General features: G+C 46.6%; 377 protein-coding genes and 2 tRNA genes (2 of these 379 cut by a window edge). 205 read left to right on the forward strand and 174 right to left on the reverse strand.

The annotated features are described in order from the left end of the window. The 20 genes from ACYVD4_RS01185 to ACYVD4_RS01280 form a co-directional block, all read right to left on the reverse strand. Positions 1–225, reverse strand: the beginning of a protein-coding gene (locus ACYVD4_RS01185; protein ID WP_460941782.1) for a TonB-dependent receptor. Its footprint begins 3,261 nt before the window's first position; 225 of the gene's 3,486 nt are visible here — the first part of the coding sequence; the start codon lies at positions 223–225; its stop codon lies off the left edge, out of view. A gap of 216 nt (positions 226–441) precedes the next feature. Then, on the reverse strand, positions 442–1,524 hold the full coding sequence (locus ACYVD4_RS01190; RefSeq protein ID WP_460941783.1) for a FecR family protein: 1,083 nt from the start codon (positions 1,522–1,524) through the stop codon (positions 442–444). A 69-nt stretch (positions 1,525–1,593) separates the two neighbouring features. Further along, complete coding sequence (locus ACYVD4_RS01195; protein ID WP_460941784.1) at positions 1,594–2,190, reverse strand: RNA polymerase sigma factor; 597 nt, start codon at positions 2,188–2,190, stop codon at positions 1,594–1,596. Positions 2,191–2,559: 369 nt separating this feature from the next. Continuing rightward, positions 2,560–5,235 carry a PQQ-dependent sugar dehydrogenase gene (locus ACYVD4_RS01200; protein WP_460941785.1) on the reverse strand — a complete coding sequence of 892 codons (2,676 nt, stop codon included), beginning with the start codon at positions 5,233–5,235 and terminating at the stop codon, positions 2,560–2,562. A 43-nt stretch (positions 5,236–5,278) separates the two neighbouring features. Next, on the reverse strand, positions 5,279–7,096 hold the full coding sequence (locus tag ACYVD4_RS01205) for a beta-N-acetylhexosaminidase (RefSeq protein WP_460941786.1): 1,818 nt from the start codon (positions 7,094–7,096) through the stop codon (positions 5,279–5,281). 115 nt (positions 7,097–7,211) lie between these two features. Continuing rightward, positions 7,212–8,933: an FAD-dependent oxidoreductase gene (locus tag ACYVD4_RS01210; protein ID WP_460941787.1), complete on the reverse strand. Its 1,722-nt coding sequence runs from the start codon at positions 8,931–8,933 to the stop codon at positions 7,212–7,214. 105 nt (positions 8,934–9,038) lie between these two features. Further along, a complete protein-coding gene (locus ACYVD4_RS01215) occupies positions 9,039–10,733 on the reverse strand; it encodes a RagB/SusD family nutrient uptake outer membrane protein (RefSeq protein WP_460941788.1) in 1,695 nt (564 codons plus the stop codon). Positions 10,734–10,737: 4 nt separating this feature from the next. Further along, positions 10,738–13,818, reverse strand: coding sequence for a SusC/RagA family TonB-linked outer membrane protein (locus ACYVD4_RS01220; protein WP_460941789.1), 3,081 nt, complete (start codon positions 13,816–13,818; stop codon positions 10,738–10,740). A 47-nt stretch (positions 13,819–13,865) separates the two neighbouring features. Continuing rightward, positions 13,866–15,515: a DUF4127 family protein gene (locus ACYVD4_RS01225; RefSeq protein ID WP_460941790.1), complete on the reverse strand. Its 1,650-nt coding sequence runs from the start codon at positions 15,513–15,515 to the stop codon at positions 13,866–13,868. 18 nt (positions 15,516–15,533) lie between these two features. Next, on the reverse strand, positions 15,534–16,781 hold the full coding sequence (locus ACYVD4_RS01230; protein ID WP_460941791.1) for a sugar MFS transporter: 1,248 nt from the start codon (positions 16,779–16,781) through the stop codon (positions 15,534–15,536). 4 nt (positions 16,782–16,785) lie between these two features. Further along, positions 16,786–17,979, reverse strand: coding sequence for a n-acyl-d-glucosamine 2-epimerase (locus ACYVD4_RS01235; protein ID WP_460941792.1), 1,194 nt, complete (start codon positions 17,977–17,979; stop codon positions 16,786–16,788). 343 nt (positions 17,980–18,322) lie between these two features. Then, complete coding sequence (locus tag ACYVD4_RS01240; RefSeq protein WP_460941793.1) at positions 18,323–19,528, reverse strand: ROK family protein; 1,206 nt, start codon at positions 19,526–19,528, stop codon at positions 18,323–18,325. A 348-nt stretch (positions 19,529–19,876) separates the two neighbouring features. Continuing rightward, positions 19,877–20,986 carry a serine hydrolase domain-containing protein gene (locus tag ACYVD4_RS01245; RefSeq protein ID WP_460941794.1) on the reverse strand — a complete coding sequence of 370 codons (1,110 nt, stop codon included), beginning with the start codon at positions 20,984–20,986 and terminating at the stop codon, positions 19,877–19,879. A gap of 126 nt (positions 20,987–21,112) precedes the next feature. Beyond that, positions 21,113–21,691 carry an LOG family protein gene (locus ACYVD4_RS01250; RefSeq protein WP_460941795.1) on the reverse strand — a complete coding sequence of 193 codons (579 nt, stop codon included), beginning with the start codon at positions 21,689–21,691 and terminating at the stop codon, positions 21,113–21,115. 153 nt (positions 21,692–21,844) lie between these two features. After that, on the reverse strand, positions 21,845–23,149 hold the full coding sequence (locus tag ACYVD4_RS01255) for a RagB/SusD family nutrient uptake outer membrane protein (RefSeq protein ID WP_460941796.1): 1,305 nt from the start codon (positions 23,147–23,149) through the stop codon (positions 21,845–21,847). Positions 23,150–23,236: 87 nt separating this feature from the next. Further along, positions 23,237–26,437 carry a SusC/RagA family TonB-linked outer membrane protein gene (locus ACYVD4_RS01260; protein WP_460941797.1) on the reverse strand — a complete coding sequence of 1,067 codons (3,201 nt, stop codon included), beginning with the start codon at positions 26,435–26,437 and terminating at the stop codon, positions 23,237–23,239. Between the two features lie 225 nt (positions 26,438–26,662). Next, complete coding sequence (locus ACYVD4_RS01265) at positions 26,663–28,597, reverse strand: histidinol-phosphatase (RefSeq protein ID WP_460941798.1); 1,935 nt, start codon at positions 28,595–28,597, stop codon at positions 26,663–26,665. A gap of 328 nt (positions 28,598–28,925) precedes the next feature. Next, on the reverse strand, positions 28,926–30,605 hold the full coding sequence (locus ACYVD4_RS01270) for a RagB/SusD family nutrient uptake outer membrane protein (RefSeq protein WP_460941799.1): 1,680 nt from the start codon (positions 30,603–30,605) through the stop codon (positions 28,926–28,928). Positions 30,606–30,654: 49 nt separating this feature from the next. Beyond that, the gene (locus ACYVD4_RS01275) at positions 30,655–33,978 is read right to left on the reverse strand and encodes a TonB-dependent receptor (protein WP_460941800.1); all 3,324 of its coding nucleotides are present in this window, start codon (positions 33,976–33,978) and stop codon (positions 30,655–30,657) included. A 267-nt stretch (positions 33,979–34,245) separates the two neighbouring features. Next, positions 34,246–35,286 carry a FecR family protein gene (locus ACYVD4_RS01280; RefSeq protein WP_460941801.1) on the reverse strand — a complete coding sequence of 347 codons (1,041 nt, stop codon included), beginning with the start codon at positions 35,284–35,286 and terminating at the stop codon, positions 34,246–34,248. Positions 35,287–35,613: 327 nt separating this feature from the next. On the opposite strand from ACYVD4_RS01280, the gene ACYVD4_RS01285 reads away from it, so the two are divergent. Further along, positions 35,614–36,903 carry a nucleoside hydrolase-like domain-containing protein gene (locus tag ACYVD4_RS01285; protein WP_460941802.1) on the forward strand — a complete coding sequence of 430 codons (1,290 nt, stop codon included), beginning with the start codon at positions 35,614–35,616 and terminating at the stop codon, positions 36,901–36,903. Between the two features lie 69 nt (positions 36,904–36,972). On the opposite strand, the gene ACYVD4_RS01290 is transcribed toward ACYVD4_RS01285, so the two are convergent. After that, positions 36,973–37,596, reverse strand: coding sequence for a class I SAM-dependent methyltransferase (locus tag ACYVD4_RS01290; RefSeq protein ID WP_460941803.1), 624 nt, complete (start codon positions 37,594–37,596; stop codon positions 36,973–36,975). A 183-nt stretch (positions 37,597–37,779) separates the two neighbouring features. On the opposite strand from ACYVD4_RS01290, the gene ACYVD4_RS01295 reads away from it, so the two are divergent. Continuing rightward, a complete protein-coding gene (locus ACYVD4_RS01295; protein WP_460941804.1) occupies positions 37,780–39,750 on the forward strand; it encodes a TonB-dependent receptor plug domain-containing protein in 1,971 nt (656 codons plus the stop codon). A 147-nt stretch (positions 39,751–39,897) separates the two neighbouring features. Here the strand turns inward: ACYVD4_RS01295 and ACYVD4_RS01300 are convergent, their stop codons facing one another. The 9 genes from ACYVD4_RS01300 to ACYVD4_RS01340 form a co-directional block, all read right to left on the reverse strand. Continuing rightward, entirely contained in the window at positions 39,898–40,818 is a 921-nt protein-coding gene (locus tag ACYVD4_RS01300; RefSeq protein WP_460941805.1) for a DUF808 domain-containing protein, read from the reverse strand. Between the two features lie 210 nt (positions 40,819–41,028). Further along, positions 41,029–41,628 (reverse strand): 4'-phosphopantetheinyl transferase family protein, encoded by a 600-nt coding sequence (locus ACYVD4_RS01305; RefSeq protein WP_460941806.1) that lies wholly within the window; start codon positions 41,626–41,628, stop codon positions 41,029–41,031. After that, complete coding sequence (locus ACYVD4_RS01310) at positions 41,625–41,882, reverse strand: acyl carrier protein (RefSeq protein WP_460941807.1); 258 nt, start codon at positions 41,880–41,882, stop codon at positions 41,625–41,627. Before ACYVD4_RS01310 ends, ACYVD4_RS01305 begins: the two co-directional genes overlap by 4 nt. A 7-nt stretch (positions 41,883–41,889) precedes the next feature. Continuing rightward, positions 41,890–43,161: a beta-ketoacyl-[acyl-carrier-protein] synthase family protein gene (locus ACYVD4_RS01315; protein WP_460941808.1), complete on the reverse strand. Its 1,272-nt coding sequence runs from the start codon at positions 43,159–43,161 to the stop codon at positions 41,890–41,892. After that, on the reverse strand, positions 43,154–43,600 hold the full coding sequence (locus ACYVD4_RS01320) for a 3-hydroxyacyl-ACP dehydratase FabZ family protein (protein ID WP_460941809.1): 447 nt from the start codon (positions 43,598–43,600) through the stop codon (positions 43,154–43,156). The genes ACYVD4_RS01315 and ACYVD4_RS01320 overlap by 8 nt, the downstream gene beginning before the upstream one ends. Before the next feature lie 16 nt (positions 43,601–43,616). Further along, positions 43,617–44,414, reverse strand: a complete 798-nt coding sequence (locus tag ACYVD4_RS01325) for an SDR family oxidoreductase (protein ID WP_460941810.1) — start codon at positions 44,412–44,414, stop codon at positions 43,617–43,619. Continuing rightward, positions 44,408–45,460, reverse strand: a complete 1,053-nt coding sequence (locus ACYVD4_RS01330; protein WP_460941811.1) for a type III polyketide synthase — start codon at positions 45,458–45,460, stop codon at positions 44,408–44,410. The genes ACYVD4_RS01325 and ACYVD4_RS01330 overlap by 7 nt, the downstream gene beginning before the upstream one ends. After that, positions 45,451–46,167, reverse strand: a complete 717-nt coding sequence (locus ACYVD4_RS01335; RefSeq protein WP_460941812.1) for a methyltransferase domain-containing protein — start codon at positions 46,165–46,167, stop codon at positions 45,451–45,453. The genes ACYVD4_RS01330 and ACYVD4_RS01335 overlap by 10 nt, the downstream gene beginning before the upstream one ends. 43 nt (positions 46,168–46,210) lie before the next feature. Continuing rightward, on the reverse strand, positions 46,211–47,341 hold the full coding sequence (locus ACYVD4_RS01340; protein ID WP_460941813.1) for an NAD(P)/FAD-dependent oxidoreductase: 1,131 nt from the start codon (positions 47,339–47,341) through the stop codon (positions 46,211–46,213). A 212-nt stretch (positions 47,342–47,553) separates the two neighbouring features. On the opposite strand from ACYVD4_RS01340, the gene ACYVD4_RS01345 reads away from it, so the two are divergent. From ACYVD4_RS01345 to ACYVD4_RS01370, 6 genes are all read left to right on the forward strand, one after another. Then, positions 47,554–47,811, forward strand: coding sequence for a BPTI/Kunitz domain-containing protein (locus tag ACYVD4_RS01345; RefSeq protein WP_460941814.1), 258 nt, complete (start codon positions 47,554–47,556; stop codon positions 47,809–47,811). A gap of 392 nt (positions 47,812–48,203) precedes the next feature. Beyond that, positions 48,204–48,656 (forward strand): putative quinol monooxygenase, encoded by a 453-nt coding sequence (locus tag ACYVD4_RS01350; protein WP_460941815.1) that lies wholly within the window; start codon positions 48,204–48,206, stop codon positions 48,654–48,656. 234 nt (positions 48,657–48,890) lie between these two features. Then, positions 48,891–49,808, forward strand: coding sequence for a hypothetical protein (locus tag ACYVD4_RS01355; protein WP_460941816.1), 918 nt, complete (start codon positions 48,891–48,893; stop codon positions 49,806–49,808). Positions 49,809–49,853: 45 nt separating this feature from the next. After that, the gene (locus tag ACYVD4_RS01360) at positions 49,854–51,362 is read left to right on the forward strand and encodes a PA-phosphatase (RefSeq protein WP_460941817.1); all 1,509 of its coding nucleotides are present in this window, start codon (positions 49,854–49,856) and stop codon (positions 51,360–51,362) included. A 166-nt stretch (positions 51,363–51,528) separates the two neighbouring features. Beyond that, the gene (locus ACYVD4_RS01365; protein ID WP_460941818.1) at positions 51,529–53,571 is read left to right on the forward strand and encodes an alpha-1,4-glucan--maltose-1-phosphate maltosyltransferase; all 2,043 of its coding nucleotides are present in this window, start codon (positions 51,529–51,531) and stop codon (positions 53,569–53,571) included. Positions 53,572–53,589: 18 nt separating this feature from the next. After that, positions 53,590–54,567 (forward strand): Gfo/Idh/MocA family protein, encoded by a 978-nt coding sequence (locus ACYVD4_RS01370; protein ID WP_460941819.1) that lies wholly within the window; start codon positions 53,590–53,592, stop codon positions 54,565–54,567. Positions 54,568–54,609: 42 nt separating this feature from the next. Here the strand turns inward: ACYVD4_RS01370 and ACYVD4_RS01375 are convergent, their stop codons facing one another. Together ACYVD4_RS01375 and ACYVD4_RS01380 are read right to left on the reverse strand one after the other, a co-directional pair. Then, positions 54,610–55,008 carry a cytidine deaminase gene (locus ACYVD4_RS01375; RefSeq protein WP_460941820.1) on the reverse strand — a complete coding sequence of 133 codons (399 nt, stop codon included), beginning with the start codon at positions 55,006–55,008 and terminating at the stop codon, positions 54,610–54,612. 150 nt (positions 55,009–55,158) lie between these two features. Then, positions 55,159–56,814, reverse strand: coding sequence for an FAD-binding dehydrogenase (locus ACYVD4_RS01380; protein WP_460941821.1), 1,656 nt, complete (start codon positions 56,812–56,814; stop codon positions 55,159–55,161). A 150-nt stretch (positions 56,815–56,964) separates the two neighbouring features. Here ACYVD4_RS01380 and ACYVD4_RS01385 point away from each other — a divergent pair, with 150 nt between their 5' ends. From ACYVD4_RS01385 to ACYVD4_RS01420, 8 genes are all read left to right on the forward strand, one after another. Next, positions 56,965–59,085, forward strand: coding sequence for an outer membrane protein assembly factor BamB family protein (locus ACYVD4_RS01385; protein WP_460941822.1), 2,121 nt, complete (start codon positions 56,965–56,967; stop codon positions 59,083–59,085). 133 nt (positions 59,086–59,218) lie between these two features. Next, on the forward strand, positions 59,219–60,256 hold the full coding sequence (locus tag ACYVD4_RS01390; protein WP_460941823.1) for a Gfo/Idh/MocA family oxidoreductase: 1,038 nt from the start codon (positions 59,219–59,221) through the stop codon (positions 60,254–60,256). 261 nt (positions 60,257–60,517) lie between these two features. Continuing rightward, on the forward strand, positions 60,518–60,712 hold the full coding sequence (locus tag ACYVD4_RS01395) for a hypothetical protein (RefSeq protein WP_460941824.1): 195 nt from the start codon (positions 60,518–60,520) through the stop codon (positions 60,710–60,712). A gap of 274 nt (positions 60,713–60,986) precedes the next feature. Next, on the forward strand, positions 60,987–61,199 hold the full coding sequence (locus ACYVD4_RS01400) for a hypothetical protein (protein WP_460941825.1): 213 nt from the start codon (positions 60,987–60,989) through the stop codon (positions 61,197–61,199). A 413-nt stretch (positions 61,200–61,612) separates the two neighbouring features. Next, on the forward strand, positions 61,613–62,026 hold the full coding sequence (locus ACYVD4_RS01405) for a hypothetical protein (RefSeq protein ID WP_460941826.1): 414 nt from the start codon (positions 61,613–61,615) through the stop codon (positions 62,024–62,026). 12 nt (positions 62,027–62,038) lie between these two features. Continuing rightward, on the forward strand, positions 62,039–62,227 hold the full coding sequence (locus tag ACYVD4_RS01410) for a hypothetical protein (protein ID WP_460941827.1): 189 nt from the start codon (positions 62,039–62,041) through the stop codon (positions 62,225–62,227). Next, positions 62,224–62,469: a peptidase associated/transthyretin-like domain-containing protein gene (locus tag ACYVD4_RS01415; protein WP_460941828.1), complete on the forward strand. Its 246-nt coding sequence runs from the start codon at positions 62,224–62,226 to the stop codon at positions 62,467–62,469. The genes ACYVD4_RS01410 and ACYVD4_RS01415 overlap by 4 nt, the downstream gene beginning before the upstream one ends. Positions 62,470–62,599: 130 nt before the next feature. Then, positions 62,600–63,364 carry an MBL fold metallo-hydrolase gene (locus ACYVD4_RS01420; RefSeq protein WP_460941829.1) on the forward strand — a complete coding sequence of 255 codons (765 nt, stop codon included), beginning with the start codon at positions 62,600–62,602 and terminating at the stop codon, positions 63,362–63,364. Between the two features lie 5 nt (positions 63,365–63,369). Here ACYVD4_RS01420 and ACYVD4_RS01425 read toward each other — a convergent pair whose 3' ends face one another. From ACYVD4_RS01425 to ACYVD4_RS01445, 5 genes are all read right to left on the reverse strand, one after another. Next, positions 63,370–65,205 (reverse strand): alkaline phosphatase, encoded by a 1,836-nt coding sequence (locus ACYVD4_RS01425; RefSeq protein WP_460941830.1) that lies wholly within the window; start codon positions 65,203–65,205, stop codon positions 63,370–63,372. 68 nt (positions 65,206–65,273) lie between these two features. After that, a complete protein-coding gene (locus ACYVD4_RS01430) occupies positions 65,274–66,791 on the reverse strand; it encodes a RagB/SusD family nutrient uptake outer membrane protein (protein WP_460941831.1) in 1,518 nt (505 codons plus the stop codon). Between the two features lie 11 nt (positions 66,792–66,802). After that, entirely contained in the window at positions 66,803–70,171 is a 3,369-nt protein-coding gene (locus tag ACYVD4_RS01435; protein WP_460941832.1) for a TonB-dependent receptor, read from the reverse strand. 31 nt (positions 70,172–70,202) lie between these two features. After that, a complete protein-coding gene (locus ACYVD4_RS01440) occupies positions 70,203–71,216 on the reverse strand; it encodes a FecR family protein (RefSeq protein ID WP_460941833.1) in 1,014 nt (337 codons plus the stop codon). A 39-nt stretch (positions 71,217–71,255) separates the two neighbouring features. Beyond that, entirely contained in the window at positions 71,256–71,882 is a 627-nt protein-coding gene (locus tag ACYVD4_RS01445) for an RNA polymerase sigma factor (RefSeq protein WP_460941834.1), read from the reverse strand. Positions 71,883–72,134: 252 nt separating this feature from the next. On the opposite strand from ACYVD4_RS01445, the gene ACYVD4_RS01450 reads away from it, so the two are divergent. Beyond that, positions 72,135–72,725: an SHOCT domain-containing protein gene (locus tag ACYVD4_RS01450; RefSeq protein ID WP_460941835.1), complete on the forward strand. Its 591-nt coding sequence runs from the start codon at positions 72,135–72,137 to the stop codon at positions 72,723–72,725. Positions 72,726–72,794: 69 nt separating this feature from the next. Beyond that, a complete protein-coding gene (locus ACYVD4_RS01455) occupies positions 72,795–74,018 on the forward strand; it encodes a DUF6786 family protein (RefSeq protein WP_460941836.1) in 1,224 nt (407 codons plus the stop codon). Between the two features lie 151 nt (positions 74,019–74,169). On the opposite strand, the gene ACYVD4_RS01460 is transcribed toward ACYVD4_RS01455, so the two are convergent. The 3 genes from ACYVD4_RS01460 to ACYVD4_RS01470 all read right to left on the reverse strand — a co-directional run bounded on the left by ACYVD4_RS01460 (position 74,170) and on the right by ACYVD4_RS01470 (position 76,699). Next, positions 74,170–75,465 carry a serine hydrolase gene (locus ACYVD4_RS01460; protein WP_460941837.1) on the reverse strand — a complete coding sequence of 432 codons (1,296 nt, stop codon included), beginning with the start codon at positions 75,463–75,465 and terminating at the stop codon, positions 74,170–74,172. Positions 75,466–75,540: 75 nt separating this feature from the next. Then, positions 75,541–75,924, reverse strand: a complete 384-nt coding sequence (locus tag ACYVD4_RS01465; RefSeq protein ID WP_460941838.1) for a DUF3037 domain-containing protein — start codon at positions 75,922–75,924, stop codon at positions 75,541–75,543. Further along, entirely contained in the window at positions 75,902–76,699 is a 798-nt protein-coding gene (locus ACYVD4_RS01470; RefSeq protein WP_460941839.1) for a HipA family kinase, read from the reverse strand. Before ACYVD4_RS01470 ends, ACYVD4_RS01465 begins: the two co-directional genes overlap by 23 nt. Before the next feature lie 421 nt (positions 76,700–77,120). Here ACYVD4_RS01470 and ACYVD4_RS01475 point away from each other — a divergent pair, with 421 nt between their 5' ends. The 10 genes from ACYVD4_RS01475 (at position 77,121) to ACYVD4_RS01520 (ending at position 91,842) form a co-directional block, all read left to right on the forward strand. Then, complete coding sequence (locus tag ACYVD4_RS01475; protein ID WP_460941840.1) at positions 77,121–77,699, forward strand: RNA polymerase sigma-70 factor; 579 nt, start codon at positions 77,121–77,123, stop codon at positions 77,697–77,699. 143 nt (positions 77,700–77,842) lie between these two features. Next, positions 77,843–78,886, forward strand: a complete 1,044-nt coding sequence (locus ACYVD4_RS01480; RefSeq protein ID WP_460941841.1) for a FecR family protein — start codon at positions 77,843–77,845, stop codon at positions 78,884–78,886. Between the two features lie 269 nt (positions 78,887–79,155). Next, a complete protein-coding gene (locus ACYVD4_RS01485) occupies positions 79,156–82,410 on the forward strand; it encodes a TonB-dependent receptor (RefSeq protein ID WP_460941842.1) in 3,255 nt (1,084 codons plus the stop codon). Between the two features lie 21 nt (positions 82,411–82,431). Then, positions 82,432–84,078 carry a RagB/SusD family nutrient uptake outer membrane protein gene (locus tag ACYVD4_RS01490; protein WP_460941843.1) on the forward strand — a complete coding sequence of 549 codons (1,647 nt, stop codon included), beginning with the start codon at positions 82,432–82,434 and terminating at the stop codon, positions 84,076–84,078. A 135-nt stretch (positions 84,079–84,213) separates the two neighbouring features. Further along, a complete protein-coding gene (locus ACYVD4_RS01495; protein WP_460941844.1) occupies positions 84,214–85,857 on the forward strand; it encodes a glycoside hydrolase family 28 protein in 1,644 nt (547 codons plus the stop codon). A 110-nt stretch (positions 85,858–85,967) separates the two neighbouring features. Continuing rightward, positions 85,968–86,726, forward strand: a complete 759-nt coding sequence (locus ACYVD4_RS01500) for a rhamnogalacturonan acetylesterase (protein WP_460941845.1) — start codon at positions 85,968–85,970, stop codon at positions 86,724–86,726. A 155-nt stretch (positions 86,727–86,881) separates the two neighbouring features. Continuing rightward, a complete protein-coding gene (locus ACYVD4_RS01505) occupies positions 86,882–87,880 on the forward strand; it encodes a pectinesterase family protein (RefSeq protein WP_460941846.1) in 999 nt (332 codons plus the stop codon). A gap of 10 nt (positions 87,881–87,890) precedes the next feature. Then, positions 87,891–89,579 carry a glycoside hydrolase family 43 protein gene (locus tag ACYVD4_RS01510; RefSeq protein ID WP_460941847.1) on the forward strand — a complete coding sequence of 563 codons (1,689 nt, stop codon included), beginning with the start codon at positions 87,891–87,893 and terminating at the stop codon, positions 89,577–89,579. A 45-nt stretch (positions 89,580–89,624) separates the two neighbouring features. Next, positions 89,625–90,839: a glycoside hydrolase family 88/105 protein gene (locus ACYVD4_RS01515; protein ID WP_460941848.1), complete on the forward strand. Its 1,215-nt coding sequence runs from the start codon at positions 89,625–89,627 to the stop codon at positions 90,837–90,839. Between the two features lie 49 nt (positions 90,840–90,888). Further along, complete coding sequence (locus ACYVD4_RS01520) at positions 90,889–91,842, forward strand: hypothetical protein (RefSeq protein WP_460941849.1); 954 nt, start codon at positions 90,889–90,891, stop codon at positions 91,840–91,842. A 123-nt stretch (positions 91,843–91,965) separates the two neighbouring features. On the opposite strand, the gene ACYVD4_RS01525 is transcribed toward ACYVD4_RS01520, so the two are convergent. Beyond that, the gene (locus ACYVD4_RS01525) at positions 91,966–92,301 is read right to left on the reverse strand and encodes a YnfA family protein (RefSeq protein WP_460941850.1); all 336 of its coding nucleotides are present in this window, start codon (positions 92,299–92,301) and stop codon (positions 91,966–91,968) included. Positions 92,302–92,585: 284 nt separating this feature from the next. On the opposite strand from ACYVD4_RS01525, the gene ACYVD4_RS01530 reads away from it, so the two are divergent. The 4 genes from ACYVD4_RS01530 (at position 92,586) to ACYVD4_RS01545 (ending at position 94,627) form a co-directional block, all read left to right on the forward strand. Next, complete coding sequence (locus ACYVD4_RS01530; RefSeq protein WP_460941851.1) at positions 92,586–92,846, forward strand: DUF2024 family protein; 261 nt, start codon at positions 92,586–92,588, stop codon at positions 92,844–92,846. Between the two features lie 45 nt (positions 92,847–92,891). Continuing rightward, complete coding sequence (locus ACYVD4_RS01535; protein WP_460941852.1) at positions 92,892–93,656, forward strand: hypothetical protein; 765 nt, start codon at positions 92,892–92,894, stop codon at positions 93,654–93,656. Positions 93,657–93,760: 104 nt separating this feature from the next. After that, positions 93,761–94,024 (forward strand): hypothetical protein, encoded by a 264-nt coding sequence (locus ACYVD4_RS01540; RefSeq protein WP_460941853.1) that lies wholly within the window; start codon positions 93,761–93,763, stop codon positions 94,022–94,024. Then, the gene (locus ACYVD4_RS01545) at positions 94,025–94,627 is read left to right on the forward strand and encodes a MarR family winged helix-turn-helix transcriptional regulator (protein ID WP_460941854.1); all 603 of its coding nucleotides are present in this window, start codon (positions 94,025–94,027) and stop codon (positions 94,625–94,627) included. A gap of 354 nt (positions 94,628–94,981) precedes the next feature. On the opposite strand, the gene ACYVD4_RS01550 is transcribed toward ACYVD4_RS01545, so the two are convergent. The 3 genes from ACYVD4_RS01550 to ACYVD4_RS01560 form a co-directional block, all read right to left on the reverse strand. Then, positions 94,982–95,638 carry an NADPH-dependent F420 reductase gene (locus ACYVD4_RS01550; protein WP_460941855.1) on the reverse strand — a complete coding sequence of 219 codons (657 nt, stop codon included), beginning with the start codon at positions 95,636–95,638 and terminating at the stop codon, positions 94,982–94,984. A 90-nt stretch (positions 95,639–95,728) separates the two neighbouring features. Continuing rightward, positions 95,729–96,325, reverse strand: coding sequence for a Crp/Fnr family transcriptional regulator (locus ACYVD4_RS01555; RefSeq protein WP_460941856.1), 597 nt, complete (start codon positions 96,323–96,325; stop codon positions 95,729–95,731). Positions 96,326–96,474: 149 nt separating this feature from the next. Then, positions 96,475–98,976 carry a glycoside hydrolase family 95 protein gene (locus ACYVD4_RS01560; RefSeq protein ID WP_460941857.1) on the reverse strand — a complete coding sequence of 834 codons (2,502 nt, stop codon included), beginning with the start codon at positions 98,974–98,976 and terminating at the stop codon, positions 96,475–96,477. Positions 98,977–99,303: 327 nt separating this feature from the next. Here ACYVD4_RS01560 and ACYVD4_RS01565 point away from each other — a divergent pair, with 327 nt between their 5' ends. Next, positions 99,304–100,416, forward strand: a complete 1,113-nt coding sequence (locus ACYVD4_RS01565; protein WP_460941858.1) for an acyltransferase family protein — start codon at positions 99,304–99,306, stop codon at positions 100,414–100,416. Between the two features lie 27 nt (positions 100,417–100,443). Here the strand turns inward: ACYVD4_RS01565 and ACYVD4_RS01570 are convergent, their stop codons facing one another. After that, positions 100,444–101,022: a sigma-70 family RNA polymerase sigma factor gene (locus tag ACYVD4_RS01570; RefSeq protein ID WP_460941859.1), complete on the reverse strand. Its 579-nt coding sequence runs from the start codon at positions 101,020–101,022 to the stop codon at positions 100,444–100,446. A 276-nt stretch (positions 101,023–101,298) separates the two neighbouring features. Here ACYVD4_RS01570 and ACYVD4_RS01575 point away from each other — a divergent pair, with 276 nt between their 5' ends. Together ACYVD4_RS01575 and ACYVD4_RS01580 are read left to right on the forward strand one after the other, a co-directional pair. After that, a complete protein-coding gene (locus tag ACYVD4_RS01575; RefSeq protein ID WP_460941860.1) occupies positions 101,299–102,219 on the forward strand; it encodes an alpha/beta hydrolase in 921 nt (306 codons plus the stop codon). A 116-nt stretch (positions 102,220–102,335) separates the two neighbouring features. Beyond that, a complete protein-coding gene (locus ACYVD4_RS01580; protein WP_460941861.1) occupies positions 102,336–103,343 on the forward strand; it encodes an alpha/beta hydrolase fold domain-containing protein in 1,008 nt (335 codons plus the stop codon). A gap of 504 nt (positions 103,344–103,847) precedes the next feature. Here ACYVD4_RS01580 and ACYVD4_RS01585 read toward each other — a convergent pair. After that, positions 103,848–104,741, reverse strand: coding sequence for an AraC family transcriptional regulator (locus ACYVD4_RS01585; protein WP_460941862.1), 894 nt, complete (start codon positions 104,739–104,741; stop codon positions 103,848–103,850). 294 nt (positions 104,742–105,035) lie between these two features. Here ACYVD4_RS01585 and ACYVD4_RS01590 point away from each other — a divergent pair, with 294 nt between their 5' ends. From ACYVD4_RS01590 to ACYVD4_RS01615, 6 genes are all read left to right on the forward strand, one after another. Then, positions 105,036–108,041: a SusC/RagA family TonB-linked outer membrane protein gene (locus tag ACYVD4_RS01590; protein WP_460941863.1), complete on the forward strand. Its 3,006-nt coding sequence runs from the start codon at positions 105,036–105,038 to the stop codon at positions 108,039–108,041. Between the two features lie 14 nt (positions 108,042–108,055). Continuing rightward, positions 108,056–109,735 carry a RagB/SusD family nutrient uptake outer membrane protein gene (locus ACYVD4_RS01595; RefSeq protein WP_460941864.1) on the forward strand — a complete coding sequence of 560 codons (1,680 nt, stop codon included), beginning with the start codon at positions 108,056–108,058 and terminating at the stop codon, positions 109,733–109,735. A 31-nt stretch (positions 109,736–109,766) separates the two neighbouring features. Beyond that, positions 109,767–111,290, forward strand: a complete 1,524-nt coding sequence (locus tag ACYVD4_RS01600; protein WP_460941865.1) for a sialidase family protein — start codon at positions 109,767–109,769, stop codon at positions 111,288–111,290. A 93-nt stretch (positions 111,291–111,383) separates the two neighbouring features. Continuing rightward, positions 111,384–112,397, forward strand: a complete 1,014-nt coding sequence (locus tag ACYVD4_RS01605) for a bile acid:sodium symporter family protein (RefSeq protein ID WP_460942970.1) — start codon at positions 111,384–111,386, stop codon at positions 112,395–112,397. Beyond that, positions 112,394–113,488: a phosphotransferase family protein gene (locus ACYVD4_RS01610; protein ID WP_460941866.1), complete on the forward strand. Its 1,095-nt coding sequence runs from the start codon at positions 112,394–112,396 to the stop codon at positions 113,486–113,488. The genes ACYVD4_RS01605 and ACYVD4_RS01610 overlap by 4 nt, the downstream gene beginning before the upstream one ends. Beyond that, the gene (locus ACYVD4_RS01615) at positions 113,485–114,213 is read left to right on the forward strand and encodes an HpcH/HpaI aldolase family protein (protein WP_460941867.1); all 729 of its coding nucleotides are present in this window, start codon (positions 113,485–113,487) and stop codon (positions 114,211–114,213) included. Before ACYVD4_RS01610 ends, ACYVD4_RS01615 begins: the two co-directional genes overlap by 4 nt. Positions 114,214–114,487: 274 nt before the next feature. Here the strand turns inward: ACYVD4_RS01615 and ACYVD4_RS01620 are convergent, their stop codons facing one another. The 5 genes from ACYVD4_RS01620 to ACYVD4_RS01640 all read right to left on the reverse strand — a co-directional run bounded on the left by ACYVD4_RS01620 (position 114,488) and on the right by ACYVD4_RS01640 (position 121,626). Beyond that, positions 114,488–116,695, reverse strand: coding sequence for a TonB-dependent receptor family protein (locus ACYVD4_RS01620; RefSeq protein WP_460941868.1), 2,208 nt, complete (start codon positions 116,693–116,695; stop codon positions 114,488–114,490). Positions 116,696–116,970: 275 nt separating this feature from the next. Further along, a complete protein-coding gene (locus tag ACYVD4_RS01625; RefSeq protein WP_460941869.1) occupies positions 116,971–118,518 on the reverse strand; it encodes a vanadium-dependent haloperoxidase in 1,548 nt (515 codons plus the stop codon). An 18-nt stretch (positions 118,519–118,536) separates the two neighbouring features. Continuing rightward, positions 118,537–119,433 carry a hypothetical protein gene (locus ACYVD4_RS01630; RefSeq protein WP_460941870.1) on the reverse strand — a complete coding sequence of 299 codons (897 nt, stop codon included), beginning with the start codon at positions 119,431–119,433 and terminating at the stop codon, positions 118,537–118,539. Between the two features lie 98 nt (positions 119,434–119,531). Continuing rightward, the gene (locus ACYVD4_RS01635; RefSeq protein WP_460941871.1) at positions 119,532–120,650 is read right to left on the reverse strand and encodes a hypothetical protein; all 1,119 of its coding nucleotides are present in this window, start codon (positions 120,648–120,650) and stop codon (positions 119,532–119,534) included. Between the two features lie 436 nt (positions 120,651–121,086). Further along, complete coding sequence (locus tag ACYVD4_RS01640; RefSeq protein ID WP_460941872.1) at positions 121,087–121,626, reverse strand: hypothetical protein; 540 nt, start codon at positions 121,624–121,626, stop codon at positions 121,087–121,089. Between the two features lie 427 nt (positions 121,627–122,053). Between ACYVD4_RS01640 and ACYVD4_RS01645 the strand changes: the two genes are divergently transcribed. After that, positions 122,054–126,136, forward strand: a complete 4,083-nt coding sequence (locus ACYVD4_RS01645) for a hybrid sensor histidine kinase/response regulator transcription factor (protein ID WP_460941873.1) — start codon at positions 122,054–122,056, stop codon at positions 126,134–126,136. Positions 126,137–126,332: 196 nt separating this feature from the next. Here ACYVD4_RS01645 and ACYVD4_RS01650 read toward each other — a convergent pair whose 3' ends face one another. The 4 genes from ACYVD4_RS01650 to ACYVD4_RS01665 form a co-directional block, all read right to left on the reverse strand. Next, complete coding sequence (locus ACYVD4_RS01650) at positions 126,333–129,740, reverse strand: CRTAC1 family protein (RefSeq protein WP_460941874.1); 3,408 nt, start codon at positions 129,738–129,740, stop codon at positions 126,333–126,335. A 9-nt stretch (positions 129,741–129,749) separates the two neighbouring features. Then, a complete protein-coding gene (locus ACYVD4_RS01655) occupies positions 129,750–130,775 on the reverse strand; it encodes a GntR family transcriptional regulator (protein WP_460941875.1) in 1,026 nt (341 codons plus the stop codon). Positions 130,776–131,218: 443 nt separating this feature from the next. Beyond that, a complete protein-coding gene (locus ACYVD4_RS01660; protein WP_460941876.1) occupies positions 131,219–132,811 on the reverse strand; it encodes a RagB/SusD family nutrient uptake outer membrane protein in 1,593 nt (530 codons plus the stop codon). Between the two features lie 13 nt (positions 132,812–132,824). After that, positions 132,825–136,019: a SusC/RagA family TonB-linked outer membrane protein gene (locus ACYVD4_RS01665; RefSeq protein WP_460941877.1), complete on the reverse strand. Its 3,195-nt coding sequence runs from the start codon at positions 136,017–136,019 to the stop codon at positions 132,825–132,827. A 294-nt stretch (positions 136,020–136,313) separates the two neighbouring features. Between ACYVD4_RS01665 and moaA the strand changes: the two genes are divergently transcribed. Both moaA and ACYVD4_RS01675 read left to right on the forward strand, forming a co-directional pair. After that, a complete protein-coding gene (gene moaA, locus ACYVD4_RS01670) occupies positions 136,314–137,303 on the forward strand; it encodes a GTP 3',8-cyclase MoaA (RefSeq protein WP_460941878.1) in 990 nt (329 codons plus the stop codon). 82 nt (positions 137,304–137,385) lie between these two features. Beyond that, a complete protein-coding gene (locus ACYVD4_RS01675; RefSeq protein ID WP_460941879.1) occupies positions 137,386–138,342 on the forward strand; it encodes a nitrilase family protein in 957 nt (318 codons plus the stop codon). A 15-nt stretch (positions 138,343–138,357) separates the two neighbouring features. On the opposite strand, the gene ACYVD4_RS01680 is transcribed toward ACYVD4_RS01675, so the two are convergent. Then, positions 138,358–139,317 (reverse strand): ABC transporter substrate-binding protein, encoded by a 960-nt coding sequence (locus ACYVD4_RS01680; protein WP_460941880.1) that lies wholly within the window; start codon positions 139,315–139,317, stop codon positions 138,358–138,360. A 283-nt stretch (positions 139,318–139,600) separates the two neighbouring features. After that, positions 139,601–140,605, reverse strand: coding sequence for a helix-turn-helix transcriptional regulator (locus ACYVD4_RS01685; protein ID WP_460941881.1), 1,005 nt, complete (start codon positions 140,603–140,605; stop codon positions 139,601–139,603). A 213-nt stretch (positions 140,606–140,818) separates the two neighbouring features. Here ACYVD4_RS01685 and ACYVD4_RS01690 point away from each other — a divergent pair, with 213 nt between their 5' ends. From ACYVD4_RS01690 to ACYVD4_RS01725, 8 genes are all read left to right on the forward strand, one after another. Beyond that, positions 140,819–141,283, forward strand: a complete 465-nt coding sequence (locus ACYVD4_RS01690; protein ID WP_460941882.1) for a pPIWI_RE_Z domain-containing protein — start codon at positions 140,819–140,821, stop codon at positions 141,281–141,283. Between the two features lie 101 nt (positions 141,284–141,384). Continuing rightward, entirely contained in the window at positions 141,385–142,722 is a 1,338-nt protein-coding gene (locus tag ACYVD4_RS01695) for a WGR domain-containing protein (RefSeq protein WP_460941883.1), read from the forward strand. 1 nt (position 142,723) lies between these two features. Beyond that, positions 142,724–142,972 (forward strand): hypothetical protein, encoded by a 249-nt coding sequence (locus ACYVD4_RS01700; protein WP_460941884.1) that lies wholly within the window; start codon positions 142,724–142,726, stop codon positions 142,970–142,972. Between the two features lie 341 nt (positions 142,973–143,313). Then, positions 143,314–143,775 (forward strand): pPIWI_RE_Z domain-containing protein, encoded by a 462-nt coding sequence (locus ACYVD4_RS01705; RefSeq protein WP_460941885.1) that lies wholly within the window; start codon positions 143,314–143,316, stop codon positions 143,773–143,775. Positions 143,776–143,860: 85 nt separating this feature from the next. After that, on the forward strand, positions 143,861–144,319 hold the full coding sequence (locus ACYVD4_RS01710; protein WP_460941886.1) for a DUF1569 domain-containing protein: 459 nt from the start codon (positions 143,861–143,863) through the stop codon (positions 144,317–144,319). Positions 144,320–144,414: 95 nt separating this feature from the next. Then, on the forward strand, positions 144,415–146,028 hold the full coding sequence (locus ACYVD4_RS01715) for an amidase (protein WP_460941887.1): 1,614 nt from the start codon (positions 144,415–144,417) through the stop codon (positions 146,026–146,028). 18 nt (positions 146,029–146,046) lie between these two features. Continuing rightward, positions 146,047–146,496 (forward strand): hypothetical protein, encoded by a 450-nt coding sequence (locus ACYVD4_RS01720; RefSeq protein WP_460941888.1) that lies wholly within the window; start codon positions 146,047–146,049, stop codon positions 146,494–146,496. 2 nt (positions 146,497–146,498) lie between these two features. Next, a complete protein-coding gene (locus ACYVD4_RS01725; RefSeq protein ID WP_460941889.1) occupies positions 146,499–146,636 on the forward strand; it encodes a hypothetical protein in 138 nt (45 codons plus the stop codon). A 261-nt stretch (positions 146,637–146,897) separates the two neighbouring features. Here ACYVD4_RS01725 and ACYVD4_RS01730 read toward each other — a convergent pair whose 3' ends face one another. From ACYVD4_RS01730 to ACYVD4_RS01740, 3 genes are all read right to left on the reverse strand, one after another. Beyond that, a complete protein-coding gene (locus ACYVD4_RS01730; protein ID WP_460941890.1) occupies positions 146,898–147,341 on the reverse strand; it encodes an IS1096 element passenger TnpR family protein in 444 nt (147 codons plus the stop codon). A 102-nt stretch (positions 147,342–147,443) separates the two neighbouring features. Then, positions 147,444–147,842, reverse strand: coding sequence for a hypothetical protein (locus ACYVD4_RS01735; protein ID WP_460941891.1), 399 nt, complete (start codon positions 147,840–147,842; stop codon positions 147,444–147,446). After that, complete coding sequence (locus ACYVD4_RS01740; RefSeq protein ID WP_460941892.1) at positions 147,775–148,179, reverse strand: hypothetical protein; 405 nt, start codon at positions 148,177–148,179, stop codon at positions 147,775–147,777. Before ACYVD4_RS01740 ends, ACYVD4_RS01735 begins: the two co-directional genes overlap by 68 nt. Before the next feature lie 280 nt (positions 148,180–148,459). On the opposite strand from ACYVD4_RS01740, the gene ACYVD4_RS01745 reads away from it, so the two are divergent. From ACYVD4_RS01745 to ACYVD4_RS01765, 5 genes are read left to right on the forward strand one after another with little or no spacing between them, the layout of a single operon-like run. After that, positions 148,460–149,599 carry a hypothetical protein gene (locus tag ACYVD4_RS01745; protein ID WP_460941893.1) on the forward strand — a complete coding sequence of 380 codons (1,140 nt, stop codon included), beginning with the start codon at positions 148,460–148,462 and terminating at the stop codon, positions 149,597–149,599. Positions 149,600–149,620: 21 nt separating this feature from the next. Next, complete coding sequence (locus tag ACYVD4_RS01750) at positions 149,621–151,684, forward strand: ATP-binding protein (RefSeq protein ID WP_460941894.1); 2,064 nt, start codon at positions 149,621–149,623, stop codon at positions 151,682–151,684. Continuing rightward, positions 151,685–152,800 carry a DNA methyltransferase gene (locus tag ACYVD4_RS01755; protein WP_460941895.1) on the forward strand — a complete coding sequence of 372 codons (1,116 nt, stop codon included), beginning with the start codon at positions 151,685–151,687 and terminating at the stop codon, positions 152,798–152,800. 50 nt (positions 152,801–152,850) lie between these two features. Beyond that, complete coding sequence (locus tag ACYVD4_RS01760) at positions 152,851–153,666, forward strand: HipA family kinase (RefSeq protein ID WP_460941896.1); 816 nt, start codon at positions 152,851–152,853, stop codon at positions 153,664–153,666. Beyond that, positions 153,663–154,517: a DUF3037 domain-containing protein gene (locus ACYVD4_RS01765; protein WP_460941897.1), complete on the forward strand. Its 855-nt coding sequence runs from the start codon at positions 153,663–153,665 to the stop codon at positions 154,515–154,517. The genes ACYVD4_RS01760 and ACYVD4_RS01765 overlap by 4 nt, the downstream gene beginning before the upstream one ends. Here ACYVD4_RS01765 and ACYVD4_RS01770 read toward each other — a convergent pair. The 5 genes from ACYVD4_RS01770 to ACYVD4_RS01790 all read right to left on the reverse strand — a co-directional run bounded on the left by ACYVD4_RS01770 (position 154,509) and on the right by ACYVD4_RS01790 (position 162,939). Then, positions 154,509–155,669, reverse strand: coding sequence for a Wadjet anti-phage system protein JetD domain-containing protein (locus ACYVD4_RS01770; protein ID WP_460941898.1), 1,161 nt, complete (start codon positions 155,667–155,669; stop codon positions 154,509–154,511). The genes ACYVD4_RS01765 and ACYVD4_RS01770 overlap by 9 nt on opposite strands. After that, positions 155,662–159,156, reverse strand: a complete 3,495-nt coding sequence (locus ACYVD4_RS01775; RefSeq protein WP_460941899.1) for an ATP-binding protein — start codon at positions 159,154–159,156, stop codon at positions 155,662–155,664. The genes ACYVD4_RS01770 and ACYVD4_RS01775 overlap by 8 nt, the downstream gene beginning before the upstream one ends. Beyond that, positions 159,110–159,727 carry a DUF4194 domain-containing protein gene (locus ACYVD4_RS01780; RefSeq protein WP_460941900.1) on the reverse strand — a complete coding sequence of 206 codons (618 nt, stop codon included), beginning with the start codon at positions 159,725–159,727 and terminating at the stop codon, positions 159,110–159,112. Before ACYVD4_RS01780 ends, ACYVD4_RS01775 begins: the two co-directional genes overlap by 47 nt. 24 nt (positions 159,728–159,751) lie before the next feature. Further along, a complete protein-coding gene (locus ACYVD4_RS01785) occupies positions 159,752–161,215 on the reverse strand; it encodes a DUF3375 domain-containing protein (protein ID WP_460941901.1) in 1,464 nt (487 codons plus the stop codon). Between the two features lie 131 nt (positions 161,216–161,346). Further along, positions 161,347–162,939, reverse strand: coding sequence for a hypothetical protein (locus ACYVD4_RS01790; RefSeq protein WP_460941902.1), 1,593 nt, complete (start codon positions 162,937–162,939; stop codon positions 161,347–161,349). A 10-nt stretch (positions 162,940–162,949) separates the two neighbouring features. Between ACYVD4_RS01790 and ACYVD4_RS01795 the strand changes: the two genes are divergently transcribed. Next, on the forward strand, positions 162,950–163,117 hold the full coding sequence (locus tag ACYVD4_RS01795; protein WP_460941903.1) for a hypothetical protein: 168 nt from the start codon (positions 162,950–162,952) through the stop codon (positions 163,115–163,117). A gap of 37 nt (positions 163,118–163,154) precedes the next feature. After that, a complete protein-coding gene (locus tag ACYVD4_RS01800; RefSeq protein ID WP_460941904.1) occupies positions 163,155–164,225 on the forward strand; it encodes a glycosyltransferase family 4 protein in 1,071 nt (356 codons plus the stop codon). Between the two features lie 97 nt (positions 164,226–164,322). On the opposite strand, the gene ACYVD4_RS01805 is transcribed toward ACYVD4_RS01800, so the two are convergent. The 3 genes from ACYVD4_RS01805 to atpA all read right to left on the reverse strand — a co-directional run bounded on the left by ACYVD4_RS01805 (position 164,323) and on the right by atpA (position 168,510). Continuing rightward, complete coding sequence (locus tag ACYVD4_RS01805; protein ID WP_460941905.1) at positions 164,323–165,801, reverse strand: BNR-4 repeat-containing protein; 1,479 nt, start codon at positions 165,799–165,801, stop codon at positions 164,323–164,325. 161 nt (positions 165,802–165,962) lie between these two features. Continuing rightward, the gene (atpG, locus tag ACYVD4_RS01810) at positions 165,963–166,844 is read right to left on the reverse strand and encodes an ATP synthase F1 subunit gamma (RefSeq protein WP_460941906.1); all 882 of its coding nucleotides are present in this window, start codon (positions 166,842–166,844) and stop codon (positions 165,963–165,965) included. Positions 166,845–166,935: 91 nt separating this feature from the next. Continuing rightward, entirely contained in the window at positions 166,936–168,510 is a 1,575-nt protein-coding gene (atpA, locus tag ACYVD4_RS01815; RefSeq protein WP_460941907.1) for a F0F1 ATP synthase subunit alpha, read from the reverse strand. 363 nt (positions 168,511–168,873) lie between these two features. Between atpA and ACYVD4_RS01820 the strand changes: the two genes are divergently transcribed. From ACYVD4_RS01820 to ACYVD4_RS01830, 3 genes are all read left to right on the forward strand, one after another. Next, positions 168,874–169,659 carry an FKBP-type peptidyl-prolyl cis-trans isomerase gene (locus ACYVD4_RS01820; RefSeq protein ID WP_460941908.1) on the forward strand — a complete coding sequence of 262 codons (786 nt, stop codon included), beginning with the start codon at positions 168,874–168,876 and terminating at the stop codon, positions 169,657–169,659. Positions 169,660–169,773: 114 nt separating this feature from the next. Further along, entirely contained in the window at positions 169,774–171,861 is a 2,088-nt protein-coding gene (locus ACYVD4_RS01825) for a carboxy terminal-processing peptidase (protein ID WP_460941909.1), read from the forward strand. 206 nt (positions 171,862–172,067) lie between these two features. Beyond that, entirely contained in the window at positions 172,068–172,244 is a 177-nt protein-coding gene (locus ACYVD4_RS01830) for a hypothetical protein (RefSeq protein ID WP_460941910.1), read from the forward strand. A 38-nt stretch (positions 172,245–172,282) separates the two neighbouring features. Here the strand turns inward: ACYVD4_RS01830 and ACYVD4_RS01835 are convergent, their stop codons facing one another. Beyond that, complete coding sequence (locus ACYVD4_RS01835) at positions 172,283–173,659, reverse strand: MATE family efflux transporter (protein ID WP_460941911.1); 1,377 nt, start codon at positions 173,657–173,659, stop codon at positions 172,283–172,285. A gap of 129 nt (positions 173,660–173,788) precedes the next feature. On the opposite strand from ACYVD4_RS01835, the gene ACYVD4_RS01840 reads away from it, so the two are divergent. The 4 genes from ACYVD4_RS01840 (at position 173,789) to ACYVD4_RS01855 (ending at position 177,719) form a co-directional block, all read left to right on the forward strand. Then, positions 173,789–174,583, forward strand: a complete 795-nt coding sequence (locus ACYVD4_RS01840; RefSeq protein ID WP_460941912.1) for a DUF4290 domain-containing protein — start codon at positions 173,789–173,791, stop codon at positions 174,581–174,583. 113 nt (positions 174,584–174,696) lie between these two features. Continuing rightward, complete coding sequence (murA, locus tag ACYVD4_RS01845) at positions 174,697–176,004, forward strand: UDP-N-acetylglucosamine 1-carboxyvinyltransferase (RefSeq protein ID WP_460941913.1); 1,308 nt, start codon at positions 174,697–174,699, stop codon at positions 176,002–176,004. Between the two features lie 186 nt (positions 176,005–176,190). Continuing rightward, positions 176,191–176,838: a DUF305 domain-containing protein gene (locus ACYVD4_RS01850; RefSeq protein WP_460941914.1), complete on the forward strand. Its 648-nt coding sequence runs from the start codon at positions 176,191–176,193 to the stop codon at positions 176,836–176,838. A gap of 68 nt (positions 176,839–176,906) precedes the next feature. Then, positions 176,907–177,719, forward strand: a complete 813-nt coding sequence (locus ACYVD4_RS01855) for a bacteriorhodopsin (protein WP_460941915.1) — start codon at positions 176,907–176,909, stop codon at positions 177,717–177,719. Between the two features lie 25 nt (positions 177,720–177,744). Here ACYVD4_RS01855 and ACYVD4_RS01860 read toward each other — a convergent pair whose 3' ends face one another. Further along, entirely contained in the window at positions 177,745–178,314 is a 570-nt protein-coding gene (locus ACYVD4_RS01860; protein ID WP_460941916.1) for a hypothetical protein, read from the reverse strand. Positions 178,315–178,526: 212 nt separating this feature from the next. Between ACYVD4_RS01860 and lpdA the strand changes: the two genes are divergently transcribed. Further along, the gene (lpdA, locus tag ACYVD4_RS01865) at positions 178,527–179,927 is read left to right on the forward strand and encodes a dihydrolipoyl dehydrogenase (protein WP_460941917.1); all 1,401 of its coding nucleotides are present in this window, start codon (positions 178,527–178,529) and stop codon (positions 179,925–179,927) included. A gap of 68 nt (positions 179,928–179,995) precedes the next feature. On the opposite strand, the gene ACYVD4_RS01870 is transcribed toward lpdA, so the two are convergent. Next, positions 179,996–183,310 (reverse strand): tetratricopeptide repeat protein, encoded by a 3,315-nt coding sequence (locus tag ACYVD4_RS01870; protein WP_460941918.1) that lies wholly within the window; start codon positions 183,308–183,310, stop codon positions 179,996–179,998. Positions 183,311–183,448: 138 nt separating this feature from the next. Between ACYVD4_RS01870 and ACYVD4_RS01875 the strand changes: the two genes are divergently transcribed. Continuing rightward, a complete protein-coding gene (locus ACYVD4_RS01875) occupies positions 183,449–184,813 on the forward strand; it encodes a M28 family peptidase (RefSeq protein WP_460941919.1) in 1,365 nt (454 codons plus the stop codon). A 57-nt stretch (positions 184,814–184,870) separates the two neighbouring features. Here ACYVD4_RS01875 and ACYVD4_RS01880 read toward each other — a convergent pair whose 3' ends face one another. The 4 genes from ACYVD4_RS01880 to ACYVD4_RS01895 form a co-directional block, all read right to left on the reverse strand. After that, positions 184,871–186,022 carry a BamA/TamA family outer membrane protein gene (locus tag ACYVD4_RS01880; protein ID WP_460941920.1) on the reverse strand — a complete coding sequence of 384 codons (1,152 nt, stop codon included), beginning with the start codon at positions 186,020–186,022 and terminating at the stop codon, positions 184,871–184,873. Between the two features lie 92 nt (positions 186,023–186,114). Next, complete coding sequence (locus ACYVD4_RS01885) at positions 186,115–187,785, reverse strand: hypothetical protein (RefSeq protein ID WP_460941921.1); 1,671 nt, start codon at positions 187,783–187,785, stop codon at positions 186,115–186,117. Positions 187,786–187,862: 77 nt separating this feature from the next. Continuing rightward, positions 187,863–188,354 carry an NADH-quinone oxidoreductase subunit C gene (locus ACYVD4_RS01890; RefSeq protein WP_460941922.1) on the reverse strand — a complete coding sequence of 164 codons (492 nt, stop codon included), beginning with the start codon at positions 188,352–188,354 and terminating at the stop codon, positions 187,863–187,865. 11 nt (positions 188,355–188,365) lie between these two features. After that, on the reverse strand, positions 188,366–190,330 hold the full coding sequence (locus ACYVD4_RS01895; RefSeq protein ID WP_460941923.1) for a M1 family metallopeptidase: 1,965 nt from the start codon (positions 190,328–190,330) through the stop codon (positions 188,366–188,368). A gap of 141 nt (positions 190,331–190,471) precedes the next feature. On the opposite strand from ACYVD4_RS01895, the gene ACYVD4_RS01900 reads away from it, so the two are divergent. The 4 genes from ACYVD4_RS01900 (at position 190,472) to ACYVD4_RS01915 (ending at position 195,946) form a co-directional block, all read left to right on the forward strand. After that, complete coding sequence (locus ACYVD4_RS01900; RefSeq protein ID WP_460941924.1) at positions 190,472–190,963, forward strand: DinB family protein; 492 nt, start codon at positions 190,472–190,474, stop codon at positions 190,961–190,963. Between the two features lie 159 nt (positions 190,964–191,122). Beyond that, the gene (locus ACYVD4_RS01905; protein WP_460941925.1) at positions 191,123–192,715 is read left to right on the forward strand and encodes an N-acyl-D-amino-acid deacylase family protein; all 1,593 of its coding nucleotides are present in this window, start codon (positions 191,123–191,125) and stop codon (positions 192,713–192,715) included. Positions 192,716–192,767: 52 nt separating this feature from the next. Further along, complete coding sequence (locus ACYVD4_RS01910; protein WP_460941926.1) at positions 192,768–193,538, forward strand: LuxR C-terminal-related transcriptional regulator; 771 nt, start codon at positions 192,768–192,770, stop codon at positions 193,536–193,538. A gap of 71 nt (positions 193,539–193,609) precedes the next feature. Beyond that, positions 193,610–195,946, forward strand: coding sequence for a TonB-dependent receptor (locus ACYVD4_RS01915; RefSeq protein ID WP_460941927.1), 2,337 nt, complete (start codon positions 193,610–193,612; stop codon positions 195,944–195,946). Between the two features lie 34 nt (positions 195,947–195,980). On the opposite strand, the gene ACYVD4_RS01920 is transcribed toward ACYVD4_RS01915, so the two are convergent. Continuing rightward, positions 195,981–197,246, reverse strand: a complete 1,266-nt coding sequence (locus ACYVD4_RS01920; RefSeq protein WP_460941928.1) for an MFS transporter — start codon at positions 197,244–197,246, stop codon at positions 195,981–195,983. 165 nt (positions 197,247–197,411) lie between these two features. Between ACYVD4_RS01920 and treF the strand changes: the two genes are divergently transcribed. Next, positions 197,412–198,938, forward strand: coding sequence for an alpha,alpha-trehalase TreF (treF, locus tag ACYVD4_RS01925; protein WP_460941929.1), 1,527 nt, complete (start codon positions 197,412–197,414; stop codon positions 198,936–198,938). 12 nt (positions 198,939–198,950) lie between these two features. Next, on the forward strand, positions 198,951–199,619 hold the full coding sequence (locus ACYVD4_RS01930) for a DUF1345 domain-containing protein (RefSeq protein WP_460941930.1): 669 nt from the start codon (positions 198,951–198,953) through the stop codon (positions 199,617–199,619). Between the two features lie 5 nt (positions 199,620–199,624). Here the strand turns inward: ACYVD4_RS01930 and ACYVD4_RS01935 are convergent, their stop codons facing one another. Further along, complete coding sequence (locus tag ACYVD4_RS01935) at positions 199,625–199,792, reverse strand: hypothetical protein (RefSeq protein ID WP_460941931.1); 168 nt, start codon at positions 199,790–199,792, stop codon at positions 199,625–199,627. Positions 199,793–199,850: 58 nt separating this feature from the next. Next, positions 199,851–201,086: a nucleoside recognition domain-containing protein gene (locus tag ACYVD4_RS01940; RefSeq protein ID WP_460941932.1), complete on the reverse strand. Its 1,236-nt coding sequence runs from the start codon at positions 201,084–201,086 to the stop codon at positions 199,851–199,853. A 230-nt stretch (positions 201,087–201,316) separates the two neighbouring features. Here ACYVD4_RS01940 and ACYVD4_RS01945 point away from each other — a divergent pair, with 230 nt between their 5' ends. Together ACYVD4_RS01945 and ACYVD4_RS01950 are read left to right on the forward strand one after the other, a co-directional pair. Beyond that, positions 201,317–201,910, forward strand: a complete 594-nt coding sequence (locus tag ACYVD4_RS01945) for a M15 family metallopeptidase (protein ID WP_460941933.1) — start codon at positions 201,317–201,319, stop codon at positions 201,908–201,910. Positions 201,911–202,070: 160 nt separating this feature from the next. Beyond that, the gene (locus tag ACYVD4_RS01950) at positions 202,071–202,394 is read left to right on the forward strand and encodes a winged helix-turn-helix transcriptional regulator (RefSeq protein WP_460941934.1); all 324 of its coding nucleotides are present in this window, start codon (positions 202,071–202,073) and stop codon (positions 202,392–202,394) included. Here ACYVD4_RS01950 and ACYVD4_RS01955 read toward each other — a convergent pair. Together ACYVD4_RS01955 and ACYVD4_RS01960 are read right to left on the reverse strand one after the other, a co-directional pair. Beyond that, a complete protein-coding gene (locus ACYVD4_RS01955) occupies positions 202,389–202,856 on the reverse strand; it encodes an SDR family NAD(P)-dependent oxidoreductase (RefSeq protein WP_460941935.1) in 468 nt (155 codons plus the stop codon). The genes ACYVD4_RS01950 and ACYVD4_RS01955 overlap by 6 nt on opposite strands. Beyond that, positions 202,853–203,221 (reverse strand): SDR family NAD(P)-dependent oxidoreductase, encoded by a 369-nt coding sequence (locus ACYVD4_RS01960; RefSeq protein WP_460941936.1) that lies wholly within the window; start codon positions 203,219–203,221, stop codon positions 202,853–202,855. The genes ACYVD4_RS01955 and ACYVD4_RS01960 overlap by 4 nt, the downstream gene beginning before the upstream one ends. A 457-nt stretch (positions 203,222–203,678) precedes the next feature. Between ACYVD4_RS01960 and ACYVD4_RS01965 the strand changes: the two genes are divergently transcribed. Further along, positions 203,679–204,758, forward strand: a complete 1,080-nt coding sequence (locus ACYVD4_RS01965) for a M28 family peptidase (RefSeq protein WP_460941937.1) — start codon at positions 203,679–203,681, stop codon at positions 204,756–204,758. 30 nt (positions 204,759–204,788) lie between these two features. On the opposite strand, the gene ACYVD4_RS01970 is transcribed toward ACYVD4_RS01965, so the two are convergent. Both ACYVD4_RS01970 and panC read right to left on the reverse strand, forming a co-directional pair. Next, the gene (locus ACYVD4_RS01970; RefSeq protein ID WP_460941938.1) at positions 204,789–206,351 is read right to left on the reverse strand and encodes a fibronectin type III domain-containing protein; all 1,563 of its coding nucleotides are present in this window, start codon (positions 206,349–206,351) and stop codon (positions 204,789–204,791) included. 40 nt (positions 206,352–206,391) lie between these two features. After that, positions 206,392–207,231: a pantoate--beta-alanine ligase gene (panC, locus tag ACYVD4_RS01975; protein WP_460941939.1), complete on the reverse strand. Its 840-nt coding sequence runs from the start codon at positions 207,229–207,231 to the stop codon at positions 206,392–206,394. Between the two features lie 137 nt (positions 207,232–207,368). Here panC and ACYVD4_RS01980 point away from each other — a divergent pair, with 137 nt between their 5' ends. From ACYVD4_RS01980 to ACYVD4_RS01990, 3 genes are all read left to right on the forward strand, one after another. Beyond that, positions 207,369–208,181 carry a glycogen/starch synthase gene (locus ACYVD4_RS01980; protein WP_460941940.1) on the forward strand — a complete coding sequence of 271 codons (813 nt, stop codon included), beginning with the start codon at positions 207,369–207,371 and terminating at the stop codon, positions 208,179–208,181. A 137-nt stretch (positions 208,182–208,318) separates the two neighbouring features. Then, positions 208,319–210,157, forward strand: a complete 1,839-nt coding sequence (glmS, locus tag ACYVD4_RS01985) for a glutamine--fructose-6-phosphate transaminase (isomerizing) (protein WP_460941941.1) — start codon at positions 208,319–208,321, stop codon at positions 210,155–210,157. A gap of 25 nt (positions 210,158–210,182) precedes the next feature. Beyond that, on the forward strand, positions 210,183–211,370 hold the full coding sequence (locus ACYVD4_RS01990; protein WP_460941942.1) for a DmpA family aminopeptidase: 1,188 nt from the start codon (positions 210,183–210,185) through the stop codon (positions 211,368–211,370). Between the two features lie 79 nt (positions 211,371–211,449). Here ACYVD4_RS01990 and ACYVD4_RS01995 read toward each other — a convergent pair whose 3' ends face one another. The 4 genes from ACYVD4_RS01995 to ACYVD4_RS02010 form a co-directional block, all read right to left on the reverse strand. Continuing rightward, the gene (locus tag ACYVD4_RS01995; RefSeq protein WP_460941943.1) at positions 211,450–212,556 is read right to left on the reverse strand and encodes an ABC transporter ATP-binding protein; all 1,107 of its coding nucleotides are present in this window, start codon (positions 212,554–212,556) and stop codon (positions 211,450–211,452) included. Between the two features lie 75 nt (positions 212,557–212,631). Continuing rightward, the gene (locus ACYVD4_RS02000) at positions 212,632–213,048 is read right to left on the reverse strand and encodes a hypothetical protein (RefSeq protein WP_460941944.1); all 417 of its coding nucleotides are present in this window, start codon (positions 213,046–213,048) and stop codon (positions 212,632–212,634) included. Positions 213,049–213,111: 63 nt separating this feature from the next. Beyond that, complete coding sequence (locus tag ACYVD4_RS02005) at positions 213,112–215,322, reverse strand: penicillin acylase family protein (RefSeq protein WP_460941945.1); 2,211 nt, start codon at positions 215,320–215,322, stop codon at positions 213,112–213,114. A gap of 259 nt (positions 215,323–215,581) precedes the next feature. Next, entirely contained in the window at positions 215,582–216,439 is an 858-nt protein-coding gene (locus ACYVD4_RS02010; protein ID WP_460941946.1) for an SDR family oxidoreductase, read from the reverse strand. Positions 216,440–216,541: 102 nt separating this feature from the next. Here ACYVD4_RS02010 and ACYVD4_RS02015 point away from each other — a divergent pair, with 102 nt between their 5' ends. The 5 genes from ACYVD4_RS02015 (at position 216,542) to ACYVD4_RS02035 (ending at position 220,673) form a co-directional block, all read left to right on the forward strand. After that, positions 216,542–216,994, forward strand: coding sequence for a winged helix-turn-helix transcriptional regulator (locus ACYVD4_RS02015; protein WP_460941947.1), 453 nt, complete (start codon positions 216,542–216,544; stop codon positions 216,992–216,994). A gap of 133 nt (positions 216,995–217,127) precedes the next feature. After that, entirely contained in the window at positions 217,128–218,198 is a 1,071-nt protein-coding gene (locus ACYVD4_RS02020; protein WP_460941948.1) for a dienelactone hydrolase family protein, read from the forward strand. 71 nt (positions 218,199–218,269) lie between these two features. Further along, on the forward strand, positions 218,270–218,827 hold the full coding sequence (locus tag ACYVD4_RS02025; RefSeq protein WP_460941949.1) for an RNA polymerase sigma factor: 558 nt from the start codon (positions 218,270–218,272) through the stop codon (positions 218,825–218,827). Continuing rightward, positions 218,799–219,578, forward strand: a complete 780-nt coding sequence (locus ACYVD4_RS02030; RefSeq protein ID WP_460941950.1) for a hypothetical protein — start codon at positions 218,799–218,801, stop codon at positions 219,576–219,578. Before ACYVD4_RS02025 ends, ACYVD4_RS02030 begins: the two co-directional genes overlap by 29 nt. Positions 219,579–219,581: 3 nt before the next feature. Beyond that, positions 219,582–220,673: a hypothetical protein gene (locus ACYVD4_RS02035; RefSeq protein WP_460941951.1), complete on the forward strand. Its 1,092-nt coding sequence runs from the start codon at positions 219,582–219,584 to the stop codon at positions 220,671–220,673. Positions 220,674–220,680: 7 nt separating this feature from the next. Here the strand turns inward: ACYVD4_RS02035 and ACYVD4_RS02040 are convergent, their stop codons facing one another. Then, the gene (locus tag ACYVD4_RS02040; RefSeq protein ID WP_460941952.1) at positions 220,681–222,663 is read right to left on the reverse strand and encodes a sensor histidine kinase; all 1,983 of its coding nucleotides are present in this window, start codon (positions 222,661–222,663) and stop codon (positions 220,681–220,683) included. A 250-nt stretch (positions 222,664–222,913) separates the two neighbouring features. Between ACYVD4_RS02040 and ACYVD4_RS02045 the strand changes: the two genes are divergently transcribed. After that, complete coding sequence (locus tag ACYVD4_RS02045) at positions 222,914–223,594, forward strand: hypothetical protein (protein WP_460941953.1); 681 nt, start codon at positions 222,914–222,916, stop codon at positions 223,592–223,594. Between the two features lie 64 nt (positions 223,595–223,658). Here ACYVD4_RS02045 and ACYVD4_RS02050 read toward each other — a convergent pair whose 3' ends face one another. Further along, positions 223,659–224,714, reverse strand: coding sequence for an alginate O-acetyltransferase AlgX-related protein (locus ACYVD4_RS02050; protein ID WP_460941954.1), 1,056 nt, complete (start codon positions 224,712–224,714; stop codon positions 223,659–223,661). Positions 224,715–225,193: 479 nt separating this feature from the next. On the opposite strand from ACYVD4_RS02050, the gene ACYVD4_RS02055 reads away from it, so the two are divergent. The 4 genes from ACYVD4_RS02055 (at position 225,194) to hemE (ending at position 232,509) form a co-directional block, all read left to right on the forward strand. Beyond that, a complete protein-coding gene (locus tag ACYVD4_RS02055; RefSeq protein WP_460941955.1) occupies positions 225,194–227,761 on the forward strand; it encodes a TonB-dependent receptor in 2,568 nt (855 codons plus the stop codon). A gap of 269 nt (positions 227,762–228,030) precedes the next feature. Next, on the forward strand, positions 228,031–230,889 hold the full coding sequence (locus ACYVD4_RS02060; RefSeq protein WP_460941956.1) for a carboxypeptidase-like regulatory domain-containing protein: 2,859 nt from the start codon (positions 228,031–228,033) through the stop codon (positions 230,887–230,889). An 11-nt stretch (positions 230,890–230,900) separates the two neighbouring features. Then, positions 230,901–231,401 (forward strand): DUF2628 domain-containing protein, encoded by a 501-nt coding sequence (locus tag ACYVD4_RS02065; RefSeq protein ID WP_460941957.1) that lies wholly within the window; start codon positions 230,901–230,903, stop codon positions 231,399–231,401. A 76-nt stretch (positions 231,402–231,477) separates the two neighbouring features. Continuing rightward, entirely contained in the window at positions 231,478–232,509 is a 1,032-nt protein-coding gene (hemE, locus tag ACYVD4_RS02070) for a uroporphyrinogen decarboxylase (protein ID WP_460942972.1), read from the forward strand. Positions 232,510–232,560: 51 nt separating this feature from the next. Here the strand turns inward: hemE and ACYVD4_RS02075 are convergent, their stop codons facing one another. From ACYVD4_RS02075 to ACYVD4_RS02100, 6 genes are all read right to left on the reverse strand, one after another. Further along, on the reverse strand, positions 232,561–235,590 hold the full coding sequence (locus ACYVD4_RS02075) for a two-component regulator propeller domain-containing protein (protein WP_460941958.1): 3,030 nt from the start codon (positions 235,588–235,590) through the stop codon (positions 232,561–232,563). 304 nt (positions 235,591–235,894) lie between these two features. Beyond that, positions 235,895–236,485 (reverse strand): hypothetical protein, encoded by a 591-nt coding sequence (locus tag ACYVD4_RS02080; RefSeq protein WP_460941959.1) that lies wholly within the window; start codon positions 236,483–236,485, stop codon positions 235,895–235,897. Between the two features lie 144 nt (positions 236,486–236,629). Continuing rightward, positions 236,630–236,962 (reverse strand): energy transducer TonB, encoded by a 333-nt coding sequence (locus ACYVD4_RS02085; RefSeq protein WP_460941960.1) that lies wholly within the window; start codon positions 236,960–236,962, stop codon positions 236,630–236,632. Between the two features lie 72 nt (positions 236,963–237,034). Beyond that, positions 237,035–238,030: a bifunctional heptose 7-phosphate kinase/heptose 1-phosphate adenyltransferase gene (locus ACYVD4_RS02090; protein ID WP_460941961.1), complete on the reverse strand. Its 996-nt coding sequence runs from the start codon at positions 238,028–238,030 to the stop codon at positions 237,035–237,037. Between the two features lie 65 nt (positions 238,031–238,095). Continuing rightward, complete coding sequence (locus ACYVD4_RS02095; protein WP_460941962.1) at positions 238,096–239,610, reverse strand: NADH-quinone oxidoreductase subunit N; 1,515 nt, start codon at positions 239,608–239,610, stop codon at positions 238,096–238,098. A 92-nt stretch (positions 239,611–239,702) separates the two neighbouring features. Next, positions 239,703–240,512 (reverse strand): TerC family protein, encoded by an 810-nt coding sequence (locus ACYVD4_RS02100; protein WP_460941963.1) that lies wholly within the window; start codon positions 240,510–240,512, stop codon positions 239,703–239,705. A 476-nt stretch (positions 240,513–240,988) separates the two neighbouring features. Between ACYVD4_RS02100 and ACYVD4_RS02105 the strand changes: the two genes are divergently transcribed. Further along, complete coding sequence (locus tag ACYVD4_RS02105) at positions 240,989–246,049, forward strand: translocation/assembly module TamB domain-containing protein (protein ID WP_460941964.1); 5,061 nt, start codon at positions 240,989–240,991, stop codon at positions 246,047–246,049. 6 nt (positions 246,050–246,055) lie between these two features. Continuing rightward, a complete protein-coding gene (gene tamL, locus ACYVD4_RS02110) occupies positions 246,056–248,401 on the forward strand; it encodes a translocation and assembly module lipoprotein TamL (RefSeq protein ID WP_460941965.1) in 2,346 nt (781 codons plus the stop codon). Between the two features lies 1 nt (position 248,402). On the opposite strand, the gene ACYVD4_RS02115 is transcribed toward tamL, so the two are convergent. Further along, the gene (locus ACYVD4_RS02115) at positions 248,403–249,764 is read right to left on the reverse strand and encodes an alpha/beta hydrolase family protein (protein WP_460941966.1); all 1,362 of its coding nucleotides are present in this window, start codon (positions 249,762–249,764) and stop codon (positions 248,403–248,405) included. A 170-nt stretch (positions 249,765–249,934) separates the two neighbouring features. Here ACYVD4_RS02115 and ACYVD4_RS02120 point away from each other — a divergent pair, with 170 nt between their 5' ends. Next, positions 249,935–251,014, forward strand: coding sequence for an endo-1,4-beta-xylanase (locus tag ACYVD4_RS02120; RefSeq protein ID WP_460941967.1), 1,080 nt, complete (start codon positions 249,935–249,937; stop codon positions 251,012–251,014). A 77-nt stretch (positions 251,015–251,091) separates the two neighbouring features. On the opposite strand, the gene ACYVD4_RS02125 is transcribed toward ACYVD4_RS02120, so the two are convergent. Both ACYVD4_RS02125 and ACYVD4_RS02130 read right to left on the reverse strand, forming a co-directional pair. After that, positions 251,092–251,952 carry a 3-keto-disaccharide hydrolase gene (locus tag ACYVD4_RS02125; RefSeq protein ID WP_460941968.1) on the reverse strand — a complete coding sequence of 287 codons (861 nt, stop codon included), beginning with the start codon at positions 251,950–251,952 and terminating at the stop codon, positions 251,092–251,094. 33 nt (positions 251,953–251,985) lie between these two features. Then, a complete protein-coding gene (locus ACYVD4_RS02130; protein WP_460941969.1) occupies positions 251,986–254,634 on the reverse strand; it encodes a DUF7133 domain-containing protein in 2,649 nt (882 codons plus the stop codon). Positions 254,635–255,109: 475 nt separating this feature from the next. Here ACYVD4_RS02130 and ccoS point away from each other — a divergent pair, with 475 nt between their 5' ends. From ccoS to ACYVD4_RS02165, 7 genes are all read left to right on the forward strand, one after another. After that, a complete protein-coding gene (ccoS, locus tag ACYVD4_RS02135; RefSeq protein ID WP_460941970.1) occupies positions 255,110–255,286 on the forward strand; it encodes a cbb3-type cytochrome oxidase assembly protein CcoS in 177 nt (58 codons plus the stop codon). 18 nt (positions 255,287–255,304) lie between these two features. Further along, positions 255,305–257,521 (forward strand): cytochrome-c oxidase, cbb3-type subunit I, encoded by a 2,217-nt coding sequence (gene ccoN, locus ACYVD4_RS02140; protein ID WP_460941971.1) that lies wholly within the window; start codon positions 255,305–255,307, stop codon positions 257,519–257,521. 104 nt (positions 257,522–257,625) lie between these two features. Further along, complete coding sequence (locus ACYVD4_RS02145; RefSeq protein ID WP_460941972.1) at positions 257,626–257,796, forward strand: hypothetical protein; 171 nt, start codon at positions 257,626–257,628, stop codon at positions 257,794–257,796. Positions 257,797–257,808: 12 nt separating this feature from the next. Beyond that, a complete protein-coding gene (locus tag ACYVD4_RS02150) occupies positions 257,809–258,630 on the forward strand; it encodes a cbb3-type cytochrome c oxidase N-terminal domain-containing protein (protein ID WP_460941973.1) in 822 nt (273 codons plus the stop codon). Between the two features lie 15 nt (positions 258,631–258,645). After that, positions 258,646–260,133, forward strand: a complete 1,488-nt coding sequence (gene ccoG / locus ACYVD4_RS02155; protein WP_460941974.1) for a cytochrome c oxidase accessory protein CcoG — start codon at positions 258,646–258,648, stop codon at positions 260,131–260,133. Between the two features lie 96 nt (positions 260,134–260,229). Continuing rightward, a complete protein-coding gene (locus ACYVD4_RS02160) occupies positions 260,230–260,655 on the forward strand; it encodes a FixH family protein (protein WP_460941975.1) in 426 nt (141 codons plus the stop codon). Positions 260,656–260,658: 3 nt separating this feature from the next. Further along, positions 260,659–261,354 carry a sulfite exporter TauE/SafE family protein gene (locus ACYVD4_RS02165; protein WP_460941976.1) on the forward strand — a complete coding sequence of 232 codons (696 nt, stop codon included), beginning with the start codon at positions 260,659–260,661 and terminating at the stop codon, positions 261,352–261,354. On the opposite strand, the gene ACYVD4_RS02170 is transcribed toward ACYVD4_RS02165, so the two are convergent. Then, positions 261,355–261,771 carry a hypothetical protein gene (locus ACYVD4_RS02170; protein WP_460941977.1) on the reverse strand — a complete coding sequence of 139 codons (417 nt, stop codon included), beginning with the start codon at positions 261,769–261,771 and terminating at the stop codon, positions 261,355–261,357. 13 nt (positions 261,772–261,784) lie between these two features. After that, the gene (locus tag ACYVD4_RS02175; RefSeq protein WP_460941978.1) at positions 261,785–262,108 is read right to left on the reverse strand and encodes a YbbN family protein; all 324 of its coding nucleotides are present in this window, start codon (positions 262,106–262,108) and stop codon (positions 261,785–261,787) included. Between the two features lie 168 nt (positions 262,109–262,276). Between ACYVD4_RS02175 and ACYVD4_RS02180 the strand changes: the two genes are divergently transcribed. Together ACYVD4_RS02180 and ACYVD4_RS02185 are read left to right on the forward strand one after the other, a co-directional pair. Next, complete coding sequence (locus ACYVD4_RS02180; RefSeq protein WP_460941979.1) at positions 262,277–263,494, forward strand: PAS domain-containing sensor histidine kinase; 1,218 nt, start codon at positions 262,277–262,279, stop codon at positions 263,492–263,494. Then, positions 263,472–264,530: a response regulator gene (locus tag ACYVD4_RS02185; protein ID WP_460941980.1), complete on the forward strand. Its 1,059-nt coding sequence runs from the start codon at positions 263,472–263,474 to the stop codon at positions 264,528–264,530. Before ACYVD4_RS02180 ends, ACYVD4_RS02185 begins: the two co-directional genes overlap by 23 nt. Positions 264,531–264,732: 202 nt before the next feature. On the opposite strand, the gene ACYVD4_RS02190 is transcribed toward ACYVD4_RS02185, so the two are convergent. Next, complete coding sequence (locus ACYVD4_RS02190; protein ID WP_460941981.1) at positions 264,733–267,192, reverse strand: heavy metal translocating P-type ATPase; 2,460 nt, start codon at positions 267,190–267,192, stop codon at positions 264,733–264,735. A 292-nt stretch (positions 267,193–267,484) separates the two neighbouring features. On the opposite strand from ACYVD4_RS02190, the gene ACYVD4_RS02195 reads away from it, so the two are divergent. Further along, the gene (locus tag ACYVD4_RS02195) at positions 267,485–267,955 is read left to right on the forward strand and encodes a VOC family protein (protein ID WP_460941982.1); all 471 of its coding nucleotides are present in this window, start codon (positions 267,485–267,487) and stop codon (positions 267,953–267,955) included. A 56-nt stretch (positions 267,956–268,011) separates the two neighbouring features. On the opposite strand, the gene ACYVD4_RS02200 is transcribed toward ACYVD4_RS02195, so the two are convergent. From ACYVD4_RS02200 to ACYVD4_RS02210, 3 genes are all read right to left on the reverse strand, one after another. Continuing rightward, complete coding sequence (locus tag ACYVD4_RS02200; RefSeq protein WP_460941983.1) at positions 268,012–268,776, reverse strand: SDR family NAD(P)-dependent oxidoreductase; 765 nt, start codon at positions 268,774–268,776, stop codon at positions 268,012–268,014. A 72-nt stretch (positions 268,777–268,848) separates the two neighbouring features. Beyond that, the gene (locus ACYVD4_RS02205; RefSeq protein WP_460941984.1) at positions 268,849–269,766 is read right to left on the reverse strand and encodes a ChaN family lipoprotein; all 918 of its coding nucleotides are present in this window, start codon (positions 269,764–269,766) and stop codon (positions 268,849–268,851) included. Positions 269,767–269,790: 24 nt separating this feature from the next. Next, positions 269,791–270,510, reverse strand: a complete 720-nt coding sequence (locus ACYVD4_RS02210; RefSeq protein ID WP_460941985.1) for an arylesterase — start codon at positions 270,508–270,510, stop codon at positions 269,791–269,793. A gap of 142 nt (positions 270,511–270,652) precedes the next feature. On the opposite strand from ACYVD4_RS02210, the gene ACYVD4_RS02215 reads away from it, so the two are divergent. The 3 genes from ACYVD4_RS02215 to ACYVD4_RS02225 all read left to right on the forward strand — a co-directional run bounded on the left by ACYVD4_RS02215 (position 270,653) and on the right by ACYVD4_RS02225 (position 275,744). Next, a complete protein-coding gene (locus ACYVD4_RS02215; RefSeq protein ID WP_460941986.1) occupies positions 270,653–271,333 on the forward strand; it encodes an ABC transporter ATP-binding protein in 681 nt (226 codons plus the stop codon). Positions 271,334–271,408: 75 nt separating this feature from the next. Then, a complete protein-coding gene (locus ACYVD4_RS02220) occupies positions 271,409–273,193 on the forward strand; it encodes a purple acid phosphatase family protein (protein WP_460941987.1) in 1,785 nt (594 codons plus the stop codon). A gap of 25 nt (positions 273,194–273,218) precedes the next feature. Beyond that, a complete protein-coding gene (locus tag ACYVD4_RS02225) occupies positions 273,219–275,744 on the forward strand; it encodes an ABC transporter permease (protein ID WP_460941988.1) in 2,526 nt (841 codons plus the stop codon). A 7-nt stretch (positions 275,745–275,751) separates the two neighbouring features. Here the strand turns inward: ACYVD4_RS02225 and ACYVD4_RS02230 are convergent, their stop codons facing one another. The 5 genes from ACYVD4_RS02230 to ACYVD4_RS02250 all read right to left on the reverse strand — a co-directional run bounded on the left by ACYVD4_RS02230 (position 275,752) and on the right by ACYVD4_RS02250 (position 281,193). Then, on the reverse strand, positions 275,752–276,369 hold the full coding sequence (locus ACYVD4_RS02230) for an ABC transporter ATP-binding protein (RefSeq protein ID WP_460941989.1): 618 nt from the start codon (positions 276,367–276,369) through the stop codon (positions 275,752–275,754). An 82-nt stretch (positions 276,370–276,451) separates the two neighbouring features. After that, on the reverse strand, positions 276,452–277,246 hold the full coding sequence (lpxA, locus tag ACYVD4_RS02235; RefSeq protein ID WP_460941990.1) for an acyl-ACP--UDP-N-acetylglucosamine O-acyltransferase: 795 nt from the start codon (positions 277,244–277,246) through the stop codon (positions 276,452–276,454). Between the two features lie 112 nt (positions 277,247–277,358). Then, positions 277,359–278,753 carry a bifunctional UDP-3-O-[3-hydroxymyristoyl] N-acetylglucosamine deacetylase/3-hydroxyacyl-ACP dehydratase gene (locus tag ACYVD4_RS02240; RefSeq protein ID WP_460941991.1) on the reverse strand — a complete coding sequence of 465 codons (1,395 nt, stop codon included), beginning with the start codon at positions 278,751–278,753 and terminating at the stop codon, positions 277,359–277,361. A gap of 43 nt (positions 278,754–278,796) precedes the next feature. Beyond that, a complete protein-coding gene (gene lpxD, locus ACYVD4_RS02245) occupies positions 278,797–279,822 on the reverse strand; it encodes a UDP-3-O-(3-hydroxymyristoyl)glucosamine N-acyltransferase (protein ID WP_460941992.1) in 1,026 nt (341 codons plus the stop codon). Positions 279,823–279,948: 126 nt separating this feature from the next. Further along, entirely contained in the window at positions 279,949–281,193 is a 1,245-nt protein-coding gene (locus ACYVD4_RS02250; RefSeq protein WP_460941993.1) for an HD domain-containing protein, read from the reverse strand. Positions 281,194–281,324: 131 nt separating this feature from the next. Between ACYVD4_RS02250 and ACYVD4_RS02255 the strand changes: the two genes are divergently transcribed. Beyond that, positions 281,325–281,398 (forward strand) — tRNA-Ile (locus tag ACYVD4_RS02255). A 114-nt stretch (positions 281,399–281,512) separates the two neighbouring features. Here ACYVD4_RS02255 and murQ read toward each other — a convergent pair. Then, positions 281,513–282,316 carry an N-acetylmuramic acid 6-phosphate etherase gene (gene murQ / locus ACYVD4_RS02260; protein WP_460941994.1) on the reverse strand — a complete coding sequence of 268 codons (804 nt, stop codon included), beginning with the start codon at positions 282,314–282,316 and terminating at the stop codon, positions 281,513–281,515. 127 nt (positions 282,317–282,443) lie between these two features. Between murQ and ilvD the strand changes: the two genes are divergently transcribed. From ilvD to ACYVD4_RS02305, 9 genes are all read left to right on the forward strand, one after another. After that, a complete protein-coding gene (ilvD, locus tag ACYVD4_RS02265; RefSeq protein WP_460941995.1) occupies positions 282,444–284,144 on the forward strand; it encodes a dihydroxy-acid dehydratase in 1,701 nt (566 codons plus the stop codon). Between the two features lie 51 nt (positions 284,145–284,195). Then, the gene (gene ilvB / locus ACYVD4_RS02270; RefSeq protein ID WP_460941996.1) at positions 284,196–285,941 is read left to right on the forward strand and encodes a biosynthetic-type acetolactate synthase large subunit; all 1,746 of its coding nucleotides are present in this window, start codon (positions 284,196–284,198) and stop codon (positions 285,939–285,941) included. 70 nt (positions 285,942–286,011) lie between these two features. Further along, positions 286,012–286,545, forward strand: coding sequence for an acetolactate synthase small subunit (ilvN, locus tag ACYVD4_RS02275; protein ID WP_460941997.1), 534 nt, complete (start codon positions 286,012–286,014; stop codon positions 286,543–286,545). A 77-nt stretch (positions 286,546–286,622) separates the two neighbouring features. After that, positions 286,623–287,666, forward strand: coding sequence for a ketol-acid reductoisomerase (gene ilvC / locus ACYVD4_RS02280; protein ID WP_460941998.1), 1,044 nt, complete (start codon positions 286,623–286,625; stop codon positions 287,664–287,666). Between the two features lie 101 nt (positions 287,667–287,767). Continuing rightward, positions 287,768–288,184: a DoxX family protein gene (locus ACYVD4_RS02285; RefSeq protein WP_460941999.1), complete on the forward strand. Its 417-nt coding sequence runs from the start codon at positions 287,768–287,770 to the stop codon at positions 288,182–288,184. Positions 288,185–288,300: 116 nt separating this feature from the next. Beyond that, on the forward strand, positions 288,301–289,566 hold the full coding sequence (gene ilvA / locus ACYVD4_RS02290) for a threonine ammonia-lyase (protein WP_460942000.1): 1,266 nt from the start codon (positions 288,301–288,303) through the stop codon (positions 289,564–289,566). A 3-nt stretch (positions 289,567–289,569) separates the two neighbouring features. After that, positions 289,570–290,430: a helix-turn-helix transcriptional regulator gene (locus tag ACYVD4_RS02295; protein ID WP_460942001.1), complete on the forward strand. Its 861-nt coding sequence runs from the start codon at positions 289,570–289,572 to the stop codon at positions 290,428–290,430. Between the two features lie 39 nt (positions 290,431–290,469). After that, positions 290,470–290,928: a hypothetical protein gene (locus ACYVD4_RS02300; protein ID WP_460942002.1), complete on the forward strand. Its 459-nt coding sequence runs from the start codon at positions 290,470–290,472 to the stop codon at positions 290,926–290,928. 126 nt (positions 290,929–291,054) lie between these two features. After that, positions 291,055–291,648 (forward strand): Crp/Fnr family transcriptional regulator, encoded by a 594-nt coding sequence (locus tag ACYVD4_RS02305; RefSeq protein ID WP_460942003.1) that lies wholly within the window; start codon positions 291,055–291,057, stop codon positions 291,646–291,648. Here ACYVD4_RS02305 and ACYVD4_RS02310 read toward each other — a convergent pair. After that, complete coding sequence (locus ACYVD4_RS02310; protein WP_460942004.1) at positions 291,635–292,285, reverse strand: DUF4386 domain-containing protein; 651 nt, start codon at positions 292,283–292,285, stop codon at positions 291,635–291,637. The two genes, ACYVD4_RS02305 and ACYVD4_RS02310, sit on opposite strands and share 14 nt — an antisense overlap. A gap of 302 nt (positions 292,286–292,587) precedes the next feature. Here ACYVD4_RS02310 and leuC point away from each other — a divergent pair, with 302 nt between their 5' ends. The 8 genes from leuC to ACYVD4_RS02350 all read left to right on the forward strand — a co-directional run bounded on the left by leuC (position 292,588) and on the right by ACYVD4_RS02350 (position 302,570). Beyond that, complete coding sequence (gene leuC, locus ACYVD4_RS02315) at positions 292,588–293,988, forward strand: 3-isopropylmalate dehydratase large subunit (RefSeq protein ID WP_460942005.1); 1,401 nt, start codon at positions 292,588–292,590, stop codon at positions 293,986–293,988. 107 nt (positions 293,989–294,095) lie between these two features. After that, the gene (gene leuD, locus ACYVD4_RS02320; protein WP_460942006.1) at positions 294,096–294,707 is read left to right on the forward strand and encodes a 3-isopropylmalate dehydratase small subunit; all 612 of its coding nucleotides are present in this window, start codon (positions 294,096–294,098) and stop codon (positions 294,705–294,707) included. An 88-nt stretch (positions 294,708–294,795) separates the two neighbouring features. Continuing rightward, positions 294,796–296,316: an alpha-isopropylmalate synthase regulatory domain-containing protein gene (locus tag ACYVD4_RS02325; protein ID WP_460942007.1), complete on the forward strand. Its 1,521-nt coding sequence runs from the start codon at positions 294,796–294,798 to the stop codon at positions 296,314–296,316. A 109-nt stretch (positions 296,317–296,425) separates the two neighbouring features. Continuing rightward, complete coding sequence (gene leuB / locus ACYVD4_RS02330; RefSeq protein ID WP_460942008.1) at positions 296,426–297,502, forward strand: 3-isopropylmalate dehydrogenase; 1,077 nt, start codon at positions 296,426–296,428, stop codon at positions 297,500–297,502. 260 nt (positions 297,503–297,762) lie between these two features. After that, positions 297,763–298,902: a 2-isopropylmalate synthase gene (locus tag ACYVD4_RS02335; RefSeq protein WP_460942009.1), complete on the forward strand. Its 1,140-nt coding sequence runs from the start codon at positions 297,763–297,765 to the stop codon at positions 298,900–298,902. Positions 298,903–298,989: 87 nt separating this feature from the next. Beyond that, positions 298,990–299,478, forward strand: coding sequence for a hypothetical protein (locus ACYVD4_RS02340; RefSeq protein ID WP_460942010.1), 489 nt, complete (start codon positions 298,990–298,992; stop codon positions 299,476–299,478). 712 nt (positions 299,479–300,190) lie between these two features. Then, positions 300,191–302,020 (forward strand): TMF family protein, encoded by a 1,830-nt coding sequence (locus ACYVD4_RS02345; RefSeq protein WP_460942011.1) that lies wholly within the window; start codon positions 300,191–300,193, stop codon positions 302,018–302,020. 16 nt (positions 302,021–302,036) lie between these two features. Continuing rightward, positions 302,037–302,570, forward strand: a complete 534-nt coding sequence (locus tag ACYVD4_RS02350; protein WP_460942012.1) for a T9SS type A sorting domain-containing protein — start codon at positions 302,037–302,039, stop codon at positions 302,568–302,570. A gap of 78 nt (positions 302,571–302,648) precedes the next feature. Here the strand turns inward: ACYVD4_RS02350 and fusA are convergent, their stop codons facing one another. Beyond that, complete coding sequence (fusA, locus tag ACYVD4_RS02355; RefSeq protein WP_460942013.1) at positions 302,649–304,766, reverse strand: elongation factor G; 2,118 nt, start codon at positions 304,764–304,766, stop codon at positions 302,649–302,651. A 214-nt stretch (positions 304,767–304,980) separates the two neighbouring features. Between fusA and ACYVD4_RS02360 the strand changes: the two genes are divergently transcribed. Continuing rightward, a complete protein-coding gene (locus tag ACYVD4_RS02360) occupies positions 304,981–306,762 on the forward strand; it encodes an ABC transporter ATP-binding protein (RefSeq protein ID WP_460942014.1) in 1,782 nt (593 codons plus the stop codon). A 58-nt stretch (positions 306,763–306,820) separates the two neighbouring features. Here the strand turns inward: ACYVD4_RS02360 and ACYVD4_RS02365 are convergent, their stop codons facing one another. Then, a complete protein-coding gene (locus ACYVD4_RS02365) occupies positions 306,821–307,534 on the reverse strand; it encodes a LexA family transcriptional regulator (protein WP_460942015.1) in 714 nt (237 codons plus the stop codon). A gap of 122 nt (positions 307,535–307,656) precedes the next feature. On the opposite strand from ACYVD4_RS02365, the gene ACYVD4_RS02370 reads away from it, so the two are divergent. Continuing rightward, entirely contained in the window at positions 307,657–308,922 is a 1,266-nt protein-coding gene (locus ACYVD4_RS02370; protein ID WP_460942016.1) for a DNA polymerase Y family protein, read from the forward strand. Positions 308,923–308,970: 48 nt separating this feature from the next. Here the strand turns inward: ACYVD4_RS02370 and ACYVD4_RS02375 are convergent, their stop codons facing one another. Further along, positions 308,971–310,122 carry an AI-2E family transporter gene (locus ACYVD4_RS02375; RefSeq protein ID WP_460942017.1) on the reverse strand — a complete coding sequence of 384 codons (1,152 nt, stop codon included), beginning with the start codon at positions 310,120–310,122 and terminating at the stop codon, positions 308,971–308,973. Positions 310,123–310,409: 287 nt separating this feature from the next. Between ACYVD4_RS02375 and ACYVD4_RS02380 the strand changes: the two genes are divergently transcribed. Both ACYVD4_RS02380 and ACYVD4_RS02385 read left to right on the forward strand, forming a co-directional pair. Further along, positions 310,410–311,117: a response regulator transcription factor gene (locus ACYVD4_RS02380; RefSeq protein ID WP_460942018.1), complete on the forward strand. Its 708-nt coding sequence runs from the start codon at positions 310,410–310,412 to the stop codon at positions 311,115–311,117. 100 nt (positions 311,118–311,217) lie between these two features. After that, on the forward strand, positions 311,218–312,252 hold the full coding sequence (locus ACYVD4_RS02385) for a sensor histidine kinase (RefSeq protein ID WP_460942019.1): 1,035 nt from the start codon (positions 311,218–311,220) through the stop codon (positions 312,250–312,252). A gap of 72 nt (positions 312,253–312,324) precedes the next feature. Here ACYVD4_RS02385 and ACYVD4_RS02390 read toward each other — a convergent pair whose 3' ends face one another. After that, entirely contained in the window at positions 312,325–313,587 is a 1,263-nt protein-coding gene (locus ACYVD4_RS02390; RefSeq protein WP_460942020.1) for a pepsin/retropepsin-like aspartic protease family protein, read from the reverse strand. Positions 313,588–313,903: 316 nt separating this feature from the next. Here ACYVD4_RS02390 and tpiA point away from each other — a divergent pair, with 316 nt between their 5' ends. Next, a complete protein-coding gene (gene tpiA, locus ACYVD4_RS02395) occupies positions 313,904–314,668 on the forward strand; it encodes a triose-phosphate isomerase (protein WP_460942021.1) in 765 nt (254 codons plus the stop codon). Positions 314,669–314,776: 108 nt separating this feature from the next. Further along, entirely contained in the window at positions 314,777–315,286 is a 510-nt protein-coding gene (locus ACYVD4_RS02400; RefSeq protein WP_460942023.1) for a cupin domain-containing protein, read from the forward strand. Between the two features lie 25 nt (positions 315,287–315,311). Here the strand turns inward: ACYVD4_RS02400 and ACYVD4_RS02405 are convergent, their stop codons facing one another. From ACYVD4_RS02405 to ACYVD4_RS02415, 3 genes are all read right to left on the reverse strand, one after another. After that, the gene (locus ACYVD4_RS02405; protein WP_460942025.1) at positions 315,312–316,370 is read right to left on the reverse strand and encodes a hypothetical protein; all 1,059 of its coding nucleotides are present in this window, start codon (positions 316,368–316,370) and stop codon (positions 315,312–315,314) included. After that, positions 316,351–317,016 carry a hypothetical protein gene (locus ACYVD4_RS02410; RefSeq protein ID WP_460942027.1) on the reverse strand — a complete coding sequence of 222 codons (666 nt, stop codon included), beginning with the start codon at positions 317,014–317,016 and terminating at the stop codon, positions 316,351–316,353. The genes ACYVD4_RS02405 and ACYVD4_RS02410 overlap by 20 nt, the downstream gene beginning before the upstream one ends. A 96-nt stretch (positions 317,017–317,112) precedes the next feature. Continuing rightward, entirely contained in the window at positions 317,113–317,688 is a 576-nt protein-coding gene (locus ACYVD4_RS02415) for an RNA polymerase sigma factor (protein WP_460942974.1), read from the reverse strand. Positions 317,689–317,922: 234 nt separating this feature from the next. Here ACYVD4_RS02415 and ACYVD4_RS02420 point away from each other — a divergent pair, with 234 nt between their 5' ends. The 4 genes from ACYVD4_RS02420 (at position 317,923) to ACYVD4_RS02435 (ending at position 323,487) form a co-directional block, all read left to right on the forward strand. Beyond that, the gene (locus ACYVD4_RS02420) at positions 317,923–320,217 is read left to right on the forward strand and encodes an ATP-dependent helicase (protein WP_460942029.1); all 2,295 of its coding nucleotides are present in this window, start codon (positions 317,923–317,925) and stop codon (positions 320,215–320,217) included. Between the two features lie 130 nt (positions 320,218–320,347). Continuing rightward, positions 320,348–322,075 (forward strand): OmpA family protein, encoded by a 1,728-nt coding sequence (locus tag ACYVD4_RS02425; protein ID WP_460942031.1) that lies wholly within the window; start codon positions 320,348–320,350, stop codon positions 322,073–322,075. 111 nt (positions 322,076–322,186) lie between these two features. Next, entirely contained in the window at positions 322,187–323,053 is an 867-nt protein-coding gene (locus tag ACYVD4_RS02430; RefSeq protein ID WP_460942033.1) for a transglutaminase domain-containing protein, read from the forward strand. A 2-nt stretch (positions 323,054–323,055) separates the two neighbouring features. Next, positions 323,056–323,487 (forward strand): hypothetical protein, encoded by a 432-nt coding sequence (locus tag ACYVD4_RS02435; protein ID WP_460942035.1) that lies wholly within the window; start codon positions 323,056–323,058, stop codon positions 323,485–323,487. Positions 323,488–323,549: 62 nt separating this feature from the next. Here ACYVD4_RS02435 and ACYVD4_RS02440 read toward each other — a convergent pair whose 3' ends face one another. Then, a complete protein-coding gene (locus ACYVD4_RS02440; protein WP_460942037.1) occupies positions 323,550–324,485 on the reverse strand; it encodes a hypothetical protein in 936 nt (311 codons plus the stop codon). Between the two features lie 379 nt (positions 324,486–324,864). On the opposite strand from ACYVD4_RS02440, the gene ACYVD4_RS02445 reads away from it, so the two are divergent. From ACYVD4_RS02445 to ACYVD4_RS02460, 4 genes are all read left to right on the forward strand, one after another. Further along, on the forward strand, positions 324,865–325,698 hold the full coding sequence (locus ACYVD4_RS02445) for an Fpg/Nei family DNA glycosylase (RefSeq protein WP_460942039.1): 834 nt from the start codon (positions 324,865–324,867) through the stop codon (positions 325,696–325,698). 92 nt (positions 325,699–325,790) lie between these two features. Next, entirely contained in the window at positions 325,791–326,651 is an 861-nt protein-coding gene (locus ACYVD4_RS02450) for a pirin family protein (RefSeq protein WP_460942041.1), read from the forward strand. A gap of 150 nt (positions 326,652–326,801) precedes the next feature. After that, positions 326,802–328,010, forward strand: a complete 1,209-nt coding sequence (locus tag ACYVD4_RS02455; protein ID WP_460942976.1) for an acetyl-CoA C-acetyltransferase — start codon at positions 326,802–326,804, stop codon at positions 328,008–328,010. A gap of 96 nt (positions 328,011–328,106) precedes the next feature. After that, positions 328,107–330,263 (forward strand): 3-hydroxyacyl-CoA dehydrogenase NAD-binding domain-containing protein, encoded by a 2,157-nt coding sequence (locus ACYVD4_RS02460; protein WP_460942043.1) that lies wholly within the window; start codon positions 328,107–328,109, stop codon positions 330,261–330,263. A gap of 92 nt (positions 330,264–330,355) precedes the next feature. Here the strand turns inward: ACYVD4_RS02460 and ACYVD4_RS02465 are convergent, their stop codons facing one another. From ACYVD4_RS02465 to ACYVD4_RS02480, 4 genes are read right to left on the reverse strand one after another with little or no spacing between them, the layout of a single operon-like run. Continuing rightward, positions 330,356–330,931, reverse strand: coding sequence for a ribonuclease HII (locus ACYVD4_RS02465; protein WP_460942045.1), 576 nt, complete (start codon positions 330,929–330,931; stop codon positions 330,356–330,358). Positions 330,932–330,948: 17 nt separating this feature from the next. Continuing rightward, entirely contained in the window at positions 330,949–332,019 is a 1,071-nt protein-coding gene (locus ACYVD4_RS02470) for a VWA domain-containing protein (RefSeq protein WP_460942047.1), read from the reverse strand. 3 nt (positions 332,020–332,022) lie between these two features. Beyond that, positions 332,023–333,057: a hypothetical protein gene (locus ACYVD4_RS02475; RefSeq protein WP_460942049.1), complete on the reverse strand. Its 1,035-nt coding sequence runs from the start codon at positions 333,055–333,057 to the stop codon at positions 332,023–332,025. After that, the gene (locus ACYVD4_RS02480; protein ID WP_460942051.1) at positions 333,054–333,920 is read right to left on the reverse strand and encodes a DUF58 domain-containing protein; all 867 of its coding nucleotides are present in this window, start codon (positions 333,918–333,920) and stop codon (positions 333,054–333,056) included. The genes ACYVD4_RS02475 and ACYVD4_RS02480 overlap by 4 nt, the downstream gene beginning before the upstream one ends. Before the next feature lie 83 nt (positions 333,921–334,003). Between ACYVD4_RS02480 and ACYVD4_RS02485 the strand changes: the two genes are divergently transcribed. The 4 genes from ACYVD4_RS02485 (at position 334,004) to trxA (ending at position 337,400) form a co-directional block, all read left to right on the forward strand. Next, positions 334,004–334,390 carry a DUF4296 domain-containing protein gene (locus tag ACYVD4_RS02485; protein ID WP_460942053.1) on the forward strand — a complete coding sequence of 129 codons (387 nt, stop codon included), beginning with the start codon at positions 334,004–334,006 and terminating at the stop codon, positions 334,388–334,390. After that, a complete protein-coding gene (gene hemG / locus ACYVD4_RS02490; protein ID WP_460942055.1) occupies positions 334,387–335,712 on the forward strand; it encodes a protoporphyrinogen oxidase in 1,326 nt (441 codons plus the stop codon). Before ACYVD4_RS02485 ends, hemG begins: the two co-directional genes overlap by 4 nt. Before the next feature lie 93 nt (positions 335,713–335,805). Then, the gene (locus ACYVD4_RS02495) at positions 335,806–336,606 is read left to right on the forward strand and encodes a polyprenol monophosphomannose synthase (protein ID WP_460942057.1); all 801 of its coding nucleotides are present in this window, start codon (positions 335,806–335,808) and stop codon (positions 336,604–336,606) included. A gap of 113 nt (positions 336,607–336,719) precedes the next feature. Next, entirely contained in the window at positions 336,720–337,400 is a 681-nt protein-coding gene (gene trxA / locus ACYVD4_RS02500) for a thioredoxin (protein ID WP_460942059.1), read from the forward strand. 20 nt (positions 337,401–337,420) lie between these two features. Here trxA and ACYVD4_RS02505 read toward each other — a convergent pair whose 3' ends face one another. The 5 genes from ACYVD4_RS02505 to ACYVD4_RS02525 form a co-directional block, all read right to left on the reverse strand. After that, entirely contained in the window at positions 337,421–337,693 is a 273-nt protein-coding gene (locus ACYVD4_RS02505) for a DUF167 domain-containing protein (protein WP_460942061.1), read from the reverse strand. A gap of 5 nt (positions 337,694–337,698) precedes the next feature. Then, positions 337,699–338,088, reverse strand: coding sequence for a tautomerase family protein (locus ACYVD4_RS02510; protein ID WP_460942063.1), 390 nt, complete (start codon positions 338,086–338,088; stop codon positions 337,699–337,701). Then, positions 338,085–338,999 (reverse strand): SDR family oxidoreductase, encoded by a 915-nt coding sequence (locus ACYVD4_RS02515; RefSeq protein ID WP_460942065.1) that lies wholly within the window; start codon positions 338,997–338,999, stop codon positions 338,085–338,087. The genes ACYVD4_RS02510 and ACYVD4_RS02515 overlap by 4 nt, the downstream gene beginning before the upstream one ends. Positions 339,000–339,092: 93 nt before the next feature. Beyond that, on the reverse strand, positions 339,093–339,806 hold the full coding sequence (locus tag ACYVD4_RS02520) for a peptidylprolyl isomerase (RefSeq protein ID WP_460942067.1): 714 nt from the start codon (positions 339,804–339,806) through the stop codon (positions 339,093–339,095). Positions 339,807–339,827: 21 nt separating this feature from the next. Next, positions 339,828–340,454, reverse strand: a complete 627-nt coding sequence (locus tag ACYVD4_RS02525; RefSeq protein ID WP_460942978.1) for an ABC transporter ATP-binding protein — start codon at positions 340,452–340,454, stop codon at positions 339,828–339,830. Positions 340,455–340,596: 142 nt separating this feature from the next. Between ACYVD4_RS02525 and purN the strand changes: the two genes are divergently transcribed. Further along, positions 340,597–341,175 carry a phosphoribosylglycinamide formyltransferase gene (purN, locus tag ACYVD4_RS02530; protein WP_460942980.1) on the forward strand — a complete coding sequence of 193 codons (579 nt, stop codon included), beginning with the start codon at positions 340,597–340,599 and terminating at the stop codon, positions 341,173–341,175. Continuing rightward, a complete protein-coding gene (locus ACYVD4_RS02535; RefSeq protein WP_460942069.1) occupies positions 341,172–341,585 on the forward strand; it encodes a hypothetical protein in 414 nt (137 codons plus the stop codon). The genes purN and ACYVD4_RS02535 overlap by 4 nt, the downstream gene beginning before the upstream one ends. 49 nt (positions 341,586–341,634) lie before the next feature. Here ACYVD4_RS02535 and ACYVD4_RS02540 read toward each other — a convergent pair whose 3' ends face one another. The 8 genes from ACYVD4_RS02540 to ACYVD4_RS02575 form a co-directional block, all read right to left on the reverse strand. Continuing rightward, positions 341,635–341,868 (reverse strand): DUF4834 domain-containing protein, encoded by a 234-nt coding sequence (locus ACYVD4_RS02540; RefSeq protein ID WP_460942071.1) that lies wholly within the window; start codon positions 341,866–341,868, stop codon positions 341,635–341,637. A 123-nt stretch (positions 341,869–341,991) separates the two neighbouring features. Then, positions 341,992–343,530 carry a M28 family peptidase gene (locus ACYVD4_RS02545; RefSeq protein WP_460942073.1) on the reverse strand — a complete coding sequence of 513 codons (1,539 nt, stop codon included), beginning with the start codon at positions 343,528–343,530 and terminating at the stop codon, positions 341,992–341,994. Positions 343,531–343,632: 102 nt separating this feature from the next. Then, a complete protein-coding gene (locus ACYVD4_RS02550; RefSeq protein WP_460942075.1) occupies positions 343,633–344,535 on the reverse strand; it encodes a LysR family transcriptional regulator in 903 nt (300 codons plus the stop codon). Positions 344,536–344,537: 2 nt separating this feature from the next. Then, positions 344,538–345,179: a DUF3226 domain-containing protein gene (locus tag ACYVD4_RS02555; protein ID WP_460942077.1), complete on the reverse strand. Its 642-nt coding sequence runs from the start codon at positions 345,177–345,179 to the stop codon at positions 344,538–344,540. Positions 345,180–345,182: 3 nt separating this feature from the next. Continuing rightward, a complete protein-coding gene (locus ACYVD4_RS02560) occupies positions 345,183–346,310 on the reverse strand; it encodes an AAA family ATPase (RefSeq protein WP_460942079.1) in 1,128 nt (375 codons plus the stop codon). A gap of 114 nt (positions 346,311–346,424) precedes the next feature. After that, positions 346,425–350,084, reverse strand: a complete 3,660-nt coding sequence (locus ACYVD4_RS02565) for an ABC transporter permease/M1 family aminopeptidase (RefSeq protein ID WP_460942081.1) — start codon at positions 350,082–350,084, stop codon at positions 346,425–346,427. 12 nt (positions 350,085–350,096) lie between these two features. Beyond that, complete coding sequence (locus tag ACYVD4_RS02570) at positions 350,097–350,996, reverse strand: ABC transporter ATP-binding protein (RefSeq protein ID WP_460942083.1); 900 nt, start codon at positions 350,994–350,996, stop codon at positions 350,097–350,099. 180 nt (positions 350,997–351,176) lie between these two features. After that, positions 351,177–351,689 carry a DUF2480 family protein gene (locus ACYVD4_RS02575; protein ID WP_460942085.1) on the reverse strand — a complete coding sequence of 171 codons (513 nt, stop codon included), beginning with the start codon at positions 351,687–351,689 and terminating at the stop codon, positions 351,177–351,179. 201 nt (positions 351,690–351,890) lie between these two features. On the opposite strand from ACYVD4_RS02575, the gene dnaN reads away from it, so the two are divergent. Beyond that, positions 351,891–353,012: a DNA polymerase III subunit beta gene (gene dnaN, locus ACYVD4_RS02580; protein WP_460942087.1), complete on the forward strand. Its 1,122-nt coding sequence runs from the start codon at positions 351,891–351,893 to the stop codon at positions 353,010–353,012. A 97-nt stretch (positions 353,013–353,109) separates the two neighbouring features. After that, on the forward strand, positions 353,110–354,393 hold the full coding sequence (locus ACYVD4_RS02585; RefSeq protein WP_460942089.1) for a TCR/Tet family MFS transporter: 1,284 nt from the start codon (positions 353,110–353,112) through the stop codon (positions 354,391–354,393). On the opposite strand, the gene ACYVD4_RS02590 is transcribed toward ACYVD4_RS02585, so the two are convergent. The 12 genes from ACYVD4_RS02590 to ACYVD4_RS02645 form a co-directional block, all read right to left on the reverse strand. Continuing rightward, on the reverse strand, positions 354,331–354,636 hold the full coding sequence (locus ACYVD4_RS02590; protein WP_460942091.1) for a hypothetical protein: 306 nt from the start codon (positions 354,634–354,636) through the stop codon (positions 354,331–354,333). The two genes, ACYVD4_RS02585 and ACYVD4_RS02590, sit on opposite strands and share 63 nt — an antisense overlap. Beyond that, on the reverse strand, positions 354,636–355,307 hold the full coding sequence (locus ACYVD4_RS02595) for a hypothetical protein (RefSeq protein ID WP_460942093.1): 672 nt from the start codon (positions 355,305–355,307) through the stop codon (positions 354,636–354,638). Before ACYVD4_RS02595 ends, ACYVD4_RS02590 begins: the two co-directional genes overlap by 1 nt. 35 nt (positions 355,308–355,342) lie before the next feature. Continuing rightward, the gene (locus ACYVD4_RS02600; RefSeq protein WP_460942095.1) at positions 355,343–355,519 is read right to left on the reverse strand and encodes a hypothetical protein; all 177 of its coding nucleotides are present in this window, start codon (positions 355,517–355,519) and stop codon (positions 355,343–355,345) included. A 40-nt stretch (positions 355,520–355,559) separates the two neighbouring features. Next, positions 355,560–356,642: an MFS transporter gene (locus tag ACYVD4_RS02605; protein ID WP_460942097.1), complete on the reverse strand. Its 1,083-nt coding sequence runs from the start codon at positions 356,640–356,642 to the stop codon at positions 355,560–355,562. 187 nt (positions 356,643–356,829) lie between these two features. After that, complete coding sequence (locus ACYVD4_RS02610; RefSeq protein ID WP_460942099.1) at positions 356,830–357,387, reverse strand: YceI family protein; 558 nt, start codon at positions 357,385–357,387, stop codon at positions 356,830–356,832. Positions 357,388–357,390: 3 nt separating this feature from the next. After that, entirely contained in the window at positions 357,391–358,077 is a 687-nt protein-coding gene (locus ACYVD4_RS02615; protein WP_460942101.1) for a hypothetical protein, read from the reverse strand. Positions 358,078–358,100: 23 nt separating this feature from the next. Then, the gene (locus ACYVD4_RS02620) at positions 358,101–358,631 is read right to left on the reverse strand and encodes a QcrA and Rieske domain-containing protein (RefSeq protein WP_460942103.1); all 531 of its coding nucleotides are present in this window, start codon (positions 358,629–358,631) and stop codon (positions 358,101–358,103) included. Between the two features lie 69 nt (positions 358,632–358,700). Continuing rightward, positions 358,701–360,281: a porin family protein gene (locus tag ACYVD4_RS02625; RefSeq protein WP_460942105.1), complete on the reverse strand. Its 1,581-nt coding sequence runs from the start codon at positions 360,279–360,281 to the stop codon at positions 358,701–358,703. Continuing rightward, positions 360,262–360,840 carry an RNA polymerase sigma factor gene (locus ACYVD4_RS02630; protein ID WP_460942107.1) on the reverse strand — a complete coding sequence of 193 codons (579 nt, stop codon included), beginning with the start codon at positions 360,838–360,840 and terminating at the stop codon, positions 360,262–360,264. The genes ACYVD4_RS02625 and ACYVD4_RS02630 overlap by 20 nt, the downstream gene beginning before the upstream one ends. A 101-nt stretch (positions 360,841–360,941) precedes the next feature. Continuing rightward, positions 360,942–361,790: a hypothetical protein gene (locus ACYVD4_RS02635; protein WP_460942109.1), complete on the reverse strand. Its 849-nt coding sequence runs from the start codon at positions 361,788–361,790 to the stop codon at positions 360,942–360,944. 99 nt (positions 361,791–361,889) lie between these two features. After that, entirely contained in the window at positions 361,890–363,041 is a 1,152-nt protein-coding gene (locus tag ACYVD4_RS02640; RefSeq protein ID WP_460942111.1) for an App1 family protein, read from the reverse strand. 21 nt (positions 363,042–363,062) lie between these two features. After that, positions 363,063–364,877, reverse strand: coding sequence for a glycoside hydrolase family 71/99 protein (locus tag ACYVD4_RS02645; RefSeq protein ID WP_460942113.1), 1,815 nt, complete (start codon positions 364,875–364,877; stop codon positions 363,063–363,065). A gap of 190 nt (positions 364,878–365,067) precedes the next feature. Between ACYVD4_RS02645 and ACYVD4_RS02650 the strand changes: the two genes are divergently transcribed. The 8 genes from ACYVD4_RS02650 (at position 365,068) to ACYVD4_RS02685 (ending at position 370,085) form a co-directional block, all read left to right on the forward strand. Continuing rightward, the gene (locus ACYVD4_RS02650; protein ID WP_460942115.1) at positions 365,068–365,451 is read left to right on the forward strand and encodes a Rid family detoxifying hydrolase; all 384 of its coding nucleotides are present in this window, start codon (positions 365,068–365,070) and stop codon (positions 365,449–365,451) included. Positions 365,452–365,544: 93 nt separating this feature from the next. Beyond that, on the forward strand, positions 365,545–367,071 hold the full coding sequence (gltX, locus tag ACYVD4_RS02655; protein ID WP_460942117.1) for a glutamate--tRNA ligase: 1,527 nt from the start codon (positions 365,545–365,547) through the stop codon (positions 367,069–367,071). An 87-nt stretch (positions 367,072–367,158) separates the two neighbouring features. After that, entirely contained in the window at positions 367,159–367,524 is a 366-nt protein-coding gene (locus tag ACYVD4_RS02660) for a four helix bundle protein (RefSeq protein WP_460942119.1), read from the forward strand. Positions 367,525–367,563: 39 nt separating this feature from the next. Then, complete coding sequence (locus ACYVD4_RS02665; RefSeq protein WP_460942121.1) at positions 367,564–367,854, forward strand: hypothetical protein; 291 nt, start codon at positions 367,564–367,566, stop codon at positions 367,852–367,854. A 137-nt stretch (positions 367,855–367,991) separates the two neighbouring features. Continuing rightward, on the forward strand, positions 367,992–368,771 hold the full coding sequence (locus tag ACYVD4_RS02670; RefSeq protein ID WP_460942123.1) for a TIGR00266 family protein: 780 nt from the start codon (positions 367,992–367,994) through the stop codon (positions 368,769–368,771). Positions 368,772–368,835: 64 nt separating this feature from the next. Next, positions 368,836–369,126 carry a hypothetical protein gene (locus tag ACYVD4_RS02675; protein ID WP_460942125.1) on the forward strand — a complete coding sequence of 97 codons (291 nt, stop codon included), beginning with the start codon at positions 368,836–368,838 and terminating at the stop codon, positions 369,124–369,126. 107 nt (positions 369,127–369,233) lie between these two features. Continuing rightward, on the forward strand, positions 369,234–369,821 hold the full coding sequence (gene gldD / locus ACYVD4_RS02680) for a gliding motility lipoprotein GldD (protein ID WP_460942127.1): 588 nt from the start codon (positions 369,234–369,236) through the stop codon (positions 369,819–369,821). A 54-nt stretch (positions 369,822–369,875) separates the two neighbouring features. Continuing rightward, positions 369,876–370,085, forward strand: a complete 210-nt coding sequence (locus tag ACYVD4_RS02685) for a Kazal-type serine protease inhibitor family protein (protein ID WP_460942129.1) — start codon at positions 369,876–369,878, stop codon at positions 370,083–370,085. A gap of 3 nt (positions 370,086–370,088) precedes the next feature. On the opposite strand, the gene ACYVD4_RS02690 is transcribed toward ACYVD4_RS02685, so the two are convergent. The 3 genes from ACYVD4_RS02690 to ACYVD4_RS02700 form a co-directional block, all read right to left on the reverse strand. Further along, positions 370,089–371,699 (reverse strand): acyl-CoA carboxylase subunit beta, encoded by a 1,611-nt coding sequence (locus ACYVD4_RS02690; protein ID WP_460942131.1) that lies wholly within the window; start codon positions 371,697–371,699, stop codon positions 370,089–370,091. A 196-nt stretch (positions 371,700–371,895) separates the two neighbouring features. Continuing rightward, complete coding sequence (locus ACYVD4_RS02695) at positions 371,896–372,894, reverse strand: MlaD family protein (RefSeq protein ID WP_460942133.1); 999 nt, start codon at positions 372,892–372,894, stop codon at positions 371,896–371,898. 153 nt (positions 372,895–373,047) lie between these two features. Then, entirely contained in the window at positions 373,048–373,896 is an 849-nt protein-coding gene (locus ACYVD4_RS02700; protein WP_460942135.1) for an N-acetylmuramoyl-L-alanine amidase family protein, read from the reverse strand. A 166-nt stretch (positions 373,897–374,062) separates the two neighbouring features. On the opposite strand from ACYVD4_RS02700, the gene ACYVD4_RS02705 reads away from it, so the two are divergent. The 7 genes from ACYVD4_RS02705 (at position 374,063) to ACYVD4_RS02735 (ending at position 384,515) form a co-directional block, all read left to right on the forward strand. Further along, positions 374,063–377,056, forward strand: coding sequence for a putative LPS assembly protein LptD (locus ACYVD4_RS02705; RefSeq protein WP_460942137.1), 2,994 nt, complete (start codon positions 374,063–374,065; stop codon positions 377,054–377,056). A gap of 56 nt (positions 377,057–377,112) precedes the next feature. Further along, entirely contained in the window at positions 377,113–377,361 is a 249-nt protein-coding gene (locus ACYVD4_RS02710; RefSeq protein ID WP_460942139.1) for a hypothetical protein, read from the forward strand. A 145-nt stretch (positions 377,362–377,506) separates the two neighbouring features. Then, positions 377,507–379,045 carry a capsule assembly Wzi family protein gene (locus ACYVD4_RS02715; protein ID WP_460942141.1) on the forward strand — a complete coding sequence of 513 codons (1,539 nt, stop codon included), beginning with the start codon at positions 377,507–377,509 and terminating at the stop codon, positions 379,043–379,045. A 181-nt stretch (positions 379,046–379,226) separates the two neighbouring features. After that, positions 379,227–380,606, forward strand: a complete 1,380-nt coding sequence (locus ACYVD4_RS02720) for a sugar transferase (protein ID WP_460942143.1) — start codon at positions 379,227–379,229, stop codon at positions 380,604–380,606. Between the two features lie 41 nt (positions 380,607–380,647). Next, complete coding sequence (locus tag ACYVD4_RS02725) at positions 380,648–382,171, forward strand: capsule assembly Wzi family protein (RefSeq protein WP_460942145.1); 1,524 nt, start codon at positions 380,648–380,650, stop codon at positions 382,169–382,171. A 134-nt stretch (positions 382,172–382,305) separates the two neighbouring features. Then, positions 382,306–383,532 (forward strand): serine hydrolase domain-containing protein, encoded by a 1,227-nt coding sequence (locus tag ACYVD4_RS02730; RefSeq protein WP_460942147.1) that lies wholly within the window; start codon positions 382,306–382,308, stop codon positions 383,530–383,532. A gap of 62 nt (positions 383,533–383,594) precedes the next feature. Next, positions 383,595–384,515 (forward strand): alpha/beta hydrolase, encoded by a 921-nt coding sequence (locus ACYVD4_RS02735; RefSeq protein ID WP_460942149.1) that lies wholly within the window; start codon positions 383,595–383,597, stop codon positions 384,513–384,515. A gap of 240 nt (positions 384,516–384,755) precedes the next feature. Here ACYVD4_RS02735 and ACYVD4_RS02740 read toward each other — a convergent pair whose 3' ends face one another. Next, a complete protein-coding gene (locus ACYVD4_RS02740) occupies positions 384,756–385,208 on the reverse strand; it encodes a DUF1573 domain-containing protein (protein ID WP_460942151.1) in 453 nt (150 codons plus the stop codon). 241 nt (positions 385,209–385,449) lie between these two features. Here ACYVD4_RS02740 and ACYVD4_RS02745 point away from each other — a divergent pair, with 241 nt between their 5' ends. The 4 genes from ACYVD4_RS02745 to nuoK are packed head-to-tail and all read left to right on the forward strand — an operon-like array spanning position 385,450 to position 390,586. After that, complete coding sequence (locus tag ACYVD4_RS02745) at positions 385,450–387,855, forward strand: alpha-ketoacid dehydrogenase subunit alpha/beta (protein ID WP_460942153.1); 2,406 nt, start codon at positions 385,450–385,452, stop codon at positions 387,853–387,855. A gap of 58 nt (positions 387,856–387,913) precedes the next feature. Beyond that, a complete protein-coding gene (locus ACYVD4_RS02750) occupies positions 387,914–389,710 on the forward strand; it encodes a 4Fe-4S dicluster domain-containing protein (RefSeq protein WP_460942155.1) in 1,797 nt (598 codons plus the stop codon). Between the two features lie 23 nt (positions 389,711–389,733). Beyond that, positions 389,734–390,288, forward strand: a complete 555-nt coding sequence (locus tag ACYVD4_RS02755; protein ID WP_460942157.1) for an NADH-quinone oxidoreductase subunit J family protein — start codon at positions 389,734–389,736, stop codon at positions 390,286–390,288. Continuing rightward, positions 390,275–390,586 carry an NADH-quinone oxidoreductase subunit NuoK gene (gene nuoK / locus ACYVD4_RS02760; RefSeq protein WP_460942159.1) on the forward strand — a complete coding sequence of 104 codons (312 nt, stop codon included), beginning with the start codon at positions 390,275–390,277 and terminating at the stop codon, positions 390,584–390,586. The genes ACYVD4_RS02755 and nuoK overlap by 14 nt, the downstream gene beginning before the upstream one ends. A gap of 35 nt (positions 390,587–390,621) precedes the next feature. On the opposite strand, the gene ACYVD4_RS02765 is transcribed toward nuoK, so the two are convergent. Continuing rightward, positions 390,622–391,527: a glycosyltransferase family 2 protein gene (locus tag ACYVD4_RS02765; RefSeq protein ID WP_460942161.1), complete on the reverse strand. Its 906-nt coding sequence runs from the start codon at positions 391,525–391,527 to the stop codon at positions 390,622–390,624. A 213-nt stretch (positions 391,528–391,740) separates the two neighbouring features. Between ACYVD4_RS02765 and ACYVD4_RS02770 the strand changes: the two genes are divergently transcribed. From ACYVD4_RS02770 to nagB, 5 genes are all read left to right on the forward strand, one after another. Next, positions 391,741–392,376 carry a 2OG-Fe(II) oxygenase gene (locus ACYVD4_RS02770; protein ID WP_460942162.1) on the forward strand — a complete coding sequence of 212 codons (636 nt, stop codon included), beginning with the start codon at positions 391,741–391,743 and terminating at the stop codon, positions 392,374–392,376. Between the two features lie 72 nt (positions 392,377–392,448). Next, positions 392,449–394,344 carry an NADH-quinone oxidoreductase subunit 5 family protein gene (locus tag ACYVD4_RS02775; RefSeq protein WP_460942164.1) on the forward strand — a complete coding sequence of 632 codons (1,896 nt, stop codon included), beginning with the start codon at positions 392,449–392,451 and terminating at the stop codon, positions 394,342–394,344. A 54-nt stretch (positions 394,345–394,398) separates the two neighbouring features. Then, positions 394,399–396,063, forward strand: coding sequence for a complex I subunit 4 family protein (locus ACYVD4_RS02780; RefSeq protein WP_460942166.1), 1,665 nt, complete (start codon positions 394,399–394,401; stop codon positions 396,061–396,063). Between the two features lie 149 nt (positions 396,064–396,212). Then, positions 396,213–397,391 (forward strand): Gfo/Idh/MocA family protein, encoded by a 1,179-nt coding sequence (locus tag ACYVD4_RS02785; RefSeq protein ID WP_460942168.1) that lies wholly within the window; start codon positions 396,213–396,215, stop codon positions 397,389–397,391. Between the two features lie 86 nt (positions 397,392–397,477). Then, entirely contained in the window at positions 397,478–399,451 is a 1,974-nt protein-coding gene (nagB, locus tag ACYVD4_RS02790) for a glucosamine-6-phosphate deaminase (protein ID WP_460942170.1), read from the forward strand. 108 nt (positions 399,452–399,559) lie between these two features. Here nagB and ACYVD4_RS02795 read toward each other — a convergent pair whose 3' ends face one another. Then, on the reverse strand, positions 399,560–401,185 hold the full coding sequence (locus tag ACYVD4_RS02795) for a glycosyl hydrolase family 28-related protein (protein WP_460942172.1): 1,626 nt from the start codon (positions 401,183–401,185) through the stop codon (positions 399,560–399,562). Positions 401,186–401,609: 424 nt separating this feature from the next. On the opposite strand from ACYVD4_RS02795, the gene ACYVD4_RS02800 reads away from it, so the two are divergent. After that, the gene (locus ACYVD4_RS02800) at positions 401,610–402,443 is read left to right on the forward strand and encodes a DUF2279 domain-containing protein (RefSeq protein WP_460942174.1); all 834 of its coding nucleotides are present in this window, start codon (positions 401,610–401,612) and stop codon (positions 402,441–402,443) included. Here ACYVD4_RS02800 and ACYVD4_RS02805 read toward each other — a convergent pair. The 4 genes from ACYVD4_RS02805 to ACYVD4_RS02820 all read right to left on the reverse strand — a co-directional run bounded on the left by ACYVD4_RS02805 (position 402,434) and on the right by ACYVD4_RS02820 (position 407,738). Beyond that, positions 402,434–404,263 carry a MutS-related protein gene (locus tag ACYVD4_RS02805; RefSeq protein ID WP_460942176.1) on the reverse strand — a complete coding sequence of 610 codons (1,830 nt, stop codon included), beginning with the start codon at positions 404,261–404,263 and terminating at the stop codon, positions 402,434–402,436. The genes ACYVD4_RS02800 and ACYVD4_RS02805 overlap by 10 nt on opposite strands. A gap of 108 nt (positions 404,264–404,371) precedes the next feature. After that, complete coding sequence (locus tag ACYVD4_RS02810; RefSeq protein WP_460942178.1) at positions 404,372–404,788, reverse strand: Fur family transcriptional regulator; 417 nt, start codon at positions 404,786–404,788, stop codon at positions 404,372–404,374. An 87-nt stretch (positions 404,789–404,875) separates the two neighbouring features. Further along, positions 404,876–406,681 carry an ABC transporter ATP-binding protein gene (locus tag ACYVD4_RS02815; protein WP_460942180.1) on the reverse strand — a complete coding sequence of 602 codons (1,806 nt, stop codon included), beginning with the start codon at positions 406,679–406,681 and terminating at the stop codon, positions 404,876–404,878. A gap of 82 nt (positions 406,682–406,763) precedes the next feature. Continuing rightward, positions 406,764–407,738, reverse strand: a complete 975-nt coding sequence (locus ACYVD4_RS02820; RefSeq protein ID WP_460942182.1) for a gliding motility protein GldB-related protein — start codon at positions 407,736–407,738, stop codon at positions 406,764–406,766. Between the two features lie 39 nt (positions 407,739–407,777). Here ACYVD4_RS02820 and ACYVD4_RS02825 point away from each other — a divergent pair, with 39 nt between their 5' ends. Further along, the gene (locus tag ACYVD4_RS02825) at positions 407,778–408,680 is read left to right on the forward strand and encodes a porin family protein (protein WP_460942184.1); all 903 of its coding nucleotides are present in this window, start codon (positions 407,778–407,780) and stop codon (positions 408,678–408,680) included. Positions 408,681–408,715: 35 nt separating this feature from the next. Here ACYVD4_RS02825 and hisF read toward each other — a convergent pair whose 3' ends face one another. The 7 genes from hisF to ACYVD4_RS02860 form a co-directional block, all read right to left on the reverse strand. Continuing rightward, positions 408,716–409,471 (reverse strand): imidazole glycerol phosphate synthase subunit HisF, encoded by a 756-nt coding sequence (gene hisF, locus ACYVD4_RS02830; RefSeq protein WP_460942186.1) that lies wholly within the window; start codon positions 409,469–409,471, stop codon positions 408,716–408,718. Further along, positions 409,472–409,894, reverse strand: coding sequence for a GNAT family N-acetyltransferase (locus ACYVD4_RS02835; protein WP_460942188.1), 423 nt, complete (start codon positions 409,892–409,894; stop codon positions 409,472–409,474). It abuts the gene before it with no gap. Further along, positions 409,872–410,561 (reverse strand): hypothetical protein, encoded by a 690-nt coding sequence (locus ACYVD4_RS02840; protein ID WP_460942190.1) that lies wholly within the window; start codon positions 410,559–410,561, stop codon positions 409,872–409,874. The genes ACYVD4_RS02835 and ACYVD4_RS02840 overlap by 23 nt, the downstream gene beginning before the upstream one ends. Positions 410,562–410,576: 15 nt before the next feature. Continuing rightward, positions 410,577–411,299, reverse strand: coding sequence for a 1-(5-phosphoribosyl)-5-[(5-phosphoribosylamino)methylideneamino]imidazole-4-carboxamide isomerase (gene hisA / locus ACYVD4_RS02845; protein ID WP_460942192.1), 723 nt, complete (start codon positions 411,297–411,299; stop codon positions 410,577–410,579). Positions 411,300–411,375: 76 nt separating this feature from the next. Further along, positions 411,376–411,963, reverse strand: a complete 588-nt coding sequence (gene hisH, locus ACYVD4_RS02850; RefSeq protein WP_460942194.1) for an imidazole glycerol phosphate synthase subunit HisH — start codon at positions 411,961–411,963, stop codon at positions 411,376–411,378. A 129-nt stretch (positions 411,964–412,092) separates the two neighbouring features. Then, positions 412,093–412,701, reverse strand: a complete 609-nt coding sequence (locus tag ACYVD4_RS02855) for a transposase (protein WP_460942196.1) — start codon at positions 412,699–412,701, stop codon at positions 412,093–412,095. Positions 412,702–412,917: 216 nt separating this feature from the next. After that, positions 412,918–413,859, reverse strand: a complete 942-nt coding sequence (locus ACYVD4_RS02860; protein WP_460942198.1) for a DUF72 domain-containing protein — start codon at positions 413,857–413,859, stop codon at positions 412,918–412,920. Between the two features lie 160 nt (positions 413,860–414,019). Between ACYVD4_RS02860 and ACYVD4_RS02865 the strand changes: the two genes are divergently transcribed. Further along, on the forward strand, positions 414,020–416,680 hold the full coding sequence (locus ACYVD4_RS02865; RefSeq protein WP_460942200.1) for a valine--tRNA ligase: 2,661 nt from the start codon (positions 414,020–414,022) through the stop codon (positions 416,678–416,680). A 146-nt stretch (positions 416,681–416,826) separates the two neighbouring features. Beyond that, positions 416,827–417,348, forward strand: coding sequence for a D-glycero-alpha-D-manno-heptose-1,7-bisphosphate 7-phosphatase (locus ACYVD4_RS02870; protein WP_460942202.1), 522 nt, complete (start codon positions 416,827–416,829; stop codon positions 417,346–417,348). 94 nt (positions 417,349–417,442) lie between these two features. On the opposite strand, the gene ACYVD4_RS02875 is transcribed toward ACYVD4_RS02870, so the two are convergent. Together ACYVD4_RS02875 and ACYVD4_RS02880 are read right to left on the reverse strand one after the other, a co-directional pair. Continuing rightward, a complete protein-coding gene (locus ACYVD4_RS02875) occupies positions 417,443–417,568 on the reverse strand; it encodes a hypothetical protein (protein WP_262893406.1) in 126 nt (41 codons plus the stop codon). Between the two features lie 114 nt (positions 417,569–417,682). Next, positions 417,683–419,161: a type III PLP-dependent enzyme domain-containing protein gene (locus ACYVD4_RS02880; protein WP_460942204.1), complete on the reverse strand. Its 1,479-nt coding sequence runs from the start codon at positions 419,159–419,161 to the stop codon at positions 417,683–417,685. 373 nt (positions 419,162–419,534) lie between these two features. On the opposite strand from ACYVD4_RS02880, the gene ACYVD4_RS02885 reads away from it, so the two are divergent. The 5 genes from ACYVD4_RS02885 (at position 419,535) to ACYVD4_RS02905 (ending at position 425,600) form a co-directional block, all read left to right on the forward strand. Continuing rightward, positions 419,535–420,551, forward strand: a complete 1,017-nt coding sequence (locus ACYVD4_RS02885; protein ID WP_460942206.1) for a hypothetical protein — start codon at positions 419,535–419,537, stop codon at positions 420,549–420,551. 11 nt (positions 420,552–420,562) lie between these two features. Then, positions 420,563–421,804 carry a hypothetical protein gene (locus ACYVD4_RS02890; RefSeq protein WP_460942208.1) on the forward strand — a complete coding sequence of 414 codons (1,242 nt, stop codon included), beginning with the start codon at positions 420,563–420,565 and terminating at the stop codon, positions 421,802–421,804. A gap of 156 nt (positions 421,805–421,960) precedes the next feature. Then, complete coding sequence (locus ACYVD4_RS02895) at positions 421,961–422,941, forward strand: pyruvate dehydrogenase complex E1 component subunit beta (protein WP_460942210.1); 981 nt, start codon at positions 421,961–421,963, stop codon at positions 422,939–422,941. A gap of 188 nt (positions 422,942–423,129) precedes the next feature. Further along, positions 423,130–423,489 carry a hypothetical protein gene (locus ACYVD4_RS02900; protein WP_460942212.1) on the forward strand — a complete coding sequence of 120 codons (360 nt, stop codon included), beginning with the start codon at positions 423,130–423,132 and terminating at the stop codon, positions 423,487–423,489. A 404-nt stretch (positions 423,490–423,893) separates the two neighbouring features. Further along, positions 423,894–425,600 (forward strand): TMF family protein, encoded by a 1,707-nt coding sequence (locus ACYVD4_RS02905; RefSeq protein ID WP_460942214.1) that lies wholly within the window; start codon positions 423,894–423,896, stop codon positions 425,598–425,600. 88 nt (positions 425,601–425,688) lie between these two features. Here the strand turns inward: ACYVD4_RS02905 and ACYVD4_RS02910 are convergent, their stop codons facing one another. From ACYVD4_RS02910 to rpmG, 4 genes are all read right to left on the reverse strand, one after another. Next, a complete protein-coding gene (locus ACYVD4_RS02910; protein ID WP_460942216.1) occupies positions 425,689–426,147 on the reverse strand; it encodes a hypothetical protein in 459 nt (152 codons plus the stop codon). A 19-nt stretch (positions 426,148–426,166) separates the two neighbouring features. Next, positions 426,167–427,132: a signal recognition particle-docking protein FtsY gene (gene ftsY, locus ACYVD4_RS02915; RefSeq protein WP_460942218.1), complete on the reverse strand. Its 966-nt coding sequence runs from the start codon at positions 427,130–427,132 to the stop codon at positions 426,167–426,169. 158 nt (positions 427,133–427,290) lie between these two features. After that, positions 427,291–427,446, reverse strand: a complete 156-nt coding sequence (locus tag ACYVD4_RS02920) for a DUF4295 domain-containing protein (protein WP_020598529.1) — start codon at positions 427,444–427,446, stop codon at positions 427,291–427,293. 95 nt (positions 427,447–427,541) lie between these two features. Next, entirely contained in the window at positions 427,542–427,727 is a 186-nt protein-coding gene (gene rpmG, locus ACYVD4_RS02925; RefSeq protein WP_012929817.1) for a 50S ribosomal protein L33, read from the reverse strand. Positions 427,728–427,886: 159 nt separating this feature from the next. On the opposite strand from rpmG, the gene ACYVD4_RS02930 reads away from it, so the two are divergent. Further along, on the forward strand, positions 427,887–429,107 hold the full coding sequence (locus ACYVD4_RS02930) for an NADH-quinone oxidoreductase subunit D (protein ID WP_460942220.1): 1,221 nt from the start codon (positions 427,887–427,889) through the stop codon (positions 429,105–429,107). Between the two features lie 73 nt (positions 429,108–429,180). On the opposite strand, the gene hpt is transcribed toward ACYVD4_RS02930, so the two are convergent. Continuing rightward, positions 429,181–429,708, reverse strand: a complete 528-nt coding sequence (gene hpt, locus ACYVD4_RS02935; protein WP_460942222.1) for a hypoxanthine phosphoribosyltransferase — start codon at positions 429,706–429,708, stop codon at positions 429,181–429,183. Positions 429,709–429,837: 129 nt separating this feature from the next. On the opposite strand from hpt, the gene ACYVD4_RS02940 reads away from it, so the two are divergent. After that, positions 429,838–431,052 carry a tetratricopeptide repeat protein gene (locus ACYVD4_RS02940; RefSeq protein WP_460942224.1) on the forward strand — a complete coding sequence of 405 codons (1,215 nt, stop codon included), beginning with the start codon at positions 429,838–429,840 and terminating at the stop codon, positions 431,050–431,052. 76 nt (positions 431,053–431,128) lie between these two features. On the opposite strand, the gene ACYVD4_RS02945 is transcribed toward ACYVD4_RS02940, so the two are convergent. Then, positions 431,129–431,599: an Lrp/AsnC family transcriptional regulator gene (locus tag ACYVD4_RS02945; RefSeq protein WP_460942226.1), complete on the reverse strand. Its 471-nt coding sequence runs from the start codon at positions 431,597–431,599 to the stop codon at positions 431,129–431,131. A gap of 350 nt (positions 431,600–431,949) precedes the next feature. On the opposite strand from ACYVD4_RS02945, the gene ACYVD4_RS02950 reads away from it, so the two are divergent. Then, positions 431,950–433,647: a glycoside hydrolase family 10 protein gene (locus ACYVD4_RS02950; protein ID WP_460942228.1), complete on the forward strand. Its 1,698-nt coding sequence runs from the start codon at positions 431,950–431,952 to the stop codon at positions 433,645–433,647. Between the two features lie 23 nt (positions 433,648–433,670). Here the strand turns inward: ACYVD4_RS02950 and ACYVD4_RS02955 are convergent, their stop codons facing one another. Both ACYVD4_RS02955 and ACYVD4_RS02960 read right to left on the reverse strand, forming a co-directional pair. Next, positions 433,671–434,900 carry a 4-hydroxy-3-methylbut-2-enyl diphosphate reductase gene (locus ACYVD4_RS02955; RefSeq protein WP_460942230.1) on the reverse strand — a complete coding sequence of 410 codons (1,230 nt, stop codon included), beginning with the start codon at positions 434,898–434,900 and terminating at the stop codon, positions 433,671–433,673. 103 nt (positions 434,901–435,003) lie between these two features. After that, positions 435,004–436,530 (reverse strand): GH3 auxin-responsive promoter family protein, encoded by a 1,527-nt coding sequence (locus tag ACYVD4_RS02960; protein WP_460942232.1) that lies wholly within the window; start codon positions 436,528–436,530, stop codon positions 435,004–435,006. Between the two features lie 533 nt (positions 436,531–437,063). On the opposite strand from ACYVD4_RS02960, the gene ACYVD4_RS02965 reads away from it, so the two are divergent. The 23 genes from ACYVD4_RS02965 to ACYVD4_RS03075 all read left to right on the forward strand — a co-directional run. Continuing rightward, entirely contained in the window at positions 437,064–439,511 is a 2,448-nt protein-coding gene (locus ACYVD4_RS02965; protein WP_460942234.1) for a penicillin acylase family protein, read from the forward strand. 57 nt (positions 439,512–439,568) lie between these two features. Then, complete coding sequence (locus ACYVD4_RS02970; RefSeq protein ID WP_460942236.1) at positions 439,569–439,931, forward strand: hypothetical protein; 363 nt, start codon at positions 439,569–439,571, stop codon at positions 439,929–439,931. A 56-nt stretch (positions 439,932–439,987) separates the two neighbouring features. Further along, on the forward strand, positions 439,988–440,578 hold the full coding sequence (locus tag ACYVD4_RS02975) for an OmpH/Skp family outer membrane protein (protein WP_460942238.1): 591 nt from the start codon (positions 439,988–439,990) through the stop codon (positions 440,576–440,578). A gap of 456 nt (positions 440,579–441,034) precedes the next feature. Beyond that, on the forward strand, positions 441,035–441,496 hold the full coding sequence (gene smpB / locus ACYVD4_RS02980) for an SsrA-binding protein SmpB (RefSeq protein WP_460942240.1): 462 nt from the start codon (positions 441,035–441,037) through the stop codon (positions 441,494–441,496). A gap of 95 nt (positions 441,497–441,591) precedes the next feature. Beyond that, entirely contained in the window at positions 441,592–442,107 is a 516-nt protein-coding gene (locus tag ACYVD4_RS02985) for an HNH endonuclease (RefSeq protein WP_460942242.1), read from the forward strand. A gap of 244 nt (positions 442,108–442,351) precedes the next feature. Next, complete coding sequence (rpsA, locus tag ACYVD4_RS02990; RefSeq protein WP_460942244.1) at positions 442,352–444,133, forward strand: 30S ribosomal protein S1; 1,782 nt, start codon at positions 442,352–442,354, stop codon at positions 444,131–444,133. Positions 444,134–444,271: 138 nt separating this feature from the next. Beyond that, positions 444,272–444,342, forward strand: a tRNA-Cys gene (locus tag ACYVD4_RS02995). Positions 444,343–444,615: 273 nt separating this feature from the next. Further along, complete coding sequence (locus tag ACYVD4_RS03000) at positions 444,616–445,863, forward strand: c-type cytochrome (protein ID WP_460942246.1); 1,248 nt, start codon at positions 444,616–444,618, stop codon at positions 445,861–445,863. A 56-nt stretch (positions 445,864–445,919) separates the two neighbouring features. Further along, positions 445,920–449,033, forward strand: coding sequence for a TAT-variant-translocated molybdopterin oxidoreductase (locus ACYVD4_RS03005; RefSeq protein WP_460942248.1), 3,114 nt, complete (start codon positions 445,920–445,922; stop codon positions 449,031–449,033). A gap of 98 nt (positions 449,034–449,131) precedes the next feature. Continuing rightward, on the forward strand, positions 449,132–450,562 hold the full coding sequence (gene nrfD / locus ACYVD4_RS03010) for an NrfD/PsrC family molybdoenzyme membrane anchor subunit (RefSeq protein WP_460942250.1): 1,431 nt from the start codon (positions 449,132–449,134) through the stop codon (positions 450,560–450,562). 70 nt (positions 450,563–450,632) lie between these two features. Beyond that, positions 450,633–451,166, forward strand: coding sequence for a DUF3341 domain-containing protein (locus tag ACYVD4_RS03015; RefSeq protein WP_460942982.1), 534 nt, complete (start codon positions 450,633–450,635; stop codon positions 451,164–451,166). A gap of 14 nt (positions 451,167–451,180) precedes the next feature. Then, positions 451,181–451,786: a c-type cytochrome gene (locus tag ACYVD4_RS03020; RefSeq protein ID WP_460942252.1), complete on the forward strand. Its 606-nt coding sequence runs from the start codon at positions 451,181–451,183 to the stop codon at positions 451,784–451,786. 86 nt (positions 451,787–451,872) lie between these two features. Then, the gene (locus ACYVD4_RS03025; RefSeq protein ID WP_460942254.1) at positions 451,873–453,189 is read left to right on the forward strand and encodes a quinol:cytochrome C oxidoreductase; all 1,317 of its coding nucleotides are present in this window, start codon (positions 451,873–451,875) and stop codon (positions 453,187–453,189) included. Between the two features lie 20 nt (positions 453,190–453,209). Further along, complete coding sequence (locus ACYVD4_RS03030) at positions 453,210–454,328, forward strand: cytochrome c oxidase subunit II (RefSeq protein ID WP_460942256.1); 1,119 nt, start codon at positions 453,210–453,212, stop codon at positions 454,326–454,328. Positions 454,329–454,349: 21 nt separating this feature from the next. Continuing rightward, the gene (locus ACYVD4_RS03035) at positions 454,350–456,233 is read left to right on the forward strand and encodes a cytochrome c oxidase subunit I (RefSeq protein ID WP_460942258.1); all 1,884 of its coding nucleotides are present in this window, start codon (positions 454,350–454,352) and stop codon (positions 456,231–456,233) included. Beyond that, the gene (locus ACYVD4_RS03040) at positions 456,208–457,218 is read left to right on the forward strand and encodes a COX15/CtaA family protein (protein WP_460942260.1); all 1,011 of its coding nucleotides are present in this window, start codon (positions 456,208–456,210) and stop codon (positions 457,216–457,218) included. Before ACYVD4_RS03035 ends, ACYVD4_RS03040 begins: the two co-directional genes overlap by 26 nt. Position 457,219: 1 nt before the next feature. Next, a complete protein-coding gene (cyoE, locus tag ACYVD4_RS03045; RefSeq protein ID WP_460942262.1) occupies positions 457,220–458,098 on the forward strand; it encodes a heme o synthase in 879 nt (292 codons plus the stop codon). 9 nt (positions 458,099–458,107) lie between these two features. After that, positions 458,108–458,698 carry a cytochrome c oxidase subunit 3 gene (locus tag ACYVD4_RS03050; protein ID WP_460942264.1) on the forward strand — a complete coding sequence of 197 codons (591 nt, stop codon included), beginning with the start codon at positions 458,108–458,110 and terminating at the stop codon, positions 458,696–458,698. 15 nt (positions 458,699–458,713) lie between these two features. After that, positions 458,714–459,511, forward strand: coding sequence for a cytochrome c oxidase subunit 3 (locus tag ACYVD4_RS03055; protein ID WP_460942266.1), 798 nt, complete (start codon positions 458,714–458,716; stop codon positions 459,509–459,511). Between the two features lie 16 nt (positions 459,512–459,527). After that, entirely contained in the window at positions 459,528–459,857 is a 330-nt protein-coding gene (locus tag ACYVD4_RS03060) for a cytochrome C oxidase subunit IV family protein (RefSeq protein WP_460942268.1), read from the forward strand. Between the two features lie 3 nt (positions 459,858–459,860). Next, positions 459,861–460,571: an SCO family protein gene (locus ACYVD4_RS03065; protein WP_460942270.1), complete on the forward strand. Its 711-nt coding sequence runs from the start codon at positions 459,861–459,863 to the stop codon at positions 460,569–460,571. Between the two features lie 3 nt (positions 460,572–460,574). Next, on the forward strand, positions 460,575–461,117 hold the full coding sequence (locus tag ACYVD4_RS03070) for a DUF420 domain-containing protein (RefSeq protein ID WP_460942272.1): 543 nt from the start codon (positions 460,575–460,577) through the stop codon (positions 461,115–461,117). A gap of 11 nt (positions 461,118–461,128) precedes the next feature. Continuing rightward, positions 461,129–461,373 carry the 5' portion of a hypothetical protein gene (locus tag ACYVD4_RS03075; protein WP_460942274.1) on the forward strand. Its footprint extends 37 nt past the window's final position, so only the first 245 of its 282 coding nucleotides appear in the window; it begins with the start codon at positions 461,129–461,131; its stop codon lies off the right edge, out of view.

The following is a 461,373-nucleotide window of genomic DNA, read 5'->3' on the forward strand; positions in this document are numbered from 1 at the left end:
TCGATAATTTACCGAAACAACTGGTTGTTCGGGCAATAATTTGGTACGATACGTGAATGTAATATCCACTTTCTTCCCAATCAGTGAAAGAACTTCGGACAGGCTCCGATTTTCTGTTTTAAGGGTAATCTTCCTGTTCAGCAACTCCTGTACGGCTGGGTCGCGAGCCTGCGTAAACGTTGTGAAAACGACTACTGTCACGAATGATAGCAGTAGCACTCTCATCAGGATTCGGAAGTTTAGAGAACTGTAAACGTTTCCCATTGATTTGATCATTCTTAATTTTTGGGCAATAGCAACCCTGTATCCAACTAACGGATATGAGTATACGTCATTAAATTGAGAGGAAATGAGCCTTACATTGGGTACTAGTCGGGCTCAGTATTTAGCGGAATAGTTTATAGCATAAGCGCTCGCAGTTTGTTAGGTTATACCTGTGGTTTACATGCATCGTCGGGCATCGATTATGATACGTGTGTCTTCAATTTTATACGTAGCGTCGATCGCTTCGCAGAGCACCTCCAGCCGTTGAAACAACGATTCATCCTTAAACGACGTAGTTAGTCGGCAGTTTGTCAATACGTTCCTATCAAACTGAATGTCTACGCCATACGACTTTTCGAGATTATCGAGTAATTCAGCAACCGGAACATTATCGAACGTAGCACTTTGACGTTGGCTTTCTGGCAAAATAAGTAAGGGTTCTTCAACGAGTGTACGACTCAGTTTGTCTGAATCAGGTTTATAGTCGGCCTGCTGATTAGGTAACAAAACCACTCCCGGCGGCTGATCGGCTAAACCACCCTTTGTTTTTTTATAGACAAACACTTTTCCGGTCTTTACCGCCACAGTCATGTGCTTATCTGCTACGTTGGTTCTTATCCAGAAACTCGTACCTAACACCTTGGTTATTAACTCATTCGTATAAACAATGAACGGCTTTTTAGGATTACGGGCAACATCAAAAAAGGCTTCACCAGTTAAATAAACCTCACGAACAGAATCGGTGAAATGGGTTTTGTACCGAAGCTTAGCCCCTCGCGACAGCGTTATACGACTATTATCCGGAAGTTTTATGATCATGGAATCGGTCGTATTATTCGAAACCTGAGTTAAATCACCCGATAGTACACCATAGGCATCACGGCTAATTGATACCAGATTTGTTTCCTCATGCTGTATCTGCCAAAGAGTCAATCCCCCAATTAGTAAAACTACGGCTGCTGCCATCCTGACCCATGCCCGCTGCCAAAGTGGAATAACGGTAACCGGCGGGTTAATGGACAACTGGAGTTTTTGCCAGATGTCTTTCGCATCCTGTTCGTTAACATCAGGACACGTAGCTGCACCTAGTTTCAGTACGATTTGTCTAGCCTGACGGATCGTGTCCTGCTGAAACGGATATGTTTCCAGGAGTGAAGACCAGAAGAGATCATTCTCAGGGTCAGGATATTTAACCCACCGAATAAACTCTCCGTCCTGAACGAAGTCGTCGAGATCGTATGTCGCGTATTTCTCAAGCATATAGCATGGCAACCAAACGTATAAATGGAGCATTTATACGTTTGTACTCAAAAGGGCCTAAAAATATTTTTAAATTTTATTGATATGGTTAAATATAAGCAGCAGAAGCCAGCCAGCGAATTCAACGAATTCTTTTAACTGGGAAATAGATCGGTGAATAAGATTACGTACCGACTGGTTATTTATCTGCATAACCGAGGCTATTTCTTCAAGGGAGAAATCGTGGAAATAACGCAGTTGAATTACTTCCTGCTGGCGTTTAGAAAGCCGGTCGATGGCTTTTCGAAGTGCTTTGATCTGCCCTTCAGAACCTTCCTGCTCAATAATGGTGTGCTCTAATGGTAAATCGCTAAAAACCTTGTCCAGTATTTGTTCAACATCCGGCCAGGCAATTGGTGAGGCTCCCTTGCTGTTGTGAACAATCCGGTTACGTAGCGATCGGAACAGGTAGAAACGAATGTTATCCGTGTCGGAAAGGGTTTCGCGATGGAGCCATAGATGCAGAAACAGATCGTGAATACTGTCTTTAATGAGTTGCTGATTACCGGAAACCCGGTGCCCATATCGTAGCAGATCTTTTATAAATCGGTTATAGATCCAGGTAAAAGCCATCCTGTCTCCTTTCCGAAAAGATGTCCATAGTTCGTTATCAGATAATGATTGCACAGGACGTTTTTTTTAGAGCAAGCCAATAGGGGTTTCTAAAGGCAACTGAAAATTTTCTACCAATTTCTCTACAAAAGAGATAGGCTCATCAATCTTACTTATTCCAGCGGCCCCGCTAAGTGCCAATTTTTACACATTTTGCAGATTAGATTATCCTTTTCTCACATGATGAGTTGGCAAAAAATCACCTTTTAGCCGGAGCTATTTCCTCAGAATTTTAATGGATAAACAAAGGAAAGATAATATTTTGACGCCGTTTAGTTGTTTACAGTGAAACGTAGCGGGTAGAAGTTCGCGAGAAACGACGCGATAATTTGGCATGGAGACTAGCTCCAAAGCCTATTATAAGGAGTACAAATAGACTGTTAATTATTTTGAGCTGGTCTGTTCGAAATACATCCAGTCGATGTGGAATAGCTCTTTCCGATTGGCGGTTGGATTCGTAAATACGAAGTATAAATTGTGTAAACCCTGCGTAGGTTTGATGGGAGCCAATACGTCTGTCCAGCCCGTTTTCAAATCCTGAATCGTTCCCGACGGAACGTCTACCGAACCGACAACTGCCCCCTGCAAACTATCCAACCGAACCTCAATCTGGCCGCCCGCTCCCTGCGATTGAACCCGGAATTTAATCTGGCTCACCTGGGCCAGATCAAGCTTGTCGAATACGACAAAACTGTTATTTAAAATTTTTCGGATATAGGAAATAAAACCCGTATTCGCCGTGGCAATCACCACACCCACATTTCCACGGTCGTTATCTTCCATCTGAATAAGTGGATTACGTAGTGCTACGTATTCGCGGGAGGTCAGCGGCTCAATGCCATTTGCACCTTTGTCGGTATAACTCGCCAGCAACACGTAAGCTCCTTCCGCTCCTTTGCCGACGTGCTCACGTAACGGCAATATTCCCTGCATGGCCAGTTTTGGTTTCTGCTGATTGAGTGACAGAATATAACCGACCATTTCTTTGGCATCCTTCACCGACAAATCAGGGTGCGCCGACATGGCATACTTTCCCCAGACGCCACTCCCTCCTTTTATGACCTTCTGAGCAAGCGACTCAATGGCTTCCGATTTTCCGTTGTATCGGTCTGCAATGGCTTTCAAGCTTGGTCCGATAGAGGCTTTATCTATGGCGTGGCATGATTTACAGTCAGAAGCGGCTATGAGTTTCTCACCCTGAATATGGGCCGTTACGGTGTGGCCGCCCGATAAAACGCTGGCAATGTCTTTGCCATACGGCAGGTACGTAAACGAGGTTGTTACGTTGGCCGGAGCAATCGTTTTATCCTCTGGGTCTTTGATGCTGATTCGATAATCGAGCTTCGTATTATCCCAATAAAAACTTCGGTTTGCGCTGGTGTTGATACGTAGCACTGGCGGTGTGTTACCGACGTAGAGCTTGGTTGTCGATACGCCCTGCCCACCGTGCTGATCCGACACGATTAACGTAACGGGGTAAATTCCGGGTTTGCTCAACGTAGTTGCTACGTCGCTACCCGCTAATTTCTTCGTCCCAATCTGCCACGAATACGTTAGCTGATCACCTGTATCATAATCTCTCGAACCTGCCGCCGACAACTTCACCGCCATAGGCGCGGCACCGTATCGTTTATCAATCTGAATGTCAGCAATGGGTTTCCGATTCCCTTCCGAATACTCCACCCGAATCAATCCAGCATCGGTATTATTGGCAAACCAGTTGGTTCCATACGCCAGAATATACAGCGAACCATCGCGATTGAACTGCATATCCATCGGCGCAACGAGTTTTAAATGACTTAGAAATGGTTCCATACTAACGTAGTGGCCATCCTTGTCGAACGTAACGGCCATCATCCAGCGACGTATCCAGTCGTAAATCAGCAGTTTACCATCGTAATAAGCGGGTAATCGATACGTAGCGTCAGGAAACTGATCGCGGTAATAAACGGGCCCGGCCATGGCACTAGCACCACCTTTACCCACCAACGGAAATCGTTTCGATGCCTGTTTACCGTACCAGATCATAGCGGGCTGCGCCGGTGGCAACTCCCGGATTCCGGTATTATGCGGAGAGTTGTTGACCGGACGTAGCGGGTCCTGCTTTGGGCCTTCCTGCTTTGTGGCGAAATCGTATTTCGGGAACGCTTCGTTGTTACCCAAAAAATACGGATACCCGAAAAATCCCGGTTTGCGAGCCTGATTGATTTCGTCATAACTAAGCGTACCTTCCTCAGCCGGTACGTTTGTATCTGGCCCGACATCGCCCCAATAGACATAGCCATTTTTCGGATCGACCGATACACGGAACGGATTTCGGCAACCCATTACATAAATCTCCGGGCGACCTTTTGAACCATCTTTTGGAAAGAGATTTCCGTCAGGAATTGAATAGGAGCCATCGGGTTCGGGTTTGATCCGAAGAATTTTGCCGCGCAAATCGTTGCTGTTTGCGGTCGAAGCCTGATCGTCGGAGAGTTCCCGACCAGGGCGCTCGTCGGTTGGGTTATGGCCTTCAATTTCTTCGGCGTTTGTATTGTCGCCAGTTGACAGGTAAAGCAAACCATTTGAAAATGTCAGATAACCCGCCGAGTGGCAGCAATATTTACGCTGCGTCGAAATTTCGAGCAATACCTTTTTCGACGCCAAATTCAATTGATCGCCTTTCAATTCATACCGCGCCAGATGGCTTACCCATTTCTCGCCACCAACGCCGTAATACAGATAAATCCAATTGTTTTTCGCATAATCAGGATCAACAGCTACCCCTAACAAGCCATCTTCAATACCGCTGAATACATTGAGGTGAGCAATCGTTTTGAGTTGCTTTAGTTCGGCATCATATAACCGAATACCCCCTTTCCGCTCAACGATCAATACGTTATCGTTCGGAAGAATACCCATTTCCATTGGCTCATCTAACCCCTGAACCAACGCCATCGCCGTAAACCGACTGCTATCGGGCGATACTGCTACGCTATGGTTCCACAACGTTGATCGCTGGGAATTAAACGAAAACATCGCGGTCGACAGGATTAATAAAATATTGATCAGCTTCATGATTAAGGGTATTCTGAACGTTCACATCCGGACGATGCTATAATCACTGAACTCGTTTTTCCATTTCGGACACCGTAACGTCAATCATTCGCCCAACTGGTTTTCCATTTCGGTATGCGACAACCTTTACGCGATCAGCCCCCTTGGGCATCATAAACGGTTGAGTATAGAGCGGAAAATGATCATCGGGAATGGTGTTATCCGTCGAATAATACAGATACGTATCGGGTAACTCATGATTCAGCATTACTTCGATCATGCCCATCGGATGCTTTTTGAACGTAGCGTAGGGGTTGTAAACTGAACGGGAGTAATTCACGTCCTGCGCATCGAATCGCTTAAAATGAACTTCCATTCGATCTACAAAATTGGTCCAGTTTCGCCCACTTTTCGGCGACCATAACACCTCCGACAGCGCAAATGCCCGTGGCCAAACCATGTATTCGGCGTGTCGCGTATTTGGTACGTTCTCCGCCCACAAATTGCCCTGCCCACCCAGAATCAGCTTCGCATCGACACTATCCGGAACCGGTTCGAACGAATACGACGTACTGAGTCGGCAAATACCGTACGAAGCAGGTTCTGCCGATGATTCACCCTGATACAAATCCAGATAGCAGAACTGGAAGGGCGTCATAATAACCGGATGGTTTTGCTTAGCCGCCTGAATACCACCTTTCATGCCCCGCCAGCTCATGACAGTCGCATCGGGAGCTAGTCCGCCTTCCAGAATTTCGTCCCAGCCGATCAGCTTTTTACCTTTCGATTGCACGATTTTCTCAACCCGCTTGATGAAATAACTTTGCAGTTCCTCCACATTTTTCAGGTTGTTGGCAGCCATTGTGGCTTTACATTCTTCGCATTTATCCCAGAACCCTTTGTAGGCTTCATCTCCACCGACATGAATATATTGACCCGGAAAAAGCTGCGCAATTTCGGTAAACACCTTATCGATAAACAGATACGTACTGTCGTTGCAAGGATTTAATGTATTATCTTCCAGCTTATAAAACTTACCGTTGGGCGGCACCACCACCTGTTTCTTACCACAGGTCAGATTCGGATAAGCGGCAATGGCCGACATAATATGCCCCGGCATATCAATTTCCGGCACAATGGTAATCTGACGTTCCTGCGCATAGCGAACCACTTCCCGAATATCGTCCTGCGTGTAAAAGCCACCATAAGAAGGAACCTCACCCGGCTGCGGATTTTCGATATCCCACCAACGTCCGGTACGGGGCACGCGCCACGCACCTACTTCGGTCAGTTTCGGTAGGCTGTTGATCTGCACGCGCCACCCCTGATCGTCGGTAAGGTGCCAGTGGAATACGTTAAATTTGTATTGCGCCATCTGGTCGATGAAGCGTTTCACAAATGCTTTGTCGAAGAAATGACGGCTCACATCCAGCATCAGACCACGCCAGCCAAAGCGGGGCTGATCACGGATATGCAAAGCCGGAATCGACTGATCGCGAAATGATTTCGTGACGGGCAACAGTTGCCGCATCGTTTGTAGCCCGTAGAAAACGCCAGCAGGTTGTGGAGCCGTCAACGTAACACCCGTCGACGTAACGAGCAAGTCATATCCTTCGGGGCCAACACCATCAACATCCGCCACCCGAACCGTAATGGCTTTGGCTACTTTGGGCGCGTCGGAGACTTGAATGCCGGGCAAATTATCAATTACCATCTTCCGAACATCGGGCGAAGGCGTCAGAATAGACAATCGTGTTTGCGGGGTAATAACGAACGATCCAGAACCGGGTTCCAGCGTTTGCGGAGCGGGAATAAGCGCTGGTATTGTCGACTGTGCAGCCGCCGTGAACGCTAACAAAAACAAGGCAAGTAGTCTATACATATTCAGTTACGTTTTTTCGACAGGATTGACAGGATGAATAGCGTCTGTAATTGATTGATAAAAGAAATCCTGTTCATCCTGTCAATCCTGTCGAAAATTAGACAACGAATCAAGCTTACGGTTTAGGCCAACTTGTCTCGATTCCCTGCGAACGAATCATCGTCTGGAAGGCGTTGAGCAGTTGTTCTTTCTCCCGAACGACACGGGGAATTACCTTTTTATCAAGCGAATACGCGACCAGCATACCCACAGCTTCGCCAATGCTCCACTCCACCGGGTGAAGCCGATAACAACCGTTCGTGATGTGCGTAGTACCGATATTTTTGTTGGCAGGAAGCAGATTATCAACCCGTTTTGGCAGCAGAGCACCTAGTGGAATCTGAAACGGCAGCGAGCCAAAATCAATGTAGTTGTTACCACCGGTGCTGGGATGTAAATCGATATGGTAGTACCCTACACCAACACTGTCATGAAAATCCGCAGCGATATTATCTTTCTTGCCCGTAATCAACGCTCGATTGGCAGCACCAACGTGTTCTTCGAGAACGGTAAAAACGGCTTTGATCCGACGAGACTCCCGAATGTAAGGATACTTGGCCAGACCATCTTCTGTCCCCATTATATCGTTACGTAGCCGCAAACCCGACCACCCCTGTCCGCCATCGGGTCGCGGAGCTTCGGTTTGCAACCAATATAAAAGCGACAGGCTCAGTTGTTTAGCCCGATCTACATGCTTCTTAAAATCCTTCTCGCTGGCTCCGATCAGATTGCCCAGCGTGTAATCGTTTTGCGGCCAGTTTACGTTTGAAATATCGCCCAGATACGTACCCAGCTTAAAATTGGCTTTGCTGATAATTCGGCGATAATTCCACAGATTCAGGCTATCGCCCGTTTTCACACCTTCGGGATGAAAACCCAGTTTCTTGGGTTCGAGCGTTTTAGGGTTCGAATACGCCAGATCAAGCAACTTCCCCGACCAGGCTGGCGTTACGTTGGGCGTATAATTTCGCCAGAACTCGTATTCTTTTGGCTTGTCGATCACGTGATTGGCTCCAGCTACGTAGTCCATCGCAAAGCACATCGTAAACGCCTGACAATTGTTCGGATCGGCTTTTTCAGGCGCGTGTAACTCACGAGTTTCCTTCTTCGATTCCGCTCCCGTTACGTATTCGGTGTTGGTTAGCGGTAACAGATCGCCAAGCTCGGTAGCATCCACAAAATAAGGAGCCGAAAGAATTGTTTCGATTCCGCTACGTTGACTAACGGCTTTCAGTGCCCGAACTTTATCGCCCGTGACATCAGCAGCCGCTATTTTATGCTCAATTAATAACGTTAGCTGCCCCGTACTCAGATACGGTGCCAACATCTGTTGCAAAACGGCCAGCGCAACTCTTGGTTCATGGCATAATTTGGAAACAACCCCATCGCCCGGATTCAGAAACTGCCGTGATTTAGCCGAATCGGTTAGCGGATAATTCTGGATGTAATAGGCACGAACCGCTTTACGAAAATCGCGATAGAGTTTGGTAGCGCCGTGGGTTTCGATCCAGTCATGTTCGTCGGGCGGAACGCCCTGTTGGGTTAACTGACCACCAATCCAATCGGTTTCTTCCGTTAAAATGACAGTCAATTTATTCCGAAGAGCCGCCAAAGCAGCCGCACAGCCACCCAGTCCACCACCCGCAATAACCAGATCGGCTTTACGTTCAGCTTGCCCGTTACGTAAAAACGACCGCTCTTGACTGACTTGAGCAGACGTAGCAAATGGCAGAAATGGAGCCGCTAACGCAGCCCCACTCCCAACCGAAAATTGTTCAATAAAACTCCGTCGATTCATTCGTACTGAATTTGGTTTACTGGTTTATCTGGCGCAAACAGGCTCCGGCTGTTTGATACATCACAGCCTTTAATTCAAACAGCCGGAGCCTGTTTGCGCCATAACTTACCAACCCGGATTTTGGGTCAATAATGGGTTAATGTCCCGCTCTACCTGCGGTACGGGCATCAACGCAAGCTTTGGATACCAGAACCTATTTTCACGTACCATCCGTAAACTTTCGCTACCCGTATACACCGGAATGCTGTTCAGATCATACGTAGCGTTGGTCTTGAAATTAGGCACAGGTGGCGCTTTAGCCGGATCTTTTGCAATGCCCATTACCATCTGAGGCATCACAATATCGGCAATTTCCCAACGGCGAATATCGAACCAGCGAAAACCTTCCATAGCCAGCTCAGCCACTCGCTCCCGACGTACCAACTGCCGTAATTTAGCCTGATCGTTCTGAATAGCCGTTTCCACAACCGGTTGTCCAGCCCGGCTACGTACCAGATTCAGTGCGTTGATGACAGAAGCATCGATCTGATTCTGCTCAATTTTTGACTCTGCATACATCAGCAGAATTTCAGCGTAGCGCATCATAATAAAGCCAACACGTGCCGTAAACGCATCTTCGGCCGTAAAGGTATATTTCGCATGTAGCAAACCAACGCCACTTTTAGCGGGGCCAAACGCATTATCAAAATCAGCATTGGTAGCGTTCGCCCAAACACCATTCGCGTTTCGGAACGACGTAGTGTTTTTGTAAATGTCGTACACCAATGTTCGGAGATTCATGGAAATCGTATCGCCCGGAATAGCCACCGTATATTTCAGTCGCATATCGCGGTTCTTAGCTGGCGTGGCCGGATTGTACACCGTCGATTCATCAATACGTTTCCCGTCCTTCGCTTCGAACATATCGACCAGCCGTTGTTGCGGGAAACGTCCTGACTGACCACCAGCGGCCCGCGAAATACTCCCTAACGGCAAGTACGTAATGGAATTGGCATCTGCCTCGGAGTGCAAAATCAGATACATGATTTCTTTGTCTGCATTGGCTGTCTGCCCAGTTCGGGTAAAGAGGTTTGCAAAGCTAGGATTTAGTCCCAAACCGGCTCCATCAATGATCTGCTTGGTTGTCTCGGCAGCCAACTGATACTCTTTGTTAAAGAGGGCCGTACGCGCTTTAAATCCCAACGCAACGGCTTTGTTCATCCGGCCAAAATCGGTCGGAGTCCAGGCCAGAACAGCAGCCGCAGCATCAAGCTCACTGTAGATAAACTTGATAATATCGGCCTTGGGAGCACGTGTCTGCGAATAAAATTCGGTTGGTAATAACGGTTTCGTGATCAGTGGTGCATCGCCAAACATAAATGCCAGATAGAAATACGCGTAGGCACGTAGCACACGCGCTTCGGCCTGAAGCCGGTTATACGTAGCAGCCGGTACGTTATTCTTCCCAACTTCCATGCCCTGCAACATGGTGTTAGCCTGCTGAATCGTTGTATAGGCAAACGTCCAGATGTTTTTAGGGTGCGCGTTGAATACGTCGAAGTTGCCCTCGCCCAGATCGACAGCACGTAGCAACGCAATATCAGTCCAACCGTCCATCATCGACTGATACGGTGTGTTACCCGTATTCCAATAGGCCGATTTGTAGATCGACGTCAAAGCCGCGTTCATTTCGGTCTGATTATTAAAGAATTGGCCGGTTGCCGGGGCATCGAGCGGAGCCTGTTCCAGATATTCCTTACAGCCTGAAAACAATGTCATCGACAGGCATAAGCTCGCTATATAGAGAAATCTTTTTTTCATGTCTTTAGAAATTGATGTTCAGACCAACGGTATAGGTTTTCATGATTGGGTAGAACTCGCCACCCGTATCGCGTTGCTCCGGATCGAAGCCGGGGAAGAAGCTCGTCCAGGTAAGCAGATTCTGACCGCTCACATACACGCGAGCCGATTTAATTTTTGCTTTTGTGGTCAAGGCGGTTGGCAACGTATAACCTAACACTACGTTCTTCAGGCGCAGGTAAGCCGCTGAACGAACCCAGAACGACGATGATACGTAGTTGTTCGGAATACTGTTGACTGTCAGACGCGGATAAGCAGCACCGGTATTTTCAGGCGACCAGTAGTCTTTCTGGTACTCGAACATAGTTCCTTGAAAGTTCGCCGAATAGAAAGGTTGAGCCGCCGTTCCCGACAGGTAGTTGTCTTTTTTGCCAACACCCTGAAAGAAAGCCGTTACGTCAAACCCTTTGTATTGGGCCGACAGATTCAGACTGTACTCGTAACGAGGAAAATAATTACCCAGAATAGTCCGGTCGTAGCTGTCGATTTTGTTATCGGGAACGCCGTTTGGGCCGCTGATATCGCGGTACCGGATATCGCCCGCAGCCGTATTTCCGTAATGAAATGGCGCGTTTTTCACCTCTTCGGCGCTCTGGAACAAGCCATCGGCAATGTAACCGTAGTACGAGTCCAGCGCATAGCCTTCCTGCTGAATCGTAGCGCCATTGATGATCTGTTTACCACCGTTGTTCAGCAACTTATTTTTCACATCCGACGCGTTCAACTGCACCTGATAGCTGAAATCACGGATTTTGTCGCGCCAGCCGATGCCCAGTTCCCAACCCGTATTCCGCATCGAGCCAGAGTTAACAAACGGAGCCGTTAAGCCTACGTACGACGGAACCGGCACGAGTTGCAGCATATCGACAATATCACGCTGGAAGAAATCAGCCGTTACGTTCAGGCGGTTGCGCAGGAAACTAAAATCGCCACCAATGTCCAGAATTTTCGAGGTTTCCCAACGGATGTTCGGGTTTGCCGCCGTGGTCAGCGCATAACCCGGATTCACTACGTTATTGAAGTAATAATTGTACGTAGCGCCGGAGTTAAACAGTGAATACGTTGGGTAATAATCGGCCACGCCGTTCCGAATCAGGTTCTGGTTGCCCAACGATCCATACGACGCCCGGATTTTTGCTTCATTTACGACTTTGTTCAGACCCGACCAGAAGCCTTCCTGCGAAATCCGCCAACCGGCTGATACCGACGGGAATAACTGCCACCAGTTGTTTTCTCTAAACCGCGACGATGCATCCCAGCGACCGTTCACTTCCAGCAGGTATTTTTCGTCGTAATTGTAATTCAACCGACCGTATACCGATACCATCGAAAACCGACTTTCGCCACCACTCATGCTTTGCCCGAGCTGGTCACCACTGTTCAGATAAGGACGGTCGGGCGAGAGCAGATTCTGCCGGAACGTATTAACATAACTCGTTTTAAAATCTTCCGTACTGAAACCGCCCAGAACCGTAAAACCGTGTTTACCAACTGATTTGTTATACGTAGCCTGCGTTCTGAACAGGTTCTGCGTATTCTGCGAGTAATTGTCACTTAAGGAGTTCAACGCTGGCCACGGCCGCGCAAATACCATCGTATTGTTGGCAATATCGGCATTGTAAATGTCGTACTGATCCATGAACTGGCGGTTTCGGCTCGTATAATAGTTGGAACTATACGTAGCCAGCAGTTCAAGGCCCGGAATTGGCGTGTAGGTTAGCGTACCTTTAATGATCTGTGAATCGGTCAGGTTGCGGTTAAAGCCACCGTCTTCGGCCTGAGCCGCCGGGTTCGCATTCGACCAGCCTTCGCCCCATTGCCCTGTGTTGTACTTCCCGGGCGTAATGGCTGGAAAGCCTAACATTTCGCGAATAATGTATTGGGGCGTGTTTTGGCCGGGCCACAACCGGTTCGATTTGTTCAACACCAAATCCATCGAAGCCGATAATTTATCAGTAATTGCTACGTCGGAATTGAACCGCAAATCCATCCGTTTGTAGTTGGTGTTGGCCGTCAGCCCATTCTGATCCAGAAAACTTCCCGAAGCAAACAGTTTCACCCGCTCCCCGCCTACCGATACGTTCAGGTTGTGGTTTTGCATCATGCCGTTGTTGGTCAGCACCAGCTTTTTCCAATCGGTATTAAAAATCGACAGGTTATCGGGGCCGGTTCGTTCGTAGGCAGCAATCTGTTGCGTAAAGGCAGCAGGCAGACCACTATTGGCCTGTGCTACGTCCCAAAACTTCATGTGCTCCAGACCGTTCACTTTTTGGGGTAGATCGGTTGGCTCCTGTTTCAGGGCGTAGGCATTATAACTCACATTCACGCCTTTAGAACCCCGCTTGGTTGTTACGAGCACGACACCATTGGCCGCCCGCGAACCGTATACGGCAGCCGCAGCCGCATCTTTAAGAATCGAAATACTGGCAATATTATTGGGGTCAATCGCATCCAGACTCATTTCGACGTTATCGACCAGAACCAGTGGATTCTGCCCCGCGTTGATCGATCCAACCCCCCGAATCCGAATCGTTCCGGCATCACCACCCGGTACGCCCGATTGCTGCGTAATCGTTACGCCCGGCGCGGCACCCTGTAACGCCAGCGACGTAGAACCAACCTGCCGATTGGTGAGTGATTTGCTCTCAATCACAGCTACAGAACCGGTCAGGTTTACTTTCTTCTGCGTACCATACCCAATTACAACCACTTCGTTCAGCGTTTTGGTGTCTTCCGCCAGTGCTACGTTGTATTCACCAGCTCCATTATACGGCACCTCTTTGCTAACGGTACCCATAAACGAGAACACCAACGTACCGCTTTGTTCGTTAACGCGGATGGTATAAAGCCCATCAGCATCGGTGGTTGTGCCAATCGCCGTATTTTTCACAACGACGGTCACTCCCGGCAAAACGGCTCCATTTGCATCCGTAACCTTCCCACGTAGCGCCTGACTCTGGGCCGACACGTATTGATGATGGCACATTGTGATCAGGAAAGCCAATAGCCAGCCTATGCGCCATCTCGGCGTAAATAAGTGTTGCATACTGTAATCAATTAGGAGTTTGAGAAGAGAAAAAAGTGGGTAATTTTCTATCTCCCTTCGCTCGTTTTGCGCGAGGAATTGGGAGCCATAGCGGGCGAACATCGAACATCGAAATCAATCATGGCCTCGAAGGTTCGGTTCCAGGGCAGTTTGAAGCGAAGCCCCGACGGTTTATCGCAGTGAACGGTTTGTTGCAGGCTGTTGGAACGTTTTTGGGCATAATTAGCCGTTAGTTCATCAAACGATTGCTGCAACAATTTCAGGCAGTAGTCCTCCACCTGCTTCGTCATTTCATCGCTCATCAGCGTCGAACTTCGCCCAACCTGTTTGGCAAATTGGTTGGCTTTGGCCCGGATCAGATTGTGGAAATAGTAATCGTCCAACACCCGGTGCAGCAGGAACCAGTTTTGCGCCGTCCGGATACGGCTGGCCCGGTCAGATTGTTTCAGCAATTTTGCTTCGGCCAGCGTAAATACGACACCTTGCGGCAACGCCGTTCCGATGGTATTTCCGGCGGTATTCCATGACGCGTAGCCACTTAGCTCAGGCAGTACATGCCGTTTTTCCAGTGCCATTGTGAATGGCGTATCGCCCCCCTGAACGTCGCCTTTCGGATCGACATCAGCTACGATGACGCGCTTTTTCTGGCTGATTTTCTGCTCAATCTCGTCCGCAAAACTATCGGCCCGTCCAGCTTCGAAACGAGATGCGTATACGTAGTACAATACGTCGGCATCACGTTCGTCGGTCACCTCCTGCGAGCCAGTCGCTTTGATGTGAAAACTCACCGTCTGACGTAGTGGCCGATCTTCGAACGGCATAATCGTATTCGCCTGTTTTTCCGACGAATAAACGGCCTTAATTTTTGGTGAGAAGTTAGCGTGTTTATTCAGTGCACGAGCCAGCAACAGCATCGACACTTCATCGGCACCCGGCTGCACGGCGATTTTCTCCGTTAAGTTCAGCCGTTTGGTTTCGGCGATGAGTTTTTCACGGTCGGCAATGTGTACGCCTTTCGGTTTGGCGTCGTCCTGTGTCAATAAGAGGTAATCAATAATGCCACGCCGAACCAGATCGATGGCTAGTTGATTGATCCGTAGATTCCGGGAACGAGCCATTTTGTAATCAGCTAATCCTTCAGAAGGAATTTGCTGTTCGAGTTTCGCGGTTTTCGCTTTCGACTCCGCATCGGTTCCTACCGAAATTTCAGCCCATTCGGCTAGTTGTTCGCGATACGCTGCATTTTTAGGTTCGGCAGAAGGGGCAAGCCGCATCACAACACTTTGGGCATATAGTTTTAAGCCCGGTGCTTTCTTGCGTATCGCTTCCACTACCGCCAGTCGCTTTAGTGCTACGTCATACGCTACGTTGTGAACCCGCGATCCCACCAATCCGCCATAAGCGAACATATCGAGCGAGAGAATTGCGGCATCGAATGATTTCAGGTCTTGCTGCAACACCCACTCAATGATTTTATCCGACTGACCAGCGTCCGTAAATCGACCAAGTAACGCAAACGGCGGTGAAATAACCTGTGCATCACCAATCAGGCCCATGCGTTCCGTAAACTGCAAACAAGGTGGCCGATCGTCGAGCGGGATCAGCAGAATTTTCGCATTGTAGGCTGGTTCTTCACCGGCAAAAGTCGATAGACTAAAGCCAGCAAAGAGCACAATAAGGGTTAGGAATCGAGACATAGTCATCAGAAAATGAAGTTAATTGCTAACCGTCGATCGGTAGCCGTTGAGACCGTAGAATAGTATATAACCGTAGCAGACAACGGGAAGCAGAAACGCGATTGACCAGGTATAATGATCGATCAGCAACCCCTGACAAAACGAAACAACCGCTCCGCCCGCAATAGCCGTCGATAGCAAGCCGGAAGCCTTGGTCGTGAACGTACCGAGCCCCTCCACTGACAGCGAGAAGATGATGGCAAACATGATCGAATTACACAGCCCGACAGCAATCATGGTCCATACAGCTACGTATCCCGATACGTTGATCGAAACAAGTACTAAGGCAATGGCCAACATAGCACACACCGCCAGAATTGACGATGCTTTGATTGATTTCAATAGAAAAGCGCCGATAAAACGCCCTATCAGCATACTTCCCCAATAAAACGCTACGTAGCTATTGGCCTCGTTTTCAGAGATGTGCAACGTATCGGCAATGTAATTCGTCAGAAACGTTCCGATAGAGACCTCCGCGCCAACGTAGCAGAATAGCCCCCAGATGCCAAACCGTAGGTTACGAAAGCTGAATATGCTTTTTCCACTTGCGGTTTCCGCAGACGTATTGTTATTACTGGCCTTGATAATGGGCAGTTTCAATTGCCAGACAACCAGCGCAATAAAAGCCAGCAGAGCGGCTATACCCAGATACGGATAACGAACGGCATCGCTCGATTCACCAGCTTTTTCTAAAGGAGCCAGAATAAAATAGGCCCCAAACAACGGTGCAACGGTCGTTCCCATCGAGCCAACTCCCTGAATGAGCGTTAGGCGCGACGAAGCCGTTTTGGCCGGCCCTAAAACGGTGATATATGGATTGGCGGCAACTTGTAACAACACAATACCAATCGCAATAATGAACAGCGCGGCCAGAAACAACGAATACAGATGCATACCCGAAGCCGGAAAGAACAGAACCGCCCCGACTGCCGCAATAGCGAATCCCATCACCATTCCATTCTTATACCCAACACGTTCCACGATACGTCCGGCCGGAATCGACATGACTCCATAAGTCAGAAAAAAGTAGAACTGAACCAGCGACGACTGCGAATACGTGAGGTTGAAGCCCTTTTTAAAAAACGGCACCAACGTATCGTTCAGGCACGTAATGAAGCCCATCATAAAATACAGCACCGCCAGCGACAACAAGGCAGGTGTATAGTTCTGTTGAGCTTGCCCCGGCAGTTCTTCGACCGTTACGGTTTGGGTAGGGAGATTCGCCATACAATTAGTCCTGTAAAAGAGTAGTTGCCTTTTTCTCCGCAATCGCTTCCAGCGTTTTCCAGCATTGGTATAATCCCCTCGGAAGGTGAAAACAGCCTTTCCATTTACCACCTTTTAGGGGCAGTAATACGTCACCCTGACGATTCAGATAACCAAACCATTCGCCGTATTCACTATCTGCAAAATGTTCCCACGTATAGGCATGAACCTTTTCGAACCATTCCCAGCAACGTTCGTCGCCCGTATGCAGGTAGCCTTTCAGGAGACTAATAATGGTTTCGATATGCACCCACCAGAGTTTCTGATCCCATTCCAACTGCTGCGGAGGAGTGCCTTTTACATCCAGAAAATAGAAGATACCGCCGTATTGTTTGTCCCAGCCATATTCCAGAATCGACAACGTAACGTCAACCGCCTTTCGAATCAGTTCCTGATTGCCCGACCGCTCGCCCAAATCCATGATAAACCACATCGATTCAAGTCCGTGGCCCGGATTAATTAACCTCCCTTCAAACGAATCGGAGAACGAACCATCCGGCGCAATATTCTCCAGAATCAGCCCAAGGTCAGGTCGGTAAAACTCTTCCATGACCGCATGAATGCCTTCTGCGATTGTTTTCTCCACCAAATCTGATTGCAGAAGAGGTTCAATCTCCAGCACCAGATTGCAGAGGATCATCGGCAGTGCGAAGTTCTTCAGCGGACGCGTACCCGGAAATGCTTTGTTGTAGTCGCCTTTGGGATTGTCTTTGCGCTTTAATATGTTCAGGAACGTATCAACCGCAATGGTACCATATTCCTTTACGCCCGTTGCCTGATACAACTGCCCGAACGCCATCGTAGCAAAGCAATCCGAAAAAATGTTATACGGCTGAACTAACGGCTGCCCTTCGCGGGTAAGCGAAAAATACCAGTTCCCGCTCGCATCACGCCCGTATTTCTTCAGGAATTCAGCGCCCTGAATAGCAAAATCGAGCCATTCCTGCTTTTTCTCTACGCGGTTATAAAGCATGGAGAAACACCATACCTGACGCGCCTGTAGCCAGACAAACTTATCGGTATCATAAACGTCGCCTTGCCGGTCAAGACATGTGAGATAACCGCCAAATTCCGGGTCGCCCGAGTTTTTCAACCAGAACGGGATAACGTCTTCTAGCAGATTAGTCTGGTATAGTTGCTGGTAGTCGCTGAGTTGCATGAACTTGATTGTAAAAATGTCTTTTAGGAGGAAGCCTTTCGTTCGTGAGGGCTACTTACTCATTGTATTCTGTTTTCTTTAGTAGCACTTACTTAATAAATCAATTTATTAACTTAAGCGTAAAGTAAAGTATTACAAATTAAGATGGCAAAAGAAAGTTAAAATATATTTTATAGAAGCTGGGCTCGGCTGGGCGTTAAGAGACTTTGGTAATGCACATTAGCACACCTATTTCATTCGGAAGCATCTACAATTCACCAAATATTATAGCGCAGGAGAGATTCGACTTTAAGAAGAAAACGGCCAGAACGTAGCGAAAGCCGGGATACTAAAATTTCGTCGTTTACGCCAACGACAAAGAACGGTCGCGGACAAGAAGACAGGCCCCAACAATACCGGCATGTTCGCCCAGTTTTGAGAGTTTCAACTGCGTGTCATTATTGACCAGACTCAGCGAATATTTATTAAGAGATGTTTTAATGGGCAGTTGTATATATTCCTGTGTGGTTGCCAGACTACCGCCCAGAATTACCAGTTCAGGATTTAATACGTTGATTAAGAAGGCAATACCGCGACCAAGATTTTCGCCAAGTTTGGCAATTAGCTCAATCGCCAGTACGTCGTCATTTTTGGCGGCCTGAATAATATCCTCCATCGTGATAACATTCGGGTCATGCCCGTTACGTGTCAGCACCGACGTAGAACCTTCCTGTAGTTTCTCACGAAACATCCGAACCAACGCCCAGCCTGATCCTTCCGTTTCGAGACACCCTTTTTTACCACAGTGACAGATCAATTCATTGTCGAAAATGGGAACGTGCCCTAACTCACCCGCGTAGCCTGATTTACCATAATACAACTGACCGTCAATCATAATCCCGACGCCAATGCCGTAATCTAGGTTCAGGAACATGACATTTTTTTCTTTCTCAACAACGCCCGCGCAAAACTCACCATAGGCCATGGCCCGCGAATCGTTTTCCAGAAAAACACGTATACCAATCTCCTGCTCAATGATTTCGCTCAATGGGCGCTCTTCAAAAAAGAAGAAGCTGTAGCTATAACCCGTAGCATAGTTAATACGTCCCGACAGATTGATACCTATACCGCGAATTTTCTCCTTCGGCACCGACAGTCCGGCTATAAATGATTTGATATGCTGGCAAAGCGTATCGAGCGATTCGCGGGTGTTATTGAGCGTATACGGCAGGTTTTCGGTTACGTTAATGAGGTTTTTCTGAAGATCGAGCAAGCCAATATTCACATGGCTTTGCTTTACGTCGACCCCGATAAAAAAGGCGGAATCGGGCACAACTCCGTACAAATTAGGTTTTCGCCCTCCGCTCGATTCGATTTTTCCGTAATCTTGAATTAGCCCCTCTTTAATCAGTTCGCCAACCACAGATGTAACTTTAGGAACACTGATTGTCAGCTCCTTACTTAGCTCCGGAATAATCGCGTTTCCTTCGTTGGCGAAATAGCTTAGGATACTTTTTTTAGGATCAACAACTCGATTCGTCGCTCTACTGCCAATTACTGCCTTAGTCATTTTTAGGTCAATACGTTACCCCAAACTTACTAATTTGAATTAATAACTTAGCACAACCCTTTCGATTGAGTTACAAAGAAGTCGAAATTACATACCTTACTTCTCAGGAATGATAAAACCCAGTGCTACGTCGGCAAATAAGTTTGTCCCAGACAGCATTTTTTTCTGGATGAATCGGGAGCGAATACATACGTATCACCGGTTGCGATCACCTCTAATAGTCCAGATGTAATCATTATCGGCATCTGTAGCTTTTCGAATATCAATCATTCTTGTTAAATGACATGCGCCTGCTACGTAGCAAAACTACTATTCACTACGTATTGAGGGCTGTAAAGTGGCATTTCTCTATTTTTCCAGCATCTTCTGAATCGTTTTCAGCAGCTCGGCTTTCTTTTCGTGGGCGTTATTACAGAGTAGAATAATTGTTTTATCGGCGTCGATGAACCGCATAATCTGGGTCTTATAGCCCGGATTATCGCCATCGTGCCAGACAACTTTGCCAAGTTTCGGGCTTTGCTCAACCTGCCAGCCAAATCCGTATTGTGTTGCAGTTCCGTCGTTTAACTTCGCTACCGTAAATGCGTCTCTTAAAGTTTGCTGATCTACTAGCTGACTTGAATACAACGCCCGATCCCATTTCAGTAAATCATCGGCGGTTGAGCTGATACGTCCCGGACCTTTGCGGTTTCCGAGCCAGATGCCGTAGTTAAACTGCGGAAACGAATCAGCCCGAACGTAACGTTTTTTCTCTGGTACATACGTATATCCCCAGGCCATTTCGGGCAGTTTTATTTTGTCGTTACGAGTTCGAATATCCGTTTTTGTCATCCCAACCGGATTAAAAATACGGTTCCGGCAAAATTGGATAAAATCCTGCCCCGACGCTTTTTCGGCAATACTCGCCAGCAACATATATCCCGTGTTACTGTACGTGTATTTTGCGCCCGGCTCGAACAATTTTGTTGGTTGATATTTAATAAGATACGCAATGTTATCAGCATTGTTCGCCACTTTACTTTTATCCCAATGCTTGTCCATTACGTCCTGATAATCGGGCAGACCAGACGTATGATTCAGCAGATGCCGAATGGTAATTCCCGGATACGGCAAACCCGAAATGTATTTGTCTATTCGGTCGTCGTAGTTCAGCTTACCTTCCTGTTTCAGCATGAGGATAGTCATGGCCGTAAACTGCTTCGACACCGACGCCAACTCGAAAATTGACGACGTAGTGTTTGGCGTTTTCGTCTCAAAATTCTGGTAGCCAAACGCTTTCTTGTAGACTGGTTTTCCTTTTTCGGCAATGAGCACAACGCCACTAAAGTCGGGCACCGTAGCAAAAAGCGAATCCAGTTCAGTGGTCAGCGGAGCACTAGGTTCCGGTTTATGAGCAGCCAGAAACAAACTACCAATTAGCAGTGCACCAGCACAGAAACGATACAAAGAAGTGGTCATCAGGTTGTTAATAACTTGCGTGAATCTATCAAAATTAGCAGAATCCGATTATCGATTTCTCATTTTCAACGTATTACGAATCTATTGGGTCTGTTTTTCAGATAACCCGCACCTAATTAGTAAAGGTTACCTGTTTGTCGCAAAATGAATAGCACGTTCATCCCATGTTTCGGCGTTGGTAATGTGTTCAATAACCTGTTCCGGCCGGTCAACAAACGACCACATTTTCAGGTGATTTTGATGCATAAAATTTTCGTCTACGCACTTTTCCAGCATCTCCCGAAGCGGATTATAAAATCCGTTCGTGTTTAAAATAACAATTGGTTTCGTGAATTGCCCCAGCCGTTTGAGGGTTATCGCTTCCATCAATTCTTCCAGCGTACCACTTCCACCCGGTAAGGTCACCAATCCATCAATACCTTCTAAAAATTTGGCTTTTCGTTCATGCATTGTGTTGGTAAACTCAAAGTCTGTTACTTTTTTATGGGCCCACTCCACTTCATTCATGAATTTGGGCATAATCCCTTTTATTTTACCGCCGTGTTCAAGAATCGTGTCTGCGAGTTTCCCCATGAGGCCAATGCCACCTCCACCATAGACAACGCTGATGCCCGCCTTTACAAATTCAATTCCTAATTTTTCGGTGTCGTCAAAATAGGCTTTATCCACTTTTGCGCTCGATGCGCAATAAACACAAATCTTCATTGTCGATTCAGTCTCACCAAATAGCGAGTTATCTTATTGATTATAAATTAGTTAAAAAAAATAGCCAATTTCTAACTACACGGAGTAACGTACTAAACTCTGATACTCCCTATAATCAGAAATTGGCTATTTTTTATTCGAACTCTCGGTCAATTAGGTCGGATCGGTAGCGGGCGTGCTGGTGTTGTTCTCACGCTCTACACGCGGATATGGATAAAAGTTGCGCGTCCGTTCTGAACCGGCTGCACCCGGCCCCGGACGGCCAAACCGACGGCTGTCTTCAAGACGGAAACCTGTATAAGCCAGTTCAATATTCCGGTTACGTAGTATTTCTACCAGTACATCGGCGGCTGTTTGCGCACCGCTGTAAGCTGGCAAGCCCGCACCCAAACCGAAAATATCGGTAGCGGCTGTTTTAGTCCGCACTTTATTCAAAGCCGTAATGGCTCCTGCTACGTCGCCTTTACGTGCCGACGCTTCGGCCTGAATCAGCAGCATTTCGCCGGGCAGATATACCGGAATTGGCGCACTGTTCGATGTGTAAAAGCCTGTTCCAAGGTTCGCTCTTGGATTAGCTGTTTGTGTATAAAAAGCGATACGTTTGTCATCAGCCGATGGGGCCAGCGCACCTGTCAAACCCAGAGCGGTATTGGTTGGTGCATAGACGTTTACGTTACTAAACGCCGTGAAGAAAATCGGATTCCGCGACGTATCATCGAAGTTAAACACCGACTTTTTGGTCAGATCAACTTTAGCAGCCGCAGCCAGCGCCTTATCGTTATCGCCAGCCATCAGCGCATACCGGGCAATCAGCGCCTGCAACGTATTCGGAATATCAACACCCGTTACGATTTTACCCGTAAAGTTGGCCGAAACAGGATTGGCAGCAACCGCCGTAGCCGCCGACTCCAGCGACGTAATGGCTGCTTTCAGTAATTCAAGGCGATCCACAAACGGCGAATTATCGCCCGTTACGATGGGTGCCGACTGAAAGAACTGAGCCAGCGTACCGAGTGCGAGTGCCCGAAAAATAGAGCCATACGCCACAATACCGCTTTTCGTACCGGCATCGGCCGTTACGCCGTTTACATTGGCCAGCACCAGATCGGCATTCGAACGTAGCAGTTGCGCTTGCGTCCAGATGGTACGTACCACGCCATTTGTGTTCGTTACGTTAGCTTGACCTTGTTGCAAGGCAAACTCTTCGCCGTTGCCCTGATTCAGTACAATTAACTCGTTGGTAGTAAGGCCACTTGCCGACACAGCAGCGCCGAACAGCGAACCACCACCACCTACCGAGTAGCGATATTGAAGACTGTTGCAAACCGTAATGAGCCCATCGGCAGAACTGACAACCTGCGGCTGGCTGGCTGTGCCGGGGTTCAGGTATTCCTGTGTACAGGCATTTTGCATCACCAGCAAACCTGCCAAAACAGAAGTTATGATTAATTTTTTCATAGATATATCTGTCTGAAAGTCGTTAGTCAGTAGTCACAAAGCGATACGTTATGATATTGCTCAGCGGCTACTTGCTATCGACTGTTTTTAGAATGATGCCGATAGTTTTACCTGATACGTGCGTGGAATAGGCACGTTACCGAAATCGAGTCCACGTAGTAAATCGTTGGTGCCACCCGCGTTGGTTTCAGGATCGAAGCCGGTGTATTTATCCCACGAATACAGGTTCCGACCAACGAGCGATACGTTGATGGCGCTCACGTTTTTGATCAGTTTAGGCAACGTATAGCTCAGCGATACTTCCCGCAGTTTGGTGAAGGAACCACTTTCAACCCGCCATTCTTCGGTGTTGTAGATCGCGAAAATATAACCGCGTTGCAGTTCACCTCTCAGTTCTTTTTCTACAAAATCGCCCATGCCTACGCCCTGCCGTGTCCGCCGGTCGGCGTTGAATACGTCAACGCCCTGTACCATATCGAGCAATACGTGCAGTGAGAACGCTTTGTAATTCAGATTTGTCGTAAACGAACCGGTCCATTTTGGATTTGGGTTAGCAATCACGATGTTCGCTGTCGGAGAGCGTGTATCAGGCTGACCAGCATTTGTCTGTCCTTCCGGCACACGCGCTGGCGTAAAGTCGATCGAACCTGTAGCCTGCGATGATGCCCGCTCTGATTGTGGGAATCCTGCTGACGTATACAATAATGAGCCATCCGGATTGCGGGCATAACCTGTGCCATAGTAAACGCTGGCAGGCTGGCCCTGAAGCAGATACGGCGCACCAGCAGGCGACGAAATGGCAATGGCCGGGCTACCTAACGACAATACTTTGTTGCGGTTGCTGTTGAAAATCGCTGTTACGTCCCACGAGAAATCTTTGGTTTTCACCGGAACCAGATCAAGCACAACCTCAACACCTTTGTTCTCCATTGTGCCCACGTTGTTCACAATGCTCGTACCGCCCGACGATGGTGCCAGTGCCCGGTTCACAACCAGATCGCTGATCTGCTGATTATACACCGTTACGCCCAGACCAATCCGGTTATTCACAAACGACAGATCGACACCGCCTTCGATTTCAGCCATACGCTCCGGACGAACCAGCGGGTTTGCCAACTGTGCTCCCGGCAGCAACGTATTTTTACCCAGATAAGCCACTGGCGTAAATTGATAGAAACGGCTGTACGAACCCACACCCGACAGGTTACCCGCTTCGCCATAGCTCAACCGAAGTTTCAAACTGTTGAACGCCTTGCTGAACGACGCATCTTTCCAGAAGCTGAGATCCGACACAACGAACGAACCACTAAGTTTTGGGTAAAACTGGTTGGTTACTGATGGCGAGAATTTTGACGACTGATCACGACGAACGGCTGCGGTCAAGAACGCCAGATTGTTATAGCCAATGGTAGCCTGCGCAAAATAACCGCTCAGGTTAAACCGGTCGAGGCTGTAGTTGGCCTGAACCGTTGTACTAGCTGCTCCACCCACTGTTTCAATAAACGGCGACAGGTTTTGCCCTTGTGCAATGGAGTAATCGGACCGGAAAAACTGATAGCTATAACCAGCTAAAGCATTCAGTTTAAACCGCTCAGATAGTTGACGTTCGTAGCTGACATTCAGATCGGTATTGATCTGAAATACGGTATTGTTACCCGTTGCGGCATAGCCTTGTGGGTACAGGTTGGCACCGAGCGATGCCTGTCCTGCATAAGGATACGGGCGGATATAATTTTGACCAACCTGTCCATACGTATCAACACCCAGAATATAATCGACACTAAGGCCCTTCAGTGGCGTCAGGTTCAACTGAACATCGCTCACGGTACGGTTTACCGACTGCGTAAAGCGCATATCTTCAATCGTCGAAAGCGGGTTCACACGTGGGCCTTCTACCGCCTGTAAGTTACCCGACGCATCGCGCTTGGTGATGTCGTAAATGTTATTCAGGATGGTAACCGAGTTCATCGGGCTATAGAATACGTTACCATTGGCTTTCTCGTTGGCAAAGCTGTTGGCGTAGGTCAAACCAGCCGATAGTTTAGCCCAGTTGGTTAGCCGCTGGTCGAGACGAGCGCGGAAGTTATACCGGGTAAAATCGGTGCCTTTGATGATCCCTTCGTTTTTCAGATACCCAAACGATACGTAGTACTGCGTGTTATCGCGGCCACCCGACACCGAAATCGAATTATCGGTACCATAGCCCGTCCGGAAAATCTGATCGAAATAGTTATACCGTTGCACGTTATCCACTACGTTCGACAGCAGCGGGTTATCCGTTCCATCGCGACGGATCGTTACGAACGTAGTAGCTGGGTTTAATGCCAACGCAGCGGTTTGTGCCGATCCCGGTGCAAATACCTGAATCGGGAACAGGCGTTGCTGTGCGTTACCGAAGGTTTTGTTATACATGTTCACTGGCACACTTTTCCGAAGCTCGTTGACGTTGAACGACGTCGAGAACGAAATCTTCGGTGCGCCACTTGAACCGCGCTTGGTTGTGATAATTACAACGCCGTTGGCCGCCCGCGAACCGTATTGCGCAGCCGCAGCCGCACCATTCAATACGCTTAGCGTAGCAATATCGTTGGGGCTGATGTCGGCCAGTCGGTTGGTACCGGGTTGTGCCGCACCAATCTGATCGGCCAGAGCCAGTTGTGATACGTTAGCACTCTGGTTACTGACAATAACACCATCGATAACGTAGAGCGGATCTGACGAACCCGACAGTGATTTGATACCCCGTAACCGAATCGACATTGACCCCGATGGATCACCCGAGTTTTGAACGATCTGTGCGCCCGGCACTTTGCCCTGCAACGAGTTGAGCAATCCTGCCGAACCCGACTGCTGTATATCCGAAGCTTTGATTGTACTAATCGCGTTACCTAACGAACGACGAGATGCCTGCTGGCCTGGACTTGTTACGACCACTTCATCAAGATTAGCGATGTCTTCTTTGAGCGTTACGTTGACGGTCGATTGCGAACCAGCATTTACCGTCTGCGTTGCTGCCTGATAACCAACAGCGGTGATACGTAGTGTTACCTGACCATCGGCGGTTGGCGTGAATTGGTAGTTACCATCCACATCGGTAACGGTACCGACATTGGTTCCCGGAACCTGAATCGTAACGCCCGGAATACCATTTCCGTTGGCATCCGTAATCCGTCCGCGAACGGGCGGACGCGTACCCTGCGCGAAGCTGGATACGTAAACTAAAAGCAGTACCCAAAGCAATCCAACCTGACGAGCACGTTGGGCTGTGAGCATGTAAACATAGGTCATAGTACCTGAAGTTTGGTGAGTGTTAACTAAAAAGTAAATATGTAATTTACAAAGCTAAAGAAAACTAGATCACAACAAAGGCCAAAAAGGACAGACGGCCAACGGATCAAATCCTATTTTAATAGAATTTTAAAGTCCGCCAGGACTGTCCTTTAAAAAGACTTTTTCCTCTACAGGATGTACAAAAACGCGTCTAATTATAAGTCCACAGAATAGCTATTTCGGCTACTTTCGAACTTCTTTCGACAGGAAATCACGTAGCAATTCCTGCTGGTCAGTGCTGATGAAATCGACGCCCGCTTCACGAAGTTTCGCCCAGACGATTGGATCTTCGGGGCTGGCCCAAAGCCTTAGCTTCTTGCCTTCCTGATGCACACGCTCAGTCAGTTGCTTCAGTTTCTGAAATTCGGTGGCAGGCATTTCGGCTTTCCCCCGCCAGCTTAGCTGATTCGCATACGCATCGCTGATAATCGGCATCACCGCCGACGAATAACGCTTGCCTACATCCGCTGGCCGTCCGTCAAGTGTCAGCAATCGGTCTTTGGCTTTGGCGACCGTTACCACCGGCCGATTCCCCGACAAAACAACGGTAACAGAACCTTTATTACGATTGCCAATTGCAAGCAACGAGTGGTAACGTAGCAACAATTTGGTCAATGCCTGATACGTACTATCGGCCTGTGTTTTAGCATCGATCATCAGGTAAAATGGACCCGTATAACCGGCCAGAACCGACCCGTTCTGCTGACGAATTCGTTCGGTTAATGGCCTCAGATACAGGCTTTCAAGGGTTGAGGCTGATGATTTAATTAGAGGTCGCTCATGTGCTACGTACAACGTATCGTTTATCAGGTAAACATCAGCTTCTACGCTGGTAAACCCATTGTCCAGCGCGTCCCAAAGCGGTCGGGATTGCTCGTAATCGTTGTGCGCGTGCGCACTGGGTAAAGGCGCTACGTTGGCAATTGGTTGTGGTACTACGGTTTGCGTAATGGGCTGAGTCCAGGCGGTTTCTACATCGCCTGGCATGAACGGATTGAACTTTGGCTTATTCGATACGATACGAGCACGCGCCAGCAATACGTCGTCAGCCAGCGTGTATGTGGCCGACGTATCAGACACCTCACGTAGCAACTCGCCCTGCACCTTCCCTTTTCGCACACCGAAAAACTGAATCTTATACGTAACGTTAGGCTCCGTTTTGACACGTACTACCAGTGAGTTTCCGACCTGTGGCAACTGCTTCAACGTAACACCCGAACTCGCATAAAATCGGCCCGATTCCATTGATTCAACCAAAGCGCGGGGCGTCAACTCCGGTGCGTTGACCATGACCCACCCCCTACCCGAATTGCTGAACGTTGGTCCGAAAAAATGGTAATGATGGCTATCGTCGGTACCCAATCCATACATCAGCGGTCGGCCCTGTTGCAGGAAATGCAGGTTAATCTTGTCCCACATCGACTCGGTTCCTTCGCGAGTGCTGTCGCCGTAATTATTGACCAGCGGATGTCCGTTAAATACCTCAAAAAAGCGTTCGTACCGAAGCTGTTTTAAATCCTCGGCGTTGATGGCCCAGTAAAAATTCGGGTGGTTGATGTGCGGAAACATCGGTTGGCGAGTCTGTCGTCGTTGCGCCACGACCAGATCGATGTTATTCTGCATCACCTCGGCCACACTGTTTCCGGGTTGGGGTCGAATGAGGTTCTGTATATTCGTTACGTTGATATGAATCGGCTTCCCCTGATAGCCAGTCGACATTTCTTCACTTTTGATAATCAGAAACTTACCCGGATCTTCAAAATAGCTCCGGTACTCGTTTAGTTGCTTCAGTTTCACCTTGAGCGAGTCGTTCGGGCCTTTACGATATGTTACCCAATCGGGACCAAAAACGCGCAGGTATTGATCAAATGCCCGTCGGCGGTCTTTCTGGTGCGGTACATTCACCCACTTTTCAACCTCCTGCAATACGTTATGATCTGACAGGCCAACAAACTGGTAGCCATTGGCTTTATACCAGTCCATAATCATTTCCGGGTATTCGTCGCCGTCGCTCCAGAGCGAGTGTGTATGCAGATTGCCTTTATACCAGTTCTGCGCTTGCAGACCAGCAATCGAGACTAAACAGAATAATAGGGTTAAACAGGTACTTTTTTTCATGGAACAGGCAGGAGAAAAGTCTACGTAATACACTGAAGATCAATCTAAAATTTACTACTGCGTTTATAATACACACATTGATTTTCGATGTAAAAGTATTGAAAAGCGATTAGAAAGATCGTTGCCTGTTTGTGAACAAATAGTTCTGTTTACTGATAAAACAAATCGGTCGGTACTACGTATGATTTACGTAGCGCCGACCGACTTATCTCAATGTCTAAAACGGAATAATTAAATTATGGCCCAAACAGGCTCTGGCTGTTTGAAATACCATTCGACTCAAACAGCCAGAGCCTGTTTGGGCCATAATCTATCCCCTTACCAACGTCTAGTTATACCCCGGATTTTGCACGAATTCGGTTTTGTTCTGAAGTACGTCGATTTCCACGCGGGGAATCGGACGTAGCAGGTGGTACGATTTCGCGTTTGCGGCTGCATCCGGATTGTATTTGGTTAATCGTTCGAGGAGTTTGCCGGTACGCTTCAGATCGAACCAGCGCAGTTGTTCGCCAACAAATTCGCGGGCGCGTTCATCCAGCATGAAGTCGAGCGTCATATCGGCTGGCTTCACCAGCATTTGATCGCTTTTGCCGGGCAGTGCCGCTCGTTTACGTACTACGTTCACATAATCAGCGGCATTGCCGGTGTTACCCAACTTCATACTGGCCTCAGCCGCAATCATATACATTTCCGACAGGCGAAACACAAAGGCGTCGCGCTTGCTATTTACTACGTCCCTGTTAGAGCGGGTCTGATCGGCAAATTTCCAGAGTCCGGCGTAGCGCCAGCGTGGAATAGTTGGAACACCGTTTGCCTGATAAACATCATTTACATCGTAAATGGCGTAAGGTTTCGATTTCCGATACGTATCAGAGACGGCCCGTTTCGACACCACCGCAATCGTATCGCCCAACTTCATACCTGCCGGTAAACTTGCCGCGTCGTTGGCCGACCAAACCGTGCGAAATGAGCCGTTCCAGCGCGCATCTTTCGTTTCGTCGTAGAGATCCAGCAGATATTTAGACGGCATATACTGCATCAGCGAGCGGCCCGTTTCCAGATCATATTGCCAGCCTTTCAGGCCATTGAAAAACGGAATAAACATCAGGTGACCATGATGACCGCCTTCCCATAGCCAGTAATAGCCCAGATCATCATAGCGGCCGTAGTCGTTGAGCGTGTTGTTCTCCGAATAGTTGACGAACCAGATCACTTCTTTGCTGGTGCTGCCGCTGCTATTGGCAATATCCCAGAGCGATTTATAATTCTCGGTCAGTTTGAAATCGTAGTTTTTAATCACCCGGTCGGCCATGGCGAGGGCTTCGGTATTTTTCTCGCGGGTCAGGTATACACGAGCCAGAAAAGCAGCTACGGCTGGTTCCGTTACGCGACCGCCCTGCGGAGATACTACGCCTTTCATGCTGGTCAACGCCGTTTCCAGATCGCTGAAAATGAGGGTATAAATCTCATCGACGGGCGCACGTAGCGCCGTTATTTCGGGTGCCGTCGTTTCCTGCGTACGTAGCGGAATGGCACCAAACGTTTCGACCAGATGATAGTAATAGAAGGCACGTAAAAACCGAACTTCACCCTCACGCGTGGCTTTCAAACTAGCCGATAGTGGCGAATCCTTAATACGGGCAATGGCGGTGTTACAGGCATTGATGCCGCGATACAAACTTTTCCAGGCAAAGAGTAATCCGCCTTCGGTACCCTGTAGGTTCGAGTTGTAATCGTAGTACGGATACGTACCGTTGGCGGTATTGCCAAACAGCATTTCGTCGGTACCAGCTTCGGTGAGCAGGTAGCCAACCGTCTTGCCGTACCAGATGCGCGTAGGTGCGTAGCAGGCATTGACCAGACTTTCGATGCCTTCGGCCGTCTTATAGAAAGTGCTTGCGGTAACGGTGTTTTTATTGTTTTCTTCCAGAAAATCGGAACAGGAATACAGGCCCATCGTTCCGACGCAAACCGCAGCAAGAAGTATATGTTTGACTATCGTTTTCATAGTAAGATTCAGGAATGACTGTTTCTCGAATAGATCAATTTGGAGCAGATTAGAAGCTGAGATTCAGGCCAACAATGAGTTGCTTGGTCAACGGAAAATCGACTGAGCCGCCCCGCTCTGGATCGTAATCTTTCAGCTTGCTGAACGTAACGAAGTTCTTTGCCGTCGAATAAATCGTTACGTTGCTGATCGGCGTTTTCTTCAGCAGGTTTTTCGACAGGTTATAGCTGAGCCGGATGTCTTTGATTTTCCAGAAAGAGCCGTCGATGTAGCCAAGCGTCGAGATGTACTGATCGGTGCGGCCAAGCCACGGACGCGGATACGAGTTGGTTGGATTTTCGGGCGTCCAGTAGTCAGCCACAGCCGCCGTACCACCCGGATAGAAATACCCGAGATACTGGCTGTTAATCGTTTGCCCAACCCGCGCATACACGAGCACCGAGAGGTTGAAATTGCCGTAGGTGAAGTTATTGGTGATACCGCCCGACCATTTTGGCGATGCCTGTCCTAATACAACCCGGTCGTCGCTGGCCGTGATCTTACCGTCGTTATTCTGATCCCGAACTTTAATTTCGCCCGGCGATTTGCTGTATTTGGTCGCAATGTCCTTTTCGCTAGTTTGCCAGATGCCAATTTTCTCATAATCATAGAATACACGTAGCGGTTTGCCTACAAACCAGGCTTTCGCTACGTCGTCGCCACCCACGCTGAGGGCTACAATTTCTTCCTTGAACGTAGCCAGATTAATATCGGTCGACCAGGAGAATTTTGGCGACGTAACGTTGCGGGTAGAAATCAACAGATCGACACCACGGGTTTTGGTTTTTCCTACGTTTGCAACGGTGGTGCTATAACCCGTTAGCGAGGGCAGAATCCGGTCCATCAGCAGATCGCTGGTATTGGTATTGTAGACATCGACAGAACCCGATACACGCCCATTGAAAAATCCGAAATCAAGGCCAACGTTTACCGTAGCCGTTTTTTCCCAACCTAAATCTTTGTTGGCCAGCAACTTGGGCCAATATCCAAAGGCGGGGGTTTCATCGAACGAATACGCAATTCGGCTCAATCCGCCCTGCGTTTGGTAGGCGGCAATGGCGCTATTTCCCGAAATTCCGTAGCTGGCTCTGAACTTCATTTCGGAGAGCAGATTGCTCGCACCGCTCATGAAGGATTCATCCAGCACGCGCCATGCCAGAGCCACGGATGGGAAATACGCCCACTTGTGCCCATCGGCCAGCACCGACGCACCATCGGCACGTAACGAGGCCGTTAACAGGTACTTATCTTTGAACTTATAGTTCAGCCGACCAAACACCGACGCCAGCGAACTTTCGACCATGCTGCTGTTTGTGATAATGTCTTTGGTGTTGGTATTCAGGTTATAAAATAGCGACGACGAGAAGGGCTGGTCTTTCCCCTCACCCGAAAAATTCACCGTTTTATAGCTGATCATACTCGTTCCGACCATCGCATTGAAGGAGTGATCTTTGAACGATTGGTTATAATTCAGTACGTTTTCCCACGTCCAGTTCCGGTTTTTGATATCAATTAACGCTGATCGCGAGTAGCCGCTGTTTACGCCCGCAAGCGTGGTGTTTTTCCCTTCGAAAATGCCCTGCTGGCTGTTCGACATATCAATGCCGAAGCTGGAACGTAGCGACAGGTTTTTCAGAATCGACCATTCGCCGAAACCGAGCATAAACACGCGGCTGGTGGTGGTCAGGTTGGTATAGTTTTCGGGGCTTTCGTCGAGCAGCGGATTGAAAACCACCGTGCCAGGAAACGGATAGGTTTTGATCGAGCCATCTTCATTATAGGGGATGCCCAGCGACGAGTTTTTCTGAAGATTCCAGAAACTCGTGTTACGTCGCTGCTGGGTCGAGGAGTTGAAATTCAGCACCATACCGATTTTCAGGTTATTCAACACCTGATGATCGAGGTTGAGGTGCTGCACAAACCGACGTAGCTGATCGTATTTGAGCAAGCCTTTCTCGTTGAAATACTCCGACGACAGCCGAAACTTCGTTTTTTCGTTCCCGCCCGACAACGCTACGTGGTTGCTCTGAACGCTTCCCCGGTGCACCATCAAACTCACCCAATCCGTATCGATGCCTTTGCGGATGTTTTCCATCTGTAGGTTAAAAACCTTCTCATCGTCGGCCGGGCTGCTCCACTGTCCAGCGGCCCGATACGCTTCGCGCGTCATCGCTACGTATTGGGGCGTATTGGTAACGTGCTGATACACAACCGGATCGTTAACACCGTAGTAGTTATTGAATTCAACTTTTGTTTTGCCAGCTTTCCCGCTTTTAGTCGTAATCAGAATAACGCCGTTCGCACCCCGCGATCCGTAAATGGCTGTAGACGACGCATCTTTCAGCACTTCCATCGACGCAATATCATTCGGGTTTACATCGATATAGGAACCGTACTGAATCCCATCGACCAGAATCAGCGGCTGGTTCGACGCGTTCAGCGAGCGGTTGCCGCGAATGGTAAAATTGAGCGGAGCACCCGTTTCGCCACTGCTACGTGTCAGGTCCATACCGGCCACTTTACCCTGCAAGGTTTCCAGCGCATTCACCACCGGCGTCGACGTAATCTGCTGTTCTTTAATCGACACCACCGACCCCGTCAGATCCCGCTTCTGCACCTGACCGTATCCGACCACGACTACTTCATCGAGTGAATTTTGGTCGGGTTGCATCGTCAGCGTTAACACGGACTGATTCGCGACAACAATATCCTGACTTTTATAGCCGACAAACGACATCGTCAACGTAGCACCCGCATCGGGAATGTTTAGTTTGAACTGCCCTTTGGCATCGCTGGTGGTACCGCGCGTGGTGCCTTTTATGACAATGCTAACGCCCGGTAACTTCTCCCCTTTCTCGTCGGTAACCGTGCCCGAAACGACCCGATCAACCGCTTCCGGCTCGGGCAACGTAGCACCAGCATCGGCTTTTGCGCTATCATCCGACGTAATGCTGTCCAGAATAATCTGTCCGTTGATGATCCGATACGTCAGATTGAGTGGTTTCAGTAATTGCTCCAGCGCGTCTTCCAGCCGAACGTTATTGACATGAATCGTTACGGGCCGATCAGCGCCGATGTTCCGCGAGCTGTAGACGAATTTCGTAGTGGTCTGTTTTTCAATCTGAACCAGAACGCTACGTAGCCGCAACCCATCGGTATGAATCGACACCGACCGATTGAGCAGTTCCTGAGCCTGTCCGTCGAAGCCATACGAAAGCCCGACGAACGTAATCAGCAAAAAGAGTTGGTAAAACGATAGTTTCATAAGCAGCAGAAAAAACGATATACGTCGGCTGCATGACCAGCTCGGTAGAGCTGAATCAAAAATTTTCATACCTTTAAGGGTTTGTTAAATGGAACGATTTGACAGATAAGTTCCTCGTTCATCGGGCAGTGCAATGCCGCAGATGAGTAGCTGGCAGGCTATGAGGGAAGTTTCGGAATCGGGTCATGGTGCAAACATGACCCGATTCTTTTTTTGGGTGGATGTAGCGGATTTACATAGGCGTCGGAAATTAGAATTGTTTGTTATGTAGAAGGGCTGTTGGGGGTGGGGGTGGTGGTCACCTTTAGCTGTCTAGATTATTCCTTATTCATTGATTTACAGATTGGCGCATCCTTTTCCGCTGATCAGGATGGTAGTTCCGGTCACGGTATAGCTGGATTTAGTAGCGGCACAAATCATGTCTAACTGAGCATAGAGCGACAGATTCGACAGGTCAGCCGTGAGCGGACATTCGTTCTGCTTCTCGTTTTCCAATTGAATGTCGATACCATACGCTTCTTCCAATTGACTTACTACACTACGTAACGGTACGTCGTCAAACGCAAATGATTGTGGCGTTACGGCAGACGTAGCAGAGGCAATTAGTCTTGGCTTTTCAACCAGTCCGGTCACAAACTCCTGTTTATCGGGCGAATACGTTGCTTTTTGATTGGGCGTCAGTACAATCGTTGGTTCGGCGCTACGTGTTTCTGAAGGCTTGGTTTGTTTGTAAACTGCCACACGGCCCGTTGCCACTTCAACAATAATCTGTTTGGTCGTAGCCTGCATTTTCACCAAAAAACTAGTTCCTAACACTTTGGTCACTACGTTGCCCGTGTATACGTAGAACGGGCGCGACGGCATTTTCTGGACCGAGAAAAAGGCTTCGCCTGTCAGGGAAATTTCGCGTTTATCAGCCGCAAATTGAGCCGGATATTGAATCGAACTTTGGGGAGCCAATCGAACCTGACTTCCATCGGTAAGCTGAATTATTTTAGCTTTATCGGTTGCGTTCGTGTGCCGAAGCCAACCCGTCTGACTAGCGACTTGTTGCCCTTCAACAGCATCTTTTTGCTGGTTATAAAACCACCAGCCAGCTACAAGCATAAGAGCTACCGAAGCGGCAATCGCCATCCAGGAATTGACCCACCGACGAGGTTCGGCAACGGGCATCGGTATGACTTTCAGGGTCTGCGTCCGGTTCTGAATCTGTTTCCATAGCATCGGTTCTAACGCCTGAAAATCCGTTTCAGCTAACGGCTCTCTCTCGTTATTTTGCAACGTTCCGTACCAATGCTCAACAAAGGCTTTCTCTTCGTCAGAGCATTTTCCGTCGATGTACTGTTTCAGGAGGAAACCGAATTCCTTGCGACTCATAATGGTGGAGTTGATCGTCACATACACGACAGATTTCTCAGCACGCAACCGCAAATGATTTTATTAAATAGTTAAATATTTATATCTACTATAAGGTTTTAATAAATAATTCTACAAATAATACAATATAAATTTCTATAAGGATAAATAATCAAGAGTTGTCAGAACGACATTCTTTATTATTTTTTTTACAATTGAGTTGCGGAAAACACTACGTTGTCTGACATATATAATGCAGTAGGCCAACTTGGCTCTGGCTTTGTTTACTACGTAACATCTGTCGTCTCCTACCCGCTAAACCTGACTCCTATCAACGGAAAATCAATCATGAAAACCCTTTTTTTGACCCACCTGATTGCCTTTATTCCCTTTACGCTCATTGCCCAGAAACCTGTTCCAGTCAAGCCACGTATTCTGATTAGCACCGACATTGGCGGCACTGACCCCGACGATAATCAATCCATAACCCATTTCCTGATGTATAGCGATCGGTTCAATACCGAAGGCTTGGTTTCGTCGCCGTCGTATGGAAATGGCACGAAACAGGAATTGCTGCGGATGATTGATCTGTACGAAAAAGATCTTCCTAAACTGAGTCAACATGCCCAAAATTACCCTTGGCCGGATGCGCTACGTGCCGTTTGTAAGCAGGGACGACATGGAGAAGCTCCGTTCAAAGGGTACGCTACGTCGACGGAAGGGTCAGACTGGATTATTACGTGCGCCAAGAAGAAAAGTGATCAGCCGCTTTGGGTACTGGTCTGGGGCGGATTGGAGGACGTAGCACAGGCACTGCACGATGCGCCAGAAATTCAGAATAAAATCAAAATCTACTGGATCGGCGGCCCTAACAAAAAATGGAGCGCAAACAGTTACGCCTACATTGCCAAAAACTTCCCGAACCTCTGGTTCATTGAAGCAAATGGTTCTTATAACGGCTTCTTTTCTACCAATACCATAACCGACAACCTTGATCCTCGCACGTATTACGATCAGTATATCCGTTCTGCTGGTAATCTGGGCAAAGATTTCAAAGATTATTACAAGGGGAACGTCAAGATGGGCGATACACCTTCGTTGCTTTACGTAATGGATGGCGATCCGAACGATCCGTTCCGGGAAAGCTGGGGCGGCAGTTTTGAGAAATTTAATCACAGTCCCCGTACCACTTTCAACCGCAACACAACTACAGCCGATACGGTAGGTGTTTATTCGGTGATGGAATTTCACTTCAAAGGACCTAAAGTCAACATTCCTGCCGATTCAGTTTGTTTTACCATGACCGTTCAGGCGCAGATTGGCGTGCAAAAGTGGTCGGGTTATTATTTGGGCGATGGGAACTACGCGATTATGTATATTCCCAAGCAAAGCGAAACACTAAGCTACACGCTCAGTTCACCGATTCCGGGCTTCCCTCAAGAGAGCGGAAAGTTTGTAGTGCACAATATCTGGCCGGGGAAACGTAGCGCCAGCGATTTTAAATTAGGCTCCAACTGGTACACCGATCGGGGTGATCCAACCCTTTTCGACGGCCGTCAACAAGGGGCCCAAACGGTGCTTAAATGGCGAAACGCGGCCTTACTCGACTGGGCTAAACGGTGGAGATGGTTGTATTAACGTAATTAAAAGCTCGGCCACAATTGTATCGTGGCCGAGCTTTTTCAGAAAAAGACAGTTGAGTGACCTTTATTTTTTCTGGGCCAGCATTCGGATTACGGAACCACGTCCGTTGTGGTATAAACCTTCATGAAGCTCAATTTCCATTTCCTGCAATTCTAGGAAAGTAAAGCTGGCGAAATCGGCAGTTAGCTCGTCTATCGAAAACAGCGATTCAATATCTCTGGGACCGCCAATCCGTTCATCCTGCAACACGTAGCTCAAGTGCTTTTTGCTGAATGCTTCAAAAATGATAAATCCTCCACTACGTACGTATTGCCCAAGCTGACGATGATACGTCGATTTAATGTCGGCGGGGAAATGGGCATAAATCAGAGCCACTGCATCGAATTGGTCAGTTACGTAGGGCAACGTCTGCAATTCACCTACCTGATAATCAAGCGTTACGTGGTTGTTATCGGCCAGTTGTCGGGCTTTCTTCTGGCCTTCTACGCTAATATCGAAGGCCGACACATTCCATCCTATTTTTGCAGCGTAAACAGCATTTCGGCCTTCGCCCTCGGCCGGAAAAAGGATTTTACCAACAGACAATGTTTGCAGTTTTTCTTTCAGATAATCATTCGGTTGTAGGCCATAGGCGTATTCATCGCTACGGTAGCGGGCATTCCATCTGTCGGTCCACGTATCGTTCATAGCACAGAAAGTTATCGTTTCTTAGTTCACGAACAGCAGTTGACTAAGGAACGCTCCATTCTCCGCACGTGAACTTGCGATTCGCTAAAGTTTTTGGCACAATTTCTAAGTAACCCATTTTTGGGGAACAAGATGCTTTATTTTTGCGACCGTTTTATCAATGGGGCCTCTGCCCTCCTACTCATGATCCGAATTTTTACGCTGATGCTGGCGGGATTTGTGCCCGCACTAATTCAGGCTCAGACGACAATAGATACCGACTCAACCAAAAATCTGGCCCCCGTTTACGTAACAGCATCCCGTTTGCAACAAACAGCCGCCGAACTAGGACGTAACGTAACGATTCTGTCCGGCCGGGAAATCAGCCGTTTCCCAGTCAACTCGCTGGACGATCTGCTACGTGTACTACCCTCCATCGACGTGCAAAGTCGGGGTAGTTTTGGCGCGCAGGCCGATGTTACGTTACGTGGTAGTACGTTCAATCAGGTGTTGATTCTGATTGATGGAATGCGCATCAATGACCCACTCACGGGCCATTTTGCAGGATACCTCCCGATTACACCGGCAGAAATTGAACAGATCGAAATTGTGCGCGGGGCTGGCTCCGCCGTTTATGGGCCCGATGCAGTAGGTGGCGTTATTAATATTGTCACGAAAACATTTGCGATACGTTCGCAATCCACCAAAACCACAGAAGCACAGGCTACGGTGCAGCGGGGCGAATGGAATCTATGGAATCTGAATGCCGGGGGCTTTCACGAAAATCAGAAACTGCGACTAAGTGGCGGTGTCTTAATCAATACAACGTCCGGTCAGGCACTGGCGGCCCCCAGCACACAACGGAACGACGTTAATCTGAAAACATATTCGCTGTCGGGGAGTTATAACTTTTCGCCCAAAATCAGTCTGGCGGCACGGGCAGCGTTTGACCGGCGGGATTTTAATGCGCAGTGGTTTTATACAACCAGCACAGCCGATCTATCGCGCGAAACGACCCTGCGGAATCTATATCAGGGCCAGCTTCGGATTCGGGAAAGTGAACGGCAGCAGACAGAAGTCCAGTTCACCCATATTTATTCGACAGATCTCTACGTATTCAACCCCGCTCCGACGTTTGTACCAAGCAATCACAAAATGCAGTTTTCGCTGGCACAGTTGAACCATTATGTGCAACTGAGCGACCACTGGAAAGCCAGCGTGGGCGGACAATATGATAATCGGCAAATCCAGTCGAATGACCGAGGCAATCACTCAACCTGGCACGGGGGCGTATACGGTATTCTGACAGCACAGACTGTGTTTGGTCTAACCGCAACGGGAAGCCTGCGTTACGATTGGGATCAGTCGTTTGGGCAAGAATTAGTGCCGCAGTTAAATCTGAGTTATTCGCCGTTGGCAAAACTGGTGTTGCGCGGTTCGATCGGCAAAAGCATTCGGGCCGCCGATTTCACAGAGCGATACACGTCTAACAACCTGCCCGGTCCATTGTCGGCGGGTCGGAATATTGGACTACCCAACCTACAGGCCGAGCGGGCCACCAATGCCGAATTGGGTGCCGACTGGTTGCCCGCTTCAGGTATTACAGTGAAAGCAACTGGTTTTCTGCGCGATGGCTCTAACCTGATCGACTATGTAAGTGCAACAGGTGCCGACGTAATTCGCCAGACGGGACTGACCAACGTAGCAGCCGACCGTACGTATCGGCTGGCGCAGAATCTGTTCAGCGTCCAGACGCGCGGTATTGAGCTAGAACTATGGATAAAGCGGCAGCTTGGCAACAAGGTTATGCTCGACTTTATCAGCAGTTATACGCACCTGAACACCGCCAGTCCGGTTGTCTCTCAATACCTGGCCGCTTTCGCCCGCCATCAGGTCAACAGTTCGTTAACGTTGAGTGCAGGAAGATTCAACCTCGGATTAACGGGGCAATACAAAGTTCGGAATCAGGCCATAGCCGAACCCATTAACCGGCAGTTGACAACCAATTATACAGTCATTCACGCTAAAGCTGAATTTGCGGTTATTGCGAATCATTTATACGTAACGGCTCAGGTCCAAAACCTCTTCAATGAGCAATATGCCGATATTCTCGGTGCACAAATGCCCGGTCGCTGGGCAATGGGTGGCCTACGCTGGCAGCTACGTAAAAACTAAACGTATTAGCAGAAAAACGTCAACCGCCCATTAGTTTTTATTGCTGATGGGCGGTTGACGTTTGTTGATATCTACGAAAACTTACCAGAACAAAACACAGTATAGCGGCTTGTGGTAGCAATCTTGGCTTATACACCACAGATCTATCTATTTAGTCTCTATTGCGCTTTTGGGCTGCTGATCAATCCCAAGTTCCCGTTGTTTAGGGAATATGCCAATTGCCCTAAACAAGGCAACTAATCCGACAATAGCTAAACCGACGAGTAGGCCAAACCCCAATTCCTTTAGTAGAGCAGGAAGGGTAGGGAATAAGTCGTGTAAGGCATGTATGTTATGCACAAATAATCCACCAGCTACCAGCAAAAGGGCAAAGGTTCCTACGACGCTCAAAAGCCTGATGACAACTGGTAACGCCCCAACCAATATTTGCCCTAGCTTAGCGAGAAACCCTACGCCATTAGATTTTTTAATCAACTGATAACCAGCATCATCCATACGAACAATCAGAGCAACCAGCCCATACACACCAACCGTTGCCAATAACGCAACTGCAGATACCGTTGCGATCTGTATCAACGAGGGCTGTTCTGTAACCGTCCCCAAAGCAATGATAACAATTTCCACCGAGAGGATAAAGTCTGTGGTTATCGCAGATTTAATCTTTGCTTTTTCATCAGGTACCACAGGATTTATGGGCCCTTTGTCTGTAATGTCCGGTCGGCTCCGTTTCTTACGATTAACGATGTAGTCTATTATTTTTTCGGCTCCTTCGTAAGCTAGATAACAACCACCTAGCAGCAAGATTACTGTAATGGCAACCGGAAAGAATCCATTTAGCAATAGGGCAACGGGAACAATAATCAGCTTGTTTATCAAGGAACCTTTCGTAATTGACCATAGTATCGGCAATTCTCTTTCTGCCAGAAAGCCCGTCGCTTTTTCAGCGTTAACGGCTAGGTCGTCTCCTAATATGCCGGCTGTCTTTCGGGTGGCTATTTTTGTGGCTATGGCCACATCATCCATCAAGGCGGAGATATCGTCTAAGATTGCTAAAAAACCAGATGCCATTTCGTTTTCAGGTTAAATTCGATTGTACTTTTCAGAGATGTGCTGTCCAGAATGATCTTTATCTTCTTTGAAACCTATTGACAGATGCAGGAATCTCTTGAGCAATAAGTATAAGCTATGCTTATGAAAAGTGCCAGATAAAGTGGCTACTAATACAATACCGGTTAAAATTAAGTTTCTATCCGATTGATACGTATTCATTACGAAATCTTATTGCGAGTAACAAACAGGTATCGCAAATGAACCGTAGTATCCATGATGGCTCAGGCTAATTGGAATAGGTTTCGAGTTGCCAAGCGATACAGAGGGAATGCCGACGCCATTCTTCTGAATATGAATCCCGTTAATGTCAGTAGACGTTTCAGCGGCTAAGAATTGCTTTACATCCCGACGGATACGTTCATGCTGACTTCGATAATCAACAGAATCAAACGTAACAATCCGATGAACAAACGGCGTTCTGGTATCAACAGGCGATGCTACGCTCGCTACGTAGCGCGTCGTGATTATTGACCTTGTCTGATAGTTTTTCTCGTAAAATACGCTTCCTTCCAACGTAGCACCGTCAGGCCGTATAGAATGACAAACGAGTTTCTGAGGGGCAAAAAATGGCCGCCCTGTCTGACGGACGATTAGCTTATACACACTTTCTTTCATGCTCCAGAGCGTCCAGACCATTAATTCCGGATCGTTTGACGAGTGGATAAGTCGCTGTTCGTCAATCGTAAAGAGCTTACGGAGAAAACCACTACGTTGCCAGTTACTATCTAACCGGGCACGCTCCAGATCAACAATGTCATTCCCGATCATTTTTCGGCCAGCTTTTGTCGAATGATATCGATAGCCGCGCCAACGGTCAGCATACGCTCCATCGATTCGTTATCGATTTCGATATCATATTTCTCTTCTACATCGAGTGCTACGTCGACAAGATTGGCGGAGTTGATTTTCAGGTCATTTATAAAATTGGTCTGTTCGGTCAGTTGCGCAAAGGCTTCTTCGTCCTGAACATACGGCTTCACGATGGCTTTAAGGGCAGTAATCAATTCGTCATTCGTTTGCATAAGCGGTCTAGAGCTGGAATTTCGTTAAGATAGCACAGGCGTTCACATCGCCAAAGCCAAAATTAGCCTTTGCTACTACGTTAACCGGTTTTTGAATACACTGTTGTGGAATTCTGCCGGGATCAACTATCTCAGCGATGGACGGATGAAGATCTTCACAATTAATCGATGGATAGATGAATCCTTCATGAAGCTCCAACACAGCCGCCACGCATTCAATGCTTCCGGCAGCACTCAGGCAATGCCCCACCATCGATTTTAATGAGTTGATAGCTGGAAAATCAGAACCGCTACGTCCGAGGGCAGTGACCCACCCTTTAACTTCGTCGGGATCTTTTAGGGTAGCCGTCAGATGCCCATCGATCAGGTCAATTTCGTCGGGATGGATGCCCGACTGTTCAACGGCTTTTTGGATACATCGTTGAACGGCAGCCGCATTCGGGGCCGTCATTGAACCACCTCCTCGTTGCCCGCCCGAATTCACATGGCCTCCCAGCACTTCCGCGTAAATTGTAGCGTTACGTTCCAATGCACTTTCCAGCGATTCCAGCACCAAAGCACCGGCACCACTGCCCGGTACAAATCCGCTGGCCGACGCGCTGAGCGGACGAGAAGCTCGCTCTGGCGATTGGTTATATTGATAGGGCAATACCCGCATGGCGTCAAATCCGCCCCAGAGATAAGGCCCATGATCGTTACAGCTACCAGCCAGCACGCGTTTAGCCGATCCTACGGCGATACGTTCGTATGCCATCAATAAAGCTTCGGTACCGGTAGAACAGGCCGACGAATTGGCCGTCAGTTGATTGCCGCAACCAATCATACCCCCCAAATAAGCACTTACGCCACTGACCATAGTCTGCACAACGGCCGTACTGCCCAATCGCCGAACCTGCCCCTGATCAATTTTATAGACCGATTCCCTGATTTTTTCAATACCAAGCAATCCCGTTCCAAAAACGATGCCGCTTTCCCAGTCGGGTTCGTCGGTGGCTGTTGGCAAACCGGCGTGTCGCCAGGCTTCCATTCCGGCCATGACCCCGTAAATAACCCCACTACTCGTAAGATTCTGAAGCTGCAAATCGGTAAAGTACCGTTTCTTATCTGCTTCTGTAACAGGCGGAATTCCACCAATCTGGCACGAAAATTTAAGGTCGGCCAGTTCCTGATGAAACGTAATACCGCTACGTCCCTGCTGAATAGCTTCTCGAAAAGCCCAGACACCTACCGCGTTGGGCGCTACAACGCCAAGACCCGTGATAACGACCCGATTACGCATCCGATTTTGATTTTAGCATCCCCGAAATAGTACCTCGACAAACCAGTTCACCCTGGCTATTGCTCATCTCTACTTTACAGTTCAACTTATGAAATCGAAAATATTCCTTTGTGGAACGTACCGTAACTGTTTCTCCCGGAAAAACAGGGCGGTAAAAATCGATTTGTGTTGATGTCATGGCGATGGCTAAATTGGCTGTTGGTGAGTCTGATAGCAGAAAAATTCCCAGACAGACAACGCCAATCTGAGCCATCACTTCGGTCAGGATAACGCCGGGCGTTACGGGGTTTCCTACAAAATGACCTTCGTAAAAAAAGGAATCTGCCGGAAACGTGTATTTTCCTGTTACGTCGTTCTCCGTGATGCTAACTAACTCATCGACAAACAGGAAGGGTTTGCGATACGGAAGTTTCTGTATGATGTGGTCGAAAATCAGCACGTGGGTATCTAAACGTTTATTGGAGATGTTCTCCTCCATTGACAGGAATCACAGTACCATTGATCCAGGCGGCTTCATCTTTGCAAAGTAGATAAACCACATTTGCTACGTCGTCGGGCGTGGTTACGCGCATGAATGGATTGCGTGTCTGGGCATGGTTTAGCAATTCATCTGCGCCCGGAATCATCCGCATCGACGCTGTATCGGTAATGCCCGCCATAATGCAGTTGCTACGTATGCCAAACGGCGCAAACTCCAGCGCAATACTTCGGGAAATGGCTTCCAGTGCGGCTTTGGCAGCCGAAACGGCGGCATAACTTTTCCAGGCTTTCTGACTTCCTTCGCTGGTAAAACTGATCACGCGCGCATCTGCTGCAAACAACGTAGCAGCCAGCAACTCGTCAACCCAATCGTATAAACTGATTGCCATGGCATCGATGGTTAGCTGAAAATCGTCGTGTTTCAGATTCGTCTGTCCATCCACGCCCATTGGCTTCAAATTCCCTTTGGCAATACTGTGAACCAACGCTCTGATACGTCCGGATGGCTTTACGATTTCGTTTAACTCGCTGATTACCTGCTGACGTTTCTCGGCATTGGTGGCATCGATGTTGTATTGTTTCAGCTCAACGCCTTCCTGCTTAACCTGTTCAAAGGCTCGCTCCACTGCTGGCAAATCGGCTTTACGAGTTCGGTGCACGATACACAGATTCATGCCGTGTTTCGCCAGTTTCTTTGCCGTAGCCAGCCCTAAGCCCTGACTGCCGCCCAGAATAATGACCCAGTAGTTCGTATCTCGAAATTCGTTTACCACTTCAATAGAACCCGTTGCGCTGAAAAACCAGGACCAAAACTGAGCATAAGGCCATACGTATCTTTTTCGGGCTGCCGATCCATAAATCGCTCCAGCACGTAGAGCACCGTAGCACTCGACATATTGCCGTATTGACGTAGCACTTCTTTCGTATCGTCGATGGTCTTGCCGAGTTTGCCAAAAAGCTCCTGAACCACCTCTACAATTTTTCGACCGCCGGGGTGAAAAATCAGATGGGATATATCGCTGATAGCCAACTGATTTTTCTCGAGAAACGGGTGAACAATGGCCGGAAAATGAGCAGCTATCGTTTCGGCAACTTCTTTATCCAGAACCATCTGCAAGCCACTGTTTGTCAGTCCGAAACCCATCATATGGATAGCGTCGTAGAAATGATACATCTCTTCGGCTACCACTTCGGGGCCTTTATCGTCTTCGTGAGATGACATTAATACACAGGCTGCTCCATCGCCGAAAATAGCCGCACTCACTACGTTCGCCATCGAATAATCGTCTAGTTGAAACGTAGCACTAGGCGATTCAACAGCCAGCACAGCCGCCCGTTTGCCGGGGTTCGCTTTCAGGAAGTTTTTGGCGTAAATAATCCCCGAAATACCTGCCACGCAACCCATTTCCGTAACCGGTAATCGAACAATATCCTGCTTCATTTGCAACCGGTTGATCAAATACGCATCCAGCGACGGAATCATAATGCCCGTGCAACTAACCGTAATCAGATAGTCCAGATCGGTGGGCTGCCATCCCGTTTTATTTAGCGCATTGGTCAGGGCGGTTTCACCCAGTTTGATCGACTCCCGCGCATAGATCGCGTTTTTTTCTTCAAACGAAGTTTGGGTAAACACCTCGGCGGGCGTCATCATCGAATACCGCTTATCGACAGCCGCGTTCTCGAAAATCTTACGCACTTTCCGCCGGAAGCGATCATCCTGACCGGCCAGCCAGGTATCCAGAAACGGTAAAATGTCTTTTGTCTCACGCCAGTATTCGGGTAAGGCTTTGGCAACTCCTGCAATTTTTACGCACATAGGTTCTGGATAATCCATTGATAACGAAACGCCCAACGCCAGTTAATCTGGTATGATGTTAGCTGAAGCTGCCGGGAAAAAGTCTCTAATTCCTGCTTTTTAAATCCCCGAAGTATAGAAATCAGCCCATCTTCCCGGGAGAGTTTATTCAATCGAAAAACGAAGCAAACGAGCTGAAAAAGCCGATAGGCCAGCGCGCTACGGTGCAGATCGTTAATGACCACGCCGAGTTTTGCCGTTTGCGATAACTGGCGCATCAACGTCAGAATCTGCTCATCGGAAAAATGATGTAACGTTAAGGTACACAAGGCAATGTCGTACTCAAGATCGGCAAAATCTTCGGCAAATACATTCATCACGGCATACGTAACGGTTGGATAGGTTGCCGACAGTTTTCGGGCGTGATTGATTGTGTAGTCGTTGGCGTCAATCCCTAAAACCCGAACCGATACTCCTCTTTTTCTGGCAAAATCGGCGACGGAGCGGCACATATCCCCGTTGCCACAACCAATATCGACAATAGAAATTGGCCGTTGATAGGATGAGTTTGCCAGTAACGTTTTGATTCCGTCCAGCGTAACCTGATTACCACCCAACCACTGATTTATGGCCGCTATTTTATCCAAAGCATCGCGCAGTTCGTCGCCCTCCAACGAGAAATCATCCAAAAACTCTTCCTGCGATGTACGTTGCTTTGTGTTCGGCATTTGTGGTGCTAATTATAATAGTATTGCTTCAGTATAGTAGTATTTAGGTGGTTGCTAGCGGCTGACCGTGTGTTCTTTTGATGATCAGTGGCAGGGCGGCTGGCATTACCTGTAAACTGCCCATCAAAACAGATGACAACGTAGCATTCTGAAGCAAAGATTGGATGATCCGCCCCGTAGTCAACCGGGTTTTGAACGCATTGTTCCAGAATGTTTGGTAACGATGCTCCAGTTCCGAACGATTGGCTATACCACCCTGAAAAAACTGGACGATCAACTCAGAAACGATCTTGGCGCTGTGAATAGCCATTGCCATGCCGTTGCCACACAACGGATGAATAACCCCCGCCGTATCGCCACACATCAGCATGTGCTGTTCAACGGGTTCTTTTCGGGCAAATGAAATCTGGCTTATCGTCAACGGTTTCTCAAACAGCGGCACTGCCTCCGAAAAGAAGTGCTTCAGAAAGGGATTCTTACACAACACCTGTTGCTGAAAAGCAATGATGCTTTTATGTTTCTTAAAGCTGTTGTAGTTCACCAGATAACAGGCATTCACTACGTTCTCTTCGACCTGACACAAGCCACAATATCCGCCCTCAAAATTATGCAACGAAACCAGATCGTTAGGAAAATTGGCCCGATAATGTGCCTTAACGCCCATCCAGGGGGAATTTTCCTGCATGAAGTTTCGGTGAAGTTGCTTGTCCAGGCCAGACCGTTTGCCATACGCACCAATCATGATTATTGACCGATACGTATTTCCGGCCAGTGTGGTTGCGTGAAAACAATCCTGATCAAATAGCACATCAGTTACCTGATCCTGAACAACCTGAACGCCAACGGAAATCGCTTTTTGGTATAGCATGAAATCAAATGTATAGCGACTGATTCCAAAACCGCCTAGTGGCAACTGACTCTGAATTGTTTTTCCAGAAACGGTGCTGAACAAAAAACGCTGAATACGCGACGGCGCTACGTTGTCAATGGATAGGCCAAGCTGCTGGAGATAGGGAAGCACCTCATTTGATACGTACTCTCCGCAAACTTTGTGCTGTGGATACGGATGCTTTTCGATGAGAAGAACCCGCAATCCGGTCAGGGAAAGATGGATACTTGCTGTTAAACCTGCCAAACCACCACCAACGATCAGTATATCGGCATCATAGCTCATTGGTTGCGCTTGGTTAGACGTAGTGGAGGGAGTTAGTTGGGTTAATTAACCAGTCGTTAACGTAACATGTTTTAATTCTTTAGAAGAAACAACGTAACGTTTCCGGTTTTACCTCACGACTGGTTTCACTACGTAACAACGATTGAAATTAAGCACCGTTTTTCCAACCGTTCATGTACATACGTAGTCATAGTAAATGAAGATAAGGCATTATGAAACAGACAAAAATCAGGAAGGCTCTACTTGGCATCTGCATAGCCACCGTAACGATTCCAGGCTGTCAAAAAGATTGCGCTACGTCGGAGCGTTGTCAGTTACAGCCAAATGCTGGCCCTTGTTACGCTGCCTTCACCAAATATTACTACGACCAGTCCGAAAAACGCTGCAAAACCTTTACTTACGGCGGTTGTGGTGGCGTTATTCCCTTCGACACAATGGAACAATGTAAAGAGTGTGAATGTAGAAAGTAGGTGCGGAGCACGTTCTGACAAACAAAGAACATTTATTTTCTCCTAACTTACTCCCAAATTTGAGGTGAACAGTAAGTCAGAAAAAATAAATAACCTAAATCTGCCTGTTAGCTGTGACAATGAAGTTACGAATCCATTTGTCATTTACTCAGTTATTAGATCAGTAACGCTCAAAATTACGTTATGAAACACCAATGGGCAGCTATAGCGTCAGTAGTACGTTTTTGAGCGTAAAAGAATTATATCCCAATAGTAACGTAGTGGTAGGATTCACGACATTGAACACTTTAAACGAAACGACAAATTGCTCATTATCAAGTACAATTATCTGAAATAAATTCAGACGTACGTAACGAAATGGTTGCAGAAAAAACGTATTAAACTAGCCAACAATGAATGTAGCTCAATCATATACGAATAAATCATACGTGAGTTTTAAGATAAAAACGCTTTTGTTCTTTGCGTTCATATTAGGAAGTTTTCATATTGTTTCGGCACAGCAAAACGGTATGATGGTACGTATTGCCGAAATTGAAATCATCCCAACTGATCTGGAACAATACAAAGCCATATTACAGGAAGAATCGGCTGCATCTGTAAAACTGGAGCCCGGCGTCATTTCTATTTTTCCAATGTATGAAAAGGAAAATCCAACACGGATAAGAATACTGGAAATTTATGCCAGCAAAGGCGCTTACGAGCAACACCTGAAAACGCCACACTTTCTGAAGTATAAAACGAGCACGCTCAACATGGTGAAATCCTTAAAGCTCGTCGAGATGGGGACATTGGATGCAGCCACAATGCCCCTGCTGTTTAGAAAATTAACGGAAGATAAACGATAAAATAATTGGTTAGGGCGAAGTAATTAGATGAATAAACTTGTTACGTTATCGCTCTGGCAGATGGCAAAATGGTCGAAAACTAAGTTGCCAATACTATACCCTATACACCAACGTTGTGTTGAGGTAAACCTTCAGAAGCCGTAACCAACGTAGCAAAGTCAATTGACCAGAATTGACGACCATAGCGCCCACGATTCGGCTGAACGACTACCTTTGCGTGTATAAAGCAGCCGTATGCGACTTCTTCAACTTCTCCTTATCGGATTTACTACGTTAGTTTTTACCCGAACTGCTCAGGCGCAGGGCTATATGGATGGCTTCATGCGTGGCGCCCGTAACGCAAGTCTGGGTATATCGGCCTCACAGGAAACCTACGATACGTATTTTATCAACAAAACCGAAACCCGTAATCCGAATCTGGGTACCGTTACAACTCAGGCACTGACCGTAATGGGTACGTATGGACTGGGTTACGATCTCGACCTGATTGTGACGGCTCCCTACGTTCGAAGCGAAGCCAGTGCTGGTTATTGGGCCAAACAGGAGGGATTTCAGGACGTAACAGCGGCACTGCGTTGGGAAGCGTATGATTATAAATTCGGGAAAACACGTTTGTCGTGGCTCTTTGGACTGGGTTATTCCATTCCGATGCAGAACTACGTAAACGATGCGATGGTGGCCATCGGCAAAGGCTCCCGCAATCTGGACGGACGTACCATTCTCCATTTCAAAGCCCCTAATTTTTTCATCACTGGTCAATATGGCTATATCCGACGGGGGCAGGTATCTCTTGATCGTCCGGTGAATTTCTATGATCCTGGTCAGCTTTTACCGTATGGTGGCTCGAAAGTAAATGTACCCGACGTTACCGAACTCATTGTTCAGGCGGGTATAGTAACGAAAATTTTTAATATCAACGTGTGGGGGCACCGTCAGACGCCCTATAATAAAGGGACCGATATTGGCCCGAGTATTCCATTTCCGACCAATGCCGTAGGATTTACCCGCGTTGGAGCAACGGCTTATTTGCGTTTACTAAAACAGCTAGGTGTTACAGCAACCTATGGCACCACCATCGACGGACGTAACATCGGAAAAAGTACGCAACTGAACGCCGGACTGGTGATTGGCTACTGGAACAATAATCGGTAATTCACTCCTGATTTACAACACTATCTGACCCACGAATTTATAGGTATGAAATCGCTTTTCTCAGTCATCATTATCGGCAGCCTGATTCTGTGGGCATCGGGTTGCAAAGAACCTACTATCGACGAAGGTATTCTGCCCTTCACCGATATTACGCAGGTCGATGCCAATGGTGGGACCTGGCGTCCAATTGTTCTACGTGCCGCCACTGATATTAGCGTACCACAACCAGTTGCCACTACGTCGGCAACGTATCAGCAGGAGTTGAGTGCGGTAAAAAGTGCAGTAGCCGGGGCAAATCCTGAACAAAATACGGCCGTTAATTACTGGGCTGCAGGTGGCGTGCTACGTTGGAATCAGATTGCGCGCCAACTGGTATCGAAATACAATATACTGCCCGGTTTTGACGCATCGACCGGCCAGACCACTCCTGCCGAAGCTTCGAATGCGCTGGCTGGGGAACCTTTTGCGGCTCGTATCTATGCATTGTTGAGCGTAGCGCAATATGATGCGCTTGTGGTAGCATGGCGGGCGAAGTATCAGTATAATCGACCATCGCTGGAGAGTCAGGGCGTTCTTTCGCGGGTTCCTGTGCTGAACGTACCGTCTTACCCGTCGGAAGATGCGGCCATTGCCGAAGCATCGTGTCAGATGCTGGCTTACCTTTTTCCTGCCGAAACCGAATGGCTCAAAGCCAAAGCTACCGAGCATAAACAAAGCCGACTGTGGGCAGGAGCCAGCGTTCCGAGTGATTTAAAAGCAGGTGAAGAGTTGGCCAATAACGTAATGACTCGCGTGCTGGCCCGCGCCCGAATCGACCGTTTTTCAAATGCCGGAGATCCTACCAATAGCTGGCAATCAGCCTTGACACGGGCGTCTTACGACCAAAAGTGGAGTAGCCTGGAACTACCTGCTCGTGCGCCAATTTTACCGCTGGCGGGTCGAGTAAAAACCTGGTTCGATTCAACAACCATTTACCGGGCTTTACCAACTGCACCACCCGTCACTACGTCGACCGATTTTCAGAAGGCGTTGACCGAAGTTCGCGACGTAGCAACTAGCCGTACCCGCGATCAGTGGCGTATTGCCAATTACTGGGCTAACGGAAACAATACGTATGGACTGGCGGGTTTGTGGAATTATCTTGCCGAAGACCTCATTCGGCAGGCGGGGCAAAATGAGTTACGTGCCGCCCGAACTTACTCCCTGTTGAACCGGGCTATTCAGGATAGCGAAACAGCCGTCTGGGCTACTAAATATACCTATTTTGTTCCCCGGCCATCTCAAATCGACAAGACGATCAAAACGGCTATTCCCATCCCCAATACGCCGTCTTTCGTATCAGATCAGGCTACGGTATCAACGGCTGCTGTGATGCTTTTGGCCCATCTTTTTCCTGCCGAAGCTACCAGTCTTAATGCGCAGGCAACTGAAGCCACTGTAGCGGGTATATATGGTGGCACTCAGTATCGGTTCGATACCGAAAAAGGAATTCAACTGGGTAATTTAATTGGTCAGCAGGCCATTAACGGTGCTAAAGCCGACGGGGCCAACTGATTTGTACAAGGTAGTTCAAGTTAAGGCGTTGCAGACATATTCGGGCGAGACAGCGTAAATAGGGCTTTTTTTGTAACATTGTCGCAGTATTTCTGATTAATCAATCAGGTATTCTATTCTGCGTTTACCCTCGTAACAATGAAGCCTGAAGCTAATCTTTACTTGCATGAATACTCCTGCTAATGGTTCTAGCCTGAATGGGCCCGGACAGTCGCGCGTGGTCGTTGCGCGTGTTTCTCCCGAACTTGATAATGGTCGATTCCCAATCAAAGCAATTCCCGGCGACGTAATAACGGTTGAAGCCGATATTTTTGCCGATGGCCATGATCATTTAGCGGCTTATCTACTGTATAGACATTCAGACGATACGTTCTGGACCGAAATGGCGATGACCCTCCTCGTTAACAACCGTTGGGGAGCGGCATTCATTGCCGAAAAACAGGGGCAATACACATATACTATCGAAGCCTGGGTCGATCATCTGAAATCGTGGCAGCAGGAGGTTCATCTAAAAATAGCAGACGGTCAGCGTATTACAAATGAGTTACTGATCGGTGCGCAGTATTTGGACGAAATGTTCGAACGGGCAGGCGGCAAACCAGCAGCGAAGAAAGGAGTAAAAAGTAAAAAGATAAATTCGCCTGTTGAGGAAAGTGCCGACGTAAAGGTATTACGGGAAATGGCTGAACTGTTTCGAGATGGGAATCGCTACGATGAAGCCGTCTCAACAGCCGAAAGTGACCAGTTTACCTTCTACGCGAATAAATACCCGGAGCGGCAACACGTAACCCGATACCAACACGATTTAGGCATTGAAGTCGACCGGGCGCGGGCGCAATTCAGTACGTGGTATTGCCTGTTTCCTCGCTCGGCCGTGCGGGATGAAAATGACAGTTTACTACGTCATGGTACGTTCAAAGACGTGGAAGGACTACTGCCCCGTATTTCGGGAATGGGTTTCGACGTATTGTATCTCCCGCCTATTCACCCCATCGGAACGTCGAATCGGAAGGGGAAAAATAACTCTGTTACCAGCCAACCCAACGACCCCGGTGACCCGTATAGCATTGGCTCCAATGCAGGAGGGCATGATACGATTCATCCCGAACTGGGCACTGTCGAGGATTTCAAACACCTCATTGCCATTGCGGCCAACTACGGCATGGAAGTAGCAATGGACCTCGCGATTCAGTGTTCGCCCGACCATCCGTGGGTCAAAGAACACCCCGAATGGTTCAAAAAACGGCCAGATGGTACGTTTCAGTATGCAGAAAATCCGCCCCTGAAATACCCGGATATTTACTCACTTGATTTCGAAACCAGCGACTGGCAGAATCTGTGGCAGGAAATTAAACGCGTTTTGCTCGTCTGGGCCTCGTGGGGAGTACGTATCGTTCGGGTCGACAAGGCTCATACAAAGCCATTTGCGTTCTGGGAGTGGGTCATTGCCGAAGTGAAAAAAGAATTCCCTGATATGCTGTTTCTGGCCGAAGCTTTCACTACATCCAACGTGATGCAGGAGTTAGGTAAGCGGGGGTTTTCGCAATCATATACGTATTACATCTGGCGCAATTCGAAGCAGGAACTGGAACATTACATGACCGAACTGACTCAATCGGACAGGAAACAGTACTTCCGCCCAAATTTCTGGCCAGCCACACCTGATATCAATCCGTACAGTTTTCAGGGTGGGCACGAACCGCAGTTTCTGATTCGGTTTTTTCTAGCCGCTACGTTGTCCAGTAATTACGGTATTTACGGGCCTTCGTTTGAGTTGATGGAACATGCGCCACTTCCGCACAAGGAAGAATATCTAAATTCGGAGAAGTACGAAATTCGCCAGTGGGATTGGAGTAAAACCAATAAACTTACCTACCTCATCACGCTCGTAAACCGGTTACGTAATGAAAATGCGGCTCTTCAAACGACCAATAATATTACGTTCTGCAACGTGAATGACGATGCGATTATGGCCTACCTGAAAACGTCGGGCGCGAATCGACTATTGATCGTAGTCAATACCGATGCATATAGCCGCCGGGCAGGTGTGGTGCAGGTTCCTATCTGGCAGTTGGGTATTGGTCAGGATCAGGAATATACGGTTTTCGACCTGCTCACGGGCGCTTATTACATCTGGAAAGGCGAGTTCAATTACGTCGAACTCGAACCGTATTCATTGCCGATGCATTTATTTCGAATTGATTTATAAACCAAATCCTTAACACCGATGGATGAAATAAAATGGGGTATTATTGGCTGTGGCGACGTAACGGAAGTAAAAAGTGGCCCGGCCTTTAACAAAGTGCCCCATTCGAAACTGGTAGCCGTGATGCGTCGCGATGCCGAGAAAGCAGCTGATTACGCCCGGCGACATAACGTACCGAAATGGTATAGCAATGCCGATGAACTGATCAACGATCCCGACGTAAACGCGATCTACGTAGCAACGCCACCCGACAGCCATGCCGATTATGCCATCAAGGCTATGCGGGCCGGAAAGCCTGTTTATGTTGAAAAACCAATGGCGTTGAATGCGGCTGAGTGCGAAGCGATGAATCAGGCTAGTCGGGAAACGGGCGTACCGCTTTTTGTAGCTTTTTATCGACGGGCGCTTCCGTATTTTCTGAAAGTAAAAGAACTGGTTAACGAACAGGCAATTGGCGAAATACGTAGCGTGAATGTTCAGTTATACTGGGAACCTCTTCCGGGCGAATCGGGGCCGAATCCACAACCCGGCTGGCGTGTTTCTCCAGAAATTTCGGGTGGAGGACGTTTCCATGATCTGGCTTCACACCAGTTCGATTTTCTGGAATATCTTTTTGGTCCGATTAAACAGGCAAGCGGTATCAGTCTCAATCAGGCCGGATTATACAAAGCCGATGATATGGTTGTTGCTACGTTCGCTTTCGAATCGGGCGTAGTGGGTACAGGCAATTGGTGTTTTACGGTCAATCCGGAACAGCGACTGGAGCAAACGCAGCTCATCGGCTCCAAAGGCAAAATCACCTTTTCGTTTTTCGAGAAATTTCGGTTGCTCGTCGAAACGGAAGCTGGTTTAGTCGAACATACGATTCCTTTTCCAGAACACGTACAACAGCCATTAATTGAGCTGATCGTGCGCGACTTACGGGGCGAAATCCAAAGCCCGAGCACAGGCGAAACGGGCGCGCGCACATCCAGAATACTGGACTGGATAACCCAGTAATACGTAGCAAAATACCTATTTGTAAAACACTACGTTGATTATTCACTCCCGCTCGTATCTCACGGGTAAAAGCTCACGTATGGGTGTTTTAAAAATACCGGTGTTGTCTTCTAAAATCACGAGTGCATCCGCCGAATAATCCGAAATTAGCTCTCTGCAAATACCGCAGGGAGCTACAATTTTTCCGGTATGATAAACGGCCACAATTGTCTCAATATCACTGTCGCCCTGCGTGGCGGCTGTACCGATGGTAATGGCTTCAGCACAAACGGCAACCCGCCCAATATAGGCTTCAAGATGAACGCCTTCGAATACCTTTCCTGATTTGGTACGTAGTGCAGTGCCAACCGCGTGGACTTCCGGTTTGTACCGACGGCTAATTATGCTACGTGCCTGATCAATTAGCTGATTATCATACGTATCGATTGGTAGGCGGGTCATTCTAATCGTTGTTTGTAGTACGTTTTGATTAAATTGAAATCAGCATTGTGTAGTGGAGTCGGGTTTGATAACCCGACTCCACTACACAATGCTCCACCACGTCCTTGGATAACAAGCTGGTATAATTTAAGCTAATTTTCTACCAATACGTTAGATAGATTCACGTACTGCCCGACCAGCTACACGGCCTGAGAAAATACATCCACCCAGAAACGTGCCTTCTAAAGCGCGATAGCCATGCATACCACCTCCGCCAAAACCAGCTACTTCTCCCGCTGCGTATAAGCCAGAAACGGGTTTGCCAGTTGCGTCAAGTACACGGCCAGATAAGTCAGTTTGTAAGCCGCCTAATGTTTTTCGAGTGAGGATATGTAATCGAACTGCAATCAACGGACTCGCTTTAGGGTCGAGAATGGCGTGCGGTTTGGCCGTTCGAATCAGCTTATCTCCGAGGTAATTACGGGCTCCCCGAATGGCCGTTACCTGCGCATCTTTGCAGAACGGATTCAACAATTGACGGTCGCGGGAGACCAGTTCGGTTTCAAGTCTGGCGAGGTCGATGAGCGATTCACCGACAAGTGCATTCATGCCGGTGACGAGGTCTGACAGATTGTTTCGTATGATAAAATCGACGCCGTTTTGCTTGAAGGCTTCGACGGGTGCGGGGGCATTTTTGCCTACGGCTCTGCCCAATACCTGCCGCCAGCTTTTACCCGTTAAATCGGGATTTTGTTCCGAACCGGATAGGGCAAATTCTTTGCGGATAATGCTCTGATTCAGCACAAACCAGCTATGATCGTAACCCGTTTTTCGCAGGTGAGCGAGCGTTCCCAACGTATCGAAACCCGGAAACAACGGCACTGGCAAGCGATTCCCCACTGCATCGAACCACATCGACGATGGCCCTGGTAAAATGCGAATGCCATGTTGTTGCCAGATAGGTGCCCAGTTTTGAATTCCTTCGGTATAATGCCACATCCGATCGCGGTTAATCAGATTCGCTCCAGCCGTCTCAGAAATGGCTAACATACGCCCATCTACGTGCTCTGGCACGCCCGATAACATGTAGTTTGGCGGTTCACCCAATCGTTCCGGCCAGTTCTGCCGAACCAGTTCGTGATTGGCTCCGATACCGCCCGACGTAACAAGAACTGCCTGAGCACGTAATGAAAATGTATCAATGGGTATGCGCGAGCTTTTTTCGCCCCGTGCTACGTTACTCGGCTCCAGAACAGCGCCTTGAATACCGTCGACAGCGCCATCGGTAATGGAAAGTTCATTGACCTGATGACGAAATTTTAACGTAATCAACCCACGTTTGACAGCTTCCCGAACGCGAAATTCAAACGGCGCGATTACGCCCGGCCCTGTGCCCCACGTAACATGAAAGCGCGGAACCGAATTGCCGTGTCCGATGGCGCCGTAACCACCGCGCTCAGCCCAACCGACAACCGGAAAAAATCGTAAGCCCTGTTGATGGAGCCAGCTACGTTTTTCGCCAGCCGCAAACGCTACGTAGGCTTCGGCCCATTTTCGGGGCCAGTAATCTTCGGGCCGGTCGAAAGCGGCAGTGCCCATCCAGTCGGCCATTGCTAGTTCATACGAATCTCGGATTTTGAGCCGACGCTGCTCCGGTGTATCAACCAGAAACAGGCCACCAAACGACCAGAACGCCTGTCCGCCCAGACTTTGCTCTGGCTCCTGATCGACCAGAATGACCCGTTTGCCTGCATCGGCCAGTTCGGCTGCGGCTACCAGACCGGCCAATCCGGCCCCCACAATGATTACGTCGGCATCTATTGGCATGAGAAGCGGTTAGTTAGATTCCCGAAAGCGTCAAAAGCAATTTCAGTATATCAATTTACCATTAAGTATGCTGTTACTATAATAGAACGTAAGGAAAAGTATTTCGTGGATTATAGATGCTTTTTAAATGAGAACGTAAGGCCATCTGCTATGAAATATCTGTTCGGTTTTGGGATATTGCTATTGGGTATTGTCGGGTTCATCCACACCCCAGCGTTGCCGGATACCAATTGGGCCGAATATAATGGCGATGGTGCACGCAGTCATTATTCGCCCCTGACGCAGATAACCGCCGATAATGTGCAGCAACTGAAGGTGGCCTGGACGTATGCGTCGGGTGGGGCCGATACGGTGGGAAATAGAACACAGATGCAATGTAATCCGCTCATTATCGACGGTGTGCTTTATGGTGTTTCGGCCAATACACAGGCGTTTGCGTTGAATGCCGCAACAGGTCAGCAGATATGGCGAACAAATGTGAACGATAATGGCGGTACCCTAAGCCGGGGTGTTACGTACTGGACCGATGGTAAAGAAAAACGTATTCTGTTCGGTGCCGGTAAATGGCTGTACGCCTTCGATGCACGTACCGGCAAGACGATTGAAAGTTTTGGAAAAGGCGGACGTATCGATTTGAAAGAAGGTATTGAGCGGCCTGGTGGCGATAATTACGTACAACCCAATACACCGAACACGATCTATAAAAATCTGCTCATTGTGGGTACGCGGCTGGCCGAAGGCGAAACATCGCTACTTGGCGATATTCGGGCTTATGACGTTCGAACTGGTCGCACAGTATGGGCGTTTCATACCATTCCGAAACCGGGCGAATTTGGCTATGACACCTGGTCGCCAGCCAAACCGCGCGGACGACTGGGTGGAGCCAATGCCTGGATGGGAATGGCAATTGACCGTAAACGGGGAATCGTTTATGCGCCAACTGGTTCGGCGGCTTACGATTTTTATGGCGGAAATCGCAAGGGCGATAACCTGTTTGCTAATTGCCTGATTGCGCTGGATGCCAATACGGGTAAACGGCTCTGGCATTTTCAGTTCGTTCATCACGACATCTGGGACCGCGACCCACCCGCTCCACCCAATCTGCTGACTGTAACCCAGCGCGGTCCCGACGGTCAACCTAGACGTATCGATGCAGTAGCGCAAACAACCAAACAGGGGCATATTTTTGTGTTCAACCGGGTGACGGGTAAACCGTTGTTCCCGATTGTTGAAACCAAATTTCCGACAGATGCCATTGCGGGTGAATTTCCGAGTCAGACGCAACCCATTCCGCAGAAACCGGCCCCGTTTACCAAACAATCCTTTACCGAGCAAGACATCAATACGTGGGCGTCGAACCGTGACGAGCTGGTTGCTACGTTGCGAAAGGCACGTACCGGCAGTGCGTATATTCCGCTTACAAATGAGATGACTATCTTTTTCCCCGGCACGGATGGGGGAGCGCAATGGGGTGGTTCGGCTACTGATCCGTCGGGCGTAATTTATATCCCAGCCAAACAGAACCCGTGTTTTTCGTCGCTGGTGCGGAAACAACAGCCCGCCGGAGAAGCTTCGGTAAATGGCGCTCAGTTGTATAATCTTCGGTGCGCATCATGTCACGGAGCCGACCGGCGCGGTAATCACGATGGTTCGTATCCCGGCTTACTGAATATTGACAAACGACTATCGGCGGAGGCTGTTCATCAGTTGTTGCAAAAAGGGCGGGGCATGATGCCTTCATTTTCGCACTTGCCCGAAAGCGAGCGAAAAATCATTGTCGATTTTATCTTCAACAAAGGAACCGCTACCCAAACTGTGAGTATACAAAACGAAGGACTGCCATACCAGCACACGGGTTATAATCGCTGGTACGATAGCAAAGGCTATCCGGTGAGTAATCCGCCCTGGGGCACACTTACAGCTATCGATCTGAACACTGGTGAGCATAAGTGGCAGGTGCCATTAGGTGAATATAAAGAGCTGACCGCCAGAGGCATTCCACCCACAGGTACAGATAATTACGGTGGGCCTGTGGTTACGGAAAGTGGTTTGTTGTTTATTGCGGCCAGTAAAGATGAGCACATAAGAGCTATCGACACCAAAACGGGTAAACAGTTGTGGAAAGCACCACTACCAGCGGCTGGCTACGCATCGCCCAGTACGTATTCGGTAGGTGGAAAACAATACGTAGTGATTGCCTGTGGAGGAGGAAAACTCAGCACGCGTTCTGGCGATAAATACGTAGCATTTGCACTACCCGATACGCCTTGATTGTTTTTTCGGTAGAGTATGGCCCAAACAGGCTCCGGCTGTTTGAGCGACAACTGGTTAAGCTTAGTCACAAATCACTAATCGATTCAAACAGCCGAAGCCTGTTTGAGCCATAATTATATCGTTACGTTATATGCCTGAAATTGTTCGCGTTGGTTTGATTGGGTTCGGGTTGTCGGGCCGCTATTTTCATACACCGTTTCTGTCGGTGAATCCCCGATTTCAGTTGGCAAAAATTGCCAGCAGTCGCCCGGATGCTGTTCAGGCGTTCGATGCGTCGATTGGCTGGGTCGCTACGCCCGAAGAACTGTTTGCCGACCCGGAAATCGATCTTGTTTTTGTGTGTTCGCCAAACGAAACGCACGTTGATTATGCCCATAAAGCATTGGAGCACGGAAAACACGTAGTGATCGAAAAACCGTTTGCGCTCTCCGAACAGGAAGCCATTCAACTACTCGAACTGGCGCAGCAAAAGAAGCTTATTGCCACGGCGTATCAGAACCGTCGGTGGGATTCCGATTTTCTGACGATAAAACGTTTGCTGACTGAAGGAGCTTTGGGCTCACTCGTCGATTATGAATGCCGATACGACCGTTTTTCGCCCGTAAATCTGCAGGCAAATAGCTGGAAAGAACAACCCGCTTTAGGTCGTGGAAATCTGTATAATCTGGGGCCTCACCTACTCGATCAGGCGCTGGACCTCTTCGGAAAACCCGATTCGGTTCAGGCAAGTGTACGTATCATGCGGCCCGGTAGTCAGGTCCACGATTACTTCGATATCAGGCTGGGATATGCTGATAAAAATGTTCGGCTCGAATCGAATCTGATGATTTACCAGAATCAACTTCGATTTAGCCTGCATGGTACTGAAGGATCGTTTATTAAAGGCGGTCTGGATGTGCAGGAAGAGCGGCTTCGGCAGAATTTATTACCAAACTTACCCAACTGGGGTACTGAACCCGACGACCGTTGGGGCACTCTCTATCGAAGTGGCGGCCCGGAACGTATCGAAAGTCTGCCGGGGAATTACATGCCCTTCTATGATAATCTATACGATGCCATCGTAAACGGTGCTAAACCGGCAATCACACCCGACGAAATCCAGCAACTGGCCCGCGTCATCGACCTCGCGCTGGAAAGTAGCCAGACCGGGCGGGTTATTCCGTTTTGATAACGTAGTGATTTGGCTGGATGCTACGTAGCGAACTGGCTAATTAACCTCCATTAACGCAAATAAGACGTACTTGTTGGATCGTTTATCCAAGAGTAATGCTACGTGCCTAGCCCGCTCAAATCGTTTCAATACGTATGGGTCGTATGGACTGAAATGAAAATTTCAACCTTACGACCCTTTTTGCATTATACTAACTTAATAGACTGAGCTATTAGTACTCAACGTGAATAACGGATTCATCATCTGTAGTTATTCGATATGGGCATCAAGATCTATGATACACAATACTATAAAGGGTTGTGTCTACTGACTAAAGGAGACAGCATTCAGGCGGAGTTGTTACTAAGTGAAGCCAAATCAAATGTTGAGAAAGGTTTCACTATCAATGAAGGTGATTCGCTCTATAAAGTTTATCCCTATCAGGTCAACTGGCGACTATACATCATTATATAAAGAGAGAACAACCTACAAAGAAGATCAAGTAGTAGCAAATATTTATTTATGCTCTAATTATCATACAGTTACAATTATTATTAGCAATATTTTTGCTAACTTTTTGGTATGTTAATTGCTACACATTTCACAGAAGTTAATGCATTGAAATTGAGGTATTGAAAAGAGGAAAGAAGGAAACACCAGTTCTGTTGGAGCTGGTGTTTTTTGGTAACCTGATTCAACCTGTGCCGACCAACGTGAAATTACAGGCTATCAACCCATAGCGAATGCCATGTACCTTTACTACTATGACACGCTCAAAAAACCGTCAGAAACGGTGCGTCAGTATAATAAGCGTCTCTTAACATTTGCTATCCTGCATCGTTTTGAGAAGCCTGCCCATCCCCAATACGTAGCCCAGAAAATTGTGCGACTGGAACTGACGACAGAATTTGCCAGATTTGATCCGGATCAGCTAATCAGACAGCAGCCAACAGAAGCCTGACCGTTTCGCGTATCTACCCAATAGCGGTTTCCAATTGTCTATACACTAGAGATTTCGTAGTCTCAAACTACCAATGGTCGGCCACCATAATAGAGCAATCTATAGTAACCTATTTATATCATTTTTGAGGTTTTTTGGCGTTATACAAGTATGTATTAGATTATATTTAGTAGTGCTAAATACATCTTTTTGTGTTACGTTATCTTTTTCTTCTAGGAGCTACAGTACTGGCCAGTTGTAGACGGCAAACCCTGATCGATGATTTTTCTTTCCCCAACGTTCCTACGCAGGCCGCCGTTTTCTGTTAGCTCATACCCAGCGATTCCATTTTTGCGGCAATTCGAGAGGTCCAGTCTATCGACAATCAATCCGCTTACAACACTCGTCCAATCAATGGTGCATACATCATCCTGTTGAATCAGACTACCGGACAGCAAATCTACTTAAAATCACTCCGGCAACCGGGATTATATGGCTGCGCACAGCAGGAAATGCCTGTCCAGCTAGGCCATCGCTATCAACTCCTGACAGTACTGCCTACCCACGATACCCTACGGTCAAGTTGCGAACTACCCCTCCGGGCGGCCAAAATTGACTCAGTAGCCTTTGGTGAGCCCTACAGTGATACTTTTGATGACCGACGCCGGGTGACGCTGAGCTGGCAGGACGTATCGACGGATGACAACTCCTATCGATACTTCATTGTCAGCCAATATATGTTTAACAACTTTATGCTGGTCGATACCTACTTTGATCAACAGATGATTACTCAGGCTGGCCAACGGCTGTATTTCAACAACGATGTTATTGATTCTGCTACACCCTAGACGTATTACGTCATGACTGCCGAACCTGCTCTGTTTACATTCTATGCCCTATCGGCGCAAATGCGTAAATCGGCAGAAAGTAAACCCGCTGATTTTTTTGGTGGCTATACTGGTATCACTCCAACCTTCACAAACATTCAGAACGGTTACGGCATTTTTGGCGGCTACCTCAAAACACAACGAACCATTACGTTTCCATGAGAACCAACGCATATATGTCACTGATTGCCTTGCTGTTGCTGGTGCGGGAAGCGAGTGCTCAGAAGGTGGCCTTTCAATTTTTTGTCTATAACAGCCAAACCGAACAACCCCTGCGTGGAGCCTCCATCGAAATTAACAAACAGCACCGAGCCACGCTGACTGATGGAGAAGGGCATGCCGAACTGCTGGAGTTAAATCCCGGCCCAATTGACCGATTTCAGATTTATACCTCAGCTCGCTAATCGGTATCGGTTGTCTTATCAACACACAAAGAAGCTGCCCGATTTTATTTAGTACGTTCCTATCCTGTATAAGCATAAATCCTGCGTTTTTGGCCAGACATTGTCTGAAAAATCGTTAATTTGTCGGACAATGTCTTTATTTATTACGTCCTTAAATTCAGGTAGCAACGGTAACTGCTACTACGTTGGCAATCAAGAGGAAGCCGTATTGATTGATGCCGGTATCTCGCGTCGGCAAACCGAACAGCGCATGCAGCGGCTAGGCTTATCGATGCGAACCGTGAAAGCCATTTTTGTGTCGCACGAACACTCCGATCACATCAGCGGTATTTCGCAACTGGCCCGAGCGTATCAGCTTCCGGTGTTCATTACTCCGCAAACGCTACGTGGTTCACGATTACCCGAACGCGATTTTCCGCTACGTGCGTTACGTGCCTACGAACCGGTGCAGATTGGAAATCTTGAGGTTACAGCTTTCCCCAAACACCATGACGCGGCCGATCCGCATAGCTTTCTGATTAGTTGCGAAGGTATCAACGTAGGTGTATTTACTGATATCGGTGCCGTTTGCGAACACGTAATACGTCATTTCAGCCAGTGCCATGCCGCTTTTCTGGAAGCGAACTACGACGAAGACATGCTAGAGCGTGGCCGTTATCCGTACTTTCTCAAACAACGGATTCGGGGTGGCAAAGGACACCTGTCGAACCAGCAGGCGCTTTCACTTTTTCAGGCGCATAAGCCTTCGTTTATGAGTCACGTTCTCTTATCGCACCTGTCGAAAGATAACAACTGCCCGGACTTGAGTCGGGATCTGTTTACGCCACATCTGGATAAGACAGAGCTGATTGTAGCCTCACGTTTCGCCGAAACCCCTGTGTACACGATTGCCTGATACGTTTATCGGTGATACTTCTTCAGGATTGCCATGATCTTGTGATGAATCTCGGTATTCTCATAAACGCCCCGAAAGTCCAGCGAATGCGGCCCGTAAGCAAATACCGGTACCATAATACCTGAATGGTCGTTGGTGCTGAAATTACCGTCAACGTAGCCGCGTTTCAGATCGCCATCCAGCAGACTTAACCCGCCAGTTTCATGATCGGCGGTGACAATGACAAGGGTTTCGCCATTTGAATCGGCAAAACGTATCGCATCGCCGATGGCCTGATCAAAATCGAGCATTTCCCGTACTACGTACCGAACGTCATTGGCGTGCCCGCCGTAATCGATCTGAGCACCTTCGGCCATGACAAAGAAACCAGCTTTATTGGGTTGAAGCTCCTGTATTGTTTTCTGAAGGCTTTTCTGCAAAAAGTCTTTCCGCCCTTTGCTCATCGCCACAATCGACTGATCGTCGAGCATCACGAAAGGCGCTTTCAGTTTGCCCAGTTCGCCGAACGTAGTGCCAATCTGATAATCGCGCTGACGTAGCGTATCGATCACTTTTTCTTCCTGAAAATACCGCTGCCCCCCACCAATCAGGATTTGCGTTGGACTACGGAGAAAATCGGATGCGATTTCCCGCTCGAACATCCGGTCGGGCTGATGGGCGTAGAAAGCGGCTGGCGTAGCATCGGTTACACCACCAGCCGAGATAAGGCCGCTAACCATATTCCACGGTTTTATCAGCGTTGGAATCGCCGTTACGTCTTTCCCCGCCGAATCGACACCGATAGCACGGTTGTTGGTTTTATGACCCGTTGCCATCGCCGTAGCGCCAGCGGCCGAATCGGTAATATACGTATCGGCGGCACTGGTTTTAGAGAAACCAATGTTCAAGAATTTCGCCAGATTTAAATCGCCCCGATTGGCGGTCAGTCCGGCGTAAATCTGCGCCAGTCCCATACCGTCGCCGATGAGTAGAATCACGTTTTTGACGCGACTTCGGGTGTCGTTGTTCCGATAAGTTGGCTGGTAGAGTGCGTGCGGTGTTGGGTTCAGGTATTCGGCGGTTTTGCGCTTGCTTAAAAATTCGCCAAGTGGTGCAATCTGATCGGTATTAATAAAATCGGCCCCTAGGTTCATGAGCGTTTTCCAGGTATTGATGTTGTCGGGGGTAGCCCAGAACCGGATTTTTTTGCCCTGCTGATGCACCTGCCGGATAACGTCCTGAATCTTCGACCGCTCTTTTTTGACGATCAACCCCTTACCATTCCAGCGGGTATACCGGGCAAAATCCTGGCTAATTAAACCAACGTGCGCCAATTGATCGGGCGTATACGTAACGTCGGGCCGACCGTCGAACTGAATCCAGATCGGATACGTAGCAAACTGGTCGGGCGATGGTACGTTGCCACTGATCACTACGTTCACCGGAGCTTTCTCGCCAAAAACATCGGGATAAGCATTCAACGCCTGCACCAGCAACGGCAACGCCAGTCGCGCGGGTGATTTCAGGTCGATTAACCATTGCAACTCGTGTTTGGCGCCGGCGTAAATTTTCCCTTTGTTCGCCCGGACTTTATCGACCATCGGCTTAATGTACAGCGCTTCTAAAGTACGCTCCGACGTGATGCTGACTGAATCGTGTGCTACGTATAGTTTTCCATCTCGAGCATAAATATCGGCCTCAATAGACCCGAATTGTTGGTCGTAAGCTTGCCAGAATGGAATTGTTTGTTCGTAATCGTTATGCGAATGCGCCTGAGCCGTTGAATACGTAGTACTAGACTGTGCACTAGCGAAACTCGCCATAAACCAGCCGGAAAGAACCAGTAGCGATATCTTTTTCATTGTTGTAGTTGCTTAAACGCCCTACCAAACAAGGTTCGATAGGGCGTTTTTGACTTAATCCGGCTGGCTTACCAACCCTGATTTTGCGTTAATGAACCTTTGCTGTTTTGTATCTCGGTAGGCGGAATTGGCCATACGTGCATTACCTGTGGATTGAAATTCCGGGCTTCGTAAATTACCCGGCCATCGGCGTGGTGCAGTGGTTGCGCATACACACGCTGCGCATCGCCCCAGCGAACCAGATCGAAATGGCGGTCGGTCCATTCGCCACCAAATTCGCAACGACGTTCGCGTTTCAAATCGGTCAACGTAGCACCACTAATGGCGGCCAGTCCGGCACGAGCGCGAATCTGGTTGATTTCTACGTCGGCGTTTTTATTCTGCATCAGCTTGGCTTCAGCTTTCATCAATACTACGTCGGCATAACGTAGCAGCGGTACGTTGAGCGAAGTCGATGGTTTGTCGCCGTTCGGGTTAACCGTCGAACCAATCGGGTTGGCATAGCTATACGGCTCCATGTATTTGCGGAACTGATAGCCGGTGCGGTTGCTGGAGCTAACCGTAAACGTGCCGACATTGAACGTACGTTCCTGTCCGAAAAACATGAACTTGTCGCCGGTTTTCAGGATCGTAACCTCGCGACGTTTATCGCCTGTCTGGAAAGCGTCGTACAGTTCTTTAGTGGGATAGAAGTTGCCCCAACCGTTGTACAATCCCCAGCCTTTATCTTCCAGACATACGCCCGGAAAAATGCAGCCAACCCGTGTATCTTTCGCGCTCGACGTAACCGACCAGATATACTCAGAAGACCAGTTATTTGCTGTTTTAAATACGTCCTCGTAGTTGGCCAATAAGCTATGTTTGCCGCTGCTGATTATCATGTCGGCGTATCGTTCGGCATTGGCCCAATCTTTTGCGTACAGGTAAGTACGTACCAGATACGCCCATGCCGCCGTTTTGTGTGCACGACCGTAATTTTCAGCCGTATATTCCGAGAAATGAGGAAGCAGATCAGCCGCTTTTTTCAGATCTTCGGCAATGTAGGCATAGTTTTCAGCAACGTTCTTCGCCCGGGAAACATAGATGTTTTCGGGGTTGGCGCGATCCTGAATCGGAATACCCGCCCGATCATCACCGTAGCGATACGCCATTTCCAGGTGCATCACAGCGTGGTTAAAATAGGCTTCGCCCAGTATCCGGTTTTTGAGCGATTCGGTCATCGTGATGCTCGGAACGTTACGTAGTACGTCGTTGGCGCGCTTCATCACCTGATAATGTTTGCCCCAAATTGGCCGCGTATCCGACTCATTTCCATCTACCTTGAAATTCTTGATGTTCTCGGCATTGGCGCGCGGTTTGGTGCCGATATCGTCGCTGGCGTTGTTGAGCCAGAAGAAGCCCCGGCCATACATATCGTCATCGCTGTAGAGTTCGTAAATGCTGTTTGCGCCCGAAATGGCATCGCTTTCTGTTTTCCAGAAATTACCCGTTGTGGGCGCACCCTGCGGTACAAGATCCAACTGGCTGTTGCAGCCAAACGTTAAGCCACCGACTACCAGTAGAAAAAGTTTATTTATTTTTTTCATGATCGCTCGTCTTAGAAGGAAATGTTTGCACCAATCATATACACGCGGGATAGCGGATATTTCGCTACGTCGAGACCGAAGCTGCTGATGCCCACTTCAGGGTCCATACCCGAATATTTGGTGACGGTAAATAAATTCTGGCCAGTCAGGTAAATCCGGGCGCCTACAACTTTGGTGAAGGTGCGGGGAAGCGTGTAACCGATGGTCAGGCTTTTCAGGCGCAGGTAACTGCCGTCTTCGAGGTAGAAATCCGAGATACGGCCGAAGTTGTTGTTCGGGTCAGAACCGGCCCGCAGACGAGGAATCGTACCGCCAGGATTGGTTGGACTCCAGGCGTTTTTCACTTCTTCGAGCATGTTGTAACCTGGATATGCGCCTGGATTCAGCGCCAGATTCTTCACCGAATTGAAGACTTTGTTTCCGGCTGATCCCTGAAAAAATACGTTCAGGTCGAAGCCGTTGTAAGCCGCATTGCTGTTCAGGCTGAACGTTTTCGTGGGCAGAATGCTACCTAATACAACCCGGTCGTTGTCGTTTATGACGCCATCGCCATTGCTATCCACGAACCGGAAATCACCCGCTTTGGCACTCGCCTGATAACGCGTACCCGTCGAATTGACGTAACCAGCAGCTTGTTCGTCGGTCTGGAAAATGCCGTTTGTCTGATAACCGAAGTAAGCGCCGAACGGCTGGCCGACCATGTGGAAGTTGGAGTTCGGCAGGCTACGTACCGTTGGGCCCGTTGGCTGGAGCGTCTGTCCGGGAGGAAGGGCCGTTACTTCGTTTTTCAGGAACGATACGTTCGCTGTTACGTCGAATTTCACCCCGCCAAAGTTGCGCTGATACGTTAGACCCAATTCAATACCCCGGTTTTCGGTCGATCCGGCGTTGATGGTACGTCCACCCGGTGCACCGGCTACGCCCGGCAACTGCTCCTGAAACAACATGTTGCGGTTCTGTTTCGAGAAAACGTCGATGGTACCGATCAGTTGATTACGTAGCAGACCGAAATCAAGGCCGACGTTCATCTGGGTTGATGTTTCCCAACGTAGGTTCGAGTTCGACAGCGACCGTTCGGCATAGCCAAAATTGATAGCTGGGTCAGAGCCGATCAGCGAGAGCGTTTGCGCCAGCGGGATACTATAGGCATAGTCGCCCAGACCGGCCAGGTTTCCGATACGTCCCCAGCTAGCACGCAGTTTCAGGTTGGTGAGCCAGTTTACGTTTTTCAGGAAAGCTTCGTCGCCAATCTGCCAACCCGCCGAAATCGACGGATACCACTCCCAACGGTTGGCGCTCAACAGCTTCGACGTACCATCGCGCCGGATGATGGCCGACAGTAGGTATTTATCATTGTAGCTGTAGTTGACCCGTCCGACAAACGATTCCAGACCACGCTCAATGATCGACGTGTTGCCAGCGTCGTAAAAAATCTGTTTGGCGTTTGTCAGATACCGTTGCGATGCATCTTCGTTATCGAAGCCCGTGCCACGAACCCCAAATGATTCGATTTTGGTCTTCTGGAACGTATAGCCCAACAACGCGTCGAAATTGTGCTTGCTGCCGAATGAGCGTTTGTAATTAAGCGTCTGTTCGTTCAGCAAATCGTTCGATTCGTAGCTGCTTTGGTATAACTCGTTGAAATCGAATATTTTACCCGGTTCGGTGATGCGGACGTTGAACTGTTTTTTATTGTTCTTGATCTGCGTAATACCCCAGTTACTGCGGAAGGTCAGCCCATCAATAATTTGCCATTCCAGATACGGATTCACGAACAGGTTACTGACCGGATTCCGGTTGTCGAGCCGTTTCAGATACGCAACCGGGTTGATCAAATCGCCGTATGAACCAGCGAAATCCGCCGGAACACCGCCGAATCGACCTGAGCCGTCTTCCCGATAAATCGTTGCGTTCGGTGGGTAGAAAATAGCCGTCAGAATCGCTCCGGTATATGCGCTGGACGTATTACCAGTTTGGCCATTATTGACGTTGTACGACAGGTTTTCGCCGATTTTTATCCGTTTGGTGAGCTGGTGCGACGAGTTCAAACGTAGCGTGTACCGATCTGAATACGTATTGAGCATAATCCCGCCATTCTTACGGTAACCACCCGAGAGGAAGAACGTCGATTTTTCGTTACCGCCACTCACCGACGCATCGATGTTATAGATGTTTCCGGTCTGGAAAATCTCGTCCATCCAGTTGGTTTTCGTCGTCCGGGCGATGGGGTTTCTGGCCGGATCAAAAGCGGCAATACGCGGTAAATTGGCGTTGTCCGTAGCCGTGTTCATGGCATCGGCAAAGCTGGCCGCATCGAGTGCTTTGAGCGTTTTCGCCACTTGCTGAACGCCCTGCTGATAGTTGACATTCACCCGCATCTGGCCGCTCGAACCTTTCTTCGTCGTAACCAGAATTACCCCCGCCGAAGCGCGGGCACCGTAAATAGCCGCCGACGCATCTTTCAGTACGCTAATCGACTGGATGTCGTTCGGATTGATCGAACTCAGCGTTCCCGGATAAATAACGCCATCGACAACCAGCAGTGGACTTTCGTCGTTGAGTGAGCCAATACCGCGAATTTTGATGGTTGGGTTAGCCGTTGGATCACCGCCTTCATTTACGACGGTAACACCCGGCAACGTACCCTGCAAGACTTCGGCGGCTGTGTTGTAGTTACGGCTTCCGATTTCTTTGGTGGGCACTGTCGCCACCGCGCCCAATACGTCGCGTTTTTGCTGAGAACCATACCCAACTACAACCATTTCGTTGAGTTGTTTGGCCGACTGGGTCAGTGTAATCGCCAACTGTGAACGACCACCAACTTTTACTTCAACCGATTCGTAACCGATATACGAAACAACTAACGTAGCGTTTTCGTCGGGAACGCTGATCGAGAACTTGCCTTCGGCATTGGTTACGCTGCCTACGTTCTGGCCTTTCACAACAATACTGGCTCCGGGTAGAACCTCGCCCGTTTGCTGGTCGGCAACGGTACCCGTAACTGTAATCTGGTTTTGAACCGATGCGCTGGTTTGCGATACGGGCGCTTTGCGGAGAACGATGTGATTGTTTACCAGTTCGTAACTGATGCCGTAGGGACGTAGCAGATCGGTTAGAACGGTACTCAATTTCTGTTTACTGGCACTGACCGTAACGATCTGGTTCAGCGGCAGCGATGGGCCATACACAAACTGTTTGCTGGTTTGTGTTTCAATCTGTTGAAGAGCCTGACGTAGCGTTACGTTGGTAAGTTGAACCGTAACAACCTGGTCGGGTTTGGTTGGTCCAGCCTGAGCCGCATTGGGCCACTGAGCCATCAGAAAGCCTGCCAGAAGCAGACGTTGCCCAACCTGACGGGGCGAAAGATACAGTTTGTTCATAAAAGAACTGTGGGTGAGTGAAGTGAAAGAACTAGCAACCTTTTCCGGTAATAATGATGGTTGACCCTCGCTGCTGATACGTAGCGTTGAGGTACGAACAGAGTACGGTTAGTACGTCTGGCAGTGACGGCTTTTCAAAACGGGTTGTAATCTGGCAGTGTCTCAGTTTTTCCTGAGGAACCTGAATCTGAACGGCAAACCGGCGATTCAGTAAGCGGACGGTTTCGGCAATCGTAAGGTTTTCGAGAATAAGCTGGTCGGTTGTCCAGGCCCGATAATCATTGACATTGGCAATTGTTTGTTGATGAAGTGTATGTGTTTGGCGGTCGAAATGACTTTTTTGATTGGGTACTAAATTGACCGAATCGCGCTGGGCGTCCGATACCCGAACCTTGCCGGACAGAACCGCAACTTCTATATCGGGATCGTCGGCATAAGCGCGGACGTTGAATTGGGTCCCTAAAACACGGGTAGAAATGGTGCCGCTACGTACAATGAACGGATGCTGCTTGTCGTGCGCTACGTCGAAATACGCTTCGCCTTCCAGCTCTACGATACGTTGATCAGTGTTGCCGAACGTAGTGGCGTACCGTAGCCGACTCTGCGCATTCAGCCAAACCTGCGTTCCGTCGGGCAGTTTCACCTGCACTTTCTGACCAGCAGGAGCCACGATTTGCCGGAACGCTACGTGTTCGGATGGCTTGCGGGACGTTTGCCAGAACCAGAATAGACCCAGACCCGCCAACGTAGCAGCGGCCGCATAACTCCAGTAACGACGTAACGGAATGACTTTGGGCGATTGACTTTGTTCAGAATCGACGGTTCGTTGCAGACGGTCCCAAACTCGATTTTGTAAGGCTTTTTCTGATTCGGTTTCAGCCGGTAAATCAGCCGCTTCGGGCATCGTAGTGTCGTCGATCAATTCCTGCATCAGTGCCAAACCGTCGGGCGTGGCCAGCAAGGTTTCGGCCTGCTCCCGTTCGGTGGCTGAGCATTGATCGGCAACGTAGCGCCGGAGTAATTCTTTGTCGTGTGAATCGGCCAATTGTAGGACTGTTTGCCTACATTACAGTTGCCGAAAAAATTAGGGTAGTTCGGTCAGAAAAAATTTTAGCAACGTAGCACCAACCGGAATGCCAATGAGCGTCAAATCAGCGTAGCGACGAAGAAAATGGGTTAAAAACCGACGCGCATGAACCATGTGATCTTTAACCGCATCGCGAGAAATGCCAAGTTGCTTGCCCACTTCGTCGTAACTCTTACCTTCACCCGAACAGAGCTGATAAACTTCCTGACGGCGGGGCGGGAGCTGCCCAATGGCATTATGGGCTAGTTGTTCGTATTCGGTAGTTATGTATTGATCCTCAACCGTGTTACTGTGCACATTGGTACGCCGTCCCCACTCCTGATTGAGTTTGTTCGCCGTTGCTTTCTGCTTGATTTGGTTGAGAACCAGATTTCGGGCCAGCGTGTGCAGATAACCGCCAACACCAATGCCTGGGTCAAGTTGTTCGCGATTTTGCCAGACTTTTAGAAAGACGTCGTGCAGGATTTCTTCGGCTTCGTCGTCGGATTTGAGGAATTTCTGGATGAAGAAAAGAACGGGGCGTTTGTAGCCACTGTACAGTTTCTCAAACGCATCAGCCCTGCCTTGCTGTAGGCATTTTAGTAGGTCGGCTTCCTGCGTTTTGCTGAATGGTTCTGTGTACACGTGAGGGAACTGGTGGTCCGTTTTCCTGCGCAAAAGTAGTTAGTGAGGCTCGGGCGGGGCACCCAGAAACGCATTCTTAATAGTTTAATAATGTAGGGTGGAGAATGATAGTATTGCTATTCTTTTGTTGATAGACGCATTTTTATAAAGTTATAATCAGGTCTTATTTATCTTTAGGGTACACAGATGTACATGTTTCTACGCATCCATGTATAGCCCATAAAAATTCCTTTTTTAAACAATTTCAATCAAATGACAAGACAATTTACCTCAGTAATAGCAGCCGTTCTTTTGGTGTTTGTTGCTGAAAAAAGCATCGCTCAGAGCGGCCCGATAACCGCCGATGAAGCGCGGGAAGCACGACTCGATTCCGACAGATTTAAAAATGGCTATAAAACGTCGGTTCCGGGCTGGACGATCAAAATCGGGGATACGCTCTATTTCGGGAAAGCCTCAATGCCAACAAAGCAGTTTGGGTTTATTTATGAAACGCCAAGCACGTACGTAAACGGTCGACTGGTGTATCGCTACATGCCATCTGATTATGCGGGTAAACGCGGTATTGTTAAAGATTTAATCCAGAATGGCACCAAGCGGCAAGGGTTTAAAATGTGTGCGGAGATAGGCGTGGGGTTGTTGGTTCGCTATTATGCGGAAATAGACAACGCTGTTGAGGCTGGCGAAATGTTGCCTCCTCCTCGTCTGCGAACAGCGGCAACAACGGTTCAGGCAACTACCGGCAGCGTGGCCGATGAATTACTAAAACTGAAACAGCTAATGGATGCCGGTGCACTAACCAAAGAAGAATACGAAGCCCAGAAGAAGAAATTGTTAAACAAGTAAGTATAAGGGAGGCTAGCCTCCCTTAAAATTTTAACTACACTAAACCACTGATACATCAACACGTCTGGCATGAAAACAACAATCTGGTTACTCTCCATTTGTATGCTGTTGGACGCTTGCTCAGGTGGTAATAAAACTGATAAAAACAGCATGGCAACAACAGCTAAAGGAACATTCGGCTATGACCTTGATTTTCTAAAAAAACATGACAGCGACGTAGCGGTGTTGTCGAGCGACGACAGTACGTCGCAGGTGATTGTTTCGGCCAAATATCAGGGTAAAGTCTTTACGTCGACGGCCGATGGTTCAGAAGGACGCAGCTTCGGTTGGGTACATTACAAAGCCTTCGAGGGTAAACCCGACGCACATATGAACGCTTACGGTGGCGAAAATCGGTTGTGGCTAGGTCCAGAAGGTGCCCAGTTTTCGCTGTTTTTCAAGCCAGGAGCCAAAATGGAGTTTGAGCAATGGCACACGCCCTCGGCTTTCGATACAGAACCTTGGCGGGTGCTGTCGAAAACGGCGCAAACGGTGGTGATGGAGAAGGAAATGGGGCTGGTGAATTATGCTGGCACTACGTTGAAACTCAAAATTGACCGAAGCGTTACGTTATTGAACCGTGAAGAAGCGGCTAGCCAGCTCAATACGTTATTGCCAGAAGGTGTCAGACTGGTTGGTTATCAGACCGATAATAGCATCACAAATACCGGTGCGCTGGATTGGACACCGAAAACCGGCGCTCCCTGTATCTGGATGCTCGACATGTTTGTGCCCTCGCCCGGCGTTACCATCGTTATTCCGTACGACGAAAAAGCATCGGGTAAAGTGGCTACGACCGATTATTTCGGGCAAATTCCTGCTGATCGCGTTACGTATAAAAATGGTGTATTATACTTCAAAGCCGATGGCAAAAGTCGTGGCAAACTGGGCATTCCACCCGAGCGTACCAAACCCATGGCTGGTAGCTACGATGCCGAAAATAACGTACTGACGCTCACGTTGTTCGACGTAGATAAAAACGCTACGTATCTAAATCAGGAATGGAAGCTCGTACCCGATCCGCTGAAAGGCGATGCGGTAAACGCCTATAATGACGGCCCGTTGACCGATGGTAGTCAGATGGGACCGTTCTATGAAATTGAAAGCGTATCGCCCGCAGCTTTCCTGAAATCAGGCGAAAAACTGACACACAAACACGCCGTTTTTCACATCACAGGCGAAAAAGCGCAACTGAACGCCATCGCTCAAAAAACACTGGGTGTTTCGCTGGAAACAGTTGAAAAAGCGTTGTAGAGTTTTACCACCCCCTGCCCAGCGTGGGCCCGGCCCCTCCTAAAACAGGAGGGGGTTCTTTAAAAGGGTCACTGCTGCACATTCCCCTCCTGTTTTAGGAGGGCCGAGCCAGCGTTCTGGCTAGGGGTGGTAAAATCAATGCTCCTACAAGCTAATTATCAACATCCTTCACAGTCGGTCGGCTGTCGTTACGTCGTTTTTCGTAGTCTATTTTGAAGGTACTTAAATCAGGTTTGATCTTGCGTGAACGCTTCCGTTCGTATTGATAAATGGTCTGCCCCAACTGATACAGAAAGGGGTGCCCTACACTATCGTATTCGTATTTATCGTCGTTCAGAATCCTGTCGTTGTTTACGTATAACGTAGCAGAAAGCATAAACTCAACTTTGTTTTTGAAATCTACTACGTACGACGCATCGGTCAGAAAACCGTATGCCCAGCCGACTTTGTTGAATACCCGAACACCATCTGGTATTTGATGATGTAGGCTGTCCATGAAGAAGAATTTGACGTAGCTGTCGTAATACTGTTTGGCGTCATACTTTGGGTAATTGGTATCGCCCGGATATTGCGAAAGGTACTGACACAGAAACCGATAATCATCCGAAGTAAGGTCGAAACGCTGCTTTGTCGGCACTGAAGCCGGGAACATAACCGAACGTAGCAACTGATGCAGCGTTTCTAGCGGCAATTTGTTACGTTCGGTAAAATCGAACGGCTGATGCACCAGACTATCTCGTGAGTAATAACTGTTGCCCAGCTTGGCGGTACGTCGAAAATCGAACGGAATCTGATTAAAGGCAGCGGGTTGCGCGTAAATCAACTGGCCGCTCGTATCCAAAAACCGGACGGGGTTTGTATGACGGTTTTCGTCGGCGTTCATGCGTACAAACCGGTGGGTGATGCGCGTATCCAGATAACCTCTGGCGTGTAATTCCTGATTGATCTCGCCCTGCCCCACAAATTCATACATCCGGCTGTATGGGTCATTTTCGCTTACGAGAAACGCTTTTCGAATAAAATGAGCCAGCGAAGGATAACCACTTTCTGCGGTTGGATCAGTCCAGTGTTTAGTCTGACCGCTATACGCACTGTCGATCTGAATGGTTGTAAACTTTGTCAGTTTCGGATTTTTGAGCCGATTCAGTTTTTCCAGCGACAACAACGCCAACGGCAGTTTAACCGTCGACGCTGGATTGAAGTATTCGGTGCTATCGACCCGAAAATAGTAGTTCGTAAAGGAGGGCGTATTGTTTTTATTCCGATCAATTTTCGTGTAAATGATTTGCAGTCGATGCGTGTCGCCTTTTTTCAGAACTTGCTGAAAAACAGGACTCTGATTCTTCGCGAAAAGATTTACCAGAAACGCATCTGTCCGCGACTGACTAAAGCTAACAGTTGTTTGAAGGCAAAGAAAACCAATGAGTGATTTGGTAACTAGTTGCATACGGGTAGCTGGCGGTCTAACGTATCAGTAGCTAGAATTTAATGTCAAAATCAGTCAATACGTAGTGCTTCAAGATCACAGAACCAGTTGAGCAAACAGACTTTCCAACGTAGCGGTTGCATCGACACAAAGACCGGGATGCACTGGCGATGGCTGTACAACGGTGCTACGTGTTGAGGTAAGCCAGCGAAATCGTTCGGCTATGGAGAGTTTTCCGATGGGGCCGCCTTCCTTTTTTCCTGCGCAGATTCGCTCGAAGGCACTCAGCCTTGCCTGTAATTCGGCAATGTCCAGTTTGGCCGAAAAAGCCTGTAAACGATCTTCGTTCAGTACCCAGCGGGTTTGCAAAAATCCCTGCGAACGGCAATACATAATAACGCCAACATTCAGAAATTCCTGCCGTTCGACGCTGGGCACGACCCGGATAACGGCGTACTCAAACAAGTGCTTCTCTGGCATGTTTCGCTTCGTTGACAAAAATTTCGGATGAGGCCAATCGCTCAATTAAAAACTGGCTATACACAGCCCGCTGTTCGTCTGCCGATTCGGAAGAACCGTTATTCTGAAGCCAGTTGTCGGGCACCAGCGATACAATTCCCTGAATACGTTCGGGTGTCAGTAATTGCCGAAATTCGGTATTGACGGTTTCGAGTTCGGTGGCTTTCGGGAGCAATACGTGGTCTTTGATCTGTGCAAATGGCCGCCGACTTTGTTCGGGCCAGGTTGGTCCCGTATGATGCACATAAAGCGATGCGCCGTGGTCGATGAGCCACAACTCCTTATGCCACATAATCATATTCGTGTTACGTGCCGTGCGGTCGACGTTCATCACAAACGCATCGAGCCACACAATCTGAGAAGCAAGCCGGGCCGGAATTTCGTTCAGAATCGGATCGAACGTAATGGCTCCGGACAGGTAGTGCAACCCAAGATTTAGCCCTTCGCTGGCACGTAGTAAATCCTGAATTTCCTCATCAGGTTCGGTACGTCCAAACGCTTCATCCAGATTAACAAACACGATTTCGGGCATCCGCAGACCGAGCGTACGGGCTATTTCTCCCGCAATCAGTTCAGCGATCAGAACTTTGGTGCCCTGTCCCGCTCCCCGAAATTTCAATACGTACAAAAAATCATCGTCGGCTTCGACAATGGCAGGTAGCGAACCGCCTTCACGCAAAGGCGTTACGTACCGCACTACGTTAACGGTTCGAAGTTCGGGTTGACGATCATTCACGAGTTACTACGTCAGATTAAAAGATTACTGCCCAAAATAGGGCTGACAGCAAAAGTAGGTTTAGAATGCTGAATAAGACAAATCGTCGGCAAATGCAGTACGAAATTTTGCAATATCAGCTAAACCGGAAATTAATAAAGTACAAATTTTGCACGATTGAATAGATGATGGTTTACTAGGTATAAAATGGAGAACGAGAATTGGTATGCGCGTGGAAATACCTAAAAAAACCAATAATGTTTTGATTTTTTACGGATGGCAACGTTCCCGGCAACGATTGCATAGAAAATAGCCAACTTTTACTTGGTAAATTTAACTAATCTGTAGAATTTACTAGACAATTATTTCTGGCGAGAATCCTTAACTGCAAAGCACGCTCTAGGAATAATTCAAAAATAAGTAGCCGGAAGCCCATATACTTATGAACCTAAAATCGCTACCTGACGAAATATTGCTTATCCAACTTCGCACGGGGGATGAAGCCGCTTTCCGGGAAATCTATCTGCGATACTGGAAAAAGTTATATGCTGTAGCCCGCCGGAAAGTGGAGTCGCAGGACGCGGTCGAAGAGTTATTACAGGATATTTTTTTGAAGCTGTGGGAGCGTCGTGGCGAACTGCGCATAGAACGGCTCGACGCGTATTTGTTTACGGCGGTTCGGTATGCGGCCATTAATCATATCAAATCGACCATGATTCAAGAGAAATATGCCGAATATGCATATGCCCACATGCCCGAAGCGTCGTCGGCCACTGAAGAGCAGATGGAGTTGGACGAATTGATGACAGTTGTTGAAAAACAGCTAAATGACCTTCCCGAAAAAACACGCGAAATTTTTAAACTGAACAGACTGGAGTATCAATCCGTCAAGCAGATATCGTCGCATCTCAACGTCCCCGAACGTACCGTTGAATACCATCTCAGTCAAGCCATCAAAACGTTACGTACTTACCTGCGCGGCTATCTTTTGCCTAGCCTTCTTTTACTTTTTTATTTATAGTCGAATAGACTACTATAGGATTATTTGACTATAATTTGAAATAATAAGCCCTTTTGTTTGTAATTTTCTTCGAATTAATAAAAGTATTTGCGGTTAACCCCCCGCTTCTCTGACTTATGTGATGAAAACCATTCATCAGGGCAATGAGCCGAAAGTCATTCAGAGAACTCCTGCAAAAATACCTTCGTGGAGAATGCACGCCCGACGAAAAGGCGTTTGTTGAGCATTGGTATGGCCTGCTCGAAACCGAAACCGGCGAGTCAGGACAGGATCTCAATATGGACGAGTTGGAAGCCCGGCTCTGGAATCAGATTCAGGACAAAATGGAGACGGGTGAGCAGGACGATTCGGCACGTATCATTCCGCTACGTACCATTCGCTTCCGCTGGATTGGCATTGCTGCTTCGCTGCTGCTGGTTGGCTGGTGGTATTTTTCGCAACGCCCTGTTGCTACGTTGCCTCTGCTGAGTAAATCGCAACCGACTACGTTTCGTCAGGCCGACTGGATTGAAAAAACAAACGAATCAACACAATCGGTAGCCGTCCGGCTGGAAGATGGAAGCACTGTCAAACTGGCCGCGCATAGTTCGCTTCGTTATCCGAAGCATTTTGACGCCGACAAACGTACCGTTTACCTGACTGGCGATGCCTTTTTCGACGTAGCACGAATGCCTTCCCGACCGTTCTACGTATACGCTGGTAACGTAGTGACCAAAGTGCTTGGAACCAGCTTTTACGTTCGTAATCAACAACATGCAAAGCAGGTTCGGGTCGAGGTGGTAACGGGTCGGGTGGCTGTGTATGAGGAGGCTACGCAGAAACAGCCAACGACTAACGGGGTTGTATTAAGCCCAAATCAGGCCGCTACGTTCTTCGAAGAACAGCAGCATTTCGTAACCGGTCTGGTCGAAGCACCGCAGCTTATTAAAACACCGGAAGACGCAAAAAAGTCCGTCTCGTTCCAGTTCGATGATACGCCGTTGGCCGACGTATTGACCCGACTCGAACAGGCTTACGGAATCAATATCGAAGTAGAAAACGAGAGCCAGAATAATTGCCCGCTCACGGCCGACCTCACCAATCAGCCGCTTTATACACAACTCGACATCATTTGTGCCGCCTTAAAATCGACTTACGAAGTACAGGGAACCACCATTCTGGTCTCTGGAAAAGGATGTGGCGACTAACTCGTTCATCACCTGACTATTTTAACCAAGCCAACCTATGACCTAAGCTCTCCATCCTCCCAACATGTTAGTAAAAAGACGCTGGCCGTGCTTCCAACACAAACCAGCGCCAAGTGATCCCACTTCGGATAGACTGCGAATCTTGCCCCGAACGAAGGAATGATTTTGTCAAATGTCCATTTAACAAAAACCCTTAAAAGTATGAAAAAAAGCGAACCTGTACGTATAGGTAGCTCGCCAGTCGGCAGGTTAAAACCCTTCTATGGCTTATGAAAATTTCGGCAATTCAACTATTCCTGATTATCGCTTGTGCGAGCTTGACGATGGCTTTCGACGGCCTCGGACAGGAACTGATGAGTCGACCTGTTACGCTTAAAGTCGATGGACAGCGGTTACGTACCGTATTGAGCCAGATTGAGCAGCAGACGGCCGCCCGGTTTGTTTATAGCTCGAAAGCCATAAATGTCGAACGGCCCGTAACGATTAATTTATCTGAAAAACGCCTGAACGAAGCGTTGGAAGAACTGCTGAAACCAATGAAGCTATCGTATCGGCTGGTTGGCGGTCAGATCATTCTCGAAACGTATGCTGAACCTCGTACCCAAGTCGGTAACGCAACTGGCGAAGCCGCTGATCGTGTTGTATCAGGAACGGTTAAGGATGAGAAAAACGCGGGTCTGCCCGGCGTAAGCGTGGTGGTGAAAGGCACAACACGTGGTTCGACAACGGATGCGAATGGTCAGTACAAAATTTCGGTGCCGGAGGGAAACGGCACTACGTTGACCTTTTCGTTTGTTGGCTATCAGAGTCAGGACGTAGCGGTTGGTAATCAGGCGGCTATCAACGTAACGCTGGCGCCTGATGTAAGCGCGCTGGATGAAGTTGTGGTGATTGGCTACGGTGCCGTTCGGAAAAAAGACCTGACGGGTTCGGTAGTTCAGCTCAAAAGCGAGCAACTCAAAGAAGTACCAACAGCCAACGTACTGGAAGCCGCTCAGGGTAAAATTGCTGGTGCTGATATTACCCGTAGTAGTGGTCAGGCTGGTGCCGGTGTCAACATCCGTATTCGCGGAAACCGCTCGATTGGCGGAAACAACGCCCCCCTGATTATTGTCGACGGAATCCAGTATAACAACCTCGAAGATATCAACGCCAACGACATCGAAACGATGGACGTACTGAAAGATGCGTCGTCGATTGCCATTTACGGATCGCGCGGTGCCAACGGCGTTATTCTGATTACTACCAAAAAAGGAAAGTCGGGCAAACCCGATATTTCGTTCAATGCCTATACGGGCGTTTCGCAGGTAACCATGTATCCAAAAGCGATGGATATCAATGGGTTTCGTGACCTGAAACGCGAAGCATGGCGTGCCGCTGGTGCCTGGAAAAGCCCCGCTGATGACGCATCTATTTTCACGAACGTAGCGGAATATGACGCGCTACAGAAAGGTACCTGGACGGATTATCAGAACGAACTGATTCACAACGGTCTGCAACAGAATTATCAGATTGGTATTCGGGCGGGTTCAGACCGGCTGAAATCCTACGTATCGGTCGATTATTTTAACGAGAAAGGCATTCTCAAATTAGATGAAATAAAGCGGTACACGGGTCGTCTGAACGTTGATTATACCATCAACGACTGGATGAAAGTTGGTTTGCAAAGCCAGCTTACGTATTACAACCAAAGCGTTCGTCGCGACCCGCTGAACCAGGCCAACAAAATCAGTCCGCTGGGCTCATTGTACGATGCCAACGGTAATTTCAACTTTATCATGCTCGACGGTCAGACGGCCAACCCGTTGTCGGATGAGCAGCCGAACGTATTCAACAACGGTATCCTGACAACCCGCATCTTAACAAACGGTTATCTCGAACTGACGCCGTTAAAAGGCTTGTCGATACGTAGCACGGTGGGCGTTAACCTGGCTTCGATCCGTAACGGTTCATACGCATCGCCCAAATCCATCGACCGTTCATTGACGGGTAAATCGCTGGCTAGCTACAACGCGAGCAACAGCACCAGCCTCAACTGGGAGAACGTAGTAACGTATCAGCGGAGCTTTGGTCAGCACGCCATGACCTTCACCGGAATCGCCAGCTACATCGGCAATAAGTCTGACAACGTAACGGCGTCGGGGGTAAATCAACTACTGCCTTCGCAGTTGTTTTACTCGCTGGGTAGCACAACCGAGGAAATTAAAATCAACTCGGCTTATTCGCAGAATGACTTGATTTCGTTTGCGGCTCGCCTGAACTACACCTTCCGTGACCGCTATCTGCTCACGCTGACGGCTCGTGAAGATGGTTCCTCGAAACTGGCACCGGGTAACAAATGGACATTCTTCCCATCGGCGGCCTTCGCGTGGCGAATTATCGAAGAAGGATTTATGCAGGGCGTAAAAGGACTGAGCGACCTGAAAGTACGGGCGAGTTACGGTATTGCCGGAAATGACCCATCGGGGCCATACGCAACGCAAACCACGCTGACCCGGCTGGCGTTTGGCTACGACGAAGTTCCTTATCCGGCTTACACCTTCTCCCGTAACGTAGGGAATGCGCTGCTGGGCTGGGAATTATCGAGCACAACAAACCTCGGTCTGGACTTTGGCTTGTTCAACGGGCGACTCAATACGTCGATTGACTACTACGATACCCGCACGATGGACTTGCTGCTGGATCGTGGTTTACCGCCAACAACGGGCGTAACGACGGTGAAACAGAACATCGGGAAAACCCGCAACCGGGGCTTTGAAGTTACACTCGGAAGCACTAACATCCGCACCTCAAACCTGACCTGGAGCAGCAACGTAACGTTCACCCGCAACAAAGAAGAAATTACGGAACTGGTTACGGGCGGCAACGACATCGGTAACGGCTGGTTCCTCGGTCAACCCATCAACGTTTTCTACGATTACGAGAAACAGGGTATCTGGCAAACCTCCGAAGCTGAAGCCGCCAAGGCAATTTCGCCAACGCAATTACCGGGCGAAATCAAAGTGAAAGATCAGAATGGCGACGGTAAAATTGATGCTGTAAACGACCGGATTATTCTCGGAAATCCTCGCCCAAAATGGAGTGGAGGTTTCGATAATACCATCAAATTCAAAGGATTTGATCTGAACGTATTTCTGTACGCTCGTGTCGGTCAGATGATTAACTCTGATCGTTCGGCCCGTTTCGATTCGCAGGGTGTGGGCAACAGCACCGCCGGTCTTGACTACTGGACGCCCGAAAATCCGACGAATGCGTATCCTCGCCCGAACAAAAACGGCGGTCTGAAATACCTATCTACGCTTGGCTACGTTGATGGTACGTTTGCGCGGGTTCGGAACATTACGCTGGCATATAACGTACCGGCTAACTTCCTGAAATCGAAAGTGCTGCGTGGTGTTCGGCTCTACGTAACGGGTAAAAACCTGTTCACCTTCACCAAACTGGAATACGATCCAGAGCGGGGTGGATCAGAAAACTTCCCGATGACCAAGCTGTACGTATTTGGCCTGAACGTCAATCTATAACCCTAAATTCTGTAGTAAGAAATGAAATCATATTTTGTCAAAAAAACGGGGTTATTGGCACTGGTTTTTCTGTCGCTTACGTCGTGTAAAGACGTACTGGAAGAATACAATCCCAGTGGCTTAACTGCCGAAACGGTTTATACAACCCCCGAAGGTTTCGAAACGCTGGTGAATGCCGCCTATACGTATCAGCGGTGGTGGTACGGCAAAGAGGAAGCCTATAACATAGCCGAAACCGGCACCGACATCTGGACAAGTGGCGCTGGTGAAGTGTACCGCGACCTGACCATGTACCTGAACTTACAGGGAGCGAATGGCGCATTGTCGAGCGAGTGGCGGGAGTTTTACGCGGCCATCAACTTGTGTAATGGCGGTATCGCCCGAATCGATAAAGCGGGCCTTTCGGCTGCGCTACGTCCGGTTCGGGAAGGTGAACTTCGGTTTCTGCGGGCGTTTTATTACTGGCATATCGTTGAAACCTGGGGTGGTGTTCATTTCACGACGCAGGAAACAAACGGTATCGTTTCGACCGCTAATCGTACGCCCGTCGAAACGTTTTATAACCAGATTTTCGAAGATCTGAAGTATGCCGTGGCCAATCTGCCCGTTACGCAACCGCAATACGGAAAGGTGACAAAAGGGGCGGCACAGGCGTTTCTGGCGCGTATGTACCTGACGCGGGGCATGAACAAGGAAGCGCTCGACATGGCGCAGGCCGTGATTGCCAGCAACACCTATAAGCTGGAAACCAACTACGCCGACCTCTGGAAAATGAGTAATCTGAAAACGAAAGAGGCTATCTACGTTGTGGATTATTCCGTAAATCTGGCGGTTAACGATCTTGCGAACTCAACCTTCAATCCATACGGTCATAGCCGGGGTAGTAACAACGGTCACCTGTTGTTTCTGATGAAATACGACGACCGGCCCGGTATGGCGCGCGACATTGTGAATGGTCGCCCCTTCAATCGCTACATGCCGACCCGGTTTTTGCTTGATCTCTACAGCAATGATGACGCTCGATATGAAGGTTCGTTTATGGAAGTCTGGCTGGCGAATGCTACGTCGCGCCCGGCGGGTATGAACATCGGCGACACGGCTGTGTATTGCACCCGAAAGGAAATTCCTGATGCGTTTGAAGCGACTCGTAAGTACCAGACGTTCGACCGCAGCAAGATTTATAATGCCAACGGAACCGTAAAAGACAACCTGCGTTACCCAACCCTATCGAAGTTTATGGACCCCACGCGGGCGAACCTGAACGAAGCGCAAAGTGCGCGTGATGTGTTTGTGATACGTCTGGCCGAAGTGTATCTGATTGCGGCTGAGGCACAAATGAAATTAGGAAGTCTACAAGCGGCTGCCGATTACATCAACGTACTACGTACACGTGCCGCCAAACCCGGTAAAACGGCTGCCATGCAGATCACGCCAGCACAAGTAACGCTCGACTTCATTCTGGACGAACGCGCCCGCGAACTGGCTGGTGAACAAATTCGCTGGTTCGATCTGAAACGTACCGGCAAACTCATCGAACGTATCAAAGCTTATGCACCTGATAACGCCGTGAATTTGCAGGATTTCCACGTGCTACGTCCGATTCCACAAACCCAGTTGGATGCGGTTACGAATAAGACTGAATTTGCTCAGAATCAAGGCTATCAATAGGAAAAATACCCCACGGCAGCGGCCGACCGTCCTAAATCCCTCCCCTTGAAATAAGGAGAGGGACTTTCACTACATGTGATGTAAAGCCCCTCCCTACGGGGGAGGGGTTGGGGTGGGGTTAATACAAATACAACCATGAAAAAAAGCCATCAATTACTCAGCGTTGCACTTTTGGGGCTAGTTCCATTTGCTGCTTTGGCTCAAACCTATAGCTGGACGAACCTGCCGAAAATCGTGCAGCCAACGTTCCGAAAAGACACTATCTCGATTCTGACACACGGGGCCAAACCCGATGGTGTTACGTTGAATACGAAAGCCATCAATCAGGCCATTGCTACGTGTAGCCAGAAAGGGGGCGGGGTCGTGCTGGTTCCGGCTGGAATATGGATTACCGGGCCTGTCGAACTGAAAAGCAATGTAAATCTGCACTTAAAAAAGGCCGCTACGTTGCTGTTCACAACCGACAAAAACCAGTATGCGTTGACGGAAGGAACGTATGAAGGCAAGAAAGCAGCCCGAAATCAGTCGCCTATTTCCGGGAGTAACCTGGAGAACGTAGCGATTACAGGACAGGGTATTGTTGATGGAAATGGCGATATCTGGCGCGCTGTCAATAAAAACCAGTTGACCGAACATCAGTGGCAGGAAAAAGTTGCGTCGGGTGGCGTTTTGAAAGACGATGGCAAAACCTGGTACCCCAGCGAGCAATTCAAACGTGCCAGTGTCGATAACAAAAGTATGCTATTGACACAAGGTAAGAAGCCACAGGATTTTGCCGACATGAAAGATTTTCTGCGTCCTAACCTGCTGGTGCTGACCAATTGCAAAAAGGTGTTGCTTGATGGTGTTACGTTCCAGAACTCTCCAGCCTGGTGCTTGCATCCGCTGATGTGTCAGGATTTGACAATTCGGAACGTAACGACGAAAAATCCTGAATACGCACACAACGGCGACGGCATGGATATCGAATCCTGCAAAAACTTCCTGATCGAAGGCTGTACGCTCGACGTTGGCGATGATGCCATCTGTATCAAATCGGGCAAGGACGAAGAAGGTCGTAAGCGGAATATGCCTACCGAAAACGGCGTGATACGTAACAATACGGTTTATAACGGTCATGGTGGTTTTGTGATCGGTAGCGAAATGAGTGGCGGTGCACGTAACATTTTTGTGTCTAACTGCACGTTCATGGGAACTGACAAAGGACTACGTTTCAAGTCAGTACGTGGCCGGGGCGGTGTTGTGGAGCATATCTACGCGAAAGATATTTTCATGAAAGACATTGCGCAGGAAGCCATCTTCTTCGACATGTACTATTTCGTGAAATTCGCTACGGATGGCGAGCGTGACATGCGTCCGGTTGTGAACGAAGGCACCCCAATCTTCCGCAATATGAAGTTCGAGAATATCGTCTGCAACGGTGCGAAAAAAGGTGTTTTTGTGCGCGGGTTGCCTGAAATGCCAATTCAGAATATCCAACTGGTAAACCTGACGCTGAAAACCGATAAAGGTGTTGAGCTGATTGATGCGCAGGGGATTGAAATTCGGAAAGCGCAGTTCATTACGAACGATACCAAGCCGGTGATTCTAGTCGACAACAGCAACAAACTGACTTTCGACGCTATCCAATATAATCCGCAGGCTAGCCTGTTGTTTTCGATCAATGGCGAACGGAGCCAGGAAATTCAGGTGACCAATACCGACGTAACGAAAGCGCAAAACAAAGCCGAATTCAGCAAAGGCGCGCTGGAGAAAAATCTGATGTTGTCAAGTAAATAAGGTTGTCTCAGACAGCATCTTGCTGTCTGATCCTCCGGATGGTTTAGTTACCTGACAGGACAGCAAGATGCTGTCTGAGACAATCTTCAGTTCAGATAAACAATAGAAATATGACTCGTTTCCGTTCTACGTTACTGATATTCGGTTTACTGGCGCTTTCTGCTTTTACCACACCGCCCAGCAAGATCACGGTTTATCTGATTGGTGATTCGACTATGTCGATCAAGCCTGTAAAAGCGTATCCCGAACATGGCTGGGGAATGCCATTTGCCAATTTTTTCGACGAAAGCGTAACCGTCGATAATCGCGCCCAGAACGGACGTAGCACCCGGACATTTATCGAGGAAAAACGCTGGCAATCGGTGGAAGAGAACCTGCACGAAGGTGACTACGTGTTTATTCAATTCGGTCATAACGACGAGGTGCCGACCAAAAAAAGCTATACGAACGAAGCCGATTTCCAGACCAATCTGATTCGGTTTATTACCGAAAGTCGGGCTAAAAAAGCGATTCCTGTGCTCATCACGCCCGTTGCGCGCCGGAAGTTCGATGAAGCCGGAAAAATTGAAGGTACGCACAACGTTTATTCAGAATTAGTACGCAAAGTGGCCACAGACAATAACACGCCCTTAATCGATTTAGACCCGCAAAGTCAGCAGCTATTGCAGCAACTGGGCGTAGAGCCGTCGAAACATTTATTTCTGCACCTCGCTCCCGGTCAACATCCCAACCACCCGCAAGGCAAAGAAGATAATACGCACTTTAGCGAGCTAGGTGCCCGCCGGATGGCCGAAATCGTACTGGCAAATATCAGATCACTAAAGCTGGAGCTTGCCGACCGGATTGTTAAACCGGAGAGTGTTAAGTAAACGGATTTACCACCCCTAGCCAGAACGCTGGCACGGCCCTCCTAAAACAGGAGGGGAATATGCACAAGTGACACCTTTTGAGGAACCCCCGCCGGTTTTAGGAGGGGCCGGGCCCACGCTGGGCAGGGGGTGGTCTTTCACATATTTCCTTACAAATGAAAAAACTGCTTTTATTTTTTTGCTTGCTAGCTTGTACGAATGCCGTCTGGAGTCAGACATTATCTACTACTGAGTCGGTGACGTTTACCGTTGCGCAGGATGGGAGTGGTACGTATAAGACCATTCAGGAAGCCGTCAACAACTTCCGCGACCACATGCAAGTGCGTGTTACGTTGTTTATCAAAAACGGTACGTATGCCGAAAAACTCGTCATTCCGTCGTGGAAACCCAATATTCACGTCATCGGCGAAAGTAAAGAAGGCGTCATTATTACGGGCGATGATTATTCGGGGAAAGCGTATCCGGGCGGTAAAGACTGGACTGGCAATAGCAAATTCAGTACGTATACATCTTATGTCGTGCTGGTCGATGCTCCTGATATTATTCTGGAAAATCTGACAATACGTAACACCGCAGGGCGAGTTGGGCAAGCTGTAGCGTTGCACGTAGAAGGCGACCGGTTTGTTTGTAAAAACTGCGCTCTGTTGGGTAATCAGGACACGCTCTATGCAGCCGCCGAAGGTAGTCGACAGTATTACGAAAACTGCCATATCGAAGGCACGACGGATTTTATTTTCGGGAAGTCGATTGCTGTGTTCCAATCGTGTACCATCAAAAACCTATCGGATTCGTTTATAACCGCAGCCGCTACGCCCGCTTACCAGCAATATGGCTTCGTCTTCTTCGACTGTAAACTCATTGCCGATCCATCGGTCAAAAAAGCCTATCTCGGTCGTCCGTGGCGACCACAGGCCAAAACCGTTTTCATACGTAGCGAAATCGGCGACCATATTCTTCCCGCTGGTTGGGACAATTGGGGAAATGCCGCCAATGAAAAAACAGTTCTCTACGCCGAATATGGCAGCACTGGCCCCGGCGGCACTACGTCGAAACGGGCCGGTTGGTCAAAACAGCTTTCGGCGAAGGACGCTAAACAATACACGCTAACGAACATCTTTTCTGCTCAATCGGCCTGGAATCCGAAGGCTAACTAATCTCGCTGTTATGAATTCGCTACCACTCGTTGGTTTGTTCTGTCTATCAACGCTTTCGGCGGTTGCGCAAACGGCCAAACCGAAAGTTACTACGTTGCCCGCTCCAACGCCCTACGTATCGAAAGTTTGGGTGTCGGATTTGGGAAATGGTACGTATAAAAACCCGGTGCTGAATGCCGATTATTCCGATCCTGATGCGTGTCGGGCGGGTGATGATTTTTATCTGGTTGCGTCCAGCTTCGATGCCATTCCGGGATTGCCCATTCTGCATTCGAAAGATCTGGTCAACTGGACGCTCATCGGGCACGCGCTGAAACGTCAGCCGCCATTCGAGCATTTCGAGAAAACGCAGCACGGCAATGGCGTTTGGGCTCCGGCGATACGGTACCATAACAACGAATTCTATATCTATTATCCCGATCCTGATTTTGGTATTTATCTGACCAAAGCTAAAAATCCGGCAGGGCCGTGGTCGGAGCCAGTACTGGTGGAAGGCGGTAAAGGATTGATTGACCCGTGCCCGCTCTGGGATGACAACGGGCAGGTTTATCTGGTGCATGGCTGGGCGGGTAGCCGGGCGGGTATCAAAAGCGTAATTACCGTTAAAAGGCTAAACGCTGAGGGTTCAAAAGTAGTAGACGAAGGTGTCATTGTTTACGACGGTCATGAAACTGACCCGACCATCGAAGGACCAAAGTTTTACAAACGGAACGGCTATTACTACATTTTCGCTCCGGCTGGTGGCGTACCGACAGGCTGGCAACTGGTGCTACGTTCGAAGAATATCTATGGCCCCTACGAACGGAAAGTAGTGATGGATCAGGGAAAATCACCCATCAATGGGCCGCATCAGGGTGCCTGGGTCGATACGTCACCGATTAATGGAAAGTCAGAAGACTGGTTCCTGCATTTTCAGGACAAAGAAGCCTATGGTCGCGTGGTGCATTTGCAGCCAATGAAATGGGTAAACGACTGGCCCGTTATTGGCATTGATGCCGACAGCGATGGCAAAGGTGAACCAGTGCTGACACATAAAAAACCGAATGTCGGCAAGACGTATCCGATTGCTACACCGCCCGAATCCGATGAGTTCGATGGTACTACGTTAGGGTTACAATGGCAGTGGCAGGCCAACCCGAAAGGCTTCTGGCATAGCATGAGCAAGCAGAGCACGCTACGTCTCTATTCGTACAAAACGCCCGACGATGCCAAGAACAACTGGGACGTACCGAATCTATTGCTTCAGAAATTTCCAGCCGAACGGTTCATGGCGACGACTAAGCTGACGTTCAAACCAAATCCAAAACTTGAAAACGAGCGCGCTGGGCTGATTATCATGGGGTTGAGTTACGCTAATCTTGTTCTGAAAAGTAGCAAGGAAGGGATTAGTCTGGTGTATGGCGTTTGTAAAAAAGCGTCGGATGGAAAACCGGAGGCTGAAACCGTTATCAATAAAGTAAATGCAGACCAGCCGGTTTACCTCCGTGTTGAAGTAGTTGATGAAGCCAAATGCCAGTTTAGCTACAGCCTCGATGGACAAAGCTTTACCAAAACTGGCGAACCGTTTCAGGCCGAAGTAGGCCGCTGGATTGGTGCTAAACTGGGTATATTCTGTACCCGTACTACGCAGATCAATGATTCCGGCTACGCTGATTTCGACTGGTTTCGGGTTGAGCCGGTGCCGGGCGTAACGCCGTAAGAACGGTTAATAAATTTCTATTTCACTAGCATCTTAACGTATAAAATGACTCGGTTACTTGGTTTCGTGATGGCCCTCACGGTAGGGATAACTATTGGCTTATCAAGCAGTTTTGCGCAATCGACAACTGCTACCACACCGGCTACCTGGGCGGTACGTATGGCCGATTCGGACATGATCCGTAATCCAAAAGGCTGGATGCTCGACTTTTCGAAAGAGCCCCGCTGGAATTATTGTCACGGTCTGGTTTGTAGCTCGCTTGAATCGTTGTGGGAGCAATCGGGCAATGAAAAATACTACGCTTACATCAAGGAATACGCCGACGATATGATCAATCCAGACGGCACGATTAAAACCTATAAGCTGGAGCAGTATAACATCGACGCCGTTAATTCCGGTAAATTTCTGTTCGCGCTGTACGAGAAAACGCACGATACGAAATACGAGAAAGCGATTCGGCTGCTACGTAGTCAGATGCTGACCCATCCACGTACAAGCGAAGGCGGATTCTGGCATAAAAAACATTATCCGCACCAGATGTGGCTCGATGGATTGTATATGGCGTCGCCGTTTCTGGCGCAGTACGCGAAGGCTTTCAACGAACCAGCCTTGTTTGCCGACGTAGCGAACCAGATACGGCTTATCGACAAACATAATAAAGACCCCAAAACAGGTCTCTATTATCACGGTTGGGACGAAAGCAAAGAGCAGCGTTGGGCGAATAAAGAAACGGGTAAATCGGCGCACGTATGGGGACGTGGTCTGGGTTGGTACGCAATGACGTTAGTGGACGTACTGGATTATTTTCCGGAAAATCACCCGGACAGAGCGCAGATTCTGGACATTACCCGTCAGTTGGCGAAAACGCTTGCTACGTATCAGGATTCGAAAACTGGCCTTTGGTATCAGGTAATGGACGTGGGTAGAAAAGAGGGTAATTATCTGGAATCGTCGGGTTCCACGATGTTCGTTTATTTTCTGGCAAAGGCTTCCAGAAAAGACTATCTGGACAAACAATATGTGGACGTAGCGAAGAAAGGATACGAAGGAATTTTAACCAATTTCATCAAAACACAGCCCGATGGTCAGGTCATTATTACCGATGCATGCGCCGGAGCCGGACTAGGCGGAACACCCTATCGCGACGGTACGTATGAGTATTATATCAAGGAAGCAAAACGCGATAATGACCCCAAATCAGTCGGGCCGTTTATCATGCTGGCGCTGGAATTTGATGCTATACAGAAAGGGAAGCAATAGTATACAGTTGCTGGAGGTAGTCTTTCGACATAAATAACAGATTTAACGCATGGCAAAACCGCGCATCATCCGTTTGTTCTCAGCCCTGTTTCTGCTGATTTCGCTACAAAGTACCGCTCAACTTTCCTCTGACAGGTATCCTAACCGGCAGATGCTGTTACGTGATGAGGGCTTATCCAAACTAAATTTTGTGGACGTAGCGCATCCTGAGCGAAATTACTACGTGTCGGTTCCAGCTGGTCGGGATATGCAGTTGATTGGGAAGGGACAGGTGATGCTCGGTACGGGAAAAGGCTACGAAATCAGGGATATTAAAACGGGGGCCAAAGTATCGGAAGTTACTACGTTCGACGGAACTATAGCTGCCCGACGCTTACGTAATGGAAACACGATGCTTGTTGGACTGAACTGGCAGGATAAAAAAGGTATCGTCCTTCTCGAATTGGATCAAAATCAGAATGTGCAGCGAACCATTAACTATCCAGATTTTAACTACGCCCGGCTGATTCGCGAAACCGTAACTGGTAATTTCCTAATCACAGCCAACGACCGGGTATTTGAAGGGAAATCTGACGGCTCAATTGTGTGGCAGGCCGAACTTACCAAACAGGCAAAAGCACAACATGCGTGGCAAGCGCAACGATTAGGCAATGGGCAGACGTTGGTGAGTAGTGGTTTTGCGGCAAACTTCCAACGATTCGATCAGAAAGGGGCTTTTGTAGATAGTGTGAGTGGCCCACCCGCTGTACAGCCTTATTTCTTTTCCGGTTTCCAAATCCTGAAAAATGGCAATTGGGTCGTAGCGAACTGGCAGGGGCACGGCGCTGATCACGGAGCCAGCGGAACCCAGATTCTGGAATATACGCCAGCCGGAAAGCTGGTCTGGTCGTGGAAGCAGGATGCCAAACAGCAGTCGTCCATTCAGGGCGTATTGGTGTTAGATGGACTTGATTTGAACCGTTCTCACGTAGAAGATGCGCAAGGGAGTTTAGTGCCGAATTAAGGTAGATTCCAGAATGGACGTTCATTCCAAAGTTGATAATTGAGCGAGTTTGATACGTCAATAATGTGTTTTGCACCCGCCGACGCAGAGCTTCGTTGGTTCTACGTAAAATGCGTATTAAAACTACGTTCGGGGCGCGTAATAAATGATACAGACACCGATCAGAGCAATGAGTGCTCCTAAAATATCGTATCTGTCAGGACGGAAACCGTCTACATACCAAGCCCAAAGTAACGACATCACAATAAAAATACCGCCATACGTAGCATAAACTCGACCGAAGCCAGACGGTTGTAACGTAGCAACTACGCCATAGACTGCCAGAATAATACCGCCCAAAATACCATACCAGAGCGGTTTGCCTTCCTTCATCCACAACCATACCAGATAGCCACCCCCGATTTCGCATAAGCCCGCTAAAACGAAAATAGATAATGATTTGCCAACTGTTTCGAGCATCGCAGAGTAGGTTAAAAGTGGAATGTACTGAATTATAAATGGTGGTAAGCTATAGTTCTTTTTTGACAGGATCAACAGGTCTTTCAGGCTTTAGCTCTTATATAAACAAAGGAATGAGCAGGAGATCAGTACATTAACGACCGTTTTGGGCTGTGCAGTCTCGTTATAAATCCTATTCTTAATGAACATTATTATTAAAAGATTCAGCTATTCCTTTTTTTGTTAGGATTCCTAACTATATTTGCAACGAAAATAATTTTATCAATCGCTAACGCTGTCAAATCATGCAAATTTCTGTTTATGACACCTATGTAAACCGTACCGATGGGTCTATCATGCACTTTGATATTCTGGTACCTACTACCCTAAACAATCAGGAAATCATCCATCAGTACGGCCAAACCTATCTGGCGACGAAAGGCCAGTCCGGACAGCCGCTTACAGCCAGTGAATGCCGCTTCTGTCACATTGAAGAAGCTACTGAACCCGTGCGGGCCAGCATTGCGAACCAAGGCTTTTATATCATCGAGATGCAAGGCTGCTAGTAGTCAGGCAATTATTAATGCACAAACCAATCAATCTCTACAACAATGAATCGTACATCCATACTACTTAGCACATTCGTCGTTTCTGCGAGCGTAGCATTAGCACAAACCAATCAACCGGGAGCGGCCTATAACAACAATGATTTTAAAATTAACTCGGCACAAGCCGTTCATCAATCGGATCTGGATATGGTCGTTATGAGCATGCAGGTGAGTGGCCAAGCTGGACGCACTACGCCCAAACCAGCCGGTAACGCCAGCAATGCGCCTGTGCTTGCCTACGTATTTCCAACCACGCTCAAGGCGCAGGATGTAGGTTTCTCACCCACAGAAGGCATCGTGGCGCTAGCCCTAACGTCCCATCCCGACATGGACGATACCCCACTCTGGGATGAAAACAACGATGGCAATTTTGATAACGACGGTGTGGTCTGGCATCCGCATTGGGTTGTCTTACAAGAAGATAAGCGGGTTCCTGGAGGATTAAGTGTCAAAGCCTTTCGTAAGACTGACAAGGCAGTAGTGCTTCCTAAAACGGCCCCAGGCGTGCCACTCTACTTTGATTCGCCGGGTTATGGAGTAGTTACCTCGGGTCAGGCCATACGGGTAGCGATTCCGGCATATCGTATTAATCACCGAACCGATTTCCGCTTTGATGCCGTCACTTGCTATCTGCAAATGCATCACTCAGCACATGGCGAGAATGGAGCAAACCATGAATCTACCGACAAACCTATGCTGGGCGTATACGCAGTGTATGGAGTCTTGTCCGGTAAATTATCACTACCTTATACGGTGGTAAAGAAATAGAAAGGCTCTTCGAAATGGGATATTAGAATGAATACCCATGGTTTGTCTTTTGATAACCTAGTTCGAAGGAGCTATCGATCTAACCAAACAAAATACTCGTTCATATGGAAACCACGTCATCGTTTACTACGTACCTGACAGCTTTGATCGAGCAACGTAAGTATGTAAAAATCCAATATTTTACCGAGCTTCACGAGTTAATTACCCTGAATGCACTTATCAAGTATATGGGTAAGGAACGTAATAATCCCGTGGCCGTTCTCTCATCGGGAGAGAAAATTCCTTTAAATAAACTGGTTAGTGCTGGAGGAGAATTCTCCCCGAACTATGAGGGTTATGCCCCTTATTGTGAAACCTGCGATTGTTGAATGAATGATTCTGTCTTTAACCTAGATCAACAAAATAGCTCGGTCGATGCCAAGATTGTAGTCGGTCTGGAGCGACTTGGTGAAGTATTCCGGACTTTACTCTGGCAGCAGAACCGCGAAACGGGTCTAAGTCCAATTCAGATTCAATTACTTCTTTTTCTGGCCTTTCATGACCCTGCTATATGTAAAATAGGGTATCTGGCTGCCGAGTTTAACCTGACCAAGCCAACGATCAGTGATGCGATCAAAGTACTGGTTCAGAAAGAGTTGGTAGCAAGAATCAGTGATCCCCTGGACAGCCGTAGCCATAGTTTACAGATAACTTCGGCAGGACAGCAAATTGTCGATCAGACGAGTGGATTTGCGGGCGTGTTGAGCCAGTTGATTGGTCAGTTAGACGTAGTGCATAAAACGACTCTTTACGAAAGCATATTCACACTCATTTACGGACTCCATCAACGCGGTTTGATCACGGTACAACGAATGTGTAAGACCTGTATGCATTACCAGTATGATGGGCAGATTCACTATTGTGGACTGTTAAAAATACCGCTGGAAGCAGAGCTTCTCCGTTTGGATTGTCCAGAACATGCCGTTTTGTGAAGTCTTGCGTTTGTGGCAATTAGACGTTTTCGTGTGGCACTAAAACTGTGTTGTACAGAGTACCGCCATGCAAGACCACCAATGGCTTTCCTTTTTTTAGACTTCGGAATAAATCCGGGCATTTCCCGTCGGTACGTAATGGCTTTCTTCGGGATTATTGCCGCAGAGAATCGTATTGGCCGTTGAAGGAATCCACTGCCCAGAAGCAAACACCCTTCCAAAATTTCGACCAAACGTAGCGCAACTGATCAATAGAGATAAGGCGAGAAATTTGTGCTCGTGTTGTTACGTATTGAATAAACGTAGCAACACGAGCACAAGCCAATGTTGCTACGTTTGTGAATATTATTGGTGCTACACCTTTTCCGTTGCCTCTACTAAAGTCACGGTTTTTCCCAAAGCTCCAAATTCATGTAAATCACCAAAGACCTCAATACGTATAGACTGATCAAGGCCACCCACACGTAGAGGAGCAAATCCAGCATCAACTATGAGTTCTTCAATTGGCGCGTCAATGTTCTGATCGTCTGTAGCATAAAACAGAACAGTTGCTTCTGGCGTCTGACCCGAACTATTCTTCAACGAAGCAGCCCCTAGTGTACCAAAGGCTTTTGCCAGTTTAGCCCCTCTAGGCAGGAGTGATGCATTGATTTGACCGGCGGATTCAAATGCGCCAATAATTTTCACAAAACCACCTTTTTCATCCGGCGCAATCGGGTTCGATGGATCAACAATGATTTTACCCTCCAGTTCAGAAGCATATTGCGTCAGAAATTCCTTTATAGACGCGAACCAGATGGCTAAAACCACTATATCCGCTTCCTGAATAGCTTCTTTGATCTTTCTGGGTTGCGCTAAACCGCCCAGTTTCTGAGCTAGCGTTTGCGCCGTCGACAAATCTCGTGATGCCAGTATAACCTCCCTATTTCCGTTGATTAAATCAGTGGCCAATACGCTGCCAATGTTCCCTAATCCAATAATTGCGACTTTCAATTCTGCTGTAGTTGACATGATCTTTTATTGTTTAAATGACCATGCAAAGGTCCGCCAGACTAAGCCCGATGGCCAATAAGCTATCTTAAGAAATAGGCTTAAACTAGTTTAAGAGTTGGCGATGTCTTTTCGGATTTTACTCAGAAATTCGGGAGTAATGCCTAGGTAAGACGCGATCTGGGTATTGGGGAGCCGTTGGGCTAGTTGAGGATAGCGCTCCAGAAATAACAGATAGCGTTCCTGCGCTGTTGAGCTGATCGTTTGCAACACGCGGTTTTGCAGCTCTACATATTTATTCTCGATAATAACCTTAAAAATACGGTCGAGCTTAGGCAAATTTGTGTATAGAAAATAGAGATCCTGCTTGTCAATCTGTAGCACTATCGACGGCTCCAAAGCTTCGATAAATAACGCACTTGGCTTGCCCGAATGTAAGCTACCAATGTCGGCTATCCACCGGGCCTCCGGGCGGTCATTTTCAGCCGCAAATTGTAGATTATGTTCGGTACCTTTTTGGTCAACGGCAAACATCCGAAAACACCCTTCTACGATAAATGAATATTGATTACAAGGAAATCCTTCCTGTAAAATAGCCTGTCGACGTCGGATTGATCGTTGGGTGACACGCCCCTCCAGAAGCTGCTTTTCCTCAACTGAGAAAGGAATATAGCTCTCGAAATGATCAATGAGTGGCTGAATGTTCAAGTGCGTAAATAGAAGGCAACGTAAATGATGTAAGCATGACTGATACCAGACCAAAAAAGTTCGGTATAAAGCCAGCTCATCAACATTCCTTCATCAACTAGCCTTGTTCAGACAGCCACAGATCATCATGCAATGTTAGTGCGCCCACTCTATTTCCCTGCAAACGTATAACTACCGCCTGCCTTCGTTGGAATATCGTACACGAACGACTCCCGTAAAACAGGGGATTTAACACTGGCTTTTGATGAACGTAGTGGCTTTTGTATAGCTGCCGATTCGTAGAATGGGTTTGAATTTTCACCTTTGGCCGATGCTAAGAGATCGCCATTGGTTGTGTTGATAGGCGTATGCACCCGCACGCGGCAATTTCCTCCGAGTTTGGAGCGAATCGCCAACGTAGTGATTTTACCAGCTTTCCAGGCTAAATCGATTGAAAAACCACCACGAGCCTGCAAGCCTTTTACTTCGCCATCGGGCCATTGGTCGGGCAACGCAGGCAGAATATGCAACGTACCGTCGTGACTTTGAACCAGCATCTCGGCAATGCCCGATGTACAGCCAAAATTACCATCGATCTGAAACGGTGGATGAGCGTCGAACAGGTTAGGATACGTACCACCGTTCTGTCCCGATGCTTCTGCTCCGGCTGGCGTCAATTGATCGGCGATGAGTTTGTAAGCACGGTTTCCATCGAGTAAGCGCGCCCAGAGATTAACTTTCCAGCCCATGCTCCAGCCCGTCGATTTATCACCCCGGTAAATCAGCGAATTTTTGGCCGCTTCGAACAATTCAGGATTGACATACGGCGAAATCTGATTGCTCGGATAAAGGCCATACAAGTGCGATACGTGTCGATGTTTATCCGTCGGTTTGTCCCAATCCTGAAGCCATTCCTGCAATTGATTATGCTGCCCAATCTGCATGGGCGGTAGCCGTTTCAACATCGTTTGTACCGTATCCGCAAACGGTTTATCCGTGCCGAGAATCGCAGACGAGCGTAGTAGATTCGATAAAACGTCAAACACCAATTGGTTATCCATCGTCGTACCAGCGCTCACACCGACCCCACTCTCATACGTATTTTCTGGTGACATCGACGGTGCTACAACCAGCCATTTATGGGTAGGCTCTTCCTGCAATACGTCGACATAAAACAGCGCAGCTCCTTTCAGCACCGGATACATTTCTTTCAAAAACGCCTTATTGCCCGTAAACAGGTAATGCTGCCAGATATGTTGCGAAAGCCATGCGCCCCCCATCGGCCACATCCCATAAAATCCACCATCGACATTACCCGTTATCCGCCATAAATCGGTGTTGTGATGGGTGTTCCAGCCGCGCGCACGGTACATTGTCGACGCGCTTTCTTTGCCCGTTTCGGCCAGATCTTTCAGCATCGAAAATAACGGCTGATGCAACTCCGGCAGACTGGTTACCTCGGCGGGCCAGTAATTCATTTCGGTATTGATGTTCACCGTATATTTACTATCCCAGGGCGGAGCCAGTTTGTCGTTCCATTTGCCCTGTAACGTAGCAGGTTGGGTACCGGGCTGCGAACTACAAATAAGCAAATACCGTCCGAATTGAAAATACAACGACGCCAACGCCGGATCGCCATTGGTTGCGAATTCAGCCAGACGAACATCAGTTGGCTTTTTGACGGCGTCGGTTTGGCCTAGATTCAACGTAACACGGTCGAAATAACCACGATACCGACCAACGTGTGCGGTTTTAAGCGTTACGTATGGTTTCTTTAGGGCACTTGTCAGATAGCCAGTCGCTTTAGTTACTTCGTTGCCTGTCAGATCTTTGTAACTCTTAAAGTTCGTACCCATCGAGACATACAACGTAGCGACATTGGCGTTTTTTATCTCCAACGTAGTATCGGTAAACGTAGTGGTTCCACCTTCCGTTCTTGGGAAAATGTGTGTCTGAAACTTCACCTTGCCAACTTTATTATCGTTGCCCCCACTTACACCCGAAAGGATCAGTTTGCTACGTTCCGTTTTAACGTCATACACCTTCTGCGGGCTGTTCGCACTTACCCGAAACGTAAGACTTCCGGGTTTGCTGGCGGTCAGACGTACCACAATCACCTGATCGGCCAGTGAAGCGAACATTTCCCGCTTATACGTAACACCCGCCACCTGATACGTAACCGTTGAGACAGCCTGCTGAATATCCAGATCGCGGTAATAATTCGTAGCGTTTTCGTGACCCGGAAACGTAATCAGCAGATTCCCAACGGTCTGATAAGGCATTCCATAGTTGTTATTGGAAACTGGCTGACGCGGAAAAACCTTGTTCGACAACTCCTGCGCTTCTTTGTATTTACCATCGAATAGCAACTTCCGAATCTGTTGAATGCCTTCGTAGACACCAGGCATCACATTGTTACCTGGTTCACCGGCCCAAACAGTTTCTTCGTTAAGTTGAAGTTGTTCCTGCTGCGGTTTCCCAAAAATCATGGCAGCCAATCGACCGTTGCCGATTGGCAAGGCTTCATTCCAGTTATTAGCGGGTTTGGTATACCACAATGTTAGCGGGCCGGGTTGGGCAAATGTAGCATACGTAGCGACGAAAAAAGTAGTAAGCGCAAGTAGGTAAAACTTGAGTGAGTGACGTAGCATTAGGCGTTGGGTTTTGCTCATTGTCAGCGTTTACGTAACAACGTAGCACTAGTTCTGACCAAAAGCTTGCTTTACCAATAAGACAGACTCCGCAAACAGAAACCGCAAATGCTTTTATAAATTCTTAGAAAATTAAAATATATACAAGTAAGATTGGTCATGTGTTAGCGAAATAGTACAAAAACCTGTGTGAGCTTTTATCAAATAGATTGTGCTAACATCATTTTTGTTATTTCGAATGCTGAGGAAAATGGAAAGATTTGATCCGGCTCATGATTCGGAGAAGAAATAAGAATTATCGCCAATTTATTTCCTGACGAAGCCGTCGTTATTACTAATTTTCCAGCTATGAATAATAACGAACTTGACACAAAGCCGCATTATCAGATCTTAGATGGACTTCGGGGAGTAGCTGCTATTATCGTCGTATTCTTCCACCTGACCGAACCGCTTGCCACCAGTCACCTCGACAATGTTGTTAATCACGGTTACCTCGCAGTTGATTTTTTCTTTCTCCTATCCGGCTATGTCATCGGGTATGCTTACGACGACCGCTGGGACAAACTAACCATCGGAGGCTTTCTTCGTCGCCGGTTCGAGCGGCTGCAACCACTCGTTGTTCTGGGCATGACGCTCGGTGCCGTAGGCTTTTACTTTACCGACTCAACAATATGGCCGCTCATTCATACCGTTCCTGTATGGAAGCTAATCGTTGTTATGCTGATCGGCTGGACGATTCTACCCGTACCCCTTTCTATGGATATACGCGGCTGGCAGGAAATGCATCCGCTCAATAGTGTGGGTTGGTCATTATTTTTCGAGTATATAGCCAATATTTTCTACGCGCTGGGCCTGAGGAAATTATCGAATAAAGCATTGGCGTTTTTTGTCATACTTGCGGGTGCTGTGCTGTTGCATTTTGCGGTTACTAACCCGAATGGAGATGTTACGGGTGGCTGGACACTCAATGTCGAACAAATGCGCGTAGGAATAACCCGTACACTATTTCCATTCTTTGCCGGTTTACTTTTGTCAAGAGTCGCTCGGCCTATTATGATCAAAAATTCCTTTTTGTGGTGTAGTCTGCTTGTTGCGGCTGTTTTGCTGATGCCTCGAATTGGTGGAGCAAAACATCTCTGGATGAATGGTTTGTACGAAGCATTTTGCATCATCATTGTTTTTCCACTTATTGTCTATATCGGTGCCAGTGGTGTGGTACGTAGTAAAACGGAAGAAAGAATTTGTCAGTTTCTCGGCGATCTTTCCTATCCCTTATACATGACCCACTACGTACTTGTCTATTTTTACGTAGCCTGGATCAGCAATCACAAGGGCATTACGTTAGGACAAGCTTTGCCATACGCATTGCTCACCTTTTCAGGGGCTATCGTGCTGGCTTATGTAAGTTTAATGTGGTACGATAAACCAGTAAGAATCTGGTTGCGCAAAAAGCTGAAGTAACACAACAGAAAGTTGCTACATTATACATTAGTTACTCCACTCCCAAAAAATCACCGCCAGCAGAAAATAATCCTGCAACATAGGACGTAGCATTTTGATAGCCAGACTGATATGATACTCAACAGTACGTTCGGGAATGTTCAGTTGGGCCGAAATCTCTTTCGCCGTTTTGTACTCCAGTCGATTCAGGCGGAAAATCTGGCGAGTTTTTTCGGGCAGATCGTTGAGTTGCTGCTCCACCGAAGCCATCAGATCATTTAGAGCTATTTGCTCCTCCGTGTAATGCTCCGCCGAAGCGAAACTTTGGGCGTGTTCAACGTAGCGTTCACGAGTTAGGCGCGCCTTAAACAGGTTAATGACAGCGTATTTGATGGATGTCTGCAAGTACGCACCCAGATTTTCGACCAGCAGAGTTTCGCGTTGCTCCCAGAGTTTCACAAACAAATCCTGCACCATATCTTCGGGGCTGTCGGTCAACGGTAGTTTGTTCCGGGCTATGGTATAGAGCTTCTTCCAGTGCCGGGAATAGATTTCCTGAAAAGCAGCTTCATCGCTCTTTTTCAGATAGATCAGTAAGGCCGAATCCGGAAGTATTTTGTAATCCATGAGTGCGTCAGTACGCCAAAAATCACTTGCTAAAGTACATAATTTTATACGGATAATGACTAAACAGACAACCTAAGACCGATTTCGAATCTACAAAAGCGCTATTTAGTTCAATCTGCCGTATTGATACGGGAGCAAATACGTTCTGATAACGTTCCCGGCAACGATTGCGTAAAAAGTCACAAAATTTTCGTTGCTTAATCTAATTCGCTTCTTTAATCTTGGCTCGCTTTTCTCTGCTCTGGCGTTTCGCCAACCTTCTCCCTCCTGAATTTTATGCGCAAATTTGACTTGCTGTTCATTCTATTTTTTTGCTCCCCCATTTGGGCAATCGCTCAGGGTTTTATGCCGCTGTGGCCCGTTGGTAAAATGCCTAATTCCAAGGGTATGAACCTGACAGACAGTATCGCCAATGAGCGCGTTTATCGGGTTGGTACGCCGGGTATGTACACGTTTTTGCCATCGGTGCAGGAAAACAAAGGCGCGGCTGTAATTATCTGTCCGGGTGGCGGTTATGAACGATTGGCATATGTAATCAGCGGCTGGCAACTGGCAAAATGGTTCAATACGATGGGCATCAGTGCCTTTGTGCTGAATTATCGTTTACCTAACTCTCCCGACCTAAAACAACGCGAGATGGGGCCGCTTCAGGATGCACAACGGGCTATTCAACTTATCCGCGCCAATGCCGCAAAATGGGGCATCAAATCAGATAAAGTTGGTATTCAAGGCTCCTCGGCGGGCGGACATCTGGCGGCTTTACTGGCCACCTCAACCACCAACGTAGCAGCCATCGGCGACTCAATCAGCAAGCAGCCAACCCGACCCGATTTTGCGATTCTGGTTTCGCCTGTGATTACGATGGGCAAGTACGCACATGCCGGTAGCCGTAAAAATTTACTCGGACCAAACCCTTCCGCTGACTTACTCAACACCTACTCACTCGAAAATGCCGTAACAGCCACTACGTCACCAAGTTTTCTGGTACATGCCTTCAACGATACAGCCGTAGATCAACGGAACAGTTTGCTTTTCTATGAGGCATTGGTCGATAAGAAAATTCCGTCCAGTCTACATATTTTTCCACAGGGCGGCCATGCCATCGCACTACGTAATAATCCGGGCTCAACACAGGAATGGACTTCGCTCTGCGAAAAATGGCTGCTGGAAATGAAGCTTATTCCAGAAATTAAATAACGTATCAGCTATATACGTAATAGAAAATTGTTTTGCTGATTACGGTACGTTAAACGCAGAGCACGCGAAGAAACCCCTCCCTGTGATCTTTGCGATTACTTTATAAACTACTGATTATGACCATTTATTTTATAAAAATTTACGGACAGCGAACGCTACGCTTAACAAGCGTAATGTGCCTGCTGGCGTCCACTGTTTTCGCTCAACTGGGCCCAACGGGTGGGCGTGATACGTCATTTACGGTACGTCGGTCGTATGAACAGGAGAAAAAATACCACCCTGAAATCACAATAGCCGATTCGACTTTACCGGCTGGTGTTCGGGTCGCTCGACATATTGCCTATAGCACGCCAACCGCCAATCGAAAGCTTTCGCTCGACGTGTATTCACCGGCCACTACGTCAGGCAAACGGTCACCAGCCATTCTGATGATTCACGGTGGAGGCTGGCGTTCTGGAGATCGTTCGCATAACAATACGTTGGCTGGTCAGTTGGCCGCCCAAGGATTTGTAGCAGTTCCAGTTGAGTATCGCCTATCGACGGAAGCGTTATATCCAGCGGCTGTACACGATCTGAAAGCGGCTATTCGATGGATGCGGGCCAATGCCGATACGTATGGAATCGATCCGAAACGGATTGCTGTGCTTGGGTTTTCGGCGGGTGGTCAGTTGGCCGCTTTGATCGGCAGTACGAACAAAAATCCGCAGTTTGAAGGTCAGGGCGGAAACGCAAAGTATTCGAGCGAGGTGCAGGCTATTGTCGACATTGACGGTGTACTGGCGTTTATTCATCCCGAATCGGCGGAAGGCAACGATTCGAAATCCATTTCGGCGGGTACGTATTGGTTCGGATACACCAAAGCCGAAAAGCCCGAATTATGGCAGGAAGCGTCGGCGCTCAATCACATCGACAAACATACTCCGCCGATTCTGTTCATCAACAGTTCAGTTGGTCGTATGCACGCTGGGCGCGATGATTTAATGGCTAAGCTAAAACCGTTTGGTACGTATTCCGAAGTGCATACGTTTAATGATGCACCTCACACGTTCATGTTCTTCAATCCGTGGTTTACACCAACATTGACCTATATCAATGATTTCCTGCATAAGGTCTGGAAGTTTTAGAATCTACTTCATTGAGCAGATACGGGTGCGAAATAGCGTAAGGCTACATTTTAGCAGGTCAGAATGAGTGAGCAAGTGTTTTAGGAATTTCGTTGATCGATTCCAGTTTGTGCATTTGCCATAAAATGGCAACAGTAAGGTCAATATTCAGAAAGGCCAACGTGGTCAATACCGATAACAGTGCTAACTCGTATGGCTTCAGTCGAATTATCGTAAAAAATCGGTGCTTCGGTTTTGCGAATTGCGGGTTCGCTAAGCGTTCTTTTTGACGGGATTAACACGATTTTCGTGATTTTTGCCAGTAGCTAACTTAATAAATCCTGACAATCATGTTAATCCTGTCAAAAAGAACTTATCCTAAAGTTCGTTTATAATTCAGTACGTTCCATTTTTAATACGCTCTGGCTGCCAAATCATTATCAAGATGTGGTGGCTATCTAATGTCATTGTAGATAAACGAATATAAATCACTCTGGCAGCCGCTGACGTAGTTAGTACGTATCACTACTGATAAAACGACGGAAACTGCACATAGTGGCATTTGCGCTTATATTCGAGCGGAGTCAGGCCGGTTATTCGTTTAAAATGACTGAAGAAATTTGATCGATTATTGAACCCGCATTCAAAACAGACCGCTTCGGTGGTTATGTCACTTTCTTCAACGAGCAACCGCTGGGCGTGACTGATTCGAATTTCGATTAGAAAATCGTGGAATGTCTTCTTCGTCGCCATCTTAAAATACCGACAAAACGACGTAACGCTCAGATTCGCGACCGACGCCATTTCTTCCAGCGTCAGCTCTCGCTTGTAATTTATCAGTGCATAGTTATAGACCTTATTCAGCCGGTCCGTTTCTTCTTTGTTGGGCTGATACAATCCGTCTTTGGTCGAAATTGGATGCATTTCTTCGCTAGTCGCCAGAATTTCGACCATGGAAAGAATAAGAACTAATCGACGAAGACCCGACGTTTTTGCTGATTCGAGCATGAGCGGAACCAGCTCTTTTCTTGTCTTTCCGGTGATAACCAAACCCGCCTTGGCTCTGTCGTATAAACTCAGAATGGCATCAGCTTCTGGCTTTTGCAGAAAATCCTGCCCCATAAAATCAGGCAAAAACTGAACAACTACGGCCTCTGCGGTAATCGTAGGGTCCTGCCGGAAATATTGCTCGTTGCATCGCCACATATGCGGCAGATTTTCGCCCAGCAGCAATAACTCGCCCGCGTTGAAATTGCTAACATTGTCGCCCACGAAGCGAACGCCTTCACCACGTACAATAAAATGAAGTTCCAGTTCAGGATGGTAGTGCCAGACAGTGCCAAAATTGGGCAGCGTGTGATGGCGCACTACATGTGAGCTTAACACATCTCGGGGTACCAGATAAAATTGAGGCTTCATCTTTTCAGGGGTGATTAAAGTAGTAGGCACAGCAATTTTACAATAATTATAACGTATCTGAAAAGCGCATAATTAGGCCAATTTTACCCGCAACCAGCGCATTCCGGCAACTTTTCTTTCAAATAGCCCTAAATCGACTTCCTACAAAGCCTTACCAATAGTTTCATACTATTTCACCTAAAAGTGATATGATAATTTTAAGGACATACTAGATAATTGTTTGAACGCCGTTTACCCCTGTTTGCCGGAGCTTTGTAGCATGATTACGGTTCATTCTTTAAAAGCCGAAAATATATGCTAAGCCCTTTACAATCAAGAACATTGGGTCAATATACTGGCCGATTAGGAGTATTTCTGCTGCTCTTATTTACCTCTTTTTTTATCACAATCGCCAGCACTCCCCCCCCCGACCGCATCATTCGCGGAACAGTTCGGGATGCCGAAAACAATACACCTTTACCAGGTGTCAACGTCCTCATCAAAGGCACGCAACGGGGCACGGTCACCAACGGCGATGGACAGTATGAACTCACCGTTCCCGAGCAAAATGCTCAGTTGGTTGTCAGTTTCGTCGGCTATCTCTCCAAAACCGTCGATGTGGGCCGAAACGCTACGTTAGATATTGCGCTACAGGTCGATCAGAAAACGCTGGACGAAATGGTGGTGGTTGGTTACGGAACCCAATCGCGCCGGAACGTAACGGGCTCGGTCACGAAAATCGACATGAAACAGACCGAGAATCTACCCAATACCAACATTACTCAATCATTACGTGGTCGAGTGGCGGGTGTGCAGTTTACCGACAATGGTCGACCGGGGCAGAATGGTTCGATTCTGGTACGTGGTCCGCGTTCGCTGAGTGGCGGCAATAATCCGTTGATTGTACTGGATGGTATCATTTTTAATGCGGGCCTTCAGAATATCAATCCTAATGATATTGAGTCGATGGAGGTGTTGAAAGATGCCAGTGCAGCAGCCATTTACGGTTCACGTGCGGCTAATGGCGTCATTCTCATTACGTCGAAAAAAGGGACAACAGAGAAGCCTACGATACGTTTCAATGGTTTTTCGGGATTAGCCGAGCGTGCTCTGAAGGTAAAACTATTGACGCCCGAACGCTACATCGAACGTATGCGTGACTACAATAGACAGGCAGGGCTCGCGGCTGATAAATTAAGCGACTTCCTGTACGCTTCTGAGATAGCGAATATGAACGCTGGTCGGGTTAATGATCACTGGGATATGGTTTCCCAGCAGGGGAAAATCAGTTCGTATGATCTATCTCTTTCTGGCAGATCTAGCCGAACGAATTACTACGTATCGGCGGCCTGGGTAAATGAACAGGGTATTTATCTGAATGATCAGATGAAACGGTTGACCTTGCGCACCAACATCGAAAATGAAGTGGCTAAATGGCTGACGGTTGGTGTTACGTCTACCTTTATCACAAGAGACCAGTCGGGTAGTCTTCCGGCTCAATCAAGTAATATACACCCCTTTTCCACTCTTTATTATGACGACGGTGAGCCCCGTCAGTATATGTTGCCAGAAGATCAGGTTAGTCAGGGCAATCCACTTTATTCGGCCTTGATGAATAGCAATGAAACGATCGTCAACAATCTATTCACCAATTTCTACGCTATAGTAGATGCGCCTTTCCTTCAGGGGTTGACCTATCGTGTCAATTTTTCGCCGAATTACCGATGGGATCATAATTACAATTTTTTTAGGCAGGATAAGCATATTGCCCTGAATACTACGAATGCCAGCAAGTTCAATCGTCAGGATTATGACTGGGTACTGGAAAATATTCTTACCTACAAAGGCCAGATCAACAACGATAATCAGTTTGACATAACGCTGCTTTATGGCCGTAACCATACGGGGCAGGAAACCACAACTGCCAATGCTAGTCAGTTTGCCTCGGAAATACTGGGCTGGAATAATTTCGCCCTCGGCGGCCTATACACTACGACATCGACCGCTAACCAGACTGACGGTGTTTCGTCGATGCTCCGGCTAAACTATCGGCTAAAGCAAAAATATCTTGCGACATTCACGATGCGTCGTGATGGCAGTTCTGTTTTTGCGGCAAATAACAAATATGCCTTATTCCCTTCTGCAGCTTTATCCTGGATTGTTTCAAATGAGCCATTTTTTAAGAAGTCCAGCGTCATCGACATGCTCAAGTTTCGTGTTTCGTACGGCGCTGTCGGGAATCAGGCGATTAATCCTTATCAGTCGCTCAGCGCTTCTGGTGTAACCCGGTACGTATTTGGTGACGGCGGTTCTCCCTCCCTAGGTATTTTCCCAAATCGAATGGCGAACACTAATCTTAAGTGGGAAACCACCTATACAGCTAACGCAGCCCTGGATTTCGAACTGCTGAAAGGCCGAATAAACGGAACGGCCGAATTGTATGCTATGAATACCAACGATCTGCTTGTGCAGAGGTCTTTACCAACAATGACTGGCTATACTTCGGTTTGGACAAATTTGGGCGGCACCAGTAACCGGGGATTCGAGCTGACAGTAAATACGGTAAACCTTAAGAAGGGTAAGTTTGAATGGAGCACTAACCTGACCTTTTCTACAAACAAGAATAAAATTGTCAAGCTCTATGGATCCGATACAAATGGAGACGGACGCGAAGATGATGACATTGGCAACAAATGGTTTATAGGGCAACCAATGAGTGTAGCCTACGACTATCTATTTGACGGCGTTTATCAGGTTGGCGACAATTTACCGTCCGGCTATAAAGCAGGTGATGCCAGAATGAAGGATTTGAATGGCGATGGAAAAATCACGCCTTCAGATGATCGGGCCATTATTGGTCAAACTGGTCAACCGGCGTTTCGCTGGGGCATCGCCAATACATTTCAATATGGTAACTTCTCGTTCTCCTTTTTCGTAAACGCTATGCAGGGCTGGATCGAGAGTATAGACCTTGCCGGAAATTCACTTCAAAATGATCGGAATTTTAACCGAATCGACTATGGCTGGTGGACACCAGAGAATAAGTCGAACGTAATGCCTTCTCTCATTTATAGTAACCCGTTAGGCCACAGCTATTACGTCAGTCGTGATTTTGTCCGCCTTCAGGACGTATCGTTAGCCTATAGTCTACCCAAGCAGATAGCGGCAAGAATAAAGCTTGCCGATTGCCGGATGATAGTCAGTGGCAAGAACTTGTTGACGTTTACTAAATGGCCAGGAGCAGATCCTGAGAGTGGTAGTGATCAGAGTGGCATACCGCTGTCACGAATGGTTACGGTTGGACTCAATTTCGGCTTTTAAAAATTCACTATAAAATGAATACACTGACAAGAAACAGACGCGAGAGATTCGCTTCTATCCGTACATTATTGGTTGGACTCGCCGTTTTTATACTCTCGTTCTCCTGCAAAGACAAGTTTCTGGAGGAAAAACCTTTAGATTTTTTGAGTTCCGATAACGTATTGACGTCGAAGTCTGGTTTCGAAAATTACATTGTTGCCTTACACGACGCGGCCCGATCAGAACTCAACAAATGGGATTATTTCTCCGGATATATCAATTTACAGCAGGGTACCGATGTTGCCTGTAATGGAGAATTAGCCCTCATCAACTATGGTAACTGGACAACTTACCTCACCCCAGCCAGAGCCGTAGTGTCGGACTATTGGAATTGGGCCTACATCGACATGCTGATGAAAGCGAACACGATTATCGCCTATGCCAACAAACCAGAGCTCAAATCCATATGGGCAAGCGAAGCCGAAAAAAATGCGATAATAGCCGAAGCTCGCTTCTTTCGAGCCTATACTCATAACTTTCTGGCTAACCTATACGGAGCAGTTCCTATTGCAGACACAATTTATTCAGGCCCCAAAACCGATTTTAAGGTTTCGCCACGCAGCGACGTATACCAATCGGCAAGGCTTGATCTGGAATTTGCCTCCAAATGGCTACCAGCAACTGTTGACAAAGCAAGAGAAGGGCGAATTGTGAAAGCAGCCGCCGATCATTTGCTAGCGGAAGTGTATATAAGCCTGGGAGAATATGACAAGGCAATTGCAAGTACATCAGCCGTGATCAATTCGGGTTTGTATAAACTTATCAGAGATAGATTCGGGTCGGAGAAGGATAAGCCAGGAGATTATTATTCGGATATATTCCGCCCAGGCAATCAAAACCGAAGTGCAGGAAATAGCGAGACTATTTATGTCTGGCAGTTTGAAAACCAGACCCTTGGCGGGCAGGGCGGGGCTAATCAAGCGGGTAATCCATCGTTGCGGTATTGGGGTCCATTTTATATCAATGTTAAAGACCCCGCTGGTTTCAATCAGGTGCTTGTCGACAGTCTGGGACGAGGGGTAGCAGGCATCAGACCGACAAATTATTTCTTCTACGATATCTGGAAGGATAATTGGCGTAATGACATCCGAAATTCTGAGCACAATATCAGAAGAACTCATTACTACAATAACCCAGCATCTCCCTGGTTTGGCAAAGTAATCGAAGAACAACACAAAGCTAAAATTGATACGTTCCGGATGTTGTTTCCAAGAATAAGAAAGGTAGAAGGCAATATTAGCTGGAAAGGAGCCACCTCGGCGGTAAATATGGGCTATACGACCAACGACTTTATCGTGTATCGGTTATCAGAAACGTATCTTTTGAGAGCAGAAGCGTATTTACGTAAGGGCGACAAAGTACAGGCAGCAGAGAGTATCAATATCGTCAGGGAACGGGCAAAAGCTAAACCTGTAGCTCCGGCAGATGTCACCATTGATTACCTTCTCGACGAACGCGCCCGAGAGCTCACCACTGAAGAGCCCCGTCATCGAACACTGGTCAGGATGGGAAAACTGGTGGAACGTGTCAGGAAATACAATATGCGCCAGGATACCAGAACAACCATTCAGGATTACCATCAATTCTGGCCCATTCCCCAAACGGCTATTGATGCAAATTTCACGGTAAAACTGTCACAAAATCCTGGCTACTAGCTAGACATTTATTGGTAAACCATCCATTTGTATGATGAAACATACGTATTTATTGATTGGCCTTCAGATGCTACTTGCGTACTGTTGTGCTAGCATAGCAACGGCGCAGCAATCGGCCTCCGAAGGCCAACTGGCTCACGTATGGCCCGTGAATAATGGTATCATTACTAGAGCTGAAGGTAAAGCCAGGTTATTCTCAGATCAAGCTTATACCCTCAAAACATTGCCACAGCTACTGAAAGGGACCTCCTTTATAACAACTTCTCACCAAGGATCAAGTTGTGTCAAACCTGTGACAAGTGGTACGTTTTATTTTGTCACCCCGGAAAAAGGGCAACCCAATTCACAGGAGGAGTTACTAACGAGCAAAGGATTCGCCAAAGTAAGCCATCCAACCTTTAAATTGTTCGATGGACAGAGCGAACGTATCACCATTTTAAAAGGAAAAATCTCTGGAAAATTTGAACAGCTTTGCTTTGATGGCTGGGCCATACCTTTCTTCTCTGCCGAACCTCTCCCATCTATAGCTCAAGCGGCTAACGTTATCTGGAAACCTCAAACGGAATATTCTCTGAAAACCCGAAAATGGCAGGGTTGTCCGACCATTGAAAAGACAGGAAATCGGTTGTGGACAGGCTGGTTTTCAGGAGGAAAAACGGAGCCCGACAAAGGTAATTATGCAGTTGTCGCCCTTAGCGACGACGATGGTAAGACATGGATAGACCCAGCGCTGATTATAGCCCATCCAGACACTACTGTCAGAGTGATGGACACGCAAATCTGGAAAGATCCGCAAGGTCGTCTTTGGATATTTTGGGTCCAAAATACGGGCAATCATGGTTTTGATGGCATTTGGGGAACCTGGGCCATTCGTCTGGATAATCCTGAATCGGCTATCCCTACCTGGACCAAACCGCGACGTTTAGCCGATGGGCTTACACGAAATAAGGTAACTGTTTTAGCTAGCGGAGAATGGCTATTACCCTCATACAACTGGATAAACAACCAGAGTACGGTATACGTATCACGAGATAGAGGTGAAACCTGGACCTTACAAGGTGGCCCTTTAAATGAATCGTCCTACTTTTTTGAGCACATGGTTGTAGAGCTTAATACGGGAAGGCTTTGGATGTTACAACGTAGAATGAAAGAAAGCTTTTCTGATGACAAGGGCAAGAACTGGACAGAATTGAAAGATAAGCCTGAATTTACGTCCCCTGACTCCCGCTTGTTCATTCGCAGGCTTACCTCAGGCAACCTGTTGCTTGTATTTAATGAGGATAAAGAGCGAAAGACACGCAAAAATATTGTCGCTAAATTGTCGGAAGACGACGGGCATACGTGGCCCTATACGCTTGTCATTGATGAACGAACTGCGCTGTCTTATCCTGATGCTATTCAGGACAATAAGGGTGTCATCTATCTTTCGTATGACCGCTCCCGTACAGGAGAAAAAGAAATATTACTTACGTCATTTACAGAAGCAGATGTGAAGGCTGGAAAGTACATTTCACCGGCATCAGAGCCATATCGTGTAATCAGTAAAGCCCCGTAACGAATGGGACCTTGCAACCTGATCTTTATGCAGTTACGCCAAATTTTTATCGTTCTCTCCTCACTACTCTTTATGCTGTCGGTAGGCCTCACTATGGTCGGATATTGGTCGCTGGCGGGTCTTGCCATCATTGCTTTTTTTCTCGCGCTGGCGTTCACGTTTCGTCAACACGAGCCTTTAAAAGGGTTTACGTACACGATTATGGTGTTTGCGGCTGTAACGGCGGCCCTTTTCTATCCACAGTATTTCCAGACCTGGAACGGATTTGCGTTGGCGGCACTCATCACTCCACTGATTCAACTGATCATGTTCGGCATGGGAACGTCGATGAGTGTCGATGATTTTGTCGGCGTGGTTCGGATGCCCAAAGGCGTGTTGATTGGCGTAGTGAGCCACTTCATTATCATGCCGTTGCTGGGTTTTACACTCGCTAACCTGAGCGGACTGGAGCCAGAAATTGCGGCTGGCATTATCCTGATTGGCTGTTCGCCTAATGGTATGGCATCGAACGTAATATCGTATCTGGCCAAGGCGAATCTGGCGTTGTCGATTACCATTACGGCTATTTCAACCATGCTGGCTCCATTCATTACGCCCCTATTGATGCAGGCGCTGGCCGGGGCTTTTATTGAGATAAATGCTTTGCATATGATGTGGGATATTGGCAAAATGGTCATCCTGCCGATTGCCGCCGGACTTTTATTCAACAAATTGTTCAGCGGGAAAATCGGTTGGCTCGACTCGGCCATGCCCTACGTATCGATGTTTGGTATTGCCGGAACAATTGTCATCATCACAGCCGCCGGACGCGACCGATTGCTCTCGATTGGGCCAATCTTGCTTGTTCTGGTATTAATCCACAACCTCACGGGCTATCTGCTCGGCTACTGGTCAGCGCGTCTTTTTCGCATGAGTGAACGCGACTGCCGAACCATTGCCATTGAAGTGGGTATGCAAAATGGCGGACTAGCTTCGGGAATTGCAAAAGAGATGGGCAAGATTGCTACTGTAGGCTTAGCACCGGCCATCTTCGGCCCACTAATGAATGTAACAGGATCGCTGCTCGCATCGTGGTGGCACAAAAAAACGCCAAACCAGCTATCATGATCAATCGACAAAGTATTTATTACTGGAAATGTGATCGTCCATCGGCATTTTTTGCCCTTACTGACCGCGACAATGCCTTAGGAGAATCAGCACTGGAAACACTGCTACGTCCTATTCTCATCAACCATTTCGGCAGTACCGACTTCGTGCTACGTTCAGGAAACGGGCAGGGCAACCACGTAACGTTCGTAGTCGAACACAAAGATATTCAGCGATTTATCCGTCTGGAAGATGGGCCCGAAGGTGATGATTTTATGGAAATCGAAGCGCGGGTACTAACCGAAATCAAAAATCTGGGCGTTCCGGCTCCCCACGTTTTTGCGGCCGACGCCACCCGTTCGACGGTTCCGTTTGCATATCAAATACTCGAATATCTCCCCTACCCTGATCTGAATAAACTTAACAAGAGCGAGACATTAAACTTCCCGGCAGTTTCCGAGAAAATTGGTCAATACGTGGCCCAATGGCAACAAATTCGGTTCGAGAGATTTGGCCCGTTCGATCCAACTGCGCTACGTAGCACAGATCAGTTGATGGGTTTACACGCTACGTATCGGGATTATTTTCTATTGAATTGGAATCGGCATTTAGATTTTCTGGTCCTGAAAAACTTCCTGACTCCCTCCGAATCAGATGATATTCAACAGCTAGTTGCTACATATCTTCCCTATCTGGATGAGGCCGAAGGTTGTCTGGTTCATAAAGATCTGGCGCTTTGGAACATACTGGGAGAATCTGAAGAAGTCAAAGCTTTTATCGACTGGGACGACACCATCTCCGGCGATGCCACCGACGACCTCTCGTTGCTTGCCTGTTTTCATTCTGGTGCAGTCGTTTCCAGCGCCATTGAGGGTTATAAAAAAGTTCGAGACTTACCCGAGCATTTTCAGATTCGGTTTTGGCTGCATCTGCTTCGAAATATGATTGTTAAAGCCGTGATACGTGTCGGTGCAAACTACTTTGATCGACAATCGGACTTCTTCCTGATCGACTCTGGCGCTACCGGTGCTACGTTGAAAACCTTTACATACCAACGTATCAAAACCGCCTGTCTGGGCTTACAAAACAAAAAGCAAATCAGCGATTTATGAGCACCAATTCAGCCACAAGGCAACTTGGCACCGGCACCTGGCTTTCGATTGGCTCGCCAATTATTGCGGAATTAGCATCCGAATGTGGTTTCGACTGGCTCCTGTTCGATTTGGAACATGGCAATTTCACAGAAACGAGCCTGCTGGCTAATTTACAGGCTGCCAAACGCGACAATATCAAACTTATCGTACGTATAGGAAGGTTCGACAGTGCTCTTATTGCCCGCGTACTGGATTGGGGTGCCTCGGGAATTATGCTGCCACACGTTTCTACTGTTGAGCAGGCACAGCAATGTATACAGGCCATGACTTACCCTCCACTCGGCAGCCGAGGTTATTCAAGTTCAGTACGTGCCTTTTCTTACGGACTTTCGACGCAGAAAAATCAAGAAACAACCCCTCTTTTTATAGCTCAGATTGAGGATTATCAAGGCGTTGTGAATGCCGAATCTATTGCCGCTATCAATAGTGTCGATATGCTTTTCGTAGGTCCAGCTGACCTAAAACTAGATTTATCAACACAAACTATCCAGCCAACTATTTCTTATCAGGAAGCCATAAAAAAGGTAAGTGTTGCGGCCAAAACACATCAAAAACAGGCCGGAATTTTGGTACGTAATCCAGCCGATTTACCCGAACTAAAACAAAGCGGCTACTCTTGCCTAGCCATTAGCTCTGACCTCGGATTTGTTCGGGAAGGGTTTCTTTCGGCACTACGTCAGTAAACCGTTTAGACGCCATAAAGACGGAGTTCTCTCCTCCTGTAATAATCAGCAAACCAGCATAAAAACACATTCATTTCCGCCATGTTTTCATGGAGAGGTGAATGTGTTTTATGGTTTTCAGATAATTGAATAGCTCAAACTCATATCTATAAAAACAAGAGTACCCGGCCGCAAAGCAACCGGGTACTGCAACTAACCTATGATTGAATAAATCGTTTAAAATTAAGCAGACTATCTGAAAATGAGCACTAAATCTCGTTAATTCTGCTTTCTTTTATATCGTAAAACCTACCGTCAGCACAGCGCTACGTCCGTCTGATGGCCAGATACCGGGGCCCGGATAGAATGTGGGCCGTTTGGTAAAATATTGTTTGTTGAACAGGTTGCTGATGCTTCCGCGTATATGTAGTCCTTTACGAACCCGCCAGCTTCCATTCAAATCCCAGAGGCTATAAGAAGGCACCGGGCCAACCGCTCCGTTGGCCGAAGGCGTAGGTGTATTCAGCGCGTCGGAGAAGGTTTCGCTGACGTAGCTGTATTGCAAGGTCAGGCTAGCCTGTCCATAACGCGCCGTCAGACCGTTACGTGATGTCCAGCGGGGAGCCGACTCTACCTGATTACCCGTAACGGTTCGGTTTTCGGTTCCTGCCGAAACTCGTCCGTTAATGTACCGGGCGTTGTTGTAAGCCGTCGAAGTAAAGCCGCTGATGAGTAGTTTCTCAGTACGTAGTAACTGCGTCTCAATCAAGGCTTCAACCCCTGTGCTGCGGCTGTCGCCAATGTTTGTGCGGAAAATATACGTTGAACCATCTGTATTGCTCAACAGCAACGTTCCCAGACGATTACGATACAACAGATCAAAAGCCGTTACGTTAATATGCAGGTTCTGCCAATGCGCATCGACGCCAAATTCAGCATTATATCCCGACGCATCTTTCAGATTTTTGTCGATACGTTCGTAAACCGTGGTCGGAATAATATCCTTGAAAATTACCGGACGATATGACTGTGACCAGCCGCCATAAAACTTCACAAAGTCGTTGACTTTGTATTGTGCGTTGATGCCCAGCAAAGCAAATTTGTGGTTAATATCAGTCGGCAGATTGATGGCGTCGTAGTAATCAATTGCGCCCCGGAATTCCGTTTTTCCGTTCTCGATCCGAATACCCGGCGATATGGTGAGTTTACTGGTCAGCGAAAACTGGCTTTCGGCAAATATCGCGACGTTGTTGCTACGGAAGTGCATATCGCGACGAAACGGAGTAACCAGCGACAAATCGAAGTTGGTAGCGGTTGTGCCACCTCCTAACTGCCGACGGTGCAAATCGGTGCTAATCACCTGTACGCCAGCCGCTCCTGTAGCCTGAACCGAGCCAATCCGATACCGATGTAGTATCCGCAATTCAGAGTTGTAGCTGTTGAAATTATCGATGTCGACCTGCCGGGGTGCGTATTCACGCGTTACGCGGCTGATGGTATCCAGTACAGTTACCAGCCGGTCGAATAGCACGCTGTTCCGATTACCCAATACGGCCGAATTGGTCCAGAGTAACCGGGTCTGGTCTGTTACCTGCCAGTCGAACTTGATGGAGGGAATGTAAATATCGGGGTTGAAATAGTTACGGCTCCGGGTCGACTGACGCGGATTCTGGGCAAACATGGCATCGTTCAACTGGCCCGGTACCTGATATAGATACGTAGAGCGTCCGAGTTCTGCCGTGATACCGAACCGTTTTGTTGCCTGAAAATGCAGACGGCCAAACTGTGCTTCGGCCTCCGAACGACTATTCTCCCGATATCCATCGGCATGACGGCGATAATAATAGGCGTAGTACGTTAATTTACCGACCCGTCCGCCAATAGCGTTATACGTACTAAGCAAGCCGAATGAACCCACCGAATTAACGCTTTCAAAGCCAAATTTACGGGTAGTATCAGCGCCTTTCGTTACGTAGTTGAGCATACCGCCAAACTGCGCCCCGTATTGCAGCGAAGCGGTACCCCGCACCAGTTCGACCCGGTCGATGCTTTCCATCGGTGGCGAGTAGTGACTGGCCGGATAGCCATACATATCCGAATTGGTGATGACTCCATTCTGCCGGATGTTGTTTTCCCAGGAACGGTGCGGATCTAGTCCCCGAGTCGATATATTAACCTGATTGCCAGTCCCATCCATATCGTAGACAAATACACCGGGAATGCGTGAAAAAATCAGTCGGGGTGTTTTCTCGGCTACGTTGGCGTCGATCTCTGACAAGCGAATCACTTCACTACGTTTGCCGCCCATCAGATACGTACCATGCACCTCAGGCAATGCCTCCACAATCGTAGAACGGGCACCTTTTACAGTCACCGGATCTAGGGTGCGGGCTTTCAATGAATCATCAGCTATTTGTTGTTGTGCGCTAGTTATCGAAGCGAACCGTCCAAGCAGTAAGCAGGTAAATCCAATCTTTCTGTAGACATAAAAACTATATTTCATAAGCAACTCGGTATTCGGCGGAGCGGGAAGGCACCCCTAACCTCTATGAGATAAATACTATTTCTTATATGGTAGGTTAGTATCTATTTCTGCCTCGTTGAGAACGAGTGTTCTCAACGAGGCAATTCACTCATATAAATTTTTCTGGAGTTTCCAGATGAATTCAAACGCAATACTATAGCTACCGGGAACCTGTTGAAAACAACTTGTTTAGAACTATTCTCAACTATTATGCCACTCCGGCAACTATATTTCTATTACTCTGTTCTTTCTATTTATAATCCAGAACCGTCGGCCTTGCCACGTGCAACTGCGTAGTTGCCAATATTTTTTCCGTGCTCCAACCCTACTTCACAATCGAAGCGATAATGGATTAATCCATAAATGCGGGAATTGGAAGCGTCTTTAGCCTGCTCCCAGAAATCGTTAGCCTTGTCGGGAAAAATACTTCCTAATACGGTAGCTCCAGCCGCCGAGAAAGTGGAGTGGCCAGAGGTAAACGATTGGAAATTAGGCAGACCAACCGACGTTTTCACGCCAAATTGCTGCGGACGTGGATAATAATAATAGCACTTTGTTTCCCAGCAGCAGATACCCGCATCCATCATTGACGTATTGATCAGTGCCAGCGTACGTGCCATCCGGATTTCGCTATACCGCGCTTCGTGTGCTACGTTGGCCGCGATACGGCTCCAGTGACCCGGTGGTGTATAACTTCCCGGACCATCGGCCCAATAGTTGGCAATACGTGCCTGTTCGCGCGTCTGGTTCTTCTCGATTGCCTTCAGCTCGTCCAGTGCTTTTGTAAACTCTGCGCTGTTCAGTGCAGGTGGGGCAGCAGGGCGTATCTTGACTTTGGTAGCGGCATCAAAATTCCAGGTCATTACCGCGCCGTAATTCGGCAGCATCGGCGGACGAGCGGGCGATTCCTGACTAACCCAGGCTTCACGCAAACCGCGTTTCAACGCATCGGCAATCATACCAGCCGTCAGTGCCTGATTATTAGCAGCACTCATACCATCCGCACGACCACGCGCCATCACTTTTGCTGCAACCTGATTACCCAGATCAACACCGGCAGCCAGATCACTTTTCACGTTCATACCCGCCCATAAACGGCTGTTCTGGTGTTCGGCCAGTTTGGCATCCAGAAATGGCACTTCACCGGGGAACATGGCCTTTAATACAACGTAGGAAGCTGCAGCCACGACAGCATCTTCAGAAGGATAGGTTGGTATGGTAGAAGTCGGAAGAGCCACCCGAACCGTTGCATCAACTTTCGATGGTGCAGGTCGATTATACTTATACTTTGCATTCCAGGCTGCAACTAATGCATCATACTGAGCCACACTCAGATAGGCCAGTGCCCGAGCTGTATAAGGTGGATTAGCAAATGGGAACTTCGGATCGGCGAGTGGATTAGCAGCATCAGGCACCGGGTATTTGCCATCTGCGGTTGAAGCTGGTGGAATGTTGTAACGAGCCGCCAGCTCACGGGCAATCTCGTTCCAGCGATACGTAGCACCTGCTCCCCAATAGACAACCGCTTCCTGTTGCGCCTGCGTGAGTGAAGCCGATTTTGACTTCAGGTCGGTCAAATCAGCCTGATATTCGGCTGACGACGTAGCAGCTGGAGCGGCCAGTGTTACGTCGGTGGGGGAAGTCAATACGTAGGTTTTCCAGCTACCTGCTTTTTCGTCTACCGAAGCTGGTGTGTAGCCCACACGTTGCGGTTCAGAAATCGTTTTATCACAGGAAACCAGTGCGCTCGAAAGAGCTATCACTACGCCACCTATCAGAATTAATTGTTTATAGCGTTTCATCTTGTTTTGTTGTTTCGCTTATTTTTTGAAATTGATTTGATAAAGCAGCCCGACCATATAGCTCGTGCTCTGGCCCACATTCAGCCCGTCTACTACGTATCCGATACGGGCATTAACGCCGATGTTGCGCGGCTGTACTTTACCGTACCAACCTACCGACGTAGCCTGCATGTTGTTGGTCGGGAAAGGCATATCGTTCCGGCGGATATTGTCGCCACTTAAGCAGTTGTTACGTTCGGCCCAGACTTCCGTCTGCCAGCCTTTACGTAGCACACCCAGCCGAATACCAGCATCGTAAGTGTTTGGAACGCTTACTTCATGCGTATTATAAACCCGATCACCATCCAGATACGAATCGCGGTCAACTTTAATCTTGCTCCGCCAGCCATAACTTCCGTGCGCTGTCAGATAAATTCCTGTTTTACGCTCTTTATAATTGGCAATAACCCGACCTGTTACGGTACGGCACTGAAGCCCAATCGACATCGGCAGGAAATCCGGTACGTAGTTGCCAACGGGAATTGAGCCGCCCAGTACGCCATGCAGCGAAAAATCACCAGCCTGAAACGCGTTCACTTTCAGCCAGGCCGAAATATCCTGTACACCCTTCTGTCCCAGCAAATTACCAGCGCTCGTGCTCGTCCAGACATAGGGAAGACTTAAAATAACATTTACCCGCTTGCTGATTCCGATGGCGGGCATCACCATTACGCTTTGTGTGGTATGCGTACCGATGTTTAAATTTTCTCGTTTGAGCGTGTTTTCCCAGTACTGATTCCAGGAGCTATGCCCATACATAGCGGCCACACAAACCTGACCTTTGTTCATGTAAATGGCATCGTGCGGCATTTGCGCCTGAGCAGCAAACGGAGCCATTAGAAACGCAATGGCCAGACTTTTTAAATTTGTTTTCATAGGTGTACAGTTCCGTTAAAGGAGTTGTCGGGATATGTTACAGCAGGTTTATCAATCGTCCGAAATCCCATAATCCCGACAATTGAGAAGCAAAAAAATTAGAACCAGCGCGATACGTTAACCGAAATCAGGTAATCGGCAAAGGCCGCATCGCCATGACGAACGCCTAATGGATCGAGTTTGTCGGAATAACTTTTAATCCGGTTACGATAGAGTGCCACAGGTACCGTAGCGGCAATTGAGGTTTTGTTACGCATATACGATACGCCCGGCTCAACCGATACGATATAGCCCGGACGACGGAAACCCGAACTGCCACCAAACGCATCGGTAGACGGAACGCCCTCTACCCGACCGCCCAGCATAACTGAAAAGCCCGGAATTGCTTTGATCGACTGAGCAAGTCCTACCCGAGCAGCAAACTGATCAGCTACTGAAAACGAACCAGTTACCAGGTCAATCGTTGTCGCTTCTGGGTTACGTACTACGCCGTTTGTTTCGCGTGGGTTGAACAGGTAGAAACCATTTGCATAAGCCGTCAATGTGCTGGTCAATTGCACATATCCTTGCAGCTCAATACTCGCTCCCACGCCACCATCACCAAGCTGAATCGACTGATCGACAGGCTTATTCACTACGTAGTCGTTACCTTCTTTTGTCAGTTTGTGGAAATCACCTTTTACACCGTAATCGCCAGTAGGGAGTTTTACTCCTGCGCCAATAGCCAGATTAGCTTTAGGTAATTTAACCGGATTGATTAGCCAATAGCTTCCTGAAATCCGCACATCGCCAATACCCTGTGAGCCTGTATGAAACCGCTTCTGTTGCGGATTCTGAGCTACCGCATTACCGTAGTGCTCATACAGCGATGAACGGTCGTTGTACTGAATTGGCAGGTTTACCGAAAACGACAGGCGTGGGTTCACCATATAGGTAAGTCCCAAATCGAGCGCGTGCGAAATATTGATTACTTCCGTATTCTGTTCGAGCCGCTCATGCTGTTCTACGTCGCCTTTATAGTGCCGAAATGAGCGAAAATAACGATATCCTGCCGATACCTGCCAATGGCCGCTACGTTGTTTGAAGAAATCGGCCGACGTAGCACCCGGAGCCGCACTGCTCATATGTCGAACCGCTACACAGCCCTGCGCCGATACGTCTGTCGTTGAAAATAAAGTATAGGCAATCGCAAAAGCGACGGTAAAAATCGATTTCATAAGAATGTCTGAATTGGAAATTGAATAGGTAGATAATTGGTCGAAAAGCGACCAGCTAAACAGGAGCCAATACGTAGCAAAATGATTTCAGATACAGACAGAGCACGACTTTATTCACTTAACAAGCGTGAATAATTCCGAATCCGGTACGTCGCCAGAAATAGATTTCGATACGTAGTAAATCGTAGGTGCCAGGAAGAATCCAATACGTTACGGTATATCAACGCATTCGGTACATCACCAAAACGTAGCACGACAGCGCACAAGGCGATATCTTAACCCAATAAACGCGTTGAAATCAACTGTACGGAACTGTTCGGGAGCTAAAAGAGATCGAATACATTTCCTCATATAGTTTTATCAACCACATGACAAAGCAGCATCAACGAGACGCTTTTAGCGAAACAGATACGTAGCACACGATTGGCCAATCCAATCAGACTTCGGGAGGGGGCGAATGAACAGGAAGGGCACGGGCGGCAATCACAAACAGTACGTCTGGAATCCGAACAGCCTCGCGCCAGTCAGGAGAGAGAAAACAAAAAACGGTTCGCGGATTAGGCGAATATTCTTTTAACAGGAATTTCAGGAGTTGATTCGCTTTATTTTTCGAATCGGTAGCGCCGGTAATATGCTTATTCAGAAACGACAGCAGATCACTTTGCCAAAACGAGCGGCTCTCCGACTGAAGGCCGGCAATATGCAGCGTATCGCCCTGAATGGTCATGCTCACAACCGAGTAATACTGCCCCCGATACGTAAAACCATCCGACGTAGTGCTGGCAATGGAATTCGCGTCGGGTTTGTCTTTAAGCGGAATCTGAAACTCAACGATGCTATCGACGGAGCGGTAAACCAAAAGCCGTTCCGAAAGGTCGTGTTCGGCCTGCCACCACGTACCGACAAACACCAGCACATAGGCCAGCGAGTGGTAGAGGAGTAAGCCAAAGAGACCTATTGAAACCGCCTTTTTCACAAATACAGCAGGTAAAGTTTCTTCAAAAATAATACAAAAAAATCAAACAAATAGTATGCCAACCGGGTTACGAACACTTTTATTTAGTGTTATAACGTAGGTGTATACAACCAGACGCCTATTTCCGACGAATCGAAGGTGGTGGCCCAGGTTGCCTGAATCAGGTGTAAGTAGTACGTAACTAATGACCGCTACCTATTGGCAAGTTCAGATTCATCATTTGCAAGGCGGTATTCAGGTTAATAGTACGACTTTTTCGATCAACTATCTTCCAGAATGGGCTTAAGGGGGTCGGCTTCAAAATCGTTACTAGTTGACTTATCTATTGAATCATTGCGTTATACTATTTAATTAAGATCCGTAAAATAAGCTGTTACGTCTGGCAGAAAGCCTGTATTTTTAAGCGTATACATTTTACCTTTCAGTCATGCGGTGTGTTTATTTTCTAATCCTGTTAATTTTCACAGGAACGCTCTGTTTGGCACAGGCTAAATTTCAATTACTCAATACTGGCGATGGGCTATCTCACAGCACCATTCATGACTTAGTACAAGATCAGAAAGGGTTTCTATGGCTGGCAACTGCCGACGGACTTAACCGTTATGATGGCCAGAGCTTTCAGGTATTCCGTCGCTCTCAGCGAGACCCCAGAAGCCTGAGAAGCAATGAAATAACCTGTCTTTTTGAAGACAAACAGAATCGGCTGTGGGTGGGTACCCGCTCCGGAGGTTTATCACAACTGGACAGCACAGGCATCCATTTTGACCATTTAGTCCGAACGTCAACCGGCGTCGATATGTCGACAGCTACTATTACAGATCTGGTACAGGACGGATCGGGCAAAATCTGGGCAACAACGAATGAGTTGGGACTTCTCCGGATTAATCCGGCAACACGCGAGGTTAGCCAGCTATCGGCAGATAACTATCACTTGCCCAAAACACGCCCGTTTACCGTTTGTCCCGATCATGAGGGCAACGTATGGATCGGCTACGAAGCCGGTGTGCTGGTAAAAATGCGGCTATCTGATTATCAAGTGCAAACGTATCAGGTACCAATCCGAAATACCGTTTCTACTGGAAATGTTGTGACGCTACTTTGCGATAGCAGGGGACAGCTACTGGCAGGAACGCAGGGCTGGGGGTTGTTTCGGTATAACCGCACACCCGATTCATTCGCATCGATTTATTATCGGGAAGGAACGATTGAGGGGGTAAATTTCGCCCGGAGTTTATACGAAGATGCTAAAGGAACGTACTGGTTGGGTACAGATGATGGTATACTGGTATCGGCACAGGCAGATTTCGGTACACCAGTACACTACCGGGCAGAACCAATCGTGCGCAATAGCCTCAGTACCCACGCCATTCTATGCGTTCGGGGCGATAAACAGGGGAATATCTGGATGGGAACGTGGGAAGGTGGCCTCAACGTATTGTTTGCCCATCCCGGCTTATTTGAGCAATATACCCACCAGATCGGGCAACCCAACAGCCTGATGACACCCCAAATCTCATCGGTATCCGCTGATAAACAAGGCAATGTCTGGATAGGAAGTACGCAGGGACTCACGTATTTAAACCGAAAAACAAACACCTATCGCCATTTTAAGCATAGGCCCGGCGACCCTGCTTCGCTGACAGGAAACGACGTTACGTTCCTCAACAGCCTCTCAGATCGGGTCTTGTTGGTCAGTATCTGGAATAAAGGCACTGATGTTGTAGACACCGAGACAGGTCGGGTTTTGCGCCACCTAACGCAATTACATCCGGAGCAGGTTCATACTGTTCTTCCGACCGGTTCTCACAAAGCCTGGATTGCAACCAATCGGGGAACACTCTGGCAATTAGACACTAAAACCTGGCAGATCGAGCCAGCAAAAGGATTTATACGTACCCAGAATTCCTTCAGAACACTTTTGGAAGGGTCTGACAGCACCCTTTGGATTGGAACATTGGGGCGAGGATTGATTGAATGGCGCAGACAAACGGGCCAGATTCTCCGGCATCGTTTTAGCTTGTCTGATGGACTGGATGATAGCCACGTGACCTGCCTGCTGGAAGATCGAAAGCACCGTCTTTGGGTTGGAACACGGGGCGGTTTGCACCTGTTCAATTCCGATAAGCAGCGTTTTGAGTTGATTTCAACCGACAACGGTTTATCAAATGACGCAATCATGAGCCTCAGCCAGGACCGCAGAGGCAATATATGGGTGGCCACAAACGACGGCCTTTGTCAGCTAAATGAAGCTGGACACGTAGTGCGAACGTATCACAAAAGCGACGGATTACCAGGCAATGATTTTACGGAAAAAGCCGTTAGTCAAAGCCCGGACGGTACGCTTTTCTGGGGTGGGAAATACGGTTTGACGGTTTTCAATCCCGTTCGTTTTGAGGAGAACTCCCAACCATTTCCGGTTTATATCACTGGAATGAAACTCTTCAACCGCGTTGTGGTTCCGGGGGCTGCTGATTCTCCATTAACTCGTAGCCTGCCTGAAACGAAGTCCATCACGCTGCGGTACGATCAGACCGTCATGACGTTCGATTTTACCTCTGTGGTGTTTCAATCGCACCGGAACATTCGGTATGCTTATCGCCTGGATGGTTTTGAAAAGGCCTGGAACTTCGTTGGGCCTCAACAATCGGCAACGTACACCAATCTTGATCCGGGTACGTATTTATTTCGCGTAAAAGCCGCCCCCTCCGATGATTTCACAACGGCATCCGAAACCACGCTTCAGCTCATCGTACTTCCTCCCTGGTATCGCACTTATTGGGCTTATTTGTTATACGCTGCATTGGTGGCTTTCCTGTTACTACTCATTCGCCGAATCATCCAGATTCGGGAGAGTTATAAGACAGAACTACGTATCGAGCACATTGAAACCGAAAAAGCCCGCGAACTGGACCGGTTACGTTCGGGCTTTTTCACCAACATTTCACACGAGTTCCGTACACCCTTAACACTCATCTTAACCCCATTAGAGCAGTTCTTATCTGACCGAACACCCGACCCCCGACGGCTTTGGTTTAAGACTATGCACCAGAATGCGAACCGGCTTTTGCGGCTCATTAATCAGTTGCTTGATCTGTCGAAACTGGAATCAGGCTTGCTACGTCCCGACATCAACCGGCAGGACATACTGGAGTTCATTCGGCGGGTGGTAGATTCCTTTCAACCGATTGCTGTACAGCAAGGCGTAACGCTAACAGTTGAGACTGATCTCACTACGTTCTCCGCCTTCTTCGACCCCGACATCGTCGAAAAAATACTGTATAACCTACTGGCAAATGCCCTGAAATTCACCGCAGAAGGAGGCACCGTTACCATTCGCTGTCGGGTCGTTAATGAACGTGATTTACCCGAGTTGTTGCTGGAAGTAGAAGATACTGGCATTGGTATTTCGGCTGACCACATCGCCCATATTTTTGATCGGTTTTATCAGGTAAATGGGCAGCATCAGCTCAAAAAAGCAGGCACAGGCATCGGTCTGGCCCTAACACGCGAATTGGTCGAACTACATCGGGGTAGCATTCAGGTCGAAAGCCAGCCCGGCGTTGGTACGGTGTTTACGGTCAGGCTACCAGTATATGAAACGGCTTTCCCCGCCGACTGGCTGTCGATTCGTCCGGTAGACGTAGCAACGGTGCCCGATAAACCCACCACCTGGTTAGAGACAACATCCGAAGAAACGCCAGTCATAAACAAGTCAAAGGATCTACCGCTGGTGTTACTTGTAGAGGATCATGACGATTTGCGTCATTATTTAAGCGATTGTTTTAGTCAAAGCTACCGGGTTTTACAAGCCACGAACGGCAACGAAGCGTTGGAACAGGCCGAAAAAGAAATTCCGGACCTGATTGTGAGTGATTGGCTGATGCCGGACATGGATGGAGTTCAGTTATGCGAGGCTATTAAAACCAACGAGAAAACCAGTCATGTTCCGCTCATTTTACTGACGTCAAAATCGAGTACGGAAAGTAAGTTACAGGGATTGAGTATTGGTGCCGATGATTACGTAACGAAGCCATTCAACATAGACTTACTCCGAACAAGAGCGAAAAACCTGATTCAAAGTCGGCAGCAGTTACGCGAGAAATATGGCCGTATGATTTACCTGCAACCGTCCGATCTTCCGATTGAATCCGCCGAAGAGCAGTTTCTCAAAAAAGTGCTTTCGCTCATCGAAACGCACATCACCGACCCTGATTTAGATGTGCAACGACTTGAACGCGAACTGGGTATGAGCAACACTCAACTGTATCGCAAGCTCAGGGCGTTGACTGGAAAAGGCGGAAACGAACTTATCCGCAGCATCCGGCTGGAACGGGCACGGCAGTGGTTGCGTTCGGGCGGACGGCAGGTGGCTGAAGTAGCGTATCTGGTTGGCTTCAACGATCCCAATTATTTCATCCGCGTCTTTCGTAAAGAATTTGGCGTTTCGCCAGGCGAATACGTTCAGTCCAGTAAATCCCAGCCAGACAAGGGCGACGTTATGAAAGCGTAAGGTTATAAGATGCGTTCGCCAACCTTCCGCATAACTGTTTTGTTTTCGGCTATTTACCACCCCTGCCCCCTCCTAAAACAGGAGAAACTACCCTTTTTTGCTCACCCCCTCCTGTTTTAGGAGGGGGCAGGGGGTGGTAAAATCAAATCCTTATAAGATTAGAGTAAAGTTAGGGGCTGGAGTAAGCACCCAAAATTCATTGAACCTGACTAGGTTGCCACACTTGCAACGGTCCATTATTATTCGCTACCAGCCACCAGACGGAACCATCTTTACGCCGAAGCGGAGCGAGCGCCTTGGCATCTTTGTCAATTGTTAGGCCCGTAGTTGGGACCGTTTTAAAATGCCCGGCACCGTCGCCAGCCAGTAACAGCCCTTTCCCCGCATCCTGCTGTCCGCCAATGGTTTCGGCTCCATAAAAATTACCAACAACTAGTAAATCAAGTCGGCCATCGCCCGTAAAATCGTGAGCTTGAATACCGTAAATCGGAGCCATTTGGGCTTCAATCGGTAGCTGATGAACAACAAAACCGGCTTTGCCCTTATTCTCGATATAGCAACTGGCCATCTGTTGCGCTTCCCGAACGTAAGCAGCCTTCCGTTCATCCTCCGTAAACAAGTCTTCGAACTGGTGGCTGGCATAGTCATGAAAGGTGGGGAACCGTTTTTTGATAGACGGAATCTGAACCATCAATACGTCGCGTTGTGCTACCGGAACATGTTCATGATTCAGGTAAAAGGTCAGAATTGGATCAAGCCGCCCGTTGTTATCGAAATCTTCCGCGAACACACGTACCGGCTCCGTTTGTGATGCTCGAAATTTACAGTTTAAACCTAGATTACCCGCCACAAAATCCATGTCGCCATCGCCGTCAAAATCTCGCGCCAGCAACGAACACCACCACCCCGATGCCTTATCCAGTCCGTCTACGTTTTGCATTATCAACCGACCGCCTTCATTATGAAACAACATTGGCGTCATCCATTCGCCTACCAGCATCAGGTCGGTTCGGTGGTCGTTGTCGGTATCTGTCCAGAGCGCGGCCGTTATTAAACCAGCGTGACGTAGACCGGGAGCCAATTGATCCGTTACGTCCGTAAATCGTGGCCCAGTCGATACGTTGCCGTCATTACGTAGCAAATAGCTATCGGCCGGTTTAGGGTACTGACTGGGAATGATACGTCCTCCCCGAAACAAGTCCAGATCGCCATCGCCGTCAAAATCGCAGACCGTAACGCACGACCCGCTGGATCGGGTAGCGGGCAAAGCCAACGTAGCAAGTCGAAAATTGGGTTTGCTCGCTCCATCATTAAGATAAAGACGGTCCTGATAAGCAGCCGATAATCCTTCTTCGTGGCTTCCCCCACTCACTACGTATAGATCCTGATCACCATCCCCATCGGCATCGAAAAAGACCGCCCCCATATCCTCAAAAGTATCACTTCCGGGTAACGTAGCAAGTACAAACTGACCATTAGCCTGCTGTATGTAGATGCTTGACAGGTTACCGTAGTCGTTCCCCATGAAAAAATCGTCGAGATGATCGCCATTGATGTCGCTAACTGTCAGACAGGGTCCATTTTTTGAATATTGATGCGGTAACAAAGGTGTTCGGTTGAAATCGACAACTGAATTTTCCCGATGAGTTACCATCAGGCCACTTTGTGTAGCAGCGATTTCCGTAAATAAAAGCGGAGGTTTTACGGCTAGACTTGTCCATATACCTTCCGGTTTGTACGGAATGGAAAGCATCTGGTCAGCCTTTCCCTGCCAAAGAATTTGTTTTTGCCCATTCGGATAACGTATCACCAGCGAATCGAAATGGCTGGCGGCTCCAAGACCAAAATGAATTACATTTTCGACGGTTGACACAAATCCGCGAACGGGTGAAAGCTCCTGCATTTGCTGTTGACCATTGGCATATAACCATACTTTAGTGCCAATGGTAACGGGTAATTCCGATGAGGGAGCAATAGTCAGTCGAAGCCAGTGATGCTCCTTTCCTTTTTCGGCACTACGTTGGTTAAGCCGATTTTCAAGCACAAATGCCTCGTCGTCAATATTATTGGTAACTAAATCCAGATCGCCGTCGTTATCGAAATCGGCATAGGCCGCACCGTTTGAATAACCAATCTGGTTAAGCCCCCAGCTTTCGGAAACATCTTCAAAAGTCAGCGATGCCTTCGGATTCCCGCCCTGATTCCGGTACGCATATTTCGGAATCTTTACATCCGGCAGACGGTATAACTCATCTTTTGTTTGTTTCCATTGTGCTTCCGGCGTTCCGAATGACGCTTGCTCGTGATTGAATACGATAAAATCGAGGTTGGTAACGTCGCGTCGATAGCCATTTGTGATGTACAAATCTTTCCAACCGTCGTTGTCGAGGTCAGCCAGCAGTGGTGCCCAGCTCCAGTCCGTTTTTTCGATTTCCGCTAACTGACCAATCTCGCTAAAACTTACGGTCGGGTTGCCATTTATTTCACTCATCCCCCGGTTCAGTTGCAACGTATTACGCATATACTGAGGCTGATAACCAAGTTCCTGCTCCATCTGAAAGCGATTATAATTCGAACCGGGCAGCATCATTTTTTGCCGGTAATTGTCAGCAGGCAACATATCAAGTACGACGATGTCGGGCAATGCATCATTGTTGATATCGGCAATATCGACACCCATGCCGTTATGAGTCTGATGTTTTAGCAACGTAGCAGCCTGATCGGAAAAGGCCGGTTTCCCAGTTCCGGGTTTGTTGAGCCACACCAGATCGTTCGACAAAAAGTCATTGGCGCAATACACATCGGGCCAACCGTTATCATCCAGATCGCTGACACACAGACCCAATCCATAGCCTTCAGCCAGAATACCCATTTCTCGTGATACGTTGACAAAATGAGGTGATGTCGAACCGGGCGCAAAACCATCGTTTCGGTAAAGCCGATCCGTACTGGACGCTTCACCATCGAGCCGTTTGGGACGTAGCGTATTGCGATTCGTTGTTTCGAGGGCGTTGGTAAGTAAATAACAATCCAGATCGCCATCACGGTCATAATCGAAAAAAGCCGCTTGTGTGCTATAACCCGTGTCGTTAAGTCCGTATTCTGCGGCTCGTTCCGTGAACGTTGGCGTACCACCCGGCTGTAAGCCATTGTTAATGAATAGCTTATTCGTCCGCTTGGCAATATCCTTCGTTGGACCCGCTACGCTTACGTAAATATCAGGCCAGCCATCCTGATTTACGTCGGCCACACTGACACCTGTACACCAGACATTAGTGCCGGTGCCTGACGATTGCGTTACGTCCTGAAAATGAAAATCACCTCGATTCAAATATAGCCGACTTGATACCTGATTGCCGGCAAAATAGACATCAGCCAAACCATCTTTATTGAAATCGCCAACGCCGACGCCCGCACCATTATACATGTATTCGAACGAGAGCACATTCACAGAATCGTTCTCTGTCAGTCGATTAGCAAACGTAATACCGGTATCGGATGAATTACGCTGGACAAATAGTTTCTCCTCAGGCGTACAACTCCCAAGCAATCCAACCAGGCCGATGAGTAACCACCGGACCTGATACCACGAAAAGTAAACCATAAATTTAATCTAGCAGGAAGCCCGGAATTGTAATTGAAGGGGAAGCGAGTAAGTCGGCTGACAGGAGCCCGATTGTCCAACGACTATTTGTGCCACCAACCGGCCTACCTCGGCCGACGGATGCGAAATCACCGACACCCCACCGGCCAAAAATCGCGTATATTCATTTTCGGAGAAACTGACAACCCCCAGATCCTGACCAAGTTGGATTGAATACTGCTGGCTGTAATCCATCAGCGTAACCAGGTCGGTACTGTCTGTTACGAAGTAGGCCTGATGCAGGCAAATATCCGCTTCGGTGAGTTCGTCGAGTAGTTGAAAATTGAAATCATGACGGGTACAAAACTGCTGGAACGCCTGTATGTAATCGGCTTCAAAGAAATCAAGATTCGGCAGCACCAGATTCAACTGATTGTATTTCCGCAAAACCGTTAACTGACTTTCCAGCGCATCGTAAAATTCTTTCTGGCCTCCGTAATAAATCTGATGCCCATGCGAAATCAAGTTACGCCACTGACTACCAACCAGAATCAACTGATTACCAGGCAGGTTGTTAAGACATTGAATAGACGTGGGACTGGTTTCGACCAGATGCGGCATGAGCAGGAAATAATGATAGTTGCCGAGGTGCTTATCAATCAATTGCCCGAGCAAATCCTGCCGATAATTATAGGTACAAATATCGATGAGCGCTTTTTCGCCCACCTGCCGAACAATGGCGTCGTGGAGCTGCTTGACGCTTTCCGTCAACTGGCCGGTAACGATCAAAACCCGTTGTACACGGCGGTTGGATTTACCCGCAATAAAGTATCCTTTTCGATATACAGACGTAATCAAACCGAGTTGCGAAAGCGTATCATAGGCTCGCTTGACAGAGTCTTTCGAGAGATACCAGTCCGTACAGGCATCGTTGATGGATGGTAAACGATCTCCAATACGTAGTGAACCGCCTTCAATATCGCTGATCACAGCTTCAACAACTTGCAAATACTTTGGTGATCGCTGCCGATTGGTTATTGGTAACGTTTCTTTCATAGAATTAGGAATAGGAAGTTGTATCACGACAAAACCAACCAGACCAGCCCCAGTAATAATCCGAAGAGCACCAAAAGTGTCAACGGCTCCAACCAGAGAAGAATTTTTGGCTTAATTAATGGAACTCTTCCGAACTGATGCCAGCTTTTCCTGAGCCACTTTATCGGACGGGCATTCCATGCTTTACCAATCACAGTGTTTAAATTAATCTTGGTAAAGTGATACAAATGTCTTCTTTCTTGCTCCCATGCAGGTAGTACGTATTCGGCAAATGACTGGACAAATTCGGCAAACGACCAATTAATCAATCAATTAAGCCAACAGATCAAAGTTTTGTCTGTTACGCCTTGCGCTCACATTAAACCTAATCGAAACGTAGCAATGTTGATGGTGTTAGATTTAAGAATCTGACACCATCAACATTGCTGGAACCTTTTATCAGATTAAAAACCCGGATTCTGTACAATACTCGGATTCAGATCGCGCTCACTTTGCGGAACGGGTTTCAGCAGATTCTTCTCTGCCCAGTTTGTATTGGTGGTTGTACGACCAAAATCAATATCCGTTTTGATATTAATTAAGCCTGCCCGGTGCCAGCGAACAAGATCGTCGTAGCGGTGATCTTCCAAAGCAAGCTCCACGCGTCGCTCGTGCATCAGCGCTTTAAATACTTCGGCATCATTACCAACAGCTACGTTAGGAAGCACTTTGCCCGTTGCATCGGCGCGTTGGCGAACCTGATTGATCAGTGCTACAGCACCGGCATAATCTTTCGAACCCAACAATTTACACTCAGCCAGCATCAGGAGAACATCGGCGTAGCGGATCGTCCGCAGGTTATTGACACTCAATGCCGAGCGATAGTCGATGTTAACGTCTTTGCGAACGTATTTGGCGGGCGTTGACCCAGTGATTGTCCAGTTTTTATTAAACACCCATTTCTGAGAGCCATCAATATTGGTGCCCGTATCATACGGATCGCCATCCAGAAACAAGGTAGCTTGTCGGCGCGGATCACCCGATTCAAACTCTTTCTGAAGGCCTGCCGTGACCTCAATCTGTCCATAACCTGTTCCGCCAGCTCCCGGTGCACAGACATTGTTCGGGCCACAGGCCGCCCGGTAGTAAATAAGCCTTCCTGTGCCAGCAGCAGCCCCGTTCGAGAATACGAAATCGGCCGGAAGCCAGGGATTCACGCCACCAATGCCCATTTGAATTTCAAAAACAGACTCCGCATTATTTTCCGTTGCCGGTGTAAAATTGTCCAGGTAGTTTTTCACCAGCGAATACTTACCTACCAGCCCCTGAAACTCAGCCGCGGCTTCGGTATAGAGTGCGGATTTCTTTTCCCATTGGGCACGAAAAAGTAACAGTTTGCCCAGCATGGCTGAAGCCGCCCCGCTGGTTGCCCGGCCCTTATTGGCATCGTCCCATTTGGCTGGTAATCCAGCTTTCGCCAGTTTCAGATCAGCGATTGCGGCATCCCATAACTCACCCGGCTGCGAATTACCCGTGCGTGTCTGCTCCAGTGTGCGGGCAGTGGACGTAACGAGTGGCGCATTCCCCCAGTTGATAGCCAAAAAGAAGTTAAAGTAGCCACGCAGAAAACGAGCCTCCGCGTCGAACCTCTTCTTGGTAGAGTCGGGAACATTCCTGGCGATTGGCAGTTTTTCGATGATGATATTGGCCCGTTGAATGCCCTTATACGTATTAGACCAAAGTGCACTCCAGGTTCCATCGGTCGAGCGCCAGTTGAATTCCTCAATGTTATCGGGGCTGTTAACCCGGCTTGTCTGATCATCATCAACCATACCCGTCCCTTTAAACCAGCCGCCCGCATCGAATTGCTCATACGTATAATTCAGCAGGGTTGAATACGCCAGAACCGCTGCCCCCTTAAAATCGTCGGTCGATTGGTAATAGGTTTCTTCATTGAGTGCCCCAAGCGGAGCCAGATTAAGCTTCTTCTCACATTGCGAAAACAGTCCGGTTATTAGCACAGAGGTCAGAAGCGTTAGAATATAGGATCGTTGCATAGGAAATTTGTGCTTAGAAAGTAAGATTGGCCCCAATTTGCAATGTGCGCGGTTGAGGTATGTTCGCATTATCGGTACCGGCCTGCAATTGCGAGCTGAAGGTGGTCACCTCTGGGTCGAGTCCTGTGTATTTGGTGATTCTGAACAGATTACTGGCCGCTACGTATACCCGGATGGTCTGTGCCACTTTCAATCGGTTCAGTAATTCTTTCGGCACGGTATAGCCTACCTGCACATTTTTCAGACGCAGAAAGCCACCGGGTTCAATCCACCGACTGGAAAACCGGCTATTGCTATTTAGATCGCGGGCAGTAGCCCGAGGGATGGTGTTGCTGGTGCCTTCGCCCGTCCATCGGCCAAGGACGTTTACTAACTGGTTGCTACCTGAACCGGCCATCGTTTCGTTGGCAGCCCGGTAGGCATTGTAAATACTGTTGCCCGATATGCCCTGAAACATGACAGCCAGGTCAAACCCTTTCCAGTTGGCATTGACGCCAAACCCATAGAAAAAGTCTGGAATAGTTTTGCCGAGATAGGTCCGGTCATCGGTTGTAATCTGACCATCAGGAGTACCACTAAACTGCTGTCCATTGGTGCCAGGTCCATTATTATCCTGAAAAATCATATCGCCCGCTACCGGTTTCTGCTTATTGACCGTTACGTCGGGAATAGCCGCGTTGGCCTGTTCCTGGTTCTGGTAGATGCCCGTTGCTTTGTAGCCATAGAAATATCCGATTGGAAACCCAACCGCCGTGCGATAATTACCACTGGCAAACTCCTGAACATTAGGCGCCAAGGCAACCAGTCTATTTTTAACCGTAGTTATGTTGCCAAAGAAATCCATCGTCAGGCCCGATTTGAAGGATTTTTTGTAGGTGGTTTCAAACTCCAGCCCCCGGTTGTTGACCAGGCCCAGATTAACCGGAATACTCGTGAACCCAGAGGTTGTATTGACGGGTAGGCTGTAGAGAAAATCCTTGGTATTCCGGTTGTAATACGTAACCAGCAGATTCAGGCGACCGAAAAGGGTCATATCGAAACCCACATCGGTACTTTCGTTAATCTCCCAGCGAAGATCGCTGTTCACCAGATTTGGGATGCCCGTTCCGTTTAACGACGATTGCCCTACACCAAGCGTGTACCACGGCCCCTGCTGAACACGCGCCAGATAAGGGAAGTCCAGACCAATTTTGTCGTTACCCAACTGCCCCCAGCTACCGCGCACTTTCAGATCGGTAACGAAATTGAGTTTGTTCTTAAAAAACGGCTCATTAGAAATGCGCCAGGCTGCCGAAGCCGCCGGAAAAAGCTTACTCCGGTTCTGGGGCGCAAAATTTGACGACTGATCGTAGCGGGCCGTCAGCGTGACCAGATACGTATCCTTGAAATCATAGCTTAACCGACCAAATCTTGACGCGTAAGCCTTTTGCCCTAACGATGAAGTCGCATTGTTATACGCAAATCCGCCATTCCCATTGGAGTTACCCTGCTGATTCTGAATGCTCGAATAGAAATTAGGATCGGTACTTTGGAAATTAGCTCCGCTGTAGCTCAGGTTAGTACTCTTGATTCCCTGATATTCCATACCCGCGATTGCATTAATGGAATGACCACCGAATTGACCGTTGTAAGTGAGTGTATTGGTAAATACCTGCTGAACACCTTCGCCACGACCATCCTGATAATTATTCGTATTCCGTTCCTGTCCCAATTCGGCAGCGGTATAACCGGGTCGCCAGTAACTCTGCCGGGAATTTGAGAAATCCAAAGCCGCAACCGACCGAAATTTCAATCCTTTTATAATGTCAAGTTCACCGTAGATATTACCCAACAAACGATAGGAATAATCGTGATTCTCAGTGACGGCGTTGATTCCAATATTGTTGAGCCGGACAAAGCCCGCTACGTTCAGATTGCCGGTATAGCCATATCGGTTACCCGGAACCCGTTTATCCGTATCGTAAATACTAAGGATTGGCGGCATATTCGTCGTCGTAGCATAAAGAAATCCATCGCCGGTATTGTTAGAACCCCGGTACATATGGTTGTAGGTGAGCGTTAAGGCTTGCCCAATCTTTAACCGACTTCCCACTTTATGGTCGCTGTTGACCCGAAACGAATAGCGGCTCAGGTCGTACTTATTCACCATTGCCTCTTGTTGAAAATAACCCAGCGAGATGAAGTAATTGGATACATCGTTTCCTCCCGAGAGCGATACGTTATAATTGCTAACCGGTGCATTCTTGTTAACAGCGGCATCGCGCCAGGCTTTGCTATTGTCAATGTTGAGGTATGGGCTTCCGGGTCGTAAATCAGGGGCCAGCACCAGATAACCCGAACTTCCCGGCTGAAGACCTGCTTGTGTATTTGCGTTGTTAATGGATTCGGTCGCCAGTGCTACGTATTGCTGAGTAGTCAGCATATCCAACTGATTAGGGAAGTTTTGTACCCCGCTATAGGCATCAAAGCTCACACGCGGCTTGCCTTGTTTTCCCCGTTTTGTGGTGATAAGGACAACCCCATTAGCCGCCCGAAGTCCATAGATTGAAGCCGACGAAGCATCTTTCAACACCGAAACACTTTCAACATCGGCCGGATTAATCTGGTTGCTGGTTCCATCACCAATCGGCACACCGTCGACCACAAATAGCGGCTGGTTGTTCCCAACGGTGCTGACGCCCCGAATCCGAATGGCCACTCCTGCGCCCGGCGTTCCGTCTACACTGGTAATCTGAACGCCCGATACACGTCCCTGAATAGCAGCCTCCGGACTGGAAACAGGTAGTTTAATAATGTCACGCGCCTGTACTGTTCCGATAGATTCGGTCAATTTTCGCGTCGTTTTCTGACCATATCCCACCACCACCACTTCATCGAGTGATCGGGTATCAGCCTCCAACGTAACAGTGATGGTAGTACTAGTACCAATTTTCGTTTCCTGTGCTACGTACCCCACCGATGAGATAACTAACGTAGCGGCTCCGTTCGGTACACTAAGTCTAAAATTACCATCCGCATCCGTAGTGGTACCGTTGGTGGTACCCTTCAAGAGAACATTAGCGCCCGGAAGGCCATCATTTTGAGTAGCATCAAGCACCCGGCCAGTCAGCGTGCGTGTTTGAGCTTGTGCTGTGCTGGCCCAGCCGATGAATATCGTCAAGGTCAGCACGAACAGCGGTATGCGCAAAAAGTAGTACGTTCGATTCATACAAACGGGGTTATTTATTGTATTTTGGGTATAAATAACCGGAGTTAAATCGGATGATCTGGGTGGGTCTATCCTGATTGTATAGCTATGGAATACGTATCAAACAGGCTTGGCCAATTGTGAATTGGCCAGAAGCGGCCGTTATCATTACTGTACACTCAGTCAACAGAAAGTTAATTTTTACCCAACCTCAAAGACCGCCTAAAAAATCGCCACGACACTATTGCAAGTCCAGATCACGAATACTCGTTTTACTGCAATCAAAATCTGTATTTTTGTGTTAATCCGATACTGATGATTTACGACAATCATAATCGCCCCATTACGTACCTCCGACTGGCTGTAACTGACCGCTGCAATTTGCGGTGCTTTTACTGTATGCCCGAAGAAGGTATAAAGTACCTGCCCAAACATCAGGTGCTGACCTACGAGGAAATGGAGCGCGTGGTACGGGTGCTGGCACAACTGGGCGTGCAGAAGGTACGTATCACGGGTGGTGAGCCGTTTGTACGAGCCGGATTAATGAATTTTCTGCATCGGTTGGCCGACATTGATGGACTGAACGATTTGTCGATAACTACCAATGGCGTGCTCACAGCTCCACACGTAGCGGATTTAGCGGCAATGGGCGTTCGGGCAGTGAATTTGAGTCTGGATACGCTGGATCGCGAGCGTTTTCATAAAATCACCCGACGCGATGAACTGCCTGCTGTTCTAAAAACCCTTGATGCATTGCTGGCAGCGGGTATCCAAACGAAAATCAACGCCGTGGTTATGGACGGGCAGAATACGCAGGATATTTTGCCGCTTGCCGAACTAACCCGTTCGCTGCCGGTTGATGTGCGGTTTATTGAGGAAATGCCGTTCAATGGCGAAGGAAATCATTATCCAGTACTGCACTGGACGCACAAACGTATCGTCGATGAAATTCAGGCGCATTTTCCCGATTTACAGAAACTCCCCGATCCAACGTTTTCAACCGCTTCCGATTACCAGATTCCCGGCCATCAAGGTACCATTGGGGTAATTGCCGCGTTTAGCCGGACGTTCTGCGGTACGTGTAATCGTATTCGTCTGACGGCTCAGGGAACCTTAAAAACCTGTTTGTACGATAATGGCGTGCTGGATATTCGGGCCATGTTACGTTCGGGTGCTTCGGACACGGAACTTATAGCCGCCTTCCAGAAAGCCTTTTCGCATCGCCCGCTAAACGGCTTCGAAGCCGAAAACCGACGTACTACTGAAACGCCCGTTAGCGAATCAATGGCCACCATCGGCGGCTAACTTTCGAACGTAGCATAACCGCTTGTTTGCCAGATTCTGTACGCTAATTTTGTGTCCTTCTCTCCCAGAATCTTCTCCATTCATGCAAAACCTTAAAATTGCAACCGCTCAATTCGAAAATGCCAGTGGCGATAAAGCCTATAATCTTCAGGTAATTCGTGAGTTATCAGCTCAGGCCGCTAAACAGGGAGCTCAGGTTATTGCCTTTCACGAATGTTCAATCACTGGCTATACATTCGCCCGGAACTTATCGGAAACGCAAATGCTGGCCATTGCCGAACGGATTCCTGACGGTGAAAGTATTCAGCAACTGATTCAGATAGCAAAGGAGAATGACATTGCGATTCTGGCAGGTTTGTTTGAAAAGGATGAACAGAATCGGCTGTTTAAAGCGTATGTCTGCGTCGATAAAAACGGGCTGATTGCTAAGTACCGCAAGCTTCATCCGTTCATTAATCCCCACCTCCTACCCGGCGATCAATACGTTGTATTTGATTTATATGGCTGGAAATGTGGCATTTTAATTTGCTACGACAACAACATCGTTGAGAACGTACGGGCAACGGCTCTACTGGGTGCCGATATTCTTTTTATGCCGCACGTAACGATGATGACACCATCAACACGTCCCGGAGCAGGTTTCGCCGATCCACAATTGTGGCATAATCGGGAAAATGATTCAACATCGTTACGTCTGGAATTCGATGGTTTAAAAGGCCGGGCCTGGCTCATGAAATGGTTACCCGCACGCGCTTATGACAACGGTATCTACGTAGTATTTTCGAACCCGATTGGGATGGACGACGACCAGCTTAAAAATGGCTGCTCCATGATTCTCGACCCATTTGGCGATATTATCGGTGAATGTCGGCAACTGGGCAACGATATAGCTTTAGCGACCTGCACACCAGAGAAACTTCAGCAAGCAGGTGGATACCGGTACCGTAAAGCGCGACGGCCTGACTTATACAAAGCAATTCTAAGTCAGGATCATACACCTGAACAGAAGGTTGTCTGGCTTAATACAGACGCTGGCTAGCAATCGGCCAACGTATTACAGCCTTACCATAGTTGGAACACCTTCAAGAAACTCGTTGGTGAATAACGTATTAACGTCCATCTGCTGAATTATTTCTCCATCGGTGGTAGTCAGCATTCGATTGCGAATCATCCAGTTTACAAACGACATCCAGACGCCTTTGTGCATGAATCCCCAGTGGCCTTCGCCGTCCATGTAATAACCAGATACCATTTGCTGGCTCTGTTCCACAAAATTTCGGTTACTTAGTGATGAATGGTTAGCCGTTTTCATCAGAATACGAGCGGCTTCGTCCGGGTTTTTCACCGCAAATCGGAATCCGGCGGCTGTAGCTTCCAGAAAACGGGCTAATGCTTCTTTATTGTCATTTGCCCAATCGCGGTGTGCCGTTAAAACCGGGTTATAACCATACGGAATTTCGAATTCATCGAACAGAAACTGATTCAGGTCAACACCGTCAATATCTGCTTTAACGCCTTCCCAAGTTAGCCAGAACCAGGCAGCGTCTACTTCGCGAGTCAGCAAAGCCCGCCAGATACCAGCCCAGGGCATTTTGTGCCCCACAAAATTTCCTCTTCCGCCATCATTCTGAATAAGTTGCCGAATAATATCTTCCTCATAACGAGCACCATACGAAGCATACACTTTACCATCAAGCTGTTTCGGATGTGTGATACCACTTTCACGCAACGTAACAATAGCACTGATATCGCGTGCCAGTAACGTAGCAACAGCAATCAGCGGAATACCGTTGGTCTGGTAACTGATAACGCTTTCGGAAGGGGTAATGGCCAGATGCGCATCATTTTGCGCTACGCGCCGAGCGGGCATCATTTGGTACTTTTCCTGATCGGGGAGAATTAATTCGACGTCGAGACCGGCCTTTTCATAGGCTCCTTTAGCCAGAGCAACATAAAATCCGGTATGATTTGTATTAGGTGTACGGTCGAGTGCTAAACGAATTTGCGTATTCATACGGCGCGGCAATGTTACGGCTAAGTTAACTATTCAGCGAATGGAAGGTTTTCTGCGCTACGGTACTTAAGACGCAAAATGCAGACTTGTGTTACAATTCGATGACTAACCAACGTAAATAGGGCATCTAATTATACAAGCTGTTCTTTTAAAAATACCGAAAATACACTCTTCCTATCCGAAATGTTGTTTTTGTCTAGAAATAACGTAGCAGTTCTATGTTTCGCAATATTTCCGAAAAATTTCTTGGTTGCGAATACAAAAAAAGTGCTGCTACGTCCGGCTATTCGTATCGTCCTAACGTAGCGGCCAACGACTCTTTCATCTCCTGTACCAGAGTATCGGGCTGCAATACAGTCAGGTGTTCGCCATAACTACGTAGGTGCATAAGCAGGTCGCGGTTGGGCGCCAGTCGGAGCCGGACAACACATTCGGTTTCATTATCACGAATCACTTCCTGCGTCTGGTGAATTGGTTTCGATTTCACGTAGCGTCCAAACAAAGGCGTAAACGACAGCAGAATTTCTTCGACAGGCCCGCTACTATCGGTTATTCCATAGATGTGCTCAAACAGTTCGCTTACGTTAGTCATTACGGTTGGCGGAACGTCACAAGAGTCGTCGGTGAGTTCGAGATCGCGCATACGGTCGAAGCCAAAGGTTCGTTCTTTACCCGTTTTCTCGTCGTACCCGATTACGTACCAGCTATCGCCCACTTCACGTAGCAGAATCGGGTGAAGCGTACGCAGTTTATTATCGACTTCGGTGCTATCGTGCTTCGTATAGCGAAACGAAATCTGCCGGTTCTGGTTGATGGCCCGAATCAAAACCGGAACGTATTGCCGATTACCACCCAGAATCCGCTCTTCTACGTACACAACCCGACGGGTGAGCGTTTCGGTTTTTACTTCCCGAATAATATCCAGACTCTGCCGCACTTTCTGAAGCGCGTTGGCAAGTTCACCCGCTACGGATGCGCCCTGCGTAGCCGTTAATACTTCGCGCGCGTAATCGAGCGCTTCCATATCGTCGGGCGAGAGCATCAGACGTAGCAGCCGGAATTGCGGATCGGTGTAGTAATAGCCGTTACGTCGCTTGTCGTAAGCGATGGGTGCATCGTGGTCTTCGCGCAGACGCTGAATATCTTTTTCCAGCGACGAAATCGATCGAATTCCGCACTTATCCTGACAAATCTCGAACAAACGCTGCTTGGAATACTGACGTGGGTATCGACTAATAATCTCATCAATCAGGCGATAGCGTTGGAAAGCGGAGCGGGTTATGGGCATACTAGCGCAGGGGTTGGGGCAAAGGGCATGGGGTTAAGGGAGGTCCAGTGAGAATTATATTTTCTTTGGGTATCTCCATGCATCTTGGTGCATCTCTGTGGCGAAATATCTGAAAAAAATTTTCACAAAAAAAGTTGAACGTAAAAAGATTACGTTTTACCCGGTAGAACTTTGTTCTGTGAATTTTTAATAACAATACTAATGAACACCCTTATGAACACCTACTCAAACCGATCAACTGGCTTTACGCCCTCGCTTTTTCCAGCGTCAACGTCCTCAGCTCAATGGTCTGCTACGTCGGTGGCAACCCGTACCAGCAAACGCGCTACGTTATCGGCCGGGCAATTACTCGATATTGAAATGGGACTGTTTCTACTGTCGCAGTTGCTACCAACAGCTTCGCCTGATTCACTTCCCAATTTATTAACCGACGATGCGTCGTCGTTTCTGGATCGCCCTACCTGGACACCTAAACAACATAAACTTTTGAACCGGGGTCGCCTGTTGCTGAGCCATATCCAGCAACGTAACGTCTGGTCGGCATTGCTCGATGCCTACACGACCATCCCCGACCGCTTGCAGGCTTATGACATCAGCGCCGACCGTAGCCGTTTCTGCGAAAAAACCGTTGGCTTCTTCCGTAATCGGATTATCACGCTACGTCAGATGGTGAATTAACCGACACTTTTTGTCACTACGCTACCACGTTCTGCATTGCCCGATTTGGGTGATGATGTACCTCATATTGCCCAAACTAATCCTGCAAGCTCCTTTTTCTTATGCTTTCGAATCTTATTCAACGTGTCCGAAATTACGCTGATCCATCACTATCTCTAAAAAATTTACAGGCTCCTCCTGCCCCAACTCCTCAGCCAATACCAGCCACTCCACCTGCCAAAATGCTACGTATGGTGAAGCTGATTATGGTGACGGCCGAGAATAACAACAAATATTATGAAATGCTTGAGCAGGAAAACGACACGTTTGTGGTGCATTACGGACGCGTTGGCGGCACCAAAAGCGTGGCTACGTATTCGCTGAATCAGTGGGATAAAAAATTCAGGGAGAAAGTTGCCAAAGGCTACGTAGATCAGACGCATTTGTATGCTGACAAGACCGCTACAACCGATGCCAGCAGCATCCCCAACACGGCGGTACGTGCCTTGATGAGTCGGCTGATGGAGTTTGCTAATCAGTCTATTTTTCAGAACTACGTCGTTACAGCTCAGCAGGTTACCCGGAAGCAGGTCGACACGGCCCAGCAGCTTCTCGACGAACTGGCCGCTACGCTGAGCCTGTCGCTCGACCTGACTACGTATAACGGCAAATTGCTGGATCTTTTCAAGGTAATTCCCCGCAAGATGGGGAAGGTAAATCAGCACCTGGTTGAGCAACTCCCGCTAAATGCAGATGAGTTACAAAAGCTTCAGGATCAGCTCGCCAGCGAACAGGATACGTTGGACGTAATGCGGGGTCAGGTTGAACTGAACCAGTCGAAAAGCGACGCCGATCTGCCCGCGCCTACCCTGCTCGACTCGATGAATCTGGCGGTTGAACCCGTCACCGATAAGCGCGTAGTGAACCTGATCAAGCAAATGATGGGCACCGATGCCGACAAGTTCGATGCCGCCTTCAGCATTCGCCATAAAGGTACCCAGCCCGCTTTCAATAGTTACGTTGGCAAAGCCAAAAACAAGAAAACGCAGCTTCTGTGGCACGGCAGCCGGAGCGAAAACTGGATGTCGATTCTGCGGACAGGACTGGTGCTACGTCCAGCCAATGCGGTGATCAACGGCAAAATGTTTGGTTACGGAATCTACTTCGCCGACCAGTTCAGCAAATCGCTCAATTACACCTCTTTACACGGATCGGTATGGGCAAACGGACGGCAAAAAGAAGCCTATCTCGGCATCTATGAAGTGCACGTGGGGAAACAGATGGAAATCAACCGGCACGAAGCCCGCTATCAACAACTCGACAGCGACGCCCTCAAGCGTATTGACCCAACTTACGATTCGGTTTTTGCCCAACGGGGTGTCAGTCTGCTCAAAAACGAATTCATTGTCTATAACCAGGCCCAATGTACGGTTCGGTACATGGTTAAAATCAAAATCTGATATGAACGCATCGCTTAAGCAAATAACGCCCTCTATTGTTTGTCAGGCCGCTACTACGTTGATTTTGGCCGAAGGTGCCACTAGCTCACTCATTGTGAAGCAGTACCTCCGCAATAACGGCTATCGCGCTTATCAGGCAGACATATCGAACTGTCTTTTCTCAGTGGCTCTGCAGCAAGGCTGGGCCGTTAACGACAACGGAATGTTTCGGGTATACTATTTCCCGACCCTCAAAATCCTGCCCCAATAGCTGCTACGTTGGTCTTTACTACGTACTGACATTCAGATAGAAACATGACGCTACGTAGGAATAATCTGGTGGACAATGCAAATGATGAAGCAACTAATCTGGATCGCATTTTCTCTCTATAGATCGCTGATAAGGGTCTACCTCGGCGTTATTCATTCGCTCATCGCCCGGTTTCGCTTCTACTGCTGGCTCTGCCGACCGTTATTCCGGTCTATCGCCCAACTACGCTCGCAAGAATTCTAACTTTTTTTTCAAAAAAACTTGCGAACAAAAGAAGAACGTAAAATAATTACGTTGTGAAGGTGTGAAATTTGATACGAACAATAAAAAACACAATACTAATGAACACTGCATTGACTTCTGCTCCGCTTACCGTTCGGCCCGGCATGACGAATCTGCTACGTTGGCAGGAGCCGCTGGCCACTCGCCTTCGTTATCGGCATTCGTTACCGGGCATGGTTGCCAATCGGATGCTCAATGTTGAACTAGGCATATATTTGCTGGCGGAGCTGCTCCCGCTGATTCCGGCACAATTTCTCCCTGACCTTCTCAACGGTCAGGGAGCAGCCTACCGACTGCGGCCAATCTGGTCGCCCCGACAACACCGCGCACTCAACCAGGCCCGTCAATTGCTGGCCCCTTATCGCGACCAGCGTGTCTGGCTCAAGGCACTGGACAGGTATGCTACATTGCCCCCCGATGTCCGTATTTTTTCGCTGAGCGGCCGGGGCGGCTGGAATCCCGATGTCAGTAGCTACGTTCTCCGCGAACGACTGGGACTGTTTCAGGGAGTGTTAGCATAAATTCAGAAAAGTGGGCAACGTTTTGTCCACTTTTTCTCTTTCAAATCGTCTTATCACTACCAAGTAACCGACCATCAACCATATCATGACACTACCAAACATTTTTACAAAGACCGTTTCTGAAAACATTATTCAGCGAATCAATCAGTTGCAAACCAATACCCAACCGAACTGGGGGAAGATGAATGCGCCCCAGATGCTCGCGCACTGCAACGTAGCGTATGAGATGGTTTATGACAATAAACATCCTAAGCCTAATGCTCTGGTAAAGTTGTTGTTGAAAGCATTTGCCAAGAGGGCTGTAACTGGACCTGCCTCCTACAAACGAAACACAAAAACGGCTCCCGTTTTTCTCATTACCAACACGCGAAATTTTAATGCCGAACGCAAACGCCTTATCGATTATATCGGGCGCACACAGCAACTGGGTGAGGATTACTTCGATGGTAAAGAATCGCACTCGTTCGGGCGATTAAATAAAGACGAGTGGAATAATATGTTTTACAAGCACTTAGACCATCACCTGACACAGTTTGGTGTATAATTTTTTCTGACAGGATTTACGGGATGAGCAGGATTTTTGCAATTTATCGTCAAGTCTGTTCCCCGTAAAATAATCCTGTAAATCATGTCAGAAAAATGAATCGTCGGAGTTTTATCAAAACCAGTTCTGTTGTTTCGGTATCTGCTACGTCGTTAGCAACCGCCTGTACGTCGCCCCAATCAGAAAAGTCGGAGAACAGTGCTACGTCCTTTGTGGATGATTTCGTACTTAATGAGTTATCGATCAACGACCTGCAACAGAAAATGCAATCGGGCGAGTACACCTCCGAAGCCATTACAAAGCTGTATCTGGAACGTATCGACGCTATCGACAAAAATGGTCCACGTCTGAATGCGGTGATTGAGGTAAACCCCGATGCGCTGGCGATAGCGAAAACGATGGATGAGGAACGTAAGGCCGGAAAACTTCGCGGCCCAATGCACGGCATTCCGATTCTCATCAAAGACAACATCGACACCCACGATCAGATGATGACCACGGCAGGCTCGCTGGCGCTGGACGGGCATAAAGCCACAACCGATGCCTTTGTGGTTACGCAGTTACGAAAAGCAGGAGTGGTTATTCTGGGCAAAACCAACCTAAGCGAGTGGGCCAATTTCCGCTCTACCCGCTCCACGAGTGGCTGGAGCAGCCGGGGCGGACAAACCCGAAACCCTTACATTCTGGATCGTAGTCCCAGTGGTTCAAGTTCGGGCTCCGGTTCCGCTACGTCAGCTAATCTGTGTGCCGTTGCCGTAGGTACTGAAACCGACGGTTCCATCATTGCTCCATCGTCGATGTGTGGACTAGTCGGACTGAAACCAACGGTGGGGCTCGTCAGTCGTAGCGGCATTATTCCCATCTCACAAACGCAGGACACCGCCGGACCAATGGCACGTAGCGTAACTGATGCCGCTATCTTACTAGGCGCGTTAATAGGCGTTGACCCAACCGACGCCGTTACGCTCGAAAGCCGGGGCAAAAGCGTAACTGACTACACAGAGTTTCTGAAAACAGATAGTCTGTCGGGCAAACGTATCGGCATCGAGAAATCATTTCTGGAAGGCCACGAAGACGTAGTGGCGTTATACAAAGCCGCTATCGACGTATTGAAAAAACAGGGCGCTACGGTCGTAGAAGTAGAATTACGAAAAGAACTTCGGGAGATGGGCAATGCCGAATTTACCGTACTGCAATACGAATTTAAAGATGGCCTAAACCGCTACCTCTCGAAAGCGAATGCGCGGGTGAAATCGCTGGCCGATGTGATTGCGTTCAACAAGCAAAACGCGGCCAAAGCCATGCCGTTTTTCAAGCAGGAAACCCTCGAAAGCAGTGAAGCCAAAGGCGATTTGACCAGCAAAGAATATACCGATGCCCTAGTCAAAACCCGTAGTTCTCGCCAACGTATCGACCAGTTGATGAAGACTCATAACCTAGACGCAATAGCGGGCATCAGCATCGGCCCCTCCGGTTGCATCGACCTCATCAACGGCGACTACGATACAGGTTTCTATTTCTGCTCACCAGCCGCCATGGCAGGCTATTCTCACATAACCATCCCAATGGGCACCGTTCACGGCCTTCCCGTCGGCTTATCCTTCATGGCAGGTGCATTTCAGGAAGGCCCGTTGCTCGCTATGGGTTATGACTATGAACAGGCATCGAAGAAGAGAGTAAGGCCGGAGTTTAAAGAGTCGTTGATGTAACTATATACCAATAAATCTGTGCAGACAACATCTTCGTTTCTCTACAAACTAGCCAAGCGAATCTCAATCATCGGGCATCCGTTGCTGACGTTGTTGGTATTCGTTGTGTCTGTTTCTTTTCATCAACTCTCGGCTCGCAATGCATTACTCGTTTCCGGCTTACTGATTGGTGGCGTTATGCTACCGGTTGGCGTACAGAATTACCAGAAAGTCAGGCAGGGAAAGTACACCAATTTCGACGTATCATACAGGCAACAACGTAGTGGTTTTTATCCGGTTCTGATTGGACTTGTCGCTTTGGTTACGGGAATTTTTGTCGCGACCAATCAACCCCGCTCGTTTTGTTACGGGATGGGCACTACGTTGCTGCTGTTGGTGATTTCCTATGGCGTTAATTTTTTCATCAAAGCATCCCTACATACATCACTCTCCTTTTTTCGGGCCTGGGTGATTAGACTGGATAGTTAGGCGTGAGCATGGGCATTCTGGCCGTAGCGATTGCCGCATCGCGACTGGTTCTCAAACAACACTCCTTAATTGAGGTAGGAACGGGTGCGCTGATTGGGCTGGTTATCGGCGTTGGCTTTTATTCACTAATTAACGCGTGATTCGCCTATCGAAACACTTTCCTGGCACATTCGACACTTTTATTCTGGGGCAGCTCAGCGATTATCTAATCCTTCGCGATTACTAGACGGGCAAATAACGCCGTCAATTTGCCGATAGCCTACTGGTTGCCGCGTTGAATAGGTTTCAGGCTCTAAAACTACAGGTAGCTAACTTCGCCCAGCACCTCTACCTACAGCTGCCAGAATGCTTTGCAAGAGGAAGTAAGAATGAAGCGTTTAGCGCGGGCATTGTAGACCAATTTACCAGTTATCAGCATATTGTTCTGGCGATTCTCCCACTTTTTCAATTAAGCGCGGCTGACTCACCATTGCATCGGGTAGGTGTCGGACAACCGTTATAAGAAACTCCCACCGGTCGGCCAAATCGAAAATATAGAGCAGTTTTTGCTTTTCATATAAACTCAACTCCGCGAGTTTGACGGAATCGGCAGACGGGTTCTCGCTCCAATCATCGTCGGGTGAGCTATAGATTTCACCATTGAGCGGATTACGCCAATTCAGGTAAAAATTGTAAAGATGATCGTCCTCAAAATCAATAGATTCCCGAATCATCTCATGTAAATCGTCTAGTGTCGACGTAGCGGGGATAGCCATGGCACGTAGCACCCCGTGATTGGATAATTCGACCTGAAACCAATACTCACCCGTTGGTGGATTCGGATTGATCGGATACAGGCTTAGCAAATCCGGTTCGTTCAGCAGCCTACGTAACGACTCGGCAAACGTATTGATGTTAATTTTCTCGTCAGGTTCGACGTCATCTTCGCGCGCTTCAAAAAAGACGTACTACCCCGCGTTTTTATTCCAATACCGAAACGGGCGTTCGATTAGCAACGTAGTAAGACATTGGTTTCCCCAATCGGAAAGCGTTATCTGATCGACCTCCAGACTGTATTTATCCCGCTTTGTTCTGGCTACTTCACGCACATCGTACCAGCCAAACCAATACCCTGCCCAGATATGAATATTGGCCATTGGCGCGACAAAAATCGTTAGTGGTTTAGTACGTTGGCTCCAGTCCTGCGCCAGCGTCACCGCCGAACCTACAGGGAATTGTAACAATTGCCGAAGTCCAACCCGGAACCAGTCAGCTCCTTGTCCGCTACGTCCATCACCGTCAAGAATAGCCCAATCGACGTAGCACCAGTCGGACTGCCGCTGCAGCGGTTTCCAGCAGGAATACATATTTTTCTTCCAGTGTCAGATGCCGATACGTATCAACACGACCAACATCTGCCACCAACGTATTGGCTTTCCCAGTCTGAACAACAAACAATCGACCATACGTAACAACCTGATATAGAAAGTTCAGCAACGGATAATCGATCTGGCGACTCCTGGCCGTTACGTAGTGAGGAGCTTTGTAATTCACCCGATCATTGATGGCCCATAAATCCACGGCTTTCAAATCGCCCGCAGCCGTTAGCGACAGATTTGGTTTCTGTTCCAGATAGCGAACGAACGTATCAAAATCATCGATGAGGAGCGAGGATGAGAAGTCGTAGGGAGGTACGGTAGCCATTTAAGGTTAGGTAGCGATATGTACATTAAATACAAAACAATGCTCACAAATTAATATCAACCCCTATCATAACTGGCGCATATCAGAAAAGGACTCACGTTCAATAAGTTAGGCTTATCAATAGGTAGCAAATAAGTGATTCTTAACTAGCTAGGAAACGATACACTCTAAATTTACAACAAGAATTTCTTGCTATTATTCATACCAATTATATCAATGATTGACAATCTCAGTGACGTAGCCTATTTTTATGGGCAGTACAATATTGTGATACTACACCATGATTGAACCTGAAAGTTATAATCAACTGCGTGCCGAAATATCAGAAAGATTAAAAGAAGATCGTAGCCTTTTAGATCAACTAAGAGATGAAATTCGCCCTCTACAGGGCGGGGTACGTCGGATTCAATCAAGAAATACTACAGCTATTTCCCTTGTTGGTACTGATGGTGGTAACAATAAAATTCAGTATGATCCATTTCTTATACAGCTAATCAGAGTAGTAGATTCGAGTAATAATGAGTACTGCCTGGAAGCGATAACTCCATCTACTAAGATATCACAATTAAGTGCCAAGCAGTTTTTGGATGATGGCACTCCTCTTACTGCTCTTGGTAAAATGATGGCGTATTTAGGCGTTAATCGTTTAGATAACCTTAGCCATATGATAAGCGATAATGACAACGGTGAGCCTGTAAGTCCTACTTGGGTTCAAGTTTATCGGGAGATAGTAGAGTGGGCTATTCTATTTAATATTGTCAGAGAGAAACAATTTGGCTCAGACACATTAATTGTGTTCGATGGACTACTTAGAAGTAAGGTTTTTGCAAAGGATTTATTCGTACGATACCTTGATGGTATCAAAGAGGGGATAGAAAATCATAAAAAACAACGTCGCAAAATTTATATTGTTGGTTTTGCCAAGCATAGCAAAGTACTCACCAGATACCGCTTGGCTATGAATCTGGAACGTATATTAACAACCGACTACCCAGCTTACGTAGAAATTCCCCGGCAGATTGAAGAGAAGGCCTATATATGGTCTGAATATGCACGCGGTGATGATAATGCAACTGGAACGGGAGAAATTAACAAGTTTGTAGGCGGTAAAATGTTTTTTGTCAAATTTGGAAATAGGTCTCGTGATCCAATTTGGCCCATTGATATATTTTTACCACAAGTAGCAGAAGCAGCAGCTATCATTGGATTCCTCTTAGCTGATGCTATCAGTGGGTTTCCTGTTCCTTTTTATCCTCTCTGTCTTCAAAAAGCCCACGAAAATGCAGCACTTGTTGACTTTGACTACGACATATTACAAGATCACATTTTTAATGGTCTACGAGGTGTGCTTGGTGATGAAGGCTCAGTGATTGACATTACTCGAATGCAGGATGCTGATCCATCGCGACACCGATATTAATTTGAAGTTAACAAGACATAAATGAGCAAATTCGAGCTTTTCCCACCACAACAAATTATAGGCGTATTCAGAGGCTTTAGCAATGGCGGGCTTGAATTCCACGCAGATTTAGTTTTGCCATATCGAAACGACTTTCAAAGTATCCCAATGCACGGCCAGTTCCTTTTAGTTCAGTTAGAAACAAAAGAAGAAGCGGTCCTTGGGCGAATAACCTCTCTTTCATCAGCAGGCAAATTATCCTCTGGAGTAGGAGAAGAGTTTAACATACGGGCTATGCGTGAAGGCCGCCCTGTTCCTGAAGATTTGAGAGAAGACTATCTCAAATATGAAATTGATATCAGAGTCCTAGGTGTTCTTCGAAACGACACTCCTAACTCACTTACTTTTGTTGCTTCCCACAGACGGTTACCACATGTTGGCAGTGCAGTTGCTTTCCCATCAAAAGATGTTATTCAGGAAATTGCAGGCCATAACATTGAAGGGGCAGAGTTAGGCTTTTACGCTCTTGGAGAATATATATATTCAGGGAATAGTGATAAGCTAACCCCCGAGAAATGGATGCAAATTAAAGAACCCGAAATCTTAGTAAAGTTTCCGGTTAGTAACTTAATTTCTCGAAGGTCATTCATATTTGCTCGCGCTGGTTTTGGTAAGTCAAATTTAAATAAACTGTTATTCAGCGAGCTATATAAAGAGACTCCTATTACTGAAAAACGTGGCGGCCGAAAGGTACCGGTAGGAACTCTACTTTTTGATCCGGATGGAGAATATTTTTGGCCAGATGACAAAGGCAGACCAGGCTTATGCGACGTTGAAGCTATTGAGAATAACTTAGTGGTGTTCACTAATCGGAGAGGACCAAGTCCATTCTATCAATCGTTCGTAGCAGGAGGAATTAAGCTTGATATTCGTCGACTAAAACCTAGTGATGTTATATCAATTGCGCTTAGCCCTGATCAGCAGGACAAAAAGAATGTTGGAAAATTACGCTCTTTAAGAGACGACAAATGGGAAGAGTTAGTAAATCTTATAAATGAGTTCAGAAATCAGGCACCTCTTGATAAAATAGCCCAAATACTTGATTTGGAAGAGCGTCAAGATTTAGAAGCACTGGCCGCTCGGGGTAATATGACAGCCATAGTTAATATGCTTCATGATAGCAGTAGCCAGTTGATGGATTTGCTTATGAGCGCTTTGAAGGAGGGAAAACTTTGTGTTATTGACATCTCCCAAATGCGCGGAGGACAATCATTGGTTCTTTCAAGTTTGATTCTTCGAAAAATATTTAGTCATAATCAAGAGCAGTACACAGAAGCGCAGCCGCAAACTATACCAACTCTAGCAGTAGTCGAGGAAGCTCAGTCTGTGCTTGGTGGACGAGAAGCAGGTTCAGAACCCTATATTGCTTGGGTTAAAGAGGGTCGAAAATATGATTTAGGAGCAGTTCTAATTACTCAACAGCCAGGTAGTATCCCCAACGAACTTCTTAGTCAAGGGGACAATTGGTTCATTTTCCATTTGCTCTCCGCTTCTGACCTGAATAATATCAAGCAGGCGAATGCTCACTTTAGTCAAGATATATTGAGCTCTCTTCTAAATGAACCTATACCCGGGCAAGGCGTATTTTGGAGTTCATCAGGTGGTAAACCTTATCCAGTAGCATTAAGAGTGCTATCATTTGAGGGATTGCATAAACTTAGAGACCCGAAATACAATCAATCGACCATTGAGATTTACGCTCGGCAGCTTAAAAGGAAGTTTGAAGAGCAGTTATTAGATCCAACCACAGGTTTAGCGGTAAACGGCATAGACCCGTTACATGCTTATAAGACAAGAGCAATTGAAAGGATACAGTTTGATAGCACGCTTGTAGATAAATTGACTAATAGCGGAATTGCGTGGGGCGCACTAAAAGCCGCTATTGTAGAAGTGCTGCCAGAAGGTATTGATGGAACTGAGAAAGACTCTCTAGCCTTTAAATTTATTCCAGTAATAATGAATGAGCTTTTTGGTCCACAAAACAAAGGTTGGGAGTCTTTCCAAAACGGTAGTGCAAAGTACATTCGATCAAAACAGCAAAATTAATTGGAACACAAATCTATATCTCTGGAAAAGAGAGCATTACTGAACGGAATCTGCCCTTATTTCACTATGTTTCCTTTGGATTTTCCCTATAAGATTTTCCAAGAAGCAGGAAAAAAAGGAGACTGGGCTTTAGATCCTTTTTGTGGTCGTGGTACAACGGTTTATGCTGGTCGAATGTTAGGATTACGTACTATTGGTATTGACAGTAGTCCCGTAGCAGTGGCCATATCTCAAGCTAAATTAGCAAATACTCATCCGCGAGCTATTCTCAAAGAAGCTAAGAAAATCATTGCTAGCAGTCAAATACCTATAGATATCCCGGAAAGCAACTTCTGGAATAAGGCATATCATCCTGAGGTATTAAGGATAATTTGCAAGCTTAGAACGGAGTTGCTGAATGATTGTGAATCGGATGAGCGCAAAGCGCTACGTGCTATTATTTTAGGAGCTTTACACGGCCCTAAGCAAAAAACGAAAAAGTCATATTTTTCTAATCAGTGCCAAAGGACTTATGCGCCTAAACCAGGATACGCAGTTAATTTTTGGAACAAAAATCATCTTGAACCTGAACACGTAAACGTACTATCTATAATCGAAGAAAGGGCGAAAAGATACTTTAATGAGGAAGTAACACGTGGTAAAGGGCAGATAATTATTGGTGATAGTCGAGATAGTGGAACCTTTGAGACAGTTTCAAAAAAAATAAGCTGGATAATAACTTCCCCCCCTTATTATGGCATGAGAACATATATTCCTGATCAATGGCTTCGCTTGTGGTTCTTGGGAGGGGAGTCTATTGTGAATTATTCAATGGATGGCCAAGTTGAACACACAAGTCCAGAAATGTTTGCTGCTCAGTTAAAGAAAGTTTGGATAAACTCAGGTGCAGTGGCAAAAAGAAAGGCTCAAATGATTATTCGTTTTGGCGGACTTAATGATCGGAAGGCAGATCCTCTAGAAATATTATATAATTCGCTTGATGATACAGGTTGGTTAATCAACCAAACCAAGTCTGCTGGTTTCGCTTCACAAGGTCATCGACAAGCTTTACATATTAATTCAGAAATTGAATCTCCGAGAGAAGAGTATGACGTTTGGGCTACTTGGAAAGGATAATTAAGCTCTTTGTCTTATAATCTATTGTGACAATCAGAAGTAAGATACAATTGAAAATACTCGAAGCCATTTCTTATCTAAATCCGATCCACTCCGGTGGCTCAACAAAGCCGTGGCTTGTCCAAGTGAATGATCAAGGCAGCCTTGCCTCATACGTAGTTAAGCTATTCACCAAAAAGCAAACGCTACAGATTCACCCAATTGCTAAGGAGGTATTCGGCAACGTACTGGCGCAAGAATTTGATCTGTATGTACCTGATTGTGCCTTAATAAAGTTCGGTAATCAGTTTATTAACAACCTTCCCGAACGGGAAAGCTTAAGGCTAAGTGACATCGCAAGTGGTTTGAAATTTGGGTCAGTAGAAATTACAGATGTTCCGATTATTGATGTAAGGCAGCAACGATCATTATTGAAAAGCTACGACATCGGCACTATCTTTGCGTTTGATAGTCTAGTCTGGAACCTCGACCGGGGTGGCGCTCGTAACAAGCCCAATCTGCTGATTGACGATGATACGATAATTCTGATAGACCATGAACAGATATTTCCTTTCGCCAATGATACGCTTGCAACAAATGCTTATGTGATGCCTTCCTTTGACCGAAGCGCATGGCATTATCAATACGATAAGCATTTGTTTTATCCGTTACTCAAACGGATGTCCTCCTCCGAAAAGGTAAGTGTTTTTGATACGTTTCAGTATTTCTTGGAGAATCTGTCGCTCACTACGCTGGATACAGTAGCATCAGAATTAGCCCACGAAGGAATTGAAACAGGGAATTATTCTGTTATTCGTGAACACTTATTGCAAACGAAAGCCCGTGCTGGAGAGTTTTGTAAATTCTTAACAACATTAATCGCGTGAACTCAGTCTTTTACTATAGCCTCCTGCAATATCGGTACGCCCAGTCGCTGGGCGAAGTGCTGAACGTTGGCGTGTTGCTACTGTTCCCTGAGCAGCGCACCGCTACATTCCTTCATCCAGAGCGGTTAGGCCGCATACGAAAACTTTATCCCAAATTCTCTGAAAAGGTCATTCGTTCCTATTTCAAGGGTATTGTTGCACGTACCAACCAACTGACAAAGCAGCCGGAAGTTTTCGCCGACTACGACGGTCACCCAAGACAGCTAATTGATAATGAGATTTTAATTCGTGATAGTAGCGCTTTGCAATTTGGCGAATTGAAACCGGCTGTTCTGTACACAGAAGATCTGTCGGTAATTAGCGAGCAGTTTTATAAACTTTACCTCTCATTTTATGAGGAGACCGAACACCATGTTCGGCATGATGAAGGCTATTTATTGAAAGAATACCAGAAACGTCTTCAGCGTCAGCTCAACGGTTTATTGTCGCGTGAAGCGTTTGACCGACCTGTCACTGTCAAACCAGAAGGCACAAATTTTGCCTACCAGTTTGCGTTCGCATGGCAAAATGGGAGCTTTAATTTAGTGAAGCCTGTGAGTTTCGACTTGAAACTAGAGCAGTCTATTACAGATAAAGCAACGCTAAATGTAGGGCAGTTTACAGTGTTGCGGCCATTTGCAGAACAACGTAACGCTCGCTTTGATGTATTAGTCGCTCGCCCAAAAGATCGACAACTATATAAGCCTTACGATCAGGCTATTCAGCTTCTGGCTGATCAACCATTTGTTAAGATTGTTGAAGAAGAACAATTGGATACATACTCGGAAAAAACGGCAGAAGCGCTACGTTAAATTCGACTTTATAATATCCCTCACCCACTCCTCGCCCAATCGTTCCTGCTCTATGCGCCAGCCGTTTTGGTTGAGTAGCTGAAACATGCTACGTTCCTCATCGGTTAGATACGGTAGTTCCGTTACGGGAGTTATTTCGCCTTTGCCGATGAGGTGTTTGTGGGCGTCGAACGTAGCGCGGTCCATTAGGAGGGATTGCGTTTGGGGGTAGAGCTGACGGAACTGGTTCAGAATAAGGAAACCGTGGGCGTCCAGATCTCCCCAGTAGTAGAGTTGTTTGTCGTGGAGCCAGTATATGCCGCCCAGCAACGTAACGGCGAAACCACCGCCCCACATGGCGAGGCTGTCGGGCTGGTTTGGAAAGGTCAGGAAAGAGGTCAGGTTTTCGATGATGAACACGCGGCTTCCAGCCAGACGTAACGCGCGAAACTCGCTTAACCACACGCTGATGTGCGATAACGTAGCGTGTATACGTAGTGCTTCATCCAGAAACCGAATTTTTACCATCGGCTCCTCAACGTGCAGGTGAAAGCGTTTGTAAAAATCGGTTTCGTCGGCGTTCAAATGATCGGGAATCAGATGGTCTAACAACAGACGTAGCACGGGTCGGTTGTTTTCGATGAACTTGGTCGGGACGGCAATGGGCAGGCTTCGGACGTATTGCTGCGGCCTGGGATTTCGCAGAAAATACGCTGTTACGTTCAGAAGGTCAGTCCATTGAGTAGCTTGTTCAACGATCAACTGAGGCTTCTGCTCCAGCAACGTAAGCAATGCGGGCGATACAGCCTGAATCTGTTCGATAGTCTGTACGAAAACATCGTAATCAGCTTCTTTTCCCGTTAGCTTCAGGAAATCGTCCAGGCTTTCGAGATAAATACGGGTGATGTAGGCATTTTGACCAACTAGCCGACTTCCCTGCGTTGTCCATGCCAACGAATAACCGGAGCCCCGCACCGCTTTCGATTGCTGATGCAGGGCTTCCTGCTCTTCCCGAATCGCGACAAACCGGGCTAATTTATCGGCGGCTTTGTCTAAGCCAATCTGTGGAATATCCTTCGGAAAGAAGCTATCGATTGTACCGTTCAGCCGGGAACGTAACACATCGAACCACCAGCGTTCGGCTTTTCGGCGAACTTCATCGGGACTAATCATCAGACAAAGCCGTTTTGTGCAATTCTTTAGCCTCTTGGTACGCTTTAATGGTCAGGTTGCGCACCTTCGACATTTCGTCGGTTCCTTTGGCGATGTAATGCACATGCTGAACGTAGCGCTGGATGACGTTGACTTTTTCGCCGGGCGTCACAATCAGCAATTGTAGGTTCATCCGTCCAAACAATTCCAGGCCATAGCGCGTACTTTCTTTGGAGCCACGTCCAAAGGCTTCGTCAATAACCACCAGACGAAACGTGCGTGGAGCGCCATCCCAGCTAATGTTGTACTGATACGAAATGGCCGATGCCAGAATCGTATAGGCCAGCTTTTCCTTCTGCCCGCCCGACTTTCCCGACGAATCACTATAATATTCTTTTTCGGCGTTGGTTTCCTTATAATGCTCCATCGCTCCGAACGAATACCACTGCCGGACGTCGGTCACTTTGCTACGCCAACGCTGGTCTACTTCATCCTGACTCATCAGTTTGTCCAGAATCTGTTTAACATCTGTAAACTTCCGTTCGGCATAATTATCGGCGTCGCCCGACGTATTGCTCAGGCAGTTTCGCAGATCATTCTGGAACGTAACAATGTCGGACGTAGTGACCGGTTCGGGCACTAATCGAATATACGTATCGAGTGTATGATCGTAGGTAATTTGGGCCAGTCGTTCATTGATTTTCTGAATTTTATCCGCTACGTCCTTTTTCGATTTTTCAAGCTGCATTTGCAGATGAACAATACTGTTGATGGTGCCCTCCTTCAGTTCTTTCCGGAAACGCTCCTGATGCCGTGGCAAATCATCGTCGGTGATACGTTGGTATAGTTCTTCGTAGTCATGCGCGGCTGTAGACGTAGCAATGGCCTCATAATCACGACTTTCAACCGGAAAAGCATTACAAAACTGCTGCATTTTTTTCACGACGTCCTGCCCGGTACGTTCTTTCTTTTTAACCAAATCGTCAATTTCGCCATCCTTACCCGTCAATCGTTTACGGAGTTCTTCTTCCTTCCGTTCGATGTTGCCAGCATTCAAATCTGTTGTGCCCAAACGTTCCTGGATGGCTGTTTTGTGCGCATCAGAAAGCTGATTATCAGGAATAGTCAATCGGTTGAGTCGTTGCAGCCAGAGCGGTAACTGCTCCATAATATCGTCGTCACTACGGAAAAACGATTCCAGCAAATCGGCATCCTGATTCACTACGTCCAGCGTATCGAGTGCGTCGTAGAGCTTCTGCGCCAGCGCAGTCGTCTGGTTTTTCAGCCCACCAACTTCTTCGGCCTTTTTCTTGTACGCTTCCTTTTTCGCTTTAAGTTTTTGCTCAGTTTTCGTGATATCCTGTTCCAATCGACTTAATTCCGATGACTGTTCGGTCAACCTCTGTCGCTCCGTTTCAAGTTGTTCAATTTCGGCAGCCGTGTGAGGCCAGTCCAATTCCGAAAAGTCGCGTTGTTTTCGTAAATCATCCACCGCCCGTTCCTGTTCTCCCACTTGTTTCAGAATACGTTCCTGTTCATGAAATTGCGCACTGGTTCGGCCAAACTGTTCGTCAAGCTGGGTTAATTGATTACTCAACGCATTGATTTTCGCTTCGTTACTCCAGCCCAATACGTAGTTCCGGCGGTTGCTGAGATCACGGCGGTCGTCTTTCTCATGCCGCATTTTGCCCATTTTCACTTGCCCGTTCCGTGTCATGGCGTAAGGTGTCCGGCGAAATTCTTCTACGGATTCACAGCAAATCAAATTATGTTCCTGCCGAAGCTGGGCATCTAGCCAATCGTAAAATGGGCTGTCGTCTTTAATATCCAGCTTGTTCACCAACGATTGGGTCGAAATTCGATCAACGTAGCGATGCTCATGGCCAATGGTTCGGTAATAAACCACTCGTTTCCCCAGCTTAATATGTTCCATCACTTCCGCCACGCGACTATAATCGGCATCGCTGACCAGCAAGCTCAATCCCAGCCCATACAGCCGATTCTCGATAGCACCTTCCCAGGCTGACTCGTCCGGCTTTACCCGAATCAGTTCACCGGCAAATGGCAAGTCGGCTTCCATTAATCCGGCGGCTTCAGCAATTCGTTGACGAATCGTTAGCCAGTCGCCCGGAATCTGCGTTTTACGTTGTTTTAACGACGCAATTTCCTCCTGAAGTTCGTTACGTTCACCGGCCAGTTTTTCGAGTTGCTTTTGCAGGCTATAGTGCTCTCTTTCAGAATTTTTACGTTTCTCAGAAAGTCGCTCAGCAACTGAATTCAACTGCCGCAGATTAGTCGTAAACGTATCAATATCAAGAACGAATGGTAATTCCAGCAACTCACAGCGTTCACGGTATAATTTAGCACTGGCAGTACGTTCGGCGCGGATACTGTTCTTACTCTTTATTGATTGTTCTATCGACTCCAGCCTTTTGCCTGGCTCTGAGTTTTTACGCTGATCCAGAAGCGCATAAAAACGTTCCTGTAAATCGTCAACCTCACGCTCCAATGCATCCCGTTTTCCGGCTTCGATGCCATAATACGTATCATAAGCCTCCAATTCTTCCCGATATATCTGGGATTTGTGGTACGCGAAAAAGACAGGCAACTCCTCGGCCAATTGTGCCAGATCAGCAATGGCGGTTTCCTGTTGTTGATAATCCCGCCATCGACTGGTGACAGGCTCAAGCAGTTGTAGCTGTCGCCGGGCTTGCTGCACCGCTTCGTAGGCTGCGTTTAAATCGTCAAATCGCCGAATAACCGTGTCTATCGTTTGGTCGATGTCGGTTTTACTCAGCATCTGCGCCCGTACAAAGTCGGTCAGGTTCGCCACCTGCTTCATAGAAATGGTCTGATAAAACAGATCAAGGGCTTCTTCACTCCGAATGCCCAACAATGACCGGAACCGAGTCGAATAATCCTCGAACGTATCATAGACCCATTCCTTCTGCTCTCTCAACCGTCGTTTGAGGTCGCGGATACTATCGAAGCTGGTAAAATGCTGCCGAATAGTTAGTTCCCGCTCCGAAACGACGAAAAACTTATGCGGGGAATCCGTTACGTCGGTTAACCAGAATACCTGTGCCAGCGTGACTACCTGATTGGTATGTTGATTCGTAAAATAAGCAAGCAAAACGGTATGCGTCGTGGCCGAATCGCGCAGATAAACCGCTTTGCTTTTATGCGATGTTTCCAGTTTTTCGCCCTTAAACGCACCCAATACGTACGATTTCAGGTTGCGTTCCCGCTTATCAGACCCGGCGGCTTTATTGTACGTAATCCGGTCATTACGTACCAGCAACGTGGTTAATGCATCCACTAGCGTCGATTTTCCGGCACCGATGTCGCCCGTTAGCAAGGCATTGTCACCGTTGGGTTCAATGTGCCAGACTTTCTTATTGAACGTACCCCAGTTCAATACTTCCATACGACATAGGCGATAGCCTGCTTTGGTGAACGTATCAGTCGGCGTCATGGTCGGGAGCTTGTTTGAAATAGGTGAGTGCATACTGGCGAAGTTTTTCTTCAAACTCGCTGATGAATTCTATATCGACAAATGAATTGAGAATCCGACGAACTTCATATTCATTACCTTCGCTCCCCAGACTACGTAGCAAACCATATCGCTCAAGCGTATTGATCGACTCATCAATTCGGTCGCGGATTTTAGCTTCATCGGTCTGTCCTGCGTTCAGAAAATTGGTTAACTGCTCATGGATATCAGCGCGGTTTATACGTAGCATATTCTCGACCGAAAAGCGTTGATGTTCAATCAACTGCTTCCGAAGAATGACGACCAGCAACGTAGTGGGATAGTTAAGCTGTCGCTTTTCAATAATGGTGGGCAGTTGATCACGAATATCTTCTTCCACGTCTAGCTCAATCAGACGAGCGTAACCTTCCGCTTCATCGAGTTCGAGATCGCCCCCCCATTCGGCAACGTGTTTGCGAACCCCATGCTGATGTTTCAGCAGCAGACGCCAGAGTCGGTCCCGGGCAGGATTGTCCTGTTGTTGAAACAGTGGGCCTTTGTAAAGCGCGCCTAGCACCTGTGCTTTTTCAATTTGAGCAATGTCCATTGTGGTTTAGGTTTTCGACAGGATTTATCGAACAAAAATTATCTTCGGCAACAGGAGTGTCCGTAATCCCTCGTCCGTAGCGATGATTATCTCCTCCCGCACATCCTCCTGAACGGTGGCTTTGTGCTGTGCTTCGCTCTGCGTTGCCAGCGTCATGTACCCGACAATTTCGGCCAGTCCTTTCTGAGGAGGAAATTCGGTTAGTACGGTTGCCAGCGAAACCTGTGGGCGATGACGTAACAATTGATCTACATTCATCTCCAGTTGCTCCAGCGAAACATCATCATCAGCCAAAATCGCCGATATGTCGGCATCCTGTTCACCGACATCCACTGTTGCGGAACGAATAGTAGCCACAGTAGGCGGCCGAAACAACCGGCGATTCAGGAAGAAATCGAGTTGTGGCTTACCATCAATATGCATCAGATCCCGGTCTTTGGGCGGTTGCGATTTTACGCGAATAGCCAATTCCAGCACCGATTCTATCTTCTGCAATACGTGTTTATGCTCCCGAAAGAAATTGGTCTCAATCAACCGGCGTAAGCTTTTTATGATCAAATCATTCGCTCGGTTGACGTTACCTCCGGCTTCCAGCAAATCGAATTTGAGCCGGCCGAGATCACGTAGCGCCACTGTCGCATCCTGAAGCGCGGGCAATTGAACAACTTCCCCCATCAGCGCATCGAATTCATCCTGCTTCGACTGATTCATGAGCAACTCCCAAAACGCCCGAAAACTTTTGCCCTGGTCACGTTCCCAGATTCGTTCGTCGATTGTTGAAAAGAGGTTGTCCAAAAGACGTCCTTTCGAGAGTGATGTTGTTAGAATTTCATCGCGCAAATCGCGGTCTATGTGGCGAAAATTCTGTTCCACCTGTCGAAAATCGGCCAGTAACCGCCGGGCCGTTTCCTGCACTAATTGAAAATTATCGCGGATTCGTGTAGCGTCCCAAACATCCAGTTCTCCTCGTTCAATACGCTCAATTTCAGCCTCCCGTTCTCGAATTTCCCGACGCAGTTGCTCAATGCGTGTGGCCTTATCACTCGAACTCCGGTAAGCCAACTGCTCGAGCAAATCGAACAAAACCCGTAGCCGCGATTCTGTACCGACAAACTCGTGCTGATCGAGTTCCTGCAACCAACGTAGCAGCAGAACAGCATCGGGTGTTAATTCATAAAATGGCTCATCGTGGAGTAAATCATCGTAAAACCGACGTAGCATTCCGTCTTTCGTCCACTCATCCAAATACTCACGGGCTGTCCTGGCGTTGGTATCCAGTTGATCTATGGCCATAAAGAAGTCAGTGATTCGATTAATCAAATCTGGTTCCAGATAACGACTCTGCCGACGTTGCTCAAACGCTTCATGCAAGCACGAAACCATAGTCGAAAAGCCATCCACTCGTTTACGAAAAGCCGCCAGCACGGGATGCCGTTCGTAGAGGGTTTTGGCCCAATGATAATCGAGACTCTGCGCTTTTTGAGCCATAAGACACGAAAGTGATTACGTGAAACCCAAACTTATTGAGAAGGAACGTAACCTATGTACGTACACCCATTTTTTTATCATTCCTGGTGATTATTAACCATGTAACAGGCTTTTTCGACAGAAATTACTCATCAATGCTCTTCCACCTCCAGTTTTGCGCCTGATGCCAAACGTAGTGTTCCTCCCAGATACGTTACTTTGCGGATAGTATACGAACCAGATGGGGCTATGGGTATTGTAATGATATGCCCTGCTTTGATGATTGCTTCTTCGCCAAGACCCGGTACATGTCCGCATGCCCACGTACTGGCCTGATTCCAGGCTCCGGACTGGGCAGTCGGGCAACTCGCTTCGGCTGGGATTGTACAGGTGGGCGGGTTACCCGACTGGTAATCGGTTAGGCTGTAGCGGCATTCTTTTAACAGTGTGCCCTGCGTAGAAAATTGATAAAGCACGGTTTGTCTGGCGGCAATTGTTCTGGTAATGCTACGATTGATATTCGCGTTTACCTGAATACGTAGTGGTTCTGCCGTAGCGGTAGTGGTGTTGAGCTGAATGGCGGTGGAGTAGCTTTGGGAAGGGTGCATACTGAACACGGCTACCATTACCGTATTGGCATCGCGGGTGGCTACCGATTGCACCTGCGTCTGACTGGCTGTCGACGTAACGTAACTGCCTCGGGCATAGTCGGCCAGTAGTTTCAGATGGTGGAAACTGGATCGACGTAACGTGCCGTTCGGTCTGTCAAGATACCCCAGATCTCGCTCGGTACGGGCACCGCTGCTTTCATGAACCGACCACGGCATAATGGCAAAGGCTTCTTTCTGCATTCCGATACCAAAAATCTGTCCCCAAAACTGGCCGTTCAGAAAACCATGTACCCCAACGCCTTCAGCCGTATTGGTGGCCGGATTTGCATAATTGACATTAAATTCTGTTAAGGCCCACCGCAAGGCATTCGCTCCGGTTCGGTTGTGCTTTGTATTGGCTTCCTGCATCAAGGTTCGTAGGCTATTCACATTCGCTAGAAAACCTGTTGACGATGTTGGCCAGCTAACCACTTCTCCATAGGTCTGTGTACCGCTAAACGGGTAGGTGTGGAACGAAACGATATCAATGTAAAACCGATTATTGGCGTCACGCCCGGTAATGTCGTAAGCACCGCCGATCAATGGCTGGTAATACGCATCGTCGTACCACGCACATTCGGGGCCAACAATCTGAATCGACGGATCTTTTGTTTTCATTGCCGATGCAAATGCCTTGATATACGTAGCTACCGCCGAAACAGAAATAACAGGCGAGCCGGTAGAGTTCAGATTTGGTTCGTTACCGATAGACCAATAGCGCACGTTACGTTGATGGGTTGTATTGATGTATTGAACCAGATCAGCCGCTTGTGTTGCCGTGTACCTGCCTCCACCATAGGCTACCTGAATCAGCGGTTCCCCGCCAATTTTCCGAATCGAATCGACCAACGCTAAATACTCTACCGAACTGGGACGATTCGTTTCAATCGCATTGCCGCCAATACGTACCAATTTAACGCGGCTCTCTTTTACCACCGGCCAGAGTTCATTGAGCTTACCATAGAACGTAACACCACCGTAGCTGTGCGGCATCCAGGCATTTTGTCCAAAAAGAAACGGCGATATAGACTGCGCCATCAGGAAATATCCTGACGAAAAAAGGAGCACAACAAGAATAAATAAAAAGCGTTTCATGGTCTGATGTGTGGTTTTACTACGTAGCAAGGCGGTATTGTTTCGCTACGTAACAGCGTTCGAGCGGTCGCTTCTACTACGTTTATCGATACTATATTATCAGACTTTTCGATACGTAGTGAACACGTGGCTATTTTTGCGTACCGATACGTCTCCTGCTACGTTCAGTCAGGGTTAAATACTGGACGAATCGTTAGCTTAAACATAGAATACGTATGCCGTCTCTTTTTATCGATGCCGAACGCCTGCGCGACCTCAACAGTGGTTTAGGGCAGGTCTGTCTGCATCTGGGTCACGAACTGGTACGTCAACGCCCCGATGACTGGCGGTTGACTTTTTTGGTACCCAAAGGGAAAGCGGGCATTTTTGGCGATTCGGTGAATTATGTAGAAGCATCCTGGCTACGTAAAGTCTGGATTCCGGGTAACTATGATGTCTGGCATTGCCTGCATCAGGATTCGTCGTATCTGCCGGGTTTTCAGTCGTCGAAACTGATGCTGACGGTTTATGACCTGAACTTTCTGGAACGTGTCGATTATTCACCAGCGAAGAAAAAACGGCGGCTGGCGAAACTACAGCAAAAACTAAACAAGGCTACCTTGCTGACGGCGGGTTCGGCCTATACCGCTTCTGTTATTCGCGAACATCTGACTGTGCCTGATTTATTGCCGCTGGAAGTTGTTTACACAGGTGTAGCGGTTAAACCGGAAGATGCGCCAGCCGAACTACCAACCGATTCGCCACTCCACTCACTGACCGACTCGCCATTTTTTCTGTTCGTTGGGGTTATTCATCCAAAGAAGAACGTCCATACGCTACTCCCATTACTCGAAGCTTTCCCCGATTATCGTCTGGTTCTTGCTGGTCCCGATAGACACGCTTACGCCCAGCATATCCGCGAACAGGCTCAAAAACTGGGCACTGCCGATCGGTTAATCATACCCGGCCCGGTCGATGAAGCCACAAAACTCTGGCTATATGCGCACTGCGAAGCATTCCTATTTCCGTCACTCTCCGAAGGATTTGGCCTGCCCGTTGCTGAAGCAATGACGTTTGGTAAGCCGGTCTTTATTTCCGGCTTAACGAGTCTCCCGGAAGTCGGTGGAAAAGAAGCGTATTATTTCGAAAATTTCGAGCCGGAAACTATGGCTAAGACATTGGACGAAGGTTTACGCGATTTTGGTCAGAACCCGTTACGTCAGGAACGATTAATCCGACGTGCCAACGGATTTTCCTGGCCAGCTATCGCCGAAGAATACTGGAAACTTTATCAGCAACTCGCCTGAACGTAGCATTTTTATGGGTCAACGGCGGACAGAATGTCCGCGTTACGTAGTTGTTGTAACGCGGACATTCTGTCCGCCGTGTCAATGAGGATTTACATTACTTAGACGTTACCGGCAGCGGTTTCTGCATGTCAGCATTCATCTGCGTAGGAAGTTGAAAAACCTGACCGGCCTGATTACAGAAATAGAGATACGATGCTGATGGCTGACGTGCGTTACCATCGGCCCAAAACGCATAAAAATCGGGGTGAGCCGCTACGGGTCGACGTGGATAACTTTGATTACGAGCTTTATTCTGTGTAATCGCTTTGACTTCCTTCCAGCTTTTGCCTTGATTCTGGCTCTCCAGCAACAATAAATCACCACCCGTTCCATAGGGTTGCGGACCAGCCTTCGCCGGGCCGATAATGCGCCACGTATTACCTGCTACGTAAAGTGAGCCCATATCGTAGTTGTGATCCGACTGTGCTACGTCGTGGATGGCCCACTGCTTGCCAGTCCAATGCGCCACGTGCCAGGCGTATGGTCCATTTTCAGGACCGGGATCGGGGCCTTTGCTCGTGATGTATAAGATTATCGGACGGCCTTTATCATCATGATTGACATCGCTGATGTATACGTTCAGGCCGAGGCTTTTGTAATCTTTAACTAGTGCCGAATTCGAAGTTGTGGTCAGTGGTAATTGCACAGATTTCCCGTCTGCCGTATGCCAGCTTTGCCCAAAATCATCGGTTTCGACGTAGTATAAATTCGTACGGTAGTCGAGTCCAGCACCCACTTCCCGGTCGGGGTGATAGTTGAATGCGCTACCAATTTTGTTTCTCCATTGACTACTGCTCTGGTAATGTCCTTCTTCAATCGTGGCAATATCTTTCAAGGCCGACCAATTAATCCCGTCTTTACTGGTGAGAAATGAGATTGTCCGGCGGGGTTTATTTTTCCCGTAACGTAGCACATTGCGGTCGTAATGGGTCATCAGATTGAAAAATCCGCGTCCGGGCTGGTAATACGTTTGCAGATACGAAAAGTTGTCGAAAGGAATTTTCTCGCCTTTTTCGTTTAAACGGTTCGCATTGATTCGCTCAAAGGTGCTGATGTCGTGAGGTTTGCTGCTGCGGTGAATAAATGAGGGGCGTTCGGTTCCGTGCGAGGTTGAAAAAATCCAGATATAGCCGCTATCATCAACTTGAATAACCGGATTATCGTGTGCATCATCGGTATTTTTATTGAGCAATAGCGTCGGGCGCGATACCATACCGGTTTTGTGATCATAAAAGCCAACCATGTGGCAAAGCTGGCGAGAAGTAGAATCCGTTACACCCCCATAGCAAAAGTAAGTTCGCTGGGCAGTTGATGAATAGACCGAAAATGGATAATGATTGGCCGGATACGTACCGAGTCCACCACTGTATTTGTGGACATACGTATCATTTGTTTTACCAATAAAATACCAGATTCCTAAATAACCCGACGCTTTCTGATTCAGGGTTTGTGCCTGCGCAATCGGTATTAACCCGAACGTAACAATTACAATAATCAGTTGACAGACGATGCCACCTCTCCACCTTTTGCCCATAACGTAGTACTTCTTTATGTTCTTCGCGTGATAACCTTAAGCGCTTTGCGGTTAAAAGGGGCACCTATTCAAAATATTACTGCTACGTATCGGTAGAACAAAAAAGAAAGCCACAACCCAGATGAGTTGTGGCTTTCGGTAAAGCAGAAAAGAATAGGCTGTTAAGCGTTTGCTAATGCTTCGGCACCACCCACGATCTCGAGAATTTCGGTCGTGATGGCCGCCTGACGTGTCCGGTTGTATACCAGACGAAGTTCTTTCAGCAGTTCACCAGCGTTATCAGTCGCTTTATCCATAGCGGTCATCCGAGCACCGTGTTCGGCAGCGTTCGAATCCAGTACCGCTTTATAAAGCTGAATTTTGATCGTTTTCGGGATCAGTTCTGTTACGATTTCCTCTTCCGATGGTTCAAACAGGTAGTTAACTGAGTTTGACGAGCCTGTTGTTTCAGCCGCAACAATCGGTAACATTTGCTCTGTCCGAACAATCTGTACAGCCGCGTTACGGAATTCATTATAGACAACTTCCACTACGTCGTAGCGACCTTCGGCATAGCCTTCCATCGCTTTTTCAGCAGCGGCCCGAACACTGGCGAAGCTCAGTGAACTGAACGTATCGACAAAATTAGTATTGACTTTCATGCCACGACGCGCAAGCGCTTCGCCACCTTTCTTGCCAATTGCCATAATCTCTACGTTGCCCGAACGAGCCTGTGATGCATATTTCTCATCGATCAGCGTCAGAGCACCTTTTACAGCGTTTGTGTTAAAGGCTCCGCAAAGTCCCCGATCTGACGTAACAACGATAATCAGCACGTGGTCAATTGTCCGTGCCTGTTTATAAGGGCTTTCCGACGCAGTTTCGGCTCCCGCCGATACCGTACCAAGCATTTGGCTCAGTTTCTGTGCGTAAGGCCGCAATTGTGTTATATTATCCTGCGCCCGACGCAGTTTTGCCGCCGACACCATTTTCATGGCTTTGGTAATCTGCTGCGTCGAAATAATCGACGTAATACGAGCGCGTACCTCTTTAAGATTGGCCATTTTTGTTTTAGTGGTGAGGAGCGAGGAATGAGAAGCAAGGAGAAACCGAAACTTCAGTCATTCTCACTCCTCGCTCTCCTCCTTCTTAAACCTAATAATTTGCAGACAAATCAGCGGCTACTTTCTTCAACGTAGCGGTTCCTTCGTCGGTAAGTTTACCAGCACGAAGTTCGTCCAATACGTTGGCATGTTGTGCTTTCAGTACCATTGCAAACTCGCTCTCAAATGCTTTAACCTTGTTAACGGGTACTTTATCCAGCAAACCGTTGGTCGACGCATAGATGATAGCCACCTGCTGTTCAACGGCTACTGGCGAGTACTGTGGTTGTTTCAGCATCTCCTGGTTCCGACGACCCCGTTCGATAGTCAGTTTGGTTGATGCATCAAGATCAGAACCGAATTTAGCAAACGCTTCAAGCTCGCGGAACTGTGCCTGATCGAGTTTCAACGTACCAGCCACTTTCTTCATCGACTTGATCTGCGCGTTACCACCCACACGAGATACCGAAATACCTACGTTGATGGCTGGGCGAATACCTGAGTTAAACAGGTTCGACTCGAGGAAGATCTGACCGTCGGTAATCGAAATTACGTTGGTCGGAATATAAGCCGATACGTCACCAGCCTGTGTTTCAATGATTGGAAGCGCCGTCAGCGAACCACCACCTTTCACCTTGTCTTTCAGCGACGGTGGCAGGTCGTTCATGTTTTTGGCGATGTCGTCGTTGGCGTTGACTTTAGCAGCCCGTTCCAGCAGACGGCTGTGGAGATAGAATACGTCTCCTGGATACGCTTCACGTCCTGGTGGGCGACGTAGCAGCAGCGATACTTCGCGATAAGCAACGGCCTGTTTCGACAAATCGTCATAAACAACCAGTGCCGGACGGCCCGTATCACGGAAGAATTCACCAATAGCGGCACCCGTAAATGGTGCGAAGAACTGCATTGGCGATGGATCAGATGCGTTGGCCGATACGATAACCGTATACTCCATAGCACCCGCCTTACGTAACGTTGCTTCTACCTGTTTCACGGTCGATGCTTTCTGACCGCAGGCTACGTAGATACAGTAAACGGGCTGCCCTTTGTCGTAAAACTCTTTCTGGTTGATGATGGTGTCAATCGCTACAGCAGTTTTACCTGTCTGACGGTCACCGATGATCAACTCCCGCTGACCACGGCCAATGGGGATCATGGCGTCGATAGCTTTGATACCCGTTTGTAGCGGCTCGTTTACAGGCTGACGATAGATTACGCCCGGTGCCTTACGTTCCAGCGGCATTGGATATACATCACCCTGAATCGGACCCATACCATCGATAGGCAGACCGAGTGTATTAACAACGCGTCCTAGAATACCGTCACCTACGTTTACGTAGGCAATCTGGTTGGTGCGCTTAACGGTGTCGCCTTCTTTGATTTCCGAGTAATCGCCGAGCAATACCGCTCCAACGTTATCTTCTTCCAGGTTCAGGGCCATTGCCTGAAGCCCATTATCAAACGACAGCAGTTCGCCGGCCTGCACTTTCGAGAGGCCGTAGATACGCGCTACGCCGTCGCCGATTTGCAGCACCGTACCGACTTCTTCGAGTTCAGCTTCGGTCTGAGTGCCAGCCAATTGCTGACGCAGAATGGCTGATATCTCGTCGGGTCTTACGGAGTTCATATATTGAGAGGGGAAATTTTAGTTTGATTTTTCGGCCGCAAAGGTACAATTAAAATTTAATAAAAATGCGACGAAAGGAAGAATTAACGGCTGAATGTTAGACTTTTCCGATATTCTGGCTAAATAAATCCTACCATTAACCCCAGCCATCGAACCGTTTATCCAAAATCACAGTACTTTAGGCGGCTAAAATTGACATGAGCCAAATTTTCAACTACTTTTAGTAGCTGAATCTCGTTCAGAATCAAAGTTTTGCACAACATTCATTTTTTTCATAAACCACTCTGTAAATAAACTTTTATCCTATTCGTTCACGTTTAAGGAATAGTCTATTTCTCTAAGTTCACACGTTTCATTTTTCGCATGAAGTTTAACCAATGGATGCTGGCCGGTATGATGTCGGCTGTTTTTATGGCCGGTTCGGTGGCTGCCCAGAGCAAAAAACCTGTAAAACCTGCAGTTTCAAAACCAACCTCGGCGGCTCGTCCGGCTGCATCAGCTAAAGCAAGCACATCGTCGACCAACTTGGCTACAACCCAGGATTCGATTAGTTATAGCATAGGCATTTTCATGGCTCAAAACCTTAAAAGTCAGGGCCTAACCGATTTAAACCCAGCGTTACTCTCGCAAGGATTAAATGATGCGCTGAAAGGCGACAATACCCGTCTTTCACAGGCACAGGCTGGTCAGGTGATGAACAATTTTATGCAGAAACAGTCGGCTATCCGGCAGGCTGAAGGCATGAAGGCATCGGCAGAGAATAAAAAGATTGGCGAAGCGTTTCTGACAGAAAATAAAGCAAAGGCTGGCGTAACGACAACAACCAGCGGATTACAGTACTCGGTTGAAAAAGAAGGCACCGGAGCTAAACCAACTGCCACAGATCGGGTTAAAGTACATTATACAGGTCGTCTGCTCGATGGCAAAGTATTCGATAGTTCGGTTGAGCGCGGTCAGCCTGCCGAATTTGGCGTAACAGAAGTTATCAAAGGCTGGACGGAAGCCCTCCAACTGATGCCTGTCGGATCGAAATGGAAATTGTACATTCCGTCCGATCTGGCTTATGGCGACCGGGGTGCCGGTGCCGACATTAAACCCGGCGCTACGTTGGTGTTTGATGTAGAGTTGCTTGATATTGTTAAACAATAACTAAAGAGTGAAATCGGACCGCCGAAGCGGAGCGAAAGACTGAAAGAGCGAACCGGTAATCAGATAGCCTTCACTCTTTCGCTCTTTCACCCTTTCGCCATTAATCTGGATCGAATGAAAAAGTATCTGGTAACCCTTGTGCCCGTGCTGATGCTGAGTTTTCAGCCGGATTCACCCTCAGACGCATCTACGCTGAGTCGTACTTCTGTTCATGCTAAACGGACAACTTCTCCTGTTGATGAGCTAAAACCTACCGTATCGCAGGAACAGGTAGAAACGCTCGTGGCGAAGTTGCTGACAACATATCACTATCGAAAGGTTAGGCTCAACGATTCGCTTTCGTCGGTTGTTTGGGATAACTACCTGAAAGAAGTTGATGGCAACAAAACCTATCTGTTGGCATCGGACGTAGCTGCTTTTGAGAAATATCGTTACCAGATTGACGATGCCCTTATTAATGGCGACCTGACAGCAGCTTATGAACTTTATAACGTTTTTCGGAAACGGTATGAAGAACGTAGTGCGTTCGTTAAAGAGCAGCTCAAAAAGCCGTTTACATTCACGGCTGATGAAAGTTTCAATACCGACCGTGAAAAAGCACCCTGGCTCACGTCGACTGCTGCACAGGATGAACTCTGGACCAAAATCCTGAAAAATCAGGCACTGGAACTTCGTCTGGGCAGCCGGAAAGATAGTGCGGTTGTAGCCCTTATGAATCAGCGCTATAGCAACCTCGACAAGGCTATCAATCGAATTAAAAGTGCCGACGTGTTTCAGATGTATATGAACTCGTTTGCCGAAGCGCTTGATCCGCATACCAACTATTTGTCGCCTAGCAACGCAGACCGGTTCAATCAGGAAATGAGTCAGTCGCTCGAAGGTATTGGTGCCATGCTACGCGAGGATGGTGATTACATTCGGATTACAGAAGTTCTACCCGGCGGCCCTGCTTTTAAAAGCAAGCTTCTTCAGAAAGAGGATAAAATTGCCGGGGTAGCTCAAGGCGATAATGGCCCAATAGTAAACACGATGAACTGGCAGGTCGATGAGGTAGTAAAGCTCATCAAAGGCCCAAAAGGAACCGTCGTTCGTCTGCAAATTATATCTCCGAATGCCATTGCAGGTGCTCCGCCGAAGGAGATTCGGCTGGTACGTGAAAAAATCAAACTCGAAGAACAACGGGCTAAAAAAGAAGTCATTGAAGTTTCTGACAATGGCCGTCCGTTCAAAATTGGCGTTATCAATATTCCGATGTTCTATCGGGATTTCGAAGGCGCACGTAAACGTGAAGAAGGTTTCAGCAGTACCACCAGCGATGTGAAGAAGTTTGTGGAAGAACTGAAAGGTGAAAAAGTTGACGGTATCGTTATCGACCTGCGTGACAATGGCGGTGGCTCATTGACCGAAGCTATTGATTTGACAGGCATATTCATCCCGAAAGGCCCGGTTGTGCAGGTAAAAGAATCAACGGGTGAAACCGAAGTGTATGCCGACAAAGACGGTGGTTCGGTGGTGTACGATGGCCCGTTAGCTGTGTTGGTTAACCGTTTCAGTGCATCGGCTTCTGAAATTTTTGCAGCCGCCATTCAGGACTACAAACGCGGTGTTATTGTGGGTGGACAAACATTCGGGAAAGGAACGGTACAAACGCTGATCGACCTGAACCAATGGCTGCCTAAATCGCCGGAGAAAGTTGGACAGGTGAAAATGACCATCCAGAAATTTTACCGCATCAATGGCAGCAGCACACAACATAAAGGCGTAACACCGGATATTGAATTACCGTCGGCTTTCTCGGCTGAAGAATACGGCGAAAGCTCGCAACCAAGCGCACTGCCTTGGGATCAGATTGGTTCAACCCGCTACGAACTATCGTCGGCGCTGAACGATAAAATCTTAAGCCGTCTGCGTGAGCGTTTCGATCAACGTCTGAAATCAGATCCGGAACTGAAACAATTAGCTCAGGATCTGGCTGATTTCAAGAAAGCGAAAGAAAACACCGTAGTATCGTTACAGGAGTCTAAACGCCGGAAAGAGCGGGAGGAAGCCGAAAAGAAACGGGCAGCAGCCACAAAGGTTTCACAGGCAGCTAGTGCGCCAGTCGATGAAACCGGAACTCCTGCTCCTAAGAAAAAGAAAGATCCGTATCTGAATGAAGCCGGTCTGGTACTAGCCGACTATATTCTGGCAATCAATAAGTAATACGTATTAACAGCGCAAAAATCCCGTGTGGCAAACTGTCGCACGGGATTTTTGTTTGCCCCACAATAACGTACTACGTTTAACAACTACGTAACGTAGCGCGTTATATAATCATGATTCATAGTACCTAACTACTACGTCCTTTGTGGTATTTTTTGATAAAACAGCAAGCGCTTGAGCAAGCACAATATGCACGGCTCCAAAAAATGGCTTCGCTTACCGAAGTAGAGATTTTTAATGAACCCTACGAAAACTGGTACATCTTTTCTGTTGAAAAAGAGAATTACACTACGTTCATGGACCACCTCGACCGTGAGGGGCTTGCCTATGAGCTCACAACGAATCGTCCGAGTCGTGATGAGTTACTGGCGAGTATGCGATAGACTCTAGCGTAATTCTGACAGCCGGAGTCTGTCAGTGACTATTGAATACCCAACTGGCTAGGTAGTACGTTCGTGGTACGTGTAACTTTTCGGAAGAATCGCCAGGTTAGTAAAAAAGCCGCTAGCGTGAGACCCGTGAGTAGTCCAATCCAGACGCCAATGGCGTCCATTCCGACCGGAAAAGCCAATACGTAACTCAGCGGCAGCGCAACAACCCAATACGAAAATAATGAGATTACAGTCGGTACGTTTACATCGGCCAACCCCCGTAAACCGCCCAGTGCTACGACTTGGACACCATCGGAAAGCTGAAAGAAACCTGCAACAATCACCAGCGAAGCGGCAATCTGCATAACCGCCGGGTTATCACGAATATAAAGCGTTACGAGCCAGTTGTTTGCCGTCAGAAAAATCAGGGCAGCTACGCTCATAAAACCGATAGAAAGAACAAAAGCAGCTACTCCTGCCCGCCAGATTCCTTCCCGGCTATTACGTCCTAAAGCAGCACTGACCCGAATGGCAGCCGCCGACGAAATACCCGTTGCCATCATATACGTAACGGAAGCCATATTGATAGCAATCTGATGCGCTGCTAATTGATTCTCGCCCAGCCACCCCACAATCACGACGGCCAGCGCGAACGTAGCAACTTCGAAAAAGAACGTCAATCCGCCCGGAATACCTAAACGTAGAATAGTCCAGGCTTCAGTATTAGTCGGCTGCTCCCGAAATTCAACTTTTAAATATGGCTGAAATCGATTGGCCCGGTAAATATATACTAGCATGGCTACGGCCATAAATGCCCTTGAAAGTAACGTAGCAGCGGCTGAACCCATAAGGCCAAGCTCTGGAAATGGCCCAACGCCTTTAATCAATACGTAGTTAAGCAGTGCGTTGACCAGCAGAGCCGATAACGTAATGCTCATGGCCACGCGCGGATAACGTAGTCCGTCGCACAATTGGCGAGCCGCCACAAAAATCAGCAGCGGGAAGAGCGACGTGCTCAGAATAAGCATAAAATCGCGAGCCAGCCGCGTTACGTCGGGGGTTTGTCCAAATAAGCTAAAATTAAAGGCAAGTATTGTTGATAAACCGCCCAACAAGAAACTTAGCAGAAAGGCAACACGAATGCCCGCTCGGAAAAGCCGGTTGATGGCCGCTGAATCTTCCTGACTCAATGATTTTGACACTAGTGCCGCCACTACCGAAAGCCCTCCAACGCCAATACTTGACATCAGAAACGACAGCGAATTGGCTAGTCCGGCGGCTCCCAAAGCTACAGAGCCAAGCAATCTCCCAACGAACAGATTATCAGTGACCCCCATAAGCACGACGCCTAACTGGGCAATAATAATCGGAACACTAAGTCGGATGGTATCGGCAAATTCAGAACGGAACGCAGAAAATTTAGTCAATGACCTATAGTTGATGATTGGGGGCAAAGGTAATGCTTTCGGAGATGATTAACTGACAAGAATCGACTGCCGACTATCGCGTGTTTTTTTGTACTTTTGTTTTCTTATTTTATAAATCAGGCAAAGCCTTTGAAAGAATACGGCAGCAGTATCCAAAAGCTGGTTGACAACATGGTCAACATTGAAGATCGGGAAAAACGTACACGCTACGCACACATCCTGATCGAATTAATGCGGCAGATTCACCCCAACATGAAAGATGGGCAGGACTACTATAATAAGTTGTGGGACGACCTTTATATCATGTCTGACTTTACCCTGGATGTAGACAGTCCTTACCCGCCCCCTTCAGAAGAAGCACTGGGAAAAAAGCCGCAGCGGGTTCCTTACAATACGCACCATCTGAAATTTAAACACTTTGGCCGTAATGTAGATTTACTAGTAGCAAAGGCAGTTGCGCTGGAAGATCAGGAAGAGCGTCGGGCGTTTGTATCGTACCTGACCCGGTTAATGCGTACATTTTATCAGGCCTGGAATAAAGAATCGGTTGAAGACGAGACGATTTACCAAAGCTTGATCGAACTTTCGAGTGGTAAACTTTACGACGATATCCAACTTATTCGGGAAGAAGGACTTGTTGAATCGACTCCGCGCGAACGTACTGGTGATCAACCACAACGGATCAACAATACAAATTACCGGAACGATCGCGATGGCCATCAACGCTCAGGAAATAACCAAGGTCGCCCGAATGGACAGGGTGGTCAGCGTAATTTCAGCAATCGTAACGGCAATCAGCAACGTTCGGGCAATAATAACAACCGTAACGATAACAACCGCAACGACGGTTCTCGCAACTACGGTAACCAGCAGCGTTCGGGCAACAATAACAACCGTAACGACGGCCCACGCCGGAGACGATAGTTTTCTCGATAAACAGTGGTTAGTGTATAATGAATAAAGCTACCAACGTAGCATCTCAACATTATACACTAACCACTGTTTATTATATATTATTCATCATTCATTTTCCAGAAATGGCATCCTTTCAAATTACAGGCGGACGTCCGTTAAAAGGTGAACTCATTCCGCAAGGCGCAAAAAACGAAGCCTTACAAATTCTTTGTGCCGTATTGCTCACGAAAGAACCAGTTACTATTCATAATATTCCGAGCATTCGGGATGTCAATCAACTCATTGATTTACTGGGAGATTTAGGCGTCTGGGTTACTAAAATTGGTGGAAACTCATATCGTTTTCAGGCCAGTGATGTTAATCTGGATTACCTCGATACCGACATATATAAGCGTAAAGCAGCGGCACTACGTGGTTCCGTAATGCTACTTGGCCCGATGCTGGCACGCTTCAAAAAAGGACGCATTCCCCGGCCCGGTGGCGACAAAATCGGCCGTCGGCGATTGGATACACACTTTCTGGGCTTCGAGAAATTAGGTGCTCAGTTCAACTACGATGCCAACGATGGCGGTTATTATCAGGTAGATGCCAGCAATTTGCGTGGTACGTACATGCTGCTTGACGAAGCGTCGGTAACCGGTACGGCCAACGTATTGATGGCAGCTGTGATGGCCGAAGGAACGACCACAATTTATAACGCAGCCTGCGAGCCCTATCTGCAACAGTTGAGTAAAATGCTTAATTCGATGGGGGCCAAAATTTCGGGCGTTGGCTCGAACCTGCTTACCATAGAAGGCGTATCGGAACTGAACGGTACCGAGCATACGATGCTTCCTGATATGATTGAAATTGGCTCGTTCATTGGCCTGGCCGCCATGACACAGTCCGAAATTACAATCAAAGACTGCCGGATTCCTGAGCTGGGTATTATTCCCGATCAGTTCCGTCGATTGGGTATTCAGATGGAATTCCGGGGCGACGATATTTTTATTCCGGCACAGGAACGCTACACAATCGAAAGCTTTCTGGATGGCGGCATGATGACCGTTGCCGATGCCCCCTGGCCCGGTTTCACCCCCGATTTGCTCAGTATTGTGCTCGTAACGGCGGTTCAGGCGCAGGGAACATTACTGATTCATCAGAAAATGTTCGAAAGCCGCCTGTTTTTCGTTGATAAACTAATTGATATGGGCGCGCAGATTATCCTTTGCGATCCGCACCGCGCCACGGTTGTTGGTTTAAATCGTCAGGTGCCCTTGAAAGGCATTCGTATGTCATCGCCGGATATCCGGGCGGGTGTGGCTTTGCTGATTGCTGCTCTATCGGCGCAGGGAACGAGTATTATCGACAGCATTGAACAGATTGATCGCGGTTACCAGAACATCGATACACGTCTGAACGCCATTGGCGCCGAAATTATCCGGCTCTAGCAGATTAGTAATCTTGATAAAAAAAGACAGGTGATATCACCTGTCTTTTTTGTTACGTCTGGTTCCAAAATACGTCTTTACAAAATGTAACTCTTTAGGCAACTAAACCTTCTGCCGCCATTTTTGTCTTTAGTATATAAATCGTTTCAGATTAACGTAATAACGCCAGCATTAATCATTACACGAATGAAAACGCAACAATTCAATCTATCCATCTGGGCTTTGGCTGCCCTCGTGTCAACGGCCTCGCTAAGTGCTTGTGCTCAGGCCACAACAGGTGCTGCTACGTCGAATGCGCAAGCCAGCGACCCTGCCAAAACATCGCTCATTCAGCCATTGCAACAAACCATTACAAAGATGAAGAAACTCGTTGCAACCGGCGATCCTGACTTTGACTATGCTTATCAGGCAAAACTACATACCCAAGGCGTACAGGATTTGCTGAAACAGGAAATTCAGAGCGGAAAAGATACTACGTTGCAACGACTGGCAAAAACGATGCTTCCCGTTGCCGATAATGATGTGACTTCAATTGACGGTACGCTAAAACAATTGAAGCCAACCCGTCCGAATCAGGCGTTTACGCAACAGCAAAATCGTAATATCGAAGCCATGAGCCTTAAGTTGCAGCAAACAGGATCGAGCGATAAACTGACGAGTAACTTAGACAAAAATTTCTCTACGTTGCTGCTCGACCAGCGTCAGGACGCTATTGACATGGCCACTACGTATCTACAATACGGTAAGAATGAAACGCTACGTACCTACGCGCAACAACTCATCGATAAAGCCAAAAAAGATATGGAGCTGGTGAAAGCGGCCATGCCTAAATAAAATAACCTTTATGCCTTAAATGCAGTAATGGTAGTATATTCAAACCTACCATTACTGCATTTTTCTTTATGGACGTAGCAAATACGTTTATTCCTACGGCGGGCACCGCAGGCCTGATGGCCATGATTACGTACTTTTTCTTACAGGTGGCTATGTACGTGTTTCTAGCCAGTTTTATCTTCTCACTAGCCTCCCGCGATCATTTTCCTTCCGAATTCCGTTCGTATTTTCTCCTGACAACACTGGCTTCGGGTATAGCCGGAATGGCCTATTACCAGATGCAGACGTACTACGTTACGTCATTGTCTGACTTGGCGACAGTAAATGACCAAAACGACCGACAAACGCTTTTTCGCGAAACCTATAATGCAGTTGGGCAGTATCGCTACATTATCTGGTTCATTATATCACCGCTGGTTATCATACAGCTTCTTTCCTTTCTGAGGGTTTCATGGGAACGTATCAGACGGCAGTTAATCGGGCTGTTGATAGCTGCTACGTTACTGTTTCTGTCGAGTTATATTGGTCATCAGCAACTTTCGTTCGACAATGAGGCTCAGACTACTCCTAAGCTGATCTGGGGTCTGATTGCCGCTATCGACTACGTGTTTATCTTTTTCTCGTTAAAACGATTTTGGGGGGAAATTCAGAACGAACTGTCAGCCAGCTTCCAACAGACATTTCGGTTGGGAATGCGGTTGCTGCTTTCCGTTTGGGGCGTTTATCTGGCAGGTTATTTTCTGACGCTCCTACCTATTGACTTTAACGGAATTCACTTACTGCTTACCCTCGCCGACCTTGCTGGTATTGTGGGAATGGGCGCCCTATACTACGTTACCGGAAAAGACGGTCATAGTAATATCCAGCGTAGTGGTTTGTAAATAGATGCAGAGGAGAGCCACTACGTTATTGCACTTGCCCTTCGACCAGAAACTCGTTTTTGTCGAAATAAGGTAACTTCTGATAACCCGACAATGTATAACGTTTCACGCGCCACTCACGCCCGGAAGCCAAGCCACTTTCGAGCACTAGGTGCCGTTCTGAGGTATAAAGTGGATTGCTGGTCTGCATAACGGCTTCTATTCGGCGCGGTTGGCGAGTCAGTGAATCGAGTGCTACAGTAAGCGACCGAACGGCCAGATGATTTTCATCACCTTTTACTACGTACTGATACGTCAGCGAATCAGGTCGCAAAATGGTGTAACTACTACGTAATGCGGGCTTGTTGATATCAGCCTGTACAAAAAGTTCAAGCTCGCGTTCCCAGTTTATAGCGCGGGTTTGCTGCTGATTTCGGTCATTGTTAATCGAAACGGTTTTGTTGACGAGCGGTTTGTGCGCCGACAAAGCGGCCATCTGGCCTTTTACAAAGCTTACTACGTCGTAATAAACCGGCGTCTGGTTCTGTTGAGCCGGATTTGTACAGCTACTAATAAATACCGTGAATACACCGAAAAATACAGGTAAAAAACGCATAGGTAGAGCGAAAACAGCCGCAAAACGCGGAGACTTTACAGAATCACCAACACGTTTTTTTTAAAATCGGTTTAGCGAATGAAAATCTAAACCAAATTTGCATTTTGTTTCGGCAAAAGATGTTAGACAGATAGGGAAGTAAACGTACTCCTCTGGTGTCTTTCCACTGGAGTCGCTTGTTTTTCTTCTTCGTTGCCTTTTTATCAAATTCTATGGAATACGACGTAATTATGATTGGCTCGGGCCCGGGTGGATATACCGGTGCGATTCGTTGTGCACAACTCGGACTTAAAACGGCCATTATTGAAAAATACCCGGCGCTTGGCGGTACCTGTCTCAACGTTGGCTGTATTCCGTCGAAAGCGTTGCTCGATTCGACGGAGCATTATTACAATGCCGCTCACACGTTTGCTGAGCACGGCATTAAGCTGAACGATTTACAGGTCGATCTGGCGCAGATGATTGCCCGAAAGTCGAATGTGGTTGAGCAGACAACCAAGGGCATTACGTTCCTGATGAAGAAAAACAAAATCGACGAGTACCACGGCGTCGGTTCGTTTGTTGACGCACATACGGTGAAAATCGCCAAAAGTGACGGCAGCGAGCAGACCATCACTGGTAAAAACATCATCATCGCTACCGGCTCGAAACCATCCTCGTTCCCATCGATGCCTATCGACAAAAAACGGGTTATTACGTCGACTGAAGCGTTGAATCTTCAGGAAATTCCGAAACACCTCATCGTAATTGGTGCAGGGGTAATCGGTGCTGAATTAGGTTCGGTTTATGCCCGGATTGGTGCGAAAGTATCGTTTGTGGAGTTTGCCGATTCAATGATTCCAACCATGGATAAAACCATGGGGAAAGAACTTCAGAAGGTCGTAAAAAAACTCGGTGCCGATTTCTATTTCAGCCACAAAGTGACGAAAGTAGAAAACAAAGGCGACGAAGTGATTGTAACGATGGATACCCCAAAAGGCGAATCTACCACCCTAACCGGCGATTACTGTCTGGTATCGGTTGGCCGTCGTCCGTATACGGATGGGCTAAATCTGGAAGCGGCTGGTCTGAAAACTGATGATCGCGGACGTATCGAAGTTGACAACCATCTACGTACCAGCGTACCACACATCTACGCCCTAGGCGACGTAATACGCGGAGCCATGCTGGCGCACAAAGCTGAAGAAGAAGGTACGTTCATCGCTGAAACCATTGTCGGCCAAAAACCGCATATTCACTACCGGCTGATTCCGGGCGTTGTGTATACATGGCCCGAAGTTGCTTCGGTGGGCTATACCGAAGAAGAAGTAAAAAAAGAAGGAATTCCGTACAAAGTCGGCTCATTCCCCTTCAAAGCACTGGGCCGCGCTCGCGCAAGTATGGACATTGACGGGCTGGTTAAAGTGCTGGCGCATAAAGAAACCGACGAAATTCTGGGCGTTCATATGATTGGTGCGCGCGCTGCCGATATGATTGCCGAAGCTGTAACCGCTATGGAATTCCGGGCATCGGCCGAAGACGTAACGCGCATGTCGCACGCGCACCCGACTTACACAGAAGCGTTTAAAGAAGCCTGTCTTGCCGCTACCGACAACCGGGCTATCAATATGTAATCTTTTAACAGCCTACGTTTTAAAGAAAAATGCCAGGCTACAGTGAGGTAGCCTGGCATTTTTCTTTGTTAACAGATATCGGTTAAATTATACTGTTCAACTAAGTTGTGGAGCCGCGCAGCTTCCCATGCCTTTTTAGCCTGGCAATATCGCTCCTGACGAATAAGCTTATCAGTTGCTTGTTCGGCCCAGTAATAGTATGTAAAGCCAATTGAATACCGATCATTAATCTTATGGTATAACTCGATGGCTTCACTATATAATCGATTACCTGACTCGTTGTCGGATTGATAAAAAGCAATATCACCTAAGCTTTTAAGGCAACCCGCCTGCCCTACCATGTCACCCATATGTTGATAAAGTGGTTGGGCCTGTTGGTAATAGTGTAGAGCAACTACACTATCGGACTGACGAAAAGCAATATCACCCAGACTTTTCAGACAGCCTGCCTCTCCTAATGTAGATCCGACTTGTTGATACAGAAGTTGGGCTTGTTGATTATAGTGTAGGGCCGAATCATTATCCAATTGACGAAAGGCTATTTCCCCTAGGCTATACAAACAATTAGCCTGCCCTAGTACGTCCTGTAGCTTTTCGTAGAGAAGTTTTGCTTGCTGATAATATTGTAAAGCAGAATCATTGTCAAATTGGCGAAAAGCAACATCTCCTAAGCTATTAAGACAGTTTGCTTGCCCTAGCGCAGAGCCCACTTGTTGATAGAGAAGTTCGGCCTGCAGATAGAAATCCAGAGCAGAATCATTGTCGGATTGGCGAAAGGCAACATCTCCCAAGCTACGTAAACAGTTAGCCTGTCCTAGTACATCCTGTAACTGTTCGTAAAGGAGTTTTGCTCGTTGATAATACTCTAAGGCAGAACTATTGTCGGATTGACGAAAGGCGACATTTCCCAAACTAGTTAAACAACTGGCTTGTCCCAGTATCGACCCAATCTGTTCATATAGTGGTTGAGCCTGTTGATAATACTGTAAGGCTGAATCATTATCAGATTGCCGAAAGGCAACATTCCCCAAACTAGTTAAACAACTGGCTTGCCCCAATATCGATCCGACCTGCACATAAAGCGGTTGGGCCTGTTGATAATAGTGCAGAGCTGAATCATTATCGGATTGACGAAAAGCAATATCACCTAAACTTTTAAGGCAACCCGCCTGCCCTAGAATCGACCCAATCTGTTCATATAGCGGTTGGGCCTGTTGATAATAGTGCAGAGCTGCTATACTATCCGACTGGCGAAAAGCAATTTCCCCTAAGCTATATAAACAGTTAGCTTGTAAACCCTGCCATTGGTTGCTTTCAGCTTGTCTAGTTGCAGTATGCAAAAAATCTACCAAATACTGGCCACTGAATAACGAAAACAGGGTCAAATCGGTTAGTCCGTCAATTAGCCAATCTGAATACGGATAGCTTGCGAAAATATGGTTCAGAGTAAGCCATTCGGCCTGAATTTGGTGATAAGCTCCTTCTTGTGATGAAACTCGTTGGCCATTTCCAGCCGCATTTTCCACAATTTTACGTACAACAATCTCTAAAAAAGAGGTGGTTGGCGTAAACTTTCGATTAATAACGTCACGTATTGGTGCTAAAACACGTACTCTTCCCGAAGTATCCTCTTCTGCAAGGGCAACACGAAGTAAGGAAATCTGGTCGTCTTCATTGTCGGGGAAGGCGTCTTCCCATACGTTTCTAAGAATACCATCGGGCAACCAACATAAGGCTTTAAATAATTCACGTGCGTTATCATTAAGACGAGGGCTATCAAATGAAAGTAATATCGAGACTTCCAGATTCAGCTCTTTATTAGCATCCTCTAGTTTTAGTAAATCTGTTTTACGCTTTTCCCACTTCTGTTCTAAGCTGCTCAATCGCTGTTCATCTTTGGCTCGTTCAGCCAGCAGAGTTACAGCCAGCGGCAAATAGTCGACCGCACGCAGCAAACGAGATAAAGCTTCATCTGTAGCAAACTCATCGCCTGTTAGGTTCAGAAACAGTTCTTTAGCCTGTGTCGCAGTCAGAGGGTGTATTACTATGGGCAGCCAACCCAGTTGTGTACCAGGCACCGATTTACCCCGATACGTAATAACCATACGTAGATTTGGCAACGCTTTTAACCTGCCAAAAATGGTAGCTGTTGATGCGCTTAAATTCTCCCAAAGCGTTTCGGCATTATCGAAAACCAATAGGGCGGGTTCTTCTGCAAAAAAAGACTCTACCTGTTGCTGAAGTTCCAGATCACGGCTTGGCTGCAAACCAATTGTATCCAGTATCTGTCTCCAGAGAATATCAGGAGACGTAATCCCGTTGCAACGTATAAAATAACGTCTCTCACCAAACTGTATAGCTGTTTTACGATGATAAAGCACATTGAGCACGGTATTGCTTTTGCCGATACCGGCACCGCCCAGCAAGGCTACTGGCTTTGTAGATGCTCCAACAACTAGCTCTACTATCTTCTCGATAATATCACCCCGACCAACATTATCAGGAAGAGCCGGGAGGCTTTTAGGAATAGGCAGCGGTTTGGGTAGTTGATACGCCAGTCCTTCCAGAAATGGCGCTAAATCACCATAATTACTGCCATAACTAACCGTCTGAATTTTATATCCTAATTTCTGGTGTTCCTGTCGAAGGTTATCAACCTCTGACTCCCGCACAATTCGAAAGACCTGTGTGGCTGACAGGTATTTCCGCGACCATGTAAGTAATCGACTGAAATTAGGATCTTTCGTACTGTCGCCAAACCCAACGAACACAACATTATACCGACTGAACAATGATTGTTCGGCAAACTGGGCAAATTCCTCTTCCAACAACGTTTCATAAGAACGTTTGCCAAGAATAATAGACGATGGGTCACGAAAATGGCCATGTAAGTGTAGAATAGCCTGCTCCTGTCCATTCAAAAACCGATGAAGCTTAGCCGTATCTCGCCAGGAAATACCCGGAAGGCCAGTAATGTCTTCAAAAAGGCGGTCGTAATTGGTTGTCGCAATAGGTATATGAAGCTTTTCAAGTGCTCGGATCAACCGTTGATCTTCGGGAGAAAGTCCAGCAAATACCGTTTCCAGCCATGCCTCCATCAGACTATTTTTGATAAGATACTCCTGTATTTCATCACCAATGGTCAATAATTCATTAAGCGAAGCATTTTTTGTGGCATCAAATAATCGACAGGCTTCACTTACCTCATTATGATCGTGGCAGTGCGTACAGCAAAAGTCAACTCCATGTCGAAGCAATAATGGCCAGCTTCGAATAAGCGTATTACTGTAGGCAACACTGGCCGACACGCCTGTACCTGCTATAACAATTGCCTCTCCTTTTTTCAGAACTTGAAGTAACTCATCGCGGGAAGAAGTAGTCATTTGGCAAGGAAAGTATTTATTGTAAATATGCTCCCTTCCAGAAACTAAAACAAGTGGTACTATCTCTATGAGAGTATCGAGCTGTGAGGTAGCCGGGCGTTTTTGTATCTTGCCTTTTTAACCGATACAACCCCTATTATGAAAAAAACGATTACACTTCTTCTCATTCTTCTGGTTCACTACGTTCAGGCGCAAACCAGCGATTCTCTTACCATTCGAAAGATTTACGACGAAGCCCTTTCCAATGGAAAATCATACGAGTGGCTCCGGTATCTGACCAAGAAAATCGGGCCACGCTTAAGCGGTTCGGCGGGTGCGCAGAAAGCGGTTGACTGGACAAAGCAATTGATGGAACAACAGGGTTTCGACCGGGTTTTCCTTCAGGACGTAATGGTGCCCCACTGGGTTCGGGGAGCGAAAGAAGAAGCTTATATTATGAACGGTAAGCAGAAAACGAACGTACCAATTGCCGCGTTGGGCGGTTCAGTTGCTACGTCGCCGAAAGGGGTTCAGGCCGGTGTAATTGAAGTGAAAACGTTTGCCGAACTGCGGGCTATGAGTCCCGATAAAGTGAAAGGAAAAATCGTGTTCTTCAATCGCCCGATGGACCCAACAAAAATCAATACGTTTGAAGCCTATGCGGGTGCTGTAGAGCAACGGGCTAATGGAGCAACAGAAGCTGGTAAGCTAGGCGCTGTTGGAGCAATTATTCGTTCGATGACCAACGTTCACGACGACTATCCTCACGTAGGCGGTATGCGCTACGCAACGGGTGTGCCGCTGATTCCTACCGCAGCGATTAGCACGAAAGGTGCTGATTTGCTGAGCAAAACGCTGGCCGAAAATCCGAACGTAACGTTCTTCTTTAAACAGAACTGCGAAACCTTGCCCGATACCAAATCCTACAACGTAGTGGGCGAAATTAAAGGCAGCGAAAAGCCTGACGAAATTATTGTGGTAGGCGGCCACCTCGATTCGTGGGATCTGGCCGAAGGTGCGCATGACGATGGTGCTGGTTGCGTTCAGTCGATAGAAGTGCTACGTATCATCAAAGCGCTGGGCATCAAACCCAAACGTACTATCCGTGCCGTTATGTTTATGAACGAGGAAAACGGTTTACGTGGTGGCATTCAATACGCTGATCTGGCGAAGAAAAATAACGAGAAGCACATTGCGGCTGTTGAATCCGACAACGGTGGTTTCACTCCGCGCGGTTTTGGTATTGTTGGAACACCTGATCAACGTGCGAAAGCAATTCTCTGGAAACCACTACTTTCACCTTATGGTCTTCACGAAATTGGCGCCGGTAGTGGTGGTGCCGATATTGGCCCGCTGGCGCAGTTAGGGACGGTTCTGTTCGGCTTTAAACCTGATTCGCAACGTTACTTCGATTATCACCACACGATGGTCGATAACTTCGAAACCGTTAGTCAGCGCGAGCTTGAATTAGGCGGAGCATCGATGGCGGCACTGGTTTACTTACTGGATAAGTACGGGTTGTAACGTAGCATGGGGCAGGGATTGCTTTAACCCTGCCCCATGCTACGTTACCCATGTCACTTAAAAAGATTCTCCAGTCATGATGTAAAAACCAACTCCTTCGCGGGTTATGCCCATATCGGCACGAAGAAAAACGTCTTTTTTCTTGAATAATAGATAGCGTACGCCCGTTCCACCCGTGGGTAACAAGTGATCGAATCGAACCTGATTCACAGCAGGTGCTACGGTACCGACTGCCGCAAAAACAACCGCGCCAAATCGCTGGCTGAACGGAAACGGTAACCATCGGTACTCAATCTGTGCAGCCGCCTGAAACTTATCGCGGTAGCGGCCCATATAATAACCCCGCATAATCGTTTCGCCACCTAACAGAGCCAGTTGGTTAAACGGTACGTTGCCCGATGTCAGATTTCCGTAAACCTGCCACGCCAGCACCTGATTTTTTCGCATCGGATAGTATTGCCGCACATCAACAAACAGATTATGGAACGAAAGTGCGTTCTGGCGTGATTGTCCGTAATTCAGATAAGCGGCTTCGGCAAAAAATCCTCTCCTTGGATTTAGCGCATTAGCGCGACTATCGAATATAAATCCGGGGCCAACACCGATATTCGACGTACCCTGGCTACCCAACGGCAAATCGTGCGTCATACCCTCAGGCTGATTAAATTCGACATTACTCAGGTGCTGAAAATCGATTTCAATACCACCAAAAAAATTTGGCCGAAGCCGACGCATGGCCCGCTCACGAAACTGAATCGAAAAGGCATCGACCGTGGCCGGATGTTCTTCTTTTGTTCGCGGGCCAATACCATAATAAAGTAATGGAAACCGTTGTACGCGTCCCTTTCCCAGAAAATACCAACGGTCGTTATCACCATAAATGGTATGGTCGAGATTAAGGCCATACTGACCACGTAACGTAAAAAAACCGAACGCCTGAAGTTGACTTAGCCGATTGCGCTGTACTTTATTACGAGCATGATAGAGATAAAGGGCCGACGCGCCAAACTCAAAACTGGTTTCGGGCGCAAAGGCTATTGTCGGATAAAACGAAACGTGCGGATTTGACGAAGACGTAGTATCGTTGAAAAAGCGGTCAAGTAATCGTTTCGCAATTGTCTGTGCCGATACCTCGTTGGCTGTTAGACTTATCAATAGCCCAATCAGCCAGAACCGTTCACGCAAATAACCGACGTAAGTTTTCTGCATAGAGTTGTAAACTTCTCCATGATAACCCGAATTATCCTATATCGGTTTGTTTAAGGGTTCACTATGTAGCACTACGGTAAAAAAACGTAGCGTTACAGATTTTTATCCAACACTTTTTTGGCTTCACCAATATCGCTGGGCAACGGAGCATTACGTTTCACGATTTTCCCGGTGCGGTTAATCACCATCGCCGATAATTCGCCATCAGGACGCATTCGTTCAACGGCGTTGAACAGTTGCGAATCGGTTAGAATAAGGTGATCCCCAGACAGATTATAACGCGTAGCCAGTTCGGGCCACAGTTGTTTATTAGTATCGGGCATTGGTACGTAGATCAAGGCAAAATCACGCGCCTGATACGTATCGCGCAGGCGTTGGGCATCCTGAGCAGCCTGCCGACCAGCTTCATCATTCGGAACCATCAATACGTAAATTACTTTTCCCCGATTGGAGTTAATGACCTGATCGAACAACGTAGAACCACTACCCAAATCATTTTTCGTGACAAACACACCGGGCGAAATTTCAAGTGCAATCCCACGGTTTCCAGCACGTTGCAAGGTTTGCGTAGCTGCCCGAATACGCGCACTATCTTTCACCTCAAGACCATATAATTCATCAAGCGATTGAATAAGGACCGGATCTTTCACCTGCGGTCGGGCATAATCGTAGAGAAGCTGTGCGAAATTGAGGCTTAAACCGGGCAGTGAACTGGCCAGCCAATAAGCCGTCATATAATCGACAGCAGGGGCATCATAGGTTTGGCGCGCGCGCTCCAGCAAGGTTTCATAATTGACCAGTCGCTGCAACGTATCGGGGCTACGTTTGATTAAACCCTCAAAAAAGCGCAGATCAGAGGCACGAGCCGAGTTTTTCAGGGCATAATCGCTTAATCGCAAGCGCTCATCGGCGGTAAGATTTTTACCGTATCGTTCGAGCAACGTCGATAACACCCGCACCGAAAGGCCACTATTTCGATTACTGGACACTGTTGAACTCACCCGCTGTGATACGTAGTTAGCAAACCGGTTCATGGCCGTGGCGCGGGCCAGCGTTAGAATCTGGTCGTTGGCAGGACGTAACGAATCAATTGGCAAGTCGCTTAACTCTTCATTTTCATACGTAGCTTTATCGTAGATAAACGTAGCAGCATTATAGCGCTCCGAATAATTTACCCAGCGAGCAAGCAACGGAAACGGTTTTTCTTTAGCAACAAACGCCTGAAAAGGCGCACGATACGCACTCGCCACCAATTTATACGCGGCTTCATTACCCATACCTCCTACCCGACTCGACAGTTTTTTACCGTCGGGTTTGTTCGGAAATGAAGCTTCAAATGCTTTAAATCGGGCAAACTGCTGATTCACCTGCGCATTTACGCCACCAAATCGAAACGGAACCGACGTAGTGAACAGCGAGTCGGCATCTAGCTCAATTGTCAACGTACCGGGCGAAGCCAGAAAAGCCGTCGAAATACGTCCGTAATTGAATAGCATTTCCTCCTGCTGATAAATTAGCGGCAACGCTACCCGGAACGTACCGTCAAGATTTAGTGACGCCGGACGTACCAGCTCCCGATTTGCCTGTAAAATATTGGTGCGGCTCATTAAAACCGTAGGGGCTTCGCGATATAGACGAGCCGACAAATTCCGTATTCGGCCAGTAACAATCACCGAATCAACCGATTGGGCAGAAGACGCTACGTAGTGAAAACAACCGATAAGAAGATACAGGTAAAAAGCGAGTCGGTACAGGGTTTTCATTGTTTCAGGGGAACAGACAAAGCAATAACAAACTTAACCGCCAAACAGTCAATAAACTGAGCGAAAACGCGGTTAATTTACTTTGTTTTTATGCCGTGATATTGCTCTTCCTCCTGATAATCAACCCGAAGCGGATGGCCAACCCAATCGGCTGGCAACAAAATTCGGCGAAGGTCGGGATGATTTTCGAAATGAATTCCAACCAGATCATAGGCTTCCCGCTCGTGCCAATCGGCAGTACGCCAGATATGCGCTACGCTTGGCACCGACGGCAAACGTTTTCCTTCTGTGCTACGTGGTATTACTACTTTCAGCATTAGATTGTGTTCATACGGAATAGAGGTTACGTTATATATAACTTCCATTGTATTGGCCGTCAGTCCATTATCAATAGCTGTAACACAAGACAGTAAGTCAAAAAATAACCGCTCGTCGTCGCGCAGAAACTGGCATATATCAACAAGTTTTTCGGTAGGGGCAGTCAAATAAGGTTGAAGATTCTGGTTTGTAACCTGCAAATCAGCTCCAAATCTCTCGATGAGCAGTTCCGTGATTTCAGTAAACGTCATAATTCGTAAAGTTACGCCAGCCAGGCTAGCCACTGCATCCAGTTTTCGACCCAGAACAAAAACTTCGTCCCAAATTTAGCCGCTGGCGCTGTCGATGGTTCGAGTGTTAAGCTGTTATTGTTCAGATTGGTGTCCATGTAAATCTTCTGCTTCGGATCAACTTTGGCCCAAACCGCTCGGGCATTTTCAGTCAGTGTAAATTGCCGCTGCCGACCTTTGCCATCCCAGAACAGCATCAACTCTTTGCCATTGTCGAAATGAACTAATACGTCAACCGGCATTCGGCCATCGCCATTACGTTCAATCGTTACAGTAGATCGATACCCTCCGCCCAACTTTTGATTTCTAAGCGATGCCAGCCGATAGTCAATGACTTGTTCGCCATAAAGAACCTGTTCAAAAAACCAGTTCATATCTGGGCCGTATTTTGAGCCGAGCCGCTTCGGCACGATTTCATTGACGATATCGATAAAGTCCTGTCCACTAGGATGTTTAAATTTCCATCGAATGAAATATGTCTGTATAATTTCGTCCATAACGCTCCGACCAACCAAGCCTTCCAGCGTCCGCAGCCACGTAGCGGTTTTGGTATAGGTGAGCACAGCATACTGCCCTTCGGCCAATTGCCACGTATTGCCAAACGACGTACCAATGGCCGGATTATCCTGATGCACGTAGCTATCTCGTGAGCTTTCCAGATCGCCCATGCGAAAACCAAACAGATTCACAACCGACGAACGGGCACCATACGTAGCGTCCATAATCCGGCCTTCGTAGTATTGGTTAAATCCTTCGTCGAGCCATGCTTCTTCAAACTCATTCGTTGCCAGCAATTGCATAAAATATTGATGACCAAACTCATGCACAACTACCTGTTCGGGAAAACGCATGCCATCGGTTAAGAACGAAGCCGTTCCAGCCGTAATAAACGTCGGATACTCCATCCCGGCCGCGCCATCGGCTTTCAAGGGCGGATCAACAATGGTCAGGTTCGGGAACGGGTATTTGCCGATGTACTTGTCGAAGTAAGCGAGTGCCGCTTTAGCTGCGTCCAGATGCCGTTTTGCCTGATGCGCGTGTTCGGGCTGCATGACCAGCTCAATATCCACAGTTCCGCCCGAAGGTCGTTTCCATTTGTCGTTAGTTACCTGAAAATGAGGTGACGCTGTCCAGGCAAAATCCACTACGTCTTCGGCATGATACAGAATGGTTTTAGTGCCATTCTTGTGCATCTTTTCGGACTGAAACAAACCAACTGCGCTTACCCAATAGTCTTTCGGCGTGGTGATATTGACGTCGTATACACCGTAATCAGCATAAAATTCGGAGTGGGCATGAAACTGGTGACAATTCCATTGGCCCACTTTGGCCGGTCCGACGGGTCGGTAGCGCGTACCGGCTGATTCATACACGCCAATTTTCGGAAACCACTGACCTATCAGAAAAAAATCGTCGCTGAAACCGGTTCGGGCAAAAATCTTAGGCAGTTTAGCATTGAAGGCAATGTCGAGCACAATGGTCGCACCCGGTTCCAGCGGCTTATCAAGTGGCACCCGAATCACCGTACGATCATCTGGATTCTGATCGTCGGGCTGGATAAACTGATACACGAGCGACTTCCCCCCACGCTCGCGCATCGACACCACTTCGATAGAACCATACGGATCAATATCAGCATTTCGGTCAATCTGCGTACCACGTAGTTGCCCGCCCGATTCACGCATAAACGTAGAGCGTTCGTTCCGAAAAGCGTTGAGATACAGGTGAAACTGCAATTCACTAATGTGATCAGGCGACGCATTTCGCCAAGTCAGCGTCTCACGTCCGGTAAGTTTTTTTGCAACAGGATCGAGCGTTACGTCTATCTGATAATTCGCCAAGCGCGGACTCAGTGGCGTCGAAAAAATCGGTTTTACGGGCTGTCCAAAGCTCGTTAACGTAGTGCCAATCAGTAAGAGAAACAGCAGTTGCTTCATCAGGAATCATGTTTCAAAGCATTGTTGCAAGGTAATCCAAAATTCGTTCAACTTTTATGAACACGTAGTGAAAGCCTACTGACATAGGGCTGTCATGGTCGCCACCTACCTTTGTCTCGGACAATAAACCAGACAAATCCTATGCAACTGATTCCCCTGTTTTTGGAAGAAATGGAGCGTGAAGCCCAGACAACCCGTAAGATGTTAGAACGTATTCCGGACGACAAATACGACTGGAAACCACACGAAAAAAGCATGACCGTTCGGCAACTGGCCACCCACATTGCCAATTTGCCAACCTGGGTAAGCATGGCTATCACAACCGATGAAATCGACTTCCAGAAAACGCCGTACAAAGAGGACGAAATTAATAACACGGCTGAGCTGATGACGTATCTCGACACCTGTCTGGCAGATGGCAAATCGCATTTACGCCCCGAAAATGAGGCAATACTCAACAAAACCTGGACAATGCGTAGTGGCGATGAGATTTATGTTGAATCGCCCAAGCACGAGATTATCCGTATGACGTTTTGCCAGATTGTACACCATCGCGCGCAAATGGGTGTTTTCCTACGTCTACTAGACATCCCGATTCCCGGCAGCTACGGCCCCAGCGCCGACGGTGAGTAGGTTAAGAGAATGAATAATGGACAATGTAAAATGGATAATGTTTTGAATGACTATTATCCATTTTACGTTGTCCATTATTCATTCTGAAAGAGTTGATTTTGAGCAGAAAAACCGCCATATTCATCGGTTTATTGGCATTCCTACACGCTGCTCAAACCTATGCACCACCGTCTTTACCTACTGCTTCTATTATTTTTCACAACCGGTTTTGCTTTCGCCCAGCCCTACGACCTTGTCATTAGAAATGGTCGCGTAGTCGATGGTACGGGTAACCCCTGGGTATACGCCGACGTAGCAATTCAAAACGGACGTATCGCCCGAGTCGGAACCATTCCAGCAAGTGACGCCAAACAATCTATAGATGCTAAAGGGCTGATAGTATCGCCCGGATTTATCGATGTGCACGCCCACGTAGAAGGCAGTCTGGAAGCGCAGCCCGGTGCTCCTAATTTTATTCATGACGGTGTTACTACTGTGATTACGGGAAACTGTGGCGGATCGAGCCCAAACCTGAAAATGTATTTCGATACGCTACGTCTCCTCAAAACGTCAGTGAATGTCGGATCACTAATTGGGCATAATTCAGTACGTATGAAAGTCATGAAAATGGCTTTCCGGGAACCCACCGCCCGTGAGCAGACTGATATGGAAGCGTTGGTTGAGCAGGCCATGAAAGACGGTGCTGTAGGCATCTCTACTGGCCTGATTTACACGCCCGGTACGTATGCCCGCACGCCCGAAGTCGTGAATCTAGCCAAAGCCGCAGCGCGTTACGGCGGTGTGTATGCATCGCACATACGTAACGAAGGCCAGAACGTAAAACAGGCCGTTGATGAAGCGATTCAAATCAGCCGTGAAGCCAAAATTCCCGTCGAAATTTCGCACTTTAAAGTAGCCAGCAAACCGCTGTGGGGCAAAAGCACCGAAACCGTGGAAATGGTGGAAGCCGCCCGCCGGGAAGGACTCGACGTAACCGTCGATCAGTATCCGTATACGGCTTCCAGTACGTCGCTGGAAAGTATTTTGCCGTCGTGGGCACTCGCCGATGGCGATTCGGCGGTGCTGGTTCGTTTTCATGATCCGGCAACACGTAGCAAGATACGTAGTGAAATGCTGGACGGACTGAAGAAAAACCTGCGGAAAAATTACGAGTACGCCGTTGTTGCCAGCTACAAACCCGACACTACGTTCAACGGCATGAGTATCAGTGCCATCAATCAGAAACTAGGTCGTAAAAATTCAGCCGAAACCGAAGCCGAATTGGTAATGGAGTTGATGGAAAAAGCCAATCTGAAACGGATTCAGATGGTTTATCACACCATGTCGGAAACCGACGTAGAGAACATTTTGCGGTATCCAAACACCATGATTGCATCCGATGCTGGCGTAGCAAAATTTGGTTCCGGTATGCCCCATCCACGCGCTTACGGCACCAACGCCCGCGTGCTCGGACGCTACGTCCGCGACCGAAAGATTATTCCGCTAGAAGAAGCCGTCCGCCGAATGACGTCGCTACCAGCCCAACGTTTCCGATTAGCTGACAGAGGATTACTACGTCCAGGTTATGCCGCTGACGTTGTTCTGTTCGATGAAAAAACCGTTGCCGACCTCGCTACGTATGACCAGCCCCACGCGTACACGACCGGCATTTCCTACGTACTGGTTAATGGAACCCCCGTTATTGAAAACGGCAAACACAACGGCCAACGGCCCGGTCAATTGCTGATGGGTCCGGGTTATGGAAGTAAATAATCGGTTTTTGGAGAACCAGTCTCGCGTTTTGTAACAATTCAAGGGTTAACTAATGTCAGAAGAAAATAGCATTCAGGAAATATTTTTCAAGTTTCTCTTGCAGTATCAATTCGATGAGGAAAACGTAGATTATTCGACGGTTGAAACTCATACGAAAACGTTAAAATTATTAGCAGAGATTAGTAATTCTGGCATCAGTATTTTTGATCTTAATCAGAAACAAATTATTTTCTTTTCACCAAATTACGGAAAGTTACTAGGTTATATATCATCTGACTTTGAAGACCTGAACTATCAATTTTTTGATAGCAAAATACATCCTGAAGAAAAACTCAAGTTAGCTCTTAATGGAATCTCGGCATTCAAAATATTTAATGCTTTCTCCAGCGATGAAAAGTTAAATCATAAAGTTATCTATGAATACCAGATGTTAAATGCTGAGGATAAATATGTACGTTTAATCGAACAGTATCAGGTACTGGAATTAGATAAAACCGGACAGATATGGCTTATGCTCAGTATTGTAGACGTTTCCCCTAATCAGGAAACAGATGGCCCGGTTAAGTCTCAGTTGTTGAATTTCAGAACAGGCAATTTTGTTCCGTTCGACATAGAGCAAAAGGCAGCATTAGAATTAACTAAGCGAGAAATAGAAATTTTAAAACTGGTAAAGCAAGGTTATTTAAGTAAAGAAATCTCCGATAAACTAGCCATAAGCGTTCACACAGTAAATACACATCGGCAACGATTCCTCGAAAAATTAGGAGCAAACAATTCGTTAGAAGCCGTCATTTTTGCGTCAAAATTTGGGCTTCTTGATTAGCAATACTGATTTATCAGTATTGTAGCAGGTTGAGGTTGGAAAGACATTTGTGCGTTCTAACTTCGACACAGATGCCACGAATTTTTCTTTTCTTATTCTTTGTACTCGCCAGTACTCATCTTCTCGCCCAATCCTTACAAGTGATTAGAGGTACAGTCATTGACAAAGCGTCAAACATACCAATATCACTTGCCCACGTAGCGTTAGTAAATACACAGCCTATATTAGGTACAATAACCGACACGCTGGGAAATTTTTCTGTTCCTGATGTACCTACCGGGCGATATGATTTAAAAATCACATGTCAAGGCTACGAAGACGTATTGGTTCGGGAAATAATTGTCATTTCAGCAAAGCAAACTGTTTTGACTATTTCGCTCCGGGAAATACCCAAATTATTAGACGAAATTATGGTCAAACCCAACGTAACGAAAGACCAGCCGCTCAATTCAATGGCAACCGTCAGCGCAAGAATGTTGAGCGTTGAAGAAGCCAAACGCTACGCAGGAGGCTTTGACGATCCCGCCCGTTTAGCATCGGCTTTCGCTGGCGTTGCGGCAAACTCAGATGTCAACGGAATTATAATAAGAGGCAACGCACCCCAATATCTTCAATGGAAAATGGAAGGTATTGAAATACCAAATCCTAATCATTTCGGAAATTTAGAAGTATTCGGTGGTGGAATTTTGACTGGATTAAGTAGTCAAATGCTGGCGAATTCCGATTTTTTCACGGGCGCATTCCCTGCCGAATATAATAATGCAGTATCTGGAGTTTTTGATATTGCCATGCGAAAAGGTAATACTGAAAAAACGGAACGTACTGTTCAATTAGGTATTATAGGAATAGATATTTCTCAGGAAGGGCCTTTTCGGAAAGGAGGAAAATCATCTTACGTGTTTAACTACAGAAATTCAACGCTCGCTTTACTCGAACCGTTGTTACCCGAAAATGCCGAAAAAGTTAAGTATCAGGATCTTTCGTTTAAGTTAAACTTTCCAACCAATCGTGCTGGCACATTATCAGTCTGGGGTATTGGCTTAGCCGATGGAGCCACGGCAAAAGCTAAACTAGATAGTTTAAAATGGTTTTATAAAGACGATAAACAACAGAACGATATAAAACAGTATATGGGCGTTATTGGCTTAAGCCACAACTACTTTATCAACAAAACCAGTTATATAAAAACAACCCTGGCTGCAACAAGCACGGCGAGTAATTGGGAAACGCAATCGTTAACGAATCAGCTAGTACTCGAACCGTATAGTCGCATTTTATATAAAAACTGGAATTATACACTATCGACTTTTCTTAATAAAAAATTCAGCTCGATTCACACGAATCGAACAGGAGTTTTAGTCACACAAATGAGATATCACATCTCATTAAACAAATCCCTAGCAGAAAATAGCATTCCAAGTGAAATTGCAAATTCTAATGGGCAGAGTTCATTACTTTCGGCTTACAGCAGTTCTTCATTCAGTTTAAAAAATGGACTACTCATAAACGTAGGCGTAAATGGTCAACTATTTACGCTAAATAAGCAGTATACCATAGAACCACGTATTGGCCTTAGGAAATGGATTAATTCAAAGCAATCTGTTGGAATAGCATACGGCTTGCATAGTCGATTAGAGAATCTTAATTTTTATTACAACAACTCACTTTCGACCGGAGAAAAAGCTGTAAATAAAAACCTTGATTTCACAAAATCACATCATTTCGTATTGAGTTACGATTATAATTTTTCAGATCTGATACGTATTAAAGTTGAACCGTATTATCAAAAACTATTTTCGGTTCCCGTAATCGCTGACAGTTCCTTTTCACTTATTAATTTACAAAATGACTGGTTTTTCGCAGAAAAGCTACAGCATACAGGCGAAGGAATAAATTACGGGATTGATCTTACGTTAGAAAAATACGTATCTAAAGGATATTATTATCTATTCACAACTTCTGTTTTTAATGCTAACTATAAAGGTGGCGATGGAATATGGCGCAGCACCAGATTTAACAGAAACTTAGTAGTTAATTTTCTAATCGGGAAAGAATGGCAAATTGGCACAAAACGGCAGAACACGTTTAGCCTAAATACCCGTTTTAGCTATCAGGGCGGTAACCGCTATTCGCCCGTACGCGAAGCTGAAACACGCTTGACCAAAGAGGTTATTTATGATGAAACAAAAGCATTTAGTTTACAATCAGCCGCTGGTATAAATATGCATTTCACCGCAATTTACAGACGAAACAAAGTCAAAAGTTCTCGTGAAATTGCGGTGAAAATTTTAAACCTTACAGGCCGACCCGATTTTTACGGCTATAAATACAATCTTCAAAAAAATACGATAGATGAAGATTTGGCCTCCGTATTGATACCGAATTTGAGTTACAAAATCGAATTTTAATTATTTATCTACCAGAGACGTAGCATACAAACTACTAATGTCCTCCCATGCCTGATACTACCCGAACTTCTCGGCCGGTTTTCTTCTGCATCCGGCTGAAAAGAGTAATCAATATCAGGAGTAAACCGATGGGAATTAATGAAAAATAGAAGGCCGTTTGCCCGCCATACGCTTCGAAAACATGGCCGGTAATAATAGAGCCAGTTGTACCACCAAGCGCCGAGAAAATAACGATTAAACCCGCCATTGGGCCGTGCTGACGTAGTGGTAAACTGCTCAGAATGGCAGAGTTTATGGCAGGATAAATCGGCGCGATAAACAACCCGATCAATGGAAAGACAAACGCAGCAATCGGCGCGTCGCTCCAGCCTGCTACGCTACGTCCATCAACCGACGCGGCAAGTGGAAGCGCCAGCAATACCAATCCAGCCGACACAACCAGACAAATCATCAGCAGCCAATACCACGAAATTTTATTTAGAATAACTCCTGCCAGCGATCGGCCAACTGCTGTTGATGCCGCCAAAATACTTGCCATCTGAATACTTAGCGAGGTTGGCAGCTTCAGAATTTTACTGTTAAATGTCGGCAACCAGCTCATAATACCCTGCTCCATCAAGACGTATACAAAAGCCGTCAGGATAAATACCAGCACAACAGGCATAATGGCCAGACGCAGCATATCGGCCAGATCGTCGGTTATGCTTTTGGTGGCTTCATGACGCACACTCGATTCGTCGATGGGCGTACTGAATAACAGCAGAAATGCAATCAGCGCAATGCCTGCTAACACGTAGTACACTGATAACCAGCTTGTCGATTGAAGATTATTGTCATCCACAAAAGCACTGAACAAAAAATTGCCCGACAACACGCCAACCATAAAAAGCGATTCCAGAAAATTCATAAAACTGGCGTGTCCGTTGGAATCGTTCGTAACCAAACCAATGGTGGCAAACACCGATACTTTAATCAGCGCGAAACTCGCTCCGGTAGCGGCAAACAGCAGTTTAGTTGTCCAGAAAGCGGGTACCTGCGGCATCAGCAGGCAAGCCAATGTAACCAGCCCGAGGGCAAATAACATAGCGCGTTTGTAACCAATACGTGTTATGTAAGAAGCGACAAGAAACGAAACAAGGGCAATACTCAGGTCTTTAAACGCTTCGAGCACACTGGCTGCCGAGGCAGTTACACCATAGTTGTTCTGAACCTGCAGAATAACCGTACCAACACTGTTGAGGAGAATAGCAAAAACAAAATAGTTGAGAATCAGGGAAAGCTTAATTCGCCAGTGGGTCATTTCCAGAATATGTCAATTAGAATATAGGGCAATAAACTTACACTTTTTTCAGACATTTGTCACTTTACTGGAAGAGTATTTATATTTCACCTGTTAAAATGGCACTTTACTCTCACAAAGTGTCATTTGTTTCGGTTATCAATCTGAATCGTCTATTTTCTAATTTTGGCTGACTTATCATTTCCCCAATCGCCCGACCAGATTTTTGGTCGTTTGTTTCACGACGTACAGTTAGGCCATGTTTTTGCCGACTCCAAGACGTTTGTAGACTCCGTTCCCAAGCTTGCTCCTGCCGATATCGTCGCGTTGTATGAAACCCAAAAGGATAAGCCCGATTTTGACCTCAGCGCATTTGTCCAAGAATATTTTTCCATACCGGAAAAAGCGACTGGCGATTATATCAGCGACACGACTATATCCACCGCCGAACACGTAAATCGCTTATGGGATCGCCTGACACGCCCATCCGATGAAACGGTGGAAGGTAGTTCGCGCGTTGCCCTGCCCTACCCTTACATTGTGCCGGGCGGACGTTTCCGCGAGATTTTCTATTGGGACAGCTATTTTACCATGTTGGGACTAAAGCAGTCGGGACGTAGCGATTTAATCCGGGGTATGCTCCAGAATTTTGCGTACCTGATCGATACGTTCGGGTTTATACCAAATGGCAATCGAACGTATTTTCTGAGTCGTTCGCAGCCGCCGTATTTTGCGATGATGGTTGGTCTACTGGCGGATATGGATGGCGATGCTATATTGAAACAGTATGAACCTCAGCTTCGGCGAGAATATGCGTTCTGGATGGATGGACAATCGGCGTTAACGCCCGAGCATCGCCTTCAGAAACGTATCGTCAACATTGGCGGTCATCATGTACTGAATCGCTACTGGGACGATACGCCTACGCCACGCCCCGAAGCCTACCGGCAGGAAATCGAACTGACCGAAGAAGCCGAACCGTTTGGCATTATTCCGGAAGAATTATACATGCATATTCGGGCGGCTTGCGAATCGGGCTGGGATTTTAGTAGTCGCTGGTTCAGCGATAGTCAGCACATGACCACTATTCATGCCGCCGACATTGCTCCTGTCGATTTAAACTGCCTGTTATACTCGCTCGAAACGACACTTCAACGTACTTATAACCTACTGGATATGCCCGAAGAAGCCAGCCAGTTCGAGCAATTTGCTACGTTGCGCAAACAACGTATTGAAACTCTTTTCTGGAACGAGAACACGCTTTTCTTTCACGATTACGACGTAGTGGCGCAAAAACCGACCAATGCTGTTACGTTAGCGGGTGTGTTTCCATTATTTTTCAATCTGGCAACACCCGAACAGGCGGCACACGTGCATGACCGACTCAAAGCTGATTTTCTACAAACTGGTGGCTGGGTCACTACGTTGAGTCAAACAGGCCAGCAGTGGGATTCGCCTAATGGATGGGCACCTTTGCAATGGATTGTTTATCAGGCACTACGTAATTACGGATTTATAGAAACTGCCAATGAAGGTCGCGATAAATGGCTGGCATTAAACGATAAAGTATTTAAGGCCACGGGCAAAATGATGGAGAAATACAACGTTGTGGATGCAGCCCTGACAACCGGCGGTGGCGAATATCCGAATCAGGATGGTTTTGGCTGGACAAATGGGGTTTATCTTCGGTTATTGGCTGATAAAGCCCATTAATCCGACCGTTTTATGATGGCAAGCGTATTGTATCGTGTTACCCGTTTAGATGCCCATCATCGCTTATTTATTGGAATCAGCGCAGCGTTGATAGCTTACTTTCTTGCCCCGGTAGGCTTCAGTGTATCTGCCCGCATTACGCTTGCGTGGGTTTCTTACGTAACGGTTCACTTGGCCATTATGTGGGTGACGATAGTAACGACGCACCCCCGAGATTTGCCTAAGATTTCCCGGATAGAAGATTCCAGCCGAACACTGATTCTGGTATTTATTGTATTGGCCGCCATTGCCAGTTTTGTTGCAGTTGTAGCTCTGCTCGGTTCTACCGATAAGTTCGATCCCAGACAAATTCAATATAACGTATTAGCAGTTCTTGCCGTTGCTGGTTCGTGGAGTCTGGTGCATACTGTATTTACGTTTCGCTACGCCCATCTGTACTATGGCAATAGTTCACAGAAAAACCATCGTCCGGGAGGTTTGGACTTCCCGGACGATGAAGATCCTGATTATCTTGATTTCGCTTATTTTTCTTTTGTGATTGGCATGACGAGTCAGGTGTCCGACGTAGCGATACGTTCGAAACGAATGCGCCGACTGGCGTTGGCTCATGGCATCCTTTCGTTCGGTTTTAATGCCGTTATTGTTGCCCTTACCATTAGTAGTTTGTCGGGCATTATCTGATACGTTTATTTTTTAGCCGCTTGTTTTTTGGCTTTTTCGGCCTGCTCTTTCTCGTATACTTCACGCTGGCGTTTTTCGGCAAGTAAGTTCCGATAAAGGCCATTCAATACGAAAATATCGTCAATATCATCGATTAGTCGATGAAGCTGTTCGCGAACCTGATTAACATTCATGCCGGGCAAATTTTGAGCAATTGATCTATCCAGATAACAAATTTCTCTCCTTTTTTGCTCAGTGGAAGAAGAAATAACCCAAGGCAATACCCGCAATCACACCAATAAAATCGGCGATTAAACCGGCGACAATAGCATAACGGGTTTTTTTGATACCGACCGAGCCAAAATACAGCGCAACAATATAGAACGTAGTATCAGCAGCGCCCTGAAAAATGCAGGATAGGCGGCCTACGAACGAATCGGGCCCAAACTCCTTCATGGCATCGATCATCAGCGCACGCGATGCACTCCCGCTCAAAGGACGCATGAGTGCCACCGGCAAAGCATCTGTAAAATCGGTATTCACACCTGTCATACTAATGACGTATTTCATGCCATCAACAATGTAAGCCATTGCACCTGAATTGCGTAGCGCGCTGATTGCCACCAACATACCAACCAGATAAGGAATAATCCGGACTGATGTTTCAAAACCACCTTTGGCCCCTTCGATAAACGTATCGAAAATATCGACCTTCTTTCGCATCGCCCCCAGCAGAAACGCGATGATAATCACGAACAAAGTCACATTGCCGAATACTTTAGAAACCACCTCAATTTCCTCTTTCGGCAACGACGACAAATACCATAAAGCCAGTGCCAGAAATGCGGTAATGCCACCCAACCAGCCCATCACAATTCCGTTGAAGAGATTAATACGCTGTTTCAGCGCCACAATGAACATGCTACAAACGGTTGCTACGTAGGTTCCGACCAGACAGGGGATGAAAATATCGGACGGATCTTTGGCGCCCAGAATTGCCCGTTGTGCCATGATACCCAGCGGAATAATTGTCAGACCGGAAGTATGCAGTACCAGAAACATAATCTGGGCGTTGGAAGCCGTATCTTTCTTTGGATTCAACTCCTGCAAACTCTGCATTGCTTTCAGACCAAAGGGCGTAGCGGCATTATCTAACCCGAGCATATTGGCCGAAAAATTCATAATCATTTGCCCATTTGCCGGGTGATTTTTAGGAACTTCGGGAAAGAGTTTATTAAAAAATGGCCCAATGATACGTGCCAGGAAATTGATAGCTCCAGCTTTTTCGCCAATATTGAGCAGACCCAGAAAAAACGTCATCACACCCGCCAGCGGAAGCGCGATGTCCATCACCGCCACTTTCGATGAATCGAACAGCCCTTCAACAATGATCTTAAAAATTTCGGTATCGCCCAGAAAAATGAGCTTTACCAGTGCTACTAGAAAAGCAACCACAAAAAAAGCAACCCAGATATAGTTTAGTGCCATTTAGTTTAAAGAGTGAAAGAGCGATAGAGTGATAGCTGAATGGTAAGCTCCTTCAGGTAATCGCTCTATCAGCAATGCACAGAAATGCTGTAAGTTTACATCTTCGTATAACACAAACCAACTCTGACCCAGACCGACGGATGAATAAATACAAATTAACCGCCACCTTTCTTATAGCGCTCTTTCACTCATTAACTCTTTCGCTCTTTGCTCAATCTGCTGAAACGGCCATGAAAAAACAGGGCTTAGTGGATGTGCAGAAAGTTGATCCATCGATTCTGGTTGAATTGAAGTATTCGACAACCGATAATTTCGTAGGGAAAGACGTGTACGGCGATTTGACACGGGCATACATGCAGCCCATGGCCGCGAAGAAATTGGCGGCAGCCAGCAACTATTTACAGGAACATCATCCCGATTTACGACTGCTCGTATACGATGCGGCCCGGCCACGTTCGGCCCAGTGGAACCTCTGGAATGCATTACCCGAATTATCTGAAAACGAACGCCGAAAGTACGTTGCTGACCCGCGTCAGGGCTCGATTCATAACTACGGATGTGCCGTCGATTTGACTGTTGCTACTAAAGATGGCAAGCCACTTGATATGGGTACGAAGTATGATTTCTTCGGCGAATTGGCCTACCCTTCAAAAGAACAGGAATTATTAAAAGCGGGAAAGCTCACGCAAAAACAACTCGATAACCGACTCATTCTCCGAACAGCTATGCGGCAAGGTGGTTTCTCCTCCATCGAGTATGAGTGGTGGCATTTCAACGCCCTTTCCCGCGAAAAAGCAAAAATGGCTTTCCGGATTGTCGATTGAGAATTCCTTAAACAGATTGTGCTACATATCGAATTATATCCCACTATCTTACATTGAGCACAATTCGATACGTAGAGTATACACAAAAAGAAAAAAGTTATTGCCATTGCTCCAGCAATAGACTGCATATTCGAAAGGACTCAATTAGAATTTACTAAAAATGCGCAAAGAAAGTTCAACAAACTTCGAAAACGAACAAACGTTGAATAATTATTGCAACGCAAACAAAACCCTTTCACTAATTTCGGGAAGATGGAAATTACCCATCTTATTTGCGTTATTAGAGAAAGATATGTTTTACGTTGAATTTAAGCAATTGCTATCTGGAGTTAGTGACCGTATACTTTCAAAACAGTTAAATGAACTTCAAAACGATAATTTACTGGTAAAGCAAAAAATAAAAAATTCGTCGACTTATTCGCTAACAGCAAAAGGGAGAAGTATAGAGAAATTATTAATAACGTTAGCCAGTTATAATTTATAAAATATCAACAGACCTGGCCGTTGCTTCCCAGTCTTCACTCAATTTTTTGTAATTCTCCGCTTTGACTTTCAAAGCATCAATAGTTATAGTAGTAAGTGGAATTCTGAAAGGTACGTTCTCCTGAATTACCTCCCGGAAAATCAGTTCAGCAATTTTTTGAGGATCTCCCTTTTGCTTTCCGTCTCTACTTTTAAAAACCGTCCTAAGATCACCTAAAACCGTTTGATAATCAGCAATTTCCTTTTCAGCAAAAGTTATTGAGCTTCCAAAGAACGATGTCCGCATAGGCCCTGGCTCAACAAGGGCAACTTGTATTCCGAACGGTTTTACCTCATCGGCAAGCGACTCGCTCATTCCCTCTATTGCAAATTCGGCTGCAGAATAGGCTGCATTTCCTATTCCCGCAAGAATACCCAGACGAGAAGACATTTGTACAATCACACCCGATTTTTGTTTTCTCATATGGGGAAGTACACATTTATTAGAATCCATTTTGCAAAAACATTTACCTCAAACTGTTTTCTCAATTCCTCTGCTGAAACTTCTTCGAATAACCCAAACAATCCATAACCTGCATTATTGATCAACATATCAATTTTAGTGAAAGACTTAATAATATCTTCAATTACTACATTGATTTTCTCAGATTGGAGTAAATCTAAAATATAAATTTTAGCTCCTACAAGTTCAATTTCAAGGCGGTTTTTATCAGATTCTTCTCTAACAATTCCTATAACCTGATCTCCATTTCCATGAACTATTTTTGCAATTTCTTTACCCAAGCCTTTTGAAATACCTGTAATAAACCAAACTTTCCGATTTCCCATTTTAGTAAAAATTTATTCGGCAAAAGTATGTTCATAATAGCAAAAATAGGAAGCTTACAAAATTGTAATCTTCCGACGGGCGCAGCTCAAATTGGGTAATTTTAAGCAATGAGTTGATTGGTCTTATTTCGTTTTAATTAATACCCAAATTCTCCAAAACAGTACCGTAACATACTTAAGAACCATACCAGTTAGGCAGTTAAAGGCAGGCTAGGAACGTAACAAAAGGTAGGGCAATTGCATGAAAGATATTTCTTAGAAGATATGATACGTTAGCTTTTCTATCTGATTCCCTCTACTAAGCAAATCGGCGATTTCGATCTCAAAGAAGAGCCCACTTCTAGAAAAATGCAAGCCCCAAATTTCAGGCAATCGCCCTAAAATAAGATTTACTACATATCTAATTGTAGCCAATTTTACATATATTGACCACAAAAAAATCCCCCAATAGTACGTAATGCGTATAGTTAATTTCAGAATTGTAGTTATAGTCAGTTTTGCCTTTATACATTTTCTTGCTCAGGCACAGGTCGATGTTTCTCACGTATCAATTTCTGAATCGCTGCTACGTAGTCATGTCTATTTGTTAGCTTCCGATAGCCTTCAGGGCCGGGGAACAGGTACGCCAGGCCAACTAAGAGCATCTATCTATTGCGCACAATCATTTCGGCTAAGCCACTTATCGGTAGCATTTAGAGTCGATTCCGTTAGTGGGTCATATCGACAACCGTTTGCTTTTACAGAAAGTAATGTTGTTGTATTTGGTCAAAAACATTTACCTATCTCAACAAATTCTTTTTCATACAAAAAGCGGGAGTTAGCTCCGTTACCCCGCACAGCCGAAGACAGTAGTAAAGTACGTATTGGCCACAACGTTGGCGGTGTACTGATAGGCACCGATTTAAAAAAGGAGATCGTTGTCATCTCTGCACATTATGACCACCTGGGCAAATCTGGCAATCAGATTTTTTATGGTGCTGATGATAATGCGTCGGGCACAGCCACCGTATTAAGTTTAGCTGCTACGTTCGACAGTCTGGCTCAACAAGGAATTCGGCCCCGACGTAGCATTTTATTCCTCCTGTTTTCGGGCGAAGAAGGTGGATTACTTGGCTCCGATTACTTCGTTCATAACTCACCCATACCACTTAATCAAATCATTGGCGATATAAACATAGATATGGTTGGACGAATTGACGAGTGGCATCGAAAAAAGCCCAACTACATTTATCTGATTACGGGCGCTCAGAAGCATGCACTACGTCGGGCTGTAGAAACGGCGAATGAGCAGACAGTGAACCTCAAACTTTGCTACGACCACGACCATCTAAACGACCCGAAGCAGTATTTTTATCGTTCCGATCATTTCAATTTTGCCAAGTTCGGGCTTCCCGTTCTTTTTCTCATGGACGGCGAACATCCTGATTACCACCAGCCTACCGATACGGCTAATCGAATCGATTACAACGTATTACAAAAGCGCGCTACGTTAGTATTTCAAACAGTCTGGTTAGTAGCGAATCAGGCCATAAACTAGATTATCTCGCCCTATCAACTGATTCTTCTCTCATTCCAAGCGAATTTTCAAATGGGCGTTGCTATCCACATTCAACTTCCCCCCGATTGAATAGCGAAGTAGTTTGGCTTTTGCAATCGTTCCACTGGGGAGGTTGACAAGATGTCGAATTTCAACATCATTCGTTTCATTCGGCACAATATTCGTAGACCAAACCGATGGATCAGTCCAGACTCCTGCTTTAACCGTAACAATTACCGGGGGTAATAACGTAGTGAAGGAATTGGTTGGCGAAAATTCGGAAACATTTCCATCCGAACACAATGTTTGGATACGCCATTCATAGTTTGTTGCTGGCAGCAAACTCGTTAATGTATAACTACCTGCCGATGAAGTAGTAACACTCTGAGGCCAACTCTCGGTGCCTACTGATCGCCATTGGATATTGTAGCTAGTGTTGCTATCAAAAGCACTCCACCGAAGTTGGGCCGTTTCTGCTGTAACAGTATCAGTGTTTAATGTACTAACTGGGTAGCAGTAAGCGATGACCAAGTAGTCGTTTGAGTAATTTCCGGGTTGTCCATCGCATATACGTTGCACCTGAAAACGATACAGTCCAAGTTGTAACGATGTGACTTCGTAGTAGGTATTGGTAGTCGGGACACCTTCAGTCCAATTTTCCACCCCATCCCGACGCCACCGCACGCGATACTGAGCATCAGGGGTAATGGGGTCCCAGTAAACTCTGGTGGATGTGGTCGTAGCATATTCTGAGAAAAAATTAGTGGGGGGAGCGCATGTAGTGGTGAAGGAATGTGGCTCAGAAAAGTCTGAGCTACTGGTTGGCGAACAGATAGTCATCACCCGCCACTCATATGCAGTTCCTGAGGCTAAGTTATTTAATTGGGCCACTGAAAGGCCGCTTCCCTGCATAATTTTGTCAGGCAAGGTTTGCCAGGGAGAGTCAACTGGGGTTTGCGTGCGGTATTGCACACGGTATGTAGTGCCATCTACAGCCCGCCAGCCCACTTGGGCTGTGGTAGGTTGTATCTGTAGTTCAACCAGAAAGTCGGGGGCACCACAATGGGCCGTGAACGTTCGTGGCGCCGTATATGCAGAGCGATTTGTAGCATCGCAAATCCGTTGTACTGCCCACTCATAGGCTACTCCCGGTGTTAGGCCCGTTAGCCGATAAAACCCTGTCGTTCCTATCCCCCCAGAGTTCGGGGCAACAGTAGGGAGGTCCTGAACAACTGTCCATTGAGATGAGCCGACTACCCGCCAGCGTAAGTCAACTTTCTGCTCAGATCGGACTGCCCAGGCTAACTCAATCTGACTATCGACCGGATCGTATTCGTATAACCCTCCAGGCGGATTGCAATTATCTGTTGCACTTAGCGATTGATTAACTATGGTAACATCAGATTTGCGCTGCTGTGGAGCATCTTCCTGCGGGTAATTTATTACATCAGTAGCATTCTTATGGTTGAGTACTGTATCTGTCAACGTACCGATATCAATCTGGGATAATCGACTTGTAGGAGGCTGTGCTGAGTAAATCAGCCAAAGTTTTGTAGATAAGATCAATAAGGTGCTAAAAAAGTAAGTTTTCACAGAAAAAGTAAAATGGTTATTGGAAGATGAAAGAGTGGTTTTAAAACACCAGATTATCAATCAATCTAACTTTGCCTAGATGCGCAGCTATACAGATTGCAGTTTGGCCGGGAGCCAGCATTTCATGAGCCGATTGAAGCGTATCGGCATTCACTACGTCGACGTATTCTAAACGAAAATCAGGGCGGCTGGCAAACAGATTTGTTACGGCTGTTTTGGCCTGTACTACGTCCTGCCCATTGAGTAATAAATCGCGCGCCATCGACAACGCTTCGAAAAGCGTAGTTGCCTGTTGGCGCTCCTGGGGTGTCAGATTACGATTGCGTGACGACATCGCCAGACCATCCTCCTCGCGCAGGGTTTGGCAACGTATTAACTCAACTGGAAAACTCAAATCCTGAATCAACCGCCGAATAACCGCTACCTGCTGTAAATCTTTCTGACCGAAATATGCCCGGTCGGGCTGCACAATGTTGAACAATTTTGACACAACAATACCGACACCATTAAAATGACCTGGCCGGAAAGCTCCTTCCAGAACTGTTTCCAGTTCACCAAAATTGATACGTAGCACGGGCGGCTGCGGATACATTTCCTCTACCGAAGGTGCAAATACTACATCACAACCTGCCTCTTCGAGCTTCTGACAATCTTCTTCAAGCGTACGTGGATAACGAGCCAGATCGTCGGGATTGTTAAACTGAACCGGATTGACAAATATGCTGGCAACCACTACGTCGTTTTCATGGCGGGCGGTTTCAATCAGAGCCAGATGACCTTCGTGCAAAGCACCCATGGTTGGCACAAACCCAATCGTTTGTTCGGTACGTAACGTTTGTAAGTGCTGCCGAACGGCCTCAATCTTTTCGAATCGATTCATAACGCTCCCATTTTTTCAAGGCTGCAATGATACAAGATTCGGCTATTTTTTGCGGGAAAATGTATTGAAATATGGAAAAAATTTGTTTAATTTTGCAAGTTTTTTGGTTCTCTCAAGTAACACACGCTTCCCTACTTATGAGCAAATTACGTATCCTTTACGTCGCAAGTGAAATCAATCCGTTCTTAAAAACATCTGATGTTGCAGACTTCGTCCGTAAACTGCCGCAAGCTATGCAGGAGCGAGGAATGGAAATCAGAATTCTAGTACCCCGATTCGGATTGATAAACGAGCGCAAAAACCGATTGCACGAAGTAGTGAGGTTGTCGGGTATCAATATTGCCGTCGGCGACGACGAGAAACCACTGATTATTAAAGTGGCCTCTATTCCAACAGCAAAATTGCAGGTGTACTTTATTGATAACGAAGATTATTTCCAACGGAAGTATGTCTTCCACGACAAAGAAAATCGCTTTTACGACGACAACGACGAACGGGCAATTTTCTTCTGCAAAGGTGTGCTGGAAACCGTTAAGAAATTAGGCTGGGCACCCGATATTGTTCACTGCAACGACTGGATGACCTCTCTGATTCCTCTCTATCTGAAAACGACCTACAAAAACGACCCGATGTTTAAAGACACCAAGTCGGTTTTCACGGTATACAACAACTCATTCGAACACCGGTTCGAAGGTGATATTATCGAGAAAGCCCGCATGATGGACATTGACGATGATATGCTGGCAGAATTAAAGACAGCCGATTTTCAGGGATTTATCCGGATTGGCTCCGCATACGCCGATGCTGTAGTACGTGCTGAAGAGGAATCGAGCGAAAGCCTGAACGCAATTCTGAATGATTTGCCAGAACATAAGTTCAATGGTGAAGACGAAGACGTAACCAATCGTTACTACAATCTGTATACGCAACTAGCCGGTGAATCCGTCTAATTGAGCTATTTATTACGAATTCGAGTAACCAAAAAGCCGGAGATTCCGGCTTTTTGCGTTTACTTTACTCCTCAACTGTAAAGTAGCCTTTAACCAGATCGACTGATAATTAATAATTACCTAACTGTTAGTTAATTATGTGTGGAATTGTAGCCTATGTTGGGCACCGGGAAGCATGCCCGCTAGTAATCAAAGGGTTAAAGCGGCTCGAATATCGCGGATACGATAGTGCGGGTGTAGCACTCATGAACGGGCATGGCCTGAAGGTTTATAAGAAAAAAGGGAAAGTTGTTGCACTTGAACACGAACTGGAAGGCAAAGAAACCCACGCCACTATTGGCATGGGCCATACACGCTGGGCCACTCACGGCGAACCAAACGATGTAAATGCGCACCCGCACTACTCATTTCACCGTAAATTGGCCATCATTCATAACGGCATCATTGAAAACTATGCCGCCATTAAACAGGCGTTACTCAAAAAGGGGCATACGTTCACCAGCGAAACCGACACTGAAGTTTTAGGACAGTTTATCGAAGACATTTGGGAAAATAATGGTGGTACGTTAGAAGAAGCCGTTCGGCTGGCCCTACAGGAAGTGGTTGGTGCCTACGCCATCGTAATTATGGCCGAAAGCGATCCGACGCAGTTGATTGCCGCCCGTAAAGGTTCTCCGCTGGTGATTGGCGTTGGCGAAAACGAATTCTTTCTGGCTTCCGACGCTACACCCATCGTTGAATACACAAAAGACGTTATTTACCTCAACGATTACGAAATCGCGGTTATTAAAGACGGCGACCTACGAGTGGTCACGCTCGATAACACGACTACTACGCCTTACGTCCACAAAATTGAGCTGGAACTGGAAGCCATCGAAAAAGGCGGTTTCGATCATTTCATGCTCAAGGAAATCTTCGAACAGCCCCGCTCCATTGCCGATTCCATGCGCGGACGCGTACAGGCCGACGCTGGTACGTTGCAACTCGGCGGTCTGCGCGATTATCTGGATAAACTGGCCAAATCGAAACGGATTGTTATTGTCGGCTGTGGTACGTCATGGCATGCTGGTCTGGTAGCCGAATACATTTTTGAAGAACTGGCCCGGATTCCGGTAGAAGTCGAGTACGCGTCTGAATTCCGGTACAGAAACCCAATCATCAAAGAAGGTGATATTGTCATTGCCATCTCGCAATCGGGCGAAACGGCCGATACGTTGGCGGCTATTGAACTCGCTAAATCGAAAGGTGCCACCATTTTTGGCGTTTGTAATGTAGTGGGTTCGTCTATTGCGCGTGCTACTGACGCTGGTGCTTATACTCACGCTGGCCCGGAAATTGGCGTAGCGAGTACAAAAGCATTTACAGCACAGGTAACCGTTCTGACGCTAATGGCGCTGGCAGCCGCTAAACGGAAAGGCACAATTTCTGAGTCACTATTCCGGCAGTTACTGGCCGAAATGGAAAGTATTCCGGCCAAAGTGGAGAAAGTATTGCAAGCCGCCGATAAGATTAAGGAGATTGCCTATATTTTCACCTACGCCCGAAATTTCATCTATCTGGGCCGTGGACTCAACTTTCCCGTAGCATTGGAAGGTGCTCTTAAGTTGAAGGAAATCAGCTATATCCACGCAGAAGGCTATCCGGCGGCTGAAATGAAACACGGCCCAATCGCGCTTATCGACGAAGATATGCCGGTTGTCGTGATTGCCACAAAAGATTCGTCGTACGAAAAAGTAGTGTCGAATATTCAGGAAGTCAAAGCGCGTAAAGGCCGCGTTATTGCCATAACTACCGAAGGCGATACGCATCTGCCCGGTATGGTCGATTTCACCATCGAAATTCCGAAAGTGCACGAAGTGTTGATGCCACTGGTATCGGTTGTTCCGCTGCAATTACTGGCTTACGACATCGCCGTAATGCGCGGACGTAACGTTGACCAGCCACGCAATCTGGCAAAATCGGTTACGGTAGAATAGCCAAACGTAGTAAGACGCAAATTCCATGAAACTGCTTGCTACGTTATTTAATCTACTGATTTTAAGCACTGTTATCAATGCACAGACTAAACCGCGTGCCCGTGATATTGGTATTCCGCTCGATGGAAAGCCCGGTACGTATAATGCCATTACGGATGTAAAAGGCGTGGAAGTTGGTATGGTAACGCTAATTTCAGGCAATGGCAAATTAGAGGTTGGCAAAGGGCCGATACGTACCGGCGTTACCGCAATTTTGCCTCGTGGTAAAACCTGCGATCCGGTATTCGCCAACTGGCACGCGCTCAACGGCAACGGCGAAATGACCGGCACTACGTGGATAACCGAATCGGGTTTCCTGGAAACACCTATCCTGATTACGAACACGCATAGCGTCGGTATTGTACGCGATGCCGTCGTTGCCTGGGAAGCTAAGAATAAGTATTACAAGGATTTAGGTAACGACATCTGGTTTTCCTACCCACTCGTTGCTGAAACGTACGATGGCATACTGAACGACATTAACGGTTTTCACGTAACGAAAGAACACGTGATGCAGGCGCTCGATGGTGCTAAAAGCGGACCTGTTGCCGAGGGAGCCGTCGGCGGTGGCACGGGCATGATTTGCCTTGGGTTTAAAGGCGGCACAGGCACAGCATCGCGTGTTGTCGATGGTCATACGGTTGGTGTGCTGGTACAGGCTAATTTTGGCAGTCGGGCGCAACTTACCATTGCAGGTGTTCCGGTTGGGAGAGCGTTGCTAGATACATTGGGCTGGCGTTTAAATGGCGAACAGATTTACGGCAAACCGAAGCCGAAACAGTCTGACGAACGGGGATCAATTATTGCGATTGTAGCAACAGATGCCCCTTTACTACCACACCAGTTGAAACGTATCGCTCAGCGGGTTTCGTTAGGCATTGGCAAAATGGGGGGCGTAGGCGGCAATAGTTCTGGCGATATTTTTCTGGCTTTTTCAACCGCCAATCCGGGAGTTTTCGACCGGAAATCGAAGTCAAAATCAGTCGATATGCTCACCAACGATCAGATTGACCCGCTTTTTACCGCAACAGCACAAGCCACCGAAGAAGCCATTCTGAATGCACTCGTAGCCGCTAAAGATATGACGGGTATCAACGACAATTTCATCCCGGCCATTCCGCACGAAAGCATCAGAAAAATCCTAAAACAGCATAACCGATTAATCGCCAAATAACGTGAATAATGGTCTACGTTTTTGCCCCACGGCAACGGTCGGCCGTTGCCGTGGGGTTATTATTCATGTAACGTAGCGTTCACGAAATCCGTTGTTCAGTCTGTGCATCAAAGAAAAACAACCGTTCCGTATCAAAACCAACCTGAATCGTTTCGCCCGGCCGATACACTACGTCCGATGATACCCGCATGCAACAGGTTTGGTCATTCAGCGAAAAATAAACAAACGTTTCGCTACCAATCGGTTCCGTTACGTCGATTTTAATGGTTTGCGGATCGGTTACTACTTTACTACCAACGTAGCGTATATCGTAAATACTCTCCGGCCGGAAACCAAAAATCACCTCTTCGCCCGCCTGATTTTTTAACGTAGCAGCCAATGCCGAGGGAATCTGAAAATTCAGCGACGTATTAATAAACCGTAACGTATCGTTCTGCAACACCAACGTACCACGACTGAAATTCATGGCCGGACTACCGATAAAACCAGCGACGAACAAATTAGCCGGATTGTTATACAGGTTCATGGGCGAGTCGGCCTGTTGAATAACGCCCGCTTTCATTACTACAATTTTATCGCCCATCGTCATCGCTTCGATCTGGTCGTGCGTTACGTACACCATCGTTGCGTTAAGTCGCTGGTGCAGGCGTTTAATTTCGACACGCATCTGAACACGAAGCTTGGCGTCGAGATTAGAGAGTGGTTCATCGAACAGAAACACTTTCGGCTCCCGGACAATGGCCCGACCAATTGCGACCCGCTGCCGCTGCCCACCCGACATTGCTTTCGGTTTTCTGTCGAGCAATTCATTCATATCCAGAATTGTAGCGGCAGCCCGCACGCGCTGGTCAATCTCGGCTTTCGGCACATTACGTAGCTTCAGCCCAAACGCCATGTTGTCGTACACGCTCATGTGTGGGTAAAGGGCATAATTCTGAAAAACCATCGCAATATCCCGATCTTTGGGCGCAAGGTCGTTCATGCGCTGGCCATCGATAAGCAAATCACCTCCAGAAATTTCTTCCAGACCAGCAATCATACGTAGCAGCGTCGATTTACCACAGCCCGACGGTCCTACCAGCACAACAAACGACTGATCGTCAATAGTTAGGTTCGCGTCAGGAATAGCAGCTTTTACAGCGCCGGGATAGTATTTGGTGATATTACGAATTTCTACGGTTGCCATATAAACAACGTATTGGCGCTCAGTTGGATAAACTACGAGACGTAGCAACAAACAAACGGTAACGGCCTATGAAGATCAATGCTTCAGCTTTCCGTAACTGTTGTTATATTCTTTCCCCTCTTTAGGATGAGTAAACTTTAAAGCCGACCACGTAGCATTAATACTTAACGCCGTACTTTCGACCAGCCCATAATCGTAGCCAATTTCAATCACTTTGGTCAGGGTCAAATCTGTTCCCAGTTGTCTGCCCTTCGGCCACGATACCCAAAGCCTACCCGTTTTTTTCAGATGTTCCTTTAGTTTAGGAAACGTTTCGTGAAACTCAGCCTGATTCCTGACAAAGAGGTGTATGTAATCAAAATCGCCCTGAAGATTCGTTTCAAGATCAATAGCTGGTAGTTCAATTGCCGCAATAGCATCGGCCGGTGCATTAACGAGGAAGGAACGGGCGCCGGGTTTAACCCCCATCTTTTCTGAAACAGATTTTGTCATAACGTATAACCTATCACACTGACTGACAGGCTATACGAAATAACGTACTGAAACAAAAACTGTTCACTTGTTGCCCGGACGATACGTCTTCTCTACGTGCTGTTTGATATCTTCAGGATAAAACCACACATCCTTGAATTTCCCTTCGCAGTAGAGCGCAGCCTGATCCGAAAAATGAACCTCACCCGGTCGGCTACTTTGGCCGCCTGTTACAACGGAGCGGGCTTTTACTTTTTTACCAAATTCAACAACGGCCACAAAACTGTTGCCGACGTAGCCATAGCGTTTTTTTGTATTCGGGGCAGTGCGGGCACCATAAGCCGCCAATGAACCCCAGGTTGATGGCGTAAACCCAACCGGAATACTGGGCTTCTTATCGTCGTATACTTCCTGAACATTCCCAGTCAGACGCTGGTAGCGGTTTATGTCGCCCCAAGGCGTTTTCCACGTACCAAAGTCGCGGGTTAAGTCGTTTAGCGTTTCGGCCAATAAATCAACTTTTTCATCGGCCGTCGTTTTTTCGATCACAAACTTCGTGAAACTCTCAAAATCAAGACGCTGATTCGCAGGAACCCGAGTCCGCGCCAGCCGCTGTATTTTTTCGCCCCAATAAATACCCAGCGTTGTTCCAACGGACGTAACGCCGTAATTCCGATCCCACGTTTTCAGGAGTTGAATCGCTTCTGCTACGTTCCTCGACGTATCGCTAGCCGAAATCGACTGATACGCTTTTACCAACGCCGGAATCAAGTCATCGAAACCAGCCAGATGTGGGTCGTTGGCAGCCGCAATCAACGTATCGAGCGTGAAGTTCGTTTTCTGGCTCAACACCCGTACCGCATTGATTCCCCGGTAATTTTCGGCATCGGGAGCCATATAAACCGGATACTTATTTTTCTCCGGGCTGCTAGTGCCCGATACAGTATAAGGCGTTGAATTACAGTTCTGAATCCAGCCGGTTTCTGGGTTGTGCACCTGCACAATTTCATCAACAGAATGTAAACCTTTCCAGCTTGTTTCGGGATTGCTGCCATCAACGGGCTGGCTCCAGTCAAATTTTGGGTCGCGTTTGGGCATAAAATTGCCGTGCCAGTAAGCAATAGTTCCGTCGCGGTCGGCAAAAACGGTGTTGTTCGACGCATTGCCGTTCAATTTCATTACGTCCTTATAACTGGCATACCCTTTCGCTTTCGTCCGCAGATACGACTGTTCGAGTGCGTTCAACGGCGTATTCATCATGTCGACGGCAATCCATTTCCCGTCTTTCTCGCCAACAATCGGGCCGTGCTCCGTCCAGTACATCGTAAATTCTTTATACTGAATACCCTTGCCTGATTTATACGGCAAACGCACTTTTTGCGTTCTGACTGGTTTCTGCGTCTGACCGTAGCGATAAAAAAGCGCGTTTCCTTTTTTCTCAACCGTTTCCAGATATTCATCCATCGAGTCGGCCCCGCTCGACGTATGCATCCAGCCACAATACTCGTTAAAACCCTGATAGATAAAGAATTGCCCCCACGTAACGGCACCATAAGCGTTTAGTCCTTCCTGACTGGTCAAATGCACTTCCGATCGAAAATAGAACGATGTGTGCGGATTGATGAGCAACAGTGCATTTTTCGAAGCACTTTTCGCCGGAGCAATAGCAAACCCGTTGGAACCAACCGGCTCGCGTTCGTATTTATCGAAATCGTTGATTGACGAGGTGAATTTGTTGTGCTCATAAAACGCTTTCAGCCGCTCCGTTGAGACAACGCTGATATTACCGCCAATGCTGCCTTCGCTGAACATCAACGGCATCCAGGGCTGAAAACGGGTCAGTAACCGGGGCTTTACGTCGGGGTGCGTATGGAGGTAGTAGTTGGTCCCATCGGCAAACGCGTTGAGCAGCTTTTTCATCCAGACCGGACTTTTTTTATAAATGGCGATGGCCTGCGTCGAATCCAGAAACAAACGCGCCCGCAAATCGTGGTATAACAATGCCTCACCTTCTACTTCAGCCATGCGCCCGATAGCATCAATGTAATTCGTTTCGACCCGAGCAAAGTCGTCTTCGCATTGGGTATACAATACGCCAAACACTACGTCGGCATCGGTTTTTCCACTGATATGCGGAACGCCCCACGTATCGCGCGTAATGGTAATCTGTTTGGCCTGTTGCTGCCAACGAGCTAGTTCAGCCTTTGTAAACGGTTGCCCATACGTAGTGAATGAAACTAGCAGAAGCGAGAGAATAGAAAAAAAGCTGACAAGTAGTGGGTTACGTCGATGCATCGATGATGAGTGTAAGGAATGAAAACCGGACAGTCGCGCTTAAAAACGCGCCGACAATTCCGTGAAAATAAGCAGGAATACGTAGAGTTATAGCTTATTCGATGCGATAAAATATGACGTAGCACTATATCGATTCCGGATAGGAAAAAGCGGAGGAAGGTAGTGGGTAAAACAAAAAATAGGCAAACAACCCAACTCAGGTTGTTTGCCTATTGTAACGCGGCTGGTAACGTAACGCGGACAGAATGTCCGCCGTGTATTACGCTGCTACGTTAAGGCTATTCAGGAATGTTTCCAGACTAACAAGCTTACGACCAAGCAGATGTTCTAACGTAGCGTCGGGTACGTCGAAATCACCCTGTTTGATACCTTCAGCCATGCCCGCATACATTTTGGCGTACTGCGCTGGGAGGTGTTTTTGTAGCTCAGCTTCGTATGCCTCATTCGGAATATCGACGTACTCAACCGTTTTACCAGATTGACTTAAAGCTGTCGCTATATCGCCGAATGAGTACGTAGCAGGAGCGCCAATTTCAAGCACCTTGTTCTCATAGCCTTCGGTAATCAGTGCATTGGCCAGCCCTTCGGCAATATCGGCACGTAGCACAAAACCCACTTTGCCATCACCCGCCGGAAAATACAATTTACCCGATTGAGCCGCATCGCCCAGAATTCCCGGTAAAACGTCCAGATATAAGTTGTTTCGGAAAAAAGTGTACGTCAAACCCGATTCTTTGATCAGGTTTTCGGTTTGGAAGTGGTCGATAGCAGGCGTAAAATGAGCCGTTAACGATGGATTAGGCGCACTTGTGTAGAAAATATGCTTTACACCCGCTTCTTTGGCGGCATTGATCACGTTTGTATGTTGACGAACGCGCTCTTCGCCCAACACAGCGCTGGAAATCAGCACCAGTTTGTCAACACCCGCAAACGCGGCTACTAACGAAGCTGAATCAGTATAGTCGCCTTGCCGAACGTTTACGCCTTTGGCGGCTAAGTCGGATACTTTCTCCGTATCTCTGGCTACGGCAACAAGTGAAGCAGGGTTTGTTTTGGTTGCTAAGAATTCGAGGGTGGCTTTGCCCAGATGGCCCGATGCACCAGTAATTGCAATCATTGTCTTTACAGTTTATATTTGTGCTTTAGTTACTTTTGGTAACTCAAAATTATTTAGTAACCGAGGTTCACACAAGAAGGCATGTTTTAGTGCGTCAGTAACATGGAGATAACTATTGTTGATAATCAGCAGGATGCGTTGCAAAAAAAATTGCAAAAAATTGTAGGTCCTCCCGACAAACCTACCGGCACCTGCCCTATCCGACACATTCTGGACCGTTTTAGTGATAAATGGTCGATATTGTCAATCCTTAATCTGGGCGCTTCAGGAACTCTTCGGTTCAATGAACTGAAGAAACATATCGACGGCATTTCGCAACGGATGCTGACCGTAACGCTACGTTCCCTCGAACGGGATGGGCTGATTTCAAGGCGGGTTTATCCGGAAATTCCGCCCCGGGTAGAATATGAACTAACCGAACTCGGCCACAGTCTGATGCTAAAAATTATTGAACTTGGCGACTGGGCCAGTGCCCACAGCAACCAGATTGTACAGGCCCGCGCTCGTTACGATGCTCGTGAACGTAATAGTTTTGCGCCAATGCTGGAAAATTAACGTAGTAACTTCCTTATTTTCAAAGTCATTGCTAGCGGAGCAATGACTTTTTTTATTTCTCAGGCAACCCTTTCCTACAAACCCGCATTTCTGTCATTGTTCGTCATTTATTAGGCTTCCTGACAACGTAACAATGCTACAATCATCGATTAGTCGGAGTTTACTGTTCCTTACATTGCTTGGTACGTTGGCCTGCAAAACGCCAGATAAGCAACCTTATCGGATTGGCTTTCAGACGTACCAAACGGTGGACTCCTCAAGAATCTATAAAACAGGAAGCAAACCAACTGATTACCTGCATTATCGTCCGCTTGATATCGACGTTTGGTACCCGGCTCAGGCTAGTTCTGGTGATTCAGCAATGCGGTTTGGCGATTTCCTTCGGCTGCTAGAGAAACGAGCGAATTATTATACAGCCACTACAGATGCTACGGGATACGCGGCTCAACTAGCCGATTACCTCTGCAAAGGCCTGAAATGCTCTGACACAACACGACTTTTAGCCTACAAGACAAATTCGTACCGAAACAGCGAACCTGTTGGCGAAAAATTTCCGCTCATTATTTATCTAAGCAGTTATAACGGAATGGGTTACGAAAATTGTAACCTGCTTGAAGCATGGGCAAAGCAGGGATTTGTCGTTGCTTCGATTAATTCAATTGGGCGTTATCCCGGCAATATGACCATGAAAAACGCGGACTTGATGGAACAAGTCAAAGATGCGTTGGCCAGTCTTCAATTTCTGAAAGCAAAACCATACATTGATTTTTCCAGAATTGGCGTAGCAGGTTATAGCTGGGGCGGATTAGCAGGTATACTTGTAGCCGACAAGTTGCCGGAAACAGTCTGTCTACTTTCGTTGGATGGTTCGGAATTTCATCATTATGGAAGTTCCGCCGAAGAAGATGCTGATTTTAACCAGACGGCGAACAGCCCGGATTTTAAACGAATGGCCTTTTCAAAACCCTATCTTCGTCTCGAACAATCTCCTGTAGACGAAAAATCAGGAAAAGATTCGGTCTATAACTTCCTAACAAAATTATCAGGAGAAAAACAGATACTGAAAATAGATTCGGCCTCACATGAAGATTTCAGCAGTATGCCAACTATAGTTAGAGCATCAGGCAATTGTGTATCCAATGCGCGCTTCGATAAAATAGTAAGCTTATCGACTCAGCATTTTAAGAAACACCTTATACCCTGATAGACAGACAACTAATTGAAATAAACAAAGAAATATCTTATTCCGTCTAGTAGTCAATTTAGCCAAACGTGATGTCGAAACAACTTGTCGAGCAGTGCCAGCGAGGAAATGCCTTTGCGCAAAAGCGACTGTTCGATCAGTGTGCCAATCGACTGTTTCGGGTCAGTTTGCGCTACGTTCGGAATGAACAGGAAGCGGAAGAAGTGCTGATGACTGCGTTCCTGAAAGCGTTTCGTAGTATTGATGCCTTTACGTATCGCGACGAAAACGGACTTGAAGCGTGGTTACGGCGGATTGTAGTGAATGAGGCTTTGCAACATTTGAGAGCTAATCAGCATCTGCCGATTTTTCAGGCCGACGACGATGCAGAATCCTCTACCGACGTAGCACCTTTACCTGATGCCGGGCTGGATGCGGAGCGGATTTATGCACTCATCCGTGAACTACCGCCCGGTTACCGAACCGTTTTTAATCTGTACGCAATCGAAGGATATACACATCGTGAAATTGCCGAACAGCTTCATATTTCAGAAAATACGTCCAAATCTCAGTTGAGCAAGGCAAGAGCCTTATTGCAAACCTGGTTAATCCAAAACGGCTATGAAACAGAAAATCGACGAAACGCCTGATGAATGGGTTCGCCAAACGCTGAGCCGACTACCCGATACGCCACCGCCTGGTTCGTCGTTCGATTCGGAGCGTTTATGGTCGCAGTTACGTCCTGAACTTCAGGCCAAGAAACCTCGTCGCCGATTGGGTTGGTTAGAGTGGGGAGCGGCTGCCTGTCTGACCGGATTTCTGTTGAGTTGGATGTTCTGGCAACAGCCTGTCAAAAAGCAGCGGTCGGTTGCTACGTATCAACATAAATCTAAGAAAACTAGTCGCGTTCAGGCACCTGATTTAACTACTGAAACTACTACGTCGGCACCGATTCACGTAGCGAAACTTCAGCAAAACCCTCCAAGAGAAAACACGAATCATCAACCAATTACACCAGCAAAACCCGTCAACGTAGCATCTGAATCGACAGCGACTACTGATCTTTCCAGACCGGAAGTTAGTATCAGCAGAGAGCGAGGGATTCAAATCCCCAGTACCCCATTGGCTACTTTTCCTGAGCCACAACCAATACCGGACGTAGTAGCCAGTACCGAAAAACTACCGGAAGTGCATAAACCGAACGTAGCAACTGCTACGTCGAAACGGCGATTTAAAGTTGTTCATGAGAACGAATTACGAGCCGAAGAAGAGTCGACTCCTCAACTCTACCGTACCGATAATTTTGTCCGATTGGGTACGGGTCAACGTAGCGACAATACCGCCACGGATACTCATCAGCCGGGTTTAGTAATGCCTTTAACCAGTAAATCAAACCAGTAAATCATGCGTCTATTTTGTTTAACAGCTATGCTTCTGATAAGCATGGTCGGAACCGCTTTGTCTCAATCGACAGGAAACCACCTTACCGAACCGGGTGCCAAACACAAGTTTATCGGCCTGAGTCATATCGAAATCGATTTGGGCAAGCGTAACAAATTACTGATTGGATTCGATCAGTACGCACAAGCCCTTGCCCATAAAAACATCGACTCGGTGCTACGTTTGTTTACCAACGATTACCGCAAAGTAGACGATACGTTGCAAAATACGGCTCGCTCCGTTCATGCCTTACTGAAGCTCGCCACTGACAACCGAGACCTCGCACTACGGTATACGCCACAACCCGCAACGTCGTTTCGTTTCCGTGACGGCGAAAGCCCTGTTGAAGTAAAAACGCAGCAGGATACGCTTCAGGTTGCGTGGGTAGCCACTACGTCGACGGAACTACCGACCAACTTTGCCGTGTATTTTCTGGTCAATAACCTGCACGATCTCGACCGTATTCTCAACGCTGGCGGTGTGAATACCAAAGTGCAGCAAGCTCTTGATTCGGTACGTGCTTTCAAACATCATAATCTGACGAACCCCCGCTACGTCTTTAATTTGATGCAAAGTTTTGATAATAAATCAACCTTTAAAACCCCTGGGCTGGCTGGCGAACCGTTTCTTAGCTTTCATCCGGGCATTGGCGTTGGTCTCATACGAAATCAATGGGTTCCCTCTTTCAATTTTGACCTGGAGATCGTTCCAAATCGGTTTCAGCAAGTGGGTTTCTTTGTGGGCTATACGTCGAATTTCTTTTTTCAGAACTCCTCAGATAACTCCTGGCAAACGTTCCGAAACGATTTTGTACATGCGGGCGTCTCGTTTTATCGAAAAGACAAAGGCAGCCGAACCGCTAATTTCAATAAACACATAGCTTCGTTTTACGTTGGCCTTCCGGTACATCGGTCGGGTTCCTTTTTTGAACCAAATACTATTAAACTAGGCTCTACAGTTTATCAAAACTGGCTCTTTAAGGTGCAAACCGAAGTGTATATGAACGGATTTTTCAAAAATGTAAATCCAAGTCTTCGGCTGGTAGTTGGTTTTTAGAGATGGATCAGGGCTGGGCCGGAAGATATACCGAAAAGGTGGCTCCTTCGCCTTCACGACTGTGAGTAATAATAGCTCCGTTATGGTTTTCGACCACTTTTTTGGCGATAGCCAGCCCAATGCCCGTACCTACGAACTGGTTGCTACGTCCGTGCAGTCGTTGAAAAGCACCAAAGATGGTTTCACCATGTCTGTCGGCGTCAAAGCCGATACCATTGTCGGAAACTGTCAGCACTACGTACTGTTTAAGTGGGTCGGCCAGCGGCTTGTCGACAGAATTTCCATCACCAATCGTTACCGGCAATAAGCCAGACGGAAGGTCGCTCACTCGTACTTTACTAGCTGTTACCCGAATTTGAGGTGGTAGATTGGGATTGCGGAATTTCAGCGCGTTCGAGATAAGGTTCTGGAATAACTGTCTGAATTGCAGATCATCACCCTGAACCATTGGTAATTCATCGATTAATATAACTGCAGCAGTATCCAGCACCACAGTTTCAAGGTCGCTTAGAATATCTGCAAATAGATTGTTGAGATCAACAGCAACAAACGATCGTTTTTGCGTAGTAAGCCGCGACAGGGCCAGCAAATCCCGAATCAGGCTGCTCATCCGTTCGGCGGCCGATTGCATCCTACGTAGCATATCTTGCCCATGCTCGGGCAATTGATCGCTGTATTCAGCTAGAATCAAGTCGCCAAATGCTTTGATTTTACGTAGCGGCTCCTGCAAATCGTGGCTTGCTACGTAGGCAAAACTTTGCAGATTTCCGTTGCTCTGTTTTAGTGCTACGTTAGCAGCCTCAAGCTGGCTCCGGTAATTCTGGCTTTCAGTGATATCGATGGAAGAAGTCAGCACGCCATCACCAAATTTGACCATCGATACGTAGTAGAAACGGCCTTTATTTTCTCGCTCCATCACCATCGACTGCCCGGTTTCGTAGACACGAACGTACTGCTCCACAAGACCCGTACCCAACAGAGCCGGATTTATCTCACAGATCGTTTTACCGTATAGCTCATCGGCAGTCATGTTCAGAATCGCCAGCGTAGTCTGATTCGCCAACGTATATTGAAAATCGATAATGGCTCCTTGCTCATCACGAACGACTTTGTAACAGGCAATGGCGGTCAGCGATGCGTTCAGAATACTTTCCACTAAAGCCGCCTGCTGGTCAGAAATGCTCTTTAGATGCAATAGATTCTGTTCGGCCTGTCGTTGTGCGGTTACGTCGATGAACGTTGAAACGGTTCCTTCACCAGAACGGGCTATGATGTTGTAGAAAACATGGCCGTCGGAGGTCACAGCATCAAACTGGTCGGGCTGGCCAGTTTCAACAATGTGGGCCATTCGAGCAATGGTCTGATCGGTGTTTTTCGAAAAGCCCATTTTACGAACCGTACTACCAACCGCATCCCGCCAATCGACTGGCAACAACCCTCGCGCCTTTTCATTAAAATATGTGTACTGAAAATCAATAATCTGCCCCTCTTCGTCGCGAACGGGCAAATGGCTCGAAACGGCCATCTGCATCGACTCGCTAATGTTCGTGAGCAACTCCGCCCGCTCACCCATCCGCAACTCGGCTTCCTTCCGTGTTGTGATATCGATAAAAACAGCGGCCAGTTCATTGGGGCTTATTCGCGATATTGATACGTCGAACCAACCACCAAAGGGTGGAATAAAAAAATCACTACGTCGGGCTTCGCCCGATTGCACAACCGCCAGATAATCGTTCAGTAGAGCACTGCCTTTCAGCAATGGAAATAATTCCAGCAACGTAGACGTCATAATTTCCGCCCGGCTCCGGCCACAGGTAATTACCGCCCGTTCGTTTAAACGTAGTGGTTTAAAATCTATGACTTCATGCGTGGTGTTCCGTATAGCCCGATAGGAAACAATACAAACCGGAGCAGCTTCGAAAATAGCCCCTAAATGGCTATCCTCTATGGGATCATGATTGGCAGAATTAAGCTGATTAAAGGCGTTCATTCAGAAGTTGGAGCATCAAAACTTATCGACCAGAAAGCCGATCGTTTATCAGGCTGAAAGCAAGTTACGAACTCTTCGCCTGAATGAGTAACCGGCATTGATCTGGGCTATTAATTAAAGGTTATTTAACATGGCTTATAGCTTTGTAATCAGGAGTTTATTACGTATATTTACTTCCCCAATTTTCAACAGCAATTTTACTAATGAGCCAATTCCGAGTCTTAAAACCTCTGCTGGCTGCTCAATACCTATGAAAAAAGGACGTTCAAATCCGAGTCAACTTCAGATTGATTTTCTGGCGGCTTTTCGTCGGATGCTGGTTAGTCTTGGCAATTCCGATAATTTGCCGGTTAATGAGAGTTTGTTCATGCGCATGACCGACCAATGGGAGGCTACTCGCGCGCTTCCGAAGAATCTGCTTTTCCAAAAAAGCCCGGTCGAAGCGGTTGTTTTCCGACTACAAAAAACGGATGATCGTCTTCAGTTTCCAGACGAATTTATTGCGGGTGAAATTCGTGGAGAGCAAGGCTTAACCGGCTTTTCAGCCAAGTTTCGTGAACAGGGCTGGGTTATTTTACCTGCCGAACTATCGGCCATGTATAAAAATTTGTTTCTGAATATTCTGTCCGCTTCTGTGGGGCTGGAGCATTTATATCCAGTACGAAAAGAGTTACTGGCCGAAGCAGAGCGTGTTGGTTTGGCAGCCATGTTGCCCGAAGCAGAAGTCCGTAAGTTTTTTGGCCTTCGCCTGACCCGTTTCCCTGACAGTTTCCGCAGCGAAGTAGCCAATTATTTCAACCTACCTTTCGACTACGTACTAAAACGAGCCAACCACCTCGGCATGGTGTCGGAACAGGTTATTGAAGAAGCAAACGCTCAATCGGTACGCTCTACTATTCTACGTCGTCCGCAAAGCAGTCGGGCTGCATAGATCCATGTTTACTACGTTCCAGCATCAGTTGATGATAGCTGGAACGTAGCATTTACGCACTCATTTACTTTCTGGGTATCATCTTCGACAATGAATCGGCCAGCAGTTGGGCGGCAAATTCATTTCCGGCTACATTCCAGTGAGAATCAGACGGTTTATACAAGGTTTGGCCACTCTCAATTGCCTTTCGCATGGGTTCATACAGGTCGATATACTGAATCTGGTTTGCCTGTAATTGCTGGAGAAGCAAACGAGTAGGCGTCATGACGTCGTAAGGTAACTTCCCTTCCTTTTCATAAAAAGCGGTGATCATGTCGTGCTGTAACGTATCATCTACCTGCAATTCGTCGGGAATGATGACAATAATGAATTTTGCTTTCTGTTCCCGACAATAATCTCGTGTCTTTACCAACGTAGCGATGGTCTGGTCGAAAAAACCATTTTTAGGCATCACTGTGTCCGTATCAGGCATATGATACTTCCAGGCCTCCATCCTCGCTTTCTGAACGTTCAGATAATCGGCCCGTTTAAATGTATGGCAGCTATCACAGTATGGTTGATGCCCCGTAAAATCATTCACTTTCCAGGTTACTTTTGCGATATAATTCAGAGCGGTCAGCATATAGGAGTGTCGGAAAAACCACCGCTTTTTAATTATATCAAAATCGTTTCCGACGAAAAAGGAAAGTAATACCAAATCAGGTTTTAGATCGGCTCCCTCATTTGTAAGAATACTATAGTAATCAGTTGGGTTGGTTTGTGAAATACCCATGTTAAACAGGCTAACCGGGCCAACCTGCTGATTCAGCTTTGTTTCCAGTTTAGTCAGATACGTATCACCCTGTGGCACAATACCAAAGGCAAACGAATCGCCCAATCCCGTAATTTTATAATCGCCGGGTTTAGATGTAAACTCTTTATCATTAAATCCGCTTGCATTCAACTTATAGCCGTATAAGGTAACGTGCGGCTTACCACGATACCGATTATACGAATCGTCGTAGAAGATATGTGAATGCGCAAAGTAATTGTAGATACGTAAAACAACTTCGCCCAATAGAAACGTAGCAACAGTAAGAATTCCTATAAATATACAATTATAGATCAGTGACTTAATCATGGAAACAGCAATCGGTTAAAGTACTACGTTACTTGTTATAGAGTTCACTATTTATAGCGTAAACAAACGCGGGCAAATTTTATAAGTTTTTTTGGCAATAATATATATATCCAAAAAAAGTTAATAGTTCTAATCATATTCTAATATGGTTAACCTATTGTTATGTACTTCAGCTCATTGATCCTTACAGATACAAAGACACCCCTTTGTAGTAATACGTTGGAATAGATCATTCGTAAGTATTCTCTAACACTTTGCAAATCTAAGGCTTTGCTAAATCCGAGTCTACACTTTGACTTATTTCATGATAATTTTCTTTTATACTAAGAAAATAAGACATATCAATAGATTTTTAGTAGTTGCGTTTGGAAGTCAGTGAAAGAAATAAGTGTTTTGCAAAATCTATTACTTCAATAGACTATAACTACTAATAGTCTATCTACAACAGGGAGAATAGAGTAAATCAAACACTATTCGTAATGAAGCAATTTTTAAAATCTACTTTATCTATAGGTTTACTCCTATTACCGTTACTTGTACTGGCACAAAATACTCCTGTTATCAATTCAACTATATCCGGAAAAGTTATCGATGCCCGGACAAAAGAAAATCTGGTTGGCGCAACAGTAACCATCAAAGGCATCACCAACGGTTCGGTAACGGACATAAACGGCCAGTTCAATCTACTAACCGCTCAGAAATTACCATTTACGGTTGTGATTTCGTTTGTCGGCTATCAGACGAAAGATGTGGTTTTGACTGATAACAACGTAGAAATTCCACTGGAAGAAGCAGCGAACCAACTGGCCGACGTAGTGATTACGTCCCGTCGTCGTCAGGAATCGGCTCAAGATGTACCCATTCCCATTTCGATTGTTAGTGGCACTCGGGCTGAAGATGCTGGTGCTTTCAACGTAAACAGACTGAAAGAACTTGTTCCTACGGTTCAATTGTATGCATCCAACGCCCGAAACACTACGTTAAATATTCGCGGTCTGGGTTCTACGTATGGCCTAACCAACGATGGTATTGACCCCGGCGTTGGGTTTTATGTCGATGGTGTTTACTACGCTCGCCCGGCAGCAACGGCTCTCGATTTCGTTGATATTGAGCAGGTTGAAGTACTACGTGGACCACAAGGAACCTTATTTGGTAAAAACACAACGGCTGGCGCGTTTAACATCACGACGCGGGCAGCCGGATTTACGCCAAGCGGAACCTTTGAATTGAGCTATGGTAATTACGGTTTCATTCAGGCCAAAGGTTCTCTTACGGGGCCGATAAGCAAGAAACTGGCAGCACGGGTATCGTTTACCGGTACACAACGTAACGGTACACTTTTCAACGTCCATACCCAGCTTCCGATTGATGATATTAATAACATCGGCGTGCGTGGTCAGTTGTTATATACCCCAAGCGAAAATGTAAAGATTACGCTGATAGGCGATGTTTCTGACCAGAAGCCGAATGGATACGGCTGGCCGGTTGCCGGTGTTGTTCCAACCAAACGGGCGGCTTATCGTCAGTTCAATGCAATCATTGCCGATCTGAATTACAAACTCCCCTACTCCAGCGCGTTCGAACGTATCGTTGATCTCGATACGCCTTCAAAAGCCGACAACCAGCTAGGTGGCGTATCGTTGAATGCCGATATTAAATTGGGCGGTGGTACGTTGACCTCCACATCAGCATGGCGTTACTGGAAATGGACACCACTGAACGACCGCGATTATCTGGGTATCCCTGTATTCACGATTTCGGCCGGTAATTCGGTTCATGATCAGTGGTCGCAGGAATTGCGTTATTCGGGTAAAATCTCATCTAAATTAAGTGGTGTTGTTGGTCTGTTTGGTCTCTGGCAGGATTTAAAATCTGATCCGGTACAGACCGAAGAAGCGGGTTCGGCGCAGTGGCGTTTTGCGCAAAGCTCAACTAGCGCCCTCTGGAAAACACCCGGCCTGTTCGACAACTTTGGTATTCGTACAACAAACCGCATCCGGAGTACAGGGCTGGCTATTTTCGCACAGGCCGACTGGTCAATAACTGACCGTATTCACGTTTTACCCGGTATTCGCTACAATTACGATAAGAAAGTAGCCAATTATAAACGCGAAACTTATGGCGGTTTACAAACAACCGACCCTGCTTTAGTGGCGCTCAAAAATGGCGTTTATAGCAATCAGGCCTTCGATACCAACGTAGCAGAAGACAATTTTTCGGGTCAGTTAACGCTTCAGTATAGAGCCAGCAGTGCCCTCAATGCGTTTGGTACGTACTCCATCAGCTATAAACCGGTTGGTGTAAATATCGGTGGTTTACCAACAGCCAACGGACAAGTGTTGCTCGATCTGGCTCGTGTGAAACCTGAATTTGTGAAACACCTTGAGTTCGGTATCAAAACGAAGCCAACGCCCAACTCGGTTTTGAACATAGTATATCACAATACAGATATTAAAGATTACCAGACACAAGTGCAAACCCCAGAGCCGGGCGTAAACCGGGGTTATCTGGCTAATGCCGAGCGTGTTCGAGTTGTGGGCGTTGAAGTAGATGGTAACATCCGTGTTACTAGTAACCTGACATTCAACGCAGCCGTAGCTTACACGGATGGTAAATACGTAACGTTCAAAAACGCTCCTGTTCCACTCGAAGAAACCGGTGGTGAGCAGGCTTTCAAAGACATTTCGGGCGGTGCGCTGCCGGGTATTTCAAAATGGGCCGGTTCGGTAGGTGGTGAAGCCACCGTAAAAGGGCAATTTCTTGGCTTAAAAGGCAATTACTTCGCTGGCTTAGATGCGTTCTATCGCTCATCATTCTCGTCGAGTCCATCGCCTTCTCAATACCTGAATATTGACGGTTACACGCTGGTAAACGGACGTATTGGCTTCCGCGCATCGAACGGAATTTCTGTATTCGTATGGGCACGGAATCTGTTCAACGTCAACTACTACGAGCAACTGCTGGCAGCGCCAGGTAGCGCCGGACATTATGCCGGTATTCTGGGCGATCCGGGCACGCATGGTGTTACGTTACGCTACACATTCTAAACATACGGTCCAAAATTCCTAACCCTTAGAAGCTGTTTGCATTAAATTTTTGTGACAAAAAATCATCATTTTCTATCACAAAAATTTAATGCAAACAGCTTCTTGACCCAATTATGACAGGTCAGGTAAACTGAACGTAGCGTCGAATTTTTAGTTATCTGTTTCAGCAAAGCTGTTTACGTTTGTTCCAAACAACGTAAACAGCTTTGCCATTTTTAGAGTATTAGTAATTACCTTCCCATTGGATTTTCTGCTTCAACGTAACGTTTATGAGACAACTTGTTCTTTCTCTTGCCTTTATAGTTTCGGCCTTTCTGACGGCACAGGCACAGACAAATCTGGCAGGCATTGTTACTGATGCGAATGAACAACCGCTTGCCGGAGTAACCGTTCTGGTAAAAGGCACAAATACAGGCACCATCACCGCAACAGACGGCCACTTTACGTTACAGGCACCCAACGACCTTCCGCTTACGGTCAGCGTTTCATTTGTTGGGTATGAACAGAAGGACGTAGCAGTGCGTGGGAATAACTTCCGAAATATCGTTGTCAAGCTGAATGAAGAAGCCATTCTGACAGATGAATTCGTGATCGCAGCTAGTCGGGTTCCGGAAGATATTCGGCAAACGTCAGTAACTGTTGAGAAACTTAGTGCACCTCAATTTCAACAATCACCAGCTTACAGCCCTTTCGATGCGCTCCAGTACGTTAAAGGTGTCGATTTAATGACTCAAAGTATAACCTTTAAATCCGTCAATCTGCGTGGCTTTGGGACCAACAGTAATTATCGATTTCTGCAACTGACCGATGGCATGGACAATCGTTCACCAGGGCTAGGGTTCGGATTTGGGAACGTAGCGGGTATTTCAGATTTAGACGTAGCAGATATCGAACTCATTCCCGGCGCTTCATCGGCGTTGTACGGCCCCGATGCCTTGCAGGGGCTGATGCTCACAACCAGCAAAAATCCGTTTACGTATCAGGGATTAAGCGTACAGCTCAAAGGGGGCGTCAACAACGTCGGTAAAGCAACGATGAATCCTCAGCCGTTTGGCGATGTTGCCATTCGGTACGCGCGTCAGTTTGGGGATCGTTTTGCCATGAAAGTGAATTTTCAGCGGTTTATGGGCACCGACTTTATTGCCGACGACTACAGCGACCGCTCTACCCGCGCCCGATCAAGTTTTTTCATTACCGACCCCAATCAGGGCAATATCGCAACCAGTATCGGATACCTCAGAAACAGTAATCCGAACACGAATTTTCAGTACGATGGGGTGAATATTTATGGCGATGAAATCAATGCGGGAGGAGCGTATTTGTTTCCAGCAAACTATGCTAACCTGCTGTTGCAGAATCGTTTGGTAACGCGAACGGGTTATTCGGAAATTGACGTACTGGGCAACAATGGTAAGGTGTTCAACAACCGGGCGAATGCGTCATTTCATTACAAACTGACGGACGATATAGAAGCCTCGGTGGGTTGGTATTATGGCAACGGCAATTTCATTCGTTCGGCAAATTACCGCGAATACTTCCCTGACTATCAGCGACATCAGTTCAAAGCCGAATTACGTGGTAAAAACTTTTTTCTACGCGCCTATACCACCCAACAACAGGCCGAAGCCTGGAACATCGGGCAAACGGCAACCGCCATTAACAATAGCTGGAAATCGCTGGGACAGTGGGCGGCCGAATTTGGGCTGGCCTATGTCGAAAACAAAGTGAGCATCAACGATGCCCGGCTCACCGCCGACCGCAATCGGTATCTGTCCGGCACATCTCGTTTCACAACCGTTCGCGATGCGTTTGCCACTACGTATAATACTGATACGTTGGCCGGGTTGCCGGGCGCACGAGGTACCCGTTTCCGCGACAATTCGGCGTTGTGGCACTACGAAGGTATGGCCAATCTTTCCGATATTCTTCAAGTCGCCGAACTGATTGTTGGCGGAAATTTCAGACAGTATAACCTGGATACGGGAGGTACGCTCGTGCCGCTCAAGCCCGATGGTAAGGAATATACCATTACTGAGTACGGTGCTTACGTTCAGGCAGCCAAAGAGTTACGTATCAGCCCTACCGTTACAGTGAAACCAACACTGGCGCTACGTTACGATAAAAACCAGTATCTACAGGGCGGTTTCACCCCGCGCGCATCGGCGGTTGCAAGTTTCGGCACGCATCACATTCGGGCATCGTGGCAATCGGCCTTTCGAAATCCTGCTCCCGGTCAATTGTTTTCAGTGCCAGCAGCGGGTCGAAGTGGTGAGGTTGGGGGGCTGACAACTGCTATTACATCAGCAAGTTTGCTTCAAAATCCGGCTTATCTGGATAGCGACGTAGCAAATTTTGTAGCCGGTACGTTGCCAGAAACGCAATTGAGTAGTCGCGCTTTTCAGCCTTCTACGTTCGCCACCGAAAAAATAAGAACCTGGGAAGTTGGTTATAAAGCACAGATTCAGAACCGATTGTATGTCGACGCTTTTTACTTTCACAGTAAGTACACCGATTTTATTTCGGCTCAAACGTATTACCAGCCCACCAGTGGCCAGCTTAGCGATTTCGCCAGAGGTGCTTACCGGACGCTACAAATCAATACGAACAGCCGGAACGAATTATATGTGGATGGATTTGGCTTGGAGGCTAACTATGCCCTTGGGCAGGGGTTTATACTGAGTGGCAACTACGTTCATCAGACCGGAACAGTTACGCTACGAGATGCGCAGGGCAACGTAGTGAACGATAATGCAGGCGTACCGATCATAAAACGCAAAATGACTAGCCCGGAAGTGGTGCAAAAAGGCCGAAATTTCTTTAATTCGCCCGAAAATCGCTTTAATATTAGCCTGGCCAATGCGCGTCTTACAGATCGGCTTGGTACTACGTTGACCTTCCGCTGGACGGGCCAAATGTGGTTTGAGCAAGGCATCACCGCCGGCGACGTCTGGCTACCATCCTGGGGGAGTTTCGATGCACAGGTATCGTACAAAATGCCTCAGATTAAATCGGTCGTTAAACTGGGCGGAACAAATCTGCTCAACAATTATTATACACAAGGTTACGGACTGGCCCGTATCGGCGGTCTCTATTACGTCAGCGTCACATTCGACGAGTTAATGCAATAAGAAATACGTTTATGAATCCATACCTCCCCTATTTTTTTGGTCCGCAGGCCGAGTACTACGTTCAGGCAGCAGAAGAGATACAAGAAGGTAAATTTCAGTTTAATGGCATGGCTTTTCTGGCAGGAATTCTCTGGATGGGCTATCGAAAAATGTACACGCAGGCATTCATTACAGCCGCTATTATTTTTGGCGAAAATTTTGCCGAAGAATTTCTCTTTCCTCCCCGAAATCAGTCAGATAGCTCGTCAATGATTGTTTCGTTGCTGGTAAATGCCATTGTCGGTATTATCAGTAATGGCATGTATATCAAGTTTGCCAATCGGCAGGTCAACAAAATAATTGCCAATAATCCGGGAGCCTCAGAGGAGCATCTGATTGAATTAATCAGTGAAAAGGGTGGCGTTACGTGGCGCGGACCTTTCATTGTACTGACGGTCATTTTTGTAGCCGCTCTCGCTCTGCTTTTACTGGCCGAATCACTAGGTATTTCGTTACGTCCGGCTAAGATCTAGCCCATCTGTGACAGATTTATCGGAATAATTTCGTTCGATGTCAGCACGTAGCGCGCTTCCTTCGGATATTTGCACCATGACCTTACAAAATGACTTACTGCTCCGCACCGCACGGGGCGAATTGACCGAGCGTGTGCCGGTCTGGATGATGCGGCAGGCCGGGCGCGTACTGCCCCAATATCGGGCCGTTCGTGAGCAGGCAGGCAGTTTCATTACGTTAGCGAAAACGCCCGAACTGGCGGCCGAAGTAACCATTCAGCCCGTCGATGCCTTTGACGTGGATGCCGCTATTATTTTCTCCGACATTCTGGTGATACCCGAAGCAATGGGTTTACCGTATGAAATGATCGAGGCTCGGGGGCCGGTATTTCCCGAAACGGTACGTAACATGGCTGACCTGAGCCGGTTGCGCGTGGCCGATGCAGAAAGTGATCTGGGCTACGTACTGGATGCGATAAAACTGACCAAGAAAGAGTTGAACAACCGGGTTCCACTGATTGGGTTTGCCGGAGCACCGTTCACTATTTTCTGTTACATGACCGAAGGAAAAGGGTCGAAAACGTTCTCGGTTGCCAAGAAGTTACTGTATACCGATCCTGATTTTGCGCACGCGCTGCTACAGCAAATTACCGATAGCACGATAGCTTACTTACAGGCGCAGATACATGCTGGTGCCGATTTGATTCAGATTTTCGATTCATGGGCGGGTATTCTTTCGCCTGAGCAATATCGCACCTTTTCGCTTCCGTATATCAAGCAAATCTGTGATCTCATCACCGGTGTTCCTGTAACCGTATTTGCTAAAGGTGCTTTCTTTGCCCGGCAGGAAATTGGTCAGTTGAGTTGCGACGTAGTAGGTCTCGACTGGAACATGGACCCACACGAGTCACGCCAGTTGGTTCCTGATCGGGTATTACAGGGCAATCTGGACCCCTGTGTGCTTTATGCGGATTTTGCCCAGATTCGTGCCGAAGTCAAGCAGATGTTCGACGGATTTGGTCATCAGCATTACATTGCCAACCTTGGTCACGGCATCTATCCTGATACTGATCCAGACAAAGCCCGGTGTTTTGTTGATGCGGTGAAGGAATTAGGCGTTTCCCGATAATTGATTTATACTACGTACCGACGATGAGTTGGCTTTAGGCCGATTCATCGTCTAGGTTTGTTTGATCGGAACCGTCATAATAACTCGTGTTCCGGCCGGATTTTTATCTGTATCAAACAGATCGATAATCTCCAGTTTCGCCTTACTGTCTCGTCGGCGAAGCGAATCAAAAATACCTCTCGTCATTTCCTGCCCGCGCGAAACGTGCCCTTCAACGCGGGGTGCAAATGTTCGGCCAACGCCGTTGTCTTCGATAATACAAACGATGTGATCCTGCTGAAATCGGGCCGTAATTTTCAGGCTCTTTTTCCCTTCTTTGGGCATCAAACCGTGCCAGATGGCATTTTCTACGTAAGGCTGGAGCAGCATCGGCGGCAGCAGCGTATCCAGCAATTGCTCATTATCTTCAATATCAAACTCGTAGTTGAATTCGTGATTGAACCGAAACGATTCAATTTCAACATACATTTTCAGAGTTTCAATTATCTGTTCGAAGGAAAGATATTGATGGTTCGAATTCTCCATGATTCGACGCACCAGCTTGGAAAATTTCGATAGGTATTTCGCCCCTTCAACACCCCGGTTCGTCAGCAGATAATTCTGTACGGAATTAAGCGAATTGAACAGAAAGTGCGGGTTCATCTGCGCCTGCAATGCTTTTAAGCGCCATTCGGCTATTTGCAAATCGAGTTGATTTCGTTCGGCGAGGGTATTGAATCGCCAGCGCATCGCCAGTAAAACCAACCCTACAATGGCGATTGCAACGAGGATTTTAAAGAACCACGTATTGGTAAAATAGGGCTTTATCGTTAATTGGATGGCGAGTGGTTTGTCACTTATCAGCCCAAAACTATCGCTACTACGTACGCGCAACGTATACGAATGGGCAGGCAAGTTTGTAAATGAAAGCGTATGCTGATTCCCCAGATCGACCCAGTCAGACTCGTAACCCTCTAACTGATAACTATATAGATTTTTGGACGCTGGCTCAAAATTCAGTGTCGAGAAGTTTAGTGTCACTGAGTTTTCGTCGGGCTGCAATACAATTTCTTTCGTCAGGTCCTGAAGAAGCCGTTTTCCCTTCACTTCCACCGAACTAACAACAATATCCGGAATCACCCGTGCATGTGTCAGCGCATCAATATCGAGTCGGTTAATGGTATTCAGATAACCCAGTAACAGCTCGTTCGATTTACTTTTCAGGAAAGCTGTTGCTGCATTACTGTTGAGTCCCTCAATAGTGGTCAGATGTTTAATTTTTCTGGTTTTCAGGTTGGCAATGTGAATGCCTTCGCTGGTGCTAAACCACAGGTTATTGAAACTATCTTCACAAATATTGGTGCAGTACGTATCATTCAGGTTATCGCGTTCATAATCGAATGAGGCCACAATCTGCCCGTTCGCTGCAATTTTATTGACACCACCCCAGGTTGCCACCAGCATTGCTCCGTTTGGGCTGCATTGCAGGGCGTTCACGCACAATCCACTTAAGCTCTTTCCTTTATTTATCGACAATTCCCGCACATCAATAAATTCCCCCTGCCCGAAGCCGGGCCGTTCATCAACGTAGTACAATCCTCTTGGGCAGGTGGCTATCCAGATTTTCCCATCCGTTGCTTCACAGATGGCTTTTATGTAATTATTTTGTTTCAGTTGCCGATTTGACTGATCGGACAGTACTTTCTGTTCGGCACCTGTTTTCGGGTCAATAACTTTCAAGCCTTCTGTCAGACTGGCAATCCAAATTCGCCCTTTCTTGTCTATTAAACCATCTCTAAATTCGGTAGAGGTAAACAAACGACTTACGGCTGGCATAGTCGAAAACGTACCTGTTTCCGGATTACCAACCAACACACCTTTATCGGTGAAGGCAAACGGCCGCCCCTGAATCCAGCGAAGTTGATACGTATAGGTACTGGCCGGGTATTTCCATAATCGAAACTGGTTAGTTGCTGGCTGCCACGCTAATACGCCCGAATGAGAAAGCCCTAACAGGTATTGTCCATCGGGCATTGCCAGAAAACAGGTTATTTCGGCCTGCAACTGCGACACATTGGCGGGAACATCAATTGTGTAAATTCCGGGATTTCGGTATCGGTATTTAAACAACCCTTTCCGCGTACCAATCCAAAGAATACCATTCGCTTTATCGTCGTAAATAACCCTGACATGCGTTCCTTTTTTATAAAATTCGGGCAGATGATACACTTCCTTGCGAGCAGGATAATATACGCTCACCCCTTTTTCGGTGCCCACAAAAAGAAGCTTCTGCCCATTGGCATCAACTGACTCCTGCCCACAAATTACATTCTGATTCGCAAATTCGCGGGTTAGGTACTGAAATGCCCCATTGTTCGGTGAAAAACGAATAAGTCCTTCATCGTAAGCACTTAGCCAGATCGTACCTTGCTTATCTTCAAAGGCTAGTTCAAGTCGGGTGGGGCGTCGATTTTTGGGGTCGCTGGCTTCAACACCAAGCAGGCAGGTTAATTTATTTTCCCGACGATCATAGCGATACAGCCCCACTTCCGAAATCACCCAAAGTTGCCGTTTACTATCTTCAAAGAACGTAGCATCCTGATGAACGCTGGCGTTTGGCGAAAGCGAATAAATCTGAATTTTTTTACGGTTCAGATCATAGCGTTTTATGGATGAATAGTCACAAACCCAAGCCTGATCATACGAATCGACAAATGCCCGGTCGTGCGTATCATTCGTCCGATCCTTATCGGTATAATCATTTTTGAGAATTGTCTGCGTAGCCAGCGTAGTTGGGTTGATGGCCCATAAACCCTTGGTAGCCGTAGAGGCATAAATCGTACCTTTCGAATCGGTTGAAATACCAGAAGTATAGCCTAATTTCTGGTTATCGGGCGTGTAAAATGTGTAGCCATCATACCTACAGATACTACGTCCCGTACCAATCCACAAGAAGCCGTCCTTATCTTTTGAGATGCACCAGATGTCGTTAGATGGTAGCCCTTCTTTGGTTGTCAGGTGCTCGAACGTCAGGGTTGGAATCTGGGCATAGCTCGTCCAGATAGTTACAAAAGCAAGACATACAACCCAAAGAAACCGCATACGCAAATCATTTAACAGCAAAGTAAATGCATAGGCGGTATTATCCTCATTAATTGACAATTAACCTCCCAAGTGGTAAGTCATTATAGTTGTTTGCCAATTTAATTGTTAGATACGAATTGAATAGGATTTTGTCTGGGCCAAGCTCCAGCTTGGCTTTGGTAACTAATTTAACGGCCCAAGCTGGAGCTTGGCCCAGACATACGTCTAATCTCTATTTTGGCAGAGTACTAGTTGTTGTTCACAAAAAACGCAGACTATTTAGCCTGCGTTTAGTTTTATCACACTATCTGATATTGCTACGTTAGAAGCGATACGCTCCCGTAATGCCTACACTCGATGAGGTAAAACCAGCATTGACGCTGTAAACCGCATTTCCATTACCAAACGTTCCGCTTGCTGTAATAGAAGGAATCAGCTCAGCACTGACGTACCATCTCGAATTGAAGTTATACTGAGCCCCCAGCACAAAACCAACACCAAGAGAAGGCGTAACAACCAGTAGATCGGAACCCGTATAAGTCGTAGTGCCACCATTGCCATTATCAATGGTTATTGTACCCCGATTCGATGAATAAAGATTAACGCTGGCAATCAGCTCAGTACCATACACAAATTGCAGTTTGTCATTTAGATTCCGGCGTTTTTCTCTCCCTATAGCGCCACCAACGCCCAAGCCCAGCAACGTAGTACTTCGGCTGAAATTGGCGCTCAGGTTTCCTAACGCAAATCGATACCGACGATACGTGTTTTCGCGAAGTTCCTTTTTATAAATCATCCCAATATTGTTGAAATCGCTGGTTCGCAAACCAATTTCACGTTTGGGAGCGTCCTGTGCAAACACGGACGTAGCAAGAAAGAACCCTAACAGGAGAATTGAGAAGAAGTTTTTCATTTTGTTTTGATAGTTAACCCGTTGGTAAACTTATCAAAACAAAATAAATTAATATGTTAATAAAATAGAAGAAAGGAAATATTTATTCGATACTGAAAGTAGCTTTTAGGTTCATTAGAATTCAAAAAGAAGCTAGCTCCTCAATCAGGCAGCCGGGAAGCTGACAGGCAATACCAACTTAACACGAACAGGTTCGCCATTCAACGTACCGGCTGTCCAGCGTGGCATTTCAGAGATAATCCTGACAGCTTCCTGATCAATATTCGCTCCTCCACCTTTCAACACGACAAAATCGCTAACGGCTCCATCCGTGTTCACCACAAACTCAACAAAAACGGTTGCTCCGCCTTCGAAAGCCTTGCCCGCAAGTGACTTACGCTGAGATTTTTCCACAAACTCCGCGAGTGCAGTTAGCCCTCCGGGAAACGATGGATTTATTAAACCAGTTGACGAACTGGTATTCTCTGGCGACGGCATGGTCGTTATGTTTTGCGTATCTATTCTGTTGAACTAGGTGCGTTTCTTCTAAATCAGCAACGTAGCATTGATTTACAAATGCTCTTTCGCTTCTTCCCGTAGCTGTGCTTTGTCAATAGGAACCACGCCGACGGATTCGCAAACCAGCCCTCCGCCCAGATTCGACAAACCGGCAATAATAGCAGGGGATTGCTTCAGGGCTACGCAACAGGCTGCAATACTGATCACGGTATCGCCCGCTCCTGATACGTCGGCAATCTGACGAATATGTGCTGGAAGTTTGCGGGTTTCGCCGTTATAATCAATGAACGCCCCCCGCTCCGACAACGTAATGAGTGCGCCTTTCAATCCCAGCGTTTCCTTCAATTGACGTACTACGTCTCCTAGTTCGGCCAGATTATCGACGTCGAAATCCACTTTCAGTCCTTCCCGTAACTCTTTCAGATTGGGTTTAAACAACGTAGCATTCTGATACGATAGAAAATTACGTTTTTTGGGGTCAACCACCGTTGGTACACCCTGCTCGTTCGCGAAGTCAATAATATCGGCAATCGCTTCTTTGCTTAAAACACCTTTATCGTAATCTTCGAAAATAACGACGTGGCAGCTCGGAATCAACTCTTTAGCTTTGGCGATGAGTTGTTCACGCTCGTTGGCCGTAATGTATTTATCGGTTTCAGTATCGACACGTACCACCTGCTGTGAACTGGCAATGATACGTTCCTTAATGGTGGTAATGCGTGTTTTACTACGTATCAGACCATCACAGTTTAGTCCGCGCTCGCAGAGTTGCTGTTCGAGTTGATCACCCGCGCCGTCGGTACCGATCACGGAGCAAATAATAGCTTCGGCCCCTAATGCCTGTACGTTCAGCAATACGTTCCCTGCTCCGCCCAGACGTAGCTCTCGCCGATCGACTGTTACAACCGGTACGGGTGCTTCGGGCGAAATCCGTTCAACACGCCCCCATACGTAGGAATCGAGCATTACGTCGCCAATAATGAGCACGCGCAGGTTATCGAACTGGTCGAAAAGTTCATCAATTGTCATATCCAGAACTGGATTCATAGAAGCAACACAGGTTGTTTTACAACGCAAAGAAACAAAAACCCTGCCTATTCTTAAACGTTGACTTATTGTGCGACCAACCAACGTAGCAACAGATCGGGCTTTAGGAACAGCAGAATAACAGGCACAACAAGCGCAACAGTCAGCCAAACAGCGGCTCCTGACAAGGGTTGCGAAGTGGTTGATCCAGAAGAATCAACAGCCGGGCGAAAGAAAAGGAGAAAAGGAATTTTCAGATAATAAACCAGCGAAATAAGGGCATTTAGCAGACCTAATATAAATAATACCAGCAACCACGCATCGCCCGATTGCTGATACGCTTCGTAAAGCGCCGAAAACGACAGCAGCTTGGCCGTGAAGCCAACCGTGGGCGGTAAACCTGTTAACGCCAGCATAACCACCGTAAGGGCTATCGACAATAAGGGTTGTTTTGCGCCAAGCCCGGCAAAATGCTGAATCGTTAAATCGGTGTTGTTGCTACGCGCCAATAGATCGACAAGAAAAAAAGCGGTCAGCGAAATAAACAGATACGTACCAGCATAAAATAGCGTTGCTTCAAAACCGGCTTCGCTGATAGCTACTACCCCAACCAGCAAAAAGCCCGCGTGAGCAATGGTCGAATAGGCTAATAATCGTTTGGCGTCGGTTTGTCTCAGGGCCGACAAGTTTCCGATCAGAATACCCGCCAAAGCCAATACAGCCAGCGGTGTTTGCAATACGAACGCCGTTGTACCGGTTTCAGATTCCAGAGGAAGGCTTGTTACAACCCGCATCAGCACCAGAACACCCGCTATTTTAGGGCCAACGGAAAAGAAAGCAGCTACAGGGACCGGAGCCGCTTCATAGGCATCGGGCGTCCAGATATGAAACGGAACACCTGCAATTTTGAATAACAAACCCGCACCGGTGAGCACCATCGCAACAGCAACTATAGGCGCATCTTGCCGGGCTAGTTCGGTTGCAAACGTATCGGCCGTCAGATCGAGTGTACCGGTCATGCCATATAATAGCGACATTCCGTAAAGCATGATAGCCGAGCTGACAGCCCCAAATAACAGATACTTAATTCCTCCTTCCGATGCTTTTCGGTCGGCAGCGAGTGCAGTGAGCAGGTATGAACAAATTGAAACCAGTTCGATGCTTAGGTAAATGCTCAGCAAATTGACCGACATAGCCATCAGAAACAGGCCCAGTGTCATCGCTACTAGCAACGAATGCCATTCTAGTGGCAATCTGGATTTCCCAATTTCGACTGATTTAGCCGTAGAAAAGGTTTCGTAGAGCACTACAAAAACAGCCGCCATTGCCACAATCACCTGTACGAAAACAGCCTGATTATCGACAAAAAGCAGGTGCATAAACAGAAAACCACGTACCGGCACTAAAACAGCCCAGAGACCACCAATCAGCACACCCACTACACTCACAATGGCCAGCCATCTACGTAGCGCAGTCGGATTCTTTCGAAGGCCAAGCAGTTCGAGCAGCAGCACGAAACAAAATGACAACGCCAGCCATGCCTCGGGGCCAAAACCACCCAGGCTATTGATAATGTCCGCTAATTGTTCGGTAAGAGGCAAGGTAGTGGGTAAAAATCGTTCGTCAGTAACTGGTTAATGGGCAGCCTTTTATCACTTTCTCTAGTGACGAACAACTACCCATTAGCCAGCTATTAAATAATTCCGTCTTCCTGTGGTTGCCCACCGTAGTTACGTAGCTGAACAGGATTTTGCTTTTTACGCAGACGAATGTTGAGAAACTCGACCAGCAATGAGAAAGCAATGGCAAAATACAGATACCCTTTGGGCACTGCGCCAACCTCCTGATCGAAAATAACGACCTCAGAAAGGTGAGCGCCTTCGGCTACCAGCATAAATCCGATCATGATCAGGAACGCTAGCCCCAGCATCTGAATCGTTGGGTGTTCATTCACAAACTTACCAACCGGCCCTGCGAAGAACATCATGATTACAATCGACAGCACCACGGCAATCATCATGATCGCTACGTTCTGCGTCAGGCCAATAGCGGTCAGAATGGAGTCTATCGAGAAAACGATGTTGGTAATAGCAATCTGAGTAACTACGCTCGAAATGGTTGTTTTCGATTTTCCGCCCGTAGCTTCTTCTTGGTGACCACCTTCCAGTTTGTGGTGAATTTCGGACGTAGCTTTATATAATAGAAAAAGCCCACCACCAAACAGAATGAGACTCTGGCCCGTAAATGCAGCTTTAAACCAACCCGCATCTATGTGCGTAAACGGCTTGCTAAGCGAAATAACGAACGAAATACCCATCAGCAGCACCAGCCGAAAAGCCATAGCCAGAATCAGACCGATATTACGTGCTTTGGGTTGATCTTGGGGGGCCAGCTTATTGGCCGCGATGGAGATGAAAATGATGTTATCGATACCCAGAACAATTTCCAGAAACGTCAGGGTCAATAAGCTAATAATAGATTCAGCAGTAAAGAGATCGCTCATTCGTTGAACAGAAGTAGGAAGCCCAAAATTACCCGCTACGTTCCGGGTCTGCAACAATTCTTTAAGAAAGAACGCCCAACCGGACGAAAGGTTACCTGTTTTGATGGTTGGTTAGCGCGTATTTCGCCCATTTTGCCACATCAATCCTGTAATTAGCGTATCCTTTCATGACGTATGTTCGCAACGTTCGTTGAGCGATTGGCAATTTTGTGAGCGAAACAACACAATCAATGTTACAAAGGCGTGATTATTGTGGACATTTAATAGCTTTAAAACTCCGTCGTAACATAATACTTACCGAACGCGTTATGAACGTATTGTCCTGTTCTATTACGTTATCGGAAGGTTTAAAAAAGACGAACGATAAAAAAACGCTCTTTTTTAAACGGTCGGCTGTTATAACGGTCCAAGTTTGGAAAGAGGTTAACAAGAAGCTATAAATTTAAACCGGTTACGGGCCGGAAACATTATAACTTGTGTCGAAAATAGTAGTACGTATTCTGCTGGGTATCTTAGCCCTCGTGCTTCTGTTGGCCGGGTTTGTTGTACTGGTCACAACAACGCCCTGGGGTCAGCAATTTGTCACGAAGCAGGTAAACTCATATCTGGCAAAGAGACTTCAGTCACCCTTTCGAATCGGACGTATTGGCTATTCCATTCCCGACTGGATTGAGCTGGAAGATGTTTTTTTCAAAACACCACAAGGCGATACGTTACTCAACGGCGGCCGTATGCGCGTTGACCTCGATATGTGGGGTTTACTTAACAACCGCGTTGCGCTGAATCGAATTGAACTGGAAAAAGTCAGCGTAAACATTACGCGTACTCTCCCCGATACAGCTTTCAACTTTCAATACATTCTCGACGCTTTCGATACGGGTGCGGCACCTGAACCATCTGACACTGTCTCAACGCCGATGGCGATCAACCTGTCGGGAATTGCTTTGCGGGATGTACGAATCCGCTACAAAGACGACGTAGTGGGAGCCGATGTAAACGCGTACCTCGACAGTCTTGAAGCAAATTTCAGCGATACCGATATCAATACGTCCAAATACCATTTATCGACCGTAACAGGCACGGGTCTGAACGTTGTTACGCGGTTGTACGAAGGTTTGCCAACACCGCCCAGCCCGCCATCTAAACCGGGCGATACGTTGAATCTGGCTTTAGGAAAGTGGCAGCTAACCAATACCAAATGGGATGTCCGGGTCGAAACGGCTGATTTTCAGACGAAAGGTGCCGTAGGGAAACTGGCAATGGAATCGGATTACCTGTATCTTGATGGCTCAAAAATCGGCCTCAAATCGCTCGAACTAACTAATGGCGATATTGCCGCTACATTAACACGACCAACCAAAAAACCAACTTCGTCCGAACCACCATCATCAACAACCAGTACGTCGCCCGGCTGGCAGGCTCGATTGACCAATGTTCGTTTTGTCAATAACCGCATTCAATACGACGACGAAACGGCGGCCCGTCAAAAACAGGGTTTAGATTACGGTCACCTCGATCTGCGCAACCTCGGTATTGACGGAAAATTTCTGGTTTATCAGGATTTAGGCAAACGAGGGCAACGAATCAGTGGTCAGCTACGTAACGGGCGTTTCCGGGCTACGAGCGGCTTTGTGCTCCAGCAACTCGACGGCAACCTGCTTTATACCGACACGACCACAACGCTTACCAAACTTTACATTCAAACACCCACTACGTTACTACGCGATCAGCTTGTGCTACGTTACGACTCGCTGGCGCAACTTAGCGATCCGCGCTTTGCAAAACGGGTGGCTGTTCGGGTGAATCTGAAACAAAGCCGATTATCGGTCGACGACGTATTGCAACTTGCTCCCACCCTCGCCGATACGCCCCCATTTGCGGGTAATCGGGGCGGTGTGTTCAAGGCGAATGCGCAGGCAACCGGTACATTGGCCGCGCTGAATCTGCCTCTGCTGGAGTTTGATATGCTGTCGGGTACAAAACTCCGCGCCAAAGGGCAGTTGACCAACGTAACAGATCCCAACCGGCTAGGCGTAAATATGGACGTTCAGGAGGTTTCCACTACGTTGGCCGATATCAATAAATTAGCTCCCAAAGGTTCGATTCCATCAACCATAGACTTGCCTCCCGGACTGAAACTTACGGGCAAAATTCAGGGCCAATTAAATAATCTTATTCTCGATGCAAAACTGAATACCGTCTGGGGAACTGCTGCATTTGATGGCCGACTGGCGGGGTTTGTAGAAGGTAAAAATCAGACGTACAAAGGTACGCTCAACCTCAATGATTTCGATGCAGGCAAATGGCTCAAACAAACCGAAACAGTCGGAAAAGTAACGGGCCGAGCTACGGTCGATGGGCGAGGTATTGATGTTAATACACTCACTACCAATTTCGATCTGGCTATTGCATCGGCCGAACTCAATGGGTATCGTTATCAAAATCTCGAAGCAAATGGCAAGCTCACGAATGGCATCGTGGATATCAAAGGTGCCCTGAAAGACCCAAATGCCAATGTAGCGATTGATGCACAGGTGGGACTGAAAGGCGAATTCCCCAGCATAACGGGCAAAACGGTTCTGAACGAACTGAATTTACAGGCGCTTAAGTTATACGACGACCCGCTCTCACTCAAAGGACGTATCGTAATGGATATGGCCTCGACTGATCCCGCTAAACCTGTTGGTACGGTTTCGGTCGGTGATGCTACGTTGACACTACAGGGTAAAAGCTATCCAATTGATTCGCTCTATGCACGGTTGGGTGTGAATGGCAACACGAAGTCTGTTGTGGCGCAGTTGCCGGGTGCTAAACTCAATCTCGATGGACAATTTGAGTATACCCAACTCTACGACATTATTGCGGGCGAAATCAGTCAGTACATTGCCTTGCCTTCTTTGGCCTACAAGCGGATTCCACCCCCTCATGCGTTTACGCTAGGTTTAAAAGCGTACCAAAATCCACTGTTTCAGGCCTTCGTTCCTGAACTAACGAAAATGGATACCGTTCGGCTGGATGCGTATCTGGATAATTCCCGCGATACTACGTTGTCGGCTACGCTACGTACTGGCATTGTTGTTTATGATACCACTACGCTTCAGGGAAGTACATTTTTGCTACGTGGTGCCAATAATCAACTCAAAGTAGACGGACGTATCGATGGTGTTTTATACGATGGCATGAACATCCGGCAAACGAATCTGAATGGCATAGCGGCCAATAACCAGTTCCGGTTTGCAATGGTTAACAAAGACTCTGTGAATCAGGATTTACATGGGCTGTCGGGTAAGCTGAGCATTGTCGATTCCAGTTATCGGTTCCAGTTTGCGCCCAATGGCCTGCTTACCAATTACCAGCGTTGGCAAACCGACACCAGCGGATTTGCCCAGTATGGCAAAAATGGCATACTGATTAACCGATTACATCTGGAGCAAAAACAGCAATCACTCGAAATAAGTAGTACAGAACAATATGGCAATGCACCCATTCGGGTAACGGCCCGCGCGCTCGACGTAGCGAATCTGGCCCGGCTTGCCAATCAGGACACGACACTGGCTGCTGGCGAACTCAACGGAACGATTGTGGTTCGTGATTATAGCAGCAGCGATAGCAATCTGGCCTTTATCGGCTCTATTTACGTCGACAGTTTGCGGGTAATGGAAAAACCGATTGGGAACCTGACGGCGCGTTTAAATAATACGTCTGACGGCCGAATCAATGTCAACACAACGCTGGTTGGACCTTACAACGATGCTGCGGTAACGGGTTTTTATAATCCGGAGAATGCAAAGGAAGCCCTTGATCTGGCCATTAAACTAAATCGGCTGGATGCCCGCACCATCGAAGCCTTTAGCTTTGGTGAACTTCGTCAGGCCAAAGGTAAACTCACTGGTGGATTCACTGTAGCGGGTTCAACCGACAACCCTAAACTCGATGGAAGCATTGCCTTCGATTCTGTAGCGTTCAACATTAAACAGCTCAATGCTACGTATCGGATTGATCAGGAAAAACTGGCGTTCTCCGGGCAAACCATTACGTTGAACGATTTCAATGTGCGCGATACATTGGGCCGTACCCTCACTACCGACGGTACTGTTGTACTTAGCAATTTGCCCAATGCAGCTTATAACTTACGGGTAAAAGCAAACGGGTTTCAGGTCTTAAACGCAGCCCGAAAAGACAACGATTTTGCTTATGGTCAGGCGGCTATCAGTGCCGACCTACGAATCAAAGGCGCTGGAGCAGATGCATCGGTCAACGGAACGGTACGTCTCGAAGATGGTAGTAAAATATCAATGGTATTGCCCGACGAATCGGTTAATGTGAACGAAGCAAATGGTATTGTTACGTTTATCAACCACAGCGATTCGCTGGCGCTACGTAAATACCTCTACCGACCAAAGCAGGATACAACCGCCAAACGTCTGGAATTCGACAAATTAAGCAACTCAACCATTTCGCTCGATCTGGAGGCTAATGAAAAATCGGAATTAACCATTGTTGTCGATGAACTGAATGGCGATTACCTGCGGGCACGTGGCAATGCCCGGCTCAACGTGGGTATCAATGCGGCTGGTCAGATGACTGTGTTGGGTCGTTACGACGTAACAGAAGGCGAATATTCGATGACCTATCAGGTTTTGAAACGGCAATTTCAGCTCCAGAAAGGCGGTTATATCAATTTCAGTGGCGACCCACTTAAGGCCGATATTAACATGACGGCCATTTATAAAATATCAACATCGCCCGGCGATCTGATCGGCAGCGAATCGACTTCATTGGATGCCGCATCAGCGAAACGAAAAATGCCATTTGAGGTACTGCTCACAATCAGTGATAATTTAGCTTCGCCTAAACTATCGTTCGACATTCGTTTACCCGAGGAAGAAAGCAACATTGCGCAATCGAGTGCGCTCGGCAGCAATATCGAAAGCAAACTGCGAACACTACGTCAGGATCAGTCGCAGGTCAACAAACAGGTGTTTGCGTTGCTGGTGCTGGGCAGGTTCTTACCCGAAAATTCATCTGATTTCTTCTCGGGTTCGGGCGGTGGTGGCCTCAATACACAAGCCGAAAACATTGCCCGTAGTAGCGTAAGTAAGCTTATTTCAGACCAATTGGGTCGGCTTGCATCGGGCGTTCTGAAAGGGTTCGATGTCGATTTCAATCTGTTGTCGCAGACTGGTAGCGCAAATACCGGCGGTACCAACAATGGATCACGTACAGACCTGAATGTTGGCCTATCGCGTAGTTTTCTGTCAGGTCGGGTTACGGTTTCGGTGGGTAAGAATTTTGTACTCGACAACTCGGCCAGTGCCGCAACACCCAGCCAGAATCAGGTATTCGACAACGTATCGGCCAACTATAGCGTTACCCGCGACGGGCGCTACGTATTGCGGGCTTATCGACGTAATGATTATCAGGCCGTTTTGGATGGCTACGTAATTGAAACCGGGGTTGGGTTCATCATCACGATGGATTATAACACGCTATCCGAGGTTTTCCGCCGTTCGTCGCCGGGAGCCGTGCTGAATTAACGTATTATGAAGAACATATTTATCGGTTTATGCCTTTTGCTCACTATCTGGCTGCTCAACGGCTGTAACGTTGCCAAGCATCTGCCAGCCAATGAGCGGCTTTATATGGGCACCGACATTAATATAAAAGCAGATTCGACAGTTTCGGCCGCCGATCAAACGGCCGTACAGGAACAACTTACCGAACTGGCCCGTCCCCGGCCCAATAAGCAATTATTGGGTTATCCCTATAAAGTCGGCTTGTATTATTTGTTCGGTGAGCCCAAAAAGCCCAATGGTTTTCGGGCATGGTTTCGAAAAAAGTTTGGTCAGGAGCCAGTCTTTGCCAGCGCCCGAGCACTTTCGGCCAATATTCCTATTTTTAAAGCTACGATGCAGAATCAGGGATACTTCGGTTCCGATGCTACGGCGCACTTGAAAGAAGAAGGTTATAAAGCGCGTGGTGTTTATGATGTTAATCTGAAACAACGTTTCCTGATCGATTCAGTTGGTTTTCTGGTCGATTCGACGCCGGTTCAAAAAGCGCTTCAGTTTTCAGCCCGACGTACCGTTATTAAGAAAGGTACCCCGTATATTTTCGACAATATTAAACTGGAACGCGAACGAATCAGCCAGTCGATCAAACAGCGCGGTTTTTATTATTTCCTGCCCGACTACATAGCGGTAATTGCCGACAACGATTCAGTAGCGCATAAAACCAAGCTTTATTTCGCCATTAAGCCCGATATGCCCGATGCAGCCGGGGTGCCTTACTCCATTCGAAACGTATTTATTTACCCAAACTACAACCTCTCAACTGCCCGAAACGATACTAGTCAGCAACGTGCTTACCAGACCGATGAGCGTTTTCGCGTAGTTGATTCGACCCGTCTATTCAATCCAAAGTTATTCCGGGATATCGTTACCGTTCAACCCGGCAAACTATATAGCAGCCGAATGCAGGATTTAACCCTGTCGCGGTTTATCAACGTGGGGGCGTTTAAATTTGTCAGGAACCGCTTCGAACCTGATCAGCAAGGTGATTCGGCTGTGCTGGATGTCCATTATTACCTAACGCCCTACCCATCTAAGTCGATGCGGGCCGAGCTGGATGGTACGTCACGTTCTAACAACTTCAATGGTACGCAGTTGATTGTAAGCTGGCGAAACAGAAACGCAATACGCCGGGCCGAACAACTGGTTATCAATGCCAACGCAGGTATCGAATTTCAGGCAGGAACCACGGGCGAAGGCATCACCAACTATCGATTTGGGGCCGACGCTACGTTAAGTTTCCCCCGTTTAGTATCGCCTTTCCGATTCCGATACGACCAGCGGCAGGCTCTGCCAAAAACTAACGCTTCGATTGGGTATCAGACCATTATTCGGGGCGGATTGTACCGAATCAATTCGGCGCAGATTACATTCGGTTATGCATGGCGGCAAAATCAGCAGGTCGAGCACGTTTTTCAGCCCTTTAATATCAACTATGTTTACGTACCGCAGGATAAAGCATCTGGCTTGTATGACCTAATTGGCAATACTGATATCGATCCAATTATCAGAAGGCAGTATATTAATATACTCAGCTCCGACCAACTCATTCTTAGCAGTTTATACACATTCAATTACAACTCTCCTGCCCGATCTTTTTCGCCTAATACATTCCGGCTAACGACCAATGCCGAAGCTGCTGGCAATCTGGCCAGTTTGTTCTTCAAGAAAGTCTTACCCAACGATGACCGTAAAGGCATTTTTGGTGTGCCTTACGCCCAGTTTCTGCGGTTCGATGCTGACTTCCGTTACTATCGGAAAGTAAGCACGAATTTGACGTGGGCTAATCGGATTTTTGGCGGATTAGGTATTACGTACGGAAATTCAAAAGATCGCTCGCTACCGTTCACCAAGCAGTATTTTGTTGGTGGCAGCAATAGTATTCGCGCCTTTCGGCCCCGCGCTATCGGTCCGGGTCTGTTCACGCGCGACACGATACGTAACGTACCTCTGTTCCAGGATGGCGGTGGCGATGTACGGCTGGAAGCAAACACCGAACTTCGGTACAAATTCAACAAATACCTTGAAGGGGCTATTTTCATTGATGCCGGAAACGTCTGGTCTTATTCCGACACCGCTACGTTCGGATCTGATGCCAAATTCTCGAAAAACTTTATGCGTCAGATGGCCGTCGGTACGGGTATTGGTATACGTATTGACCTGTCGTACTTCCTGATTCGTTTCGATTTGGGAACACCGCTCCGTAAACCGTATAAAACCGACGGCAGCGAGTGGGTCATCGACAAAATCAACCTCCGCGATCGTACCTGGCGGAAGGAAAACTTAGTGTTTAATATCGGCGTAGGCTATCCATTCTGATTTACTTAAAATAGCGTTCGGCAAACGTTAGAAAAATGGGCCAGTTTGGCGCTGGCGTATGCCCGGACGCGTGTTGACGAAACGCTACGTCGCCCGATACCAGTGCAGTTTCGAGCGAAGGAAATTCGGCTGTACCCAGATCTTTTTTACCCAGCAATTTATAAACGGGCCCGGCTCCTACTGCTGTTAGAAACATACCTTTTGCATCGGCCCAGCTATCGCCGTTGTCGGCACCAGCACCGATAAAAATCGGTCTTGGTGCACATAACGCTACCAACTCGTGCGAATCGACGGGTAAATCATTGGCCGTCAATGGGCCAGCATATTTTAGAAAATTACCCGCCATCCAGTGGTACTCACCCGCTCCGGCTACATTTTCGAGCCGTTCACCCCAGTTTCGGCGGTGTATTTTTGCCCCGCCTTCTCCCGACGAACTTACATAGGCAACGGCAAACCGAGGGTCGTAGGCCATCGCCACAATGGTTGCTTTTCCGTACCGCGAATGCCCTTCGATACCCACTCGTTTGGCATCTACGGCTTTGTCGGTTTCAAAATAGTCCATTGCCCGGCTGGCTCCCCATGCCCAGGCACGTAGCGCACCCCAATCATCGACTTTGCGAGGCTTTCCTTTATTTACCAGCCCAATAATTCCCTGCGTTAGTCCGGCACCGTTGTCGGCCTGAATACTCGTAGGCACCAAAACGGCATATCCCCAACCCTTTGCAAGCACCTGTTCCTGCCAATTTGGTCCAGCGGGTGCAGTGTTTGTTGGAGCAGGCATTCGAAAGCCGGGCGGAAACACAAAAGCCAGTTCCATAATTACCGGAACTGGTCCTCTTGCATTGGCAGGTGTTGCCAGCGTCAGTTGGATATCGACGTTAACAGCCGGATACGTCGAATTATCGACGTGCCCGATCAGCCTTTTCAGTTTAACCGGAACACCGCCTTTTACCGTGTTCGAATCGCCCACAACCCGCCACGTAACGTTCGGCGTATTTTTAGGCATACGACCGTAGATTTCCCGATCAAAATCTTCCACAATTTCGGGTCGACGCTGGCCCCACCATACTTTCGCACTGGTTACTTTCTTCCCATTTTTAAGCGTCAGCGGATCGGGTAAACTGGTGTAGGGATTTGCTTTCGATTCGTCGTTATTGGCGGCATTGGGCGCGCTCGGATTACCCGATACCCCCGGACGTAACGACGTAATGTTCAGTTGCTCCAGCATCCGCTTATGATCTTGCTCCGAAATTTTCCGAAGAGAGTCCTGCCTTGCCTGAAATACCCTTTGGAGCGAATCCTGAGCCTGCATTGGTGCACTGACCAGCAGTAGTAAACCAATCAGATAGCCACTATTTTTCATGAGGAAAGCGGTATAGGAACGTACTGTATTTCTTTGACTTGAAAGCGAGAGGTCGGCGAAATCTATTCGGTCGGCCAGTCGAATTAATAAAGCCCGATTTGGGCAAACTTACTTGCTAAACACCTGTGAGTAAGGCTACGTTATATCTTTTTCCCGACAGTTAGCTCACGATGAAAAAACTACCGCTTGCTGCCTTATTGATAACCACTACGTTAGCAGGGCTAAATCTGACACCGGCACCATTGGCCGACCCTACCTTAAAAGAAGCCTATAAAAACTATTTTCCGATTGGAGTAGCGGTTGCCCCGCGTAATCTGACCGGCCCCGAAGCCGACCTTATTCGGCAGCAGTTCGCTAGCGTGACGCCCGAAAATGCGATGAAAATGGGGCCGATTCACCCCGAAGAAAATCGGTATTTCTGGCGCGACGCCGACGCTATTGTCGATTTTGCACAACAGAATAAATTGAAAGTGCGAGGGCATACACTTTGCTGGCACAACCAGACGCCCCGCTGGTTTTTCACCGATTCATCCGGCAAAAACGTCAGTCGCGACGTATTACTGGCCCGTTTGAAACGTCACATTACCGACGTAGTGACTCGGTATACAGGCAAAATTTATGCCTGGGACGTAGTGAACGAAGCCGTTCCCGACAAAGGCGATGCCATCTATCGACCAACGAAATTCTATGAAATTATTGGTGAAGATTACCTCGAAAAAGCATTTGCCTATGCGCACGAAGCCGACCCTGACGCGCAATTGTTCTACAACGATTATAATACCGAAAACCCATCAAAGCGCGAACGTATTTATCAACTCGTCAAAAAGCTAAAAGACAAAGGCGTACCGATTCATGGCGTAGGGCTACAGGGTCATTGGTCTATTTACGAACCTACGGCACAGGATGTTAGCGAATCAATTAGCCGATTTGCCAGTCTGGGTCTGAAGGTGCAGATTACTGAACTAGACGTATCGGTTTACCCGAAAGAGCACGAACGCCGGGCGAAAAAAGAAACCGACACCAGCGAATTTACCGCCGACATGATCGACAAACAGGCCGCTAACTACAAAATCCTGTTTGAGGTTTTTCGGAAACACAAAGGGCAATTGACCGGCGTTACGTTCTGGAACGTATCGGATAAATCGTCGTGGCTCGACAACTTTCCCGTTCCGGGCCGTAAAGACTACCCGCTCCTCTTCGATCAGAACTACCAACCAAAGAAGGCGTATCATGGTGTTGTTACGTTCTAATGTAATGCAAAACGTCCAGCCGGTTAACTAAAAACTGGCTGGACGTTCAAGACAGACGCTACGTTCGAAAAGTAGCGTTACTTTTTCTTGCCGTAATCGCAGAGCGAGTTGTCGGCTTTTACGAAATACGATTTGTAATTTTTGGCTTTGGGGTCCGTACACCCTTTCAGCTCAAGGACTTCCACTTTCCGGAATTCAACGGGGTGGCTTTCACTCTGGAGTGAAATAGTACCGTGATCGAGTAGTTTTCCATCGACGATAAGCGCCTTGTCGTGACCGCTTACGGAACCGCCACCAAGTTGCGGTTTATTATATTCCAGCACTTTTTCGCCGTTGGCAAAATGCTGAATTAACGAATCGCCCAGCACCAGCACTTCGGCCCGAACCCATTGATCGCCATCGTAGGTTTTCGAAGTCGAATTAATACAATGTTGCGTGCGTAATTTTCCGTCGATCACTACGTTGGTTCCGGGCGTACAGAGGTTGCAGGTAGTCCGTTTCTTGCCATCGCCACCCAGCAACTGCACTTCGATAGACGCCGGAAAATCCTGATTTTTTCCCATCGTAACGGCTGGCTGTCCATGCACCATAATACCGCTGTTTCGCCACGCCCAGCCTTCGCCTTTGGGAGCCTGTTCACCCACAAACCGATATTCAACGGCTACGCGGTAATACGAGAAATCGCCTTTGTAGAAGATATGGCCGTATTGCTGTTTAAAATCATCGTACTTGTCGTACCGAACGACCATCTTGCCGCCTTCAACCCGGAACGTATTGCCGAAGTTATCGTTCAGATCATACCCTCTGATTTTAACATCCCAGCCATCCAGATTTTTACCGTTAAACAGCGATTTCCATTCTTCTTTACTGGCCGTATTGTTCTGACCAAAAGCCAGTAACGTAATGAAACAAAGTACTAGCGTCAATTGTGATTTCATCGATAGTTGTGTGATTGTTCTGTGCAAATAAGTTTATTTTTTCTGCTGCGACAGGAACGTAATCAACGAAGCAAATTCTTCGTACGACAGCGCATTTACTAATCCACTTGGCATCATGGACGTTTCCATTTCCTTGCGGCTCAGAATATCCGACGCCCGAATGGTGTAGACCTGCCCCGTAATGTCACGTAGCACCACGCGCGTAGCCGATTCTTCCGTCACAAAACCAGTGTATGACTTATTGCCTTTTGCCGTAATCAGCACTGTAGCAAATCCCTGCGAAATCGACGCGTTGGGTTTGAGAATCGATTCGGCAATCTGCTCGCGGGTCATAATTGATCCAATCTGGCCCATAAACGGTCCTTTCATCGCTTCGCCTTTGCTCAGGCTATGACAAGCCACACAGCCCTGCTGCGTAAACAGCTTTTTTCCTAACGTAGCGTCGCCCGGAATTTTGGCCATCGCCAGCATCACATCTTCAATAGACGATTCGCCAGTCTGTCCTTTTTTAGTACGAATCTTCTCCAGATCAATTTTAGTTTCTTCCTTTACCGCTACCACAGAATCCTGGGCGGCAAATTCTGGAATTTCGGTACGGTGACGGCTATCTAAATCCACAAAAAACGTTTTGTCTCCTGCTTTTTTCGATTCCTCGACCAGAAAGTCCTTTATCACGGGCGAAGATTCCCACGTAACGGTTTTGTAGTATGGGCCATGCGTATCGGGGCGGGTGCTCCACCACCACGATCCGTCGTAATCAGCCTCTTTCCGATACAAACGCGACAACGTAATGAGTATTTGCTTTTTGAGGGCTTCGTTCTGCGTATGCTTGTAAGCCGCAATTAAACCCGTTACGGCTTTCGGGTCGTGCATGTAGCGTAACGCCCAGAGTGCCAGCGTTCCGTTAGTAGACTCGATAGCGTTTACACAGGCATCGACTGCACGCAGACTTACTAACGCCCGAACCGCCAAATGCGCCGGAACGATGGCCGAATTGGGCGTAGCGTGTGGGCCTTCGGTACCCTTGGCAGGAGCCACAAACGAGGCTGGTACGTTTATAGCCAGTAAATCTTTGGCTACTTCGGAATGATTCAAGCGACCCAATCCAATAATAGAGGCAGTCTGAATCCGTGGCGATGCGTCTTTCAAACCTTTCAGAAACGGCTCTAGCGGAACCGATTGAATCGTTGCTTTACGGTCGGCCAGCGCACGTAGCGCGAACTCTCTCATGGCTGCCTCGTCGGTCAGTTTCACCAGATTAGCAATTCCGTCACCTTTCGTGATTTGGGCGTAGGCATACATACCCGCAACGCGAGCGTAAAGCGGAGCCGATTTATCGTCAGCCAGTTTCCAGACAAGCTTTTCCGATTTTTTGGCCGGACGGGTAATCAATTCCTGTTGGGCAGCCAGACGCGCTACGGCACTTCCCGATTTCAGCAAAGCCGCCAGTTTTTTCTCCGACAGTTTCGCTACGTCCGGAAATGCTTTGTACGACCAGTTTTTCGGAACGACCCGTACCACAAACCCTTTTTTCGGATTGCCTGAGTAACCGGCTCCAGCCCAGGCTGATAAATACATCTGGCCCGATGCATCGACATCGACATCCGTAATCTGCGAAAGCTTGATAAACTCTTCCTCTTTCTGGGTAAAGGTAGATTGGTCGGGCGTAACGCGGTGCAGATAAAGCTGGTTGCGCCCCCAGTCGGCCATCATCGGTACGTTATTGTATTTCTCCGGCCACGTATCGTCATTCATGTAAAACGAACCCGTTCCTGAACCGCCACCAACGTCGACCAGAGCCGGAATAATTTCGTCGGTAAAGTGCTTGAACAGAACCGGATAGCCGTATTCGCCCGATTGAATCTGATTGCTGAACCGGATGTTCCACCCACCACCATCGTTGGTGTTATCGCGCGTAAACACGTTCATGTATGGGTCGATTGCTACGTCGTAGATATTCCGCATACCGTGCGTGAAAATTTCCATTTCCGTACCGTCAGGCCGAACGCGAACGATTCCTCCGCCAAGCATGGTCATCTTTTTGCCCGAACGGTCGGTGGCACCGTGGAAACCAAAATCGCCAACGGCAATGTAAATCCAGCCGTCGATACCCATCCGAATACCGTTGGTAGCGTGGTCGGTACCGCGACTTTGAATGAATTTGGGCGAACAAATGTGTTCGATCAGTGGCGACGAAGGCCCATCGGCCACACCGTCATGATTTTTATCAGCAAAGACCACCAGATCCATACCCGACGCTATACCGGTTTCTTTCGAGAAAGCAGTATGCAACACAAAAACCTGATCGCCAACGGGCAGAATACCACGGGGGTTATCGACCACGGCGAACGTAGTGTGCGTATCCATTTTGCCGTCGTGATTCGTATCAACCAGCCTGACGATACGTCCCTGCCCCGGTTTTTTCCCCAGCGAACCAATCATATCGACACCAACGTAAACCTCGCCCGTTGGTGCAACAGCCAGACAGGCCGGACTTGGCGTAAGGTCGGGGCCAGCGAAATTCGTTACGCTCAGTTCAGCGGGCCAGCTACTGGCATTAGGCAGCGAATCGGCGCGGGTGAGCAGTTGGCGAGACGCCGACGTTTCGGAACGCTCCCAACGTAGCAGGTTGAAAAATAGAAGTAAGAATACGGAGATGCCGGTAAATGCGAGCTTTAACATTGATCGAAAAGAGACTAAGAGACGTAGTATTTTGACCTAATGGCAACGTAACATAAGTTTGGGTTGTCCGTATTACGCTGTCCTAAAAATAAGTAGAAGACAATCTACGTGTAAATATAATTTACCAGAAAGAATAGCTTGCTCTTTGGGCTCATTTTACCCCACTCTAAACTGGTAAGTCACATAATGAGCTAATTCTGTAGGAGTTTTGATTTTACCACCCCTAACCCCTCCTAAAACAGGAGGGGAATGTACAGAAGCGACCCTTTTCGACCCCCCCCTCCTGTTTTAGGAGGGGGCAGGGGGTGGTAAAATCAGCGGCTGTCATGGGGTCCAAGCAACTTCCCGGCCGTTTACTTATGTCGCTGCTGGTCTGCTTCAACCAAACTGAATTCTATCAGCCTCTCTCCTGACGTACGTCATAATTTGCCCGTACCAATCTCTCCACCTTTGAGCCTGAAAACCAAAGGAGGCCATGAGCATCATCTATTTCATGATTGGCATCAGTCTGACCATGGCACTCACTTTTCTGGGAGCCTTTGTCTGGTCGATGAGAAGCGGGCAGCAGGACGATCTATACACACCGTCGATTCGGGTTTTGCTCGACGACGAACCTCCTGCTATGTCAGATTCACCATCCAATTCATTGTAACCGCTGTACCTGTTCCGTATGAACGTTTCGATTAATCAATCGCCCACAATTCCCGACCGGGAAACAAGTCGGGCCACCACCGGGCACCAGCCGCCGGGCAGTAGCACTCCGGTTGAGCGTTTCACCTACGACAATAAGATTGTCAGTCAGTTTGCCATTGCTACCGTTGTCTGGGGTATTATCGGTATGCTCGTTGGCGTGCTGATTGCCAGTCAGTTGTTTGCGCCATCGGTCAATTTAAACAACCAGTACACTACGTTTGGCCGAATTCGTCCGCTACACACCAACGCCGTCATTTTCGCCTTTGTGGGAAACGCCATTTTTATGGCCGTTTATTACTCGTTGCAACGGCTCTGTAAAGCCCGGATGTTTTCGGATGCACTAAGTAAAATCCACTTCTGGGGCTGGCAACTGATTATTTTATCGGCAGTTGTTACGTTGCCGCTGGGCTTTACCAGTTCGCACGAATACGCGGAGTTGGAGTGGCCTATCGACATTGCCATTACGCTCATCTGGGTTGTTTTTGGCATTAACATGTTTGGCACCATTGTAAAACGTCGCGAACGTCACCTCTACGTAGCGATCTGGTTTTACATTGCTACGTTCATCACCATTGCGGTATTGCACGTAGTGAATTCGTTCCAGATGCCGGTTAGCCTGTTCAAGAGTTACTATCTCTACGCGGGTGTTCAGGATGCGCTGGTGCAGTGGTGGTACGGGCACAACGCGGTGGCATTTTTCCTGACAACGCCGTATCTGGGCATGATGTATTACTTTCTGCCCAAGATGGCGAACCGCCCGGTTTATTCGTATCGACTATCCATCTTACACTTCTGGGCCTTGATTTTCATCTACATCTGGGCCGGTCCACACCATCTTCTTTATACATCATTACCCGATTGGGCGCAGTCGCTGGGCGTCGTGTTTTCGATCATGCTGATTGCGCCATCGTGGGGCGGTATGATTAACGGGTTGCTGACGCTACGTGGTGCCTGGAATAAAGTTCGTGAAGATACCATCCTGAAATTCATGGTGGTAGCGTTGACGGCCTACGGGATGGCTACGTTCGAAGGACCGCTGTTATCGCTCAAAAATGTGAATGCCATTGCGCACTTCACCGACTGGATCGTAGCGCACGTACACGTTGGTGCCCTCGGCCTGAACGGTTTCCTGACCTTCGCCATTCTGTACTGGACCATTCCGCGCATATACAAAACCCAGTTGTATTCGACCAGACTGCTGAATATTCACTTCTGGATCGGTACACTCGGTATTCTGTTCTATGCCGTTCCGATGTACATCGCCGGGTTCACGCAGGGGCTTATGTGGAAAGAATTCACGAACGAAAGTATCCTGAAATATCCAACATTTCTGGAAACAACACTTCAGATTTTGCCGATGCACCAGATGCGGGCTATCGGCGGAACGCTCTACCTGCTAGGTGCCATTCTGATGGGATACAATCTTTACAAAACGATGGCAGCGGGCAAACTGGTAGCGAACGAAGATGCTGAAGCCCACGCACTTGCCCCCGTTTATAAACCAACTGGTTCGGATACGTTCTGGCACCGCTGGATCGAACGTCGGCCGTTTCAATTGCTGGTCTGGTCATTAATTACCATTCTGATTGGTTCGCTGGTTGAGCTGGTGCCCACGTTCATGGTCAAATCGAACGTACCGACAATTCCATCAGTACTGCCCTATACAGCACTTGAAGTACAGGGCCGTGATTTGTATATCCGCGAAGGTTGTGTGAACTGCCACAGCCAGATGATACGTCCGTTCCGCTCTGAAACCGAACGCTACGGCGAGTATTCGAAAGCCGGTGAATTTGTCTACGATCACCCATTTCTGTGGGGTAGCAAACGTACCGGTCCCGACCTGCACCGCGAGGGTGGCAAATACCCCGACTCCTGGCACTACCATCACATGAACGACCCTACGTCGATGTCGCCGGGTTCGATTATGCCGCCGTATTCGTGGTTGATTTCACAACAACTCGACATCTCCAATACGTCGGACAAGCTGAATGCGCTACGTAAAGTGGGTGTTCCGTACGACGACCAGACAATTTCGTATGCCAATGACGACCTCAAAAAACAGGCGAAAGAAGTCAGCGAACGGCTTGCCAAAGAAGGCATCAAAGTACAGCCCGACCGCGAAATCATAGCGCTGATCGCCTACCTACAACGTATCGGTACGGATATTAAGAAAATGGAAACAACACAGAAATGAATGAATAATGGATAATGCACAATGAAGAATGGTTCTTCTCATATCTCCCTCCTTGTACATTCTTCATTGTGCATTATCCATTATTCATTATTCATTCAAAAAATATGTTCAAGCAATTCATTTCAGCCATTCCCGGAGCCGACGTCTACATGATAGGTTCGTTTCTGACCTTCTTCGTTTTTTTTCTACTGGTTAGCCTATATCTGGTTTTTGCCGATAAGCGCCACCTACGACAGATGAGCCAGCTCCCGCTCGACGAATCAACCGACGTTTAATCAACTTACTTCATGACATTTTTTCTTACAATATTCTCTGATTGGCACCTGACATCTGGCGAAGACCTGTTGTGGGTTGTCGTCATGATGTTCGTGACGGTGGGAACCTTACTGGTGCTGGTCATCACCCTTTATCTGGCCTACGTATTACGACAGGCACTGAATCCGGAAGCGAAAAAAGCGTCGGCAGTTGATGATCGGACGCTCTGGCAACGCTGGCTTGGCTTACGTCCACTTAGTCAGGAAAAAGACCTGATTATGGAACATGCCTATGACGGTATTGTTGAACTCGATAACCCAACGCCCCCTTGGTTTATGGGCCTTTTCTACGGCACTATTGCTTTTGGACTGATTTACTGGCTGGTTTTCCATGTCTTCGACTCAGGCAACATTATGGAGCAGGAATACACACAGGAAATGGCGATTGCCGAGAAAGAGCGGGAGGCTTATGTGAAGCTGGTGGCGGGAAAAATCAACGAAAACACCGTTACGTTGCTCACCGACCAGAAAGCCATCGAATCCGGCAAAACGCTCTTCAATCAATATTGTACAGCCTGTCACGGCCAGAATGCCGAAGGTAAAGTTGGCCCGAACCTGACCGATGAATACTGGCTACACGGCGGTAATGTAAAAGCGATTTTTCATACCATCACCGAAGGCGTTCCCGAAAAGGGCATGATTGCCTGGAAGAAACAACTGAATCCGCTTCAGGTGCAGCAAGTGTCCAGCTATATTCTATCGCTCCAAGGCACCAAACCCGCCGATGCGAAAGAACCACAGGGCGAGAAAGTAACGCCCGAAACAGCCGCTACGCCTAAAGTAGCTATGCAGTAATCAGACGGTTTTATCATGACAGACGTAGTAAATCCAGCCAGTGAGTCAATGGATTTACCCAGCGGTAAATCCGCGACGGGCCAACCTAAACTTCCGGCGAAACAAACCAGCAGTCGTCAATGGCTTTACCCAAGAGTCGTAAAAGGTCGGTATTACCGCTGGCGGACGATGGTTTCGTGGGTGTTATTAGCGTGCCTGTTTGCCGGACCATTTCTGAAATATCAAGAACAACCGCTCTTTCTGTTTAATATTCTCGAACGGAAATTCAACTTTTTCGGCGTTACGTTCTGGCCACAGGATTTCTATCTGGTTGCGATCGGGTTATTGGTTTTCATCGTTTTCATCGTCCTGTTCACCGTCATATATGGGCGTGTATTCTGCGGATGGGCCTGTCCGCAAACGATTTTCATGGAAATGGTTTTCCGGAAAATCGAAATGTGGATCGAGGGCGATCAGAATGCGCGCAAACGGCTCGATGCGGCTCCGTGGACAACCGAAAAAATCCTGAAGAAAACGGCGAAGCACAGCATTTTCTTTCTGATTTCGTTCGTCATCAGTAATACGTTTCTGGCGTATATCATCGGGTCCGATGCGCTACTGGAAATTATAACGGATAACCCGCTAAATCACTTCGGCGGATTCATGACCATTCTGTTGTTTACGGGCGTTTTCTATGTCGTTTTCGCTTACGTGCGTGAGGTTGTCTGTACGGCCATCTGTCCGTATGGTCGTCTGCAAAGTGTGCTACTGGATAAACGGTCGGTGGTTGTTACGTATGATGATGTACGGGGCGAACCGCGTGGGAAAATGGAACGTAGCAAAAAGAGCACAACGGAGCAGAATCATCAACCTAATGTTTCGCCAATCCCTCATGCCCTTAACCCTCCGCCTAAAGGGGATTGCATCGATTGTAAACTCTGCGTCCAGGTTTGTCCGACGGGTATCGATATACGTAACGGCATCCAGATGGAGTGTGTAAGCTGTGCCCTTTGCATAGACGCCTGCGACGACGTAATGGCCAAAATTAATCGGCCGCTTGGACTGATTCGGCACGATTCGCTGGAAGGTGTTCAGACACAAAAACCGTGGCGTTTTACCTCCCGAATGATCGGTTATAGCGTGGTACTCTTACTTCTTATGAGTGTCTGGGTATTCCTGCTCGTTGGCCGTTCCGACCTCGACACTACGTTGCTACGTGCCCCCGGTCAGTTGTACCAGCGCGAAACAGGTGGCTACGTATCGAATCTGTATCTGGTTGAGCTTGTCAATAAATCGCATCGGGATAAGGCTGTTACGTTCCGGGTGAATTATCCGGGTGCTACGTTAAAAATGGTGCAGCCCATTGCCAACGTACCAGCCGATGAACTCACGAAGGGCATGTTCTTTATTCTGCTACCCGAAAAATCGATTCGTCAAAGCAGTACGAAACTCACTGTCGAAGTCATTTCCCAGGGCATCGTACTAGATGAGGTAAAAACATCTTTTCTGGGACCAACTCAATGAGCGAAAGGGTGAAAGAGCGAAAGAATGAATCAAAGCTCCAGCAATTATCCACTCTTTCACCCTTTCGCTCTTTCACTCTTTCACCCTTTCGCTCTTATGAACTGGGGCAAGGCAATTATGCTGGTTTTTGTGCTGTTTATGAGCTTCATCGGTACGTTGGTGTATCGGATGACCCGCCAGCACGTCGATCTGGTTAGCGATAATTACTATCAGAACGAAATCGATTTTCAGAAACACATCGACCGGGTGAACAACGCCCGGCATAACTCTTCCGCAACTATGACGTATCATTCCGACCAGCAGCAGGTAGTTGTTGCCCTGCCCAGCAACCTCCGAAAAGGCGAAATCACATTCTATCGCCCCGGCGACCGGAGTCAGGATTTTCGGGTAGCTATTCCCCTCAATCACCCAAATCGGCAGGTTATTTCTACGCAATCGCTGGCGAAAGGAAACTGGCGTATTCAATTTAGCTGGTCGGACGGGCAACGGGAGTATTATCAGGAAGAACAGTTTTTTCTGTAAATCATGTCGCTCTGGCTCGCTACCGCTTTCCTGACAGGACTCATCAGCAGTCTGCATTGCGTGGGTATGTGTGGGCCACTGGTTGCTGCGCTCCCAATAGGCCGATTGCCTGCTACGCTACGTTGGCGGGCAATCGGTTTATACCATTTTGGGCGAATTGCTACGTATAGTACGTTGGGGGCTATGGCCGGAAGCATTACGTTCGGCCTTAACCTATTAGGCTGGCAACGTCCGCTGGCGGTAATTAGTGGCGTTATTTTGTTGATTAGTCTGGTCGGACGTAGCGTATCGCCGATTCGGCTGAACTGGCCGTGGCTGACGCAAAAAATGGCCGTTCTATTTAAAGAAACCCGGCAAGAACCCCGATGGGTCGCGTTTGCCGGGTTAGGTATTCTAAATGGGCTGCTGCCGTGTGGCTTTACGTATCTGGCACTAGCCGGTACATTAGCTACAAATACGCCAGTTAGTGGTGCAGCTTATATGCTTTTGTTTGGCTTGGGAACACTGCCCGCTCTGCTGTCTGTAAATCTGGTTACCAGCCTTTTATCGGCTATAAAGCGGCAGTATATCAATCGGGTTCTTTCTGCCGCTACGGTTATTGTGGCTATTCTTCTCATTGGTCGTGGCTTAGCGACGTATTCACTTCCGGCGCAGGTGCTTGATACCATTCCGATCTGTCGCGGATTGCTGGCTCACTGATTAGAGCCAGTTCAGATTCATCATGCTGGTCAGCAACTGATGGCAACCATCTTTGATCCGTGAAAAATCGCCCATTAGCCCAAGCGCATACCGTTCGATTCGGGCCGATAAACCAAAGTGTATACTGCTACAAGCTTGTTGGCTATCTTTAATACTACAGCCCGTTTCCTGACAGATCAGGTCACGATGCAGTCGATCAAGTTTCGTCTGAAGCTGATTCAGATCGCGGTAATAATCAATGGCGTCGTGGCGAAGACTTCGGCAGTTATACTGATTCATTACATCGAGCAGCAACGAACGTAACTGGCGAATTTCCTCGTCCTGCTGATTGATGATACGTTGCCAATGTTCGTAGCCTTGCTGACAAGCGATAGTTGCTGATTGGTTGGTATTGCTGGAAGAATTTTCGGAATTCATATACTGTAGGTTATTAGAGACTGAATGAGGGTTGTTGCATCTGTTCGGCTAATTGAGCAAGCAATTCGGGATTATCGACCGACCCTGAGTACCGCCATAATTCCAGACCACGTAGAAGTAAGACAAAAGACGGAACAGACGTAAAGCCGAAACTGCGCACCACTTCAGGATGGGTCGTTTCGCTCACGCGCATAATCTGCACGGTAGGCGTCAGAACGGCGCGAAGTTTTTCCAGTAACTGGTCAACCTCGGCACGCTGGGTCGGAGTAGTAGCTGTACAGATCAACAGCACAGGCCGTTGAAGTGTCGCTGTAAAAAACGAAGGCTGGGATGCCATGTCAATAAGCCGGTTAATGCAGGTAAAATTGAGCGAACTTCAGCTTCTGAACGTTGAGGCACATCAATCGAAAATCTGATTTTTATCAGCTTACTTAGGCTGGTAGACGTTTACTTTGCACCAGTGTTTATTTACTACGTAGCATAATCTCCAGCCGATACGTTGTCTATGTTCGATGATTCATTTGAGGCCATTTTTGCGCATGCAACTATCGGTATTCTTGTTTGCGATACCGATGGGCGAATAAAACTGTCCAATCGCTACGTCCGCACGCTGTTTGGCTACGATGATTCGGAAATGGACAACTTATCCATCGATAAGCTTGTACCCAATTCGGTAGCGGGCCGTCATGCCCAGTTACGTGCTTCGTTCAACAACAATCCGTCGGTACGTGCTATGGGGCATGGGCGCGATTTATTCGCCAAACGAAAAGACGAAAGCGTTTTTCCGGCCGAAATCAGCCTGAGCTATTTCTATCAGGACGATTCGCTGTTAACGGTTGCGTACATCATCGACATTACGGCGAAAAAAGCAGACGAACGAACCTTAATTGAACAGAAAAACCGGATTGAGCAACTCAACACCGAGCTGGAACAGAAGGTAATAGATCGCACACATGCGCTCATGGCGACCCTGCACCAACTCGAGCAATCGAAAGATGAGCTAGCCAAAGCCCTGGCCGCCGAGCGCGAACTGGGTGAACTGAAATCCCGCTTTGTATCGATGGCGTCGCACGAGTTCAGAACCCCGCTCAGTGCGATATTAACGTCGGCCTCGTTGATTGAAAAATACCCGAATACCGATCAGCAGGACAAGCGAGTCAAGCACATTCACCGGATCAAAGCATCGGTCAATCACCTCAACAATATTCTGGAAGAATTTCTATCGGTGGGCCGACTCGAAGAAGGACGTATTGAAGCGACTTGGGCACTGGTCGATTTGCCGCAACTAGCCAGAGAGGTTATTACCGATTTGCAGGATATGTTGAAAACGGGTCAGGTCGTGCAAACTGAATTCGACTGTGCGCAACCAGTATTCAGCGATCCGTCGCTGCTGCGCAAAATACTGGTCAATCTGCTCTCAAACGCTATTAAATACTCGGGTGAAAATCAGCCGATTTATCTGATTGCCCGTTGTCTGGAAACCGGCTTTCAGATTACCGTTCGCGACGAAGGCATCGGCATCTCGACCGACGATCAAAAACACCTATTTACTCGATTTTTCCGCGCTAAAAATGCCACCAATTTTGCAGGTACGGGGCTTGGTTTACACATCGTAGCCAAGTATCTCGAACTGCTGAATGGCACTATTGAGCTAACCAGTCAACTAAGCGAAGGCACCACCGTAACCATTAAATTTCCGCATGAAAACAATACTGCTCATTGAAGATAACGCCGACATTCGGGAAAACACTGCCGAGATTCTGGAACTGGCCGGCTACCGGGTGCTGACGGCTGAAAACGGAAAAATTGGCGTTGAAACCGCTTTAGCAGATCGTCCTGACCTGATTATCTGCGATATTATGATGCCCGTGCTGGATGGGTATGGCGTGCTGCATATTGTCAACAAAAACCCTGAACTGGCTGGTATTCCGTTTATTTTCCTGACGGCGAAATCAGAACGGGTCGATTTTCGGAAAGGGATGGAATTGGGTGCCGACGATTACCTGACCAAACCGTTCGATGATACGGAGCTGCTCAGCGCCGTTGAAGGCCGTCTGAATCGGTTCAGTAAGCTCCGCGCCGACGATTATAATCTGCAACAGGAAGGGCTGACGCAGTTTCTGAACGATGCTCGCTCAACGGGCGGCTTGCAACAGCTTTCGGCCGACCGAAAACCCCACCCCGTTCCGAAAAAGCAATTTATCTATACCGAAGGCGACGAGCCAACCCGACTGTATTTTCTGAAACGGGGCCGGGTTAAAACGACACGCACCAACAACGACGGCAAAGAACTGGTAACGGGTCTTTACAACACAGGCGATTTTTTCGGCGATCTGGCCTTACTGAAAGAAGCCAATTACACCGATTCCGCCATTACGCTCGACGATTCTGAACTGATTTATATTCCTAAAGACGATTTTCTACAACTCCTGATTGCGCAACCTGAAGTGAGTCGGCAGTTTATCCGGTTGCTGGCCGGTCGCGTCAATGAAAAAGAAGATCAGTTGCTGAAAATGGCGTATAATTCGCTCCGCCGGCGTATTGCTGATACGTTGCTACGTCTACAGCAACCGCTACCTAACGGCAATCCTGCTCCTCCTATTCAACTATCACGTGACGATTTAGCGGCCGTAATTGGTACAGCTACCGAATCGCTGATTCGCACACTTGGCGAGTTTAAACACGACGGCCTGATCGAAATTTCGAGCACCGGCATCCGAGTGCTCGAACCAGAAAAACTACGGAAAGCCAACTGGTAAATTTGGGTTTTTACAATGTATCAATAACGAATAACGTAGTACTACCCCACCCTAAATCCCTCCCCCGTAGGGCTAATCTTGTAGGGGTTTCAGGTGGATGGTGCATGTGGTTGTTTTTGCGCTATTTACCACCCCCTACAAGATCAGCCCTACGGGGGAGGGATTTAGGGTGGGGTTTTATGTAGCGGAAGCTCTTCTCATACTACATCTTCTTCCAGCGCATTCCTAACGTAGCAATCGCAAGCATCGTAGCCGAACTGATTGGCATCAGGATAGCTGCTACTATGGGCGACAGATTACCGACCAACGCGAAACTTAAGCCGATAAAGTTATAAATCAGGGAGATAATAAAACTAAACCGAATTAGTCGCATACTGAATCGGGTGTAACGTAGCACGCTCGACAATTGAGATAACGTACTGGCTTTGAGAATTGCATCGCTCGAAGGCGTGAATTGAATCGTGTCTTCTGTGATGGCAATGCCTACATCGGCCTGTTTCAGAGCACCCGCATCGTTCAGGCCGTCGCCTACCATCATGACACGTTTGCCCTGCGCTTGCAGATGGTTGATAAAAGCCAGTTTTTCGTCTGGGCGGCAGTTAAAATGCATTTGCCCATCGGTCGGGAACCAGCGCCTTAGCTCATCCTGTGAGCGGTCGTTATCGCCAGACAGCAGATACAATTTGTAATCATGCGATAAATCAGACAACACCGTATCAAGTCCGGTCCGGTATTGGTTTGGAAATCCGAAGTAGCCGCGATACTGGTTGTTGATACGTACATGAACAACCGACTCATCGGCCAACGTAGCGTCGGGCAGATACGTAGCACGCGCTACAAACGCATGAGAACCTAACGTAACAAACTGCCCGTCGACAATGCCCTGTATGCCTTTACCCGCTAATTCCGCAAAATCGGTTACCGCTACGTTCACCGAGTTTTTTCCTAAATAATTAGCCAGTTTGCGGCTCAGCGGATGTGACGAATGTTGGACCAGTGCCGCAATTAATCGGTAGTCGGTCAATGATAGCGGCTGTGCGAATGACTCTGTTACGTTCGTTTGTGCCGTTGTCAACGTACCAGTTTTGTCGAATACGATGGCATCACAAGCGGCCATTTGCTCGATAACTTCCGCATTTTTAAGGTATAAGTGCCGCTTACTCAGCAACCGCAATCCATTACCCAACGCAAACGGATACGACAACGACAAAGCACAAGGGCAGGCTATAATCAACACTGCCGTAAATACATTCACTGCTCGTGCCGGGTCGTGTTGCAGATACCAGTACGTACCAGCCAGCGTTGCTAACGTAATAACCGACAACGTAAAATACGTACCAACTTTATCGGCGAACGTAGTAATCCGCGATGGTTTGTTCTTGCGAAATACGTCATTGTTCCAAAGCTGGGTCAGGTAACTTTGTGTTACGTCGCGAATAACTTCCAGTTCAATGGCTTCGCCAACCTGTTTCCCACCGGCATAAATCAGCGAGCCGGGTTCTCTGGGTTCGGGCTCCGACTCACCCGTTACGAAGCTATAATCAATCAATGCCTGCCCTTTATAAAGCAACCCATCGGCCGGAATCAACTCCTGATTACGTACCCGAATCCGATCACCTTTCCGAAGCTGTTCAATTGGCAAAATGCTGGGCGCATCGGGTGCTGGATTTGACGTAGCGTTACTATTTCCCTCCGCCCCTCGCCCTCTGCCCACCACCGTTACAGCCATCGGAAAATATGATTTGTAATCCCGCTCGAACGACAGAAATTCATGCGTCCGTTGTTGAAACCATTTTCCGCATAACAGAAAGAAAATCAACCCCGTCAATGAATCAAAGTAGCCAGCCCCATCGAGCGCAAACACTTCGTAAGTTCCCCGAAAAAACGCAACCAGAATGCCCAGTAGAATCGGCAAATCGATGTTTATCACGCCTTTTTTCAGGCTTTTCCAAACCGATACAAAATAGCCGGATGCCGAATAAAAGGCGACCGGAATTGCCAATACTACGTTCAGAATACCAAACAGATGTTTGAACGAGGGATCATCGAGGCCAAGGTATTCCGGGAAACTGAACAGCATGATATTACCCGCACAGAATCCCGCTACGCCTAGCCGATACAGAAACCCGCGATTCGCTACGTTCGGTTGTTCAGACGGCGTATCGTTCGGACTAATGAGGGGTTCGTAACCGATAGAAGCCAGTAATTCAACTACCTGACGTAGCGTTATCTGCGTAGGATTGTAGGTCAGATGCACCTGTTTTTTTAGAAAATCGACCCGCGATTGCTGAATGGCTGGATTGATTCGATAGAGATGCTCGAGCAGCCAAAGGCAGGAACTACAGTGAATGGTGGGTATATAAAACGTGACTTTAGCAACGGAATCACTCGAAAACTCCAGCAGTTGCGCTACAATATCGGGATGATCCAGAAACTCCAGCCGCGTTTTTCCTGACGTAGTGGGGTTCGTTCCGGGGCTGTTTCCCGGCCGAATTGCATCAGCCTGCTCAATTGCATAATACTGGCAAAGCTGGTGCTGATTCAAAATACTATACACCGTTTTACAGCCATCGCAGCAAAAATGTTTATCGTCGAAAACAAGTGTTTCGACGGGACAGTCGTTGCCGCAGTGATAGCAAGTTGTAACCGTAAGCGTTGCCATATTATTGCCTCAGAATTTGACAGCAATTTGGCCAACAACCCATTGCATTATTCTGAGATTCATCAGCGATTCATCTGACGTTTATCAGCATACTGTTTTTAGTATCCGAAGCACAGTAATGTTTATCGATTATCGAAACGGTGAAAATTGTATCCGTAATGACAGCAATAATACCTTGATACGTACCAAAATCTTGTCGTAATTACCCCGTTTTTTGTCGGTTTTGCCTATCTCACAGCGAGACGAAAGCTTTTATTTTTGTCTGACAAAGCAACAAATACTCGTGAATATCATGCAGAAAATCACCACATTCCTGACGTTTAACAATCAGGCCGAAGAAGCCGCTACCCTGTATACGTCAATTTTTAAAAATTCGTCTATTAAAACGATGGCCCGTTATGGCGAAGGAGCACCTGTACCAGCCGGAACAGTGATGTCTGCCACGTTTGAACTTGATGGACAAGAGTTTATTGCATTAAACGGAGGTTCTCATTTTAAATTTGCTGAAGGTATTTCGCTATTTGTAAACTGCGAAACGCAGGAAGAAGTCGATACGTATTGGGAAAAACTTTCGGAAGGTGGTGAGCCGGGGCCCTGCGGCTGGCTGAAAGATAAATTTGGCGTATCGTGGCAAATTGTTCCGTCAGCGCTCGGAAAAATGCTCGGCGACAAAGACCCGGAAAAAGCAAAGCGGGTAATGCAGGCCATGATGCAAATGAGCAAAATTGAGATAGCCGATCTTGAAAAAGCGTACAATGGCTAAGATTTTTTTTTGTTGTGGTGTCAGGTTCTGAACCTGACACCACAACAAAAAAACCATTACAAACTCATACCACCATCCACAAAAATCGTCTGCCCTGTTACGTAGCGGCCCGCTTCTGAGCAAAGGAGTACAGCCATTCCCGCTATGTCTTCGGGTTGCCCTGCCGAACCTACCGGAATATTCATCCGATCACCAATACGATCAGGCATAGGAGGGACCGGTTCATTGATACGGGGAGTATCGACAACTCCCGGCGACAAATTATTGATTGTAAGCCCCTTGTCAGCGAGTTGCAGAGCCAGATTCCGAACTGTGTTGGCAACGGCGGCTTTCGTGCCTGCGTAGACAATCATGGCCGGATGCGGTTTTTCTTCCTGGACACTGCCAATTGTCAGAATACGTCCCCAGCCTCGCTCGGCCATGTCGGGAGCGAAACGCTGCATCAGTAATAACGTTGATTTCCAGTTGGCATTTACCTGCCGATCGAATTCTTCGGGCGTTGCGTCATCCCAGTTTTCCGGAATTTGTATCGACGCATTCGTCACCAGAATATCAACCGACCCAAATAAGTCTGTAGCTTTTTTGTAGAGTTTATCCACAGCACCTGACTGGAGTAAATCAATGCCAATTACATCACTGTTTACGCCCATCTGCCGAACCTGTTGCACTACGTCCTTCGCTTCCTTATCGCCTTTCCGATTATGAATCAATACGTTAGCACCAAATTCAGCGAGAGCCAGCGCAATCGCTTTACCAATTCCCTGGCTGGAACCCGTTACCAGCGCATTCTTTCCAGTTAAATCAAGTAATTCCTTAATCATAAATCAGTTTCCGATACGCCCTATTAAAAGCAACCGGAAACCGACGTCAAAGGTTATTGAATGAAGTATTCACTAATACGTTTTCGTCATATCGGCGGGGATGGCGATCAGGAAATCGGCCAGATTTTTGTTTTCGGTAGTGGGTCGCTCCGGGTCAGGGATTTCGACGGATGAGAGTGTCAAAATTTTGAGATCGGGCCGTTTCTGACGCAGGTACCAAACAATACCTTCGAAGTTTTTGGAGTGATAATCGCCGTTGAAGTGAAGCATCGTTTGCCCCGATTTAAGATTTTGCAGAATGAAGTGCGCCATCGTTGCGTCTTTAATGGCTTGTGCCCGAGCGAAATTGGCCGCCATATCCGAATTGGCATTCGCCATACCGGACGCCCCCCCCGTAGTTGACGTGGGCGTACTACCATGTACCGAACTCGACATCATATCCATCATACCTTTATAACCGGGCAATGTCAGATCAACGGTTAACGGCAACGGTGCTACCTGACTTTTTCCTTCCGATGAAATTGTATCAAGAGCCGCCAAACCCTGCCGCGAAACCAGCCGGGCATACCGCCGTGGTACGTTCGTAGCGATAAACGGAATTTTTTGCTCACGGGCGAAATCGGCTATCGGCTTGTAATCAGTATCAAAATTAGGCCAGAGCCGGGCTTGTTTCGCTAGTTCTTTGCTGTCGGTTTGCCCCTGCACGTAATCGCTCAACGCCTTCTGATTATCAGCTTCAAACATTTCGGCACCTAGCACCAGATTCTGTTTTTTTGCCGCCTGCAAATCTTTCGTCAACTGTAACTCAAGCCAGTGACAGATTGGATTGTTGTGCAATTCGCCAAAAAGCACTACGTCGGCCTCCGTAGCCTGACGTAGCAATTTGGCATACGTAGCCGATTTTAACTTTGCCGTATAAAGTCGATACGCCGGTTTATCAGGCCGAAATGAAAAGGCAAACAGACTAAGCAGAATCAGAGCAAAACGCATGGCAACGTAGTGGATATTAATGGATTAGTTTTCAGACTTCAATATCGGCTGTAGCACTTGCCAGACTGTATTTGCCACAATTTTATGACCCGCTGGCGTCGGGTGAATGCCATCGGCCTGGTTCAGCTTTGGAATGCCGCCTACCCCTTCGAGCAGAAATGGAATCAGAACGGCTTTGTTTTTATCGGCCAGTTCTTTAAACAATTCCCGAAATTCTTTGCTGTACGACGTACCCATGTTGGGCGGAATCTGCATACCCGCCAGCACAATAGTAGCCTCCGGGTTCTTTTTCCGAACGGTATCCATAATGGCCTGTAGGTTTTGCCGGGTTGCGGTCAATGGCAGCCCGCGAAGGCCATCGTTTCCACCCAGTTCCAGCACGAAAACCGATACTGGCTGACGTAGTACCCAGCTAATCCGACTTTTACCTCCTGCTGTTGTTTCGCCACTTAGGCCAGCGTTTACGACTGTATAATTCAGGCCTGCCGAATCAATTTTTTCGCCAACCAGTGCCGGAAATGCCTCAGTAGGTTCAACGCCATAACCGGCGGCAAGGCTATTACCGTAGAAAAGAACGACCTGTTTTTTAGCTGAGTTAGACTGAGCGGCACTCGAACTAGCGGGCGTATTGGACGTAGTAGAATCAGATTTTGTATCAGACGAGCCACAGCCCCAGACCGCTAAGCACACGAATAGTCCGCTTATCAAAGAATGGAGTGTTTGAGCTTTCGGGCAGAACTTCATAAAGCACATGTCGGTTTGTTACACATAACAACGTAGCAGAAGCCGCGAATTTCGCAGATAATCGGAAGAAACATCCGCCAGAACCACGATTTCAGAAAATCGCTACGTTTAAGACAATGAGTGTCAACCGTTTTTTGTTCCAATGAGTATTCTGCGTGTCGAAAATCTGACCAAAACCTATTCGAGTGGCGGTCGGGAGCTAACTGTGCTCCACAGCGTTAATTTCTCCCTCGAACCGGGCGATACGTTCGCGATAGTTGGGCCTTCGGGGAGTGGCAAAACAACGTTGTTAGGGCTTTGTGCCGGGTTAGACCGTGCTACGTCGGGCAGCGTATATCTGAACGATGTTTGTCTCGACAACCTCAACGAGGATCAACGGGCCGCGCTACGTAATCAGCACGTGGGTTTCATTTTCCAGAATTTCCAGTTGTTGCCCACACTTACCGCCCTCGAAAACGTAATGGTTCCTCTGGAGCTTCGGGGTGAAAAAGGAGCCGCCCAAACCGCACAAGGGCTGTTGGAACGGGTCGGCCTGGGACAGCGCGGGCATCATTATCCCATGCAACTTTCGGGTGGTGAGCAGCAACGCGTATCGCTGGCGCGTGCGTTTGCCAATCGGCCGAAATTACTTTTTGCCGACGAGCCGACGGGAAATCTTGATGCCGATACCAGCACTACAGTTGTCGACTTACTTTTTGAACTCAATCGAGAAGCCGGAACCACACTCGTGCTCGTTACGCACGACCTCGAACTGGCGGCCCGCACCCAACGTGTCATTCGCATTAAAGGCGGCAGCGTTTTTAGTGATCAACTGACCCAGTAGTAGTTTCTGACCGAAACACAGTAATTCAAGAGACAAACTTTATCTGTGTTGCTTATCAATCGGTCATACTCGCTCATGAAACCAGCCACTTTTTTTATCGGCTTTTTACTACTCTTCCTTACGTTCAGTAACGTATCGGCTCAAAGTGCTACGTCCACAAAATCGGTTAAAGACGTAATGGATAATGTAGTTACGCGGCTTTACAAAACGTTAAAACCCGAACAACTGGATACGATCAGCGAACAATTTATTCTCCAGTTTCTACGCCCCGATGAGAAACAGATTCTGGCTACTCAATACCTGACCTTCACGGTAAATGTACCTGTAACGGTGTCGCTCATGCGTCACAAAGATCAGAACGTGTTGCCCTTCTGGCTGCCGAATAGTGGTTTCCAGAAGACGGATCTGATCGTCAAAAATGAAGAATACACGTACGAAGTCTGGCAAAAAACGTTCTCGGCTGGAAACGTGAATCTGGGCATCAACGGATTCGACAAACATCGTCCGGTGTATTTTATCAGTGTAGCGCCTAAAAAAGCGGGCGACAAATTGACGATTTCGTCGGTTTATCCGGCACATCAAACGTCGGCTGATATGCGTGTTGGTGCGTTTACGTATCACGACTGGAGCGATCTAACGTTGACCGAAGTACCGGAATCGCTACGTGGTCAGCGGTTATTTCAAACTATTCGGGGACGCGCCCGCGAAGCGCATCTGGTGGGTGCTTTCCGCAAAACTATTGTTCCTGCCCAATCCAAGCCCGACCAGATTTTGCTGACGTGGAGCGGTAATCCAACCACAACACAGGATATTCAATGGCGCACAACTAGTACGGTTTCAGATGGAAACGTAAAATACTGGCGTATTGAAACGACCGATACGTTAACCAAAGCCGCTACGTCCTTTCGGATGGAAGATCGTTTGCTACAAAATGATCGCTACGTCAATCGGTTTACAGCGCAGCTTACGGGTCTTTTGCCCGGTGCTACGTATGGTTATCGGGTCGGTTCGAAAACGGGTGGCTGGTCAGTTCCCGCTACGTTCCAGACTCAGGCGTCGACCGACTCAGGTTTTTCATTTATCTGGTTTGGTGATACGCATAAATCGCCCGATTTCGGAAAGATGGCTCAGCAAACGTTGCTACGTCATCCCGACATTTCGTTTTATTCGATTGTGGGCGATCTGGTCAGCACGGGCTTACACCGCGATGAATGGGATGAGTTGTGGCATCATTCGGGCGATATTTTCCAACATAAGCCCTTGTTACCAATTCCCGGAAATCACGACAGTCAGGATGGGTTAGGTGCGTGGATGTATCAGGAAATGTTCAGTTTGCCGAAAAACGGGCCGAAGCATGCCGACGTACCAACGGAGCAAACCTATGCCTTTACGTATCAGAACGCGTTGTTTCTAATGATTGACGCTACGTCGCCTATCGAGGCACAAACCGGCTGGATTAATCAACAGTTAGCCAACACAAAGGCGAAATGGAAATTTGTATTTTTCCACTTTCCGCCCTACAATTTCGAAGAAGATTATACCGATATCCGTAAAGAATGGTGTACACTTTTCGATAAATACCACGTCGACATGGTCATGAGCGGACACGTGCATTACTACCTCCGCAGCAAGCCTATGTTTGCCGAAAAACCGGTTGAAAAACCTGCTGACGGCACTATTTATACCATTTCCATTGGCATACCCAGCGATCACAAACACTGGCCCGACGAGCCGTATGCGCAGGTACGCTATAAAAATGGTCCTTTTTATCAGCACATGAAAATCAACGACAACAAGCTGATTTACACCGTCTATGACAAAGATGGATTGGTAAAAGATGAATTAACGATTGTGAAATAACATAACGATATTCTCTGCAAAACCTATGAACTTCTCCTGGTTATTCCGAATGGCGTGGCGTGATAGCCGCCGAAGCCGACAACGACTTCTGTTGTTTATGTCGGCTATCGTACTGGGCATTGCGGCACTGGTCGCTATTAACTCGTTCGGTGATAATCTGGCACGTAGCATCGACGAGCAGGCCCGTGAACTGCTCGGTGCTGATCTCACGCTTTCGTGGACGCGTCCACCATCGGCAAAAACACAGGCGTTTGTTAAAGGAATTGGTCGTGATCGGGCGTATGAAGTTTCGTTTCCGTCGCTGGTTTCGGTCGCCAAAACGGGCGGGGTTCGTCTGGCGCAGGTGAAAGGATTGCAGGGCAATTTCCCGTATTACGGTCTGTGGGACGTAACGCCATCGTCAGCGATTCAGGATTTTCGGCAAGCGAACAGTCAGGTTGCGTTGGTCGACGATGCGTTGTTAGTGCAATTGGGCGCGCAAGTTGGCGATTCGGTTCGTGTAGGAAATCTGTCGTTTGTGGTAGCCGGTCGGGTCATGAAAACACCGGGTCAGGCAGCCATTACCACGACCGTTACACCTACCGTTTTTATTCCGAATAAGTTTTTAGAAAAAACGGGCTTATTACAGCGCGGAAGCCGTGTTGCCTATAAATATTATTATCAGTTTGCACCCGGCACCGACGTAGAGAAATACGCTAAAACCATTTCTTCGCGACTCGATAAAGAAGGCATCAATTTCGACACTATTGCCGAGCGGAAGCGTCAAACGGGCCGCTCCTTTGCCGACTTGACCCAATATTTAAGTCTGGTTGCGTTTGTTGCCCTGTTGTTGGGCTGCGTTGGTGTCGCCAGTGCGGTGCAATTATATGTTAAAGAGAAAATTGCATCGGTTGCCATTCTGCGCACGTTGGGAGCCAGTGGTCGACAAGCGTTTATGATTTACCTGCTTCAAACCGCCTTTATGGGGTTGATTGGTGCAACTATTGGTGCGTTGATTGGTTCAGGTATTCAGCTCATTCTTCCGCGCGTATTTGGGAGTTTTCTACCGATCACTGTCGATACTACGTTGTCGGGAACGGCAATTTTAAGTGGCATTGGCACAGGTTTGCTAATCTCGATTTTGTTCGCCCTGATTCCGTTACTGTCTATCCGAAACGTATCACCGTTACGGGCCATTCGGTCTTCCTACGAAAGCGACATGAGCGGCCGCGATCCGCTACGTTGGCTGGTTTATCTAGTTGTAATTGGGTTCATCATTGGCTTTTCATACGGGCAAACGCAGAATTTTATGCTGGCGCTTGGCTTTACGGGTGGATTAGCCGTTGCGTTTGGTATCCTCACGGGTCTTGGTTTAGGGCTTATCTGGCTGGTTCGGCGGTTCTTTCCGGCATCGTGGAGCTACGTCTGGCGGCAGAGTCTGGCAAATTTATATCGGCCTAATAATCAGACGCTCATCCTAGTAACATCCATTGGATTAGGTGCGTTTCTGATTGCTACGTTATACCTGACACAAGGATTATTGATTGGCCGCGTCGAACTGTCAGCTTCTGGAAACCAGCCCAATATGGTCTTGTTCGATATTCAGAATGAGCAGCTTTCGGGCGTAAAATCGCTGGTGAGCGGACAGAAATTGCCAGTGTTGCAGGAAGTTCCGGTCGTTACGATGCGATTGAATGACATTAATGGAAAGTCCGCCGAAGTGGTACGTAAGGATACATCGTTGAAAATACCAAAATGGGCCTTCACCCGCGAATACCGCGTTACGTATCGCGACACGTTGATTTCTTCCGAAAAGCTGGTGTCGGGCAAAGCACCGTATCAGGCCGACGGAGCTATCTACGTATCGGTTGAAGACGGTTTTATGGAACGTATGCATCTGAAACTAGGCGATACGTTAAATTTCAACGTACAGGGTGCACCAATTCCGGTTATTGTAGGTGGCACGCGCGAGGTAGAATGGAACCGGGTACAAACGAATTTTCTGATTGTTTTTCCGAACGGCGTGCTGGAACAGGCTCCGCAGTTTCACGTATTGATGACCCGCGTGCCTGACAACCAGACCTCGGCAGTACTTCAGCGTGGACTCGTGCAACGTTTCCCCAACGTATCAGCTATTGATTTAGGACTGGTTTTAAAAACGATAGACGATATTCTTGCCCAGATTTCGTTCGTGATTCAGTTCATGGCGTTGTTCAGCATTCTGACAGGGCTTCTGGTTCTTGCCAGTTCGGTCATTATCAGCAAGTTTCAGCGTTTACGCGAAAGCGTATTGCTACGTACATTAGGTGCTAGTCGGACGCAGATACTACGTATCACGGCGCTTGAATACGGTTTATTAGGACTTCTGGCGGCTTTGTCGGGGATTCTGCTTTCAGTGATAGGGACCTGGGCGCTGGCGCAATTCGTTTTTGAGGTGCCTTACCGCCCCAACGTAGTGCCGTTGTTTGTTGTAACTTTTGTCGTAACCGTGCTCACGATCTTGATTGGTCTGTTCAACAGTCGGGAAGTGTTGGTACGCCCACCGCTGGATGTGTTGCGTTCGGAAGGGTAAAATACCCTTATTTCCATTGTGTTACGTCCACTACGTTCGGGCAGAAATCGTATTCTTCGGGCTGGTTGGAGCCAATCAGCAGCAGTTGATCAGAACCGAGCTGGCGAACCTGTTCGTGATACCAGGCCGCCCCTTGTCGGTCGAGGTTCGAGGTAGGTTCATCGAGAATAACAACGGGCGAATTTGAAAAGAAAGCGAGTCCGAGTTTAACCCGTTGTTTCATACCCGACGAGAAATACTTGATTTCTTTGTTGCGGGCGTGCGAAAGTAGCAACCGGTCTGCTACATCGGCAGAAGACATTCCTTGTTTGAATGGTTTGAAGGTCTGGTGAAATACCAGCATCTCGGTAAGTGTCAGTTCTTCAACCAATTCCAGATAGGGAGCTGCCAGACTAATTTGCTGAAACCAGGAATCGGGATCAATCGGAGTGCTGTTGTGGGAATAAATCAGTTCACCTTCAGTGGACGGCAGACTCCCGGCAAGCAGTTGCAGCAATGTCGATTTTCCACTTCCATTTGGCCCTACGAAGGTATAACTTGTGCCAGCCGAAAGCGTCAGATCGACGTGTCTGAAAATCCACTCCTTCCGGTATTTCTTCCCTAATTTTCTGGCAACAATTTCCATACGTAAAGAGTGATGAGTGATAAACGATGAGTAGACTGCGGATTGACCTACTCATCGTTTATCACTCATCGTTTATCGCTCATTACTCCCGCTCTCCGCTCGAAGAAGGGCCGCGCATGATTCCCCGTTCTGAGCTACGGATAAAGTTTACAATATCGTCGCGTTCGTTGGAAGGTGGTAACTCCAGCTCAATATGTGTGAGTGCTTCGGCATTATTCAGGCCACGCATGTAGATATAGCGATAAATGTCCTGAATCTGGTTGATTTTATCGTTCTCGAAACCACGCCGACGTAAGCCAATCGAATTGATACCGGTGTAGGAAAGTGGTTCACGGGCAGCTTTTGTGTAAGGTGGTACGTCTTTACGTACCAGCGAGCCACCCGAAATCATCGCGTGCGCACCGATACGCGTGAATTGTAGTACCGAACTTGAACCGCCAATAATTGCCCAGTCGCCCATGTGCACGTGACCGGCCATCTGCACATTATTCGTGATAATACAGTGATTACCAATGCGGCAATCGTGTGCTACGTGTGCATACGCCATAATAAGACAATGGCTACCGATCTCCGTTTTCCAGTGTTCTTCGGTGCCCCGGCTAATGGTTGCGTATTCACGTATCGTTGTATTGTCCCCGATTATTGTTCGGGTATACTCGTTATTGAATTTCAAATCCTGCGGAGTTGCTGAAATAACGGCTCCCGGATAAATTTTGCAGTTTTGGCCAATACGAGCCCCTTCGTTAATAACTGCGTGGGAACCAATCCACGTTCCTTCAGCGATTTCGACATCTTTATGGATAATGGCAAACGGCTCAATAACCACATTATGCGCGATCTTCGCTTCCGGATGAATATAAGCTAATGGTTGAATCATGTTTTTTAAAATGTACAATGAATAATGTACAATGGATAATGACTGGCGAATGAAGCTGTAGTAAAACTACATTATTCATTCAGGGCCGCCCGCGCGGCTCATTATTCATTATTCATTTTTTCTTCACCAGACTGGCAATCATATCAGCTTCACAAACCAGTTGGTTGGCCACGTAACCGCGACCCTGCATCTTTACAATACCGCGTTTCATTGGCGAGGTGAACTCACATCGAAATATTACGGTATCTCCAGGCAAAACGTTGCGCCGGAACCGACAATTTTCGATACCAATCAGGTAAGGCCAATAATTTTCGGGATCAGAAACGGTACTAAGTACCAGAATCCCACCCGTTTGTGCCATTGCTTCGAGCTGTAAAACACCCGGCATAACGGGGTTTCCCGGAAAATGCCCCATGAAAAACTGCTCGTTCATGGTCACATTCTTAATACCAACCACACTATTTTCGTCCAGTGCGATAATCTTATCGATCATCTGAAATGGATACCTATGAGCTAGTATCTGTGAAATCCGGTTAATATCCAGAACGGCTGGTTGGGTCGGATCGTATTGAGGAACCTGATTAGCTGCGTTTTTCTGGATAAGTTTCTTGATTTTCTTTGCAAACGCTACGTTAGCCGCATGACCTGGCCGAGCCGCCAGAATCTGTGCTTTAATAGGCCGCCCTATCAGTGCTAAATCGCCCACTACGTCGAGCAGTTTGTGGCGGGCCATTTCGTTTGGATAGTGCAGCTTAAGGTTATTCAGAATACCTTCCTGCTTATTTACGCTAACCTTTGGTTTTTTCAGAAGGTCAGCCAGATAATCCAGCTCCCCATCTTCTACTTCGCGGTCAACAATAACAATCGCATTGGTCAAATCACCCCCTTTAATCAGATTTTGCTTGTAGAGCGTTTCCAGCTCATGCAAAAACACAAACGTACGACTGCTGGCTATTTGATCAGGGAACTGACTAATGTCATTCAGCGATGCGTGTTGGCTACTAATTACCCGCGAATTATAATCGACCATTACAGTAAGCCGATAATCGTTTAGCGGCAAAGCGGCCATTTCGATATCTTTTTCGGCATTCCGGTAATGAACGTACTCGTTCACTTCGAAATAATTCCGCGTGGCATTTTGCTCCTCAATACCTGCACTACGGAGGGCTTCGATAAATTGAATCGATGAACCATCCATAATAGGCGGTTCTGGTCCATCCAACTGAATCAATACGTTGTCGAGCTGCAAACCTACCAACGCAGCCAGGGTGTGCTCAACCGTATGAATACGAGCTCCACTCTGTTCAATAGTAGTACCCCGCGAGAGGTCTACTACGTTATCAACGTCGGCGTCGACAATGGGCTGTCCCGGCAAATCGACGCGCTGGAATTTATACCCATGATTAGTGGGCGCGGGCAAAAACGTCATTGTTGCCTGCACACCCGTGTGTAATCCTACTCCCGATACCGAAACGGCCTTCTGAATTGTCTGTTGTTTGGTATTCATTCGTTGGTTCCTGTCCGATAGCCATCAGCGGCAATCGCCAGTTCTATTTATTCTTCTTTTCGAGTTCAATAATTCGCCATTCCAGGTCAGGTAACCTACGGAAAACGGCCAATGAGCGCATGCTTTCTTTTAGACCAAAAGCAGGCGAACTATTAATCGAGGTTCCTTCCTCCACTACGTTTTTACCAACTCCCGATTGTGCGCCAACCTTGGTTCCATTGGCAATAGTTAAATGACCAGCAAAGCCTACCTGCCCCGCAATAACACAGTTTTCACCAATTTTGGTGGAGCCCGAAATACCCGTTTGCGCTGCTACTACGGTATTTTTACCAATCTCAACATTATGTCCGATCTGAATCAGGTTATCGAGTTTCACCCCCTGACGAATAATGGTAGAACCCATGGTAGCGCAGTCGATGGTTGTGTTCGAACCGACATTCACGGAGTCTTCCAGAATTACATTTCCAAGCTGCGGTATGGTTTTATAGGTACCATCAGACTGTGGCGCAAAGCCAAATCCTTCGCTACCGATAACAGCGTTGGGGTGAATCACGCAGTTTTTCCCGATGATACAATTATCCAGGATACGCGCTCCCGGATGAACAATTGTATTATCGCCTATACGAACGTTGTTACCCACATAGGCCTGTGGATAAATCTTAACGTTGTGCCCAATTCGGCAGTTCCGGCCAATGCATGAAAACGCTCCGCGATAACTCTGTTCGCCAATTTCAGTTCCTTCGCCTACGTAAGACGGTTGCTCCACGCCTACCCGCGAGAAAAGCAACTGTTTATGGTATTCTTCCAGCAGACGGGTAAAAGCCGAATAGGAATTATCGACAAAAATAAGAGCAGACCCTACAGGCTTTTTAGGCTCAAACGAGCGGTCAACTATTACCGCTGATGCCTGTGTGGTATACAGATGCGGTTCATACTTTAAATTCGACAGAAACGAAATATCGCCTGGGCGGCCTTCTTCAATTTTTGCTAATCCGGTGATTGCCAGTGTATCATTTCCGGCAACTTCGCCCCCCAGCAGCATAGCAATCTGCCTGACTGTAAACTTCATATACGTATGACGGCCGTCGAAAAAAGCTTAACTTCCGTAAGCGATTAGGCCGCTAAGGTAACTAACAAATTGCACTTTTCGTATTCTATAGCCCGGAATTCGTAGAAGAAAAAGAAGGGTGTGGTGCTACGTTGTTACCAGCATCAGTTCTTTTGCCCAACAAACGTAGTAACGTCTGACGATATTGGTTAATACATGAATGTTCGACAGATCAGATGCATCCGCTACGTCGATCACCTTTCCTGATTTTAGTTTAATGGAAATTCGGTCGCCAGAGGGAAGGTAAGCGGCATTCGTGGCTTGCCCCTCAACCAGAAAATAGGATATCATTTCGTTCGTTAAGCCAGCCTGTCGCAACTGGTCTTCGAGTTGCGACAGCAGTTCACCAGCAAACGGTTCGGTCGACAATACGATTTTAAATAATTTCCGATCGAGGAGCATCCGACAAAGTATCGACAGAATCTGATCGGGGTGGTGTGCCCACTGTTTCACACAGAACCATACGTCGAAATCATCTAGTCGGGTAAACGCTTCCAGATACGTTCGGTCATTCTGAAACTGAGTCATCGATACGCTTTCAAGCAAAAAAATTCGGAACGTATCAGGTGCATAAATCGACTCCGACTGTCGAATTAGAAATCTTGCCCGACGTAGTATCTGAATCAACATCGATTCGCAGCATATAGAGGTTTTGTGCAAGTATACCTGCCAATACATCAGCCGCCGGGCATTCAGAAAATTTTCGATACTGAGAATACCTTTAGCTTCTACAACCAATTGATCATCAGCCAGATCGAGCATTTTAATAATACGCTCTGCTCCGATAGCGCCTTCGGCCACGCCTGTGTAATAACCATCACGATTTAGATAATCCATCCGATCCATATCGAGCTGACTCGACACAAGCTGATGAAAAAACGGTCGATGGTACGTCCCTTCGAACATACTGATTGCCAACGATAAAGCCCCGCCGAACTGTTGATTTAACTCGTGCATCAGCATAAGCGAAATCTGCTCATGTGCTACGTTGTCGAGCAGACAGCATTCCAATACGTGCGAAAACGGCCCATGCCCAATGTCGTGTAACAGTATAGCAATCTGAGCAGCTTCACATTCGTTGGCACTAATTCGATGACCTTTACTTTGCAGCGTACTCATGGCTTGCCCCATCAGGTGCATAGCTCCTAGCGCATGGTGAAATCGCGTGTGCAGTGCCCCCGGATAAACGTATTCCGACAAACCTAGTTGTTTGATACGTCGAAGTCGCTGAAAATAAGGATGTTCGACCAGATCGAAGAGTAGTTCGGTCGGAATAGTAATGAACCCATACACCGGGTCATTCAGGATTTTCTTCTTATTGGAGGATGCCATCTTCACAAAGATAGTCAGGCAATAGTACTCCGCGAAGAACGATTATGTTTCAAAAATCGAACGCCCCCTATCCTTATGTCCAGTTTTTTTGTAATTTTGTCCCAGCGAGTAGATTATGATCCATTCGCAATGGGCTTGTAACTCAGTTGGTTAGAGTAACTGACTCATAATCAGTAAGTCCTTGGTTCGAGCCCAAGCTGGCCCACGATTTCGACAAAAAGCACGTTCACATAAAATGAACGTGCTTTTTTGTTGAATAAAGTATTATTAAACGATTACACAGTCATAAATCCCCAATTTTGGTTAAGTACTTTAGGCATTACTTCTCTTTATAACCATTGATTGCGCCACGTACATTGCCAAACTCTACTAGTAATGCCTCGGCTTCCCCACGAGTAACGTTTAATTCACTCATCACCATTTTCGCAGCCCTATCTTGCAATTTGATATTTGTCAATTGCATATCGACCATTTTATTGCCTTTTACTCGCCCCAGTTGAATCATAACCGAAGTTGAAATCATATTTAGCACTAGTTTTTGAGCGGTACCAGCTTTCATGCGTGTGCTTCCCGTAACAAATTCAGGTCCAGCAACCACTTCTACCGGGAATTCAGCCGCCTTTGCCACCGCAGAACCTTCATTACAAACAATACAGCCAGTAAGCAGTCCTGCTTTACGTGCTTGCTCTAAACCACCGATTACGTAAGGCGTGCGTCCAGATGCAGCTATGCCAATTACAGTATCCTGCTCATCGGGCTGATATGGCGCAATATCTTTCCAGGCCTGTTCGGCGTCATCTTCAGCAAATTCAACCGCCTTACGTATAGCGCCGTCACCGCCAGCCATCAAACCAATGACTAAATCATGCGGAACACCATAGGTTGGTGGACATTCTGAGGCATCGACCACGCCAAGCCGCCCACTTGTACCAGCTCCTATATATATGAGTCGGCCACCGTGTTTCATGCGTTTAACAATTTCAGTGACTAACGCTTCAATTTGTGGGATAGCCCGTTCTACGGCTAGTGGTACCGTTTTATCCTCTTTGTTAATATTTGTGAGCAGTTCGTGGACCGACATTTGCTCTAAATGATCGTAATGCGATGTCGTTTCTGTAGTCATAGGTCAAAAGTAGGTATGTGTCTAGTTTAACGGATAATTAGTTAAAATTTTTCTTGCCTTTCCAAAAAACTCCCTGTTTATTTACAGCGTTATTACACCATCAGCGAAATTTCGCTAATTGCAAAACATGACCACTGACCAATCTACGACCGAATTAAATCGCTTTAGCCGCACATTAACTCAGGAGGTAAGCAATCCAGCCGCACAGGCTATGCTTTATGGTGTTGGACTTACCGAAGAGGATATGCAGAAGCCTCAAGTTGGTATTGCCAGCACCGGCTATGAAGGAAACACTTGTAATATGCACCTCAATGGTCTGTCGGTTTATGTAAAACAAGGTATTCAGGCGAGTGGTCTGGTCGGATTGATTTTCAACACAATTGGCGTTTCTGATGGTATGACCAACGGAAACGACGGCATGCGATACTCGCTTCCCAGTCGCGATCTGATTGCCGATTCTATCGAGTCAGTTGTGGCAGCCCAATGGTACGATGGTGTAGTAACCGTAGTTGGCTGCGATAAAAATATGCCTGGCGCCGTAATGGCAATGGCCCGTTTAGAACGGCCGGGCATTATGGTCTACGGCGGAACGATACGTTCGGGGCATTATAAAGGTCAGAAACTAGATATCGTTTCAGCGTTCGAAGCACTCGGAAAGAAATATGCCAATAACATCTCTGACGAAGATTTTAAAGGCGTTATTCAAAACTCCATTCCGGGAGCGGGTGCCTGTGGTGGTATGTATACGGCCAATACGATGGCTAGTAGCATCGAAGCGATGGGCTTGAGTTTACCCTTCAGTAGTACGTATCCGGCCACACACGAAGGCAAACAGGAAGAGTGTAAGAAAATTGGTGCAGCGATGCGTATCCTGCTCGAACGTAACATCACACCTTCCGACATTATTACGCGCAAATCGCTCGAAAACGCGTTGACCATTGTCATGGCACTTGGCGGTTCGACCAACGCTGTGCTCCATTACCTAGCTATTGCACGTGCCGCTGGCATACCGCTGACAATTGATGAAATTCAGGCAATCAGTGATAAGACTCCGTTGCTGGCCGATTTGAAGCCGAGCGGAAAATATTACATGGAAGACGTGCTCGAAATTGGGGGCGTTCCAGCCATCATGAAATACCTGTATCAGAACGGCTTTATCCATGGCGATTGCATCACTGTAACAGGCAAAACGGTTGCCGAAAACCTCGAAGAGGCTGCTGATCTGAATTTCGATACCCAGAAAATCATCTTCCCATTAAGCCAGCCAATCAAGCCAACGGGACACATTCAGATTCTGCGTGGTAATCTTGCTCCAACAGGTTCCGTAGCTAAAATCACGGGTAAAGAAGGGCTGAAATTTGAAGGCGTTGCCAAAGTTTGCGAACACGAAAGCGAAGTGATTACAGCCCTGCAGAAAGGTGAAATTTTACCCGGTCAGGTCATTGTGATACGTAATGCAGGCCCTAAAGGCGGCCCTGGCATGAGCGAAATGCTGAAACCAACATCCGCCATTATGGGCGCTGGTCTTGGCGACAAAGTAGCACTGATTACCGACGGTCGTTTCTCAGGCGGTACACACGGTTTCGTGGTTGGTCACGTAACACCCGAAGCGTTCGAAGGTGGAACAATTGCCCTGGTAAAAGATGGCGATCTAATCACTATCGACGCTACAAATCGGAAACTTACGCTACACGTATCAGACGAAGAACTAGCTTACCGTAAAAGCGAATGGCAGCAACCTGCTCCACGCTTCACCAAAGGCACCCTAGGCAAATACATTCGGAGCGTGAAATCAGCCAGTGAAGGTTGCGTAACGGATGAAGCCTAACAGGTTATAAATCAGCAAACCGAATACGACTTTTAAAACGTACTAAGCATCATGGAAGCAATTGCCAGCGTTATGCCGGAAACAACCGAAACCAAACCGGCTCCTACTTACATCAGCGGTTCACAAGCCCTTATGATGTCGCTTCTGGCCGAGGGTGTCGATACCATCTTTGGTTATCCCGGCGGAGCCATTATGCCTGTCTATGATGCACTATACGATTATCAGGATCAGATTAATCACATTCTGGTACGTCATGAGCAGGGTGCCGGACATGCTGCCCAAGGCTATGCTCGTATGCAGGGCCGAGCTGGGGTCTGTCTTGTTACGTCGGGTCCGGGCGCAACGAACCTTGTTACGTCAATTGCCGATGCGCTGATCGATTCGACTCCTATGGTTTGCATCGTGGGTCAGGTTGCGAAAAAACTGCTCGGAACCGATGCGTTTCAGGAAGCCGACGTAATGGGAGTTACCATGCCGATTACGAAATGGAACTACCAGATTACCAGCGCCGATGAAGTTGCCGAGGTTATCTCGAAAGCTTTTTACATCGCACAGGCTGGCCGTCCGGGGCCCGTTTTAATCGATATTACGAAGAGTGCTCAGGTGGAGTTGATGACAACACCTTTTTCGTACGAAAAATGTCAGACCATCATTAGCTATCGGCCACGGCTTGCCCCCAAACAGGATCAGTTAGAAGCGGCTGCCCGTTTAATCAACTCGGCAAAAAAACCGTATATTCTGGCTGGACATGGTGTTCAGATCGCCAAAGCGGAAGAAGAACTTCAGACCTTTGCCGAAAAGACAGGTATTCCAGTTGCCACTACGTTGCTGGGACAATCGACCATCTCGACAAGCCATCCGCTTTACGTTGGTTGGCTGGGTATGCATGGAAACTACGGCCCAAACGTAATGACCGATCAGGCTGATGTAATTATAGCTATCGGTATGCGCTTCGATGACCGCGTAACGGGTGATGCCAGTAAATTTATCAAACAGGCAAAAGTTGTTCATATTGAAATTGACCCGTCTGAAATTGATAAAATTATCCGGGCTGATGCTCCTGTAATTGGCGATGCGAAGGAAGCCTTAAAAGCATTACTGCCTCTGGTCAATCAAAACGACCATACCGTATGGCGTAATGAGTTTCGGAAATACGATGTGGTTGAGCATGAAACTATTACGGAGCCTGCGATCAATGATAAAACCGGCAAAATCCGAATGCCGGAAGTAATTGACATGCTGTCGACGAAAACAAAAGGGGAAGCCGTTCTGGTTACCGACGTAGGTCAGCATCAGATGATGGCGTCTCGCTATTATCAGTTCCAGCGCCCGAATAGTCTGGTTACGTCGGGTGGTATGGGTACCATGGGCTTTGCTTTGCCAGCGGCTTTCGGTGCACAGGTAGGCGCTCCAGATCGTCAAGTGGTTGCTATTATCGGTGATGGTTGTTTTCAGATGACGTTGCAGGAGCTTGGCACTATCGTTCAGAATAAGCAACCAGTGAAAGCCATCATCCTGAACAATAATTTTCTGGGTATGGTACGTCAGTGGCAGCAGCTTTTCCATCAGCGTCGTTACTCGTTTGTGGAACTGCAAAACCCTGATTTTATCACCATAGCCAGAGGTTTTGGCATGGATGGTCAGACGTGTTCAGAACGTGAAAATCTGTCGGACGCACTCGATACGATGCTTAGTCACGATGGTCCATATCTGCTCGAAGTGATTGTCGAAAAAGAAGAGAACGTGTTCCCAATGGTGCCAGCAGGAACCAGCGTATCACAGATCAGACTGAGCTAATTCTTCGGTCTACAATTTTTCGAACGTAGCAGCGTACAACGGAACTACAGAAGACAGCTTATCAAAAGTTATGACCAACTACACTATCTGCATATTCACTGAAAATACCATCGGGCTGCTGAATCGCATCACGATTATTTTCACCCGCCGACGTATCAATATCGAAAGCCTGACCGTATCGGAAACCGAGCGCAAAGGCGTATCACGTTTCACGATTGTGATCAAACACGAATCGCGCGAAGAAGTCGAAAAACTTGTTCGGCAGATTCGTAAAATTGTGGAAGTGTTGGCCGTTTTCGGGTATCTCAACGACGAGATTGTGTACAACGAAATCGCTTTATTCAAGATTTCGACCCCGCTGGGCAGCAAATCACTGGACGTTGAAACAATCAATAAGAAATACAAAGCCTGGGTCGTTTACTGGGGTCTCGACTACGTAGTGATTGAGAAAACAGGCAACGATACGGAGATATTTGACTTTTTCGATTACCTCAAACAATACGAGATTCTGGAGTTTGTTCGCTCGGGTCGTGTAGCCGTCGGCAAAACCGAAAAAGGACTGGTCGAGTATCTACCAGAAGCCGAATGGGCGTATTATCTGTAGTTTCTTTTCAGGCTGATGTTGGCTTGAAAAAATCAAATTAGTAACCCCACATAAAAGAGTACAAAACCAATTCAACAATGGCAACGATTAATTTCGGAGGAGTAGAGGAGCAAGTAGTAACGCGGGAAGAGTTTCCGCTAGAGAAAGCCCGCGAGGTGCTGGCCAACGAAACCATCGCCGTAATTGGCTATGGCGTACAAGGCCCCGGTCAGTCGCTAAACATGCGCGACAATGGTTTCAACGTAATCGTTGGGCAACGTAAAGGCAAAACTTACGACAAAGCCGTTGCCGACGGTTGGGTTCCTGGCGAAACGCTGTTTGAAATCGAAGAAGCTCTCGAAAAAGGTACGATTATCTGCTTCCTGCTTTCTGATGCCGCCCAGATTGAACTCTGGCCAACCGTGAAAGCCGCTCTTGTTCCAGGCAAATCGCTGTATTTCTCGCACGGCTTCGGCGTTACGTATAAAGAGAAAACCGGTATCGTTCCACCAGCCGATGTTGACGTATTCCTTGTTGCACCGAAAGGTTCAGGCACGTCACTACGTCGTCTGTTTGTAGAAGGTAAAGGCTTGAACTCATCGTTTGCCGTTTATCAGGACGCATCGGGCAACGCACGCACTAAAGCTATTGCAATGGGTATCGGCGTAGGTTCGGGCTATCTGTTCGAAACCGATTTCTATAAAGAAGTAACGTCGGATTTAACCGGCGAACGCGGTACGTTGATGGGCGCTATTCAGGGTATTTTTGCCGCTCAGTACGAAGTGCTACGTGCCAACGGCCACAGTCCTTCTGAAGCATTCAACGAAACGGTTGAAGAACTGACCCAATCGCTGATGCCGCTGGTAGCCGAAAACGGTATGGACTGGATGTACGCCAACTGTTCGACAACCGCTCAACGTGGTGCTTTGGATTGGTGGAAACCTTTCCGTGATGCCACCAAGCCTGTTTTCGAACAACTATACAACTCGGTTAAAAGTCAGGAGCAAGCCGAAATCAGCATCACACGCAACTCGCAGCCTGATTACCGCGAAAAACTGGAAGTTGAGCTGGCCGAACTGCGCGAATCTGAAATGTGGCAGGCAGGTACTGCCGTACGTTCACTACGTCCAGAACGTAGCTAGTAGCCAAGCAAGCGTATCAATACGTTTATAGATCGGGGAGAGAGCAGCCATCTGGCCAGCTACTGCCCGATTTTTTATTTATCGCACCTTATGTAAAAAACATGAAATTCTCTGAAATTAAAATTGCCGAATGGTTTTTACGTTTGTCGCTAAGCACAGGTTTTCTATCAGCTTCGGCAGACAGATTTGGGTTATGGCCAAGTGCACTGTCGGCTTGGGGGAATTGGGAGAACTTTATAAATTATACAAAAACGTTGTTACCATTTTTACCATCAGGTATGGTAACTATCTCAGCCGTTGCAACTACGATTTTAGAGATGCTTTTCGGAATAGCACTCCTTACCAATTTTAAAACTAGTTGGGTTACCAAAGGTAGCTGTGCCCTGCTTTTATTATTTGGATTTTCAATGGCATTTTCTGTAAGTATAAAAGCACCGTTTGACTACTCCGTTTTTACATGTGCATCTGCGGCCTTTGCGTTAAGTGTTTTAGTAAATCGTAAATCAAGGGAAGTATAGCAACGGCAAATTGATTCAATTTCGAACCTAAAACGCCAAAACCAAAGCGATAACCCATAATCTCTGCCTGTAACGCTTCGACTTTTTGTACTTTTGCGCAAACACTAACGTCAGCCGTGGCCGATAACGAAAAACAAGCGTTTGTCCCTTCTCTCGATAATATTTACGTAGCAGCCAAGCGACTCCAAGGTGTTGCAACACATACGCCTTTGCAGGAAAATCTGAATCTATCGGATCGGTACGGAGCTACTATTTTCCTGAAACGTGAGGATTTACAAGTTGTTCGGTCTTATAAAATTCGGGGAGCTTATAACAAAATGGCTAGTCTGTCGACTGAAGCATTGGCTAAAGGAGTTGTTTGCGCTAGTGCAGGAAATCATGCGCAGGGACTAGCTTATGCTTGCCGGAAAATGGCAATTAGTGGCACGATTTTCATGCCCACCACTACGCCCAATCAAAAGGTAAAGCAAGTAAAACTATTCGGGAAAGAATACGTAGAAGTCGTTCTGGTTGGCGATACGTATGACGACGCGTACTACGCGGCCATGGAGTTCGTTCAGACGCATGACTGCACTTTTGTACACCCCTTCGATGATTTGCAGGTGATGGAAGGGCAGGGAACGGTTGGGCTGGAAATCTTTCGGGATTCAAATGTTCAGATCGACTACTTGTTGATGGCGATTGGTGGCGGAGGTTTAGCGGCTGGTGTCTCAACCGTTTTCAAGCAACTCAGTCCCCGAACGAAACTCATTGGTGTAGAGCCGCTTGGTTCGCCTTCCATGAAAATATCGATTGACGAAGGGCACGTAGTAGCACTCGACAAAATCGACAAATTTGTGGATGGCGCTGCCGTAAAACGTCCCGGCGATATTACGTTCAATGTCTGTAGCAAAAACCTTGACCGCGTTTTATTGATCCCCGAAGGAAAAGTCTGCACCACTATTTTACAGCTTTACAACGAAGACGCTATCGTGGCCGAACCCGCTGGTGCCTTGACGATTGCCGCGCTTGATTTCCTGAAGGATGAAATCAAAGGCAAGAACGTAGTGTGTCTGGTCAGTGGCGGCAACAACGACATTACCCGTACCGAAGAGATAAAGGAACGTTCGTTGCTGTATGAAGGTCTAAAACATTACTTCATCATTCGTTTTCCACAACGGGCCGGTGCTTTCCGCGATTTTCTGAACGTACTGGGCCCTAACGATGACATCAGCCGATTCGAATACGTAAAGAAAACCAACCGGGAAACAGGCCCCGCCGTTGTAGGCGTAGAACTTAAAAACCGAGAAGATTTTGAGCCGCTCATCCAGCGCATGCAAGATCAGAATATCGTATTCGAATACCTGAACGATCAGCCCGACTTATTTCAGTTTTTGGTGTAAGTTATGCTACGTGTTCCGTCGTCCATCGAACCAGACCAGTTTCAGTCGCTCAGTATTGAACGGGCTGATTTGTCAAAAATGACGTTTGTGGCGTATCGTAGCGACGTATACCCCGAACGTAACGAGGTCTTTTTTGAGGAACACGCCGTCATTGTGGTGCTGGAAGGTGAGAAGAAATTTACATCCCCTACGCAGGAATTACACGTCCGAAAAGGCGATATTCTATTTTTCCAGCGCGGTTGTTATTCGATGAACGAATCGATTGATAACAACTACCGAAGTCTGGTATTTTTCGTGAATGAGAAATTGCTCAAAGAGTTTGTTGGTCAGCATTTGACCTTGTTTCAAAAAACAAACAATACGCTCCCCGGCGATATTATTTTATCGTTTACTGCCTCCCCAACCTTCAATACGTTCATTGAGTCACTACTCCCCTATTTTGGCTCGAATACGCCATTTCTCAACGAACTGCTACGTCTTAAGTTTCAGGAACTTTTGCTCCATTTACTAGAACTTGACGTAGCCAGACAACTACGTTCTATTTTATGGCATATTTATCAGGGCCAGAAAACCGACCTCGATTACCTGATGAATACGTATTTACTCAAACCGCTGTCGATGAACGAATTATCGCGACTTTCGGGGCGTAGTTTATCGGCGTTCAAGCGCGATTTTGAAGAACATTTTCGTACATCTCCGGGCCATTGGATTCGACGGAAACGACTCGAACACGCTCATTTTCTGCTACGTAACACCGATAAGAACGTATCGGAAGTAAGTATGGAAATCGGCTACGAAAGCGTATCTCATTTCATTAAAGCGTATAAACAACAGTACGGTTTCACCCCTAAACGAGCTGCGTAACACATAGGAGTTACGATACGTAGTAATCTTCAAATAGCTGTGAACAAGCCATTAAAGAAAGCCAATTCTGAGAACATAAATCCGTTCTTATTAAAACTAAAGTACGTACCAAAAATTGGCGCTGCTATTGCATTCCTCGTTTCCCAGCTAATCGCTTTTTATCTCTTTTTTGGCAGAACTATCGAACCTATACGTATCGCTGCCCTACAGCAATTGTTTCCAGACTTTTATCAACACGTATCGAATTTTACATTGAGCTATGCACTACTAACTATTGGGGGATTTCTGTGGCTGCAACTTGGGGTTCGGTTAATACATATTTGCATGCTGGGGGCTATCATTGCCCTAGCCAACGGCGTATACGAACGGTGGATTCCAATACTTAACACGCTCGACGAAACAGATGCGCTTTACGGATTTGCGGGTACTTTGCTAGGACTTGTTTTCCTTATCATTGTCAAAAAATATGGGCTTAGCAACAACCCATTTATGGATTAAACTCGTGGCAAATAGAGCGCGACTAATTGAAGTAGCCGTAAATGCGATTTAATGATTAACTAAATTGATCTAAATCGCAGTTCAATGATTCGAAAACACTCATTTTCTGCTACGTGATAAATAGCTATGGAAAACAAGCTGATTGCCTATTTCTCCAGAGTTATGCCTCTTTCCGACGAGGAACGTAACGCTATTGTGGATAGCATGTGCGTCAAAACCTTCAAAAAGGGAACGCTTTTACTAACGGAAGGTCAAGTTTCGACTGAATGTTATTTTGTACTGGAGGGTTGTATTCGACAATACTACGTAGTTGATGCTGAAGAGATAACCAATAATTTCTTCACCGAAAATCAGTGGGTAATTTCGATTAACAGTTTTACTCAGAAAGTACCTGCCAACCATTTTTGGGTTTGTTGTGAAGATACTAAACTGGTTATTGGCAACGAGCAGAAAGAGAATGATTTGTATAATCGATTCCCAAAATTCGAAACCATTTCCCGAAAAGTAATGGAGCGCGTTTTAGGCGAATTGCAGGAATCAACGGCTGCTTATCTGACCGATACACCAGAACAACGTTATCTCAGATTGGTCGACACCAAACCCGATTTGCTACAACGTATCCCTCAATATCAATTAGCAAGTTATATTGGAGTTAAACCCGAATCGTTGAGTCGAATCAGGAAACGTATTGCCATAAAAGCCAGAGCTATACATACGTAACACTCACTTGGGCAAACGTAGTGTTTCTGATAATAAGCCAAACGCCAAAGCCAACTTCAAACAAGCCGCCTGGTATAGATAGCCAGATACCAACAGGGCAGCTAAAAAACTCCAGAATCGCTCCCAACGCCAATAGGCCATATCCGATAAGCCCAAGTATCGACAGAAGTCTAGGTATCACTTTTGACTCAACTAGCCAGTAACAAAACCCTGTACTCCCGATTCCTAACACTAACATGGCACTCTGATACGTCCAGAAATTTATATTTTTGACAATTGCCTTTGTTGTTTCGAAAAGGGCTGGCTGACCAGATACCCCCAGCGATACTAAGCTAGCTAAGCCAACAACTAGCAACAAGGCCTCGGCAAACCTTGTCATTAGATAGCTGATAGCTAAGGCTTTACTAGTTGCCTCAAGAACAGGAAAAAGCAGTATACCTACCGTAACGACACTAATCGAATTTATCAAAACCAGCATAGCACCTATAATCAGTTGAGTTTTATATATCGGAAAATTGGTGAGGTAATTCGGTGTCTCTATTACCGACAGGACAAGGCCACTACCAAATCCATAAGCTAATAGAGGTATCAAAAATAGTATTCCTATGAGCCGTGTATTTACAGATTCTGAGTGCATACTTTATACGTTGTTTCGGCGCAAAAGTAGGCTAACTATCTGCTGGCATTCATTGACTTGAGTTAAGAAATGGCGACATGACTGATTGCTGATTCTCCTTATATAACTCAGTGATACGTCTGCCCTATATTTACTTATCAAATACGGTTTTACTCTCAAAAGAACATTCTGAGCTAAAATCGCTATTTACTGGACGAATGGCAGGATATATTGTTGACTAAAATCTGCCAATTTTGTAGCCATGTTTCTCCATCTGATTGATACGGAGATACTACGCAGAAAAAGTTATACCTCTACTAGCTATGAGTACCGCAAAAACCCTATTTGATAAAGTGTGGGATGCGCACGTTATTCGTCAGGTCGAAGACGGTCCAGACGTGTTCTTCATTGACCGCCACTTTATTCACGAAGTTACCAGCCCGGTTGCTTTTCTGGGCCTTGAAGACCGGGGCGCACCGGTGCTATTTTCGGGCCGCACCTTCGCTACGGCCGATCATAACACGCCAACCCTCAACCAACACTTACCAGTTGCTGATCCGCTATCGGCCAATCAGTTAGCAGCACTGGAACGTAATGCCAATAAGTACGGCATCTCGCACTGGGGTCTGGGGCATATTAAAAATGGTATTGTACACGTAGTAGGCCCAGAGAATGGTATTACGTTGCCCGGCATGACCATTGTTTGTGGCGATTCGCACACATCGACGCACGGCGCTTTCGGTGCTATTGCCTTCGGTATCGGTACGTCGGAAGTAGAGATGGTGCTGGCAACGCAGTGCATTATGCAGCCAAAGCCCAAGAAAATGCGTATAACCGTAAACGGTACGTTGGGTAAAGGCGTATTGCCGAAAGACGTTATTCTGTATATCATTGCCCAGATTTCGGCCAGTGGCGCAACGGGTTATTTTGTTGAATACGCAGGTGATGTTTTCGAAAACATGAGTATGGAAGGCCGGATGACGGTCTGCAACATGAGTATCGAAATGGGTGCTCGTGGTGGAATGATTGCTCCCGACCAGAAAACGCTTGATTACTTAAACGGCCGCGAACTGGCTCCAAAAGGCGAACAGTGGGATAAACTGGTTCCGTACTGGGAATCGCTCAAAACCGACGAGGGTGCTACGTTCGATGTTGATTTAACGTATGATGCCGCTGATATTGAGCCACAAATCACCTATGGAACAAATCCAGGTTTAGGTACGGGCGTAACGCATCAGATTCCAGTGGCTGGAGCCGTAAAAGATGGCGCTGCCAGCTATAAAAAGTCGCTACAATACATGGGTTTCGCCGAAAACGAATCAATTATTGGTAAGCCAATTGATTTTGTTTTCCTTGGAAGCTGTACCAACGGACGTATTGAAGATTTCCGGGCGTTTGCGTCGGTTGTGAAAGGCCGGAAGAAAGCCGATAACGTAACAGCATGGTTAGTTCCGGGATCGCACATTGTTGAGGCTCAAATTAAAGAAGAAGGTATTCTCGATATCTTGACCGAAGCCGGATTCCAGCTACGTCAGCCCGGTTGTTCGGCTTGTCTGGCGATGAACGAAGACAAGATTCCAGCAGGCAAATACGCTGTTTCTACGTCGAACCGCAATTTCGAAGGCCGTCAGGGTCCAGGAGCGCGTACGTTGCTGGCCAGTCCGCTCGTTGCTGCTGCTGCCGCTGTTACTGGTATTGTTACCGACCCAAGAGAATTTTTATAGTGATGAGTGATAAACGATAAGTGATGAACAGGCCGCCGTAGCGGCTTGCTGACACCGGCTATAATCATCACTTATCGTTTATCGCTCATCGTTCATCACTCAAAAACATGGCTTACGATAAATTCACCATATTACGTAGTACCGCCGTTCCAATGCCCATCGAGAACGTCGATACCGACCAGATTATTCCTGCCCGATTCCTGAAAGCGACCGAACGTAAAGGATTTGGCGACAATCTTTTCCGCGACTGGCGCTATAACAACGACGATACGCCTAAAGCCGATTTCGTACTGAACAATCCAACCTATTCGGACGAAGGGTCGCCCCGTAAGATTCTGGTCGGCGGCAAAAACTTTGGTAGCGGCTCGAGCCGCGAGCACGCAGCCTGGGCCATTTATGACTACGGTTTCCGTTGTGTTGTATCGAGCTTCTTTGCCGATATTTTCAAAAACAACTGTCTGAATATTGGTATTCTTCCTGTTACGGTTAGTCCGGAATTTGCCGATAAAATTTTCGCAGCCATCGACGCCGACCCAAATACGGAACTGGAAGTAAATCTGCCCGAGCAAACCATTACGTTGCTGGCCACTGGCGAAAGCGAGAGCTTCAACATTAACGGCTACAAAAAACATAACCTCACCAACGGTTATGACGATATCGATTACCTGCTTTCGATGAAGAGCGAAATCGAAACCTTCGCCGAAACAAGACCATTTTAAAGAGCGAATGAGCGAAAGAGTGAATGAGCGGCAGCAGAGATGTTAGCCCAACACCCTTTCGCTCATTCACTCTTTCGCGCTTTAAAATATGAAATCTCGATATATTGAAGTAATGGATACGACACTTCGCGATGGTGAACAAACCAGCGGAGTGTCGTTTTCTGCATCCGAAAAATTAGCTTTAGCCCAGTTGCTTTTGACTGAAGTTAAAGTAGACCGGGTTGAAGTGGCTTCGGCACGGGTGTCGGCTGGCGAACTGGAAGCTGTTCAGCAAATTACCCGCTGGGCTGCTGATGCTGGCCTTCTCGATAAGATCGAAGTACTGACTTTTGTCGACGGCGACGCTTCGCTTGATTGGATGCTTGCATCAGGCGCAAAGGTGATGAATCTGCTGACCAAAGGGTCCATGAATCACCTAATCCACCAGCTCAAAAAGAAACCCGTTGAGCATTTTGCCGATATTCAGAAGCTTATTGAAAAAGCGCATGCATCTGGCCTGCAGGTGAATGTTTATCTGGAAGACTGGAGTAATGGTATGCGCACGTCGCCCAACTACGTGCTACAGTTTCTGGATTTTCTTCAGACTCAGCCCATCCGTCGCGTTTTATTGCCCGATACGTTAGGTGTACTTACCCCTACCGATACGTTTACGTTTATCGACCTGTTGGTAAATCGTTACCCGAATCTGCATTTCGATTTTCACGCACACAACGATTACGATCTCAGCATTGCAAACGTAATGGAAGCCATTCGGGCGGGTGCCCACGGTATTCACCTGACCGTAAATGGCTTGGGCGAACGGGCCGGAAATGCCCCGATGGCTAGTGCTATTGCGGTGTTACGTGATTTTATGCCCGATGTTACGTTAGGTGTAGTCGAAAAATCATTGTATCAGGTAAGCAAGATTGTTGAAACCTTCTCAGGGCTACGTATTCCCGACAATAAGCCGGTTGTTGGCGATAACGTATTTACGCAAACGGCGGGTATTCACGCCGACGGAGACAAGAAAAACAACCTGTACTTCAACGCGTTACTTCCCGAACGGTTTGGCCGTCAACGTAGCTATGCGCTGGGAAAAATGTCGGGCAAGGCCAATATTGAGAACAACCTTCGCGAGTTAGGCATTCAACTATCGGACGATGATCTCAAGAAAGTGACCCAACGAGTAATTGAATTGGGCGATCAGAAAGAGGTTGTTACGCGGGAGGATCTTCCTTACGTTATGGCCGACGTATTGCACAACAACGTGATTGCATCGCGGGTCGAAGTGCTTAACTACGTATTAACGCACTCTAAGGACCTGAAACCATCTGCTACGTTGCGGGTACGTATCGCCGAAGAACAGTTTGAGGAAAACGCACAGGGCGATGGCCAATACGACGCTTTTATGAACGCGCTCAAGAAGATTTATAGCAAGAAAAAGCTGGTTCTTCCTGAGCTAACGGATTATGCAGTACGTATTCCAACGGGTGGTCGTACAGATGCTCTTTGTGAAACGATTATTACGTGGAAGCATAAAAAACGCGAGTTTAAAACCCGGGGCCTCGATTCTGATCAAACCGTATCAGCGATCAAGGCAACCCAAAAAATGTTAAATACACTTGATTAAGAGTAGTTATAAAGTTGTAGAGTTATAGGGTTGTAACGCCTTTTCCGATTACGGCGTAACTCTATAACATTGTAACCTTACAACTTTACAACTCCCTTTAAAACCATTTATGAAAAAACACATCCTTGTAGTCCCTGGCGATGGCATTGGGGCCGAAGTAACTACCGTTGGCAAACAGGTTCTGGAAACGATTGCCCAAAAATTCGGACATGAGTTTACGTACGATGAAGCACTCATCGGACACGTTGCTATCGAAGCCACAGGTACCGCATTACCAGACGAAACATTAACCAAGATGAAGTCAGCCGATGCGGTTTTGTTCGGAGCCGTCGGCCATCCCAAATACGACAATGATCCATCGGCAAAAGTGCGCCCAGAGCAGGGATTACTGAAAATGCGGAAGGAGTTAGGTCTGTACGCAAACCTACGCCCGATTAAGCTTTTCGATGAATTACTGGATGCGTCGAGTATCAAACCCGAAATTCTGCGTGGTGCCGATATTCTATTCTTCCGCGAATTGACCGGCGACGTTTATTTCGGCAAACGGGAACGTATCGACGAAGGAAATACCGCTTACGATACCATGATCTACAGCAAATACGAAGTAGAACGTATTGTTCGGAAAGCGTTTGAGGCCGCTCGTACACGTAGCAAAAAACTATGCTCGGTTGATAAAGCTAACGTACTGGAAAGCAGCAGACTCTGGCGCGAAGTGGTGCAAGCAATTTCTCCTGAATATCCCGACGTAACGGTTGAGCATCAGTTTATCGACGCAGCCGCCATGTTGTTGATCAAAGATCCAAAACGCTTCGACGTAGTAGTAACGGGCAATCTCTTCGGCGATATTCTGACTGATGAAGCGAGTCAGATTGCCGGTTCGATGGGAATGCTGGCTTCGGCTTCGGTGGGCGATAGTACAGGCGTATATGAGCCTATTCACGGATCAGCGCACGATATTACCGGCAAAGGCGTAGCAAATCCGCTTGCATCTATACTGTCTGTTGCTTTATTGCTCGATATTTCGTTTGGCCTCAAAGACGAAGCCAACACCGTCATTGCCGCTGTTGATGCCGCGTTGAAAGCAGGTTTCCGTACTCGCGATATTGCGAATGATACAACCCCCGCCGATAAGATTCTGGGCACAGAAGCAATGGGGGCTCAAATTTTAGCCTACCTAACGGCTTAATTCCGAAACGTAGTAGATTCGTAAAAAAATCTTCTGACTACTTGCAAGCATTCGAAAAACGACTATTTTTGTAGCGTATTTACGCAACCAGCGAAATTTCGCAAGCTTGAAAATGATCATTTCTTTATCCTGCCGACTGCAAAACCTAATCGTTTTTTAGAACGGAGAAAAGGATATATCTATAAAAAGGCCCTTTTCTGAACAGATTAGGGCCTTTTGCTTAATTAGCTAATGTGATATTCATTCAATAATAGCGTACCATGAGCCAACGAGTTTATATTTTCGATACCACCTTACGCGATGGTGAACAAGTACCGGGCTGTCAGTTAACTACTGAAGAAAAAATTATAGTTGCTAAAGAACTGGAACTACTCGGTGTTGACGTCATTGAAGCCGGTTTCCCGATTTCCAGTCCCGGCGATTTTCGCTCGGTGGTCGAAATCTCAAAAGCCGTAACAGAACCGACTATTTGCGCGCTAAGCCGTGCCGTAAAAGGCGATATTGACGCTGCTGGAGAGGCCCTAAAATGGGCTAAACGGGGACGTATTCATACAGGCATTGGCTCATCGGATATTCACATACGTAACAAGTTTAACAGTACCCGCGAAAAAATCCTTGAACAGGCTGTTGCGGCTGTAAAACATGCTAAAAGCTACGTAGAGGATGTAGAATTCTATGCTGAAGATGCCGGTCGGGCCGATCTGGCTTTTCTTGCTCAATTAACGGAAGCTGTTATTGGCGCTGGCGCTACCGTCGTTAATATTCCAGATACAACCGGCTATTGCCTTCCCGATGAGTACGGAAAAAAAATCGCCTACATCTACGAGCACGTTTCAAATGTGCATAAAGCTACGATCTCCATTCACTGTCATAACGATCTGGGACTAGCTACAGCCAATACGTTAGCAGGCGTAATGAATGGGGCACGTCAGGTTGAAGTGACGATTAATGGAATTGGCGAACGTGCCGGTAATACGTCGCTCGAAGAGGTTGTGATGGCCATAAAAGTAAAAAAAGAGCTGGGCTTACATACAAATATCGACTCAACTCGTCTATTTCCTGTGAGCCGTTTAGTATCAGAAATGATGCGTATGCCTGTTCAGGCAAACAAAGCCATTGTTGGACGTAACGCTTTTGCTCATTCATCGGGTATTCACCAGGATGGTTTTCTAAAGCACTCGGAAAACTATGAAATCATGAATCCACTCGATGTAGGAGTCGACAAATCTATGATTGTTCTTACAGCACGTAGCGGTCGTCATGCGCTTAAGCACCGGCTTGAGTTACTGGGCTTCCGATATGATAAACCCACGCTCGATGGTATTTATACCCGCTTCCTCGATATGGCCGATATTCGGAAAGAAGTGAATGATAAAGACCTGATGGAACTCGTGCGTTAACAAAAAAGCCTCGTGAATTACGAGGCTTTTTTGTTATATTCACTGTATAATTTCGCATGTAATCTATAATCTTTAACACTCCTTGCTATGGCTCGCCCAACTCCTGAGCTTATTGCAGCTCTTCGCAAAACAGCCCAAAAACTAACAAACGGTGCCCCTTATCAATGGGGTCATATGGGTGGCTGCAATTGTGGTAATCTGGCTCAGGAATTGACCAGCATGAGTAAAGAACAGATTCACCAATATGCTATGCAAGGCCATGGCGACTGGAACGAACAAGTTGACGGTTATTGTTCCACCAGCCAGATGCCACTCGATTTGCTCATCAATCAGATGCTAAATGCCGGATTAATGCTTGAAGATTTAAAGCATTTGGAGCGACTTGATGACCGGCAAATCTTACTACGTCTCTCTCCTGAAAAGCGGTTTTTAAAGCATAACGTACGCGACGATGTTGTTACGTATATGACCGTCTGGGCCGATTTATTAGAGGAGCAATTTCTAGAAATGGTTCAATTACCTGCTTTTAATGGATCAACACAACTACGCGCCCAGCGTGCCCATCTTACTTATTGAACGCCATCCTGATTCGTCGAGGAATTATGTACTGAGCCAGTCTCTGAGCTATATCTTTGAAACACGACTGACATTAGCCCGCTTTGCTTATGGTCGGGTTCAAGGCCTTCGATAGCTCATTCGATCTATAACCACTCTCAATACGTTGCCCATCGCAGTATCAGTGCAAGCTCAAGATTCAAGATACTGCGAAGTCAGTTTCTCAGAGTTCGAAATATAGAATTCTTCTTGTATTGATAAACCAAGTTATACATCTAAGATGCCCGCAACTGTTGCGGTCAATCTCTAGTATATTCCTCTAATAATTTCATTTCCGCAACAACTCCGCTCTGGAATAGCTGCCATCGAGATCACTCCAAAAGCTCGACGTAGCACCATCTCCAACATATTCCCATTTTTGAGCAGGCTCAGTAAAGCCTAACCCACCTACTATTTGCCAATCCGGTAGAGTACATCGCGCTTCAAACTATTGCGACCGATGCTAATCCGCAGCTATTCTTTTGCACATTAGAATTGAGTTATCGTAATCAATGTATTGGGCAATTGCTGCACATATAGATTAGTTAAAAACCTATTACTGAGGGTCCTCATACATTTATCCGATTGAACAGCGGAATTAGTCAAACTAACTTTCGGCCAGAATTAGAAAAGGGATTTTGTCGTGGACAAGTCCGTTTAAACGCTTTCCTGATCTATAAAAACAATCAATATTATGAAAATGCGGTTTTACTTCCTTCTGCTGATCAGCAGCCCTATACTGGCCCAGAACTACGTTGCCAATACGTCGAACTCCGCTACACCTAGCCAGTATAATACTATTGTTGGGGCCAGCGCAGGCAACAACTCAATGACAGGTGTGGGTAATACCATACTAGGATTTTCAGCAGGTATTTCCAATTCGTCAGGAGGTAGCAATACGTATATTGGCTATTTCTCTGGCGTTGCCAATAATGTGGGTGAAAAGAATACGTTTACTGGCGCCTTTTCGGGTTTCTATAACTCGTCGGGTACAAATAATATTTTTTATGGATATGGTAGCGGGCAAAACAATACCAGTGGAAACGGAAACTCATTCTTAGGAAGTAATGCAGGAGTGAAAAATACAACCGGCCAATTCAATACATTTCTGGGTTTCGACGCCGGTAATAACAACACAACAGGTGGTACTAACATCTTTTTAGGGCCTAAAACAGGCTACTCCAATTCCACTGGGTCTACCAATACGTTTATAGGCTTTTATTCAGGCTACGAGAATACGACGGGGTCTAATAACAATTTCATAGGCGTAGTAGCAGGCCAAAACAATACAACAGGATCAAACAATAGCTTCCTCGGAGTGCAGGCTGGCAATGCAAACTCAACGGGCAGTAACAATACATTTTTAGGTAATCAGGCTGGCTACTTAAACTCAACCAGCAGCAATAACACATTTGTTGGTTACTCGGCAGGCAAGAAAAATACAACAGGAGCAAGTAATGTGTTTTTAGGTAATCAGGCCGGTGCCAATAATACAACAGCAGGTTCAAATGTATTTATTGGTAATGAGGCTGGTATTAATAATAGCACCGGTTCAGGAAATCTTTTTCTGGGTAGCCAGGCTGGCGCAAACAACAATGGTTCCTATAATCTGTTTATGGGTAATGGTTCTGGAAACGCTAATACAAGCGGAACAGGAAATACAGCTATCGGCGACGGAGCTTTCTATAACAGTACTACTGGTACTGAAAATACATCAATTGGCCGGTATGCTGGTATTAATAACACTACTGGCACAAAAAATACCTTCATTGGCGTAGCCGCAACAAATCCACCCGGCAGCGGTAATCTGACTAACGCAACAGCTATTGGCTATAATGCTTCAGTAACGGCATCCAATGCGCTAATTCTTGGAAATACAAATGTGAATGTAGGCATTGGCAATTCGGCTCCTCAAAACAAACTAGAAATTACGAAGGGCGTAGCTAATCAGTCAGGACTACGTTTCACTAACCTTAAAAACTCGTCGCCAGCAACCATGCTGAACCAGACCAAATTTCTGGCAGTCAATGAAAATGGCGACGTAGTGATGGCTAGTATAAATAGTACGGCGCGTGAAGGCGTAACAGAATCGTTTTGGCAACAGAAGGGGTCATTTTTGCAGAACAGCAAAGGCGATGCGGTTATTATCGGCGCTAACGTAGCACGTACTCCATCAGGCTATAAACTCTTTGTAGAAGATGGGATCTTAACCGAGAAGGTGAAAGTAGCCGTGAAAAATACCGATGAATGGAGCGATAAAGTGTTTGAGGAGGGGTATAAGCTAAATAGCCTGAACGACGTAGCAAAATTCATTCAGACGAACAAACATTTACCAGGCATTCCTTCGGCCAAAGAAATGGTTGAACAAGGAAACGACCTACATAAAACCGACGCAAAACTGCTGGAAAAGATAGAAGAACTTACGCTGTATCTCATTGAGTTAAAGCAGGAAGTCAACACACTACGTAGTGAAAATAAAGCTATTAAGGAACAGCTTAGCAACGTCGATTCTATAAAACGCTGATAACTTTCCGCTTCTTATGATACACCTACTTCGTTCAATTATCTGGCTAAGCTGTTCTTACAGTCTTAGCCAGGCCCAGACGGTGATTACGCAGGCTTTTATGGCTGGTCAGCAGCACAATCAACATTCTAAAACAGTGCTGATTGCTTATAATCAGATTGAAGCACAGGCCTGTGTGACGTATTGGGCTAATCAATCGATTGAGTTACGGCCGGGCTTCACGGCCAAACCGGGTTCAATCTTTTTAGCCACTATTCACACGGCCAATCCGGTAGGCAGCGATAGCCCAAAGTTTGTATTGAAAGCTTATCCAAATCCTTTTCGAGAGAGTACGCGGCTTGCCTATCGGTTATCGGCACCAACCATGGTTATGCACCGATTTATGAATCTTCAGGGACAGGTCGTGGGGCAGCCATTCAATTGGCAATGGCAGGAGGCTGGCGTTCATGAAATTGACGTAGCAGGCGTTAATCTCTCCGATGGTGTTTATCTTTATCAGGTTCAGGCTGGCGCCGAACAACAAACCGTTCGACTTGTAAAGCAACCTTAAGAATCTGTCCAAACCTTAAATAAAAAGGCCTCCTGACAGTCAGGAGGCCTTTTTATTTATCTAAAACTGATTCAGCAATTATGCTTTCACAGCACCTTTTTCTTTAGCAACAACCGCATCCGAAATGTTCTGAGGAACAACTTCGTAGTGTGCGAATGTCAGGTTAGCCGTAGCACGACCCGACGACATTGTGCGCAGATCCGTTACGTAACCAAACAATTCTGACAGTGGTACGTCGGCTTTAATCACCTGCGAACCAGCTTTCGAATCCATACCTTTCATCACGCCCCGGCGACGGTTAAGGTCACCCGTAATAGGTCCGGTATATTCTTCTGGTGTCAGTACTTCAACAGCCATGATTGGTTCGAGCAGTTTCGGACCAGCCTGGCGAGCTGCTTCACGGAAGCCCAAACGAGCGGCCATTTCAAATGACAGTGAGTCGGAGTCAACATCGTGATACGAACCATGGAACAGACGAACTTTCATGCTTTCGAGCGGGAAACCAGCCAATGGGCCGTTTTTCAGCGACTCGTCAAAGCCTTTCTGTACAGCAGGGATGAATTCTTTTGGAATAACACCACCTACAATTCCATTCACAAACTGTAGACCAATTTTGGTACTACCGTCTTCTTCCTGATCACGTGGTCCCAGTTCAAAAACGATATCGGCAAACTTACCACGACCACCCGATTGCTTTTTATAAACTTCGCGGTGTTCAACACTCTTGGTCAGTTTTTCTTTATAAGCAACCTGAGGAGCGCCCTGATTCACTTCCACTTTGAACTCACGACGCATCCGGTCGATGATGATTTCAAGGTGAAGCTCACCCATACCACGGATGATCGTCTGGCCGGTTTCTTCATTCGACTCAACTTTCAGGGTTGGATCTTCTTCAATCAGCTTACCAATAGCTTTCGAGAAGTTGTCCTGATCGGCCGTTTTCTTCGGCTCGATAGCGTAGCCAATAACTGGATCAGGGAATACCATCGATTCCAGCACAATTGGGTTCTTCTCGTCAGATAACGTATCGCCGGTTTTAATATCTTTAAAACCAACCACAGCACCGATATCACCAGCCTCCAGACGATCAATCTGGTTTTGCTTGTTGGCGTGCATTTGGAAAATACGCGAAATCCGCTCTTTGTTACCCGAACGGTTGTTCAGGATATACGATCCAGACTCCAGAATACCCGAGTATGAACGGATAAAGCAAAGACGGCCTACGTATGGGTCAGTAGCGATTTTAAAGGCCAGTGCCGAAAACGGATCACTTGCCGATGGCTTCCGCGAAATTTCTTCACCCGTATCTGGGTTTGTACCTTTGATGCTCTCCTTATCCATTGGCGAAGGCAGTAACGCCATCACATAGTCGAGCATGGTTTGCACACCTTTGTTTTTGAAAGATGAACCGCAAAGCATCGGTACAATCTTCATAGCAATGGTAGCTTTCCGAAGCGCCGTCAGGATTTCATCTTCCGAGATCGACTCTGGATCGTCGAAATATTTCTCCATCAGTTGATCGTCGAATTCAGCAACCGCTTCGAGCAATTTTTCCCGCCATTCGGTAGCTTCATCCAACATATCATCCGGAATGGGAACAACCTCAAACGTCATTCCTTTGTCTGACTCATTCCAGATAATGCCCCGGAAGTTAACAAGGTCAACAACGCCTTTGAAGTTATCCTCTTCGCCGATAGGCAACTGAAGCGGAACAGCATAGCTGCCCAGCATTTCTTTTACCTGCTTACAAACATTCAGGAAATCGGCTCCCGAACGGTCCATTTTATTTACAAAGCCCAAACGTGCTACGTTGTAGTTGTTAGCCAAACGCCAGTTAGTTTCTGACTGAGGCTCAACACCGTCAACGGCACTGAACAGAAACACCAGACCATCAAGTACACGTAGCGAACGGTTTACCTCAACGGTAAAGTCAACGTGGCCTGGTGTATCGATAATGTTGATGTGATATTTTTGGTCCCGGTAGCTCCAGTTAACAGTTGTAGCGGCCGAGGTAATCGTGATTCCCCGCTCCTGTTCCTGCTCCATCCAGTCCATGGTGGCAGCACCATCGTGCACCTCACCAATTTTGTGACTTACCCCGGCGTAATAGAGAATACGTTCGGTTGTGGTCGTCTTACCCGCATCAATGTGGGCAGCGATACCGATGTTTCTCGTGAATGCTAAATCGCGAGCCATTAGCTTGTTATACTGAAAGTTATGTTTTCCTAAACCTAATCGAAAAGACTTGCTGTTAACAGCCAATGCCCTTTCTGTAAAATCAGGTCGCAAAATTACTGAAACTCAACCAGAAAAGCAACGTATTAGCAAAGAATCTCGAAGAAACTATTCTTCTTTTTTGTCCATTTAAAGAGTGATTACGTCTCAGAAAATGAGACTGTTCCTTAGAATCATGCAAAACCCATATATAGCACTGCTACGTACGGCCTGGACCTATGCCCGGCACGAGAAACAACAGTACGTGCTGGTTTATTTCCTGTTTATACTGGCCAACGTAGTAGCTGCACTACGTCCACTTCTGTTTGGCTGGTTTGTCGGCCAGTTTCAACAACCTGATGTCGATATTTTACGTCTTGTATGGATTTATGCGGGTGGTTACGTTGCTCTTGAAGTGCTGGAGTGGGTATTTCACGGCCCCGCACGGATCATGGAACGACGGCTGGCGTTCAATTTGAGTCGCAATTTTCTGGACGAGTTATTTCACCAAACACTTCATTTACCAGTCGGCTGGCATAAAGATCATCACAGTGGCGTAACCATTAACCGGATTCGAAAAGCGTATGATGCGTTGAAAACCTTTTTTCAGGATGGTTTTATTTACCTTCAGGCACTGGCAAAATTTGTATTTTCGTTCGGAGCCATGCTTTATTTTTCACCAGCATTTGGATTGATCGGCGTAGCGCTAGGCGCACTCACCATTTGGGTCATACTACGTTTCGACCGACCATTTATAAAAGCGCTGGACGAAACCAACGAGCGGGAGCACGTAGTATCCGCTACATTATTCGATAGTTTATCCAATATTATTACTGTCATAACGCTACGTCTGGAGGCTCGTATTCAGGCAAGTCTGGGGCTAAAAATTGCAGATATTTTTCCGCCTTTCATGCGGCAGGTCAGAATTAACGAATGGAAGTGGTTCGCAGCCAGTATGCTCGTTGCGTTAATATACGTAGTCATGGCTGCGGGCTATGTGTATCAGAACTACACACCGGGTCAGGTATTTCTGGTTGGTGGTCTTGTTACGTTGTTGGGCTATGTAAATCAATTTACCAGCGTTTTTCACGACGTAGCATGGCAATACACCGAGATTGTAAAATACAATACCGATGTTCAAACGGCACGTAGCATCAATGAAGCATACGCTCAGTATGAGCATCCAGAATCAGCTACGTTGCCCGACAACTGGCGTAACATCGACATTGCCAAGCTTAATTTCTCACACGGACGTAACCTAACAGGCACAGCACAAAAAATAGCTAATCTGGATAATGTTAGGCTAAGCCTTAGTCGTGGAAAACGGGTTGCGTTTATCGGAGAAAGCGGCTCTGGAAAAAGTACGTTACTCACGTTGTTACGTGGATTGTATCAGCCAGAATCGGGCGTATCAGTTTTGGTAGATGGGCAATTGTTTTCCGATCTGAACGCGGTAGCCAATACCGTTACTTTATTTCCGCAGGAACCCGAAATATTCGAGAATACTATTGCCTACAACATTACGCTAGGCTTACCTTTTAGCGAGGATGAGATACGTCAGGTATGTCGGGTTGCCCGATTTGAGGATGTATTAAAACAGCTCCCTAATGGGCTGGAAACGAATATTCAGGAAAAAGGCGTGAATCTGTCAGGTGGGCAACGACAACGACTGGCTCTGGCTCGTGGTGTGCTGGCTGCACGAACGAGCAATATTGTCCTTCTCGACGAACCAACAAGCAGTGTAGACCCTAAAACCGAATTGGAAATTTACCGTGAACTTCTAAGCGAATTTTCGGATAAAGCAGTGGTTTCAACACTACACCGTCTTCACCTGCTTCCCTTGTTCGACTACGTCTATATTATGCAGGATGGTCATATTGTCGACGAAGGTACGTTCTCATCTCTCCGGCAACATAGTTCTATCTTTCAGGATATGTGGGCACACCAGAAAGAAATTCTTGAACAAACAGGTGTATAAACAGTGAGGGCTGGCAGTTACGATAAACGACCAGCCCTCACTGTTTATACTTGTCGCTCTACTCTACCGGTGCTTCGACAATCGATACGATTTTCCAGATTGCACGAATATCTTTCAGTGGCACTGTTACGTTACCTCCGTTTGGGTTATCAGAATGAAGCGTGAGGTATTTGCGGGTCAGGAGTTCGTTGTCACGAACCCGTTTTACGACAAAATAATCACGGTACATCACCGCATATACTCCCCCCGACTGATATTCCCAGTTAGTTTCATTAATTGGCACTGCCAGCACTTTTGCGCCGTGTGCCAGTTGCGGAGTCATACTGTTGCCTGAAATCTCCAGCACAACCGCCCGCTTATGGCCCTTCATAATCGCTTTTCTGACCCGAAACATTTCAGTATCGGTAGCTACTGAGCCGTCTGCATAACTTTCAACAAACGTGGCGTAAAACTTGACCGGCACAAACGGCACTTCAATAGAATCTTCATCGGCATTAACCATTCGGGCATTTGTTTCAGCCGTATTTAAAATAGGCAATGTACCCCGAATCAGATAATCGGCACTGATTTGCGGATAGCAAGCCAGCAAACTTATGATAGTATCATAGGAAGGCTTTGCACGCCCGTTCAGAATGTTATAGAATTTAGAAGGATTTTCTCCTAATTCCTTGGCAATCTGATAAATAGTGATCCCTAAAGCATCAAATACCTGTTTTAGTCGGTCCTGGATAGTCACGGCACTGTCAATTTTTTTTAAACAATTTTCCGACATTCTTGTCTGTCTAGTTGACAACTATAATATAAGTAAAATATATTGCAGTTGTATTACAACAAATATACTATAAATACAGACGATTAAGAACTCGATTAGACACTTTCTTATTCAAAATTTGAATGAATCGGAACCGACTGGGCACATACACACAACCAACTGTATTATTCGTAGACATGAACAGTTTTTTTGCATCCTGCGAACAACAGGACAATTATTGGTTGCGCGGAAGACCGATTGGCGTATGTGTTTATACAGGTCGGAAAGGATGTGTGATTGCGCCTTCTATTGAGGCAAAAAAAAGAGGAATAAAAACCGGAATGCGGCTGGACGAAGCTATGGAAGTATGCCCTGAGTTAATTCCGGTGCAAACACATCCTAATCGATACCGAGAATATCACGTAAAAATTATTAACGTACTACGTACATTCTCAGATGACGTAGTGCCGAAAAGTATTGACGAAGCTGTTGTCCATTTAACCAACTATCAACTGGTTTACAAGGACATGCAGCAAACGGCGTTGGCAATAAAGGAAGCTATTCGGCAGAAAGTTGGCGACTGGCTCTGCTGTTCTATTGGTATTGCACCCAACGTTTTTCTGGCAAAACTAGCTTCCGACATCAGAAAACCCGATGGCCTTACCATTATCACTCCCGAAACGATTGACGATGTGCTACGTACCCTGACGCTCACCGATTTGCCCGGTATTGGCCATCGTATGGCAAGTCGTCTGCAAACCTATGGCGTTCATACTCCGCTCGATTTACGCTACGCTTCTCCCGATCATTTGAAAGCAGCTTGCCGGAGCATTGTTGGCTGGCACTGGCATTTACGGCTGAATTTTGGTGGAGAAGTCGATTTAGGAGCCAGCGAAGCCACCAAGAGTATGTCAGCGATGCGTACTATCTCGAGTGAGCAACGTTGCTCTCCTGAGCGTCTGGATGAACTACTTCAATCGCTTTGCCTGACGCTGGAACGACGCATGGTTCAAAAACGAGTATTTTGTCAGGATATGTCGTTCTCGTGCCGCTATGAGAGTGGAAAAACCTATAACTACGAAGTCCACTTTTCGGAACCCAAACAGGATGGCCCTGAACTGTATCAGATTATTCGGGATCGACTGGATAAATTTCAAGTAGCACACCGCTGCGAACCGGTTCTTAATAAACACCTACGTAGCATGAGTGTAGTGGTATTTCGGTTCATCGCCGAAGACGTAGTGCCGTTAAGTCTATTCACAAATGATACACGCAAACAGAAACTACGGCAAACACTCTACGATTTAAAAACCAAATTTGGTGCTGATAAACTCATGCGGGCAACCGAACTACGTGACAATCCGGTATACAGAGACGTAATAGGTTTTGGCAATATCAAAGATTTGTAACGGTTCTTAATGCACTAGAAATACGTAGTAAATGCTACGTAGCAAGCACTACGTTTTTTCGTCCGTCTTGCCTACTTTTTTAACACGTTTGGGTAACTGATCAGCTAACTCATGCAGGTTTTTAATGGGTGGACGGGGCTTTTCTGCTTCGCCTAATAAAAAACCATACGGCTTGAAATCATCGATGGCGTCGAAGATAACCTTCAGAATAGCCGTCATAGGTAGAGCTAGAACCAGCCCGGCCAACCCCCAGACATTTTCCCAGATAATCAGCACGATAATAGCCGCCAATGGGTTGATGCTCACTTTCGATCCGACAATGTAAGGAGTGATAAAATTTCCTTCAAGCGCCTGAACAAACAAAAAGACCCCTACCACGCCAAGCGCTTTAATGGGATTATCCTGTGTAACAAGTGTATAAGCCGCCGGAATTAGCGACCCTAACGAAAGCCCGAAATACGGAATCAGTACCAGACAGGCTCCGAAAAAACCAAAGAACACCGCATAGTCGACACCGAGAATCAGCAGGCCAACGGTCATGAGGGTGCCAATAATCAGGATAACCAACACCAACCCTGCCATGTAATCTTTCACTACGTTATAAATACCTGTCATAATGGTATCTATCGTTGATCGGCGCGTATCGCTGAAGGCTTTGTAAAAAAACGACCGAAAAAAATCGCGGTATAGTAAAAAGAAAAAAGCAAAGAGCAGAATTAATAATAGATTGCTAATAATATTTGTTGTCGTTAACAACGTAGTAGTCAATATATTACCTGCTTCAGCGAGCGCCTGATCCAAGTATTTTCGAACTTCATCTACCTGACGTTGTCGATCGATATTCAGTCGTTCATCAGCGAAAGTTTGTAGGCTTCTCAGGTATTCGCTGCCACGTTGAACGAATTTCGGAACCACTTCCACAAAACTGCTGATCTGCATGGAAACAGCATAAAAAAGGCCCGATAATACCGTTAGTGTCAATAAAAGACAAATCACGATAGCCACCACACGCGGCACTCGCCAATTCTCCAAACGTCTTGCCAGCGGAAACAGCAGGACCGAAAATAGTATGGCAAATACCAGCGGCACCAGAAGCCCCTCAAGGGCATGAAGACCATAAACTATAATTACCAATGAGATTAATACACTAACAAGTTTAGTGTAGGCAGGCAGTTCAACCTCTGGTAGGCGACGATTCATATTAGTAAGTAAAGAGTGGATTTTCTTTGATAGCGTTTTTAAGTATCTTGGTTATGGCTCAGAAGTATAAACAACATATTATTTCCGGTGTTGTTCGGAAAAAAGTATATCTAAATGAACTCATTTTCAGCGAGAAACAAACGGCTTTTTTTTAGGATGAGTTATTAAGTTTTTGTTAAGGATTCATTATAGATTGGTAACGTTGTGACTAAGCCACGTAACTTCGTGGCAACCAACGTACTGACAACTTAGTAATTGGCTAAATATTTTCACCAACTACACTTCGTATGAGTGCTGCCAAAGCTGCTCAACCAAAACATCGCATTTTAGTCGTCGACGACGACGCAGACATCGTTGAATTGCTGGAATATAACCTTATTAAAGAGGGATACGATGTTAAAACGGCTATGGATGGACGGAAAGCCGTCGAAATAGCGAAAACTTATTTCCCCGAATTAGTGCTACTCGATATCATGATGCCCGTCATGGATGGTATCGAAACTGGTCGGCAATTACGCGATATTCCAGAACTTCGTCAGACATACATCCTTTATCTGACGGCTCGATCGGAAGAATATTCGGAGGTGGCTGCTTTCGACGTAGGTGCCGACGATTATCTGACCAAGCCGATTAAGCCGCGTGCATTGATGAGCCGTATCAACGCGTTGTTCCGGCGCGAAGCTCAGAAGGCCGATCCGGGTGAACAGATTACGATTGCAGATCTGGTCATCAATCGCAAAAATTATTCGGTTACCCAGAATGGCAAGTCAGTCATTCTGCCTAAAAAAGAATTTGAACTCCTCTTTTTTCTGGCCCAGCATCCCAACAAAGTATGCAGCCGCGAAGAACTTCTTCAGAAAATATGGGGAGCTGATATCTACGTTCTCGAACGTACCGTTGATGTTCACATCCGTAAGCTTCGCGAAAAAATTGGCGATACCCATATCCGCACGCTCAAAGGCGTGGGTTACATGTTTACCGATGGGAATGAATAATTTAAAAAGCGAAAGAGTGAAGGAGCGAAAAAGTGAATTAAACATCTAGTACAAAATCACTCTTTTGCTCCTTCACTCTTTCGCTCTTTAATTTTGCTCCATGTCTCTCAGTCCCCGCATTATTGCCCTTTTACTGGCCAGCCTGATTTCGTCGCTGACACTCACGTTTCTGACATTTGTGGAGGGGGTTACGAGCGCTATGGTGTTTGTGGTAGGACTTTCCTCATTCATTATTTCGTTTCTACTGGTGTTTTATGCCATCGAACTCATCGTTTTTCGTGAGGTGAACAAGATGTATAAAACCATCCACAAATTACGTATTCGCGACTTCAGCATCACCCGTAAATCAGTCATCAAGAACAGCAATCCGTTTAAAAAGCTGAATGATGAAATTTTTGTCTACGTAGCAAAAAAGCAAAAAGAGATTGACGAACTGAAACGACTGGAGTTATTCCGGCGTGAGTTTCTGGCCGACGTATCGCACGAACTCAAAACGCCCATTTTTGCCGCACAGGGGTTTATTCATACGCTGATCGACGGTGCTATTGATGATGAGCAGGTTCGCGACAAATTTCTGACCAAAGCTGCCCGTAGTCTTGATGGGCTCGACGCGCTGGTTAAAGATCTCGTGGCTTTATCACAGTTAGAAACGGGCGAGGTAAAAATGAACTTTGAACGTATCAACCTTGCTCATATGACGCAAGAGCTGTTCGAACAGCTCGAAAAGGTGGCCCATGCCAAAGGCACTACGTTACAGTTAAAAACTACGCCCGTTGGCCCCGTCTGGGTAAAAGCCGACCAACAACGTATCAATCAGGTAATGACCAATCTGGTAGAGAACGCGGTGAAGTATGGCAATGAAAAAGGACATGTAACGGTTAGCCTGGAAGAGGACAAAAAACACGTAATGATTTCGGTACGTGACGATGGCCCCGGTATTCCACCCGAACATTTAAGTCGGATTTTTGAGCGATTCTATCGGGTCGAAAAAAGCCGCTCCAAAGATCGGGGCGGCACCGGGCTTGGCTTAGCCATTGTGAAACATATTCTGAACGCTCACAAAGCTAAAATTACGGTAATGAGCAAAGTAGATAAAGGCACTACGTTCCGCTTCAAGCTAGAGCGAATGGATTAAGAAAGCGTGGGGCTTGGGGGTAAGGGCAAAGGGTAGATGTTTAACCCCCATTGCCCTTACCCAAGCCCTATGCTAAATAAGCCGTTTCAATACGAAGCTGGCAACAATGAGCCTACCATTTCGACGTACCAGCATCGACACTTCACGACCTTCGCCTTTCTGAAGAATTTTATAAATATCACTGATGCTCATATCATTAACTGAGTTGTTATTAACAAACATCAGCTCATCACCTTCTTCCAAACCGGCCATCGCAGCAGGCGAATTGTCAACGACTTTATCGACGTAGTAATTACGATAATGGTCGCCTTTAGCCCGTAATTCCATACCGCTCATGTCGTGCTCAAAACTCTCACGCATGAGCCGTTTAATGGGCTTCATCACAATATACTGATCGGGATAATTGAACGTAACGTTGAATCGACGTAGCAGTTCGCATCCTACGTTGCCCTGACGTTCGGGCATATCGACCAGTTTCATACCAAAAGCCATACTGTCTGGGAAAGACGCGAGAATATTATCGAGTTCGTAACGCCCGAAACGCACTTTCTGAATGCGTCCCATTGAGCCGTTAATCACTCCGCTTAATCCACGTCCTAACTGAGCCCGGATATTCTTGGTTGGCAGCGGCATAGATGCGGTGCTACGTGACCGGTCAAGCAATAACGCATGACCAGCGCCCGTATCGAGCACAACACGTAGCGGCATCGTTTTTTCCCCATCAAAAACCGAAAAAGCATCGGTATAAGCTTTTGTATTTTGGATGGTAATTGGATATCGGTCGCCTTTACGTTTGCGGTACTTATATTTATCGGGTTTGGATATTGTAATTTCCCGACGCTGAAAATCGACGTTTACAACGAAGTTTGCGAAAATCTCATACCCAAAAATGCCATGTACGGGTGTGCCGACGTACTCAGAAAGCTTCAATACATCTTCGTCCAGTATTACCAGATTATGGTGTGCCGCTCGTAATCCACCCATACTGAGCTGGTTTTCGATAGCTACCGAAGCGGTAAGATTGCCTCCTTCTCCAGCCCCCGTCAGCTTCACCTTACGACTAAGTGTTGGTAATTTGTTTCGGAAAGCGCCCGGATCGGTAATAATGGTATTGCTAACACCCGTATCCAGAATAAAGTGGAGCGTATCTGACTCGTTGACCCGAACAGGTACAACTATCAGGTTGGAATGTAGCTGGAACGGAATTCTTGTCCAACTGCGATTGCCCGCAATAAAAAAACCATAACGCTCTTTATCGGGTGTTCGTCCAGGATCACCTGCCTGCGCCGTAAAAAGAGTACATAAAAGTGCGATTGTCCATACCAGCGTCTTCATCCCCTATCAGCGTTTGGAGCATTGAAATTACGCATTTTTTTATCCGAATAACACAAATTTTTTACAGATGGTTTACGGATTTATTTCTTTGCACGATTTTCCGGAAATAGGTTTACGATCTCTTAATCAGCTCTTTTTCAACTGTGTAGAAGAAATAGTTCTTGAAAAGTCGTTTTACCAATGAATGTACTGTCAAATTTTACTCCAACAGCAGGAATCCTTCGGGCGAAAAGCCCTAATTTCGCCCGGAAAATTATTGAACGGTAGTCGTAAAGACGCCATATAAAATTGATTTCGACCACATTACTATTTTGTTATGCGTAAGAAAATTGTTGCTGGCAACTGGAAAATGAATAAAACGGCCGATGAAGCGCAGGCTTTACTATCGGAAGTAATCGGCTTGATTAACGATGAAGTATCGGGCGATGTGGAGGTAGTACTTTGCCCACCCGCTTTATACCTCACAACGGCAGTGCAGGCTGTAACCGCCAGCGACCGCATTTCGGTGGGTGCTCAGAACTGCCATGAAAAAGCATCAGGCGCTTATACAGGCGAGATTTCGGCACCAATGCTACGTTCTATCGGCGTCGATTACGTTATTCTGGGCCATAGCGAACGGCGGCAATATTTTGAAGAAACCAACGCCCAACTTGCCGAAAAAGTCAATATCGCTCTCGAAAATGGCGTTAAGCCAATCTTCTGCTGCGGTGAATCGCGCGATTTGCGCGAAAACGGTGATTATATCGGCTTCGTAAAAAATCAGATTACCGAAAGCCTGTTTCACCTGTCGGCCGAATCATTTGGAAACGTAGTGATTGCTTATGAACCAATCTGGGCTATTGGCACAGGCTTAACGGCTTCGTCGGCACAGGCGCAGGACATGCACTTCGAACTTCGTCAGCACATCGCCAGCCATTACGGTGACGAGGTTGCTCAGGAGACAAGCATTCTTTACGGCGGTAGTGCCAACGAGAAGAATGCCGCTGAACTTTTCGCTCAACCCGACGTAGACGGTGGCCTGATTGGTGGTGCTTCGCTGAAAGCCAAAGAATTCACGATTGTCGTTAAAGCAAACCAATAAAATAAAGAGCGAAAGAGTAGATGAGTGAAATCGGACCGCCGAAGCGGAGCGTCCATTCTAGAAATTCGCTCTTTCACTCATTTACTCTTTCGCTCTTTGAAAATTCCTATGACCGCAGCCGATTATATTCAGGCGTTAAACTTACAGCCTCATCCTGAGGGGGGTTATTTTGCGGAGACGTATCGTGCTGCGGAAAAAGTAGTCTCAGAAGCCTTACCAGATCGATTTGGTGGTGAGCGTTCATTCGGAACGGCGATCTATTTTCTGCTCGAACGTCATCATTTTTCGACGCTTCACCGCATCAAATCCGACGAAATCTGGCATTTCTATGCGGGCAGACCACTCGACGTATTTGTCATTAACGACGACGCTACGTTGACAACGATTCGTCTTGGAAGTAATCTGGCTAACGGTGAAGTATTTCAGGCTGTTGTGCCAGCCGGTTGCTGGTTCGGTTCTAAACCTGTCCAGAACGCTACGTTAACAGATGCTACGTTCTCACTCGTTGGCTGCACCGTAGCACCCGGTTTCGATTTCGCCGATTTCGAGATGGCCGACCGCGACACGATGCTGACCGAATTCCCGCAACACAAGGCGATTATTGAGCTTTTATCATAACTGGGATTTAAAATCCCAGTTATGACTATTTAAAATTCACATTGCCAAACTTCGCCACAACGCGCACTTTCGTGCCTGAGCCGCTGCCAACTTTACCGACGTATTGTTTCGTTAGTCGAGGGCCGCGCTGACCATCATTATCATTTGGTTGTGATTTAAAGTGCATCGTTGAACTCGATGGGTAGTTGAAATTGCCATAGCTCACCGTTACGTCGAAGTCACAATCATTTTCGGCATCAACAGGCAGTGCTACAGACGAATACGAAGCCTGAATGTTTACGTTTTCGGCCGTTTTCGACAATTCTTCGATTCGGAAACCGCCTGAAAATTCGAGCTTAATTTTACCCGACTCGCGTAGCTTACCAATTTTGCCCCCCGAATAATTGATATCGGCATCAAGTTTACCAACATCACCAATGTTCATTTTTCCGAATTTATTAGTCAGTGTCAGTACGTTCGCTTTCGATAGTTCTAGATCTCCGTATTTCACGTCTACTTTCCCCTGGCCCATGTTACCAATATCGGCTTTACCATATGCTACGTCGATGTCATTCTGACGGCTGGTCAGGTCATCGGCTTTAAAATTCCCGTAGCGACTATAAACGGTGAGGGGTGCCTGAAACGCTGGAATATTCGTGTTGCCAAACTTATTACGTACTGTGAGCGCATTTTGGCGAGGCATCATCACTTCGTAATTGATTTTCACGTAGTTACGCTCACCACCATTTTTCCATTTTCCCATGCTCCAGTTCGATATAGAACTCTGGCTAAAGTTGGTACGTACCATAATCTGATTGCCCGACCGTTTTTCTTCAATCGAAACGGCATCCACAAACTTCTGTACTTTCTCGTCTGAATCTGAATTGGCAACAATCGTAATCTGAATTCGAATCTCAGGCTTATCCCACAAACCAACCGATACCTGACCGAATTGATTGTCGACAACTAATTGATCGCTTGGGTCCACATCAAACAACTTGATAATGGTCTTTTTCTTCTCTACATCGCCGATGCCAACTTGCTCTTCAGCCTTTGTCAGCAACGGGCACAGGCAGAGTAGCAGGCTATACAGGATTAGTTTCATTGGTCTGTTCTTTTATACGTTGGATAACACGGAGCTGCTCATTGAGCAGGTTTATCTGAAGTTGCAGGTTCTGAATCATCGCCTGAATAAGTACTTCCTGATTTGGATTTTTAGGCAAATCAGCTTTTAACGACCGGTATGAATTTTCGAGTCGGTCGAGGTCGGTGGCAAACTCCTGATACAACGCCGGATTATCTTCGGTCATCTGTTTCAGTTCCGAACGCTTATCGTCGATGAGTTGCGTATAATGAATTACTTCTTTGGCATAGGTCGGATTAGCCGCTACCACTTCGGGCTGATGCGTAACACCGTATTGCTGATTCATGTAAAAAAAGCAACCTGCCAGTAACATAACCGCAATTGAAGCCGCCACACGCCAGTCGAGCATAGGCCAGCCAATTTGCCGACTGCCCAGCCAACCCGCCGAACGGCGGTCAGAACGCGTCTGGTTTGTATGGATCTGGCGGAATGGCATTGGTGTAACGGGAGGTATCCCATCCATACCAAATCCATCCAGGCTATCTCCGCCCTGACCAGAATTATCCAGTCCGGCTTCTAGTTTGCGCCAGAGATTGCCTGATGGCTCTTTATCGTCAAATGCTTCACGGTTGTCGCGGATGAAGCGTTCTAAATTATCCTTTTTCATAGGTACTATCTACTACGCGAATACATGAATTATTGATGCAACGGTAATCCTGCAAGCAGGCCTTTGTCGTTTACATATAGATTCATGTGTTCTTAATTAGTTTAGTAATTCAAGTAAGCGTTTCTTACCCCGTAAATATTGTGTTCGTGATGTTGTTTCGCTGATACGTAGTACATGCCCGATTTCTTCGTGGTCGTACCCTTCGAATAAATACAGAGATAAAACAACCCGATAGCCTTCGGGGAGCTGCTGCATGGCCTGCCGAACTCGTTCAACTTCGAGCTGAGTGCCTTCTTCGTCATACGGCTCAGTGTCGGCAAAGTCCGGACCATCGTCCTCCCCTATCCGGTGCGATTCAATATCTACTAATTCTAACCGTCTGCTACGCAAATGGTTGATGGCCCGGTTCACAACAATTTGTTTGAGCCAGGCGCCAAACGTACTCTGCCCCCGAAACGACCCAATATGGCTAAAGGCGTCCATAAAGGCTTCCTGCAATACGTCTTCTGCTTCAGCGTCATGATTCACAATGCGCAGACAAACGTTGTACATTGCCTTAACGTACTGCTGATACAACTCATACTGCGCCCGTCGCTCGCCCTGTTGGCAGCGTTTGACCAGGTCAGCATGGCGATCCGGGTACGATGGTCCGAGGTTTCGGTTCGATTCCAACAGATTCAGCAACTCGAGGTGGTTTAGGTTGTAATCGAAAGAAAGATGCAGGAATTTTATGAATGTTGCACAATAATGTAGAAAAAGTAGGCGTTTATCGCAGAACCTCAACCAGAGGGCTATTTAAGGCATTTTTGTGGTAATAAATTTTCAGAAGGAGTCACTACGTTCCGGCAAAGTCCCACCAAATTATTTCGTAATTTTGATTGTTATAGACGGATAGAGACGAGCTGAATGGTTGATTATATTTCTGGTTTAAATGAACCCCAGCGGGAAGCCGTGATGCATGGCAATGGCCCGCTAATGATTATTGCAGGCGCTGGTTCGGGAAAAACCCGTGTGTTAACGTATCGTATTTCTTATTTGATCGAAAACGGTGTTGATCCGTTCCGGATTCTGGCCTTGACGTTTACCAACAAAGCCGCTGGTGAGATGCGTAACCGTATAGAAAAAGTGGTTGGTACGGAAGCCCGTAATATATGGATGGGTACGTTCCACTCCGTTTTTGCCAAAATACTACGTATCGAAGCCAAAGCGATTGGCTACAGTAGCAACTTTTCAATTTACGATACCGACGATTCGAAGTCGTTGCTACGTAGCATTATCAAAGAAATGGCGCTCGATGACAAAGTGTATCGGGTGAACCATGTGTTCGGGCGGATTTCGGGCGCAAAAAATCGGCTTATCGGCCCCGATGATTATCTGAACAATGCTATTATTCAGGCCGATGATGATTCGGCCCGGATGCCTCATATTGGCAAAATCTACAAACAGTATAGTATGCGTTGTTTTGCCGCCAACGCCATGGATTTTGACGATTTGCTGTTCAATACCAACGTACTGTTTCGCGATCATCTGGATATTCTGAACAAATACCAGCATAAGTTCCAGCACGTAATGGTCGATGAGTTTCAGGATACCAACGTATCACAGTACCTCATTACCCGCAAACTGGCGGCTGTTCACGAAAACATCTGCGTAGTGGGCGACGATGCGCAAAGTATCTACGCATTCCGGGGTGCCAACATCGAAAACATTCTCAATTTCCAGCGCGACTATGGCAAAGAAAACGTCAAAATCGTGAAGCTGGAGCAGAATTACCGTTCGACCAAAACCATCGTAGAAGCGGCTAATTCAATTATTTCACGGAACAAAAATCAGTTAGACAAGCACGTCTTTACCGACAATGAAGACGGCCCACTGATCGACGTAATCAAAGCCTCGTCCGACAATGAAGAAGGTCGGCTGGTCGCTTCCGCTATTTTCGAGACCAAAATGAATGAGTCGCTTGTAAACAATGACTTTGCCATTTTATATCGGACCAACGCACAGTCGCGGGCTTTTGAAGAAGCACTACGTAAGGTCAGCATCAAGTACCGGATCATTGGCGGCCTGTCGTTCTACCAACGGAAGGAAATTAAAGACCTGATTGCTTACCTGCGTTTTACTGTAAATCAACAGGATGAAGAAGCGTTCAAACGGATCATCAACCTTCCTAAACGTGGTATTGGCGATACAACCGTAGCCAAAATCAGCGTGATTGCCGCCGAGAAGCAGGATTCGATCTGGGAAATCGTTGCCGAAATCAGCAAACACGTAGCAGGGCGTGCCTCTATTGCCATTGAAGGATTTGCCGATTTGATCAAAAGCTTCAAGCTCCTGCTCGATCAGAAAGATGCCTTTGAAGTGGCTTCGCACATTGCTAAAGCATCGGGTCTGTTGAAAGAACTTTACGACGACAAAACGGTAGAAGGACTCGCCCGTTACGAGAACGTACAGGAATTGCTGAACGCTATCAAAGAATTTGTCGACAATCCAGATAACGAGGATAAAAGCCTCAGCGCTTTCCTTCAGTCGGTTTCTCTATTGACGACGGCCGATGAAAAAGAAGATGATGGCGATAACGACCGGATAACGCTGATGACGATTCACGCGGCTAAAGGACTCGAATTCAAGAACATCTATATTGTTGGGATGGAGGAAGATCTGTTTCCCAGCCAGATGATGCTCGAAAGTCGCAACGATCTTGAGGAAGAACGGCGGTTGTTCTACGTAGCGATTACTCGTGCCGAAAAACGGTTGACGATGTCCTATGCCGAAACACGCTACCACTATGGTCGCCTGAAAATGTGCGAGCCAAGCCGGTTTTTGATGGAGATGGATCAGAAATATCTGAAACTATCAAAGCAACGTTCGGCCCCAAGTCGCCTTGATTTCGACCGACCCGAACGTGACCGTAGTGAAACAACGTCAAGCGGTTCAATGTCTTTTGTCCGGTCACTGGCACAAAAAACAGCTCGCGCGCAGAATCCACAAACGGCTGCATCGCATACGCCTTCTCCCGATTTTGCGCCAACCAGCACCGCCGATCTCGCTGCCGGTCAACGGGTTGAACACGCCAAGTTCGGCTTTGGAACCGTTAAGCAGGTCGATGTCAATGGAACCGATCGCAAAGCAACGATTCAGTTCGAGACTGTAGGCGAAAAGGTTCTGCTGCTAAGTTTTGCAAAACTGCGCGTAGTGGCCTGAATGTTGTGCTGTTACGTATTGAGCAAATAAATCGATTTCATAGTCGAAACAGAGAGAGAAGCTTGTTGTACAAAACCTAACAGTTTCATCGTTTCCTTTATAAAATTCCACGCGCTGTTGTCTTGTCGTTATGAATGCTAATGGTTTTATAGTAGCCAGCCTGATTTTTTCGCTACGTTTCCTTACCCTCGAGGCCCAGGTCAAGACTGACTCAATAGCGGCAGCCAAGCAAAAGGAATACGAAGCCTCTATTCGTGCTAACCAGAACCAACCTGCTCAAACTGCGGCCGCAGCTCCTGTTCCTGCTTCAACAACAACCTCTCAGGCAGCATCCGAAAACCTCGGCAATCAGGTCAATTCGGAATATAATGAGATTAATCCGATGATTGCACCGGATGGTAAAACGCTCTATTTCGCCCGGATAAGTCATCCAAACAATACGCATGGTGCAAAAGGCAGTCAGGATATCTGGTTCTCCGATCTCGATGCTGCTAGCGGTAAATGGGGGCCAGCCCGACGTATGGGATTCCCGCTTAACAAGGATGAGTATAACTGTGCCTATAGCATTACGCCCGACGGTAATACGATGCTTATCAAAGGACAGTATAACAACGGGAATTACGAAACACGCGGCTTTTCGCTGAGTAAAAAAACAGCAAATGGTTGGTCGCCACCGCAAAAAATAAATATTCCCAACTACGTGAACCTGAGCAAAGGTCAATTCGATTGTGGGTTTATGTCGGCCGATGGGAAAGTGTTGCTTATGGCTTTCAGCGAGAAGAAAAACAGCAAAGAAGACGATATCTACGTTAGTTTTCGGGATAAAGACGGCTCGTGGAGCAAACCCATGAGTCTTGGCCCAGAAGTCAATACGAAATTCACCGAAACCACGCCTTTTTTGGCACCCGATGGTGCTACGTTGTATTTCTCCAGTGATCGCGAAGGCGGTATGGGCAGCAACGATATTTACGTCTGCAAGCGGGTCGACAAAACCTGGAAACACTGGTCGAAGCCTGTAAATCTTGGCCCGAAGGTGAATACTGACGGTTACGATGCCTATTATACGTTAGCCGCTTCGGGCGATTATGCGTATCTCACTACGTTTAAAGGTACGATTGGGAAAGGTGATATTGTACGGGTAAAACTTACCGATGATCGTCCGGCGAATGAACCGGGCAAAGTGGGAGGTGGCGACGACGTAGCAAAAAACACCGACAATACCCGCCCCGACCCCGTGGCGTTAATCAGCGGAAAAGTAATTGATCAGAAAACCGGGAAACCCGTCGAAGCACGTATAATTTATCAGACATTACCCGACGGTGCTGAAGCGGGCGAAGCTACATCAGACCCTATTACGGGCGAGTATAAAATCGTATTGCCGTATGGTCAGAAATACACCATGCGGGCAGTTGCTAAGGATTTTATTGCCGAGGGAGATAATATTGATCTGACCAAACAAAAAGGTTTTCAGGAAATTACAGGCAAAGAGCTAAAAATGGTGCCGATTGAAGTAGGTCGGACAGTTCGTCTCAACAATATTTTCTTCGATACAGGTAAATCGGAGCTACGTCCTGAATCCGGCCCCGAACTCGACCGTTTGGTAACTACACTCAACGAGACACCCAAAATGGTTATTGAAGTTCGCGGACATACCGATAACACGGGCTCCAACGAAATCAACAATAAACTCTCACAAGATCGCGCTGATGCGGTTCGGGAATATTTTATCAGCAAAGGCATTGAACCTGACCGGGTTGCCAGTAAAGGTTTTGGCGAAAGCAAACCCGTTGCTACCAATGACACCGAAGACGGTCGTCAGCAAAACCGCCGGGTTGAGTTTGTTATCGTGAAGAAATAAAAATCTTTTCGTGCCAACGTAGCAAATAATAGTGGTCTCTACCAACCAATAGTGTTTCTTTGGGTTAACTGATTGATACAACTGTCTTCTCCATCTATTAACTCATAAACTATGCAACTCAATGCTGGCTGTGAACTGTCGTTCGACGTTCAAAGCCCTACTCCTTTAGTGCTTATGCTCCGGCCTCGCTCTGGTGCCGGCCAATGGATTATCCGCGAAGAATACCACATTACTCCTATTGTCAACGTAACTGAATTTACCGATATCTACGGCAATTTATGCCAGCGGGTTCTGGCTCCCGAAGGGCCGTTTTCGATTCATTTTTCCGCTACCGTACAAACAGCCGATCTGATCGACGTATCACCCGGTGCTCCTTACACACCTGTTCAGGAACTTCCCGACGACGTACTACACTATACGCTGCCGAGTCGGTACTGCCAATCGGATCAGTTGGGCGATTTAGCCGAAGAAATTACCCAGAACGTAGAACCCGGTTACGATCAGGCCGAAGCGATTCGTAAATGGATACACACAAATATTAAATATCAATACGGCACCAGCGACGCCAGTACATCGGCCATCGACACGGCAGATAAACGCATCGGTGTTTGCCGCGATTTCACCCATTTAGGAATTTCGTTGTGTCGGGCGTTAAATATTCCAGCGCGAATGGTCGTTGGTTATTTATACCAACTCGACCCAATGGACCTCCATGCTTGGTTCGAAGCGTATGTAGACGGCCGTTGGTTTACGTTCGACGCTACGCAGGAGCAACCTCGTGGAAATCGGATTACGGTTGCTTATGGTCGTGATGCCGCCGACGTAGCGTTTACGACCCAGTTTGGTCCGATGAATTTGACCGATATGAAAGTTTGGGTCGATCTGGCACAAGCTGAGACAAATGAAGGTGAGAAAAAAGCTGAAGAGGCTCCAACGCTTTCATCCTCAGTTGGGTCTAACCAGCAAACCGAGAATTGACAATGAAAAAACGACTGCTTTTTTGTGCGTTTATTGGCTCGCTGACGGCCTGTCAGCATACTCCAGACATTCAGCCCAACCTTGCCACACCGGCGAGCGAAGCAGTCGGTACGTATCAAAGCAATTTTTTTCTTGATCCTTCGTCGGTTGATTTACCTAGTAGCCAGATGCCTTATGTGCAGCTAAAAGCTGAGTCCGATAGTCAGGTAACGCTCACATATACAAAACTTTATCCGGCTAGAACCGATCTATCAGTAAAGCACGTATCTGTTATCCGCCAGAACGATACCATTCGACTTCGACTGGGCAATTCAGACATTGGCACCCTCCTGACTGATCGAGCATTTACTAGCAATGGTATGGAAAAACAGGGGAAACTGTTACGTCTTACGCATTCGCAGAGTTCGCTGTCATTTACTGGCCTCAAGCAATAGAAGTTCTAAACTAAAAAAGCGCGACTCCGTTGGGAGCCGCGCTTTTTTTTGGTCTTATTAGACTAGCGAACAGCAAATTCGCCAGAACCAATCCGGAAACCTTCTGAATATAGTTCTACTGTGTATTTACCTGGTTTGTAAGGAATACCACGGCTATACAGCAGCTCAACATTCTGTCCGGTACTTGTGTAGTTTACGGTTTGTTTAGTGGTATAGATCGTTTCATTACCATCAACCGTAAATGTTCCAGAGCCGTTAGCCATATCCGATACAACGGCACCCGATGGATCAAGAACCCGCACAAATACATCTTTAGGCTCTTCTTTGGTCAGCGGATTGTCGAGCAGCGTGTAGGTAAGTTTGATTTTGTCCAGACGTTTTGCTTTGTATGAATCGTCCTCTTTTACTTTACCTTTCGCATTCACAGCAAATATTTTCACATTCTGTGCTTTTAGCGCAGCAGCCCGTGTTACTTTCGTACTCAGCTCTTCATTCTGTGCCACGAACGTAGTAACGGAGTCGCGCAGTTGCTGACGATTGGTTTTCAAACCTGTATTTTCTTCGTCCAGCGTTTTTACGTTGGTTGCCAACGTAACGTTCTCACGCTGAAGGTTAGAAATAAGCGAATCTTTTTCGACCAGATACGCTTCATATTCTTTGATTTTGGCTTCGTATTTAGCGATAGAAACCCGATTACCTCTTTTCAGAGCAACTTTATCTGTTTCCAGTTGCGCTCTTACTTTTTTCAGTTCGGTAACATCACCGCCTAGTTTTTCTACTTCAGCAATTTTAGCATCCAGCGCTGTCGAAATCGAATCCAGTTTTACACGAGTTGTCGAGAGTTCTTCAACACGTTCAGAAATTGTCACTTCCTGGTTTTCAGAAACTTTCTTCTGATCGAAATACAGATAACTTGATACACCGGCTAAACCTGTCATAATGATTAAAGCCGCTAATAATGCACCGCTGGTTTTTGGTTTTTGCGAATTATTTTCCATTTCAGTTTTTCAGTTTAACAATTTAACATGCACAAACTTGTAAAAGAAGCCGCTTTCGCGGTTGTGTAGAGGTTGTTGCATTAATCTTTTAATAGTGAATGAAACGTAAACACTGCGATTTGAGCTAACTCGCTCAGTTGCACTAATTACCGGAACGTTGGTTAAAGCGAACGTATTGTGGCTAAGAACTAAGACAAGTCAAAAAAGGTTTTTTCTGCCCCCCTCAATTGCACCAAAACTACGCATTGATTATCAACAATATATACCATTAAATAAATTTTAAATTTCTATAAATGTAAATCTATTCATTCAGCAGACTATGTATAGTATAATAACAACCAAGTCAGACCAGTTGTTATGCTTCAAATCTGTATAACCAATGCCTGAACTACCCGAGGTTGAAATCAGACGGCAATATCTCGAAACATCGTCTCTCTATCAACCCATTAGCCATATCGACGTTGAAGACCGAAAGCTCCTGACTACGGATTATAATACGTTAGTCAATACGTTAGCTGGTCTTCAATTTACAGGTACCGAACGGGTTGGAAAGAATCTGTTTGTACTCACTGATGACCCAGACGTGATTGTTCATATGCATTTCGGCATGACTGGCGATCTGGAATATTACCACGCTTCACTTAATCGGCCCCGCTTTGCCCGAATCGTATTTGAGTTTGCCAGTGGATTTAACCTCGGCTTTCTCTGCCCGAGAAAATTCGAACGTATTGGCCTGATCGACAATATCGATACGTTTCTTCAACGCAAAAAAATCGGCAGTGATGGTCTGGCTATTACGCTACCTGAACTAACAAAGAATATTCGAAGGAAAAAGGCACTGATAAAACCGGTTCTTCTTGATCAGAGTGTAGTGGCCGGTCTAGGGAACTGGATTGTTGATGAAGTTTTATTTCACGCTTACATCCACCCTGAGCAACGTGCTGATACGTTAACCGATGAACAGTTAAGTCAATTACATAGCGCGATTCGGCTCGTACTGGAAACAGCCATTCGTTACGAAGCAACGTATCGTGATTTTCCAGCCAGCTTTCTTATACACGTTCGCGAATGGGATGACTCCCCTTACGACGACGTTGAAGCGCACAAGTTCTGCCCGCGTTGTAATACATATATCGAGCGTTCAGTTGTTGGTGGCCGTACTACGTTCTTCTGCCCTAAAGAGCAGATTTGGTCCGCAAACAGGGCATCATAAATTTTTCAACTCACTAATAATCAAACAAATAAATAGTAGTGAACTTGTATCTGGGTAGAATCGTTTAGAAATTACATGTAGATACATGAATTATGAAAACGTTACGTACTATATCCGAAATAAATACCGCTACGCCTAACAGCGTTGGCGACGGTTTTATTGGCCTGAACGCCTTTCATCCACAAGGCTCGCGTCCGTTCAATCCGTTTTTACTGTTAGATCATCATGGTCCGATGCAGGTAAAACCTTCCGAACGTCCACGCGGTGTCGATGAGCATCCGCACCGGGGTTTCGAAACGGTAACTATCGTATATGAAGGTGCGCTTGAACACCGCGATTCAGCCGGTAACTACGGAAAACTCTTTGCGGGCGATGTGCAGTGGATGACGGCTGCTTCAGGAATTATTCATGAAGAAAAACACGAAAAGGAATTTTCGCGCCAGGGTGGTCAGTTAGATTTTGTTCAGTTGTGGGTCAATTTGCCCGCCAAAGATAAAATGAATCCGCCCCGTTATCAGGATATTGCCGCAACCCGTATTCCGACCATTACGTTGCCCAACGGTGGTTTGCTACGTGTAATTGCTGGTGAACTAGCTGGTTCGAAAGGCCCGGCCAATACGTTTAGCCCGGTTACGGTAGCTGATCTAACTTTAACAGGAAATCAATCGGAAACGCTTGAGTTTCCTACTAGCCATTCGGTCATGGTTTACGTATTGAGTGGTTCGGCAACGATATTGGGCAATGCCGTGAACCGTGGGCAGATTGCGCTAATGAATGCAGACGGCGATTCAGTAGGCATTTCAACCACCACAAACGCCAAACTCCTAATTCTGGCTGGTGAACCAATCCGCGAACCGCTTGCCGCTTATGGCCCATTTGTGATGAATACGCGGGAAGAACTGCTTGAAGCCTTCAACGATTTTCAGGAAGGACGAATGGGTGTACTGAATTAAGCGTCCAGATTATGATTTCAGACAGGGGATACGCTAACAAGCAGTATCCCCTGTTCGTTTTTCAGCAAAGAAATTTCCGAAAAATCCTTTATCCTGAGTTTTATTTCTTTCACATTTAGGCTCATTTTCCTGAACCTTGATTTCTGTATGATGCAAGAAGCCCTGATTTATGATGCGGTTCGAACTCCTCGGGGACGGGGAAAAAGCGATGGTTCTCTACACGACGTACAGCCGATCCAACTCCTGACTACGGTTCTTCGTAACCTTCGCGACCGGAATCAACTCGATACATCGCTGATCGATGATGTGATATTGGGTTGCGTGACGCCCATTGGCGAACAGGGGGCCGATATTGCCCGAACAGCCGCGCTTGAAGCTGGCTACGCCGAAACAGTATCGGGTGTCCAATTAAATCGCTTTTGCTCATCGGGGCTGGAAGCGCTCAATATGGCGGGAGCTTACATAATGTCGGGCCAGACTGATGCAATTGTAGCGGGTGGTGTCGAATCGATGTCACGGGTGCCGATGGGTTCCGATGGGGGCGCTCTCTTCATGAATCCGCAGATTGTAGCTCGTCATAACATTGTTCCGCAAGGGATTTCGGCAGATTTAATCGCCACGAAATATGGTTATTCCCGCTCGGATGTTGACCGGTTTGCAGCCGAATCCTATCGGCGGGCTGTTAATGCACAGGCCAATAATCGTTTCCAGCGAACGCTCGTGCCCGTAAAAGATGAGCTTGGTGTTACGTTACTTGATCGTGACGAAGGTGTTCGGCCTGATACTACGTTAGAAAGTTTAGCCAAACTGAAACCCGCCTTCGAAGCGATGGGGCAAATGGGCTTAGACGCACTAGCCTTACTGAAATACGCTCAGTTTGGTGCCATAAATCACGTTCATCACGCGGGTAATTCGTCGCAGATTGTCGATGGAGCGGCTGCCCTTCTGATCGGGAATCGGGAGTTTGGCGAAAAGACAGGCTTGAAACCTCGGGCTCGCATCAAAGCGTTTGCTATGGTCGGTTCAGAGCCAACCATCATGCTCACAGGGCCGATCCCGGCCACCCAAAAAGTACTCAAGCGCGCAGGGATGCAAATCTCCGACATCGATCTGTTTGAGGTTAACGAAGCCTTTGCCGCCGTACCGATGTTGTTTATGGATGAGTTTGGCGTCGATCACAGCCAACTAAACGTAAACGGCGGTTCAATTGCTCTTGGCCATCCACTCGGCGCAACAGGTGCCATCCTTTCTGCTACGTTAATCGACGAGCTAGAACGATCAGACAAACAATTTGGTCTCGTTACGCTCTGCGTTGGGGGTGGTATGGGCGTAGCAACCATTATAGAGCGAGTTTATTAATGAATAATGTAAAATGGACAATTCAGAATGAAGATGCTGATTTTTAATCCATTACCCATTTTACGTTATTCACTATCAATTGACTATTTCCCCCTTATGATACATTATAAAGTAGATCAGGATATTGCGGTTATTTCGTGGGAGATGACTACGTCGCCAATGAACGTACTAAACGACGATTCTATTCCGGCGTTTGAAGCTGCTTTGCTACGTGCCTACTCCGACGAAACGGTTAAAGGCATTATCGTTACGTCGAACAAACCCGAATTCGTAGCGGGAGCTGATCTGAAAATGATTCTTCGGAATAACGATAAAGAACCCGCTGAAATGTTGAAAGTTTCATCGGAGCTGAATCGGGTATTCCGAAGTATCGAAACTTCTGGCAAACCCACTGTGGCCGCCATCAATGGCACGGCACTCGGCGGTGGTTACGAAATTTGTCTAGCCTGCCATCACCGCATTGCCCTTAACAATCCGAAAGCCTTGATTGGCCTGGTCGAAGTAACAATTGGGCTGCTGCCGGGCGCGGGTGGTACACAACGGTTGCCTCGTATGATTGGTATTCAGGCGGCCTTGCCTTTGATTCTGGAAGGTAAGAAAGTAGGCATTCAGGAAGCACAAAGCCTGGGTATGGTCGATGATATTGCTGATACTCCCGCCGACTTACTTGAAAAAGCTCGTGCCTGGATTTCCGCGAATCCCAAACCGCTGAAGCCTTGGGACGAGATTGACCGCAAAACAGGAAAAATCGTCGGGAAAGATAATTTTAAGGTTCCCGGAGGCAATGTTCAGACTCCCGTTGGCGCACAGGCTTTTGGTCTAGGAACGGCCATGGTGATGGATAAGACTAAGGGGAATTACCCCGCTCCTATCGAAATTTTGTCCTGCGTATACGAAGGTTTACAGGTAAACATCGACCGGGCGTTGGTTATCGAAGCGCGTCATTTCGTAAACGTTGCTACGTCGAAAGTCGCTAAAAGTCTTATTCAGACAATGTTTTTAGGACTAAATGAAGCTAACAAAGGCGTTAGTCGGCCGAAGGATATTCCTAAAACCGATGTTAAGAAACTGGGCATTATCGGTGCGGGCATGATGGGTGCAGGTATCGCCTACGTATCAGCGCAGGCGGGTATCAACGTAATGTTAAAAGACGTATCGTCTGAAGCGGCCGAACGGGGTAAGGATTATTCCCGGAACTTACTTGCTAAAGCTGTTGAGCGCGGTAAAACGGATTCGGCCAAAGCGGAAACAATTCTGAACCAGATCAAAACAACCGATACGGTTCAGGATTTGCAGGATTGCGACCTGATTATCGAAGCCGTTTTCGAAAATCGAGACTTGAAGGTGCAAGTAACGCATGAAGCCGAATCAATGCTCGCGACTGATGGCGTATTTGCATCCAATACGTCTACTTTACCGATCACAGGGTTAGCTGAAGCATCTGCCAAACCAGCCAATTTTATCGGTATCCACTTCTTTTCGCCAGTCGATAAAATGATGCTGGTGGAGATTATAATCGGAAAACAAACATCCGATTACGCGCTGGCCGTAGCCATGGATTATGTTCGGAAGATTCGCAAAACGCCTATTGTCGTCAATGATTCGCGCGGATTTTATACGTCTCGCTGCTTCAGCGCCTATTCATCGGAAGGAATGGAATTGTTAAAAGAAGGCGTCAATCCAATTCTGATTGAAAATGGCGGAAAAGACGCGGGTATGCCCGTTGGTCCGCTGGCCGTCACGGACGAAGTATCGCTGGAGTTGGTTTACAAAATCTCGGGACAGGGCGTAAACGATGGAGCGGTCAGTGAATCTGATACAAGCTATAACGTATCCGGAAAATTTGTGAAGCTGGGGCGGCTCGGCAAAAAAGCCAAGGCAGGTTTCTATGATTATCTGGAAGGTGGTCAAAAACAGCTTTGGGCTGGTTTAAATGATTTGTTCCCTGTAGCAAATGATCAACCTAAGCTAGACGAAGTGAAAACGCGGTTGCTCTTTCGTCAGGCCATTGAAGCGGTACGTTGCCACGCCGAGAACGTAGTACGAACAAAACTAGACGCTGATATCGGTTCAATTTTAGGGTGGGGGTTTCCAGCATACACCGGTGGAGCCTTGTCGTTTGTCGATTTTGTCGGAATCGATACGTTTGTCGAAACCTGTGATCGGCTGGCCGATACGTATGGCGAACGTTTCCGCCCAACTGAAACGCTACGTCAGCAGGTTATTCAGGAAAAGAAAGAATCTACTGTGTGATGCTACGTAGTGTGAACATTGACTATGAAGTAACCCCACCCTAACCCCCCCCCCGTAGGGAGGGATTTAGGGTGGGGTTTATACAATACGACTTAAATCAGCCGGAAACTCATACGGTGGTATTTTGTCGGGCCAAACTCCCGAATAGCTTCTCGATGTATTGGTGTGGGATAACCTACATTTTTTGCCCAGCCATAGGCTGGAAATTCCAGACCGAGTTGCTCCATAAGTTCATCCCGATAGGTTTTGGCCAATACCGAAGCGGCTGCGATAGACAGAAAATGAGCATCGCCCTTTATGATACAGGTATGCGGAATCATCGGGTAAGGCACGAATCGGTTACCATCGACCAGTAGATGTTCTGGCTTAATAGTCAGGGCATCTACGGCACGGTGCATCGCCAGAAAGCTGGCTTTCAAAATATTAATCCGGTCAATATCTTCATGTGATACTTCGGCTATTGCCCACGCCAGTGAATCCCGTTCAATATCTGTTCGCAGACGTTCGCGTTGGATGCGGCTAAGTTGTTTCGAATCGTTCAGTATGGAATGCGTGTAGTTTTTGGGCAACACAACCGCAGCCGCCACCACCGGTCCAGCCAGACAACCTCGCCCAACTTCGTCCAGACCGGCTTCCAGCACATCCGCGTTATAATAGGATTTCAGCATAACGTAGTGTGTCTTTCTTAATCTTCTAATACGTTTCCAAAAATTGTATTTTTCAGCAATAGAACCAGCAACAGAAAACAAATGGCCCAATAGAGATAGACCCGATAGTAATCCTGAATATCTTCATAAACCCGTATCTGCACAGGGGATTTTTCTAATCGATTAATTTGCGCAAAAACCCGTTGCAAATTCCGGGCATCAGCCGCACGAAAAAAGCTACCGTTTCCAATTGTAGCAATTGTTTTCAAAATTCCTTCATCGACTGTGACGGCTGTATTAGACGTAGCGACAAGCTTTCCCACAGCAATGGTATAGATTCTTATATTAAATGCCTTCGCTAGTTTGGCGGCTGTTGCCGGATCAAGATTACCAGCCGTATTATCGCCGTCGCTTAGTAGAATCACAATTTTGCTACGTATTGCTTTTAGCGAATCAGATGGATTTTGAATCGGCGTTGAATTCCGCATTCGGTTTATGCAACGAGCCAACGCATCGCCAATAGCCGTTCCCGATGTACGTATCATCTGAGGATTTAAATCGCTCAGATACTGTTTCACTAATCCATAATCGGTAGTAAGTGGACACAAGGAAAACGCTTCACCCGCGAAGACAACCAGACCAATCCGATCATTTTTACGACCATTGACAAATGCCTGTGCTACGCGCCGGGCCGCAGCCAGCCGGGTTGGCGCCAGATCGGTTTCGTTCATGGACTCCGATACGTCGACCGCCAGCATAATGTCAATTCCTTCCGATTGCTCATCACGTAACTCCCGAACAATTTGCGGTCGTGCCAGTGCGACCAACACCAGGCTGATTCCAATAAAAAAACTGAGCGGTAACAGATAACGTAGCGTACTTAGCAGCGATTGCATAGCCTGCGTTCGGAATGTGCCGCCACCCGTTGCCGAACGAGTTAAATAGCTTACCGAAATGTTTAAACGCTGCTGTGATTTCCGATGCAGGTAATACCGCAGAGCAAACAGTAGCAACACAACCGGAATACCCGCCAAAGCCAATGGATGCGCAAAATGAAACAGTTTCCACTGCGACGGACTAAACCAATGTAGCGAATACCAGGGCGCCATGCGTTAAAAAGTAGGTGTATCGACCGAATCAGTAGTCTCCTGCTTATCGGCTGGTGAATGGTTAGAACGTAGCAACCGGCTACGGCTACGATAGTACGTTTGGGTCGCTACGTCGCTTAATACCTGCAACGACTGGTGTGATTGCAGAGAAAATGTACCCCCATAAATCATTTGATCGGCTTCGCGGAGCGCATTTGTAATACGTTCATCGTTTAATTGCTCAGCCAATTCGGGCGTTGTCATGGCTGTATATGGTACCGTATCAATTAACTCCAGATACGCTTTCCACATCACAATGGCCTGATTCGCAGTGTCGGCGGCTGTATAGGCATTCAACCGATTGATAAGACGCGTGTAATTACGATGGAAGTTAACATGCTGCCGATTTAGCTTATACAACCGCCATTGCCGCCGAATACTACGTCCGAACAACGCATAAAGCAGCGTAGCGCCAAAACTGATAGCCAGCACACCAACACCTAATGACATATAATTAAACTCCTGTTGCACCGGAGCCAGCGCGGTCGACGTAGCGAGTTTCAGCGATTGCCGACGCGATGAATCGGAAAGTGTTACGGGCAACTTCGAACGAAGAAAAACGGTATCTGTTTGCGTCCACTGCGCCGTACAATCCTGTGCGTTAAGAATTCGAACCGGAACACGTAGCAGTTGAACCGAATCGGTTTCGAACGATACCAACGTGTAAACAGCACTATCGCGACTAATTGCCGAACGGCCTGTTCCAACAGTCTGCGTCGTGAAGGTTGCTACGTTCTGTACGCGGTACGGGGCAAAATGCTTCGCGGTGTCGGGAAACAGTACGTCGTTTTTCGTCGGATGACGATACGTTAGTGAATACTGAAACGGTCGGCCAATTTCAATACTATCGGTCAGAAAATAACCGTGCAATGCCTGTAAGACAATTTTTGGTTGCGATGACGAAATTCGAACAGCCGTTTTCTCGACCGGTGGTTGCGCCAGAACAGCAGTCATCGTAAGTCCGAACAGCAGAAAAAAATAGGGTAGAATGGTTTTCATCGCTGTTTCCGGACTCTAAAAAGCTCAACAAGTTTCGGAACGAAATCTTCCTGCGAATCGAGCGCCAGATAATTGGCATCGTACTGCCGACAAAGTCGTTCGAGCCGAACCTGATTCTGCCGGAACGTATCGTGCAGTTCTTTCCGAAAGGAAGCCGACGACGTATTGGCCCAAACAGTACGTCCGGTTTCGGTATCATGAACCGGAATAATACCCAGTTTGGGCAGATTTACCTCGCGCTGGTCATACAGATGAATAACGACCAGATCGTGTTTCTTCGCTAGTGCTTTCAGATTATGTTCATAACTAACGTCGATAAAATCAGAAAGCAACATCACAACGCTACGTCGTTTTAACCGGTTGAGTGTAAACAGAATGGCTTCACCCAATCGGGTTCGGCGCGATTCGGGCTGGAGTTTATATAAGCTCATAATCAGCTGATAGCCCGTTTTGAGCCCGTTAGCGGGTTTAAGGTACCGTTCTTTCTGGTCCGAAAAACAATACAAACCAACGTGACTCGCTTCCCGAATGGCCGATAATGCGAGTACTCCGCAAACTTCTTTAGTAGCTTCGAGCTTATCGCGGTGGCGCGGCCCAACCTGTTGCGACGCACTCACATCGACCATAAAAAAAACGGTCTGATCTTTCTCTTCCCGAAACACTTTTACGAACGTACCGTGGCCTTTCGATGACACGTTCCAGTCGATAGCCCGCACGTCGTCGCCATATTGATACGTCCGCAAATCGCTAAATTCCAGTCCTGTTCCTTTAAAAACCGACCGAAAACTGCCACGCATCTGCGAATTCACCGCCTTTCGGATGCGAATATCGAAGTTATGAAGCTTAGCCAGGAAATCATCCATGCGAAACAGTCGTTATACTATTTTAACAGCCAATCCCGAACTTTGTCGGGTGAGTTAACCTTACAAAGCTATCATTTAAACGTATGCATCGGAATCGTTATATAGCTGATTTACGGAATCTATTGCTGATTGTCGGTTTGGTCACTGGCTGCACAAACCTGGAAGACGCTCGCCCGGATAACCTGATTCCTGAGGACAAGATGGTCGCTATTTTGACCGAAATACACTTGACCGAAGCACAAGTGAGCCGGATGAGTCTGGCAGCGATCGATTCGTCGAATATTGTGTATAAATACTTGGAGACGAAGCTTTTCAAGAAAATGCAGGTCGACACGGCGGCTTATCGGAAAAGCTACAACTATTATTCAACCCACCCGAAAGAAATGGAAGCTATTTATAAGCAGATTACCAAAAATCTTGAACGCCGGATCGATACGAAAAAAACACCTCAAAAAACCGAAAAGAAATGACTGTAGGCATTATTGGCGCAGGAATTTCGGGGCTTACGGTGGCTTATGAGCTGCAAAAACGAGGTATTGACTACCATATCTGGGAAGCGGATAGCCAGCCCGGCGGTTACATGAAATCGCGCTGGGAAACGGGAGCAAACGGCAATCGTTACTTACGCGAACTAGGACCAAATTCACTACTGGGCGACAGTAAATTGCTGTTATGGCTCGATGAACTTGGCCTGACACCTAAACTGACATTTAGCAATCCGGTGAGCAAAGCCCGTTACATTTTTCGGAACGGTGCATATCGAAAACTTCCTTCCGGGCCTTTATCGTTGCTATTCGGCAACTTTTTTAGCTGGTCGACTAAGCTGGCTATTTTTCGGGAACGTAACAACCGCACTACGTCGCCCCCCGGCGAAACGCTGGCGCAGTTTTTCCGCCGTCGATTTTCTGGCGAGCTGGTCGATTATTCGTTAGGCCCATTTGTGGCGGGTATTTACGCCGGAAGCCCGGAAAATCTGCTCGTTTCAGAAACGTTTCCGTCGTTGCTGCAATACGAAAAAGAATTTGGCTCGGTACTGAAAGGATTTATCAAGAATCAATCGGCGGGAGAGCGTCGGCAATCATTTAGTTTTAAGGATGGAATGCAAATGCTTCCGGATGCGCTGGCCGAAAAGCTAACCAATTTATCGCTTAATACGTCGGTTAACAATATCGAAAAAACAGCGCAGGGTTGGCAGGTCATTACTACGTCGGGTAACTACGAAGTCGATACGTTAGTCTTGTCTACAAGTACCGAAGCAGCCGCAAAACTGGTTGCTACGTCTTACCCGAAATTTGCCCACACGCTACGTCAGATTAGCTATCCGCCCATGACGGCGGTTCACTCGGCGTTTAAACGTAGCGACGTAACGCACCCGCTCGATGGCTTCGGCGGACTCAATCCACAGACCGAACATCAGTTTACGAGCGGTCATATCTGGAGCAGTTCGGTTTTCGACGGACGTTGCCCCGACGATGAGGTGCTTCTGACAACCATGGTTGGTGGTAGTGCTGGTGCCAGCAACGCCCGACTGCCCGACGACGTACTGATAGAAAACGTTCAGCGCGAATTGGAAACTAGTTTTGGCGTTAAAACGAAAAATCCAACGTTCAGGGCCATTCAGCGATGGGAAAAAGCGATTCCGCAGTATGATTCGGCCATTGTTGCCGTGAAAGAACCAATCAAAGCCGTCGAATCCGACCGTCTGTTTGTGTGTGCTAACTGGTATGGCGGTGTGTCGTTGTCCGACTGTATTGGCAAGGCCCGCAAACTAGCTAACGAATTAGGATCGTAGCGCGTTGATTAACAATTTTTAATGATTATTTTGTACAAAAAAGGAGTAATTCTGTGTTGTATGAATAACTCCCCAAAACTTACTCATTAGCCAGTGAAAGAGCGCTTAGTCGTTATTCCGACCTACAACGAAATTGAGAATATCGAAGCGATTATTCGAAAGGTTTTTAGTTTGCCTGAACCTTTTGATGTTCTCATTGTCGACGACGGCTCGCCCGACGGAACGGCGCAGCGCGTTCGCGATTTACAAACTGAATTTCCGCCGTTGGGTTCGTTTTGTCGGCTTCACCTCCTCGAACGACGTGGTAAACTCGGTTTAGGAACGGCCTATATCGACGGTTTCAAATGGGCATTGTCGCGCGGGTATCAGTATCTGTTCGAAATGGACGCCGATTTTTCGCACAATCCTGAAGACCTTATAAAACTCTATAACGCCTGCGCCAACACAGGCCCCGATCGTGCCGACGTAGCAGTTGGCTCGCGCTACATACGGGGCGTCAACGTAGTGAACTGGCCAATGGGGCGCGTGCTGATGTCGTATTTCGCGGGTGTCTACGTCCGGTTTGTGACCGGTATGCCCGTAATGGACCCAACAGCAGGTTTTGTCTGCTACCGGGCCGAAGTACTGGAAATTATTCTGCACAATCCGATTCGGTTTGTCGGCTACGCGTTTCAGATTGAGATGAAATTTACGTGCTGGAAATACGGTTTCCGCATCCGTGAAGTACCTATTATTTTCACCGACCGTACGAAAGGCGTCTCGAAAATGTCGTCGAAGATTTTCAAAGAAGCTGTTTTTGGCGTGTTGCAAATGAAAATCAGCAGCTTTTTCCGGCATTACATACCCCGTCGGGAAGCCGCAACAAAAGTAGAAGAACCAGTAGATGCGGTTTAGTAATCTCCATTTAGAAAACTAATCCGGCTTATATAGTCTGAATCCTTATAAAAACGAGCACTTTTACTGTAGAAGTGCTCGTTTTGTTCCTATTGGCTAATAAATCAATCTGTATGAAATACATTCTGCCTCTCTTATTTCTTTGTCAGTTGGTACGTGCGCAAACCGTTTCGGTCGATACGTTTGCTACGTTGTTGAAGCAAAATCCGCAAGCACAATTAATTGATGTAAGAACGCCTACCGAGTTTGCCGAAGGCCATTTACCCGGTGCGGTAAACATCAATTCGCAACGGGACGATTTTAGTCGGGCGCTTGGCCAACTCGACAAAACAAAGCCTGTATATGTTTATTGTTTATCGGGAGGACGTAGCAAACGAGCTTTCGACAAGTTAACAGAATTAGGTTATACCGATGTGCGCGATTTGAAAGGCGGTTACCTGAAATGGTCGTCACGAATGATGCCCGTCGAAGGTGTAACCCCGTCGAAAGACCAGCCCCAATGGACTACTACTCGCTTCGATCAGTTAATCAAGGCGCAACCGGTAGTGCTTGTCGATGTATATGCTTCGTGGTGCGTTCCCTGCAAGAAAATGGCACCTGTTATTGAAAAACTTTCGACTGAATTAGCCGGAAAGGTTACGATTGTGAAATTGAATGCCGACACAGAAAAACCACTTCTACAAGCGTATCAGGTCGATGAACTACCAACAATTTTGGTATTCCGGGATGGCAAGCTAAAGGCCCGCGAAATTGGCTTTCGCGACGAAACCGCTCTACGTGATCTGGTGAAATAAAATGAAACGGCCTGAGATTCTCAGGCCGTTTCATTTTCTAGCTTTTTAATAAACTGCTCGTAGCTTTCCAGTGCTACGTCGATTTCAATACGTTTGTGCGGATTGGTAAAACCCGCTACAATCGTTACGTTCGATTTAGGAATTCCCAGTTGTTTTGCCAGAAAATCAACCAGATACGCATTCGCTTTGCCATCCTGCGCTGGCGCTTTGATTTTCGCATTGAGCAAACCGGAAGCATCGTAAAACAAGCGGTCGATTTTGCTACCGGGTTTTACTTTCAGATGCAGAATCATACGTATCAGACGTTGATTTTGTAGTTCAGCGTAATTTCGTCACCCGTCATGCCCCGAAAACCCCAATTATGGGCCGGGCTCTCCAGAATACAAATCTCAAGATCGGTTACAGCCAGATTCAGCGCGGCACCAATACGTTCATATAAAAGGTGAATCAGCTTTTTCTTCGTGTCAACGCTACGTCCCTCCATCATGATAAACTCCAGAATAACGTAGCGTTCAGAAGCCGTGGCAGGCCGGAAAAAATCATCAGAATCGAGGTAGAAAAAACGGTGCGCGCGTTTGTTCGCTGGAAATTGAAGCGCATCAACAACGCAGGAATGGATCACGTCTGAAAGTTGCTCCCGAATTGGTAATAACTGTTCACGCACGCCGTAAATTTTCACCTGACTCATACCGTCTGCGGCTTAAGCTGACTTGCCAGCACGGCAATTCCTTCATCGAACGTATGCGGATCGTAACCCAGCACGGTGCGAGATTTGTCGAGAATGAATCCTGTACGCGGAGGGCGACGGGCAACCTGCGTAAAGTTCGACGCATCGGCCTGCGCAATAAGCGACTTGTCAAGGCTAAAATAGTCCGCCGTTTTGATCGCCATTTCGTAAGGTGTCAACACTTCTTTCCCTGATATATTGAAAATACCTTTGGCTTCTTTGTCGGCAATCAGATAGCAACCAACCGCCAGATCTTCGGCCAGCGTTGGGCTACGCCATTGGTCGGTAACGACTTTAATATTCTTGCCGTCTTCGAGCGATTTTTTCACCCACAGAATAATATTGCTCCGGCTCATGTCATGTGCAATACCGTAAACGAGCATCGTGCGAGCAATGGCCCATTTTATATCGGAATGCTGTACTGCTGCTTCGCCCGCCTGTTTGCTCCAGCCATAAAAGCTGATTGGATTAGGTTCGGCAGTTTCGTCATAAGGACCAGCCGTGCCGTCGAAAATAAAGTCGGTTGATACGTGTACCATAAAGGCATTCGTATTTCGGCAGGCTTCAACGATGTATTCAACCGCGTAAACATTCTGTGCCCAGCAGGTTTCCTTCTGAAGTTCACACTTATCTACATCGGTCATAGCGGCACCGTGGATAACTACGTCAGGATTCACCTCGCCTATTATGTCCAGCACCTGTTGTTTATTGGTAATATCCATCGACCGATACGAGTATCCTTCGGTATAAGGCAGACGGTTTTCACCACGCGCCGTAGCGATTAGCTCTACATTCGATTGTTTAGTGAGCAGGTGAACCAGTTTTTGCCCCAATAACCCATTGGCACCTGTAATAAGGATGCGTTTTTTCATAAGCGAGAAGTAAGTGAGTATTAGGAGTGAGGAGTGAGTATTAGGAGATTTGCTAATAAAAACGAAAACCGGATGGCTCCTAATACGCGCTCCTCACTTTGAATACTGATACTTATATTGTTTCGTGATTTTCTTTTTCTTAATCCAATCGCCGGTCATGCTCATCCGAACATTTTTCAAGGGCCGGTCCATTTCGTTACGTGGCTGTTTGGCAATGCTATCGACAATGGCAAGACCATCAATTACCTCGCCAAAAACGGTATAACTCCCATCCAGGTGTGGCGCTCCGCCCAGCGTTTTATAGGTCTGCTTTTGCTCCTCCGTAAATACACGTTCGCCAGCACCTCTGGCTTTAGCCCGGTCAATCTGGGTTTGCAATTCACTATCGGACCAGGTTCGTCCCTGCACAATATAAAACTGGCAACCACTCGACGCTTTTTCCGGATTGTTATCGCGGGCAGCGGCCAAAGAGCCTTTCTTATGGAAAAGCGTAGGCGTAATTTCAGCGGGTACTTTATAACCTATATCCCCATTGCCAAGCGGCTCACCGTCTTTCGCATTTTTCGATTTCGGATCACCACCCTGCACCATAAATAAGGGAATAATACGATGAAAAAGGAGGCTGTCGTAGTATTTCTGACCGACGAGCTTGATAAAGTTTTCCTTATGTTTTGGTGTCTGGTCGTACAGCACCAGTCGCATTGGCCCGAAATCGGTGTTGAGCGTAACCAGATAATCCTTTTTCTTCCGATTCTGTGCTACGGTCAGTACGGGTAGCAGTATAAAGAGGAGCAGAAGTCTGCGCATAATTGTTTGATGAGTGTTACGTTATAATTCGACCCGATTCTGAAATACGTCTTTCAACCGTTGGTCGTGGGTAACCACAATCAGGCTGGCGCCAATTTGCTCCGACTGTTCGCGAAGAAGTTTCACGACACGGGTTGTATTTTCATCGTCGAGGCTCGACGTTGGTTCATCGGCCAGAATAACGCCGGGCTGATTCATCACCGCACGGGCAATACTCACCCGCTGCTGCTCACCCTGACTAAGCTGGTTTGTTTTCTTGTTGAGATGATCACCAAAACCTAATTGCCCAGCCAGTTCACTAGCCCGGCTTTTATCCTGTGGTTTACCCGCTAAATAATTCGCCATCAACAAATTATCAAGTACTGACAGCGAGCTGACAAAGTGTGGTTTCTGATAAATAATACCAACGTGTTTGGCCCGAAAAGCGGCTGTTTCGGCCACGCTGAGTTTTGTCAGATCGGTCTGATCAATGATCACGGAACCGCTTTTGGGTTTCAGCAGCAAGGCCAGTAAATGCAGAAAAGTCGTTTTTCCTCTGCCAGAGCTTCCTAAAATCAGAAGTGCTTCGCGGTTGTCGCAGCGAACGTCGGGAAACGTGAACTGTTTCGCAGAACTATATTCGAATGTGAGTTTGTTGGTTGCCAGCATCGTATTCAGGCGAGTATCCACAAAAATAGGCAAAAGTCCAGTATCGCGATGCGAAAGAACAATGGATAATGAATAATGGATAATTTTACACGAGCAATGCTTATTGCACATTCTTCATTATCCATTATTTATTATTCTGGCCTTGAAACGTATCGTTCTGTTTGCTTCGGGTTCTGGTTCAAATGCGGAAAAAATCGCGGCTTATTTTTCTGAAAACGCTGAAGTCGACGTAGCACTTATTCTATCGAATAATCCGAAGGCGGGTGTTATCGAACGGGCCCGCCGGTTGCACATCCCAGTTCTGCTGTTCGACCGAACAACTTTTTACGACACAAATCAGATTACACAACTTCTTTTGAATCAAAACGTTGATTTGATTGTGCTGGCCGGATTTATGTGGCTAATGCCCACCGAACTGGTACGTGCGTTTCCGAATAAAATTGTCAATATTCATCCGGCACTTTTGCCAAAATTTGGTGGCAAAGGAATGTATGGGCACTACGTTCATGAAGCCGTTGTAGCGGCTGGCGAAACAGAATCCGGCATTACCATTCACTACGTGAACGAGCGTTACGACGAAGGGCAGGTTATTTTTCAGGCAACTTGTCCGGTATCTCCCACTGATACGCCCGACGACGTAGCACGTAGCGTACAGGTTCTTGAACACGAGCATTACCCCAAAGTAGTGGCTGATCTACTAACGATGAAGGCTGACCAATGAATTATAAAAAAATAGTTATCCTGGCTCTAATAGTTGCAGGTAGCTTACAGAGCTGTTTTCAACCTGTAGTTTACCTTCGGAATCATCGAAATTACCCGGTTGAGGTATTTTATGACAATCAACGTCCCGACCGCCCGTTTGAGCCGCTTCAGGATCTGGAAGTAAAAGGAGACGTAGCACTCGATAGTCGGCAGTTAGACAAAGAGAACCAGCGTATGCTCAGCCGTGGAAATGATGCGCAACAGAAAGAGCTGATGCTGGCCCGGCTTACCACACAAGCGAAAAAAATAGGTGCCGATGCGCTGATTGCCGTGAAATATAAATATTACACGTCGATGAGTGATAACGGCTACGTAATGACTGGATTAGCCGTAAAATATAAGCGGGAAGTCGAAACCACCCAGAATTAAAAAGGGCCGTCTGTCAGACGGCCCTTTTTACTATATAGCTCAGAAAAATCTATTTGACTTCCTCATAATCAACATACTCACCACCCTTATAGCGTGTATTGCCACCATTTTGCGGGCGATTATCTACCCGAATTTCGCCTTCCCGACTCCCTGAACGAACGTCGCCGTTACGTTTTTGATCTTTTACCAATTGCCGACCAACCAGCATGTAAAACACAAATCGACGCACGGGTGGTACAAACAAAATAATCAGCGTGATGATAAACAGATATTTGAGTAGCATATCAAAGTATTGTTGATAGTCAGTAAACGCCGGAGAAACCGATTTAGTTTGCCGACACGTTCAGACGGTTTGTATTGCGGTTGATCGGTTGTCTATTTTGATAAAAGCACGATTCAAGAAACTTTACTGCTGTCCGTATAGAGCTTTTCCAGCCGCTTCGTATTTATCGCCAGCCGACCACTGTGGGCGAGTAGCCCGATTGGCGACTAGACGGGCCGTGTGCGCATAAGCCTGGCAGAATCGCCGTACATAGCTGAAATTCAACGTTTCAGGATTATCAGCGGCCTGATGGTAGTATTTAGCGATTTCAGCATCGAACGTTTTGAAGCCCGGTGCAAAATCTGGTGCCGGAATACCTTTAGCCGCAAAGTTGACATTATCGGACCGGTCGAACAGGCCTTGTTCGGGCGCAGGGTCGGCCAATACACTTAGGCCAAATGCTTTGGCTCCCGCTTCAATTTCGGCTCTGGCACCCGTACGATCCAAGCCAATAACCGATATAAGCGTTGTATCGCTATAGCCAGCCCCATCGGTATTGAGGTCAAAAATGGTTTGCTTTAATGGAATCAACGGATGTTCGGCATAATAACGACTGCCCAGCAGACCCACTTCCTCACCCGTCAGCGCCAGAACCAGCACCGAACGTTTCGGTTTCTGAATCGATAGAACTTTAGCGGCTTCCAGCACGGCTACCGTACCGATTGCATTGTCGCGTGCACCATTAAAAATACTGTCGGAAGGCTGATATGCGCTACCACCCTGCTTGCCAACGCCTACGTGGTCGAAATGGGCCGAAAGCACTACGTATTCATCTTTCAGTTTTGGGTCAGTACCTTCAATAATACCCGCTACGTTGGCCGACGTTATCGACGTAGTGGGTCGGCCTGAGGTACGTAACGTAATGGTTTGGCCAGCTTCTTTTAATTGCTTGTACTGGTTGTTGGCATTGTTGAGCCAGAGATGCGTAACAGGTTTGTTACGTCCGTTTCCCGGCACCAGCGACACCTGTTCGCGGGTAAAATACTGATTCACCAGTCCCCAAGGAATTGATTCGCTGTAAAGTTCGATCAGTGCAGCCGCGCCTTTTTCGGTAGCCAGTTTACGTTTTTCTGCCGATGCCCGAAAAATTTCGCCCGGCCCTTTTGCTTCCGGCGAACCGCCCTGCGCAATAACGATACGTCCTTTCACATCACGCCCATTGTAGCCGTCTTCGGCATCGTTCAGGCCATAACCAACGTAAATAACTTCGCCCGATACGTCGGTGGGAGCACCCGCCATTACGACCAGTTCTTTGCCTAATTTCAACGTGTCTTTACCAACCAACAACGTAGCAGCCGTAGCCGCTTTCACTTTCTCTAGTGCTACGTATTGAAAGTAATCGGTTTTCCCGTCGGTTGTAACGGCCGGTTTCAAGCCAAGCAGTCGAAATTGTTCAGCGATATAACGAGCGGCAGTCCAGTTGCCGGGCTCACCCGTTCGGCGGCCCTGCAATTCGTCGGAAGCTAAAAAACGGATATGACTTTCTACTTCAATCTGGGGAATCGAAAATTCGGGGAGTTGAACGGTGGGTTTATTGGATTTGGCTGGGCGGTTTTGTGCCTGAACCGATAAAGAGGTTAGTGCTAAACCAACCCATAACGTAATGACAGCAGACGTTTGCATGATGATTTGATTTCTGAACGATAAAAATACGAAAAACGAAGCGGCTAACCGCAATCTGACTACGGGTGCACGAGGTAGCGTGTGGGGTATCAACTCTCCGGCCTACGCCCCCTGCTGTTTATAATGTTGTCGGGCGAAGCGCATGAACGTATCAGCTAATCCTTCGCGAACACCCTGTAACTGAATCGAATAAAAATCTCGCTCTATAGTTAGTCCCTGCACATCGAGTATTTTCAGACTGCCCGCCTGTAGTTCATGTTGTACGGCAAAAACCGACACAAACGCCATACAGCGCGAGCTGCTCAGATATGATTTAATACTTTCCGTACTACCCAACTGCATTTCGATAGTAAGTTCAGTAAGTCGAAGACCTACACCACGTAGCGCGTGTTCAACGACTTCCAGCGAACCCGACCCTCGTTCACGGAGCACGATTGGAACGGTTTTTAATTCATCCAGCGTAATCTCATCCCGCCCAGCGAGTGGATGATCGGCGCGGCAGATGAGTACCAATTCATCTTTCACAAACGACGTATACCGGATATCGCTGTGATGTGTTCGGCCTTCAACCAATCCTAAATCAATATCATTGTTTAGCAATTGCTGTTCAATCTGTTCGGTATTACCACTCAGTAACGAAATCGATACGTCGGCCGACTGCTCATGAAACCGCGCCAAAACGGGTGGAATCACGTACTGCGCTACGGTTGAACTCGCCCCCACCCGCAACGCACCACGCGACTCCCCTTTAAGCGCATTCATATCGAACTCAAGCTGGCGATACGTCCCCATTATGGTTTCGGCGTGACGTAGCAACGTATTACCAGCCACTGTTAGACTAATCTGGTTACCCCGACGATCAAAAAGTGCAGTACCAAAATGATGCTCCAGTTCCTGAATGTGTTTCGTTACGGCAGGTTGTGTTACAAACAGTTCGGCAGCCGCTTTCGTAAAGCTCAGTCGTTTGGCAACGGTATAAAAAACATTCAGGCGGAAATCGAGCATGGTTATTGAGGATTGAACAATAAAGTCAACCAGTTCACGAAACGTTGGCAGAGTTCGGAATCTGTTGTTAAAACTCTTTTGGAAACGGCAACGCCAAATGAAATTTCAGGTTTTTCCTGCCAAGCCAACCAAGTTCGAATAAAAGCTTTAGGGCGGTGAACATCCGTAAATAACTGTAATTCTTGTGCTTTCAGAGAGTTGAGAGCAAAATCAACTTCAGGTTGCAGTTTATCATGTTCATGAATTAACTGTCGAATAAAGCTCTCAATAATACCTTCTTCGTGATTATCAGGCATAATCCACAGGCCAAAGCGTGGCAAAACATCATTCGCAGGTATAATTAAACCATTTGGGAAGCTATCAGGGAGATTTTCATAACCTGCCTCCGTTAAAATCTGACGAATCCGTTGCCAACGGCCAGCCATATGGATATCCGCATCGACAACAACACCAAGGATGTTCTCTGGCACGATCGCTCTAATCGTTATCGGTAAGCTTTTTAATAACGCGGTAATGCCTTCTTCAGCCTCTTTTTTGAATGGTTCGATTGCAAGTTTCGGGACAGCATCTGGATTTTGCTTAATTACTTCTTCAATAAAATATCTATCGAACTTACCTTCAACCAATAAAAGTTTGTCTGGCATAAATTAGCGTAAATCGAGATAGTCAGTTTCCATAGCAATTTCAACATCCTGTGCGTTAAAAAGAACTGCCGAAATTTCCCCTTTACTATTTCTAAGTTGAATTAATTGAGCATCGCTGTACTCACCATTAGCATTTGCGACTTCACCAAAAGCTTTGATTGTATCATTACTATGCGTCGTAGCAAAAACCTGAATATTAAGCTTCCCAGCTAAGAAAAAAATAACCTCCCAAAGTTTCTCCTGCACAGAATAATGTAATCCATTTTCAAATTCATCAATGAGAAGGTAACTTTTTTCGCAATTTACCATAGACAAAATGATCGAAAATATTCGACTAACTCCGTCACCCATACTTGAAAGATTTCTTATCTTATTACCAGCAAGTCTAATTATTAGGCGATTTTCTTCTATAAGGCTAAAACGCTCAATTTTAGGTTCAATAATTTTTAGTGCATCAACAATTATTTCTTCGTTATCAGTTAAAGCTATTTTTCCATATAAATAGTCAATAGGTTGCTGAGTTTGATTTCTTGAATCGATATACTGAAATAACTCAGGCTCACCATCAGCTCGACGAAGCGCTTCTTTAAATACAGAATCTCCAGCCAGAGAAACTCTAGTTAAAATAGAGTGATTTCTGTCAAAAACTAGTTCGTACCTGAATTCTCTTGGTCCAATATCCTCCTCCTTCTCTGCAATAATGTATTCAATTATTTCTCGCCCAGATTCGTCTTTTCTTAATATTTGATAAGATTGGCGTATCCCAATAAATAATGACCTCAGAGATTCTTTACTATTTTCGCCTACATAAATATCTGATTTCTGATAATTAGAAGAAAAATAGCTAGGCGTGTAATCTGTAAACAAGGAACTTATAGCTGTGAGTGCATTAGTTCCGTCTGATTTCACACTATCTCTCAGAGAATTTATCGACGTAAATTCTCCTCGGCGTTGCAACAGAGATTTTATGGTTACTCCTTCACTAAATGTAGAAGCATAAATAGCCATTGCCTCCAACACTGACGTTTTTCCCGTATTATTCTTTCCTACCAGCAAATTCACTCTACCTAACTTTTCAATAGTCAGGTAACGCAGATTTCGGTAGTTGCGGATTTCGAGCGAACGTAGCATTTATTTTTCGCAGAGTTTTTGTTCAAAATACGTAGTAATATTACTATTACACAAACCGCCCGCTACCGGTTTCCAGTAACGAGCGGTTTTACTATGTAGACGTATAGGCTCTGTTTACGGCATATCGACGTTTACTATGTTATCATCAGAAACGCGGTCAATTAGTTTGTTATAGGGGTCGATGCCCGCTTTTACGGGTTTGCCTTTTACGGTTACTTCTATTACGTGTTCGCCGGGAGTTAGACTGCGTTTCTGCATAAACAACGGCACTTTAAGGGTTAGCCGGTCTTTATTTTTAGTATCGTCGGTCAATACCGCAATATCGACAATAACGGGGGTTTTACCTTTCGAAATCTCCTTTCCAGCCTTGTCGTAATATTCCGTAGCCGACCGAACGTAAAGCTTCACCTTGTACTGACCATTGCCCACCGACTTGGCTTCGGCTTTGGTGATGCGGTTGTCGTAGAGCGTTAGTTTCTCAAAATTATCCGCCAGCCAGCCTTTCAACGAATCGGGCGTTGCCGCTTTCAGAAAACCGTACCATTCGAGCGACGTAGTGAAAGGGGCATTCTGTCGGAAACGAGCGGCTTTCATGTAGTCCTTCATGGCCTGATTCACCCGGTCTTCGCCAATGTAATCCTGCAATGCATACATCAGCATCGATCCTTTCTGATACCAGACATACGAGCGGGTGTCATTATCAATCATTGTCGCTTCAAATTTATCTTCGAAGGCCCGCCCGCCTAAATATCTGTCAAGACTGTATTTCAAGAACTTAGGCATGGCGTCTACACTATATCGCTGCTTCATTACCATAAGCGCCGAATACTCAGCCATTGTCTCCGAAATCTGATTGGCTCCGCGCGTCCGGCTTGGCATAATCTGATGCCCCCACCACTGGTGCGCTACTTCGTGCGCTGTTACGTAGTACGCATAATCGGTTTTGTTCGGATCACGGAAATCACCGATCCAACCGAAATCTTCCGAATAAGGTACCGTGGTCGGAAACGACTGAGCGAACGAAGCGTAACGCGGAAACTCCAGCACACGTAGCACCGGGTACGGATAGGGCGCATAATTTTTGGTGTAATAACTCAGCGACGCTTTCATGCTCGCCAGAAAGCGATCAGTATTACGGTCGTGGCCGGGGTGATGATACACTTCCAGCGCCACCTTTTGCCCATTCGGGCCAGTCCATGTATCTCGTTTGACGCCATACTTTGCCGAACACATGCTAAAAAAGTAATCGGAGAAACCGGGCAGTTTGTATTGAAAGTATTTACGCGGTTTACCATCGGTTCCGGTACCTGTCCAGGTTTTCAGAAGCTGTCCGGGCATAATGGCCGTCTGGTCGGGAGTGGTCGAAATAGTACCTTCGAACGTAACCCAGTCGGCATCGTCGGTGAAGAGAAAATCGCGCAGACCGTTTTTGTCATCCTGTTTCGGCAACGACCATTCCTTAATCGGCAAACCGTATTTTTTACGGTATTTGTCGCTGCTAAGCTCGGCTTCAGAATTATAGCCAAAGCTGGGAAAAATACCGATGTTAAAAAACGTCCCATTCGATACTATGCCCCGACCATCGCCAGCATTCGAGAAGCCAACGTATTGCCCTATCACGTCTATTTCCATCCGCGCGGAGTCGCCGGGGCTTAAGGTTTTAGGTAATCGGTAAATGTAGTAACCGTACTTTGTGTCGTTCAGAACGAGTTTTGGCGACGTACCGTTGATCAGGAACTTCCTTAATTGCCGATGGAAATCGTCGGTTGGCAGACTTAGATGCAACGAATCGATTGATTTATCTCCTTTATTGACAATCATGAACGTACCATTGGCCTGTGCTTTAAACTCGTCCGGAAAAACGTCGACGTTCAGTTTCGCGCTTGTGATTTTAGGCTGGAGAATATTGGCGTATTTACGGTAAGTTTTCTCATAATCGGCCTGTAGTTCGCGCTGTTCGTCGGCCGAATAATAGCGATTTTTTACGCTTACGTTCGTATAAATCCACGCGCCCATACTCACAAACGCAACCAGCAACAATGCGAATAGTACCATTGACCCCCGACTGATACGTTGCTGAGCCAGTTGCCAACGCGCTTTGAAACCCGTATCGGCACCCCGATTCCAGAACCAAAGTGCCAGCAGCAATAAAATTCCGCCAAACGCATACCAGTAAAGCCGGAACGACGCCAGTGAAGCCAGATAATGCCCAAACCCGTTCATATCGGAAATCTGAACGCTACCGCCCGAAAATGGAATAGCCAGCCGGTAATTGAACTCGGCAAACTGCGGAATTGCCCAAATAACAATGTACACCGCCAACGTAACAATATGCCCCACAAACTTCTGATTCACCATCGTATGCACGAAAAACGACAGCATCACCAACTGAAAATATTGGGTAAACGCAATACCGTAAACGTCGCGTAAGTACAGCGAAAATTCGTAGTTGAAATACCCTTTTACGGTCTGGTTCAGCACTCCCGATACGATGATAAGCGTGCAAATCAAGAGACAGATATAAATCATCGACAGCAACTTAGCGCCGTAATTCATCCAATCTGGCACGGGCAGAGCGTCGGCAATGGTATCGTAATGAACAGTTTTGTCGCGGTGAACGACTTCGCCAGTATAGAAAATAATGACGATCAATACGAATAAAAAGAAGGTACCGTTACGTGCCTCCAGCATGGCGTAGGTGGTTGGCAACGAAGGTGTTCCATAAATCTGTGCACCAAACCAGCCATCCAGAAACAGAAACAGAACAGCGCCAAGCAAAATGGCAATGAAATACGGATCGCGAACGATATTCCCAAACTCCAGCCGCGCCTGACGAAACATTTGCCGGACATACGTACTGGTCTGAAACAAAGGCGTTGGTCTCGGCAAACTCGACAGTGCCGGAGCCTTTTCAACAACAGCTCCACCTTTGGCTTTTTTTCGTAACGAGCCGCCCAGCTTAATAGCCAGAAAGCGGGTAAAATTGAAACGTAGTACAGTCAGCAAGAACACAACTAAGCCAACGCCAAACCAGATGAGTCGGTTGGTAAGCAAATCACCTTCTAAAGTTGGCAACAACGTATTCTGCTCCACTGGCGACCAGTATTTGGTAGCGGCATCATAGGCGTAAGAGCCAAACGGATCAAGCAGATTGACAAGATGCTTATTCTCTAAATCCTGCGACAATGTTGTGCCGAGCAGATAGGCTATGAACAGCAGAATACTACCTGCATAGGTTGTAAATACCTGCCTCGAAAACGCGACCAGCGCAAAGAAAATACTGCCAACCAGAAACATGTTCGGTACCACAAACAGCAGAAACGGGTAAGCATAATCTTTAAATCGCAGCGGGCCGAATCGTTCTGAATTGTTAGCCAGATTGAAAACGGGCCCTAGCAACGAACCGATTACAATTCCCAGCATACCCACCGCCATCACACCCAGTAGTATGACAAACGAGCCCCAGTATCGGCCCAGAACGTAGCCTTTTTCGGTTATTGGAAAGCTGAAAAAGTAGTTTTTGGTATTGTGCTCGATATCGCGATAAATCGGCACGCCCATAATTGCCGATGCGATCAGCATCCCGAAAATGGTCAGTATAACTACAAACTGGCTGACTGCATACGGCGAGTTTACATTCGTTTTTTCCGACGCCGGGCCGTTTCCGTAGATGACAAATAGAAACGTAAACAGAAACAGAATCAGCGCGTACAGATACGTAGCAGGTCGTTTAAGACGATACGCAAGTTCGAACTTGAAAATTTCTCCAAACATGGCTATCGACAGTTACACAGTGGTTAATTCCATTTTCTCTGAAATCTTCGCGAAATACACATCCTCCAGATCAGGAGCTACTGGTTCAAAACCAGCCAAAGGTTCGTCGCTGTAGGCGTGCAGACGAGTTTTACCGGCTTTCAACTGGGTAGAAATGATGCGGTGTTTCTGGCGATACGTATCAATCTCTGATTTCTCGACAGATTTCTGCCAGATTTTTCCGTTCAGGTCTTTCACTAAATCATTCGGATTTCCGGTTGCCACTACGTCGCCCAGACAGATAATGGCCATGTCGGAACACAGATTCGTTACGTCCTCAACGATGTGTGTCGATAAAATCACGATAGTGTTTTCACCGATTTCGGAAAGCAGGTTATGAAAGCGGTTTCGCTCAGCCGGATCAAGGCCAGCCGTAGGTTCATCAACGATAATCAGTCGCGGATTTCCTAAAAGTGCCTGTGCAATGCCGAAGCGTTGTTTCATACCGCCCGAATACGTACCCAGATTTTTCTTACGCACCTCATATAGATTCACTTTCTGCAAAAGTCCCTGCACCAGTTCGTTACGTTCCCGGCTATTGGCAATTCCCTTAAGCGACGCAATATGATCGAGCATAGCTTCGGCCGTTACGCGCGGATATACGCCAAACTCCTGCGGCAGATATCCCAGAACCCGACGTAGCGCGTCTTTCTGGTTCAATACGTCCAGATCGCCATCGGGCAAACCCGTCAGGCGGACGCTTCCGCTATCGGCTTCCTGTAACGTAGCAATGGTGCGCATGAGTGACGATTTACCGGCACCATTTGGCCCAAGCAGGCCAAACATACCTTGTGGAATAGTGAGAGTAATGCCTTTTAAGGCCCGAACGCCGTTGGAATACGTTTTAGAAAGGTCTTTGATTTCGAGTTGCATATAGGGAGCAATAAACAATGGGATTGTAACGAAAAAAACAAATATGTTGAATGTCGCTGATATTAATCACTTCGCTTCTACAATTGGTTCTTTCCTCGTTTAAAAGGCATAAAAAAAGTGCTTCTACAGGCGTAGAAGCACGAATCCGTGATCATCACATGTATTACATTAACTAAACGTTTATCCTTTCGGGCGTTTGTAAAGCGGCACCGTACTACAGGGCTCACCAAAAAGCAGACTTTGCACAACCGGACGTAGTACGCGGGTCAGTTCAACGTAAGCCGCCGTCGGAACGGGCACTTTCGAGCAACCTTTCACCACCACCCGAACGTCGCGATAATTGTCGGGGTTGATCCGGGCGATGGCATCGAAATAAAGCTTCTCTTCCAGATCTGTTAACGTACCAAATACGATGCTATTGGCATAGGGCTGGAGCTGAAGTGTGAGCAACATATAAGCCCAGGTTGGTACGATGGCATCTTCGGTACAGGTGATCGCTACGTTCTTACCAGTGTATTGGCTCCAGTCATGTTCTTTCAGAAAAGCCCGAAAGTCTTTCTCTTTCAGAATCAGTCCCATATAGAGGTTATCCTTCAGATCATACACAACCCGATCACCAGCATGATAATACTCTTCCAGATCGAGGGTAATCAGGCCACTATTGGCTACACGATTGACAATTTCAGCTTCCATATTTAAAGAGCGAAAGATTGAATGAGTGAAAGTGCGAACAGCTAACGCAAGCTATTTTGCGCTCTTTCATTCATTCGCCCTTTCACTCTTTACAACTGCTATTTATGGCCGAAAGGTTCTCAAAGAACATACACAGGCTGTCGGCTTTTTTTGCTACTTTTGTCCCTATATTTCAAATACTAACGCCTTAGACACCTAGTCATGAAATTCATAGTTTCGTCGTCTGTTCTCCTTAAAAATCTTCAACATATCAACGGTGTCGTAGCGACAAATCCGATTGTACCGATTCTTGAAAATTTCCTATTTCGCATTGAGGATGGTACGCTGACCGTTACGGCCTCGGACCTGCAAACAACCATGACCACTCAGATTCCAGTTGAATCAAGTGAAAATGGAGCTGTTGCCATTCCCGCGAAACTTCTGCTCGATACACTACGTAGTTTGCCAGAACAACCCGTTTCGATAAACATTGATACGAATACGTTTGGTACCGAAATCCTGACGGATAATGGTCGTTTCAAGCTTTCTGGCGAAAACCCGATTGACTTTCCAAAACTGCCCACCGTCAATAAAAATATGTCGGTCGATATGACGTCGGACGTACTGTTGAGCGCGATTAATAATACCGTTTTCGCGACTAGTACCGACGATTTGCGTCCGGCTATGACGGGGGTGCTTCTGCAACTCACCAGCGACAATGCTACGTTCGTTGCAACCGATGGACACCGGCTTATCCGTTACCGACGTACTGATCTGGGCTCTTCGGCTAGTTCGTCGATTATTATTCCCCGGAAAGCCTTGCAGTTGTTGAAGGCATCACTTCCTGATAACGTCTCGGTTACGGCAGAATTCAGTCAGGCGAATGCCTCGTTTACGTTTGGGCCAACCCAACTGATCTGTCGCCTGATCGATGAGCGTTTCCCAGATTATGAAAACGCGATCCCGACCAACAATCCAAACGTAATGACGATTGGACGTAGCGATCTGCTTAATTCGTTGAAGCGGATCATGATTTACGCCAACCGCACTACGCACCAGATTCGTCTGTCGCTGAAAGCCAACTCGCTAACGATTTCGGCCGAAGATCTGGATTATTCCAACGAAGCTAACGAAAAGCTGCTTTGTGAGTACGATGGCGAGCCTATGGAAATTGGCTTTAACGGCAAGCTTCTATCAGAAGTATTGAGTAACCTCAGCGCTAAAATGATTTCACTGGAAATGTCGGCTCCAAACCGCGCTGGTCTGCTGATTCCGGCCGATAAAGAAGAAAACGAAGACATCCTGATGCTGGTAATGCCTGTGATGTTGAATACATACGCGTAATGATTTTGGAGTGAGGAGTGAGAAGTGAGAAGCGAGAATGCTACGCAAAAAAATGCGTCAGCCCTCCTCACTCCTCGCTCCTCACTCCTTTTTACTCATGAAAAAAAAACGTACTGCCCCGGCGCTTATCTTTATTTTCATTACGTTGCTCATCGACGTAACGGGGCTGGGAATTATTATTCCGGTTTTTCCGAAGCTTCTGGAGCAGCTTATCGACGGTAACATCAGTCAGGCAGCTAGCTGGGCAGCTTTATTAACACCCGCTTATGCGTTGATGCAATTCATCTTCGCTCCCGTTTTAGGCGGTTTGAGTGATCGCTACGGACGTCGGCCAGTGCTGTTGTTTTCGTTATTTGGTTTTGGGATCGACTATCTGTTTCAGGGCTTTGCGCCCACAATTGGCTGGCTATTTCTAGGCCGGATTCTTGCCGGGATAACCGGTGCCAGTTTCACCACGGCAACAGCCTATATTGCTGACATTAGCCCTCCAGAAAAACGTGCGCAAAACTTTGGTTTAGTTGGTGCTGCTTTTGGCGTAGGATTCATTCTGGGGCCAGCCATTGGCGGACTTTTGGGGCAATATGGTCCACGGGTACCGTTTTTTGTAGCGGCTGGCCTTACACTACTTAATTTCCTTTACGGCTTACTCATCCTACCCGAATCCCTTTCTCCTGACCATCGCCGTCCGTTCGATTGGAAACGCGCCAATCCGCTTGGGTCGTTGTTACGCTTGGGCAAATACCCCGTTATTCTGGGATTGGTGGCATCGCTGGTGCTGATTTATATTGCCGGATTCGCCGTGCAGGGTACGTGGACGTTCTATACCATCGAGAAATTTAAGTGGAATGAAACAACGGTAGGCTTTTCACTAGCTACCATTGGCGTAGCGTTTGCGTTGGTACAAGGCGGTTTGAGCCGCGTACTTATTCCAAAATTAGGACAGCAGCGGTCAGTGTATGTGGGTATGATGTTCAGCGCACTTGGGTTTCTGCTGTTCGGACTGGCGAATCAAAGCTGGATGATGTTTGCCTTTATGTTTATTTATGCACTAGGTGGCATTGCAGGGCCATCCATTCAGGGCATTATCTCCAATCAGGTTCCGGCTAACGAACAGGGCGAGTTACAGGGTGCTTTAACGAGCCTGAATAGTGTTACATCTATTGCTGGGCCATTCATTATGGGTAATTTGTTTGCCTACTTTACCTCGCCCAAAGCGCCGGTCTATTTACCGGGAGCCCCATTTTTTCTAGGCTCGGTGCTTATTATTATCAGTGGTCTTCTTGCCCGACGCGGGTTGAAGCGTAATCTGGTAGTTAGTTCAAATCAGCCCCAGCCAGCCGAGGCCGAAACTGATAGCATTGCAGGTAAAGCCGATCTCTAGACTATACGCCCAATTCGTTTTCCACAACGAGCGGACCCAAAAACTCTCGACCAGCACTACAATTCCTTCGAGTAAAAAAATGTTACCGCCAACGGTGCCCAGATAATATACCAGAAAAGGCCAGGTCGATGCGCTGATTAATACACCCAGAAAGAGGATATTAATAAGCGTATCTGTTTTTCGAAAGAACAGATACAACAACGGAATTTCAACTAGCCAGGTTTTTACGAGGTAAATCCACATCAACGTGTTCGGTTACGAATAAACAAGGTGCTCAAAAGTCCGATAATCGATAAACCACCAACAACTAGCCACTCTTCGCCCACAATCGAAGCTTTTGATGACGCTGCTCTGGGCTTCATAGTTGGAGCCGGACGTATATCTTGTTGTATATAGGGTCTTTTCTCGGTTGTGCCATCATCGTAGGTATATACTACGTTGTCGTAGGTAATCTGTAACGTAGTAGCCGACACTTTTTTAATGGTCAATACGTCCTCAATTGCCTTAACCGGGTCAGTTTTCGACCGCGTCGATACTGCTCTTATTTTCACATTTGACCGAATCATACTAGCATTTGACTCAAAATAATGCTGAAGTTTATTCCTGTCATTTCTGTCTCTTGCCTGCTGATACATCCTGAGGCTATCTTCGCAAAAGTGGTCTTTGGTAATGGCGCAAATAACGGGTCGGCTGAGGTGATAAAAATGGGCGCAATCACTAGGTTTGATAACTGAATAGTTAGGGGTCGGAAACGGATAGTAGACGATAAATACATACTCCGGGTACTGGTTTATGTTCGCCAGTCGAAAGCAGTAACTAACACTACGTTGACCATTCGGAATAACATCAGCCCATGCACAAGCCACTACGTTAGCCAGTATCAGACCCAGTAAAACGAATCGTTTGGTTTTCATAAGTGCAGCAGAAAAGTCGATTTCAGGAAGTTTACTTAACTGTTACGTTGCTTACGAAGTCGGCGAATAAGCAAGAGAATCGCTACAGCAACGACGCCGATAACCAGCACACTATCCAGCATTGGCAATCCCGTTGGCTGGCTGTTCACTACGTCGGCGAAGGCCGAGAAGCCGACACTAAAGAATAAAGCAACAAAAGCGTATTTTTTCATAGCACAAATAATTTTAAGAATTTAATCAACTCGAATTCAGTCACTTATTATGCACCAAGAGATCATTTTTAGTCAATAGAGATGCAGCATATAACCCCCAGGTTAATAGTCCTAAAAGAATCAATTGAGTAAATAAGGACAAGTAGGAATTAAGCGGCAAAAACGAGATAACTCCACCTAATGCAATGGCCAGTCCGAACGTAGCACCACTGACTGTTGCCGGTACGTTGGGAAAAATTCGTTGAAAAGCCACCACACTAATGGGCGTTAATGACTGAATCAGACCCGTTCCGAGAAGGAGCCAGAACAACCTACGATAACCCCAACTCAGCGAAGGAATCGCAATAGCCAGCGCAATCAGCGAATAAATTCGCCAGGAAATTCGATCTGTCAGCCAGCCACCAAGTAGTTTACCCGCCATAGCTGCCAGTGCTACGTATAGCAACCAGTCGTATTGTTCGGCATAAAGCAATTGAATGATATTCCAGACGGCCGAACGTAGTGCAATAGCCGTCAGAAGCAGAATCATTACGTAGTCGTGATGATCTAACTGTGGTTTTTCAGTAGAAGTAATTTGTACACGACCATTTGGAAAAGTAGCGTTACGTAGCAACAGCCCAATGAATAGTAACCCACTCATTAATAGATAACTGGCTTCTGACAACTGCATCGTTCCCGACCATCCACCGAGGGCAAGTCCTACCACACCAAATGCCGAAAATACACCAACAAAGCGAGTCTGTTGTGGAAAACTGAGCAACGTAACAGCACCTCCTGCTACGTGGAAAATCGCCGAGCTAACTCCAGCCAGCACAACAGCCGCCCATACGTAATGACATAGCAAAAGACCCAACGCCGTTACCATACCCAATACAGATAGTATCGACCATTGCTTATATTTACTAGTGCGATCAAGCCATATTCCCACAGGTAACTGCCCCCCAAACGCCAGCGCATTATACAGCAGAACTGCCATACCCAGTTGAAGCGAATCGGAAGAATGTGATAGACTACCAATCAAGTAACCAGCCGCAGCGTCGGAAAAGCCATGCCCGATTCCTAAGGTCAGTACCAGTAGCCGACCACTTCGTTTTGCGGTAGACGTAGTGCCTAAATAATCCATTGCTGTATATTGGTTTTTAGGAGAACGCAACAAAGGTCGGCTATGTATAACTATTTTAAAATCAAGGAAAACCTATATTTTACGAGCGAAATACCTATATAAAAACAAGCCCCGTACTGGTTTAGCACGGGGCAGAAATCGAACGTTTATGGAGTTTATTGCTTCAAGAAAAGCCTGGGCGTGATTCTTATAAAGTGAACACTAGATTAAACCGAAGCATCATGCCATCTTCAGTTTTCATCCCCATCAACGACGGACGTTCAATTTTATAATCGCTCATACTAACCGGAAATTCGCCGGTCAGAATCATTTTTCCGTTTTCATCTTTACGGTTTGCCTGTAACGTTACCGGCTTCGGAACGCCATGAAATGTTAGTGTACCTTTCGCGACCAGTTTATTATCCTCAGCTTTTACGTCTGAGCTGGAAAACGTTACGTTCGGATATTTGATACCATCGAGCACTTCCATCGCATGAGAATCGCGGTTGTTATTATCGCTATCGAACGACGAAACTTTCATCGAAACGGCTATGCTTTCTGGCTGTTTCGATTCATCGTTATAGATCATAGCACAGTTTACCTCTTTACTAATGCCTTCCCAACTATGAAGCGGGTGTTTGGCGGCATACGTAACAGTCGACTGTGCTTTATCGGCCATCACTTTTCGCTTTGCCATTGGCGCCGAAAAGGCATAGAAAACCAATGTGGTTACCAACAAGCCACTTACAATCAAATAGTTTTTCATAGCTTAAAACGTTAACGTAACAATCGAAGCTGCGTAAGCGCCAAACGTAGTATAGGCCGCTGCCCGGTGATACGGCTTCAATTCCGGATTATCCTGAATCATATTCGCCAGCACATTGGTAGCAACCATACCGGTTAAATGAACTATAGCCAGATATTTGTGCAACTTAATGGTTGTAAAGCCCTTACGCGCTCCTACAACCGGCGGTGGCGCGGTGAGCGATAAAGCCAACGTAGTACCATAGGCAATATTGATATAGGTAGCCGTACGTTCGTGCCATTTTTTAGTATCGACGTACTCCTGCCCTAAAGCGTTGTAAAGTTTTGCCCCAAGTAGTCCCTGTGCAATAAACCCGGCTAACGTAACGAAGCCGCCAATCTGGTGCATACCCAACATGGTACGTCTCACTTTAAGCTCCTTTGCCCGTCCTTCGGCTGTAAGAGGTGCTACTTTCATGGAACGTAACAACCCTTTTGGGCCCCAGAATGCTCGTTGCGTGAATATCATTTTATGCGGGAGCAGTTCCTGTGTCTCGGTCGAGTCCGACAAACCCGCTAATAGGTCATCGGCTGATGAGGCTGGCTCCGCTGCTGGCGTGCGAGACGTATCCCGACGCACAGCAGTTGAATCCTGCGCCTGAAGAGAACTTATACAAAACCATAAAAGCGATATCAATAAGACGTACTTCATCAGATCAGTGAGGTTGGTGAAACTTAAGCTGTTACCGTTAGGGTATTTCCATCGGTACTCAGAGAGGTTTTGTAGGCAGTCAGTGCACCCTGGCCTGATTGTGCCGCCACTTCCACCATCCCCGTCGGGCTAAACTCAGAACCATGCCCTCCTACTGATGGGCTACAATAAAAATCATCCTGTGTGGCACGATACTGCAATTCTCGACCTTCATGGGTGCAAGTTTTCGAAAGGGCTACAATTGATCCACTTTTTACTTTTGCGACAATCAGGCTACCTACAATAGCATACTGACCGGCCGTTTTGAGTTTGCTATACGTAGCGTTTGTCAAGTCTAATGTAAAACTGATAGCCCCTTTAGACGTATCGGCGTTGCCCGTAAAACCACCTCCGGTTGGGTTCGGAGCAGGTGTAGGATCAGTAGTGCTACTTTTTGAGCAGGCTGTCAGGCCTGTTCCCATACAATAGAACGCCATTAGTGCTGCACTACTCATTCCTAGGCTCCGCAGAAATTCTCCGCGCTTCATGTTTTCGGTCGTTGGATTGCTTTTCATAAGTATAGTAGATTTATGTAGTTACACGAATTAACGGCCAATGCGGCCCAGATTGTACAATTTTTGGGGTTATAGTTTATATCGAATTGAAAAAAATGCCCCCGTACTCAACAAATTGATTTTAAAGTAACCCACTCCCTTAAGTGGCGCTTTCATAAATGGCTCAACCTGCCACGATAACCGTCGGCTCAAAGCACGTTCATAGCCAACTGATAAGTTCAAATGGCTAAGGCCATAGCCACCCGTGCTGGCACTTTGACTTGGAATGTTAGTTGAATAATAGTGGTAATACGTATAGGCGTAATCTTCCCGATTCATAATATAACTGGTTAATCCGCTGCTTATGAACCAACGAGTGGGTTGAGTACCGTTTTCACGTGGTTTCATGACAACATCGTAACGTATATTGATCGGTATATCGAACATGCTGCATCGCCCATCTACGCCAGCCAAATTTGATTTGTATTTTTGTAAATAATCTGGCAGATAGCCATATTCACTGGGTGAAGCCTTATACACTTTCGTGCTCTGGATAACACCTGCCTGAAAGCTCCAGCGCGATGCCAGTCTATACTCCAGCATTAACCCTACGTTTGTTCCAGGGCGAGAGAAGTTTTTTAACCCTACCCCACTCAAATCGGGTGCTACAACAAACCGAACGCTTAAACCGCGCTGAACCGGAACATTTGGCACTGATTTGCGAGCTGTTGTATCGGGCTGAACCTCAACCGCACGTCCAGTAAACGTCAATGGTTCAGCCCAACGTGGCGGTCTGCTCGCCATTCTGTCGAAAACCAAAATTTGGGGTGCGTCAGAAACTGCGTCTATTGATTCAGACAACGTAGCACTACGTGGCATTTCGTTACGTAGTGCTACGTTGTCGAAGTCCCTTCTAATCCCTGATTGATCGTTGAGTACCAATGAAACGTTCGCTACGTTATTTATTCCACGGAATGAGTTGCTCCGTCGACGGCGAACTTCTCTCCCTTGCTGTTGCACCAATAAACTGGTTGTTTGTGTTCCTGATCGCCCTGAAGTTACTTTCTTAGTATTACCAGCCGCTGTTGCTACGTTACGTGGTTCGTGACTTATCTTATCAGGCTTATCTGTCAACTTATACGCATGTAAACCCGATTTCGTTGCAGTATGTGTTTCCGAAGCGTGTGCTTTGGGCACTCGCAATGCTACGTTCGCAACTGGCTTTTCTAGGATAACAGTTTCTGTCCTCGATTCTTCCCGATTAATCGATGGCTGCGCTTCGCTGGTTTGTAGCTCCGTTGAACTGTCCAGTGATTCTTTCAATTGCTCAGTATCGGCCAATCGGGACGACTCGAGTGGATGCGACCCTTTAGCTGCTGTATTCCCTTCGGGCTGTTGGCTGACGACTCTCGATGACAGAGCGTTACGTTTGGCATTGGTTGTCTTGCGATACACAAACCATCCTCCTCCCGTTAGCAGCAAAAGCAGCACAACAGGCAACCCCCAACGTAGCAATTTCTTCCACAGAAAAGCCCCGGCAGGCATTGTATGGTCGGTTGTATCCAGCCGGGCTTTCATATCCTGCCACGCAGCCGGATCGAACGGAGGATCGAACTCTTCAGCCGACTTTCTGAAGAGCTCATCCAATTGGTCATCGGTTAGCTCTGACATACTCGTCGTAGTTTATTTGCTTCAATAGTAAGCGTAGATTTTCCCGCGCCCGGGCCAGATTTGATTTCGACGCGCCTATTGAAATACCAAGTTGGCTGGCAATTTCTTCGTGCGTGAATCCATCCAAAACATACAAGTTAAATACAAGTCGATAGGCGGGCGATAGCCGTTGAACCAACGCCAGCAAATCTTCATGAGCCAGTTGGCTAAAGGCATCAGCCGTTTCAGTTGCGGCTGTGTTTTCCACATAATCAACGTTTTCCTGATGATAATGCTTTACTTCCTGCCGGTAGTGATCAACAGCCGCATTGATCATAATACGCCGGAGCCAGCCTTTAAATGGTTGTGCCGGATTATATTGATCGAGTCGGGTAAACACTTTCAGAAAACCATCATTGAGCACTTCTAACGCACTCTCACGGGTAGGCGCATACCGCAGGCAAACACTCATAGCGTATCCGTAGAATTGCCGGTAAAGCAATTCCTGACTTTGCCGCTGGTTACGTAAGCAACCAGCCAGCAAGTCGGATAAAGCAGTTATGTTCGGTGCGTTGGACAAGCGAATCTTTATTATGGGTTACGTGCCGGCAGGCAAAACAGATTCTATTAAATTAAAAATAAGCCCTTTACATCAACAGAATCGAAATTTAACCCAGTCTTTTAATTTGTTGCTTCGACCGTTGTGCTGTTCACGACTGGCCAAACACCAGGCCTTGGCACACTTACTCCTTTCGTATTACCTCGTTTATTTTCGTCCGGCCCGAAAAAGTACAGCGGCCAGCCTTTATAGGTAAGTTGCGTTTTACCAACGGCTGTAATTGTCGCAAAATCCGACCGTTTCAGCACCGATGGAATCTCACCAATCGTAGCCGATGTTTCGAAAATTGGCCACGTAGCGTTATTGCTCAAATCGGCTTTTGTATAATTGTTTTTATTCTTTTTATCGCTGGCGAAGGCGTAGAGTGTCCGACCAATACTATCGGTCAGAAACAGCGAATTACCAGCTCCTTCTTTGGTATCGAAGGTGTAATTTTTGCCATCATTACCAACCAACTGGCGCGACGCCAACATTACCGTATAATTTGGTTTCGCCACCAACCAGACATTATTGACGTTTTCGCCATTTACATCGCCCGCTTTGGCATCGTTCTGATAATAATAGAGCGGCCAGCCTTTAAATGTTGTTTGTTTGGCACCATCGGAGCGGGTAATCGTTGCAAAATCACTGGCTTTCAGACCCGTTCCCAACGAAGGATTTTCTTTGTAAAACACGGGCCAAACCGTAACACAATTACCCGAGCAACTCGACACGCCCGTTACGTCGGGTGCAAAGAAATAAAGCGTTTTCCCGTTTTCCCCGGCTATTACGTTCCCTAGTGAAGTTGAGCCGACAGACAAATCGGTCTCACCGCCAACAGTCGTCGGATTTTCATCCTTGCAGCTCAGCAATCCAATCACCAGTAAAGCAACCAGCACCGACAGGCGCTGCGCATAATAAGACGTTCTCATTTTTCAACTGTAGTTAAATGTGCAAGATTGAACAGTTGAACCGGTTCGAACGTCAATACGGAGGGTTTAGAAAAAGGGTTGCGTAGGGTCGTAAAAAAATTATTCTTTATCAGCCCGGCGGTCGGCACGGATTTCTGGAATAGTATCCGGATCGATTAAATTCAGGGAGGCTGCGTGCTCGGCTGCGGCTACTGTATCGGATACAAGTAACATCGGTACGTTATAGGCATCCGTTGTCCGAATAAGTTCACGAACAGCTTCGTCGCGCCGATCATTCGATACGTCGCGAATATAAATTGCCCGAATCCGGTTTGGATTTTCGCGAACTATCTGTGCATAAATTTCAGGATCTTGCTGACCGCTATCGCCGATCAGTACAAATGGCAGTTGCGGATTCACGTCCAGCACCTTACGTATCATTGTCAGTTTATGCGTATGATGCCCACCCGACGAAAGCATTTCTGGGCTCAGGCTGAAATCACGTAGCAATAATGGGCCTTTTGGAATACCCTGAATTCGGAAAAAATCGACCAGTAAATCGTAGAGATTCCAGGGGCTACTCGATACGAAATAGATTGGGTTAAACAACGTAGTAACTGGCCCACTCTGCAAAGCCCGATAAAAAGCAGCAATTCCGGCAAAAGGCAATCGGGTGTATGCATTCCCCAGAAATGTTAACCGGGCAGTCTGTAGCAGATTGGTTGCATCGGTAACCAGCACCGTATCGTCAATATCTGAAATGACTCCGAATTGACTAAACGGGGGAGAAATCATCAGATAACCCGCTTTTTCGACGGGCTGTTCCGCAATTTCAGGGCTCAGTTCAGTAGCAGGCTGTTCGATTCCATCCAACGAATATTGAACCGGGAACCAGGCTCGTCCAGCAGGTAAATCGTCGGGTGGATTAATTGTTAGTTCGAAATACCCATCTGCGTTGGTTACGGTAGTGTATGTTTTTTCGAATGCGTCGATACGTACTGTTACACCCGGCACTTCGTCGCTTCCGAACCGCTGATACGTTGCCAGTAGATTTTGCCAGAACGTATCATGATCGCTCGGTGTACTCAGATCGCGCTGACGTAGCACTCGCCCTTTTAGCCAAACCGCCGTTGGACTCCCTAAACCACGATAATAAATGATTTTGTACGGTTTTTCGGCGTCGAGTCGTCCCGAAAGCTTATGTTTAAGCTTTTCAAACTGCGTGTCGACGTCGACTGCTACATTCTGCAGAAAATCTTTCCAGGAAGTCATAACGATTCTGAGTAATACGTACTACTGACCTATATACCTATAATTAAAACGGCGATCGGGTGCACTGTCGCCATTCAGGAAGAACTCGTTCAGGCTGTTGCGTTCCTGAATATTATCGGCCCAGTGGAAATCCAGCTTTACCTTGCCAGCAGTCTGACGAATGGCACTTAATGGTAAACTAACCTCAAGCTCATTGTTCGCGTATCGGTACGTACCTGCCGAAACCGGCACCCAGGACTTACCATTCCATCGGCTAATGGTCGATTTGTTTCCGCTAGTTGCATGACTGATTAAAAAGTCATAGCCTGCCCATCCGGTTTTAGCCGACTGATCGGTATCTATATAAAGCAACATCCAGTTTTTGCCAGTTGGCAGAGTCAGTTTCTTATCAGATTTCGCGTAGAAATAAGTGTTTTTAGCATCAGCGGTAATACGTAGGTCTGTGATGTCGTTACGTCCCGTATTGTTCACGTAGTTTATCTTTCCGTCGGAACGGGGCCAGTTTCGGTGCATTACGTCGCCATTGGGGTCAATAAAGTGTGGTTTTACTGATGCCCATTCTGCAAATTTCCCATCAATGGGTATCGTTCGGGCGGGGGTCGATTTTTCGGGGGCGGGCATCCCTTTAAACTTCCGAATATTGGCCACAAGCTGGTAATAATAGTTGTCGGTATAGCCTCCTTTCATTGGCTCGGCATCCCGATTATATTCTTCATTATATAAGTCGATAAAGAATGACTGACCCGGTTTCATAGGTTTGCCCATATATTTGGTCCCTGGCTTTTTCGCGTCTTCTCCGCTAGGTCGATACACGTAATGTTGGGCAACCCACTCGTTCCATCCGGCCACAAAAACAACTGACGGATTTACCTGAAGAGCCCGTTTCCACTGTTCCTCAAAATATAATCCCTGCGGCATGGAGGTCGTTGTACTGAACTTATTTAAGACGCCTTCGCGACCCTGACGAAAACTTTTGCCTATGCCATTATCGAATGGATGGCTGGCTACAGCTACCGGAATTTCTTCGGGTATCGAAGGGTTTGTGTCCCATCCGTAATTCTGTGGAGTTCTATCGAGCCACTGCCAATTGTGCGGTTCGTTACGTGCATTAGTCCAGGCCCAACTAAACCGCCACGTAAAGAAATCACGCATGGATGGATCGGTTATTTCTTCTTTTTTGCCTAACATCAATGGCTTTCCCTGCCACCTGAACCAAAGTTCGGAATGTTTATTCTGCGCATAAAACTCGTCGTAGATCAGCTTAACTGTTTCGTTTGGCTTCGTGTATGTTACAAAACAGATATAAGGAGTAGGAATACCTTTCTGGCGCATCGACTTAGAGATTTCACATAGTTTATTCACCACCGGCAAATAAGCATCGCCATTGGTTGTATCGAGGAAAAGTATATCGACACCAGCTTCGGTTAACATCTGTAAATTACGGCGTATAACCCACGGATCGTCGGCTTTGAAAAAACCCGCTTCAGGCTCACCCCACCAATGGAAGGCCGTTTCAGGTCCAAATTTGGGATTAGTTGGGTTCGCTTTAATAATTACCGAATTGTTATAAACTCCTTTATCATTATAAGCTCCATGCCATAGAAAATAAAAAATCCCGACGTATTTATTTTTCTTAAAATCGCCCGTAACGGCATACGTAGGTAAAGTTCGCCCAGCCCCATCAGTAGCCACCCAGTTTGAACTCATTATGGGCAAGATAGGAGATCCTACCTCCTCCTGATGATATGTAACAGATGACTTAGCCGAAAATTTCAGACGGCTGGTGAACGGAATAAGCAAACTAAACGCCAGTAAACCAATGATACTATATTTCATGCTTATCAATTTTTCACGTTCGAACCTGCGCAGCAATTCGAACGTAGCGTTTATACGTGTTGATTTTCAGCCTTAAATAACGAGCATAGCGCAATTACCTGCAACCTTACCCGGCTTTGTCGTAACTTTGGGGCAAGTTATTCGCTGGTGATTGACATTGTCAAGCCGGTAATCACTATCTTCTAAAGTCATGAGCAAACAAATTGTTTATACCGACCAGGCTCCCGCTCCTATTGGCCCTTATAGCCAGGCGGTAAAAGTAAACGTAGCATCACCCACAGGCATGTTGTTCGTTTCAGGTCAGGTTGCTATTGATTTAGCCGCTAAAGGCGACATTCAGGCCGAAACGCAACAGGTAATGGAAAATATCGGAGCCATTCTGAAAGCGTCTGATATGGATTACACGAACATTGTGAAGAGCAGTATTTTCGTGAAAGACATGAACAACTTCGCGGCTATTAATGAAGTTTACGGCCGGTTCTTTACCAGCGAACCACCTGCCCGCGAAACCGTTGAAGTAGCTCGTCTGCCCAAAGATGTAAATGTTGAAATTTCAGTAATAGCAGTACAATGATTGACTGATTGAATGACTGAATGATTGAATAAAAAATACTAGCGTAAGCCTATTCAATCATTCAGTCACTCAATCAGTCAAAATTCATATCTTATGTCAAATTCTGTCCGCGTTCGTTTCGCACCTAGCCCAACTGGACCACTTCATATCGGTGGCGTACGAACCGCGCTTTATAATTACCTTTTCGCCCGGAAAATGGGCGGCAAAATGCTCCTGCGTATCGAAGATACCGATCAGAATCGGTTCGTGCCGGGAGCCGAACAATATATTCTGGATAGCCTGCGCTGGGTCGGTATTGAAATCGACGAAGGTCAAGGTGTTGGTGGCCCACATGCCCCTTATCGCCAATCGGAACGTAGAGATATTTATCAGAAAGAAGCGCAACGGCTGATCGATGAAGGAAAAGCCTATTACGCTTTTGATACGGCCGAAGAACTGGACGCCATGCGTCAACGGCTCGAAGCGGCCAATGCGCCAGCCGCACAGTATAATGCCATTACGCGGATGCAGATGCGCAACTCCTTGACCATGAAGGCCGATGATGTACGCGCACGTATTGACGCAGGTGAACCCTACGTAATTCGGCTAAAGACGCCACGTAAGGAAGAAGTTCGATTAAATGATATTATTCGGGGTTGGGTAAACGTCCATTCATCGGCCATCGACGATAAAGTTCTACTGAAATCAGACGGATTACCAACGTATCACCTCGCCAATATTGTTGATGACCATTTTATGGGCATTACACACGTAATCCGTGGCGAAGAGTGGCTACCGTCTGCTCCGTTACACGTATTATTATATCGGTATCTGGGTTGGGAAGATACCATGCCTCAGTTTGCGCACCTACCGCTTCTGCTAAAACCAGAAGGAAACGGAAAACTGAGCAAACGCGATGCCGATTTAGGCGGTTTCCCGATTTTTCCGCTGCAATGGACCGATCCGGTTACGGGTCAGGTGGCGCGCGGTTTCCGGGAAGACGGTTATCTGCCTGAAGCAACTGTTAACTTTCTGGCCCTTTTAGGCTGGAATCCCGGAACGGAACAGGAACTGTTTACGATGGACGAATTGATTGCGAGTTTCGATCTTGCTCAGGTGCATAAAGCCGGTGCCCGGTTCGATATTCAGAAAGCGCAATGGTTCAACCACCAATACGTTCGCCAACGTCCGGATTCGGAATTGTCGCCAACCGTTCAACAGCAGGCCGAAGCGGCTGGCTTCACCTGTTCGGCCGAAAAAGCTGAAAAAATTGTTGCCCTGCTCAAAGGCCGTGTCAATTTTGCACACGAGATTTTCGGTGAAGCCACTACGTTATTTCAATCGCCCGCTACGTATGACGAAGCTATTGTAACCGCAAAATGGAACGACGATGCCCGTAAAGCGGTAACAACTTTCCGCGATGCGTTACGTTCGTTCGAAGGTGATTTTGTGGCCGATTCGATTAAGCATACGCTGGGCGATGCCATGCAACAGGCAGGTATTAAGCAGGGGAAAATTATGCAGGCTATGCGTCTGGCATTGACAGGCTTAGGTGCAGGTCCCGACCTGATGCTGACGATGGAAATCATCGGCAAAGACGAAACGATCAAGCGGTTAGAAGCAGCGCTAACTGTTTTGTAAATAATGTGATGTATAATGTATGGTATATAAAGTATATTTGGGTAAAAACATAGCAGTTCATACTTTATATATCATACGTCATACTCGATGACACAGGGCCGTAACGTTACTAAAGACAAGAGTTTTGCGTTTGCGATACGTATCATTAATCTGGAAAAGTACCTACGTAGGACAAAGAAAGAGACGGTGTTAAGTCGGCAGTTGCTAAGAAGTGGAACATCCGTAGGGGCTAATATCCGGGAAGGCTACAATGCTGAATCAGATGCTGATTTCATCCATAAATTTGGAATAGCTCAAAAAGAATACGACGAAACATGTTACTGGCTAGAGTTGTTACATGCCACAGATTATCTTGACGAAAAACAGTTTGTCTCCATACACGCTGATGCAGAGGCATTACTAAAAATTATCAGGAGCATTATTCTAACCAAGAAGAAGAATAGCTCACGATAAAATACATTATACCTCAGATATCATACATCTTCCAGGCTCATGGCTAAGAAAAAAGCGAATCCCGACGAAAACGATAAACCGCGCGTTCATAAAGAGCTTGAAGGTTTCGACATTAAGATTAACTCGTTCGGTGAAATCACCACGAGTTTTGATATTGATCGTATCAATCAGTTTCTTAACAAAACCGTTGATGATAAGAAACTTCGCCATCGCACCGACCTTAATTTAAAAGGTGAACCGGAAGCTGATGAAAACGAAAATTCAGATGATGACGAACGTCTGTTTGATGAGAGCGACAACGATTTGCCCGACGATATTAACCAACGCTAAAAGCCCGACCCGCCTAAATGGCCGGTCGGGCTTTTTTTGTGCCGCTTGTCAGAAAAATTATTCGGGTAATGATCGCGATTCCGTAGATTTCACCTATTGTTTACTAAACTCAGACGCATCACTAACGCACGCTTAGCATGTATTCTCACGAAATCGACTACAAAATCATTGGCGAAGACATTCAGATTGTTGAGATTGAACTCGACCCTAACGAAACGGTCATTGCCGAAGCTGGTTCCATGCTGTTTATGGAAGATGGCATTACGTTCGAAACCAAAATGGGCGACGGTTCGCAGCCAGATCAGGGCTTTTTAGGCAAATTACTCAGTGCTGGTTCGCGTATGATTATGGGTGAATCGCTGTTTATGACCCATTTTACAAACCGGGGGGTGGGTAAGCGTAAAGTAGCTTTTTCAGCTCCTTATCCGGGCACGGTTATGCCGGTCAACCTCGCCAATGTATATGGTAATACGTTAATTGTACAGAAAGACGCCTTCTTATGTGCAGCCCTTGGAACAAAGTTGAGCATTCAATTTAACCAGCGACTGGGTGCTGGATTCTTCGGTGGAGAAGGCTTTATTCTGGAAAAAGTTCAGGGAGATGGTATGGCTTTTATTCATGCAGGTGGCGTAGTGATTGAACGAACACTGAACAACGAAACGCTACGTGTCGATACGGGCTGCGTAGTGGGTTTTGAACCAAGTATTAATTTCGATATACAGCGGGCGGGCGGCCTACGTAGCATGGTGTTTGGTGGCGAAGGTTTGTTTCTTGCTACGTTACGTGGTACTGGTAAAGTCTGGATTCAGTCAATGCCGATTTCTAAACTCGTACAGCGTTTATCACCGGGTGGTGCCCAATCGCACAAAGAGGGCGGTTCGGTAATCGGTAAGCTAGGCAATCTGTTTGAAGATTAATCGGGAATCAGTTCTGGCTGGAAGTTGTTACCTTTGCATCACTTTAGCAACGCAACAAACACCAATGGAGGTTATTTGCACAAACGATAGTTTTCCGGCACCTGTGCTGGCGTTTTACACAGAATTTGGCATTCAGACACCAAAGCGCGATACGTTATACACCATTCGTCAGGTGAAACGACACACAACTGGCGAGACCGGGGTGCTTTTAAACGAGATTCAAAATCCGGATGTACCTGTAAAACACCCGGTTATGGGCGAAGTATGGTTCGAACCAACGTTTAATATCAATCGATTTGCTACGTTGATGGGCCAGCCCGTGCGTCAGGAACAACTCGAAGATGTGAACGTATAAAGAGTCTTTGTATATTTTCAGGCAAAAACCCGGCACCAAAATGCCGGGTTTTTGCGTTTTCTGTACGCTGACCAACACGTAGTGGTCAACTCAGAAACGTATCATCCGTGTTAAAGCAATTTCTTATTGTTCTTTCCGCAATCTCGATAGTGGCCTGTAGTGGTAATTCGTCCGAAAAATATACGCCTAAACCAAAAGGCTTCCCCCGTTTCGATTTGCCGAAGCCCAACTACGTATCAATCGAGCCTACGCACCCGTATCAGTTCGAATACAATAAAATAGCCCGAATTTTGCCCGATACGTTTGCCAGATCAGAACCAGACTGGATTTTTATCAACTATCCGGCATGGCACGCTAGTGTTCAATTAACCTATAAGCCGGTTCGAAACGATATCAATCGACTACGTAGCATGCTCGAAGATTCGTATAAACTAGCATCTCGGCACAATATCAAGGCTTACTCTATTGAACAGAGGAAACTTCGATTGAAATCAGGACTGGAAGCCAGCGTGATTGATCTGGCTGGCGAAGTTCCGAGTCAGGTTCAGTTTGTGACAACCGATTCAACGACGCACTTTTTACGGGGTGCGTTATACTTCAACGTAGCAACGGAAAACGATTCACTCCAGCCAGTTATTCAATACATCCGAAACGATATTATGCATCTGTTAAACACGCTAAAATGGCGTAAATAAAGCCTTTCCAACGTATCAGCTACGCCAAGGGTCCTAGCTAAAAGACTACTAGCTATGCGTATATTAATTGTGTGCCTGTTCTGGATTGGTTTCGGTGCTGGATGCCATAAGGACGTATCACCCGACTGCATCGCCAGAGAGAATACCTGCTTATGCAGCTATGAGTTAAACGAAGTATGTGGCTGCGACGGAAAAACCTATGCCAATCCTTGTATGGCCCAGTGTGCAGGTGTCAAATACACAAAGGGTACATGCAAGCCATAATCGCTACGTCTGAATCACACCTACGCTAAACTGTTTCGTGATCGGCGCATGATTGGCCGCCGAAATTCCCTCCGAAAGTATTTGCCGGGTTTGTAACGGATCAATCACGGCATCAACCCAGAGTCGGGCAGCCGCATAATAGGGTGAAAGTTGCGCGTTGTACTGATCGGTGATTTTTTTCAGTTGCTCCTGTTCTTCTTCAGGGCTCATTGGCTGTCCTTTTGCTTTCTGAGACGCTACCTGAATCTGAAGCAATGTTTTAGCCGCCGATGCGCCACTCATTACCGCCATCTGCGCGGTCGGCCACGCCAGCATCAAGCGCGGATCATACGCCTTGCCACACATTGCATAGTTACCAGCACCATAAGAGTTGCCTACAACAACTGTGAACTTTGGAACAACCGAATTGGCCATTGCGCTCACCATTTTGGCACCATCTTTAATGATGCCGCCCTGCTCAGCCCGACTACCAACCATAAATCCGGACACATCCTGCAAAAACACTAGCGGAATCCGTTTCTGATTACAGTTCATGATGAAACGAGCCGCTTTATCGGCAGCATCGCCATAAATAACCCCGCCCATCTGCATTTCGCCAGCCTGTCCAGTACGTCCTTTAGCTTTTACAACTTTACGCTGATTGGCAACAATACCCACAGCCCAGCCATCGATACGGGCGTAACCGCAGAGTAACGATTGCCCATAACCCGGTTTATACGTATCAAATTCGGAGTTATCCACCATCCGCTCAATGATTTCCATCATATCGTAAGGCTTGACTCGGTCGGTCGGTAAAATCTGGTAAATTTCTTCTGGATTTTTCGCTGGTGGAACTGGTTCAATCCGGTCGAAACCGGCAGATTCGGAGTGTCCTAGTTTGTCAAAGATTCGCTTGATGGCATCCAGACAGCTTTTATCGTCGGGATACTTATTGTCAACTACGCCCGATATATCCGTATGTGTAGTAGCTCCGCCTAGTGTTTCGGCATCTACGTCTTCGCCAATAGATGCTTTCACAAGATAAGGTCCGGCCAGAAAAATTGACCCCGTTCCTTCAACAATCAACGCTTCGTCTGACATTATGGGCAGATACGCACCGCCAGCAACACAGCTTCCCATGATGGCCGCAACCTGCAAAATGCCCATTGCCGAAAGTTGTGCATTGTTACGAAACGTTCGGCCAAAATGCTCTTTATCAGCAAAAACTTCGTCCTGCAAGGGTAGGTAAACGCCCGCGCTATCGACCAGATAAATAATAGGAAGACGATTCTCAAGAGCTATTTCCTGTGCCCGAAGATTCTTTTTCGCCGTAATCGGAAACCAGGCTCCCGCTTTAACAGTAGCATCGTTAACTACTATAACGCATTGACGACCTGATACGTAACCCACCCCGACCACTACCCCACCCGATGGACAACCACCATGTTCGGTATACATGCCTTCGCCAGTGAAAAGGCCAATTTCAACAAATGGTTTTTCGGAATCGGTTAGGTACGCAATACGTTCGCGAGCGGTTAGTTTGCCTTTGCGATGCTGATCATCAATTTTTTTGGAACCGCCACCTAATTGGGTTTGGGCGCTACGTTGCGCCAGTTCGTCGAGTAGAGATTGCATGAAGAAGTGTGTTATTTCAAGCCGAATTCGTATTTCTACACAACGATTTTTAAGCGAAAGTTCTTTAGAATAGCATCCAAAAACCTTTACTCGCTTATCGCATGTATTACGTTTGGCAACTACATTTCTTCAAATAAAGAAATTTTTCCACTAATAAATAACATGCCCAACATCCAAATCAGGACGTAGCATTGCATTATTGTTTGGATGAATCGGCTGGAATTACTGTCGAAGTTGTAACAGTAGCGTTGGCAGGAGCACTTGTAGCCCCTTTATCTTTTTTGCCGAACAGCGAGAAATGAACGTAGCGTTTGGGGTTTTCACGTAAATCGGTCAGCAGTTTTTCGAGGCTGGCGGTCGTTTTATTTACGTTACTATAAAGTGCTTCGTCGGATGTCAGTTTGCCCAGCGAGCCTTTTCCCCGGTTAACGTCGGCCAGAATACGTTGGAGATTATCGACCGTTTTATTTACTGTCAACAGAGTTTGCTTCAATTGCAAGCCTTGAAGCGAGTCGGCAAATGTATCGGCTTTGGCTAGAATTGGTTTGAGTTGCTTCTCGGTTTCAACCAGCGATTTCGACAAATTACTAACGTTCGCCAACGTAGCACGCAAGCCAGCCCGGTTTTCGTCAATGGTCAGGCCGAGCGTTTTTACACCATCGTTAGCACTACGTAGCGTCTGATTCAGCATAATGCCCGTCTGGTCGAACTGTGCAACGACTTTGTTAAGCTGATACGTTAACGAATCGACGTTGTTGAGCACAGGCAGGGTTTTCTCCCGAATCAACGCCGACAAGCCTGATTCTTTCGCAGCAACAAGCTGACCACCATCTTCAAGAACTGGCGTGTTAGCACCAATCGTTAGCTGAATCATTTTACCACCAAGCAATCCATCATCCGCTAAGAATGCCTTCGTTCCCTGAGTGATACGTATATCCTTATTGATTTCTACCACTACCAGAAGTTTGTTGCCCTGATCCTGCAAAATGGCAATAGATTTTACCCGGCCAACGGCTAATCCATTAATTTTTATGGGATTTGACACTGTCAGGCCGTCAATATTATCATATACGACCTGATATTTATTTGTTGAAGAGAAGAAGTCAGAACCCTTCAGAAATCGAAAACCAAAGTAGAGCATCGCCAGCGAGACAACCGCCAACAAACCTACTTTTACTTCCTGCGAAATTTTCATGCTAAAGTGAAAGTGAACAGCTCATGGAGCCGCGCCAATCCGTTGATTAATGCTATAACCAACTTTAAAGCCCGTTTGTCCCTAGAATCATGGAAATAATTATATCCGGGGGCAAACTACACACCTACACCATTCTAGCACAACAATGGCTTATTAACCGGCCGACTCAATCTCTTCCTTATACCGCATAAAAGCCTGCAAAATAGCCTCTGAAATTTCGTCCTGTCCTTCGGCCGTCATCAGATACTCTTCTTCCGTAGGATTCGTCAGATATCCCGTTTCGATGAGCACGCTGGGCATGGTTGTTTTCCAGAGAACAATAAAACCAGCCTGTTTTACGCCATTGCTTTTCCGACCTGCATTGTGTTTGAAGCTGCGTTCAATTTTTTCGGCAAAATTAATGCTACTTTCCATAAAGGCATGTTGATAATTTGCCAGCATAATTGTAGCTAACGGCGAATTAGGGTTGAACCCTTTGTAGGTTTGCTGGTAGTTTTTTTCCTGAAGAATTACTTCGTTTTCACGTCGGGCAACCTCAAGGTTACGTTCTGTTCTATGCAGACCCAATGTATAGGTTTCGGTGCCGTATACCTTGCTACTTGATGGACTTGCATTGCAGTGAATCGAGATAAACAAATCGGCCCGATTTCGATTGGCAATAGCTCCGCGCTCGTATAAATCAACAAAATGATCGGACGAACGGGTGTAAATAACCCGCACATTCGGCATCTCTTGCTTAATTTTACGGCCTAGTTGCAAAACGAGCTTAAGTACAATACGTGATTCGCGGGTTTTGCGTCCAATACAACCGGGATCTTTGCCTCCGTGACCAGCATCGAGTACAATGGTACGTAGCTGATTAGGTACATCGCTACGTGTTGTTGCGCCTTCGGTATCCTGACGTTTGGCCTGTCGAATCGTATCCTGCTTTAGTTCAGATACAATTATATCAGGTGTCGTCAGCGATAGAAGAGGCAACGAAAAGAGGGCCAACGTTGTCACAATTCCGTGAGTTGGAGCCTTTATGGGTTTAATAATATTTAACAACCAAAAACGTTTCAAAGCGATAGCGGGATAACCGTTCCTGAATACCTTTGTAAGCCATAGACTAAACAGTCTTTAGGCAAATATAATTTTTTTAATAAACCTGAAAAAAGTACACTTTATTTTGCGGCCCTTGCTGATTCAATCATTTACCGCATTTCGGGCCTTTTGGGGGCTTATCGGAGTGCTATTGACATTCAGTACGTTTGCCCAAAATACAACCTTGCCCCGGCAACCAGCCAAAGGCGGTATTCCTCCTGCCACAGTTCCTGCCCAGCGCGTTGCCGACCCATCGAAACCGGGCATCGTATCACCCAATACGGTACGTCCTGAAAGCCGAACCACTACAAGTTCCGATTCACTACGTATCGCCGTTCGGGATACGGCTCAGGCCGATTCTGCGGACGCGTTTAAGACGACTGTCAAATATCAGGCCAAAGATTCTACTATCTACGCTGCTGATGGTCAGACGGTTGAGCTTTTTGGTGATGCAAGCGTCATTTACGGTGATATCTCCCTTAAAGCCGATTATATCCGTCTCAATTACCTTACAAACGAAGTATATGCCAAAGGACGGTATGATTCGACAACAAAAAAGTTGATTGGACGACCAATCTTTAAAGATGGGGAGGGTCAATACGATACAAAAGAGATCCGCTATAATTTCAAATCGAAAAAAGGGAAAATTCAGGGGGTCATTACCCAACAAGGCGAGGGCAATATTCGAGGACAGATAGTAAAAAAAGACGCTGAAGATAATTTGTATATCGGTAAGGCAATTTATACCACCTGTAACCTGGCCATTCCTCATTTTCATATCAACGCCAGTAAACTAAAAGTTATTCATAATAAGCAAGTGGTAGCTGGACCTTTTAATCTGGTGATCAATCAGATTCCATTACCGCTTGGCTTACCATTTGGTTTTTTCCCGTTTCCGAAGCGAAAAGAAATTGGTGTTTCGGGCATTCTGATGCCGCAATATGGTGAAGAGCCAAACGGACGCGGATTCTACCTGCGTGATGGCGGCTATTACTGGGCCGTCAGCGAAAACCTTGGCTTACAGTTTAAGGGGCAGATTTACTCACGGGGTAGCTGGGGTGTTGGTGTATCGTCGTCTTATAATAAACGATATCGTTATAGTGGCGGGGTAAATTTGCAATTTAATCGCAACCGCTCCGGCGACCGAGTTGATACTACACAGACGCCACGTAACGATTTTTCATTTACGTGGTCGCATTCGCCGATTCCGCGCGGACGGGGTAGCTTTTCGGCCAATGTTAACATTAGCAGCAACAGCTATAACCAGTTCAACTCGTTCTCAACACAATCGTACATTTCGAACGTAGCAGGTTCATCGATTCAGTATAGTCGCACATTTGGGCAATACGTTCGAGCAGGGGCCAACGTCCGGGTGAATCAGCAGTTTGGTCAGATTAATCAGCAGACAGGCGTACGGGAAAACGGGAAAACCGACGTATCATCCGATTTCAATATCGGTGTAAACCAGATTTCGCCTTTTGCGCTGAGAGGTGGTTCAGGACGCTGGTACGAAAGCTTTCGGGTCGGATTAGATATTAGCGGTTCCATTGGCGTCAGTAACACCATCCGGAGTCAGGTCGATACCAGCGGATTAGGATTTCCAGTTGTTACACGTTTAAAAACGATCAGCACACTTGAGCGTATTCTCGACAGTACCCGGCGCGCCAATAACCTTCGTCTGGGCATTGTTGAAGCAGACCCAAACCTGATTCCGTTCAGTTTCGCGAATTCAAGTCGAATCTGGGAAAACAGACAAATACAGGCTCGTTATAGCATCCCCATTTCGTTACCAAATATTAAGTTGCTACGTTATATCAACTTGACTCCCGGTTTTTCTTTACAGGGTGATATTTATACGAGGAAGCTGAACTATACGTATTTATCTGAATTACAGTCGGTACGTATCGATACGGCCCGTGGTTTTTTCCCATCGTATAATTTCTCAATGAACGCCAGTATGAACACTCGTTTCTACGGTACGTATTTTGTTCGAGGGAAGCGACTGGAAGCGATACGTCATACAGTGGCTCCATCTATTTCATTCAGTTACATTCCCGATTTTACGAATCCGTCTTTTGGTCAGTTTCAGATCTTACCAGCCGAAGGACCATTGGCTAATTTGCCTCTTTATCGGCGAACCTTGTCGGTATTCCGAGGGCTGGGAGGTAGTAGTGGCAGTGGAGGAACCAGCACCGAATCGGCTTTTATTTCATTCGGGATCGTGAATCAGCTCGAAATGAAGGTTCGTACACGTAGCGACTCCGCCGGGCAGGAGTTTAAGAAGATTCCTATTTTCGATAACCTGAGTATCAACGGCAGCTATAACTTACTGGCTCCCGATTATAAACTATCGCCAATTGCGGTAAGCGCCAATACTCAGATTTTCAAAAATATAAGCTTCAACCTTTCTTCTACGTTCGATCCTTACGCGTACAGGGCTTATGGTGGTACGGCTGTTTACCGTTTTCCGACAGCTCTGGATTATTCTCCTTTGATTCAGAACCCAACAAGTATTACTTATGTAAATCAGGAATTTACGCGTGTACCAAATCTTTATGCTTTTCAGGCTGGACAAGGTTTGTTACGTATGACGAATTTGCAAGCTTATATGAGTGCCCGATTTGCTCCTAAACAAGCCGATAAACCTAAATCGAGCCCGAATGCATCGGACGCAACGCTAAAAGCGATCAACAATAATCCTGAGTTATACGTCGATTTCAACATTCCCTGGTCAATGAACGTTAGCTACACATTTGGCTGGACTCAATTAACCCCCGAACGATCTCAGGTTATTCAGGCACTCACCTTAACTGGTGATTTAAGTATTACACCAAAGTGGAAAATTACCATCAACACGGGTTATGACTTCAATTTTAAAAGCCCAACACTAACCACAATTGGTATCAACCGCGATTTGCATTGCTGGGAAATGGCATTTAACTGGACGCCTTACTCTGGCAATAACTTACGTTCGGGCAATTACTCGTTCGATCTTCGGGCACGTTCTTCGATTCTTCAGGAGCTTAAGCTGAGTCGTCGGCGGAGTTTCTACGACAGTGGTGGATTCTACGGTCGTTAACAAGTCCATAAAAAATACTAACTTGCCGAGGCAATTCATCCGATAAACAGATAGATATGACTGATCGCGATAAGCAGCGCCTTGACGAACTGGAGCTTAAAACAGCCTATATACTGGCTCGCCAGAATGAGCAGGACGCTAAGTTGAATCAGATAATTGCTCGTCTGGTATACGTCGAAGCTCGGCAATATCGGATCATGAAAGAGTTGGGAATTGATCCCGAAAAAATAGATAGTCTCCAAACCGCTCGTGACGATGCCAGCGTTCTGAACAGCTTATCACCAGCAAGCCATCGGCTAAATTAAACCGGGACATTATACCAACAGTGTCTCTTCTTGTCGTTTATCAATCTAGCGTTATTGTCAATCTGTAGCTAACTAGCATGGCGTTAGTGATCATTACTTATCAAACTCGCTAATGATTTGCCCGTTCCTACGAAACAACAGGTGCATGCGTATTTCCCCATTGGAATGGATCTTTATAGGCCTATTCCTTTTTTGTCTTTTTATTACTAGTCCTGCGCAAACAATTCGTCAGCCAACTTTATATTCTGTTGAAGCCGGTACGTACCTCTCTTCTTCTACCGACACACCTTTCTGGCTCAGAGCAAATCAATACGGAACCGTACTGAATGAATCTCCTTCTGCTACGTTTCGAGCGGGTATTTACAGCAATTATGATTCGAGTCGGCACAGCACAGGCCGTTGGCGAAACTCGGTATATGATGTCAGTTATGGCGTTAACGTAATCGTAAACGGTACGTCAAGACTACTACCGTATGAACGGAATGTGTTGCTTCCCGAAGCTTTTGTCAAAGTACGTAGAGGGATATTTGAAGCCTATATAGGTCGGGTTCGAGAGAAATTTGGACTCGCCGATTCAACATTATCAACGGGTTCTTATCCGTGGTCGGGTAATGCGATGCCGATTCCTAAAATTCAGGTATCAATACCAACATTTACCCCGATTGGGTTTACGAAAGGCTGGGTTTCAGTACAGGGCACCTTTGCTCATGGGTACCTGGATGCCAAGGGGTATATTAATAATACGATGCTTCACCAGAAGTCTTTGTATTTACGTATCGGCAGACCTAACGACGTAGTGCGTTTATATGGTGGCATAAATCATCAGGCTGTTTGGGGCGGTCAGGCTTCAGATCCGACAGGTATTCCGGGTACTATTACAACCGGAGGGAAGATGCCAACAGGGCTGACTAATTACTTTTACGTAGTAACAACATTAAATGCGGGTCGAACAGATACAACACAGTATACTTATTTCGATTTAACAAATCGGGTAGGTAATCATTTAGGCTCGGTGGATGCAGCGATGGAGATTGATTTAGTAAGGCATACGTTGTATGTCTATCGGCAAAATATTTATGAAGATGGCTCTTTGTTTTATCTAATAAATATTGCCGATGGATTAAACGGTGTCCGACTTCGCCGGAATGACCCTAAAGCACTTGTTCGTGACTTTTTATTTGAAGTACTCAACACAACAAGCCAGGGAGGACCCGAATTCATTATCGATGACCCAGACCGCAGAGGAAAAGATGATTATTTTAATCATCAGCAATTTCGTGATGGTTGGTCATACCGTCAGCATACAATTGGCACACCTTTCATTCCACCTAATCTAGGTCCTCAAAATCAATATCCTTACGGAACATTTACGGGAAATAACCGAGTTGTTGTCTTCCATGTGGGCATGGCTGGCGTTCTGCCGATTGAAGGTAGTCTATTAGCAGGTCCAGTGACTTACCAGACCAAACTATCATTTAGCAGAAACTTTGGTACTTACGACATTCCTTACAGGCCAATTCGGAATCAGTTCTCCATGTTTGCGAATGTCTCAATTCCCTTATCCATTCTGGGAGGCATTCATCTGAACGGTAGTTTAGCGGCAGATGCTGGAACATTGTACAAAAGCGGGATCGGCACCTTTTTGAGCATAAAAAAGAACTGGTACACAGGGCAATACAAATAGACAGCAAAATAAAATGACCAAAAAGTGCAATTTTCTAAACCACTTTTTATGACTAATTTGCGACCCGGTTCATTGACCGTTAGATAATATTAGTATTAACTCATCAACCTATATACCCTAATTTAGCGTATACATTGGTAGGTGGGTACACACCAAACCTAAAAGGGTGATTTTGAAAAATATGAGGCATCGCTATTCTATATTACTTTTTCCATTGCATGTCTTCGTAGATTTCCTGAGTCTTAACGTAGCATTTGTTGGTGCGTACAGGCTCAAGTTTGATACGTTTACGGCAGTAAGCGATCCGCCTTATGCTTCTCTTTGGATACTCTTCAATATAATCTGGTTAGTCGAAATTTTAATTCTCAAGCCTTACATTTTTCCTCGCCAATTATTTAAGCTTGGGCATTTATTAAAATCACTGCTTATCCTAATGGCTGTTCATGTAGCCATTATTTCTGTCTATTGGGTTGCCATTAGAGGCTATTATTACTCGCGCGAACATCTGTTAATTACATACGCCCTCTTTTTAGGGCTCGGCGCTTTTTTTCGAATAGGCGGATTACTTTTTCTGCGAGAATACCGTGCAAGAGGTTATAATAATCGCCGTTATGTAATAGTTGGATACGGAAAGCTAGCCGAAACAATTCGCAGTTTTTACGAAACGCACCCAGAAATGGGATTTCGTTTTCATGGCTATTTTGACCAATCCAACCCTGAAAACGAATCATTATTAACAGGCAACTATGATAATCTACTCTATCACATCAAGCAGGATGGTATTGATTGTGTATATTGCTGTATGCCTTATATCGACAATACGCGTCTTAAAGCGATAGTTGATAGTGCCGAAAAACACGATTTTCAGATAAAGTTATTGGTTGATTTCAGGGGATTTCTTGCCCGTGGAGCCTCTGTCGAATACCACGATTTTTTGCCTGTTCTAAATTTGTCGTCGCAAATGCTGGCAGATTTTCGGGTCAATACGTTAAAACGCTCGTTCGATATATTGTTTTCCCTTTTAGCATTAGGCTTGGGGATGCCGCTTTTTCTTATACTGGCAGCGATAACAAGGCTAACCTCTTCAGGACCAACTTTTTACAAGCAGGAACGTATTGGCCGGCATGGCAAACCGTTTAATATATACAAGTTTCGAAGTATGTACGTCAATTCGGAACAAACCGGCCCTGTGCTGTCTGGTGGTTTACTAGATAACCGTATCACGCCATGGGGACGCTTTATGCGCAAAACCCGACTTGATGAAATTCCCCAGTTCTATAACGTATTGATTGGCGATATGTCGGTTGTTGGCCCTCGCCCTGAACGTCAGTTCTTTATTGATCAAATTGTTGAAATTGCTCCTGAATACCGAACGTTGCTCAAGGTAAAACCAGGTATTACCTCTATAGGGCAGATTAAATTTGGATACGCTGCTAATCTTGATGAAATGGTCCAGCGATTGCGTTACGACTTATTATATCCAGATCGGCGGTCGTTTTTATTCGATATGTGGATCATAGCCCAAACACTTCGAGTAATGGCCCAGGGACGAGGTAAATAATCTCTCCCTGAATATTCAGTTACAAGCAGGGCACTTTACCTATGCTATTTTCCTCTTTTCGAGCATTAGTTTGTTTTTTCTGCTTCTGTATATGCAATACAGTTTATAGTCAGCGAACGAATAATTATGACTTATCAGTCGGAGGGCTGTTATCATCAGGTCAAAACCCATTCTGGTTACGTGCCAATCAGTATGGAACAGTACCTCTTGATGGATCTTTCTTACAACTGAAAGGTTCGCTACAATCAGATTATAAACCATCCGATAGTTTAGGATATCGACCAAAGGCAGATTGGGGTTATGGAACAAACATCGTAGCCAATATTGGTTCAACTCCTCAGTTTTTAATTACTGAAGCTTATTTAAAGGGGCGTCTGGGTGCTTTTGAACTCTATGCAGGACGACGTAAAGAAGTTATTGGCTTAGTTGATACGTTACTAACCTCAGGATCTTATATCTGGTCTGGAAATTCCTTACCATTTCCCAAAATTCAACTCTCCATACCCACATTCACGGCTATTCCTTTCACAAAAGGCGTACTGTCTGTTATGGGAACGTTTTCGCATGGATGGTTCGAAAATCAAGGGCGAATAGTGCGGGGGACTTTCTTACACCAATCATCTTTTTACGGTCGAATTGGCAAAAACTCATGGCCATTTAAACTCTATGGGGGCATGAATCATCAAGTTATGTGGGGAGGCTATTCGAATAACCTCGACCCTACAGTATCGGTAGATGGTAAGCTTCCCTCTGCGCTCAAATATTTTCCAGCCGTTGTTTTAGGCACTCGCAATCCATTCCCCGATGATCAATCGATTCAGACCATTACACGTTTTGAGGAAAATCGGATTGGTAATCACCTTGGCTCTGTTGATTTTGCGGCAGAGATGGATTTTAACTCTTTTAATCTCTATGCATACAGGCAATTTTTCTATGACGACGGTTCACTCTTTTATGGAACCAATTTAGAAGATGGATTAAACGGTCTGCGCATACGGCCAAAACATTCAGGTGGTCTACGAAGTGACTTCTATATAAACCAGATCACAATTGAATATTTGTACACAGGAAGTCAGGGGGGCGATACGTTCGATCTACACGATCCCCAACGTCGCGGTCGAGACGATTATTTTAATAATTCCCAATATCCGGATGGATGGACTTATTTTGGCCGTACAGTAGGGACTCCTTTTCTTACCCCTACGGCTGAAGTGCGCTCAACTTTACCCCTACGGCCTGGTATTACCAATAACCGGGTCAGCCTTCTCCATCTTGGTTTAACTGGTGTTTTATTCGACGATGTGAAGCTAACAACGAAGCTATCTCTTAGCCGAAACGCGGGTACATATCCGACTCCATATCCTAATCAGCCCATGCAATTTTCAGGCTTAGTGGCCGCTTCTGTTCCACTAAATATTTTGGGAGGATCTGAATTGAATAGTTCTTTAGCATTCGACCTTGGTGATTTGCTTCCTCCAAGCATCGGATTATTTATCGGCATTCGAAAAGCAGGCGTGTTAGGCGGAAGTCGTCCAATAATTGTGTCACCGCGAAGTAGGTTTTAGTTTAGACCACTAGCGAATTTTAACACGTTTTTATGGGTTGTGTCCGTTGCAAATAGTTTGCAATGCTTATTTTTGTTACAGTTCATAAACAGTACGTAGTACAGTAGCGAGTGGGGATAGTGCGGATGAATAAGATGAGTAAGTGGTTTAGTATTCTAATTATACTTGCATTAGGCGTTTCTTGTGGTCAGGAAAAAAAACTGAATCGCGTAACGCGGGCACTACGTAACTGTGCCGATGGTCAGGAGCTTACCTCAAATCAGGAGCAGGCTATTCGGCAACAGATAAACGCCGATGAGAAAACCCGGCTTATTGAAGAAATTATTCAGCAAAAAGTGCGTGGTGGATTAAATGGCAATGTACTCATTGCCCAGAAGGGCATTGTGCTATACAAAAACTGCTTTGGTCTGGGGCATTTTGAACGAAATCAACGTGATACGTTGGTTGAAGATTCAAAATTTCAACTGGCTTCGTTATCCAAAACATTTACCGCCGTTGCTACGCTTAAACTGATCGATGCAGGCAAGCTAAAGTTTGAGGATACAATTCAGAAATTCTATCCCGATTTCCCATATCACGGCATTAGCATTCGCGAATTATTGAGCCATCGAAGCGGATTGCCAAACTATCAGTATGCATTTGACGATAGCATGAAGGTCAATTTCTACAAAAAGGAAAAACCTTATCCTACGAATGCTACCATTATGCACTGGTTTGCAACGGTACAACCAACACCCAAAGCCTATAATATTCCCGGTCGTGGGTTTAGCTATAGCAACACCAATTATATGGTGCTGGCTTCTATTATTGAAAAATGTACTGGCCAAAGCTACGAGTCGTTTATTCATAAGACCATCTTCGAGCCACTTGGCATGCACCATACGTTCGTAGCAACAACGAAAAACGACTCGATCAATCATCATCGAACGGCTGGTTACCAATGGAACAGACGAATTCCAAAAGATTATTACGACGACGTAGTAGGCGACAAAGGTATCTACTCAACAATAGGCGATCTTTTCAGGTGGTACCAAGCCCTGAACGGTGATTGTGTATTGCCGAAAAAGCGGCTGGCCGAGGCATTCATACCCCGAAGTTTTGAACGTAAGGGCGCTAAAAATTACGGCTATGGCTTCCGCATGATGCTGAATGATGAGAATCAGCCTGAATTTATATACCATTCGGGCTGGTGGAAGGGTTATAACACCATGTTCTGGTTTAGCCCCAAAGATGAGTACGTCATCATTATGCTTGGCAATCGGTACAATACAACCGTTTATCGGGTTAAAGAATTAATCGATGTACTGGGAAGCAGTACTGCTGAGAAGATCAGCGATGAGAGTAGCGAGGTAGAAATATGAGTAAAGCCAGCCGCTGAGCTGACTTTATACAATTTCACTATAGCTAATTAATACGTATCGTTATGCGCTCGCTGCTATTTAGTATGCTTATTGCCACTACGTTGCCTCAACTTACCTCTGCTCAGGAAATTATCAAACTCTGGCCCGACAATGCCATTCCAAACGCTATAGCCGGTACGTCGATCACTGAAAAATCGGAGACTGACGCAACTGGAATTTTGCGGATTAGTAACGTATCAGTTCCTACGCTTACGGTCTATTTACCACCTAAGGAAAAAGCAACGGGTGCATCGGTTATGATTTGTCCAGGTGGGGGATATGGCATTCTGGCCGCAAGTCACGAAGGTTCCGATGTTGCGAAATGGTTTAACAACTTAGGCATTACCGCTTTTGTGTTGAAGTATCGGTTGCCTAACCCGGCAATTATGACTAACCAACATGAAGTTCCGCTTATGGATGCCATGCAGGGAATGACACTTATTCGCCAGAATGCTGCTAAATATGGTCTGGACGTTACTAAAATTGGCGTAATGGGTTTTTCGGCAGGCGGTCATTTAGCTGCTACGTTAGCGACTCATTATCATATGGGCCCGAAAGCTAGCGAACAGGCGAAACCTAATTTTGCGATTCTGATGTATCCTGTTGTTACGTTTGGCGATAAAGCACATACTGGCTCCCGCGATAAATTACTGGGCAATTTGAATACGTCGGCAGATCTGCTGGCCTACTACTCGAACGAATTACAGGTAACTTCGAAAACCCCGCCTACGTTTCTTGTGCATTCAGAAGATGACAAAGCCGTTCCCGTTGAAAACAGTATAAATTTTTATCTGTCTTGTCTCAAAAATCAAGTCCCAGCCGAAATGCATTTGTATTCACAAGGCGGACACGGCTATGGGCTCCGCACGGCAAAATTTGGCTCATTAAATACGTGGCCTGAGAGTTGCAAAGCATGGCTAGTTAGTTTAGGACTCGCGAAATAGACTTAACTTTTTGACTGACTCAAAATACAAATACCCTTCAAAAGGCTAGCTTTTTGAAGGGTATTTGTATTTTGAGTTAATTCTTGTTTTACGGCAGCTTAACGATGTGTTCTGAACTCATAAACCCATTCACTACGTAGTAAAACGATTGTATTTGAATCACTACGTAGTGGAACAAGAAAAAGGCATCCGGTAAACAACCAGATGCCTTTCATGACCACACTATTAACCCTTCAGTAATTAGCGGGATGTTTTTGTAGCTTTTTTCTTGTCTTTAACGGCAGGCGCACCAGCAGGTGCAGCAGCTGTTTCAGCCTCTTTCTGTGTTACAACTTCACCTTTCAGATATAACACGATCTGTCCTGATTCGCCATTGCTCGTAACCGTTACCGATTTATTGAATGGGCCAGCAGCCGCAGCATTGTAGGTAGCTGATACCGTACCCGTTTTGCCAGGCAGAACAGGCTCACGCGTCCAGCTTGGTTTGGTGCAACCGCAAGATGCCTGCGCGTCGCTGATAACGATAGGATCAGTACCCGTATTTTTAAACTCAAATACGTGCGTTACTGGTTTGCCCTGTTCAACTTTGCCGAAGTCATGCGTTTCTTTGGCAAACTTCATGACTCCTTTCTGGGCGTAGCCAACTGCGACAAACACAAATAAAGCTACAAAAAGTGAAAAAAACTTTTTCATTGGACTAAACGGAATTATGATTTGATTGTTAAAATACTAATACCTTAGAACAATGCCAGAGCAAACTGTTTGCCAAACCCTTACGGCATTTATCTATTCAACAAAGAAACTGAAAAAATCGTTTTTTTGAAAGCTGACTTGTTTTACCTTACTTTTACTACCGCATGCTTGTGCATGTGACCGAAACTAACCACACTATTGATAAAGTAATTGTTTGACGATTTCAATCCGTAGCTCTGTTGTGATAGCAAACGAACAACTCCGCTCGACTGATATTTTAAGTCGTGAAAAAATCCTATCTGACTACCGGTTAGCTTGCGAAAGCCGACAGGCGAGTTTACTAGGTCGGCGTGACGTTATGGGGGGGCGAGCTAAGTTTGGAATATTTGGCGATGGAAAAGAACTTGCCCAACTAGCGGCCGTCCGTGCGTTTAATCGTGGAGATTTTCGATCCGGTTATTACCGCGACCAAACCTTTGTAGCTGCTCTTGGCGAACTTAGCTGGACAGAATTTTTTGCCCAGCTTTACGCTCATACCGATTTAGAAGCCGAACCTAATACGGGGGGGAGATCAATGAACGGCCATTACGCAACCCGCTGGCTCAACGAGCAGGGTTTATGGCGTAATCAAACCGAACTTTATAATTCGGTTTGTGATATTTCTCCAACGGCTGGTCAGATTCCGCGTTCAGTTGGTCTGGCTTATGCTTCTAAACTCTTCCGTAACAATCCGGCCCTAAATCATCTTACCAATTTTTCGCATAACGGCAACGAAATCGTTTTTGCAACTATTGGTGATGCGTCTACGTCGCAGGGAATGTTCTGGGAAACAATGAATGCGGCTGCTGTGCTGCAGGTACCTCTAATGATGTCGGTATGGGATGATGGCTATGGTATATCGGTGCCTGTTGAATACCAGACAGTAAAAGCAAATATCTCAAAAGCACTGGCAGGTTTTCAGCGCGATGCAGACGAAAAAGGTATCGAAATTTTAACCGTTAAAGGCTGGGACTACGTAGCACTTCTGGAAACGTATCAGCAGGCAGCCAATATCTGCCGTGAAGAGCACGTTCCAGTACTGGTTCATGTCCAAGATCTAACCCAACCTCAAGGTCATTCAACCTCAGGTTCGCACGAACGCTATAAATCGAAAGAGCGGCTTCAGTGGGAAACCGAGCACGACTGTAATCGAATTTTTCGCCAGTGGATTCTTGAGAACGGCTATGCCAGCAACGAAGAACTCGAAACAATTGAAGCCGAATCCAAGGAGGTCATAAAGCTGGCCCGTGCAAGTGCCTGGAAAGCATTTCAGGAATCAATGAAAAGCGATTATGACGCAGCTCTTGATCTACTTCAGCAGGCGGCCCGTCATCATGCCAAATCGACGGATTTGATGGCTCTTCGAGAAGAACTACGCCGGGAAGTGATGCCACTACGTCGCGATGCCGTTACGGCTGTACGTAAAGCACTACGTATTCTTCGGCTTGATAATAGCCCCGTCCGCCAAGAATTACAGACTTGGCTGCAACGTGTTGATACCGATAATGCTGGCCGATTCCATTCGCATCTCTACAGCGAATCGCCCGATTCGCCAATGCTTATAAAAGGGGTAGCTCCTCAATTTACCGACGATAGTCTGGTGATGGATGGCTATCAGCTTCTTCAGCATTATTTCGACAATCTGTTTTCGCGCGATCCGCGTGTAGTAGCTTTGGGCGAAGATGTTGGTAAGATTGGCGATGTGAATCAGGGATTTGCTGGTTTACAGGAAAAATTCGGCGAGATACGTATCACTGACACTGGCATCCGCGAAACTACCATTATTGGACAAGGTATTGGTCTAGCTATGCGCGGGCTACGTCCTATCGTTGAAATTCAATATTTCGATTACGTTTATTATACTCTAGCTACCCTGACCGACGATTTGGCTACGTTGCTCTATCGAACAAAAGGAGGTCAGAAAGCACCCGTGATTATACGTACCAGAGGACACCGCCTGGAAGGCATCTGGCATTCTGGTTCGCCAATGAGTGCCATGCTTGGCAGTCTTCGCGGATTACACGTAGTGGTTCCCCGAAACATGACTCAGGCGGCTGGTTTTTATAATACGCTTATTCGGGGCGACGACCCAGCTTTACTTATTGAATCGCTGAATGGCTATCGACTTAAGGAGCGATTGCCCGAAAACCTGAGCGAATTCTGCATACCGTTGGGCGTTCCAGAAACGCTACGTACCGGAACCGATGTGACAGTTGTTACGTATGGGTCGATGTGCCGGATTGTGCTGGAAGCGGCCAATCAGTTAGCGCAGCTGGGTATCAACGTAGAAGTAATTGATGTGCAAACATTGCTGCCATTCGACGTACACCATAGCATTGTCGACTCAATAAAGAAAACAAATCGGGTCATTTTTGCCGATGAAGACGTACCGGGTGGTGCGTCGGCTTATATGATGCAGCAAGTTGTTGAGAACCAGAATGCGTATCGTTATCTGGATTCACCGCCACGTACTATATCGGCCAAAGCCCACCGTCCTCCTTATGGTTCTGATGGCGATTATTTCTCGAAACCAAACGTCGACGATATATTCGAAGCCGTCTACGCGCTCATGAGTGAAGCCGAACCCGACAGATACCCCAAAATATAGCTATTAGTCGTCAGTCAATAGTGTGATTCTACAACTGACGACTGACAGCTATCGCCTTATGACTTATTTTAAAGACATACAATCTGGTATCCGTACTACGCTTAAAGGGCTCAGTCTGACACTAAAGCACCTGCGTAATGCAACGAAGCAACGGACCAACGAGGGCATAAGCAGCGAAACCTATTTCGATCAGCAAAATGGTTTAGTTACGCTTCAATATCCCCACGAGCAGCTTCCCATTCCAGATAATGGGCGCTATCGGTTACGTAACGAAATTGACGATTGTATTGTCTGTGATAAATGCGCGAAAGTTTGCCCGGTCGATTGCATCACCATCGATGCCATTAAGGCTACCGAAGAGGTAGGGCGTGCTTCAGATGGTTCACCTATTCGATTGTATGCAGGTAAGTTTGACATCGACATGGCAAAGTGTTGCTATTGTGGTCTTTGCACCGTTGTTTGTCCGACAGAATGCCTGACGATGGACAAAAAGTTCGACTATAGTGAGTTCGAACTGGGTAAACTAACCTACAATTTCACGAACCTTACTCCTGATCAGGCAGACGAAAAACGAGCTTTATACGATCAATTCCTACGGGAAAAAGAGGAAGCAAAAAGGAATGCCGTAACGGCTAAGACTCCACCGAAGGCAACCACTATTGAAGGCGATACGTTGGCGAAGCCAGCAGGTCCACCGCGTCCTGTGTTTCGCCCGACAGCGAAGCCTATGGCAACACCACCTGCCGAAAAATCGCCAGAAAACTCCGAAGGATCTTCTATTGAACATCCATCCACAGACGCAACTCCAACCGAAATGGAACGGATTGCACAAGGAGGGATTGAGTCGACAAGAAGGCCCGTATTTCGGCCTACACAAAAGCCTAAAACAAGCGTCACTGACATACCAACCGAGGAATCCAAAGCAGAGCAGACGTCTTCGGAGCAAGCTACCGTAGATCCAGAAGCAGAATCTCCCAAGCCTAAACCGGCTCCTTTCCGGCCATCCATGAAGCCAGGAGCATCTGCTGTTTCTAAGTCGACTCTGCCTGAAAATCAGTCGAAGCCTGAGCCCGATAGCCAAGCCGAACCGACTCCTGAGTCGCCTAAACCGATTGCTAAACCAGCCGGCTTCCGGCCAACTATGAAACCGGCGTCAACTCCGGCAGAAAATTCAGACGCCACTCCTGCTAATACACCAACACCCAAACCAGCTTTCAGGCCTACCATGAAGCCCCCGAAAGCGGTGCTGGAGTCGACTGAAGAATCGCCTACGGATGTGCCAGTGGAAACAGAAACGCCGAAACCCAAACCAACAGGTTTCCGGCCAACTATGAAACCGGCTAAGCCAGTATCGGAAGAGGCAACCACTACGTCGGAGCAAAGTGCGTCGGAGCCAGCTATGCAGGCAGAAACACCCAAACCGGCTTTCAGGCCTACTATGAAGCCAGCATCAGTTCCTTCAAAGCCTCAGAAAGACGTAACAGATGTAAGATCGACACCCAATGCTACGTTACAATCGAATATATCGGCAGAGCCAGAAAAACCGATTGCTAAACCAGCTTTCCGGCCAACTATGAAACCGACTAAACCTGCGTCGGAAGAGATAGCCAAGGTACTAGAGCAAAGTGCGCAGGAGCCAACTTTACCAGCAGAGCCTCCGAAGCCTAAGCCAGCTTTCCGGCCTACCATGAAGCCGTCTTCTGTTTCAGTAAAGCCATCGGAAGATATAAAAAACGAAGTAGGGTTGGATAATGCCAGCAGTCTATCAGAGACGCCAGAGGTCGAACAACCTAAGCCCAAACCGGCTTTCCGACCAACTATGAAGCCTAAACCCAAGACAGATAACGAAACGTAGTAGTCAAAAAATAATATTGTCAATTGGTTCAGATAGCATTTTATGCCTTTGCCGCGCTTACACTTTTTGGTGGTCTGGCTGTTCTGGTAACGCGTAACGTACTTTATGCAGCTTTCTTCCTGCTACTCACCTTATTGGGCGTATCAGGTTTATTTGTGCTGGCTAGTGCCGATTTTCTGGCCATTGCGCAGATCATGATTTACGTAGGCGGTGTGCTCGTGCTGGTCATTTTTGGTGTGATGCTCACTCACAAACGGCCATTACCTACCGATGCTGGTAGTCAGCAACCAAACACGATTTTATCACAGAACCGGGGGAATAGCTGGAGTTGGCTCCTTGCCTTGTTGCTAACAATTGGTCTGTTTTCGGCTTTGTGTGCGCTAATCTTTCGGGCGAATTTTTCTATACTAACAAATCCGGTCGGTTGGCAAAGTACAATTGACGTGATCGGCAAGCAGTTAATGACGGAGTACGTATTACCCTTCGAAATAGCTGGCATTCTCTTGCTGGCAGCCCTAGTAGGAGCCGCTTATTTAGCCTCACCAACAACCAAAAACTCTCGAAATGCAGCCCGTTGATAGTTATTTATTTCTGGTAGTTGGCGCAGCCCTCTTCAGTATCGGGCTGGCAGTGGTGATCCTGAAACGGCATGCGATTGTCGTACTGATGGGCATTGAGCTTATGTTGAATGCCGTTAATATTAATCTGGTCGCTTTTAGCCAATATGACCCCAATCGATTGCAGGGACAAATGCTGGCTTTATTTGTGATGGTCGTAGCGGCCGCTGAATCGGCGGTAGCTTTGGCGATTGTTTTACAGGTATACCGCCACTTCCGAACCGCTCAGGTCGATGAACTGAACGAGTTAAATAATTAGAAACACAGCGTCTATTACGTCTTTACAGAAAAATCTCACTTCCAGAAAAACGCGTGCATGCTCCACTTTCGCTTCAGTGAAACAGGTAATTTCTCATGCCAACGTCCAGCTTTATAGGCTACGTACTTCGCCACAGTACGTATAAACTGCTCAGGAATAAGACCAGCGTGTGAGTTTTTTATCAGGTAGTTCACTTCATCAAGAATATAAGTAACACCTTCCGATTCAGCGCGGGAAAATTGGTCGATGAATTCCCGTTGTTCGTGGTGAAAAACGCCTATATCGAAATAACGTTTAAACTCTTCCGTAATCGTGTAGTTGTGTGAGTGGTACACTTCGGCTTCGGCACAATAGCCAAGTATCTGTCCGTCAAGAATAAAGCGGGCAGCCACCGTTACGTCCTCCCCTAAAATCACATCTACCGGAAATCCACCGCTTTCAACCAGTTTATCTTTACGATAAGCCGCGAAAGAATTAGAACAAGAGCAGGTTTTAATTCCCAATTTGGGTATCAAATCTTTCGATTTCAACAAACTATGGGGCGGATAATTGGTCAATCGGGCAAACTGGCTTAATACACTGGCATCGGGATAGGGCAATTGCCTTCCATACGCCATAGGCATATCATTCCGGCCTTGCAGCATAGTAACTATATTCTCCAATGTATCTTTACGAGCCGGTAAGGCATCCTGCGTGAGGTATACCAGAATGTTGTTATGTGCCAATTCGGCCCCAAGATTTCGGGTGCCTCCGTGATTGAATGTGCCTTTCGGAATAGAATGGACGGCAATGTTACGGCTTTGCAGGATCGATAAGGTTTCGTCTTTCGACTCTGAGTCAATAATGATTAACTCATGTGGCTGCGTCTGTTCTTCCAGAGATTTCAACAAAGAAGGCAAATAAGAGGCCGCATTATAAGTCGGAATAATTACAGAAACCATTCGGGCAATTTGTTCATTATAAAAGACAAAGTTACTCAATTGAGCCGTTCAACCGGAATCGCTTTTATAAAAGCTCCGGCAAAAGCGCTCCTACATACAAAACCAACTAGCGTATCAACCGCCACAACAAAGCCATATGCATACTGCTGCACAGTCTGAAATCATCAGGATTTTGCTACGTATCATTATGGCGCTTATGCTTTCTTATAATCTATGCATAGCCTTACTAACTCTCCCGAAACCATAGCCCTCTTTGAAAACATTATCGATGGCATTTTGACCGATGGTTATGGCGTTGCCGACAACTTTCTGGCGAATCATGAAGTCGAATTGCTAATTCATCAGTTACACCAACGACACACAAACGGGCAATTTCGAGCAGCGGGTATTGGCAATCAGCAGACTATAGTCGAGAAAGCCATTCGGGGCGACGAAATTCTATGGCTCGAAAAGGCAACAGCAACACCCGATGAAGCCGTCTTTCTGCAACGAATCGATGCTTTTGTCGAATACGTTAATCAAACCTGTTATTTGGGTCTACGAGAATTTGAATGTCATTACGCCCTGTATCCACCCGGCACATTCTACAAACGCCATCTTGATCAATTCCGTAGCGATTCCCGGCGAAAACTTTCGGTTATCTGTTACCTAAATTCCGATTGGCAAGAGTCGGACGGTGGCCAACTGGCCGTTTATCTACCCAAAAAAAATGACCAGCCAGAACAACAGATACGTATCAACCCAATAGCTGGACGGCTGGTTTGTTTTGAAAGCGCTCAGCTTGAGCATGAGGTCTTACCTGCCACCCGCGAGCGGCTCAGTATAACAGGTTGGTTAAAAACTGCTTAAATGTAGTTTGGTTCCCTATTTCTTAATCGGGATATTTGCGCCGAAATTCCTCTAATCCGAATGCCACCTTCCATGCTCTTACCATTCCCTCTGCTTATTACTACGTTGCTCTGTTTACCGTTCGTAGGAGCTTTGCTGGTAATCGCAACAGGGCGTAGGCTGGCTGGTATGCTGGCTATAAGTTTGACGGGAATTGGTTTAGCTCTTTCGATTTATCAGGCGTTTCATACATTACCTCAAACGCAAACGATCAACGTAGCATGGGCAACCCTGTCGACCGTATCATTTGGCATTAGTTTTCAGGCCGATACGTTAACAGCCGTGATGCTGATAGTGGTCCATTTCATTGCGTTACTGGTTCAGATTTACTCGCTTTCTTATCTACACGACGAGCCCAAACTAAGCCGTTACTTTTCATCGCTTCAACTGTTTGTAGGGGCCATGCTTGGGATTGTGCTGGCAGGAAATCTGCTCGTTCTCTACATATTCTGGGAATTGGTAGGGCTGGCGTCTTATCTGCTCATCGGTTTTTATGCCGAACGATTAGCCGCTAATCGGGCAGCGAAGAAGGCTTTTTTGATGAATCGGGTTGGCGATGCTGGTTTTCTACTCGGCATTTTCCTGACATATTATCAATTTGATACGCTCGAACTCACTACGTTAGTTGCCAACGAACAGGGAATTGTCCCACTTACAATTCTTGGCATTTGTCTTTTCATGGGATGCGTGGGCAAATCGGCTCAGTTTCCACTGCTAAGCTGGCTACCCGATGCCATGGAAGGCCCAACTCCTGTATCGGCCTTGCTCCATGCTGCCACGATGGTTGCCGCTGGTATTTTCTTATTGGCCCGTATCCATCCCCTACTCTCACCTGATGCCTTGGTCGTTGTTACGTTGGTAGGCACGATTACGACGATCTGGGGAGGTTATTCGGCCGTTTTCCAGACTGATATTAAAAAAGTGCTCGCTTTCTCAACCGTTTCGCAGTTGGGCCTGATGGTAGCCGGGATGGGGACGGGCAACGTAGCAGGGGCAATGTTCCATCTGTTAACGCACGCCTTTTTTAAAGCTGGTTTGTTTTTGAGCGCAGGAGCCGTTATTCATGCCGTAAATACGCAGGACATGCGACAAATGGGAAATTTACGTAAATCGCTGCCCACTACGTTCGTGGCCTACACAGTTTGCGCAGCCGCTTTGTCGGGATTACCCTTTTTTGCCGGATTTCTCTCTAAAGAAGCTATTTTAGGTGGTGCGTTTCAGTGGGCCAGTGCGCAACGTAACGGTTTTCTTAGCGTCATTCCGATCACTCTCCTTCTTTCTTCGGCACTCACGGCCTTTTATATGGCCCGTCAGCTAAAACTGGTTTTTTTTGGGCAATATCGCAATGAACTGGCCCCACTCAGTCAGGCGCATGAACCCGACTGGCTGATGCGTGGCCCGGTTGTTCTGCTGGCTGGTTTATCTATCTGGGTCTGGTTTTCACTGAATCCATTTTCGACACACTCGAGCTGGGCTTACCACCTGTTTCAACCGGTAGAAGAAGCTCATTTTATGTGGCTGGCTCCTGTTTCCATTGTTCTGGTTTTAGTAGGCGGCTGGCTAGGCTTTCAACTGCCTGAACCCACAGCTAACCAACGCTACGTTCGGCTTTCAGTCAATTACGGCTTTATCGATACGTGGTATCAGTATTTTATTATTCTTCCAACTCAAAAACTTGCTTCGTTACTCAATCGCACCGACCAGCGAGGAATTGATCGGGTGGTTAATGGCGCGGGGATTTCGACAGTTGTATTAGCTCATCTGACCTATGGGCTCGACCGTTTAGGGGTCGATGGTTTTGTAAATGGTATTGCCTGGTTAATTGGTCAGCTAGGTCGTTTTACGCGCTCTATTCAGAATGGACGCGTGCAATCATATATCACGGCTGCCGTAGTTGGGCTCTTGCTCATGCTCTGGTGGCTTTTGTAACGCGGGCTTCGGCTCGTTTTTCTGGCTATAGGGGAAGAAACTCCCACGTTACGTATGCTGCTTTCGTTACTTATTTTTCTGCCTTTACTTGGCTCTCTGCTGATAGCCGTACTACCCGATAGTCTGGCAGACCGATTTCGCTGGGTTACGTTGATCATTACGTTCATCGAGGTGATTTTGGCTAGTTTCGCCTATATTTCATTCGATACAACTATAGCTGGTTACCAACTCCTCGAACAGATCGACTGGATTACGCTGCCACTAGGCCGACTAGGTATTGCATCCATCGATTATCTGGTTGGTGTTGATGGTATAAGTCTGCCATTGATTGTGTTATCGGCAGTAGTTATGCTTATCGGCGTAGTGGCGTCCTGGTCTATTACGTATCGTCAGAAAGCCTACCATTCACTTTATTTGCTACTGACAGGCACTGTAATGGGTTGCTTTTCGGCTCTGGATTTCTTCCTGTTTTTCCTGTTTTTCGAATTCATGCTCCTTCCCATGTACTTTTTGATAGGTTTATGGGGTGGGCCACGTCGGGAGTATGCTTCGATAAAGTTTTTCCTCTACACGTTGCTTGGGTCGCTGCTGATTCTTTTGGTGATGATTGGCCTTTATCTGTCGGTTATGGACCCGGTCAGTACGGCGGTGGCCACAGGACTAGCGACTTCTCCCTCGTCTGTAACCGACGAAATTATTCAAGCTATACAGACATATCTTCAGGAAGGACGTATCAATCCCGCGCAAATTGTACATACGTTCGATATGCGTTATCTGAATGATTTCGGAAACTATCTTCCCAACGCCTTTCTGAACCCAGAATCAACTTTACTCATAGCCGGATTGCCAGTACGTTTTCTGGCTTTCTGGGCGGTATTTATTGGCTTTGCAATTAAGCTTCCAATTGTACCGGTGCATACCTGGTTGCCCGACGCACACGTAGAAGCGCCTACTCCAGTATCTGTTGTACTAGCCGGAGTACTACTTAAAATTGGCGGTTATGGTTTTCTACGAATTGTCTGGCAGTTTTTTCCAGATGCTGCTATCGATTATGCGCAACCGCTGGCCGGTTTAGGCGTATTATCAATAGTATACGGCGGCCTGAACGCACTGGCGCAGGCTGATTTAAAGAAAATGATTGCCTACTCATCGGTATCGCACATGGGTTTTGTCTTGCTGGGGGTCGCTTCGTTAACAGCCGAAGGCATTAATGGAGCTATCTATCAGATGGTTAGTCACGGAGTTCTATCATCGATGCTCTTTCTGATTGCCGGAGTTGTTTATGACCGTACTCATGACCGACGTATTGACTCGTATCGAGGGCTTATGCAGCCTATGCCACAGTATACGATCCTCACAACCGTTGCCTTTTTCGGTTCACTGGGGCTGCCCGGATTCTCAGGTTTTGTTGGCGAATTATTTACACTGATGGGCAGTTTTCAATCGCCCTGGCTACCCGGCTGGTTTGCGGCAATTTCAACAACAGGTATTCTTCTGGCTGCTGCCTACTTTCTCTGGACACTCCAGCGTATGTTTTTTGGCCCCTATTGGTCACGTCATGAAGCTAGTTCTACCCTGACGGATCTAACATCGCGAGAAAAAATACTACTTATCCCACTGGGAATCATGGCATTTGTTATGGGAATATTTCCTAATCTCATCTTCGATTTAAGTAGTGCAACCGTATCGCAGTGGCTCGTTAAATTTTCGATTGAATAGACTTACTTCGTGCATCTGTCACGTTCCGTGCTACGTATTAACTAGATTAAACGGGTAACCAGATACAAACAATTTGCCTAAATGAACATTTTTCTGCTAACATAAAGGTGTTTGCATGAGTTGTTCTGGAGCGTACAACCCAACAACTTATGGAAACAAATGCGTCAAAAGACCGTCAAATTGGTCTTGGCATTATTGGCATGGGTGGATTTGGCCTGTTTGCTGCACAGCAATTCCTACAGGTTCCACATACAAAATTGGTCGCCATTGCGGGGTCAAAACGCGAAGAAGCCTTAATAACCGCTAAGCGTTTTGGTGCCGAACAGTTAGAGAGCCTCGAAGAGCTAGTCAGTCACCCAGATATCGATCTGATTTACATTGCAACCCCTCCTTTTTTGCATTACGAACAAGCCATGCTGGCTCTAAACGCCGGGAAGCATGTTATCTGCGAAAAACCGCTGGCAATAGACCCTGAACAGGGCCGCGAAATGATTGAAACTGCGCGTCAGAAAGGGCTATTGATGGTTACCAATCTGATGCAGCGATACAATCCGATGTTTGCCCGAATAAAGCATCTGATTGATAAGAAGCTTCTCGGTGATTTTCTGCACGGTTATTTCGAAAATTACGCGGGTGACGAAGGTCTTGGGCCACAACACTGGTTTTGGGACCGTAGCAAAAGTGGCGGTATTTTCATTGAACACGGCGTCCATTTCTTCGACATGTTTGCTGGTTGGTTAGGTAACGGAACCGTAAAAGCAGCTCAGATAATCAAACGTCCTAACAGTAATGACATTGAAGATCAGGTTCAGGCCATTGTTGAATATGGTGATGATGAAACAGGCCGAAAACTGGTAAATTTTTATCACGGCTTCACGCAGACAGGTCGGATGGATCGTCAGGAAATGCGCTTACTTTTTGAACGTGGAGACATAACACTTTATGAATGGGTGCCCACCCGGATGGTGCTACGTTGCGCCGTTGATGAAGAAACTACGCGTGCTTTAATGGATTTATTTCCGGCAGCTCAGCTGAACGTAACAGCCAATATTGGCGGTAAAGATAGACCGCTACGTGGTCGGCATAAAGAGTTCGATGCGTATCAGCAGATAGAACTGCGCTTTGGATTTGGCGATGAAAAGCAACACATATATAGCGAAATACTTCGGCTTATGTTTCGAGATCAAACTCAGTCCATTCATTACCCAGAAACTCATCGAATCATTACCGAACAAAATGGACTGACTTCGTTAGAAACGGCTGTTCAGGCTGATAGTCTAGCTCGACGGGAAGAAATACCGACAAATGTAGTTAATAAAAAAATTTAAAAATATTACTTTCACTTCGTAAATTATCTGACAATTGGCTAATTTTTTTCCGACCTTTGCTGCTCCACCTTTTCTTCGCGTAGCGCATGATATCGGAATCACCTACGCTCGACGCTCCGGATGGACAATCGTTGAGCACAGCCCCCTCTGGCGGACCAATTCAATCGGCCATTACCTACGAAAAAATTCCAACGCATATTTATGCCGATGCGAAAGATGCTTCACGGGCAGTAGCACAGGAAATTGCCGACCTGATTCGGCAAAAACAAAGTGAAGGCAAACCCTGTATTCTGGGTTTAGCCACAGGTTCTTCACCCAAAACCGTATATGCCGAACTGATTCGGATGCACCGGGAAGAAGGATTGAGTTTCCAGAATGTTGTTACGTTCAATCTGGACGAGTATTACCCCATGGAGCCTGACTCGATTCAAAGCTACTGGCGTTTCATGCGGGAGCAGTTATTCGATCATGTTGATATTCCAAAAGGAAATTACCATGTTCCTGACGGAACGCTACGTACCGACAAAGTAGCCGACTTTGCAAAGCAGTACGAAGCTACTATTGAAGCGGCTGGTGGACTGGATTTTCAGTTGTTGGGTATTGGTGGAAATGGACACATTGGTTTTAATGAACCCGGTTCCCTCATCAACTCGCATACGCGGCTGATGATGCTCGATAACTCGACCCGTGCTGCTGCTTCTGGCGATTTTGGTGGTTTACCCAAAACTCCCCGCAAAGCCATTACAATGGGCGTAGCGAGTATTCTGGGTGCGCGTCGGGTTGTATTGCTGGCTTGGGGAGAGCGCAAAGCTCCCGTTATTCGTGGAGCTGTAGAAGGAACGGTAACTGAAGTTAATCCGGCATCCTATCTTCAAACGCACCCGAATGCACTGTTTGTGATTGATGAAGCCGCTGCTTCAGAACTCACCCGCATGAAAAGCCCCTGGCTGGTTGATTCGGTGGTGTGGGACAACAAAATGAAGAAAAAGGCGGTAACTCACCTGTCAGTAACGCTTGGCAAGCCCATTCTGAAACTGACCGACCGCGATTACAACGACAATGGGATGAGTGATCTGTTGGCGCAATACGGACAAGCGTATGACATCAACATCGATATTTTTAATCAGCTTCAGCATACCATTACAGGTTGGCCAGGTGGCAAACCCGATGCTGACGACACTAATCGGCCAGAACGGGCATTACCTGCACACAAACGCTGCCTGATTTTTAGTCCTCACCCCGACGATGATATTATTTCGATGGGTGGTACGTTCCAGCGTCTGCGCGATCAGGGGCACGAAGTACACGTAGGCTACCAGACATCCGGAAACATTGCCGTTGCCGATGATGAAGCTCTACGTTTCACCGATTTCGTAGTTGACTTTAATTCTAAGTTCAGTATCAAGAGCCCCGAAGCTACCCGTATTTTTCAGGATGCAGCGGCATTCCTTCGTGAGAAAAAAGACAGCGAAGTGGATTCGGCAGAAGTCCGTTATGTAAAAGGACTGATACGTATGGGAGAAGCGAAAGCAACGTGCCGCTTCGTCGGTATTCCGGTCGAGAATGCGCATTTTATGAATATGCCTTTCTACGAAACCGGGACTGTTGCAAAGAAGCCCCTCAGCGAAGACGATATCAAGATCACGATGGCACTGATTGAGGAAATAAAACCGCATCAGATTTATGCCGCTGGTGATCTTGCCGATCCACACGGAACCCACAAGGTTTGTCTGGACGCCGTATTGGAAGCCGTTCGTCGATTGAAGCATAAGAACTTCATGAAAGATTGTTGGGTGTGGTTATACCGGGGTGCCTGGGCTGAATGGGATATTCATGAAATTGAAATGGCCGTACCAATGTCGCCCGATCAGGTGATGAAAAAGCGGTTAGGTATCTTCAAACATCAGTCTCAGAAAGACGGTGTTGTATACCAGGGTAGCGATGCTCGCGAATTCTGGCAACGTGCCGAAGAGCGAAATCAGGCTACGGCTGGCTTATACAACCGCCTTGGCTTAGCTGAATACGAAGCCATCGAAGCCTTTGTTCGCTGGCGTTTTTAAGTACTATATTTGATATAAATCAGAAAGCCCGACTCACATCGGGCTTTCTGATTTATATTGACCTATTGGTTAGCGTTTCTAAATCAATCAGGGCAAATCAACTACGTACTATTGTAAGATAATTGGATCGAAAACTAAAAAATTACTTTGAATTTCAGCCACTCCGGAGTAATAAAGAGGCTCATTAACAAAGCTGCCTGATGCCTTAGGAGAGACTAATACGGTACCAACACGATTGGCAAAAGTTACGCTTACAACTGCGCCATTTATATTTACAAAATTAGGACTAGATACGCTCCTATCAAGTACAATTACAGTACTGGAAGGCAGATCCATATTTCCCTGATAACTTTGATTGATCATGATCTGTGCCTGAAATGACAAAGCTGCGCTAGAGCCAGAACCATAGCTTCCTCCCTGAATAACACCTTCGATCCAAATACGGTAATAACCTCCACGCCCATTCGGTGATGCCGGATTGTCCGCCTGTGTAAATCGAAGCGCCACAGCATCTCCATTATCTCCCACCGTTCCTGCATTCACATAGTTACTTATTAATTGCCGGATACGTCCTCCTTTTTTCTCAAAAGGCACCCTTGTGTTTAGTGATATATTCGACGACTTTCTTAGAAGGCCCGGAGAAATAACAAATTCGTTCGAAACATCATGACACATTATCTCTCCGTTTATAACTGAGCCGGCTGTTAGCTGATTCGGATTCGCAGGTACTTCATGATAGAGTGCATACCGATTTGCTCTTTCTGCAGTATTAGGGAGCGAAATCTGGACTTTAATATTCAAAACAACACAGCCTGTTACGTCAATTAAAGGAGTAGTAGGGGCAGTTGAATTGGCAATAGCCACCTTTATCTCATTATTTTCAAATCCGCCACTCAACGCCTTCAACACCTGTGAAAAGGATTCTATAGTAGCGTGTATAAATAAATTTGTTGTATATAAATTACATAATATGGCTGTCTCATTTGAACCCGTATTAGCAGTAAGTCGACTTATATACCCCTGAAAATTAACACTATTCGTACCGTTCAGCACCAAAGCAGGCTGACGTTTCTCATAGTTTTGCAAAGAAGTTGCCTGTATACTCACAACTCCCATCGACCCCGTTCCAGACGCCAACGCTTGATAATTACTAGAAGCTGTAAAGTTTATACTACCAATAGATATTGCCGCTGCATAACTAAACATAAGCGGAACATTAGCACGTATTAAACATTGATGTACATAAAATTCTTCGGATCGCACATTTAACACACCTATTGTACCAGCTCCATTGTTCGCCGTTGGAAAATCTTCCATCTGAAAAGAACAGTTCCGAATACCGCAGTTTAACCCCCCATTGTTGGTGAGTGCAAACTGTGCACCTATAGTAGATCGCGTTGCGCCGTAACCAGTACCCGATAGAAAGAAGAAGTTTTCACAACCAGAACTGGAAGAACCGCTAAAATCAAAAATGGCTCCCCCCGTATTACCAATAATTCCCGTATTAATGTAGCTTCCCCCATCGCCCATTAACCATATACCGTTAGCATTCGTAACATTTATAGGCGACGAAATGTAATAATACCCAGCAGGGAAATAAATAGTAGTCCTATATATCCCGCCACCGGGCGCGCTTAAGCTTTTTGCATAATTGACTGCATTCTGGATTGCATTTGTGTCGTTCGCAGTCCCATTACCTACTGCTCCAAATTGCGCGTCTTTAACGTTTATCATAATAGCGGATGTATCTGTATTTTTTGGCTAAAAGCTGTTAATACTATTTGTGAAACAAGAAAGTTTGGGGTCCATTATATAGAGGTACGTTATGCGGTTTAAATAGCGGCCAACTTAATCAATCAGGTACCAAACACCTCTCTGTTACGTGTATAATCAGCCTACTAACTTAGAGACAAACCAGATAAACTACTAAATAAATTGAGCAAAATCAGGATATTTTCCACTTATTCCTTTAAAATCTTTACGGACAAACCTGTTCTATATCGCTTTAGGATCAATTGGCGGGCCTAAATTGACTTCACAAGAAATATATGTCACCTTTTTGCAAAGGTTGAGTCTTATCAACCTTATGTCATTCAAAATCCTCCTTCTCCTTTACGGGTTACATTGCACTACATTTCAGGATACTTTACATCCGAATTTGCCAAAAAAGCTACATGAGCAACGTAATGATTCACTAAATCGGAGCAGACTGTGGGCTGTAGGTGCTTCATCATTACTCACGTTAGGGTCAACCTATATTTATCTGGAACGTACCTGGTGGAATGGTAAAGGAGTTCCTTTTCATTTTGATGAAGGTCGTGATCTGACGTATGCAGGTGGTCTCGATAAAGTTGCTCATTTCGCAGGTGGCAGTTTTGTAGCAGAAACGTATTATAATGCTTTCCGTTGGGCGGGTGTTCCGCAACAGAAAGCCGAATGGTTGGCTTTTGGCTCAGCCGCTTTTGTTGAGTTAGGTATCGAAATCAAGGATGCATATTCGCCAACGTATGGGTTTAGCTGGCGCGACGTAGCATTTGGTACTATAGGCGGTTTTTGGCCAATGGCTCAACATCGGTCAGGATTTTTACGCGATGCTCAGTGGAAGGTTAGTTACTGGCAACAGACCCCGAAATATTTTAACGCACGCGGCATTCCTGTACAACGATTTTCGATCGACGATTACATCAATCAGACGTACTGGCTTTCGTTTTCGCCAGCACATTTGGGTGGGCACAACTGGAAAAAAGGCTGGCCAGACTGGCTACAACTCTCCATTGGAATGGGACTTGAAGCCGAAACCTGGAACCTGCACAACGATGGCCTTGGCGGTAGACATGAATGGTACGTTGCCCCGGATATCAATGTAGTAAAACTCCTAAAACCACGTAGCGCAGCCGGAAAGGCAATAGTGAATCTTCTGAAATATATAAAGATTCCGATGCCAACCTTTCAGCTATTACCCAAACCACGCTGGTACTGGCTCTACTTTTGAGCAGCCTCCATGTCGATACCGATAGCCTGCATCAGTTGACTGGCGTTGAAACTCTGGCAAATGCCATTTCGGAGCTTGTAATCGAAAATCAATTTTCCCTCCTCGAGATCAGACTGAAAATGGAAATTACGCACAAACTCATCGGCATCCGTAAGCTGGCCCAATTCGAGATCATGGGTAGAAACAAAGCCGGAAGCTGTTGTTTTATGCAGTTGCCGAATCAACGCTTCGGCTCCGCGATGTCGGTCGGCAGAGTTGGTTCCCTTTAAAATTTCATCCAGGAAATACAGTACAGGTACCTGTTTGCCATTCTGGCGGTTTTCAGCATCTGGTTGTTTCGTAAGATTGATAAGCGTTTGCAGCCGTTTCAGTTCAGCATAAAATGACGACGTACTTTCTTCCAGCGAATCTTGTGTACGCATACTGGTAAACACGCACACGGGCGAACACCAGAAACGCTTGGCACTTACAACGGCACCCGCCAATGCCAGTACTACGTTGGTACCCACTGTTCTGAGAAATGTGCTCTTCCCCGACATGTTCGAACCAGTAATCAGAAGGGTTTGCCCAACTCCCTTTACTTCCAGCGAGTTAGCAATGCTACGTTCGGGAGGAAGTAATGGGTGAGCTGCCGACGTAAAATCAAGTACTAATTGCTCATCAGCAATATCAGGCGTTACGTAGTCAGGGTGCGCATAAGCAAATCCAGCCAGACTGTTGAGTGCTTCCAGCTCGCCAAGTGCATTAAACCATTGCGCCAAATCAGGACCATAGGTTTTTCGCCAGCGTTCGAGCCGGAACAGATAATGAATATCCCAAAGAGTAACGATTCCAACAAAAAGATAGAAGTAGGGATTACGGCGAAAATTCAGCCCTTCGGTCAGGCTGGCAAGCTGTCGTACAGCGGCTGAAGCCGACAGTTTATTGTCTGTCAATACGTTGCGAATAGCTTCTAACCGAAGTGTATCACCCTTTACCTGTTCGGCCTGCTCAAATAAATTCCAGAAGGCCCCTAATGCATTCGAAATATCGAACGTTTGTTCACTTGCTTCTTTCACCTGCTTCGAAACCAGACTCAGCACCATGCCATGCACGGCCATTCCAACAAGAACAGCTACGCCGGGTACATGACCCATCAACCAGGCAGAAAATAAGCTTAGTGTAATGGCCGGAAGAATAAAGCGAACACTATTCAAATAACCCGGCAGTGGTGTTTCAGCAACCGTTGCCCATTTTACCAGTTTTTCCGGCGAATGGTCTATGGTTTCTTCCAGATTAGCTAAGGCTTCAAATTGTTGGCGCCAGTCGAGTTGTGGTTTCAATTCGGCAGCCGCCATCTGACGAAGCCGAATAGCATCGGGTGCAGCCGGAAATTTAAGCCACTTTACCAGTCGATTTCGGCCTTCATACGTATGAGTCCGATTAAGAAGTCGAAAAAGCGAGTGTTTGCCAAATACGTCTAAATCGCCGGAGTAATAATGAGTTGGGCTAGCGTATTGCTCACCCGTTTCCGGACGCAGATACTGGCGTTTTAAGCGAGCCGCTTCATCCTGATTAATAAATACCAGTTGATGATTCAAATCACGCTCACGACGAACTTTCTGGTGTTTTTTCAATAGAACCAGAAAACCGATTATACCAGCTAATGCCGCCAGAATAGCAAACATATCCTGCTCAGCACGAAAGAGCAGCCAGACTGCCAGCGCACTGCCTGCAAACAGAATCAGTCGCCAGAAAGCCAGTTGGTTATATAGACGTTGAGCGGCTTGTTCGGCCTGAGTAAATTCTTGCTGACGCTGAAGAAAAGTTTCAGTGGGCATAAAAAAGGAGGTAGCCTGCCGTTAGCGTAAACGGCTGCGATGATACTAAAAAGGTGGGTTTTTATCGCAACGACTAAACCACTTTATGATGAGCGGAGTTATGCTACGTTATTTATTACAGTCCTGACAAACGCCCTGAATAAGAAGGTTCATTTCCTTACGATTATACCCTTCGGGCAACGCAACAGTCGGAATACTTACCTTCTCCAAACAGGTAGTTTGGCCACAAGCTTCACATTTGAAATGAACGTGATCGTGGTGATGATGCCCATCCGTACAGGTTTCGCGACACAACGCATATTTCGTTCCGCCTTCATCGTCAAGTACTTTATGTAATAAACCTTTATCCAGAAACGTGCGCAATGTCCGGTAAATCGTAACCCGGTCATGATCGGGGCCAAGGCCATTTTCAACGTCGTGGTGCGCCAGGGCATGGCCCGCATTTAGAAACAAATCCAGTACTTCCTCCCGACCATTTGTATGCCGTAGGTTAAAGTCTTTCAGGGTTTTAGCAGCCAGTGACATAGTTTATAAATGGATAATGAATAATGTAAAATGGATAATTTACTGTGGTTAGTATTGAATTATTCATCATCCATTATTCATTGAACATTATTCAATCGGTTCAAATTGCAATTTAACCAGATTAGCATAGATGCCATCTTCCTGTATAGCTAATTCGTCGTGCGTACCTGTTTCTACAACCTGGCCTTCACGTAGCACATAAATCATGTCTACCTTCCGAATAGTTGCCAGTCGGTGGGCAATAATGATTGTGGTTCGATTTTTCATCAGCTCGTCCAGTGCCTCCTGTACTAAACGTTCAGATTCAGCATCGAGTGCGCTTGTGGCTTCATCAAGTATCAGAATAGCCGGATCTTTCAGAATGGCGCGGGCAATGGCGATACGTTGCCGCTGCCCTCCCGATAATTTCACCCCACGCTCGCCAACAACAGTCTGGAAACCTTCTGGGAATGAATCAACAAACTCCAGCGCATTCGCTTTCCGTGCCGCTTCCCGAACTTCGGTGTCAGTAGCGCCGGGCTTACCATATTGAATGTTCTCGAAGATTGAGCCTCCAAACAGTATAACTTCCTGCGGAACAACGGCAATATTTTTCCGCAACTCGGTTACGTTAAAACCTGCCAAATCACGTCCATCAACCGTAATCTGCCCATCCCCAATATCGTAGTACCGCATCAGCAACTGCACAATGGTCGATTTTCCGGCGCCACTCTGCCCCACCAAGGCAATTTTCCGGCCGGCGTCTACGCTAAGCGATACACTTTTCAATACTTCCATCTCAGGACGTGATGGATAGGCAAACTGTACATTTTTGAACTGCACATGGCCATGAACAGGCACAAAAAGTGGCTGTACGTCAGATGCGTCAACTTCAGAAGGCTCTTCCAGAATTTCCAGAATTCGCTCCGATGCACCAACCGTTTTCTGCACCTGCGCATACATATCGCCCATGCCAGCCACCGAACCGCCAATAAAAGCTGTGTAGACAATAAATGTCAGTAAATCGGCAAACGGAATCTCGCCCGACTGCACCAACGTACCGCCATACCAGACAATACCCATGATACCGCCGAACATAGCAAAAATGATGAACGAGACAAAAACACCCCGATAATTCGCCGTTCGGAGTGCGATACTCACCAGCCGGTCAAGTGAATTACTATACCGACCAATTTCCAGACGTTCGTTTGTGAAGGCCTTTACTACGTTGATCGATTGTAATGTTTCTTCAACAATCACACTGGCGGCAGCTAGCTGATCCTGCGCCTGTTTTGACAGCTTGCGGATGTATCGGCCGAAAATAACCGCCGACACAATAATCACCGGGAACGTAGCAAGCATGAATAGGGTCAGTTTCCACGATACGTAGAGAATAAACGCCGTGCCGCCCAGCAACGTAATAACCAGCCGTAACAGTTCTGCCAACGTAATAGACAGTACGTCCTGCAACTGCGATACGTCGGCAGAAAGACGGCTGGTCAGTTCGCCAACGCGCCGTTTCTCGAAGAACGGAACTGGCAACGTAATGATTTTGCCATATACCTCCCGGCGAACATCGGCCATGGCCCGTTCGCTCACTTGTGCAAAAAAGTAGATGCGGCCAAACGAAAAAATGGCCTGTAGAATTAGAATACCGCCAAAAATCAGGATAACCTGATTGAGCGTAAACTGCGATTTTCCCTGAATTACACTTGTCACCTGCCCAACCAATGCCGGAAAGCTAAGAGAGGTTCCCGTGGAGAGAATGAGGAAGAGAAAGCCTACGATAAACTGAATCCGATACGGTCGAACGTAGCGAAATACACGTACTGCTTTTTTAAAATCCTCGCGACTTATTTTCTTTTTATCGGCTTCGCTGGCTTCTTCGCCAAAAGCTCGTCTTCCTTTTGCCATTGATCGGTAGTCATTAATCGATACGTATTAGTCGTTATTCAGGCGCTATTTACTTTAGGCCAACCACTAATTTGTACGACTTTTATTCACGTTGTCCTTTATAACCCGACTGTTCAAAAATCTGCCGGGCATCAGCGTTTCGCATCAGGTCGGCAATGCTTACGCCACTGTGTTCGTCGTGATACACCCCCACAATTCGCCAGCCAACCCACCGACCAATAGCGCCCGGACAAGCCTGCCCAATTTCGGCGGTGAAAGGACGTTCATTCAAATATCGCTGTTTTATCGCTGGATTTGTTTGAAACAGAAGTTGATTGTCAATAAAGTGTGCCCAAACTATGTCTTGTGCATTAAACGTTTGCGTCAATTGCTTGTCTGAGTAACCGATAATCAGGCTGTCGGCCAGTTCAGGCAAAACGGTTTTGGTAAATACGTAGCCTTTGCCGTAATAGACCATGTCGGCCAGCATGGTTTGATCCTTACGGTTCGTGGCATTGTATTTGTCAGACAGCGCAAAGACAATCGCTGAGGCAATATAATCTTTGTTGTACCGACGTAGCATGTATTCTGGGAACTCGTTTGCGGGAGGCCGATATTTTGCTTTTGGCCCGCCAAAATAATCGAGTCCAATAACAATCAGACTGTCGGATATGGCTAAATCAGGGCCCATAAAACCAGTCACAACGGTGGCAATTTTAGGGGGCTGAAAGTCTGGGAAGTCTTTTTTTATGTTTGTAAAGGCTTCGGCCAATTGCTTACGAAGATCGGCCAGATCGCCGAATTCAGCCTGTAGCTGGGTGTTGAACTCGCTTAATTGAGAATTATTTACCCGGTTAGTCAATTCACGAACAATGGCTGTATCATTTCCGGCTCCATTCGCGTTAAAGTACAATTGAGCGACGGACGGATTCCGGTCTAGGAAAGCTCGAATACTATCGGGCGATTTGCTGGAAAAGAGTTGCTGTTCGAGCCGGATAAACGTAACGTCTTCTTTTTTTTGACACGACGTTATCAGAAAAAAACAAAAAAGGCCCACGATGGCCGCTTGTATTCGCATGAAACTCTGGAGTTTTCAATATAGAAAACGTACAAAATTATGAAAAAAGTTGCAGGGTTCGGTTTGATTTTGGTCATGCTGGTAATTGACTTAGCTTCGGCACAGTCGACCAGGCCTGCTCTTTATCAGATGCGCACTAAAGAATCGAAGGTCACCGAAAAACGGTTTCGCAAAATTCTGGGCGATAATTACGATGGTCAGGACCAGAATCGCCGGGAATATGACGATGATCGTAAAAAACGTCGGCGGAAGCAACAACAAGGCACCGCCGAATCATCGGAAAACAACGGCTATGGCTCCGGCCCCGATTATGCCTGGCCTACTCGTCTGATTGAAATGAGCATTCGGTTTGCGCCATCGCTCAACATCAACGCGGTTCAGGGCAGTGGTACGTATGCTGGTTTTAAGGATAATGGAGTTGGTGTTCGGATGAGTCTTGGCCCTTCTCTCGATTATTTCTTCTTTAAAGACCGCTACGCTTTCAGCACCGGACTTTGGTATACAATAAAACGGTCAGGGTTTCAGATGCCGGGCACTTTCGGCGGAACACGCTGGAATCCAAGTCTTCCCGAAAAAGAATCGATTTATAATTTGCAGTATATCCAGCTCCCGGCAACCGTAAAGTTATTTGCTAACAACATTGGTCCAAATTTGCGGCTCTACGTCCAGACAGGCGGTATCTTCAGTGTAAAGCTGGCCGAAAAACCACTTGATGAATCTACTAACGGACTTTACACAGCGGAAGTTGGCGAAAACCAGCGCCACTATGGTTTCGGCGACATCGAGTTATTATTGGGAACGGGCATTCAGTATAAAATCAACCAGCACAACGCGTTTAATCTGGGCTTGAGTTATCAGCGTGGCCTGATCAACGTAGCACGTGGTAGCGAACTAGTTTCCAAAAGCCGGATTGTTGCGCTAGAGCTAGGTTTCAAGTTTTAATGTATTAGGATTGTAACACGGACACAATGTCCGCGTTACAACCGCATTTCGATACCTTTTTCGCGCAAATAACTCTTCAGTGCCGGTATTTCAATTTCCTTGAAGTGGAAAATGCTAGCCGCTAATCCGGCATCGGCTTTACCGGTTGTAAATACATCGACAAAGTGATCCATCGAGCCAGCTCCGCCCGATGCAATTACCGGAATATTGGCTGAGCCAGAAATCTGGGCGGTTAACTCCAGAGCAAAACCGGCTTTCGTCCCATCAGCATCCATCGACGTCAATAAAATTTCACCTGCACCTCTCTCTTCAATTTCGGCAGCCCAGGTAATGGTACGTAGCGGAGTTGGTTTGCGTCCGCCATGCGTATGCACAATATGTTCGCCGTCAACGTAGCGCGTATCGATAGCCACAACAATGCACTGGCTACCAAATTCGAGCGCAAGCTCGTTCACCAAATCCGGGTTTCGCACTGCCGACGAGTTAATCGAAATCTTGTCGGCTCCTGCGTTTAAAAGCGCCGATACATCGGCTACCGACGAAATTCCTCCGCCTACCGTAAACGGGATATTGATTGTATGCGCTACGTTCCGAACCAGTTCAATCAGGGTTTTGCGTTCATCGACCGTAGCCGTAATGTCCAGAAAGACCAGTTCGTCGGCTCCCTGTTCGGCGTAAACGGCGGCTAGCGCAACCGGATCGCCCGCATCGCGCAGATTCACAAAGTTTGTTCCTTTTACCGTTCGGCCATCTTTAATATCGAGGCAGGGAATAATACGTTTGGTGAGCATTTAATACGTAGTGAAAGCTTTGATAGACATTGTATTTTCAGGATTATCAATCGGGTTGAATCCGAATTGCTTGTACAATCCGTGTGCATCCAACGTAACGAGCATCAACCGGCGAAGCCCCTGTAAAGGCGGATAGGCCATAATGAATGCCACCAGTTGTTTCGACAACCCTTTTCCACGATGCTCGGGCAAAATGAATACGTCAGCCAGATACCCGAACGTAGCAAAGTCGGTAATAACCCGCGCAAACCCAACCTGTTCGTCACCTCGATACACGCCAAAGCAAGTCGAGTTTTCAATAGCACGTTGTACAATTTCAAGTGGAATATTGCGGCTCCAATACGCTTCCTGACTCAAAAACTGGTGAATAATCTCCAGATTGAGTTTCGTTTTATCAGTACTAACGTGGTATTCGTTTGTCATAATGTTCAGAGTATAAGTTGAATGGCTTAAAATGAGCTACCAGCTTATCCAGAATAGCAACTATTTTCTGCAATTCCTGAATCTTAGGTTTCGCCCGAAGGTACCCACGGGGATTGCCATATTCATACCGACGATGACTGTTCTGACTAAACACATCAATATGGTAGCTTTCTCCATCTGAAATCCACACAGAACTCTCTTGCTTCTTCGCGTGTATGCTTACGCTCCCATCCGGTTCGACCGATGTGTATGTAGAATCTTTATGACGAGGGCGTAAGCGGCTTTCTATAGCTGCCTCATCGGGTAAAACCAATATATCAAGTTGAACAAGTTCTGTCCATAGCGAATCGGTAACGAGTTTGCTAGGCTTGATTCGGGTGAAATTGCGAAATCCGGTCTTGTTTGAATGAATACTATATTTCGTTACAGAAAATTTGTCGGTCTGCTTCTCAATACGATAGAGTTCGTGTGCTTCGCCAAAACAAAGCTGACATTTTTGCCAGATACGTACTTCATATTCACCAGCTTCCAGAGATGGCGTTTTTAACCGCATTTTCTCCGCCAGTTCCGAAAACCACATATTTATTATGGAATCCGTTTTAACTACGGCGAAAGAACGTAGCGGTAGCGAAAAAGTGATCAATAGACTCAGAAGTAGACGTATCATAGAGCCATAGTTTATTTACTGCCCGTTAATCTGTTGCAGTTGCTTCAACGTAACGCGTCCTTCGTAAATCGCCTTGCCGACGATTACGCCAAAAACGTTCATGTCGGCCAGTATTTCAATATCGTCCATGTTGCTGACACCACCGCTGGCAATGATGTTCAGATCTGGAAAGCGATCCTGGAGATTCCGATATAAGTCAAACGAAGGCCCTTGCAGAAGTCCGTCTTTCGCTACGTCGGTGCTGATCACGTATTTGATGCCTTTTTCAACCCATTTTTCCACGAAATCATAAACCCAAACTTCAGTGGATTCTTCCCAGCCGCTGACCGCGATTTTTTCATTTTTCGCATCGGCACCCAGAATAATTTTATCGGCTCCATGTCCCGATAGCCAGCGTTCCATTACGTCGGGTTGTTTTACGGCGATACTTCCGCCCGTAACCTGTTTTGCACCACACTCGAACACGATTCGTAAATCCTCATCCGACTGAACTCCTCCGCCAAAATCGACATGCAGGCGAGTTTTCGATGCAATCAGCTCCAGCACTTTCCAATTGATCACCCGTTTTTCTTTTGCCCCGTCGAGGTCAACCAGATGCAATCGTGTCAGGCCAGCGTCTTCAAACTGCTGCGCTACTTCGAATGGACGCGCATTGTATTCTTTCTTCTGATTGTAGTCGCCCTGCGTCAGGCGAACGGCTTTACCGTCAATGAGATCGATGGCAGGAATGATATACATACGTAACGCGGACGTCCTGTCCGCACTTTATTAGTGATGGCACACGACAGAATGCTGGAACGCCAGCCCAGTCGCATTATAGTTTTAGAAAATTCTCCAGAATCCGCTGGCCCACATCTCCGCTAATTTCAGCGTGAAATTGAGCCGCATAAAAGTTATCGCGATGCAGCATGGCGCTAAATGGGCGGACATAATCACAAACGGCAGTGGTTTCGGGACAGACATCGGCCGCATAACTATGTACAAAATACATGTATGCATTTTCTGGCAAACCTTCTGTAAGCGAGCCTTTTAAGCTATGGATATTATTCCAGCCCATGTGTGGCACTTTAAAACCGGGCTCGGCAGGAAACCGCCGAACATCGATATCAAAAATGCCCATGCAGGTCGTATTATTTTCTTCCGAATAGCGGCACATAAGCTGCATACCAACGCAAGTTCCCAAAACCGGCTGTTTCAGCGACGGAATCAGCTTATCGATTCCGCGCTCACGCAGATAGGCCATGGCTGTACTGGCTTCGCCGACGCCCGGAAAAATAACTTTGTCGGCCGAGCGAATTTCGGTTTCATCGTCCGTAAGCACGTAACTCGCTCCCAGCCGATCCAGCGCATACATGACCGACTGAACATTGCCTGCGTTGTATTTAATGATAACTGTTTTCATTTTCGTTGTACAACGGAATGGTATTCCGTTGAGCCGTTAGGCTAATTATTTTCTCTAATTAATAAGAGGTTTTAAGTAAATCTTGTTAGCCTGACGGCTTAACGGAATACCATTCCGTTATACAATTAATTACATCAAATAAGCTTCATTTACGTATGAATGAGGCCAGTCCTGCCAATTTTCAACTTGTCTGGCTTTTACTGGATTTTGAAGAATATACCAGATAATTCTTCTTAATTCCGCATTGTCTCGAACTATGTGGTCATAACTTTCTGGATGCCAAAATTCTCCCATTCGACTCAAAACATTGTTTGCCTTTCGAGCGGTATGCCGCTTAAACGATTGCAGAATCCGATACAAAGGTCTATCAGGTGTTCCTTTCATTCTCATATCAATCACAAAATGAATATGATTTGACATTAAACAATAAGCAGCTAAATCAAACTCGGTTTGATCTCTAAAACGAAGTGCTTCCTTAATAATATCCGCAACACTTGGCTCTGTAAGCCAGTATGGACCATTCTGTGGGTTATCCAAAAATGTATCAAATCGGGCGAAATATCGTTTTTGTTGGTTTAGAGGCTCTTCCGGTTGTTTATTAATTTGTTTTAACGCTAGCTCCTGCTCTTCTTTTAGCATCTCAATTATTGCTATCGGTAAACTACCTGCCAGCCGCACCGTTATGAAAAAAACGGCCTCAACTGGGTTAAAATGAGGTAAGTTTCGATAGTATTCCATAACCGTTTTATTCTACAACGCAGTACCACTACGTTATACAGACAAAGCCCGGCTCATTAGCAGAACCGGGCTTTGTATATTGTGGGAATCAGAATTGGCTGACTGAACTCACAAACACGCGCATCTCGTTCTGCTGCGTTACCGCTCAGAATGATGATGCCGGTGATGTGAAGGAATTAAAATCATAGGGCAAAAGTAACGGCTTGCCGCTGGAAATCAAAACAGACTTCCCTGTACAACTTGTGGTTGCAGCACGGGTTCCCGCAGATTCAGTCCACAATGTTTGTTTAGTTCACGAACCCAGTAACGTATCAGTTCGGGAGCAGTATCGTTATCGCCCCCGCCGTGGATAAACAGATAGGCTTTTTGTAATCCTTTGTCGAACCAGGTTTTCAGACGCTGTACCCAGGCATCCGTTCGGCTGTAATCAGTTGCATGGCCTTCGTTGGCAATGAAACGTAGTGTCAGAATTGGGCTGCTCAATCCCATGTGCAGTACGTCTCTTCGGCCTGCTACGTCGGTAATCACTACGTGCCGACGTAGTGCGTAAAGTCGTTCGAGTGTCTGCTGCCAACTAGCCGATTTGCTGAACCAGTTGGGATGGCGAAACTCAACTGCTACGTCCAGTTCGTCGGGCAGATTTTTCAGATACGTCTCCAGAATAGACCATTTGTCGGGTCCGAAGGTTGGGTGTAATTGCAGAAACGTCATACCCAGAAACTCTTCCAGACTGAGTACCGCATTCACAAATTCTTCGGTTAACGCTTCTGTGCCGATTAACTGACGTTCGTGGCTAATAATCTGCGGAAATTTAGGGCAATACGTAAACCCTACCCGATCAGGCGAACCCGCAGCTTCTGATTTCCACTTCTCGATCATGCCTAACGTTGGAATTTGATAATGCGTCAGGTTCAATTCAATGGTATTGAACTGTCGGGTGTAATAATGCAGGAAATCGCGTTCTTTGGCATTGAAAGGATATAATTTGCCTACATAGTCTTTATTTGCCCAGACTGGCCCGCCAATGTATACAGTAGGCTGAAAGCACATGCTACGTGAAGGCGGTTCCACACCTTCCCAAATACGTGCATTGAACGCTTGCCCTGGCGGCAGGCTAAAATTCACCGCATCGGGGTTTTGTATTTTTCCAAATTCCATAGACTATTGACAGAAGTGTTGCAGTAAAACTAGCAAAGGCAGCCTTTCGTTTTTTCCCCCTATCCAATTTAGCTAATTTTGCATTTTATACGTAATCCCAGTCCTGGATTTCACCGTGTTGTTACGATACGGTACATCTGAAACTGGTTTCCACTGCCTTATGATTTCAAAGACATACGCCCCCCAGGAAATTGAAGAAAAATGGTATCAGTACTGGCTCGATAACCAATTTTTCAAATCGACACCCGACGACCGCGAGCCTTATACGGTCGTGATTCCCCCTCCGAACGTAACGGGTGTGTTACACATGGGCCATATGCTCAATAATACGATTCAGGATGTATTGATACGTAAGGCGCGTATGGAAGGCAAAAATGCCTGCTGGGTCCCCGGTACCGACCACGCCAGTATTGCGACCGAAGCCAAAGTGGTGGCCATGCTCCGTGAACAGGGTATCAATAAAAAAGACCTTTCACGTGAGCAATTTCTGGAATACGCCTGGGAATGGACGCACAAATACGGCGGAATCATCCTGAAACAGCTTCGCAAGCTCGGCGCGTCGTGCGACTGGGATCGTACCCGTTTTACGATGGAACCAGCCCTACATGATTCGGTTATCGACGTTTTTGTTGACCTGTATAACAAAGGCTACATTTACCGGGGAGTTCGGATGGTAAACTGGGACCCTCAGGGCCAGACTGCCGTTTCTGACGAAGAAGTTATCACGAAAGAAATCCAGCAGAAACTGGTTTATATCCGCTACGAAATAGCCGGGAGCAAAAACGCCGATGGTGAATCTGAGTATATTACCATTGCCACGGTACGTCCTGAAACCATCATGGCCGACGTAGCGATTGCTGTAAATCCGGACGATGAGCGTTATAAGCATCTGCATGGCAAGAAAGCGTTGATTCCGCTTATCAATCGCGAAATACCGATTATTACCGACGACTACGTAACAGTAGACTTCGGAACGGGTGGCCTGAAAGTGACACCCGCTCACGACCCGAACGACTACTCGCTGGGTATCAAGCATAATCTGCCTGTCATCGACATTCTGAACAATGACGGTACGTTGAACGAGAAAGCGCAGATTTTGGTCGGACAAGACCGGTTTGCGGCTCGTAAAGCCATTATCAAGCTGCTGGAAGAATCGGGCAATCTGGTTAAAACCGAAGATTATAAGTCGAATGTTGGTACGTCGGAGCGGACGGGTGCTGTTATTGAGCCTCGGTTGTCGTTGCAGTGGTTCCTGAAAATGGACGAGCTGTCGAAACCCGCGCTGACGAACGTAATGGACGATACGATCCAGCTTGTTCCGCCGAAGTTTAAAAACATGTACCGCGCCTGGATGGAAAATGTACACGATTGGTGCATTAGCCGCCAACTTTGGTGGGGACAGCGAATTCCGGCATTCTATCTGCAAGATGGCACCTACGTAGTGGCAAAAAACAAGCATGAAGCGCTGGAAAAAGTACAGCACGAAAAGCTGCTTTTTGCCATGACCGAGGCCGATCTGACGCAGGACGAAGACGTATTGGATACGTGGTTTTCGTCGTGGCTATGGCCTATGTCGGTTTTCGACGGACTGAAAGATCCAGACAACGCTGATATCAATTACTATTATCCAACCAATGATCTGGTCACGGCTCCTGAAATCTTATTTTTCTGGGTGGCCCGGATGATCATTGCAGGTTATGAGTACAAAGGCGAAGCTCCGTTCAAAAACGTCTATCTGACAGGTATTGTCCGTGATAAGCTTGGCCGCAAAATGTCGAAATCGCTGGGCAATTCACCTGATCCGCTCGATTTAATTGACAAATACGGTGCCGATGGCGTTCGCACGGGTATGCTATTTAGTTCGGCTGCTGGTAACGATTTAATGTTTGATGAGAAACTGGTTGAGCAGGGCCGTAATTTCAGCAACAAAATCTGGAATGCATTCCGGTTGGTAAAAGGTTGGAACATCATAGACATAGACGCAGACGCCGTGGAGACAAGGCATGCCTTGTCTCTACAGATGCCGATTGAATGGTTCGAATCGAAGCTAAATGCTACGTTGCTTCAGATTGAGGATGATTTTAGTAAGTTCCGTATTTCGGATGCGCTTCAGAACCTTTACAAGCTGATCTGGGATGATTTCTGCTCACAGTATCTGGAGCTGATCAAACCTGGTTTTGAACAGCCAATTGATCGTGCTACGTATGATGCCACGATAAATTTCTTTGAGAGATTAATGGCGTTGGCGCATCCGTTTATGCCGTTTATTACCGAAGAAATCTGGCAGGACATCCGCGAACGTAGTGCGGGCGATAGTATCTGTATTACGTCGTTCCCTAAAGCTGGTGCTATTGACGAACAGCTTTTAACAGATTTCGATACGTTATTTGAGATTATCAGTAATGTTCGGAATCTACGTAACGCCAAACAGATTTCGCCTAAAGTTTCGCTGCCACTTGCCATTAAAACAACCACAGTTGATCGGTTTCAGCCATTGGAGCCATTGATTCGGAAAATGGCGAACGTATCGGAGATTACCTATACGCAAGAGAAAGCGCCGGGCGTAGCGTTCCTGGTTAAGAGCGATGAATTTTTTGTCAACATTGTGGGTGAAATTGATGTTGAACAGGAAATTGCCAGTACTCAGAAAGAACTGGAATACATTATCGGCTTCCGGGAAGCGACGCAGAAAAAACTCTCAAATGAGAAGTTTGTGGCGAACGCCAAACCTGAATTAGTAGAACGAGAACGCCAGAAACTCGCTGATGCTGATGCTAAAATTCAGGTATTAGAACAGCGACTGGCCGATCTGAGGGCTTAATCGACTACTCTTTTTTCGTAAACGTAGCACACGTTCGTGAAAGTCGATGACCCGTTCACAAAGTTTAACAATAAATTTTAGAGCAATAGTACAATAAGTTAAGTAACAAATTGTACTATTGCAGCCATAAACAGACAGCATCATTCATGAATAAGTGCATCTTCTTAGACCGCGACGGTGTGTTAAATGAGGACAGAACCGACTATGTCTACAGGGTAGAAGATTTTATTATTCCCGACGGCGTACCCGAAGCGTTACGTTTGCTGAAACAGGCCGGTTATATGCTCATTGTTATTACGAATCAGGCTGGTATTGCCAAAGGGCTTTACACCCGCGACGACGTAATGACTTGTTATAACTACCTTCAGGAACAGTGTGGTCAGCTTATCGACGATATTTATTACTGCCCGCATCATCCAAAGTATGACAGCGAATCATTGACTAGAAAACCCGGTTCGCTGCTTCTCGAAAAAGCGATTGCAAAATATAATATTGAGCCAGACGCATCATGGATGATTGGCGATGCACCACGCGATATGCAGGCAGGTAAACGGGTAGGTGTGCGAACGCTACGTATCACGGCCGATTCTGTAGCAACAGATGAATGCGATGGATGCGCTACAAGTCTGCTCGAAGCATCTCGTCTCGTGCTCGACCATGCTGCCTAGCCAAAATTTGCAGAGGAAAATTAGTTCTGATAACGAAAAAGCCACCATCTTCCTTAATCGATAGATGGTGGCTTTTTCTAGTAAAATCGTTTCCTTAAACCCGAACCTGCGCCGAAGCAGGCTTCTGTACACTGCCATAGGCCGGGCAGTTCGCCTTCCGAGCACACGACCCAAGCGACAATGTCGCCAGCACAGCCCCCAAAATCAGTAATTTTTTCATGAAAATAATAGTACGTTTTTGCGCTTAATCTTCAGATTTTGAAACGAATATAATGCCAAAAATTGTACGCTACGTTATTTTATTCGTAAGCGGTTTAGTAACTGACACTACGTATTAATTTTCATCTTTCACGAATTCCTCTTCGCGTTCTTCAGCAGCTTCGGTTGCTTCCAGCTCTGTCATGCCCGGTTCGGCACCGCCGTAACCCAGAATTTTCAGCATAATCTCACTATTCTGCTCTGGTGCAAACAGACGTGTACGCAGGTTGCCTTCCTCGTCTTTATCAACAATTACGTGCTGCGGGGCCGGAATCAGACAGTGCTGAATACCGCCATACCCCCCAAGTGATTCCTGATACGCACCCGTGTGGAATAAACCGACGTATTGGTCTTCGGCATCCTGATCAAAAATCGGCAGATACAAGTCGGCGCTGTGTGCTTCTGTGTTATAGAAATCGTGCGAGTCGCAGGTGAGACCACCGAGGTTAACTTTCTGATACGGATTATCCCAGTTGTTTACAGCCAACATGATATATTTCTGGCCAAGCCCCCATGAATCAGGAAGTTGTGTAATAAAAGAGCCATCAATCATGTACCACAGCTCCTTATCATTCTGCAACTTCTGATCGATTACATTATAAATAACCGCTCCACTTTCGCCAACGGTATACGAACCAAATTCGGTGAAAATGTGGGGAACTGGTACGTTGTTTTTATTACAGATCCACTGGATGCTCTCCACAATCTGGTCGATCATGGCCTGATAATCGTACGTAAACTGAAACGACGTCTGAATTGGCATACCACCACCAATATCAATCGAATCGAGATCGGGACAAATTTTGCGCAGTTCGCAGTATTTATACATGAACCGGCTCAATTCGCTCCAATAGTAAGCACTGTCTTTGATACCTGTATTGATAAAAAAGTGCAGCATTTTGAGCTTAAATCGCTCGTTTGGCTGGATTTTGCTCCGATACAGTTCGTTCACATCACTATAACGAACGCCTAATCGTGACGTATAGAAGGCAAAATTAGGCTCCTCGTCCGTCGCGATACGTATTCCAAAGTTGACCGATTCGGCCGTAATGGAATTTTCATAGGCTTCAATCTCTTTCAGATTGTCAAGAACGGGAATACAGTTCGTAAAGCCCTCATTGATCAGTTCGCTTATATATTGCGTATAGAGCGGGCGTTTGTAGCCATTGCAAATAATATACGTGCTTTTCGAGACCTTATCCATCTTATATAATTCCCTGATAATGGGTATATCGTAAGCAGACGAGGATTCGAGGTGTATATTATTCTTAAGTGCTTCTTCGAGCACAAACCGGAAGTGCGACGATTTAGTACAATAACAGTACGTATACGTACCCTTATAGTTGTAGCGTTTCATGGCATTCTTGAACAGCAGTTTGGCGTGCTCAATATGCTCCGTGATTTTCGGTAAGTACGTCAGTTTCAAAGGCGTACCGTATTCCTTAACAATGTCCATGAGTGGCACATTGTTGAACATTAGTTCATTGTTCTCGACATTAAATTCCCGCGTTGGAAACTCGAATGTCTGGTCAATCAGGTCATAGTATGTCTTCATTCCTAGGCTCGGCGCTTAAAATGTAAAAACGCTAACGGTTTACCGGATTTTTGATGGTGATTATAAAAAACAGGCGCGAATTTGGCCCCGAAAATTGGGCTTTGCAAGAAGAATAATTCGCAACAGTATCAACGAAAAAGGAGGGCGTTTGATTCGCTCGTAATAGAAATTTCATATTCTGCTTCAATTGTCTCCGATAAGAATAATGAATATATTTTATAGACGTAACGAAACCACTGGCATGCTTCGTTAAGAAAACTGCCGTTTTCGGAAAGACAATTGCGGGTTTGATAAAGTACAGGTTGATTATGTAATCAGAATTGGGAAACTTAGTGATTTCATGTTCTGGTCATTAGTAACCTCCACTCTTTTTATGCGCTCACTCTTTACGTTGCTCCTTTTAGTGTGTTTGGGTTCTACGCTTTCTGCGCAAACCATCCGTCGATGTAACAACAATCCCGGTGTTACGGGACCTAATATTTACACCAGCATTCAAGCGGCACATGACGCGTCATCGAATGATGATATAATTTATATCGAATCGTCAGGAACAAGTTATGGTACGCTTAACTGCGCCAAACGATTGACGATTTATGGCAAGGGCTATTTTCTGGAAAACAGCCCTATCGGCGCTACCGATCAAGTTCCTCCATCCATTGGTAACGTATCATTTGGTTCTGGTAGCAGCAATACGTTGTTTAGTGGTATGTACATAATAGGAGCTATTACGTTTGGCACAAGTGTTTCTGCCATTACAGTTGAACGATCCTACATCAGGGATGGCGTTACATTCACAAGTACATGTTCGGGTGCAGCAAGTCAGTTTGCTCGAAACTGTACCATCAAGCAGTGCTTTATTAATTTTAATGGTATAGGAGGAACTTGCGGTACCCTCGAAAATAACGCAAACGGAATAGCTATCCTTAACTGTATTCTTCGTCAAACCAGCTATTATCATATTAGCAACTTAAATAATGCACTAATAGCTAATTCTATAATCGCAGGAGGTATGCGCTATTTGATTAATAGCACAGTTACCAATTCAATTATCAAACAGAACATCGATAATAACACAGCAACAACCTTTACCAATAATATCAACAGCTTCACTAACCTCCCTGCCGGAAATGGCAACATCAATGGAGCTAACTGGTCATCGCTTTTTGAAACTGGCGATCCTCAAACCGATATTAATTTCCGGTTAGCAGCTGGTTCGATTGCTCAGGGATCAGGAACCGGCGGAACCGATATTGGAGCATTTGGTGGCAGCAATCCATACATAGTGTCTGGTCAGCCGCCGATTCCTATCATTACCAACCTCGCTAGTGATCCTTCCGGGAATAACGGTTCGCCACTGAAAGTCAAAATCAGTATACGCTCGAACAATTAATCTCAATCATTATGAAAATTGGATTGGGAATTATCGCCTGTTTATTAACAGGCCAATCGCTTTTCGCGCAAATAAACCGGGTCGAGTATTTTATTGATACCGACCCCGGTTTTGGTAGTGCTACGTCGGTTAACTTTACACCTGCCACAACCCTGACGAATCTGGAATTTACCGTTCCGCTGACAAGTGTACAGCCCGGTTTCCATAGTTTGTTTATTCGGGCGAGGTCAGTTGCCAATCGGTGGAGCACGGTTTCGCAACAGTTGTTTTACAAAGAGCGTACTACGTCTATTTCAAACCTGAATCGCATCGAATATTTTGTCGATACCGACCCTGGTTTTGGAAGTGCTACGTCGGTTAACTTTACAGCTAATGCAGCGGTAACTAATCTTGAGTTTACGGTGCCTTTGACCAACGTAGCAGTTGGTTTTCATAGCCTCTTTATCCGGGGCCGTGATGCAAATGGTCAGTGGAGTACTATTGAACGACGGTTGTTCTTCAAAAATGAGATTAACCAGTCTGATATTGTTCGTTTAGAGTATTTTATCGACACTGACCCAGGCTTGGGTCTGGCAACAGCAGTACCTATTACGCAAGGTACTATCATCAATAATCTTGAGTATTCTATCGACCTGACGGGCGTATCTACTGGCGATCATAAGCTTAACATTAGAGCCCAGAACGGACTTGGTCGATGGAGTACTATTTCGGTACGTGACTTCGCTGTGCAGAATAACGTAGTGGCCCTTATTTCGGCTCCGGCAGGCTGGTGTCGAAATACACCTTTTAATCTAGCTTATACAGCTACGGGTACCTATGGAGGCAATAACGTTTTTAGTCTTCAGCTTTCTAATTCAACGGGTAGCTTTCAAAGTGGTATCACAACGTTAACAACAATAAACAGCACTACGTCAGGGACAGTATCCGTTACGATTCCTAACTCGGTAGCCGTCGGTTCGGGCTATCGATTGCGGATGATATCCAGCAATCCATCGCTAACCAATATGCCTACGTTGGAGTTTCCGGTTACCAATGTATGCACCTGTGCCAGCATCGCCAGCATTCGGGTTGGCAACTGGACCGACCCGGCAACCTGGACTTGTAATCGCCTACCAATTAGTTCAGACGTAGTACAGTTAAAGCATCTTGTTACGTTGCCAACATCCAGCACCGGCCAAGCCCAGCGGCTCACGTATTACCCTAATGGGCTGTTACGTTACGACACGAATGCCAGACTCCAGCTAACGCCGTAACAGGGATTTTCGACTAACAAAATGCCCTGATTCATCAAACCATTGATCTGATTTGATGAATCAGGGCATTTTGCCTAATTTTGACCGATTTTCAGCCACTTCACTCGTCAACGTAACGTAACGGGTTAGTTACTAATCGAAATCAATAAGCTCAATATGAGAGAAATACAATTCCGAGAAGCCCTACGGGAGGCCATGCAGGAAGAGATGCGCCGGGACCCGCTGGTTTACCTGATGGGCGAAGAAGTTGCCGAATACAACGGTGCCTATAAAGTGAGCCAGGGAATGCTTGACGAGTTTGGTGCGGAGCGTGTTATTGATACGCCCATTGCCGAATTAGGTTTTGCTGGTATTGGCGTGGGTTCGGCTATAAACGGCCTCCGCCCTATTATTGAGTTCATGACATTCAACTTTTCGCTAGTTGCTATCGATCAGGTCATTAACTCAGCGGCTAAAATAATGTCCATGTCGGGCGGTCAATACTCCTGCCCAATTGTGTTTCGTGGACCAACTGGTAATGCGGGAATGCTGTCGTCGCAGCACTCTCAGAATTTCGAGAACTGGTTTGCCAATACATCTGGGCTGAAGGTTGTCGTTCCATCAAACCCTTACGATGCAAAGGGTTTGTTGAAATCCTGTATCCGCGATAACGACCCCGTTATTTTTATGGAGTCGGAGTTGATGTATGGCGACAAAGGTCAGGTTCCAGAAGAAGAATATCTGATTCCGATTGGTCAGGCTAACATAGTACGTGAAGGCAACGACGTAACGATTGTATCCTTCGGTAAAATCATGAAAGTAGCCATCGCTGCGGCTGAAGAACTGGCCAAAAATGGCATTTCGGCTGAAGTAATTGATCTTCGTTCAGTTCGTCCAATCGACTATGCAACTATTATAAACTCGGTAAAGAAAACCAATCGTTGCGTTATCGTTGAAGAAGCCTGGCCGCTGGCAGCAATTTCGTCGGAGCTTACTTACAACATTCAACGTAATGCTTTCGATTATCTGGATGCTCCGGTAGTACGTGTGAACAGTATGGATTTACCACTTCCTTATGCGCCTACGCTTATCGAAGCTATCCTTCCAAATGTGAAGCGTACATTACAGGCGGTAGAAACCGTGATGTATAAAAAATAGGGTTGTCTTATAACCATTATAAAACAGAAAGCGTCGGTTAGTAGCCGACGCTTTCTGTTTATGAAAAAGCCCGGCTGCGAATACAGTCGGGCTTTTACTTTGCGGGAATTGATAGTAAAACGCCCAACTTGATAGAAAAGTTTAGCCATTGAAAAATAGTGGCATAATTTTTCGTATTATTTCAGTATATGCACGATTTTTCTAACAACGTCCCAAAAGAGCCGTCATTACGACTAGGAAGCCGAGTTATTTATGAGGTTACGATTCACTACGTTGGTTCGCTTACTACCTTACGGCAGCGCGATCCTACTATTACGTTCTTTTCTAATTTACGGAAAGCCGTAGATGCCGTGACGGCAGAACTAGCCTTAAACAACTGGCCACCTAAAGTAAACTATACGGCCGTGTATAGAGGAGTAAAGCAACGCCAGTTTTATAGCTGTGATTTCGACGTAGCAGGAACGCGAGTTTTTCGGGTCAAAGTTGTACCTCGTTTATTGAATCCCCCCCTGCCTAGGTTAGGGATTGATGAAAATCCAACAAAATAAAACAAGCGTATGTATTACCATATCGTATTATCGCTTATCGATACGTTCAACCTACTTATTGGTATGTTACTACGAGTTAGACTTACTCCATTCTGAAATTATCTCCTTAACTAGAGAAACGCTAAAACAATGATTACAGCTTGTTTCAAGCTACTATAACTATCGGTTGCTTTAGATTAACATAATTCACTAAAAAACCACTACCGAATACATATTGATCCCTATCTTTGGAAGACAGTTGAGAGTGAATCATATACATCTATGATTAGCTATTCTTTATGTCTTTACAGGCCTTTAGTAAAAATAGAGCGTTGGGCTCTGTAATCTTGACTGTTCAAGCTTAAAATAAGCTTATTAATTAAATTTATAGTGTATCTTTCGGTTAGATTTTAAACTTGGCAATTGTGAAAAAGACTTTACTAGTAATCAGTTATTGTGTATTTCCTCTACTAGGAATTGCCCAGACTAACACTAATTACGTAGCAACAAACCCTTCATCAGCCACACCAGGGTCTGACAATACATTAGTTGGCATAGGGGCAGGCAACCTTAATATGAGTGGGGCAGGCAACTTGTTTATTGGGCGTGGAACAGGTACGGTAAACATGGCTGGTACCCAAAATGTATTTGTTGGTGCTTCGGCGGGAAATTTAAATACGTCTGGTCAGAAAAACTCATTTTTAGGGTATGAATCAGGCTATAGCAATACAACAGGAAATAACAACATATTTCTTGGATGGGGTGCGGGCTACACAAACAATACAGGCTATAACAACGCCTTTGCTGGTTATCAGGCAGGCTATTTAAATACACAAGGTAGCTTTAACGCTTTTTTTGGTAGTGGTGCGGGCTATAGCAACACGCAAGGAGGAAACAACACTTTTGTTGGTGCGGATGCTGGAGGAAATAACACAACAGGAACAAGCAATACCTATCTAGGCGCTCTAGCGGGTGCCTCAAGTGGAGGAGCTCATCAAAATACATTTATTGGAGCTAACACGGGATTATCGAACACAGGTACTGCCAATACATTTATCGGATTTAAAGCCGGGCAAAATAATCAGTCGGGCTTTCAAAATGTATTTGTTGGGTTATCGGCTGGTGAAAACAATACAACAGGCTTGGGGAACCTATTTGTTGGCTCCCAAGCAGGCGTTAGTAACACAACAGGAAACTATAATCTATTCTTAGGAAATGGTGCTGGAAGCCAGACATCTTCTGGAGTAGGGAATACAGCCATCGGTGATGGGGCATTTTATAATGGTACTACTGGTGGCGAAAATACGGCTATTGGTCGCTATGCAGGTATTAATAATACCAATGGATCGAAGAATACGTTTATTGGAGTAGCTGCTACTAATCCGCCGGGGAGTGGTACCCTCACGAATGCTACAGCCATTGGCTACAACGCTTCAGTAACAGCTTCCAACGCAATGATTCTGGGTAATAATAGCGTCAATGTCGGAATTGGCAATTCGGCCCCCAACAATAAACTGGAGATCACACACGCATCATCGAATCAATCGGGACTTCGTTTCACCAACCTGACTAGTAATTCCCCCGCTGCCGTAACGAATCAGACCAAATTTCTAACAGTAAACGCTCAAGGTGATGTTGTGCTTGGTACTGGTGTAGGATCGGCTCGGCTAGGAACAGATACTGATGGTCTTTGGCAAGTAAGTGGCGATAACCTACTAAATACAAATAACGGAGGAGTTATCATTGGCTCTGGGATTAATAAAACCCCTGCCGGATATCGTTTATACGTAGCAGAAGGTGTGTTGACCGAAAAAGTTAAAGTAGCGGTGAAAAGCTCTAATGAATGGGCCGACCGTGTATTTGAGCCAGGCTATAAACTGAAAGGCTTAGCCGAAGTAGAACGCTATGTAACGCAGCAGAAGCATTTGCCAGGCATTCCTTCTGCTGAAGAAGTTGTGAAAGAGGGCGTTGATGTTGGGCAAATGCAGGCTAAACTTCTGGAGAAAGTCGAAGAATTGACTCTTTACGTTATTGAGCTAAAAAAACAAAATGACAGCTTGAAGCAGAAAAGCAACAACTTGGAAAGACGTTTAAATAAGCTTCAGGTTAAGTCTAAAACCTCAAAAAAATAATCGATACGTAGCCTTTAAAAGCAAACAGGCATTCTCTTGAGAGAATGCCTGTTTGCTTTTAAAGGCTACGTTCATTGAAATGGAATTGCTAGAAAACAGCTTGATGCGTAATTTCTACTGTTACGTTAGTACGTTGGAATTTCTGTACGTTAACAGGAAATATGTTATTCTTTGAATCATACAAATTTGCATAAAGCCCTTTTTCTTCACGTACAATCAGCGAATAGGAACCTACCGGTAAAACAAGGCAGAATTTTCCATTTTTGTCAGATTGCACAGTCTTAACTGGCTTTTTATTGCCTTTTAGTTTGATAAAACCGTTTTCATCCGTTTCAACCTCACTTATGCTCAATAATGTGAAGATCAAAATCTCACGTTGAACAGGCTGCCCCATTGGCATAGGTGAATCTGGACTAGGCATGTGATTACCTCGCTTTTCTACAACAGTACCGCAAATGCCTTGCTTTATTGTCTCCTTTGTCACTTTTTGTGCACAGGAAAAATTGGCGAAACCAGCTAAAAGCAATATCGAGAATAAGCGATTCATGACTTCAACCAGAGTGATGTTATTTTTTGAAAAATGAATCCACAAACTCCATCTTATTGAATGTCTGTAAATCATCTATTTTCTCGCCAACGCCAATATATTTTACCGGAATTTTAAATTGGTCGGAAATACCAATAACAACGCCACCTTTGGCTGTGCCATCTAGTTTAGTAATTGCTAAAGCTGAAACCTCGGTTGCTTTCGTAAATTCAGTTGCCTGAATAAATGCGTTTTGACCTGTTGAACCATCAAGTACCAAAAGCACTTCATGAGGGGCGTCGGGCGTAATTTTCTGCATCACCCGTTTGATTTTGGTCAGCTCATTCATCAAATTGACTTTCGTATGCAGCCGGCCGGCCGTATCAATAATCACTACGTCGGCACCCATATCAGTGGCCTTTTTTACGGCATCAAAGGCTACTGCCGATGGATCGGTATTCATTCCATGCGAAATAACCGGAACACCGACACGATCACCCCAGAGTTTAAGCTGGTCAACAGCAGCGGCCCGGAACGTATCGCCAGCGCCTAATACAACCTGCTTGCCACGTTTATGAAATTGGGCAGCCAGTTTGCCAATTGTTGTTGTTTTGCCCACACCATTAACGCCCACTACCATTATTACGTAGGGTTTTTTATTGGCAGGCAACGCAAAATCATCACCGATCGACGTACCGTCGATATCTGATTTATCTGAAAGTAAGGCCGCAATTTCTTCGCGTAAAATACGGTCGAGTTCATCGGTACCCATATATTTATCGCGCGCTACCCGTTCTTCGATCCGTCTTATTATTTTGACGGTTGTTTCCACACCTACATCCGACGAAATGAGTACATTCTCTACTTCGTCCAGTACTTCTTCGTCAACCGTTGATTTACCAACAACAGCCCGACCGAGTTTAGAGAAGAAACTACTTTTTGTTTTCTCCAATCCTTTGTCGAGTGTTTCTTTCTTTTCCTTCGAGAAAAAACCAAATAAAGCCATAGTGCCGATAGTTATCAGTCTATAATCGTCAGGTATTGTTTTATAGCTATCCGACGACTACTTTCAACAAAGCTATAACAAAAAAAGTCCCACAAAGCCATTTGAGCCTGTGGGACTTTTTTTATGATTATACGGAGGGAAGTTGACCGAGTAAAAGCCTACGATTTCAAAGCAGCTTGTACATCATCAACCGGGACCATTTCTTCTTTGAAGGTATAAGCGCCAGTTTTAGGCGACTTTACGGCTTTGATAATCTTAGCAAACGCTTTGCCGTTGTCCTTCGTTTTCAGGGTTGCAACTACCTTTTTTGCCATTGTCTTTTTTAGTCGTTAGTTGTGTATCGACAGTCGTAGTAATTCGTTGTATTATACTGTAATACTAACGATTAGTTGCTATCGACCAGCGACTTTTACTTAATTTCTTTGTGCAAAGTTACTTTTTTCAGGAACGGATTATATTTCTTCCGTTCGATACGAGCCGGCGTATTTTTCCGGTTTTTCGTCGTAATATACCGGGACATGCCGGGTACACCGCTGTCTTTCTGCTCGGTGCATTCCAGAATAACCTGGATTCTATTGGCGCCTTTCTTTGCCATCTCTAAAGTCTGTTTTCTCGATAAGGAGCGCAAAGGTACGCAACTCCTTTGATTTGGGCAATAGATTACTAAGAAAAACAGTGATTTCTACGAGGTTAGTCCAAAAAGCAATGTTTTTTTTGATTTTCGGACGATGGCTTTCGACCTTTGATTTCAATCATGACCACGCAAACAATTCAATACGAATATGCTCCCGGCCATTTTCGGGCATCTGAGCCGAATCTACGTCGGCCCGAAACCCTGGGCGAAGGTGAGATGATTCTGAATATGGGGCCGCAGCACCCGTCTACCCACGGCGTATTGCGGCTTGAGGTAATCACTGACGGCGAAATTATTGTAGACGTAGTACCGCATGTCGGCTACCTTCATCGTTGTTTTGAAAAACACGCACAATCACTACCATTCAATCAGACAATACCATTTGTTGACCGGCTCGATTATCTGGCAGCAATGAATGGCGAACATGCATTTGTAATGGGCGTCGAAAAAATGCTGGGTATTCAGAACGACATTCCTAAACGTACTGAATACATCCGTGTGCTGGTGGCTGAACTCAACCGTATTGCGGCTCATTTTGTCGGTATTGGTACGTATGCGCTCGACATTGGGGCTTACACGCCTTTCCTGTGGCTCATGCGCGACCGTGAACATATTCAGCGGATGCTCGAATGGCTAAGCGGAGCCCGTATGCTCTATAATTACATTTGGGTAGGTGGTCTTTTTTATGATCTGCCGGTTGGCTTTGAAAAACGTTGCGCCGAGTTTGTTACGTATCTGCAACCTAAATTGATCGAGTTACAACAGTTGGTTATCGAAAACGAAATCTTTGTTAAACGAACTGCTAACGTAGGCGTGTTGCCCTTGGACGTAGCGATTAATTACGGCTGCACAGGGCCAATGCTACGTGGTTCGGGGCTACGTTATGATTTGCGTCGGGTAGATGGCTATTCTGTTTATCCTGATCTGGAATTCGATATTCCGATTGGCGAAGGTAAAATGGGTGCCGTTGGCGACTGTTGGGACCGTAACTACGTTCGCGTTCAGGAATGTTATGAATCGATACGTATCATTGAACAATGTCTTGTGCAACTGACAGGCCCTTACAAACGCACACGAGACTATGACCCGCAAGCCGTCGTACCGAAAAAAATCAGACCGAAAGCGATGGATTTTTACGCTCGGGCCGAAAGTGCGAAAGGAGAATTAGGCTTTTTCTTCAGAACCGACGGCAAATCAGATATACCCGTTCGTTGCAAAGCACGCGCCTGTTCGTTTCATAATTTATCGGTCATTGGCGAAATCAGCAAAGGAGCTATGCTGGCCGATCTAGTGGCCGTAATTGGCTCAATCGACGTAGTAATGGGAGAAGTAGACCGTTAGTATATGTATAAACAGCGAAAGAGCGAATGAGTTAGTTCACCGAATGGTCTTCACTCATTCGCTCTTTCGCTGTTTACTTTAATACCAAAATATTAGGCGAATTCCGACCTAGCCCGTCATAATCAAGGCCGTAACCCAGCACAAAACGGTTTTCAATCTCGAAACCAACGTAATGTAAATCAAGTGGTTTCTGCAAAGCATCGGGTTTAAATAATAACGTAGCAATCGCCAGCGATGCGGGTGTTTGCGCCTGAAGTTGGTCGCATAAGTCATATAACGTTCGGCCCGTATCGACAATATCTTCAATAACGATCAGATCACGATTGACAATAGAATCGTTAAGTCCTAAAATTTGCTTAAGCTGCCCCGTCGATTCAGTGCCTTGATAGGAAGCAACCCTTAGAAACGTGATTTCGCAGGGAATCGTTATATGCTTCATCAAATCGGCTGCAAACAAAAACGCGCCATTTAGAACCACAACAAGCAGCGGCTTCTTATCGACGTATTCCTCATTTATCTGCCCAGCTAATTCCTGAATTCTTGCCTGAATAATGTCGGCTTCAATAAACGGAACGAACGTTTTATCGTTGATAGTTATCATAGCGATGTATTTGGGGCGACAAAGATACGTTGTCGGAAAAGTGCGGACAAAAAAACGTTGGAAAAATACAGTGAAACAAACGTACTGATGCTCAATTACGTTGATATACCAATGAAGCGATTTGACCAAATGAAGACTATCTTTTTGACGATGTGGTTAATGGGACTGGCTGTTCTGGCTCATGCCCAGCTCTACGATCCGTCGGCGTTTGATAAAAAATACGATGGCCTGTTAAAACACCCTGGTGTTCAGATTGAATCGGCTGAGGCCATCAATCTGATGTATAACTATAAATTCTACGAAGCCGATAAGGAGTTTCGCTGGCTGCGGGTGCGATATCCCAAGCATCCTATGCCTTATTTTTTAATGGGTCTGGCCGAGTGGTGGAAAATTGTACCGAATACCGACGTAACAGATTATGATGATCGTTGTCTGGCACTCATGGATACAACCATTACGTTGGCCGAAAAACTTTACGACGACAGCGATAATAAGCTTGAACCCGCTTTCTTCTTAGCGGCTGCCTATGCGTTTAAAAGCCGTCTGTATTCAGAGCGGAAGAAATGGACTAAAGCGACTTTCTCCGGTAAAAATGCGCTCAAATACTTTGAGAAATGTAAGGGTAATGCCGATTTCAGCCCGGAACTGCTCTTTGGCGATGGTATGTATGATTACTACGCTCAGTGGATTCCTGAGAACTACCCACTGTTGAAGCCTATTTTAATGTTTTTCCCAAAAGGGAATAAAACAACGGGCATTAAGGAGCTGGAAAAGACCGCAAATACAGCCTTTTACACCCGTGTAGAGGCTCGTTATTTTCTAATTCAGATTTATAGCATGGAAAACCAGTATGACAAAGCATACGAGATGGCAAAGTACATGCATGAGCAATACCCTGATAATCCATTTTTCGAACGCTACTTCGCGCGTTCTGCATTTGTAACGGGCCGTTTGAATGAAGCCGAACGAATCTCGAAAGATATTATGGGTAAAATTGAACGCACTCAATCTGGTTATGAGGGCGTCAGTGGACGTACTGCCGCGTATATACTGGCGTACATCAATCACCTGTTTTACAAAAACAATTCGGAGGCCAAAATCAATTATCAGAAAGCTATTGATTTTGCAAAACAGACAAATTCGACCAACGCAGGGTATTACTGGTCGTCGGTTTTAGGGCTGGCGAAAATTGCTACTGAAGAAAAAGATTACGATCTGGCTCAGACTTATTTTAAGGAAGTGATGGATAAAGCAGATCGAAAATCAAGCCAGCACAAGGAAGCGAAAAAAGCGCTGGAAGACGCTAAGAAATCACGTAGAGAAGAGCGTCGGAAAAGAAGATAGAAGCGATATATGAAGTATGATATATGAGGTATTGCTTGAAAAACATCATATATCATACTTCATATATCATACATGATCAAGGAATAGGCAATACTTTGCTTTCCTTAAATGTTGACATGATTACCATCGTTTGCGTGTGCGCAACTTCATCAATTTCGTTGATTACGTCGAGCATAAGCCCCTGATACGATGCAATGTCTTTAGCAATAACTTTGAGGAGAAAATCCCCGGAACCCGTGATGTGGTGGCATTCAATGATTTCAGGAATTTCATTGACACGCTTCACAAACGACATGGTCGTATCTTTCTTATGACCTACCAGTGTAACCATAACAAAGGTTGTTACGCCGAGGCCTATTTTTTCACGGTTTAGTTGGGCATGATAGCTCTGAATAATACCAGAAGTCTCAAGTTTTTTTACGCGCTCCAGTGTTGGTGCTGGTGAAAGACCAATCTCTTTAGATAGCTGGGCGTTGGTAATTTTAGCGTTGGCTTGCAGAATCTCTAATACGTTACGATCAATCTGATCTAACTTCTGACTAGACATAGATGAAATTGCCTGTTGAAATAAATGTTGTTACAGAGCAGTGCAAAACTACTATCTTTTACAATAGAAAATTCTTAAAAAAGAATGAATTTTTAAAAAAATCAAAACAATTTTCTCCTATATACCTATTAAGCGGCACAATATTAAGGAAATTGATACTGCGACAAAATGAGGAATGCATTGAATGACTCTTCCCAGAACACTATTAAATACTGGAACTGTACCTTTTTTGTAGAATAACAACACATAAATAACCTAGGTAAAATAGATCAATAAGCCAAAAAAGCATTCTTATCCAACAGAATTATAAGAGCCTGTCGTTACTTTTGTTAGTTAACCCATTTTCGCTGATGCGCCCAATCGCGTACTTCCTGCTACTTATATACGTAGGTATTAGTTGCCGTTCTCCAAAGCCTGTTGTTACCCAGCGAGCTCCCGTTAGGCCAGCTAAGCCAGCCATTACAAAACCAGTTCCAGAAAAGCCTATAGCCGCTAAAAACCCCGTTCAAAAACCGGCTCCGCCAGTAGTTGTTACGCCCCCTTCCGATACGCTTGAACCAGAAGAAACAGTTGTCGATCTAACCCCTCCTCCGCCAAAGCGGGAATTTCGGGCCGTATGGATCGCAACGATTGACAATCTCGACTGGCCCACAAAAAAAGGATTGCCTGTAGCGCAGCAGCAGAAAGAAATCATCGATATGTTCGATTCGTATCAGCGAATGGGCATCAACGCCGTGATTGTGCAGATTCGGGCGGCCGCCGATGCTTTCTATGCGAAAAGCTCGGAACCGTGGTCGGAATGGCTAACTGGGCAGCAGGGTCTTGCTCCTGATCCGTTTTACGACCCAATGGAGTTTATGATTGAAGAAGCTCACCAGCGTGGTCTTGAGTTTCATGCCTGGTTCAACCTCGACCGGGCAACGTTTGGTAAGTATTCCAGCGTAGCACCATCGAATATTTCTAATCGGAAACCACAATGGATGTTAAAATACGGCAATCGTAAGCTCTTTAATCTGGGTTTACCACCAGTCCGAAGCTACATTTCAGGACTTGTGGCGAACGTAGTACGGGAATATGATATTGACGGAATTCATTTCGACGATTATTTCTATCCGTATGCAGAAGCTGGTCAGGTGCTACGTGACGACAGTACGTATCGGGCAAACTTCAACGGGATGAAAAAAGACGATTGGCGACGCGACAATGTCAATAAGCTTGTTGTAGAACTTCGCGATTCAATACGTGCCAATAAGCCCTGGATTAAATTCGGAATCAGCCCATTTGGCATCTGGAAAAATAAAAGCAGCGATCCGGATGGTTCAGCAACAAACGGTGGTCAGTCTTATTATGAAATTTACGCGGACTCTCGCAAATGGGTACGGGAAAACCTTATCGATTACATTGTTCCGCAAGTTTATTTTAGCTCAGAGTTTAGTAGGGTACCTTATAAAACATTGATTGATTGGTGGGTACGTAATTGTAGTGCAAGTAATTGCCAACTCTATATTGGTCATGCCGCTTATCGGGTAGGACGTGGTTCTGAGCGTGACCCCGGCTGGTGGCGACCTACTGAATTTCCGAATCAGATGCGTTATAATCGCCAGCAGAAGCTAGTGCAGGGGAGTGTATTTTTCAGTGCACGAAATATGCGCATGAACCCAATGGGCATTTGCGATTCGCTTCAGACGAATTTTTACCGCTATACGGCACTCGTACCAACAATGCCCTGGCTGGATAGCATTCCGCCTTTACCTCCGCATGATTTAAAAGCGGCTGTTACTCCTGAAGGGGTTGAATTATTCTGGCAGCAACCCGGTGAAGCATCCGATGGGGACGTAGCGTTTAATTATCTGGTCTATCGTTTCGAGGGCCGACGCCCGACGCTACGTTTAAACGACCCACGCTACATCGTTGCCCGTTGTATTGGTGAATCGACTACGCGTTTTATGGATAAAACCGCCGATCCGAAAAAGAAATACACCTATGTAGTAACAACGCTAGATCGACTTCAGAACGAAAGTAAAGAGGCAGTTATCAGAGTGCAATAATTGACGTAGCGGTTTTAAGACCCTTACTGCATTACGTTACTCATTACGTGCTCAACGGGCTGAGCATCTGGAAAGAAACCGACAAGTTTCAACAAAATACCTTCCACAACCGCATCGGGGCAGGAAGCGCCACAGGTAAGCAACACAGTAACGGGTTGCTGCGAAGGAATATAATTTTCCGTCACCACTTCCTGCTTATTGTGCTCATCAAAGTGACGAATAAGCGTATCAGAAAGTATTTTCTGCTCTGATTCGATAAAATACGTAGGCAGTTTTTCGGCGCAAAGCTCAACAATGTGTGATGTGTTTGAGGAGTTATATCCTCCTGCTACGATGGCAAAGTCGGCCGGATAATTTAATAGCGCATACGTAGCATCCTGATTATCATTTGTGGCGTAGCAAAGCGTATCGCGGGTATTCGCAAAACGGTTGTCTACCTCTTCAACTGTCAGACCGTAGTGCAACATCATTACCTGCTTCAGATAATCAGCAATACCCTGTGTATCAGAAGCCAACATAGTTGTTTGGTTTACAACGCCGATACGTTGCAAATCGCGTAACGGATCAAAACCAATCGAATGCTGCCCCGCAAATTCCAGATAAAAATTATCGGCTGGTAATTCACCAGTTATGTACTTTGCCAATTGTTGCGCCTGACCCATGTCTTTAACAACAACGGTTGGAGCCGATTCTTTACTGTGTGAGAACGTAGCGCGGGTTTCTTCATGGCTCGGTTTACCATGTACAACTACCGTATAATTTTTATTCCCAATCTGACCTGCTTTGTTCCAGACCTTTTCAACAAACGGACAGGTCGTGTCATACTTTTCAACGTCCAAGCCAAGAGAAGCCAGTTGCTGCTGTGTTTCTAACGTAGTGCCAAAGGCCGGAATGATGATGACGTCAGTTGGTTGAAGATCGGTCCAGGGAATCAATTGACGACCTTTTGTATCCATTATAAACCGCACACCCCGCTCCTGAAGATCGCTGTTTACATCCGGATTATGAATCATTTCACTAAGCAGGAAAATCCGCTTATCTGGATTTTCGGCAATAGCTTTATAGGCAATTTCGACCGCGTTTTCTACACCATAACAAAAACCAAAGTGCCGGGCAACCAGTACACGTATTGGGCCAAAATCGAGAAATGTAGGCGTAAAATCCCGTTTCAATTTATCACGCTGTCGCCGAAATTCTTTTAAAGGCGTAATAATATGACTGCGGTAATAATCGGGGATATCGAATGATTTCATGAACGGAATACGTGAACACGTGATAACTATTTACTACGTGTCAGCCAAATTTGATTGGATATGCTCTTATAACAGAAGCTCTTTGGGCTTCGTTCGCTGTATGCTAACGGTTGAAAGCCAGTAGGCTAAGAATGTCATCGAGGTATTCGCGGGAGTTTGCCAGGCGAGGTACTTTGTGCTGGCCACCCAATTTACCACGTTGCTTCATCCAGGAATAGAACGTACCGGGCGAGACAGCATGAATTCGGGGACGCTTCAGCACCATATCGTTGTAGCGTTTGGCGTCATAATCGGAATTTATTTGTCGTAGCGATCCGTCGAGAACTTGTGTAAATAAGTCCAGGCTCGTTGGCTCCTGTGCAAATTCAATAATCCACTCATGACAGCCTGTTGTTCCGCTGTTCATATAAACCGGGCCAGCCGTATAATCGGCAATTTTTGCTCCTGTGGCTTCACAAGCCCGTGTTATGGCCGCTTCTGCATTCTCAACGATTACCTCTTCGCCAAATGCATTGATAAAATGCTTGGTTCGACCACTGACCTTTAACCGATGGGGATATAACGACGTAAACCGAACCGTATCGCCCACTTTGTAGCGCCAAAGGCCACCGTTGGTCGAAACAACCAGCGCGTAGTTTTTGTCTAGTTCTACTTCGTCAATAGTCAACGCCTTGGGAAATGACTGGTCGGATTCCTGAATAGGCACAAACTCGTAAAAAATACCGTAATCAAGCATCAGAAGCATTTCGCCCACCCGATTCAAATCGTCCTGAATAGCGAAAAATCCTTCTGAAGCATTGTAGATTTCCTGATAACGTACCGTTTTCGACGGGAAAACCTGTTGCTGAAACAAATCCCGATATGGCTGAAAATTGACGGCCCCATGAATCAGGACTTCAAAATTGGGCCAAACGTCCAGAATGTTGGATTTACCCGTACGCGCCAGAATTTTGTCGATCAAAACCAAACCCCATGTAGGAGTCCCCAAGATACTCGTTACGTTCTGCTGCGACGTAATCTCCGCCATTTGCTCCAGCTTGGCCTCCCATTCATCCATCAGTGCAACGTCGATAGATGGCGTTCGAATGTATTGCGCCCAGCTCGGCAGGTTTTTCATAACCACCGCCGACACATCGCCCGCTACGCTGTTGCTGCTATATGGATTAGGGTGCAGGCTGCCACCAATAGAGAGCCCTTTTCCTTCAAAGGCTCGGCTTTCAGGATTATTGGCTACGTATAAAGCCATCATGTCCTTGCCACCTTTGAGATGGCCTTCGTCCAATGATTCGGGGGTAACAGGAATGAATTTACTACGTGCATTGGTGGTTCCCGAAGATTTGGAAAACCAACGCACCGGCGATGGCCAAAGCACTTTAGATTCGCCTTTTAAAACACGCTCGATGTATGGGAACAGGTCTTCGTAACTTGAAACAGGAACTCGTTGCTGAAAATCACGAATACATTGAATGGATGAATATTCGTATTGTTTTCCCCACTTCGTACGTCGACCTGCCTGAATGAGTTGCCTAAAAACTTTCTGCTGAACAACACCGGGCTGTTGCATCATAGCCTCTATGCGCGGCAGCCGCCGTTGAAGCAGCCATTTGAGCGTAGTGTTTAAGAAAGTCATGCGGCTAAAATACTACAATATCGACAAGAGTGAAATGGTTAATTGGCAACATACGAACAGTATCGATTGTTCATATGCCGCTCTCACGATTCGTGGTTAGTTAGCAACCCCACCATCAACAACGTAGTGTTTTGTTCGAAGCGCTGAACTTCTAACTAGGCAGTTGACCAATTGGCTACAAGCTATAAAGCAGCAAATTAGGCTGTAAATATCAGGTATAAAGTCAAGTTCTGCTATATTTTTTCTCGTCTTTATAAATACGTAGCCAGATCTGTCAGTCATATAAGCAACCCAATAGCCTAAAATACCTTTAAATCTGTACGTATAAAGTATGTAAGTGATTAGCCGATTGCCTATTTACAAATGCTATTTACTACGTGTGTTTTAATGAAATAAGGTAGAGTCTTCTTCTCAATCTTATTTCAGCAAACGATTGTACGTATCAATTACATCAGTAGGTAAAAGAATACTTTTTATTTGTACGATACAATCTATAAACTTGCATCTACACGTATTGACACTTTGTCACCACTATGCACTACTTCAAAGCTATTTTCGTATCCATTCTTACCATAGCTCTTGTCTGGGCACTTAACCGACCTTGGGGAAGTGTTCCTGCTTTTGGTCCACTCCTAAGTCCATTTGTCGGTTTCTGGCAAAATGCCGAGTCGGCTGAAGGCGCTGACGACGTAGTGAACGTAGTAGGAACGAAAGCCCCCGTTACCGTAATTTTTGATGATTTGGCAGTTCCACACGTTTTTGCGCAGAACGATGATGACCTCTATTTCGCGCAGGGATACCTGACAGCCCGCGACCGTCTCTGGCAAATGGAATTTCAGACCCATGCGGCTGCCGGACGAGTATCGGAAATAGTTGGTGAAAGGGCCCTCGAACTTGACCGATTTAACCGCCATCTTGGCATGGGTTATGGAGCGGAACAGACGCTAAAAGGTATGGAAGCGGACCCGGCTACCAAGCGAATACTGGATGCGTATACGGTGGGGATAAATGCCTGGATAAATCAATTGAAACCGGCAGATTACCCCATCGAATACAAATTGCTTGGCTATTCTCCTGAGCCCTGGACATCCTTAAAATGCGCACTTTTACTGAAACAGATGAGCAGTACGCTTGCTGGTGGTGCAGACGATCTGTTAATGACGAACATACTACGTAAGTATGGTGCTGCTGTTACTGCTGATCTGTTTCCTGATTACCCAACCCGTGAAGATCCAATTATTCCCTCTGGGACAAAATGGGATTTTAAACCGCTACCATTACCTATACCCTCGAAAGATAGCTTACTTACTAATTTAATTGCCTTATCGGCACCGGGCTTTGGCACATCTCCAAATCGGGCAAATCCTGAAATTGGTTCGAACAACTGGGCCGTTGGTGCGCAAAAATCAGCGACTGGACATCCGATTCTGGCCAATGACCCACATTTAACCTTAAGCTTACCCTCCATCTGGTACCAGATTCAATTGGTATCGCCAACGGTTAATGTGTATGGAGCATCTTTGCCTGGAGCACCAAATGTTATTATTGGATTTAATAAAAAGGTAGCCTGGGGTGTAACGAACGTAGGGGCCGACGTGCTCGACTTTTACGCGATACGTTTCAAAGATGAATCACATCAGCAGTATTGGCACGATAATCAATGGAAACCCGTTCAACGGCGGCTCGAAACCATAAAAGTAAAGGGGAAGCCTAACGTAATAGACACTGTCTATTATACACATCATGGCCCCTTGGTGTATGAAACGGGAGCAAAGCCTTTTCGGCCAAGCATTCCGACGGGTTATGCAGCTCGCTGGATTGCCCACGAGCAATCGAACGATATGCTCTGTTTTTACAAACTGAATCGGGCTGAGAATTTTGCCGATTATCGGAAAGCCCTTGCTTACTACGTAGCACCAGCACAAAATTTTATTTACGCCGATGCGCAAAATGATATAGCGATTTCGCCAAATGGGCGATTTCCGTTAAAATGGAAAGATCAGGGTAAGTTTTTACTGGATGGCACGAACCCGGCCAACGATTGGCACGGCTATATTCCTGCCGACCAGAATCCGCTGGTAAAAAATCCGCCACGTGGTTTTGTCAGTTCTGCCAATCAATTCTCAACTGATCCGTCGTATCCATATTATATCAACTGGCAATTTGCGCCATCGGAACGGGGCCGCCGAATTAATCAACGATTAACGACCATGCAAAACGCGACAATCGACAGTCTTCGTGAGTTGCAAAACGATAATTACAACCTAAGAGCAGCCGATGCGCTTCCTACATTACTTTCCATATTGTCGGAGAAAGGAATGAGCCCTGAGCAACGTAACGCGCTACGTGTACTTCAGCAATGGCAACGTAGCAACAACGCCGGTGAAGTAGGTCCAACCATTTTTATGGAGTGGAATGCGCAACTGATGAAAGCGATCTGGGCCGACGAATTTGATACAGGCGATACGTTACCCATGCGTTTCCCTTCCTTCGACCGAACGTTGACCTTGATGCAGCGCGATACAGGCGCCCGTTGGTTCGATAATGTGAAAACGCCAGCACGTGAGCGGCTTTCAGATATTATAAATCAGAGTTTTCGCGGAACCTGCGATACGTTAACAAAAAAACATGGCCCTGTGGGTGATAGCTGGGCTTGGGGGCCACACAAAGGAACCGATATTCGCCACTTGCTGCCTGGCGTAGATGCCTTCAGTGTTCTTGATCTCAATGTAGGTGGAGGAGCTGTAATCGTTAATGCTACCAACGAGCGGACAGGGCCATCGTGGCGAATGGTAGTTGCCTTAGGCGATCAGCCGAAGGCATTCGGCGTTTATCCAGGTGGTCAGTCGGGGAATCCAGGAAGTCCTTATTATCAGGATATGATTGAAACATGGAAGACTGGGAAGCTAAATGAACTGCTTTATCTTCAATCGGCTCAGGATAAGAACTCGAGGATTAAGCAAAAAATGACACTGAAGTAAGCTCGCAAACTATTCTTACCGACACTCTAAATTGTGGTGTATACCACATTAATGAATATGATTCAACTAGTTCTTATTGCGCTCATTAGTTTATTAGCCCAACTGATTCTGCCTTGGTGGAGTCTATCTATAGTTGCCTTTCTGGTTTGTTTCTGGCGAAGTTCAAGTGCCCTTTCAGCTTTCTTTTATGGATTTACGGGTATAGCTATTATATGGCTTGCCTATGCCCTACTGATTCATTTCCGTACAGATGGTATTTTCACTGCCCGGATGGGCCAACTGCTCTTCAAAATGGATAACGTAGTAATGCCCTTGCTGTCAACAGCAATCCTAAGTGGTTTGGTAGGCGGTTTGGCCGGCTTGTCTGGATTTTTTGTTCGGCAGGCATCCGGAAATCAAACGGCAAATCGTAGGTTCTAAATCATAAATCCCTGTACCTTTGTAGGATAAACTTGTCACTAATCAATCCGTTTCCTGTGAAGAATGCCTCGTTAATTCTGAATGTCGTCCTGACAATTGCCGTAGCTGTTTTGTACTACCTACATTTTAAAGGCAACCAGCCTGAAGCCACCCCAGCTACACCAGTTGAAGCAAAGGGCAAAGACATCGTGTATGTGAATGTTGATTCGCTGCTTACGAAATATGAATACTTCAAAGACACACAAAAAGTGCTGGAAAGTAAGCGTTTTCAACTCGAGAATGATTTAGCCTCGAAAGGTCGTAACCTTCAGAATAAAGTAGCGTTCTTTCAGCAGCGCGCTGCCACTATGACTCAAGAACAGGGTCGGGCAACAGAAGCATCACTTCAAAAAGAGCAGCAGGATATTCTTGCCTATCGTGAGCGTGCGGCTCAAAATCTGGCTTTAGAAGAGCAGAGCAAAAATAAAGAGCTTTACGACCAGATTTATGATTACCTGAAAAAAATTAATGGACAGAACAAGTATGAATTTGTTTTAGGATATACCAAAGGGGGAGGTATTTTATTTGCAAACCCATCGGCCGATCGTACTAAAACTATTTTGGATGGTCTTAACAAAGAATATCAGGCTAAACAGACTAAAAAATAAAAATACTCTACAAAGCAAAAGCCCTCAGATCGAAATCTGAGGGCTTTTGCTTTGTAGAGTATTTGGCATACTTATTGCCATTGTTACCGAATTACAAATGTCATATCCATAGTATATGCAAGAATTTTTATATTTAGGAGAAAATAGGTAGTATTTATAAAACTTTCCCGATGCCTTGATTGTAGGCATCGTTTTTGCTCATCAATCAGATAATCCTATCTGACGGAATAAAAGCCTCAAAGGAGAGTAACCAAATATCGCTTGGGTTTGGGCCGGTGCCGTACCGGGTCTTGAGGCTGTGATTTCGGTACCATTCTAGCGAGTGAAAACACCGGCCCCCCAGGCGTCCTATTGTATATTAGGAATGATATTTCCTGAAAACGTCACAAACCTCTGCACGATTTCCCGTGTTTGTGGTCATACAAAGCTACCTTTGTAGCCCTTTGACCTATTCATATGGCCTCTGCTTCTATTGTTAAACAAGTTGATGTTCGCAATCGTCGGGCATCCTTCGAATACGCCTTTCTGGAAACATATACCGCTGGAATCGTTTTAACGGGTACCGAGATTAAATCGATTCGCCAAGGGAAAGTGAATCTACAGGATGCGTATTGTCTTATTCTAAACGATGAAATGTTTATTCGGCAGATGAGCATATCCGTCTATACCGAAGGAACGCACTATAACCACGAACCGCTTCGCGAACGGAAGCTTTTACTCACCAAACGAGAAATAAAACGGCTTACCGAGAAGCTGAAAGACCAAGGCCTAACCATCGTTCCAGTCCGGCTTTTCACGAACGAACGTGGTTTTGCTAAATTAGAGATAGCGCTTGCCAAAGGTAAAAAGTTGTACGATAAACGTGACAGCATAAAAGAACGCGACGTAACGCGGGATATGCAACGCGAACGATACTAACAATTCAAAATCTCTTCCATACTTATTTTTCATAACTATTGACGTTATGTGGATAACTCTGTAACTTGCTACCTTACAGAGGCATCTAAACGTATATGGGTAGGAAAGTATTAGTCTTAAACCAAGATTACAGTGCCCTGAGCATTTGCTCCGTTCCCAAAGCATTCTTGCTTGTTTATCTGGATAAAGCCGAGCTTGTTGCCGAATCGGATCAATTTAAGCTTCGAACCATTTCTGCTGACTTTCCCTTACCATCCGTTATTCGGCTTCATCGCTACGTTAATCTGCCCTATAAAGGCGTCATGTTAACCCGGCAAAACATTTTTAAGCGCGACGGCCATCATTGTCAATATTGCGGTACAACTGAAGAACTCACACTTGATCACGTACTGCCGAAGTCGCGAGGAGGTAAAACAAGCTGGGATAATCTGGCAACAGCCTGTAAACGCTGTAATTCACGAAAGGGCGATTTCACCCCAGAAGAGGCTAACTTAAAATTGCGGCAAAAGCCTTTTAAACCAACATTTCTGGTTTTTCTGCGCGATTTTTCAGGATCAATCGAACAGAGCTGGATACCATTTCTGGCAAAAAAGGAAAAAGCATTCCAATAAAATATATAACGTAGTAAAGCAAGGTCGGCCAACTGCATATGCAATTGGCCGACCTTGCTTTACTACGTTAGGTTTACGCCTATTCTGCCTCTATCTCAAAGAGTTTTGTTGTTTTCGAAACTTTTTTCAGAAAGCAATTGCTATCTTTGCAGTCCTTTTTTTAAGGTAAACAATTTATAACCAAAAGTCAGTCCGCCGTTGACCTACGGGCTGATGTACTGAGTGGGTCAGGAAACTTTTTTTTATGAGCAAAACGCAGCAACGCGACCTGCCGGCATTTGATTGGGACCGGGCAGACAACAAAGGTTTTGGTAGTGGATATTCGGATGCCGAGCGCGACCGGATGGTGGAAATGTACGACAATACGTTGTCGGAAGTAAAAGAGAAAGAAGTAGTAATGGGAACCGTCGTTGGGATAACGGACCGGGAGATATTACTCAACATTGGATTTAAGTCGGATGGCTTGGTACCCGCTTCTGAATTCCGGGATTTGCCGGACCTGAAGATGGGCGATGAAATTGAAGTTTACGTAGAGAATCAGGAAGACCCGAACGGCCAGCTTGTACTTTCGCGTAAGAAAGCGAAAGTGATCACCGCATGGCAGAAAATCCAGAAAGCGCTTGACGATGACCTCGTTATCGATGGTTTCGTAAAACGCCGGACGAAAGGTGGTCTGATTGTTGATATTTATAGTGTTGAAGCATTCTTACCAGGTTCGCAAATCGACGTTAAGCCGATTCGTGACTTCGATATCTTCGTTGGTAAGAAAATGGAGGTTAAAGTCGTTAAGATCAATTATGCAAACGACAACGTAGTGGTTTCGCATAAAGTCCTGATCGAGAAAGACCTCGAAGCACAACGTGCGCAAATCCTGAACAACCTCGAAAAAGGTCAGGTTCTGGAGGGCGTTATCAAAAACATGACCAACTTCGGTGTGTTCATCGATCTTGGTGGTGTAGATGGTCTGCTGCACATCACGGACATCTCGTGGGGCCGTATCAGCCATCCATCGGAAGTACTGCACCTCGATCAGAAAGTGAACGTAGTAGTTCTCGATTTCGACGAAGACAAAAAGCGTATTTCGCTGGGCATGAAGCAACTTCAGGCTCATCCATGGGATGCGTTGGCAGAAGACATTCAGGTTGGTTCGAAAGTGAAAGGCAAAATCGTGAACGTAGCAGATTACGGCGCGTTCCTCGAAATCCAACCAGGTGTCGAAGGTTTGATCCACGTATCGGAAATGTCGTGGTCACAGCATCTACGTAATCCACAGGAATTCCTGAAAGTTGGTGACGAAGTTGAAGCTGTTGTGCTGACACTTGACCGCAACGACCGCAAAATGTCGTTAGGTATCAAACAACTGACCGAAGATCCTTGGACTCGTCCAGAACTACGTACCAAATACGCAGTTGGAACCAAGCACAAAGGCGTAGTACGTAACCTGACCAATTTCGGTCTGTTCCTCGAACTCGAAGAAGGTATCGATGGTCTGGTACACGTATCGGATTTGTCTTGGACGAAGAAAATCAAACATCCTTCTGACTTCATCAAAGTTGGTGACGACCTCGAAGTTGTTGTACTTGAACTAGACGTAGACAACCGTCGTCTGGCTCTGGGCCACAAACAATTGGAAGAGAACCCATGGGATACGTTCGAAACCGTTTTCGCTGTTGGTACGATTCACCGTTGCACCATCCTGAGCAAAAACGACAAAATGGCAACCCTTGAGCTGCCATACGGTATCGAAGGTTTCTCGTCGCTGAAAAATCTGGCGAAAGAAGATGGTACGTTTGCCGAAGCTGGCGAAACGCTCGACTTCAAAGTAACGGAGTTCTCCAAAGAAGAGAAGCGTATCATGTTATCGCACACGAAAACGTGGCAGGAGAAAAACGAGCCTGTTAAAGAGCCTAAAGCAAGTAAAGCCGCATCAACAAAAACTACGCCAGCTCAGGCTGAACGCGGAGCTACGTTAGGTGATCTGGATGCACTGGCTGCTTTAAAAGAGCAAATGGAAGGTAAGAACTAATTTTTCCTTATTATAACGATTGTCGCCCCTTGCTTTCGAGTAAGGGGCGTTTTTTTTTTATTGAATTATCACTTTAATTGATAAAATCGTATGTTTGCACTCCCAAATACATGCCCCGTCATGTTTCGGGGCAAAAAAGGTTCCGTGGCCGAGTGGCTAGGCAGTGGTCTGCAAAACCTCGTACAGCGGTTCGAATCCGCTCGGAACCTCTCTTGAAAGTATAACCAGAAGCCATTTTATCCAGCTCCTATAAGGGATTTGAATAAAATGGCTTCTTTATTGGCCATAAACTAATATTACCACCTCATATTTGAACAATACTATTTGCATATCATCTTAATTAGAAACGATATAAATAAAAAAGAGGGCCCAAATAACTAAACCTCAACTTTTGCCTATACAGTAATCGTGTCGTACTTTTGGACGCTAATAAATAAGTAGTAGTGATTATGTTGATTCACTCTGTTAATAAAGTTCATAAAATGAGTCGTTTATACAAGCTTGGTGGAGTTGTTGTTCTTCTACTTATGCTATTGGTCTCCAATAGCCAGTTGAGAGCTCAGGATGCAGCCCCTGCAGGTGGAGCGGATGTTGAAAAAGGAAAGAAACTATTTACAGAAAGCTGCGCTCAGTGCCACTCAGTAACTGATGAGAAAGTTGTAGGGCCTGGCCTGAAAGGAATTCAGGATCGTGCCCCAAAGGGCGACTGGTTACACAAATGGATTAAAAACTCGTCGGCTCTTATTGCCTCCGGAGATCCATACGCCAATCAGGTTTTTAATGCGAACGGAAAAATCCAGATGTCAAGCTTTCCAAACCTATCGGATGCTGACATTGACGGTATTTTGGCCTACATCGATCAGGCTGGTAAGCCCGCTGCCCCTACGGCCTCTTCTGATAGAAGTCCAGCTCCTGTTGCAGCCGCAACCGCATCTTCGGGGCCTTCAGATATGTTCACCTTTGTGCTGATCGCCTTGCTGGTGGTCATGCTATTGGTATTGGGCGTTCTGCTGGTGATTGTAACGATCCTGTCAAAAGCTGTTACGCCAACTACTACTGCTGAAGGCGCACAGGTTCCTTCCGCTTTCGGCCAACGCCTGAAAACGGGCCTATCGAATGCTTTTAACAATCCAACGCTACGTTCCATTGTTATCTGGCTGTTCTTACTAGTTGCAGCTAAAGAGACAATTGATGGTGCTTATGGAGTAGGTATTCAACAGGGGTATGCTCCGAAACAACCTATTGCGTACTCACACAAACTGCACGCAGGTCAATACAAAATCGACTGTAACTACTGTCATACGGGTGCTCAGAAAGGTAAAAATGCTACCATTCCTGCAGCTAACGTTTGTATGAACTGTCATGGCGTTATCAAAAAAGAATCGCCAGAGATCAAAAAGATTTACGCAGCTATTGAAGAGAATCGGCCTATCGAGTGGATTCGCGTTCACAACTTGCCTGATTTAGCTTACTTCAACCACTCCCAACACGTAAACGTTGGGAACGTAGCGTGTCAGACCTGTCACGGCGAAATCGAAAAAATGGAAGTTGTTGAAGCTCGTTCGTCATTGACGATGGGCTGGTGTATCGACTGCCACCGTCGTACGGATGTTAATACGAAAGACAACGCTTATTACGACAAGCTGGTAGCGCTACACAAGAAAGAAAGCAAAGAACCACTTAAAGTGGCTAACATAGGTGGTTTAGAATGTTCTAAATGTCACTATTAATCCACCGGGCCGCATAGGCCAGCTCAACCAATAGGTACTTACCGCATACAACACGCATGGAAAATACATCTAAACGGTATTGGAAAGGGGTTGAAGAATTACGCAACGATGCTACGTTCGTGAAGAACGCAAACAGCGAATTTGCGAATCCCGACCTGAGCGAATCGTCGAACGACCTTGATGGTCTGCTCGGTGGATCGAACACCCAACGCCGTGACTTCCTTAAAGTAATGGGTTTTGGCATGGCCGCCGTAACACTGGCCGCTTGTGAAACACCAGTTCACAAAGCCATTCCTTATATTAATAAGCCAGAATTTACCTTCCCATCAATCTCTGACTATTACGCGTCTACCTTCAGCGAAGGTGGAGACTACGCTGCAATTCTGGTTGAAACTCGTGAAGGCCGGCCAATTAAAATTGAAGGAAATCCTTCTTCCAGTGTTTCGAAAGGAGGAACTACTCCACGCTCACAAGCTTCTGTTCTGTCGCTTTATGATATCGACAAACTGAAAGGTCCAAAAAGAGGTGATGCTGATATCGATTGGGCAACTGCCGACCGTGAAATCATTAGCCAACTGAATGCAGTTGCGGCAAAAGGAGGAGCGATTCGGATTGTTACGTCGACTATTTTAAGCCCGACGACAAAAGCTGTTATTGCTGATTTCATCGCAAAATTTCCGACCGCTAGCCACGTCACTTATGATGCCAATTCAGTATTTGGTATCACACAGGCAAACCAAGCATCGTTTGGCAAAGCAGCTATTCCATCATACGATTTCGGTAAAGCACAAACCATTGTTAGCGTTGGTGCTGACTTCTTGGGAACTTGGGTTGCTCCAATTGAGTATATGGGCGGTTATGTGAAAGGTCGCCAGATCGGTGCAATGGCAGGCGGTAAGAAAACCATGTCTCGGCATTATCAATTTGAGACAGGGCTTTCATTAACAGGTTCCAACGCTGATTACCGTACAGCCATTAAACCTTCTCAGGAAGGACTGGTTGTAACGGCTCTTTATAACAAAGTAGCTGCAAAAGTTGGCGGTACGTCTATTAGCGCGCCATCTGTTGATGTACCTAATCTGGACAAAGCCGCAACAGATCTTGCTAACTCTCGTGGAAAAGCGCTGGTAGTTTCTGGTTCAAATGATCCAAGCGTACAGATTGTTGTTAATGCGCTTAACAATCTTCTAGGAAGCTACGGAGTAACCATCGACCTGAATTCTCCAGTAAACTATCGTCAGGGGAACGATCAGCAAATGAACGCCTTCATCGACGAAGCAAAAGCTGGTCGTGTAGGTGCTGCGCTGTTCTTTGCGTCGAACCCAGTTTATGATCACCCTCGTGGTGCTGAGCTAGCAGAAGCGTTACCTAAAATTCAGTTATCGGTTTCCTTTGCTGATCGGGCCGATGAAACAGCTTCACTTGCTAAATTCATTACCCCAGCCCCTCATTTCCTTGAGTGCTGGAATGATGCAGAGCCAAAGCAAGGCTATTATAGTCTGACTCAGCCTGCTATTACGCATATCTTCAAAACACGTCAGTTTCAGTCCAGTTTATTGACATGGGTAGGAAAATCTGCTGATTTTCAGGCATACCTAAAAAACTACTGGCGGACGACACAATACCCAAAAGCCTCTGGATTTAGTTCTTTCGATGCATTCTGGGTTAAATGTCTTAATGACGGTGTATTCGAGCCTAATAAAGGTACCGTTGCAGGTGGAGCTTCTTCCTTCGCAGGTAACGTAGCACAGGCTGCTGCTGCAATTGCACAACGCTACAAGCCATCAACTGGCATGGAGTTGGCTCTTTATGAGAAAATTGGTGTAGGCACGGGTGCCATGGCTAATAACCCATGGCTTCAGGAGTTACCTGATCCTGTGTCGAAAGTTTGTTGGGATAACTACGCAGCTCTTTCCCAAAAAACGGCGAAAGAACTGAACGTAGCACAGAATGATCTGATAACAGTAACGGTCAATGGAAAATCGGTTGAGTTACCTGTTATGATTCAACCTGGCCAAGCCGATAATACTGTTTCGATTGCTATTGGCTACGGCCGCGAAAAAGCAGGTAAATCGGCTAATGGCGTTGGTAAAAATGCTTTCCCATTCGTAAGCTTGGTAGGTGGGTACGCTACGTATTCAGCCTTCAGCGCTAAAGTTGAGAAAGCTAGTGGCTCACACGAAATTGCCCAGACCCAAACGCATGATACTGTCATGGGACGGAAAGCCGTTTTGCAGGAATCTGTTTTGGCTGAATATCAGAAAAATCCGAAAGCCGGACGATACGAGCCACGGGTTCAAACCTCGAAAGGCCCTGTTGATCCGAATGATATTACACTATGGAATGGTTACGGAAAGCCTGTTCATTCCTGGGGTATGGTCATTGACCTGAACTCATGCTTGGGCTGTGGTACGTGTATCGTAGCTTGTAATGCTGAAAACAATATTCAGGTCGTTGGACGGAAAGAAGTAATCAGACGGCGTGAAATGCACTGGTTACGTATTGACCGCTATTACAGCAGTGACGCTGAAGTAGGAGATTATACGGCAATGGAGGTTGCTTCGGCAAACCCAGAAGTTACATTCCAGCCAATGCTTTGCCAGCACTGCAGCAATGCTCCCTGTGAAACCGTTTGTCCTGTATTGGCAACGACCCACAGCACGGAAGGTCTGAACCAAATGACTTATAACCGTTGTATCGGTACGCGTTATTGTGCGAACAACTGCCCATATAAAGTGCGTCGCTTCAACTGGTTTAAATACTTTGATAACGACAACTTCGATTATCATTTCAATAACGATCTTGGTAAAATGGTTATCAACCCTGACGTAACAGTGCGTTCACGGGGTGTTATTGAAAAATGTTCGTTCTGTGTTCAACGGATTCAGGAAAGCAAACTTACGGCGAAGAAAGAACGTCGTGCTTTAGCTCCAGATGAAGTTCAAACAGCTTGTTCTCAAGCCTGTTCCACAGGTGCTATCATATTTGGCGACATGAACAATCCTGAAAGTACAATTTCGAAAGTACTGATGGGCGAACAGGAAGGACGGGCTTTTCAGGTCTTAGAAGAAATCAACGTGAGACCACAGATTTCGTATCTGACCAAAATCCGGAATAAGGACGAGGAGCCTAAGAATAATAAAAACGCTGAACAGAAATCTCACGCATAAAATCAACTACGACTTACGATATATGAATTGCGTTTGTTAAGTCTCGTAATTCTATCATTTGTAAATCGTGCATCGTAAATCGTAAATACAGTAAGTATATGTCGCATGTTACATCAGCTGTAAGAACTCCTCTCGTTACCGGTGGTAAAACCTATGCCGACGTAACAGAGGATATCAGCAAACAAGTTGAAGGCAGTCCCACTCGCGAGTGGACCATTGCTTTTATTATTGCTGTCGTTGTTCTCATTTACGGTACCGCCTGTTTATTCTGGACATGGTGGGAAGGACTTGGTGTTTGGGGACTTAATAAAACTGTCGGTTGGGCCTGGGATATCACCAACTTCGTATGGTGGGTAGGTATTGGTCACGCAGGTACACTTATTTCAGCTATTCTATTACTCTTCCGTCAGAAATGGCGGACGGCTGTAAACCGGGCGGCTGAGGCTATGACGATTTTTGCCGTTATATGTGCTGCCAGCTTCATTATGATGCACGCTGGTCGTCCATGGGTTGCTTATTGGTGTTTACCCTTACCTAACACATTAGGGTCACTTTGGGTAAATTTCAAATCACCACTCGTTTGGGACGTATTCGCGATCAGTACATATTTTACCGTGTCGTTGGTGTTTTGGTACATGGGTCTTATTCCTGACTTGGCTACTATCCGCGACCGGGCACGTAGTAAAGTATCACGTTATATGTACGGGGCTTTTTCGTTAGGCTGGAACGGTTCTGCTAAGACATGGGCTCGTTACGAGTATATGAGCTTGATTCTGGCGGGGCTTTCTACACCTCTAGTACTTTCAGTACACACAATTGTAAGTATGGACTTTGCTACGTCAGTTATTCCCGGCTGGCACACAACAATCTTCCCTCCTTACTTCGTTGCGGGTGCTATCTTCTCGGGTTTTGCCATGGTGCAAAACTTAGTTTTAATTATCCGGGTGGTATTTAAACTGGAAGACTATATAACGGTAGAGCACATCGAGTCAATGAATAAAGTCATCACATTGACAGGTTCGATTGTTGGGGTGGCTTATCTAACAGAGTTTTTCATCGCCTGGTATTCTGGGGTAGAATTTGAGAGCTACGCCTTTATCAACCGGGCAACTGGACCTTACTGGTGGGCATACTGGGCCATGATGACCTGTAACGTAATTACCCCACAGCTTTTCTGGTCACGGGCTATCCGCCGGAGCATTGTATGGACGTTTGTTCTATCAGTTATCGTAAATATTGGTATGTGGTTCGAGCGTTTTGTAATTATTGTTACATCGCTTCACCGTGACTACCTCCCATCGAGCTGGGCAATGTTCCACCCAACCTTGTTTGACATTAGTGACTATATTTTCTCGTTTGGCTTGTTCTTCACCTTATTCTTACTATTCTCGAAGTTCCTTCCAGTAGTGAACATGGCCGAAGTAAAAACCATTATTAAATCGTCTTCTGAAAAACTACCTGCTTCTGTATCAGGTGTAGCTAAAGGCGAGCGAGTTACCAATCCGACGTTTAATAAAGACGTAAAATAAACCTTGTTTGTCGTTTTAACTGAACAGACGGTTAACGCGACAAACTTTGAGCTTGAAACAAGAAAATAGTATGTCAGACGTACATGGTAACGGTAAATTCTTAGTCGGCATTTACGATGATGACGACGTAGTACTAAAGGCCGTTAAAGAAGTAAAAAATTCTGGTGTTCGGATTCACGAAGTCTATTCACCATTTCCTATTCACGGTTTAGACGTAGCACTTGGGCATCCACGTTCACGACTGGGTATTGCAGCATTCTTGTTTGCCCTGACAGGAACGATCACCGCTATATCGTTAACATTTTATACTGAAGGATTTGATTGGCCTATGATTGTTGGCGGTAAAGATTCTTATTCCCCAATCATTTACGTACCGATCTTCTTTGAGCTGACCGTTCTTTTCTGCGCATTAGGGATGGTGGGTACTTTTTTATTGTCAAATGGCTTAGGTCCAACGGTGAAACCATTAATGTATGATCTAAGAACTACCGATAATAAATTTGCGATGGCTATTGACCTGAGCAAAAACAATATAGGTGAAGGTGATATTGAGCAGATTCTGAAAAAATCAGGTGCTGCTGAAGTAAACGTTAAGCAGTTCTAATAGTAAGAATGGGAATGATTACTAAACATACGAGCATAGCAGCACTAGCTATTATCGGGCTGATCTTTACAGGAACATCCTGCAAGAAAGGTCATGATAATACAGGTGTTGAATATGCCCCTCAAATGTATGACGCTGTAGGTTATGAACCTTATCGTCAGATTCGCCCGAATACAATTAACCCGCAAGGGCTGAATATGCGTCTTCCTGCGCGTGGTACTGTAGCTCGACCAAATTATCATACTAAGTTTGGTGAAGGAGCGGCTGCTACTACGGATCTGATGATGTATAATATCCCTGCAGATAGTATTGGTATTGCAGAACGCGTATTGACTAATCCAATTCCACAAACGGAAAAGTCAATGGCGGAAGGGCAGCTTTTGTACACTCGCTATTGCAGTCACTGCCATGGTGCAGATGGGAAAGGCGATGGGCCGGTTGCCAAGGAGTATAAAGGTGTGCCAAATTATTCATCTGACGCACTCAAAATACTAAACGATGGCCATATTTTCCACGTAATTACATATGGAAAAGGACGTATGTGGCCGCATGGCTCACAAATCACGCCAGAAGATCGCTGGAAGATTGTACAGTATGTGCATAAATTACAACAAGGATAATGTTGCGTTTTCGGCTGGTATTTATCGATAAAAAAACGGTGAATCCTGGCTGTCGACCTAAAACTGAAAACTGAAAACTGTTAAGAATGGCATCGGCTCACGCAATACCGTCCTTAGACGAACAATTTGAATTTACTGCGGAATCCAAACGGCGAATCATGATTGGCCTTGGTGCCGGGATCGTGCTTGTTGCAATTGGCGCGTATTTATTAGCATCAGGTGCGGGTTCGCACGGACATGATGCGCATGCGGCTGCTCATGGAGCAGGTGCACATGAGGCCCATGAAGGTGGTCATCATGCTTATAAGTGGACAACCCGACTGTGGGCTAATGTTTGGCTGAACGCCATTTACTTCACGGGAGCTTCAGTAATTGGAATGTTTTTTCTTTCCTATAACTATCTGGCGCAAGCTGGATGGTCTGTTGCTTTTAAGCGTGTTGCTGAAGCGATGCCCGCATACTTACCTATTACAGGTATCGCTGTGCTAGGTGTATTCTTCATTGCCGGCCATGATATGTTCCACTGGACTCATGAAGGCTTGTACGTAGTAGGAGGGCCAGAATATGATCCGATTATTGCAGGTAAAAAAGGCTTTTTGAACACGCCTTTCTATCTAACACGTATCATATTATATTTTGCATTATGGTATGGCTTGTGGCGGATGCTGCGTAATTTCTCTCTTCAGGAAGATCTATACGGTGGAACTGATTATTACGAAAAAAGCATCAAACTAGGTACTGCATTCCTTTTGGTTTTTGGTGTAACATCATCTACATCGGCCTGGGATTTCGTGATGTCAATCGATACTCACTGGTTCAGCACCATGTTTGGCTGGTACACATTGGCGAGCTGGCACGTAACAGGACTAGCAATAATTACGTTAACCGTAGTAACGCTTAAAGAACGTGGGTACATGCAATGGGTAAATGAGAGCCACCTGCACGATCTTGGTAAATTCATGTTTGCCTTTACCATCTTCTGGACCTACGTGTGGTTTGCTCAGTTCATGCTTATCTATTACGCTAACCTACCCGAAGAAACCATTTATTACCGGGAGCGTTTAAGTGGATATGGTGGTATTTACAAAGCACCGTTTCTGATTAATCTATTGCTTTGCTTCGTCCTGCCATTCTTGATTTTAATGACTCGGGATGCCAAACGGACGCACATTATTTTGAAACTGGCAGCGTGGTGTATTATTGTAGGTCACTATTTTGACTTTTACACCAATATCATGCCAGGTACAGTGGGCGAACATGGTGGTTTCGGCCCAATAGAATTCGGTATGATTCTGATTTTTGCTTCTGGCTTTGTATGGTCACTATACTCTCAGCTAGCAAAAGCAAATCTGATTCCTAAGAATCACCCAATGCTGGAAGAGACGTTGCACCACGATATTTAATTTAAAATTCGCACAGCACGATGGTTTATATAGTTATTATATTATCGGTAATTTTTCTGGGTCTGGCAGCAGTTGTTGTTTCCCGGATGGCTGCCGTTGTGAAAAACGCAAATGGTCCTGTAGAAGAGGGCCATATAGGCATGAGTAATCGTATCAATGCGGTCTTATTCATGGTTTTCCTAGTCGTCTCTATTATTGGATTTGCATGGTCGTATCTATACGCTAAACAATTCTTCTTACCGGAGGCTTCAACTCCCCACGGACGTCGTACAGACTTTTTGTTCTGGCTGTCGATGGGCATTATTACGGTAGCCTTAATTGTTACGAATGCTTTGTTGTTCCTGTTTGCTTGGCTTTATCAGCACAAGGAAGGACGTAAAGCAGCTTATTATCCTGAAAACCATAAACTTGAATTAATCTGGACCGTTATTCCTGCGGTTGTGATGGCTGTAATGGTGTTCACAGGATGGCGTGCGTGGCGTGATATTATGTCAGAAGCCCCAGCAGATGCACAAGTTTTCGAGATTGTAGGAAAACAGTTCAACTGGATTGCCCGCTATCCTGGCGTAGATAATAACAAACTTGGTGCGTTTAACTACAAGCTGATTGATAATAACAACGAAACAGGTATCGATTATACGGATGAAGCTTCGTTTGATGACTTTGTTTCGACGTCAGAATTGCATATCCCGGTTAATAAGCCAGTTCTGTTAAAAATTCGCGCTCGTGACGTACTACATAGCGTATTCATTCCTCACCTGCGTGTTAAAATGGATGCTGTCCCTGGTATGCCCACTCGTTTCTGGTTCACTGCAGATAAGACGACAGATGAAATGCGTAACATAACCGGCAATCCGAATTTTGGTTATGAAATTGCTTGCACAGAAGTATGTGGACAAGGGCATTTTTCAATGCGTATTCGTCTGGTTGTAGAGGATGAGGCTTCTTGGCAGGCCTGGTGTAAAGAGCAAAAACCATTGCTTTCGGCTGTACCAGAACTTGCTTCCCGCATTCCAGCAAATCTTAAAGCAAAGGCTGCTAAATATCTGCCAACTGAAGAATCCGCTACACCAGCTGATAGCGTAACAGCATCGGTAGTTACTAATGGAGTAAAAGTAGCTAGCACTACACTCCGATAATTTTAACCTTTTAAGAACACTATGGCGACTGTATCAGCTAACTCGGCAACCGTGGCACATGCAGCAGAGCATGACCATCATGAGCCGCAAAGTTTTTGGCGCAAATACATATTCTCCGAAGATCACAAAACAATTGCCAAACAGTACCTTATTTCGGGGATTATCTGGTCAATTATCGGTATTAGCTTATCTGTGATGTTTCGCCTTCAGTTAGGTTTTCCTGATATGAAGCTTGATTTCCTTCGCCCAATTCTAGGCGGATGGATTAACGAAACAGGTAAACTTGACCCAGATTTCTATCTGGCATTGGTAACAATGCACGGAACCATTATGGTATTCTTCGTGCTTACAGCGGGCTTGAGCGGTACGTTCTCCAACTTCCTGATTCCTCTTCAAGTTGGTGCCCGTGATATGGCATCTGGTTTTCTGAATATGCTGTCATATTGGTTCTTCTTTATGGCTAGTATGTTGATGTTGGGTTCGTTATTTATCGAAACAGGACCTGCGTCAGGCGGCTGGGTGATTTACCCACCATTGAGTGCACTGCCTCAAGCACACAAAGGATCAGAATTTGGTATGACCCTTTGGCTGATTAGTATGGCTCTCTTTATCGTGTCACAGCTGCTGGGTGGCATCAATTACATTACTACAGTAATTAACCTACGTACACGTGGAATGTCGTTCAGCAAACTGCCTTTAACGATCTGGGCTTTTTTCTTAACGGCTGTATTAGGGCTGATCTCATTCCCCGTATTATTATCAGCTGCTCTGCTGTTAATTTTCGACCGGAGCTTCGGTACAAGTTTTTACCTGTCTGAAATTTATATCAAAGGTGAAGCTCTGCCAAACGTAGGAGGAAGCCCAATCTTATTCCAGCACTTATTCTGGTTTTTAGGACACCCAGAGGTATATATTGTTTTATTGCCTGCTCTAGGTATGACCTCAGAAATCATTGCAACTAACGCTCGTAAACCTATCTTCGGTTACCGTGCGATGATTGCATCTATGATGGGTATTGCATTTCTGGCCTTTATTGTATGGGCACACCACATGTTCGTTACGGGCATGAACCCATTCTTAGGCTCGATCTTCATGTTCCTGACGCTGATTATTGCTGTACCATCAGCAGTAAAAGCGTTCAACTACATAACAACACTGTGGCGTGGAAACATACGATTTACACCAGCCATGCTGTTTTCGATAGGACTTGTATCGTTCTTTATTTCAGGTGGACTTACAGGTCTTATTTTAGGTAACTCGGCCTTAGATATCCAACTGCACGATACCTACTTTGTGGTTGCTCACTTCCACCTAGTAATGGGAGCCGCATCTGCGTTTGGGTTACTAGCTGGTGTATATCACTGGTTTCCTAAAATGTTTGGCAGAATGATGAATGAAAAGCTTGGTTATGCTCACTTCTGGTTGACCTTTATTGGTATTTACCTTGTGTTCTTCCCAATGCACTACGTGGGTATTGCAGGTTTTCCTCGTCGTTACTATGCTTTTACAAGCTATGATTTCACGAAGAATATCTTCGCTGATATGAACAGCTTTATTAGTCTGGCTGCTATATTCACATTTGCTGCTCAGTGGATATTTATCTATAACTTTGTGTATAGTTTAATCAAAGGACGTAAAGCACCTCAAAACCCTTGGCGTTCTAATACCTTAGAATGGACTACACCAGTTAACCCTGGTCATGGTAACTGGGTTGGCGAAATTCCTGCGGTTTATCGTTGGCCTTACGATTACAGCAAGCCTGGCGCTAAGGATGACTTCATCCCACAAAACGTGCCTTTCTCTCAAACACCAGAGTCTAATTTGCCACATGAAAATGAGCTGATTGGAATGGAAAAAGAGATTGAAGCTCAAAATTTGAATGACCAGTTCAATCAACCCCACTAAAAATCCAGAACGACGGTTCCAAAAACTGGCGCTTCTGACCATACTTGTTGTTTATCTAGTTATACTAGCAGGAGGTATTGTCAGAGGCACCGGTTCTGGAATGGGCTGTCCAGATTGGCCAAAGTGCTTTGGTCGTTGGATACCACCAACCGAAATCTCACAGTTACCCAAAAACTATCAGGAGATTTACGGGGCGAAATTGAAAGGAGAAATAGAATTCAATGCCGTAAAAACCTGGATAGAATACGCTAATAGATTGGTTGGCGTTTTGTCCGGTTTTTTCGTTTTTGGTACGTTGATAGCTTCATTGACGTACTTACGGAAAGATAAACTAGTAGTTTGCAGCAGTTTTGCTGCATTCATATTGATTGGTTTGAATGGCTGGTTAGGCTCAAGAGTGGTTGCAACTGAACTAGCTCAGTACATGATTACAATACATTTGTTATTAGCAATAGCCGTTGTATTTGTATTAATATTCGCTCTGATACGTTCAATTGATAATCAGCAACTAATAGAACCAAAAACTACTACGTTACAATGGTTAGTATTTGGACTAATGGCTTTAACGATTTTCCAAATCGTTCTTGGTACTCAAGTACGTAGTGCATTAGATGAGGTTGTACGACGATTGGGTTACACACAACGTGATAACTGGATCAGCAACTTAGGCGGAAGCTTCTATGTACATCGTTCATTTTCTATCATACTTTTTGCGTTCCACCTATTCGTTGTTAGTAGATTACGCAAATTAGAAGGAAATAAATGGTTGTTACCCTTGACAAATGGATTAATGGTAATGGTAGTAGCCGAGATTGTTGTAGGTATAATAATGGCTTATATGGCCGTACCAGCTATAACTCAACCAATCCATTTATTACTCGCGATCCTTTTAATTGGTGCACAGTTTGCCGTCTGGATAATAATTAACCCTAAACTGCTTAAATCGCAATTAATGGGTAAAAGATCTAGACTTGTCGAAATATAGTATGGATAAAGTAGTTGCAATTACTGTAAGAGCTGAGAAGGCAAAAGCCTATGTAGAATTGCTGAAGCTAAAGCTAACCTTAGCAGTGGTATTCTCTGGGATTTTTGGGTATTGTTTAGCTATAAATGAGATTAACTGGCTTAAGATTGCAATTTTAACCGTGTCATCAATCTGTATCACAGGTGCAGCAAACATTATTAACCAAATCATTGAGAAAGATTCTGATAAAGTAATGAAACGTACAGCAGTACGTCCATTACCTACAGGAAGGCTTAGTATTCAGGAGGCAGCTATTTTCGCTTTTATTCTATTTACAATAGCAAGTTATCTGTACGTACAATTTTTCAACATCAGAGCTGCTGCCTTGGCAATACTATCATTGTTGCTCTATGGATTTGTCTATACACCTTTGAAGCGAAAAGGACAGATTGCGGTGTTTGTTGGAGCTTTACCGGGCGCATTTCCTCCAATGATTGGTTGGGTAGCTGCAACAAATCAATTTGGCTGGGCACCGGGTATTCTATTTGCTATTCAGTTCTGCTGGCAATTTCCTCATTTTTGGGCAATTGGCTGGTTAGCGTTTGATGAGTATAAAAAGGCGGGTATTCAAATGATGCCTGGAAATGGTAAAACAACAGAAACTGCGTTCAGAATCATGATCTATACATTGTTTCTGGTACCAGTTGGCTGGTTGCCTTATTTACTAGGAGTAACAGGTATTACCTCTGCAGTTGTAGCCATGATTGGTGGAGTTTTGTTTTTAGCGCAAACTTTTCATTTAATGAGAACCTGTACAGACAAAGCCGCTCTACAAATGATGTTTGGCTCCTTGCTTTACTTGCCAATTGTACAGATTGTTTATCTGCTTGATAAAGTTTAACAACAAACTATGAACAGTGTAGTAGAAAATATTTCAATCGTAGAAGAGCCTCAGGAAACGCTCTCAATGAATCCACGTAAGTTTATACTGTGGTTGTTCATTGTAAGTATTGTGATGCTGTTTGCCGCAATGACTAGTGCTTACCTAGTCCGGCGAGCTGAAGGAAACTGGCTGGAATATGACATTCCAAGTGTATTTAGTTATAGTTCAATCGTTTTGGTGCTTAGTAGTTTGACGATGCATTGGGCCTATCTGGCTGCAAAAAAAGATAACTTCAACGGTCTGAAGATAGCGATAACTATTACTTTTGTACTTGGAGCGATATTCCTGTATATGCAATTTCAGGGATGGGTCGACTTAGTCAACGAGAATGTGTTTTTTGTTGGCAATCCTTCTGGCTCGTTCATGTATATATTCACCGGATTACATGGCTTCCATTTGATTTCCGGATTAATTGTGTTGATCGTTGCACTCATAGCTGCTTTTCGCTTGAAAATTCATGCAAAAAGCCTAAATCAAATAGAAATTGCGGCAACGTACTGGCATTTTTTAGACATTTTGTGGTTGTATTTGTTTTTCTTTTTAGTCTATTTTCATTGATAATCCTTTAGACGCATGGCGGCTACTGTAACACACGATACCCTGACGACCGATTCGGACGCGATTTTCGACAAAAAAATCTGGATGGGTGGAGTCGAACCCATGAAAGTGAGCTACGGCAAGCTAATGATGTGGTTCTTTTTAATATCAGATACGTTCACCTTCTCAGCCCTTCTGGTAACGTATGGCTTAATTCGCTATAGTTATCCAGCCTGGGACCCAGCAATTTATGGCGAAGTATTTAAGTTTTCGAACCTATACTGGCCAACGCCAGAAATGGTATATGCTTCTCTGCCATTTTTGCACGGTGTACATGCCCCATTAATTTTCGTGGGTATCATGACTTTCATCCTGATTTTTAGTAGTGTTACAATGGTATTAGCTGTTGAAGCAGGACATCGCATGGATCAGGCAGATGTAGAGAAATACATGCTATGGACAATTCTAGGTGGTTTTACCTTTTTAGGTAGCCAGGCTTGGGAATGGAGCCACTTCATCCACGGAACAGAAGCCGGGACGACAATAAGCGAAATTGTGAATGGCCAGACAATTCAACGTACTATTTTTGGAGCTAATCTAGTAGAAAACCAATACGGCCCTCCTGCCTTTGCAGACCTATTTTTCTTCATAACAGGCTTTCATGGAACGCACGTATTTAGCGGTGTAGTACTAAATATCCTGATTTTCTACAGAGCTGCCACAGGGCTTTATGCACGTCGTGGTCATTATGAAATGGTTGAAAAAGTTGGCCTATACTGGCACTTTGTCGATCTGGTTTGGGTATTTGTTTTCACGTTCTTCTATCTAGTTTAATAACCGTTTTTTTACCATGTCTGATCACACACACGGTACGCACGAAGTAGGCGAAATCCCACCTGCTAATACAGGAATTATCTGGCGGACCTTCTGGATACTTTTAGGTATTACTGTAGTTGAATTTACGCTGGCTTACCTAATGCATGCGGGCGGTCTGCGGACGTCTATTTTCGTTATCATGACGCTAGTGAAAGCCTTCTACATTGTTGGTGAATTCATGCACTTGAAACACGAAGTAAAAAGCCTGATCTGGGCAATTGTTGTTCCTATCATTTTTATCATTTGGCTATTAATTGCTTTATTGAAAGAAGGTGATTCAATAGGTATTTCTGTATTTGGTTAATACATGACAACCACAAGAAAAGCCGGGATTTTGCTCGCTACGTTGCTAATCCCGGCTTTACTGTATCTATTCCTGCGCTTTGGCACAAAAAACCACTACGTACTGCCACGCTATTTGCCCAAAATCGACTCGACAAAAAGTGAGCCATTGATGGGTAAAGTGACAACAGCAGATGGGCGTCAAATAACAGATACAATTTATAATCATATACCGCCTTTCAGTCTAATAGATCAGGATGGTAAGACTGTAAATGAATCAATTGTAAAAGGAAAGATTTACGTAGCAGATTTCTTCTTCACGCGTTGTGGCACTATCTGCCCACGTATCTCCTCGCAACTAACACGCGTACAGGATATTTTTCGTAATCATCCTGAAATCGTTTTCCTCTCGCATTCCGTAGACCCAGAGCATGATAGACCTGAGCAATTAAAGGCATATGCTCAGAAATATGAAGCAATACCCGGAAAATGGTATTTTCTGACCGGAAGCAAAGCTGCTATTTATGACTTAGCTATGCATGGCTACTATTTACCAGTAGTAGACGCAGGAGTAAAGGAGGGAAAGCCCGACGAAACTTTTATTCATAGCGAAAAGTTGGTATTGGTAGATAAAGACGGGATTGTGAGAGGATTTTATGACGGAACGGATAAAGAAGATGTTGACCGTTTAGTACTTGAGATCCGAATCCTGCTGGATATTTATAGCAAAGAATAAACAATGGAAGTTCTTCAACCCGCTCAGGAACAAAAAGCGAATCGGGTCATAAATATTTTGGCGCTGGCAATTCCACTTGCTGTTGCTGTATTACTTGGTATTCGCCAGAAAGTTGATTTAGGTAGCTGGACTACGTATCTACCTCATATTAACGGCATTATCAACTCCCTAACGTCAGTTCTGTTATTAATAGGTTATTACTTTATTAAACAAAAGAACGTTCAGGCACATAAAATTACCATGCTGGCTGCTTTCACCTTCGGCTCAATCTTTTTGGTCAGCTACGTTCTTTACCATTTAACAAATGAATCGACCGCATTTGGTGGAAAAGGGTGGATACGTCCCGTTTATTATTTCCTGTTAATTTCCCATATAGTCTTATCTGTAGTAGTCGTTTGGTTTGTACTACGTGCTGTCTATTTTGCATTAAGCGGACAAATTGTAAAGCATAAACAAACAGTAAAATACGCCTTCCCAATCTGGCTTTATGTTAGTGTGACAGGCGTTGTTGTGTATTTAATGATTAAGCCTTATTACATCCATTAATTCGAATGAAAATGAGACGTTGGCAAGTGTGGTTAATGGCAATAATACTAATAAGCGTATCTCCTGATCTTATGGCTCAATGTGCCATGTGCCGTAGCACAGTCGAGAGTACGGTGAGTAACGGACGTAGCGTTGTTGCGTCAGATTTAAATTTCGGAATTTTATATTTATTGATTGCGCCCTACCTAATTGTTGCCTCTATTGGCTATATGTGGTATCGGCATAGTAAACGAGAGCATGGACAACGTCTCGAAAT

It is taken from the genome of Spirosoma daeguense, assembly GCF_054776875.1.

Coding starts and splice junctions, on each gene's coding strand:
- fusA (WP_460942013.1), bottom strand. CDS start 304,766: ATGGCTCGCGATTTAGCATTCACGAGAAACATCGGTATCGCTGCCCAC.
- ACYVD4_RS01490 (WP_460941843.1), top strand. CDS start 82,432: ATGAAATCATATTTTGTCAAAAAAACGGGGTTATTGGCACTGGTTTTT.
- ACYVD4_RS02225 (WP_460941988.1), top strand. CDS start 273,219: ATGAACTTCTCCTGGTTATTCCGAATGGCGTGGCGTGATAGCCGCCGA.
- ACYVD4_RS01365 (WP_460941818.1), top strand. CDS start 51,529: ATGAATACTCCTGCTAATGGTTCTAGCCTGAATGGGCCCGGACAGTCG.
- ACYVD4_RS02460 (WP_460942043.1), top strand. CDS start 328,107: ATGATACATTATAAAGTAGATCAGGATATTGCGGTTATTTCGTGGGAG.
- ACYVD4_RS02520 (WP_460942067.1), bottom strand. CDS start 339,806: ATGCGCAGACTTCTGCTCCTCTTTATACTGCTACCCGTACTGACCGTA.
- ACYVD4_RS02735 (WP_460942149.1), top strand. CDS start 383,595: ATGCGCTCGCTGCTATTTAGTATGCTTATTGCCACTACGTTGCCTCAA.
- ACYVD4_RS01565 (WP_460941858.1), top strand. CDS start 99,304: ATGAATAATAACGAACTTGACACAAAGCCGCATTATCAGATCTTAGAT.
- ACYVD4_RS02965 (WP_460942234.1), top strand. CDS start 437,064: ATGCACTACTTCAAAGCTATTTTCGTATCCATTCTTACCATAGCTCTT.
- ACYVD4_RS01225 (WP_460941790.1), bottom strand. CDS start 15,515: ATGTCTCGATTCCTAACCCTTATTGTGCTCTTTGCTGGCTTTAGTCTA.
- ACYVD4_RS02945 (WP_460942226.1), bottom strand. CDS start 431,599: ATGTCTAGTCAGAAGTTAGATCAGATTGATCGTAACGTATTAGAGATT.
- ACYVD4_RS02595 (WP_460942093.1), bottom strand. CDS start 355,307: ATGAAAACCAAACGATTCGTTTTACTGGGTCTGATACTGGCTAACGTA.
- ACYVD4_RS02430 (WP_460942033.1), top strand. CDS start 322,187: ATGCAACTCAATGCTGGCTGTGAACTGTCGTTCGACGTTCAAAGCCCT.
- ACYVD4_RS01900 (WP_460941924.1), top strand. CDS start 190,472: ATGCAACTGATTCCCCTGTTTTTGGAAGAAATGGAGCGTGAAGCCCAG.
- ACYVD4_RS01265 (WP_460941798.1), bottom strand. CDS start 28,597: ATGAAAAAAAGTACCTGTTTAACCCTATTATTCTGTTTAGTCTCGATT.
- ACYVD4_RS01930 (WP_460941930.1), top strand. CDS start 198,951: ATGATGGCAAGCGTATTGTATCGTGTTACCCGTTTAGATGCCCATCAT.
- ACYVD4_RS01830 (WP_460941910.1), top strand. CDS start 172,068: ATGGCTTCGCTTACCGAAGTAGAGATTTTTAATGAACCCTACGAAAAC.
- ACYVD4_RS03055 (WP_460942266.1), top strand. CDS start 458,714: ATGGCGGCTACTGTAACACACGATACCCTGACGACCGATTCGGACGCG.
- rpsA (WP_460942244.1), top strand. CDS start 442,352: ATGAGCAAAACGCAGCAACGCGACCTGCCGGCATTTGATTGGGACCGG.
- ACYVD4_RS01570 (WP_460941859.1), bottom strand. CDS start 101,022: ATGGATTACAAAATACTTCCGGATTCGGCCTTACTGATCTATCTGAAA.
- ACYVD4_RS01605 (WP_460942970.1), top strand. CDS start 111,384: ATGGTCGGATATTGGTCGCTGGCGGGTCTTGCCATCATTGCTTTTTTT.
- ACYVD4_RS02445 (WP_460942039.1), top strand. CDS start 324,865: ATGCCTGAACTACCCGAGGTTGAAATCAGACGGCAATATCTCGAAACA.
- ACYVD4_RS03030 (WP_460942256.1), top strand. CDS start 453,210: ATGGTTTATATAGTTATTATATTATCGGTAATTTTTCTGGGTCTGGCA.
- ACYVD4_RS02725 (WP_460942145.1), top strand. CDS start 380,648: ATGCTATTTTCCTCTTTTCGAGCATTAGTTTGTTTTTTCTGCTTCTGT.
- ilvC (WP_460941998.1), top strand. CDS start 286,623: ATGGCAACGATTAATTTCGGAGGAGTAGAGGAGCAAGTAGTAACGCGG.
- atpA (WP_460941907.1), bottom strand. CDS start 168,510: ATGAACTCCGTAAGACCCGACGAGATATCAGCCATTCTGCGTCAGCAA.
- ACYVD4_RS03015 (WP_460942982.1), top strand. CDS start 450,633: ATGTCAGACGTACATGGTAACGGTAAATTCTTAGTCGGCATTTACGAT.
- ACYVD4_RS02160 (WP_460941975.1), top strand. CDS start 260,230: ATGAACTGGGGCAAGGCAATTATGCTGGTTTTTGTGCTGTTTATGAGC.
- ccoN (WP_460941971.1), top strand. CDS start 255,305: ATGAACGTTTCGATTAATCAATCGCCCACAATTCCCGACCGGGAAACA.
- ACYVD4_RS02810 (WP_460942178.1), bottom strand. CDS start 404,788: ATGTCACTGGCTGCTAAAACCCTGAAAGACTTTAACCTACGGCATACA.
- ACYVD4_RS02410 (WP_460942027.1), bottom strand. CDS start 317,016: ATGAAAAAGGATAATTTAGAACGCTTCATCCGCGACAACCGTGAAGCA.
- ACYVD4_RS01305 (WP_460941806.1), bottom strand. CDS start 41,628: ATGATCGGGAATGACATTGTTGATCTGGAGCGTGCCCGGTTAGATAGT.
- ACYVD4_RS02310 (WP_460942004.1), bottom strand. CDS start 292,285: ATGCACTCAGAATCTGTAAATACACGGCTCATAGGAATACTATTTTTG.
- ACYVD4_RS01655 (WP_460941875.1), bottom strand. CDS start 130,775: ATGAAAGAAACGTTACCAATAACCAATCGGCAGCGATCACCAAAGTAT.
- ACYVD4_RS01620 (WP_460941868.1), bottom strand. CDS start 116,695: ATGAAATATAGTTTTTATGTCTACAGAAAGATTGGATTTACCTGCTTA.
- ACYVD4_RS01600 (WP_460941865.1), top strand. CDS start 109,767: ATGATGAAACATACGTATTTATTGATTGGCCTTCAGATGCTACTTGCG.
- ACYVD4_RS02540 (WP_460942071.1), bottom strand. CDS start 341,868: ATGCTACTCAAATATCTGTTTATCATCACGCTGATTATTTTGTTTGTA.
- ACYVD4_RS02305 (WP_460942003.1), top strand. CDS start 291,055: ATGGAAAACAAGCTGATTGCCTATTTCTCCAGAGTTATGCCTCTTTCC.
- ACYVD4_RS02675 (WP_460942125.1), top strand. CDS start 368,836: ATGGAGGTTATTTGCACAAACGATAGTTTTCCGGCACCTGTGCTGGCG.
- ACYVD4_RS01950 (WP_460941934.1), top strand. CDS start 202,071: ATGCGCAAAGAAAGTTCAACAAACTTCGAAAACGAACAAACGTTGAAT.
- ACYVD4_RS01770 (WP_460941898.1), bottom strand. CDS start 155,669: ATGATTAGTCCCGATGAAGTTCGCCGAAAAGCCGAACGCTGGTGGTTC.
- ACYVD4_RS02765 (WP_460942161.1), bottom strand. CDS start 391,527: ATGGTTTCTGTAATTATTCCGACTTATAATGCGGCCTCTTATTTGCCT.
- ACYVD4_RS02170 (WP_460941977.1), bottom strand. CDS start 261,771: ATGAATTCCGAAAATTCTTCCAGCAATACCAACCAATCAGCAACTATC.
- ACYVD4_RS01510 (WP_460941847.1), top strand. CDS start 87,891: ATGAATTCGCTACCACTCGTTGGTTTGTTCTGTCTATCAACGCTTTCG.
- ACYVD4_RS02825 (WP_460942184.1), top strand. CDS start 407,778: ATGAAAAAAGTTGCAGGGTTCGGTTTGATTTTGGTCATGCTGGTAATT.
- hisF (WP_460942186.1), bottom strand. CDS start 409,471: ATGCTCACCAAACGTATTATTCCCTGCCTCGATATTAAAGATGGCCGA.
- ACYVD4_RS02085 (WP_460941960.1), bottom strand. CDS start 236,962: ATGCCGTCGCCAGAGAATACCAGTTCGTCAACTGGTTTAATAAATCCA.
- ACYVD4_RS01715 (WP_460941887.1), top strand. CDS start 144,415: ATGAATCGTCGGAGTTTTATCAAAACCAGTTCTGTTGTTTCGGTATCT.
- ACYVD4_RS02695 (WP_460942133.1), bottom strand. CDS start 372,894: ATGAAAATTTCGCAGGAAGTAAAAGTAGGTTTGTTGGCGGTTGTCTCG.
- ACYVD4_RS01735 (WP_460941891.1), bottom strand. CDS start 147,842: ATGTATTCCTGCTGGAAACCGCTGCAGCGGCAGTCCGACTGGTGCTAC.
- ACYVD4_RS02665 (WP_460942121.1), top strand. CDS start 367,564: ATGGCTAAGAAAAAAGCGAATCCCGACGAAAACGATAAACCGCGCGTT.
- ACYVD4_RS01395 (WP_460941824.1), top strand. CDS start 60,518: ATGGGCATCAAGATCTATGATACACAATACTATAAAGGGTTGTGTCTA.
- ACYVD4_RS01575 (WP_460941860.1), top strand. CDS start 101,299: ATGCGCAAATTTGACTTGCTGTTCATTCTATTTTTTTGCTCCCCCATT.
- ACYVD4_RS02535 (WP_460942069.1), top strand. CDS start 341,172: ATGAATTATAAAAAAATAGTTATCCTGGCTCTAATAGTTGCAGGTAGC.
- hisH (WP_460942194.1), bottom strand. CDS start 411,963: ATGAAAACAGTTATCATTAAATACAACGCAGGCAATGTTCAGTCGGTC.
- ACYVD4_RS01790 (WP_460941902.1), bottom strand. CDS start 162,939: ATGAAACGCTTTTTATTTATTCTTGTTGTGCTCCTTTTTTCGTCAGGA.
- ACYVD4_RS01465 (WP_460941838.1), bottom strand. CDS start 75,924: ATGCCAGAGAAGCACTTGTTTGAGTACGCCGTTATCCGGGTCGTGCCC.
- ACYVD4_RS02230 (WP_460941989.1), bottom strand. CDS start 276,369: ATGGAAATTGTTGCCAGAAAATTAGGGAAGAAATACCGGAAGGAGTGG.
- ACYVD4_RS02840 (WP_460942190.1), bottom strand. CDS start 410,561: ATGATACGTCTACTTCTGAGTCTATTGATCACTTTTTCGCTACCGCTA.
- ACYVD4_RS02685 (WP_460942129.1), top strand. CDS start 369,876: ATGCGTATATTAATTGTGTGCCTGTTCTGGATTGGTTTCGGTGCTGGA.
- ACYVD4_RS01285 (WP_460941802.1), top strand. CDS start 35,614: ATGAAAACCCTTTTTTTGACCCACCTGATTGCCTTTATTCCCTTTACG.
- ACYVD4_RS01230 (WP_460941791.1), bottom strand. CDS start 16,781: ATGGCGAATCTCCCTACCCAAACCGTAACGGTCGAAGAACTGCCGGGG.
- ACYVD4_RS02750 (WP_460942155.1), top strand. CDS start 387,914: ATGACTTATTTTAAAGACATACAATCTGGTATCCGTACTACGCTTAAA.
- ACYVD4_RS02345 (WP_460942011.1), top strand. CDS start 300,191: ATGAAAATGCGGTTTTACTTCCTTCTGCTGATCAGCAGCCCTATACTG.
- ACYVD4_RS01880 (WP_460941920.1), bottom strand. CDS start 186,022: ATGCAGAAAACTTACGTCGGTTATTTGCGTGAACGGTTCTGGCTGATT.
- ACYVD4_RS01190 (WP_460941783.1), bottom strand. CDS start 1,524: ATGCTTGAGAAATACGCGACATACGATCTCGACGACTTCGTTCAGGAC.
- ACYVD4_RS02920 (WP_020598529.1), bottom strand. CDS start 427,446: ATGGCAAAAAAGGTAGTTGCAACCCTGAAAACGAAGGACAACGGCAAA.
- ACYVD4_RS01700 (WP_460941884.1), top strand. CDS start 142,724: ATGAACGCATCGCTTAAGCAAATAACGCCCTCTATTGTTTGTCAGGCC.
- ACYVD4_RS02000 (WP_460941944.1), bottom strand. CDS start 213,048: ATGACAAAATCTGTTTCAGAAAAGATGGGGGTTAAACCCGGCGCCCGT.
- ACYVD4_RS01990 (WP_460941942.1), top strand. CDS start 210,183: ATGAAACTGCTTGCTACGTTATTTAATCTACTGATTTTAAGCACTGTT.
- ACYVD4_RS02465 (WP_460942045.1), bottom strand. CDS start 330,931: ATGCTGAAATCCTATTATAACGCGGATGTGCTGGAAGCCGGTCTGGAC.
- ACYVD4_RS02900 (WP_460942212.1), top strand. CDS start 423,130: ATGCACGATTTTTCTAACAACGTCCCAAAAGAGCCGTCATTACGACTA.
- lpxA (WP_460941990.1), bottom strand. CDS start 277,246: ATGATTCAACCATTAGCTTATATTCATCCGGAAGCGAAGATCGCGCAT.
- ACYVD4_RS01780 (WP_460941900.1), bottom strand. CDS start 159,727: ATGGACATTGCTCAAATTGAAAAAGCACAGGTGCTAGGCGCGCTTTAC.
- ACYVD4_RS01475 (WP_460941840.1), top strand. CDS start 77,121: ATGAACCTAAAATCGCTACCTGACGAAATATTGCTTATCCAACTTCGC.
- ACYVD4_RS02450 (WP_460942041.1), top strand. CDS start 325,791: ATGAAAACGTTACGTACTATATCCGAAATAAATACCGCTACGCCTAAC.
- ACYVD4_RS02865 (WP_460942200.1), top strand. CDS start 414,020: ATGATTTCAAAGACATACGCCCCCCAGGAAATTGAAGAAAAATGGTAT.
- ACYVD4_RS01885 (WP_460941921.1), bottom strand. CDS start 187,785: ATGAAAACCCTGTACCGACTCGCTTTTTACCTGTATCTTCTTATCGGT.
- ACYVD4_RS01425 (WP_460941830.1), bottom strand. CDS start 65,205: ATGAAAAAGATATCGCTACTGGTTCTTTCCGGCTGGTTTATGGCGAGT.
- cyoE (WP_460942262.1), top strand. CDS start 457,220: ATGGATAAAGTAGTTGCAATTACTGTAAGAGCTGAGAAGGCAAAAGCC.
- ACYVD4_RS01270 (WP_460941799.1), bottom strand. CDS start 30,605: ATGAAAACGATAGTCAAACATATACTTCTTGCTGCGGTTTGCGTCGGA.
- ccoG (WP_460941974.1), top strand. CDS start 258,646: ATGACAGACGTAGTAAATCCAGCCAGTGAGTCAATGGATTTACCCAGC.
- ACYVD4_RS02480 (WP_460942051.1), bottom strand. CDS start 333,920: ATGGATGATTTCCTGGCTAAGCTTCATAACTTCGATATTCGCATCCGA.
- ACYVD4_RS02385 (WP_460942019.1), top strand. CDS start 311,218: ATGTCTCTCAGTCCCCGCATTATTGCCCTTTTACTGGCCAGCCTGATT.
- ACYVD4_RS01245 (WP_460941794.1), bottom strand. CDS start 20,986: ATGACCACTTCTTTGTATCGTTTCTGTGCTGGTGCACTGCTAATTGGT.
- ACYVD4_RS02185 (WP_460941980.1), top strand. CDS start 263,472: ATGAAAACAATACTGCTCATTGAAGATAACGCCGACATTCGGGAAAAC.
- ftsY (WP_460942218.1), bottom strand. CDS start 427,132: ATGGCTTTATTTGGTTTTTTCTCGAAGGAAAAGAAAGAAACACTCGAC.
- ACYVD4_RS01290 (WP_460941803.1), bottom strand. CDS start 37,596: ATGAACGATACGTGGACCGACAGATGGAATGCCCGCTACCGTAGCGAT.
- murA (WP_460941913.1), top strand. CDS start 174,697: ATGGCATCCTTTCAAATTACAGGCGGACGTCCGTTAAAAGGTGAACTC.
- ACYVD4_RS01235 (WP_460941792.1), bottom strand. CDS start 17,979: ATGCAACTCAGCGACTACCAGCAACTATACCAGACTAATCTGCTAGAA.
- ACYVD4_RS02930 (WP_460942220.1), top strand. CDS start 427,887: ATGACCACGCAAACAATTCAATACGAATATGCTCCCGGCCATTTTCGG.
- ACYVD4_RS01415 (WP_460941828.1), top strand. CDS start 62,224: ATGAGAACCAACGCATATATGTCACTGATTGCCTTGCTGTTGCTGGTG.
- ACYVD4_RS02645 (WP_460942113.1), bottom strand. CDS start 364,877: ATGAAATATAGTATCATTGGTTTACTGGCGTTTAGTTTGCTTATTCCG.
- ACYVD4_RS02050 (WP_460941954.1), bottom strand. CDS start 224,714: ATGATTAAGTCACTGATCTATAATTGTATATTTATAGGAATTCTTACT.
- ACYVD4_RS01390 (WP_460941823.1), top strand. CDS start 59,219: ATGCCTGAAATTGTTCGCGTTGGTTTGATTGGGTTCGGGTTGTCGGGC.
- ACYVD4_RS03025 (WP_460942254.1), top strand. CDS start 451,873: ATGGCATCGGCTCACGCAATACCGTCCTTAGACGAACAATTTGAATTT.
- ACYVD4_RS02035 (WP_460941951.1), top strand. CDS start 219,582: ATGCGTCTATTTTGTTTAACAGCTATGCTTCTGATAAGCATGGTCGGA.
- leuC (WP_460942005.1), top strand. CDS start 292,588: ATGAGTACCGCAAAAACCCTATTTGATAAAGTGTGGGATGCGCACGTT.
- ACYVD4_RS02740 (WP_460942151.1), bottom strand. CDS start 385,208: ATGAAAAAGTTTTTTTCACTTTTTGTAGCTTTATTTGTGTTTGTCGCA.
- ilvN (WP_460941997.1), top strand. CDS start 286,012: ATGACCAACTACACTATCTGCATATTCACTGAAAATACCATCGGGCTG.
- ACYVD4_RS02090 (WP_460941961.1), bottom strand. CDS start 238,030: ATGAATCCAGTTCTGGATATGACAATTGATGAACTTTTCGACCAGTTC.
- ACYVD4_RS01645 (WP_460941873.1), top strand. CDS start 122,054: ATGCGGTGTGTTTATTTTCTAATCCTGTTAATTTTCACAGGAACGCTC.
- ACYVD4_RS01275 (WP_460941800.1), bottom strand. CDS start 33,978: ATGAAAATTTTTGATTCAGCTCTACCGAGCTGGTCATGCAGCCGACGT.
- ACYVD4_RS02795 (WP_460942172.1), bottom strand. CDS start 401,185: ATGATAAACGTTAAAGACGCGCAATTTGGAGCAGTAGGTAATGGGACT.
- ACYVD4_RS02890 (WP_460942208.1), top strand. CDS start 420,563: ATGAAAATTGGATTGGGAATTATCGCCTGTTTATTAACAGGCCAATCG.
- ACYVD4_RS01980 (WP_460941940.1), top strand. CDS start 207,369: ATGAGCAAATTACGTATCCTTTACGTCGCAAGTGAAATCAATCCGTTC.
- ACYVD4_RS01665 (WP_460941877.1), bottom strand. CDS start 136,019: ATGAATCGAACGTACTACTTTTTGCGCATACCGCTGTTCGTGCTGACC.
- ACYVD4_RS02635 (WP_460942109.1), bottom strand. CDS start 361,790: ATGAGAACGTCTTATTATGCGCAGCGCCTGTCGGTGCTGGTTGCTTTA.
- ACYVD4_RS01410 (WP_460941827.1), top strand. CDS start 62,039: ATGACTGCCGAACCTGCTCTGTTTACATTCTATGCCCTATCGGCGCAA.
- ACYVD4_RS02600 (WP_460942095.1), bottom strand. CDS start 355,519: ATGAAAAAATACGCTTTTGTTGCTTTATTCTTTAGTGTCGGCTTCTCG.
- ACYVD4_RS02015 (WP_460941947.1), top strand. CDS start 216,542: ATGGAGATAACTATTGTTGATAATCAGCAGGATGCGTTGCAAAAAAAA.
- ACYVD4_RS02075 (WP_460941958.1), bottom strand. CDS start 235,590: ATGCGGTTTCTTTGGGTTGTATGTCTTGCTTTTGTAACTATCTGGACG.
- ACYVD4_RS01680 (WP_460941880.1), bottom strand. CDS start 139,317: ATGAATACGCAAATTCGTTTAGCACTCGACCGTACACCTAATACAAAT.
- ccoS (WP_460941970.1), top strand. CDS start 255,110: ATGAGCATCATCTATTTCATGATTGGCATCAGTCTGACCATGGCACTC.
- ACYVD4_RS03035 (WP_460942258.1), top strand. CDS start 454,350: ATGGCGACTGTATCAGCTAACTCGGCAACCGTGGCACATGCAGCAGAG.
- ACYVD4_RS01590 (WP_460941863.1), top strand. CDS start 105,036: ATGCTAAGCCCTTTACAATCAAGAACATTGGGTCAATATACTGGCCGA.
- ACYVD4_RS02640 (WP_460942111.1), bottom strand. CDS start 363,041: ATGACTTCCTGGAAAGATTTTCTGCAGAATGTAGCAGTCGACGTCGAC.
- ACYVD4_RS01210 (WP_460941787.1), bottom strand. CDS start 8,933: ATGAATCGACGGAGTTTTATTGAACAATTTTCGGTTGGGAGTGGGGCT.
- ACYVD4_RS02585 (WP_460942089.1), top strand. CDS start 353,110: ATGAAAAAAAAACGTACTGCCCCGGCGCTTATCTTTATTTTCATTACG.
- ACYVD4_RS02805 (WP_460942176.1), bottom strand. CDS start 404,263: ATGCCCACTGAAACTTTTCTTCAGCGTCAGCAAGAATTTACTCAGGCC.
- lpxD (WP_460941992.1), bottom strand. CDS start 279,822: ATGAAGTTTACAGTCAGGCAGATTGCTATGCTGCTGGGGGGCGAAGTT.
- ACYVD4_RS02970 (WP_460942236.1), top strand. CDS start 439,569: ATGATTCAACTAGTTCTTATTGCGCTCATTAGTTTATTAGCCCAACTG.
- ACYVD4_RS01585 (WP_460941862.1), bottom strand. CDS start 104,741: ATGAAGCCTCAATTTTATCTGGTACCCCGAGATGTGTTAAGCTCACAT.
- ACYVD4_RS01775 (WP_460941899.1), bottom strand. CDS start 159,156: ATGCACTCACCTATTTCAAACAAGCTCCCGACCATGACGCCGACTGAT.
- ACYVD4_RS01875 (WP_460941919.1), top strand. CDS start 183,449: ATGAAAAAAACGATTACACTTCTTCTCATTCTTCTGGTTCACTACGTT.
- ACYVD4_RS02515 (WP_460942065.1), bottom strand. CDS start 338,999: ATGAAAAAACGCATCCTTATTACAGGTGCCAATGGGTTATTGGGGCAA.
- ACYVD4_RS02120 (WP_460941967.1), top strand. CDS start 249,935: ATGAAAAAACTACCGCTTGCTGCCTTATTGATAACCACTACGTTAGCA.
- ACYVD4_RS01480 (WP_460941841.1), top strand. CDS start 77,843: ATGAGCCGAAAGTCATTCAGAGAACTCCTGCAAAAATACCTTCGTGGA.
- ACYVD4_RS02775 (WP_460942164.1), top strand. CDS start 392,449: ATGCTCTTACCATTCCCTCTGCTTATTACTACGTTGCTCTGTTTACCG.
- rpmG (WP_012929817.1), bottom strand. CDS start 427,727: ATGGCAAAGAAAGGCGCCAATAGAATCCAGGTTATTCTGGAATGCACC.
- ACYVD4_RS01965 (WP_460941937.1), top strand. CDS start 203,679: ATGCGTATAGTTAATTTCAGAATTGTAGTTATAGTCAGTTTTGCCTTT.
- ACYVD4_RS03065 (WP_460942270.1), top strand. CDS start 459,861: ATGACAACCACAAGAAAAGCCGGGATTTTGCTCGCTACGTTGCTAATC.
- ACYVD4_RS02335 (WP_460942009.1), top strand. CDS start 297,763: ATGAGCCAACGAGTTTATATTTTCGATACCACCTTACGCGATGGTGAA.
- ACYVD4_RS02960 (WP_460942232.1), bottom strand. CDS start 436,530: ATGACTTTCTTAAACACTACGCTCAAATGGCTGCTTCAACGGCGGCTG.
- ACYVD4_RS02625 (WP_460942105.1), bottom strand. CDS start 360,281: ATGTCAGAGCTAACCGATGACCAATTGGATGAGCTCTTCAGAAAGTCG.
- ACYVD4_RS01745 (WP_460941893.1), top strand. CDS start 148,460: ATGATTGAACCTGAAAGTTATAATCAACTGCGTGCCGAAATATCAGAA.
- ACYVD4_RS01455 (WP_460941836.1), top strand. CDS start 72,795: ATGAAAACAACAATCTGGTTACTCTCCATTTGTATGCTGTTGGACGCT.
- ACYVD4_RS02575 (WP_460942085.1), bottom strand. CDS start 351,689: ATGGAAGCTGAAATTGTCAATCGTGTAGCCAATAGTGGCCTGATTACC.
- ACYVD4_RS01525 (WP_460941850.1), bottom strand. CDS start 92,301: ATGCTCGAAACAGTTGGCAAATCATTATCTATTTTCGTTTTAGCGGGC.
- ACYVD4_RS01800 (WP_460941904.1), top strand. CDS start 163,155: ATGCCGTCTCTTTTTATCGATGCCGAACGCCTGCGCGACCTCAACAGT.
- ACYVD4_RS01890 (WP_460941922.1), bottom strand. CDS start 188,354: ATGACGTTTACTGAAATCACGGAACTGCTCATCGAGAGATTTGGAGCT.
- ACYVD4_RS02875 (WP_262893406.1), bottom strand. CDS start 417,568: ATGAAAAAATTACTGATTTTGGGGGCTGTGCTGGCGACATTGTCGCTT.
- ACYVD4_RS01430 (WP_460941831.1), bottom strand. CDS start 66,791: ATGAAAAAAATAAATAAACTTTTTCTACTGGTAGTCGGTGGCTTAACG.
- ACYVD4_RS01515 (WP_460941848.1), top strand. CDS start 89,625: ATGACTCGGTTACTTGGTTTCGTGATGGCCCTCACGGTAGGGATAACT.
- ACYVD4_RS02555 (WP_460942077.1), bottom strand. CDS start 345,179: ATGCCAGACAAACTTTTATTGGTTGAAGGTAAGTTCGATAGATATTTT.
- ACYVD4_RS01205 (WP_460941786.1), bottom strand. CDS start 7,096: ATGTATAGACTACTTGCCTTGTTTTTGTTAGCGTTCACGGCGGCTGCA.
- ACYVD4_RS01420 (WP_460941829.1), top strand. CDS start 62,600: ATGTCTTTATTTATTACGTCCTTAAATTCAGGTAGCAACGGTAACTGC.
- ACYVD4_RS01340 (WP_460941813.1), bottom strand. CDS start 47,341: ATGAGCTATGATGCCGATATACTGATCGTTGGTGGTGGTTTGGCAGGT.
- ACYVD4_RS01355 (WP_460941816.1), top strand. CDS start 48,891: ATGCGACTTCTTCAACTTCTCCTTATCGGATTTACTACGTTAGTTTTT.
- ACYVD4_RS01805 (WP_460941905.1), bottom strand. CDS start 165,801: ATGGGCAAAAGGTGGAGAGGTGGCATCGTCTGTCAACTGATTATTGTA.
- ACYVD4_RS01910 (WP_460941926.1), top strand. CDS start 192,768: ATGTCAGAAGAAAATAGCATTCAGGAAATATTTTTCAAGTTTCTCTTG.
- ACYVD4_RS02190 (WP_460941981.1), bottom strand. CDS start 267,192: ATGGCAACGCTTACGGTTACAACTTGCTATCACTGCGGCAACGACTGT.
- ACYVD4_RS01300 (WP_460941805.1), bottom strand. CDS start 40,818: ATGGCATCTGGTTTTTTAGCAATCTTAGACGATATCTCCGCCTTGATG.
- ACYVD4_RS02325 (WP_460942007.1), top strand. CDS start 294,796: ATGAAATCTCGATATATTGAAGTAATGGATACGACACTTCGCGATGGT.
- ACYVD4_RS02860 (WP_460942198.1), bottom strand. CDS start 413,859: ATGGAATTTGGAAAAATACAAAACCCCGATGCGGTGAATTTTAGCCTG.
- ACYVD4_RS02485 (WP_460942053.1), top strand. CDS start 334,004: ATGCATCGGAATCGTTATATAGCTGATTTACGGAATCTATTGCTGATT.
- ACYVD4_RS02835 (WP_460942188.1), bottom strand. CDS start 409,894: ATGACAAACGAATACCACGTTAGTACTGATAAAACGAAACTCAATCTG.
- ACYVD4_RS01820 (WP_460941908.1), top strand. CDS start 168,874: ATGAAGTTTAACCAATGGATGCTGGCCGGTATGATGTCGGCTGTTTTT.
- ACYVD4_RS02380 (WP_460942018.1), top strand. CDS start 310,410: ATGAGTGCTGCCAAAGCTGCTCAACCAAAACATCGCATTTTAGTCGTC.
- ACYVD4_RS01505 (WP_460941846.1), top strand. CDS start 86,882: ATGAAAAAACTGCTTTTATTTTTTTGCTTGCTAGCTTGTACGAATGCC.
- ACYVD4_RS01200 (WP_460941785.1), bottom strand. CDS start 5,235: ATGAAGCTGATCAATATTTTATTAATCCTGTCGACCGCGATGTTTTCG.
- trxA (WP_460942059.1), top strand. CDS start 336,720: ATGAAATACATTCTGCCTCTCTTATTTCTTTGTCAGTTGGTACGTGCG.
- ACYVD4_RS01535 (WP_460941852.1), top strand. CDS start 92,892: ATGAATCGTACATCCATACTACTTAGCACATTCGTCGTTTCTGCGAGC.
- ACYVD4_RS02080 (WP_460941959.1), bottom strand. CDS start 236,485: ATGAAAAACTTCTTCTCAATTCTCCTGTTAGGGTTCTTTCTTGCTACG.
- ACYVD4_RS01295 (WP_460941804.1), top strand. CDS start 37,780: ATGATCCGAATTTTTACGCTGATGCTGGCGGGATTTGTGCCCGCACTA.
- ACYVD4_RS02870 (WP_460942202.1), top strand. CDS start 416,827: ATGAATAAGTGCATCTTCTTAGACCGCGACGGTGTGTTAAATGAGGAC.
- nuoK (WP_460942159.1), top strand. CDS start 390,275: ATGCAGCCCGTTGATAGTTATTTATTTCTGGTAGTTGGCGCAGCCCTC.
- ACYVD4_RS02205 (WP_460941984.1), bottom strand. CDS start 269,766: ATGCGTTTTGCTCTGATTCTGCTTAGTCTGTTTGCCTTTTCATTTCGG.
- ACYVD4_RS02100 (WP_460941963.1), bottom strand. CDS start 240,512: ATGAGCGATCTCTTTACTGCTGAATCTATTATTAGCTTATTGACCCTG.
- ACYVD4_RS01255 (WP_460941796.1), bottom strand. CDS start 23,149: ATGAAAAAATTAATCATAACTTCTGTTTTGGCAGGTTTGCTGGTGATG.
- ACYVD4_RS01610 (WP_460941866.1), top strand. CDS start 112,394: ATGATCAATCGACAAAGTATTTATTACTGGAAATGTGATCGTCCATCG.
- ACYVD4_RS02985 (WP_460942242.1), top strand. CDS start 441,592: ATGGGTAGGAAAGTATTAGTCTTAAACCAAGATTACAGTGCCCTGAGC.
- ACYVD4_RS01310 (WP_460941807.1), bottom strand. CDS start 41,882: ATGCAAACGAATGACGAATTGATTACTGCCCTTAAAGCCATCGTGAAG.
- atpG (WP_460941906.1), bottom strand. CDS start 166,844: ATGGCCAATCTTAAAGAGGTACGCGCTCGTATTACGTCGATTATTTCG.
- ACYVD4_RS02710 (WP_460942139.1), top strand. CDS start 377,113: ATGACTGATCGCGATAAGCAGCGCCTTGACGAACTGGAGCTTAAAACA.
- ACYVD4_RS02145 (WP_460941972.1), top strand. CDS start 257,626: ATGTTCAAGCAATTCATTTCAGCCATTCCCGGAGCCGACGTCTACATG.
- ACYVD4_RS02950 (WP_460942228.1), top strand. CDS start 431,950: ATGCGCCCAATCGCGTACTTCCTGCTACTTATATACGTAGGTATTAGT.
- ACYVD4_RS02060 (WP_460941956.1), top strand. CDS start 228,031: ATGAGACAACTTGTTCTTTCTCTTGCCTTTATAGTTTCGGCCTTTCTG.
- hpt (WP_460942222.1), bottom strand. CDS start 429,708: ATGATAACTATCAACGATAAAACGTTCGTTCCGTTTATTGAAGCCGAC.
- ACYVD4_RS02880 (WP_460942204.1), bottom strand. CDS start 419,161: ATGAAGACATACTATGACCTGATTGACCAGACATTCGAGTTTCCAACG.
- ACYVD4_RS01530 (WP_460941851.1), top strand. CDS start 92,586: ATGCAAATTTCTGTTTATGACACCTATGTAAACCGTACCGATGGGTCT.
- ACYVD4_RS02435 (WP_460942035.1), top strand. CDS start 323,056: ATGAAAAAACGACTGCTTTTTTGTGCGTTTATTGGCTCGCTGACGGCC.
- ACYVD4_RS02360 (WP_460942014.1), top strand. CDS start 304,981: ATGCAAAACCCATATATAGCACTGCTACGTACGGCCTGGACCTATGCC.
- ACYVD4_RS01850 (WP_460941914.1), top strand. CDS start 176,191: ATGAAAACGCAACAATTCAATCTATCCATCTGGGCTTTGGCTGCCCTC.
- tamL (WP_460941965.1), top strand. CDS start 246,056: ATGAAGAACATATTTATCGGTTTATGCCTTTTGCTCACTATCTGGCTG.
- ACYVD4_RS02895 (WP_460942210.1), top strand. CDS start 421,961: ATGAGAGAAATACAATTCCGAGAAGCCCTACGGGAGGCCATGCAGGAA.
- ACYVD4_RS02025 (WP_460941949.1), top strand. CDS start 218,270: ATGTCGAAACAACTTGTCGAGCAGTGCCAGCGAGGAAATGCCTTTGCG.
- ACYVD4_RS02370 (WP_460942016.1), top strand. CDS start 307,657: ATGAATCGGAACCGACTGGGCACATACACACAACCAACTGTATTATTC.
- ACYVD4_RS03040 (WP_460942260.1), top strand. CDS start 456,208: ATGACCAGTTCAATCAACCCCACTAAAAATCCAGAACGACGGTTCCAA.
- ACYVD4_RS01260 (WP_460941797.1), bottom strand. CDS start 26,437: ATGACCTATGTTTACATGCTCACAGCCCAACGTGCTCGTCAGGTTGGA.
- ACYVD4_RS01705 (WP_460941885.1), top strand. CDS start 143,314: ATGAACACTGCATTGACTTCTGCTCCGCTTACCGTTCGGCCCGGCATG.
- ACYVD4_RS01520 (WP_460941849.1), top strand. CDS start 90,889: ATGGCAAAACCGCGCATCATCCGTTTGTTCTCAGCCCTGTTTCTGCTG.
- ilvD (WP_460941995.1), top strand. CDS start 282,444: ATGACCACTGACCAATCTACGACCGAATTAAATCGCTTTAGCCGCACA.
- ACYVD4_RS02885 (WP_460942206.1), top strand. CDS start 419,535: ATGCGCTCACTCTTTACGTTGCTCCTTTTAGTGTGTTTGGGTTCTACG.
- ACYVD4_RS02115 (WP_460941966.1), bottom strand. CDS start 249,764: ATGAAAAATAGTGGCTATCTGATTGGTTTACTACTGCTGGTCAGTGCA.
- ACYVD4_RS01785 (WP_460941901.1), bottom strand. CDS start 161,215: ATGGCTCAAAAAGCGCAGAGTCTCGATTATCATTGGGCCAAAACCCTC.
- ACYVD4_RS02660 (WP_460942119.1), top strand. CDS start 367,159: ATGACACAGGGCCGTAACGTTACTAAAGACAAGAGTTTTGCGTTTGCG.
- ACYVD4_RS01955 (WP_460941935.1), bottom strand. CDS start 202,856: ATGAGAAAACAAAAATCGGGTGTGATTGTACAAATGTCTTCTCGTCTG.
- hemE (WP_460942972.1), top strand. CDS start 231,478: ATGACCTTACAAAATGACTTACTGCTCCGCACCGCACGGGGCGAATTG.
- ACYVD4_RS02670 (WP_460942123.1), top strand. CDS start 367,992: ATGTATTCTCACGAAATCGACTACAAAATCATTGGCGAAGACATTCAG.
- ACYVD4_RS02030 (WP_460941950.1), top strand. CDS start 218,799: ATGAAACAGAAAATCGACGAAACGCCTGATGAATGGGTTCGCCAAACG.
- glmS (WP_460941941.1), top strand. CDS start 208,319: ATGTGTGGAATTGTAGCCTATGTTGGGCACCGGGAAGCATGCCCGCTA.
- ACYVD4_RS02285 (WP_460941999.1), top strand. CDS start 287,768: ATGAAATTCTCTGAAATTAAAATTGCCGAATGGTTTTTACGTTTGTCG.
- ACYVD4_RS02175 (WP_460941978.1), bottom strand. CDS start 262,108: ATGGCATCCCAGCCTTCGTTTTTTACAGCGACACTTCAACGGCCTGTG.
- ACYVD4_RS02195 (WP_460941982.1), top strand. CDS start 267,485: ATGCAGAAAATCACCACATTCCTGACGTTTAACAATCAGGCCGAAGAA.
- ACYVD4_RS01945 (WP_460941933.1), top strand. CDS start 201,317: ATGAAAAAACAGGGCTTAGTGGATGTGCAGAAAGTTGATCCATCGATT.
- ACYVD4_RS02730 (WP_460942147.1), top strand. CDS start 382,306: ATGAGTAAGTGGTTTAGTATTCTAATTATACTTGCATTAGGCGTTTCT.
- ACYVD4_RS01825 (WP_460941909.1), top strand. CDS start 169,774: ATGAAAAAGTATCTGGTAACCCTTGTGCCCGTGCTGATGCTGAGTTTT.
- ACYVD4_RS01895 (WP_460941923.1), bottom strand. CDS start 190,330: ATGAAGCAACTGCTGTTTCTCTTACTGATTGGCACTACGTTAACGAGC.
- ACYVD4_RS02375 (WP_460942017.1), bottom strand. CDS start 310,122: ATGAATCGTCGCCTACCAGAGGTTGAACTGCCTGCCTACACTAAACTT.
- ACYVD4_RS02020 (WP_460941948.1), top strand. CDS start 217,128: ATGCTACAATCATCGATTAGTCGGAGTTTACTGTTCCTTACATTGCTT.
- ACYVD4_RS01675 (WP_460941879.1), top strand. CDS start 137,386: ATGCAAAACCTTAAAATTGCAACCGCTCAATTCGAAAATGCCAGTGGC.
- ACYVD4_RS01485 (WP_460941842.1), top strand. CDS start 79,156: ATGAAAATTTCGGCAATTCAACTATTCCTGATTATCGCTTGTGCGAGC.
- ACYVD4_RS02785 (WP_460942168.1), top strand. CDS start 396,213: ATGGAAACAAATGCGTCAAAAGACCGTCAAATTGGTCTTGGCATTATT.
- ACYVD4_RS02910 (WP_460942216.1), bottom strand. CDS start 426,147: ATGAATCGCTTATTCTCGATATTGCTTTTAGCTGGTTTCGCCAATTTT.
- ACYVD4_RS02770 (WP_460942162.1), top strand. CDS start 391,741: ATGCATAGCCTTACTAACTCTCCCGAAACCATAGCCCTCTTTGAAAAC.
- ACYVD4_RS01550 (WP_460941855.1), bottom strand. CDS start 95,638: ATGTCAACTACAGCAGAATTGAAAGTCGCAATTATTGGATTAGGGAAC.
- ACYVD4_RS02215 (WP_460941986.1), top strand. CDS start 270,653: ATGAGTATTCTGCGTGTCGAAAATCTGACCAAAACCTATTCGAGTGGC.
- ACYVD4_RS03000 (WP_460942246.1), top strand. CDS start 444,616: ATGAGTCGTTTATACAAGCTTGGTGGAGTTGTTGTTCTTCTACTTATG.
- ACYVD4_RS01540 (WP_460941853.1), top strand. CDS start 93,761: ATGGAAACCACGTCATCGTTTACTACGTACCTGACAGCTTTGATCGAG.
- ACYVD4_RS01580 (WP_460941861.1), top strand. CDS start 102,336: ATGACCATTTATTTTATAAAAATTTACGGACAGCGAACGCTACGCTTA.
- hemG (WP_460942055.1), top strand. CDS start 334,387: ATGACTGTAGGCATTATTGGCGCAGGAATTTCGGGGCTTACGGTGGCT.
- ACYVD4_RS02045 (WP_460941953.1), top strand. CDS start 222,914: ATGAAAAAAGGACGTTCAAATCCGAGTCAACTTCAGATTGATTTTCTG.
- ACYVD4_RS02405 (WP_460942025.1), bottom strand. CDS start 316,370: ATGAAACTAATCCTGTATAGCCTGCTACTCTGCCTGTGCCCGTTGCTG.
- ACYVD4_RS01915 (WP_460941927.1), top strand. CDS start 193,610: ATGCCACGAATTTTTCTTTTCTTATTCTTTGTACTCGCCAGTACTCAT.
- ACYVD4_RS01690 (WP_460941882.1), top strand. CDS start 140,819: ATGAACACCTACTCAAACCGATCAACTGGCTTTACGCCCTCGCTTTTT.
- ACYVD4_RS01240 (WP_460941793.1), bottom strand. CDS start 19,528: ATGACTAAGGCAGTAATTGGCAGTAGAGCGACGAATCGAGTTGTTGAT.
- ACYVD4_RS01905 (WP_460941925.1), top strand. CDS start 191,123: ATGCACCACCGTCTTTACCTACTGCTTCTATTATTTTTCACAACCGGT.
- ACYVD4_RS03020 (WP_460942252.1), top strand. CDS start 451,181: ATGATTACTAAACATACGAGCATAGCAGCACTAGCTATTATCGGGCTG.
- ACYVD4_RS01625 (WP_460941869.1), bottom strand. CDS start 118,518: ATGAAACGCTATAAACAATTAATTCTGATAGGTGGCGTAGTGATAGCT.
- ACYVD4_RS02055 (WP_460941955.1), top strand. CDS start 225,194: ATGAAGCAATTTTTAAAATCTACTTTATCTATAGGTTTACTCCTATTA.
- ACYVD4_RS02130 (WP_460941969.1), bottom strand. CDS start 254,634: ATGTTAAAGCTCGCATTTACCGGCATCTCCGTATTCTTACTTCTATTT.
- ACYVD4_RS01315 (WP_460941808.1), bottom strand. CDS start 43,161: ATGCGTAATCGGGTCGTTATCACGGGTCTTGGCGTTGTAGCGCCCAAC.
- panC (WP_460941939.1), bottom strand. CDS start 207,231: ATGAATCGATTCGAAAAGATTGAGGCCGTTCGGCAGCACTTACAAACG.
- ACYVD4_RS02340 (WP_460942010.1), top strand. CDS start 298,990: ATGGCTCGCCCAACTCCTGAGCTTATTGCAGCTCTTCGCAAAACAGCC.
- ACYVD4_RS01460 (WP_460941837.1), bottom strand. CDS start 75,465: ATGCAACTAGTTACCAAATCACTCATTGGTTTTCTTTGCCTTCAAACA.
- ACYVD4_RS01630 (WP_460941870.1), bottom strand. CDS start 119,433: ATGAAAACAAATTTAAAAAGTCTGGCCATTGCGTTTCTAATGGCTCCG.
- ACYVD4_RS01250 (WP_460941795.1), bottom strand. CDS start 21,691: ATGAAGATTTGTGTTTATTGCGCATCGAGCGCAAAAGTGGATAAAGCC.
- ACYVD4_RS02610 (WP_460942099.1), bottom strand. CDS start 357,387: ATGAAAAACTATTTGATTGTAAGTGGCTTGTTGGTAACCACATTGGTT.
- ACYVD4_RS02350 (WP_460942012.1), top strand. CDS start 302,037: ATGATACACCTACTTCGTTCAATTATCTGGCTAAGCTGTTCTTACAGT.
- ACYVD4_RS02295 (WP_460942001.1), top strand. CDS start 289,570: ATGCTACGTGTTCCGTCGTCCATCGAACCAGACCAGTTTCAGTCGCTC.
- ACYVD4_RS01435 (WP_460941832.1), bottom strand. CDS start 70,171: ATGAACAAACTGTATCTTTCGCCCCGTCAGGTTGGGCAACGTCTGCTT.
- ACYVD4_RS01960 (WP_460941936.1), bottom strand. CDS start 203,221: ATGGGAAATCGGAAAGTTTGGTTTATTACAGGTATTTCAAAAGGCTTG.
- leuB (WP_460942008.1), top strand. CDS start 296,426: ATGAAAAAACACATCCTTGTAGTCCCTGGCGATGGCATTGGGGCCGAA.
- ACYVD4_RS01660 (WP_460941876.1), bottom strand. CDS start 132,811: ATGCAACGATCCTATATTCTAACGCTTCTGACCTCTGTGCTAATAACC.
- ACYVD4_RS02570 (WP_460942083.1), bottom strand. CDS start 350,996: ATGCAACTCGAAATCAAAGACCTTTCTAAAACGTATTCCAACGGCGTT.
- murQ (WP_460941994.1), bottom strand. CDS start 282,316: ATGACTACAGAAACGACATCGCATTACGATCATTTAGAGCAAATGTCG.
- ACYVD4_RS01360 (WP_460941817.1), top strand. CDS start 49,854: ATGAAATCGCTTTTCTCAGTCATCATTATCGGCAGCCTGATTCTGTGG.
- ACYVD4_RS01860 (WP_460941916.1), bottom strand. CDS start 178,314: ATGCGTTTTTTACCTGTATTTTTCGGTGTATTCACGGTATTTATTAGT.
- ACYVD4_RS01920 (WP_460941928.1), bottom strand. CDS start 197,246: ATGACCCACTGGCGAATTAAGCTTTCCCTGATTCTCAACTATTTTGTT.
- ACYVD4_RS03050 (WP_460942264.1), top strand. CDS start 458,108: ATGAACAGTGTAGTAGAAAATATTTCAATCGTAGAAGAGCCTCAGGAA.
- ACYVD4_RS02365 (WP_460942015.1), bottom strand. CDS start 307,534: ATGTCGGAAAATTGTTTAAAAAAAATTGACAGTGCCGTGACTATCCAG.
- ACYVD4_RS02005 (WP_460941945.1), bottom strand. CDS start 215,322: ATGCATCGACGTAACCCACTACTTGTCAGCTTTTTTTCTATTCTCTCG.
- ACYVD4_RS02690 (WP_460942131.1), bottom strand. CDS start 371,699: ATGCAATCTCTACTCGACGAACTGGCGCAACGTAGCGCCCAAACCCAA.
- ACYVD4_RS01995 (WP_460941943.1), bottom strand. CDS start 212,556: ATGGCAACCGTAGAAATTCGTAATATCACCAAATACTATCCCGGCGCT.
- ACYVD4_RS02125 (WP_460941968.1), bottom strand. CDS start 251,952: ATGAAATCACAATTGACGCTAGTACTTTGTTTCATTACGTTACTGGCT.
- hisA (WP_460942192.1), bottom strand. CDS start 411,299: ATGTATATCATTCCTGCCATCGATCTCATTGACGGTAAAGCCGTTCGC.
- nrfD (WP_460942250.1), top strand. CDS start 449,132: ATGTCGCATGTTACATCAGCTGTAAGAACTCCTCTCGTTACCGGTGGT.
- ACYVD4_RS02455 (WP_460942976.1), top strand. CDS start 326,802: ATGCAAGAAGCCCTGATTTATGATGCGGTTCGAACTCCTCGGGGACGG.
- ACYVD4_RS02615 (WP_460942101.1), bottom strand. CDS start 358,077: ATGAAGTACGTCTTATTGATATCGCTTTTATGGTTTTGTATAAGTTCT.
- ACYVD4_RS01380 (WP_460941821.1), bottom strand. CDS start 56,814: ATGCCAATAGATGCCGACGTAATCATTGTGGGGGCCGGATTGGCCGGT.
- ACYVD4_RS02210 (WP_460941985.1), bottom strand. CDS start 270,510: ATGAAGTTCTGCCCGAAAGCTCAAACACTCCATTCTTTGATAAGCGGA.
- ACYVD4_RS01740 (WP_460941892.1), bottom strand. CDS start 148,179: ATGGCTACCGTACCTCCCTACGACTTCTCATCCTCGCTCCTCATCGAT.
- ACYVD4_RS02565 (WP_460942081.1), bottom strand. CDS start 350,084: ATGTTTGGAGAAATTTTCAAGTTCGAACTTGCGTATCGTCTTAAACGA.
- ACYVD4_RS02720 (WP_460942143.1), top strand. CDS start 379,227: ATGAGGCATCGCTATTCTATATTACTTTTTCCATTGCATGTCTTCGTA.
- leuD (WP_460942006.1), top strand. CDS start 294,096: ATGGCTTACGATAAATTCACCATATTACGTAGTACCGCCGTTCCAATG.
- ACYVD4_RS01370 (WP_460941819.1), top strand. CDS start 53,590: ATGGATGAAATAAAATGGGGTATTATTGGCTGTGGCGACGTAACGGAA.
- ACYVD4_RS01400 (WP_460941825.1), top strand. CDS start 60,987: ATGTACCTTTACTACTATGACACGCTCAAAAAACCGTCAGAAACGGTG.
- ACYVD4_RS02400 (WP_460942023.1), top strand. CDS start 314,777: ATGACCGCAGCCGATTATATTCAGGCGTTAAACTTACAGCCTCATCCT.
- ACYVD4_RS01345 (WP_460941814.1), top strand. CDS start 47,554: ATGAAACAGACAAAAATCAGGAAGGCTCTACTTGGCATCTGCATAGCC.
- ACYVD4_RS03060 (WP_460942268.1), top strand. CDS start 459,528: ATGTCTGATCACACACACGGTACGCACGAAGTAGGCGAAATCCCACCT.
- ACYVD4_RS01940 (WP_460941932.1), bottom strand. CDS start 201,086: ATGGCACTAAACTATATCTGGGTTGCTTTTTTTGTGGTTGCTTTTCTA.
- ACYVD4_RS01870 (WP_460941918.1), bottom strand. CDS start 183,310: ATGACTACTTCTTCCCGCGATGAGTTACTTCAAGTTCTGAAAAAAGGA.
- ACYVD4_RS01450 (WP_460941835.1), top strand. CDS start 72,135: ATGACAAGACAATTTACCTCAGTAATAGCAGCCGTTCTTTTGGTGTTT.
- ACYVD4_RS01330 (WP_460941811.1), bottom strand. CDS start 45,460: ATGTGCGTAAAAATTGCAGGAGTTGCCAAAGCCTTACCCGAATACTGG.
- ACYVD4_RS01385 (WP_460941822.1), top strand. CDS start 56,965: ATGAAATATCTGTTCGGTTTTGGGATATTGCTATTGGGTATTGTCGGG.
- smpB (WP_460942240.1), top strand. CDS start 441,035: ATGGCCTCTGCTTCTATTGTTAAACAAGTTGATGTTCGCAATCGTCGG.
- gltX (WP_460942117.1), top strand. CDS start 365,545: ATGTCAAATTCTGTCCGCGTTCGTTTCGCACCTAGCCCAACTGGACCA.
- ACYVD4_RS02250 (WP_460941993.1), bottom strand. CDS start 281,193: ATGGCATCCTCCAATAAGAAGAAAATCCTGAATGACCCGGTGTATGGG.
- ACYVD4_RS02200 (WP_460941983.1), bottom strand. CDS start 268,776: ATGATTAAGGAATTACTTGATTTAACTGGAAAGAATGCGCTGGTAACG.
- ACYVD4_RS02780 (WP_460942166.1), top strand. CDS start 394,399: ATGCTGCTTTCGTTACTTATTTTTCTGCCTTTACTTGGCTCTCTGCTG.
- ACYVD4_RS02440 (WP_460942037.1), bottom strand. CDS start 324,485: ATGGAAAATAATTCGCAAAAACCAAAAACCAGCGGTGCATTATTAGCG.
- ACYVD4_RS02560 (WP_460942079.1), bottom strand. CDS start 346,310: ATGCTACGTTCGCTCGAAATCCGCAACTACCGAAATCTGCGTTACCTG.
- ACYVD4_RS01750 (WP_460941894.1), top strand. CDS start 149,621: ATGAGCAAATTCGAGCTTTTCCCACCACAACAAATTATAGGCGTATTC.
- ACYVD4_RS01650 (WP_460941874.1), bottom strand. CDS start 129,740: ATGGTTTACTTTTCGTGGTATCAGGTCCGGTGGTTACTCATCGGCCTG.
- ilvB (WP_460941996.1), top strand. CDS start 284,196: ATGGAAGCAATTGCCAGCGTTATGCCGGAAACAACCGAAACCAAACCG.
- ACYVD4_RS01500 (WP_460941845.1), top strand. CDS start 85,968: ATGACTCGTTTCCGTTCTACGTTACTGATATTCGGTTTACTGGCGCTT.
- ACYVD4_RS02425 (WP_460942031.1), top strand. CDS start 320,348: ATGAATGCTAATGGTTTTATAGTAGCCAGCCTGATTTTTTCGCTACGT.
- ACYVD4_RS02605 (WP_460942097.1), bottom strand. CDS start 356,642: ATGGATTATTTAGGCACTACGTCTACCGCAAAACGAAGTGGTCGGCTA.
- ACYVD4_RS01685 (WP_460941881.1), bottom strand. CDS start 140,605: ATGCCCATAACCCGCTCCGCTTTCCAACGCTATCGCCTGATTGATGAG.
- ACYVD4_RS02820 (WP_460942182.1), bottom strand. CDS start 407,738: ATGCGAATACAAGCGGCCATCGTGGGCCTTTTTTGTTTTTTTCTGATA.
- ACYVD4_RS02475 (WP_460942049.1), bottom strand. CDS start 333,057: ATGAAAACCATTCTACCCTATTTTTTTCTGCTGTTCGGACTTACGATG.
- ACYVD4_RS02855 (WP_460942196.1), bottom strand. CDS start 412,701: ATGGAATACTATCGAAACTTACCTCATTTTAACCCAGTTGAGGCCGTT.
- ACYVD4_RS01375 (WP_460941820.1), bottom strand. CDS start 55,008: ATGACCCGCCTACCAATCGATACGTATGATAATCAGCTAATTGATCAG.
- ACYVD4_RS03005 (WP_460942248.1), top strand. CDS start 445,920: ATGGAAAATACATCTAAACGGTATTGGAAAGGGGTTGAAGAATTACGC.
- ACYVD4_RS02650 (WP_460942115.1), top strand. CDS start 365,068: ATGAGCAAACAAATTGTTTATACCGACCAGGCTCCCGCTCCTATTGGC.
- ACYVD4_RS02390 (WP_460942020.1), bottom strand. CDS start 313,587: ATGAAGACGCTGGTATGGACAATCGCACTTTTATGTACTCTTTTTACG.
- ACYVD4_RS02150 (WP_460941973.1), top strand. CDS start 257,809: ATGACATTTTTTCTTACAATATTCTCTGATTGGCACCTGACATCTGGC.
- ACYVD4_RS01635 (WP_460941871.1), bottom strand. CDS start 120,650: ATGAAATCGATTTTTACCGTCGCTTTTGCGATTGCCTATACTTTATTT.
- ACYVD4_RS01545 (WP_460941854.1), top strand. CDS start 94,025: ATGAATGATTCTGTCTTTAACCTAGATCAACAAAATAGCTCGGTCGAT.
- ACYVD4_RS01215 (WP_460941788.1), bottom strand. CDS start 10,733: ATGAAAAAAAGATTTCTCTATATAGCGAGCTTATGCCTGTCGATGACA.
- ACYVD4_RS02545 (WP_460942073.1), bottom strand. CDS start 343,530: ATGCAAACGTCTGCTGTCATTACGTTATGGGTTGGTTTAGCACTAACC.
- ACYVD4_RS02715 (WP_460942141.1), top strand. CDS start 377,507: ATGCGTATTTCCCCATTGGAATGGATCTTTATAGGCCTATTCCTTTTT.
- ACYVD4_RS02505 (WP_460942061.1), bottom strand. CDS start 337,693: ATGATTCTGCATCTGAAAGTAAAACCCGGTAGCAAAATCGACCGCTTG.
- ACYVD4_RS02815 (WP_460942180.1), bottom strand. CDS start 406,681: ATGGCAAAAGGAAGACGAGCTTTTGGCGAAGAAGCCAGCGAAGCCGAT.
- ACYVD4_RS01280 (WP_460941801.1), bottom strand. CDS start 35,286: ATGAGTCGCAAGGAATTCGGTTTCCTCCTGAAACAGTACATCGACGGA.
- ACYVD4_RS01350 (WP_460941815.1), top strand. CDS start 48,204: ATGAATGTAGCTCAATCATATACGAATAAATCATACGTGAGTTTTAAG.
- ACYVD4_RS02180 (WP_460941979.1), top strand. CDS start 262,277: ATGTTCGATGATTCATTTGAGGCCATTTTTGCGCATGCAACTATCGGT.
- ACYVD4_RS02220 (WP_460941987.1), top strand. CDS start 271,409: ATGAAACCAGCCACTTTTTTTATCGGCTTTTTACTACTCTTCCTTACG.
- ACYVD4_RS01560 (WP_460941857.1), bottom strand. CDS start 98,976: ATGAGCAAAACCCAACGCCTAATGCTACGTCACTCACTCAAGTTTTAC.
- ACYVD4_RS01335 (WP_460941812.1), bottom strand. CDS start 46,167: ATGCCGAACACAAAGCAACGTACATCGCAGGAAGAGTTTTTGGATGAT.
- lpdA (WP_460941917.1), top strand. CDS start 178,527: ATGGAATACGACGTAATTATGATTGGCTCGGGCCCGGGTGGATATACC.
- ACYVD4_RS03070 (WP_460942272.1), top strand. CDS start 460,575: ATGGAAGTTCTTCAACCCGCTCAGGAACAAAAAGCGAATCGGGTCATA.
- ACYVD4_RS02590 (WP_460942091.1), bottom strand. CDS start 354,636: ATGTGGATTTACCTCGTAAAAACCTGGCTAGTTGAAATTCCGTTGTTG.
- ACYVD4_RS01935 (WP_460941931.1), bottom strand. CDS start 199,792: ATGAATGTTAATCAGGTTCGCGAACAGCTTCATCGACTAATCGATGAT.
- ACYVD4_RS02420 (WP_460942029.1), top strand. CDS start 317,923: ATGGTTGATTATATTTCTGGTTTAAATGAACCCCAGCGGGAAGCCGTG.
- ACYVD4_RS02510 (WP_460942063.1), bottom strand. CDS start 338,088: ATGAGTCAGGTGAAAATTTACGGCGTGCGTGAACAGTTATTACCAATT.
- ACYVD4_RS01695 (WP_460941883.1), top strand. CDS start 141,385: ATGCTTTCGAATCTTATTCAACGTGTCCGAAATTACGCTGATCCATCA.
- ACYVD4_RS02940 (WP_460942224.1), top strand. CDS start 429,838: ATGAAGACTATCTTTTTGACGATGTGGTTAATGGGACTGGCTGTTCTG.
- ACYVD4_RS02165 (WP_460941976.1), top strand. CDS start 260,659: ATGTCGCTCTGGCTCGCTACCGCTTTCCTGACAGGACTCATCAGCAGT.
- ACYVD4_RS02040 (WP_460941952.1), bottom strand. CDS start 222,663: ATGAACGCCTTTAATCAGCTTAATTCTGCCAATCATGATCCCATAGAG.
- ACYVD4_RS02010 (WP_460941946.1), bottom strand. CDS start 216,439: ATGATTGCAATTACTGGTGCATCGGGCCATCTGGGCAAAGCCACCCTC.
- ACYVD4_RS02470 (WP_460942047.1), bottom strand. CDS start 332,019: ATGGCGCCCTGGTATTCGCTACATTGGTTTAGTCCGTCGCAGTGGAAA.
- ACYVD4_RS02065 (WP_460941957.1), top strand. CDS start 230,901: ATGAATCCATACCTCCCCTATTTTTTTGGTCCGCAGGCCGAGTACTAC.
- ACYVD4_RS01595 (WP_460941864.1), top strand. CDS start 108,056: ATGAATACACTGACAAGAAACAGACGCGAGAGATTCGCTTCTATCCGT.
- ACYVD4_RS02955 (WP_460942230.1), bottom strand. CDS start 434,900: ATGAAATCATTCGATATCCCCGATTATTACCGCAGTCATATTATTACG.
- ACYVD4_RS01855 (WP_460941915.1), top strand. CDS start 176,907: ATGGACGTAGCAAATACGTTTATTCCTACGGCGGGCACCGCAGGCCTG.
- dnaN (WP_460942087.1), top strand. CDS start 351,891: ATGAAATTCATAGTTTCGTCGTCTGTTCTCCTTAAAAATCTTCAACAT.
- ACYVD4_RS01710 (WP_460941886.1), top strand. CDS start 143,861: ATGACACTACCAAACATTTTTACAAAGACCGTTTCTGAAAACATTATT.
- ACYVD4_RS02240 (WP_460941991.1), bottom strand. CDS start 278,753: ATGAATACCAAACAACAGACAATTCAGAAGGCCGTTTCGGTATCGGGA.
- tpiA (WP_460942021.1), top strand. CDS start 313,904: ATGCGTAAGAAAATTGTTGCTGGCAACTGGAAAATGAATAAAACGGCC.
- nagB (WP_460942170.1), top strand. CDS start 397,478: ATGATATCGGAATCACCTACGCTCGACGCTCCGGATGGACAATCGTTG.
- moaA (WP_460941878.1), top strand. CDS start 136,314: ATGATTTACGACAATCATAATCGCCCCATTACGTACCTCCGACTGGCT.
- ACYVD4_RS01495 (WP_460941844.1), top strand. CDS start 84,214: ATGAAAAAAAGCCATCAATTACTCAGCGTTGCACTTTTGGGGCTAGTT.
- ACYVD4_RS01220 (WP_460941789.1), bottom strand. CDS start 13,818: ATGCAACACTTATTTACGCCGAGATGGCGCATAGGCTGGCTATTGGCT.
- ACYVD4_RS02525 (WP_460942978.1), bottom strand. CDS start 340,454: ATGCTGGCAACCAACAAACTCACATTCGAATATAGTTCTGCGAAACAG.
- ACYVD4_RS01615 (WP_460941867.1), top strand. CDS start 113,485: ATGAGCACCAATTCAGCCACAAGGCAACTTGGCACCGGCACCTGGCTT.
- ACYVD4_RS02550 (WP_460942075.1), bottom strand. CDS start 344,535: ATGCTCGATTTCCGCCTGAATGTTTTTTATACCGTTGCCAAACGACTG.
- ACYVD4_RS02620 (WP_460942103.1), bottom strand. CDS start 358,631: ATGAAAAGCAATCCAACGACCGAAAACATGAAGCGCGGAGAATTTCTG.